This is a genomic window from Enterococcus sp. AZ119 (genome assembly GCF_050546175.1).
In the GTDB taxonomy this organism is placed as follows: Bacteria; Bacillota; Bacilli; order Lactobacillales; family Enterococcaceae; genus Enterococcus; species Enterococcus faecalis.
In genome coordinates this window covers 277,672-739,044 of sequence record NZ_CP172951.1, presented here as the reverse complement: position 1 = coordinate 739,044, position 461,373 = coordinate 277,672, and the positions used below count along the sequence as shown (strand labels likewise).

Genomic DNA, 461,373 nt, shown 5'->3' with positions numbered 1-461,373 from the left:
TTCACCAGACTCACGTTCGTTGAATTCTTCGTATTCTTCTTGAGGCTGTTCAGCATATGTGTCATAGCGAACTTCTTGTTGGACAGCGACTGATTGTGCTGGTTTCGATTTTTCACCAGGGATTGCATATTTGGCAATGTGATAAATATCGTTTAGTTGCGCTGAATATTCCACAATGCTAATGACATTAGCAAAGACTGGGTTACGTAAGCCCATGTGATTTGGTACGTATAGTTTTACGTTGGCTTCAAAAATCTCTTGCGCCAAATCGACAATACCTGGCATACTAGCGGCGCCACCAGTTAACACAACGCCTCCAGGTAATTCAAACGCATCAATTTCATCCAGAACTTCTTTTGATTTTCTCAAAATTTGTTCCACACGCGCTTCAATAATTTCTGAAAGGTAACGTTCGTCCACTCTTACAGGCTCTGACTTACCGATAACATCAACAGGAAACTCTTCGTTTGCTGAAGTTCTTTCTGGATAAGCATCCCCATAATTAATTTTTAAGGCTTCGGCGTTGTTAAAAGAAGTATTCAATACGATTGAGATATCTTTCGTGATGAACTCGCCGCCTTCTTGGTTAACATGAGTAAATTTCAATTGTTTGTCGTGGATAACAGATGTCGTTGTTTGACCGCCACCCATATCAATGACAATTGTTCCAAAGTCTTTTTCGCCATCTGTTAAAATTGTTTCCGTTAAAGCAAGCGGTGTAATCACTAATTCGTTAATTCCTAAGCCAGCTTTTTCAACACATTTACGGATGTTATGGATGATTGTTTTTGGTCCAGTATAGACAACGCCAAACATCTCCATGCGAACGCCAAGCATTCCACGTGGGTCTTTGATGCCTTCAAAGCCGTCGACGGTAAAGTCTTGCGGTAAGATTGCAACAATTTGACGTTCAGGAGGAGTTGAACGAACCAAAGCTGCAGATGCGACGTTGCGCACATCCTCATCTGTAATTTCTTTTGATTCACTGCTAACAGCTATCATTCCTTGACAGCTTTCTACTTCTAATAAATTCGCTGGTAATCCAACATTTACGCTTTTAATTTGAATGCCGGCTTTTTCTTCGGCTTGTCGAACGGCCCGTTGGATTGCTTGAACTGTTTGATCAATATCGACGACAATCCCTCGATTCAAACCGTCTGATTTTGCATTTCCAACGCCGATGATGTTCATTTGACCTTCAATATATTCAGCGACAACTACTTTGACAGAAGTTGTACCAATATCGAGGCCTACATACATTCCTGTTTTTGCCATGAACGGAATTCCTCCTCCTATTAATTCCAATATCTAAGCGGACAAAGGCGTCCGTTTAACTATCTCTTTTTTAGTATTATTCACTTCTTCCAATTTTACCATAAAAATGGGGGTTTTAGAAAGCAGATTATACGAATTTGTTCGTTAATTTTTGAAACATTTTTGTAAAAAACTTATTCTGCTTGTTGCACTTCTTGATTTTCTCCATTTGTCGGCGTACCGTTATTCGCTTCATCCGTTGCTACGCCTGCATTTGGGTCCACAACTTCTTGATTTTCAACCGCTGAATCTTCGGAAACTTCACTGCCCGTTTCTTCACTTTCTTTTTCATACGGATAAGAAAAAATGCCGACTTCCATATCAACGATTCCAGGTTTGTCCATTTGCTCGGCTACTTGTGAATAATAAGCCATTTTTTCACTTAAATCAGAAATATTAACAATCACTCGATTTCCATCATTCATATAGACATTAATCAAGTCTTTATTGGTTTTTGATGGTGCATATTTAATTTCTGAAATTCCTTGTTTAATTTCTTGAGGTAATTTGTTGTAAGAGGCCATTAATTCAGGGATTAATTTATCCTCTTTGAAATTCTCAAAAATTGGTTTGCCACTTTCAGCAGCTTTGGTGGTTTCCGCCAAAGTTTTACCATTCTCTAAAATCGGATGATAGCCGCCTTTAGTCGCAGCAAGAGCGACAATTTGATACTCTTGAATATCAATTTTAAATGAATTAATACCATTTAACTTAATGTTCGCCTTTTTTATAATTGGAAACTTTTTCTGAATATTTGCAGAAAAATAATTTCTATTTGAATACTGCTCCCATAAGCCACTGCCCGTTTCAAGTTTTGACTGCTGAATAATCGCTTGACTCTCCACACTTTTGTTACCTGAAACTGTTACTTCACTCAATCGACTAAGAGGCGAAACAAAATACAATGCCACTAAAATGGCTGTCCCTAAACAAGTTAAAATAAAGGCTAAACGCCTATATAAGCGCTTGTTCCGTGTTTTCTTAACGTTCGGTAAACGATCTGCAAAATGCTCCTCTTCTTCCACTGTTTCTTGTGGAAGATGTTGTTGAGGCTCTTCTTGACTTTGTTCTTGTAAAGTGATGGTGACTTCTGCTTGTTCGTTTTCACCTTTTGAAGCAGCTTCTTCCGCTTGCTTCTTCAAATATTCTTGGTTTTGTTTTTGCCAAGGTGTCAGTTCAGGTTTAGACTCTTCCGATTTTTTTGGAGGTAATGGTTTTCTTTTTTTGAATATATCGTTCTCGTTACTAATCTTCCACACCTCCTATCTCAGACTAACGTTTTCACAACTTGATACAAACGATCACTTGCATCTGGGATGCCTTCCCCTTTGGACGCCGTTGCCATCTGTTGTCTTTTTTCATTGTTTAATAAAATATCATCAATTGCCGTAACTAAACGAGCGCCAGTCAATTCTGCATCTGGAATCATTTCAACAGCACCAACTTTTACTAAGCTTTGCGCGTTTTTCGTTTGATGATCATTCGTGACGTAAGGACTCGGAATTAAAATTGCTGGTAATCCTAATGCGGTGAACTCCGCAATTGAGGTTGCTCCTGCACGTCCCACCATTAAATCGGTATTAGCCATCACTTCAACCATTTTATCAATATACGGTTGCACACTTATGTTTGTCAATTTCTTTTCAGAAAGCTTTAGACTTTCTTGAAGTTCCTGATAATATCTTTCTCCTGAAGCGTATAAAACTTGATACTCTCTCTCTTCAAACAAAGGAAAGGCCTGTTCAAACGCTTGATTAATTTTCAAGGCGCCACGACTTCCGCCAAATAAAACCACCGTTTTCTTTGCTGGATCCAAGCCAAACTCTGATAAAATAGCTGACTTTTCCACCGTTACGACTTCTTGTCCCCGCGGGTTCCCTGTTAAAATTGTTTTTTCTTTCGGGAAAAAACTAGCGACATCCGGAAAACAAATCGCAATTTTATCCACATAACGACTTAAAAATTTATTTGTCATTCCGGGGATACTATTTTGTTCATGAATAATTGTCGGTATTTTTAATTGGTGGGCCGCATAAACCACTGCACCAGAAACATAACCGCCTGTACCAATGACCACATCTGGTTTAAATTCACGAATAATTTTTTTTGCTTTATTAATGCTTGTTAAAAATAAATAAATTGTTTTAAAATTTTGAGGACTTAGCGAACGCTTGAATCCTTGAATTTTAATCGTTTTAAATGGAATTTTCGCCTTTGGCACAATTTGACTTTCTAGACCATTTTCTGTTCCCACATACAAGAATTCTGTTGCAGGTGCTTCTTTTTTGACGTGTTCGACGAAGGATAACGCAGGATAGATATGCCCACCTGTGCCACCACCAGTTACTAGTATCTTCATTTTCTCACATTTCACTTTCTTTTAATTGTTGAACAGCTTGCATAAAGGCTTCCCCGCGTACTTCAAAATTCGGGTATTGGTCCCAACTTGCGCAAGCAGGTGATAGTAAAATAGTATCATCTTTTCCCGAATAATCAAAGGCAATGGTAACCGCCGTTTGAACATTTTCAGCAAATAAAATTGTTTCAATGTTCGCTTTTTTAGCAGCTTCCGCCAATTTTTCTTTGGTTTCACCAAATAAAACAATTGCTTTGAGTCCCAGCAGAGCAGGAACCAATTCATCAAATGAGTTACCGCGATCCAAGCCACCCGCAAGTAAAAGTAGCTTTTGGTTGTCAAACCCACTTAACGCCATCTCTGTAGCTAAAATATTGGTTGCTTTTGAATCGTTATAAAAACGTCTTTGCTGAACTTCGCCAACAAATTGCGTTCGATGGGGAACGCCTGAAAAGTTTGTCAAAGTTTGTCTAATCTGAGCATTCGATACATTTTTTAATTTAGCTACACAAATCGCTGCGAGTGCATTTTCAATATTGTGACTGCCAGGAATACCTAACTCATCGGCGGGCATAATATATTCTTCATTAAAATATAATTTCCCATCTAAAAGATAAGCCCCTTCTACTGCTTCTTTCGTTGAAAAAGGCAATACGTTGGCAGCTGTGGTTTTGGCTAACGTTTGAAGCTCTACTTGATTCCAATTTAAAATCAAGGTGTCCTCTGCGGTCATGTTTTTTTGAATGGCCCATTTTGCAGCAACATATTCTTTCCGCGAACCATGATAATCCAAGTGTGCCTCAAAAATATTTGTAATTACTGCAATTTGTGGGTGAAACGTCTCAATTCCCATTAACTGAAAACTAGAAAGTTCCATCACAAGATCATCCTTGGCCGTTGCTTCTTGAGCCACCGTACTCGCTGGAAAACCAATATTTCCCGCCAAACGCGCCTCACCAGCCGTTCTGTCAGCGTTTAGCAGTAAACCAATCATCGTGGTCGTGGTTGTTTTACCATTGGTGCCCGTAATGCCGACAATTGGACATTCGGCAATTTGACCTGCTAATTCCACCTCAGTTATGATAGGAATTTTCCGAGTTAGTGCTTCTGCCACAAGTGGATTTGTATAAGGAATACCAGGATTTTTAACGATTAGTTCAAATTCTTCATCCAACAATTCAATTGGATGCCCCCCTGTAACAACACGAATACCCAAGGTTAATAAATCTTGGGCGTCAGGGTTTTGATCAAATTGTTTTGCGTCATTAACGGTAACGAGCGCACCTAACTCATGTAAGAGTTTCGCTGCGCTGACACCACTTTTAGCTAGTCCTAAAACCAACACTTTTTTGTTTTGATAGGTTGTTATTTTTTTCATTGTCAATTTCCCCTTTGATAGATTAGAAAAGAATCCATAATGTGATTCCTGAACAGATTAAACCGACAGACCAAAAGACAAAATCAATTTTCCATTCAGACCAACCACACATTTCAAAATGGTGATGAATTGGTGACATTTTAAAAATCCGTCGACCAAATAATTTAAATGAAGCAACTTGTAAAATAACACTTGCTGTTTCACAAACGTAGACAAGTCCAATTAAAAGTAGCGTCCATTCTTGATGCAAAATAATTGAAATTGCTGCTAACAATCCACCTAATGCTAATGAACCAACATCACCCATGAAGATTTTTGCTGGTTTTCTATTATAAGGGAAAAAGCCAATCAGCCCACCAATCACACTTAGGCAGATAATCACAACATCAAATTGTTGTTGTTTCCAGGCAATAATTGCATAAGTACCAAATGAAATTGTTCCTAAACCAGCAACTAAGCCATCAATCCCATCTGTCAAATTCACGGCATTAGAAAAACCGACTAACCAAAAAATAATAAACACGCCATAAAAAATACCTAACGGAACTTCTGCTACTCCAAACAAATCTAAGGTGTCTGAAAAGCCTTCACTTCGATAAACAAAGTAGAAAACCAACCCACCAAAAATTTGACCAATTAATTTTTGACGAGAATTCAAGCCCATGTTCCGTTTTTTAAAGACTTTAATGAAATCATCTAAATAACCTAGCAAACCGTATAATACTAAAATAAATAGAGTAATTAGTAGAGACGGCGTAAATTGGTGGAAAAACAACCCCATTGCTAATGAAGTAATCAAGCTGGCTACAAGGAAAACGACTCCCCCCATTGTAGGGGTACCTGTTTTCACGCTATGCCAAGTTGGGCCATCTTCACGAGTAACCTGCCCTTGTTTTTTCATTTGAAAATAGCCAATGAATAGTGGCATTACGCTCACTGTAATGGCAAAACTCACCACTATGGGAATAAAAATCTGTGTCCACTCCATGTTATCTCTCCTAATTATTCTACGTTATTATTCTGTGCCTTCTAAAGTCACGGTTAATTTTTTCTCCGTAATTTCAGTTTCAGCAGCGATACTTTGTTTCGTCACATAGCCTTCACCTTTAAACTCGACAGTCAAACCTAATAGATCGCCAAACTTGGTAACATCGCTCTTCGACCAGCCGGTTAAATCAGGCATATAGTTCGTTCCATTTGTGATCAAAATCAATTTCTGATTAGGCATTAATGTTTGACCAGACGGTGTTGATTGTTTCTTGATTTTTTCACCATCACCGATAATCACAGGATCCACCCCGTTCACTTTGGCATTGGCCAACGCTTCCGCTGGTGTCATGTTTTTATAATCAGCAACTGTGACTTTATCAGAAGCTACTTTCGTTGTTTCCGGATCTGTCTCTTTAATGTCTAACGCTAATTTCATTAATGGGTTTGCAATTGCCGCCATTGCTTCTGAAGGCGAACCTGATTTTGCTTGTCTCAGTGTAATATACAAAACATATTCAGGATTATCCGCTGGGACCATTTCCACTACAGAAGACAAGACTTGACTTGCTCCATCAACGTACCCTTTACCATCTGAAATCTGGGCAGTTCCTGTTTTGGCAGCAACATGATAGCCTGGCACTTTATAAATATCATACGCAATCCCGTAAGTCGGGTCTTCAACAGTATCAATCATGTACGTACGAATCTGTTGAGCTGTTTGCGCTTTGATTGGGGTTCCTACGATTTGTGGTTCCGTAATCGTTTCTTTTCCTGTATTTTTGTCAACAATTTTGCTGATGTAATGAGGTTGCAACATTGAACCGTCATTTGCAATAGCTGAGAAACCTTTCATCATTTGGAAATTAGTAACCGTAATTGCTTGACCAAATGCCGACATTGCTCTATCTACAAAGTTTGTTCCTGGCAATTTACCAGCAGATTCACCACTTAAACCTGAATGCGTGCTCGTACCAAAACCAAATTTTTTCAAATATTCCATCCATTTTTCATCACCCATTTTTTGTTCTAGTTTTACCATACCAATATTACTAGACCAAGAAATGGCTTGACGATAATTCAAATATTCTTTGCCGTTCAACCGAGTGTAGTCATGGTCATTCACAGTTACATCCCCAACCTGAATTCCACCAACACGATTGAATAATTCATTAGGATTAAACTGTCCTTGTTCCATAGAAGCAGCTGTTGTAAATAATTTGATTGTTGAGCCTGGTTCATAAGGACTTTCAACTAATAGGTTCTGCCACGTGCCATTATCGTCTAACCCTTGTTTCGTTTCAGGATTAAATGTTGGCCGTTGAGACATGGCAACAATTTCGCCTGTTTTTGCTTCCATTAACATGGCAGTCATAGAAACTGGTTCATATTTTTCATTAACTTGCGTCATTAAATCTTCTAAGGTATTTTGCAAGCGACTATCTAGCGTCGTGTAAATATCTTGACCATCCACTGCTTTTTTCTCTTCCGCCACAGTTCCTGGTAAGGCATTGCCATAAATATCTTTTTCAAAATACACACGGCCATCGGTTCCACTTAAAATATCATTATAGGTCTGTTCTAGTCCCATTGCGCCTACTAAGCCTTCTTTATCATCATCTGGATTGGCTGCTTTTGTATAGCCAATAAAGTGAGAAGCAAACTGACCATTGGGATATAATCTGGCTGGATGTTCATTGAAATAAACACCTGAGATTTTTTTCTTTTTCAAATCTGCTTCAATTTTTTGGCGTGTTTCCAAGGTGATGTTTTGACCACCCGTACCAAATTCCACTTGATATTGTGTTGACCCATCTTCATGGATCCCATTATTCAAGTATTTCAATGCTGTTTTTTTGTCTAGTTTGGTATATTTCGCTAAAATTTCAGCAATATCATCGAAGTCTTTTTTCTCCGCATATAGCTTTTCATTATTTTGTCCCGTATATTTTTTTGATAATACGACATATAACGAATAGGAAGTAGCATCTTCTGCAATTGGATTACCATATCGATCTAAAATTGATCCTCGCTTAGCTTTTACCACTTGGCTTCCTTCATATAGAGAAGCTGTTTTTTCCTTTAGTGATACACCGGCTACTTTGCCTGTTGCCACAATGTATGTCGTTCTAAAGGCAAATAAAAAGAACAATCCAATACTCGTAGCGAATAAAATGATGCCTACTTTTTTACGATTGTTCATCGGATTTAAGTTTTTCTTTTTCATGAATTGTTTAAATTTATGTCTTTTACTCATTATTTAACAGTCCTAACATTGTCGCCGTTATTTTCTAGTCCTTGTTTTTTAGCGACATCTTTGATTCGATCTGATTTAGAAAGTTCGCTTCTTTCTTGTTCCAATTTCAAAGCGTTATCTTCCTTTTCTTTAATGACTGCTTGTGTTTCTGTAATATCGTTCATGGTTTGGACAATTGTCGTTCTTACTTGAATTGTCGCAATTGCAATACCAATCGTTGCACAAACTAATACAACACCGATTAATTTTTCTAGTAAAGAGACATTTTTTAGTTTCTTTTTGGGTAATAGAGTGGGGACAGGTAGTGTTTCCTCTTGCATTTTTCTGTCTTGCTCTGTTGCCACAATTGGCTGATCCATTTCTGGTGCTTCATAATGGAAATCATTTACTTTCTTCAATTCAGCCATGTGTCTACCCCTCTCTCTATCTAGATTTTATTTTTTCGGCAATGCGTAACTTCGCACTTCGTGAACGATTATTCTCAGATAACTCACTGTCACTTGGTAAAATTGGTTTTCTGGTAATTACTTTTAATTCTGGTTGAAATTCTTCTGGTACCACTGGAATGCCTGGTGGCAAATCTTGTACCGTACTGTATTCTTTAAACATTGTTTTAACAATACGATCTTCTAACGAATGGAACGTAATCACACTGATTCTGCCATTTTTCGCTAGCAAATCAATTGCTTGTTCTAGCGACTCTTCAACTGCCCCTAATTCATCATTAACGGCAATGCGAATTGCTTGGAAAATTCGTTTTGCAGGATGTCCACCTTTGCGTCTTGCTGGAGCTGGAATCGCCGTCTTAATAATCTCAACGAGTTCACCTGTTGTTTCAATTGGTTGCTTTTCACGAACACGTTCAATTTCTCGAGCAATCTGTTTCGAAAATTTCTCTTCCCCATAACGAAAGAAAATTTTTACTAACTCACTATAGCTATACGTATTCACCACTTCGCGAGCCGTCAAGGGTGCGTCTTGATCCATGCGCATATCTAAGGGCGCGTCTTGATGATAGCTAAAACCACGTTCCGCTTCATCTAATTGTGGTGAAGAAACACCTAAATCGTATAGAATCCCATCAACATGGAACACCCCGTGTTCTGCCAATTCTTCTTTAATATTTCTAAAATTTGATTTGATGAAGGTCACTTGACCTTTGTCTACATATTTCTGCAAACGAGTCTTAGCATGTGCCAACGCTTTTTGGTCTTGATCAAAGGCATATAAATGACCGTGCTCATTCAATTGTGTCAGTAAGTATTCACTATGTCCGGCACCACCGAGTGTGCAATCTACGTATACGCCATCCGGCTTCACTTGTAATCCATCCACTGTTTCTTTTAAAAGAACGGTGTAATGGCGAAATTCTTCAGTCATCATTTGCCTCATTCCTAAAATCCAAAATCAATCATTGTTTCTGCTAATTCATCAAAGTTTTCTTCAGCTTCATCAGAGAATGCATGCCAACGTTCGTCACTCCAAATTTCAATTCGGTTAGAGACGCCGATAACAACACAGCCTTTTTCTAAACTGGCATGTGTTCGTAAATTCGCTGGAATATTGATACGACCTTGCTTATCAATCTCACATTCTGTTGCAGCGGAATAAAAGAATCGTACAAAGGTACGTGCATCTTTCTTAGCTAAGGGCATTTCTTGAAGTTTTGCTTCAAGTTGTGACCATTCATTTAAAGGATAACCAAATAAACAGCCATCCATCCCTCTCGTTACCACAAATTTTTCACCAAGTTCCTCACGAAACTTTGATGGAACGATTAGGCGGCCTTTGGCATCGATATTATGTTGGTATTCACCCATAAGCATAGCCAATACACCCGCTTTTCCACTTGATAGAACAAGTCTACCACATCCCACCACTTTCTACCACTATAAATCTAAAAACTTCTATTTTTTAACTGTTATTTAAAATTTCTGTAATATTTACAGGGTTTTATGTAACAAGCATCACCCAACAAAAAATGTTATTATAACAAGGTTTTTACTATGTTTTTTTATAAAATAACCCCACAAATAACAAAAAAACCCCACGGAGTGGGGAGTTGTGGGGGACATTTTCCCACAGCGTATTTCCCCTATTGTCTCCACGCTTTATTACAGTAGATAATGACTGATATTTAGCAAGATAAGCAACACATACAACACAAACGTTAGTAAAAACGTCAACCGCCAAAACATCTTGAAATATCGTCTATATAAAATCTCTCCATAATAATAAGCTTGAAACAGGGCAACAGCGACTCCTAATAACAAAATAGAAATCACAAAATACGGCATAATCGATTCATCATAACTATCTTTGGATAACTCATGGATCCCTATGAATAAAAACGGAATGGCCAAATCCGGTGCTTTTATTTTCCAACGTTCCGTTAGGGAAAAAGTGGACACGAGAAAATTGCACGCAAAGAGCACAATTACCGGAAAAATATACCAAAATAACATTATTGCCGAAAACGACACCATTCTCTCAACAAATCCTTTCATTCCACCTGCTATAACTATACTTCATCAACGTTACACAGATGTTTCATTTCGTTTAAATATATGTGCTAAAAGCCCTTTTTGCTTGCTTTTTCATATAAAAAACGGATTACTTATCAAACCATTTTCAAAACGAGGCCTCACCTATCGCGGCCACTTATTTTTGAATGTTTTTTATAAGCTTTTCTTCTCGTATTGTGTCATACTTCTATTATAATGGATTTAGAACAAAAAATGTTGATTCGGGGTGAATCTTTTGATTAATTATTTATTATTGAAAAATGACTATTTTGAACCTTGTTCACCAGACGATGAAGCCCTAAGTTGGATTTCGGTAGAATCTCCTACAGAAGAAGAAATCGAGCGTCTCGTCAATCAATACCACTTACCAACAGATTATCTTACCGGCGTTTTAGATGATGAAGAAAATGCTCGAGTGGAAGGTTTCCGCCACGAAAAATTACAAACGCCTACGTTACTTTTATTTCGTTATCCCAAAGCTAGTATCAGTCCTAGTGGCTATCTGCAAGTAGAAACGGTGCCAATTGCTTTAATCGCAACCGTCGATAACAAACTAATTACTGTTAGCAATGGGCCTAACGACATCGTTCATGGAATTCAAAAAGAGGCGTTCACCCATCAAGATCTTTCTATTGAGAAGGCCTTAATTTTAGCCCTTTCATGGAAGATGGCCCTTTCCTTCAATAAAAACTTACAAGCACTTATCCAACAAACCAACAAACTTGAAGGAGAGCTCCAAGTAGCCACAGAAAATAGTCAATTGTATCAGATTATGGACATTCAAAAAAGTCTAGTTTATTTTGAAGCAGCTTTAACGGATAATTTAAAAGTATTAAAACGTTTATATAGCGCTGAAATTTTTAATCATCCAGAAAAACATTTGCCATTTTTAAGGGATATTCTGATTGAACTAGAACAAGGACTGAATACGACTAAAATACAACTAAAATTAGTTGATAACATTAGTAATACTTTTTCAGCAATCGTTTCAAATAACTTAAATAATGTCATGAAAATTTTAACATCCTTAACAATTGTCCTGACCATTCCAACCATCATCGGAGGAATTTACGGCATGAATGTGAAACTCCCTTTTGCAGAGCATGAATATTCCTTTTGGATTATTTTTGCCATCACTACCTTAATCTGCATAATTAGTATTCGAATTTTAAAGAAAAAGAATCTCTTATAACTTTAGGTTGCTGTTTTCAGGAAAAGGTTGTACACTATTAGCAGAAATTAAAAAGGACGTGTCATTTATGAACGACAAAGAACAAAGTCGCTTTTCAAAAATCACGAAAGTCGTGGTTTGGCTAATGCTGATCGCAATTGTAGGTTCAACTGTTTTAACAGCAATTCTTAGTCTTTAAACTGGAGAACTTTTTCACACATTAAAAGTAAAAAAACAGTCCCTTCTATCAATTGAAGGGACTGTTTTTTTACTTGCTCAAATAGAGCGGCTATTTTTTCGCCATCGCCAACAGCTCTTGTGCATGTTCAATGGTTAATTTCGTAATTTCACTTCCTGCGAGCATACGTGCAATTTCGTTTACTCGCTCTTTTTCAGATAAAATTCGGACGCTTGTTTCTGTCCGACCCGCCACAATTTCTTTTTCAATAAAATAATGTTCATCAGCAACGGCTGCCACTTGTGGCAAGTGCGTGATACACAACACCTGCGAATTTTCTGAAATTTGATAAATTTTATCGGCAATCGCCTGTGCTACCCGGCCACTGACTCCTGTATCCACTTCATCAAAAACAATACTAGTGATCCCTTGCGTTTGAGAAAAGATTGTTTTCATAGCCAACATCACTCGCGAAAGTTCTCCGCCAGAAGCCACCCGAACTAACGGTTTTAATGGTTCCCCTGGGTTAGTAGTAATATAAAATTCTACTCCGTCTAAGCCATTTTCTTGTAAATGCTCAAGTTCTGTAAAGCGGACTTCAAATTCCGTTCGCTCCAAATATAGTTCTTTTAATTCGGTTAAAATTTGTTGTTCGAGCTCTTTGGCTAGGCGCTTTCGTTCTTTTCGCAAAGCTAACGCTTGTTGATGAGCCGCTTGTTGTTTCTCTGCAAGCAACGCTTCTAAGTCACCTGTACCGCCTTCCAAAAAATCAGCCTCTGCTAACTCTTTGGTAATTTCTTCATAGTAAGATAAAATCGTTTCGATCGAATCACCATATTTACGTTTCATTTGACGGATTAATTCCAAACGATTTTCTACTTCATTCAAGCGGCCTTCATCTAGTTCTAAGCCATCAATCAACCTAGAAAGATCTCCACTAGCTTCTTGTAGTAAGTAGTAGGCATTTTGAACAGTATCTGACAATGATTTATATTCTGGATCAAGGGATTCAATCGAAGCGAGTTCATTCATACTTGTTCCGATTTTATCCAAACTACTATCGTCTTCACCATTTAGCGCGGCATAACTAATCGTCAGTGCATCAGCAATCTTTTGAAAATTGTTCAGTTTATTGCGTTCTTCTAGCAATTGTTCTTCTTCGCCAGCGACTAACTGTGCACTAGCAATTTCATCACTTTGAAAATGAAGCATGTCCATTCTTTGGGCAAATTCTTTTTCATTTTTTTGTCGCTTTCTGACTTTGGCTTCGAGTGCGCGATACTCTTGATACGCCTGTGTATATTTTTCTTTGACTGCTAAAAGTTTTTTCCCACCAAATTCATCTAACATATCAATATGGCGTTCACTTTGCATCAATTCTTGATGTTCGTTTTGGCCATGAATATCTACTAAATATTCTCCAATTCTTTTTAAATTAGTAATGTTGACAATCCGTCCGTTGACACGGCAAACATTTTTACCAGAAGCGGAAATATCTCGTTGAATCACTAAAGAATCTTCTTCTGTTTCAATACCTAATTCTTCTAATAATTGCTTTAATTCTTGACTTTTCGGCATTAAAAAAAGTCCTTCTAAGGTGCATTTATTTGCTCCTTGACGAATATAGTCACTGGAGCCACGTCCGCCTGTGAGTAATCCCATTGCATCAATAATGATGGATTTCCCCGCACCCGTTTCTCCCGTTAAAACGGTCATACCCATTTGAAACTCTAATTGTAACGAAGAGATAATCGCAAAATTTTTCACGGAAAGTTCTTGTAACATCTTGTTCACCTCATTCTTTATAGATAGCTTAACAGCTCTTTATGAAGTTTTTCTGCTGCTTCCTCAGTTCGTGCAATCATGAGAACACTATCATCATCGTTGATGACGGCAAAAAGTTTCTCTTGGTAATTCTTTTCGATTAAACTACCACACGCCGCCGCATTGCCAGGAATGGTTCGTAATACGACATATTTTTCCATTTGTTCTGCAGCTACAAAGGCATCTTTTAAAAGCTTTGCAAGTTTAGCACTCGTATTAGCTTGTGTTTCTAATGGAAGGCTATATCGATAACCCCCTTCTGCAGAAGGAACTTTGATCAGTTTCATATCTTTAATGTCGCGAGAAATCGTTGCTTGTGTAACAGCTACGCCCTTTTCTTGTAAATAGTGGACAAAATCTTCTTGCTTTTGAATATTTTTTTCAGTCAATAAACGTGTAATTAAACGGTGTCTATCTTGCTTTCTCATGGCGCCGCTCTCCTTTTCAGTTTACTCTTGCCCTCATCATAGCTTATTTTTATGCATTTTAAAAGATGAATTACTAGATTTATACAAAAAAGAAGCTTTCACCTATAGGCGTCCACTTCTTTCTTCTAACTTTTCTCATCATTCCGCTAATTTTTGATGCGCATGCGCGACAACTTCTTCAATGGATTCTGTCGCTTGATAGGATCCTTCTCCCTCAACAGAAACTAAATGTGCCAAAAATTCAATGTTTCCTTCGCCACCAGTGATTGGTGAAAAATCCAAGTTTTTCACATCATAACCGTTATTCATGGCAAAGCGTGTAATTTCCTCCACAACCATTTGATGGGTTTCTGGATCACGCACGATTCCTTTTTTCCCAACAAACTCTTTGCCAGCTTCGAATTGTGGCTTAATTAACGCCACCACACTACCACCTTTTTTCAAAATATCATGAAGAGGTGGCAAAATTAAGCGTAATGAAATAAAGGAAACATCAATCGTTGCAATATCCGGCACCCCTTCGGTGAAATCTTCAGGTTTACTATAGCGAAAATTGGTACGTTCCATTACCACCACGCGTTCATCTTGCCGAATTTTCCATGCTAGTTGGTTATAGCCAACATCTAAAGCGTAACTCAAACGAGCCCCATTTTGTAAAGCAACATCGGTAAAACCACCTGTGGAGGAACCAATATCTAGCATTGTTTTGCCTTGAACGTTGATTGCAAAAACATTTAGTGCCTTCTCTAGTTTTAAGCCCCCACGAGAAACATAAGGCATTACTTGGCCCTTAGTATGTAAGGGTGTCTCCACAGAAATTTTTTCCCCTGGTTTATCTAAACGTTCATTTTTATCATTGTAAACCAAACCAGCCATCACGCTGCGTTTGGCTTTTTCTCGTGTTTCAAATAGTCCTTGATTAAACGCCAAGACATCGACGCGTTCTTTTTTCATAAGTGCCTTCTTTCTATCTCAATTGTAACTGAGTTAACAAGTTTGCTAAATGTTCTTCTGAAAAGTTGGGAACATTTGCTTTGATTTTTTCTAAAACAGCGCTGCCTTCTGCTAATTGATGTGTTAGCGCATCTTTCGCGCCAGCAATCCCTAGAAGAGCTGGATACGTACTTTTATTCAACGCTTCATCTCGGCCTACTTTTTTACCTAAATCTGCTTCTGTACTTGTGGCATCTAATAAGTCATCACGAATTTGAAAAGCCAAGCCATAGTGATGCGCAAACTGTGTCAGTAAACCAATGACTTCTTCTGTTTGATTGGCTAATACGCCCCCAGCAATTAAGGCGAATTCAATTAGCGCTCCAGTTTTCTTTTCATGAACAGCCGCTAACTCTTCTAAAGTCAAGCTGACTTTTTCTCCTTCAATATCACCCATTTGGCCGGCAACCATGCCTTGATTCCCCGCTGCCTTTGCCAGTTGTTGCATCAGTAAAACTTTTTCACTTAAGCCTAATTGGCTCAAAGAAAGTAACTGAAATGCACCTGTTAATAAGCCGTCCCCTGCTAAAATGGCAGTCGCTTCACCAAACACTTTATGATTGGTTGGTTTGCCACGACGTAAATCATCATCGTCCATTGCTGGTAAATCATCATGAATTAATGAATACGTATGAATCATCTCTAAAGAGGCAGCCACTTGATAGTCTTGTGTTTCCATCTCTTTTTGAAAAGCGGCCACTGTTGTTAACACTAATAGCGGGCGTAATCGTTTGCCACCTGCGTGTATTGAGTAGAGCATTGCTTCTTTCAAACGCTCATTTTCAGTATATTCTGCGATAAAATCGACCATGACTTTTTCAACCAACGGTAAATGCTGTTGACTAAAATTCGTCATTACGCTTCCTCGCTCTCTTCAAAAACAATTTCTTCATTGTTTTCTGTCATCATTTTCGTTAAAGTTTTTTCCGCTTTTTCCAATGTATCTTGACATTGTTTACTTAATGCCATGCCCTCTTGAAAGGCAGCTAAGGCTTCTTCCAAAGGAACATCTCCTCGTTCTAAGCGCTGAACGATTTCTTCTAAGGCATTTAATGATTCTTCAAACGTTTTTTCTTTTGCTGGCATGTTAAAACTCCTCTTTTTTCGCTGTTATTGTTTCGACGTTTGCTTGAACTGTACCGTCAGCATAATGAATCGTTAATTGATCTGCTGGCTGTAACTCGGTAACAGTTTTAACGACACGGTCCTCTTTTGTAGTATAACTATATCCTCGACCCATAATTTTGAGTGGGCTGAGTAAGTCTAATTGTTGAACAGCAGACGTGAATTGCTTTTGTTTGTTTAGGAACAATTGTGTCATTTGTGTTTGCAAGTTTCGTTGTAAAAATGCCAATTGTTGCTGACTTTCTCTTAATTGTCCCTTTGGTGTCTGTTGTTGCAATTGAGCGATAATTCCTTGGGCTTGACGTTGTTTTTGGTGATGAATCGTTGTCATTGCTTGGAAAAGACGTTGCGTCATTCGATCTAATTTAATCGTTTGACCTTCATAAAGCCGCTCAGGTTGCTTAAACACATAAGAATTTTGTAGTCGTTGGAAACGTTCTGTTCGTTGTTGTAAGAGATATAAAAAGCTTTGTTCTAAACGACTACGCCGTTCACTAATTCTTAATAGTTCTTCATTTAAAACTGGTACCGCTAGTTCCGCTGCTGCCGTTGGCGTTGCTGCACGAACATCTGCTACCATATCGGCAATTGTCACATCTGTTTCGTGACCAACCGATGAAATAATCGGTGTGGTGGCAGCATGAATGGCCCGAGCCACTTTTTCTTCATTAAATGGCCATAAATCCTCGATTGAACCACCGCCACGGCCGATGATCATCGTATCAAAATCGCCTTGCGCATCGGCTCGCTGAATGTTCCGCACAATGTCATCCGCCGCCTGCTCGCCTTGAACCAAGGTTGGAAAAAGGACCAGTTGTGCAATCGGATACCGTCTTTTGACTGTCGTAATGATATCCCGAATAACAGCACCACTAGGACTTGTAACCACAGCGATTCGTTTGGGATAACGAGGCAACTGTTGTTTAGGCCCTTCAAAAAGTCCTTCTTTTCCTAGTTTTTCTCTTAATTCTGCCAATGCTTGATAAAGTGCACCTACACCATCTGGTTCCATATGTTCAATATAAATTTGATAGGAGCCGCTGTTTTCATAAAGCGAAATCCGCCCCACCACCATGACTTTCATGCCTTCTTTTGGTTGAAACTTCAATTTTTGAAAGGCTGATTTAAACATAATTGCAGAAATCTTCGCATGGTCATCTTTTAAACTGAAGTACTGATGCGCGTTCGCTCGGAAGCGAAAGTTCGAAATTTCACCTGTTAAATAGACACGTCCTAAGTAAGGGTCTGCATCAAATTTACGTTTTAAATACTTCGTTAAGGCTGTTACTGTTAAATACTGTTGCGTCATTTTTTCACCTTACTTTTGTTTTTTTGCTGCCTCGACTGTTTGATACATTAACATGGTAATCGTCATTGGGCCAACACCTTTGGGAACTGGTGTGATATAGCTTGCAATTTCAGAAACTTCATCGAATGCTACATCACCAATCAGTTTTCCTTCTTGATTGCGATTCATACCCACATCAATCACTACCGCACCTGGTTTCACGAACTCTTTGGTGACAAAATGCCCGCGTCCAATTGCTACAACTAAAATATCCGCTTCTTTTGCAACTTCTGCTAAATGTTCAGTTTTAGAATGGGCAATCGTCACGGTCGCATTTTTCATTAACAATAATTGTGCCATTGGCTTGCCAACAATATTACTTCGACCAATAACCACCGCACGTTTACCTGTTAAATCAATATCATAAGCTTCAAACATCTTCATAATTCCATACGGCGTGCAAGGAATCATTTCAGGTTTGCCTACAAACAAACGGCCTAAATTCATTGGATGGAACCCATCTACATCTTTTTTGGGATCAATCGCTAATAAAATCTTTTCTTCATCAATATGTTTTGGCAAAGGTAGTTGTACAAGAATGCCATGAAAGCGTGAATCTTGATTATATTTGTCAATCTCAGCCAATAATTCTTCTTCTGAAATAGTTTCTGGCAGTTTTTCGACCTTTGACAGAATGCCAATTTTGGCTGCTGCACGTTCTTTATTTCTCACATACGTTTGGCTGGCAGGATTTTCCCCAACTAATAAAACAACTAATCCTGGTTGGATGCCTTGTTGTGTCATCTTTTCTACATCTTTTTGAATCTCTGCTTGCATTTGATCTGCTAATTCACGACCGTTAATTACTGTACTCATTCCTTCGCTCCCTCTATTGTTTCTTTACTTCTTTAATAGTATTTATTTTAGCATATAACCCAGTATCTTAACACCAGTTAGATAGTAAAAAAAGATTCAGAGCTTACGCCTCTGAATCAATTTCTTTCATTACATTTGATAACACACCATTAACAAATTTACGTGAACGGTCGTCGCTGTATTTTTTACTTAACTCAACGGCTTCATTTAATGCCACAATGTTTGGCACATCTGAAACGTATAGCATTTCAAAAATAGCTAAACGTAAAATAACAATATCTATTTTTGCTAAGCGTTGCATAGACCAGTTATTACCTAAATGGTTCGTAATCACTTCGTCTAGTTCTGCTTTGCGGCTACACACACCGCCGACAAGTAAATCTAAATACGTAGGGACTAGGTCTTCGCCATCTTCACTGACGATTTCCCGATTATCATAAGCCAATGCATAATCAATGGCATCTTGTTTGGTTAAATCAGCATTAAAATCTAAAGGAAAAAGGGCTTGGAGCGCTTTTTCACGAATCTCGTGACGGGTTAATTCTGTTTTACTCATTCTCTTCTCCATCTTCATCTTCTGGGAATAATTCATTTAAGTCTGGTTGAGGGATTTTTTCAGGTACTACCGCTACAACATGAATATTCACTTCAACTAAATCAATATCTGTCATAAATAAGACTTGTTGTTTCACACGGTCTTGCATTTCTAATGCAACTTTTGGCACAGAAACACCGTAGTTCAAGTAACAATAGATATCGACTTTTAAGCCTTCTTCTTCTGTTCGTAAATATACACCTTTGCCGTGTGCTGCACGGCCTAATAATTCATTCACATTATTGGCAAACGTGCCACGCATCCCATAAACGCCCTCTACTTTTGAAGCAGCGATTCCGATAATTACTTCAATGACTTCAGGAGCGATCACGATTTCTCCTAAAGAATCGTTTGCATTGATTACAAGATTTTTTTCTTCTGACATTTGGTTGTCCTCCTTATCTATTACGCACAAAATCGTTAAATAACCGATTTATTTGATGAATCACTAAGTCTCTTAAGGATTCTCTTTTAAGCAACGGATGATTCTTAAAAATTAAAACAACACTGGTTTCTTCAGTTAGTTGTGAAAGAACGTCCAAATTTTGCTTATCAATACTCGTTCTTAGTTTATCATTAATTAGCCTATTTCGCTACCAGAAAAGCTAAGTTCTAACTAAAAGAACAGATAATTTCTTGTCATAAATTTCTAATTCAAGCCTTTAGACGTAAAAATAAGAAAGACCAAGTAATTTTGGCTTTCTTATTTTTACATCTTTATTCTTCAGGATAACGTTCCATTAGTTTCGTCCGATGCTTTTGCATAATCATTTCTAAAGAGATGTCATATTTATCGGCTAAAATAAATAAATTATCCAACACATCGCCTAACTCTTCCGTTAAATTTTCCAGATTCTCTTCATCCGCCAAAACTGTTTCATCCGGTCGATCACGGCCAATTTCAATTGTCCGAATGGCCCGACAAACTTCGCCGACTTCTTCTGTTAAAAAGTTGGAACGAATAAACGGATCATATTGATACCAGTTACGTTTTTTATAAAACGCACTAATAAACCGCTGATACTCTTGGATATCCATGTTCTCCCAACCTTTATAAAATGATTAATTCTTTTGGCGCATGTGTTAATACACGATTACCTTCAGCAGTAATCAATAAATCGTCCTCAATACGCACGCCACCAATTCCTGGCAAATAAATTCCAGGTTCGTCCGTAATCACATTCCCTGGTACAAACTGTTTATCTGCTCGGAATGAAACATTTGGTCCTTCATGAATTTCTAATCCAATGCCATGACCAGTACTGTGGCCAAACGCATCGCCATAGCCATAGGAAGCAATATGATCCCGTGCAATCGCATCTAATTGAATGCCCGTCAACCCAGGTTTAGCTTCTGCTAACACTTTTAATTGTGCTTCTAAAACAATATCATAAATTTCTTTTAGTTTTGGCTGAATACTACCAATAGCGAATGTCCGTGTCATATCAGAAACATAGCCTTCATAATAACAACCGAAATCTAAAGTGATTAACTCACCTTTTTCGATGACTTTATGGCTAGCAACGCCATGTGGCATCGCTGAACGTAGACCGCTGGCCACAATTGTCTCAAAAGAAACACCACTGGCTCCTTTTGAACGCATGAAGAAATCTAATTGATTAGCCACTTCAATCTCTGTCATTCCAGGTTTAATCATCTCTAAGACAAAGGCAAATCCTTGATCCGCGATGGCACACGCTTTTTCAATAATCGCTACTTCTTCTTCATCTTTCACTTCTCTTAATTCTTCAATCAAACCCATTACAGGAACTAATTCACATGGTAAAATTTCTTCCAATAAGCTATAATCAGCGAAACTAACTTGCGTTTCTTCAAAAGCTAAATTATCTAATTGCAAACGTTCAGCTAAATCTGCTACTTCGTCAAAAATATGTCCTGTGTTTTTAACGATAGTAAAACCAGTTGCTTGTTCCGCAGCTTGTTCCGTATAACGAAAATCCGTTACAAAAAAAGCTTTATCTAATGTAATCATTGCCAATCCTGTTGTCCCAGTAAAATTGGTTAAATAACGTAAATTATACGGACTTGTCACTAAAAATCCTTGTAAATTATTTTCTTTCATTAATTCCCGTAGCTTTTCGACTCTTGCCATCATTGGTTCGACCTTCTTTCTTTTTTCTCATTTTTCATTATAGCAAATTTACTTCAGAAAAGCATGAATCACCAAAAAACTTCATCGAGAAAGTTTACTGAAAATTTTACCTTTCCTTATTTTTTGCTTAACACTTTTGTAGTAAACTACTTTAGCGACTTCAAGGAGGAAATTATGAACGTTTATTTATTTCTGGCACTATTTTTCATTATTATCGGCATTTTAAGCTATAGTTTTTTTATTGAACCTAACTGCTTAGTCATACACAAAAATCAAATTAAAGTAACAGAATCAGGGAAAACCTTACGGATTGTTCAACTCTCTGATATTCATTTAAAAAAGAATTATTCTGTGAAGGCCTTAAAACAGATTGTTGAAAAAACAAATACATTACAACCAGACATAGTCGTTTTTACAGGAGACTTATTTGATGATTATGCCCGTTTCGGTATCGAAATTCAGGATGAAGTGAGTCAACTTTTCCGTAAAATTAACGCCCCTTATGGCAAATTCGCTATTTATGGCAACCACGAGTATAGCGGCTTAGATACCAATTTTTACGAAACAATCTTAGAAGCTGCCGACTTTACCGTACTAAAAAACACGGGCAAATTACTGCCTGTCTCACACCGTATCTCCTTGTACGTCGCTGGTTTAGAAGATTCGTTATATGGACAAACCGACTTAGCTGCAGCTTTAGTCAACCGCCCTACTGGAACGCCCACTCTGCTACTAACCCATGAGCCAGATGTCGCAGACTCAGCAGTCAACAAAAACATTGACCTCATTTTAGCAGGACATAGTCACGGCGGACAGATTCGCTTGCCTTTTTTCACTTACAAAAATCAGCTTGCTAAAAAATATACACATGGGCTTTATCATTTAGAAGATGAAACGCCGCTAATTGTTCACCCAGGAATCGGAACCACTAAAATCAGCGCACGCTTTGGTGTCTTACCAACAATTGAACTGATTGAGTTAACTATTTAACTATGCATTAAAAAGACCGCCCCACGTTAGAGAAAAATTCTCACGTTGGACGGTCTTTGATTATGTTCGATTAATGATGAAAATCTTGCTCGTGATCTTCTTCTACTTTCGCTTTTCCTAGCGTATAAAATTTGCTGCCATTTAACCCGAGAATAAATAGCACAACCACTAGTAAAAGAATTGATAAAGATAACAATAAAGTCTGCAAGCCATCGCCATGTGCAACCATTAATTGACGTAAAATTGCGGTTAAACAAATTAAAATCAAATAACGAATCGGAATATGGTGTCCTTCTTGAATATAGCGAAGAATCATCATAATAAACTCAAATAACATAAAGAATGAAATAATTTCTTGCATGATAACTGAAAAATTATCCGGCGTCATTGGCTTCATGAGATATGTAGCGAGGTCAACTAAATAACTAGCCATAAATACTAATAAGAAAACTCCTAAAATCCCTAATACAATATCCAAAATCAAATTCACGTACTTCTTTACTACACTAAAATTCTTCTGCATAATACCCTTCTTTCTTTTGACTCAATTATTTTATAACATGCTTGTTATTACATTAAATATATCATCAATTAACCTTGTCAGACAAGAAATATATTCTGTCACACTATCTCCTAACTATTCTGTACTAAATTAGATGCTTTAACATTATAAGTGTTTCCTGTTAGTCGTGAAACGAATATTTCATCTCCCAATATTTTTATAAATGACTTTGCTTTTCTAATTGAATTTATTTCAATTTCATTGTATTCATTAACTAAGTCGTATCCTGAAAACCCATCCTTCAAATAATTTACAACATGTATTTCATTCACTGTTTTAGAAGCACTTCGTAACCTATCCTTAGCCTTCAAAAACTGTTTAACTAGCTTAACATTATTAAATAAATATGTTTCTAACTGAGTACATGTTTTTTCAGACAAAAAATTATTTTCTTTAATGAATTTTAAAGTAGAACGCGCTTCTCTTATACGAAACGCTTCCAGTTCTTCCATATAAAGTTTTTCAAATCTATCAATATCTATTATATACAATTTATTTTCATAAATGAAAAATTCAAAATTTTGCGGAATACGAAATAAATTATTTTTATTTTTTTTATATCCTTTATTCCAACTTATTGAATTTTTCTTATAAATAGTTTGCACTGGATAAATAATCTTGAATGTTAACAAAGAATTTGTCTTTTCTAGTGTATCAAATCTAGTTACCATAAGTTTAAGATCATCGAATTCCTTATTGGCATAGTTATCCAATAACTTTTCTACATTTCTTATAATTTCAACTAAATTACTAAACTCATTTACATAATCATCCAGAACATAAATAGCTTTTTTTCGCTCATCAGCAGAAATTAAATCCACTAGCTCAAAGTCACTATCATTATCTATTTGTTTAAAATAACTTATTTGCCCTCTACAAAATTCCTCCCATACACCATCTTTATCATGTGAAAAATCCATGTGCTTCATCTGATTACTAGGCTTCGTCACAAAATAAAAACATTTATTTGTAGCTTGATCTATTACCTGATTTAATTTTTCAAATAGTTCTTTCCTCTTCCCCAACATTACAAACCACTCCTTTTTCAATTACAACGTAAGATATAAAATTTGTTTTTTTAGCATCATTAAAGTATCTACACAAGATTGTTTCCTTCTCTAATTGTCGCAAACTTTTTTTTGATAATAACACTACTGTCGAAAAATATTGATCACCTTCTTCAAATTCACAACTATAAATATTGTATTTAAGTACATAAAACATTAAAGATGAATAATATTCATCACTTCTAATGAATAAATATAAAGTTAATAAAAATACCAGTAGAAAAATACCAGTCCCTCGTAATCCATCAAACCCTAATGAAAATAAGGGTAAAAAATATGACGCCATGGAAGATATATAGGATGAATTTAAAGACTCTATACTTTTTATTTTCTTTTGTTCATTATTTTTTTCCTTTAGTTTATGATTAAAAACTACTAAAACTGCCATAGAATATATAATCAAAAATGCAAAAATCATAGAAAGTATATTCTCTATTGAATAGATACTTTTTTTTATATCAAATTTAGATATAATAAGCATTATAAATATAGGTATATTTGAGAACAGAAACAAATGCACTTTCCATAAATTGTTCATCCACTAGACTCCTTATTTAGATTCTTCATTATCACTTATATTATACACAATAATTACAATTTCTCCAATTTCATTTGAACATATTCCGTTAATATTTATTCATTATCACTTTAACATTATTGGGTAAACAAGTTATATTATCTAGCAAAATAAAAAAAGCTGAATCCGGAGATTCAGCTTTTTAATCGTATTAGTTAGCTACTGGATAAACTGATACTTGTTTTTTGTCGCGGCCTTTACGTTCGAAACGTACCACACCGTCAACTTTTGCAAATAACGTATCGTCGCCACCGATTCCAACGTTCACACCTGGATAAATTTTAGTTCCGCGTTGACGGTATAAAATTGAACCACCTGTAACTGTTTGGCCATCAGCACTTTTAGCGCCTAATCGTTTAGATTCAGAGTCACGGCCGTTTGATGTAGAACCGCCACCTTTTTTATGGGCAAATAATTGTAAATTCATAGTCAATAACATAGTCTGCACCTCCTATTTCTCAGTGATTGTTTTTATTTGAATAAATTCAGTATTTTCGTTCTCTATTGATTGTAAACCTAATAAAAGATTTTCTAATAGAATTTGGGCAATATTTTTTTGTTCCTGATTGACAGTTGTTAACATCTCGACATAAAGGTAGCCACCTTCTACATCGTCAACTTCGACAATCGGTTCAAAACCTGCTAAGGCATCAATCCCATTGACTGTGCTAATTGCTAAGGCAGAAACTGCCGCGCAAACCACATCGCTGCCATAAGGACCTGCTTCAGCATGCCCGGTTAATTCGAATGAAACGATTCGGCCGGAGCCTGTTCGTTTAAAAGAACCTTTAATCATTGATAGGCCTTCTTTCCTGTCAACAAGAGAGATTAAGCGTTGATTGCTTCGATCATAACTTTTGTATACGGTTGACGGTGACCTTGTTTACGGTGAGAGTGTTTTTTAGGTTTGTATTGGAAAGTCACGACTTTCTTTTGTTTGCCGTGTTTTTCAACAGTTCCTTCAACAGTTGCGCCTGCAACAGTTGGCGCACCAACTTTTGTAGATTCGCCACCTACTAAGATAACTTCGTCAAAAACAACTTTCTCGCCAGCCTCAACGTTTAATTTTTCAACGTAGATTGCTTGACCTACTTCAACTTTCACTTGTTTACCACCAGTTTTGATAATTGCGTACATGCTATACAGCACCTCCTTCTTCTAGACTTAGACTCGCCATCCCAAGTGATGATTACTCATGCTTAAAAACTTGTTCTGTGCGGTTGTAGCTGTGGAGACCACAATTACAACACTAACTATAATAACAGAACCAGAAAACCTCGTCAATATAAACTCTCTATTTTCTTCACTTTCTCTCTCCAAAAAAACTTCTTCTGTTATTTAAATTTCCGATTGACTTTCTAACACTACTTCCATTATAATTAGCTTTGTTGTGTTACAACTATTGTCATAGTAGCTCAGCAGGATAGAGCATCCGCCTTCTAAGCGGACGGTCGGGGGTTCGAATCCCTCCTGTGACGTAACGATAACAAAAGCGCCTCTTAGAAACCTTGGTTTCTAAGAGGCGCTTTTGTTATCCCAAGTTCATCCTAACCTAGTTTAACTTTCTACCAACTTGAAGTACCTCCACCTCCGCCAAAACTCCCACCTCCGAAACTGTCACCGGAGCCATCATCAGAAGAACCCTCGTTGCTTGTAACCCACCAATCATGACGATTCGCATACATACTGGTCTTTTTTAGTTGCCTGTCAGAACGTGAACTTGCTAGAAATTTAGCAATAGACACATTTCCATAAGCAAAACGCATATCATAGTATTCAGGAGACGTTCAAATTTCTATCTTTTTAACTAATTTCTGTTAACACGCATAAAAAAGAACGTAACGCTTAGTTGACAAACGTTACGTTCTTTTCAGATAACTAGTTAAACAAACACAAGAATATTGATTTTTACAGCTCGTTTTCTAAAATCTCAATCCGCTCATCAAAACTCAACTCTTGATAGATTTGGTGGAGCATCCACATGTACCCATACGGATCAATAAACAATGAATTTTTGAGCGCTCCTTCCATCATTTCAGTAATAGGCTGTACTTCTTGACAACCGTTTTCCATTGCCAGTTGATGTGTCTCTTCAATATTTTCTACTGTTATATTAAACCAGATAGTATTGGGATGTTCTTGGGTTGGTGATTTTAAACCATATTCTTCATTGGCATCTAACATGTGAAACCTCGTGCCATAAAGTTGAAAAACCGCTTCATTCATTCCGATAGGGTATTCGGTTGCTTCTACTACCTCTATTTCAAACACCTTTTTATATAAGGCAAGCGCCTTAAGGCTATCACTAACAATAAAATCGATTTCTGTCCCTTTAATCATTTGTTTTTCCTCCTTCAAAGCTACTAACTGTTGATTAATTTTTTTAATCTTTTGCTCCTCCATTTGAATTAAATGTCGCGATTGATCTCGTTTTCTTAACAAAATAGTTTCCAAAAAAGAAGCATCCTTAAGTTTTCTCAAAGTTTCCGCCATCTCTTCAACTTTAAACCCTGAATCTCTTAACAGTAAAATTTGTTTCAATAAAGGAATTTGATGTGCGCTATAATAGCGATATCCTGTTTTTTTATCAATTTCATTTGGAACAAAAATTCCTGCTTTTTCATAATGACGCAGCATCCGCGGGGAAATATCCATTAACTTGGCAAATTGCCCAATTTGATACATAGAGTCTCCTTTTCATTCAATTGATATTCTTATCATAAACCTTGACACCATGTGAAAGTCAATGAAAAAGTTTCTATTCATACACTTCTATTTTATTTGAATATTCCCGTGATCTTTTTCTTGTTATTTTCTAAAAATCTCCTTTACATTTACTAAAACAGTTGATACGATTAGTATACCTTTTTAAAATTAGAATTTTATAATCTTTAATTTACTAAAAGGCAATCTAAATGAAATCATCTAACCATTAACTTTATTCAGGTCATCAATCTCTTATTTTAAAAAAATAAAATACTCGACAGTTCATTCATTTTTTTCATATGCGTTTATATGGAATCTAGTTCCTGTGTTAAACTCTGATGGTTATAAAGTTTTAATCACGTTATTCAGTGTAGATGAATTAGAAAATAAAAGAAAAAATCACTTGATTGTAAAGCTAATACAAGCAATTAGTTTGTTATTGGTCATTGAAACAGTCATTAGTTGGTTTGTGTGAGGTGACTAAGTTGTTAGAACTAAATGATTACACATTGAAAATAAATAATAAATTACTTTTAGAACATACAAAAGTTTCATTTAGAAAAGGGGTGATTAATCATATCTTAGGGAAAAACGGTGTAGGGAAATCACAATTTGCTAAGGATTTATTGTTAAACCGGAGTGGTTTAATCCCTTCTGAAATAAGTAAAAATGTTACGATTATTTCAAGCTTTTCTAATGTCCCTAATGATTTAAAAGTCTGCGAATTATTTATTCTTCTAGAGAAAAGATTTGGTTTAGATTCAGTCGCACACTTGGCTCATTCTTTGCACGCTACAAATATTTCTAAAACTTCCTTAATTGGACAATTAAGTGATGGACAAAAACAAAAACTAAAATTACTTTCTTTTTTTCTGGAAGATAAATCAATTATTGTATTAGATGAAATTACCAACGCCTTAGATAAACAGACAATTAATGAAATCTATCTATTTCTACTTGCATATATAAAAAATCATCCTAAAAAAATTATTCTAAACATCACACACAATTTATCAGATTTAAAAAATTTAAAAGGCAACTATTACTTAATTGAAGATTTCAAAATGATTCGTTTTACTAATCAAACTGAAGTTATTCAGAAGTATATTGAGGGGTGAAATTTTGGAATTAAAAAAAACGATTTCCAACAAAATAATGATTATTTTAATTGCAATTATCGTTGCAATCTTTGCAATGGGATGGATTCTACCTATTGGCATCGATAAAGTAACTAGGTTAAGTTACCGAGAATACTTATTTAGTACATATACTGTATTTACACAATTTGGCTTTCTAATGTTTTCGTTTCTAGTATCTTTCTTTATTAATAAAGAGTACTCAGGAAAAACAATTTTATTTTATCGTATGATGAATACCAATAGCCTTACTTTTTATATAAAAAAAGTTTTGACACTTACGGTAGAGACCCTAGGCAGTATTCTAGTTCTGTTATTTATCGTTTCCTTTATTTTTATGGATTTTTCTGTAATTCTGCAAATGTTTTTTTTATTATCGATGATTTCAATTCAGTATATTTTAATTGTTGCGTTGATCAGTTTTTTATCTGCTAACGTTCTTTTATCTATCGGTTTTAGCATACTCTATTGGATTACAACAGTACTTTTTGTTGCAATTGGTGGATTTTTACGTTTTTTTGCAATATTTGATGCTTCAAACGAATTATATCTAAACGTCCAGAATTTTTTAGAAGGCTCAGAAAACTCAATTAGTTTTGACCACAATTTATTAATTATCTTGTATATTATAGTTCTAACAGTCATCGCGCTGGCTATTGCAAGGGTAAATAATAAACGTTGGCTAAGACTAGGAGTATAAACGACACCCACTTCGCAGATAGGATTCATCTACTTATTCGAGACAATAGATTAAATCAAATAAAATACAACTAGTTGAAACTAAAAAAGCATCAATTTTGATACGCCCCAAACTGATATTTTTCTAAACTTTGGGGCGTGTAATCAAAATACAAGCTTCTTAGTGTGGCACTGGATATTTCAACGCATTTTTCTTCAACTTTTCTTCGATAATTTCGTCCAAATCAAACCCTAAATTATCAGCCATCATGTAGGAGTAAATGAGAACATCAGCCAATTCTTCTTTGATTCGTTCTTCTTGTTTGATGCCTTCTTCTGCTGTTTTCCATTGAAAAAGTTCTAACAATTCTGCTGCTTCTAAACAAATTGAGAGCGCCAAATCTTTTTCATTATGGTGGGGGCGCCAATTTCTTTCATCACGAAATTGATTAATTTTTGCCATTGTATCCATCTGTTCCCCTGCTTTCTTATTCATTTGATGGCAACTGAAACCCATCGAACGTTTCACCATCATAGTATTTTAATAACTGTTCTGTAGACAATAATGAGGAGGTTATTTCTTCCTCTTCAACAACTGCTTGATTCTCTTCTCTATACAACAAATAAGCCTGTAAAAGCTGTTGGTAGAGTTTTTTTCGTGAAGAGGCTTCCGCTGAAAGAAACGTTAATTCTTTTAAGTGTCCGCGATAGACAGGCAAATCATCAACGAATTCGATTGGTAATTCTACTACAGTTAACTGAAATTCTTCAAAGACTTCTTCGTACATCTGCCATTCCCTCTTTCTGTCGATATTGTTTTGGGGTCATGCCCATTTCTTCTTTAAAACGTTTATAAAAAAAAGCTTTGTCTTGATAGCCGATTCGTTCAACAATTGTTTGAATCGATAAATCTGTTTGCTTCAAGTAGTTTTTCGCCAATTGGATTCGGTAGGCTAAGACAATTTCCGTAAACGTTTTGTTTGTTTTTTCTTTTAAAAAATTCGATAAGTAATTCGGATGAAAATGAAATTTAGCGGCGACTTCTGCTAAAGTGACATGCGCAATCTGTTGCTCAATATACGCTAAAATCACCTCAACACGTTGATGATTCGACAAATAATTATCTTGCATCTTTAAAGCTTCTCTAGGCAGTTGACCTAGTTCCACCACTAGCAAAACAAAGGCCGCTTTGGTCACTTTATTATTAAAATAGGCCATTTTCACAATTTGTTTCAGCAATAATAGCGAATAGACATGAACATCCGAATTTGGCTGGCTGGCAAAAACGAAATATCGAGGAATGTTTTCAAATTCACTGCTAGCAATTTCTGTAAAAAAACGATACATGACTGGTTCTTCCGCCAGCTGATTTAAGAGCGTATCAAGAAAATAGTGCTTTTTAAAATAAAATATAATCATAGACATTCCTTGCCCCTGATAGCTAACCGAGGTGGCCTCATTGACAATCATGACTTGGCCAGCCGAAAACGAACACCTTTGTTGATCCAAATAAGCATAGCCGTCTTGCTCTAAACAATAGAGCATCCGAATAAATCCTTTCGGAACGTCAATGGTTTCCGAAGATGCCAGCATAAAGCCCGCAATTTCTCGATGTGGATTTTCCTTAAATTGCGCTACTTCATTCTCAAGAGCATTGGTAGTGGTTAAATAACAATCTAAGGTCTCTAAAAACTGATAAAATGCTGCATATTGTTCTTCTTTGCTTGCCAATTAATCACCTCATAATCCAACACTTTTTACTTTACTCCCTCTATTTTTTTCTTTGGCGTTTCCTTCTATACTAGATACATGGTAACACGAAAAAAGAGATTCAACAGTTTTTAGGAGGAATTTTTTATGAAAATTAGTTTTATCGGTGCTGGAAATATGGCATCCGCCATTGCCAAAGGTGCGCTAAAAAAGCAATTTATTGCCGCAGAAAACCTTTATTTTTATGATATTCAAGTCGAAAAAACCGCCGCTTTTGCACAAGAAATTGGTGCACACGCGGTTGCTTCACCACAAGAAGCCATTGCAGTAGCTGACTTAGTTATTTTAGCGGTGAAACCGCAATTCGTTCAAGCAGCTTTACTTGAAGCAAAAGAAGCAATTTTAGACAAGCAACCGTTAATTGTTTCTATTGCAGCAGGTACGACTATTGCAGAATTATATCAACTGTTTGAGACTACCCAACCGCTTCGTCTTGTTCGTGTGATGCCCAATATGAATGCATTAATTGGCGCAGGTGCAGCAGCTGTCTGTGGTAACGCTTTTGCATCCCCTGAAGACATCCAGACTGTTTTATCGTTGTTTCGAGCAGTTGGCCAAGCCTGGGAATTAGAGGAACAGTATTTTTCGATTTTTACTGCTATTGCAGGTAGCACTCCTGCGTATGCTTTCTTATTTATTGATTCGATTGCCCGAGCAGCCGTTAAAAATGGTATGAACAAAGAGTTGGCCTTAGAAATTGCCACACAAGCTGTACTAGGCAGCGCTCAAACTTTGGCAAATAGCACAGAGAATCCTTGGACTTTAATCGACCAAGTCAGTTCTCCTGGTGGAACCACGGTTGCTGGGATTGTCGAATTAGAAAACAATGCGTTTATTTCAACAGTCATCAAAGGGATTGAGGCCACCATCCTTCGGGATCAAGAATTAGCCAAACAAGACTGAGAAGAATAGTTACATGAGGGAGTAAATAAGAAAAAGCGCTGAAAATTCAGCGCTTTTTCTTATTTTAGTTGAATGAGTAAGCCAAAATGATCACTGACTATCGGTGTTTTCCTACCATCAAAAATTACTTCATATTTTCGTACGTGCCACTGTTTTGGAACAAATGCGTAGTCAATCCGCAAGGCTGCTTCATTTTCTTCCCAGCCATCTATTTTTTTCTCTACTGTCGCTTCACCGCTTGTCTCTTCCGCTACAACAAATGCATCTTGAATCGGCAAGTAACTATTTTCCACTAATTGATAGCCAGTTGTACCAGCTGGGTTGTTTAAATCGCCTAAAATGACTAACGGTTGTTTCCCCATCGCTAAGTATTTCTCTAATTGTAGCCATTCATAGGCAAAACCTGTACAGGGTGTTTCCCACCAAGAAAAGTGACCAGAGACAACAGTAAGCGTACCTTTTGAACTCTCTGTCTCCGCTACTAAGATTTTTCTTGTTCGATAATTCGTTGGTTCTTGGCTTTCTGAAATAAGGAGAGCTTCACTAGTCAACGGACATTTCGAAAGTAGTGCGTTCCCTTCTTCATAAATAGCGTAACCAATGTGGCTCATTTCCCAACTCCAATAATAGTGTTGGCCTTTTCCAGCTAGATATTGAACGATTAGATATGCAAAATTATCTTCATGGATCGGCGTTTGGGTCGCTATGGGACAAAAAGTAGTTAACTGTTCTAACGGCACTTTCTTGGAAGCGACTTTCTGATTCACTTCTTGTAAGGCAATTATTTCACTTTCAGAAGATAAAATCACCTTGGCAATCTCCTCTAATTTTTTTAATGGTTCTTCTTCTAACCAGCTATGAGTATTGATTGTTAAAAGATTCATCTTTTCCCCTTCTCTTACATGTTATTAGGTCGGGCACAATTATTGATTGTGCCCGACCTAATCATTTAAATTTCAATCTGTCCGATCACAGTTCCCGCAGTGGTGGTTCCTAGTTGATTAATAACTACTTGTTCCACTTTGTCGCTGTTTGTAAAGGCGACAATAATCGTTGTTTCTTTGCCAGCTTGTTCAATCACATCCAAATTCATTTTAGCTAGTTTCGTCCCAGCTTTCAATGATTGTCCTTCTTTAACAAACGATTCAAAAGCAGGTGTTGCCATTTCGACTGTATCAATCCCCATATGGACAAGTACTTCGATGCCTTCTTCTGTTTGTAGCCCAATCGCATGTTTGCTTGGGAAAACACTTAGGACTTTCCCCGAAATTGGTGCCACCACCTCTCCTTCTAGAGGCTTAACTGCAAATCCATCCCCCATCATTTTTTGTGAAAAGACAGGATCATTGACTTGCGCCATTGGAATAACTTCCCCTGTCGCCACAGCCACGAAATCTTTTTTCTTGCCTAAGAAATTCGTTGTTGGCACTCCTGTTGTACTTTCTGCTATAACTGGTTCTGGAATGTCAACGCCGGAAGCTAGTAAATCTTCAATATCGGATTTTAAAACATCGGCTTTTGGTCCATAAACGGCTTGAACACCATTATCTTTCACAATCAAGCCCATTGCGCCTGCCCGTTTCCACGCCTCTTCCGAACCGACTTTTTCTCGATCCTTTACACTGACACGTAAGCGTGTCATACACGCATCAACTTCTTTGATATTTTGTTTACCACCAAGTAAGTAGACAATTTGCGCGATTTGCTGATCGACGACACCTGAACCAGCCGCGCCAGATGCGATTTCTTCGCCGTTATCATTGTCGTAGTTTCCATTTCTTCCAGGTGTTGCATAATTAAATTTTTTAATTAAGAAATTCGCTAAGAAATAAGTGACAACACCAAAAATGATGACCATTAAAACAAAATTGATTAAATCGCCACCTAAACCAGCTTTTATTGCTAGCGGTGTTCTTGTTAACAATTCAATATTTCCAAACGAATGCACACGCAATGATAAAATATCAGCCATTGCAAAAGCAGCACCTTGGATCACGGCATAAATCACATAAAGCGGCACTGCAGCAAACATAAACATGAATTCTAACGGCTCTGTCACACCAGTTAAGAAAACAGCTAAAGCAGCAGAAAAATACATTGATTTATATTTAGCTTTTTTATCTGCATCGACATTACGATACATCGCCAAAGCCATCCCCATTAAAATCCCTGAAGAACCAATCATTTGGCCTACTTTGAATCGAGCTGGCGTCCAATTTTCTAAGACAAACTGATACTTGCTCATATCACCAGCGCCTTTAAGATTCACTAAGTCTGTTGCCCAAGCCAACCATAAAGGATCTTGACCAAAGACTTGGGTTCCAGCTTGTGCGCCAGATAAAATTTCATACGTTCCACCTAATTGTGTATAGTTGATTGGAATCGTCAACATATGATGTAACCCAAAAGGTAATAACAAACGTTCCAACGTTCCATATAAGAATGGCGCTAAAATAGGTGCACTATCTTGAGATTGCGCAATCCATAACCCAAAATTATTAATTCCCGCTTGAATATTTGGCCAAATAAGTGCTAATGCAATTGAGACAATTGTTGACCATAAAATAACGACAAATGGGACAAACCGTTTACCATTAAAAAATGATAGCGCATCTGGTAATTTCCGATAATTGTAATACTTGTTGTAAGCCATCGCACCGACAAAACCAGCAATAATCCCTACAAAGACACCCATATTTAATGCCGGAGCTTCTAAGACACTTGTAAAGAATCCCTTCACCATAATCTTGGTGCCAAATAAGGTATGCGTGAAAGCTTGTTCATCTGCCAACATTTCATTTGTTACACCAAAAATGGCTCCAGTAATACGGTTGATTAAAACAAAAGAAATCCCCGCTGCAAATGCGCCACCTGCACGATCTTTGGCCCAACTGCCACCTATTGCTAACGCAAATAGTAAATGTAAGTTGCCAATAATTGCCCAACCGATACTCTCCAGAACTCCGCCTGTTGTTACTAACAAGCCTAAATTAGGATCGATTAAGGGAAGCGATTTCCCAATACTAATCATTAAACCCGCTGCGGGCATTACTGCCACAACGACCATTAAAGCTTTCCCGAATTTTTGCCAAAACTCAAAACTAAACATTTTTTTCATTCCTGCCACTCCTTACGCAATCGGTTTCGTTATGTTGCCATTATATACTCCTGTTTCCTTTTTGTAAATGCTTTAATTTCAAAAATATTGTGGAAAACAACTCCCTACTACTTAATCCTTTTTTATTTTGTCTTTTAATAAAGCAAATAAAGCTCCTTCTAACCTACCTTTGTTTCAGCTTTTATTCATAAGATTACACTTTTTAAGCATTGACTATTGACTAATGCAATCGGTTGCGTTTATGATAGACCTATCAATAAAATCACTGAGGGGGATTCTCATGAAACAAATCAAACGTTTATTCCAAATTGATCCTTGGAAAATCCGTACTACACACTTAGATAAAGAAAATTTACGTTTACAAGAATCATTAACGAGCATTGGCAATGGCTATATGGGGATGCGGGGAAATTTTGAAGAACACTATTCTGGCGACCACCATCAAGGAACCTATTTAGCCGGTGTTTGGTATCCAGACAAAACACGTGTTGGTTGGTGGAAAAATGGTTATCCTGAATATTTTGGCAAAGTGATTAACGCAATTAATTTCATCGCAATGGACTTACAAATTGATGGACAAACAATTGATTTAGCCACTACACCTTACGAAGATTTTTCTTTAGAATTAGACATGCAAAATGGGGTCCTTTCTCGGCAATTCACCATCCAAACACCGAAGAACAAAGTGCGCTTCTCTTTTGAACGTTTTTTAAGCTTAGAAAAAAAAGAAGCAGCTTACATCCACTTAACAATTGAAATGTTGGAAGGTACAGGCACAATCACTCTTCACTCAAAATTGGATGGCGATGTTCAAAATGAAGACAGCAATTATGAAGAACATTTTTGGGAAGAAATAGCTATTGAAACACAAGAAACACTTGGCTTTGTTACGACTAAGACCATTCCTAACAACTTTGAAATAGAGCGTTTTACAGTGACTGCAGGCATGCGCCATTTCATCGATGGAGCCTCTGTTGTGCCTACATATACACAACAGCCCTTGGCTTTAACCGCAGAATTGACAGTGTCTTTAAACGAAGGCGAAACGACCGCCATCACAAAAGAAGTGCTTGTCGTTACCAGTCGTGATGTGCCAGAAACGCAACAAATCACACGAGTAAACGAATTATTTTCAGAAATGACTACCTTGTACCCTGAAGCAAAAGCTGGGCAAGCTGCCGCTTGGGCAAAACGTTGGCAATTAGCTGATGTTGTTATTGAAGGAGATGATGAAGCCCAACAAGGCATTCGTTTTAATCTTTTCCAACTTTTCTCAACCTACTATGGCGAAGACGATCGTTTAAATATCGGACCAAAAGGCTTTACTGGCGAAAAATATGGTGGTGCCACATATTGGGATACTGAAGCATATGCTGTCCCACTTTACTTGGCGTTGGCTAAGCCCGAAGTTACTAAAAATCTACTGAAATATCGCCACAATCAATTGCCTCAAGCCATTCATAATGCCCAACAACAAGGGTTAAAGGGTGCGCTTTACCCAATGGTTACTTTTACTGGTGTGGAATGTCATAATGAGTGGGAAATCACTTTTGAAGAGATTCACAGAAATGGTGCGATTGCTTATGCGATTTATAATTATGTCAACTATACAGGAGACGAAGATTATCTAAAAGATGCTGGTCTAGAAGTACTTGTAGCAATCGCTCGTTTTTGGGCAGATCGGGTCCACTTCTCCCAACGTCATAAACAATATATGATTCATGGCGTAACGGGGCCAAATGAATATGAAAATAATATCAATAATAACTGGTATACCAATACCATCGCTGCGTGGGTTCTACGTTACACCCGTGAGTCTTATTTAAAATTCCAAGAAGAAACAACGCTCAAAATTGCAGACGACGAATTAGCTAAATGGGCAGACATTGTAGAAAATATGTACTTCCCAGTGGATAATGAATTAGGCATTTTTGTACAACATGACACTTTCTTAGATAAAGATTTAATGCCTGTTTCTGATTTACCACTTAGTGAGCTGCCTTTAAATCAACATTGGTCATGGGATAAAATTTTGCGGTCTTGTTTCATTAAACAAGCCGATGTTCTTCAAGGAATTTATTTCTTCAATGACGCCTTTTCTTTAGAAGAAAAACGCCGGAACTTTAACTTTTACGAACCAATGACTGTCCATGAATCTTCTCTTTCACCAAGCATTCATGCTGTGTTAGCTGCTGAATTAGGCATGGAAGAAAAAGCAGTGGAAATGTATCAACGAACAGCGCGCCTTGACTTAGATAATTACAATAATGATACAGAAGATGGCTTACACATTACCTCAATGACTGGTAGTTGGCTAGCGATTGTTCAAGGTTTTGCCCAAATGAAAACGGACCATCAACAACTAAAATTTGCACCCTTTTTACCAGCGACATGGACAGCCTACTCATTCCACATTAATTATCGGAATCGTTTACTATTTGTTGAAGTTGCAGCAGACCAAGTGGCCTTCACTTTACTCGACGGCCCTGCAATTCCATTAACTGTTTACGATCAAAAATACACATTAAAAGATCGATTAGTTTTACCGATCAGAAAGGAAGAAGTTCATGTTTAAAGGCGTTTTGTTTGATTTAGATGGCGTTATTACTGATACAGCAGAATTTCATTACCACGCTTGGAAAAAATTAGGGAACGAAATTGGAATTTCCATTGACCGTGTTTTCAACGAACAATTGAAAGGTGTAAGCCGTGAAGATTCTCTGCAGTTACTGTTAAAATACGGAAAAAAAGAAGGCACGTTTTCTTCTGAAGAATTTGCCCAGTTAGCGCAACGGAAAAACGATTATTACTTGGAAATGATCCAAGCGATTACGCCTGAAGATGTCTACCCAGGAATTCTTTCTTTATTAACGGAATTACGTGAAGCCAATATTAAAATCGCCTTGGCTTCTGCAAGTAAAAATGGGCCTTTCCTTTTAGAAAAAATGCAATTGACGCCCCTTTTTGATGCCATTGCTAATCCAGCAGACGTCCAGGCAGGCAAACCCGCTCCAGATATTTTCATTTTAGCTGCGAAAGAAATTGATTTGACACCAGCAGAATGTCTTGGCATTGAAGATGCCAAAGCTGGGATTCAAGCGATTCTTGCTAGTGGAGCGCAACCTGTTGGCGTTGGCCGCAAAGAAGAGTTAGGCGAAGGGTTGCCCATCGTGCCAGAGACGAGCGCTTTAACGTTTGATTACTTAAAAAAAGTGTGGCTTGATCATGAAGGATAATCGTATCACCGTAACCGATATTCCAAACACAAACTTAAAGAAAATTACTTTGAAGAACGACTTTTTAGAAGTCGTTCTTCTCAATTATGGCGCGCGCCTCCATCAACTTTTGATGCCAAATAAAAATAATCATTGGGAAAATATCCTTTTATCGTATGATTCGTATCAAGATGTATTAAAGGATCAAAGCTTTTTTGGCGCCACTGTTGGACCAGTTGCTGGACGCATTCGTAATGGCCATTGGCAAAATGGAATATTAGAACAAAATAGCGACGGTCATCATATCCATGGTGGCTCAAAGGGGTGGTCTTTTCAATATTGGACAGTCGAGCCCTTTGAAAAAAAGGATATCATTGGCGTTGCTTTTCATTTAACCGACACCATTTCTGGCTATCCTGGACCAATTGAGGCCACCATCACCTACCAGCTAGAGGATAATCATTTACGAATGATCAGTACTGGACGGAGTAAACAGGAAACACTTTTTAATCCTACGAACCACGCCTACTTTAATTTATCTGGCGATGGAAAGTTAGACATTCTGTCGCATTTGCTATCTTTGAACTGTCAAGGTATGTTAGAATTAGACGATAATAAGCTGCCTACTGGACGGATTTTACCAGCTTCTGAACTATCCATACGTTTTAATGAACTGACACCTATCGAAACAATCCTCCAACGCTATCCAACTGGGTTAGATGATGTTTTCCCCTTAGTTGGCTCTGACTTAAGACAGCCACAATTATGCTTACAAGAACCTACTTCTGGAAGAAAAATGACGATAGCAACAACGAACCAAAGTATGGTATTATTTTCTACGACTGGTTTTGAGGCTCCATTTTCTATTAATGGACAAGCGATGCATTCAAACTATGGCTTAGCAATTGAACCACAAGAATATCCAGACATTGTTCATCATCCTCAGTGGGGCTCTATTTTATTACCAGCTAATAAAAAGCAAACCTACCAAACGGTTTATCAATTTAACCTTCTATAATCACTAAGAAAGGCGTGGCAAAAATGGCAATTACAGTAAAAGATGTCGCTAAGAAAGCGGGGGTTGCAACCTCAACCGTTTCGCGTGTCATTAACGATCATCCAAGTATTTCTGAATCGACAAAAAAGAAAGTTCGAAAAGTCATGGATGACTTAGGCTATGTGCCAAATATGACAGCACGGAATTTGGGTAAACGAATTTCAAGTGCCATTGGCGTAATTTTACCTCCTTTAGATTCGAAAGAACGGTTAGGGAATCCATTTTATTTAGAAATTATGGAAGCCATCAACGAGGAAGCCCGTCTTTATGATATGACTACTGCTATTGCAACTGCCAAAAGCTTTGATGTACTATTGGAAAACGTTAAAAGAATGCATCTTCAAAAACAAGTGGACGGTTTTATTCTTGTGTATTCAGATAGTAAGGACCCCGTCATTGATTACTTATATGAAAACAACATTCCCTTTACTTTAATTGGTCAACCTTACCAACATGAAACGGAAATAGTTTACGTGGATAATGATAATCAATTATTAGGGAAACAAGCGACGGAATTTTTAATTGAAAACGGCCATAAAAATATTTTATTTGTGACCAATACAACGCATGAAAGTTTGTACTTTGAACGTTACTTTGGTTATCAAAAAGCAATGATGATGCAAGGATTAACTGTTTTACCAAGCGTTGCGTTAGAAAAACCTGAAGATTACATGGCTTTTGATGACATTCTTCATCAAAATAATGCCACGGCGTTGGTGGTGATTGATGATATCTTTGCTTTGCGGACGATGCAACTTGCGCAAATCTATGGTTATCAAGTTCCTGAAACGTTATCCATTATTAGTTTTAACAACTCAATCTTTTCAACATTGACACATCCTTATCTAACAAGCATTGACATCGACACGTCAGAATTAGGTCGAATGGCGATGAAAAAATTATATGAATTAATCCACGAAGAATTGACGAATGGTGTCCGTCTCGTTATTCCTCACAAATTAATTAAGCGTGAAACAGTTATTCCTATTCATTAAAAAAGAAGCGTAAGCAGTTTAACACTGCTTACGCTTCTTTCTATGTGTACGCTCTTATTCGTATGTATTACTTTTATAAAATAACTTTTTGCGAAATTTTTTTCCAAAACGTTTCTTCTTTTGCATCAAATTGAGCTGGTTCCCCGTCAGACAATTTTTCATTTAATAATGATAATTTTTCTTGATGTTTTGCATACTCATCTTTTTTTATTAGCTCTAAACGATACGCACGATCCAAGATCGACTCTCGATAGTTAACATTCATTTTCGTTGCCTTCGCCATTTCTTACATTCCTTCCCAAAATAAATTTTCATTTTTTCGTTAAATTCTTCTATAATTATAACAAAAATATCAGAAAAATAAATATGAAACAAACGATAATTGCGAAAATTTTGTTTTTTCATGCAATTATCGTTCGATTATTTAAGAAATTAAAATTATTAACCAATAATTAATCAATCAGCAAACGCATTAAATGAACATCTAAAAATTCACCTTGGTCTGTTTTGGCGCCCCGAGGCATAATTGCCTCTGTTTCAAAACCTAATTTTTTATAGACATGAATCGCTCGTTGATTACGATCCTGTACCGTTAATTCCAAGCGACGAATAACATGACTTTCATGCGCCCAGCGAATAAGTTCTTCCATCAGGATACTGCCCAGTCCATAGCCCCAGTACTGTTTTAAAATACTAATGCCAATTTCACCAATATGCTCCATCCGCTTTTTAGAAGAAGCAGACACAGATGCGGTCCCAATGATCGCTTCTCCCGCTAATGCCACCAATAAAACATTATTTGGCGATTCATAGAGTGTTGCTAGATTTTCAGCCAATTCTGTTGTCGACATGGCCATTCCTCGCTCATCCATTACCAAATAGGGCGTTTCACTCCCAATTTTTGACATCACAGATAGTAATTGATCCGCATCAGTAGGCACTGCTTCTCGAATAGAAAATGTTTGTTCAGACATATTCGCGAGCCTCCCACGTTTTCAGAATCTCTGCTATTCTTTCTTCTGCCAATGGACCAGTTCCGCGGAATTCAAGAACTCTCTTGTCAGCTTCTTGAGAATCTTTATTTAAAATAATTTCTAAATAATCTTCTGGCAATTCTTCTTCAATCAAGCTGCCCCATTCTACAACGGATAGCCCATCTCCTTCAAAATACTCATCTAACCCTAATTCATCCGCACCCTCTTCAACACGGTAAACATCCATATGGTATAACGGAAGTCGTCCTTGTGGATATTCGCGGATAATCGTATAGGTGGGACTTTTAATCATTTGGGAAATGCCTAATCCTAAAGCAATCCCTTTCGTCATTGTCGTCTTACCGGCCCCTAAATCACCAGTCAGGACAATTACATCACCAGCTTGTGCCTTTTGTCCAATGATTTTAGCAATTGCTTCTGTTTCCAATGGATTGTTCAGGACAATATTCATTTTTTTGCCTCCCATCTGCAAGAATCTATGTATGAAAGTATACCGAAAATTCAATAAGTTGACTAGTGGCAGCTTCAAAAAAATAAAGTTGAGGCCCAAGTGTCCTGGGAACCTCAACTTCTACTTTGCTTATTTATCATGCTTCGACATAGTTAATTAGTCGTTCATTAATGTTTGAGCAGCTGTAATGATTGATAATTTATAAACATCTTCTTCGTTTGCACCACGTGATAAATCAGAAACTGGTTTGTTCAATCCTTGTAAGATTGGGCCAATTGCTTCAAAGTTACCTAAACGTTGAGCAATTTTGTAGCCAATATTTCCTGATTGTAAATCTGGGAATACAAAGACTGTTGCTTCTCCAGCAACTTTTGAGTTGGGCGCTTTTAATTGTGCAACAGAAGATACATAAGAAGCATCAAATTGTAATTCACCATCAATCGCATATTCAGGTGCTAATTCTTGCGCAATTTTTGTAGCTTCAGCAACTTTTGTTACTTCTGGTGCTTTTGCAGAACCTTTTGTTGAAAAACTTAACAATGAAACTTTTGGTTCAATGTCAAATAATTCAGCTGTTTTGGCACTATCAACAGCAATTTCAGCTAATTCTTGTGCAGTTGGGTTCACGTTAATCGCGCAGTCTGAGAATAAATATCTTTCTTGGTCACGACCACGAATCATTAAGAAGGCACCACTTGTACGGCTTACGCCTGGTTTTGTTTTAATGATTTGTAACGCAGGACGAACTGTATCACCTGTTGAGTGGATAGCACCACTAACCATACCATCAGCAATACCCATGTAAGTTAACATAGTACCGAAATAGTTGACATCTTTTAAGATTTTTTCAGCATCTTCTTTAGTAGCTTTTCCATTACGGCGTTCAACAAATGCTTCGACCATTTCATCCCATTTTTCATAATCATTTGGGTTGATAATAATAAAGTTTGATGTGTTGATTCCACGAGCCATAGCAGCATTTGCAATATCTGTTGGATCACCAATTAAGATTGGTTCTACTAATTCATCAGATTTTAAGCGGGCAGCAGCACCTAAGATTCTAGGATCTGTTGCTTCAGGGAAAACAATTTTGATATTACGGCGTACGACTTTAAATTTTAAGCTATCGAATAATTCCACGATAAACCCTCCAGTTTTATATTTACAAAATCCATCATACACTATTCTCAAAGAAAATAACAGTTTTTTCTAGCTGTATTAGTCAAAAAAACCAATAATCCGATAAACTTTTCACAAACTAACTCTTCTACACTATAACAGCATACACTGTTACATTACACTGTTTCAGGAAGTTGCCAATCAATCGGCGTTTCCCCTAAACGTTCTAGAGCGGCATTCGCTTGAGAAAACGGACGTGAGCCAAAAAAACCACGATGTGCTGACAATGGACTTGGATGTGGCGATTTGATAATCACATGCCGAGTCGTATCAATCATTTTAATTTTTTCTTGAGCTGGACGTCCCCATAAAATGAAAACAACGGGTTTTTCACGCTCATTCAACTTTTCGATAATGACATCTGTCAGTTGCTCCCACCCTTTACCTCGATGGGAATAGGCTTGACCTGCCCGAACGGTCAACACAGTATTTAATAACAACACGCCTTGTTTGGCCCAGCTTTCTAAAAAGCCATGGTTGACGGGTTGGTATCCTAAATCAGCTTGTAATTCTTTGTAAATATTCGCAAGAGATGGCGGCACTTTCACACCTGGCTGGACAGAGAAACTTAGTCCGTGTGCTTGATTGGGTCCATGATATGGATCTTGTCCCAAAATTACTACTTTTACTTCTTCAAAAGGGGTTAGTTCTAACGCTGAAAATAAATGATACATATCTGGATAAATCGTTTGTGTCTGATATTCTTTTTTCAAAAATTCCCGCAATTCTTGATAATACGGTTTTTCAAATTCAGCAGATAAAACGGTTTGCCAACTATTGTGAATAATTTCTTTCATAATGCTCACTCCTTCGCTCTCTAAGCATAACGAATTTCTCCAAACCTGACAAGAAATTTCTGGGTACTTTCTCTTGGAAAAACGTGGTAAACTATAGGTAAGCTTTAAATAGATAATGAGGTGTAGAGAATCGATGATTAAATTAATTGCTTCAGATATGGATGGAACACTTTTAGATGCAAAAATGAGCATCACAAATGATAACGCTTCAGCAATTCGCGAAGCGGAACGTTTAGGAATCGAATTTATGGTTGCTACTGGCCGCGCATATACCGAAGCGAAACCCGCGTTAGAAGAAGCTGGAATTGACTGCGCCATGATTACTTTAAACGGCGCCCAAGTGTTCGACAAAGATGGACACTCACTTTTCACGGCTGGGATCGAAAAAGAAACAGTAACCGAAGTACTAACTATTTTGAGTCAACACAATGTTTACTATGAAATCTCTACAAATAAAGGTATTTTTTCTGAACATCAAGAAAAAAGAATTGAAAACTTTGCCGCTCATATTGCAGAATCCATGCCCCATTTAACTTATAAAGTGGCGATCGCCATGGCTTCAGCACACCTATCTTTATTGCATATTACCTATGTTGATCGTTTAGACGACATTTTAAAAGATGATTCGATTGAAGTCCTTAAAATTATTGGCTTCAGTATGGATGGGCCGAAAGTATTAGGTCCTGCTGGGATGGAAGTAGAAGAACTAGATGATTTGGTTGTTACCTCTTCTGCGCTTAATAATATTGAAATTAACCACCGCCTAGCACAAAAAGGGATTGCAGTTGCGCGCGTCGCTAAAGAACGTGGGATTCCCGCTGAACAAGTCATGACTATTGGTGATAATTTAAATGACGTCAGCATGATTCAATGGGCTGGGGTAAGTTTTGCAATGGGCAATGCCGAACTGGAATTAAAAGAATACGCTAAATATGAAACAGCCACTAATTTAGAAAATGGTGTTGGCGAAGCCATCCTGCGTGCAATAAGAGAAGATTTGTAATAAGCACTACCAGTTACAGCACTCATTTATATATAGAAAGGAGATCGTGTCGTGTCTGAATTTTTTATTCAAGAACAACAGTTAGGAAAAGTTACGCGAACCATCGTGAAAGACCAAGCAGGCCGTTCACTTTTTCTATTGGTGGGGCGCTGGGGCACACGAGGAGATGCGCTTTCTTTATATGCAATGAACGGAGAAATTTTAGCCAGTATTAAACAAGTTTCTTGGACTTTTGGTACACGATTTGAGTTATATCAGCGTTTTGAAAAAGTGGGTACTCTACGAAAACTGTTCAATTTGAATGCTGATTTCTATTATGTTCAAGGCCTTCACTGGGCAGTTGTTGGTGATATCAAAGCGCATCAATATTCAATTTATCAAGTCCATAAAAAAATTATGTCAATGGATAAAACCATGCTTTGTACAGGCGACTATTTTGTTTTAACTGTTGCCAATGATGAGGACGCACCGTTGTGCATCTGTATAGCAGCTGTCCTTGACTACTGGTTATATAATAAGAAAAAACAAAAAACTTCCGATGATTTTGGATTAGATTTTGATCCTTTAACGGATTAATGAAAAATAACGAAGCTAAAGTGATTGACTTTAGCTTCGTTATTTTTACACTTCTTTTTGCATATGATTGTATAAGTGACCACTAATAGTCATTGTTGTGACATCTTTAAAGCCTTTGCTTGCGTATAACTTTCTCGCCCCTGGATTGTCAAAATCAACATTTAGACCCAAGGCTTGCTTCCCGCTAGCTTTGGCTACTTCAGGTAAAGCATCTAATAACTTAGAACCAATTCCCATTCCACGGAAACGTTCATCCACAGAGATCGTGTCTAAATACCATTCATTAGGCAAGGTTTCTTCTTCAATAAATAGCCGAACATCTTCTGCTAAGCCATGTTTTTTAAAGACTTCTCTTAAAGGTTCATCAATAATCTTTTCATCTTCTGCAGGATAGCCGACAGCAATCCCTGCAACTTCACCTGCATGTTCATAAACTAAAATTCGTTGATAGCCATAGCGATAGGTTGGATACGCCGTTGCCTCTGCTAACAGGTCAATCATTTGTTCTTCTGAGACTTCTTCTAAAATTGGTAACTCCATATCTTTTAAAATAACTAAGACCAGCCGAGCAATCGCTTGACCGTCTTCTTTTGTTGCTGAGCGAATCATTGTAATTCTCCTTTACATTTAACTAAAAAAGAACTGGCTACTATCATTACTGACTTAGCCAATTCCCTTTATCTTATCTTTAGTATAACAAATTTATTATTGAATTTCTACTGTAACCTGACGTCGTCCCCAAAGACGGCATTGGTCTACTGAATCAAAATGAACATCAATAATATTGCCTTGAATAGCGCCACCTGTATCCCCAGCAATAGCAAAGCCATAACCAGAGACTTTCACTAATGAACCTAGAGGAATTACACTTGGATCGACTGCAACTACATTGCTTTCTTTACTTAAGTCAATACCAGTAGCACTTAGATTACTTGCACCAGCTTCGCGCCAAGAATAAGCAGTTGATTCCATCTGAAGCACACGACCAGAGCCAGTTCCTGGTGTTGATGATTCGCCTGTCGATGATTCTGGCGTTGATGACGATTCGGATGAACTAGCTGAACTTGAAGATTCAGTGCTACTGCTTTCCGTACTTGTAGAAGAGCTTGATGCTTGACTGCTTGACTCTTCAGCAGCTTCGGCTTCTAGTTTAGCCGCCGCATCTGCTTGCGCTTGTTTGTCGGCAGCTGCTTGTTTCTTCGCTGCTTCTGCTTTGGCAGTTTCTGCCGCACGTTTTTTCTGTGCCTCAGCTGCTGCTTTTTCGCTGACTAAGCGTTGTTGCTCTTTCTGTTTGTCTGTCGAAATTTGAGCCAATAATTCTTCATTATTCGCCATTTTTTCTTTTAACTCAGAGACTTTATTATTCATTGAAGAAGCTTCAACTTGTAATTTCTCTTCATTTTGTTTTAAAGTTGTTTGCGTATTTTCAACTTTTTCTTGTAATGCAGCTAACTTTTCTTTTTCGCTAGTTAAGCTTTCAATCTTTTCCCGTTCAAAGTTTTGTAAAACGGTCATGGCGTAGGCCCGATTAAAGAAATCTGATAAATTTTCTGCATCTAATAAGGCTTGCCAAGTACGTTGGTCGCCATTTAATTGAATATCCTTCATACGATCGCCAACAGCTTCTTTACGACGAGAAATATTTTTTTCTGTTTTTTCTATTTCCTCTTTCGAAGTTTTCAACGTATCTTCCGCTTTCGAAATTTGCGTTTTTAAACGTTCGATTTCCGCATATTTAGCATTTACATCGTCTAAGGCTGAATTGATTTCTTTACTAATTAACTCCCCAGATTGTTTCGCTTGCGCTTCTTTTTCTTGCAACGAATCAAGTGATTCTGCTGCCGCAGCGACTGGAAGTCCAAAATTGATAAGCATCATTGTTGTTAAAAATGGTATCAACTTTTTAACCTTCACTAAATCCAACACCTTTCCTAACTTATCTAAAACACCTACTCATTATACTAGTCAGGAGGGCTTGTTTTATTTCAATCATGTTACAATTTATTACAATTTAAATGCAACTCTTTTTTTATCCTGCGTTTATTCATTAGTCCATTTCTATCTCAATTCTTTAAGAATTTCTTAAGACGGCTTAAAAACTAGCTTTTGACGATTTTTCTTTTTTTCATCCCATTAGACCATTGATTGAAATATTTTGTAATATTTTTTGTTAATTATTGGCCCTTTTTCTTCAAATCTTCTAAGAGATGCCGAACTTCTTTGGAATTTTTAATGTTTTTTAAAGTTAGTTTTGGGTAATTGTTAATAAAACGACGTTGTTGGAAATTTAACCGATTTTGGAAATGCTCTTTTTTGGTTCGTTCTTTTAACTTCTGCCAATCAGCTGTAGCGATTTCCATTTTTGTGTTCAACCGTTGCTTAAATTCTTGTTGGTTCGTTTCCAACGTTTGGCCCATCTCGGTAATAAGTTTTTTGAAACCTTGCATGTTCAGCAACGTATAAATTAAGTCAAGCCCCATTACAATCACTATGCAAAGTGCTAAGTAGTTGCCAAAGGTTGCTTGTAAAAAGCTGACAACTTTGGCGATTTCTGGTTGAATAACTTTGACAATCAAGACACACCCCAATCCCCAAAAAAGAGAAACCGGTAAAGCCACGCGACCGTTTAAATTAAAAGGTACATCATGATAATCCCACCAAGAGGCATGGAACAATTTTTCCAAGCCATAACTAGTGACATATTCTAAAATCGTCACTAAAACAGCCGATCCGACATACAATACCAAGAGATTGTTCTCAAAGGGTTCCACAAAATAGAGAACGCTTAAGACCCCAAATCCATAAATAGGACAATAAGGCCCTACCAAAAATCCTCGATAAACAAATTTTTTGGCTTTTAATGAACAATACACCGTTTCCCATAACCAGCCGATAAAGGAATAAATAAAAAATAACAAAATAACCTGACTCATTTTTTCCACGTTTCTGTCACACTCCACTTCTTTGCTCTTTTCTTCTATTTTAACAGAAGTTGAGAAAATGTAGCGAACAACTTTCTTTCATTGAAAGATTAGGCTACAATGAGAGCAGCAAAGGGAGGAATCTTATGTTTGGTTTATTGAAATACGCAAAAAATTATCGAAAACAAATTATCCTCGGTCCAGTCTTCAAATTTTTAGAAGCTTGTTTCGAGTTAGTCTTGCCCTTATTCATGGCTCACTTAGTCGATGTCGGTATTCGTCAAAACGACCGACAGACTGTCATAGAAATGGCCCTCTGGATGCTTGTTATGTCGTTAGTTGGTTTATTTTTTGTCATGATTTGTCAATACTATGCTTCAGTCGCTTCGCAAGGTTTTGGGACGGAGCTAAGAAATCAATTAATGAAGAAAATTAATCAGCTTTCACACAAAGAATTGAATAGTTTTGGTACAGATACCCTCATCACCCGGATCACAAACGATATCAACCAGCTTCAATTAGCTTTAGCGATGTTTATTCGGTTGGTCATTCGGACACCTTTTTTAAGTATCGGTTCTGTGGTGATGGCTTTTTACATTGACGTGCAGATGGGCTTTCTTTTCCTATTACTTTTACCAATTTTTAGCCTTATTCTCTTTATTATCATTAAAGTGACTGTGCCTTTATATCAAAAAGTCCAAGAATATTTGGATCGGTTAAACCGTCAAATTAGTCAAAATTTAAGCGGTGTCCGTGTGATCCGTGCGTTTGCTAGAAAGGAAACAGAGCAACGACATGTTGATAAAGCTTCAGATGATTTAGGCGATATTTACATTCGTGTATCGAATGTCTCTGCTTTATTAACGCCTTTAACCACTTTGATTATGAATGTTGGAATTTTATTTTTACTTTATTTTAGTGGCTTAAAAGTTTCTTTCGGTTCCCTGCAACAAGGGGAAGTTTTAGCATTGATCAATTATATGAATCAAATGATGCTCGCTTTAATTGTTGCTTCTAATCTCGTGGTAATTTTTACGCGAGCTGCCGCTTCCGCAAACCGTGTCAATGAGGTTTTAACTGTAGAAAGTCAGTTAACAGATACACCAGAATCAGCAAAAACATCTCCACAATTTGGTGATATTACCTTTGACCATGTAGATTTTCGCTATGAACCAGAGGCCGGTTTGGCTTTGGAAAATATCAATTTTACGATTCCTAAAGGCTCAATTCTCGGCATCACAGGACCTACCGGCAGCGGGAAAAGTACCTTAACCCAACTCATTCCCAGATTTTATGATGTGAGTGCAGGAAACCTTTTTATTAATGGTGTAAATGTGCGCGATTGGCCGCTCTTTACTTTACGCCAACAAGTTGCAAGTGTTCCACAAACTGCCGTCTTATTTACAGGGACTATTCGAGAAAACTTACAATGGGGCAAACCAAATGCAACTGATGAAGACTGTTGGGAAGCATTAGCTATCGCCCAATGTAAAGAATTTGTTGAACAATTAGACCAAGGGTTAGACACACCTGTTAACGAAGGCGGAAAAAACTTTTCTGGTGGACAAAGACAACGGTTGACTATTGCCCGTGCCTTGATTAGGAAACCACATTTACTTATTTTAGATGATTCCTTGAGTGCCCTCGACTATCAAACAGATTTGAATCTGCGCCGTGCTTTACAAAAAGAACGAGCAGAGACAACCGTTATTTTAATTTCACAACGCGTGAGTTCGATTGCTACGGCGAATCAAATTTTAGTCCTAGATAGTGGAAAAGTCGCTGGCCTTGGCACCCACGAAGAATTACTTACTTCTTCTAAAGAGTATCAAGAAATCGTTGCATCACAGGAGGAGGATACCCATGCAAACTAAAAAAATTCATTTTGGTGCCTTCTCACGTTTTAAGCCGTATTTACTACGCTATCCAAAAGAAATTATCGGCGCCTTAATCCTAGGAATTCTCAGTGGTTTTTCGACTGTCCTCATGACTTATTATATAGGTAAATCCGTTGATACAATGGTTGGTAAAGGACAAGTCAATGCTGCGCAACTCATCAAAATTTTAGGTTTATTAGCAGGGATTTTACTCGTAACCGTTCTAAGTCAATGGCTGATTCAACGTCTCGGTAATCGCGTGTCTTATTTATCGACCACACAGCTGAGAAAAGATGCCTTTGCCCATTTAAATCAATTACCGTTAAGTTATTATGACCAAACATCACACGGAAATATCGTCAGTCGCTTTACCAACGATATTGACAATATTTCAATGGCTTGCTCGGCTGTCTTCAACCAATTATTTTCCGGCATGGCCACCGTCGTTGTTGCTTTGCTCTTTATGATTCGGCTAAGTCCCCTGCTCACATTAGTGGTTCTTATCAGTACGCCGATTATTTTTATTGTAAACTGGCTTGTTGCAAAAGCTTCACAAAAAAACTTTGCTGCACAACAAACGATTGTTGGTGAAATTTCCGGTTTCGTTTCAGAAATGGTTGGCAACCAAAAAATTGTTAAAGCCTTTCAACAAGAACAAGCTACGCAAGAAACATTTGAAGCATTGAATCAAACGTTGTATGAAAAAGGACAGAAGGCTCAGTTTTCTTCCTCCTTAACCAACCCACTTTCTCGATTTATCGACCATTTATCTTATTTATCGATTGGATTAGTCGGTGGCTTGTTAGTTTTAAGTGGCAATCCTTTAGTCACAGTTGGTGTTATTTCCAGTTTCACCATTTACTCTAGTCAATTTTCTAAACCTTTTATTGAACTCTCAGGAATCACCAACCAAATCCAAGCAGCCTTAGCTGGATTGGAACGTACTTTTGATATGATGGATCAACCAGTTGAACGTCCTGATGCCCCGAACGCAATTGTTTTGAAAGAAGCGCGAGGCCGTGTTGAATTTAAAGACGTTGATTTTTCTTACACGCCGACGCGACCTTTAATCGAAAACTTTAATTTAATTGCTGAACCAGGAGAAACAATTGCCATTGTTGGGCGAACCGGTGCGGGTAAATCAACATTAGTGAATTTGTTAATGCGCTTTTACGAGGTCGACCATGGTCAAATTACGGTTGATACTCACGACATTACTCAAATTACTCGGGATAGCTTACGAAAAAGTTTTGGTATGGTTCTCCAAGATACTTGGCTATTCGATAGCTCCATTCGGGAAAATTTAACGTACGGAAATCCCGAAGCCTCTGACGAAGAAATTATAGAAGCCATGAAAAAAGCCCATATTTTTGATTTCGTCATGCGTTTACCTCAAGGACTAGATACCGAGATTGGTTCCCAAGGCGTTAAAATTTCTGAAGGACAACGACAATTAATGACTATTGCACGCACGATGATTAGTAATCCGCCGATGCTTATTTTAGATGAAGCGACCAGTTCAGTTGATACATTGACCGAGCAAAAAATTCAGGATGCTTTTTTACAAATGATGACTGGCCGGACCAGTTTTGTTATTGCCCATCGCTTAGCAACAATCAAAAGTGCTGAAAAAATTCTAGTTATGGACAATGGTCAAGTAGTTGAAATTGGCACCCATGACGAATTATTGCAAAAAGAACAGGGTTATTATCGTGACCTTTACGAAGCGCAGTTTAATCAAAAAGCACAATAAAAAAGAGTCACTTTTCTGGGATGATGAAAAGTGACTCTTTTAATTTTAAATTTATTGATCTAATTCAGATAATGGTTTTCCAAATAAACGTTTAAAGGGAATTTTATTGCCTAAATAATAAGTGGCAATTACTTGAATAGGAAAGAAAATAACTGTTTTAATTAAGCGTGGCACCCACCAAGCAAAATTTGCTAGATTGACGCCATACATTAAACTTAACCACAAAGGAGTTAAAATGATATTAATTAAAACGGTGACCAACAATGTCGCCAAAATCACTCGTTGCCATGTCATTTCTTTCTTATAATAGAAATAACCATAAATAGCACCAGCCAAAAAGGCATTTAAAGTAAACCCAGGAAAATAGCCTGCTTTTGGAAAAAGCAGCATTCCTACCACATCAGCCACCGCCGTGCCGATTCCAGCCCAAAAAGGTCCGAAAATCATCCCAATCAATGATTCTGGAATAAACGTGAAACTGATTTTTAAAAACGTTGTTTCATACGCAAAAAAGCGTGAAAAGACAACGACCACCGCAATGAGTACGCCCATTAACGCAATGGATTTTGTGCCAAATTTTTTCTTTGTCATTTTTAGCATCTCCTCTAAGAGCTGCTACATGACGAACCATGCAGCGAATGCGAAAACAAAACCGCGAACATTAAAAAGCTGAACGTGTTGTTCTGATGATAAGCAAAGTAAGAACCTTTGCTTTCTAGCAACACACTGTTTATGTTCTTCGTCCAAAAGGCAACATCCCATCCTTTTAGCACTTAACGCTTTGTCTCCTACTCTGTTATTTTATTTGGACAAAAGTCCTCATAAAATATACCACAAAATAGTCAAAATAACCATTAAGGTTCTCTAAAAAGCTAACGGTCGACGATCCCCTTCATGGATAACCTCACGGAAGTCCGCAAACCCCGCCTCGACACCTCTCAAAAGAATTTCAGCACTGCCGATATTGGTCGCTAAAGGAATTTCATAGACATCACTTAGACGAATCAAAGCCGTCACGTCTGGTTCATGCGGTTGCGCGGAAAGAGGATCTCTTAAAAAAATAACTAAATCAATGTTGTCTTCTGATATCATTGCGCCAATCTGTTGATCCCCACCTAATGGCCCCGATTTAAAGCAATGCACGGGTAAGCCAGTTGCTTCCATCACTTTCATGCCTGTCGTTCCTGTTGCATACAATTCATGTTTTTCTAAAATATGTTTATAAGCGGTTGCTAGTTTGATCATTAATGTTTTTTTACGATCATGAGCGATTAAAGCGATTTTCATGTTATCCAACTCCTGTCTTTGTTATATTATAACAAAAGTTTATCGATAAATCCGCTGAGAGTGTTTGCCCTTTGTCACCTTGACGAAAAAGTCTTCTTTTTCTTGTGCAACTCTCCCTTGCCGAAAGATAGCGTTTTCATTTAAACTATGAGTAACAAATCAAAAAGAAAAGAGTGACGTATCAAATGGTGGAAATGGCGCTTAGAAATGTGTATAAAAAATATGACAATGCAGAACATTATTCTGTTACAGATTTTAACTTAGAAATTACAGACCGTGAATTTATCGTCTTTGTCGGACCTTCTGGTTGCGGTAAATCAACAACATTGCGCATGATTGCTGGCTTAGAAGATATTACTGAAGGTGAATTATCAATTGGGGACAAAGTCATGAATGACGTTGCACCGAAAGATCGTGATATTGCCATGGTTTTCCAAAACTATGCGCTTTATCCGCATATGACTGTTTTTGATAACATGGCTTTTGGTTTAAAACTAAGAAAATATGATAAAGCTGAAATTAAAAAACGGGTGGAAAATGCTGCGGATATTCTGGGCTTAACAGAGTACTTACAACGTAAACCTGCGGCGCTTTCTGGTGGACAACGCCAACGTGTTGCACTTGGCCGGGCAATTGTCCGTGATGCCAAAGTCTTTTTAATGGATGAACCTTTATCAAACTTGGATGCAAAATTACGTGTAGCCATGCGTGCTGAAATCGCTAAACTACACCAACGTTTAGAAACTACGACAATTTATGTGACACATGACCAAACCGAAGCGATGACCATGGCTGATCGAATCGTAATTATGAAAGATGGCTTTATTCAACAAATTGGTTCACCAAAAGAAGTTTACAATACACCAAAAAATATGTTCGTAGCTGGGTTCATCGGCTCACCTGCCATGAATTTCTTCAAAGTTACCTTAAACAATGGGGTTATTTCTAACCAACATGGCTTAAAGCTAGCAATTCCTGAAGGAAGAAACAAAGAGCTTGTTGAACATGGTTATGAAGGCAAAGAATTAATTTTCGGTATTCGTCCAGAAGATATTCATAGCGAACAAGTGGCTTTAACGGCAATGAAAGATGCAGTGATTAAATCTGAAGTCGTTGTTTCTGAATTATTAGGGGCTGAATCCATGCTTTATACAAAAATTGGTGATACAGAGTTTATCTCAAAAGTAGATGCTCGTGACTTCCACCATCCTGGTGAAATGATTGACTTAGCTTTTGATATTAACAAAGGACATTTCTTCGACCCTCAAACAGAAGAAGTCATTAAATAAAAAAATCTCGAGGCATCCGTAATTGTGACGGATGCCTCGATTGTTTCTCTTTATGCTAATTTAACCTTCTTCTTTATCACTTTGGGTTGTTTCGCTTCTGTAAAAGTTGGAATATCTACATGTTTACTTAAGGTACTTGCTAAAAAGTAGGCAATACTGAAATCCACCAAACTATGAATTAATCCACCAACGCCCATCAAAAGAAAAATAGAATACATGAAGCCAGCTGTATAATAGGTTCCTGGCAAGTTGCCCATTGTGTAAAATACAGAAACAACCACTAGCTCGGCAGCGGAATGAATCACTCCAATTCCCACGTTAAACAACTGTAATTTCCCATTTAATAAAGTGAATTTCCCCTCTTTATTGATTAAAATTTCTGGATGCTTTTGTAAAATCACTGCGCCAATGACTGCAAAAATCAAATGAGATAAGGCCCGCAAAGCAATAATCGGTGTTGCGGATAAGAAAAAACCAAAACCTGTTCCTAGACTAACCGCAATTGCCACCACTGGAGAAATAAACATGGCAATAAAAACTGGGACGTGACTTGCTAACGTAAAACTGGCTGGACCAATGGTAATTCTTGGCATAACCATTGGAATGATAATCCCCATTGCAATTAAAAGTGCTGAAATTGTTAAACGTTTTACTGAGTTTGTTTTCATTAAAACTGCCTCCTAAAGGTGTCATGACACCTTTTTGTTTTTCTCAAGTGTAGCTGAACAGCCGCAATGTGTCAAGACACATAAAAGAACTTTCTGTTATTTCTCATAAAATAACAGAAAGTTCTTTTTTATACTGGTTTATTTTTTTCTAAAGCATTACTTAAACGAGCAAATTCTTCTAAAGACAATGTTTCACCACGTCTAGAAGGATCAATTTCTGCTTCAGCTAGGCTCTCTTTTAGCCAAGCCACCGTTTGTTCATCTTTCCCATAAAAATGCGTTAAGTTATTCCACAATGTTTTACGTCTTAATTGGAAACTTGCTTTGGTTAATTTGAAAAATTCTTTTTCATTGGTCACTGTCACTGCTGGTGTAGCACGGCGCGTCAATTTAATAATCGCCGAGTCAACATTGGGCTGCGGCACAAAAACCGTTTTTGGCACAATAAAGGCGACACTTGCTTCCATAAAATATTGGACAGCAATTGATAATGAGCCATAAGCTTTCGTTCCTGGTTTAGCAGCAATTCGATCAGCGACCTCTTTTTGCATCATCACAACCATTTCAGCTACATCTAAAGAAGATTCTAAAAAATGCATCATAATTGGCGTAGTAATATAGTAAGGTAGGTTAGCCACCACTTTAATCGGATACTTCTCTTGAAAAACTTGGTTGGTTGTCTCAACCAAATCAGCTTTTAAAACATCTTGATGAACCACTGTCACATTATCATAGCGACTTAAGGTATCTGCTAAGACAGGAATCAAGCGATCATCAATCTCAAAAGCCACAACTTGTGCCGCGTTCATCGCTAATTGCTCTGTTAATGCACCAATTCCAGGCCCGACTTCGACAACATTTGTCTGCTGATTAATTCCCGCTGTTTCTACAATTTTTCTTAAAATATTAGGCTCTGTCAAAAAATTTTGACCTAAACTCTTTTTAAATGAAAATCCATGCTTTTTTAGTATTTCTTTGGTTCTGGATGGTGTGGCAATTTCTTTATAGTCTGTCACGCTTGTTCCTCCATGTAGTTATTCTTCGTTTGCAAGTTCTTTTAAAATACGTGTCATGCTTTCTTTCAATTCTGCTTCTGTAATCCGAAACATGCTTAACCGTTTGACTAACTGTTTGCTATTTGTATAGCCAATTCTTAGGTCATCTCCTAATAATTCACGGTATTTTTTTGCATTTGCTCCCGCTATTAAACCATATTCAACCAGTGTTTGTCTAGGAATTTCTTGATAGTCTTCATCAGCTTGAACAGGTGTTACGACTTTTTTTAAGGCTTCAATAATTGCTTCATCACTAGCATGTTCAACCCCTAGGCTACCGCCATTTTTTTTAGGCACTGCAACTTTTCTTGATAAAAAAGCATGCTTTGCATCAGGAACGACTTCCATTATTGTTTTACGAATTTTTTCGCCCGAATAGTCTGGATCTGTAAAAATAATCACGCCTCTCGTTTCTTGTGCGTGTTCAATTTGTGTCAAAATTTCATCATTGATAGCAGACCCAATCGTTTCAATCGTATCCGCTGCAACTACCTCTTGAATGCGGCGTGTGTCGTCTTTTCCTTCAACGACAATGATTTCTGCAACTTTCATTTTTTCTTTCATTTATCTATCCGAAACAAGCGATGAGCGTTGACTCTCGTTTGTTCTGCCACTTCTTCAAAGGTTAGTTGTCGTAATTCAGCAATTTTTTCCACTACGTATCGTGTATAGCCTGGTTCATTCCGTTTACCACGATAAGGAACAGGGGCTAAATAGGGTGCATCTGTTTCCACCAACATTCTTTCTAGTGGTACCGCCATCGCCGCTTCTTGAACATCCAATGCCTTTTTAAACGTTACGACTCCACTAAAAGAAATATACAAACCTAAATCTAAAAATTTCTTCATCCACTCGGCATCACCACTGAAACTATGCATGATTCCACCAATATCTGAAATTTTTTCATCTTTTAAAATTCGATAGGTATCTTCTAATGCCTCTCTCGTATGCACACTAAACGGTAAATTCATTTCCCGAGCAATCGCAATTTGACGGCGAAAGACTTTTTCTTGCACCTCTTTAGGATCCTCCATCCAGTAATAATCAAGACCGATTTCACCTAATGCTACAATTTTTGGCAACGTTAATTGTTCTTGTAATCGTCGTTCAACCTCTGGCGTATAGCTACCCGCTTCTGTTGGATGCCAACCAATGATACTATAAATATTGGCATATTCCTGACTAAGTAAAAGAGATTTTTCAATCGTTGGTTCATCAAAACCGACCACGGCCATCTCTGTAACACCCAATTCTTGGGCATGTGCAATCGTTTCTGGAATATCATCATTAAATTGTTCTGCATTCAAATGTGTATGTGTATCAAAAATCATTATGATTGCCTCCTTTATCTCCTCTCTACTTTATCATATTTCTTGAAAAATCTGAATGACTAGGCGACAAGATTCGCCATTTCCTCATAAACAGCGCTTGCATTTATGCTAAAAGTAACGTATACTATTCAGTCATGTTATTAAAAGGAGGAATCTCCATGACCGATGAAAAAATTTATGAACAACAGCATTTAACAACGGTTTATCATGAGCTGCAAGCGGCTAAAAAAGTTTACGAAGAGCAATTGGCGAACACAATGAAAGATGGCAAACATATGCTAGAGGAATTTGGTCGCGATTCTAAGCTGAATTTTGATAGTTATGCCGATAATCTAGAAACGTTTGCCATGTTGGAAATGAAGAACCGTGAAATTGATCAGTGGAACTTAAAAAATGAAGCAACGGCTAAAAATTTAGACAAAGTGAAACGCCTATTACAAGTTCCTTATTTTGGCAAAATTGGCGTGACTTTTGAAGACAGCCCTGAAGAGCCAGAAAACTTTTATATTGGCGTAAACGATTTTACTTCTTTAGAAGAAGAAACGCGCATTCACGATTGGCGCTCACCGATTGCTTCGTTATTTTATGACAATGTTTTAGGGAAAACAGCCTACACGGCACATCAACAAACCATTCCTGTACAACTTGATTTGAAAAGACAGTTAATTATTGAAAAAGATCAATTAATCAACTATTTTGACACAACCATTGCGATTCAAGATGATGTGTTATTGCATTCTTTAGAAGAAGATGCTTCTCCATATATGAAGGACATTACGACAACCATTCAACAAGAACAAAATCAAATAATTCGTGACGAAACGCAGCCACTCCTACTAGTCAACGGGATTGCTGGTAGTGGGAAAACGTCTGCGATTATGCAACGGATTGCTTATTTACTTTATCAACATCGAGCAGAAATTACAGCGGATAATATTTTATTACTTTCACCAAATTCAACATTTATTGATTATATTTCTCAAGTTTTACCGAATTTAGGCGAACGAAATCCCTTGAATTTGACTCTTTTACAATTTTTACGCTTCACTACCAAAGAAGCATGGCCAATGGAAGAAGAAACGGACTATTTCGAACGCATTACTCGCTCTGAGGCAACGGAGCAAGAGCACGTTATTCGTTCAAAAGAATTTGCAACGTTTCTTTTAAGCAATCCTGAAAAAGCGGTTGTGCAGCCACATTTTTTCCGTCCTTTAACTTTTAAAAAGCAGACCTTATTTACTTCAGAAACAATTTTTAAACTTTATCAAGAAACATCAGCTGACTTGAGTATTCGCCAACGAATTTCAGCCACAAAAGAAAAATTAACCAGTCTTTGGACACGGTACTTATTAAAACAAGCCCATTCTAAAAAAATGTTGGATCAATTCCAAGATTTAACAGAAGCTGAACAAGTTCGTTATTTTGGCACAGTGATTACCGAAGATAATGAAAAACATCTGGCTGATTTTGCTTTAAAACGTTTGAAGAAAAAATATCGCTCTATCACTGCCGCTATTAAAAATGATGCTTGGCTAGATCAATGGGCCTTTTTTGAAACGTTTTATTCTTTATTCACTGAAAAATCGTATCAAAAAGAGACAGCTGTTTTCACAGCCGATGAAATTGTGGCCCTTATTTTGGTGAAACATGCATTTATTGAAAACCTCGCCAACCAGCAAATGGCTTTTATCCTAGTCGATGAAGTCCAAGATTATACAGAAGCCCAATTATTATTACTGCTGACACTTTTCCCTAAAGCTAGTTTTACTTTAGCTGGTGATGAAAATCAAGCCATTTTTAATACAGCCATTGAATTTTCTGAAGCCCATGATTTATTGGTTAACGAAACCAGCCGTTCTGTTGGAACCTATCAATTATTAAACAGCTATCGTTCAAGTAAAGAAATTACACGACTCTTCCAAACATTAGGCACTCAACCAGAGCAATTAACCATTGTGCCCATCCGGCATGATGGAGAAAAGCCGACATTTATTCCTTGTGACTCTGCGTCTGACTATCTTAAAGCAATCGTCACTTCCATTACAACCTTTGATTCGAAAGAAAGCACCGCCATTATTACTAAAACTTTTGCAGAAAAAGAACAATTAACAAAAGAACTCTGTGCTTCTCTTTCATTGGAAGAGCATCCGTCACTGCAAGTTTTATCAATTGATATGGCAAAAGGTCTAGAATTTGATAATGTAATTCTTCATAACCCAAATGTTAATCGTTATTCCGACAATAAACGAGATAAAAAAATCCTGTATACTGCTATTTCTCGTGGAATGAAACGGGTCGTTTTACCTTATACCGGCACACTTTCTGAATGGTTTACACCTTACTTGGCAGCCCGGTAACTGAGACTTAAGGCGGATTTTATTTTTAGAAAAACCACTTATAATAGACGAGTAGGTACTGCTTTTTAATTAGCAGACCTACTCGTTTGTTGTCTCTTAAGTTGAGAGGAGCGTGAGAAGGTGAAACAATCACCTGATTTAGAAAATTTTTTAAAAACCTTTATCCAAAAAAATGTAACTATTGAGCGAAAACAACAAAACCAAACCATTTGGCACTGGCTACTGCTTATTTTATTTGGCTTGCTAACCTTTGGCTCACTGACACAGCAGTTACTCCTAATTGGCTTGTTTACACTTATTGCCGCTATTGTTAAAGGTCCCTTAATGCTCGTCTGGGGAACCATCTATTCGGCGTTAGCGGCTTTGTTTCCACCTTTTGCTTTAGTCCTATCTTTACTTTTTTTTATAATTAATTTAGGCACTGTTATGAAAAGTTGGCGTATTACTTTAACAAGTGCTTACTTTTATCTAATTCCTTTAGGTTTTAATCTCTTGAAAACGACCGACTGGGTATCAACGCCTTATTTCCTGACAGGCTTGGCTTTGTTAAGTATTTTAGGGCTGCATTTTATATTAGAGTGGCTCTATAAAAATAATAGCTTAGGCCGTTTACTCACGTGGCAAATTATTAGTGTCCCTTTTTCACTCTTACTGATCATTTTACCAAGTCGCCTAACGAAAGGCCGTTTTGGTAAAAAACGAATACCTAAAAAAGTGAAACTCTAAAATAGAAAAGCCTAGGAAAAATCGCAAATGATTTTTTCTAGGCTTTTCTTCGATTCTTTTAATTTAAAAATTCGTTGATTTTCGATTTTAGGACGTCGATAAAACTGGAGAAAGAGAGTTCATTTGTTTGTGAATAAGTCCAATGAGCCAATAACAGAAAAACTAAAATAACCAGTATCGCAACCACTAAAAAGGTTCTAATTCTTGCCCTTCTTTTTCTACGTTGAACTGTTAGCCGTGCTTGTTCCCTTACTCTCATAGCTTCTAAATAATACGGACGCCATTTAGGATCATTTTTTCGTTGCTCATAAAATTTAAATTTATGATAAGCCATCAAACTTCCCCCACATCAAATCACTTTTCTTCTAGTATACAAAAAAAGTAGTAAAGATAAAAGGTTACAATTCACCTTTTATCTTTACTACTTATGCTTTTATGCGATTCCTGCACCATTTGGCATTTCTTTTGGTGCTTCAACAATTTGAAGTTTCCCTTCTGGTGATTCAGCTGAAAGAATCATTCCTTGGCTAATTTGACCACGCATTTTTCTTGGTTTTAAGTTAGCCACAATGACTACTTTTTTGCCAATTAGCGCAGCTGGATCTGGATAAAATTCAGCAATACCTGAAAGAATTTGACGATGGTTTTCATCTCCAGCATCTAAACGGAATTGCAATAATTTATCTGCTCCTTTGACTTTTTTACAGTCAATAACTTCGGCAACTTTTAATTCCACTTTATCGAAATCATCGTACTTAATTTGTTTTTCTTTCGTTGAAACCAACGTTGTTTCTTCTGGATTCCATTTAATATCCTCTTCTGTAGCACTTTCGCTTTGGGACATTTTCTTTTGAATATACGTTACTTCTGTTTCAATTTCTAAACGTGGGAAAATAGGTGTTCCTTTACTTGTTACTGTTACGTCTGTTGGGAACTCACCAAAATGAATATTTTCCATGTTCATTGTTTCTGGATCTAAGCCTAATTGTTCGAAAATTTTCCCTGGTGTTTCTGTCATGACTGGTTGCAATAAGATTGCCACAATTCGTAAGCTTTCCGCTAAATGGATCATGACACTTTCTAATTCGTTGCGTTTCTCTTCTTCTTTAGCCAATACCCAAGGCGCTGTTTCATCAATATATTTATTTGCACGAGAAACTAGCGTCCAGATTTCTGCAATGGCCGTATTAAATTCCATTTTTTCCATTGCTTCATGATATTTTCCAATAACATTCGCCGCAGTTGTCGATAGTTCACTATCAAATGGGGTAACTTTTGAAGCATAGGCTGGTACTTTGCCATCACAATATTTATTAATCATCGCAATTGTTCGATTCAACAAGTTTCCTAAGTCATTAGCTAAATCATAATTTAAGCGAGAAACGAAATCTTCTGGTGTAAAGACGCCATCACTACCAAATGGAATTGCTCGTAATAAATAATAACGTAACGCATCTAGACCGTAGCGTTCTACTAACATTTCAGGGTAAACAACATTTCCTTTAGATTTAGACATTTTTCCGTCTTTCATCAATAACCAACCATGTCCAAAGACTTTTTTCGGTAATGGTAAATCTAAGGCCATTAACATAATTGGCCAATAAATCGTATGGAAACGCACGATTTCTTTCCCAACCATTTGCACGTTCGCAGGCCAATATTTTTGGAATAATGAATCATCTTCTGAGCCATAACCTAGTGCTGTAATATAGTTTGATAACGCATCAATCCATACGTAAACCACATGTTTTGGATCATTTTTTAATGGAATTCCCCAAGAGAAAGTCGTTCTTGAAACGGCTAAATCTTCTAATCCTGGTTTGATGAAGTTATTTAGCATCTCATTTTTACGAGATTCTGGTTGAATAAATTCTGGATGTTCTTCGTAATATTGTACCAAGCGATCCGCATATTTACTCATGCGGAAGAAATAGGATTCTTCTTTAACTAATTCGACTTCGTGACCACTTGGTGCTTTCCCACCAATGACATTGCCTTCATCGTCACGATATACTTCAGCTAATTGTGTTTCAGTGAAAAATTCTTCGTCAGAAACTGAATACCAACCTTCATATTCTCCAAGGTAGATATCTCCTTGTTCTACTAAACGATCAAAAATTTGTTGCACGGCTGCCATGTGATAATCATCCGTTGTCCGAATAAATTTATCATAGCTGATATCTAATGTTTTCCATAATTTTTGAACATCTGCTGCCATTTTATCAACGTACTCTTTTGGTGTCACATTCAACTCAGCAGCTTTTTTTTCAATTTTTTGGCCATGTTCATCCACACCTGTTAAATAAAATACATCAAAACCCATTAAACGCTTGTAACGGGCCATTGCATCGCAGGCGATTGTTGTATATGAATTCCCAATATGTAACTTCCCACTTGGGTAATAAATTGGGGTGGTAATATAAAATGTTTCTTTCTGTGACATACAGAAAAAACCTCCTTTAGTCATTTTCCTAAACCCTCAGGATTTACTCCTAAACAGTATACCATAATTAGACATTATTAAACTATATTTCTTGTCGGTTTTCTCTTGAAAATGAAGAAAATGCCAGAAAGAAAAGAGAGAAACACCTGTCTATTTGACAAGTATTCCTCTCTTTTTTCGTTCATTTTTATTCTTTTGTCTCGAAACGAACGATACTATGGTGTCGTCCATAAAAGAAATAAATAGCCAAACCAATCACTACGGCTATGCCAAATACTTGCCAAGTAGCTAAAGACAATTGGAACATCAAAGCCGCGCAAACCACGATTGAAATTAATGGTAGAACCGGCACAAGCGGCACTTTAAATTCACCTGCTTGCGGTTCTCCTTTCATTGTCCGTAATTTGATAATTCCTAAAGCGAGAAACATCAGATAAAAGAGTGTCACGATATTTGTAAGTTCAGCCAACATCTCCATTGGAACAATCCCAGCAAAAACCATTGCTAAAAATCCAGCTACATAGGTTGCATTCTTAGGTGTGTGCCGCTTCTCATCGATTTTGCTCATAAACTGCGGCAATAATCCATCTTTACTAATCGCATAAATCACACGGGCTAAACTGTACATCATCGCAATCGTCACTGTTAATAAGGTTAAAATAGCACCAACTGAAATGATTGTCGCGATTGCGCCATGATTAATGAAGCGCATCGCAAAAGCCACCGGATCCTTGACCCCTAAATCCGTAAATGGAACAATCCCAGTTAAAACTAACGTAACAACAATATATAACAATGTTGAAATAATAATGGAACCAATAATCCCTTTTGGAATATCTTTTTTCGGATTCTTCACTTCCTCCGCGGCCATGCTGACCGCATCAAACCCTAGAAAGGCAAAGAAAACTAAAGCAGCACCACTGAAAACGCCTGAAAAACCATAAGGAATAAATGGTTGCCAGTTCGTTGGTTTCACATAAAAGATTCCCACGAGAACAAATAATAAAATAATCCCAAACTTCACGAAAACCATTAAGTTATTTAAACGTAACGCTGTTTTCGCTTCTAAAGATACCCAAAAAGTTACGGCTACAACGACCAACATGGCAATCAAATCAATATATGTACCATTTGTTGGATTATAAGCGCCACTTAACGCTTGCGGCAAAGAAAAACCTAAGCTATCCAAAAAGCCATGGACATAGCCTGACCAACCTGAAGCAACGGATGAAACCGCCAAGAAAAACTCACAAATAATCATCCAACCAGTCATCCAAGCCACAATTTCTCCAAAGACCACATACATGTAGGCATACGGCCCACCAATGACCGGAATACGTGATGCAAATTCTGCATAGCATAAACCAGATAAAATAATCGCGGCTGCTGCTACCAGAAATGATAAGACGAGCCCTGGACCTGCATAGCGTTCCGCTGCGACACCTGTCACAACAAAAATCCCTGTTCCTACTACAGCCCCAATTCCTAGAAAAATTAAGTCCATCGTCTTAAGATTTTTTTTCATCCCACCACTGTCATTGACAGGCACAGTGATTTCTTTTTTTCTGAAAATAGACATGTGTTTACCCCCGTAAAAAAAATAAGCGTAAATAAACTATTTACGCTTTCATATACCCTAAAAGAATACCACCTAGAATAACAAAAATGCAACCAAAAATAACATAAAACATTTCTTTTTTTGATTTTCTTTCGCCTAAAAGGAAGATGCCCCCAAGAGTCGAAATAATAATCCCCATTTGTGATAAAGAGAAGCTAATAGCTAAGCCAATTTCACGCATGGTTAATAACATACAAATATTTCCTAAGCCCCAAAGCAGACCCGTCGTCATATTCATCCAAACAAAACGATCAACTGTGACTTTTTTGAAGGCAAAGAAACTAGCCCCCACTAACATACCAATACTTTGTGGCAAAATAATTCCCCACGGATCTAAACCAGTGGCATTAATAATGATGGTATAGACGCCATACCCAACTGTTGAGAAAATCAACGCCCGAATCCCTTTATTAAAATCTAACATACTGTTTGAGGTTTTCGGTTGACTATCATCATCTTGTCGAGCTGTTAAATACACCCCAAAAACTAAAAAGGCTAAAGCGATAAAGCCCACAACAAAGTCTTTTGTTTTTGTCCATTCATGGAAAAAAACAGCCCCTGCAACGGTATTAACAACTAACTGCATCCCAGTTGAAATTGGTAAGCCAACTGAAACGCCCATATATTTCATGCTATGAAATTGTTGATTCTGTCCCAAACTCCAGAATAAACCAGATATAAATCCAACAATTAATGTGGCTGTCGTCAACGTAGGCTGGATGACAAAAAAGACAACAATTGAAAATAGTAATGCGCCGATTGTCATACCTAACGTTTGTTGATTGGCGCTTCCACCAATTTTACCGCTGACTAAACCAATACTGCCCCACGCAATCATGGGCACTAAAGCGATAAGTAAACTCATAATATTCTCCTAACAAATTTATTTCATTTCATTCTAACAATAAAAACGTTTTCTAAACAACTAAGAAGAGTAAGAGAAGTTAGCAAGAAAGTTTTAATAAATAAAAAAAGGCCTATCACCTCTTTAGTTTGCTGATAGACCTACTTTTTATTTCACTTCATTATAATAACTGAGGGAAGGGAAAAACAATGTCATCGTCGTACCTTGCCCTTCTGTCGATTCGACTGTTAAATCATGACCTAACTTTTTCGCTAAGCTATGGGCCAAATACAGGCCTAGACCAGTCGAATGCTGTTCACTTTTTCGCCCGTTTTCACCAGTAAATCCTTTATCAAAAATGCGTCGTTGATCTTGCGTCGGAATGCCAATTCCAGAATCTTTTAAAGATAAATAAACACCTTGTTTATTTTTGGAAATTAGGACCGTAATCGTGCCGCCTTCTGGCGTATACTTGACTGCATTACTTAATAATTGGCGGAAAATAAAAATGACCCATTTTCGGTCGGTTAAAACCGCTTCATCTTCCCCTTCAATTGAGAATTGCAATCTTTTTTGGATAAAATAATTTGCTTGCGTACGAACAACAGATTGCACAATTTCTTTTAAAGAATATTCTTGGAGTAAATAATCTCGAGAAAAGCTGTCCAGTCTAGCATAATATAGGACTTGCTCGACATATTCATCAATTTTACCTAACTCATTTTCCAATAGATAATATTTTTTCTCTGGAATATCATCTTCGACAGATTGTACCAGTAACGTGATAGCCGCTAGGGGGACTTTGATTTCATGAACCCAAGAGTCAATGTAATCTTTTTGGTCCTGTTGGTTGTTAATTGCTTGCTGCATGGTTTGTTGGTGCTCTTGCAATAAACCGTTAATATACGTTTGGACAAGTAGTTCTTCTTCTTTTTCTGCTGTATTCAAATATTCTTGTAAAGAAGGCGGCTCTTTTTCCGTTGCCAACGAAAGCCACCACTTACGTTTTAAATAATAATCAATTGTTAAAAATAGCGATAAAAAAACACTTTGCAGTAAAAAGATATAGCCAACCACTGTCCAATCTAAGCGGACATTAGGAGCCAACCATAAAATAAAACAAGTTAAGAACAGAAAAAATAACCAACCAATTAGTAATAACCAGCGATCTTTTAAATACTTTAGAATGGTCATTGTCTACTCCTATCTAGGGCACCATATAACCGACGCCCACTTTGGTTTCAATATAGCCAGCAATGCCTGCTTGCTCAATTTTTTTTCGTAAACGATTGATATTTACCGTCAACGTATTGTCATCCACAAAACGTTCATCGTCCCATAAAGCGCGCAATAGTTTTTCACGTGTTAAAATTTTTCCGTGTTTTTTCATTAAAAGATACAGTAATCGGTATTCATTTTTACTTAAATCGATCATTTCACCTCTGATTTCCATTCGTCCATTGTCCACATTTAAAGTAATGCCATTATGTGAAAGCACTTCACTATCCGTATCGGAATAGTTATAAGAGCGGCGCAACAAAGCATTGATTTTAGCAATTAAAACATCTATCTGGAACGGTTTTGTAACAAAATCATCCGCGCCCATGTTCATCGCCATAATCATATCCATATTGGTACTACGACTCGAAATAAAAATAATTGGTACTTTAGAAACTTCACGAATTTTTTGACACCAATAGTACCCATCGTAAACAGGTAAATTAATATCCATCAAGACTAATTGGGGATTCTCCTCTTGAAAATCATCCAATACATCATTAAAATCGGTTGTTCCAATCGTTTCAAATTGCCATTTTTGTAATTCCTCGCTAATTAATTCTCGAATGGTTGTTTCATCTTCGACAATCATGATTTTAGCCATGCAATCCCACCTCTTTTATTTCTAAATTTTCATCTTTCTTATCCTAACAAACTTCATTCTTTTTGGATATAGGACTTTATGATGATTTTTACACTATTTCAAAAATAGGCGCTAATAATTCCCATTCTGATAACATGATGAATTTACCAACAAAAGCAAAAATACCATCTAATAATAACACAGACATATTAATTCCTAATACAATAGAAGCTTTTTCGACAATTGGCATGGACTTTTTATTTTTCAAAATAAGATATAAAACAAAGTTTGTTCCATAAGTAAAAACTGTTAACAACACAATTAACTCAATCATTTTACCACTTCCTATTTTGGACTTTTCATTTTTCCTTCAATAATTGCTACTCTTAATTATAGCATAATCTTATAAAAAAATCGGCAGAGTCCTAACCCTTAAGATAAACAACAGAATAGAAGTGGCTTCTTTGAAACTCGCAAGAATCGAGCCTTTTTTAAGAGTTGAAGGTCTTGATCCTTAAAAGACAAGTCCTTCAACTCTAGTATGTTCCATGTATTGGAATTGATACCAACGTAACGAAGTGTAGTGGATCAGACAACCTCAGTTTTTCTAATGATTATATTTGTCATACACTTCTTTTAACTGGTTTAAATCTATTTTTTTCATTTGGTACAATTTTTTGGTCACTTCATTTGCTCTAGCTGGATTTGAGTCAGATAAATAACGTTTCAGTTCAGGATTGCCTGTTTGCCAACTGACCCCAAATTGATCTTCCATCCAGCCACACGGCCATTCTTTCCCTTTAGCAGTCACTTGTTGCCATAGCCGATCTATTTCCTCCTGATTTTCACAATCAATATAAATGGAGAAGGCCATGGTAAAATCAAAGTCATGTTTATCTCGTGCATCCATTACTCGAAACGGTTGCTCCTGTAATGTGAAAAGTGCTTGCGCAATGTTCCCATCTTCATATTCAACTTTTTCAATTATTTCGCCTGGACCGAAAATCGCCAACCATTCTGATAGAGCTTTGGCTGCTTCGCCATATTTTTCATTAGCAAACATAAAGGTTGGTACAATTGTTTGTTCTTTTCCTGAAAAAGACACTTGCCAAGAGACACCAAATTTGTCCACTAACCAACCATATAAAGGACTAAAAGGATATTCCCCAAAAGGCATCAATATCTGTCCATCTGTTGTTAAATTTTTCCACAACGTTTCTGTTTGTGATAATGTTTTACATTCAACAAAAAATGAACTAGCTGGCGTAAAGGAAAATTCTGGTCCGCCATTTAAACCAATGATTGTTTGGTTCGCCAAGGTAAATTCAATGGTCATTAATGATGTTCCTTGAGGTTGATGCTCCTCATTAACGTAGTTCGTTTTACTTAGAATCGCACCTTTTTCAAAGATTGTTGTATAGAAGTTAGCAGCTTCTTCCGCTTGTGTGTCAAACCATAAACATGGTGAAAATTTAGGCATTGTGGTTCCCTCCTTCGTTTTCTTTAGTGTAGTCAAAGATTGATAAATAAACAAAGAGAACGTTTTAGTATTTATTCATTTCCGTCTGATAGAATCGATAAATTGCTTGTTTTACTTCTTGAAGCAAGGAGGATTTTAAATGTCCCCGTGTCAAAAAATAAAAGGAACGCCAGTACTTTTCACCTAACGTTTGGAAAGGAATTTTTTCAGTAATCGCCTTTCTTGAAAGCAACGATTGCCCCATGCCCAATTCCAACATTTTAACAATCATTTCATTATTTTTAACCGTCATGAGTGTTGGGCTTTGATTACTTTCTTCTAAATACTGTTGGGTATAATGAAAGACCCCAGAATCCTTTTCACGTACCAACCAATTCTGATTGGCAGGGTCCCCAGCTAAAACCAATTGATCCTGAATAATTTCTTCACGAGAGGCTCCTTTTGTAATTAATGGTTTTTCGATAAAGCCAAAATCAACTTGATGTTTTTCAACTTTTTCCACTACTTCTTCTGAATTGTTCATTTCTAAAACAAAATTGATTGTTGCATACTGTGTCTGTAAATGCTGCATCAGTTGCGGCAAATAATAAACTGCAAAAGTATTAGACGCAGCAATTCGGCAAGTTTCTTTAGGTAATCTCGCCTGATGAAGAGCTGTTAATGTTTCTTGCCAATCATCAGCTAAATTTAGCAAACGATTATACAAGACTTCTGCTTGCCTAGTAGGGACTACATCTTGTCGACCATTTCTTAAAAACAATGAACAGCCTAATTCTTCTTCTAATTGTTTGATTTGATTAGAAACGGCTGGTTGTGATATATATAGGCAGGTAGCTGCTTTGGAAAAGTTCATTTGCTCATACACAATTTGAAAAGTCTTTAATAATTTAAACATAGGTATCCTTTCGATAACTTTCTATTATAAATATTATTTTAACTATTTATTTCTCAAATGTAAAAAATTTCGTTATACTGGAAGTAATGAACAAGAAAGAGAGATTTTTTCAATGAAAAATTCAGAAAATGATTATATCCAATCTTTATTCCAAATTCTTCCCGGCTTGCTAACAGCTTTCCTTGTCGCCTGCCTTAGCAAGTTTCTTGCCATCTGGTTACCTAGCTTAGGCGCCGCTACGATAGCTATTTTACTAGGAATCTTTTTGGGAAATACCTTTGTTCGCGGTGCCAATTTAAATCGCGGAACCAAAGTAGCCGAAAGTAAATTACTAGAATTTTCTGTTGTTTTATTGGGAACCACCGTGACCTTTCAAACGATTGCCCAAATTGGCTTACAAGGTGTCGCATTTATTCTCATTCAAATGTCGCTGACCATTATTTTTGCCTATTTGATCGGTAAAAAACTGGCTTTTTCTGATAATATGTCTTTATTGATGGCTGGTGGTAATGCCGTTTGTGGGTCTTCTGCTATTGCTTCGATTGCTCCAGCAATTCAAGCAGATGAGGAAGAAAAAGGCCAAATCATTACTTTAGTAAACTTATTAGGAACCGTTTTAATGTTGACCTTACCCATTTTAAGTGGGATTCTCTATGGTACCAATTTGTTGGCTCGTAGCGCACTAATCGGAGGGACTTTACAATCAGTTGGTCAGGTTGTCGCCAGTGCCAATATGGTCAATGAGAACGCAGTTCAACTTGCGATGCTCTTTAAAATTATGCGGATTGTCCTACTCGTAGCAGTTGTCTATTTATTTGGACGTTTCAAGCAAAGTAAGACGGCAGAATCAGAGGCTGAGTTGGTAGAAGTCACCAAAAAAAGCAGCGCCCTACCTTGGTATGTAGTTGGCTTTTTCATTGCCTGTGTCTTTAATAGTTTGATTCATTTCCCCGTCGTGATCAGTGAGACTGCTCATTTCTTTAGTTCTTGGTTTGAAATTACTGCCTTGGCAGCAATCGGGTTACGACTCGATTTTAAAAAGTTTTTCCAAGAAGGCAAACGTTTCTTAATCTATGGTTTATCAGTAGGAACTGTTCAAGTCGTCCTAGCCATTTTGTTGTTGGCACTGCTACAGTTCTAATGAGGTCGGGACAGAAGCGTTTAACTCCGAGAAATAAGAAGGAATTTCCGAAAATTGTTCTGTAATTTTTGGAGAATTCCGGCTTATTTCCGAAGGAGTTGCTTTTGTTCCCGCCGTTTATCAGTTTTTGAGCGTGGAGCAAAAATCCAAAGTGATTTTTGTCCCACGCTCATTTCAGCTTATTCATGCTATTATGAATAAGGTTTTATTAACTTAAAGGAGTTTTTCGATGTTATTTAGTATTAAAAAAAGCGAATGGTTAGGCAATGAACGAAATGATCTCTTTGCCGGTCTCGTTTCTTCTGTCGCCATTTTACCAGAAGTAATCGGGTTTGCGATTATTGCTGGTGTTCACCCGCTTTCTGCAGTGTTTGCTTCAGCTGTTACTTTACTTGTGATTACTTTTACGGGCGGCCGTCCGGCAATGGTTTCGGCGTCTGCTGGCTCAATGGCCTTAGTCCTTGCAGGCTTAATTCAAGCACATGGTTTGTCATACATGCTTGCTGCGACTATTTTAACAGGCTTTCTACAATTTATTTTAGGTTATTTAGGTATCCACAAATTGATGCGCTTTATTCCCAAGACAGTGATGTACGGATTCGTCAATGCGTTAGCCATTTTAATTTTCATGGCGCAAGTACAACAATTGCCCCATCAAACACTGTGGTCCTACGGTATGATTATCTGTAGTATCTTACTTATTTATCTATTACCTAAGTTTATTACAATTGTGCCTCCTGCTTTAATTGTTATTTTATTCATGACTATCCTGTCCTATTTTTTAAAAGGTCATTTGCAAACGGTAGGTGATCTTGGTGAAATGAGTCAGTTTCATCCAGCGATCCGTTGGCCTAATGTACCCGTCAACTTAGAAACGTTGTGGATTATTTTACCTAGCTCTGTTGCCTTAGCAATGGTCGGGTTAATTGAATCTTTATTGACGATCCCCATTGTGGACAAAATGACAGCGAGCCAAAGTGATAGCCAACGAGAAGTTAAAGCACAAGGATTCGCTAATATAATTACCGGCTTTTTTGGTGGCCAAGCTGGCTGTGCGATGATTGGCCAAGCGGTCATTAATGTTAAATCTGGAGGACGAAAACGGCTTTCTACTTTGATTTCAGGTATTACCCTCCTTCTATTCATTTTTGTTTTTAAATCCGTGATGGTAGCCATTCCTACAGCTGCATTGATTGGGATCATGATGACAGTGGCAGTCGACACCTTTGATTGGGAAAGTTTGCAGCTTTTCCGAACTTTTGAAATTACTGAAATTGTTATTTTACTCGTGACAGTGGGTGTGATCGTCTATACGCATAATTTAGCGATTGGAATTATTCTAGGTGTTCTTTTAAGTGGTCTTCTTTATCATTTTTTCAAAAAAGAACCAAAAAAAAGTTGCTAGCTTTAGCAACTTTTTTTATTTTTCCCAATATTTCTTCAACGCTTCTTTTTCTATTTTCTTAATGAACGCATCTTTGCCATCCATATATTTATCAATGCTATCGGGGTGTGCTTGGGCCAATTGCTTTTTTAATGTACCATAGGTTGTAGCAATTGCCGGATTTTCTCGTAAATAATTTCGAAAAGCAAGATGGCGCAAAATTTCTTGCGTATTGTCAAACTGATAAATATGCACATGATGTGTTCTTTTTATCGGGCCTTTTCGTAAATAACGACGTCCTGATAGCCCAAATTCCCCCATATATTCATAACCGATTCTTTCAAATTCCCATTGTAACAGGTCTACTTTTTCAATTTCTTCAACAATGACCAAAAAATCAATAATTGGTTTGGCTGCTAAATTAGGCACAGATGTGCTACCGATATGTTCAACTTTAAGACAATTTTCCTTTAGAATCTGTTTCAACGCTTGGGCTTCTTCTTCAAACTGTTCCACCCAGGCTGGTTGGTATTCTGTAACGATTACTCGCATGGCTTCTCCCTTCTTTTCTATATCCGTTTCATATGTAAAATAGGAAACGGATTTCCTTGAGGATCTTCCTTTGATTCACCAATTACTTGAAACCCTTGAGATTGATAGAACTTCACTGCCCCTTCATTTTGTTTATTAGCATCAACAAAGATAATTGATTCTTGCTCTATTAACTTTTGGATAATTTCTCCACCATAGCCTTTACGAAAATAGACTGGGTCAATAAATAACATTTCCAACGTTTGTTGATTTGTTCCACTAAAGCCCACACATTTCTGTTCTTCATTTAACCACATACTTAATTGAACTTGTTGAAAATAATCAGGTAAAACCACTTCGATTTTATCAATATCTGCCTGACTCAAAAACAAATGGGTAGCTTCTACTGAAGAACGCCATAGAGAAATTAATTGAGTATAATCGGTTTTTTTTACTTCTTTTTGGTTCAGCATTTTTAATTCCTCCCTATCTAATAAACAAAGTATACCACATTTTGTCTCTCTCAATTCTATAAAAAATAGTCAAATCAACCGTGTTTTTTCTGTCGATTTGACTGCCTCTCTCTATTAACTCTGATGGCTAAACAAGTAAACTAATCAAAGCCACGATAGCTAAACCGCCTTGTGTTAAAATGATTTTTTTATCACTAGTTAAGCTACCGTACGCCGCCACTAAAATAATATAAATCAATAAAAATTTTGTCATCTCCATCGTTGCTTGCGCAAAATAGACACTATAAATAAGTCCTGCACCGATTAGTCCATTATAGATTCCTTGATTTTTAAACAATGTAGTGACTGATTTTCTTTGTAACTCTTGCCTATCCATTTTAAAAACACGGCTTGTTGTCTCAGATGTTGGTACAATCGTTTCTAAATACATAATGTAGAAAAATTCTACAGCCACCAAGGTTACTAAAATTGTTGAAATTAATGTCATCTGCTCCCTCCTCCCATTCCTTTGAACGAAGTAATTTTATGTAATTTTTGCTATGATGTAAATAGATATGCCTAGCCTTAACGAAAGGAAGAAACCTATGACTTTTCAAGAAACTATTAGCGCCTATATCCAAGAACGTTATCAGATAACGCCCGATTTTCCTTTTAAAAAACACCCAGACTATCTCGTCTTTCGTCATCCTAGAAATGCAAAATGGTTTGCTTTAATTATGCCACTGGATGCACAACTGCTCGGCGCTACCGAGAATAAGCAGCTCACTATTTTAACCGTTAAACTTGCGCCTGAATTGATTGCCTTATTAAAGAACCAACCTGGCTATTTTCCTGCCTATCATATGAATAAAGAGCATTGGTTAAGTCTTTCTGAAGAAATTCCGCTCTCACAAGTTTTTTCATTTATAGATGAAAGTTACCAACGGAGTTATTAAAAAAACACCCTACTCCTTGAGTAGGGTGTGAAAGATTGTTTAAGCTTATTTGCTTAAAGCGTCTTTTGCTTGTTCAGCTAACGCTGTAAATGCTGCTGCATCGTTAACGGCTAAGTCAGCTAACATTTTGCGGTTGATATCAATCTCTGCCAATTTCAAACCGTGCATTAATTTAGAATAGCTTAAGCCATTCATGCGAGCTGCCGCGTTGATACGTGCAATCCATAATTTACGGAAGTCACGTTTCTTTTGACGACGGTCTCTGAATGCATAGTAATAAGAGTTCATTACTTGTTCTTTTGCTGATTTAAATAAAGTATGTTTTGATCCGTAGTAGCCTTTCGCTAACTTAAGGACTTTTTTACGACGTTTACGGGTTACTGTTCCACCTTTAACACGTGCCATGTTGAATTCCTCCTAATATCTTGTTTCTCTTGACGGTAATCTAAAAGTCACCGAGTTGTTTTATTTCATTCTTGCTAATTGTTGGCGGATACGTTTGTAATCGCCTTTTGCAACCATGCTTGCTTTACGCAATTGACGGCGTTGTTTTTTAGTTTTACCGTGGAAACGGTGAGATGTAAAGGCACGGCCACGTTTTAAGCCGCCTCCACCAGTACGTTTTACACGTTTTGCTAATCCGCGGTGTGTTTTTTGTTTTGGCATGACTAATTTTCCTCCTCAAAATCTTTGCTTCAAGTGAAAGACTCTAACAGTCACAACTGTCGAATATCCTTCTTGTAGAAATTACCAAAAGTCCGAATGCTCGGTCTCTTCGTTTACTTGTCGTTTTTCGGTGCCAGCGTTAGAAACATGCTGCGTCCGTCCATTTTCGCTTTTTGTTCCACTGTGGCGATGTCCGCAGTTTCTTCAGCTAAGCGATCAAGAACTTTCTGACCAATCTCTTTATGGGTAATGGCACGGCCTTTGAAACGGATAGAAGCTTTCACTTTGTCTCCTTTTTCTAAGAACTTACGCGCATTACGAAGTTTTGTATTGAAGTCATTTACGTCAATTGTTGGACTTAAACGAACTTCTTTGACGTTGATCACTTTTTGTTTCTTGCGAGCTTCACGCTCTTTCTTTTGTTGTTCGAAACGGAATTTTCCATAATCCATAATTCGCGCAACTGGTGGTTTCGCTCCTGGCGCTACAAGTACTAAATCCAAGTTTGCAGATTCAGCGATTTGTAATGCTTCTGCTTTGGTTTTTACACCTAATTGTTCACCATCTTGTCCGATCAAACGTAACTCGCGTGCACGAATGCCGTCGTTAACCATCATATCCTTTGCTATGGTCATTCACCTCCAAAATTTTTAAGAGAAAATCCTAACGGAAGTCTGCTTTGTTTGCTAAATGCAATAAAAAAACAGGTTCCTATCCAGAACCCGCCAACAGTCTGCCTTACTTAAAAAAATAAGGAATACTTTATCTAGCCCAGCGATATACTCAACTAAGGCGAGAAGCGGGTGCTTCTGCTTTCATTTCTCAACTTCACTAGTTTACCTTAGTTTATCCTAGTTGTCAATATATTTCCTCAAAAAAAAACGAATCTAGCACTAGATTCGTTTGAACTCGTATTTTGATCATTAATAATTAGTGGACTGTCCCAATGTGACTTCCTAGAAACAAATGGTTCAACACATGGTGTACATTTTCTATCCCCTAGGCGATCCCTGTAGTCCCTACAGTTCTTCTATTTATAAGGTTTCTCGTTTAGACAAGCCACGTTCTAAGATTTTTTGGCTTCTAAGATACTCTGAATTTTCTGTACTTTCAGAAAAAGACAACTCTGTTTCTATCTCCTCTGACTCAATACAAATGAGTTCTTTGCCATACCATTGTGCTTTATACAACAGTTTAGCTAAAAATAAAGACCAAGCCAGTTCAGAACGATCATGTTTTGGCGGCCGCTCATTACTGTGATGGGCTTTTTCAATACAAATAACATCGTAACTTGAAACCAATTCCGTTGTAATTTTGTTTAAAATATCCGTTCGTTGGTTGGCTATTTTTTCGCGAATTTTTGCGACTTTTATTTTTTGTTTTTGATAATTTTTTGCTTGTGAAAGATCGACGCCTTTTTCCAAAGCAATCATTTTACGCTTGTTTAATTTTCGTTCTTCTTGACGTAGTTTTTGCTTTAAATGCTTTGAACAATAGCTTTTTTCGAAGCTTTCACCATTCGAAAGCAGCGCAAATTTTTCCCTACTGCTACAAATTCCCACCATTTTTTGTTGCTTTGTTTTCGTTTCAATCGGCGCTTCACACAAAATGGAAACATAATAATTGTGACTCGCACTCATAGAAATAGTTACAGATTTTATCTCCCCCAGCGGTTGGCGGTGTACCTTCATTTTAATTAAAGATTTCAATTTAGGTACTTTCAAATAACGATTATCCAAAATTTTGACCGTGCCATGTTGATTGTTCGTAGTGTAGGAATGCACCGTTTCTTTCTTTTTCTTTTTTGGAAAGCCCATCCCTTTTTCCCGATAAAAATTTTTAAAGGCTCGATCCAAATAAACTTGTGCATTTGCCAAAGCTAAACTATCAACTTCTCTGAGGACAGGGTATTGTTTCTTATATTTAGCTGGCGTTGGCATTTTAAACGTTTGTTGAGGATTTTTTCGCATCTCTTTGTAGATATCAATCCGGTCTTGTAACATTAAATTATACACCAAGCGAACACAAGAAAATGTTTTTTGAATAAACTCTTCTTGTTTTGAGGTTGGATAAAGTCTGTATTTATAAGCTTTCAGAGCCTTCATCTCATAACCACCCTACCAAGATAGTTAGAAAAGAAGCTGGTTATAAACCAGCTTTTCTTTTCTTCTCTTCAATTTTTTCACGGTACATTGCAACTTCGTCTTCAGCACAATAAACATAGTGTCCATTGAGAATTTCACGGAGCTCACGATCTTTTCCATCTGCCGCTGCAGGCTGGTAAACGATCCGTTTACGTGTGCGTTCATAGTCTGGATCTGGTAATGGAATCGCAGAAAGTAAACTTTCTGTATAAGGATGAACGCCGAAATTATAGACATCATCACTTGTGCCCATTTCCAATAATTTCCCACTGTGCATTACGCCAATTCGGTCACTGATATGTTTTACCATCGATAAGTCATGTGCGATAAACAAGTAAGTTAAGCCTTGTTCTTTTTGTAAATCTTGTAATAAGTTTACTACTTGGGCTTGAATCGACACATCCAAAGCTGAAATTGGCTCATCACAGATAATGAAACGTGGATTAACCGCTAAAGCACGAGCAATCCCGATCCGTTGACGTTGCCCACCAGAAAACTCATGAGGATAACGCGTACTGTGACTTGGATTTAATCCCACCGTTTTTAAAAGTTCATTGACTTTTTCTTCCCGCTCTTTTGGTGTTTTAGCTAATCCATTGACATCGATTCCTTCAGCAATAATATCATTGACTTTCATTCTTGGATTCAATGAAGCATATGGATCTTGGAAGATCATTTGAACATCGCGGCGGAATGCTTGCATGTCCGCTTTTGATTTAATTTTGCTAATGTCTTTTCCATCGAAAAGAATTTCACCAGCAGTTGGATCATATAAACGAATGACACTGCGACCAGTTGTTGATTTTCCACTTCCTGATTCGCCAACTAATCCAAAGGTTTCGCCTTCAAAAATATGAAAACTAATGTCATCAATGGCTTTTACTTCGTCTTTACGACCAACATTGAAATACTGTTTCAAACCAGTGACTTCTAATAGGACTTTTTTCTCTTCTGCCATTAATTACTACCTCCTGGATTTTTTTGACGCTCTGCATAAATTGCCCAACGACGAACAATCTCTGCTGGAGGCGTAACTTTTGGTGCTTGTGGTGCTAATAACCACGTTGCTGCTTTGTGTGTCGGTGATACTTCAAAATAAGGTGGTTCTTTTTCTGTATCAATTTTTAAAGCAAACTCATTCCGTGGATAGAAGGCATCTCCAGTTGGTGGATCTAATAAATCTGGAGGTGAACCTGGAATCGCATAAAGTTTGTCTTCTGTTCCTTCCATCGTTGGCATTGACCCTAAAAGTCCCCAAGTATATGGATGTTGTGGATTATAGAAAATTTCTTCTGCTGTTCCCACTTCAACCAGACGTCCACCGTACATGACAGCGACACGGTCAGCCACGTTTGCTACTACCCCTAAATCATGGGTAATGAAAATAATCGAAGTGCTAATTTTTTCTTGTAAATCTTTTAATAACTCTAAAATTTGTGCTTGGATGGTTACATCCAACGCTGTAGTTGGTTCATCTGCAATTAGAACTTCGGGATAACAAATTAAAGCAATTGCAATGACAATCCGTTGACGTTGCCCACCAGAAAATTGGTGCGGATAGTTTTTCAAACGTTTTTCAGCATTAGGAATGCCCACTAATTTTAGTAATTCTAATGCTTGCGCTAAGCCTTCTTTTTTTGAGACTTTATTATGTTTGATTAATGATTCCGCCACTTGTTTGCCAATTGGCATCGTTGGGTCTAATGAAGTCATCGGATCTTGGAAAATCATTGCGATTTCTTTACCACGAATGGCTTGCATTTGTTTTTCTGTTTTATGAACAATATCTTGCCCTTTAAACAAAATTTCCCCGTTATCAATATTGGCATTACTGCTCAACAAACGCATAATACTGCGAGTTGTAACAGATTTACCACTCCCTGATTCACCTACGATGGCTAACGTTTCACCTTTATAAAGATCAAAACTCACACCACGAATGGCGTTGACTTTACCTGCAAACGTATCAAAGGAGATTCTTAAGTCTTTAACTTCTAATACTTTTTCCATAGTCATTCACCACTCTTACTCTTTCATCTTAGGATCAAATGCGTCACGTAAACCATCAGCTAACAAGTTGAAACAAATCATGATAACTGAAAGTGTTGCCGCTGGAATCCACATTAAATATGGAAGGAAACGGAAAGTTTTGTATCCTTCGTTTAACAAGGTTCCTAAAGATGCGGTTGGTGGACGTAAGCCTAACCCAATAAAACTTAGGAACGCTTCAAAGAAAATTGCCGATGGGATACTGAACATCATTTGGACAATAATAACACTTGAGATATTCGGTAAAATATGTTTAATAGCAATTTTCCAACGAGATTCGCCCAATGTTTCTGCTGCCATGACAAACTCTTGGTCTTTTAGTTTCATGGTCTGGGCTCGCACAATCCTGGCCATTGATATCCAGTTTGTAATAACCATGGCCAAAACAATCGAAACAATCCCTGGATCAAAGACTGTTAGCATCAAGATCATAACAACTAAGTTAGGAATACCAGAAAGAACTTCTAAAATACGTTGCATTACTGTATCGACACGACCGCCGACTAATCCGGAAATCAGTCCATACGTTACCCCAATCGTAATATCTAGAATCGCCGCGATAAACGCAATTAATAAGGAAATACGTGTTCCCATAAATAAACGACTTAGGACATCACGACCTAAACCATCTGTTCCTAGATAAAAGTTTACGTTATCTGGAACGTTTGCTTGTGCATATTTATCAACTAATTGACCAGCAACTGTTGTTTTACCATTTAAACCATTCACGCTTTCCAAGCCAGGAATTCGTGGTGGTAAGTTAATGTAAGAAACATTTTGTTTCGTTGGGTTATGTGGTGAAACCCAAATGGTAATAATAGAGATAAAGATAATAACTGCTAAGAAACTCATTGAGATAACTGCAGCTTTATTCTTTTTCAAACGACGCCATGAGTCTTGTAAGAAACTTAAAGACGGTGTGGCAATACGCTCTCTTTCTTTTAGAGTTGAAGTGTTTAGAGGCTGAAACTCATCTGCCGGAATATCTTTAATCGCTTGTGGTAGATTATTTTTATTGACTGTTTCCATTAGCCTTTTGCACCTCCTGATACGCGAATTCTTGGATCAATTAAACCATAAAGTAAGTCAACAATCAGAATTACAACAACTAACATTGTTGAATACAAAATAGTTACTGCCATAATTGTTGGATAGTCGTTTGTCATAATTGATTTTACAAACTGTTCCCCAATTCCAGGGATGGCAAAAATATTTTCTACTACTAAAGAACCTGTCATTAAACCAACGGCTAAAGGTCCTAATAAGGTAATCAATGGAATTAAACTGTTTCTTAACCCGTGGCGGAATGCAACTTGCCAGCGACTCAAGCCTTTTGCTTTGGCTAATTCGACATAATCACTATGCAAGACCTCTACCATCTCGGTTCGAATAAACCTAGCCGAATCGGCCATTGGACTCATTGCCAAGGCAATAGTTGGCAAGATTGTGTAGGCAAAACCATTCCACATAGCAATTGGTAAGATTCTTAATTTCATTGCAAAAATGTATTGTAATAATACCGCGAAAACAAAGTTTGGAATAGAACGACCTAAAATGGCTAACAATGTTGCCAACGTATCTACCCAAGTATTTTGACGCATCGCTGCGATAATCCCCAATAAAATACCGACTAACGTACCAAAGATAATCGCTTGTCCACCCAGTTGAAGGGATGGTCCAATTCGACCAGCTAATAACTTAGCAACAGGTTGGTTTTTAAATTGGAATGAAATACCAAAGTCTCCCGTTACCAGGTTCTTTAAGTAAATTCCGTATTGAACAATCACTGGTTTATCTAAGCCAGATTGTTTATTCAACATAGCGATTGTTTCTGGACTAAGTTTTTCTTGGTTGGTATAAGGCGTACCTGGTAATAATTGCATTAAGAAAAACGTAATCGTTGCGATTAACCACAAAGTGATAATCATGAAAAAGATCCGTTTAAGAAAATATTTTCCAAAACTATTCAATAATGACACCTCCGAGATTTTTTTGACTTCCTCAGTTATTTTCGTTAAAGTAATGACTAGATAGACCACAATAATAGATAGGGTGAACACATGAAAACTTTTAAATGGCCAATTATTACAGCCGTTATTTCCAGTATCGGCATTTTTCTTTACTTATTAATAAGTAAAGAACCTATCACTACCTCCTCATTATCAGATACCTTCTTTATCGTTTCGCTTTTCTTTTTAATTATCGGCATTGCTTTATGGATTATGTCCTCTGGCTTTTTCGATAACTTTCAGCGCTCAATGAAAAACGCGTTTCGTTTTAAAAAGAAAAATGAACCGAAAGAGTTTATCCCGCTTTCAGTCATTGGCGATGCACATCGCTCTTTCTGGCTAAAAACTGGGGGCATCTTACTGATTCTGTCTTTAGGCTTTCTACTATTTTACTTGGTCTAAGACAAGATAGCAAGAGGACCGTTGCCTTTTATTCCATGGCAAAGGTCCTTTTTTGTTTGCTATCGATCTTTTGTCAGGTTATTCTGAAATGTATGCCCATTTGTAGTCATACGTTGCGCCAGCAGGATGAACTGCGACATCTTTGACTTTTTCAGCACGTAAATGCGCTTCTGATTTTTGGAATAATGGTACCACACCCATGTCTCCCATAATCGTTTTCTCTGCATTTAACATATCATCCCAACGTTTTTCAGGATCTGTCGCATCTGCACTACTTGCAGCTTTCACGAACTTGTCAAACTCTGGATTGTTATAACGTCCACGGTTATATGAGTTATCTGAAGCAAATAAGTCTAAGAAACTACTTGGATCAGCATAGTCAGCACTCCAACCACCGATTACTGCATCAAAGTCGCCTTTGTTTGAACGATCTAAACGAACGGAGAATGGAACCGGACTAACCGTTACCTTCACACCATCTAAAGCATCTTGAATTGACCCTTGAACAAATTCAACTGTTTTCTTAGAAGAATCTGCATCTGAAGAAAGAATATCCATTGTTAAGGTTGAAATCCCCAATTCTTTTTTCGCTTTTTCCCAGTATTCTTTAGCTTTTTTCGTATCATATTCAATTTGACTACCTGCTTCTTTAGCAAAGTCTTTGCCGCCACTTGGGTCTTTTGCCATATCTGCTGGTACTAAACCGTTTGGCTCGATAGAACCATCCCCTAAGATTGATTCAACTAACGCTTTACGGTCGATTGAGTAAGAAATTGCTTTACGTAAGTTTGCATTTCTAAATGGTGATTTTTCATCACGTTGATTTAGTTCCATATATTGTGTTGATGCTTCTTTTTGACTAACAAAAGCTGGGTCATTGGCCATTTGTTGGGCTAATTCACCAGAAAGAACGACATCGTCTGTTTGTCCATCTTGGAACAAGTTCAACGCGGTTGGTGATTCTTTCACGACATTCACATCTACTGAGTCCAGTTTCACTGTGTCTTTATCCCAATATTGATCGTTTTTCTTGAATGACCATTTTGTATCTGTACCAGGACCATCAAAGCCGTCTAAGACGAATGGACCATTGTAGACAGCACTTTCGCTGTTTGATGCATAATTTTTACCATATTTTTCCACAATATCTTGACGTTGTGGGAAGAACGATGGGAAAGCTAATAAGTAATCAAAGTATGGTGTTGCTTTTTCTAAAGTGATTTCTAATTCTGTATCACTGACTGCTTTAATTCCTAATTCTGATTTATCTTTTTCCCCTTTAGCAATGGCATCACCATTTTTTACAGAGGCATACAGATAAGCATATTCAGAAGCTGTCGCTGGATCAACTGTTCGTTGCCATCCGTAAACATAGTCATTAGCAGTCACTGGTTTACCGTCTGACCATTTTGCATCTTTATTTAATTTAATTTTGTATGTTAGTCCATCTTCAGAAACTTCTGCTTTTTCCGCTGCACCTGCAGGTTGGACTTTGTTATCTTTGTCTAAACGATAAATTCCTTCATATACATTATTTAATGCAATAAAACTAATTCTGTCTGTTGCTAGTGATAAATCAGCTGTTGGCATTTCTTGTTGTTCTGTGACACGTAAAACTTGTTCACCACTTGCCTTACCGCCACCAGACGCGCTTGAGCTATCTGACGTTCCGCCGCCTCCACAAGCCGCTAAAGTTGTTACGCTAAATAATGTAATCACACCGAATGTTAATGACTTTTTCAATTTCATAGTGTTGCCTCCTAAAATAATACAATCTGTATTTTCTGAAAAATCAGAATTTAATAATTATTTATTGCTATGGAATATATCTTACATTTTTCATATTAAAATTGCAAGTCAAAATGTTAACTTTTTTTAATTTTTCTTCTCTTCCTATCAGAAACCCCTCTTTTTCTTCCTGTCTTTTATTGCAATTCTTTTGTCAGTTTTCTAAACATTATGGTAAATTAGGAAGTAAAGGAGTGACAAAATATGAAAAATTCTACGTTTTTAAAGGATTTGTTTGCTATTGATAAAGCAAATGACGAATTATTTCGGTTAGTTGGTGTCGCAATTTGTATGGCAATTCCATTATTAATTGGTTATTTTTCCAATAATTTACTCATTGGGACCTTTGGCTCGATGGGCATTTATACGTTTATTTATTATCAGCCGCTTCCTTTGCCCCAATTATTGCGCAGACTGAATATTGTTGGCTTTTTTATTGTTCTGGGCAACAGCTTAGGAATGCTAAGTCACCATGTACCTTGGTTGATTCCCATTACAATTGCCATCGTCGCTTTTCTTGCACGCTTACTTTTTAGATTGTATGGCATTGAGAAGCCTGGTGCTCTGTTAGTTATCATGTCAACCGCAATGGGAACAAGCAACAATTTTCCTTTACATAAGATTCCTATCATGGCCAGTTTTGTTCTTTTAGGAGTAGTGACCGGCATTATCATGGGCATTGTGCTTCATTTCATCGACAAGCGCCCCTACGTTTTTCAAAAACGGATGTCTCTTCAAGAACGACTTTATATCGATCCCGCTTCTTTATTAGATGCTTTGCATTATGCGGCCATTTTATTTTTAGCGGCTTATTTAAGCCAATCGCTTCATTTAGTCAACGCCTATTGGATGACGTTTACTTGCGCAGCCATTTTACAAGGGGAAAATTTACATTCTGTGATGCAGCGAAATGTTCAACGGATTCTAGGCACGAGTCTTGGTTTGTTGCTTTCTGCAATTTTATTAATGATTCCCTTTACACCTTTACAAACAATCGGTATCATTAGTATTCTATATGCAGCTTTTGAAGGATTCATTAACAGAAACTATGCGATTGCCAGCTTTTTTATTACCCCGATGTCCTTATTATTATCAAATCTTGCACGACAGCAAGTCATTAGTAATCTTTTAAACTATCGATTAGTCGGGATTGTGTTAGGTAGTTTACTTGGTTTTGCCGGCGCTTATGTTTTCACAACTGCGCTACGTTTCTATAATCGGGCCTACTCAATTGATGAAACCTTTGAAAATCAACAAGAAGAAAGAGGCGTTTTATGAAAATAACTTATCCCTTGCCACCAAATTTGCCAGAACAACTTCCTCTATTAACGAACTGTCAATTAGAAGATGAGGCAATCTTAGAAAATCATTTGTATCAGCAGATTGATTTACCGAATCAAGAAGTTCGTAACTTAGTCTTTCGGGATGCTGTTTTCGATCATCTTTCATTAGCAAATGGCCAGTTTGCTTCTTTTGATTGTAGTAATGTGCGTTTTGAAGCTTGCGATTTTTCTAACGTCGAATGGCTGTCTGGCAGTTTTCATCGAGTGACTTTCCTTCGTTGCAATTTGACAGGAACGAATTTTGCAGATAGCTATTTAAAAGATTGTCTATTTGAAGATTGCAAAGCCGATTATGCTTCTTTTCGTTTTGCAAATTTTAATCTTGTTCACTTTAATCAGACACGTTTAGTCGAAAGTGAATTTTTCGAGGTCACCTGGAAGAAACTCCTTCTAGAAGCTTGCGATTTAACCGAAAGTAATTGGTTAAATACTTCTTTAAAAGGATTGGATTTTTCCCAAAACACCTTTGAACGCTTGACTTTCTCACCAAACTATTTATCAGGTCTTAAAGTCACCCCTGAACAAGCCATTTATTTGGCAAGTGCCCTTGGTTTGGTGATTACCTAAGAAAATTTTAAAAAAATAGCCGAATAACTGGTTCTGTCGGTTCTTTCTTATTAAATTGTTATTAATTTTTTGGAAAAACCAACGGAACCATTTTACTTGTGCCTTATTTTTAGGTAAACTATCTTAGGTTAAGCAATCTCTTTTTTTGGAACAAGAGAAACTTTTGGAATCATTTCCTATAAATCATGAAGAGATTATGACAAACGTTCTTCTAATCCAAGAACGTCTTTTGTCCTATACTCGATTCTACTCAAAAGGAATGTCAGTGAATGAATATAAAAAAACAAGGCCTCGGTCAAGCGACGGGAAAAATCATTTTAATGGGGGAACACGCCGTTGTTTACGGCGAACCAGCAATCGCCTTTCCTTTTCAAGCGACAGAAATCACAGCCGTCTTTACCCCAGCAAAAACTATGCAGATTGATTGTGCATATTTTACAGGATTGCTTGAAGACGTGCCCCAAGAGCTAGCAAATATCAAGGAAGTTGTTCAGCAAACCTTACATTTTTTAAAGGAAGATACATTTAAAGGCACTTTGACCTTAACAAGTACGATTCCCGCTGAACGAGGAATGGGCTCAAGCGCAGCAACCGCTGTGGCCATCGTTCGAAGCCTTTTTGATTATTTTGATTACGCTTATACATATCAAGAATTGTTTGAGCTTGTTTCCTTAAGTGAGAAAATTGCTCATGGCAATCCTAGTGGTATCGATGCCGCAGCAACAAGCGGCGCTGATCCCTTATTTTTTACTAGAGGATTTCCGCCCACACATTTCTCGATGAATTTATCTAATGCCTACTTAATAGTAGCTGATACGGGAATTAAAGGTCAAACACGTGAAGCAGTGAAAGACATTGCGCAGCTAGCTCAAAATAATCCCACAGCAATCGCTGAAACAATGAAACAATTAGGTTCTTTTACTAAAGAAGCGAAGCAGGCAATTTTACAAGATGATAAACAAAAATTAGGTCAGCTAATGACGTTAGCGCAAGAGCAACTCCAGCAATTAACCGTCAGCAACGATATGCTGGATCGACTAGTGGCTCTCTCTCTAGAACATGGCGCTCTAGGAGCAAAATTAACCGGCGGCGGTCGCGGTGGCTGTATGATTGCCTTAACAGATAATAAAAAGACCGCACAAACCATTGCACAGACTTTAGAAGAAAATGGAGCTGTTGCTACATGGATTCAATCATTAGAGGTGAAAAAGTAATGCTTTCAGGAAAAGCACGAGCGCATACAAATATTGCTCTGATTAAATATTGGGGAAAAGCCAATGAAGAATACATTTTACCAATGAATAGTAGTTTATCATTAACATTAGATGCCTTTTACACAGAAACAACTGTGACATTTGATGCCCATTATTCAGAAGATGTATTTATTTTAGATGGTATCTTGCAAAACGAAAAACAAACAAAAAAAGTCAAAGAATTTTTGAACCTTGTTCGTCAACAAGCCGATTGTACTTGGTTTGCAAAAGTAGAAAGTCAAAATTTTGTGCCTACTGCAGCTGGTTTGGCTTCTTCAGCGAGTGGTCTAGCTGCTTTAGCAGGGGCCTGTAACGTAGCCTTAGGATTAAATCTTTCAGCAAAAGACTTATCACGTTTAGCGCGACGTGGTTCAGGTTCTGCTTGTCGTAGTATTTTTGGTGGTTTTGCTCAATGGAACAAAGGCCACTCTGATGAAACGTCGTTTGCTGAAAATATTCCAGCCAATAATTGGGAAAACGAATTGGCCATGCTCTTTATCTTAATTAATGATGGCGAAAAAGATGTTTCCAGCCGTGATGGAATGAAACGAACAGTAGAAACTTCTAGCTTTTATCAAGGTTGGTTGGACAATGTGGAAAAAGATTTATCCCAAGTTCATGAAGCAATTAAAACAAAAGACTTCCCTCGTTTAGGAGAAATCATTGAAGCCAATGGGTTAAGGATGCATGGAACAACCTTAGGTGCTGTCCCTCCATTTACTTACTGGTCCCCAGGCAGTTTACAAGCGATGGCTTTAGTTCGCCAAGCACGGGCCAAAGGAATTCCTTGTTACTTTACAATGGATGCAGGTCCGAATGTCAAGGTCTTAGTCGAAAAGAAAAACTTAGAAGCATTAAAAACATTTTTAAGTGAACATTTTTCAAAAGAGCAGTTAGTCCCAGCTTTTGCTGGTCCCGGAATTGAATTGTTTGAAACGAAAGGAATGGATAAATAAGCATGATTGAAGTTACTACGCCAGGAAAGTTATTTATTGCAGGAGAATATGCCGTTGTTGAACCTGGCCACCCTGCCATTATCGTTGCTGTGGATCAATTCGTAACTGTAACTGTCGAAGAAACAACAGATGAAGGCAGTATTCAATCTGCACAATACAGCTCTTTACCTATTCGTTGGACACGCCGAAATGGTGAGCTCGTATTAGATATTCGCGAAAATCCTTTTCATTATGTTCTAGCGGCGATTCATCTAACTGAAAAATATGCGCAAGAGCAAAACAAAGAATTGTCATTTTATCATTTAAAAGTGACGAGTGAATTAGATAGTTCAAATGGACGAAAATATGGTCTTGGTTCAAGCGGTGCAGTAACCGTTGGAACTGTCAAAGCCTTGAATATTTTTTATGACTTAGGTTTGGAAAATGAGGAAATTTTCAAATTATCAGCATTAGCTCACTTAGCCGTTCAAGGAAATGGTTCTTGCGGAGATATCGCCGCCAGCTGTTACGGGGGCTGGATTGCCTTTTCAACCTTCGATCATGATTGGGTCAATCAAAAAGTAGCCACTGAAACATTAACTGATTTGTTAGCAATGGACTGGCCTGAATTAATGATTTTTCCGTTAAAAGTACCGAAACAACTACGTTTACTAATTGGTTGGACAGGTAGTCCTGCGTCCACTTCAGACTTAGTTGATCGAGTTCATCAATCAAAAGAAGAAAAACAAGCGGCTTATGAGCAGTTCTTAATGAAAAGTCGGCTTTGTGTCGAAACAATGATTAATGGCTTTAACACAGGAAAAATTTCTGTTATCCAAAAACAAATTACTAAAAATCGCCAATTGCTCGCCGAATTATCTTCACTGACTGGTGTGGTAATCGAAACAGAAGCCTTGAAAAATCTTTGTGATTTGGCTGAATCTTATACAGGAGCTGCGAAATCTTCTGGCGCTGGCGGGGGCGATTGTGGGATTGTAATTTTCCGCCAAAAATCTGGGATTTTACCATTAATGACTGCTTGGGAAAAAGACGGAATTACCCCACTGCCACTTCACGTCTATACCTATGGTCAAAAGGAGTGTAAGGAGAAGCATGAATCGAAAAGATGAACATCTATCATTAGCTAAAGCGTTCCACAAAGAAAAAAGTAATGACTTTGATCGTGTGCGTTTTGTTCACCAATCGTTTGCTGAATCCGCTGTTAACGAAGTGGATATTTCCACTTCGTTTCTTTCTTTTCAGCTTCCCCAACCTTTTTATGTCAATGCAATGACAGGTGGTAGCCAGCGTGCAAAAGAAATTAATCAGCAATTAGGCATTATTGCCAAAGAAACTGGCCTTTTAGTTGCGACAGGATCTGTCTCGGCAGCGTTAAAAGATGCTAGTTTAGCGGATACGTATCAAATTATGCGAAAAGAAAACCCAGATGGACTCATTTTTGCCAATATTGGTGCAGGCTTGGGTGTGGAAGAAGCAAAGCGAGCGCTTGATTTATTTCAAGCGAATGCCTTACAAATCCATGTAAATGTGCCCCAAGAATTGGTCATGCCTGAAGGAGATCGTGATTTCACTAATTGGCTAACCAAAATTGAAGCTATCGTACGGGCCGTAGAAGTGCCTGTTATTGTCAAAGAGGTTGGCTTTGGTATGAGCCAAGAAACCTTAGAAAAACTTACCTCTATCGGCGTTCAAGCAGCGGATGTGAGCGGCCAAGGCGGAACGAGTTTTACGCAAATTGAAAATGCCCGGCGGAAGAAACGCGAACTTTCTTTCTTAGATGATTGGGGGCAATCAACGGTCATCTCTCTTCTGGAATCACAAAATTGGCAAAAGAAGCTAACTATTCTTGGCTCTGGCGGTGTGCGTAACTCTCTTGATATTGTCAAAGGACTCGCTTTAGGTGCCAAAAGCATGGGAGTTGCTGGGACTATCTTAGCTTCCCTTATGAGTAAAAATGGTTTAGAAAATACCTTAGCCCTTGTACAGCAATGGCAAGAAGAAGTGAAAATGCTTTATACTCTTTTAGGAAAAAAGACGACAGAAGAATTGACGAGTACTGCACTTGTCCTCGATCCAGTTTTAGTTAATTGGTGTCATAACCGTGGCATCGACAGCACTGTTTTCGCAAAACGTTAAAGAGACCAGAACATTAATGTTCTGGTCTCTTTATTTGAGTTCTTTTATCCTACATAAGCATCTAAGATAATTTGTTTTAGTTCACTAATTAATGGTTCTTTCGGATTTGCAGTTGTACATTGGTCTTCATATGCAAGTTCTGCCATACGATCAACCGTTGTGTCTAATGTTTCTTGTGAGACACCTTGGGCTTTCAAGTTCATGTCAATTCCGACTGATTTACCTAAGTCTGCTACTGCTGTTGCTAAAGCTTCTACTAATTCTGCGGTAGTATTTCCTTTTAAGCCTAAGAATTTTGCAATGTCTGCATAATCAGTATCGGCGCGGAAGTAATCATATTTAGGGAACATTGCGTGTTTTGATGGATCTTTCGCATTGTAACGAATAATATGTGGTAATAAAATCGCATTTGTACGACCATGTGGAATGCCATATTCCCCACCAATTTTATGAGCGATAGAGTGACAAATACCTAAGAATGCATTAGCAAATGCCATCCCTGCCATGGTTGATGCATTATGCATTTTTTCACGAGATTCCATATCTGGACGTTTCACTGAATTTTCTAAATGATCGAAAACTAACTTGATTGCTTGTAAACTTAAACCACGTGTGTAATCTGAAGCCATCACGGAAACATAAGATTCAATAGCATGTGTTAAAACATCCATACCTGTATCTGCAGTGACTGAAGCTGGCACAGACATTACGAACTGTGGATCAACAATCGCTACATCTGGTGTTAACGCATAGTCTGCTAACGGATATTTCACGTGTGTTTCACTATCAGTGATAACGGCAAATGGTGTAACTTCTGAACCAGTTCCTGAAGTAGTTGGGATACAAACAAATTGTGTTTTTTCTGGTTTGGCAATTTTATATGTCCGTTTGCGGATATCTAAGAATTTTTGTTTTGCACCAAAGAACTCTGTATCTGGGTGTTCATAGAACATCCACATGCCTTTCGCCGCATCCATTGCAGAACCGCCACCCAAGGCAATCACTGTATCTGGTTGGAAATCAACCATCATTTTGGTACCTGCATAAACAGTATTTGTTGATGGGTTTGGTTCAACATCAGAAAATACTTCGATTTTCACATCATTTTTACGTTTTTGTAGCTCTTTACGTACGATATCTGCATAGCCAAATTGAACCATACCTGGGTCACAAACTAACATGACACGTTCAACATTTTCCATTTTTTGTAGATATTGTAAAGAATTTTTTTCAAAGAAAATTTTTGGAGGTAATTTAAACCATTGCATATTATTTCTCCGTTTCGCTACCGTTTTAATATTAATTAAGTTAATGGCTGATACGTTTTTAGAAACAGAGTTTTTCCCGTATGAACCACAACCAAGTGTTAAAGATGGAATCATTTCGTTATAAATGTTACCGATACCGCCTTCTGCTGATGGAGTATTCACTAAAATACGACAAGCTTTCATACGTAAACCAAAAGCAACTTGTAACTCTTCATCTTCTGTATGAATTACTGCTGTATGTCCTAAACCACCTAAGTTTAACATCGCTTCACATAGTTCAAAAGCATGCTCTGCATTGTTTGATTTCATCATTGCTAAAACTGGCGATAATTTTTCTCTTGATAATGGATATTCTGGACCTGCACCTTCTAATTCAGCGACTAAAATTTTTGTGCCTTTTGGTACGCTAATTCCTGCTAATTCAGCAATTTTTTCTGCAGAGTTACCGACAATCGCTGGATTTACTGCGTATTTGCCTTCATTCATCACTGCATCTTCTAGTTTTTGTAATTCATTCGGTTTCACGAAGTAAACATTGTGTGCTTCAAACTCAGCTTTGACAGAAGCATAAATTTCTTTATCCACAATGACCGCTTGCTCAGAAGCACAAATCATTCCATTATCAAATGATTTTGAAACAATTAAATCATTAACCGCACGTTTTACTTTAGCCGTTTTTTCAATATAAGCTGGTACGTTCCCAGGACCAACGCCTAGTGCTGGTTTACCTGTTGAGTACGCAGATTTTACCATGCCTGCGCCACCAGTTGCTAAAACAATGGCAATCCCTGGATGATTCATCAAAGCAGATGTTGCATCAATCGATGGTTGTTCAATCCATTGAATACAATTTTCTGGTGCACCTGCTGCAATCGCCGCATCTCGTACAATACGTGCCGCTTCTGCCGAACATTTTTGTGCGCTAGGATGGAAAGCAAAAACAATTGGATTTCTTGTTTTTAAGGCGATTAGTGATTTAAAAATAGTTGTTGACGTTGGGTTTGTTGTTGGTGTGACCCCACATACCACGCCAACTGGCTCAGCAATTTCCATTAAACCGGTTTGTTCGTCTTTGTTAATTACACCCACTGTTTTATCATGTTTAATATTATTCCAAATGTATTCAGATGCATACATATTTTTGATTGCTTTATCTTCATAGATTCCACGGCCAGTTTCTTCGACAGCCATTTTTGCTAAAGGCATATGTTGGTCTAACGCCGCCATCGCCATTTGATGGACAATGTGATCTACTTGTTCTTGTGTAAAATCTTCCATTGCTTTTAAAGCGACATTCGCTTTTGTTGCTAATTCATCAATCATTGATGAAACATCAACTGTTTCTGTCTTTTCTTTTTTTACTGTTTTAACCATGTTCATCCTCCTAAGAGTTTCATTTTAAAAAAACTTTGTTAACTATTTCACATTCACATCATACAACATAAAACGAATCTTGTAAATAGTTTTTGTGATTTTTTTCACAACTATTTATAATTTTTTTTTATCTCAAAAAAAAGACCTATTCTTTTTTCTAGAATAAGTCTTCAATATCATGCCAGTCCCTTAAAGGATTTTTTGATGTCTGTGCCAATAATTGTTGATAGTCAAAAAATTCATTCGGCTTAACCTTCTGAATGTCTTTGCGACAGTCTTTGACAGATAAATGGGTTTGTTTTTTCCAACGATAGGTGAGTAAATAAGTCAATAAATCTTCTTCGTTGATGGAAGAATAACCTAGTTCACGAAAATTTTGGCACTTCTTTTTAATACTTTTATTGAGCATTTTTTGTTGTAACCAACTTAATTTTTCCTTTGTCATGGGCTCTTCTCCTTCCAACCAAGCGAAAGATTGCTCACTTTTTAACTATCTTCCGACACTATAAAAAGGAACCTTTTTTGTAAACTTAATAGTTAAAAAGGACTTAGGACGTAAGTCCAAATGACCTACCTTCCTAGTCCTACATTTTAAGATAAACGACACGAGCGGAATAGGAATTATCTCTTCTTATTGGCTTTCTCGTGTGACTACTGGTCACAGTTTCGCCTTTGAAAAGCCTGTTCCGCTCTCTTTAACCATTAAATGAATCAGTTGATTCGTTTAGTCTTTCTTTTCTTTTGAAGGATCTGATGTTTCAGGAACTTCAGTTACTTCTTCTGTGACTGTCTCTTCAACTTCTGTGACTGGTACACTAGTTACTGCTGAATCATTTGTAACAGCAGTTCCAGGTGTTACAGTTCGAATTGCTGCACGGTCAAATTCTAAGACAATACCTTCGCAATCGATTAAAACTGTTTTTTCGTTGATTTCACTTAAAACACCATGTAAACCACCAATTGTGACAACACTATCGCCAGTTTTCATTGCGTTTAGTTGTTTTTGACGTTCTTGCTGTTGTTTCTTTTGAGAACGTGTCATGAAAAACATCATTCCTCCTAAAAGGACTAATGTAAAAATCATTGTAAATCCGCCACCCATTTGTTTCACCTCACTCTGCATTATTCACACTACTAACTGTATCAAAAAAATGCTTGAAGAACTAGTTTTTTCCTCTAATTTTTAGAAACTTTTTGCATTCGCTTTATTAAAGCCATATTCTTCAAAAAACGCTTGTCGGAATTCTAATAAATTGTCGTCCATAATTGCTTGACGGACATTTTTCATTAAGTCTAACAAGAAGTATAAATTATGATACGATGTTAAACGGATTCCGAATGTTTCATCACATTTAATCAAATGACGAATATAGGCCCGCGTATAATTACGACAAACATAACAATCACATTTTTCATCAAGCGGACGAAAATCTCTTGCATATTGGGCATTTTTAACAACCAAGCGACCTTGTGAAGTCATACAAGTACCATTGCGCGCAATACGTGTTGGTAACACACAATCAAACATGTCAATCCCACGAATCACTCCATCAATTAATGAATCAGGGGCACCCACACCCATTAAGTAACGTGGTTTATTTTCAGGAATTAACGGTGTCGTAAAGTCTAAGACTCGGTTCATTTCTTCCTTAGACTCACCAACAGATAAGCCACCAATCGAATAGCCAGGAAAATCCATACTCACTAAATCTTTAGCACTTTGACGACGTAAATCTTCAAATCCCGCACCTTGAACAATACCGAATAATCCCTGTCTATCAGGATTCGCATGGGCTTTTAAGCCACGCTCAGCCCAACGAGAAGTCCGTTCAATCGAGCGTTTGACATACTCATAGCTTTCATCAAATGGTGGACATTCATCAAAGCTCATCATAATATCTGATCCTAATTTATTTTGAATATTGATCGCTTTTTCTGGAGAAAGGAACATTTTTGAACCATTTAAATGATTTCTAAAATGCACACCTTCTTCTTCGATTTTCCGCATATCACTTAATGAGAAGACTTGGAAGCCACCTGAATCAGTTAAAATAGGTTGATCCCAGTTCATAAATTTGTGTAAACCGCCTGCTTCTTCGACTAAATCTTCACCTGGGCGTAACCATAAATGGTAAGTATTACTTAAAATAACACCGGCACCCATTTCTTTTAATTCTTCTGGTGACATTGTTTTAACTGTCGCAAGTGTACCTACCGGCATAAACATTGGTGTTGGAAATGTGCCGTGAGGAGTAATTAATTCACCTAAACGCGCACCTGTGTGTTTATCTTTTTTGATTAAACGATAACGAATGGCTGGTTCCGTCATTCATTTCCCTACTTTCTACTATAATTTGTCCTCCCATCATCATACTTTTTTTTTATTGAATTTGCAAGGATTTCTCAAGGTTTCTTTTTTCAAAAAAGGATCCTTAAAAAACAGCAACTAGTTCAAATAATTCAAATGAGCTAGTTGCTGTTTGGCACTTATTTTGTCGCTGTATATTTTTCTAAATCTTGCATCGCTGTTTTCACAATTTCAGGGGTAATTTTTTGTTTCATATAATGAATCGTTTCGCCTTCTATACAAGCACGTTCTGCTACTTCTTGATACTCGGCTTCAGTTAAGTCCATCTCCATTTCTTTTAAAGAAATAGGCAAACCTAGTTGGTGATAGAAAGGAATCAATTCATCGATTTCTTGCCATTTCTCTTCAATAGCTAATTGAACAAACACACCATACGCCACTTTGTTTCCATGTAATTGTCGATGGCTAGCTGGCAGCAAAGTTAGTGCATCATGAATGGAATGGGCACCTGCTGTCCGACCATAATCATCGCCAAAGCCACCCACCATTCCACCAATAATTAAATTCGTTTCGATGACATCAATAAACGATTGATTTAATTGCTGCTCTTCCATCGCTTTTAAAGCATTGATACTTTCATTTAACAAAATATCACGGCATTTTTCTGCGGCAAAATGAGAAACTTGAATAGGTAACACTTGGACGTCTAACTGCGAAATAATCGCATCTGCTTCGTACCATTTAGCTAATGTATCCCCAATACCTGCCACCATTAAGGACCGAGGCGAATGCAATAACACTCTTGGTTCTACCAACACCAAAGCGTTTGCTTGCGGAAAAACGTCATATCGTTCCATTGCTCCATCTTCTCGATACATTACACTCAATGGCGTGCACGGTGCACAAGTAGCTGCTAAAGTGGGCAAAATAATTACCGGTAACGCCATTTTGTGTGCTAAGGCTTTGCCCAAGTCGGCCACTTTTCCTCCACCAACAGCGACGATGGCCTCTAAATGATTGTCCAGCACTTGTGCTTCTAACTCTTGCACACGTTGATCTGTACAAACACCTCCATAGTTTTCAAAAACAACTGTTACTTTTTGAAACGTCGGAAAATACGGTTTTGCCGCTTGCCATGATTCAGTCCCATGTAAAATGAATACACGATGAATATTTCTGCATAATAGTTGTCCTTCTAATAATTCCCACGAACCAATTTCGCAAAGATACTCTTGTGGTGTCCCTCTCACAATTAATGATTGTTCCATCTTGAAAATCCCCTTCATTTTTGACTTTTGAAAATTTTTTTGAAAAAGTTGTATTTTTTCAACTCTACTACTTTTCCTTTTACATATTCTATGATATGATAAACCACATCATAACACAATAAATTTTTATACATTTATTCGCTTTTTTTGAATATTTATAAAAATAATACAAAAAGGAGTTTACGCAAATGACCAAATGTAAAAAATGGCTACAGACGATTTTACCAATTTTATTCTTGTTGCTCTCATTATTACCTATTAAAGAAACTTTTGCAGCCGAAAACGATCCAGTCTATGACAAAATCATCCAAAAGGGAGAACTAGTTGTCGGCTTATCCGCAGACTATGCCCCTTATGAATTTCATGCAAAAGTAGATGGTGAAGATAAAATTGTCGGTTTTGATATTTCTATTGCTCAAAAAATTGCCGACGATTTAGGCGTTAAATTAAAAATCGAAGAACTAGGCTTTGATGCTCTGTTAGGGGCCTTAAAAACTGGCAAGATTGACATGGTCATCTCTGGCATGTCGCCAACGCCTGAACGATTAAAAGAAGTAGCTTTTTCTCAACCATATATGAACGTTCAACAAAGAGTCATTGTTCGGAAAGAAGACAAAGATAAATTTCATTCCACTAAAGATTTCGAAGGCGTTCGTGCAGGTGCCCAAAAGCAAACGACACAAGAAGAATTAATTAAAACCGAATTAACCGGTGCTGTCCCTACTTCTCTTCAAAAAATTCCAGATTTAATTATGAATCTAAAAAATAATAAATTAGATGCAGTCGTTATGGAAGAACCGGTTGGCGAAGCCTATGTTTCTCAAAATGAGGATTTAGCTTTTGCTGATGTTACCTTTGAAAAAGGCTCAAAAGATACTGCCGTTGCTTTTCCTAAAGATGCGCCTGTTTTGACGGAGAAAGTAAATGCCTCTATTAAACAAATTAATGATCAAAAATTAATGGACGGTTATAAAAAAGAAGCCAATCAATTAATGTTCCAAAAAGATCAAAGCTTTTTACAAAAGTATGGAAAGTTCTACCTTAACGGTGCGGGCTATACCATTTTCCTAGCTTTCATTGGTGTTTTGTTTGGTGCCATTTTAGGGGCATTACTTGCCTTAATGAAGTTAGCCAATTCCAAAATTTTACGTGGCATTGCCATTGCTTATATTGAATATGTTCGTGGCACTCCTTTGCTTGTTCAAATTTTTATTGTCTATTTCGGGACAGGCGTTCTTGGTTTAGACTTATCAAAAGTAGCAGCTGGTTGTATTGCCCTTTCTTTAAACAGTGGTGCATATGTAGCAGAAATTATTCGTGCTGGTATTCAGGCAGTTAATAAAGGACAATTGGAAGCTGCTCGTTCTTTGGGAATGAATCAAAACCAAGCAATGCGATACATCATTTTCCCACAAGCTATTAAAAATATTTTACCAGCGTTAGGCAATGAATTTGTTACAGTAATTAAAGAATCTTCCGTTGTTTCAGTCATTGGTGTTTCAGAACTAATTTTCCAAGCTGGCAACGTTCAAGGAGCAAGTTTTAAACCCTTCCTACCTTACTTAATTGTATCGTTGATTTATTTCGTCCTAACCTTTACTATCTCGCGTCTATTAGGTGTTGCTGAAAGGAGAATGAGTACTAGTGATTAACATTAAAAACTTACAGAAAACATTTGGAAAAAATGAAGTACTTAAAGGAATTGACTTAGAAATTGAAGCTGGTGAAGTTGTCGTAATTATTGGCCCTTCTGGTAGTGGTAAAAGTACTTTTTTACGTTGCTTGAACTTATTAGAAACACCAACTGGTGGCAGCGTTGAATTTGAAGGAAAAAATTTATTAGATAAAAATACCAACATTGATCAACTTCGTCAAAAAATGGGAATGGTATTCCAAAATTTCAATCTTTTCCCGCATAAAAATGTCTTGGAAAACTTAACGATTAGTCCTGTTAAAGTAAAAAAAGAAGCCGCTTCTGAAGCCACAGAACATGCTCTTTCTTTACTGGAACAAGTTGGTTTATCAGATAAAAAAGAAAATTATCCCTCTCAACTTTCTGGTGGGCAACAACAACGGGTAGCGATTGCTCGTGCTTTAGCCATGCGCCCTGACGTGATGCTGTTCGATGAACCAACTTCTGCCTTAGACCCTGAAATGGTGGGCGAAGTGCTATCCGTTATGAAAAATTTAGCTATTGAAGGGATGACAATGGTGGTGGTTACCCACGAAATGGGCTTCGCAAAAGAAGTTGCGGACCGTGTCATTTTTATGGATGCAGGAATCATTCAAGAAGAAGGCACACCTGAAGAAATTTTTGATGCGCCACAAAACCCAAGAACACAAGATTTTCTAAGAAAAGTTTTATAAAAAGGAGCACCTGGTATGGATCGCAAGAATATCGCAACACGTTACCAACAACCTACTGAAAATTTACTCATGGATATTGCAACATTAGCGAAAAAGACCCCAAATTTAATCGATTTATCGATTGGTGACCCTGACTTAATTACCGATGAGCGGATTATCGAACAAGCAGCTAACGATGCCAAAAATGGGCATACAAAATATACCGCTTCTGATGGTAGCGAGGCATTCATTGAGGCGGTCATTCAGTTTTATCAGTCACATTATCAATTATCTTTTCAACCGAATCAAGTCCGGGCCACAGTTGGCGCTCTGCACGGAATGTACCTTGCCTTACAAGTTATTCTAAATCCTGGAGATGAAGTGATTATTCATGAACCTTATTTCTCTCCTTATAAAGACCAAGTCCTTTTAGCAGATGGCGTTCCGGTCTTTTTACCAACCTATGAAGAAGATGGTTTCCAAATTGATGTAGCTCTTTTGAAAGAAAAAATCACGCCTAAAACCAAAGCGATTATTCTTAATTCACCGAATAACCCAACAGGCGCTGTTTTCTCTGAAGAAACTTTCAGAGAAATCGCACAGGTAGCGATTGAACACAACTTATACATTCTTTCAGATGAAGTTTATGAAGCCTTTTGTTTCCAAGAAACGTTTACTCCCATGGCTACGTTTGCTCCAGAAAATACTATCACTTTTTGTAGCTTTTCAAAAGCCTTTGCAATGACTGGTTGGCGTATTGGTTATATGATTGCCCCAGACTATATTAACGAAGTAGCCAAATTAATTAATGAAGGCGTTACGTATTCTGCGCCTACGTTGTCACAGCAAGCAGGAATCTATGCGTTACAACATTTTGACGAATTTGTAGACCCAATCGTTGAAGTGTTCCAAACACGTTTAGAGTATGTGGCCCAACGAGTAGCAAAGATCCCTTTCCTTTCGCTTCATCCAGTCAAAGGAAGTATTTACGCCTTCATTAATATTCAAAAAACTGGACTAACTTCCGTTCCTTTTGTGGAAAAGCTTTTAAAAGAGACACAGGTATTAGTGATTCCTGGAAAAGCATTTGGTGAAACAACGGGCGATGAGTACATTCGTTTAGCCGCAACACAAAATTTAGATTTATTAAAGGAAGCGTTCGATCGAATTGAAAGAATGACCTTTGAATAAAAAAGCTTCTGCATTAGCTAATAATCATAGCTAATGCAGAAGCTTTTTAGATTTCTTCTATCAATTCAATCGCTTGCCCACCAACATGCGGTGGAATCGACATAGTCATCGGTGGCAAGCCCACGACTGTGAAACGGACTTTGGTCCCTTTTTTCAAGTGAGACAGTGGGATACTTTCCTCTAACTGTTCAACAAGTATGTTTAAAATTACCCCTTGAGAAAATAAGGGCACAATGGATTCTGGATCACTTTCTGCTTGGATATTTTCTAAATGTAATCGCATTGACAATGGCTGCGTCTCATTTAACACACCAGCCTCTACTAATTTCCCTGTAAAAACAGCAATTTTTTCAGTCATTTGTTTGCCTCCTTTTTAAACATCATATTGAAGAGAATTAATTCCATCCCCTAAAAATTCTGAAGCGTTGTTAAATTCGGCAGGATCATATTTGGTATAGGAAACTTGTAATGTCAAAGTAATATTCCTTAAGGTTTCAGAATGGGCAAATTTCTCTTGAGCTTGTTGTTTGAATTCTTTTCTAGTAGTGTATCCGTCATCCCCATCGCGGAAAATTAATAACGCCCAAGTCGGCGGTGTGCCGTCGATAAAGTATGGTAAGAAGCGATCATCCGTTGTCTCTTTAATCGCCGCTGTCACGATTTGTAGCAATTCATTCTTTTGTTCAGGACTTAATAAGTTACGAATACTTTCCCAATAGGCCACTCGGATCACGACTAAATATAACGGCGCTTCATAACGTGTAGAAATGTCAGAAAATAAATCGAATCCTTCTTCGTACATTTTTGCTGTTCTTAAATTAGTTACTGCATCTAACGCATTTAACCGTGAAGTTTCTTTACGTAAGCGAATATTTTCTTCTTCAATCGTACGAATTTGGTAAGTCACTGCATAGATTGTTAAACAGTAGAGCGGCGGCATGATTAGCCAAAATAATGAGCCATAGCTAAACAAATCATGATAGACATACTGATAGACAACATAAGTCAATTGTAGAAAAATAAATATAAGCGAAAATGTTAACCCCGCTGTAATTCCTACAAAATAGGTAACGATAATTAAGATAACTGAAATTAATAGACAACTTAAGTCCACAAAGAAATCATTCGTTCCTAAGGCCATAAAGATGGTTGTGCCGACAACCAAAACAATTCCTACTAACAAAGTTAAATCCAAAAGTAAGGTCACTCGTTTTTGATTCACTCTATTCCCCACCTTTCAAATTCTTCTTCACGATGAAGAACGCACTTAATCCAATAATAGTCATACCAATTAAGAAGACAAATAGATAAATCATTAATTTATGATTATTGACAATTCGTTTACCTAATGATTCGTTGCTAACGTTGCTTACACGTTTTTTGAAACGATAATCATAGCGACGATAGTTCGGATCGACCACAATGGCATCTCCTTTGTACATAGAAGTATTCTTCTCTGTATTCACTTGTGTAGAGGCTAAAAAGACACCTTGTGATTTAGCTCCTGTTAAGATTAACGCCGCGGCTTTCGCATTATATGGAGAAAACATTAACTGCGCCGTACCGATTTGTTTACCATAATCTTTTTCAATGCTCAGTTTCTCGTTTGAAACAAAACGTGTGAAGTCCTTATCATAATGGAAATATAACTGATCGTTTAACTTACGAATCATCGGATTATCCTTAGGCGTACCAAAAATAATCAAGTTATGATTTTCTAATGCCGCATTTTTAGGCGCTTTTTTATAATACGTAATCTCACCGACATTACTTTCGGCATAATTACCAATTAAGTTAAATAGATTGGTCAACACTTTAAAATAGTTGTCGTCCATTTTTTCTGGTAATAAAATCGCTAAATCAGCAAAAGAACGGCTTCTGATAAAAATGTTCGGATAGTTATTAAATAATATGTCATTCAGTTCTTCTGTTTGAATAAACGCATTCGAATTATTTTCAATAAAGGCCCATGGAGTCTGACCATTTCGTAAAACTTCTGGTGATTTAACATTCAAATCAAAAGCAACTTTTAAAACAAAACTATCAGCAATTTCTAAGTTCTTTGGAAATTCGAGATTTAATTCATCACCGTTCGCACGAGCAGCGGTTAATTTCTTGCTGCCAATTGGTTTATCATTGGCATAGACCGTCACTAAAGAAGAATCAAAATCTAAGTTTTCAGCGTATTTAAAATGTAAATGCACGCGACTTCCATTGGCATTGTTTCGATCCACTGGTAAATTGACAAAGTACGTTTGTTCTTGGTGATAGGCCCCTTCTAGTTTGTCCCCCGTTGATGTTAATGGATAATTTCCATCAAATTCTAAAGTTGAACTAAACGTATCGGTATTCTCATCAACTGTTGTCTCTTCTTTATCTGTTTGGGTCATTAATTCATAGTTTGCTAAATAACGTCCCGCACGAACAAGTAAGTCCTCATCTTTAGAAGTAGCTACTAAAACATGCTTATCTGGTTGATTGAAAAATTTTAAGACAGCCTGGTCCTCCACGCGTTTGCTATCAATTTGACTTTTATACTGATCTGGTAATTTATCATAGCTGGCAATAATCAACTGATAGGGTGCAGACTGTTCTTTGTTCAAAGAAGCCATTGGCAACAATTCTTCTGAGGTAGTAATCAAACGAGCAGCGCCAGCTAACGCATGGGTCGCTGCAGCTAATTCTTTTTCCGATGCATTTTCTGGTGTCAAAATAACACTGTGTTTATTCGCAATCGTGTCTGCTCCCACAAAATGATTATAAAAAGAATGAATCGTATTCTTTGGTAATTGTAAATCGTATTGGAAGTTTACGTTAGATCCTTCATACATCGTTAACCAATTTGCTGGAGTTTCAATTAAATTATACATGTCGTTTCCTGCCTGATTAATAATTTGGCCTTCAACAGTCAATGTATTTGTCTCTTTAATCAGTTCCAAAGGGATTTCAATCGTCTTTTGTTGAATACCAGTCGTATTTTCAGGACGCCAAGAATAAAACTTCACACCATTAACCGCCACAGTTAAATCTGAGGTCTGATTATTTTTTAATTGTGTGATTTGGTAGGTCATATTGAATGATGCTTTTTTAACGTTCCAATAATCAATTTTTGTAAAATACATGGTGCTACGGACAGAAGTACCTGTTAAAGAGATTGTTTTATTTTGAAAAGGTTGTGTAAAGGTATGGTTGTCTTGTTCTTTGTTTTCGGCGTATACGGTCGGACTTGCGACACCAATCAGAATTGCCAGAAAGAACAACCCTATTAAAGTGACTGTTTTTTGTTTCATTGCACGTTTCCTCCTTATTTAAATCGTTCAGTTTTGTACCATTTTGTTTGTGTTTGTTTATGAAAAACATTTTCTTTAATATACATCACCATGCCATAAGCGGCGACTACTAGCCACATCTGACTGTATGTAATATACATCAAGGCAATAATTAAGATATTCTCTAAAGTCATTTCGCCTTTTTCGGTCGTAATACTGACAAAAGTACTGAAAATAAATAACAAAATCGCTAACAACCACAAGGAATTGCTAAATCCTTGCAGGGTCGTTGTTAAGTAACCAGACATTGATAAAACTAACATGATGTCTGACAAAACGAGCGATGTCATTAAGAGAAAATAAATGGACAAGAAATATAAAATATCAAAACGGATCCGACTCGCTTTAGGATTAAACAATAATTTAGCATTTTTAACAATGACATAAATATTGCCTTTGACCCATCGCGTCCGTTGTCGGAACCAAACTGACAAAGTTTGTGGCTCTTGCTCCCACGTCACTGCTTTTGGTTGAAACTTAATTTTATAGCCCATCATATAGATGCGGAAACTGATTTCTGTATCTTCGGCTAACGCTTTGTCATCCCAGCCGCCAATGGCTTCAATAATACTACGACGAACAATGAAATTTGTGCCAGGAATCGTGCATAACTTAAATAATTGAAAACGACCGGCTTGTGCCATCCATTGAAAGGCCAGTGTTTCGATATTAATAAAGCGTGTCAACAAGCTTGCATTGCGATTTCTCGTTCTAAATTTACCAATAACCGCGCCGTATTCCTCACTAGCGATTAACTCTCCAACTAAATAACGGAGTGCATTCGGTTCAGGTGTATTGTCCGCATCATAAATGGCAATCACGTCCCCCTTGGCTTGCTTGAAACCAATGTTTAAGGCATTAGACTTACCTTTCCCACCTGTTATATTGTCTGTATTAATAATCTGCAAATTTCGATTAACCGCCTTTTTTTGGACATTCGCTAAAAGCTCAGCACTATTATCACTTGAGTTGTCATTAATCACAATAATTTCATAGCGATCTTGCGGATAATTAAAATTCAATAACGCTTCAACTGTCCGCACAATGACAATTCCTTCATTATGGGCCGGCACCATAATTGAAACAAACGGCGCGTCTTCGTCCTCTACAGGTGGTGGTGCGACAGGATCTGTTTTTAAATAATAAACATAGCCAAAAATAACTAAGAGAATATTTACAATTAGTAGACTCCAAATAATGATAGTTGCTGTTAACATTACAATGTCAGCAATGGTCATTTGTCTTCCTCCTTATTAATATATTTCGACCGATAATTCTTTCGTCCAATCATAAACAAAATAATCAGGATGATTAAAGTCAGCGTGACAACGCCAATCAAAATATTGTTTGTAATACTGAAAAAGAATGAAAATAAGCCTGTAAATCGTTGTTTTTCAACTGTTGAGGCCCCTGTATCAGCCAAACCATTGACAATTTGATTGTTTAAGAAGAACCGATTATTCCGAAATTCGATTTTCTGCGTTTGTGTTTGAACAGTGAAATGTTGATCCGCTTCTGAAACACTAAACACTATTGGTGCTTCCTTGACTTCTTGAATTAGATGATCCACTTCTTTTTTAGAATTTGGAAATGAAAAACTAATGGTGGTCGGCATTGGAAATCGATAGTCATTCGGATTATCTTTATCCGTCCATTCAATCCCCGATAAATAATCATACGGTAAATCAAACAAAGCATTCTTATAAGTGATTGATTCTCCCGTTTGGTTCCGATAAAAAACGCGTTCAATCGGCGGATTTTCTCTTAGAATCACTGTATCACTAATTGCTAGACCATCCTCTTGGTATTGAAGGTCTTGATTCCAGTATCCTGGAGCAGAAATGCCTACTGGATAGACATGTCTGTCGACCAATAAACTAATCTGCTGCTCCATCAATTGTTTCAAGGCACGTTGGTCATTTAAATCAACATTGTTAACGACCGGTGTTTCTAAGAAAATAACCCCCGTCGAAGCAAACGCACGTAACGCATTCGTAAATAGTTTATAAGGTAAAATCGTATTGTTTTGTGAAACGCTCGTACTGGATAAAATATAAGGATACGTGGTTTTAACTAATTCTTCTTGCAAATAGGTTGCCACAGACATATCTCTTAACGGGTTAAAATCAGAAATCGTCAAAAACGGCCGTGACATTTTTTCACTTTCCAGCCATTGACTAATCACGTCCAAGCTTTCTAAAAAAACAGCGCCTTTGCGTTCAAACATTGGTAGAAAAGCATGCCCATTCTCAATTACACCAAATGGATATTCTTCTGGTGCTAATTCTTGTGTTTTTAATCGGCCAACTGTCTGACCTTGCGTATTTTCCAGCACAACTGATTGATCTTGAAAAGGCAATACTTGAGAAAAGCGGTTTTTTTCATCTTCTAACCGATATTGACGATGACTTAATTCTTTCCATGTACCGCTAAAATATTGTTTTTCATCGTCACGCATGTTTCGACCAATGTGTAATTGTTTGCCTTTAAAATGAACTCGATCTGCTAGAAAATTAGAGGCAATAACGCCGGCTTGTTCAGGCCAATTCACCATAGAAATCAAACTGTCATAGCCATCATTTAGCAATTCTCCAGGCACATAGTCTGACACCGCCACGCTCTGAACTTCTACTCCAAAACTCGTCAACACTCGTTGTAAAGCATCCACATCATTTTCTTTTTTCCCAGCAATATTCAAGCTGTCATAGACAAGTAAGACATGTTTACTTGGTGCAGCCAGCGCCGGTTTGGCAAAGCCAAAAAAAACGAAAAAGAGTAAGAAACACACCCAGCCAATAAGATATTGTTTATTTTTCAATTCCCTCTACCTCCCCAATGACTTGTGGTGTTGTATCTTGCCACATTCGTTTACCAATAACATCAGAAACAATTTGTAACAAGAGAAAATCTAAAAATACTGAGACTAAAAACAAATGACGTACTAAGTCACTATCCCCATCAATAATAATTGTTGAAATGAAAACAACTAATAAATTAAGATATATCCCTGTCATTAAAAAGAAGCGAAAAACTAATCTGGGTTCGTTTCTCTTGAGTCCTCTGTATAAACCAACGCCATATAAACCAAACAGAATCACGCCTAATAATAGATAGAAAGCAAAGTTTTTAGGGAAAAAACTGGCTTTAATACGGTTATACACCATAAAAAATTTAGATTGTTCCAGCGGTGCACGCCCCGTCGTTTTCTCAAAATTCCCCACATTATTAGGCTTTACTAAGTAAACATTTGGGACCGCTGAATTCAGTCCTTGCCATAATTCAGATGGATAATTTAAATAATTCAATAACACCCATCCAAAACTCGTTTTATCAAAAAAATCTTTTTTCATTTGTTCAGAAGTTGGTGATACAGGACTGTATTCTTCAAAGTAGGAACGTCCCTTTTGCAACCCATATTGCGGGTTGATTCCGCCCTCTGACATCCGTTTATCTGGAACCTTACTATCCTTCATTACACCGCGCGTCATACTGTGGTAGACATCACGTTCATAGATATCGTTAGGAACGATAAAAGCTGCTAACGTTGTAAAACCAATCAACGCAATTAAAAAGGCCGTCATTGACAATCGTTGGTAACGTTGTGACAAGTAGACAAAAAATCCTAATCCAGCAATAATTACGCCAATAATCAGCAAATATTCTTGGCGTGTTGTTCCTATTAAAAGTACTACTGCTTGTGCCAAGATAACTAAAACTATTCTTCTGAGCCAAGTTCGTGGTTTCGTCACCCGATAAAAATAGACTGAAAATGCTAAGACACTCACAGAAAGTAAAAAACTCGTCGCTTCTGTATAAAAGGAATTAAAATAAATCGTATAGGAGGTATCCCCCAAGATGAAAATAACCAACAAGGAGATAAGATAACTTTTTTTCAAAGATACGCCTTCGGTTAAGCCTCGTACCAGAATATAAATTGACACTAAAAAACAACTAAGATAAACGAAACCTAAGAAACGAATATCGAAAAGTGTTTGACTATAAAAAAGTTTATTAAGCCAAATGGCAATGGTGATGAAAAATTGTTGAGTGGAAACAAAGTGCGTCGTTGTTTCATTAAAATAACGCATAATCGAAAAGTCCTTAACAAAATAGGCCACATTGTCGTAGCTATCACCATTGACACGATAAAGACTATTTGAATTTAACACACGAAAATACTCGCCATTATCTCCCAAGCCATTAATCGGATAAACGAATAACAAAATGCTTGTCACTAACCCAATCCCTAAAACGGCCAAAAGACTTGGAGAAATATAACGACTCAACCATTCAAAAGCCGAGTTCATGTATTTTTTGATCTTTTCCATGCTTTCACCTCATCTAGAAATCATAGGCCAAAAGAGCCATTAAGTTATTATAGGAATAGACTTGTTTCGTAACTTTATCACCAAATCCTCCATAAATCGGACTGCTTGAATCCATAATTTGAAAATTATTAAGTACTGTAATTGCCGCACGATACAACTCTTTGTCATTTTCGGCAACACCAATTAAAGCCGCTATCGCATAACTGGCTGCAGATTGATTTTTATCCACGGGCGATCCATTTAAATCATACGAGTTAAATAGCGTTCCTTGCTGAACTTGTTTTCGTACAAAATCAATACTAGTCTGTTTCGCCATACCCACTTCACTTAAATGAACAATCGTTAATAAAGATTCAATAATATTAAGTGTTCCGTTGTTTTCGTATTTATTTGTTTGATGATTAAACTTCGTTTGATAAAGAGGTAAATCATCAGAAATATAGCCATCGTCTATTAATTGGTAATGATATTGCAAATAGTCTGCTGAAATCCCAAATTCTTTGTATAAATAACCCAGCGTAATTAAGTCAATATAAAACAAAGAAGTTTCTGAAGACTGTTGTTTTGATTTACTATCGTAAAAATCAATTAGAATATTATCTTTCATAGAGGTTTTCATAAAACTCTTGCCTAATTTTTTAATTTCTTGATCGTACTGATCTGTTTTAAAATGACCCCCTGCTTCAATTAATGAACGAATGATCCGTAAATCATCAATCGAGGCATTGACATTGTATTTATTGCCTTGTTCGTCAATTCGGTAACTAAATTGGACGCCGTCGTAAAAGGTGTCTTTCGTCTGCTTGTAAAAATTATCAAAACGTCCCTGCGTATCAAAAGCTAAATTACGCAAATATAGACCTGAAGACTCACTTAGCAGCTCATGTCCTGTGGCGACATCTTTGCGTTCAGCATCTGGTAAATAGTTGGTTAAAAAACCGCCGTCTGTTTTGAGCCGGGTTTCAATAAAAAACTTCAACAAATCTTTGCGTTCAGCGGTTTCTTTTGTGTGAAATTCATGTTTTGTTAAAAAATGTTGTTTGTCTGTCGACATTAAGCGTTGAATTTTTGGATTCACTTTTTCCACCTCTACTTTATAGGATTTTTCTCTAAACAAAAGAAAATATCCTCCCAGAAGCACCACGAATACCCCAATAAAAATCCAAAGTTTTCTCTTCATTGTTACGCCTCTTTTCCTCACTTCTTTATTGTCAGTGTACACAAAAGTACTTGTTTTTGCGAAACTTACGCTACCTCTTCAAGCACAAGAAAAAAAGCAATCCATAAAAATAAAAGGATTGCTTTAACCGTTTCGTCGATCATTTCCTGTCATCGTAATCTCTTTTGACAGATAACGCACACGTTCCATAATTCGTCTGGCTTTTAGCGGCTCTTGTTCTCCTCGTTGCGTCACGGTTAAATGCTCTTCTAAAGCTTTTAAATCTAGATTGGAAGAGAAAAAAGTAACTAATTGTTCTTGCATTCGGTATTGCAAGATTACGCTTAAAACGTCGTCACGAATCCAACTAGTCATGGATTCCGCACCAATGTCATCAATCATTAATATAGGGGATTTTTTTACTGCATCGAGCTTTTCACCAACTTGATCGCGACCAATGGCTTGCTTCATTTCTACTGTAAATGTTGGAAAATGAACAATTGTCGTAGTAAATCCACGTTCTGCTAAAGCATTAGCCATCGCACCTAATAAGAAAGATTTTCCTACACCGAAGGGACCTTGTAAATAGAGCCCTTTATGAAATTCTTTTGGTGTCGCAGGATATTCTCTTAAAAATTGCATTGCTTCTGCTAACGCTTTGGCTCGACCTTGAGAAGATGGATCGAAATCTCGTAAATTTGCTTCTCGGACATCTTTTGGCATGTCCATTGCCCTTACTCGATTACGAATTTCTTCTTCCTTCTGACGGGCGATTAAATCAGCCGTTGGGACATACGTTACATCAATGTAATGAAAATTCAACATTAATCTTGGCTCATAGCCTGGAGCAATCATTGCTGGATCGTTTAATTGAAATTTCTTTTTTTCTTGAACAAATTCATACAGCTTAGCATAACTTTTACGAATATCTTCATCGCTTAAACGCTCTCGGTTTGCTTGTATAAAGGCTTGAACATCTTGATCTTTCAATACTTCGTTAACCAGCTCTTCATATCGTTCATTGATGTCACGCTTCTGGATAATTTTTGACATTTCTTTTCCTACGTCTTCCATCATTGGTCACCTCCTTGGTTTAAAAATTCTTGAATTTGTCGATCTAACTCGGCTTGTTCTTCTGGGGAAAGTTTTGTTTCATCGTTTGGCTGATCTGCCCATTCTGGCAATCGCTCTTGTCGAACAGTTTGGCGTTTCCCTGAATAATTTTGTTGTCGCTGTTTTTGTTTGATTTGGCTTTGTTTTGCCAATTCTCTGACATGTTCAATTGCTTTTTCTGGTGAATGAATGCCACTTTGTCCCCATTCATTCGCAATTCGATTCACATACTCCGCTTTTAAAGTCGGTTGTTGTTGAATGTTGTAAACATAGTTAATCAAAATATTAATCACACTAGTCGGTAAGCCTGATTTAGCAATCAAATATTTCACTAATGAACGTTCTTGTGGTGTCGTATAGCCGCCTCGACTATTTTTTAAAGCTTCTAAATATTGAATAGGCGGATTCTTTTCACTATCCATAATCATTTGAATATCCAGTTCAGAAAAACCATTCATTTTTAATGCGTTATATCGATACGTTTGTTGCTCTTCCACCGTCAATTGTGCTTGCTTGTTTGTCACTACGTTTGTTGGTTGTGGTTTTTTATCAGGATCAAACGCTTGATGAATCGTTCGCACTAATTCCTTAGGCAAAATTCGACTTGTATAATAGTCAAATGATTTCGAAGCAAAGTCTACCATATCTAACTCATTGATGCCATATAATTGATGAAAAACATAGACTTCTTCTTGAAAACTAGCCTCATCTTCAGGCAGTTGTAAACCTAAACGGTGCAAACCTTCCACAAAATAGTGCCAATCAAAAGAATCCGTTGATACAGAAATTTTCTTCGATTTTTCTTGTTGAGAAAAAGTTTCTTGAATCGTTGTCAATCGGTTCGCTTCGGAAACAATTTGTTCTTCTTTAAAGGCATAAACCTCTTGAAAGCTAGCGGAAACATTTTGATAGCCCTCTGTTTTAGTAGGATGCGGTTGGAACTTTTGCACTAATTGATCAAATTTCCGTTGTCCAACCCGATTAAATAACACTAAAGCTAACACTTCATCTTTAAAAAAACGAGCGGCTGTTTCAGGTGCTTTTAAATAATATAAATAACAATCTCCTAATTCCCGATCTGTTTTTTTATACGTTTCTAGCAACCCAATGCCTTCTAATTTGTAGCAAGCTTCTTCTAATTGTTGGCAACTCAAGTCCAGCAAACTAATTAAATCTGCATGAAACAGCGAGCCATTCTCCTCTGAGTCTGTTGTTTCAGATAACAAAAGCCAATATAAACTAAACGCATTGGCTCCGACAATTGGTTGATATAAAAAGGTTAAAACCTCTTTCTCTTGATCAGAAAGCGGTGAATCAATAACCGCTTGAAAAATATTTTTTGGTTGGATTCTTTGCCGATTTCCTTTCAAAGAAAGACCTCCTTTTTAATTTTCTGAGTCAGGAGAAGAAGATTTTGCTTTGTCGACAATGTCCTGTAACTCTTTCAAAAACACGCTCATATCTTTGAATTGTCGATAAACACTCGCAAAGCGGATGTAGGCAATTTCATCTAGATTGACTAAATCTTCCATCACATATTCACCGATAAGCGTTGTAGAGACTTCATTTTCCCCTAAACTACGCACTCGATTTTCAACATTATCGACAATTTGAACCATTTGTTCCATAGCAACGGGTCTTTTTTCCGCAGAGCGAATGAGCCCACGCAAAATTTTATCACGATTAAATTCTTCACGATCCCCATTTTTCTTGATTACAAGTAATGGCGCCGCTTCAATTCTTTCAAATGTAGTGAACCGATAACTGCAATTTTCACATTCACGACGACGGCGAATTGCACGTCCATCATCTGCTTGACGGCTATCAATAACACGGGAATTATTATGATGACATCTTGGACAACGCATAACGTTCACCTCTTCTATTCTGTATAATTTTTGTTGCCTATATTATAACATGAAATTGCGCTATTACTAGGTCTTTAGAACTGGTTCTTCGTTGAATCTTTGCCATTTTTTAATAAAAACAAAGACTTTCACTGTTTTTTCTGAAATTTTCAAAACATTTTACGTCATTAAAAAAATATTCACTTCTCTTCAGTTTGTTCCTCTAGCCACTTCTTCACTTGTTGTTCCGTTTCTTCTCTAGTTCCTTGATTATCAAACACGATATCTGCTCGTTCTTTTTTCATTTCAATCGGCCATTGGCTAGCAATTCGTTGTTGCGCTTCTTCTTCTGTTAATTGGTTTCGGGCCATCAGACGCTCTTTTTGAATCTTTTCTGGTACATATACCACAGCAACTTGATCCATAATCGCCTCATAATGAGCTTCATAAAGCAGAGGAATATCAACAATAACAAGGGCGGCTTTCTTTTTAGCTTCTTCAATTTGACGTAAAATTTCTTTTCTTAAAAAAGGTTTCAGCGTTTCATTTAACAGCTCTCTTTTTTGAGGACTAGCGAAAATTAATTGTCCTAATTTTTTCCGATCCAATTCACCAGTTGTTAATACTATTTCTGGTCCGAAAGTTTCAACGATTGCGGCTAAGGCTGGTTGCCCTTTTGCAACAATTTCGCGGGCGATAATGTCGCCGTCAACAATTGGATAACCTGCTTTTTTAAAAAGAGTAACAACCGTACTTTTACCTGTCGCAATCCCTCCTGTAATGCCTAAAACTTTTGTCATTTCAATCGACGACCTTTCAATTGTTGGCATTGTGGACAATAATGCGTACCACGTTGTGCCACTTTTGTTTTAACAATTGGCGTACCACAACGATTGCAAGGTAAGCCTGTTTGCCCATAGACATTCAACGCTACTTGAAAAGTCCCTGCTTCTCCTAACGCGTTTAGATAGGTGCGGATGGTGGTTCCACCTGCTTCAACAGCGCGTGCCAAGACGTCAATGATTGCTTGATACAACGTAGCAACTTCCGCAGGTTTTAAGGAATCTGCTGGTTGCTCTGGATGGATTTGCGCTTGCCAAAGTGCTTCATCTACATAAATATTCCCCAAGCCCGTCACTAGCTTTTGATCTAACAGCAATGGCTTAATTGCTTTATGATGCTTTTTCAAGCCTTGTTGAAAAGTAGCTAATTGGAAAACGTCTGGTGTTGGCTCTGGCCCCAAAGCTAAAATCCCTTTATATTGATGACCTTGATTCTTAGGAACCAATGTCATACGCCCAAATTTCCGTACATCTAAATAACGTAATTGCGTGCCATCTGTAAAAGTAAACATTACATGGGTATGTTTGGCAATTTCATCATCAGCCTGATGAAACTCATATTTTCCTTCCATCCGTAAGTGAGAAATCATATCATTATCAGACAATTTAAAAATCAGAAATTTTCCTCTTCGCTCAATCCCTTCAATCGTTTGACCAGCTAATTGACCTTGAAATACATCAACTTCTGGTGATTCAATAATTCTTGGCCAAAAAACAATGACTTCTTGAATGGTTTTTCCTACAACAAGTTTTTCAAGTCCTTTTCGCACTGTTTCTACTTCTGGTAATTCTGGCATTATTTTTGCTCCTTTATATAAAGAGGTCTGAACGCTTAGATATCAACGTCCAGATCCTACTTATCCTTATTTTATTCATCGTTCTTAATGGGTAAGCTATTATTTTGCTTCATACCACGTTTTTCCCCAACTGCTATCGGTGATAAGTGGCACATGTAAGGAAACTGCGTGCTCCATCACTTCTTTGACGAGTTGATTTAATTGTTCTAATTCTGATTCTGGTACTTCAAAAACTAATTCATCGTGCACTTGTAATAACATTGTTGCTTGTAATTTTTCTTCTTTTAAACGACGCGCCATTTCAATCATCGCAATTTTTAAAATATCTGCGGCACTTCCCTGAATCGGTGTATTAATCGCTGTACGTTCAGCGAACGAACGTAGATTAAAGTTTCTTGAATTAATATCACTTAAATAACGACGGCGATGATACAATGTTTCCACATAGCCTTTGTCTTTGGCATCGCGGACAATCTCTTCCATGTACTGTTTCACGCCTGGATATTTTTCAAAATAGGTGTCAATATATTGTTGCGCTTGCTTTCTAGTAATGCCTAAGTTTTGGGACAAGCCATAATCACTGATACCATAGACAATTCCAAAATTCACCGCTTTAGCTTGACGACGCATGTTAGGTGTGACATCTTCTGCTTTTTCAACACCGAAAACTCGCATTGCAGTGCTGGCATGGATATCTTGTCCTTCCACAAACGCTTCTTTTAAATGCTCATCATTAGAAATATGTGCGAGCACACGTAACTCAATTTGAGAGTAATCAGAAGAGAAAATCAACCAATTATCCTCTCTTGGTACGAACGCTTCTCTAATTTTTCGGCCTTCTTCTAAACGGATAGGAATGTTTTGTAAATTGGGATCTACTGAGCTTAATCGTCCTGTTTGGGTCAGTGTTTGTACATACCGAGTATGAATTTTATTATCTGGCTGAATTACTTTTAAGAGTCCTTCAACATAGGTCGATTGAATTTTGGCAATTTGACGATAAGTTAAAATATCTGCCACAATTGGTGCTTGTTCTTTTAGTTGTTCTAAAACATCTACCGCTGTTGAATAGCCAGTTTTCGTCTTTTTGATCACAGGTAAGCCCATTTTTTCAAATAAAATAACGCCTAATTGTTTAGGTGAATTCAAATTAAATTCTTCGCCAGCTTCTGCATAGATTTTTTCTTCGATTTCTTTCAAGCGTTCTGAAAATTCTACTTGCATTTCTTTTAAGCGTGTGGCATCAACACGGATACCAGTTATTTCCATATCGCCTAAAATACGAGAAAGTGGTAATTCCATTTTATAGAATAAATCAGCTTGATTTTTTTCTGTTAATTCGCTATCTAATTTGCTTGTTAAAAATTGAATTGCTTTAATCTTACGTGCTAAATGACCAAAGAAAACTTCTTCGTCCTCTGGCAAGCCTTTTTTGGCCCCTTTTCCATAAATGGCTTCATCAGATTGAATCGCATCATATCCGTAATGTTGTGCTACACCTTCAATATCAGCGTTATTGTCATTGGTATCAAGTAAATAAGCAGCCAATAAAACATCAAAGGCAATCCCTGTCATTTTTCCTACATAGCGATTTAGTGCAACGTACGTCCGTTTTGCATCATAGACATTTTTTTTACGTGTCTCATCCATCAACCAATCGATAAATGGCTGACTTTCAAAAACAGCTAAATTATTCGTGGTATAAATCTTCTTGTCGTTGCCCCAAGCAAGGCCGACAATCGGTGACGTATGATAGTTATCTTCCATCATCTCAACATAAAGAGCCATATCGTCTGTAAACATTTCATTGGTTAACTGATCTTCGACTACTTCAAATAAAATATCTTCCATTTCAACAGGTTCTTCTGTAATGTCCAACTTAGCTAAAAATTGTTTAAAGTCCATTTCTTTATAAAAAGGAACCAATTTTTCTAAGTTCTTCCCTTCATATGCCAAGTCTTCCACATTGACTTTGACTGGTGCATTGACTTCAATTGTCGCTAAACGTTTAGAAAGAAAGGCTTGCTCTTTATCATTAATCAAGTTTTCTTTCATTTTGCTTTTTTTCATTTCATCGATATTCTCATAAATCCCTTCAACTGAGCCATATTGTTTTAACAGCTTAATCGCGGTTTTCTCACCGATTTTCGTTACACCTGGAATGTTATCCGACGTGTCGCCAGCCAACCCTTTCATATCAATAATTTGCTTAGGCGTTAACCCATCATATTTTTCAGCAATATGCTCAGGCGTATATGATTCAATATCGCTAACTCCTTTAACAGTGATATCTACTTTGACAGTGTCCGTCGCTAATTGTGTCAAATCTCGGTCCCCTGATAACACGACAACATCAAATTCATCTTTATCAACTTTGTTGGCTAATGTACCAATAATATCATCTGCTTCATAGTTAGGTAGTTCATAATATTTTACGCCTAAACCTTCTAAAAGTTCACGAATATACGGCATTTGTTCTTTAAATTCCCCCGGTGTTTTTGAACGTCCGGCTTTATATTCTGAATAAAATTCTGTTCTGAATGTGGTTTTCCCTGCATCAAAAGCGACTAAAACATGAGTAGGCATTTCTTTTTGCATTACATTTTCAAACATATTGTTAAACGCATAAATAGCATTTGTATGCAAGCCGTTCTTATTTTTGAATCGTTCTAATGAGTTATGTAGCGCAAAAAATGCACGAAAGGCTACACTGTTTCCATCAACGAGTAATAATTTTTTTTTGGTCATTTTTTTCCCCTCATCTTTAGCAAACTAGTTTCCTTTCTATTTTAACAAAAAACTACAGAATTTGCAGTAGACGGCGATTGCAGAATGAAAGAAAAAGGTATTTGACATAGTTCCTTAGTGACAACTATATCAAATACCAAAATCAATCAGCAATACACGCTGAATCTTCACAAGTATGAGAATCTTTTTACGGCAAAACATTTCCCGCTGCACGATAAATATCGTACCAATCTTCGCGACTAATCACAATGTCTGCTGCTTTAGCAATTTCTTCAATTCTACCAAGATTCATACTTCCTGCGATGACTTGCATATTAGCAGGGTGGCGCAGAATCCAGCTGCTGGCTAAACCAGTTGGCGTTGTTTGATATTTTTCAGCCAATTCGCTTAATTTTTGATTTAACTCAGGGAATTTTTCATTTCCAATAAAGACACCTTCAAAATAACCATATTGGTACGGTGACCATGCTTGAATAGTCATTTGTTTCAACCGTGAATAATCTAAAATACCATGATCATAATCAATGCTTCCTGATATTTCCATATTTGTTTGTAAGCCTTGATCTACCATGCCAGTATGCTTGATGCCAAATTGTAATTGATTGGCTAATAATGGTTGTTTAACAGCTGTTTTTAAAAGTTCAATTTGTCCTGGCGTTTGGTTACTTACACCAAAATAGCGAACTTTCCCTTGTTTTTCTAATAAATGAAAAGCTTCAGCTACTTCTTCTGGTTCCACTAAAGTATCTGGACGATGCAACAATAATGCATCGACTGAATCTACACCTAAACGCTGTAAACTCCCTTCGACCGCTTCTAAAATATGTGCTTTTGAAAAGTCAAAAAAGCCCTGACGAATCCCACATTTCGTTTGTATAAAAATATCTTCACGACGAATGGTACTTTCTTTTAAGGCCTTACCAAAAATGGTTTCGCAGTCGCCGCCACCATAAATGTCGGCGTGATCAAAAAATGTAATGCCATGATCATAAGCAGTTTCAATTACCTGTTGAGGATTTTCAGCACCATTTAAGCGCATACATCCTAAGATAACCGAAGAAACTGTTTCGTCACTTGTACCAAATTGCAGTTGTTTCATTTTAATATCCTCCTCATCCATTCCTCTTACTTCTTCATTTTAACACTATTTAGACAAAATTGGACTTCTTACGATAGATTCGCTTCGACTTTTTCAAAAAAAGCAGGAGATAATTCCTCTGGCAAATAAACAACTGTCTCAGAAGAAAGCGCTACGTTCATCTGAAACAAATGATTGACAATTAAGAGATGTGCTTGGTGAAGTTGATACGTTGGTTTTCCATGAATAATTGTAATATTCTTTTTTTCACTGAAATAGCTTTTTATAGATTGTCCCAACGCTTGTTCCTTTTCTGGAGGAAAGTCCGTCAATAGGCAAATAATATATTTTTTTTCATATAAAATCGGGTTAAATAAATCTAGGATGTGATAAAAATAGCAACTCGTCAATTCCCGTTCTTTTACTGAAGTAAAGACTGGATATAGGCGCTTTAAAAGCCTAATTAGTTTCTGTAATCTGTGCCAGGTTTGTTGATAACGAGCAGCGAGTGTTTGTTCCTGTTTATGAGCTGGCAACCATGCTTGTCCGTCTAATAAACTATTCATATGCGTACTTAAAAATCGACATAAATGAATTTCTTGATAATTAAAATGATGTTGTGTAAAATTTCTCCTAATTTCTTTCATAATAAAAATAGCTGTTTTTAAGCATAAACTTTCTATTTTCATTTGCTCATGAATAAAATACTTTCGCGCTCTCTTGCCAAAACAACCACCAAAATGTGCTTCAAGAATCACAAATAACGCTTTTTGTTCTTTAAGAGACATAAAAGAAGTGCTCAACACTTCCACACGAAATAAATAAAAAAAAGCACTTGTTTGTTGAAATAAATTAGCATTTGGCACTGAAATTTCATGCCCGCCTCTATATCGTTTCTCCCAAATATAAATTAGCCAACTAAGATGATTCTGTTGTGCTACATTTAAATCCAACTCAAAAAAGGTAATGATTTTCCGAGTCATTTCTCTGTTTTCTTCCAGACAGCTTTCTTGGAAAAACAAATAAAAACAAAGGATTAACTGTCGAATTTGCCATTCATTACCAGTTAAATCGTAATGTTTTTGACGTACAATAATATCAAAATTAACTAGCCAACGTCGAATATTAGAAAGTTTCTTCCGAAGAGTTGATTCCTGTAATCCCAATACCTGGGTCAATTGCGCATAATTGATTCGCTCTTCAATTAGACAACGTAAAATATAAAATTCGGGAATAAAATAACAAAATTTTTGTCTAAATCGAGCCAAGCCACAAACGCATAATTCACGATATTTTACAATTCCTTTGGTCGTTGTATAAATCTTACAAAGCCCTTCTATCTTAAACGTTTCCTGCTTTTTTTCAAAACGTTGAATGTAACAATGGATGGTTTTGTCGCTCACCTTTAGTTTTTCTGCAGCCATCAAAACAGAAAATGTCTGCTCTTGTTGCAGTAAATCCAACAATTCCAACATATTTTTATGTTCAAAAGACAATAATTCCTTGAAATCCATATATCGTCCCCTTTCACTCCCTTGTTATAAGAATACGTCAAATAAGGCAAAAATTTTTTTAAGAAGAAAAAAATAGAGAACAAAAAGTATTGATTACTTTCCGCTCTCTACAATTATATCGAATTATTTTTTTGAAATATGCAGTGTCATAGCATTTGCTGCTACAATAATTGTACTTAATGACATCAAGACAGCACCTACAGCTGGATTTAAAACAATCCCAAGTGGTGCAAGGACCCCAGCCGCTAAAGGAATGGCGACAATATTGTACCCAGCTCCCCACCAAAGATTTTGGATCATTTTACGTCGTGTTTGTTTGGCTAAATCTAAGAACCTTAAAATATCTTTAGGATCACTATCCGTCAGTACAACATCTGCCGAATCAATCGCTACATCTGTACCAGCGCCTATCGCAATGCCGATTGAAGCACGGGCTAAACTTGGTGCATCGTTAATACCGTCTCCTACCATCATGACCTGATGTCCCTCAGTAAGATATTGTTGCACAATTTTTTCTTTATCTTCTGGTAAGAGCTCTGCGTAGTATTCCTTCATTCCTAAATAATTAGCAACTGCACTGGCGGCTGTTTGATTATCCCCTGTTAACATGACTGGCGTAATTCCTTGCGCTTGTAACTCTGCAATAAATGTTTTAGCTTCTGGTTTGACTTTATCTCCTAAAGCAAGCAGTGCGACTAATTGACCAGCGATGATTAAATAGCTCAAGGTATTTCCTTGCTCTTGATAGTTTGTTTTAATTGTTTCATCGAAGGTTAACTGTAACCGTGCAACTTCTTTTTCATTGACTATTTTGACTTCTTGGTTTTGAACAGTAGCAACCAGTCCTACGCCTGATAAAGCTTGCAGATTATGGGCTTCATAAGGTTGAACGGCTTGTTTATTTAAATAGTTCATGATCCCAATTGCCAACGGATGATTTGCATTTTTTTCCAATGCCCCAATATATTTAAGTGCTTCTTCTCTAGTAAACTGCTTACTCATTAATTCTAAGCCAGTAACTGTAAATTGTCCTTCTGTTAAAGTTCCAGTTTTATCCAGCAACACATATTCAACCTTATTGGCTTGTTCTAATGCATTCCGATTTTTTAAAAGTAAGCCATTTTTAGCAGCAATGGAGGTACTTCTAGCAATCACTAAAGGAATTGCTAAGCCTAACGCATGGGGACAGGCAATAATAAAAACTGTAACCATTCGTTCAAATGCTAGAGACAAATCTTTCGTTACGAGTAACCAACCGATAAATGCTAACACACCTACGAATAAGGCAATATAGAATAACCACTTGGCTACACGGTCTGAAATGGATTCTAGTTTTGATTTTTCCGATTGCGCTTGTTTAACCATCTCCATAACTTTTGACAGGTAACTATTTTCACCCGTGCCAGTTACCGAAATTTCAATCATTCCGTTGCCATTGACAGCTCCACCAATCACGGAGTCACCAATGTTTTTTTCTACTGTTTTTGATTCCCCTGTAACCATCGATTCGTCGACTGTTGTGCTTCCTTTCAAAATTTTACCGTCTGTCGGAATTTTATCTCCCGAACGAACAATCAAGCGATCGCCTTCTTGGACATCTTGCAAAGGAATTTCTTCTTCCCCATGTTCAGTCATTCGCTTGACTGTGTCAGGCAACAGTTCAGCCATTTTTTTCAAGGCATCACCAGCATTAGAAATAGCATTCATTTCAATCCAATGGCCTAAAAGCATAATAACAATCAGAGTGGCTAATTCCCAGAAAAAGTCCATCACGTGGGCCTGATTCGTAAAATGATTCATGTAAAACGCATATAAGCTGTAAAAATATGATACCGAAATCCCCATCGCAATTAACGTCATCATTGCTGGACTCTTTTGCTGTAATTCCATTCTAGCGCCACTTAAAAATGGTTGTCCACCATAAAAAAATAGCACAGTTGCTAAAATTAAGACCAACCAATCAGAACCTGGAAAAGTAAATTGAAAAGGTAATTGAAAACCCATCATTGGTGAAAGAACAATAATCGGAATAGCTAAAATCAATGACAGCCAGAATTTTTGTTTAAAATTCCCCATATGCATTGAATGATCCATTCCCTTCATTCCTTCATGTTGGTGTGACATAGCCATTTGTTCATGCGCCATGTCATGATTCATGTGATTCATTTTATCGTGGGACATTGTTGGCTGTTTTTCCTGGTGTTGTTCATGATTATGTTTTGCTGACATATGATCCCTTCTCTTCTTAAGTATTTTCATCTTAAGCATAGCACAAGATGAAAATTGTTAGAAATAATTACTTTTTTTAGTTTAGAAAAAAAAAAGAGCCGAATTTTGCGTATGTATATTTTAAGAACACCTTATCCTCATATTTATTACAAAAGGAGTGTTTCAATGAAAATTACTACAAAGCAAGTCGGGGCGCGCATGCGTGAAGCTCGAAAAAAGAAGAAGTACACTTTACGTTATTTAGCCAATAAAATTGGTTTATCTAGTGGAAGTACAATTAGTAACTGGGAATTAGGTTTGAATTTACCCAATAAACGATACTTAAAAAAAATCGCTAAAGCCTGCGATACAACAGTAGATTGGCTACTTTATGGTGATTTCGATCGATTTGTGCGCCAGCTATTAAAAGAAAATTTTCAAAATAAACAACTGCTAAAACCACCTTTTTTTACTCAGTTGATGGGACGTTTATCTGAAGAACAGCTATCCTATCACGATTCCTTAAAAATCATGATTCAAGCGCAAAAGTTACAGCAGTCCTTTTATGCTTTTCCTTTAACAGTAGAAGCCCCCTCTCATTCCCAAGAGAGTATTTCTATTTATGAACCAACAACTGCAGAAGAACAGTCTGACCAATCTTATTATCATCCGTTTATTTTGTCAGAACTCCATGAATTATTTACACATTCTCAAAATCCAGAATTGGATTATTCTCTGATTATCGCTTTTCTTCCTTTGTTAAAAGTAGATCAATTAACTGAACCACAAAAAGAAGTCTTACTGGCCATCTTTAAGCGAATGAATTCCTTTAAAGACCAAACACTTTTAAATGAATTCTTTGTGGAATTACAGTATTTACTCTGATTCTACAAAAAAGATTGAGCCATGTATCTCAAGGACCTAGGCTCAATCTTTTAGTTAAATTTCTTCTATTTATGAACGATTCTTTCGTTCGACTAAGTGCGTTTTCCGTTGTGGGCCAATGATTAAAGGAACAGATTCATATTTGACTTCACTGTATTCCAAGCCAAACCAACTTTCAGGAGAGGTAGTTAAGTTTTTAATAGCTAATTTTGCCTGCATAATTTGTCGATCCCATTTTTTCAGTTCAGAAACGTTAGATAATTCTTCTTGAATTAATACAAATTGGAAATCGCCAACTTCTCTCCCTGGCGTTAATGAATAACGTTGTGGCTGTTTTGGCAAGCGGCCTGTTTTCATCAAGTCATGAACAATTTGTCTTAAATATACATTCACTTCTTGAGAAATATGGAAGCCTAAATATAGCTGAACTTGCACAATAAAATCAGTTCCTAGCATGTCAACAGAATACTCTTGAGTAAAGGGTTCATCTGTTACCTGAACATTAACAAACCAATAAACGTTCGCTCGTTTTGGTTGTTTGTCCAAAATCGAATAAATAATATTACGATTAATTTCGCCGTCCACTCGATCGGAGGTTAAAAAGACCACGTTGGTTTGATACATAGGTACAGATGTATCTTCTTTCAAAGCTTTAAGTTGTGGTACATATTTTTCCAGCGACACTTGTTCCGCCGTTGCTTCCTTAATCTCGTTGCCGCGTTCCCAAATAATCATGATGCATAACAAGAAGACTGCCATTCCCACAGCAACATATCCACCATGGAAAAACTTCGCAGCACTTGAAAAGAAAAAGACAACTTCAATGGCAGCAAAGAACAAGGAAATTAGATACGCAGACCAAGCTGGAATTTTATCCAAAAGATAAAACAACAATAAAATGGTTGTCATTAACATCGTAATCGTAATCGATAGACCATACGCAGCTTCCATGTGTGTCGATGTTCTAAAAGCCAGCACGATTGCTGAACAAGCTAACCACAAAATTAAATTTACCGCTGGAATATACATTTGACCGATATTGCTCCCAGGATAAATAATTTTAAGTCTTGGTAATAACTTCAATTTAATCGCTTCAGAAACTAAAGTATACGAACCTGATATTAACGCTTGCGAAGCAATCACTGCGGCGATTGTTGCAAAAACAACGCCAAATACGAGAATACCTCGTGGAATCATTTGGAAAAATGGGTTAATTTCAGCTAATGCCTGCATTTCAGGGTTTTCTTTGACCGTTAACAACCACGCAGCTTGCCCTAAATAATTAAGAATCAAACAAATCTTAATATACGGCCAGCTAATGCGGATATTCATTTTTCCTACATGCCCTAAATCAGAATATAAAGCTTCAGCACCAGTTGTAGCCAAGAAAATATTCCCTAAAATAAATAGACCTAATTTATTTTCTGGACTGACTAGTAATTGCAAAGCATAATATGGATTTAATGCACGAATAACTGTCCAATCTTGGCTAAAATTCATTAAACCAATGATGCCTAAAAAAGTGAACCACAAGAACATAATCGGCCCAAAAGCTTTCCCGACCAATTCTGTTCCAAATCGTTGAACAGAAAAAAGAATTAAAATAATCGTCAACGTAATAACCACTATAATCGTTTGGTCATTGCCAAAACGTTCAAAAAATGCCGGAATCCCCCGTAATCCTTCAATCGCTGTCGTCACTGTCACAGCTGGGGTCAAAACGCCATCAGCCAGTAAAGCGGCGCCGCCAATCATTGCGGGAATAATCAAATACTTACTTTTTTTACGAACCAATGTATAAAGAGAGAAAATCCCACCTTCTCCATGGTTATCAGCATTTAAAGCAATAACAACATATTTAATCGTGGTTAAGATAGTCAATGTCCAAAAAATTAATGAGACCGAACCTAAAATAAACGATTCAGAAACCCGTGCCAAGCCACCATTATCTCCTACAATGGCTTTCATTACATATAAAGGGCTCGTTCCAATATCTCCATAGACAACGCCCATGGCAACTAAGATCCCTGCCATCGTAAATTTCCGACGATCAAACCCCTCTGCTTTGTGTAACACAATACTTTCCTCCTACAAAAGAAATGACTTCGTTTAGTTTAACCAACAGCTCCATAAAAACTTTTAAAACTCTTTATTATATAACGTTTTATATATCTTTTTCATTAGTCAAAAAGCGCTTTTTGACTAACGATGCTACTCACTATAATACGTTTTAAATCGTTTAGCAAGTCTTTTTATTAGAGAATGTTCATCTTAGATAAGAAACCCACCTATTTTGAAAAAAGGAAAATCAAAAATAAGTGGGGCAGCAGTCGAAACGACTGCTGCCCCACTTACTAACTATTAAGATAATTCCCTGAACAAAAGTAGCTCCTTTTATTCCTGTTAAATTTAAATCACTTCTTCTTCCTCTTCAACTTCAGAGAAATGGAACTTAATCATTTCATTGACGAAAATTGGCACAAAGGATAGGAAAATTGCTAACATCCAATGATTTAAACTAATATGCACTAATCCAAATAGTTCTTGTGTGAATGGTAATAAAGCAATGGTTGTGGTAATTAGTAATGCTAAAACGACCATTTCAAAGAGCGACTTGTTGCTTGATAATTTTACACGGAAAACAGAGTTCGCACTACGAACATTAAAGACATGTAAGATAGAGGAATAAGCTAAGATTAAAAATGCCACTGTTTGTCCAACTTCATAGCTGTTTGAAACATAGGCTGAAACACCTGGTACAAAGGCACCTAGGTAAAAACCAAACAAAGTAATGACTGTGAACACTGCTGCATTAATCCCAATCTTTTGCCACAAGCCTCGTGCAAAAATCCCTTCATTTTTAGGGATTGGTGCCTCATCCATAATTCCTTTTTCTGCTGGTTCTTTTCCTAATGCAAAACCAGGTAACCCATCTGCGACCACGTTAACAAACAACAATTGAACTGCAGTAAATGGCGCACCCCAACCAAGTAACATGGCAATTAAAACAATAAAAATCTCAGAAATATTACAGCTTAACAAGAAGTTAATGGCTTTACGAATATTTCGGTACACGGCACGTCCTTGCGCAACCGCATCAACAATAGTTGCAAAGTTATCGTCCGTCAAAATCATATCTGAAGCGCCTTGGGCCACATCTGTTCCAGTAATCCCCATTGCGCAACCGACATCACTAGCTTTCAAGGCTGGCGCATCATTCACGCCATCTCCGGTCATTGCTACAACAGCGCCAGAACGTTGCCATGATTGAACAATTCGAATTTTATCTTCAGGGGTTACACGTGCATAAACGGATAAATCTTTAACCCGTTTATCTAATTCTTCATCACTCATTTTTTTCAGTTCTGAACCAGATAAGGCTTCACTTTTATCTTTTAAAATTCCTAATTCTTTAGCAATTGCACTGGCTGTTACCACGTGATCACCAGTAATCATGACTGTTTTAATTCCAGCTTTTTTCGCACGAGCAATGGCGCCCTTACTTTCTGGACGTGGTGGATCAATCATGCCAATTAAGCCTAACAAGCGAAGATTTTTTTCTAAAGCCTCTGATGTAATTTCCTTGGGTGGTTCATCATATACGGCATAACCGACAGCAATAACTCGTAACGCTCGTTTTCCGAAACGATCATTAACAATAGCCGCTTGATCGACATCTCCGAAACCAAAACGTGGTAGTAACACATCAAAGGCTCCTTTAGTAATTGAGATGTACTTTTTCCCCCATTGATGGACCGTAGTCATCATTTTTCGTTCTGAATCAAAGGGAATTTCACCAATACGAGGATATTTTTCTTCAAGTTCTTCTTTCGTATGATAATTTTCTTCGACAGCACGAACAATTGCCGCTTCTGTCGGATTCCCTGTAACAGTTAGTTCATCGCCTTCTTTTTCCACAATGACATCTGTACATAAGGCAGCCATTTTCAGTACTTCCATGGCTTCATCGGTCATGGCATCTTCCGTATCCGTTACTTCATCACCACGATGCCATACTCGGCGGACACGCATTTTATTTTGTGTCAGTGTTCCTGTCTTATCAGAACAGATAACATTCGCAGTTCCTAGCGTTTCTACTGCTGGCAATCGGCGAATAATTGCATGTTTCTTAGCCATTTTTTGAACACCATATGCTAAGGTTAACGTTACAATCACGGTTAGTGTTTCTGGTACAGCTGCCACCGCTAAGGAAACGGCTGTCATAAACATTTCAAGAAGCGGTTCTCCTTGCAGTTCACCAATAATGAAAACAATTGCTGCAGCCCCTAAGGCTAACAAACTAATACGTTTGCCTAATTGATTCAAGCGTTTTTGTAATGGTGTTTTTTGCTGATCGCTGTTATTCAGTAACCCAGCAATTTTACCCATTTCCGTATTCATTCCTGTTGCAGTTACTACTGCTCGTCCGCGGCCATTCACAACGGTACAACCTTTGAAAATCATATTTATTTGATCTCCTAAGCCATCATCGTCATGCCCCACGTATGTAGGATCTTTTTCAACAGGTTCACTTTCACCTGTTAGTGCTGACTCTTCTACGCGCATTTGAGAAGCTTGAATAAGTCGTGCATCGGCTGTAATCATTGAACCAGCTTCAAGAACTAGAACATCTCCTACTACTAGTTCTTCAGCATCGACTTCGATTACCTTGCCATCTCGTAAGACTGCACTACTTTGCTTGTTCATGTCTTGTAAAGCCGCCAGAGATTTTTCAGCATTTCCTTCTTGAACAATGGCCAAAACAGCATTGATAATCACAATTGCAATAATTAAGATTCCTTCAAAATATTCGCCATGTTCTGTTACGATTGCTGTATAAAACGAAATTGCCGCAGCAACTAATAAAATAATCGTTGTAAAATCAGATAAACTGTGAATAAATTTCTTTAACACAGAATCCTTCTTAGCCTCTTCAAATTGATTGCGGCCATTTTCTTTCAGCCGTTGTTGGGCCTCTTGTTGTGTTAAACCAGTTTCAGTATTGACTGAAACTTCTTTTGTGACAGTATCGACAGTTTGCTTGTAAGCTTCCATCCTATTCCCCCTCTAATTTTTTCTTCCTATATAATAGTGTCTCTATTAAATATAACATGATTTTTTTTGAACACGCAACTTTTTTCATCTTTGGCTTAGCGTTCTCTCATATGTCCAGAAAAAACTGGTATTTTCGTTGTTGCTACAGCAATGTTTCTATTTGATTATGGGAATTTTATGAAAAAAGAAACGAATTCAGCCAAAAAGCAATGGACATTTTTTTCATTTTGTCTGATAAAAAAATAGTTTATTTCTATATATTCAAAACAAAACAACAAAAAAATACAATGTTATTTGGTTCGCACGATTATTTATTTTACATGTTATAAAATAACCAGAAAAATATTATATTTAATCTTATTAATAAGTGTTATAACTTGCAAACGCTTTCAAAAAGTGCTATTCTTTAAGTGTAAGGAGGACATGCTAATCAATTGGTTGAAGATTTTCTCAGTAGATAAAAATCGGTAAACTCAAAGTTGTTAGAATTGCAAGATTCACCTGTAAACAATACGTGTAGAGTAATTGTTAGTGATAACTCGTATCGGAAAATAGGGAAAGGTTATAGAAGGATGGAGTTTCTATAAAGCATTTACCCTATCTGTTATCACCTAACGCAAGTTATCCACCATCCAAGCGTCGAAACTGTATGAAAACAAGGTTTTAGTTTCACCACATCACGTTCACCTTTTGCTTTACATGTATCGCGAAATGTAAACACTTATTCAACCAATTGATGTCTTCCCGTTAACAAGGCCGAGCTTAAATTTAAGCTCGGTTTTTTCTTTTAGGCAATAAAATATATTTGTATCAAATAATCATATGTGTTATATTCAAGGTGCACATTCTATTTTATCTTCTTTTAAAGGAGGGAATGCTATGCGAAAAAAGAAAAAATCTTCGTTTGAAAGTTCAATTCATGTTTATCGTGCTATGGCTCGTATGACCCAGCAAGATTTGGCCAATCGAGTCGGTGTCTCTCGACAAACAATTATTCAACTGGAACGAAACAAGTACAATCCTTCATTACTTCTTGCGCATGACATCGCGAACGTCTTTGGCGTAACCATTGATGATGTGTTCACCTTCAAAGAAACACTGAATGACGATGTAGAACAAGAAGCCTAAACAGTATAAGCTGTACTTAACAAGACAATTTTTCTGATTGTACTTGGAGTTGCCGAGGTACAACTTAGTACCGGCAATACGAAGAAAGCACTTCTTCGTATTGTTGTTTCAATAATTAATCTTTTCTTACATAAAAAAAAGAACGGCGCAACCGTGGTTGCGCTGTTCTTTTTATTCTAAGATTGTCTACTAAGCATTTTCGTCCTAGTAGCGTTTTGGTTTCTAACTTTATTATTTACAGGGGAAGAAAAAATAAAGCACACCTTTACTGTGATTCCAAAAATCACGTGTTTATCATAATATATTTTTGTTTCAATCCCAAGTATTCTGCTCACAAAGTGTCGCTTATTTAATAAACATTGCATCGCCAAAACTAAAGAAACGATATTTTTCCTCAATTGCATGTTGGTAAGCAGCCAATGTTAAGTCTTTTCCTGCAAAGGCACTCACAAGCATCACTAACGTAGATTTTGGTAAATGGAAGTTCGTTGAAAAAGCCTCTACGACTTTAAATTGATACCCTGGTGTGATAAAAATATCGGTCCAGCCACTGTCAGCCTGGATTTCACCATTAAATTTTGTGCCAATTGTTTCCAACGTACGAATAGAAGTTGTTCCAACCGCAACAATCCGACCGCCTGCTTGGCGTACTTCATTTAATTGCTTAGCCGCTTCTTCAGTTAAACGATAGAATTCGCTATGCATATGATGTTCTTCTATATTATCAACGCTCACGGGACGGAATGTTCCTAAACCGACATGTAAAGTTAAATAAACGAGATGAACACCTTTTGCTTTGATCTCTTCTAATAGTTCTTTTGTAAAATGCAAACCCGCTGTTGGTGCTGCAGCTGAACCATTTTCTTCAGCATAAACCGTTTGATAACGATCTGGGTCATCTAGACGTTCTTTGATATATGGCGGCAATGGCATTTCTCCTAACGATTCTAAAATTTCTAAGAAAATACCATCATATTTAAATTCAATGATTCGACCACCATGTTCCAACTCTTCTTTAACCACCGCTTTTAGGCGACCATCGCCAAATTGAATTTCCGTGCCGACTTTTGCACGTTTCGCGGGTTTAATCAAGGTTTCCCATGTATCGCCTTCTGTATTTGTTAAAAGTAAAACTTCCAAATGACCGCCTGTTTCAGGTTTTTCTCCATATAAACGGGCCGGCAGTACCCGTGTATTATTCATGACTAATGCATCCCCAGGCTGTAATTCATCAAGAATATCATGGAAATGTTTATCCTCCATGTCCCCTGTTTCTTTATTTACAACTAATAATCGTGAACTAGCGCGATCTTTTAGTGGGGTTTGAGCAATTAATTCTTCTGGTAAATCAAAATCAAAATCTTCTGTACTTAGCATTTCCGTCACTCTTTCTACTAGTTTTTATCTTGGTTATTCTAACACTTTTTCTTGTTTCTGGCTATGTCAGCCTTCTGAATCAAACTAAATAGTTGTCAAAAAATGTCAGAAGCACTATACTTACTTTAAGTAAGTATACATAGTTATTTAGAGGAGGAACTCAAAATGCATGCTCAATTTCATCATGTTTCACTATTAGCGCGTCATGGTCAAGAAAACCAATCATTCTATACAAAATTGTTAGGCTTACGCTTTGTCAAAAATACCGTAAATCAAGACAACAATCGCATGCCTCATTATTTTTATGGCGATTATCAAGGCACACCGGGAAGCTTAGTAACTTTTTTTATCGTGCCCTTATTAGGCAACCGCTATGAAGAAAAAAATTATTTAGCCACGATTGGCTTAAAAATTCCCCAAAACAGCCTTTCCTTTTGGGAACAACGTTTAACAGAAAACAAAATTCCATTTAACAAAAAAGAAAAGAGCCTACATTTCAGTGATCCAGATGATACGCATATTATCCTGACAGAAGTTCCTGAAAATCCATTAAAAGAAACACTCGTTGTTTCTAACGACATTCCAGCAGCGGTTCAAATTATCGGTTTAGCCTCTACTGAATTTCATGTGCCAGATTCTGAAAAAACCTTGGCCTTTTTTGAAACATTTCTTGGTTGGCAAGCAGTTGGTAATACGATTATTTTAAGTGAGACGGAAAGCTTTTCTGTTCATCAAACAACGTCGGATAAAACAAGCCGAATGGGGCGTGGCAGTATGGATCATATTGCTTTTTCTGTGGCTGATGATGAAGCATTACAAGAACTACACACGCGCGCTTTAGCGCAAGGCTGGGAGATTGAAATGTATGTAAGTCGTGGATATTTTAAAAGTTTATACATTCGTGAACCAGGCGGGAATCGGGTTGAATTTGCTACTTTGGCTCCTGGCTTTACATTGGATGAGCCTCTGGAACATTTAGGGGAAACGTTGGCTTTACCGCCTTTTTTAGAACCAAAACGGACTGCAATTGAAGCCAACCTCTACAAAGACATGTAACCAACGCTTTAGAAAACAACGGAAGACGGACGTAATAATCGGTGACAAAATTACGTCCGTCTCTCTTCCCCTATGTTTGAATGTTTGAACAAGAGAATAAAAAATGACCTTCAGATTTTTCTGAACGTCATTGCACATTCCATAAAAAGCATCCTTCGTTCTTCCACTTCTTACTTCTTAAAAAAACTGGTAATTTTTTCAAAAATTCAGTAAAATAAAAGTGATCAATGGTTTCCATTGATTGAACGGGCAACTTGATGGTCCACTTGCACAGGTGACTATTCAAGGCTTCGTGATTTAGTTGCCGCTAAATCATGAAGCGCCTTTTTTTATTTTATTCCCTTGTTCTCTTTCCATTCTAATGAAAAACTCAGCTCCCGTCAACTTGCTACAAAGGACACTTTTCTTTGTTATAGCGGCTTTTCTTCCTTCTCAGAATACTCTTTTTAACATCTTGTTTCGTTCAGATAACTTTTACTAAACAATAGTTATCTTTTCTTTTTTTTAGAACGAATTAAAAAAATTTTACCGCCTTCTTTTTCCCATTAAAAATAGATTACATTTGTCGAAATCGCATTTTTATAGCATACTAGTAATAAGATACATTTTCAAAATATTTAGTTGAGGTGAGTAAGTTGATAGAATTTCAGCATGTATCAAAATTTTATAAAGGCGGAAAAGTCGCCGTTGATGACATTAATTTGTCTTTCGATAAAGGTGAATTTATCTGCTTCATCGGAACAAGTGGTAGTGGAAAAACAACATCAATGCGGATGCTTAACCGCATGACCGACCCTTCAAAAGGAAAAATTTTAATTGATGGCCAAGATATTCAAAAAATCAATCCTGTAGAGCTACGTCGCCAAATTGGCTATGTCATTCAAAATATCGGCTTGATGCCTCACATGACCATTCGTGAAAATATCGTTTTAGTGCCTAAATTATTAAAAGTACCTGTGGAAGAACGCAATAAGATAGCCGAAAAAATGATTGATTTGGTTGAGTTACCACGAGAAATGTTGGACCGCTATCCCAATGAACTTTCTGGGGGACAACAACAAAGAATCGGCGTTGTGCGGGCTTTAGCTGCCAATCAAGATATTATTCTAATGGATGAACCTTTTGGTGCTTTAGATCCTATCACCCGTGATTCATTACAAGATTTAGTGAAAGATTTGCAAGAACGTTTAGGAAAAACTATTGTCTTTGTTACCCATGATATGGATGAAGCGTTGAAATTAGCAAATAAAATTGCCATTATGAGCGAAGGCAAAGTAATTCAATTTGACACACCAGATAATATTTTACGTCATCCAGCCAATGAATTTGTAGAAGAACTCATCGGAGAAGATCGCTTATTACAAGCCAAACCTGATTTCACCACTGTTGATGAAGTCATGTTAAATTCAGCTATTACTATCACGCCGGAAAAATCTTTACAAGAAGCGATTAAATTGATGCGTGAAAAACGGGTTGATACCTTATTAGTTGTTGATAATTCCCATGTGCTTAAAGGCTTTATCGATGTTGAAACATTAGATCAGCAACGTGGCAAAGCTTCTAGTGTTGGTGATATCTTGAATAAAGATGTCTTCTTTGTTCAAAAAACCGCTCTTTTACGTGATGCTTTACAAAGAATCTTAAAACGCGGCTTAAAATATGTGCCAGTCGTTGATGAACAAAAACGAGTGGTGGGCATCTTAACACGTGCTTCCCTTGTTGACATTGTTTATGATGTTATCTGGGGCGATGAAACAACGATTAGTGAAGCTGTAGAAGCAAAACAAAGCGAGTCCGAAACTGATAAAGAGGAGGCGTAAGCAATGAGTAGCTTCTTTCAAGAATATGGATCAGAAATGATTTCAAAAAGTATTGAACATATTTATATTTCATTCTTTGCACTTTTATTAGGGGTCGCTATCGCTGTGCCCGTTGGCGTTTGGTTAACACGTTTGCCCAAAGTAGCCAATATTGTCATTGGTTTAACAAGTGCCTTACAAACGGTTCCTTCGTTGGCTTTATTAGCTTTGATGATTCCAATTTTTGGTGTCGGCAAAACACCCGCTATTATCGCGCTATTCATCTATTCCCTTCTACCTATTTTAAGAAACACGTATATCGGAATGAAAAATGTCGATGAAAATTACCGAGATGTTGCTAAAGGCATGGGCATGACCAATTTACAGTCTATTTTTAGTGTTGAATTACCCATTGCCATGCCAACAATTATGGCCGGCATTCGTTTAGCTGCTGTCTATGTCATTGCTTGGGCTACACTGGCTTCTTATATTGGTGCAGGTGGTCTTGGTGATATGATTTTCAGTGGATTAAATAACTATCAGCCAGAATTAATCTTTGGCGGGACTATTCCGGTAACTATTTTAGCGCTTTTAGCAGATGTTCTTCTTGGATTATTAGAAAATCGTTTAACGCCAAAAGCTTTAAGGGAGGGCGAATAATGATGAAAAAGAAACTCAAGTTAAGCTTACTCTTCTTAAGCAGTTTACTTTTATTGGCAGGTTGTTCTTTACCTGGTCTCGCTTCAACTTCTGATGATAACACTGTTGCCATTACAGGTGGGATTACTTCAGAAGCGCAGATTTTAGGGAGCATTGTAGCGGATATGGTTGAGCATTACACAGATAAAAAAACAAATGTGATTAACAACTTAGCCACTACTACCATCAATCACCAAGCAATGTTAAACGGAGATGCCTCAATTTCTGCAGCTCGTTATACTGGTACTGACGTGACTACTACGCTGGGCTTACCAGCGGAAAAAGATCCTAAAAAAGCGTTCAATCTAGTTCAATCAGAATTTGAAAAACGTTATCAACAAACTTGGTTCCCTTCATATGGATTTGAAAATACTTATGTATTCTTAGTTACAAAAGAAACGGCTGAGAAATACAATTTAAAAACAGTCAGTGATTTAGGGAAAGTCGCAGACAAATTAGTTGCTGGTGTCGATACTGCGTGGATCACACGTGAAGGCGACGGTTATGAAGGCTTTAAAAAGGAATACAACTTCCAATTTAAATCTATTTTACCAATGCAAATTGGCTTGGTGTACGATGCAGTCAACGCTGGAAAAATGGACGTCATCTTAGGTTACTCAACAGATGGCCGGATTGGTAGTTACGATTTAGTCATGTTAAAAGATGACAAGCGCTTCTTCCCGCCTTATGATGCCGCTCCTGTGGTTAGTGACAAATTATTAAAAGAAACGCCGGAAATTAAAGATGTCTTAAATCGCTTAGATGGTAAAATTTCTACCAAAAAAATGCAAGAATTGAACTATCAAGCAGATAATGATTTAATTGAACCTGCTGTCGTAGCCGAACGTTTCTTAAAAGAAAATAACTATTTTGAGGGGGAGTAACAGATGAATAATATGAATTTATTCCAACAATTTATCTACTATTTCCAACAAAATGGCGGCTACGTCTTTCAACAATTTTTACGTCACTTTTTAATTTCGATTTATGGCGTAATCTTTGCTGCAATTGTCGGGATTCCTATTGGGATTATGATTTCACGTAAACGTAGCTTAGCCAACTGGATTATCCGTTTAGCGAACATTATCCAAACAGTACCAGCTTTGGCAATGCTTTCGATTTTAATGTTGGGAATGGGCTTAGGCGTCAACACGGTGGTTGTAACGGTCTTCCTTTATTCTCTCCTACCAATCATCAAGAATACGTACACTGGCATGATTCAAGTGGATCGCAATATTTTAGATGTTGGTAAAGGAATGGGTATGACAAAAGTACAACTTCTTTATATGGTCGAGTTACCTTTATCTGTTTCAGTAATCATGGCAGGTATTCGAAATGCGTTAGTCGTCGCAATCGGGATTACTGCGATTGGTGCTTTCGTTGGTGCTGGTGGTTTAGGGGATATTATTATTCGTGGAACCAATGCCACAGATGGTGCTTCTATCATTTTAGTCGGTGCCTTACCAACGGCCTTTATGGCGATTATCACAGATTGGGTTCTAGGGATTATTGAACGGCGTTTAGACCCAGCTAGCAAACATTCCAATTAATAAAAAATACAGAGCAGATCCAACATTGTTTCTTTTCAATGGGATCTGTTTTTTTATCTAGGAGATCAATAATGTCTAACTATACTATTATCGATTTAAACCAACAACCACACTTAATTCCGTCAGCTGCTCAATGGTTTAGCCAAAAGTGGCAAATCCCCGCTGAAGCGTATCAAGCAAGTATGCAGGAAATGCTAACTAGCGAAAACCACGTACCATATTGGTGGGTCTGCTTGAATAAACAGCAGGACATCGTTGCAGGCGTGGGCGTAATTGATAATGACTTCCACAATCGTGCAGACCTTACACCAAACCTTTGTGCATTGTATGTCGAACCAACATTTCGTCACCAAGGCTTAGCAGGAATTCTTTTAACAACAGTTGGTGATTTTCTAGCTAATTCTGGATTTAAAAAGCTTTATTTGCTCACAGACCATATTACTTTTTATGAAAGATATGACTGGGAATTTTTGACAATGGTAACCACCGAAGAGCAGTCTTGCGCTAGAATTTATCAAAAACAATTACGTCAATAAAAAAATCTGCCATCAAAAGATAGCAGACTTTTATTTATTTTTTCAAGTGATAACTATAGGTAGCCACAATAATATTTTCCCGCCACGCTAAACGAATCCGCAAGCGTAAACTTGTTTGGTTATGCAAAATATTTTGCCAACGTTTATTCGGTACAAATTGTGGTACTAAAACCGTTGTACTGTAGTTATGCTTCGTGGCATTTTTACTAACCAAATCAACATAACGTAAGATAGGATTTTGCAGTGAACGATACGAAGAATGGACAATTGATAGACGAACGTCCGGGAAGTGTTTTTTAAACTCTTCCTGAATTTCTTTTTCCTTCTCAACATTTTCATCCATTGAGACATGCATGGCAACGACATAATCGCCAATGGAACGCGCATAATTCAAGGCGCCGACATTTGCCTTGGTTACGTTCCCTACTAGAACAATAACTGTATTCCCATCAAACTCATGCAACTGTGCCCCGTCTTCTAAACGTAGCTGTTCCGCCACATTTTTATAGTGAGTGTTGACCCGATAAAATGCATAAATCAACACCGGCATAATAATAAAGAACGGCCAGATGTCCCCTAATCGATAAATAAACAAAATGGCGATAATCGCGAAAGAGATAAAGGCGCCGACAATGTTAGCAATTGATTTTGGCAACCAATTTTTAGTTTCTTTTCGCCATTTTACAACCATCCCCGATTGAGACAAAGCAAACGGAATAAACACACCAATTGAATACAATGGGATTAAACGTTCTGTGGAACCTTGGAAAATCAATAATAAAACAATGGAACCAGCAGCTAAAGTTAAAATACCGTTTGAATAGCCTAAACGGTCGCCACGATCCATATACATATGCGGCATAAACTTATCTTTGGCTAAGTTATAAGCCAAAACTGGAAAGGCTGAGAATCCTGTGTTAGCAGCAACCGCTAAAATTAAGGCTGTCGCAAACTGTAATAAATAATATAAAATATTTTGACCAAAGACCGCTTTCCCAATTTGTGAAAGAACTGTCACTTCTTCTTTGGGCACAATCCCATACCAATAGTTAATAAATGTAATCCCCACGAAGAAGAACCCTAAAATCGTTGCCATTAACGCTAACGTCCCAGCAGCATTTTTTGCTCGTGGTTTCTTAAAGAATGGCACTGCATTACTGATTGCTTCAACCCCTGTTAAGGAAGAAGAACCAGATGAAAAAGCCCGTAAAACCAAGGCAATAGAAATTCCTGGAACCACGGCTCCTGGTAAAGCTGTCGCATTCAATGGCTGTGCGCCAGTCACAATTTTAAATAGCCCAACAACAATCAGTAATGTAATAATTGCGATAAAACTATACACTGGCAACATTAAGAACGAAGCAGATTCTCGCAGGCCTCTCAAGTTCATTAAGGTAATCAATATCACAATCCCAATAGAAATTGCTACTTGATGACCATATAACGCCGGAATCGCCGATATAATCGCCTCTGCGCCCGCTGAAACTGAAACGGCTACTGTTAGCATATAATCGACTAACAACGAACCACCAGCCAATAAACCGGCATTTCTGCCGAGGTTTTCACTACTAACAACGTATGCGCCGCCGCCATGCGGATACGCATGAATAATTTGTCGGTACGACAATGTTAAAGAAATAAGTAAAATAATAACAAATGCAGCAATTGGTAATGAATACCAAATCGCAGCCGCCGACAAAGTAACCAGAACCACCACTATTTGTTCTGTACCATACGCAATGGATGAAAGTGCATCAGAAGATAACAACGCAAGCGCTGCAAATCTGCTTAATTTATGTTCATCATTTTCGGCTGATTTCAATGGTTTCCCAATGAACAGTCGTTTTAAATCCGCCATTTTTTTCTACTCCTTTTCTCTAGAGTGACCCGCTCACTTTTTTCATTATTTTTTATCAAACAAATCCATATGCTACGCTTCTCACAATGAAAAGTCAATTGATTTTTGTTACTGAAAAAGATAAAAAAATCACCATCTTTTTTTAATCAGACACTCATTTAAAGTCCCCCGCTTCCTTTATCTTATCAAGAGAATCCAGATAACAAAAGGATTTGCATTCTCTAAACAAAAAAGCGAGAGCTAAAAGTCTATTTGACCTTTTGGCTCTCGCTTAAAAACTTAGTTAATTATTCCCTTTTATTGTAACAAGTACGTATGATCGAAGGTAATTTCCACTTTATAACGACCAATTTTTTCATAAACTTGCCGTTGAATTTCCACACCCAGTTCAAATTCAGATAATTTTGATTCTGTAGGTAAAACCAAGTCGAACAAAATCTTCGGTTCTTCGCCATGGGTAACTAAGCGGATATCATGGACTTTTAAAGACGCATCAAAAGAACGAATAATCTTTTTGATTGTTTGATGAACAAATTGTTGTGTTGGGTCATACAAATTCACTGGATCAATATGACAAACAAGGTTAACATCTAATTCTTCTTTAAACTTCGCTTCAATCGCATCGATTGTCTGATGGGCTTTATTTAAATCCCAGCGATCATCAATTTCAATGTGAACAGACGCAAACGTTTGGCTGGGACCATAATTATGAATCAGTAAATCGTGATACCCTACAATTGTTTCCATTTTTGATAAGACATTTTTCATTTCATCAATTTCTGTTTGGCTCGGACGCATGCCCATCAACTCATTAATAAATTCGCGAATTAACTGCAAGCCACTATAAATAATATATGCAGCAATTAAAAAACCAATATATCCATCAATTCGCAAACCAGTGACGCCTTCAATAAATGCAGAAATCAAAACAGCTAATGTAGTATAAACATCATTAAAGCTATCCTTAGCAGAAGCAACTAATGCTTGAGAATCAATTTTTGCTGATACTTTTTTGTAAAACAGCCCTTGCCAAATTTTAATCCCAATTGACAAAGCTAAAACAGCAAATAAAATGGGGGTCACCTTGATTGATTCTGGATGCAGGATACGATCAACGGAGGTCGTTAGAAACTCAAACCCAATAAACGTAATCACTAATGATACAAGCATTCCACTAATATATTCAAAACGTTCATGGCCATAGGGATGTTCTTTATCCGCTGGCTTACCAGCAATATAAAAACCGACTAATGTTAAAACTGAAGAAATAGTATCGGACAAGCTATTAATGGCATCTGCCATGATTGAAACACTACCTGAAAGCAAGCCAATCATAAATTTACTAACGAATAAAAATAAATTAGAAACAAGCCCAATCCGCCCGGCAAAAGCACCGAATGCTGTTCGTTTTTCCAATTTACGACGTTCAATTTTTTTCTCATATCGTTGAAGCAATGCTTGAATCATTTTACAACCCCTACCCACTTTTTATTTCTTAAAAAAATACTATAAAACCTTTTTATACATTTGTACACAAAAAACCTCACTTTCTGAGGGAGATTTTATTATTTAGCATTGCCAAAAAGTCAAAAGCAAGAGCCCCCAAAACTTCTTTGTTAGGGTTGCCTTGAAAATAAAGAAAAACAAAAAGCCGAAAACGCTAGAGATGTTTTCAGCTTTTTGTTTTTTAATGGAATAAATGGCTCTTTTGTGCTAAAGCCGCAAATTTTTTCGATCTGTGTTCCAGATGTGGATAAAGAATTGCGCCGCCAATACTAAAGACGACTGAAATCCCCACCATAATCCAAATGGCAAACCAAGCATTTGGCCAGTAAATGCCTCCTGCTGATTCCCTTAGCAAGTTCACGGCATGCGTAAACGGCAAGAACGGATTAATCATTTGGAAGAATTTACCTGAGACTTGAATTGGGTAGTTCCCACCCCCACCAGAGATGGATAGTACCAAGATTATTATCGCAATTCCTTTCCCTACATTGCCAAAGAGAGCAACAAGCACATAAACCATTATCATAAACGTAATGGCAATCAATACCGCAAACCAGACGCTATACGCTGGATTACGAACATCTACGCCTAACGCAAAATAATTACCTAAGGTTACAATCAGTGCTTGACCAATCCCCATGACAATGAAGGTAAACATCCGTGCTGAAAATTGTTCCCGTTTAGAGAAGCGTTTTTTATCTTTTCCTTCAAGATAAACATCCGTTGTCGCAACACTTGAGAATAATACAGCACCAACCCATAAACACAAAGCTGTATAGAATGGCGTACTTGCCGAACCATTATTAGCAATCGGATAAACAGCATGTTCTTTGACTTCAACTGGTTGTGTAAAGAAGTCACTTTCTTTATTGGCATCTAATTTTAGTAATTTAAGAATTTCACCTAAATCAACTTCTTTTTCACCTTTACGGATTGCATTCGCTGCTTTGTGTAATCCTGTTTTGATATTTGGCCAATCATTAATAATCAGTTCGTTGGCTTTGTCTAAGGCCGCTTCAACATCTGGCATTTTCTCATTGACTGTTTTCAAGGTATTCGTTAAATCTTTTCGGATACCTGGATAGTCATTTTGCATAAAGGCTGCCGCTTTGCTGACTTTGTCTTGAATGACTGGTAAATCGTTTTTATACAAATCAGCACCACGATTAATGCCATTGACAATGGTTTCCATATTGCCATTCAACATCGTATTCGCATCATGAATTTCTTGTTTAATTGCCGGCATTTCGGCTTGATATTTTTCTAATAAAGAAATCGCATTAGTGACCGTTTGACTTGTTGAACTCAATAACCCTTCAAAGTCAATTTGTTGTGCTTTGTTTAGTTGACCTTGAGCGTTTTGGATGGTACTAGTTAGTTTGTTTAAAATGGTTGAAACGGTATTACTAATTTCATCTGGATGAATCTTTGCTGCAGTATCCTGTACTTGTTTCGCTTGATCTTGAATTATTGTTAAGTCATCATTTGTTACTGCGTTGACGTCAATACCATCAACTACCGTTTTCAAGTCTGAAATAATTTGATTTAGCTCATTCAATTTATCAATTGAATCTTGCAATGCAGTACTTCCAGTTGCTTCTTGTAGTTGCGTAAACAATTGAATTAATTGCAGAATATTCTCATGCTGTCTCGCTAAATTTTCAGATATTTGTTGTTTAATTTGCTCTCTTTCTTCCACTGGCAAACGTTTATCCTTCAGTTGCTCTAATCCGATATTTATACCAGAACTAATTGTTTCAATTGCCTTGACAATCGTCGCAACACTCCGCGTAATCTCAGGTAAAGCCTTTTCCAATTTATTAGCGCCATCTAATGTGACATTCCCTAAATCATTAGCTTGATCACCTAGTTTACGAATATCTGGTAACGCCGTTTGGACTTGTTGAATGATTTCTAATCCTTGTTTTGCTTCTTGGATTCCTTCGCTCATTGTTTGTTCCACAGAGGCAAAGTCTTCATCAATCATAGCAATTTGTCGGCCAGCGTTTTGAATTTCTGGAATTTTTTCTTGTAACGTCAAAATAACACTAGCTTGTTCTTTGATGCTTGGCATTTTGCCATTTAGCTCAACAATCTTCTCTCCTAAAGCATCAACTTCAGGTAAATATTTCATCGCATCGTTGGCTTTCGCTAATTTTTCTTTTAGCTCAGGCATCTTACCATGTAAGTCTGTGACTTGTTTCGCGTACGTGTCAATGGTTCCAATGTTGGCATCTGTATCTAAAATCATGCTCTTAACTTTTTGAATGCTAACCATGTTTTTATCAATATCATAGCCAATATCATTGAATGTTTTGATTAACGTACTACTTGCCGTTTTAATGAATTCTTCCGAAATTTGTGACTGAATGGAAGAGGCGCCTTTTGACGTAATTTTCGGCGCAATTGCATTAATTTTTTCATTGATTGAGTATTCAATTTTAGGTTTATTGATGTCACCAGAAGTAAAACTTAGCAAATCTTTGGAAAAATCTTTAGGTAAATAAATCCCGGCAAAATATTTTCCTGATTGGACCCCTTTGTCTAATTCCTTTTTCGAATCAACAAAACGCCAACCTAATTGCTTGTTTTTCTTCAAGTTTTTCAAGACTTCATCACCAATATTGACCGATTTATCTTGAAAAGTTGCTGTTTGGTCATCACTATAGACCGCTATTGGTAACTCTCCTGTATTTGAATACGGATCCCATAGTGCTTTAATGTTAAACCATGCATATAATGATGGAATAATCATTAAGGCAACAATCAAAAATGTTGCTACTGGATTTTTAAAAATTCTTTTCCAATCTAAAATAAATAGTTCCCATGTATTTTTTATATGTTTCATAAAATCACCTGCTTTTTTTTGTGCCTGAATAACTTTAGCATAAAATACAAGAGAATAACAAACAAAAGCTTGAATGTTACGACACATTTTTAAAATGTCGTAAGTTCAAGCTAAGATTGTTTATTTCATATTTTTAGAAAATTCCGAAACGACTTGTTTAACTTCATCAATGGCTTCTGGTTTTAAATACGCCAAAAGTTTTGGTGCTTTTGTCATCAAGTACATTTTATCTAATTTGCCTGTTTGTTGGCGTTCAAACATTTCTGCAAGTAGCGCTTGCATTTTTTCTTTTTTATCTTCTTTTGTTCGATCTAGTATGAACGTTAAGAATTGTTCTTGTCCTTCTTTCATTCCCTATCCCTCCTTACAAACGGATTCTTTTCTATTATAAAACTTCTTTTTTAGAAAGGATAGTCCTTTTTTTAGGATCTATGATTTTGTGTACAGACTTAGCATGTTTTTTTTAGCAGATAAAGGTAAGCCGAGTCCCTCTTTTAAATAGCCCTCTACCGAACCAAATTCTTTTTCAATCGCCTGTAAAGCGGTCGCTAAGTACTCTTTTTTCACATAAAGCAGCGTTTCTAATTGTTGAATTTCTGCTGGAGGCGTTCCATTTGCTTGATATTGCGCAATAATTTGCTCGTTAGCGGTTTTTCTTTGCTCGTTCGTCTTTAAATAATCTTCTAAAATATAAGAATGTTCCACACCTAAAGCACTTAATATCAAGGCTGCGCCGATTCCTGTTCGATCTTTTCCTGCGAAACAATGAAATAAAATAGCTTCCTGTGGATAACTTAAAAAGTTTTCAAAAAATGTTTGGTAACCTTTGCGCCCCGAATTGGAAAGAACCATTTCTTTATAAGCCATGTCCATTGCTTCATCGGGTGAACCAACCGTTTTAAGCATTCCTTCTAATGAAGCAGTCTGCGCCTGAATATCGGCCAAAATATCTATATGTAGATAGTTGGTTCCTTGAATTGAATCATCTGGTCGTTCTTGCGTTTCCGCTGCACTTCTAAAATCATAGATTCGTTTAATTTGATAGTCCTCTACCAGTTTCTGTTGATCCGCTTGTGCAACATTGACGAGTTCACCACTCCGAAAAAAATGCCCTGTCTTGACAACTGTGCCTTGTTGCGTTGGAAATCCTCCAATATCTCTAAAGTTCACCACGCTGTTCATGTTCTATCGCTCCTTCATTTTAATTATTTTGTTGTCATTTAAATACTTTGTTTTTTCTTTTTATTTCTTTTTCTCAACGATAATAAAAAACACCTCAAAAAACAATCTTTTTATCAGTTGTTTATTGCCATTTTATCATAGATACAGTATTCTTAAAAGAGAGGTGAGTAACGATGCTAAAACGAGATTTTTTAGAAAAGCCTTATGATTATATGAATGATATTTTATTGTTCCTATATAATAATAAAGGTCAAGCGACACGAAATGAATTAGTAGATTTTTTCAATATTAGTTTACCAACATTGAATGAGTATCTTTCTTTTTTAGAGCAATTTTTGAAAGAAGAGCAACTTCAAGAAAACCTCACCTTAACAGTATTAGGTGACACTCTATATCTAAATAAAGCGCCTACCTTTTCCATGAAAGCAATGATCATGTTGTTCTTAGATAAATCTATTAAGTTTCACATGGTCCAGCAACTCTTCCATAAAAATGAAATAAATGGCGGGTATTTCCAACAGAATTATGCCATTAGCTCTGCTACCTATTATCGAAAAATTGTTGAATTAAATGACTTACTCAATGAGTTTAATTTACGTATCAAACGAGGAAAACTTGTCGGCGAAGAAAAACAAATTCGCTTTTTCTTTTTTAATTTTTTCTGGTTTATCTTTGAAGAAAAAACAGATTTAGAAAAAGAACTGGCCAATCAATACCTAGGATTAATCGAGATACTACAAGAAATCCCCAGAATTACCTTTGACCATACAGAAATTCTCCAAATTAAACTTTGGATGAAAATTTCTTTTCGTCGCATGGTTTTAGAACCCCTGCCAACGATTAGTCCACATGATGTCCAACTCGATCGACCTTTATTTGAAGAAATTAATTTATCTATACATACATATATGAAAAGAATCGACCGTCCATATACAATCAATGAAGCCTATATGTTTTATGACTTTTTTTGTTCCATGCATAACTATTCTGCGAATGCTGCTTTCGCCTTTCGTTTAGCAAAACAACAACGCATTGAAAAAACGTATCTTAACGAAATGAACCGGGTCATTTTAACGTACCTTAAAGCACGTGGTTATTTATCCCATTACGTGCTGCCTATTCGGCTACTTTATATTGAAAATTTACTTTTCCAATTACATGCGCAACTCTATTATTTTTCAGGATTTATTTTACCCTTTGATTATTGGACAATTCAGTCACTTTTGAAAGTCTTACGTCATCCTTTTAGCGAAAGTGAAGTTTACGAATTAGTGGAGATCGCTACAACGAACTTTGCCACAAAAGCCACTGCTTCTAAGTACCAAAATCAATTTACTGAAATTAATTATACACTTATTTTGAATCACATTGCTGAATTAAATGAAAAAAAAATAACGATTGGTGTTTATCACTCACTGAGCAGTGCTTATAGCGAGTTGGTAGCACAAAAAATACAACAGAGTATCGCTGGAAAATATCCGCTGAAAATTGAGCCTTACAACGCAGAAAACCATTATGATTTGCTTTTAATGAATACCAATAATGAACAGCTCGTTGCCCAGTATGACCATTACTATATTTTTTCGGATATTAGTAATCGTTACGACCTACAATCAATTGAAAAAATCATTCAATTGTTATTGGGCAAATAATCTCTAAAAAGAAAAGCTTAAGTGCCCTACTCTTAGATGGCTGACTTAAGCTTTTTATTTTACTTTCCCTATTTCCTTAAACGGCGCCATTTTAAACACCACGATTCCTTCAATCGCTTGTATCTCGACAAAGCCGAACGTACGACTATCACTTGAATGCGTACGATTGTCCCCTAAGACAAAGTAATGACCGGCTGGAATCTTCTGGAACAGGCGAAGTTGGGCTGCCACTTCTTCCGATAAGTCAAAACGACTGGCATTCTCAGGCAGTGCCTCATTATCGCTTGCTATAGGTTCTTCTGAAAGATAAAGTTTTCCCTCGTTTACCCAAATTCGATCACCAGGAACCCCGATGATTCGCTTGACGTACGTACCTTTGCTAGCTAGCGGTGCTTTAAATGCAATCACATCGTACCTTGCTACTTGCTTCGTCCGTTGTACTAAGACTCGTTCCCCTGCGTTAAGTGTCGGCTTCATGGATTGCCCAGCAATTGGGTAGCTAGATGTCTTTAACACAAAAAAGAACACAAAAATGGCGAAAAGAATAGCTGGCATAAAAAATTTAACGACTTGGACGCGTTGTTTCTTTTGGTAGGCTTGCCGCTTTTTTTTAATCTCTTCAGCGGTCATTTTTCTTTTCGGTCCTCTTATTGATTGATGGTTATCTGTTTGCTCAAGCAAATATTCCATTGCTGTGTTAGCCTTTTGCTTTTTTAGCTGATATGTCGCAGGCAACTTTTGCTTCAAGAAGGCGCGCTTAATGTGGCGAATTGTTCGCATAACGGGCTTTATCCATTCTTCCATCGTTTTCTTAAAAGGAAAAGCTTCTTAAATAAACTTTTCCTTTCTTGCTCCTTTTTTCTATTTAACTAATTGCGTTCCTTTTTTTATATAACTACTACGTAACTGGTTTTCCTTCATAAACTGATTCAATGGTTTCTGCGCATCTTGTGCCAGCTCCCAAATACTTTGATTTGCTTCTACAAGATATTCGCTCTTCTCTGTTACTATGTTTTTCCTGATAAGCGGTTGCCTTAGCGACTGCTCTTCCTTTGAGACAGCAGCAGCCTGTAATCTTTCTGCGGAGCTACTTAATGTAACAGCTAAAAAAAGGACCCCAAGACAATGTAGTTTCCTTGCTCCCATTAACTTTTTACTGACCATTTTATTAATAGTTATCTTGTTCAAGACGTGTCAGTTTAGTTAAACGTTCCTCTAATTCGCGATAAATCTCAAGTACTTCTACTTTTGATGCTTCGACTTCATTCGAAATACTTTTCGCTCGGTTACCAATATTTAACATTTCTAATTCTGCGGAATTGATTAGGTGTTTTGCTTCTACTTTTGCTTCATTAACAATCCGATTGGCTTCTTTTTTGGCAGAAACCATCACTTCGCCAATTTCTTGTTGCGATTTTAAAGCCTCTTCTTGTAATTGCTGATTTTTCATTAATAAATCGTTAATTTGCTGTTTTGCGCGTAGCAGTTCTGTTAACTGCTCACTACTCGGTTCAATATTTTTTGAAACGGCTTGTAGTGTCTTCAATTCTTTTTGAACTTGTTCTAAAGTGTCTTCTTTGGCCTCTACTTCTTTTCTTAGAGCAGCTAATTCCCCTTCGTAAACTTGCTTTTCAGCAAGATGTTTGTCATTGACACCTTGTAGTCGACCTAGTTTTACTTCTGCTTCATTTTTTTGCTGTAAACTATTTTGAAGCTCATTCTTTAACTCCTCCATGCGTTGTTTCACAATCACTTCTTGTTGGACAGCCTCTTGTAAGGCTTGTTTTTCGGCTTCTACTTTTTGTAATTGTACAGTTAGTTTTTCAATTTGTTCCTGCAATGCTTGTTGAGTCGTTGTGCTTTCTTCTAATTCTGTCGTTAACGTTTCTACTTGCTTTTCCATTCCTGTAATATCTCCTTTTTTCTCCAACTTTCCTTTTTCTTCTGCTAACTGGTTGTGTAATGTCTGGATATGTTGTTGCTGTTCAGCCGATTCTTTTTCTAATTCTGCCACTTGCTGTGTTAATTCACTTTCTAAACGTTCCATTTGATTATGTACAGTGGTTAATTGTTTTTCTGCATTTTGCAGATTTGTTTGAAGAGTGGTAGCCTCTGTCGTGGTTTCACTGTTCGTTTCCAGTTGCTCTTCCAATTCAAAAATTTCATGTTCTTTTTGATTTAGTATTTCAAGTAATGACTGATTTTTTTCTTCTAATGCTTGTTTTTCCGTTTCTTGTTGGTTCTTTAATTGCTCATTTTCTTCTTGAAGTTTTTTAAAGGCTGTTTCTTTTTTCTGATAGTAGGCGAGCCTTTCTCTTAACGTCGCCATTTCTTTTTCCTGTTGTTCTGGTTTGATTTCGCTAATTATTTTTTCTGGTTCGAATCCTGGCTGAAAAAAGACTTCTTTTTCAAGCGTATCATCCGAAATATCTTTAATTTTTTTAATTAAACGTCTTTTTGTCATATATATGTCCTTTCTCTCATCCTTTTAACTAATCACGACAGGCTCCAAATTTGTTTCAAGCGTCTCACGAGCATACGTATCAATGGATTTGACAAGGGTTTGCTCTTGATCTCGATAAGTAAAATTAAAATCAATCATGGTAATTTCTTTAACTGAATTCAACGCTGCAATAAGTGCTACAATATTGTCTTGGCCTGTTTGAAATTCATGGTAACTTAAGCCAACTGAAAAAACAGACAGTGTCAAGGTTTGTGTTTTTTCACTTCTAATCATTGTGATACTCGTCTCTCCGAGGTAAGGACGCCATTCACGCGCTAATTGTAATTCATAATTAGTCAAGACAGCGGCCGATTCTGCCGAAACAGCTTGCTTCCAGGGAAACTGATTTAAGGCTGTTTTTTTAATCGCTTGTTTTTTTATTTTGTCACCTTGAGTAGCTTGGCCTTGTGCCAAACGCTCGATCCGTTGTTCAATGCGGATATTTCGTTGATTTAATTGATAATATGTATAAACAATTCCTAACAATAATACGCTAAGTAGACAAACACTAAACAATAAATAAATCATTAAACGACTATTTTTCTGATACTTATAGAAATTTATTTTCCTCTTTAATGTCCGGTCCTCTGAATCCAGTTTTTCGACAAGTAATCGCAAATACAATTGATAGCTTACAAATAAAAATAAGCAACTACTCATTAAAAGTACAACAATCATCATACAAATATAATCTCCTTTATGTCATCGCTCGACAATCAAAACTTGTAAAATCATCTGTTACGCTCTTTAAAAACTCTATATAGTATTGATTGTAACATTCCGTTTGAGCCTTGCCAACAACTTTATTTAAAACACAATGATAAAATTTTATATTTTATATTTATATTTTAATTTTTAAAATATAAAACAAAAAAAGAGAGATGCCACTTGGCCATCTCTCTCGCTTTTACTCAAACTATGTTTAGCGAACCGAACTAGATCAGTCGCTTTTAAAAAAATCCAATTAGTCTTTGTTGATTTCATAGTAGCTATCGTTCTTTATGTAGCTGAATTTGCTTTTGCTGGGGCTGAATCGCTACTAAGTCCAACACTGATGCCTAAGGCACGATCAACTTCTTCCATAATATCAAGTCTCAAATGACAAACTTTTTCTTTCAAGCGACCCTTATCGATTGTTCGAATCTGCTCTAAAAGAATCACTGAATCTTTTTCAATGCCTGTTTCATCAGAATTAATCCCGATATGTGTTGGCAATTTTGGCTTTGCCATTTTGGCTGTGATCGCCGCAACGATAATCGTTGGGCTAAAATGATTACCTAAGTTATTTTGGACAACAAGGACAGGTCTGACGCCACCTTGTTCCGAGCCCACTACTGGGGAAAGGTCTGCAAAATAAATATCTCCGCGTTTGACCATAGTGGAACCTCCTATCTAGTTATATTCTCTGGGGATTCTTTGTGAGAAAGTACATGCAACTTCATAATGAATGGTTTCTAATTTTTCGGCTACCATTTGTAACGTATTTTCTTCATTGCCATCTTTTCCAACTAATGTAACGACTGAGCCGACAGGAACTTCTTCTGCTAAACGAATCATACATTGATCCATACACACTCGTCCAACGATTTCGCAACGCTTACCATTCACGAGCACTGTAAATCCTTGGAGATGACGCAACCAGCCATCTGCATAGCCGATTGGCACTGTCCCAATCCATTCTTCAGCTTCAGTTACGTAGGTTTCGCCATAGCCAATCCCTTCACCAGCCGCTAAGCGTTTTACATGGATGAGTTCACTGGTCAACCGTAAGGCCGGCTTTAACGCATAGCTTGGGGCCAGCTTATTACCTGAAGGGTTCAATCCATACATGGCTACCCCATAGCGAATCATGTTTCCTGGCACATCAGGATGCCATAACGCTGTCGCACTATTGCTAACATGGACATACCGAGGTAACTCTTCTAAAACTGCTAGAACAGCCTTAAAACGCCCTGATTGTTTTTCAAAATAGCTTGTATCGATTTCATCAGCTGTTGAAAAATGAGTAAAAATCCCTTCCCATAAAAATTCTTTGTGGGATTGAACAAACCGCACTGCTTGCTTAGTCTCTTCCGGGGTTAAAAAGCCAATCCGTCCCATGCCAGTATCGACTTTTAAGTGAACACGTAATGGCGTGTTACTCTCAGGCGTTAGTTGTTGAAGAGCAGCTTCTAACCATTCTTGTGTAGCTACCGTTACAGACAAATCATATTGAATCAATAAAGGCACATAAGCTAAGTCTACCACACTCAAAATTAAAATGGGGTCCTGAACACCTGCTTCTCTCAATTCAATTGCTTCATCCAATAAGGCGACACAAAAACCTGTCGCGCCACCTTTTTTCGCCGCTTTGGCGGATTCTACGGCTCCATGCCCATAGCCGTTCGCTTTTACAACCGCAAATAAAGCGGTTCCTTCTGGCAAACGTTGACATTCCTTTTGGACATTTTCAGTAATTGCTTGCGTATCGATATGTAACCGTGTAGGACGATGCCATCCAACGACCATTGTACATCCTTCTTTCTTCGTTGCTTCTATTATTCGCTTTCTAAAACAATTTGTGCAATCGCCATAGTATCTGTGTGCGTAATCGAGACAAACACTTTACCATTATGGGGCGAGTTTGCTACGTATGGTGCACCTGTTTTTTCAGTCAGCACCTCAATATCTTGTAAACCAACTTTACCAATCCCTGTGCCCCATGCTTTAGAGAACGCTTCTTTACAAGCAAAACGACCAGCTAAAAATTCTATTTGACGTTTTGTAGATAACTTTTCAAAAAGGGTCAATTCGTTAGGTGTTAAAACCCGTTGAATAAACGATCCTTGTTTTTCAACAATCGGTTTTATCCGACTTAATTCTACTGCGTCAATACCAATTCCCTTTATCATTTTCCGCCTTACTTCCTATTTAATATAGTTACTCCGAATTACCTTTCATTTTAACAAAATTTCAAAATTTTTCCACTGATTCGCTAAAAAAATAAAGAATGTTTTACAAGATCCTCACACAAATTGAAGTACCATACGTTTTCTTCCTATTTACATTTTTATAAAATTTTTCTGAATTTTTATAAAAGTAAGACAACAACTAAGAAGTATCGGAAAAAAATCAGGAAACTAAGCGGATGTTTTAATATTTTATAGCAAATTTTGGCTACTTATGGGAGAATAAAAAGAAAAAGGAGAAAAACGTATGACTTTAACTTCTCGGCAAAAAAAGTTACTTCGTTGCGCCCTATTTATTTTTACTTTGTTGCTCTACATATTTCCAATCTTCTTTAAAAATCCCAGCCTATTTTTTCTCTTGCAACTGGTTTGGATCGGAACCATTCATTTGCTACAACAAAAAATGAAACTCTTCAATCTAACTTCCCCGTTGAAAACTTGGATAATTTTGGCGTTTTTCTTTTTTTATATCATTTTGATGCCTTTTTTACTTTTTTTGAGTTTTTCTATTTAACGATTATCTACCAAAAAAGAGCGAGTGTTCCGTTCATAGACGGAACACTCGCTCTTTTGATTATTTGGCGTTTTCGCGAATGACGAAACCACGTTTTTTATCGTTATGACGTTTGCCGCCACGTTGATCTTTATTTTTGCGGTCGCTATTTTTGTAATTACGGTCGCCATCTTTATGGTTTTTGTTGCCACGATAGCTGCCACCTTTACCATTGCCACCACGGTTGCGATTACGGTTGTTACCACCGCCACCACCACGGCCATTTTTGTTAAAGCCTTTTTTATTTGAAGGCAATGGTCGTTCTGGGGTAATTTTTACAGGAACCGCATCTGCTGGATCTTTCGCTACTGTTTTTAATAATAACGCAGCTAAGTCTGTCGCTGAATATTTTTCTAATAACGCTTCAGCAGATTCTAGATATTTGTCTAAACCATTTTCTTCTAGATCACTTTCGATGGTTTCAACAGCTGCACTTAATTGTCCTTTAAATGCTTCCTTTTCGGTTGGTGGACGTAATGGTGTCATCCGCTTTTTCGTTAGGTTTTCGATGACATGTAAGTAACCCATTTCGTTTGGTGTTACAAACGTCACAGACATACCACCTTTACCAGCACGACCTGTCCGACCAATACGGTGAACATAACTTTCTGGATCTTGTGGAATATCGTAGTTATAGACATGGGTGACACCTGAAATATCTAACCCACGTGCTGCTACATCTGTTGCCACTAAGATATCTAAGTTACCATTTTTGAATGAACGTAAAACGCTCATCCGTTTTTGTTGTGATAGGTCGCCATGGATGCCTTCTGCTTTGTAACCACGCGCTTCTAACCCGCGGGCAAGTTCATCAACACGGCGTTTTGTCCGACCAAAGACAATGGTCAATTCTGGGGTTTGCACGTCTAGTAAACGTGTCATAATGTCAAATTTTTCAAAGTCTTTTGAACGTACATAATATTGATCAATTAAATCAGCCGTCATTTCTTTGGCTTTAATCTTCACATGTTCTGGTTGTTTCATGAATTTCACGCCAATATTCTTGATTGCTGGCGGCATAGTTGCTGAAAATAGAAGTGTTTGACGTTGTTCTGGCACTTGTGAGATGATTTTTTCAATGTCTTCCAAGAAGCCCATGTTTAACATTTCATCTGCTTCGTCTAAAACTAATGTTTCAACAGTTTCTAATTTCAAGGTACGACGATTAATATGATCTAGTAAACGTCCTGGTGTACCTACAACGATATGTGGACGATCTTTTAGTCCACGGATTTGGCGACCGATATCAGCCCCACCGTAAACGGCTTGGACGCGAATCTTTTTATCGCGGCCTAAACGGAATAACTCTTCTTGTGTTTGGATAGCCAACTCACGGGTTGGTGCAATGACTAATCCTTGAATAACGCGATTGTCTGCGTCAATTTTGTTAAGCATTGGTAAGCCAAAAGCAGCGGTTTTCCCTGTTCCTGTTTGTGCTTGTCCGATTACGTCTTTTCCTGCTAACGCTAACGGAATTGTTTCTGATTGAATAGGGGTTGCTTCCTCGAAGCCTGCGCGTTCTACCGCTGATAATAATTCTGGCGCTAAACCAAGTTCTTTAAATTTCAAATGATATCCTCCTAGATTTTGTTTCGGAAAGAACGATTTCTTCCTAGTTTCAGGTGTCTTCACTTTCAGTTGTTAAAAAGAAATCCATTATAGTGTGCCAACTATTTCTTCTTTCCTGATTTCACCGAAAAATTCACCTTATGGCATTAGAAAAGCCAAACGTGGTCGTTCAGCTTCACATTTATTATTAAACATAGAAATAGATCTATTTTATTTACTACGATTCAATTTTTCTCGTCATCTTCCGGCAATAGGTCATTCTATCATAGAATCCCATTTTCAGCAAGTTTTATGAAACTTATTTACTTTTCCAAAAGTGCATCGATGACTTCACGAAGTCCCATCCCGTTACTTCCCTTTAAAACCACCATGTCTTCTGGCTGTAAGACTTTTTTGACAGCTTCAATCAACTCATTTTTTTCTTCTTTTTTAAAAGAATGAATGTTAGCTGGTGCATAGGTTTCTTGCAATTTATCAGCTAAATAAGCCATTTCAGAACCATATAAAAAGACTTCTTCAATCGCATCTGGGGCTAAATGCTGCGCCATTGCTTGATGCATGGCAGCAGAATCAGGACCTAATTCCAGCATGTCTCCTAAAACAGCAATTCGTTTTCCTACTTTGGACATTTTGCTAAAACTGTCCAGAACAAGACCCATAGCTGTCGGATTGGCATTGTACACATCACTTAAAATTTCGGCACCATTCGCTGCTTTCAGCCATTCTGTCCGATTCTTTGTTAGTTCCGCTGTAGCCAATCCTTTTTGAATCTCACTATCCGTTAATTGGAAATACCGACCAATACCAATTGCGATTAATGCATTGGTGACATTATAGGTTCCTGGCACTGGAATCGTAAACGTCATTTGTGTATCACTGATTTTGAATGAGGTTTGCTCTTTGGCTTCATTTGTGACGATTCCTTGAAGTTGACTTTCCTGGCTAAAACCAAAAGTAATCACTTGTTGCGTGACTTTTTCCACCAATGGTTCTAGCAAAGGTTCATCGCTTGGCACAAATAAACTACCGTCTTTGGCTAAACCATCTACGATTTCCATTTTTGCTTGTGCAATGCCTGCTCGTGAGCCTAAATTTTCCACATGGGCTTCGCCAATCATTGTGATGGCAGCAACTTCTGGCTGAGCCAGATTGGAAAGGAAAGAAATTTCCTGAGCATGATCCATGCCCATTTCTAAAATCAGTTTTTCTGTTTCATCAGGCATGTGTAAAATAGTATAGGGTAAGCCAATTTGATTATTGTAATTGCCTTGCGTTTTGTAAGTCACAAACTTTTCAGATAACACAGCAGCAATCAAATCTTTAGTGGTAGTTTTTCCATTACTGCCAGTCACAGCGATGACATTCGGTTGCATTTTATTTAAATAATAGGTAGCTAATTTTTGCATAGCAACCAGTGGATCAGTAACATGCAAAACAGGCAATTGTTGCGGCGCATCGACTAAATCCTGTCCCCAAAAAGCGGCCTGACAGCCATTAGCCATGGCACTCTCAATAAAACGATGACCATCATTTTCACCTTGTAAAGGAACAAAGAGATTTCCTTTCACAATTTTACGACTATCAAATTCAATGCCTGTTAAAGGAAAATCAGGCCATTGTTGCCAATCATTACTGGCTTCAACCGCTTGCGCTACTTCCCAGAAGGTTAATTTCATTATGTTTTGCTCCTCTGACACAGGGACTGGGACATGCCAAAGTCTTGTCATGTCCCAGTCTTGTGTGATTTTTTCTTCTTAGTTATTATAAAATTCTTGGCGTTGTTTAAAACGATTCAAAGCTAACTGAATCAGTTCCTCAATTAAATCACTGTATTTCAAGCCCATATTTTCCCACAGTAAAGGATACATACTAAAGTCAGTAAAACCAGGCATGGTGTTCAATTCATTCAGGAATAATTCGTTTTTGCTTGTTAAGAAGAAATCACAGCGACTTAAGCCACTTCCATCTAACATAATATACGCTTTTTTAGCGTATTCTTGCGCTTGATGAGCTACTTCTTCTGGAACATGCGCTGGGATTTGCATTTCAATCGTGTTATTGATGTATTTTGCATCATAATCATAGAAAGCGACATCTTTCACCACTTCACCAGGTAAAGTCGTACGGACATCTTCATTTCCTAAAATGGCTACTTCAATTTCACGTGCTTCAATCCCTTGTTCAACAATTGCTCGGGCATCATAACGGAAAGCTTCTTCCAATGCTTCTTGCAATTCTTCACGATTTTCCGCTTTGCTAATTCCGACACTAGAACCCATATTGGCAGGTTTAACAAAGACCGGATAAATTAAAGAACCTTCACATTTTTCAAAGACTTCTTTTGGATTTCCTTTCCAGTCACTTCTTAAAACTGGCACGAATGGTACTTGTGGAATGCCAACAGTTTGTAAAAGATATTTCGTCATGATTTTGTCCATTGCGTTAGCACTAGCTAAGACACCTGCGCCTACATAAGGCATATTAATGGTTTCCATGAATCCTTGAATTGTTCCATCTTCACCATTTGGCCCATGTAAAACAGGGAAAACAATCGCTTCTTCTTCATAAATTTCCGAAGGACTGATTCGTTTTCCTGAAAATTCGCCTGTTTCTTCAGGTGTTTGTGCCCAAGTTAAATGTAAAACTTCTTTATTTTGTGGTCGTTCAGATAAAAGAGGGCCTTTTACCCATTGACCGTCTTTACTAATAAAGACTAACTGTACTTGATAATATTTATAATAGATTGCATTTAAAACGGAATATGCAGACAAAACAGACACATCGTGCTCTTCACTTCTGCCGCCATACAACAAAATAATCTTCAAATGCTTGTCCTCCTAGTTTCTTTCCTGTCTTTTAGAAAAAATTATTTTTCAAATTATCCTTACTTATTTTAGCATAAAACCCAGTTTCATAATAGAAGCAAATTTAGTGAAGGAAAAATTCTTTGCTTGCCTTTTCCTTACTAAAGACTCCGTTCCACCAGCTCAATAAGGGCTTGTTTAAACATTGTTCTATCTTGGTCTGTAAAAGGTTTAGGTCCTTTCGTTCGGCCACCTTTTCGCCGAATTTGGCCACTAAAATAGCGTTGTTCTAACAAGCCATCAATATTTTCTTTCGTATATTGATAACCCAGTTGATGTAAAACCGACACTCCTTTTGGCAAAACCAAGGAAGCTAAGCCATAATCTTGTGTAATTAAAAGATCCCCTTTTTTTATTAACTGCACAATTTTAAAATCAGCAGCATCCGCTCCTTTATCAACATACACAAAAGAGACATTTTCTGGATAATCTTTTAAGGAATAATGATCTACACTAGTAACAATCACCACATCCAAAGCTTTCTCTACAGCGACTTCAATAACCGTCTCTTTCACAGGTGAACCATCGCCATCGACAAAAATTTTCATTCATTTCCCTCGCTTCTTCCTTGCTCTAACCATTTGGGATGACGTTGAAAGTAGTGTTGTAATTCGTCAAAAACGACTTCTTTAACCACTTCATATAACTCTGTATTTCTTAAAATGGTTTTCGTTGCATCAGTGTAGCGGGGCTTTGGTATCGTAATGGCTAAAACAAAATCAAATTCTGCTAAAAAACTATCTGCTGTCACAGATAATGAGTAATGTTGCTCCTCTAAAAATTGATTAAAGGCGGCCACTACGCCATCAAGAAAGCCCTCATAGTGGGTTCCACCAAGACTGGGATAATGCCCATTAACAAATGTTTTTTGCACTTGCGGCGCATGATTTTTACTCAAAATAAATTGAACAAGGGCCAATTCTGTTTGCTTGGCTTGAATAATCGGTGCAGCTTTTCTAGTTAATGGGTTATCTTTTTCAAATAAATAATTACTTAAACCTTTAGGGTAATAACAAAGATTTTTTTGTTCCTCTTCTTGTGTTAAGAGAATCTTTAAGCCTGGATTCAACATGGCAATCTGTTGACATTGCTGTAAAACACGCATATAAGAAAGTGATTCTGTACCAAAAATTTGCGTATCTGGCCAAAATAAGACTTCAATTCGTTCCTGGGTTTCTTCAATAGGTAACAATAATCGTTTTTTCAATTGCCCTTGATGGTAAATAAAAATAGTTCGCTGTTTTTCTTGATCGATACTGATCCCTACTTGTTTTGAGAAGGCTTGTAAAACAGATAAATACAGAAAAGGTGGTTCTAAATCGACTTGCTTTTGTTCAAAAACAAGCGGTCGTGTGGAAGATACCTGAAAAGAGATTTGTTGACGCGATAACTGTATAGCAATTTTCCCTTGATTCTTTTCAATGAAAAACTCTAATAAACCGTTAATTGTCTGAACAAGTAAATTCTCTAAGCCGACTAAGCCAGTCGTTCCAATGAACGCTTCTGGTCGTTTTTGAATCCGTTCAATAAATTCATCGTTTTCTAAAACTGTTAAAAGATGTGCAACACTCATCCTGCTGCCTCCTTTGCAATCTGTTTCTTTTAATTATAATGAAAAAAAGACCAGAAGAAAAGCCACACACGACTTTTCTTCTGGTTTTCTTCTTTAACGAATTAAATCAAGATTCGGATGCTCAAGAACGTGATTCACTTGTTTGACCGTTGTCAAAGGAATATCTCCTTGAATCGTATGTGCAAGGACCCCATTGACTGTGGCAAAGGTAACTGCCTTTTCTAACGACCAATTTTGGCTATAGCCATATAAAATCCCCGCCGCATAAGCATCACCAGCACCAATTCGATCAAGATTAAGAAGCGGTCTTTTTTCACTCTGTTGGTACTCATTTTGGGTATATAAATACCCACTTAAGTAGTTTTGATTTTGGGAATGACTTCTCGTTGTCCCAGCAAACCATTCCAAATTGTATTGAGACATGAAGCGCTGAATCAGTTCAGTTTCTTGTGCCTCACCTTCTAAATCTTCTCGCGGAATGAAACCTAATAGCTCGACCAAATCACGACGACTGCCAAAAACAATATCACAATAAGGTAAAATGCGTTCGTACTGTTGACGCATAAAGAGTGCGCTATTTGCTGTATTCAAACTAGGTCGATAATTAAAGTCAAAACAAACTTTCTTTTGATAGGCATGCGCCTTTTGAGCAAGTATCAAAGCAGCATCACGAGTTTTTTCAGTTAAACTTAACGAAATACCACAAATATGCACCATATCTACTTCCGCTAAAAAGGCCTCAAAATCGTAGTCCTTCGCCTCGCTGATGCCAAAAGCACTCTGATGGCGATTTTGATAAGTTACTTGTGTGGGTCGGATTCCATAACCCATTTCTGCAAAAAAACTACCAATATGATCGCCCTTTTCTCCTACCCATTGATCTGAAATTCCTAACTTCCTTAGCGCTGCTTTGCCAGCTTCACCAAGACGATTGGCAGGTAATTTCGTAATCAATGCTGTTTCTAGTTGAAAATGAGCCAAATTTGCTAAGAGATTTACGCCAGTCCCTACAAAGTTCATTCTTAACTGCTCTGTTTGTTCTAACATTAGATACTCTGGCGGAGTGAAACGAAGCATGACTTCACCAAACGCAGCAATTTTCATCTTTGCCACCTACTTATTCAATGTGTTTTTCATCATGGTTAGTAACGTTTTCACGTCTTCTGTTCTAGTGTCCCCTGTTTCTTGATCGATAATTGAGCTGTAGACATGAGGAATGATTTTTTTAACGCCGGCATCCACCGCAATCTGAACAATTTCTTCAAAGTTTTCTAAATCAATGCCCCCTGTTGGCTCTAAATAAAAGTCATACTTGGCACAAGCTGCTGCTACTGCTTGGTATTCTTCTTTGTGAGCCAAGCCTTTCATCGGGAAATATTTAATGGAACTGCCCCCCATGTCTTTCAACAATTTGATAGCGGTTTCGATAGGCACTTCCGCCGCTGGCGCACCAGAGCTTAACGGACCTGTCGCAATGTTGACATAGCCAACTTTGCCTGTGGGTGAAACCAAGCCATTAATCACTGTTTCGTCTTGACGAAGTAAGGCCCGCGAAGCGCCGACACCTGTGAAGACTTGGTTCACGTGTTGCGGTTGTAGAACTTCTGATAAGCGAGCCACCATTTGACTTTGATTAGGATCGCCAGCCCCTAAGCCGACAGATAAAGCGTTGTTGGTTGCTGCTTGGTATTTTTTCATATCGTCAATGGCTGCTTCATCGGTTTCATAGTTTTTTGAAAGGACGCCTAACACAACATGCCCTTCTGCTTCTTCATAACAGGCTTGGGCATTTTCTACTGAATTGGCTAAGACGTTTAAACAAATGCGTTCTTCTAAATAATTAGGTTTTAATGACATGACTTATTTCTCCTTTGTGTCCATAATTTCTTGTAATCGTTGCACGATTTTGTTCATTTCTTCTTGATTGACAGAACGAATGTCAAACTCAATGATGCCATTGTTTGCTTGATATTCTCGCGTATAAATGGCTGGACTTTCTGCTTTTAACGCTTGGATGACTTCCTTGGCGGTTTTTCTGCCGTCCACTTTGACACTGGCGCGATAAATGTCTCGTCCGGCGCCATCTTGGACGATTTTAGCGGTTAAATCTGACAGGTTGTTGATGGCTTCAACAAACGGTTTTAAGCGTTCTTGCATCGAAGCCCCTGATTCACTGCCATGCGCCAAGTATTCTTCCACTGCTTGCGTAAAGCCTAGGATATTGTCTTTGCCAATTTTCATTGCTCGACCAATGCCTTTGCCTTGTAGGCGCACCCAGTCAATGTATTCTTTTTTCCCGACCACTAAACCGGCACTTGGCCCTTCGATGGCTTTGGCGCCGCTGTAAATCACCAAATCAGCGCCTGCTTCGGTGTATTTGAAAAGATCTTCTTCTGCTGCCGCGTCAACAATTAGCGGCACCTTGTGGCGTTGCGCCACTTTAGCCGCTTCGGCCACCGTCAGCATACTTTTTTGCACGGTATGATGGCTTTTGATGTATAGAATGGCCGCTGTTTTTTCAGAAATCATCATTTCCACGTGTTCTGGACTACACATGTTGGCGTAGCCAGCTTCCACCACTTGGCCGCCGCCTTGCGCTACCATAACTTCTACAGGCGTGCCGTAGTCCACGTTGTGCCCTTTAGGTAAAACAATCTCTCGCTGTTCAATTTTTTCTGAATAGGGATGATACGCGTGGTACAAGCTGCCTTTTCCAATCAAGGCAGCCACCGATTGGGCAATCCCCGCCGAAGCCGAGGAAACGATTTGGGCATCTTCTACCTTCAACAAGTTAGCTAAAAAGGCCCCTGTTTGCACACTAAGTTCACTCATTTCAAAGAAATGTTCGCCGCCGAATCGTTGAGCTGCTAGGACTGCCTCCGAAACTTTGGAGACACCTAGAATGGTCATTTTGCCAGAAGCATTAATGACTTCTTTTAAGTGGAATTTTTCGTAACTAATTGTCATAGATTTGTCCTCCAATAATTGTTTTGATTGGGCGAATTTGCTCTTTGGCTACTCGTGTCAATCCATTAGAATCAGTCAATGTTTTTTCTTCTGCTTGAATCGTGAAAATCGTTAAATCAGCATCTTTACCTATTTCCAACGTGCCTTTTTGAGCTAAATGGAAATTCTCAGCAGGAGCCTTGGTTACCTTTTCAATAATTTCTGGCCAATCATAGCCGACCACACGGAGTTTTTCCATCGTTGTGGCTAAATCATAAACAGGACCATTTTCTCGGTTACGGATGTAGATATCTGTGCTAATTGATGCAGCTTTCATTCCCTCGCGCAACGCTGTTTCAGCTACGTGAAAATTGAAACTATCCGTACCATGCCCGATATCAAATACGACTCCTTTGTTGTACGCTTGCCAAGCGAAATCTTTTATTTTATCCGTTGCTTGGTCTAAGATGCCATTTTCTTTCCCATTAAAACAATGGGTTAGGACATCCCCTTTTTCCATCAAGGCTAAAATTTCATCTAAATGAGGCGGTGCTGATCCAATGTGAACCATTAAGGGAATTTCTTGGTTCTCTTGCTGAATCTGTTTGGCCAATTCTAAAGGCGTAATGCCGTTATCGCCAATAACGGTCCTACTCATACGGGCTTTAATCCCTACAACAAAATCTGGTAATTCTTGAATCGCTTTTTTGACTAAACTCGCTTGTACTTTACTTAAATCTGCGAGTTCGTCCTGAGCAACGATGCCCCATTTAGAAATATTGACTAATCCAAAAACATTTGTTTTTGCTTGTTGCGCTAAGTCATAAAATTCATGAATGTTTTCAGCACCTGTTGTCCCAGCATCAATCACTGTCGTAACACCCTTTTTGACCCCAATTTCATCTGGATAATCATAATAAAGAGCCATTTTTTCAAAACAATGAACGTGATCATCTATCCAGCCTGCGGATACATAAGTACCTGGTTCTAAGTGGATAGTTTCTTTTGCAGAACCTGAAATAGTTGCTGCAACAGCAGCTATTTTTTTCTCTTTAATTGCAATTTCAACAGGCATACCATCTACTGTCTGTCCATTTTTTATAAGTAAATCGTAGTCCATATTCTTCCCTACTTTTCTATAAATCTAAATTTTGTCCAAGGCTTAATGAATTCTAATAATACAAGTTCTTCTTCTATAATACGCCCTACTCGATTTTTGCGTGAGTCTTGATGTGGTTCTAAAACGACTTGTAATTCATTTTTGTATTTTCCAAATGCATCATTTCCCACAACAACATCTCCAGGTTGTAGCATTACTTGATTATCATGTGGGGGATTAGCTTCATTTTTATATTTTTTACGCACTTCTGTGGAACGAATCATCTGCTGAGTGATATCTCCACGGCGAAAATGTTGATTTTTTGTTACGATTTCTTTTTCAATTTCAGAAGTCGCTTCTTCAAAAACAATGGTCAATTCTGTTTGATAACGATTCAACTGACCCAATGCTTCTAATTCTTCGTTGGAAGCATAAGCATTTCCAATAACAACATCATCAATTAAATTTGTTGCAAATAAATGTTTAGCTTGAACAGTGACTGGCAACTGTCTATGCATTTCTAAAGTAGGTAGCCCATCATTCACATCCCAAGGACCAATTTCACCTACCTGTGATGAAATAAAAGCAGCTGTCCGAATACCTTCCTTTTTAAAACGGATGCTACATTTTTCAAAGAAATCATACGGCAATGCAGTTCCCGCTTGTGGATAAAAGTTATGACAACCATATAAGAAAGGTCGATTCGCTTCATACGTCAAAATGTTATCAAGATAAGCGACATCATTACTCATATTCAACTCAATAGCCACGCCGAATGGATTAAACGTCAACATGGCTTCTTTATTTCCATCAAACCCTGTATCCAACCGAATCCCATCAGCTCCTAATTCGCTGAAAAAAGTCAAATCATCATATGAAATTTCCAATTCATCAAAGATACTTGGAACGACATCTAAAATTGTTTCAAATCCTAAATTTTTCGCATAACTAATTAATTCTTTAAATTTTTTCTGAACCGCTTCTTTGCCATCGGTCACTTCTAACATACTCATAAAAATTCGAGTAAACCCACATTCGCTGGCTTTTTTTAAATACGCTTTATCTTGATTGATATCACTATGATCTGGATAAACTGATACACCTAATGCTCTTTTCATCTTCGTTCTCACACTCCGCTATTTTCAAATTTATTTCGAAATTTCCAAGCAATCACCGAGCTACACAGGATTGTTGTAGAGCCAACGAGCAATACTGGTTGATTTAGAAATCCGCCAATTATCATGGAAAGAGTAATACAAACTGCCGTAAAAACCAACGTCTTTACCAAACCAAATTGATAAACAACAGTAGGCAACTGCCCTTTTTCTATAATAATTTGACTAACGATAAAAAAGAAAATGAACCAAATAATCATCTTATACGCTCCTGACTTTCTTCTCTGACTTAGAAGGGGCAGGATATTCATATCAGAACACCCGCCCTAACATTTTTTAATTTTTCGCTGCTTGTTCAGCTGCTAATTCTTCTGCTTCTTTATCCAATTGTTGTTTTTCATAAACTTTGAAAAATGGATAGTAGATAGCCATTGTAATTAAGAAGTTAACAATCACTAATACTGCGGCCGAGAAACTCCAATTGGTACTCATCCAAGCAGCAATTGGTGCTGGAATTGCAAACGCTAAGCGTGCAGCCATCATCGGAATTATATTAGCGACTGTTAAGAAATAAGATAACGTTGTTGTAATTAACGGTGCCACGATAAACGGAATACCTAAAATAGGATTCATTACGATCGGCGTTCCGAAAATAACTGGTTCATTAATATTAAACAAGCCTGGTAAGAACGATAAACGGCCAAGACTTTTCAGATACGTTGATTTAGAAAACATCATTAAAACAACTAAAGAAAGCGTAGTTCCAGCGCCACCAATCCAGATAAACCATTGTAAAAACTGTTCTGTAAAAATATTAGGTAACTGATGAACGTTTGCACCATTGGTAAAAGCTTCAAGGTTTTCTGCAATCGACATATCCCAGAAAGGACGAATAACTGGGCCCATAATCGCTGGACCATGAATCCCTAAAACCCAGAAGAAACAGATTAAGAAGACTGTTAGTAAGCCGCCAAATAAACTGTTACCAGCAAGGATACCTTTAAGTGGCATTAATAACGTACTCAAGAAACCATTCAAATCAAAACCAATTACGTGGCGAATAACCCAGAATAATAAAAGAATAACTGCTCCTGGAATTAACGCAATAAATGAATTTGACACTTCAGGCGGTACGCCATCTGGCATCTTAATCATAATATCTTTTTCAATAAAGAAGCGATAAATTTCAACAGATAACAGCGCTGTTACAATCGCACCAAATAAAGAAGCTGAACCTAAATTTGCTAAATTAATATAGCGCCCTGCTGTAATGACGTTGTCAACATCTTCAAAGACACGTGTTGGTGGTGCCGCTGTTACTAAAAAGGCCATTAATGCTAAAATTCCACACGTCAAAGAGTCAAGCTTATAACTTTTGGCCAATGATGAAGCAATCCCAAATGTTGCATAAAGTGCAAGTAACCCCATCGTATAGCGGGAAGGAATATCTAAAATTGCTTGATAAGGTTCAATCAATTTTGTGTATGCCTCAATTGGAATATTTTGAAAAATTGTAAAGAATGAGCCCACAATTGTTAAAGGCATCGTTGCAATTAATCCTTTTCTAATCGCTGTCATATGGCGTTGCGAACCAAATTTATTCGCAATCGGCATTAACTTAACTTCCATCCACTGTACAAAACCATTCATTTGTTAATTCCTCCGTTCAACTAATAAAAATAATAATTATTTCGCATTTATAATAACATAGTAACATTATAATGTAAACGCTTATTCTTATTCATGACAGAGAAAGTGCAAAACAAAAGGCTTTTTCTTATTATAAAGAAACCGGGAATATTGCACCAAAAATCATTGCGCCTAAAATTGCGCCCCCAGCAATTGGTTTTTTCCAAATGTAAAAACCTAAAGCTCCTAATGTGGCACCAATCCCAATAGGAATCGAAGCACCCGCCGCACTCAAAATAATTAACGGGCCTAAGAAACGTCCTGAGGCATTACCAGCACCCATCATCACATCCGCACCAAAAGTGGAATTTCCTTGATTGATAGTAAATTTCCGAATCAACACAATTACGCCGCCAACTGCTAACCCTAGTATCGCACCCGTTAAAAGGGCTAAGCCAAAGTTTTCTACAGGCGCTTTAATTCCCATGCTGAGGAAAATTGCAGGTACGCCAATTCCAATCCCCGTTAAAATTGAGCCACCTAAATCTAAAATCCCGACTAAAGAACCTTCTAAAATTCGTGCAAACAGGAAACTTGCACCAAATGCTGCGGCAGCGCCATAAGAACCACCATCTAAACCAGCTTTTAGCATCGCAACAATTGAAACTTCATTAAAGGCGCCCACACCATAAACTACATACATATGTGTTCCTGCAAAAATTGCCGCTGACATAATCCCGACTAAAATCGGAAAGCCCCAATCAGCATACCAAAAACTTTTGCCTTTTAAACCTTCTTGAATTTCTTGTTCTTGTTGTGCCCATTCATTTTTTTCTTGCTGTTCCATCTATGAGACCTCCTTTTTTCTATTTAACGGTGAAGACATTGTGTAAATTATTTAACCATTGAGGAATAGACAAGCGGAAACTTTCGATCATTTCTAAGTCGAACCCTCGGAAGAAGCCACTTAAAATAAATAATAAGATAATGGCACCAAGCATGCCACGTGTCATTCGGGTCCACCCTAAATCATCGACACCTTTACCGATTAAGATCCCTAATACAACTCCTGGGACAGCATTGCCCATGACTAATTGAGATAATCCGCCAAATAACGTTCCCCAGAAACCCGTCCGTTTTCCTGCATCTAAAGCCGCTAGCCAGAATAAAACGGGCATCACAGTATTGATTAAAATCGTTGCTGCAGGTACCAACACCGCAACTGCTGTTACTTGTAGCGATTCTGGAATTGCTGCAGCTGTACTATTTAAGAAAGCCACAGTCGCCATTCCTACAAAGGCCCCGACAATCCCCATTTTTTTGGGATTATGCATCGTTTTAGTGACATCTTTATCCTTTACCAATAAAATTGCTGCAGCCCAGTTAGGCACAATCCGGTGGGTCACATCTTGTGTAAAGGCCCCTGCTCCGACGGCCGAAGCCCAAGCATTAAAGAAAAAACCTAAACCAAAAGAAAAGTGTGATGCTGGATCCCCTTGTGCCGCGTTCATTTCCCCTAATGTTCTAAATGCCCCTAACCCTTGCGTTTGTGGTGCATGAAACATCCGAGCAGCGCCTGCGCCAGCTGCAAAACCTAGTAAACCACCAATAAGCAATGACTTCAGCAAAATGATTACAAATTCCATTCCTTCTTCCTCCCTTTATACGCCTCTTTTTGAAAGAAACGGAACTACTACTGCGTTCGGTTCTTTAATTGTTTCCGTTAAAAAATCAACTTCTTCGACTGCAATGGCTTGGATTTCCACTTCTACAGCTAGTTCGACATGATAAATCACTCTCTTTCTAGGAAAGAAGAAGAACAGAAATTTTTCTGTATAAACTTGTTCTTTTGCCTGACGAATAGTTACTTCTTTCGGTTCAATCCGGATGAGGACCTCTGTTGTTTCTTTTAATACTTTTTTTGAAACATCATTCAATGCACTTGCAAAAGCTTCATTCTTCTTATTACCTTTTCCAGAAACAATCACGGTTTGTGTTGACCGTTTTGTGGCATCCATAATTACCGCTCCTTTCTAAGTTACTACTTTCTATGCTCCGTGTTTCTTAATAAATGCTTCAGTTACTCGTTTACCAAGTTCTTCCTGATCCATAAAACCAAATCCAAGAACAGTTTTCCCATCGTTAATTGCTGTTACCCCTTCTTCGATTGATCGCATGCCATGTCTTTCGGGATACCCGTATTTAGTAGCAGCCGTTAACGCTCCTGCACCACCACTGCCACAGAAAGAAATGCCTAAATCTGCCTTTTCTTGTTGCATCACATCTCCTAAACGCATATCAGCGCCCATTCCTGGAACAACAACCGCGCGACCACCGGCTTGCTCCACTCCTTTTGCAACATTTTGTCCTTTTCCTAAACGATCTGCGATAACTACTGTAATCATAACTTTTCCTCCTATTAATTGTTTTGTTTAGCAACTTCAAAATGAACAGCTAAAACATACCACTCATCTTCTGATAACTGACCAATTGCTTCTGTTGTTTCTTGTGCAATTTTCAACGTTTCTGGTGTTAGTTCCGTAAATAACGTCCGATCAACACCAGATAATGTCGTTCCTTCTCTTGAACGATTCAGCATCTCATTGAGATGGTTAATCAAAATCGTCCACTGTAATTCCGTTGGTTCAATTTGTGCTTCTGCTAATCGCGCACTGGTTTGTTTGATAATCGATTGTAGCTTTTCTGGTTCAGCACTTTGTCGAATGATCTCCTGTGCTTCCATTGCTAGTTCCATCCTCTTCCTCCTTTGGTTGTTCTAAATAATTAAGTAATGCTGAAATTTCAGCATGATTGACAGGTAACTCATTTTTAGCAAATAAACATTCAATTTGCCGAATTTCTTCTTGCCTTTCATGAGATACTTCTCTATTACAAGGAATCTCTTCGTATTGTTTATTAAACGTAATCCGATGTGTCATTAATAAAACGTGAAGTAAAAAGGCTTCTTGATATTCGCTCAGTAACTTTGTTTGAAACATTCGTTTTAACTCTTCATAAATAATATACGCTTTTACTAATAAATCTTGGCTTTGTATCCGTTCATTTTTTTCAATTACATCAGATTTCGTGGAGCGAGCGGTACCTTTCCCTTGACGTTTCCCTAATAAAATTTTATCGACCTCTTCCCGAATCAAACTTAAGTCTGTGTCCGTCAACAATGGACTAACTTTAATAAATGGGTATGTCATTTCTTCAATTGGGAAAATACTCAATACCAAATCGGGCTTTTCTGCTTGAATCACTTCAGTTGCATTTAAAACAGAAGCAAATCCTGCGAGTTCAACGTTTGGTACTTCCTCTAAAATTTTTTGTTCAATTAAACTGGTCACACCTAAGCCCGTCGAGCAAACATACACAATCCTAACAACTTTAGCTTCCTGCTGTTGTCGTTCCTGAGCTGCCAAAAAATGCAACGCAATATATGCGCAGAAAGAATCGTTGACTAACAAAACAGAACGTTGAATTAATTGTTTACAGGCACTTTGAATAGCTAAAAATAACGCTGGGTGTTTTCCTTTGATTTCTTCAGAAAACGGATTGTATTCATTAATAAATAAATGTTTCTTTGTAAAACGTAAGGACAGGTGTGCAAACAAGTTCGTAAATAATTGGCGATCATTTACAAAAGGATAATTCAGCTCTTTTGAAACGCTTTCAATCACTTGCTTTGTTAATTGAACCATATCTTGCCGTTGATGGGTTCCGAATAAATCACTATAAATATAAAAATATTCATCCGCTAATAAAGGCAAGTCATACCGTTCAAACACCTCTTGTAAAAGTAAAAGTGGTACTTCGTTCCGTTGTTCAAAGCGTGTTTTTTGTGATAACACTCGGTAAGTCCCAATTGTATGTGCCATCTGCATACGTGCTGCGGCAATTGCCACTCTCAACGTAATAGATAATATTTCGGCATAATCAAATTGATTTTGATCGAGTGGATTAATTAAATTTCGCATTTTTTTCAATGCACTACGATAACAACCTTGAAACAATGTCCCTGACCCAAATTTAATTTTAGGGATTTTTTCAGCCCCTTTTGTCTTTGTCACATAGTTCATAATTTGGTAAATATCGTATTCTGTAAGTTCTTTTTGAGTGATAAATTCCATCAGTAAGCGTACATTGCTTTCTTCACCACTGATTGTAAACCCTTGCCGTGCTTGGCGAATTAAGGTTAAATCATATGCTTGCAGCAACCGTTCGACCTGTTCCAAATCACTGACAATTGTGTTTCGACTCACTAATAATTCATCTGCTAGCTGCTGTGCCGTTAAGTACCCTTTGACTGACAATAACTGAAAAATCAATACATTGACTCGTCTTTTTTGATCAGGATAGGTTTCAAATCGATCGACATCGATAATTTCATTTTTTAACAGTAAGCGTTTAGAGTCAGGTAAATCTAGCCAGATTCCCTTATTTCGTTTTGAATAAAGTGTCTCATCGTGCTGTTCAAACCAAGCACGAATATCTTCTAAATCATACTTAATTGTTCGAACGCTGACAGTAAAGTTCTCAGCTAATTCTTGCGTGGTAATACTCCCTTCCAAATCCAAAAGCATCAATAAAATATTTATCGCTCTTTTGGACAACAACACGGTCATGACTTGTCACCTCTTTTCTTTTCCCTTTACACTTAAAACTATAGCGTTATTTTATCTGTTCCACAACACAAAAAAGTTGCACTTATAAAAGTGCAACACTTCTCTTTTCATACAAAAAAATCCCTTAACAGTTACTACTGTTAAGGGATACCACACTATTTATTTGCATAAATAGACAGAAACCTTCTCCACAAAAGTATTCTGTCCGACACGTTACAAATCCGGTAACTGATAGCCGTACTATCTGGTGTCGTTGTGTTTGACAATCACTAGCCGTCAAAACGGAATAGCCGAAGCTATCTGATTGAGTCAACTCGTCGCATAAAACACACTTTAACACAGAATAGTTTGGATAGCAAGTGATGATAATTATTCGTTATCGAACCATTCTTGATAAAAACTTTCAACAATTTTAACGGTTGCTATCGTTAATTCTTTCGTCATTACGGGGCTAGTTAACTTTTTGTCTTGTAAACATTGATTCACATGATTGATTTCATACGTAAATTCACTAGTGAATTGTTCAGACCATTTGACAGTGTTGCCTTGAGCATCTGTATAATAAGCACAATCTGTTTTCCAGAAATTAGGAATAACGATTTGCCCTTTTGTACCACAAATGGTCATTTCACTAGGTATCTTTAAACCAACATTAATAAAAATATTGCCCAGCGTCCCTTCAGCAAATTTCAAAGCTAAATTACATTGACTATCCGTCGCCCCTTGCTGATATGTTGCGGTTCCCGTAACCACTTGAATCTCTTTCCCTAATACGTATTGTAAGTATTGTAATGGATAACTTCCTGAGCCATGAAGCGCTCCACCACCCGCTTCTCTCGAGTAAAACCAGGGAATATGATCCACATTGGGATAGGCAGTAACTGACTGAACCCATAAAATCTCTCCCAATCCCCCTTCTTGAATCGTTGCCTTTACTTTTTGGGTAATTGGTAAAAAGACAGACTTCTGAGCTTCCATTAGAAAAACCCCTTGCTCCTGTGCGATTGCGAAGAGTTCTTCTGCTTCAGCAGCATTTAATGTAAATGGTTTTTCCAGTAGGACGGGTTTTCCTTGTGATAACGCAAGCTTAGCTGCTGAGTAATGTCCTTGATTGTAGGTGGGAATATAAATAATATCAATTGTTTCATCCTTACATAACTCTTCATAACTGCCATAAGCCACCGGAATCGCTAATTCTTTAGCCATTTTTTGAGCATTCTCTAAACGCCTTGATGCAATCCCGCGCACTTCAGCTTGCGCGCTTTCTCGAAGCCCTGCTACAAATCTTGGGACAATTTGGGCAGTACTCATAATTCCATAACGAATTTTATCCATGTGATCGCCTCCTCTTTCACTATACGAGAAAAACGAATATTTGGAAACCATTTCAACAAAAAAAGAAACCGTTTCCCCAAAACGATTTCTTTATATGTAAATTAACGGATACCAACGCTAACTTTTAAAGCTTGATTGACCTGTTCCATCTCTTCACGAGAAAGTTGACAAACCTTGTGTAGCATTCGTTCTTTATCCAATGTTCGAATTTGTTCTAACAAAATAAGTGATGGCGTCCTGCACTCGTTATGGGGAATTTCGATGAGGACTTGCGTTGGTTGCAGCCGCTTGCTTACGTTACGGGTAATCGGTGCAACAATCAACGTTGGACTAAATAAGTTACCTTTGTTATTTTGAATAATCAGGACAGGTCGAATCCCACCTTGTTCAGAACCAACAACTGGTGAGAGATTCGCATAAAAAACCTCACCTCTTTTTATCATTCAGATTCCCTTCCCTCCTTTTCCTTTAAAAAATTATAGCATATTGTTTCTTGCAATATTTTCAACTTTTTAGCTATCCCTTAAAATATTTGATAAAACCACCCTTTAAAAGTCAAAAAAAGCTTAAACAGTCGACTCTGATATAGAGACGGCTATTTAAGCTGACTATTACATTTTTGTTAAAATACTATCCACTTTTGTATTAATTAAATCAATAGCGACGTGGTTTTCGCCACCTTCTGGCACAATGATATCTGCATAACGTTTCGTAGGTTCAATAAATTGGTGATACATGGGCTTGACGACTGTCAAATATTGTTCAATCACAGAATCCAACGTGCGGCCACGTTCTTCCATATCACGCTTGATTCGACGAATAATACGGATGTCATCATCTGTATCCACATACACTTTAATATCCATTAAATCTCTTAAGCGTCGATCTTCTAAAATTAAAATCCCTTCAAGAATAATTACTTCTTTCGGTTCTTGGATCACCGTTTCTGTACTTCTTGTATGCGCAACGTAGTCATAAACTGGTTTTTCAATGGCTTGATAATTTAACAGTTGTTCAACATGTTGAATCAATAAATCTGTATCAAACGCAAAAGGATGATCATAATTGGTATTTAAACGTTCTTCAAAACTCAAATGGCTCTGATCTTTATAATAAGAATCCTGTTCTAACATCATAATTGAATGATCGGGAAAATTATTAAAAATCGCACGGCTAACACTGGTTTTTCCGCTTCCTGATCCGCCAGTAACACCAATGATAATTGGCTGACTATCTTTCATGTATAAACCTCTTTCTTTTCAAAAACTTCATTGTCTTTTACTATTATAATGAAAACTCTGAAGAATGCCAGACCTTTTCCAAGACTTTTCATGTGATTTTTATCTTCTTATGAAAAATCTGCCCACACTTCTTTCAATTACAGTATACTTATCAATAAAAGGAGAATCCTACCTATGATTAAAAAAGTCAAAAAAGAAGCACTTACAACTGCGCATTACGCTCTTCTTTATGAGGCAGATCCCTCAAAAAAAATGGTGGAAGATTACATTACCCGCGGCATTTGCTTTGACTATCAGACTGAAGAACTTCAAGGAATTTTAGTCCTGTTGCCGACTCACCCACGGACATTGGAAATCGTAAACATCGCTGTCTCAGAAGAAAGCCGAGGGCGGGGCATCGGACAAGAGTTATTACATTTTGCCATTGATTTTGCCAAAAAAGAAAAGTATGATTACTTGGAGATTGGGACTGGGAGCACAGGCTTTCAACAGCTATATCTCTACCAAAAAGTCGGTTTTCGAATGACACATATTGAACCAGATTTTTTTATCCATCATTATGATGAGCCCATTATGGAAAACGGCTTGCCTTTAAAAGATATGGTTCGCTTACGGTTACATTTAAGTTAAAAAACAACATTTCCTGTACAGGAAATGTTGTTTTTTAATGCCCAAGAATTGGTAACAACTCATCTAGCTGTTGAATCGTATAATTGGGTTGAATTGTTGGTGTTGCTGGAGCGGAGGTCGGATTGAGCCAAACAGTTTGAATTTTCGCTTGTTGGCCTCCTTGAATATCTGAATGCAAAGAATCGCCAATAATCATTGTTTTTTCTCGACTAAAATTAGGAATCCGTTCAAAAACAAAATCAAAATACTCTTTCATCGGTTTTTGATAACCCACTTCTTCTGAAACAAAAATATCTTTAAAATAAGGCATTAATTTCGACTCTTCCAACCGACGATACTGTGTTTTTGCCACTCCGTTTGTCACAATATATAAATCATAATGGGGTGCTAATTTTTCCAAGATACGTTGACTATTGCCAAGCAAGTCATGTCCTTGACTTAAATATTCTCGGTAGTTTTCTCCCATTTTAACGCTATCAACTTCTCGATTAAACGCGTCAAACAATAAACCAAACCGTGTATCAAGGAGAACATCTTTTGTTATTTTTCCTTCTTCAAATGAACGCCATAATCCTTGATTAATTCGGTGGTACGTTGACTCGACTTCAGATGTAAATGGTACATTTTCTTCTTCAAATAAGGCATGGAGCGCCTTCTTTTCAGCCAATTTAAAATCTAACAATGTATCATCAACATCAAAAAGCAATGTTTTCATTTCCGTTCCTCTTCTCTTTTCAAATTACTCGGTAACGCTTTGCTTGTTTGTTGTTTTTCAATAAAAAAATAAGGCAATAGCAATTGTAACTCTTCTCTTGTTAATGAACGATAAGCACCTAAAGGTAATTGCGGATCTAGCCGCAACGGCCCCATAGTTTGGCGTTTTAAAGCAGTCACTTTTTTCCCCACGGATAAAAACATTTTTTTCACTTGGTGAAATTTTCCTTCTTGAATAGTCAGGAAAACATGACTCTCCGTTTCAGTCGCTGCAAGAACAGTTATTTTTGCTGGCTTACATTGAATGCCTCCTTGCAAAACAATCCCATCTTTAAATTTAGCACAATCTTCTGCAGAGACCAAACCATTGACTTTCACTTCATAACATTTCGCTACTTCTTTATTTGGCCGAATTAATTGATACCCTAATTGTCCATTATCTGTTAATAGAAGTAACCCTTCCGTATCGCCATCGAGTCTGCCCACTGGATAAAGACCAGGGCGTCTGTCTTGTGGCGCAATCAAATCAATAACTGTTTTTTTAGATGCATCTGAGACAGCGCTAACCACACCTTTTGGCTTATTCAACATATAGTACACATGTGTCTTATGCGAAATTAATTGTCCTTTTACTTTAATCATTTGTAATTGCGCATCAACGTTTTGGCTTTCATTTAAAGTCACGATGCCATCCACAGTGACCTGCTTGCCTTTGATTAATCGTTTCACCGTTTTGCGTGATCCAAACTGAAGTTCTTCTAGTAATTTATCTAATCGCATTGTTCCGCTCCATTCTGGTATTAGTATAGTGGAATCCGTTAAAGATGAAAAGTAGAAAAAGGTAATTCCTTGACGTATAAAAATATAAGTGTTACGGTTAATAAGTAAAGTAAATAAAGGTTTCTCAAAAACAGCGTAATGACCTGGGAGAGAACAACGATAACAATGAACCATTCCCATGAGTGTTGCCTGGCAATATTTGTGGGGATTTTTTGATTATTGTTAGCATTTTTCTAGACAAGAACAACTGAAAAAAGAGTTTCTTTTTTCCATTATGTTTTGTTTCTGAGTTTAACCAAATCACTCATTATTTCAAGGAGGAATTAGGTTATGTCAGTACAATTAGAAGTTAAAGAAAGAGCTATCCGTCCACGTTCACTAAGAAATCAGCTACGTCACGAAGGGAAAGTACCTGCCATTGTTTACGGTTACCAAATTGAAAGTACACCAATCTATTTTGAAGAAAAAGACTTATCAAAAATTTTACGCGAACATGGTGCTAACACCGTTATTAAAATGACAGTTGATGGCAAAAACATCAACACATTAATGTCGAAAGCACAGTTAGATACCTTTACTGGTCAAATGCTTCATGTTGAATTCTTATCTGTAAATATGAAAGAAACAACAGAAGTCGAAGCAGAAGTTCAATTAATTGGTGAATCTGCAGGTGTGAAAGCTGGGGGTACCTTAGCTCAAAACTTGTACACTGTTTTAGTGGCAGCCACACCAGACAAATTGCCAGAATCAATTGAAGTAGATATTACAAACTTAGAAATTGGTGATGCTCTTACAATCGCTGATTTACCTGAACACAAAGACTATGAAATTTTAACTGATCCAGAAGAACAACTAGTTGCTATTGTTGAAGCACAAACTGCTCCTGAAGAAGAAGAAGGAACAGCTGCTGAAACGACTGAACCAGAATTAGCCGAATAAAGAGTACACTTTTGTTCAGCTGATTCTCTTAAGTTTTAGAAATGGGATGTACGTTGAAACAACGTACGTCCCATTTTCTTTTTACTGCATATCTTGATTTCTTCACATAAATGATGACACCTGCAAAGCTAGGAAGCTACAGAGGAATATTAAATTTTTGCTAATCTACGCAATATTTTCCAACGAAACAATTTCTTTTTTTTAAATTTGCAGTATACTAAAAGTAAGTAAACAAAAAGGAGGTCATCCATATGTTTGAACGTTTTGATAGTGACCGTAGCCGCTATGCTTCATTAGGTGTTGTTTCTAGCTTACCTAGTGGCTTAATTGATAGTATTTGGTTGATTATTGACTTAAATCTAAAAGGGGTTATCCCTTTAAACGACTTACTTCACTTTGATTTGTTGAACAATAATGGCAAAGTGACTGTCCATTTTTCTCAAGAAAATAGTTCAGTAGAAATGGCCATCGACTTACCATTTAGTTATTCTACGGCATATCCGTCGCGAATTTTTGCTTTTGATGATGGCCATCGTGAAACGATTTTATTACCTGCAGAAATGTTAGAATCTTAAATAATTTCAACAAATAAAAATACCACCGAATGAAACACTCGGTGGTATTTTTTAATTTTAAAATTTTACGCCTTGCGGTTTACAATAAAAGAGTAAATAGCGATACAGATAATCGCTCCTAGCAACGCTGAGATAATTGGAAACCCGCCGATGACTGGTCCTAAAGAAGGCAACAAAAGTGATGCTACCCAACTTCCTAAAAAGCCCACGATAATATTTCCAATAATGCCACCTGGCACGTCTTTTCCTAAAATTGCGCCAGCAATTGCGCCAATAATTCCTCCGACAATTAATGCCCATAGAAAGCTAAACATTTGAAAAACCTACCTTTCATAGTTGATTTTTTTAGTTAATTTTCCTACTTTAAGGATAAAACAGAAAGCAGACTTTTTCAAAAGATAGGACTTTTCAGAAGTCAATTTATTCTTCTACATAAGCTAAACGATAGGATACTGTGCGACCAAAAGAAAATACTTGCAAACCTTGTAAGCGATCTGATTTCAAGTAACCAATGGCTCCTTGGAATAGTGGTAAAACACCGGCATCTTTTTCAATTAATGTTTTTTCTAAACTTAGTAATTCATTCCAGCGTTTTTCAGGTTCATTGGCGTAATCTTTTCTAACTTTTTGGAGACCCGCATCATACGCCGAATCGTTATAACCAGAAGTATTTAAGCCACTTTTCGAGTCATAAAATTCTAAAAAATTAATGGGATCAGCATAGTCAGGTGTCCATGTTCCAAAGGCTAAATCGTAATTACCTGCTGTTTGTAAATCCAAACGATTTTGCAAAGGCAATGATTTTAATTTGATTGTTAAACCTGGTAAATTTTGTTGCAATTGCCCTTGAACAAATTCAATGGTTTTCTTGGCAATCGCTGAGTCCGCTGAGATTAGTTCCAATTCAATTTTATCTTTGCCCAACTCTTCTTTCGCTTTGGTCCAGTTAGCTTGGGCTTCTTTAATATTATATGGCAATAAATCACCATTTTCTTTACGGAAATCTTCACCTGTATCTGGATTTTTTGCAAAATTAGCTGGTACAAAACCATTTAAAGCTGTCGAGCCATCTCCTAAAATTTCTTTTGCAAAAGTTTCTTTATCAATCGCTTGTAAAAAAGCTTTTCGAACATGTTCGTTGCCGGTGATTTCACGGCGATGATTAGGGCTTAAATAACCTACCATAGCTTTAGGTACAAAATGCGCTTGTTTTGACTCTTTATACTGAAGTGCATAAGTATCTGCTAAAACAGTGTAATCTAAGTCGCCATTATCAAAAAGATTGGCTCCTGTGCCAATTTCTTTCACTACTTGAACATCAATTTCATTCAATTTTACGTGTTCTTTATCCCAATAATGATCATTCTTCTTCAATTTCCAAGTTTCGGAATTGCCATCCCAACCTGAAATTACAAATGGTCCATTGCCAACAAAATTATCTGCAGAAGTCCCATAGGCAGTACCTTTTTCTTTGGCAAAGGCTTCATTTTTAGGCATAAAAGGTGTTCCAACTAAGACTTGGGCTAAATAAGGAATTGGATTTTCTAATGTTAGTTCTAGTGTCTGGTCATCGATTGCTTTGACACCAAATTCTTCCATCGTGGCTTGTCCTTCCCGCACCGCACGCCCATTTTTAAAAATATCCATTTGATTACTACTACTTGAACCATACGCTGGATCGACCACGTTTCTAAACGCAACTACAAAATCCCCTGCTTTAACAGGATCCCCGTTTGTCCATTTTGCCTCTCGTAACTTGAATGTATAGACTAACCCGTCTTCACTAACTTGTGGCTCTGCTTTCGCCATAGCTAGCTCAGGATCTCCGTTTTTATCTTGTCGATACAAGCCTTCAACTACTTGACCAATCATATCGGAACTATAGACATCTGTATAATGAGCGCTGTCTAATGTCGAGAGTTCACCACCAGATGCGACGTTAATTTTCTGTGTAGCTGCTTCATTCGAGGTCGTTTTCGAACCGCCACTTCCACATGCTGCTAAAACCAAGCCCAGTGCAACAAGTCCGATTAACCACTTTTTCTGTTTCATACCAAAACTCCTCCTTCTGTTCAAACAACTTACCTACATTTTACATGATTTTCCATACATTTGTCCTTTTTCAGCACTTACTTTTTGAAAGAAAAATATTTTTTTAAGAATAAGAGTTGACAGATATTTTTTCTGGTGGTACAGTATTGAAAAACAGAGAACAGAAGAGTAACTGTTTCCTTTAGTGAAGAGAGTCTTTGGTTGGTGGAAAAAGACGTAAAGAAACAGCGAACCACATCTGGGAGTTGACTTTTTGAACCCTTAGTAGGAAAGTCCGGGACCACTCGTTAACAGGCGAAGTTATGAACTTCATAAGGTTCGTGTTGCGAAACACGAATAAACTAAGGTGGAACCACGATAATTGATTATTCGTCCTTTGGCTATTCAGCCAAAGGACTTTTTTGTTTTTTTAGATGCGCTTTTCAACCTGAGAGAGTGCCTCAACTGCTCAAGTCTGTTGTCCTCTTTTCTATATGCTTAATGGGATAAGCTAGAAAAGCAACAGGTTTTCTGTTCCGTTCGAACAATTTCATACTTACAATCAAGGCTTAGGACATAGTAATTTAGCTCTTCCTTTACAGAGACTTTTTCATTGGCTGAAAGAAAAAGATGGATTCTTCTTTACTCACACCTAAAAGATGTTTTTCTGAATCCTTTAGTAAGAAAAACCGGTGACTCTATCGTTAACAGAGAGTAGTTGTCAACGCAACTACATAAGGCTTATCTTGTGAAAGATAAGTAAATTGAGGTGGCACCACGAATGCGATTCGTCCTCTTGGCTCACAGCCAAGAGGCTTTTTTGTTTTTTTAATAAAAATTGTTGGAGGAAAAAATGATGGATTATATTTTAGAAATTTTACCTGCTTTAGTTAGCGGAGCTGGCATGACACTGAAAGTCTTTTTCTTTACACTCCTTGGCTCGATTCCACTGGGGATCATCATTGCCTTTATTTTACAAAGTTCGTTTAAACCTTTACGTTACTTAATTAACCTCTACATTTGGTTAATGCGCGGCACTCCGCTATTGTTACAATTAATTTTTGTTTTTTACGGCTTACCATTAATTGGTATTGTCTTTGAACGTTACGATGCAGCCTTATTCGCATTTATTTTAAATTATGCTGCGTACTTTGCTGAAATTTTTCGCGGGGGGATTCAAGCAATTCCCCAAGGTCAATATGAAGCTGCTAAGGTTTTACGTTTAACACGTTTTCAAACAGTCACGCGGATTATTTTGCCACAAGTTGTTAAAATCGTGCTGCCTTCCGTAGGAAATGAAATTATCAATTTGGTCAAGGATACTTCTCTTATTTATGTACTTGGCTTAGGCGATCTTTTACGTGCTGGTAAAATTGCGATGAGCCGCGATGTTACATTAGTACCATTAGCTTTAGTGGGAGTGATTTATTTACTCTTTACGGCAATTTTGACTGTTGCTTCTAAGAAAATTGAAAAATTCTATCAATATTATAAATAGGAGGACTCTACCATGTTAACTATTAAAAATTTAACCAAACATTTTGATAACCGGACCATTATTGATCACTTAAATTTAGAAATTCCAGATGGTAAAATTTTAACGATTGTTGGTCCTTCAGGCGGCGGAAAAACCACTTTACTTCGTTGTTTGGCTGGTTTAGAAACCATTGATTCTGGCGAGCTTTTGTTGGATGGTGTTCCTTTCAATCCTGCTGAAATGGACAATGCCGATCAAGTGGTTGGGGTCGTTTTCCAGGACTTCCAACTTTTCCCTCACTTATCAGTTTTAGAAAATATTACCTTAGCACCTACATTAGTACTAAAAGAAGAAAAAGCAAAAAGTCAGCAAGAAGCTTTAGAATTACTGGAAAAATTGGGCTTGGCTGGTAAAGAAAAACTCTATCCGTACCAACTTTCCGGTGGACAAAAACAACGAGTTGCACTTGCTCGTGCCTTAGCAATGAAGCCAAAAGTTCTTGGGTACGATGAACCAACGAGCGCGCTAGATCCAGCTTTACGCCAACAAGTGGAAGAAGTTATTTTAGATTTACGGAAACAAGGCATGACACAGATTGTCGTGACCCACGATATGGCTTTCGCTGAAAAAATTGCAGACAATCTTTTGACGGTTGCCCCCGTCCAATAGAAAGGAGTTTATGATGAAAAAGAAATATTCTTTAGCCTTGCTGGTTATCTGTTGTAGTTTACTCCTATTTGCAGGTTGTGGTAAAAGAAAAAGCAACGAAGATCAATGGACACGGATTAACGAAGAAAAACGGATTATTATTGGCTTAGATGACTCCTTTGTGCCCATGGGTTTTCAAGATAAATCAGGCAAAATTGTCGGCTTTGATGTCGACTTAGCCAAAGCGGTTTTTAAACTTTATGGCATTTCCGTTGACTTCCAACCGATTGATTGGTCTATGAAAGAAACAGAATTACAAAATCAAACCATTGATCTTATTTGGAACGGCTACACTAAAACGAGCGAGCGGGCCGAAAAAGTTCAATTCACACAACCTTACATGACGAACGATCAAGTACTTGTTTCTTTAAAAGAAAAAAACATTGCAACAGCGAGCGACATGCAAGGCAAAATTTTAGGGGTTCAAAACGGCTCTTCTGGCTATGATGGCTTCGAAAGTCAGCCTGACGTTTTGAAAAAATTTGTTAAAGACCAAACACCTATTTTATATGACGGCTTTAATGAAGCTTTCTTAGATTTAAAATCTGGTCGAATTGACGGACTCCTAATCGATCGCGTTTACGCCAACTACTATCTTTCCCACGAAGATAATTTAAAAAACTATACTATTTCTCATGTCGGCTATGACAATGAAGATTTTGCTGTGGGCGTCCGCAAATCAGACAATCAATTAGTCCAAAAAATCAATACTGCCTTTGAAACGTTACGAAAAGATGGCACCCTTAGTAAAATTTCTCAAAAATGGTTTGGAGAGGACGTTACAAATAACACAAAAATAAACTAAATAACGAATAAAAAGGTGTACTGCTGACTTAGTACACCTTTTTATTTGAATCAAATTCTTAGCAAATTCTAACTTATGAAGAACTTTTATTTTTGCTACACTAGTAAAAGTCGAGAGAATTTGTCCTTTTCTGCCTAGAACAATCATTACTCTCAATAAATGAAAGGAGAAAAAAATGCCTACTAATAAAAAAGAAGGAATGCTTTTTACTACGTTAATGTGCTTTCTGATGGTTTTCGGAATGAGCACCTATAATTTATTATTGCATGGAGAATTTTCATTGTACGCCTTATCAAAAGGTTTGCTTCCTGGATTTATCGTTGCTTTTATTTTAGACGTTTTCATCGTTGGTGTCTTAGCTAAGAAAATCGCTTTTTCTTTACCCTTTAATAAAGAAAAACGGCTATTACTTATTCTGACCATTTCGAGTCTCATGATTATCGGCATGGTGACTTGTATGTCTTTATTTGGCTTATTAATGGAAGGCCAGACGTTGTCACTAAGTGCGTATTTCCAAGCTTGGGGCCTGAACTTTATTGTTGCCCTTCCTTATCAATTGCTGATTGTCGGTCCCTTTTCACGTATGATCTTAACCAATTACCAACAACGACAAACTTAGAAAATAGATTTCTTATCTAAGTTTTAACAGTTGCCTAAAAAAAAGTTAACCTTTTTGATTTATCTTAGTGATAGTTCATTAAAGGAGGAACTGAAGTTGAAAAAATATCGTATTAGCTTATTTCTTGGCTTGATTAGTCTTTTATTATTTATGATCTCTATTTTAGTTGGATCAACATTATCTAGCGATGGACTTTTAAAAGAACCCGCCTTTTTCTGTACGCCGCTCGGTTACTTTTTTCTCTTCATCGCCTTGCTTTCGGTTATAACAATCACATGTAAAGAACATATGAATCAAAAAGGTAAAACAAAACAACCTTAAAAAGAGCCTGACGTTTTGATACGTCCGGCTCTTTTTTTAATAAAAACATATAACTTAATTTGCAACAATATTTACTAATTTATCTGGAACAGCAATCACTTTGCGCACTGTTTTTCCTTCAATAAATTCTTTAACAGCTTCATGGTTCATTGCAATTTGTTCTAATTCTTCTTTGCTTAACCCACGAGCGACATTTTGTTTGCCACGTAATTTTCCGTTCACTTGGAAAACTACTTCCACTTCATCTTCTACTAAGGCTGCTTCATCATAGGTTGGCCAAGGGACATAAGTTAAACTTTCCTCGTTACCTAAAATTTGCCATAGTTCTTCACCAATATGTGGCGCGATTGGCGCAAGTAATTGGACAAATCCTTCCACATATTCATAAGGTAAGGCATCCACTTTATTGGCTTCATTCACAAAAACCATTAATTGAGAAATCGCTGTATTAAAGTGCAAGTTTGCCATATCTTCTGTCACTTTTTTAACCGTTTGGTGATAAACTTTCGTTAAACGGCCATCATTAATTGTGGTAATTCGGTCACGCATTTTGCCTTCTTCATCAACAATCAGACGCCAAACGCGATCTAAGAATTTACGACTTCCTTCTAAGCCATTTTCATTCCAAGCAATGGAAGCATCTAATGGGCCCATGAACATTTCATAAAGACGTAACGTATCCGCACCATATTTAGCCACCACATCATCGGGATTTACAACATTGCCACGTGATTTAGACATTTTTTCGTTGTTTTCTCCTAAAATCATACCTTGGTTGTATAATTTTTGGAAAGGTTCTTTGGTAGGAACCACACCAATATCATATAAGAATTTATGCCAAAAACGAGCATAAAGTAAATGTAGCACCGCATGTTCGGCACCACCAATATAGATATCAACTGGTAACCAACGTTTTAATTTTTCAAAATCAGCAATTTCATTTTTATTATGAGGATCAATGAATCGTAAGTAATACCAAGAGCTTCCAGCCCATTGTGGCATAGTATTCGTTTCACGTTTTCCCTTCATGCCAGTTTCAGGGTCGACGACATTGACCCATTCATCAATGTTTGCTAATGGCGATTCCCCAGTTCCACTTGGGCGAATATCCGATGTTACTGGTAAACGTAGAGGTAACTCAGATTCAGGAACCGTTGTGGTTGTTCCATCTTCCCAATGGATCACAGGAATTGGTTCACCCCAGTAGCGTTGACGAGAGAATAACCAGTCACGTAAACGATAAGATACTTCTTTTTTCCCTACGTGATTTTCTTCTAGCCACTCATTCATTTTAGCGATGGCTTCTGCTTTGTTTAATCCATTTAAGAAATCAGAATTGATATGCGGTCCATCCCCTGTATAGGCTTCTGTTGTAATGTCGCCACCTGCGATTACTGGTAGGATATCAATGCCAAATGTTTTCGCAAATTCGTAATCCCGTTCATCATGCGCTGGGACCGCCATGATTGCGCCTGTGCCATAGCTTGCTAAAACATAATCGCCAATCCAAATTGGAATTTCTTGGCCATTGACTGGATTTATCGCATACGCACCTGTGAAAACACCTGTTTTTTCTTTTGCTAAATCCGTTCTATTTAAATCAGATTTTTTTGAGGTTTCTTCAATATATGCTTCTACAGCTGCTGTTTGTTCAGGTGTCGTAATTTTTTTCACTAGTTCTAGTTCAGGAGCTAGAACAGTATAGGTTGCACCAAACAAGGTATCAGGACGGGTTGTAAACACCGTGAAACTTTCTTCTGTGCCAGCGACTTTAAAGGTCACATTGGCTCCTTCAGAACGTCCAATCCAATTTCGTTGCATATCTTTAATACTTTCTGGCCAATCAACAAGCTCTAAATCTTCTAATAAGCGATCTGCATAAGCAGTAATTTTCAGCATCCATTGACGCATTGGTCGGCGAACCACATCATAACCGCCACGTTCACTTTTTCCATCAATGACTTCTTCATTTGAAATAACAGTTCCTAGTTCAGGTACCCAGTTAACCGCAACTTCTGCTTCATAAGCTAACCCTTTTTCATATAATTTTGTAAATATCCATTGTGTCCATTTGTAATATTCAGGATCAGTGGTATTAATTTCACGATTCCAATCATAGCTGAATCCTAGTGAATTAATTTGGCGACGGAATGTTTCGATATTTTTCTTAGTAAATTCAGCTGGGTCATTTCCTGTATCTAACGCATATTGCTCTGCTGGCAAACCAAACGCATCCCAGCCCATTGGATGCAACACATTATAGCCTTGCGCACGTTTCATACGTGAAAGAATATCGGTTGCTGTATAGCCTTCCGGGTGACCTACGTGTAAGCCTTGTCCAGATGGATAGGGAAACATATCTAGTGCATAAAATTTTTCTTTATTTGGGTCGTCCAATGTATTGAAACAATTGTTCTTAGCCCAATATTTTTGCCATTTTTTCTCAATCTCTTTGTGATTGTAGCTCATGTTATTCCTCCTAGTAATATAAAATTTTTCATTCTTAAAATTTGCCACCTGCAGCCATTGTCACTATTCTGACTTAAACTAGCCACTTAGTGATAAAAAAAAAGTCCTATAGGAAAAATTCCTATAGGACGTGAACATACAAATGCAACGTGGTACCACCTAAATTCGTCAAAGAAACGGTCAGTCACCGTCACCTTAACCTCAAACGTCTTAACGATCGTCACCGACTTTTCCTACTTGGTTTGTTCAAAAAAGTAACTTAAAGGCGAGTTCAAAAGCTTCTGTACGTATTTCCACCAGCCATACGCTCTCTATCACATGGTTCTTTCTACTATTCCTTCTCATTGTTTTTTTCTATTATAAGACTCATGTTACCAAAGATAGCTATTTTTTTCAATCTTAAATTAACCAACTTTTAAAGTTTGACCAATATAAATTGTATCCCCGCTTAAGCCATTTAATTGTTTGATTTTTTGGATGCTGATTCCGTATTGCATTGATAAGCCCCAAAGTGAATCACCGCTTTTAACTGTATGGCGTTTGCCTGATGCACTATTTGTTGAAGAAGCATTGCCACCTGCAGAAGCGCCTTTTTTCACGATGATTGTTTGACCAGCAAAAATTAAATCGCCTTTGATCCCGTTCCATGAACGTAGATTAGCAACACTCACGCCAAACTGTGCAGAAATTTTATTCAGCGTATCACCTGATTTAATCGTGTAGGATGTTGTCGCACCGCCACCATTATTCGTAGGCTTGTTCGTATTCGTTGAACCTGAGTTGGCACCTTTTTTCACGATAATCTTTTGACCAGCAAAAATCAAACTACCGCTGATGTTATTCCAGGCTTGTAAGTTAGCCACACTAACACCGAATTGTGCAGAAATTTTGTTCAAGGTATCGCCTGATTTAATCGTGTAGTACGTATTCGTTCCTGATTGATTATTGTTAGAACCACCATTGCTTGAGCCGCCGGTGTTACCTGAATTACCTTTTTTCACAATAATTTTTTGACCAGCGAAGATTAAATCGCCAGAGATGCCGTTCCATGAGCGTAAATTAGCAACGCTCACGCCATATTGCGCGGCAATTTTGTTCAAGGTATCGCCTGATTTAATTGTGTAGTACGTATTCGTTCCTGATTGATTATTGTTAGAACCACCGTTGTTTGAGCCACCAGTGTTACCTGAAGCACCTTTTTTCACGATAAGTTTTTGACCAACGAAAATTAAATCGCCAGAGATGCCATTCCATGAGCGTAAATTAGCAACGCTCACGCCATATTGCGCGGCAATCTTATTCAAGGTATCCCCTGATTTTACAGTATAGTACGTGTTCGTTCCTGATTGATTATTGTTTGAGCCACCGTTGTTTGAGCCACCAGTGTTACCTGAAGCACCTTTTTTCACGATAAGTTTTTGACCAACGAAAATTAAATCGCCAGAGATGCCGTTCCATGAGCGTAAATTAGCAACGCTCACACCATATTGCGCGGCAATTTTATTCAAGGTATCCCCTGATTTTACAGTATAGTACGTGTTCGTTCCTGATTGATTGTTAGAACCGCCTGTTCCTGGATTAACTGTTCCGCCCCCAGTATTTCCACCAGAAGATGGTGTATCATATTGAGTTAAGTTATATGCGGCAATGACATTATTTAATTTAGCATTGTAGCTAGGATCTGTCGCATAACGACCTGTTAACCAAGCAGTTGCATCGCGGTACGAGCTTGTATTGCTTTTCCAAGCCCCAGCATAATAGTAAACGCCCGCTTGGAAAGAAGTTGTTTTTAGCACGTGCGCATTATCTTGGAATGATTCCATATAAGAAGGATATTTACGGAAAGGTTCTTTTTTCACTAACCATTTGCCGTTTAAATATTCCCATGTATCCATATAGACAGATTGTCCATTGTAGCTGCCTTTAATCCCAAATAAGTTATAGTTTGGTGCCTTAGATAGCGTACTTGCTCCCCAACCACTTTCAACGATTGCTTGAGCCATCATCACTGATGCATATAAATCATTGGCTTGCGCAATAGGTTGTGCACAACGAGCTAACTCGGCAATAAATTCTGAAGGACTTTGCGTCGGTGATAACGCTGAAAAAGTTTGCGCAGAAGCTACTCTAGCTTCTGGTACTTTTACTTCATCATCGGGTGTAACTGCAGGCGCTGCTTCAGACTCGGTTGTTGAAGGAGCTACTGGCGCGATTTCTGCTACTGAAGAATCAGTCGTTCCTGATTCCACAGGTGTAGTTGAATCAACTGTTGGTTGCTCGGTACTTGGTGTTGTTGGTGTTTCTTTTGATGATTCAGTTGTCGATTCAGTCGTTGTTGACGAATCCGTTGTCGGTTGTTCCGTAGTTCCTGGCGTAGTTTCTGTGGTTGGTGTCTCTACTAAGCCAGTTTCCGTAGTAGGTGCTTGGGCAACTTCCGCATTTGTTGGCTGCTCTTCTGTTGCCTCAGCAGTCACTGGTAGTAACGCAACGGGTGTTCCTACAGATGAAACAATTAACGCCGAGCTGAATAAAGTAGTGCTCTTCTTCCATTGTACTGGCGTTTTCTTTCTTTGTTGTGCTTTCCTTCTTTCGATACGTGACATTGATTCTTTCTTCATTGATACGTCCCCAACTTTCCTTTTTTAACTTATATGTAAATGTAATTTTTTAGTTTTGTTATTATAACAAGTATACCTTTTTTTCTAGCGAATTAAAAACACTTCAACAAAATTTCATATTACTGTAACTAGATTGTAAAGAAGTAATGTTTTTTAACATGGATTTCCTCTCTTGTTACTACTCGGAAAAAAACTGCGACTTTAGTTGTAGATGCTTCTTTACCTTAGTCTGATTTTTTTAATTCCTCTTGTTATTCGCTCAAAAAGAAATTATAGTTTAAGATGAGAAATGAATCGTGTAGAAAGAGGGAGCGGAATGAATAAAGAACATTTTATTATTGAGCTGAAAATTTATTTAAAAGCATTAAATCCAAAAGATCAAGCTATTATTCTTGCGAAATACAAGGCGTTATTTGATGCTCGTGTTGCGGAAGGCGAAACAGAAGAACAAGTGGCAAAATCATTGGGGAAACCACGGGTTATCGCAGAAGAAATTTTAAAAGAACAAGGCATCGAATTGACGGAACGAAAAATTGAAAATAATGGCTGGCAAGAAATTCCAGCGGCTACACCTGCTTATGATCATCCCTATGAAGAAGAATCTGAATTTTACTATGATAATGATTCTCCATACTATCAACGACCACAGCATCGGTCGCTAACCCGATTTTTCCAAGTGCTTGGTATTTTCTGTTTAAATTTTTTCTTCATGTTTTGGGTTATTTTAGGGATTGCCTTAATGTACGTCGGTTGTGGCATTGCCGGAGCTGCAACTTTATTTTCACCAATTTATGGTATTTATAGTGTTATTACCCAAGCAAATGCCGCTTCCTTTTTCCAATTATCTATGAGTCTCTTTTTATTTGGTGCATCAATCATTGGTTGGTTACTTTTTCTACCAATTTTAAAATTTTCAGCACATGTCTTTAAGCGTTATTTCCAATGGAACATTGCTGTTTTACGAGGTGATATCTAATGAAAAAAACAACAGGGATTCTCTTATCCATTGCTGTCTTAGCGATGCTAATTGGTGGATCTGGCGCCGTCTATTATTACAAGCAAGCGGAAAAATCAGTCACACCGCTAAAAGAAAGTTATACACTAAAAAATAAACAAGCAGGCGAAGAACTTCACTTATCCTTAAAAGGCAAAGGCCCTTATACCATTTATAAAACTGATAGTAACAAAATGGGGTTACGATCACCGAATAATGCCTTTTATTCAAAAGCTGAAGGCACCTTAAATGTCAAAGAAGAAAAAAATAAAATAACAGCAACCATCAATACCACTCGCACACAAAACCAACCCGAATTGTCATTCTTTAATATTGGTATTTTTAGTGACTTCACACCGAACGTGAGTGTCCAGATTCCTAATAATGTGAAAAAGTTAGTAATTGATGGCTCAACCCATTCACCAGTTTCATTGAATGCTTTTAACGTAGACGAATTAACAACTAATCTACCAAATTCTTATGTTAGTCTATCGGGTGTTAAAGCCAAAAAAATGACGCTTAACTCTTCAGATGGTATCTACCTTTCAGCGGATACTTCCGCTAAAAAAGCAACAGTTGAAACCACTGACGGCGATATAACGTTGGATTCAGCCTATTTCGATGAAATCAAAAATACGACTATTTCTGGTGATATTCGAGTGCAAAATGCTCGCGGAAACATCCAAGCAACAACGACAGATGGCGATATTAGCGTCTATGATTTCAAAGGAGAAGCTAACTTTTCAAGTGAAAATGGTGATTTTTCTTTAGACATGCCTGCTGTGCCTAAAAAATTAACTGTCGCTCTTGTCCATGGAGATATTTATGTAAATTCTGGAGAAATTTTGCGTGACATTTCAATCAAAGGGGAATCAAAATTAGGCGATGTTCAACTTTTAAACAAAGAGCGAACATCTTATAAGAATGGTCGTGCGGATACAGAGTTTAACCTTTCTAGCGAATTCGGCGATATTACCGTTGATACTCCTGATGATGATAATCAATAAACATGCGCCATTTAAAAAAGTTCTGGCACCACAATGAGAGATTGTGCTGCCAGAACTTTTTTAATATCTGTATCCCCTCTAATCAGGCAATGAAATTATCTTTTAATTTTTTACCCTTTTGATGGTATAATACGGATTGTTGCGATTAAATTTTGAAAGGATTTTTTATGAAAAACAAACTTTATTATCAATTTGCAGGTAGTTGTTTTCTTTTAGTATTTATGTTTTTAGGCTACGTTGTTCGTTTTTATCCAACCTGGCTCAAAGGCTTTGATCAAACGATTACTTCTTTTGTTCGTCGTCCTTTTCCACAGCTAAATAACTTTTTTATTTGGTACACCAAATTTGCCAATTCATTGACGATTATCATCTTAGCAATCGTTGTCATTGCTCTGTTTATTGTTTGGAAATATTATGCTGAAGCATTATGGCTCTTTATTAATACTGCCTTAATTGCTGGCGTAGGTAATTCTTTATTAAAATTATTCTTTATGCGCCAACGTCCTACTTTGGAGCATTTAGTAACTGAACATACGTATAGTTTTCCTAGCGGACATGCTGTAGGAAGTACCTTGTTCTACGGCACTATTTTATTGATTCTGCCAATTTTTATTAAAAATAAAACGGTCCGCCTTTGTGTGCAAATTTTACTAGGTATTGGGATTTTCATGATTGGGGTTAGTCGAATCTATTTAGGTGTCCATTTCCCTAGCGATATCTTAGGTGGTTTTTGTCTTGGTTTAGCTTGGTTGTTATTAAGTTACCCTATTTATTTAGAAAAACGCTTTGTTTGGCGATTTCAAAGCAAACAACGCTAGAAAGAAGTCTTGATTATGCAAATTTTTCCTTATTCAGATGATCCAAATAAACGCTATCACACTTGGAACTATGCACTTCGTCAACAGTTTGGTGAAAAGATTTTTAAAGTGCCAATTGATGGTGGCTTTGATTGCCCCAATCGTGATGGGACGGTTGCCAAAGGTGGTTGTACGTTCTGTAGTGTTTCTGGCTCAGGCGACATGATTGTTGCACCTAGCGATCCCCTGCCGCTTCAATTTCAAAAAGAAATCCAATTGATGCATCAAAAATGGCCAACTGTCGATCAATACATTGTTTACTTCCAAAATTTCACCAATACACATGCGCCCGTTGACGTTATTCGTCATCGGTTTGAACAAGTAGTCAATGAAAAAGGCGTCGTTGGTTTATCCATTGGTACCCGTCCTGATTGTTTGCCTGATGAGGTAGTGAACTATTTAGCCGAATTAAATGAACGCTTTTATTTATGGGTAGAGTTGGGTTTGCAAACCACATTTGAGGAAACTAGCGCTGCCATTAATCGCGCTCATGATTATCAAACATATCTAGATGGCGTGGCTAAATTACGGAAACACGGGATTCGGGTCTGTACACATTTAATTAACGGGCTACCTGGTGAAACACCTGCCATGATGCGCGAAAATGTGCGGCGAACTATTCAGGATTCAGATATCCAAGGGATTAAACTGCATTTACTTCATTTAATGACAAATACCAAAATGATGCGAGATTATAATGAAGGACGCTTACAATTGATGAGCAAAGAAGCCTATGTTTCAGTGATTTGTGATCAGTTAGAAATGATTCCACCCGAAATTGTTATTCATCGCTTAACAGGCGATGCCCCCTTTGAAACAATTATCGGACCGATGTGGAGCTTGAAAAAATGGGAAGTTCTCAATGCGATTGATGCGGAAATGAAACGCCGCAACAGTTATCAAGGAAAATATACTGTCATTTCAGGAAAGGAAGTTTTCAATTAATGCTACAAACAGCCCTACATTTTAGTCACCAACTTTTAAAAGAAGTAGTGGAACCTGGCGACTTCGTCATTGATGCAACAATGGGAAATGGTCATGATACAGCATTCTTAGCAGAGCTGGTTGGCCCTTCTGGTGAAGTTTTCGCCTTTGATATCCAAAAAGAAGCGTTGATCAATACAGAACAAAAGTTAACAGAACTTAATTTACTCTCACAAACTACGTTATTTCCATTAGGACATGAACATCTTCATGCTGTCCTAGATGAAGAAACAGAAATCACTGCCGCTATTTTTAACTTAGGCTATTTACCTAAAAGTAATAAGGAAATTATTACAAAACCCGCTACGACTAAACAGGCGTTAGATGGGTTACTGCCTCATTTGGTAAAAGGAAGTCGCATTATTTTAGTCGTTTATTATGGCCACGAAGGTGGTTCAGAGGAACTTGATTTGGTCACGAATTACACGCAAGCCTTACCACAAGATGTTTACAGTGTCTTACGTTATGAGTTTATCAATCAAAAAAATCAGCCACCTGTTCTTTTCTGTATTGAAAAGAAATAAGAGAACATGGTCGGATTGTCTCCAGCAATCCGATCATGTTCTCTTTTATTTGTTTTGTTACTCTGTCAATTCACCATCACGAATACGAACCACTCGATCACAGTATTTCAACAAACGCTCATCATGTGTCACCATGATAATTCCTTTATCTTTCTCTTTAGCCTCTTTCGCTAGTAATTGGACAACATCAAACGCCTTTTCTGTATCTAAACTAGCCGTAGGTTCATCTGCCAAAATTACGTCTGGCTCATGATACAATGCACACGCAATGGCTACCCGTTGTCTTTCCCCACCAGAGAGATCACGAGGATAACTATTTCGTAATTCTTTTAAACCCAACGTCTCTAACAATTGCTCTTTTAATTCACTATTTTTACGTGACTTATCAACTTTTTCAATTAAGTGAAATTGATCTTCCACTGTTAAAAATGGCACCAAATTAGAGCTTTGTAAAATAAAGCCGATTTTTTGAAAACGTTGCGCCAAACGTTGCTTTTTCGTTAACTTATTTAGTGATTGCCCGCCAACAATGACTTCACCACTTGTCGGTGCCTGTAAACCAGCTGCAATCGTTAAAAAGGTACTTTTACCAGAACCAGAAGGACCAATTACTGCGACAAATTCACCTGGCTGAACCGCAAAAGATAATTCTTTTAACGCGATCACTTCTGTATGTTTTTCACCATATTTTTTATAAATATTTTTCATTTCTAAAACATTTGCCATGTCTCTAACCTCCAATCGCGATTAACGGATCAATTTTAGCAATCGTTCGAATTGAAAATGCCCCGCCAATTAATGCAGATAAAATCAATAGTACACTAAACAAAATCATGCGTGGTCCATTAGTTGCATAAGGCATCGCTTCTGGTAAAAAGAGCACGGTAATTCCCGTTAAAGCAAGACCAATCGCCACTCCTAGAACAGCCAATAAAGCGGTTTGTAGCATGACTGCCTTTGCTAAGAAACTAGTCGGCACCCCTTGAACTTTTAAGACACCGAACATTGCTGTTTTCTGTAAAGTCATCACAAAGATAAAAATACCGATAATGAACGCTGCAATCACAATCAAGAAATAAATCATGCCATCCAAGGTCAAGTTTTGAGCGCTGTATCCTGGCAGTTTTTCAATAAAATCTGAAATTGAAAGAACTTGGCTGTCTTTATTAGTCGTTTTAACTTCCGCGTTGTCCTTGCTGCGAACAATGAAACCATTAACCATTTTGGCCATTGCTGGATTGTCACCATATTTAATTGACCGCCAAGTATCCAGAGAAGTGTAAATAACCGGCACAATGTTATAGCTACTTTTAGAAATAAAGCCGACAATTTCTAATTGCTCATCATATTTCCCTGCAGTTAATTTGTCGCCAATTTTAAATCCTTGATTTTTCAATGTTTCTGAAGCAATCACTTGATTTTTATCAGTAAATGCGTTTCCTTCAATCACTTTTGGCATTAAAAAACTTTCTTTTTCAATCCCAAATAAGCTAACATTCGTTAATTCAGCCTTTTTGTCATCTGCTGGGCGGATGGCTAACGACTGTTGACCAATCGGTGCAATTTTGCCTCCTGAAATCGTTTCTTTCACGTTTTCATCTAACACTGATACATTTAAATTACTATTGGCCTCTTTTGATAAAACCACTTGATTCGCTTGCCATTGATCTACGGCTAAACGATTTCCTTGAGCTAAACCGTTCGCTAAACCTGACAAAATAAAAATTAACCAAGCAATCAAGACCATTACTAAAACTACAAGGACGTACCGTCCTTTTGAATACTTCATTTCATTAAATCCTAAAAACATGAATGGTTCACCTCTTTCTTCTTTTCGAAATAAACTATATCACTTATCAATCGATAAATCAATAATTATTTATCAATTGATAAGTGAATTTTACAAAAAAATAGAGAAGTCTGTTTTCCAACAGGGCTTCTCTATTTTTTATTTGTGACTTTTCAGAACGCCATGTAGCATAAATTGAATGAATTTTTTGACATCGTCATCCACTGTTTTTCGCTGGTACGTTTTTTCAATACTTAATAATGCACTAACGTTATATAAAATAAACCGAGTTGCATCATCTACACTGATGCCCTCTTGTAAGCAATTGGTTTCAGGTTCACTTTCAAAAATAGCCGCAATATTATTGATATAGGTTTTTTTGAAAATTTGATACAGCGTACGATTGTAATCAGGGCCCATTTCTTGAAACATGTCGTTCAACATTAAGAAAAGATTGGTCGGATGTTCATCTAACAAAACTTTGATTAATTGATAAAGTTTTTCTTCTACTGATGCATTTCCAGAAACAATTGGGACTAATTCTTCCTGAACACGGGACGTTAATTCTTCAATCACAGCTAAATACAGTTCTTTTTTATTTTTAAAATGGTGATAGAGATTCGGTTGGGTAATGTTCGCTTTTAAAGCAATTTCACGAGTGGAGGTATTTTTGAACCCCTTTGTCATGAATAATTCAGAAGCGACAGACAAAATAATTTGCCGTGTACGTTCTAAATCAGCTTTGCGTTTATTTGGCTTTTCCATGGTTTTCTCGCCCCCTGCTGCTTTTTATTTTAGCATATTCTCCGGCAAGAAACGAGAGACCTTTATACAAAAAACGAAAAATATACAATCAATGTGCCTGCTATTTGGAGAAGAATCGCGCAATAATACCACCGCTGCAAATGTGTCAACCAGCCTTTTTCGCCCCCAAGATAAATCAACCACTGCATTCCAGATAAAAAACTATTAGCCAACAACCAAAAAAGTAGTGCCGATTTTGTCCATCGATTCTCTCTGAATACACTCAGTACAAATAAAGTATTTAGCACCAAAAACGTGCGCCGTAATTGCCGTACATTCCTCATTTTTTCCATTGACATTTCTCCTTTTTCTATTTAGCATAGCAAAAAAAGAAGCAAATGAGAATGACTCATTTTGCTTCTTTTTCAACTTATTCAAAAACAAATTGATTTTTATAAAGTTCCGCATAGAATCCATCTTGTTCAACTAGTTCATGGTGGTTGCCTTCTTCAATGACTTCACCGTCTCGTAAAACAATAATCCGATCCGCATTTAGAATCGTTTTCAAACGATGGGCAATCACAAAACTGGTGCGCCCTTTAATTGCTTCGTCCATCGCTTTTTGGATTTTAGCTTCTGTTACTGTATCAACATTACTTGTTGCTTCATCCAAAATTAATAATTCTGGATTGGTAATAATCGTTCGTGCAATACTTACTAATTGCTTTTGCCCCGTACTGAAAAGGTTATTCTCTTCCGTAATCTCAGTATCGTAGCCTTGCTCAAGATTTACAATAAATTCATGGATATTCGCTTGTTTCGCTGCTTGAACAATTTCTTCATCCGTGGCCTCTGGCTTACCAAAAGCAATATTCTCACGAATTGTTCCTGAAAATAGAACGGACTCTTGCAAAACAATGCCTACATGTGAACGCAAGCTATCTAAATCCATTTCACGAATGTCCACACCATCAAACGTCACGGCGCCTTCATTCACATCATAAAAGCGATTCATTAAATTCATAATCGTTGTTTTTCCTGAGCCTGTCGGTCCGACTAAAGCGACCATTTCACCTTTATCCACATGAATAGAAACATCTTTCAACACAGGCGTTTCTGGATTATAGCCAAAAACAACATGATTTAAAGCCACAGCTTTGTTAATCTCTTCTAATTTTTCGCCATTTTCGGGACGAATTTCATCTGGTTCATCAAACATCTCATTTAAACGACGAGCGCCTGTAACAGCTAATTGAATCATGCTATAACCTGAAGAAATTTGCATTAATGGTTGATAATATTGTTGGGAATATTGGACAAACATAACGACTAAACCTAGCGCAGCGGCACGATCAACAGAGCCATTGATTGCTAACCAACCACCAAAGAAAATAACAATCGCCGTATTGACTAATGACATTCCTTGCATCATTGGGAAAAGTAATCCTGAATACACTTGACCTTTATACGTAGCTGCACGAACTTTTTCATTTTGCTCTAAAAAACCGTCAATGGTTTCTTCTTGTAAGCCATTAGTGATAATCACACGTTGCCCACTAATTTTTTCATCCATATAGCCATTTAATTTACCCACTTCATCTTGCTGTAAATCGACATATTTGCGCGCCTTGCTAATCACAAAGACCGCAATTAAAATCGCAATCGGCGTAGAAGCAATTGTAGCCCATGCCAGTTCCACATTTTGACGGAACATCATGATTAAGACACCAACCAATAAGGCAATATTGGTTAATACTTGTAGCAACGCTTGGTTTAAACTGTTTTGGATGTTGTCTAAATCACTAGTAAAACGACTTAAAATTTCACCATCTTGATGAGAATCAAAGAAACGAATCGTCAATTTTTCTAATTTGTTAAACAAACCAATCCGCATGCGGTTTGTCGATTTCCCCACAACTTGTGTAAAGAGAATACTGTAAATGAAACTAGCGGCACTAGTTAAGACATAAAAAATGAGTAGTTTCCAAATGACAGAAACGAACGCACTTTTATCGTCTTTTCCTTGCATCACATTAACCGCATATTTCGCTAATTCCTGAATAGCTTCCCCAACGAATTGCGGCGCTTTGACTTGTAAATAAGTCGCTGCGAAAATTGCTAAGAAAATAAAGAGGAAAGAAACTTTGTAACGTTTTAAATAATGATAGAAAAATTTACTAGCTTTTATTAAATCAGTCATTAAGCTTCCTCCTTTCCTTTTTGAGTTTCGTAAATTTCTTGATACACGGGGTTCGTAGCTGCTAATTCTTCATGCGTGCCTTCCCCGACTAAACGTCCATTATCCAATACTAAAATACGATCTGCATGGACAACAGAAGAAATTTTTTGGGCAATAACGATCGTGGTAGTCTCTTTTAACTCTTTATCCAACGCTTCTCGGACTAACCGCTCCGAACGAGCATCCAACGCGCTGGTGCTATCATCTAAAATCAAAATTTTAGGCTCACCAATCACACCTCTAGTAATTGATAACCGTTGTTTTTGTCCACCAGAAAAGTTATTACTCCGTTCTTCGACGGGTGCATCATAACCTTCTGCTAATTTTTCAATAAATTCCTTGGCTTGGGCGATGCCTGAAGCCCGTTCCATGTCCGCTTCAGAAGCGTCACGTTTACCATGGCGTAGATTTTGCGCAATCGTTCCAGAGAACAGGATTGCTTTTTGCAACACAAAGGAAACTGTTTTTCGTAAACTGTGTTCGTTCACTTCTCGTAAATCGACACCACCAACTTCAATCTTTCCTTCTGTCGGATCAAACAAACGTGGAATTAATTGTGCCAATGTAGATTTACCAGCCCCAGTTGCGCCCACAATCCCAATCATTTCACCTGGCTGAATAGAGAAAGAGATGTCTTTCAAGGTATCTTCTTCATCCCCAGGATAACGGAAAGATACGTGATCAAACTCAACACTACCAATTAACTCTTGTTCTGGGACTTTTTTGTAGGTAACATCTGGTTCTGTTTCCATCACTTCTTTAATCCGCTTAATGGAAACAGCGGCACGAGAAGTCATCATCATCATCATTCCGCCGATAATAATCGCCATCATGATTTGCATTAAATAGTTCATAAAGGAAGCGACACCACCGATTAAAGTTGGATCGTCCTTGACTAAGTTACTCACAAAGAAAATTGAGCCTACAACAGCTAAGTTCGCCACCAACATAAACGCTGGAATCATCACAGCAAATAAGCTACCTACGATTAAGTTATGGGTGGTTAATTCTTCACTCACTTTTGTAAAACGTGACAATTGATTTTTTTCTTGAACAAATGATTTGACGACACGAATGCCTAACAAATTTTCTTTTGCAATACCATTAATCTTATCAATCAAGTTTTGAATAATCATGAAATGCTTGCCCATTTGCGAAAAGGACAGCATAGAAATCAAAATAACTGCGATGACAAGTGCAACAATCACCCACCATAGTTGTGGCAAGGTTAGCATCGCTAAAATAAAACTCCCGATAAATAAAAAAGGAATTCTAAAAAGTGTCTGCAACGCAATCATAATGACATTTTGAATTTGAGTAACGTCATTTGTTAAACGAACAACTAAGTTACCTGCTGAAAATTTTTCGATATTGCCAAATGAAAAGGTTTGGATTTTGCGGAAAGTTGCTTCACGAATGTCAGCACTGACACCTTGGGCAACTTTGGCAGAAAAAATTGTATTAATAACCCCTGCAACGAGTCCTAATCCTGCAATGGCAATTAATTGAATCCCTAAGTTTTTCATTTTGTCGCTATCGTCATTCATAATTGCTTCCAACACTTGTTGTAACAATTTTGGTTGCCAAAGTGCTGAGACAACCATTACGATCACCGCCAACAAGGCAATAACTACCGAGCCTTTGTATTTTTTGGCGTGTTGAATAATAAGGTCCATCTTATCCCTACTTTCTTAAAATAGTTCCCTGCTTCTTCAGTGTTGGTCTGCGAATTCTTCCCCATTACAAAAAAATCAATTTGCTCATTGACTTCACTAATTTAACACTGTAAAATAAGGCCGATTCATAATTTACCATTTTTAGTGGTAAAATACAAGCGAACAAGTTAATTTTTCACAAGTTTTTCCTATCATAAAGTGTACCTTCTTTTTGATAAACTTACGAAGATAACGTTTAATAGGAGCTAAAATCATGGAACCAAAATTATCAAAAGACACGATTATTGCAGCCGCATTTTCTTTGTTAGAAAAAAGTCCCACTTTAGAACAACTTTCTATGCGTAAAGTCGCCAAACAGCTTGGTGTACAGGCGCCCGCAATTTATTGGTATTTTAAAAATAAGCAAGCCTTACTTCAAAGTATGGCTGAAGCGATTGAAGAGCACTTTCAAGAACCTGCATTATGTGGTGAATGGTATTCTGACTTACTGGCCTTCATGGAAAACTATTATGATCTCTATCAACAATTTCCCTGTGCCGTAGCTATCGAAATCCAAACCGTCCCTGCCTATCCCCAACGATTACGCCATTTAAATCAAATGATGGGCATTTTAAGAGAAGCAGGTTTTTCACCAGAAATGACTCATTTAGCAGTAACGTCTTTACAACATCTTTTATTTGGGATGATTATGGACGCAACGGAGGAAAAACAGCTCGTTTCGCAAGTATTGAACGGAGATGACTATTTAAAAGAACAAGTGCTGCACATGAAACAATATGTCTCCGACAATGAGTTAACGTACATGGAGGAAAGCATTCAATTTCGACACTCCATCCACCAAAAATCCGCCTTTATTCAAGCCGTTAAAACCTACTTAGATGGGTTGCAAGCAGACAACACCTCTTCATCTAAATAAAAAAAGCCCTTGGTCCGTCAGTCGAAATGACTGACGGACCAAGGGTTAACTTTTAAAATAAATAGCGAAAACTACTTTCTCTATTTTGGTATCGGTAGCCAAGCCAAGGCTTTTTGAATCCATTCATCCCAGAACACCCAGTCATGTTCTCCTGGTCCAGTTTCAAAAGTGTAACTTGCCTGTGCCTGTTCCAACGCTTGAGCCATCTGTTGATTAGCAGAAAGTAACATATCTTGCTCCCCACAACAAAGGTAAAATTGGGGCATTTCTGTTTGGCTTTCTACTAATTGTTGTAATAAATACAGCGGATCGTGAATGGAACCTTCAATTTGATCTAACGGGCCAAAAATACCTTCCCAATAGCTTCGCTTACGGACTTTTAATAATTCCCCAAAACTAGTGGATGATAAACTGACTGCCCCAGACAAAGAAGCAACGGCTGCAAAAGATTCTGGTTTCGCTAATCCTAATTTCAAGGCGCCATAACCACCCATTGACAAACCAGCGGCAAAGGTTTTTTCTCGTTTTGTACTTAACTGTGGAAAGAGTTGATGACAAATTTTCGGTAATTCTTCTGAGATAAACGTCCAATAGTTCATATCGTATTGCGTGTCCGTATACCAAGCTAAATCCGTGGACGGCATAATGACAGCAATCCCCAAATCAGCGACATACCGCTCAATAGAGGTTCTGCGAGCCCAGACGCTGTGATTTCCTCCCATCCCATGTAATAAATACAACACGGGAATATCTGTTAATGCTGCTTGGGTACTTGTGCCCACTTTTTTTACCGTTTCTTGTGGTAAAATTACGTTCACATTCACTTCCATTTCCAATACATTTGAATAAATATTTGCTTGTAAAAAGGCCATCTACTTTTCCCTCCAATACTCTTTCTATTAGTGTACCACTAAACCTTCGCTCGTTGCGCTTTTGCGAAAATATTTAACAAAAGAGCGACAACAACTAAGCCCGCACCGACTAAGTAAACATTATGCAGACCTGCATAGAGGATACCGCGTAATGGTTTTAACAACGCAGCTGGAATTAAATTTGCAGTATGTGGATTCACTAATTGATTCATGACATCTGCATCGACGTTTAACGCGCTCGCTTCCAATTTCGCAAACATTCCTGCATTTAAAATCACACCAAAAATTGACACCATCACAGTCTGCCCAATTGTACGCACCAACGTATTAAACGATGTTGCAACCCCCATTTTTTCAGGCTCCACTGTACTTTGTGCGGTCACCGTAGTCGTTGTGATAGTAATCCCAAAACCAACTCCTAAGACAGAAGACACTACAAAGAAAAGCCAAAACGGAACGGCCATTGGCATTACCACTAAAAAGATGGCCCCGACTAATAGAATCGATAACCCAATCGTTAAGACTTTTTTCATAGCATATTTCTCCATAAAGCTACTTGCTATAAATGATCCAGCCATCCAAAGTAACGACATAGGCGCTAAAACTAAGCCACCAATTCCTGCACTTTTTCCTAAGACACCTTGCATCCACATCGGAATGTAGACATCAATCCCCATTAAGAAACCGCTAATAAGCGCTGCAATAAGATTTACTAAAACAAACGTTGGTTGATTAAATAAATGCAAATCAATCACTGGGTCTTGCGCGCGTTTTTCTATCATCACAAATGCTACAAAAAAGAGCACACTCAAACTCAAACAACCAAATGTTACTAATGTAAAACCATTATCGCTAATCATTTGAAAACCTAGCAATAACGTTAGCAGCACTGCCATCAAAGTGACGCTGCCCAAAATATCCATTGGCATCTTGGTCCGTTCCCGCTTTGGTTCAACTAAGAAAATACTAATCAAGCCCAATAAAACAAGTCCAATAGGAACATTAATGAAGAAAATCCAATGCCAACCGACTGTATCTACAATAAAACCACCTGCTAACGGACCAAAAATACTAGCAATTCCCCAGGCGGCACTGTTTAAACCTAAAATTTTCGCTCGCTTGTCCAATGAATACATATCGGCAATAATCGTTAATGCAACTGGTAAAATTGCGCCTGCCCCTACACCTTGAATTGCTCGGGCAATAATTAAAGTCAACATATCTTGAGCAAAGCCACACAACGAGGAGCCCAAAATAAAAATGATAATGCCAATCATGAAGACAGGTTTACGACCAATTTTATCCGCAAGTTTCCCATAAATCGGTGTTAACATCGCATTCGTTAATAAATAAATTGAAAATACCCAGTTCATAATTTCCATGCCATGTAACGAGCCGACAATCGTTGGCATCGCAGTAGACACAATGGTCCCTTCAATGGCTGTCATAAATGTTGCCACAAAAACACTCACCGTGACTAACTTAACATTTGTTTCTTTTGCCATTTGTTCACATCCTTTTCTATTCAATTGTCAATTTTCTAAATTGCTCCATAGCTATTCTATACAAAAAAGAACAAAATGTCTTAAAAAAATGCTTTTTCATAAAAAAATTATTGCAAAAAAAAACAAGAAGTCAGCCAAGTATTGGCTGACTTCTTGTTTTTTTTATTTAATTATTCAGCTAAACTAGCTTTTAACGCTTCAACTTTATCTGTTTGTTCCCAAGGTAAATCAATATCTGTTCGACCAAAATGACCATAAGCCGCAGTTTGTTTATAAATTGGGCGACGTAAATCTAGCATTTCAATAATACCTGCTGGACGTAAATCAAAGTTTTTACGAACTGCTTCGATTAATTTACTTTCTGGAAGATCACTCGTACCAAACGTATTAATAGAAATAGACACTGGTTGCGCCACACCAATTGCATAAGCTAATTGGACTTCTACTTTTTTCGCCAAACCAGCAGCAACAATGTTTTTCGCGATATAACGCGCAGCATAACTAGCAGAGCGGTCAACTTTGGTTGCATCTTTTCCAGAAAAAGCACCGCCGCCATGACGAGCATAACCGCCATAAGTATCAACGATAATTTTACGACCAGTTAAGCCGGCATCTCCTTGAGGGCCACCGATTACAAAGCGACCAGTTGGGTTGATAAAGTATTTTGTTTCATCATCTAAAAGTTCATGAGGAATCACCTCATTGATTACTTGTTCTTTAATATCTTTTTCGATTTGTTCTAAGGTTGTTTCATCATCATGTTGTGTACTGATGACGATCGTATCCACACGTTGTGGTTGACCTTGATCATCATATTCCACTGTTACTTGAGATTTTGCATCAGGACGTAAGTAAGGTAAGACTTTTTCCTTCCGCAATTCTGCTAAACGGCGAACCAAACGATGACTTAACGCGATCGGTAATGGCATTAATTCCGGTGTTTCGTCAACGGCAAAACCAAACATTAAGCCTTGGTCACCAGCGCCAATATCGTCTTTTTCATCTTGATCACGCACTTCTAAGGCTGCGTCAACCCCTTGAGCGATATCAGGTGATTGCTCATCGATTGCTACAAGAACTGCGACAGTCTCTCCATCAAATCCATATTTTGCTCGTGTATAACCAATATCTTTCACAGTTTGACGAACAATTTTTTGGATATCTACATAAGCTGTTGTAGAAATTTCTCCAAATACTAGGACTAAACCAGTTGTTACGGATGTTTCACATGCCACGCGGGCCATCGGATCTTTCTCCAAAATCGCATCTAAAATTGCATCACTGACTTGGTCAGCTACCTTATCTGGATGTCCTTCTGAAACGGATTCTGATGTAAATAAATGTCTTTCTGTCATAATGTTATTCCCCCTAAATAGTTTCGGTTACAAGGCATCTTTAGTAAGTAACGACAATTACTTGCTAAATCCTTTCGGGAACTTGTAACAAAAACAGTATACCAGATATCTAAAAAAAAAGCTTAGGTTTTCAAGAAAATCATTAAATTACCTATATTTACTTTTCCTATAACAAAAAACTTCCAGCCCCTTTCATCTGAGCTGGAAGTTTCTTGCTACTGTAAAATTTTCTCCGCGATAAAGTGTGTATATTGCTCGCCACCTGCCACATTTGGATGAACTCGGTCATCATAAAACCAATCATCATGGGCGTTACTATAATTAAACCAGTCAATGACCGTTAAGTTATCGTATTTTTTGTCCATTTGACTAAGTAAACTATTCACTTGATTTTGCCATCTTCTAGTTGGGACGCGAACATTAATCCAATAAACTTTTCGATTACCTAACGCTTTCATAAATTCATCAAATTGTGCCTCTGTAAAAGGACCATTCGTACCTAAACTCACTAAAACAGTATCTTTGAGCATTTTCTTTTTGTCTAGTTCACCAATTAGTGAAATGCTACTATACAATTGACGGCCCACTTCCCCATCGATAATCATTTTAGGGAAAATATCTTGTAACCCGCTAGCACCATCTAGAACAACAGAATCACCAATAGTTGTGATTTCTAAATTCTGCGCTTTTTTTACTTGCTCTGGTGTAAGTTGTGTGGGTAGAACGTCTTGGCTTTCACTCGGTTTTGTACTACTTTCTGTGGACGTGCTACTATTTTTCGTGCCACTTTCTTGAACTTCTTTTTTACGTTCTTCAATTTTTTGCTGATTTTTCGCAATATTTTTTTCTAGTTGCTCTTGTTGCGCACTTTTAGCGTTTGCTGGAGCCACAATTAAACCGAATACTGCAATCACGCTAATCACTGTCATAAAGGCCATTGTCCCTTTTTCACGAAGGTCCCACGGTTTCCGTAAGAACTCAGTGAATTGAGTCCAGACATCCTTATAAGACAATCGTGTCAGTGGATGTTCGATAAAACGATAAGACAATTCGCTCACGACTAAAATTAATGCTATTTCAACCAATGAATGTAGAAAAACATGGTCCGATAAGGTCTTAATTTTGGCCTCATAAAAAATCATGATTGGGAATTGATACAAGTAAATGCCATAACTCCGTTTACCTATCCACGTAAAGACTGGATTCGTTAACCAACGATTCATATCTGCCCCTGGATGTGCAGTGACGGCCACTAAAACGGTGGCTGCCAAACTAATTAAAAACATGCCGCCGTAATAAACAAAATTTGTATGATCTGATAATGTTAAAAAGGCTAATACTAAAAGAATTAAGGCACTTAAACCAGCGCCATTTAAGATTTTTTTAGAGGCTTCTGGAATGTCTTCTTTCAAACGTGTGCTTGGCCAAACATACGCCAATGCACTACCTAGTAAAATAGAAAAAACACGTGTGTCTGTTCCATAATAGACACGTGTAGGATCTGCGCCAGGAACATATAAAACGGCCATCAGCGTCACCGAAATTAAGGCGCCGATCAAAACTAAACTGAAAATTCGACCACGCTTACGAACAAAGCGTTCCAGAAGAATAAAAAGTAATGGCCAAATTAAATAATTTTGCGCTTCAACTGCCAATGACCAAATATGTACAAATGGCGATTGTGTCGCAAATCCATCAAAATAAGAAAACCCTTTAAAAATTTGCCACCAGTTGTTGTAATAAAAAATACTACTAGCGACAACGCTGCGAATATTGTTTAATAAATCCTGCTGAAAGAGTGTAATATAACTAACTGCACTTAAAAGCATCACAATTAATGCTGGATACAGCCGTTTCATCCTTCGCACATAAAATCCTTTTAAATCAATGGTCTGATTTTCTGCCCATTCTTGCCGCAACAAGTCGTTAATAAGATAACCTGAAACAACAAAGAAAATCGGAACACCTAAGTAGCCACCTCGCATGACTTGGGGAAAAAGGTGATACAAAATCACGCCAATTACAGCGATCGTCCGAATGCCATCAAAACCTGTAATATAGCGTTTTTTCTTGCTATTTGCTGTCTGATTCATTTGTGCTTTCCAACTTTTCTATAAAATTATTCTTTTCCTTTATTTAAAGAAGCAAGTAACTTTAATATACGTTTTTTCCTAGGAAATGGCAAGCAAACTTTGTCTCCTTTAGGCTTTTTTTACAATTCAAAAAACCAACATTTTTTAAATTGTAAAAAAACAACCAAAGCTTATGAAAATCACTCATAAGCTTTGGTTGTTTACTCATATCGTTTTCGTTTAGATGAAGATGGAATCCCTAGGGCTTCACGATACTTTGCCACCGTTCGCCGGGATATTTCCATGCCTGAATCTTTTAATCGCTCGACTAATTTTTGATCAGATAACGGTTTACTTTTTACTTCTTGATCAATTAATTTTTGTAGTTGCTTTTTAACCATCGTTGTTGAGACATCCTCGCCATCTTCTTCTGATGAAAGAATACTTGTGGAGAAGAATGAGCGCAATTCAAAGACGCCAAACGTGGTTTCTAGATATTTTCCATTAACCGCGCGACTAACTGTCGATTCATGAATAGACAAAGCATCCGCAATTTCTTTTAAAGTCATTGGTTTTAATGACCGATCTGCTTCTAAAAAGAAGGCTTCTTGACGACGCACAATTTCTTGCCCTACACGTAAAATTGTATCCCCCCGCTGATTCACTGCGCGCTCTAACCATTCAAATTCGTTTTTCTTATCCTTAATATATTCTTGGACTTCTTTGTCGTCAGTCTCTTGCATTCGTTTGAAATAATTTTCTTGAAAATTTAATGTCGGTCGACCGGCTTTGTTGGAAATCACCACTATTCGATCTTCCTTGATTCGGACAGTTAAATCTGGTCGAATATACAATTCCTCGGTCGCATCAAAAATATTCCCTGGCGCTGGCGATAACGTTTGTATATAATCAAAGATCAATTGAATTTCTGCTAATTCAATTCCGAATTTTTTAGCTAACGGGCCCCATTTACGACTCACTAAGGCATCAAACTCTTCCTCCAATAAAATATACGCTAAATTAGGCGCGGTATCGTCTCGTTCTGTTTGTAGCATCAAACATTCTTGTAAATTGCGTGCCCCCACACCTGCTGGATCTAGCTGTTGTAACAAAGTTAATGCATCTAGCATTTGAATGGCGCTTGCTTCGGTTTTCTCTGCCGCTTCTTCTAACGAAATCGTTAAATAACCATTCACGTCTATATATTCTACTAAAAACAATACCAATGTTCGCAAGTATGTATCGCGGTAATTCAAATGAATTTGATCAATTAAAGACTCAAATAATGATAAATGATAGTCTGGAATTTGATTCATATAATTATTTTCTTCGTCTTGGTTGGTGTAAGAACGACTAGTTATCGGAAAATCTGTGGTGTACTGCGTGTCTACTTGTAAATCAATTAATGGATTCTCTAGTGCTTTCGCTTCAACAAAGGCAGCCAGTTCTTCCGTATTAAATTGTAAAATTTGAATGGATTGTTGAAGCTGTTGAGTCATGGCCAACTTCTGGACTTGTTTTTGTTGTTGGGACATTCGTTGCTCAAATTTCATTATTTTCGTCCTCCCTCTTGTAATTTTTGTCAATATCAGCTAAACTAGTATTCGTGCCGCGCCCTTAGTGTAGTGGATATCACGTAAGATTCCGGTTCTTGAGACGGGGGTTCGATTCCCTCAGGGCGCGTTATTTAAATATGTTGATTTATCAACGTTTCTGGACACTCTTTATTCATCTAAAGAGTGTTTTTTTCTTGTTTAGGAATGATTTTTCTATCCGTATTTTTTTCAAATGTTGCTTGTGGCAAGCTCAATCGCACTTAACGCGACAACATTTGTTCTGCTTCAGCTACAAATCCAATAAGGTTAAAACTCCTCCGTTCCTATTGTAACGCATAACGTTTCCTTTTTCTATCTGCTAAACAAAGTATTACGACAAGCAAACACCTGCTTCTCTCTTAAAGATCCCTTTCTGATTATATAGTAAATTGCTTTTAATTTGTTAATTATTTTACCTAAAACTTGATACCCTAATTAAATAAAGAACCTGGGGCAAAAATCACTTTGGATTTTTGTCCCAGGCTTAAAACCTGATAATTGGCGAGAACAGAACCGTTCAGCTCCGACCTCTAAAATACTTAATTAGAAATATGCTACCCGCAATCACACCAATTATGATTACTAGCCAAAATAATCCACTTACAAGTAACAGCTCAGTTAAGGTCATCTTCAGATTCTCCTCCTTTAAATGGCCTCTGCTTTATTTTGCTATGTAATTAATGGCGAGATCAGACAACAGCTATCAAAAAAACGGACCAACACGTGGTCCGTTTTCATTCATTATTAAGCTTTTACGATGTTCGTTGCTTGTAAGCCGCGTGGACCTTCTTCAGTATCAAAAGTTACTGCTTGGCCTTCGTCTAAAGTTTTAAATCCATCTGATTGAATAGCTGAAAAATGTGCAAATACATCATTGCCATCTTCACCTGTAATAAATCCAAAACCTTTGTCTGCGTTAAACCATTTTACTGTACCGTTGTTCATATATATTTCCTCCTAGTGCATAAAAATATGCAAGTTATTGCAAAAAATGTTGAGTGGCAAAAGGAGAAGTATAGTTTTTAAATATATAACTCAAATTACTTATCAAAATTGATTACTTAATTACTATAACACATTTATTAGGAATAAACAATGCCCACGACTTTTCCTTGGGCTTTCTAAACTAATCAAAGATGCGCTTGACAAAGCCCTAGCAAAAGACACTCCTATTCTCTCTATTTCCAGTTAGTTTTGTTTAACTTTAAATAATCGCTACGCGCCAAATAATCAAATAGCGGAGCTAATCCTGGTGAAAAATTTACTTCCTCAAATCGCTTAATAAATTGTACGCCTTTAATTTTATTTGGTTCGTTCAGGGTAACTTTTCCTTGGGCTTGTTTGGCAAAATAAAAATGTCCTTGCCAAACGATTGAATCAAAAACAAGTGGTCCAGTAAAAATTTCTTCAAGTTCAGTAATTTCCACTGCTAACTCTTCTTTCATTTCACGAATCGCACATTCCAGCGCTGATTCACCAAGTTCTTGTTTTCCGCCAGGGAAATTCCATGTGTCTGGCCGATCTTTTAAGATAAGAATTTCATCAGATTGATTTTTAAGAAGTACTCGCGAAAATTCTTTTTTCATTTCGTTTAACCCTTTTCTTCATTTTTTATTGAGAAGCCACACTTGGTAGCATAAAAATATAATGCAAAATACGATCCGCATACGATGGATTTTTTTCAAAGTCATTGACTTCTTCATTGACTAACTCCAAATCATCGGTAATCACTCCAGCAACGTCCATAAAGAGCATTTTACTTAATACCTCTGAGTCATTAACTGTCCAAGCATAAACTGCTTTTTTCTGTTGGTCAGCTTTTAAAATGAAGGTATCGTTCAACGTGGTAGCTTCCATTGTATACAAATCAGCTTGTGTTTCTGGAAAAGTGAAATTATAGGGCAAAATAAAACTTACTTTTACTTTTGATTTGGCTTTTTTAAACGCTTTGATCACATTGTAGTCGAGAGATTGAACCTGATGGTTATTCTTTATCAAAGGACGTTCATATTTTTCAATAAAGTTAGATAGCGCACCTTGACTATCTTGTTTAGACGTTTTAATTTCTACTAGTAATTTTTGTTTGGCTTGGTTTGCTTTCGCTAAATAATCATCAAAACTGGCAATTGGTGCTTCTTGGCCATTTTCTTTAACGGTCATTTTTGTTAATTCAGCCAACGTAAATTCTTGCGGCGTGCCATCAACGCCGGCGAGTTCTTGAAGGTTTGCATCATGCATCACAACAAATTGATGGTCTTTGGTTTCTTGAACATCAATTTCAATATAATCTGGTTTAAATTTAATGGTTCTTTCCATAGCAGGAATAGTATTTTGTACGCCATTACTATTGGTGACCCCTCGATGCGAAATAATCAAAGGTTTTGATTCTAATAGCCCTGTTAAGTAAACAGCGTTGAAAATTATATAGCCGCCAAAAATGGTGAATAGTCCTAGGCCCATTCCGATAGTCACTAATTTATTACGTTTCGTTTCTTTGTCAAAGGCAACTTTTGTCGTCGTTTCTGCTTGAACATTTAATTGTGTATATAAGAAATTAATCAGTAATACTGAAAGCCAAGCATTAGAGACAAACTGTAAAAATTGGACAACCGTTAAATTTAAAATACCACCTAGCAAGCTAATGGTATCGCTCAAGGTATCTAACTTCAACTGTAGAAGATAAAGTAACACATAAATAACATACGTTGAAACAAATACCGCGATCGTCACAAATGCAATATTACGAATAATGAACCATAATCGTTTGTTTGTCATTGACCAACTAGCCTTAACTGCCTCGCCCGCTTTTTTTCTCTCCAGAATCATTAATGGAAGCGTGTAAATGAAACGAATAGCTAAATACCAGACTAATAACCCAAAGGCCAGTAACCCAACCAAGTAAGGAATTCGTTGGGACAAAAATTCAACAATAAAATCTGGAATCACAAATTTCGTCAATAGATTACTTTGGAAAATCAGGTTACCAAAAGGGACAATGACAACAAAATAACCTAAAAAGAATAACCACGAACGGGCACCTTGCTTTTTAAGAACCTTAAAAGATGCCTTGGTAACTCCTTTAAAATGAAAGCGATGGTCTTGCCGTATTTGAAAAATCCCTAATAATAAAAAGGTAAACTGATAAAAAACTGCACCTAAAAAAAGTAACAACAAGAGAATTAATAACACCAGAGCAAGCGGCTTTTCTAACAATAAATTCAGGTTATTAAACGAAAGATAAGGAATACCTTGAGTTTTTAGTGCGTTGGAAGTAGCCCAACTAAAAGCCCCACCCACCAATAATAATAAGACATTTAAAGTAAAAAATAACCATAAGTACTGCAAGATGTCTTTAAAAAATTGCCTTGTTCCATTTTTAAATGTTTGCCAAGCAGACATACAAACTCCTCCATTCTAAAAGTATCTGATTAAAGTTCTTCCATACGAATCCTAAATAAAACAACGGCAATCCAAATTGAAATAAATGATGGCACAATAACAATAATGATTGCGACTGGCTCATCAATAGTCCCTTGTAACGTATTTTTTACTTCTGAAGAAACAATAAACTGATCAAAAATCACTTGATAAATAGTAACATAAATCAATACCCATTGAATATAATATTCAATTATTTTCATTAAAGCGATGGGTAAAACAATTTTTTTCGTCGTTAAATTCAATAAAAAATATAACAAAAGACTCGTACTGATGATAACGACTATCCCTAAAAGAAATAACGACTCTAACCGCTGCCCTATTACGTTTGCAACGCCCATTGTTAATAATAAATACATAGCTACCGAAATTAAGATGCTCACACTTAGCATAACAGAAAACAAAAGTAATGCCTTAAGAAAAAGCCACTTATCAACTCTTTTATTTCCAATCAATAAACCTAAAAGAATCACCGACAAAAGTAAAATCAATTCAATCATTCGTTCCTCCTCCCAAAACAAATGAAAACAAATTCATATGTTCGCGTTTATTTTATCAAACCAAAATGGATTTGTAAAACATTTCACATGTTATTTAATAAACGACTATTACTAGAAAAAAGACAAGGCAAGTTTCCTTTATTTAGGAAACTTGCCTTGTCTTTTTATTCTTTTTACTTCGTTATTTTTTGATAGTTTGCGAATAATTGATTCGCATCTCCTTCTCCATCAATTTTCTTGAGATGGCCGTTATCTATTTTAAACATAGATGGCACATGTAAAACTTTATTTTCTCGGATAAATGTTGACCATTCCTTCATGGTCTCTTTGTTGGTTAATTCTACATAGTAAACCTGTTTAGGTGCTTGCAATAGTTTCTCGAAATCCTGACAATCTGAACAGTTTTTCTTTTTTAAAACAACATAAAATGTTTCGCCAGAGTGTTTTTTTTCTTGATACTCATTGAAACTTAATTCCTTTTTATGCGGAATAAATGTAAAACCTACCAACAAACTAAGTAACAAAATTAACAGACTGAACGAAATTTTTTTATTCATGTTTTTTCTTCCTTTTTAGTTTGTCTAATTTTTTCTTTTTTTATTTTTTGTTATGCCAAAGCTAATAGCCACTATAAGGACAATTAAACCTGCGATCATGTAAAGTGGATTTACTGTTATATTAGTCATTGGTAAATGAATTCCTTTACTTGCTGATTTTCCAAAATTGACTGGGTTCGTTGGCGCTTGATGATTTGTAGGCGTCAACGGTTTTTTCGGTTTTAGCGGTTGTTTAGGTTCAGGTTTTTTTGGGTCTTCTGGCGTTGGTGCAGGCGGTGTTACGGTTGGCTTGTTGGAATGCAACACGTCACCTTCGTTGCCAAAGTTTAAGTCGGCTTGGTTGGGAATGCCACCTTGTTCAATATAAGGTGCTAATTCTTCGTCCGTTGCGCTAGCTTTGATTGTTGTGGTAATAGTCATTGTGTATGTATGACCACTCAAATAGGCATAACTATCGTCTTTTTTGTTCATTTCAAAAGTTACTCTGTTATTTTCTTGTGTTACTGTGCCATTGGCTGTAACATCTTTGCCAGTTTCGTCAGTGACTTTCACGTCTGTAATGTCTAACACTTTATTAATGTCATCTACCATGCTAGCTTGGGTCCACGTGCTTGTTTCGTTGCCAAAGGCTGTTTTGACATTCCATTTAAATTCTTGGTCACGGTTGGTTAAATCTAAGTGATCTTGACCTTCGATATCTTTTGTAATCGTTGGATCTTCTGGCGTTGGTGCAGGCGGTGTTACGGTTGGCTTGTTGGAATGCAACACGTCCCCTTCGTTGCCAAAGTTTAAGTCGGCTTGGTTGGGAATGCCACCTTGTTCAATATAAGGTGCTAATTCTTCGTCCGTTGCGCCGTCTTTAATTTTAGTGGTAATAGTCATTGTGTACGTATGTCCAGCTAAGTATGAGTAGCTGTCTGCTTGTTTGTTCATTTCAAAAGTTACTTTGTTATTTTCTTGTGTTACTGTGCCGTTAGCTGTAACATCTTTACCATTTTCATCTGTGATTTTTACATCAGTGATATCTAGCACTTTATTAATGTCGTCCACCATGCTAGCTTGGGTCCACGTGCTTGTTTCGTTACCAAAGGCTGTTTTGACGTTCCATTTAAATTCTTGGTCACGGTTAGTTAAGTCTAAATGTTCTTGGCCTTCGATATCTTTTGTAATCGTTGGATCTTCTGGCGTTGGTGCAGGCGGTGTTACGGTTGGCTTGTTGGAATGTAACACGTCACCTTCGTTGCCAAAGTTTAAGTCGGCTTGGTTGGGAATGCCACCTTGTTCAATATAAGGTGCTAATTCTTCGTCCGTTGCGTCAGTTTTAATTTTAGTGGTGATAGTCATTGTATACGTATGACCATTTAAATAGTCATAGCTGTCTGCTTGTTTGTTCATTTCAAAAGTTACTTTGTTATTTTCTTGTGTTACTGTGCCGTTAGCTGTAACATCTTTACCATTTTCGTCGGTGACTTTCACATCAATGATATCTAGCACTTTATTAATGTCATCTACTAAACTGGCTTGGGTCCAAGTGCTTGTTTCGTTACCAAAGGCTGTTTTGACATGCCAATCGAAACTATCTTCACGATTGGTTAAATCTAAGTGCTCTTGATTTTCGATATCTTTTGTAATCGTTGGATCTTCTGGCGTCACGTCACACGCATGCGCATTGTCATTTTTAGGAATCGTCGCTTCTGGAAATTCCTTAGCAATTGTTCCTTGATTCATTGTCCCACTACTTACAAGGGTTGCTGCATCGATCGCTGTATTTTCTTTGACTTCGTAGTGAATCGTGATGTTTCCTACGTAACCTTCTGTACTAGTTGCTGAAATGGTTTGTCCGTTAATTTGAACAGGCACATCATTTCCAGCATCGTCCGTAGCGGTCGCCGATTGAATATCAAATTGATTGGCAATCGTTAATGAAGCTGTTGCTGGTGTCGATTGCGCCAGACGATCTTTGACAATTTGTTTTAATTGGGTTGTAAAATCATCAATAGATTGGCTTGTAATAAAATCTTCTGGTGTGCTAGACCCTTGTTGCAACTCTTGTTTTACAAAAGGACCCACTTCTGTTTTATATTTATCAAAGTATGAATTCACTGAACTTAAAGATTCAACACTTTCCCAATACGCATTAATCATTTCATAGCCTTGGTTAGTAATTTCTTGGTTTAACGCTAAAACTTCTGCTGCTGCACCTTGATAGTCATTACTATACTCAACCGAAACTTGAAAAGGATGTCTTGGATCTGGATATTCATTGATTGAATCATTGGTGTTGGTTTTATGCAAGTAACCATCTAAACGTGTATTAGCGACCCCATCTGTCACTAATAAGAAATATGTTTTTCGATTCGTTAAATCTCCGTGTGTTTGATTGTACGTATCTAAAGCAAGTTTCAAGCCTGAGGCAGTTGGTGTACCACCATACGTCCGAACATCTCCAAATCCAGAGACAAATTGGCTTTTATCATGGGTTAATTGAGTATCAACACGCACATTCATATCATAATCAGCTGAATTAATTTTTACTTTTCCATCAGGAAATATAAATTGTTTTCCGCCACGATACGAAGCCAGCATCACGCGGTCTTGATCAGATAATCCTTGAACCACTTCATCAATCGCTTGTCTTACATGTGGAAAATTATCTGAAAAACTACCACTGGCATCTTCAACAACCACTAAATCAACCGGTTCCGTTTCACCCGCTTGAACTGGGAAAGCAGCTTGTCCCTCCAATATCCGTTTACAATCAGCTAGACTGTCGTCTTTCACTTTCACCGTATTGGTCATTCCTTCTCTATCTCCTGCTTTAACCACTCCTTCGGCTAAAGCCAATGTGGGACTGAAATTTCCCACAACTGTTCCAGCGACAATCACCATTGTCGATAATAATTTCGTTGCTTTCTTAAACATTTTAATCCTCCCTATTTTCTTTCGCTAGTGTTTGGGACACTTGCTTCTCTTTACTTCAACTACAGCTCCTTAAATCTTTCATCAAGTCGATGTGTCTCCTTGCTTTTGTGACACATCTCTTACTCAATTTCTGATTCTATCACCTTTAAAGGCTAAAACTTGGCAGTATTCGGCTCTTGAAAACGTAAAATTTGTCTTTTAAAAATTAATGAAAAGACTATCCACTAACAAAGTTGGTTTTCACTTACTTTTTGCTACTTGATTCCTTTTAAGACTCTTTTTTTACACAAAAAAAGTAAAAGAACCTTTACAGTCCTTTTACTTAATTGTTAGATGCTATTCATAATTTTCTTAGTTTTGTTCTATAAGCTGAATAGTTTAGCCTGTTTATTTCAACAATATTTGACGTTAGTCAGCCGTTTCGTTATAGTTAAAGAAAAGGCTTTTTGGTAGGAGTGAATACGATGAATGAGTGGCCCCATCAGTTAATGACGCTTTTAACCCCACTTTTTGAGCTATGTATTTTAGGACTGAATGTTTTTTCGATTATTGTTTTAGTTTGGGGTGTTTGTTTAGCAGGAAAAGATTTCATTAAAAGTGAACGACAAAATCAAAGCCGCTTTACCTTAACCAAAATGAATACGTTCATCAAAAACTTCCTTGGTAGCTACATTCTGTTAAGTTTAGAAATTTTAATTGCTGCTGATATTATTGAATCCATTGTCAAACCAACTTTTCAAGATATTTTGAAATTGGCAACCTTGGTGATCATCCGTACAGTTATTTCTTATTTCTTACATAAAGAAATTGAAGACACTATGACCGATATGGAACAACAAGAAAAAGAACCAGATACCCAAAAAAATTAGCGGGTACGCTGGTTCTTTTTTATTTAATCGCTTTAAAATAATGAAGTGGTTCGTTAGACAAACGCTGCATTTTACGTTTTTTATCTTCAATAATTGCTAAAATCTCGTCTGAAAAATTTTCCAAAATAACACGGCCGCCTTTATAGGTGTGACCACCCATTTCAGCAACTTCGCTGGCCGTCAAAATGACTTTACGATGCGCAATTTTTTTGAAAAATTCTTCAATTAAGTACGTCGGTAAGTAAAAATTATTTTGAGCAGAAAATGATTCCAAATAAATAAAATCATCGATGCTGATGAAACAATCATCCATCGATAAGTATTCAATTGATCTGTCTATATATAATTCACGCTTTTGTAAAATTTCTTTGACTTTTTTATTTAATAAATTCAATGATTCAATTTCTTTAACCAAATGTTCTAGTTCACGATAACGTACTTCTTTTCGCTCTTTGTAAGATGAATGTAAGGCGGCACTTGCTGTGACTATTAGCGCACCGACGATTACACCGACCATTCCGGCGATAAAAACAAACATATTTTTCCCCTCGCTCTTTTCTAATTTTCCATTTTAGTATAACATAATCCAAAAGTTTCGGATAAAAAATGACACAAAATTTTTCAAGCGACTTCGTTGACCTTTATTGACCAAAGAGGTATACTTTTCATAGGCATTCAAAGTGCTTTGTGATAGAATGACTTTAAAAGTTTCTTTATATAGGAGGATTTACTTATGAATTTAATTCCAACAGTTATTGAACAATCATCTCGCGGTGAACGTGCTTATGACATTTACTCTCGTTTATTAAAAGACCGCATCATTATGCTAAGCGGCCCTATCGATGATAACGTGGCAAACTCAGTGATTGCACAGTTATTATTCTTAGATGCCCAAGATTCAGAAAAAGACATTTACTTGTACATTAACTCTCCTGGTGGTAGCGTTTCTGCAGGCTTAGCGATTTTCGATACCATGAATTTCGTTAAAGCGGATGTCCAAACGATCGTATTAGGAATGGCAGCTTCAATGGGTAGCTTCTTATTAACAGCTGGTCAAAAAGGCAAACGTTTCGCTTTACCAAATGCGGAAATCATGATTCACCAACCACTTGGTGGCGCTCAAGGGCAAGCAACAGAAATTGAAATTGCTGCTCGTCACATTTTAGACACTCGTCAACGTTTAAATTCAATTTTAGCTGAACGAACTGGCCAACCAATTGAAGTGATTGAACGTGATACCGATCGTGATAACTATATGACTGCCGAACAAGCAAAAGAATATGGTTTAATCGATGAAGTAATGGAAAATAGTAGCGCCTTAAATTAAAAATAAAAAAAATGGAAACAGCGACAGTCGCTGTTTCCATTTTTTTTATTTTTCAATGTATCCACGTAATTCTTCTTCAGTGACACTTTCGTCAAAGATATGCTCACCAATGATGATCGTTGGTACAAATTGAATGTGCGCCGCATTGGCTTCAGCAATCACTGCGGAAACAAGCGTTGCATCTTTTTGTTCTTTTAAGCCCAGATTTTTTTCAGCATACGTCGCTACTTCTTCTAAGGTTAAGTTTCCCCATTCATCTTGCGTAGCAAACATTTTATGCAATGCTGACAGCGCTTGTTCAGGCGCTGAATAGTCAATGTAGTGATGCATCACATTGCCGCGTTGTAAACTTTCTTTTTCTTTATCAAACAACTTAATGATACGTTCAACTTTACCACTTTTGACAGATTGTGCTAACAGTTCCTCAGACTCTTCAAACCATTTTCTGCAATAAGGACAGCGAACATTGATAAATTCTATCATTTTGACAGGGGCATTGCTCTCACCAATGTGAAGCCCTGTTTCTGTGTTAACTTTTGTTGCATCAATTACTGAAATATCCATAAAAACCTCATCCTTTCAAACCTTTATTTCTCTTTTAGTATACCGTTTTTCAATAAAAAAATCATAAGACACGAATTCAAATTTTCTGAATTCGTGCCTCTGTTCACTTTTTTAACGATTAATCGAACGAGCCATTCTAGCAACAGTATGTCTTTTCCCACGTATCGCATCAGAAAGCTCTTTAATATTTTCAATACCAACTAAGCCCATATTGGCATCGCCAATATGTTGAATATCTACGCCTAAAATTTTATTTCTAATGCCGATTGCTTGGATAACTTCAGGTTGAGCACTTTCTTGTGAAGTTCCAATGGCACTCATAACTAATTTTCCTTTTGAATGTGCAAAATCCACAACTTCTTTGACTTGTTGATCATCGATGCCCCAAACCGTGCCGACTGCTGGGACTAAGACAATATCAGCACCCGCTTCAATAAATTGTTCAGCTGATTTTAAACTGACCACTGGTTCATCTACGCCTGAACTGTGCATTTTTCCGGCAATAATGATGCCGTCAAAATGTTTTTTGGCTAAGGCCACGTTCTTAGCAATCAAGTCGTTGGTCACGCCAGTTCCTGGATTACCTGTCAATAAGATAAAATCCAAACCCAGTTCATTGGCTTTTTTGAAAGTAGCTGCTGATGCTTTTCTACCTGGTTCAATCGAAACTCTCGTTGAAGCTAAGTCTAAATTTTCATCAACAGGTTCGACATTCATGCCAATCGGTAAACCGACTAGTTCTTTCAAACGATGAACAACCTCATCATTAGGGACACATGTTTCCGCAGTATATTGCCCTTCATAAGCGGCTACTACAATCGGTTGATTAACATCGAAAACATTCAATAAAATCATGTCTGCGCCATATGCTTTTGACATTTCCGCACAAGTGATATCACCTGCTACGGATGGATGAACTACCACATTTTCCGATAAAATTACGCGCCCTTCGCTCGCTTTAATACTCTGAAACAGCTCTTCTTTTGACATCCGTTTGATTTCTGATGCATTTGCACTAATTAATCGTTGAACCATTTTGACCCCTCCAATAGTTTTTAATGTTTTAGTTAAAAACAGCAATAAGTAATCGCTTGCATTTTATTACATGCAACATTCGTGCCAACGTCGTTTCTTTAAACCACAGGTCAACACTACATTTCAGTGCTACACACTTTTTACACACTTTAATTTTTTTTACACGCTTAAAGAAAAAGTGAAGGATAGCACTTCAAACGGAAATGTTATTCTTCACTTCTGGAGCAGAAAAGTTACGCACTTTTTTCTCGTAATTTTTCTGCAAATTCATTAATTTTTCGAATACGATGATTAATACCTGACTTAGAAATAGCTCCTGAAGGAATCATTTCCCCTAGTTCTTTGAGACTAACTTCCGGATACTCTAACCGTAATTCTGCGATTTCCTGAAGTTTCTCCGGTAATGACGTCAGCCCTACTGTACTTTCAATAAATTGAATATTTTCAATTTGTTTTGAAGCCGCATCAATGGTTTTATTTAAATTCGCTGTTTCGCAATTCACTAAACGATTTACTGAATTCCGCATATCACGGACAATCCGGACATCTTCAAATTTCAACATAGAGTTCGTGGCACCAATTAATGTTAAAAAGTCGGCAATTTTTTCAGCACCTTTTAAATAACAAATATACCCATTTCGGCGTCCCAATGTTCGAGCGTTTAAGTCATAGTAATTCAACATCTTACAAATATCATTATTGTGTTCTTCATAAATTGAAAAAATTTCTAAATGATAGCGACTTGTTTCCGGATTATTAACTGAGCCAGAAGCCATGAAGGCTCCACGTAAATAGGAACGCATTTTTTGCGCGTTACCCATGATTTCATTTGACACATTGCCATTAAAAACGACCCCATCCATAATATCCAAATCAGCTAGAATTTTTTGTGTATCTTGTTTTAGACGCACAATGTAAACATTATTTTTCTTTAGTTTCATTTTTTTACGAACTAATAATTCTGCTTGTGCATGGTAATGATCTTTCAGCAATGAATACATTCGACGAGCAATTGCAGCATTTTCCGTTTGTACATTCAAGACAAACTGTTGATTAACTAAGCTAAGTGAGCCGTTCATCCGAATTAATGCTGCTAATTCTGCTTTCGCGTGTTCTCGATGGACTTCTAAACCAGTTAACTCTTTTTTGACATCCGAGGCAAAAGACATCTAAGCTCCTCCTCTCTTGATTCTTTTGATTAATTAATATTTCGTTCCAAATACGATACGGAAAAGTTCTTCAACAACTTTTTCCCCATCATGAAAAACTCCGCCATCTCTTAATTCTAAAAAGTCTGTCGAAATGACTCGGCATCCTTCTTCACGTAATCCTTGAAAATCATGCTTTACTTGAACTAAATATTCATCATAAATTTCAGGATCCATGTAATTTTCTGGTACTTTTTCTGTGTTAACCAGCACTGTATCAACAAACTGCGCTTGTAGATGCTCGTTTAAGACACGAACATGATCGGCATCCGTAAAATGTTCCGTTTCCCCTTTTTGGGTCATGATGTTACAAATATAGACTACTTCCGCTGCCGTTTGTTTGATGGCTTCACCAATTTCTGTAATAACTAAATTAGGTAAAATACTTGTAAAAAGACTCCCCGGTCCTAACACGACCATGTCTGCTTCTTCAATTGCTTTGACGACTTTGCGCGCAGCTCTTGGCTGTTCTTCTCCGTGTGTATTTGTCACAAACACATGGTCAATCGTCTTGCGATCCAGTGCAATTTTTGATTCTCCCACCGCCACTGAGCCATCTTTAAATACGGCATGTAACGTTAATGGCCGTTCTGATGATGGATAAATCCGTCCATCAACATGCATCATTTTTGAAAGCAATTGAATCGCTTCATACGTACTTCCTCTCATTTCTGAGACAGCAGCAATGATTAAATTACCGATTGCATGATTGGCAAAATGACTATCTGATTTATCAAAACGATATTGAAAAATATCTTCATATAATTGTGGCATATCTGACAGTGCCACTAAAACATTTCTTAAATCTCCCGGAGGTGTCATGTTATTAATAGAGGAACGAAGCTCGCCACTACTGCCGCCATCATCAGCGACCGTTACGACGGCAGTAATATCAACACTTTGATTTCTTAAACTTTTTAAAATTACTGGCAAGCCTGTTCCACCACCAACAACCACAATCTTCGGTTTACGAATTCGATAGGTTTTCATTAAGAGCGATTAACCGTTTCTTTTCTTTTTAAGCGGTCGCGGTGGGTAATATTTACATGGTAATCTTCCTCTTTTAATTCAGCGCCAACACGTTCTGTCAATGCAACAGAGCGATGTTGTCCGCCAGTACAGCCAATTGCAATGGTGACGCTACTTTTACCTTCTTTTTTATATCCAGGTAAGACTGTTCGCAGTAAATCGATAAATTTTGTATAAAATTCATCTGTTTCTGGGAAGCCCATCACATAATCATAAACAGGTTGATCCATTCCAGTTAACGGTCGTAGTTCATCAATATAATGGGGGTTAGGTAAAAAGCGAACATCCATAACGATATCTGCATCAATCGGCAACCCATATTTAAAGCCGAAGGACACCATTTCCACTCGAAATTCGTGTGTCTCTCTCGTTGCTAGTTCTTTATTCAAACGTTCCCGCAATTGACGAGGGGACAAGTCCGTAGTGTCAATAACCAATTGAGCATCCGCTTTAATTTCTTCCAGCATTGCACGTTCTTTACGAATACCTTCTGTCACTAAACCATCCATCGCCATTGGATGCGCACGCCGTGTCTCTTTATAACGAGAAACTAACTCTTCATCGGTGGCATCTAAAAATAAAATCGTTGTATCAATAAAATTAGTATTTTCAAGTTCGACTAACATATCCTGAATTTCTCTAAAGAAGGTCCGTGAACGTAAATCAATCACTAACGCAATCTTGGTAACTTTTCCAGATTCTTTAATTAATTCCCAAAATTTTGGGATTAAGCTTGGTGGTAAATTGTCGATACAGAAATAGCCCATGTCTTCAAAGCTTTGAACAGCGACTGTTTTTCCAGCGCCACTCATTCCTGTAATAATAACCAGTTGTAAATTTTCTGGCATATTCAACACTCCCTTCACTTGCATCACTATATTATAACACCCCGGGCGTATCAAAGAAAGCTTTTCAATCATTCTTATAAAGATTTCTATTCTTTCATAGAAAAACAGCATTGACATTTTTGTCAACGCTGTTTTAATTGCTGAATTATACTATATAACTCTGTGTTATTTTAATACAAACTCAATTTCTGTTTTATCAGTAAAATTAGCTTCAAACTCAAATTGTTTTACTTGTTCATTCACGGCTAACTTTTTCGTAATGTGTTCTTTAATTTGTTCATTTGTAGCTGTTTTGATTGACAATCCATCTAAAAGAGTCATGATTTTGTCTTGTGCTGCCTTACCTTCTAATTCTAAATCAGCAGATTCATCTTCATACGTTGCTTCAATTGTTCCGTTCGATTTTATTTCATAGGTGAACTCAATTTCATTTTCGTCGTATTCGATTTCTACATCAATCTCTTGAAGACTGGCAACAGTTGGTGTCGGTGTGGTTAGTTCATTGTCTGCTGTTTCATGGTCTCCACCAACTTCAGGAGTTACGGTTTCCCACTTAAAGGTGCCAATTTTAGCTGTTGCTAGATAGGGATTATTAATGGTAATGACTTTCAATTGAAGGTCTGAATGGTTGGCGATATCTGTTAAAATCCCCAGAGCCTGATATGTATTTTGTGTAAAACGTGTCGCAATATTTTGCGCATCAATTGTGGAATAGCCTAATGTTTCCCAGGTGATTTGTTGCTTTAATTCCTGATGAATGGCTTGTACTGTCGCCGGCTCCAATTGAATGCCCGTTGCTTCTTTTAAGTCTTTCTTGGTAAAACTCATTACTTTTTCATGGTCTGATTGTGAAATTAAAGTAGCTGCTTCCATTGTGTTACTATGTACAAAAGGTGTGATTCCGATAGCTAAGACCATTCCTGCTGTTAATAAACTTGTTGTTATTTTTTTGTTTTTCATTTAAGACTTCCCTTCGTGTTCATTGTTATTTTGTTAACAAACATAGTATATCTTTTAATTACACATTAAGTCAACATTTATTTTTAATTTTTATTAAAAAATATTTGTTATTTTATAATAAAAGAACCTTGTTTCCCATAAAAACAAGGTTCTTTATCTAATCATTAATGTTTATTTCAGAACACGTTTTAAATAATATCCTGTGTAACTGTCTTTGACTTTAGCAACTTCTTCTGGTGTTCCTGTCGCCACGATCGTCCCACCACCGTCGCCACCTTCTGGCCCTAGATCAATCACATGATCCGCAGATTTGATGACATCCAAGTTATGTTCAATCACTAAAACGGTATTGCCCGCTTCCACTAAACGCTCTAATACTAGAAGCAATCGCGCAATATCATCGGTATGCAAGCCGGTTGTTGGTTCATCCAGAATATAAAAGTTTTTCCCATTAGAATTTTTATGAAGTTCACTCGCTAGCTTCATCCGCTGTGCTTCTCCACCAGATAAAGTAGTTGCTGGCTGCCCCAATGTCACATAGCCTAAGCCTACATCCACAATTGTTTGCAATTTACGATGAATTTTAGGGATATGTTTGAAAAATTCTACGGCATCTTCCACCGTCATATCTAAAATATCAGAAATGTTTTTGCCTTTATAATGAACTTCTAACGTCTCAGAATTATAACGTTTGCCATGACAAACTTCGCAAGGCACATAGACGTCAGGTAAAAAGTGCATTTCAATTTTGATGATACCATCCCCGCGACAAGCTTCACAACGGCCACCTTTGACGTTAAAACTAAAGCGGCCTTTTTTATAGCCACGAACCTTGGCTTCATTTGTTTGGGCAAACAAATCGCGAATGTCATCAAAAACACTAGTATAAGTCGCTGGATTACTTCTTGGTGTTCGACCAATTGGACTTTGATCAATGTCAACAATCTTTTCAATGGCTTCATAACCAGTGATACTTTTGTGTTTCCCAGGTTTATTGGAATTACGATTTAATTTTTGGGCCAGTGCTTTTTTCAAAATTTGATTGACTAAAGTACTTTTCCCTGAACCTGAAACGCCTGTGACAGCAACAAATTCACCCAGCGGAAATTCAACACTGACATTTTTTAAATTATTTTCACTGGCACCAGTGACTTTGATCGCTTTGCCATTACCTTTGCGACGTTCTTTTGGTACAGGAATCACTTTTTTCCCAGAAAGATATTGTCCAGTCAATGAATGCGGATTTTTAGCAACCTCTTCCGGCGTACCAGCGGCTACAATTTCACCGCCCAGATGTCCAGCACCAGGTCCCACATCAATCAAGTAATCCGAAGCCATCATTGTATCTTCATCGTGTTCCACCACAATTAATGTATTGCCTAAGTCCCGCATTTTTTTCAATGAGTCAATCAAGCGGTCGTTATCTCGTTGATGCAAACCAATTGACGGTTCATCTAAAATGTAAAGGACGCCTGATAAGTTTGATCCAATTTGTGTTGCTAAGCGAATTCTTTGTGCTTCTCCGCCAGAAAGTGTACCAGCAGCTCGACTTAAGGTTAAGTAATCTAACCCGACATTTTTTAAGAAGGTTAACCGATCTTCGACTTCTTTTAAAATTGGCCGAGCAATCGTTGTTTCTTGTTCAGATAAAGACACACCTTCAAAAAATTGGACCGCATTTTTTATTGCTAATTCACTGACTTCACCAATGTGCGTGCCATTGATTTTTACAGCTAAAGCTTGCGGATTCAAACGATACCCTTGACAGCTTCGACAAGTCAATTCTGTCATGTATAACCGCATTTGATCTCGTGTAAAATCGCTATTTGTTTCATGATAACGTCGTTTAATATTTTTTAAAATCCCTTCAAATGGCACTTCCACATCACGAACACCACCAAAGTCATTTTCATAATGAAAATGAAAGTTTTTCTCGCCAGAACCATTTAAAATAATTTCTTGTTGGTCTGCAGGTAATTCTTCAAACGGCGTATCCATATCAATCCCAAAACTGGTGGCTGCTTGTTCCAACATTTGTGGATAATATTGGGAACTAATAGGGTTCCACGGAACAATGGCTCCTTCTCTCAAGGTTTTAGTGGGATCTGGAATCACTAAGTCTTTGTCCACTTCTAATTTAACACCTAAACCATCACAATCGGGACAAGCGCCAAATGGTGCATTAAATGAAAACAAGCGCGGTTCCAATTCACCGACTGTGAACCCACAATAAGGACAAGCATAATGTTCACTAAACAACATCTCTTCTTGACCAATCACATCAACAATTGCGTAACCTTCAGCTAAACGCAAAGCCGCTTCAAACGAATCAAACAAGCGAGAGCGAATGCCTTCTTTCACAACGATACGGTCAATCACAATCGCAATATCATGTTTTTTATTTTTTTCAAGTTCTGGTGCCTCACTAACATCATAGGTTTCACCATCCACCCGCATTCTGACATACCCTTCACGTTGGATCATTTCAAACACTTTTTTATGTTGGCCTTTTTTCTTGACCACAACAGGCGCCAAAATTTGAATTTTTGTTCGCTCTGGTAGCTCTAAGACTTTATCAACCATCTGTTCAACAGACTGACTGGTAATTTCAATATGATCGTTAGGACAAATTGGATGACCTACCCGAGCAAATAACAATCGTAAATAATCATTGATTTCTGTGACCGTCCCCACCGTTGAGCGTGGGTTTTTACTTGTCGTCTTTTGATCAATTGAAATAGCTGGACTTAAACCATCGATGCTGTCAACATCTGGTTTATCCATCTGTCCCAAAAATTGTCGCGCATAAGCAGAGAGACTCTCTACATAACGTCGTTGCCCTTCTGCGTAAAGCGTATCAAACGCTAATGAACTTTTGCCAGAACCAGATAGTCCAGTTACAACAACCATTTTGTCACGAGGAATCGTGACATCAATATTTTTTAAGTTATGGGCGCGTGCACCATGAATCACAATTTTATCATTTGCCATATATGTTCTCCTTTTACTAAATCTCTTACGTCAAATCATTTCAAGTCATTCTATAGAGAAAAGATTAGTAAAAGATACGATGGTTCATCGTATCTTTTACTTAATCCGTTGGTTGACTTATTTGGCAGCTTTCAATTCAAGAATGGTATCTCGTAATGTGGCTGCAGTTTCGAAGTCTAACGCTTTGGCCGCATCTTTCATTTCTCTTTCAAGTTTCATTAATAAATCAGCTTTTTCTTGTCTTGATAAATCTTCATATGATTTATCCAATTGAACCACTGTTTCATCTTTATCAGCTGTTTTGGAAATAGAAATCAAATCACGAATTTCTTTAATAATTGTTTTTGGTTCAATGCCATGTTCTTCATTATATGCTTCTTGGATTGCCCGACGTCGTGCCGTTTCATCCATAGCTCGTTGCATCGAATCGGTGATTTTATCTGCATACATAATGACTTTTCCTTCGGCGTTCCGGGCAGCCCGTCCCATCGTTTGCACTAATGAGCGTTCACTACGTAAGAAGCCTTCTTTATCCGCATCTAGAATCGCAATTAAGGAAACTTCTGGCACATCGATTCCTTCACGTAATAAGTTAATACCTATTAGAATATCAAATTCGCCTAATCGTAAATCGCGAATAATCTCCGTTCTTTCCAGTGTTTTTACATCACTATGCAAATATTTAACTTTTAAGCCTAATTCTTTGAAATAGTCGGTTAAATCTTCGGCCATTTTCTTCGTTAAGGTTGTGACAAACACCCGCTGATCTTTTTCGATCCGTTCATGAATTTCGCCCACCAAGTCATCAATTTGACCCATAATTGGGCGGATTTCTACTTCTGGATCTAGTAAACCTGTTGGCCGAATGATTTGTTGAACAACCGTCTCTGTTTGTTCCATTTCATAAGGGCCTGGTGTTGCCGATACATAAACAATTTGGTTTACATGTTGTTCAAATTCTTCTAAACGAAGCGGTCGGTTATCAAGTGCACTTGGTAAACGGAAACCATAGTCCACTAACATTTGTTTCCGTGCTCGGTCGCCATTATACATCCCTCTAATTTGCGGCATTGTTACATGAGACTCATCGATTACAAGTAAGAAGTCATCTGGGAAAAAGTCCAACAGCGTATACGGCGGCTCTCCCTCTTGGCGACCGTCCATATGTCGAGAGTAATTCTCAATCCCTGACGTATAGCCCATCTCTCTCATCATCTCAATATCATAGTTAGTTCGCTGTTCCAAACGTTGGGCTTCCAATAATTTGTTTTCACTGCGAAGCACTTTCAAACGTGCCTCTAATTCTTCTTGGATCTGCGAAATGGCGTGTTCCATATGTTCTTCGTTCGTCACGAAGTGTGTTGCCGGAAAAATAGCGACATGCTCTGTTTCGCCGACAATTTCACCAGTTAACGCATCTACTTCACGAATTCGATCAATTTCGTCTCCGAAAAATTCAACACGTAGCGCATGCTCATCCCGTGAAGCTGGGAATATCTCAACCACATCACCGCGGACACGAAAACGCCCCCGTTGAAAATCAATATCATTTCGTTCGAATTGAATATCGACTAAGCTTTTTAGTAACTCATTACGATCCATTTCCATTCCCACACGTAATGAAACAACTTGTTGACTGTATTCCCGCGGATCCCCTAAACCAAAAATACAAGAAACTGATGCTACCACGATGACATCGTTTCGTTCCAATAAAGAACTTGTCGCTGAATGGCGTAGTTTATCAATTTCATCATTAATACTGGAATCTTTTTCAATATATGTATCACTTGAGGGTACATATGCTTCTGGTTGATAATAATCATAGTAACTGACAAAATACTCGACCGCATTATCTGGGAAAAATTCTTTAAATTCCCCGTATAATTGTCCAGCTAGTGTTTTATTATGTGCAATCACTAATGTTGGTTTGTTCACTTCTTGAATCACATTAGAGATTGTAAATGTTTTACCTGTTCCGGTCGCTCCAAGTAAAATTTGAGCTTTTTCTCCACCTTTGACACCGTCAACTAGTTCAGCAATAGCGGCTGGCTGATCTCCGGCAGGCTCATATTTAGAAGCCAAATGAAAGGTATTGGAAGTTTCTCTTTCGATCATTTATAACTCCCCCTCAAAGTGTCTAATTTCTCTTAAATTATCGGCCCATTCTGGCAGAATGTCCACTTATTAGTTTAACATACCGAACATATTTTCGCCACTTTTGCTGTTTCGGACTTCAACTGATCTTAATCTTTTGTTCTTAATTTCTATGTCACATTTTATAACATGCAATGTAAGGAAATTAGAGTTTTTTTCTCTTTTTAGCGTTCAAATACTTGTCAGCTTCCTATTTCTTACTATATAATTGTTCAATATGCAAAACTAGGAGGTATTTTATGAAAAGGAAACACTTTTTACTTTCTTTCTTTGTGATGATGGTAACTCTGCTAACATTCATTAGTGGCACTTCAGCACATGCAGAAGGAAAGAAATATACAATTGGAACGGATTTAACATTCGCCCCTTTTGAATTCCAAGACTCAAAAGGAAAATACATTGGTATTGACGTTGATTTATTAGATGCGATTGCCAAAGATCAAGGTTTTGAAGTGGATTTAAAACCATTAGGCTTCGATAGTGCAGTCCAAGCGATTCAATCTAAACAAATTGATGGCATGATTGCTGGAATGAGTATTACGGATGAGCGAAAAAAATCCTTTGATTTTTCAGATCCATACTTCGATAGCGGTTTACAATTAGCGGTTAAAAAAGGAAACGACAAAATTAAATCATATGATGATTTAAAAGGCAAAACGGTTGCGGCTAAAGTTGGAACTGAAAGTGCCAATTTCCTTGAAAAAAATAAAGAGAAATATGACTACACCATCAAAAATTTTGACGATGCAACGGGTCTTTATAAAGCCTTAGAAAACGGTGAAGCGGATGCAATCGTTGATGATTATCCTGTATTGGGCTACGCAGTTAAAAATGGGCAAAAATTACAATTAGTTGGCGATAAAGAAACAGGCAGTTCTTATGGTTTCGCAGTGAAAAAAGGGCAAAACCCTGAATTAATCAAAAAGTTCAACGCTGGTTTGAAAAATCTTAAAGACAATGGTACTTATGATAAAATTTTAAACAACTACTTAGCGACAGGTGATGAAACAAACACACAAGACGCTGGCGAACAGATGAAAAAAATCACTCCTAAAAAAGAGAAATATGTGATTGCTAGTGATTCTACGTTTGCTCCGTTTGAGTTTCAAAATGCCCAAGGTGATTATGTCGGAATTGATGTAGATTTAGTCAAACGTGCAGCTGAATTGCAAGGTTTTACTGTTGAATTTAAATTTATTGGCTTTAGTTCTGCTGTCCAAGCTGTTGAATCTGGTCAAGCAGATGGGATGGTTGCAGGCATGACGATTACGGATGATCGTAAAAAAGCCTTCGATTTCTCTGTTCCTTACTTTGATAGCGGTATTCAAATTGCGGTCAAAAAAGGCAATGACAAAATTAAATCGTATGATGATTTAAAAGGCAAAAAAGTCGGCGTAAAAATTGGTACTGAAAGTGCTGATTTCTTAGAAAAAAATAAAAAGAAATATGATTACTCAATTAAGTATTTAGACACAACTGATGCATTATACAGTGCGTTAGAAATTGGCGAAGTTGATGCCATGATGGATGATTATCCTGTCATTGGCTATGGGGTTGCGCAAAATCAACCACTAGCGACACCAATTCCTCGTGAAAAAGGTGGTTCTTACGGTTTTGCTGTCAAAAAAGGGCAAAATCCTGAACTACTTGAAATGTTTAACGAAGGCTTAAAAGAAATGAAACGTACAGGTGAATACGATAAAATTATCGGCACTTACGTGAAAGATGGCAACGAAGCCAAAGAAGAAACAGCTGACGAATCTACGTTTGTTGGCTTCATGCAAAACAACTGGAAACAATTGTTACACGGTTTATGGATGACGATTCTATTAACGTTGATTTCCTTCGTACTTGCTTTAATTGTCGGCGTTATTTTTGGGCTATTCAGCGTTTCACCAATCAAAGCATTACGTGTACTTTCAACCATTTATGTTGATTTAATTCGTGGAATTCCTTTAATGGTCTTAGCGTTCTTCATCTATTTCGGATTACCTGGTGTGCTTGGCTTTAATATCCCGGTCTTCATTGCTGGGATTATCACATTAACTTTAAATGCCAGTGCCTATATTTCTGAAATTGTGCGCGGCGGAATCAAAGCTGTTCCAGTTGGCCAAATGGAAGCTTCAAGAAGTTTAGGTCTTTCCTATAATCGGACAATGCAAAAAATTATTTTACCACAAGCGATTCGCATTATGATTCCTTCATTCATTAACCAATTTGTTATTTCATTGAAAGATACAACTATCCTTTCAGCAATTGGCTTAATCGAACTACTACAAACAGGAAAAATTATTGTTGCTCGGACATTACAAAGTACAATGGTTTACTTCGTTATTGCGTTAATCTACTTAATTTTAATTACTAGCTTAACTAAATTAGCGAAAAACCTTGAAAAGAAGGTGAACTAATATGACTGAAAAAATCTTAGTTGAACATTTAGTAAAAAAATATGGTGACAACACGGTCTTAAACGACATTAATGTTTCTATTAACGAAGGCGACGTAGTCTGCGTCATCGGTCCTTCTGGTTCTGGTAAAAGTACTTTTTTACGTTGCTTGAATCAATTAGAAGAAGCTTCTAGCGGAGACATTATTATTGATGGTGCGAACTTGACAGATAAAAATACGGACATCAACCAAGTCCGTCAACATATCGGCATGGTTTTCCAACATTTCAATTTGTTCCCACATTTATCTATTTTAGAAAATATTGTTTTAGCACCAACCGATTTAGGCCGCTTATCAAAAGACGAAGCGGAGAAAAAAGCGTTAGAACTTTTAGAACGTGTTGGGTTGGCAGATAAAAAAGATGCCTATCCAGATTCTTTATCTGGTGGTCAAAAACAACGTGTCGCAATTGCACGTGCGTTAGCGATGAATCCTGATATTATGCTTTTCGATGAGCCAACATCAGCCCTTGATCCAGAAATGGTTGGCGATGTTCTTGGTGTAATGAAAGATTTAGCAAAACAAGGAATGACAATGGTCATCGTTACTCACGAAATGGGCTTTGCAAAAGAAGTGGCTAATCGAGTAATGTTCATTGATGGCGGTAACTTCCTAGAAGATGGTTCGCCAGAGCAAGTCTTTGAAAATCCTCAAAACCCTCGAACAAAAGATTTCTTAGATAAAGTATTAAATATTTAAACAAAAGCACTTGGCGCGCGCTAGCGCCCAAGTGCTTTATTTTATGGTTAAATTGTTTCCGTGACAGAGACAGATTGAACGTGCCCTTTTTCTTTTAAGAGATGGTGCAAGTTGGAATGCCAGAAATCTTCTTTGCCTACATAAGAAATCTTTGCTGTTACTGCCTCTTGTTCGGATTCCAAAGTCAATTCTACTAAGCGCTCCCCTTTTTCTAAAGAAGCTTGAAGTTGTTCATGCAGTCGGCTTTCTTTAATCATGGGTTCCTTAATTTTTACAATAAGCTGCAATCGTTTTAAAGGAGTCTTTCGTTTAAAATGGGCCAGAGCTAATACTAGCAAAGTTGCCACGAGATTGATAAATGCAATGGTTAAAAAGCCCATCCCAATGACTAAACCAATAATAGTAACATTCCACATCATTACTGCTGTCGTTAACCCAGAGACTTTCCTTTCTCTAAAAACGATAATCCCCGCACCGAGAAAGCCTACACCACTAATCACTTGGGCGCCATATCGTGTAATATCCATAGAAATAATGGACGCCAAGGCGCTATTTTGTTTCACCACATCGACTAAAATATCCACCGATTGAATCTGTAAAATGGAAATCGTACAAGAGGCCAAACATAAAATGGCATTACTACTGATACCGAAGCCTTTTCTTTTAATACTTCTTTCTAACCCAATCAAAGCTCCAAAAACCACGGCTAGAGCCATCCGAATGACAACGTCGGTGAGAGAAAGTTCAATCATTTTTAAAGAATTCATCGCTTTCTCTCCTTTCTTGCAAGTGACTATTTGACTTATTTTGTATTAACTAATAAACGCAAGCCATTAAAAATGACCACTAAGGTACTTCCTTCATGAATAAGTACGCTAAATGCGATATTCGCAATACCTAAAAAGTTCAAGATAATCAACGTTGCTACCACTAACATTGAAAAAATAATATTTTGCTGCACAATTTTATTCAAGCGTTTTGAGACACGATGAGCATAGCCTAATTTAGAAAGATCATTTTTCATCACTACCACGTCTGCAACATCGATAGCAATGTCTGTACCATCCCCCATCGCCACTCCGATGTCAGCATTCACTAAAGCGGGCGCATCGTTAATGCCATCACCAACCATCCCTGTCATTCCTACTTCGCGTTTTAATTGATCAACAATCGCTGATTTTTCCTCAGGTAAAACATTAGCAAAAACTTGGTCCACGCCTACTAAGCGACCAACTGCTTCACCCGTAAGTTTTGCATCTCCTGTAATCATTGTTGTTTCAATATTTTGTGACTTGAAATAGTGAATGGCGTTCATTGCTTCTTCATTAGGAACATCCATCAATGCCACTAAACCAATCACTTGTTCATTTTCGGCAAAGTACACCACCGTTTTGCCTTCACTTGCTAATTTCGTTGTTTGTTTCTCAATGATTGTTGGCACTTGTTCGAAACTAGATGGTTTACCAATTCTAAAAGTTGTGTCTGCAATGGTCGTTACTAAACCCACCCCGACAATATTTTCTACTTCTAAATTTAAAGCCGTTGTTTCTGCTTCAAAGCGATTAACAATCGCCGTCGCCAATGGATGATTGGATTTTTTCTCCATATTTGTTAAAACAGCTACTAATTCGTCTTGGCGATCTTCTAAGCCATCAACAAAAAGATAATCTGTGACCTCAGGTTTGCCTTTTGTTAGCGTGCCTGTTTTATCAAAAGCGAGTGCTTTCACTTCAGCTAAATTTGATAAGAATGAGCCACCTTTAAACAAAACGCCTTGTTTTGCTAAATTGGAAATTCCTGATAAAGTTGCCGGAACGGCACTCGCTGCTAATGCACAAGGGGAGGCAGCAATTAAGAAAACCAAGCCTCTGTAAAAACTTTCAGCCCAAGTCAATTGGAAAAGTAATGCGCCACCTAAAACAATTAGTGGAAAAACTGCTAAAACTAGTGTGACATATTTTGGTTCAAATCGTTTAATTTTGCTTGCAATTTCTGATTGATTTTCTTGTGATTGGTTCACGAGCTGTACGATTTTTGCAAAAACTGTTTCTGAACTATCTTTCGTTACTTCAACAACAATTGTGCCTGAACCGTTCATAGTACTACCAAAAACTGGGTCCCCACTATTTTTTTCTTTGGGAATACTTTCCCCATTAATAGATGATTCATCCACAGCGGTACTTCCTTCAATCACGACGCCATCTGTCGGAATTTGCGCACCATTGAGGACTTGCACGCGGTCGCCAATCTTCAATTGTTCAACTGACACAGTTTGAATTGAGCCGTCATCTGTTATCAGGCGAGCTTCTGTTGGATTTAAATTTAATAGTTTTGTAATTTCACGTTGGCTTTTGCCTTGAGCATAATCTTCAAGGAAATGCGCCGCCGCAAAAATCAAAATCAACAATGCTGATTCTTCAAAACTTCCCATTAATGCTGAACCAACTGCAGCTAAGGTCATTAACAAATGAATATTAGGCGAAAATTTTCGATTGTTTTTCGTATCCCGATACGTATCTCCAAAGCCTTCCCCAATAATATGATAACCAGCTAAAATAGCAGCTAACGAGAAAAGAATATTTTTCACTAAGAGCATGTTCCCTAAAAATAAACCGATAAAGAAAAGAGCCAATCCTGTAAAAAAGAGAATAACTGGAACATTTTTACCTTTTTCTTCATGTGTGTGTGCACCTGTTTGTTTTGACATTGTTATGCGCCTCCTCATTAATGTTTTTCTATTCATATGAATGTATATTCATATTATAAAACACTTGGGTGGTTTTGTAAAGACTTAAACACAAAGACAAGCGATGATTCTATTCGATAGGATCACCGCTTGTCTTTGTCGATTCTTTTTGTTGTTGATATTTTTCTTCTTGAATAGTCAGTAATGATTGCGTTAAATTGACCCAATCAATCGAACGAGGTGGATCCAGCCAAACCATAACTTTACTCTGTTCTTCTTGATACAAGTTATTTAAATTGGTAATCACCACATCTGGTAAGGTATCTGATAACGGGTCAATAATTTCTACATTTAAATTCACATAGACGGATAAATTTTTTTTGATGAATTGGTTATACTCTTTTCCATAAGAAAAATCAATTAGGACCTTGGCTGGCTCTGCAATTAAATGAACCGGAACATGATTAATTAGCAACAATAGATAGTTAAAAAACAAACAGTGATTGGCTTTCGCAATTTTTTTATGTTTTGCTGTTAACCAACGAATATATTCAATTAAATAAAAATAAAATTCCGGATATGTTTGCTTAAAAAACTGTAAATCCATTTCAAAATCGTCAAACATATTAATCGGAAAGTAAATAACATTGAAATGAATAATTGCTAACCCTTCTTCTAGAGTATTCCTTGTTGACTCCTCTAAACAATTAAATGCTTTTTCAAAACTTCCAATGAAAACACGAGTTAGGCTTTCAATCGTAGGATCTTCGTGAATAACATATTTTTTCTCTAGTTTGCCATGCAAATACAAGAAAAAAACAATCGTATACGTTAATGATTTTGAGGCCAATGCCCATGCCACTTGCGATTTTTTTATTAGTTCCTCTGAAAATGTATTCAGTGCACGCGTATCGATCCCTTCCACCGCACGTCCTTCGTTGTTAATCATAATAGCTAAATAATGGAAAAAATTGCGTCGCTCATAGGTGGTGAAAGTATAGTTTAACTCAACAGACTGTAATACACGTTTCGCTTCATTATAGACTTTTACCGAATATAATTCGGAAATTGGTTGATTGGAAAGCGTGAACAATTTATACAAAAAAAATGAAATTGCTTTTTGATTGCCGACAATTTCCCGCTTACTAAAATAGATCTGATACTCCTTTAAGGCTTTTTTTAGCCGCTGTAAGGTACTATACGCCACAGAGGTGCTGACATGATTACATTCAGCAAACTTTGTCAAACTATAATTTCCTCTAAAGTAAGACAACACTAATTTAAAAGAGAGCGATTCTGTTAAGTATTTCGTGAGCAAAAGTTTACTTGAATAGTTTCCATCAATTTCAAGTGTAACATCTACATCAGAAACGACTAAAGTTAAGCTGTCGCTTAACTTTAGATTGTCAATATCTGCTTTTAATTTTTCTAATGTTTTTTTGACTAAAAAATTCGACATTGATAATTCTTCGCGAAGTGCAATAAAAGTACCTGATAGCGTGGGACTTTCTTCTAAATGCCTTAGCAAGGAATAACTTCGTTGATCTTCTTTATTTAAAAAAATTTCATAATTCATCATTTATCAGTTCTTTCTCCCATAAATAGCCGTTCCTACTAATTCCCGTATGAAATTCAAGTAAAAAGTGTTTTGCCCCTCCGTTCCAGCACCGCCTGTGCTATTTGGTACAATGGTGATATGGCTAGCATCAAATAATTCATCCGTGAAAAATACTTGATGCTGACTTTTCTTGGAAGAAGGCCTTTCTTCATTTGTTTTTGGATTATTGGTTGTCACTTCTTTTTTACTAACGTCTTCGCTACTTTCTTCCGCTTGCGTTTCGCTAGTAATAGTACTTTCATTTGTTTCTTCCATTTTTTCTGGTGTGCCAGTATTCTCAATCGGATAAATTTCTTCTGTTGGATTGGTCGGATTATAAATTGGATTCCGTTCTTCTGCTGCTTGCACATTGGTTACTTGAAAAAACGAGAGTAACAATGTACTCCATAATAGTAAATGTTTGTATTTATCCATTTTTCTCACATATATTGCCAAATACTTTAGCTACATAACAAAACAAAAAATATAACTAGTAAAGTGGTATCAGACGATATTTAACAATACTCCTTCTTATTATTTCTTTTTTTGAGTTAGGTTTGTTGAATAAACTGCATGTTTGATAAGTAAAAACAAACAAAAACGTTGCCGATAATCAAATCAAAAATTAACTACTCTTTATATTTCTCTTTCGTTTTTTTCCTGTTTCTTTTTTCGCCAAATCAACCAAGCAATGATTAAAATCACTATCAATAATAGTAGTAAGCCAATCATCAAATATAAATTCGAATGATTTTCTTTTAAGGTGACATCTTTTTCATTTAATTCTTTGGCAACTTCACCATTAATTGTAAAGTCTTTTTCAAATTGCCATTGATTTCTAAAAGATATCGATTCATTGTTTATTGATTTTTTAAATGAGCCTGCAGCATCTTTATTCCCAACAACGGTCATAGACAAATGGTAATCTCCTGGCTTAAGTGGTTGCCCTTTTAGCGCAATAGGAACAGAAAAATTGGTATTTGGCGCAATTTGCATGTTTGCTTTTTCCTCTTTATATAAAACTTCTTCATGTCCCTTTTTGGTAATCTCTGCCGAAAAGGCAACTTGGTTAATATATGTTTTTTGATCATTTTGTAGATTGACTAAAATCACATTTCTAGCATTAATCTGTCCTGGTGAGACTTTTTTCAAAAGTAAATTCGGCTCAACCTTTTTTTTGTTTTGTTGCATCAATAATGCAACGACATACGAATATTCATTTTTAATGGATAACCCCTGACTCTTATCGTCTTGGCGTTTGCCTTCATCCGACGTTTCTTCTTTAAAAGTGATACCACTAGCTAACACTCCATCAAAGGGTGTATTAGGCATTTTGACGTTAATAGAAACCGTTTGTTCACTTTTCGGTTTTAAACGAACTGAGCTAGGGTATTGAACGTAGTCTTTTATATCAAACGCTAAACTTTGATCTTTTTTCCCCTTATTTTCACCATACTCCACGATTACATTTGAATTGGTAATGGCACTATTGATGGAAATACCTACCTTCACTTCTTTATCTGTATCATTGCGCAAGTTCACTTTCAACTCAGTTTCTTCATTTGGTGCTAGTAATAAATCAAAGTAAGTTTTTTCTTTATCTACTTGTTTTTCTGATGGAATAGGCGTAACCGCAAAATTAAATTCACTGGCATAACCATTGCTAGGTACTAACGCTAAAAGAATTAGTAGTATCGGAAAAAAAAGAAATCGTTGTTTTTTTCTGTTCAAATTATTTACTCCTTTTCTATATGTAGTGAATAGCAGGTAACCATGTTTCCTGCTATTCTTCTTTTTAAAACTCGTTTAATTTCCTGGAGCGTCTGTCAACGTCCATGTTAATTTTGTGGCGTATTTTTCAGCGTATTTGGTTGTAGAACCTGGAACAGTTAACTCAATACTTTTAGCAGCTGTAGTTGCATCTGTTCCCCAATCAAATAAATAAGTTCCTGCACCGTTTCCTTTCGCTGCACTCATTACATCTGATTGACTACCATCTGAATTTAGCGTGATTGTGGCTGGGCCTGTTGGTTTGCCTGAATCTGAAGCAGTCACTACATTTCCGTTTTTAAACGTGATAGCTGCCCCAGTCAATTCTTTACCAGAAGTTGATTTAAATTGTCCTTCTTGTTTCACTTTTAATGACCAGCCAGCTTCGGTTCCACGGTTATCTGTTACTTGGACATAGTTAGGCCCTTCTTTGACTTCATCGGTTGCGCCTACTGTCTTGTATTTTTGGGTAGCAGCAAAATAAGTCTGATCCTTCGACGTGATTTTTTGAACACCGAAGTCTAGACTTGACGCATAATCAATTGACAACGGACCGTTTGTTCCTGGATTAGGACCTTCAGGATCTGTTGGGTCAATAGGATCAACTGGATTAGTTGGATCCGTTGGGTCAACCGGATTAGTTGGATCTTCACTTGGTGTAAATTCTACGATACCATTAGATGTATAACTACCGCCATCTTCTGCAAAGGCTTGAGAAGTCATGCCTAAGCTCCCTAAAATAAATGTGGATAAACATACTGTTGTTACTTTTTTCATTTTCTTTTCTCCATTCTTTTCTTTAATTTCCTGGTACGTCTTCTAACGCCCAAGATAAACGAGCTTTAAATGTTCCAACTCTTTGATAAGCTACAGGAACATTGATTTGAATTCCTTGTTGTTTTGATTCATCAAGTAATGCTGTTAAATCTGTTTCACCTTTCTGATTACTTTCTAAAAGCGTAATTGCCTCATTTGTAATCTGAGAGCTTCCAGCAGTTGAAACGAAAGAAAAAACATCTGGCATTACAATTGAATCATTCGTTAACGGTTTCGTTTGCTTTAGTTGCAAGCGCCAATTATTTGCGTTACGTTCATCCACAACTTTGAGTCCTTCGGTGGGATGCCCAAGTTTAATTAGTGGTTGATTACGTATCTTTTCCGTACCAAAAGTAATCTGTTTTGGTGCCTCTTTAAAATATAGTTCCCCTAAACGATAGTAAAAATAAATATCTTTTGTTTCCTCTGTCATTGTTCCTTCCGCATTGCCCGAGTCTTTTGTAAAAACATAGCCAGAAATATCTAGGGGTTTTTCTTGATAGGGTGTACCAATTTTCTCTGTTACACTTTTAGGTGGAGCAATATCTTTACCTTCCGCGTCTTTATAAAAAACGGTTACTGTTTTTTCTGTTGGTTTAGGAATAGTAATCGTTACATTATTTGACTTTTGCAGTAAGGTTCCTTCTTCATAATAGTCAAAGTTCATAGTTAAAACTTTTTCGGGCGTATTATCTTGAAGGGTTGTTTTTAATTCAATCATCATGTCCTTCTTTAAAACTAGGTAGTCATTTAAAGCAATTGTTAAGTGATTCCCTGTTTGTGTCAGATCTTTGGCTGCTACCTTTTTACCGTCAATCGTTAATGAATTTTCTTCATATGCTAATTCATCAGGTAAGTCAATGCTTACTTGCGGTTGACGATCTTCGATAAAGTCATTGTCAATATTCAATGTATTCCGTAGTCTCACCTGATCATTTTTCACTGCTTCAACAGCTGAGCTAAACTCCTGACCATTCACGCTAAGGGCTGCTTGTGACGTAACGTTGGTAAGAATTTGTGTCATTGCTAAAGCATTCTCTTGGTATTTGCCACCTGTAGAGGATGTAAAGCCCCAATAAACCGTTGTTGCGCCAAATTGTGCATTTAAATCTGAAACTACATACGTATTCGTGCCCACACCTTCTAAATCATATGTTAATGCTTTGGTTGCGGCATTCCAATGAACAGTCAACATGCGCCAGGTTCCATTAGATAGATAGGTTGGCGCAACGGTGACGCCTGAATGCTCCCCTGTATAGCTGTTGTTATTAGCTTTCGGAGTGACAAAAGCTAAATGTCCATTTCCCTTATCTTGTGAAATTTCTCGGTCCATTCGGTTGGAACTACCAGTATTTTTATAGGTATCAAACTCAATCGATAAGGCATTTCTAACGTAGGGTTGACCCGCTTTCGTGGAGTATGCGCCGATTCCCATCCCAGGTGAACCAATGACTTCTTGAGGCGTTGTGGACATTCTAGGATCATTCGTTAAGGTAAAGGTCATACCATCACCAGCATTTGCATACTCGTTTCCTAAATACAAATAACTTTTAAAGGTAAAATCCGACAATAAACTGATTGGTTTTTTTGACCAAATAGCTCCTTTTTGTGATTTAACAGCTGGGTTTAGTTGTAATAACTTCCCACCTTCTAAAATACTTGTTGCATTTCCAATTGGCTCTTGAAATACCTTGTCGATTGGAATGATATTAGGATCATCAGGCAATGAAGTAGCGTATGGCGCAGCCAACATGCGCGGCTGTGGTTCAACTATCGCCGATTCCGTTGCACTGTTATCGTCATCCTTTTGTTGTTCGCTAGGTTCTAAAGTAGCCGTTGATTGGTCTGTTTCTGCTGGATGATTATCGGTTGTTGTTGTCGTTTCTAGGGAAGGTTCTTGCTCTAATGTTTCCGAGTGAGAAGGAGCGCTAGTTGCCTGATCATTGGCCGATTCCTCCACTATTTCCCGATTGACTTCGTTGATATTTGTCGAAGGATTACTAATCGCTTCGCTAGTAATAGGCGCAAGGAGTAGTAAGAATAAACTACTTGCCAAAAAGACTAGGCTTTGTTTGTTTCGCATCTCTCTTCACCTCTACTTTTTAAATTCCTGGTACATCCGTCAACGTCCACAATAATTTTGTTTGATATTTCACGGCATCTTTAGGGGTTGACCCTGGTACTGATAGCGCGACATCTTTTGTAACATTAACATTGTGTACCGTATTGGTTTCATCGCGTTCTGCAACCACTTCTACTTTGCCCCAATAAGTAGCCCAAGTTCCTGCACCGGTTCCTTGCTTCGCAGCTGCCACTAGCGATGCGGTTCCTGGAACAAGGGCAATCTTATTTGTTGCCTCTGGTTTCACAACATTTTGCGCATTACTATTAACGGTCGGGTTAGCTAAAGAAATTTGCGCACCTGTCAACTGACTATTTAAAGTAGCCTTTGTTGCTTTAAATTGCTCCTTTTGCGTAACCGTTAAAGACCAACCGCTATTGGTTCCTCTATTATCAGAAATTTGCACAAAATTTGGTGTTTCTTTTTGATTTTCTTGATATTGCTGTGCTCTTGCAAAATATACTTGGTCTTTATTCGAAATACGATTTTTCCCAAAGTCAAAACTTGAAGCATAATCAATAGACAACGGTCCTTGGGTACCTGGATTAGGACCTTCTGGGTCTGTCGGATCAATTGGTTTGACTGGCTTTTCTGGATCGGGATTTTCTGGATCAACCGGGTCTGTCGGATCTACGTTCGGAATAAATTCTACCAAACCATTCGAACGATACTCTTTTGGCTCTTCTGCCTTCGCTTGTAAGGACCAACCAGCAACTGCAAATGTACTGCATAGAACGATTCCTGTGAATTGTTTTTTCATTGCTTTTCTCCTTTATTTAATTATTAGCGGGCGTATCTTCTAATGCCCAAACTAACTTCGTTGAATATTGTTGTGCAAGCTTTACAGATTTTCCGGGAACGAATAGTTGGACAGCTTCTTTATTTGTTGCTTCATTTGAACCAAAGCGATAAACCCAAGTCCCAACACCTGTTTCTTTTTTAGCGTTCATCGCTAGATTATTATTTACACCAGGTGTTAGGGAAATAGTACTACTGACTTCAGTAGGTTTATATTTTTCATCCACCATTGAGGCAGCTTCTGCCTTTGTAAACGTTAATTGAGCGCCGACTAGTTCCTCTCCAGTAGCTGTTTTAAATTGTTCAGGTTGGGAAAGCGTTAGTTTCCATCCTGCTAACGTTCCTCTTTTATCAGTTACTTGTACATAGGTTGGTTTTTTTGAACCATCTTTCATTTCATCTGGCGCAGCATAATACGTTTGATCTGCCGTAGAAATCTTTTGTGTGCCAAATTTAAATTTTGACCCATAATCAATTGATAAGGCACCACCCGTTCCTGGCCCTGGAGGATCAATTGGGTCTACTGGATCAGTAGGATCGGGATTTTCTGGATCAACTGGCGGTGTGATTTCGTTATCGCCTGCTTCAAAAGTAATTGTGCCTTCCGTATTGTATTCTTTCGGAAAAGTTTCTGCTGCTGATGCGTTTATTGCTTGAAACCCTACGCCTAAAAGTATGGTTGCCGATGTAAGTAAAACAGTTTTTTTCATTAAATAAGCTCCTTCTCTCGTTTCATTTTATTAATTAAATAAATGACTACCCCCAACAAACTAACTCCTATCAAGGAATACAGCGGATTTTCAGACTCGCCTGTTTTAGGTAAAACTGCTTGTCCAGAAGCAGCTAAATTATTTCTTCCCTGTTCTTCTGATTGTTGGGTATACGCTACGTCATTTGACTCTTTTTCATTCTCATAAACGTAGGTACCATAGAAGCTCGCTTGGCCATTTGATTCATAATTATTTTCTTCAGCCATAACGCTTTTTGTTTGCAACCCAATGATCAATAGCCCTAAACATACCAAACTAAACCTTTTTATGATTTTCATCTGAATTCCTCCTTCCCCATTTTCAACATTGACTGGCCCAGCCAATAAACATTATATAAAAGAAATATTTATTAGATTTTTTTATTTTTTTCAGACGCTTTTAAAAAATAAAATGGTTTCAGCTAAGAAAGCTTTAAAATCAACACTTTTAAAGACAAAAAAATAAACAAAAAAACTTCGAAAATTATTTTTCGAAGTTTTTTTGTTTATTTTTTTATTATTTTTATACTTCAACCGCTTCTAACAAAGCTAAACGTTCAGCAACTTCTGCTTCTGTTAAATTATATTTTTTTACATAACGGTTGGCAGGATGCTGGCTACATTCTAATGAGCAGCCGCCTAAATGTTTATGTTCATTTTCTTCTGAAGTTAAGATTTGACGATTACATTCTGGGTTTGCACAGTTAATATAGCGTTCGCAAGGTGTTCCATCAAACCAATCTTTCCCAATAACTTTTTTATCAACATGATTAATTTCGACACTGATTCGGTCATCAAAGACATACATTTTGCCATCCCAAAGTTCGCCACGTGTTTCTGGATTTTTTCCATAGTTGGCGATACCACCATGCAATTGAGCAACATCTTCAAATCCTTCTTTTAATAACCAGCCAGAAAATTTTTCACAGCGAATCCCGCCAGTACAATAGGTAACAATTTTTTTATCCATAAATTGTTCTTTGTTCTCGCGAATCCATTGTGGTAACTCACGGAAGCTACGGATATCTGGGCGCACGGCACCACGGAAATGACCTAAATCATATTCATAATCGTTACGAGCATCGATTACAACAGTGTCTTCGTCTAATAAGGCTTCTTTAAATTCTGCAGGTTCCAAATATTTCCCCGTCGTTTCTAATGGATCAACGTCTTCTTCTAAGTTCAACGCCACTAATTCAGAACGTGGGCGAACAAACATTTTGCGGAACGCCATTTCTTCTGCTGGATCAATTTTAAAGAATGTATCCTTAAAGCGCTCATCTGCTTGCATTGCTTCCATGTACTTTTCTGTTTCTTCGACAGTACCAGATAACGTTCCGTTAATCCCTTCTGTCGCTACTAAAATACGGCCTTTTAAATTTAATGATTTGCAAAAAGCTAGATGCTCTTTCGCAAAAGCTTCTGGATCTTCAATTGTTGTATATTTGTAATAAAGTAATACTTGGTATTTCATCTTGTTTTCCCCTTTTGTATAAAGTCATTCTATCCCATTATACGGTGAATAAAAAAGGGAAAGCGATTATTTTGCTTGTGTATTTACACACAATAAAAAAAGCCTGATAAACGGCGGGAACAGAACCAACACTACGCGTTGCTCCGATCTCAACAACTTCTAAGGTGTTTTCTCGACATGCGTCTCGTCACAGTACACCCTTCAAAAGAGCTACAGCTCTAAGAGTTGCGATGTTTCACTGTGAAGCATGAACAGATGAAATCATCGTACCTACTTGGTGAAGGTCCTTCGGAACTTACAAGGATAAAACTGTGACGAGCCTTTGGCGAGAAAACAATAAGCCGAAATTGTTGAGAATCACGAAGAACGTAGTGATTCGATGATGAACAATACCTACTTGGTTCTCGAAGCTAAACGGTTCTGTCCCGACCTCTTCTATATACTACTCCTTTTCAGAAGTCGCGGCGAGTTGTTCTTGCAATTCACCTAAAAGTTCAATTTGAATATTTTGGATTTTCACCAAATTTTCTAGTTGATTATTGATAATATAATCCATTTTCTCATGTAATAAATTAATTTCTACTTCTGCTTTTAAGTTAATTTTATAATCATTATTCGCTTGTTCTCTATCACGGGCTTCTTGTCTGTTTTGACTCATCATAATAATCGGTGCTTGGATAGCTGCTAAACAAGATAAGGCGAGATTTAGCAAAATATAAGGATATTTGTCAAATGGTTGTCCCAATAAAGTGGTAGAGTTAATCACGATCCAAGCAATCAACACGAAACAAAAGAAGCCAATAAACACCCAGCTACCGCCAAATTTAGCGATGGTATCCGCTGCTCGTTGGCCAAAGGTTAATTTCTTTTCCATCTTTTCATTCATATTATTGGAAATCAGCTTATCTTCTTTGATATGTTGAACCACTAATTCATTCAGTTGTTGGATTTTTTCAGAATCATTTGCGACCAATTGTTTCATGTAATCCAAACGATAATTAAGTAACTCCGCCAATGTAATCATCGATTCAGCTGTCAATTGTGGATTGTTTTGGAGAATAAAAGCTTGCGTTTCCTGTTCTATATCTTGAAGATAAATGTTTTTTTTCGTTGATTCACCAATAACAACTTGTTTATTTTTTGATTGCTTCATCTTCGTCACTCCCTTTGATCGTTCTTCCCTTTATTTTAATATAAAGTCTCTCAGAAGAAACCTAAAAAGGCTTTGGAGTGATCGTTGTTGCTTCTGCTTTAAAATTTAACAGTTAAATTGGTTACATCATGGAACAACGAACCAATTAATTCTTTGTATTTCGCTGGATTCACACAATTAGTTAGCAATATGACCCCGGTTTTCATATCTTTTGAAAATAAAACCAGGGCTTGTTGACCCGCTTCAACGCCGTGTAAGCGTAAATAATTATCATGAACATAGATGCCGCCATGATAAGAACTTTGCTGAGAAGACGTCCATAATTTTTGCAAAAGTGCGGTGGAAACTAAGTGTCCACTCGTTAATTGATGTAAGTACCAATACAAATCACCTGTCGTCATATCCACATTCCCAGTCCCAAATTCATGGGCAAAACTAGCTGCGGGAATTGAGAGCACTTGATTATACGAATTGTCTTCTGTCCATTTATAACTTGTTGAATTATTAGGTTGTTCCAATAAGGTTTCATAGAAGCCAAAATTCTTTAAACCAGCCGTTTTGTGATAAAGATTATTAAATAATTCTTGATAGGTACGTTGATACATTTTCTCTAACATTCCTGCTAAAAGGACAAAATTTACTGGGGAATAATTGTATTTTCCTTTATTGACTTGAATGGTATTTTGTTTAACAAATTGAATAATTTCTTCATCGGTAACGATATTATTAGGCATTGCTGATAACTTTAAACCGCTTGTCATATTCAACATATCGCTAATCGTAATATCCTCAGCACCTTGAATTTGCGGATAAAACGTAGCGAGTTTTGTATCTAATGTAAGTTTACCTTCTTCAATTGCTTTTAAGATCAAGGTTGTGGTAAAAGATTTTTGAATTGAGCCAATCTGAAACCTTGTGTTTGGCGTGTTGGCTTGTTGCTTTTCAAAATTGGCAAAGCCATATCCTTTATTTACTAAAACCTGATCATCTTTAATGATCAAAGCCGAACCAATATAATTTGTTTCTTGAATTTTTTGATCAAGTTCGCCACTATCTGGTGCAACTATTTCTTTCGTTAAATTCGCATAATTATCACTTCGGCGATCTTCTTCCAAGACCACTTTCGATTCTTGACTAACTTGTGAATCTCTAGTGAAAAAGAACGTTTTTATTAAATAACCACTACCACCAATCACCACCAACAAACATACTATAAAAAGCCAATTCACTCCTCCATGTCTTTTCTTTGCATGTCGTTTACGCATACCGCTTACCTCCGCCTATTCTATTAACAGCATTATCATACGCTATATTTTCATGAAAATTACAGATTTTAGTAAAATTTATAAAACTTTCAACTTTTATAAAAAACAGCTTGGCACCAGAATCTAGATTGATTCTGGTGCCAAGCTGTTTTTTATTTACTTTCTTGCCCCATCACAGCAAAGTAATTATCATCGTTATCTGCAAAATTAAAAACTAAGCCTGTTGGCAATTGAACCATTTCACCAACAGTAACGCCAGCCTCTTGCATTTTTTTATAGAGACCAATGATATCATCGCTAGCAAACATTAAAGAAGGGGTATTCCCCGCCACTTCTGGTGAATGTTTTTGAATAAAGGCCAAATCATATAAAACAATAATCGCTTCTGCTGATTCACTTGGTGCAATTTCTACCACCAATGTGCCGTCAACTTCCTCTCTTTCCTTTTCAACAAAGCCAAACGTTTGCCAAAATTGACTAGATTCCTCAACATTATTCACATATAACATAATCTTTACTTGGTTTGAAAACATTCCTTCACGTCCTTTTGAATTTAGTTAACAACTTATTATATACGTTCTTTTAAATAATTACTGCACTTTCGCTTAAAATCCAAAAAAAGTGTTTGAGCAAGACATTACTCAAACACTTTTCGTTTTATTGATTTAGATATTTGCATCTAAGACAACGTCGCGATCATTTAAGACATCACGATCTAATTCATGAATACGAGCACTTGTTAACACGCCTGCAACCATACTATCGTTAACGTTAACAGCTGTCCGCGCCATGTCAATAAGTGGTTCAACTGAAATTACTAAACCAACAATTGCAACCGGTAAGTTCATTGCGCCTAAAACGATTAGAGAAGCAAAGGTTGCTCCGCCGCCGACACCGGCTACGCCAAATGAACTGATTGTGACAACTGCTACTAACATTAAAATAAATTGTAAACTAAAGACATCAATTCCAACAGTTGGTGCAACGATGGTTGCTAACATAGCTGGATAAACACCGGCACAACCATTTTGTCCAATAGATAAACCGAAACTACCAGCAAAGTTTGCTGTGGCATCATCAACACCTAATGCTTTGGTTTGTGTTTCAATATTTAATGGTAAAGCTCCTGCACTTGAACGAGAAGTAAAAGCAAAGCTCAAGACTGGAAAAACTTTTTTTAGATACGTAACTGGATTGACTTTTAAAGTAATTAAAATCAACATGTGAATGGCAAAAACAATAATTAAAGCCACATACGATGCCAACACAAATTTACCTAAGTTAATAATCGCAACAAAATCACTTGTTGCTACAACATTAATCATTAACGCTAACACGCCATAAGGGGTCAAGCGTAAAACTAAGGTAACAATTCGCATGGTAATTTTATATAAACTATCAATTAAATTTGCAAAAAATTCAGCTTCTTTTGGCGCTTTACGACGAACGCCTAAATAAGCGACACCAACAAACGCAGCAAAGATTACCACCCCAATGGTACTCATTGGTCGTGTTCCCGCAAAGTCAGCAAAGACATTTTTAGGAATGAATGAAACGATTTGTTGGGGAATCGTCAAATCTTGAATCGCATCTTGACGCGTCGCTAACTCGGCAATTCTTGACGTTTCTGCAGCACCTTGCGTGAATTTTGCCCCTTGAAGACCAAACGCTAAGGTTGTTCCAATCCCCACCAAGGCAGCTACTGCTGTTGTTCCTAGTAAGGTGGCTAACACATTAAAGCTAATTTTTCCTAATTTATTGGATTCTTTCATTTTTGTAAATGCACCTACAATAGATACAAATACTAACGGAATTACGAGCATTTGTAGAAACGCTACATAACCATTACCTACAATCCCGATCCATTCCATTGATTGCGTAGTAATTTTACTGTCTGTACCAAAAGCAAATTGAATAATTGCACCTAAAACAATCCCCACGCCCAATGCTGAAAAGACACGTGTTGAGAATTTTAAATGTTTCTTTTGCATTTGGTAGAAACCGAATAACACAGCAATAAATGCAAGGATCACTAATACAGTGATGAATGTTGTCATTTTAGTTCCTCCCTATGTTTTTAATGACAAGTACATCAAAGGAAGTAAAGGTTCCCGGTACTCACTCTCCAGTAAATACCCTGAAAACAGCAAACTGTTTCCAGTGATAGTTCTATTGTACCTTATTTTATAGCAAATAGTGGGATAATTTGCTTACTTTTTGATAGAAAATAACCGTTGCGATAGTTTAAAACTATCACCAACCATTGTTTTACTAGTCACTGTAAAAATAATTTGTTTTTTGTCCTCTTTCTTTTAAGCTGACGTGGTATACTTAGTTCTAGGAGGTGTAAGCGTATGCAAAAAATTTGTTGGATCCTTTCTGTCAACCGTGATGGAGCGACGTTATTCGTGGGAAGCCCTGCAAATGCGGGTCCTTGGCTCTTTTCAAATAAAGAGCAGCAAAACATCAAAGCCTTTTTTCAACCAACCTATGAAATTGACTTTATCAGTTATGATGTTCTTTCAGAGGAAGTACCAGAAGCTGCGTTCATTTTGTACAATGAAATGCTCGCTCCCTATCTTCCCGAAAAAATCACCAAAGTTGGTCAGCCGATTGCTTATGTGGATATCGCTACAAAAAATTATGAACAGTTTAAAAAAGCTTTGGTTGCTAAATCTTCACAAGAATAAAAACAGCGTTTGTAACGGAATCCGTTATAAACGCTGTTTTTAAAGTTTAAGCTTCTTCTGATTGTTGAAAATTCAATTGAACACCTGGACGATCCAGAGCAATTTCAGTTACTTCATAAGATAAACGTTCGACGATGCTAAATAAAGGACGCACAAGTTCATCGACTTCTTCTTGCGAAATATCTTCTTGTTTTTCAATTTTACGATCAATAATGTGATTAATTTGGCTAATCGCCCCTGATAAAACAAATTCGTCAAAGACAATTCGAAATTCTAAGCGAGCAACAAGTGCTGAGCTGTTTTCTGGATAATTTTCTTCTTCTACTTCAATTGGTGAAAAACTGACACGTAAATCTGTCTCTACTTCTGAATCAGGTACTCGCATATCATAGTGATACGCTTCAACAATTTCTTGTTGGCGTTTAATTTCCATTGTTTTTTCTCTCCTTTTTTAACAAGATATTCCCCTTTTAGAATATCCAATGGTTTCTTTTCTCAAGTATACCACAAGTCCGAAAGCTGCCTAGACCAAAAAACACAGAAGGTCAGACTTTTTTGATAAATTGATTTTGGCAGTTTGAACAAGTGACTTTGATTGTTCCTCGTCCTTTCGGCGCACGTAATGACTGCTGACATTTTGGACATTTAAAATAACGATACTCTTTCTGAGTCATGTGTCGCTTGCGAAAAGCATGAACCTTTTGCATTAGGCGTTGTTTTCGAAGAATAAACCGTTGATTTTCATTCAATCGCGGATGAATATGTTTTGAAAAAAAGCGATAATACACGTAGGCGACTGTGATTAAAATCAATAATCGAACCCAAAGATAGCCAGTAAAAATATTGATGAGCGCCAGCACGACACTTGTTAGCAACAGCGTTCGATTCAATTCATCGAACCGGGCATAACGTCCTTGTAAAAATCGTTGCGCTTTTTTGCGCCAACGTAGAATGCGTTCAAACCAAATTTGGCCCATTTATCTTCCTTCTTTCGAGCATTATTTTTTGAATAAATGATTGATTTACAGAAACTTTCAATCAAAATTTACACTTACTAAGTCCAAATTTTGAACAACTGTTGGTTATTTTCGATGGTATACTTCTAGAGAAGTCAGGTCAACCGATGAATGACTTCGTTGATAATAGCTACCGCTATTTTATACAAACTTAAACTGTCGATGGATAGATTATCCGATTTTAACTTAGGGGAAGGTTAAAATCCGATTCTATAATTTAGCACTACACTCCTTTATTTAGTAGCAACTTTAGCCTATCTATCCACATTTTAAGTCAAAAAGAAGCAAGTCCGGACTTGCTTCTTTTTATTTATCTTTCTAATTCTTCAATTTTCTTCTCAATTAACGCCAAGACATATTGACACGCTTCAGGATCTTCGACAAAATCATATTTATCGCCATCAATTTGAATTTTAGGACTTTCATCATAGTCTTCATACCATTGATCATAACGCTCGTTCAACATTTGATAGTAATCATACAACGTTGGATCTGTCTCAATTTGTTCATAAGGACGGCCACGTTTTTTGATGCGTTCCAACATTTTGGGAAATGAAATACGAATGTGAACTAACAAATCAGGTCTTTTTTTATGCGCAGCATAAGGCAATTCTTGGAGCATGTTTTGTAATAAGTCATCGTACACTTTGACCTCTGTTTCGTTGGCACGACCTAAATCTGCATTTAAATGAAAAAGTAATGAATCTTCATAAATCGAGCGATCCAATACATTATTTTCATGCGTTAATGCTTGTTTAATACTATCAAAACGTTTATTTAAAAAATAAATTTGTAATAAAAACGCGTACTTTTCCGGTTCCGCATAAAATAAAGGTAATACCTCATTATCATCAACTGATTCGTAAAAGGCTTCTGAACCTAAACGGTTTGCAATTAAAGCTGTTAAACTAGATTTACCAGCGCCAATCGTACCTGCTAAAACAATCACTGCCATCGAACTCCCTACCTATTTTTTTCCATTTTATTTTTTATCTTCAACCAATTAAACATACCAAAAATTGAGTTAAAAGTATACATACAATACATAACAAATATCGCATAATCACCACCAGCGTGCGTCCCTGCTCGGAACCATAACAAAATTGAAAAAATATTTCCTAGTAGCCAAAACACGAATTGCGATTGATAACGTTTAATCATCAATAACATCCCTGTCGCTGAAACACTGAACGTGATTGCATCTAATGTTTGTTGCGCATCATTTACAAAGCCTAACAAAATATATGCAGCTACGCCAATGAGCAGCCACGTGAAAAAGGCATACAACCACTGAATACCTTTTAAAACTTTTACTTCGGTTACTTGACCCGAGCCATCCTCGCTAGCCCGAAGCCAAGCATAAAGCCCTGTAATGTCCATAATAATATAGAAGCTTTGTAAAAGAACTTCCGCATATACCCGTGTCACTAACCCAAAATAGCCAATAATCACTGCACTGATTAACCCAAAAATGTAATTGCTGACTTTTCCTTGGGCAATTAAATTCACACAAATGATGCCGGCTAAACCACCTACTAACGTAATCCAATTCGATGGATTGATAGCAAATGCAATCAACTGTACCCCCACCATCAAAGCTAAAAACAAGTAACTTCTCGTTTCCCAACCTTTAAAATCATTCACCAAAAAATTCTTATTCACAACAAATTTCCGACCTTCCTAAAACCAAACTTTTCTCTGTTGACGTCTCAATAAGAGTACTCCGTTTTAAAAAACAAGTCAATCAGATTTCGGAATAAAAAGAAGATTTTAATACTATATATTGATTGGTAAAATAATAAAATACTACATATAGTTATTTCGCAAGCTTTCTGATATCCTTTATTGCCACAATATTTTCTTCATCTTGCTTTAATCTTCTATGTATTCATGGATTTGTTTCCATCTAATGATTCCTGTGGCAGAACCCTTTACGACGGTAGCGCTCCAAATTAATGTTGCGAAAGCGGAAGCAACCACACATATTCATGCTTCAAACACAGCCATCGTTCACTCTTTTTATTGAAATGCTTAAAAATTGATGGACTTATTTCTCGAATCTGGCCACTTATTAACTTATTACATGAAAACATTCGCCTAAAAAAGCAAAAAAAAAACGACTAACCTAAATAATCGACCTACAAACAATTCCTTTCATTTGTAGGTCGATTATCTTTATTAGGTTTGATACGGATGTTTCGCCATTCCTAGTTTCCCTTTACTGATCATCTCTATTTATTTTTTTACTGTTTGCCAACAGCTCGTTGTCTGAAAGTACTATCCGTCCTTTTGTACTTTGTTCAAAGCTGTAAGCTTGCTCAAATAACGTTTGCTCTTTATTGGCAGTTTGTGTAAAAGTCAGCCCATAAGGTTGTCCTTCACTGTTTTTCGCCAAAGGAACAGTCAATTCAGGATATCCTGCCACAGCACTTAAACCCGTACCTTCAGAATCAATAAAGGCATATCCGTCTAATTGTTGTTTTTTTAGCAACGCATCAAACGTTTGCTGTGCTTTTTTAATGGTTGTTTGAATGATTTCTTTATCTGGTTGTTTCTTTTTAACATCTGCTTCTAATAAATCTTGCCCATACTTGGCACGAACCTTTTTATCTTGTTGATTATACGCAATTAGTTCCTCCAGTGTTTTAAATGGTAAGTCATAACGTTTCGCAAATTCTTCCAATGCAAACTTAAATTCATTGGAAATAACTTTCCCGCCATCAATCCCTTCCATGTCTGGTGTTAACGGAATCACTTCTGCTCCAGCTTTTTGGAGGGCCTTTTTAGCAGCCGTAAATTCTTCTTCAGCACTTGGCATTTCTAGCAACCCAATGCGTTGACCTTGTAAGTTATTTTTAGTAAATTTCGTTGAATCAATGCTCGGAACCGTGTCTTTCTTAAACGCATTATAGCCTTGCGCAGCATCAACGACACTTCGGGCAATCGGGCCAACTGTATCTAATGACGGTGCCAATGGCAAAACACCTTCGCCACTTACTGAACTGTGGGTCGGTTTAAAACCAACCACTGATTGATGAGAAGCGGGGGAAACAATCGATCCCATCGTCTCAGTGCCTAAAGAGAAGGCGCCGATATTCATCGTCACACTAGCCGCACTCCCAGAACTTGAACCTGAAGGTGTTATTTTGAGTGGCCCATAAGGATTAAGTGTTTGTCCATGTTTGGAACTATAGCCACTTGGTGCTTTCATTGACATATAATTCGCTAGTTCAGATAAGTTTACTTTTCCTAAAATCAAAGCTTGCGCCTCTGTTAACTTCTTAACTACTTCCGCATCTTCCTTAGGCTTGAACGTGCGTAAGGCATAAGCTCCTGCACTCGAAATCATGTTGGTCGTATTTATATTTTCTTTCAAAGTCACAGGAATACCATACAAAGGCTTTTTCGGTGTTTGAGAGGCTTGCTGGTCAAATGCCTTGGCTTCCTTAATTGCTTGCGGATTGATTTCAGAGATGCTGTTCATGCCATTATCTATTTGATCGAACTGTAAAATACGGTCCAAATAAAACGCCGTAAGTTCTTCATAGGTCAATGCTCCGTCGGCAATCGCTTGCTGTAATTCAGTGATATTTTTTTCAATAATAAACGGTGCTTTGGTCCGAGCTTTTTGTACATCCGTTTCTTTTAATTGGTCTTCAATCGTTTTAACGATTCTCTCTTGATTGTACATTGCTGGGGTTTCTGCCTCAGGAGTGAACTTTTTGAGTATAAACCAATACGCTGCAGCGCCTATTATGACTAACAAAACAGCAATTATTCCGATTACTTTTAAAAATTTAGACATTTTTATCCTCCTATACCATTTAAAGATTATCTTACTATGTTTATTTTTGCATGACAACTAACAGTTTTGTTCGTTAAAAAGACAAAATAGAGAGTAGGACATCCGTCAAAACGACCGATGTCCTACTCTCTAACGATTAAGATAGTCCGCTAAATGCGTTTGTTTTAGTCTTTTGTAAAAGTTAAATACTGAGAATTTATTGTGTAATTCGTGTACCACTTTCTCCTTTGATTGCTTCCGAAGCTAATTCTAAAAGCCCGATAATCGCCTGGCGGTTTGGTTTACTTTCTGCAAAACTGATGGCCGCTTCTACCTTAGGTAACATACTACCTGGCGCAAATTGATTTTCTTCTATATATTGTTGCATTGCCGTAACCGTAACATCGGTCAAAGCTTGTTGATTTGCTTGACCAAAGTTAACAAAAACATGTTCCACTGCAGTTAATACCACAAAAACATCTGCTTCAATGAGTTCAGCCATTTTTGCTGCCGCAAAGTCTTTATCAATGACTGCATCTACACCATGATAGACTGGACCATCATAGGCAATAGGAACCCCGCCACCACCACAAGCAATTACGATCTGTCCTGCATCAACAAGTGTTCGCAAGCTAACTTTTTCGTAAATATCAACTGGTTTTGGTGAAGGAACTACCCGTCGCCAGCCTCGACCCGTATCTTCTTGATAGACGTTCCCAGTTTCCGCCATCAACTGTTTGGCTGTTTCTTCGTCATAATAACCACCAATTGGTTTTGTTGGTTTTGTAAACGCTGGGTCTTTTGGATCCACCACGACTTGTGTAATTAACGTAACAACTGGTTGTTCCCCTAAATTTCTGGCTACTAGTTCTTCATCAATTGCTTGTTGTAAATGATAGCCAATATAGCCTTGGCTCATTGCTGTGCATTCAGGAAACGGCACGACATCTTCTGGAGATTGACTCGTTTCCTCAAAAGCTAAGCGAATTTTGCCAACTTGTGGCCCGTTGCCATGAGCAATCACCACTTGATGGCCTTGTTCAATTAAATCAACAATGGATTTTGCCGCGGTTTGTGCTTTTGCCAATTGTTCTTTCGAAGAATTTCCTAACGCATTTCCACCTAATGCAATCACTATTTTTGACATCTGTTTCCCTCCTAGCGCTTTGGTTCTTGTTGTGTGATACAGTGTATATTGCCGCCCCCATAAACAACTTCTACCGTATTAACGCCGACAATTTTTTTATCTGGGAACATCGTTTGAACTTGCTCTAAAGCCAAACAATCATTTTCATCACCATACTGTGGCACAATCACGCCATCATTTGTAATTAAAAAGTTCATATAGGATGCGATACAAATATCGCCGTCTTCTCGTGGCATGGTTCCTTCCACGAAATCAATTTTGAAGGAGCCTTGAATGGTTACATTTTTGACAGGACAGCATAATTTGTGGACTTTTAATTGGCGTCCTTTAGCATCAGTCATTTTAAGCAAACGTTGATACGCATCTTGTGCCGCTTCATAAAATGGGCTATTTTGATCTTCGGTGTAAATACAAGCCACTTCACCAGGTGCAATAAAACAAGCTACATCATCCACGTGACCATTGGTTTCTTCTGGGTCAATTCCATCACCTAGCCAAAGAACTTTTTCAACATTTAAATAGTCGCATAATTTTTGTTCGATTGCTTCTTTTGAAAGTTGTGGATTTCGACCTTCACTTAATAAGCACATTTCTGTAGTCAAGACTGTTCCTTGTCCATCTACGTGGAATGAACCGCCTTCTAAAACAAAATCATCTGTACGATAAGAATCTACATGCTCAATTTCACAAATTTTTTGTGCAACCAAATCGTCTTGGTCCCAAGGGAAATATAAACCATCTACTAATCCCCCCCAAGCATTGAATGTCCAATCCACACCACGGATTTCTCCATGGTCGTTAATGACAAATGATGGTCCACAATCACGAACCCAGGCATCATTGTTTGACATTTCGTAAACCGTAATTTCTGGCGGCAATTGGCGACGGCAATTTTGAAATTGTTGTTGAGAAACCACCACATTCATCGGTGTAAATTGACTAATTGCTTTGGCCACATTAGTAAAAGCTTCTTGGACAGGTTTACCACCATCACGCCAATTATCCGGTCTTTCTGGCCAAATCATCCAAACTTTCTCTTGTGGTTCAAATTCTCCTGGCATTCTAAAGCCATCTTGTTTAGGGGTACTTCCTACAATTCGTTTAGCCATTTTCTTTCGTTCCCTTCTTAATTTTTTTCACGTAAATAATTACTTCACCAAACAGAATAAAAATGATTGCCCCAATTGTGATTGGTAATTTTTCATTTAATGCTGCGGGACTAAAATCTAAAGGCACTGCTGTGAAAATCAGTGAAATAATAATCATAATCATTGGCAAAACCACTAAAACTTTTAAAAATCCTGGTTTTCCGTTAACTTTAAACGGACGTGGTGTATCGGGATCAATTTTTCTAAGCTTATAAAAAGCTGGGAAAACTGGGATATACGATAACAAGAATAGGACGACATTCAAGGAGAAAAAGGCCCAGAATAAATCTTGATTAGGTAAAATTGGTGCTAATACAATGACCACCGATGCCACAATGCCATTCATCAAAGCAGCCCCAATTGGCATGTCATTTTTCTTACTACGTTTTTCAAAAAATTCAGGCATGTCACCATTTTCAGCAGCATAACAAGCTGTATTATTGACTCCTAATGACCAAGAAATCATGTTTCCGAACAACGTAAGAAGGAATAGGAAAGCCATCAACATAATGAACCAACCTTCTGTCGAGCCTGTCAATAGTTTAAAGCTATCCATCATACCACTGCCGGTACTAATTTGATCGGTGGGAATCGCTACCCCAATTCCAAAGGCTGAAAAAATATAAATGGCCGCAATGACTAACCCCGCTGCTACAATAGCTTGTGGAATTTGCTTCTTAGGATTTTCCATATCATCTGCAAACGTACAGATGACTTCAAACCCTAACAAATTAAAAATGATTACAGAAATAAAAGATAAACTCCTTAAGTCAAACGTTGGCAGCATTGATTTCAAGGTAAATTCATTGGCAACACCTTTCGTCAAGGCTACATACAATCCTAGCCCACCAATTAAGACAGCTAAAACCATCTTGATTACGGCAGCTCCATTTAGAATCCAGATACTGTCGCTGACTGGATAAAAACTAATCCAAACCACAATCCAAGTAAAAATTAATTCAACAATAATCATCATCGGTGTTGAAAACTTAATACCTGTAATTGTCGTTAATAGTTCTGGCGTCATAACGGCTAATGAAGCTAGCCACAATGGATAATTAATCCAATAATACCAAGAAACTCTGGCACCCCAACGATGACCATATGCTTTGGTCACCCAATCATAGATGCCCCCTTCACCAATATAAGTTGTTCCTAATTCTGATGAAATTAACCCATATGGCAATAGGAATGCAATTAATAAGAAAATCCACCAAAAAAACTGAGAATTACCAATTGCAGCAACAGGCGCCGCTGCTTCAGCAACGAAAACCACACAGATGACTGATAAAATGGCACTCGTTAAACTAAATTTCTTTTTCCCCTCCATGAAGACTCTTCCTCTCTTTATAAACTGTCCACTGATTCATTTTTTCAATCAGTGGACAGTTGGCCGTTAAATGCTTTGAGTGTCTAAGAAAACTTCTAGTTCTTTTTTCGCTTCTGCTTGCTTGATTAAATCATAAGGATTTTTTGCTTCATAATCATTCATAAGATATACTAATAAGCCACGAATAGATGTTAAACGGTTTTCTGCTTCATCGAAACAAATAGAATTTTTACCGTCAATTACTTCATCAGTTACTTCTTCCCCACGTGTTGCTGGTAAACAGTGCATGAATTTACAATTGGCACCTGCCCGATCCATCATTTCTTGATTCACTTGATATTTTGGATAGAAAACCTTCATACGTTCTTCTTCAGATAATTCCGCTTCGTACAAGCCATACCAAACATCCGTGTACAAGAAATCAGCGCCTTCAACAGAACTTGCATCATCTGTGACCAAAAAGCTACCGCCTGAAACTTCACAATTTTTTGCTAATTTCGCTTGATGCTCTTCATTTAATTGGAAGCCTTCTGGACCGAAGTGAACAAAATTCATGCCCATTTTTGTTGTGATTAATCCTAAAGAAAAACAAACTTGTGTTGCATCTCCGACAAAGACAACTTTACAATCTTCTAATTTTTTGCCTTCTGGTAAATGCTCAACCATGGTACACAAATCACCTAATTCTTGGGTTGGATGATTGTAATCAGACATACCGTTAATGACTGGGATGGTAGCACAATTAGCTAAATCAACAATACTATGGTGACGTTCCACACGAGCCATCAAAATATCTACTAAACGTGACAATACACGGCTGGTATCTTCAATCGTTTCATGTCCCCCTAATTGAATTTGACCAGGTGCTAAATATTCGCCATGTCCACCTAATTGTTCCATTGCAGTTTCAAAAGATACTCGTGTTCGAGTTGAAGATTGTTGGAAAATCATTCCTAAAGATTTGTTTTTTAACAGTTGCGGATAATACCCATTTTTAATCGCTTCTTTAATTTTTAATGATAAATCGACTAAGTAGTGCATTTCCTCTTTCGTATATGTTTCTGTTGTAACGTAATCTCTTTTCATGATGTGTTCCTCCTAAAAGTTGTTTTTGTTTACACATTGACTTTACCAAGTTTAGCGAAGAGTTTACTATCCACCAAAAGTTAGAAAACGCTTTCTTTTTTGGCGTAATTTTTCATTAAAAAAAGTTTATTTATGGTTATAAACCGTTGGTACACCAGGGGTTTATAAAAGTTTAGGCGGATTTCTCTCTAATTTCTGACCAATCATAGATTTGAAAATGGTATAATTATTTTGAAAAATCATTCACTTAAAATAAAAGATGAAAGGGGTTTCCAATCGTGACATTTGTTTTTATTTATAACATCTTGTTGATTATTTTATATTCGTTTACTTCAACCTTTACCTTAAATCTTTACTTGAAAAATAAACAACCGATTTTTTTATTGCTTCTCTTTTTAATGGTTATTTTTATTTGTGACAATGTGATTGTTTATATGACTGAGTTCATTAATTCGTTTGCAACCGAATATAATCAGACCTTTATGACCGCACCTTTTTTAAAGACCATCATTTTTATTTGTTGTAATTTTGCCTATCTGGCTATTATCAATACTATTAGTGGTCGTCCTTTTAAAAATTATCAATTTGTCTGGTTATTTTTAATTGGTTTATGGATGCTAGCTATTCCATTTTCACAAAATTCCGCCTTAAAAGTTTGGTTGTACTATTTACCCAATCAGCTATTTTTAATTTACCTTGGATGCTATGCGCTCTATCAACTACGAATAGATCCTTTATCAGCCCTTGCGAAAAAATATCTTCGTTTTATTGGTTGGCTAAGCATTGGTTTCGGTGTGGCGATTCTTTTGGAAGATACCTTCGTTATTTTTAACATTGACCAATATTCTGATATTGTCTTTAAAATTAACAACCGAAACGTTTCTGAAGATATTTATACAATCATTCTCTCGATCGCCATTATCTACTTCTGTAATCGTGATTTTCCTCTGTCGGTTCTTGAAAAAGACGCTGCTAAATTGGAAGAAAATCAATCAGATGAACCCGTACTTTTGGCGCCTTTTTGTGATGCCTATCAATTAACGCAGCGAGAACGAGAAGTGCTTTCGTTACTTTTAGAGTGCAAAACAAATCAAGATATAGCCAACGAACTATTCCTATCAATCGGGACAGTAAAAACACATATCCACAATATTTTCGTTAAATTAGAAGTAAACAAAAGAGCAGAAGTTTTTGTCAGTTATCAACTTTTTTCTCAACAACAAACTGAACATTTAGCGAGATAATTAAAAAGGAAGCCTCTCCGTGATCGGTGGCTTCCTTTTTGATTAACTATTTTCTTGTACTTGTCGAACTCGCTTTTCAATTTCTTGAAAGTTAATAATTTTAGCTTGGCGATGAATTTCTTTTCCTTCATAGTATAAGATAATGGTCGGTGCAGAAAAAGCATTTAATTGTCCAATTATTTCTGGACTTTTATCAGCTTCTGCAATGTATGTAGGAAATTCATATTTTGTTGCAATTTTTTCGACAATCGGTTTATCAACTGTACAAACACTACAATTTTTTGCTGTCAAAAAGACGGCTTGTAGACGATTGTCCGTAATTTTTTCTTCTAATTCTTCTAATGTTGTTACATATTCCACTGAATAGCCCTCCTTGTCTTTTGTCTAAAATAACAGATTTACTAGCAAAATAACAACTTATTTGTTTGGCTAGGAATGCTTTAACAAAAAAGTTGAGCGTGGGACAAAAATCACTTTGGATTTTTGCTCCACGCTCAAAAACTGATAAACGGCGGGAACAAAAGCAACTCCTTCGGAAATAAGCCGGAATTCTCCAAAAATTACAGAACAATTTTCGGAAATTCCTTCTTATTTCTCGGAGTTAAACGCTTCTGTCCCGACCTCAACTTTTTACTGATAACCGCTTATTTATTAAAAATTTTAGGCCCTTTGCGCATGTTTTTACGATCATTTTTGGGAGTTTCCATTTTTTTAGAACGGCCACCACCTTGTTTCTTTTTAATTAATTCTAACATTTTTTCTTTTTCATTCATTTAATCCACCGCCTTTGTTAATAACGTGACAGATTCAATGTGGGTCGTTTGTGGGAAATTATCCACTGGTTGGATTTCTTTTGCTTCATAGCCACCTTCTGTTAATAATGCAATGTCGCGAGCGAGTGTGGCTGGATTACAGCTGACATAAACAATTCGTTCAGGTTGCGTTTCAATTAATGTGTTTACTAATTGACCGTCTAACCCTTTCCGTGGTGGATCCACCACCACAACATCTGGTTGCAAGCCATTTTCAACTAATTTTGGCAATAATTCTTCCGCTAAACCAGCCGTGAAAGTGGCATTCTCAATGTTGTTTAATTTAGCATTATTTTCTGCATCTTTGACCGCTTCTTCAATTACTTCAATACCGTAAACTTGCTTTGCGTCTTGGGCTAAAGTTAAGCCAATCGTTCCAATCCCACAATAGGCATCCACCACAATTTCATTGCCTGTTAAAGCCGCATACTCTTTAACTTTTTGATACATCACTTCTGTTTGTTGTGGATTTACTTGATAAAATGAACGCGCGGAAATTTCAAATTTCAAATCAAAAATAGTATCTGTAATTTTTTCAGACCCATGTAATAAGATGATTTCGTCGCCAAAAATGACATTGGTTCGTTTTGGATTTACATTTTGTACAATGCTGACTACTTCCGGAATAGCTTCCAAAATATCTGGCACAATTTTACTAATTGGGAATAATTTCGGTGTTCTCGTAATTAGAACAACCATCATCTCCCCAGTATGGTAGCCACGACGAACGACAATATGGCGTAAGTTCCCTGTATTATCAGATTCGTTATAAGGTTTTACGCTATATTTACGCATAATGTCACGGATTTTAACAATTGCTGCATCAATTTCTGGGTCTTGAATATAAAAATGTTCCATTGGAATTAAATCATGGCTATTTTTCCGGAAAAAACCTGTTTGTAGTTGGTTGTCAATTTTACGCACGGGAATTTGTGCTTTGTTCCGGTAATGCCACGGATCGTTCATCCCAATTGTTGGTAAAACAGGGACTTCTGGCAATTTAGCGACACGTTGCATAACATTTTCGACTTGTTGCGTTTTAAATGATAGTTGGGCGCCGTACGCTAAATGTTGCAACGGACTAATCCCGACTTTTGTAAAGTTTTCATCTTTCACGGGCACACGCTGTTCACTGCTTTTTAGGACAGTCAACACTTTCCCATAACCAAAACTTTTGCCTGTTTTTAAGACTTTGATTTCAAGTTTTTCACCTGGTAAGGCATTTTCAATAAACAATGGATAATGGTCCACTTTTGCCACGCCTAAACCTTCATGCGTCAAGTCAATGATTTCTACTTCAATGACGTCATTTTTCTTTACTGGATAATTTTTCATAAGTCGCTCCTTCTTTTTATACACTTCACTCATTCTAATGAAAATACCTAAGAAAAGCAACAACGAATTTTCATGGCGATTTAGCAATTCCGTTTGAGCTTTTTGGGTAAATAAAAGAATGAGACCCTTTCCCTTAGTCAAAAAATAGCCAATGAAAGATCTTATCAACTAAATCTTTCATTAGCTATTCACGGACTACCTAGTGCTTTTCTTTTTCGGCAATCTTTCCATCGCCATCAATATCTTCGTCTGTTAGTCGTTCAACTTCTTTGACAAATTCTTTGCTAGCTTCGTTATATGCTTCTTCCTCTTCGTCTTCTGATTCTACGACAATCTCATCGCTACCAGTTAAGACAGAACCCATAATTGCATTGGACGGCAGTGCATCACCATTTGCAAAAATTTCAATGTGTTGATGCATATTTTTAAAGGTCATTGGAGCATCGCCTCCATATTCACCATCTAAATTAATCATCATTTTATTGTTCTTTTCTAACGTTTCTGCATGTAAATAGCTGGTCTTTGTATAGATTAGTCGATGATCTTCAACATGCTTTCCACCATTTAACATTAACGCAACTAAATGAAGAATCTCAAAAATATTGGCTGTTTTTACAATGATTAATGAAAACTTACCATCATCTAATTTAGCGTCTGGTACGATTTGCTCGAAGCCACCCACCGAGTTAGTCAGCCCTAGGAAAAACATTGATGCGTTGCCTTCGTACACACCTTCATCATACGTCATGCGCATTTTAATCGGCTTCACTCGCGGCAACATTTCGGCTCCTTTGGCTAAGTACGCTAAGTAACCAAAAATACTTTTCAACTCTGATGGAACTTCATAAGTCAGTTCCGTTAAATGACCACCCGCCGCAATATTGATAAAGTAATTTTTGCCGGCTTGGCCAATATCCATTTTGACAGTTTGATTTTTTTTAATCACTTCTGCTGCCTTAACGATATTATCACGAGGAATCTTCAATGCCCGTGCATAGTCATTCGTCGTTCCAGCAGGAATAATGGCCATTTTAGGGCGCCGCTTCAACGGAGCAATCCCATTCACGACTTCATTAATGGTCCCATCTCCACCTGCTGCTACTAGTAAATCAAATCCTGCACGCGCAGCACGATGTGCTTCATTGCGTGCTGAATTTTCTTCTGGTGTGGTCGCAAATGCACTGGCTTCATAACCACATTCTTCTAAAATAGATAAAATATCGGCTAAGTTCTTTTTGATTAACTCTTTTCCTGACGTTGGATTATAAATCACTCTAGCTTTTTTCATGGTTTGCCTGCTACTTTCTTATCGTTTTGAAAGCTCTTCTTGCAATAACTTGTTAACCACACCTGGGTTTGCTTGTCCACGAGTTGCTTTCATAATTTGTCCAACAAGGAAACCAACTGCACGGTCTTTTCCGTTTTTAAAGTCATCAATTGATTGTTGGTTGTTGTCTAAAACTTCGTTAATCATTGGTAATAATTGCGCTGGATCAGATAACTGAACAAGGCCTTTTGCTTCGACAACTTCTTTAGCGTCTCCACCGTTTTCAATTAACTCTTTGAACACTTTCTTCGCAATTTTCGAGCTGATTGTGCCATCGTTAATCAAAGTAATCATACCCGCTAGATTTTCTGGTGTTAGTTTAGTATCGGCTAATTCAACTTTTTCACTGTTTAAGTAAGCAGAAACTTCGCCCATTAACCAGTTTGATGCTTGTTTCGCATCTGCACCGTTTGCTAAGGTTGCTTCAAAGAAATCTGACATTTCTTTCGTTAAAGTCAAGACCATTGCGTCGTATTCAGGTAAACCTAATTCACTGATATAACGGGCACGACGTGAGGCTGGCATTTCTGGCAAACTAGCGCGAACTTTTTCAATCCATTCATCATCAATTGAAAAACGAGGAACATCTGGCTCTGGGAAGTAACGGTAGTCACTTGAGCCTTCTTTAACACGCATAAGCAACGTTGTACTAGTTGCTTCATCAAAGCGGCGTGTTTCTTGTTGAATTTCGCCACCAGATAATAGGACTTTGGCCTGGCGTTTTTCTTCATAAGCTAAACCTTTTTTTACAAAGTTCATAGAGTTCAAGTTCTTTAATTCCGCTTTAGTACCAAATTCTTCTTGACCATACGGACGTAAAGAAATATTGGCATCACAACGCATAGAACCTTCTTCCATTTTCACATCAGAAACTTCTGTAAATTGGATAATTGAACGCAACGCTTCTAAATAAGCATACGCTTCTTCTGGTGAACGCATGTCTGCTTCAGAAACGATTTCAATTAAAGGCGTGCCTTGACGATTCAAGTCTACATAAGAATAGCCCTCTGTGCCGTGAATATTTTTCCCAGCATCTTCTTCTAAATGCACCCGTTCAATGCGAATTTTTTTCTTTTTGCCTTCGACTTCAATTTCAATCCAACCATCATGTCCGATTGGTTGATCAAATTGAGAAATTTGGTATGCTTTCGGGTTATCTGGGTAAAAATAGTTTTTACGGTCAAAATGAGTTTCTTTTGAAATTTCACAGTTCAACGCAAGAGCTGCTTTCATCCCAAATTCTAAAGCACCTTTATTCATAACCGGTAAAACACCTGGGTAACTCCAGTCAACCACATTTGTGTTGCTGTTTGGTTCTGCTCCGAAATGCGCTGGCGCAGAGGAGAAAATTTTAGAGTTGGTTTTCAATTCTACGTGGACTTCTAATCCAATGACAGTTTCAAAGTTCATTAATCGTTCCCCCCTAAAATGACTGGTTTTTTCGTATGGAAATCTGTCGCTTGTTCAAAAGCATAGGCTGCTTTATACATTGTATGTTCGTCAAAATGTTTTCCAATAATTTGTAAACCAACTGGCAAGCCTTCTGAGAAGCCTGCTGGAATTGACATGCCTGGTAACCCAGCTAAGTTAACAGGAACAGTTAAAATATCATACATATACATCGTGATTGGGTCATTGATATTTTCACCCAAACCAAAAGCAACAGTTGGTGTTGATGGGCCAATGATTAAGTCATAATCCGCAAAGACATTCTCAAAATCTTGTTTGATTAGTGTACGGACTTGACCAGCCTTTTTAAAGTGCGCATCATAATAACCAGCACTTAAAGAGAATGTTCCTAACATAATCCGACGTTTGACTTCAGTACCAAAGCCTTCGGAACGCGAATTAACATAGACGTCTTCTAGATTTTGGACATTTTCGGAACGGTAACCATAACGAATGCCATCAAAGCGTTGTAAGTTTGAACTTGCTTCTGAAGAGGCAATAATATAGTAAGCGGCAATCCCATATTTAGAATGTGGTAAGCTAACTTCTTCCACTGTTGCGCCTAAAGCTTTGAACGTTTCTGCTGCTTTTAATACCGCTTCACGAACATCAGGTTGTACCCCTTCACCTAAGTATTCTTTTGGTAAAGCAATTTTCATGCCTTTGATGTCGCCAGTTAAATCTGCCGTAAAATCAGGAACAGAAACGCCTGCAGAAGTGCCGTCTTTTTCGTCATAACCACTAATTGCATTTAAAGCTAAGGCATTGTCTTTAACATTTCGTGTCAATGGACCAATTTGGTCTAAACTTGAAGCAAAAGCAATCAAACCAAAACGAGATACACGTCCATAAGTTGGTTTTAGGCCCACAATACCGTTGAATGCGGCTGGTTGGCGGATACTACCACCTGTATCGCTCCCTAAAGAAACTGGGACTTGTCCGGCTGCGACAGCAGAAGCTGAACCACCAGAAGAACCACCAGGGACTTTCGTTTGATCCCAAGCATTTTTTGTTTTCTTGAAGTAAGACGTTTCCGTACTTCCGCCCATGGCAAATTCATCCATGTTCAATTTTCCGACTGGAATCATATCCGCTTGATAGACTTTATCCATCACGGTCGCATCATAAATTGGGTCAAAATTGTGTAACATTTTTGAGCCAGCTGTTGTTAAAATATCTTTTGTGACAATGTTGTCTTTAATCCCAATTGGAATCCCAGCTAATGGATTACTTTCAGTGATGCCTTTTAAGTCAATCGCTTTGGCTAATGCCATTGCTTTTTCTTCACTAACTGTGATAAAAGAACCTAGTTGTTCTTCTGTATCTTGAATACGATTTAATGTTTCTTCGGTTAAATCAACTGCTGTGATTTCTTTTGAAACCAATAAATCATGTAACTCTGTTAACGATTTGTCGTATAATTTTTCCATTAGGCTCCTGCCTCCCCGTTATCCATAATTGCAGGCACTTTAATGTAACCATTCTCTGATTCCGGAACATTCCGCATTAATTCTTTACGGTCCATTCCTGGTGTCGCTACGTCTTCACGCATGACATTGATTGATTCATTCACATTTGAAGTAAAAGGAACCCCTGTTGTATCTACTTCTTCTAGTAATTCCACCATATCAATAATTTTATCTAGTTGATTGGTAAAGTCCGCTAATTCTTCTTCGGAGAAAGATAATTTTGATAATTTAGCGACATGTTTGACTTGTTCTTCTGTAATTGCCATAGATACCCTTCTTTCTATCATTTACTGAAATTTTCATTTTCAGATTAATCAATTGGATTGTATTTCTTTAAACAGCTTAGCACAGCTGTTCACTCTGTTCCCATTCTACCATAAAATGGTCGGATATTTTAGATGAAACCTTGAATTTCATTGATAATTTGTCGCTCGCAAAAATGACGGAAACATGTTATTATGAAAATGAAAAGAGAGATATGCAGGAACATACCTCTCTAATAGCCACTACCAGTTATAAGAACTAGCGGCTTACTGAGTTATTGGTTTTATTTCAAACGCTTAACCGTTCAGCTCCTCAAAGCTTATGAACGGTTATTTTTGTTGTCTGAGACAAGCGCGAGGATACTGATGATTGGTTTTACAACAAGTGTTGCAAAACCAATCATCAGTCCCAACGCCGCTTCAACGGACAAAAACATTGCTCCTTTCGTTAAAGTAAGAAGAATTGCGCATAAGCATCAACCTCCTTTCTCAACTCAGAAATTCCTCGTTCATATAACTTTTATGACTAAAATAAGTATACCATCAAATTACTACATAAAATCTGACAACGTTAATTTTTCTTCTTAAAAATGACTTGCATCTAACGCATCGACCATTTCTTGTTCATTCCAAACGGTCACGCCTAAGCTTTCAGCTTTGGTTAATTTACTGCCAGCATCTTCGCCAGCAACCACAATGTCAGTTTTTTTCGAAACACTCCCTGTAACTTTTCCACCAAGATTTTCAATTTTTTCTTTGGCTTCTTCGCGAGTGTACTGCGTTAATTTTCCTGTTAAAACAACTGTTTTGTCTTTGAAAGGTGACTCCACTTCTGCTAATTGTTCTGTCCGGAGACCTTTATATGTCAAGTTCACTTGGGCTTTTTCCAGTTCAGCCATTAATTCATGAACTTCCTCATTTTCAAAATACGTCACAACGCTGTCTGCGATTGTTTCGCCAATTGAATCCAAAGCCACAATTTCTTCCGCAGTTGCACGACTTAAGGTTGGTAAATCACCAAAATGCTCCGCTAAAATTTTCGCCGCTTTCGCACCCACATGGCGAATCCCTAAGCCAAAAATCAAACGTTCGACAGAGTTTTCTTTACTCCCTTGAATGGCAGTATAAATGTTGTTTGCTGATTTTTCTTTGATTTTATCCAAAGTCATTAATTGTTCTTCTGTTAAGAAATACAGATCCGCTACGTCTTTCACTAATCCTTTGTCATACATTTGTGCTAACACTCTTGGCCCCAAGCCATCAATGTTCATTGCATTTCGTGAGACAAAGTGATTCAGCCCTTCTTTAATTTGCGCAGGGCATTTTGGATTAATACAACGTAACGCCACTTCCTCATCTAAATGCACCAACTCACTATGACAAATTGGACAATGTGTCGGCATTTCATAAGGCTGACTATCGGCTGCACGTTTTTCAACTAGGACTTGCGCTACTTCTGGGATAATATCGCCGGCTTTGTAAATAATAACATGATCATTTAAACGGATATCTTTCATTTGAATAAAATCTGCATTATGCAAACTTGCCCGACTAACCGTGGTTCCCGCGACTCGTACAGGAGCCATGACCGCAGTAGGAGTGACCACCCCCGTGCGCCCAATTGTCCATTCAATATCTTCCACTACTGTTTCTGCTTCTTCTGGTGGAAATTTGTAGGCAATCGCCCAGCGAGGTGCTTTGACAGTGAAACCTAATTCATCTTGCAACGCAAATTCGTTCACTTTAATCACAATTCCATCGATTTCGTATGGCAAAGTGCTCCGCTTTTCATGGTATTCTTCAATGTAGGCCCAAACTTCATCGATTGACTGACATAATTGCCGTTCGGGATTGGTTCTAAAACCAATTGCAGAAAGCTCTTCTAATGCCTCAAACTGCGTCTTCGCTTTCATTGGTCCAAAGTCAGCAACTGTGTATAAAAACGTATTTAAGTTCCGTTTTGCCACAATTTTTGTGTCTAATTGGCGCAAGCTTCCCGCCGCTGCATTCCGAGGATTGGCAAAAATATCTTGGCCATTTTCTTCACGTTCTTCATTCAATGCGACAAAGGATTGTTTAGGCATGTAGCACTCGCCACGAACTTCCACTGAAATGGGCTCCGTTAAACGCATTGGCACAGAGCGAACCGTTCGTAAGTTCTCTGTAATGTTTTCACCAACCGTTCCATCGCCTCGTGTTGCTCCGCGTACAAACACCCCGTTTTCATAACGTAATGAAATTGCTAACCCATCAATTTTTAACTCACAACAGTAAGCAACGGGTTTACCAATCGCCTTACGAACACGTTCATCAAAAGCAAAAATGTCTTCCTTACTAAACCCATCATTTAAACTATACATCGGAATGTCATGCGGAGCTTTTTCAAAACCAGATAAAACTTTGCCACCTACACGTTGTGTCGGCGAATCTGGCGTGATTAAATCAGGAAACTCCGTTTCAATATCGACTAACTCTTTATACAAACGATCGTAAACATAATCTTCTACGGATGGTTGATCTTTGACATAATATTCATGGGAATATTGATTGAGTTGTTTTCTTAATTCTTGCGCACGAGTTGTCGCCGCCGTTAATGTTAATGGTTGTTGTTCCATCGTAGAACTCCTCCTCATAAGTGTAATGCTCTTATCGTCTTTTTAACACATTTACACTAAGATAGAAAATAAAAAGAATTTATCTAATGATGATTTCTCATTAAATCGCTGACCTATTTTGCATGTTAAATTTTTTCAATTGGTGCAAATGCCGCTAACAACCGTTTTATGCCTTTTTCAGGGAAAGCAATGTCCAACTCTAGGTCTTTGGCCGAACCGCCTACACGAACGACTGTACCAACGCCCCATGCTTTATGTTGGACCTTATCACCTGCTTGCCAAGAAACTTTTTCGCCACCACTTGCCACTTTGTTGCTAACTGATTTTGTAGCTGGCTGTGTATAAGCTGGTTTACTTGCGTTGGGCTTGAATACTTTAGGATCAAAGGTGCGCGCTGGAGCTTTCTGTAAATTGGCCGCCGCCCCTTGTTTCATTAAACGCTCCGCCTCAATTTCTTCTAAAAAGCGACTTGGTCGATTATATTGCGTGCGACCATATAATGTTCTCGAATAAGCATTCGTTAAGAACAGGGCTTCTTCCGCTCGTGTGATACCAACATAAGCCAAGCGCCGTTCTTCTTCCAGTTCACTTTCTTCTAGCATGGCACGTGATAATGGGAAAACCCCTTCTTCTAAGCCCATTAAAAAGACCACTGGAAATTCCAGCCCTTTGGCCGCATGCAACGTCATTAAGGTTACTTGTGAAGAGCTCTCTTCTAAATTATCTAGATCAGAAACCAAGGCTAAATCTGTTAAAAAATCCGCCAATTTTGTTTCTTCGCCATTTGGATCGTCGTTATTTTGCGCTTCAAAACGTTTATCAAATTCTTGTGTCACAGATAAAAATTCGTCCAAGTTTTCTAAGCGAGCTTGAGACTCTAAATTATTTTGCGCCATCAAAGCTTCCCGATAACCACTACGTTGTAAAGTTTCTTTCACCAATTCTGTAATCGTTAAATAGGGCACTGTTTTCGTTAAGTCTTGAATCATCATGCCAAAATTACCAAGCTCTTTACCCGCTTTTCCTGAAATATTTGCCAAATCAACATTTTGGGCAGCTTCCAGCAAAGCCCAACCATGCGTATCCGCAAATAGCCGTAATTTTTCAATTGAACTTTTACCGATTCCTCGTTTTGGTTCATTGACAATTCGTTCAAAACTAATCGAATCATCTGGATTGGCAATCAAACTTAAATAAGCCAAAATATCTTTAATTTCTTTACGGTCGTAGAATTTATGTCCGCCCACCATGGTATACGGAATATTAGATTTCAAGAGCATTTCTTCCACTACACGGGATTGAGCATTGGTCCGATATAATACCGCAAAATCACCATAAATTCGGTCATTTTCCCGCATTTCTTTTTGGATTTGGCTCACAATAAATTGTGTTTCATCCCGTTCTGTGTCCCCACGATAATAGACAATTTTTTCACCGTCTATATTTTCTGTCCACAGTTCTTTCTCGCGGCGGTTACGGTTATTTTTGATGACATCATTCGCAGCCGCCAAAATGTTTTTGGTGGATCGATAATTTTGTTCTAGCAAAATTACACTGGCATCTGGATAATCTTTTTCAAAATCCAAGATATTTTGCATATCCGCCCCGCGCCAACCATAGATACTTTGGTCGGCATCACCTACGACACACAGATTTTTGAAACGTGCAGCCAATAAATTGACTAAGGTATATTGTGCATGATTGGTATCTTGGTATTCATCCACATGAATATAGTGAAATTTATTTTGGTAGAAAGCCAACGTATCTGGTTGTTCATTGAATAAACGAATCGTATTCATAATCAAATCATCAAAATCCATACATTGGTTTTTGCGTAATTCTTTTTGATAGGCTTCATAGCATTTTGCGACAATTTCTTCATATAAGGAACCTTGCATTTCAGCAACTTTTTCAGGCGTTTGTAATTCATTTTTGGCATTGCTAATCGTACCTAAAATTGAGCGAGGATCATATTTTTTTGAATCAATATTTAAGTCATTTAAGATGCGTTTCATTAATGTTTTTTGTTCCGATGGGTCAATAATTGTAAAATTACGGTTGTAACCAATCTGATCCACATCACGACGTAAAATTCTTACACACATGGAGTGAAAAGTGGAGACCCATACATCTTCGCCACCCGTTTCCAGTAATTTATTTACACGCTCTTTCATTTCTTTAGCAGCTTTATTGGTAAACGTAATCGCCAAAATATTCCATGGATTTACTTCTTTTTCCTCAATTAGATAGGCAATTCGGTGTGTTAAAACCCGCGTTTTTCCACTACCAGCACCAGCCATGACTAACAGTGGTCCTTCTGTATGCAAAACGGCTTCTTCTTGTCGAGGATTCATTCCCTGAACCAAGGCATGTTTTTGTGTCATATTAAACGTCCTCTCTCTTTTTTCAATCTTATACAGTATACCAAAAATCCCTTTGAAGTTCTTTAGAAAAGAACAAAAAATCTTTTTCTTTTTATATGAAATTTTCTTGTAAATCAAGTCAAATCGCAGTACATTAGTAAGTAGTGATGGAGGCTAAAAATGAAATGAATAATGATGTACATGAAATTAAACAATTAGATGGTACCCGAATCGGCTTTATCCTTAAAGGCATCGTCGTCGGAATCCTGGTCGGCTTTGTTGTCAGCTTATTTCGCTTAGGCATTGAAAAAATTGGCGAACAAGTCGTTCATCTGTATCAAACGTTTCACGAAAAACCCTTTTGGATGATTCCTTGGTTCTTATTTTCTCTCGTGCTTGCTTATTTATTAGGACGACTGATTAAGAGCGAACCAGCAATTAAAGGCAGTGGCATTCCCCAAGTGGAAGGACAACTTCAAGGTCAATTAGAAATTCATTGGTTTCCAGTGCTTTGGAAAAAATTTATCGGTGGGATCTTAGCGATTAGTCCTGGGCTATTTTTGGGACGTGAAGGTCCTTCAATTCAACTAGGTGCAGTGGTTGGACAAGGCTATAGTCAATGGCGGCAAAGCACCAAGTCTGAAGAAAAAATTTTAATCAGTAGTGGTGCCAGTGCTGGTTTAGCCGCCGCTTTTAATGCACCAATCGCAGGACTTTTATTTGTTCTAGAAGAGGTTCACCATTCCTTTTCACCTTTAGTTTGGTTAACCTCTTTTTCTGCGGCCATTTCCGCTAACTTTGTTTCTTTGCATTTCTTCGGATTGCAACCAGTTCTTTATATTGGTCCGGTTAAATCTTTGCCTTTAGAGTACTATTGGACATTAGTCCTGCTGGGCGTTTTGCTAGGATTATTAGGTTGGATATATCAAAAAACATTGTTGTCCTTACCAAAAGTATATGGAAAAATCAAAGGCCTTTCTTCTAATTATTATGGTTTTATTCCTTTTATTTTGATTTTACCGATTGGTTATTTCTTTCCACATTTACTTGGCGGTGGGAATCAAATTGTTTTAGCTTTAGGCAATCAACCGGCCACGATTTGGGCTTTAGTCGGCTTATTGGTTTTACGTTTTGTTTTTTCAATGGTTTCTTACGGTTCGAATCTCCCTGGTGGTATTTTCTTGCCTATTCTAACTTTAGGTGCCATTATCGGAACATTGTATGGCAGTCTACTTGTCCAATACGTAGGGATGGATCCAATTTTTGTGAAAAACTTTTTAATTTTTGCCATGGCTGGTTATTTTACTGCGATTGGTAAAGCACCGTTAACAGCAATTATTTTAGTAACAGAAATGGTCGGCAATTTTTCTCATTTAATGTCTTTAGGGGTTGTCGCTTTAGTTAGTTATATTACCATCGATAGTCTTGGCGGCAAGCCAATTTATGAAAGCTTATTAGAACGTTTGGTTCCTTCTAAAGTAAGTAATATTCGTGGCCACAAAACGATTATTGAATTCCCTATCACTGCAGAAAGTTCCTTAGATGATACGATGGTACGTGATTTTGTCTGGCCTAAACAAATGTTGCTCACTTCCATTCGCCGTGGCGAATCGGAAATTTTAACACATGGTGATACTGTTATGCATGTTGGCGATGTGCTCATTATTTTGACCGATGAAAAACTCGCTTACCAAGTCAAAAAAGAGATTTATCAAAAAACTTTACCGAATGATTTAGTGAATTAAAGAAAGCCGCTGAACCTGAGTTCAGCAGCTTTCTTTTTTTCTTATGACTGTTTTTTAATTTTTTTGAATGTTTTTGACCGTTTTAGATTGATTAGCGTTTTCATTTGTGCTATTATATCCATGAAATGAGGGATGAAAATGCTTACGGAAGAACGACATCAAAAAATTTTACAATTGTTAGATCAAAAATCAGTCGTCAAATCGCAAGAACTTGCTAGCTTGTTCAATGCTTCAGAATCCACAATCCGCCGCGATTTACAAGAATTAGAAGACGCCAATTTGTTAGAACGCATTCACGGCGGCGCTAAGCGTATTCTTAATTTAGGCTTTGAACAAAACATGACGGAAAAATCAATCAAAAACACGCACGAAAAGCAAAAGATTGCTTCTTTAGCCGCTAGTTGTGTACAAGATGGCGATATGATCTATTTAGATGCTGGTTCAACCACGTTAGAAATGATCCCTTTTTTAGTTGGGAAACAAATCCATGTAGTGACGAATTCCGTGCATCACGCTGCAAAACTTAGCGATATGGAAATTCCCACTATTATGCTTGGTGGTACTTTGAAGCTCTCCACTAAAGCAATCATTGGTGCCACTAGTATGGAACAGCTACAACATTTTCGTTTTAACAAAGCTTTTTTAGGAACTAACGGCGCACATTTAGAGTTTGGTTTAACGACGCCTGATCCCGAAGAAGCAGCGCTAAAAGCCTTGGCTATTCATCAAGCAGAAACAGCCTATGTTTTACTGGATCATACAAAATTTAATGAAGTAACGTTTACCAAAGTGGAAGAATTAGAGTCAGTTACTTTACTAACTGACTACTGCCCTGCTGAATCGCTTCAAGGATTCCAGCAAAAAACTATTTTAATGGAGGCAAACAAATGATTTACACAGTGACTTTAAACCCTTCTATCGACTTTATCGTTCATGTCGATCATCTACAAATTGGTGATTTAAATCGGATGACGAATGATTTTAAATTACCTGGCGGCAAAGGAATCAACGTTTCACGTATTTTAAAACGTATGGAGACAGAATCCACTGCCTTAGGTTTTTTAGGTGGTTTTACAGGCTCATTCATTGCCGATTGGTTGAAAAAAGAAGAAATCCAAACGAATTTCACTCCCGTGTCTGCTGATACACGAATCAACATTAAATTGAAATCAGATACTGAAACAGAAATTAACGGCTTAGGACCTGCTCTAACAAACGAAGAAATTCAAGAACTAAAACAAGCAGTTAGTCGTGTTCAGGCTGGTGATATTGTTGTTCTTTCAGGAAGTACACCTGCTTCTCTACGCAAAGGATTTTACGAAGAATTAATCCAAATTGTGAAGGAAAAAGGCGCAGAATTTGTTATTGATACGACAGGTGAAGATTTAATGAACGCTTTGTCACAAAAGCCTTTATTGGTCAAGCCAAATAATCATGAGTTGGCAGAATTATATCATACAACCTTTACAAGTGTTGAAGATATTTTACCTTATGGACATCGGTTACTAGAAGAAGGAGCGCAACACGTAATTATCTCAATGGCTGGTGATGGTGCATTACTTTTCACAACAGAAGGTGTTTATCGTTCCAACGTTTTAGAACGTCCACTGAAAAATTCTGTCGGCGCTGGCGACTCAATGATTGCTGGTTTTATTGGCAACTTTTCAAAAACACAAGATCCTTTAGAGGCTTTCAAATGGGGTGTCGCTTGCGGTAGCGCGACCGCATTTTCTGATGATTTAGCCTCAGAAGATTTTATCCAAGAACTTATTCACGAAGTAACAATTGAAAAAATTTCAGAATAAATCCACTAAGGGAGGAAAATAGAGTGAACATTAATGATTTATTAATAAAAGATGTCATGATTATGGATTTACAAGCTACTGATAAAAAAGGCGCGATTGATGAAATGGTCCAAAAATTATACGATGGTGGCCGCATCTCTGACATTGACACTTACAAAGAAGGAATTTTAAAACGCGAAGCACAAACATCGACTGGTTTAGGCGACGGCATCGCTATGCCTCACGCAAAAAATAGTGCCGTAAAAGAACCGACAGTTCTTTTTGCTAAAAGTAAAAAAGGTGTTGATTATGAAGCACTAGATGGACAACCTACTTATCTATTCTTCATGATTGCTGCTCCAGAAGGCGCCAATGATACACATCTCCAAGCGCTTGCGGCCCTTTCTCGATTACTTATCGATCCAGAATTTGTTGGCAAATTGAAAGAAGCGGAAACTCCAGAAGCAGTACAAGCTCTTTTCCAAGCAGCAGAAGATCAAAAAGAAGCGGAAGAAAAAGCAGAACAAGAACAAACAACGCCAGCACCAGAAAGCAATCGTAAATATATTATTGCTGTGACTGCTTGTCCTACAGGAATTGCTCATACTTACATGGCCGAAGATGCGCTGAAGAAAAAAGCAAAAGAAATGGGCGTAGACATTAAAGTAGAAACAAACGGTTCAGAAGGAATTAAAAATCGTTTAACTGCTGAAGATATTGCTCGTGCTGATGGCGTGATTGTCGCAGCCGATAAAAAAGTAGAAATGAATCGTTTTGACGGTAAAAAATTAGTCAACCGTCCCGTTAGTGATGGAATTCGTAAAACCGAAGAACTAATTAACTTAGCCATTAGTGGCGAAGCTCCTACTTTCCATGGCAGTGACTCGGCTGCAAGCGATCAAGAGGATTCAGCGGAAGGTTCAATCGGTTCTCGTATCTATAAAGATTTAATGAATGGTGTTTCTCATATGTTACCTTTCGTTATTGGTGGCGGAATTGCCATTGCTCTTTCCTTTATGATTGATCAATTTATCGGGGTTCCTCAAGATCAATTAGCCAATTTAGGTAATTACAATGACGTAGCTAGCTGGTTTAACCAAATTGGTGGCGCAGCATTTGGCTTTATGTTACCTGTCTTAGCTGGTTTTATTGCTTCTAGTATTGGGGATCGTCCAGGCTTAGTCGCTGGTTTCGCCGCTGGTGCGTTAGCAAACGCCGGAGGAGCTGGATTCCTTGGGGCCCTAATCGGTGGTTTCTTAGCTGGTTATGTAGTGGTTCTTTTACGTAAAGTCTTCAAAGGCTTGCCAAAATCATTAGATGGAATTAAAACCATTTTATTCTATCCAGTTTTTGGTTTGATTATTACAGGCTTATTAATGTTAGTCATTAACATCCCAATGAAAGCAATTAACGATGCGTTAAATCATTTCCTACTTGGCTTAGATGGCACAAATGCTGCTTTACTTGGTGCCTTATTAGCTGGTATGATGGCCATCGACTTAGGTGGACCAGTTAACAAAGCTGCTTATGTTTTCGGTACAGCTACGCTAGCAAGTACTGTTGCAGAAGGTGGCAGCGTGGTCATGGCTTCTGTAATGGCTGGCGGAATGGTTCCTCCATTAGCAATTTTCGTAGCAACTCGTTTATTTAAAAATAAATTTACAAAAGATCAACAAGATGCCGGCTTAACCAATATTGTAATGGGACTTTCTTTTGTCACTGAAGGGGCAATTCCTTTTGCAGCAGCTGACCCATTACGTGTGATTCCAAGTTTCGTGGTAGGTTCTGCCTTTACTGGTGCGTTGGTTGGTGCGTTTGGTATCAAATTATTGGCACCACATGGAGGAATCTTCGTCGTCTTCCTATTAAGTAATCCATTACTATATCTATTGTTCATCTTAATTGGGGCGATTATTTCAGGAATTGTCTACGGACTTTTGAAAAAACCTGTCGAAGTACCTGCTTAAAAAAACAGCAAAAAAGCGATTCAACCATGGTTGAATCGCTTTTTTATTATTTTCTCTTTATCGCATAATTTTCTAAATACTCAGGATTTCCTTTGCTTCTGATATACGTGTACACGCCCATCACAAAGGCCCCAAGGGTATTGGTAAATAAATCCCCCATCGTATCCATTAAAGCAGCACGCCCAATAAATGGTTGGCCGTTGGACATATTATAGCGTTGTAAGTTCATGTTCCCTAATGAATCGCAGATAAATTCCCAGAATTCCCAGAAGACGCCACAAAGCCCTGCAAATGCAAACCCAAATAATAAAAATAACCACGGGGAAACATCGGCGTACTTCGTTTTCTTCAATAGGAAAGCAGCAATACCATAACCCACAGCAGTTAACAGCATCGGACTAACAAAGTGTAAAATTTTATCCCAGAACGAAATGATTGAGATCATATGCAACGAGGTTCCTAGGAATACTGAAATAAATAAGAAAAACCAGTAAAAATAAACGATAGTCGGTGGCATAATAATTTTTAAAAATTTATTGACAAGATCCGGTAAAAAGATTAGACCAATTCCAAGTAAACATTCGATAACGAACGTCACACCTTGTTTTGTTGAATACTTAGCCGTAAAAAATTCCCAGAGATTGTACGTCAAGCATAAGATGCCAAACACCACTAATCCATATTTAATTTTCGAATAATTTTTATCCATTTTGACACACCCTTTCAAAAGTTATTTTATATGAAAAAAACTGTAGATGAAAGACACCTTCCATCTACAGTTTTAGAAAACTCTATCAAATGAAGAGCTTATTAAAAATGTTTATTTTTCAACAGCTGTTTCAGTAATTGTTTCAACAGCACGTTTCATACGAATATCGTGTTCTAACATGTCGTTGTTTAATACTTTACGTACTTGCGCTTCAGGCATGTTGTATTGTTCTGCTAAATCTTTCACTTCAGCATCGATGTCTTCTTGTGTTACTTCGATGTTTTCAGCTTTGGCAACTGCTTCAATCACTAAGTTTGTTTTTGTGCGTGTTTCTGCTTCGCCTTCAAATTGTTTGTGTAAATCTTCTTCTGTAGAACCAGTTAATTGGTAGTACATTTCAGGAGAAATTCCTTGGCGTTGCATGTTGTTTAAGAATTCATCCATTGAACGGTGAACTTCGTCGTGAACCATTACGTGTGGTAATTCAACGATTTCAGCATTTTCAACAGCTAAACGAATTGCTTCTTCGTCTTTTGCTTCTTCAGCTGCTGCTTCTTTTGCTTCTGTCAATTCTTTACGGAATTTTTCTTTTAATTCGTCTAATGATTCTACTGAATCGTCAACGTCTTTTGCAAATTCATCATCCAATTCTGGTAATTCTTTTGCTTTTACTTCATGAACAGTTACTTTGAAAACTGCTTCTTTACCAGCTAAATCTTCTGCTTGGTAATCTTCAGGGAAAGTAACGTTTACTTCTACTTCTTCGCCAGCTTTTTTGCCAACTAATTGGTCTTCAAAGCCTGGAATAAATGAATTAGAACCTAATTCTAATGAGTAATTTTCGCCTTTGCCGCCTTCAAATGCTTCGTCGCCTAAGAAGCCTTCAAAGTCGATAACTACAGTGTCGCCATTTTCAGCAGCGGCATCTTCTTTGATTACTAATTCAGCTTGAGATTCTTGTTCGCGTTTCAAACGTGCTTCCACGTCTTCATCTGTTACTTCACGGTCTTGTTTAGACACTGTTAAGTTTTTGTATTCGCCTAATTTTACTTCAGGTTTTACAGTTACTTCAGCAGTGATAACCCAGTCTTCCCCTTTATTCATGCTTTCAACATCAATTTTTGGTTGTGCTACTGGTTCAATTCCTGCTTCTAAAACAGCCGCTTCATATGCTTCTGGTAAAACAGCGTTTAACGCATCTTCGTATAACGCTTCTTCTCCATACATACGGTTAAAAACAGTACGTGATACTTTTCCTTTACGGAAACCAGGTACGTTTAAGTTTTTTTTCACTTTATTGAACGCTTGCGTTAATCCTTTTTCGATTACTGCTTGTTCGATTGAAAAAGTTAATACACCATCATTAGTGCCTTTTTTTTCCCATTTCGCAGACATTTGTTTCCCTCCGAATAACATTTAATTTTATACATCAAACTTTATTTATGCATACCTTTAAATAGTACACTATCCCTAGGAAAATGTAAATATTTTAAGTGCTAAGAAGTGAAAGAAAGACTCGATTTTTAGCAAACTATCAGTTTTTTAATTTTTTTGGATTAAAAAAGCATAGAATTTCGAGAAATTTCCTTCTTAAAACACTAAAAGATTGTGAACAAAATATCTTGTTCACAATCGGATGTAATCGCTTTACTTTATGAATGGCCCATTATAGAATGTATGTACTCAATATTTACTCATTATATATTTTCGTCATTATACATATAATATAAAAAAGGAGAGGATGGTTTTGAATAAGTTCGTCTGGGGAATCTTTTCTTGCATCATATCATGGCTTTTTTTATCGCTGACTCAACCTTTGATAGCTCATTCTGAAACACTGAACCCTACAACTCACGCCTCTACTTTTAGTGAAACATTTACTTCAGTTTCAACAGAACAACAAACAACTCAAGCAACCGATATCGTGGAACAAGAAACCGAGCAAACCCATGCTTCCTCTGAAAACGATGAACCTATGGCACCTACGCCAGCTAGTGTTTCTGTTGGTAATAGCACCTTAAAAAGTACCTTAAGCACGGGAACGTATAACCAAGATATTATCACACTTTCGTATGAATACAGTGTGACACTTATCGGCTTAGCAATTAATGATCGACCGATTATTGCTATTCAACTTCCTACAGAAATTTCAAGCCAGTTAGATAACGACACTCTAAAGCAACAAGATTTTCTGACTCTTTTAACAGGGACTGTCAGTTATCCAGGAACAGCCACTCAAGATATTCACAGTTCAACTAACGGCGTCAGCCTCTCTTATAGTAGCACTTATCATTCTGTTTATCTGACTTTTCCAAGTAGCACCTTGGTGTTACTTCCCGGAACCAAATGGTCTGCCGCCATTTCGTTTGATGTCGGCGCACTTTATAAACGAGGAATTTCAATCCCTCCTGCTCTTAACGGCAAAGACTATCCGATTCGAGGAACCTTTACAGATGTCGGCACTGGATTAGGTGCAATTAATATTATTATTGGGAACAATACAAAAACAGGCGTAATTAGCAAAGCTCAACTTAGTTTAGGTAATTATCCCGTTCCTCAAGTCACACCAGCCAAACTAACTCAACCAAATCATCTGGACACTACTGTAACAGGGACCATTCAACAAGTACAAGACCCAAACTATAACTACTCTGTTCAATTAACCTTGAACCGCCATGATGGCACCACTACCCCCATTGTGGTGAAAGGGATTTCTGTCGATGCAGCCGGAAATTTCTCGATCTCTTTAGCTTCACCATTAGAATATGGCGACACGCTCTCTACAATTGTTTTTGCTCGTTCAAAAACGTCAACCGACTATATTCAAAGCAGCCCCTCAGCTGACCAAAGTGTCAATTGGTCAATCCAACCAGTCACAAACGTAGTCGCTAATGCCGGCTCAACTCAACTTTCAGGTAAAGCTTCTCAAGCATCTAACGGAACCTATCAAGTTAAAGTACAAATAAATGGTGGTTCTATTTTCACAACGTCCTTAGATTCCAATGGCCATTTTCAATTTGCTAATTTACCCACTTTCCAAGGGGGAGAAACGGTCAGCTTGTGGGTCCAAGGGCTCAGCAATCGCACTGGCCTGCCTTTGCTAACCAGTTCTACTGTTTCTCAAACAGTTGCTTATCCTGTGCCTCAACTAACGGTCACGCAAATCATTGAGCGGAAAAATGCACAAGGGCTCTGGGAAGATGCAAACTCTGTCGTAAGTGGTCAAATCATTCGTTTTACGTTAACCACACGTTTAACCAATCAACCAGCAACGTGGATGAATCAGCAATTACGAGCAACGGTGCCTAAAGGACTGGCTCAACTTTCAGCTGCTACATTAACAAAACAATCAGCAGCAGGTTTAAGTACGCCAATAGCTGGGCTTCAACTTTTAACTGATAGTTCCACTGGTTTGCTGTATTGGAGTTATCACAATTCGCTGCCAGCAGATAATTTTACGGAAGCCAATACACAATTCACCTTACAATATACAGCAACGGTTACAGAAGAATGGATAAACCAATTTCTTTTATTTTCTAGCACGGTTACTGGCAATGATGGTGGCGGAACGCCAATTACGCCAATCACTAAGGAACAGTCTTTACCTATCAAAAACGGTACCCTCCGTTTTGTGCAGATGCCAACTACAGTTTCCTTTAAAAATTTACCTTTTCCCAGCAAACGAACCATATACTCACCATCGACCATCAGCGCTCCTTTCCTCATTGCCGATGGTCGAGTTGCAAAAACACCATGGCATTTGTTGGTAAGAGAGAGTCAGCCCATGCATTCAACTTCTACAAATAAAACGATCCAGCAAGCTTTCATTTATCGAAAAAATGGTAGTGATTTTCCTATCTCCTCTTTAGCAACCGAAGTTTATCAATACACCGCAACGGACGATAACAATGTAGAAATTCCTTGGAACCAACAAAATGGACTTTTTTTAAGCGTTGCTCCTGACCTTAACTTAACGGTCAAAGAATCTTACACTGCCGAATTACAATGGATTCTTTCTGATACACCCCTCTAATTAGGATTTAGCTTTTTTAAAAGTTAAAAATAAACAAGAAAGAAGGAATAAAAAATGAAAAAGATCGTGCGCATTTCAAGCATTTTGTTCGTTGCTACGCCTCTTATGCTTTTAAATAGTCCAAAAGTTGAAGCAGCTCAAGTCGCTTCTATTCAATCCAACGCTGATATTACGTTTACTCTTGATAATACTGTCACGCCACCTGTCAACCCGACGAACCCTTCTCAGCCTGTGACACCTAATCCTGCTGATCCTCATCAACCTGGTACAGCCGGCCCCCTTAGTATTGACTATGTTTCAAATATCCATTTTGGATCAAAACAAATTCAAGCCGGAACAGCGATCTATTCGGCACAACTGGATCAAGTGCAAAATAGTACTGGCGATTTAATTAGCGTGCCAAACTATGTCCAAGTAACTGACAAACGTGGTCTAAATCTTGGCTGGAAATTATCAGTTAAACAGAGTGCGCAATTTGCTACAAGTGATTCAACACCCGCTGTTTTGGATAATGCGTCCTTGACCTTTTTAGCAGCAACACCCAATTCAACACAGTTACTTTCTTTGGCGCCATTAACGGTCCCAGTAACCTTGGATCCAACTGGTGCCGCCACTTCTCCTGTGGCGACTGCCGCTCTTTCAACAGGAATGGGCACTTGGACATTAGCTTTTGGTAGCGGAGCGACCGCTGCTCAAGGCATTCAATTAACTGTTCCTGCGACAACGAAAAAAGTTGCAGCTAAACAATATAAAACAACGCTTACTTGGATTTTGGATGATACACCACTTTAAAAGAAAACAAACAAGGTATTGCATGAAGTTGTTTCATGCAATACCTTGTTATAAAAAATTGTCAAAAAGGAGTGCACACTATGAATCAGCAGCTTTTTAAATGGCTCCATGCTATTAGCGTCATCATTTTTTTATTTTTTATTGGCTCTTATTCTGTAGAAGCAAGCGAAATGACTTTTTCTGTAAAAGCCATTTTACCCGACAATCAACGAACCAAAGAAACAAGTTATTTTGATTTACGTGTCGCTCCAAACCAAACACAAAAGCTACAAATCGAACTAACGAATCAAACAGCCAACGACATTACCGTGCTAGCTTCAGCCAATGCAGCGATTACTAATGATAATGGCTTGGCAGATTATTCTCATGCTGAAACAAAAAAAGATCCATCTGCACCTTTTACTTTTAATGAGATTGCGCAATTACCAAAAGAAATCCAACTACCTAAACACTCAACCAAGACTGTTGAATGTCAGCTTATTTTACCGGAAAAACCATTTAATGGGTATGTTTTAGGAGGACTTTACTTTGAACAAAAGTCAGATGAACAACCTGCTCACTCAGAAAACGGTGTGGCCATCAATAATCGTTTTTCTTATGTAGTCGGCGTCTTACTTAGTGAAACAGATGAACCTGTTCAGCCAGAATTATCTTTAAATGAAGTAAAAACCGATCAAGCTAACGGTCGTAACCGCGTATTAATGAATCTCCAAAACAAACAAGCGGCTATGATTAAAAAATTACAAGTCGATGCCTCTTTATATTATGAAAAAGAAGCTAAACCTCGCTACGAAAATCACCAAGAGTCGTTAACAATGGCCCCTAATACAAATTTTAATTATCGGATTGACTTAAAGGAACAACCTTTTGTTCCTGGAAATTATACTGTAAAAATCAAAGCAAACGATGGCTATCAAGACTATTCGTGGGAAAAACACTTAGTCATCCAAGAAAAAGAAGCTAAAAAATACAATGCTACCGCCGTCAACCTCCCACCTGAAAAGCACACCAATTTCCCTTGGAAACTGGTGTTTAGCATCACGCTAGTTTTTCTATTCATTTTGGGAAGCACGATTTATTATTTCAAGAAAAAAATACGTGAATCGCAACAGTAAAAAAGCACATCGACAATTGTCGATGTGCTTTCATAATCGCTTAATTATTTTGTATATTCTTCAACTAATGCAACGACTTCTTCCATCGTGTCGCATTCTTTTAATGCGCGGTCAGCAAGTTCAGCCATTTTAGTTGTGTCTAGACGTTTCATCAAGCTACGTGTTTTAAGGATAGATGTAGCACTCATTGAGAACTCATCTAAGCCCATACCTAATAGTAATGGAACAGCTGTTTGATCGCCCGCCATTTCACCACACATACCAGCCCATTTACCTTCAGCGTGTGCTGCATCAATTACATTTTTAATTAAACGTAAGATTGATGGGTTGTATGGTTGGTATAAGTAAGAAACGCGTTCGTTCATACGGTCTGCCGCCATTGTGTATTGGATTAAGTCGTTGGTTCCAACACTAAAGAAGTCTACTTCTTTGGCAAATTTATCAGCTAATACGGCAGCTGCTGGAATTTCAATCATAATACCTACTTGGATATCGTTTGAAACTTCAACACCTTCGTTGACTAATTTTTGTTTTTCGTCTTCAAAGATTGCTTTCGCTGCTCTAAATTCTTTCAAAGTAGCAACCATTGGGAACATGATACGTAAGTTACCATGAACAGACGCACGTAATAATGCACGCATTTGTGTACGGAACATGCCGTCACCTAGTTCTGATAAGCTAATACGTAATGCACGGTAACCTAAGAATGGATTCATTTCGTGTGGTAATGTTAGGTAAGGAAGCTCTTTGTCCCCACCAATATCCATTGTACGAACCACAACTGGTTTTCCTTCCATTCCTTCAAGAACTGCTTTATACGCTTGGTATTGGTCCTCTTCAGTTGGAAAGTCAGATGAATCCATGTATAAGAATTCTGTACGATATAAACCAACAGCTTCGCCGCCGTTTTTGTGTACGCCTTCTAAATCTTTTGGTGTACCAATGTTTGCAGCTAACTCAACATGTTTGCCGTCAGCTGTCACTGTTTCTGCATTTTTTAGTTTATCCCATTCTGCTTTTTGATCTGCATAAGCTTTTGCTTCTGCTTCAAATTCAGATTTTTCAGCATCTGTTGGGTCAATAATAACATCCCCAATGATTCCGTTCACTGCTAAAATATCGCCTGCTTTTACTTTGTCAGTAATTTCTTTTGTACCAACGATTGCAGGGATTTCTAACGAACGAGCCATGATTGCTGAGTGAGAAGTACGTCCGCCGATGTCTGTAACAAAGGCTTTAACATACGTACGGTCTAATTGTGCAGTATCACTAGGTGTTAAGTCATGGGCAACCACGATGACTTCTTCGTTAATCATTGAAGGATTTGGAAGAGTCACACCTAATAAATGTGCTAAGATACGTTTGGCAACGTCACGAATATCTGCTGCACGCTCTTGCATGTAAGCATTGTCGTCCATTGCTTCAAACATACCAATATACATATCCGTAACTTCTTTCAAGGCAGCTTCTGCATTGACTTTGTTGTCTTGGATATTTTGTTTGATTTGACCAACCATTTCTGGGTCAGATAAAACCATTAAATGAGCATCGAAAACTTGCGCTTCTGCTTCACCAAGGCTTTGAGCTGCTTTGTCGCGAATTGCTTGCAACTCTTCAGTAGATTTTGCTAAAGCATCGTCTAAGCGAGTTGCTTCTGCATCAGTATCTTCTACGGAAGTTTTGTTGAAAGACAAGTCAGGTTGAACTAGCAGGTAAGCTTTAGCAACAGCAACGCCATCACTTGCGGCAATCCCTTTTAGCATCTCAGACATTATTCAGCCAATCCTTCTTTTTGTAATGTTTCAACGATTGCTGCCATTCCTTCAGCTTCGTCAGCACCATCAACAGTGATTGTTACGTCAGAACCTTGACCAACGCCTAAAGACATAACGCCCATGATTGATTTTAAGTTAACAGATTTACCTTTGTATTCTAAGTTAATATCTGAGTTAAATTTGCTTGCAGTTTGTACTAATAAAGTAGCTGGACGTGCGTGAATTCCTGTTTCTGCTACAATGTGAAATTCTTTCTTTTCCATATAAATCGGTCTCCTTCGTAAATAAAAAATTTTTATGTTAGGGTTTTCCTTTCTTGATACGCTAAAATCAAACGTCTACTCGAAAAAAGACCCTTTCAGTTTCTAAGATTACCATTTTTTTCTATCTTACACAACACTTTTTGCTTAAATTTCGTGATGTTTTGCACTGACTATTCTTCCTCTTTTTGGTAACGATAAATGATTCGTCCATTTAACCCCGCTTCTCCAACAATTTCCGCGCGGTCAGGCAAAGAAATCCAAGCATCACGAAATTGGAAAAATTCATTTTGCTCCACGATTAATTCAGAGATTTCTCCAGCTTTTAATGAAGCAATTTTTTCTACAAAAGGATTTTCAGCCATTGATTTCACCACTCTTTCTCTTAAATATCAACTCTTATAGTTTACTTGAAAATGGCGCAATTGTCTGTAAAAAAATCGAATCTTTGCCTTTTTTTAAACAAGGTCTTTTACTTGATTCTCTTACAAAAAATGCTATAATAACTTCAAAGGTCAAAAATGGTCAAGTGGTTTTATAGACAGAATTTATTCTTGCTATCTAGTACTTGGCTGGTTTGAGGAAAAATGGTCTGTTTACTAGAATAATAGAGCAAACAACTATTTTTCTGGCCTCAGTTATTTTGAAAGGATGTGTTTCATTCAATGATTTGTCAAAATTGTCAACAAAATGAAGCAACAATTCATTTATATGCAAATGTGAATGGTCAAAGAAAACAACTGGACTATTGCCAAAGCTGCTATCAAAAATTAAAAAATCAAGCAAATAATTCCCCTCAAAATATGGGACAAGACCCTTTTGGCTTTGGGAGTTTAGACGATTTATATCGTTCTCTTTCTCGCCAAATGCAACAAGGTAATCCTTATGAACAACAAACACCACCCACTCAATTTGGTGATGGTGGTAATGGAGTTCAACCCCCTCGCGGAGGCGCTGGCGCTGGTCAAGGTTTACTAGGCGAGTATGGGATTAACATCACCGAAGCGGCACGCCAAGGAGATATCGATCCTGTGGTAGGACGTGATCAAGAAATTAAGCGTGTCATTGAAATCTTAAATCGCCGTACAAAAAACAACCCCGTTTTAATCGGTGAACCAGGTGTTGGTAAAACAGCCGTTGTTGAAGGTTTAGCCCAAAAAATTGTCGATGGCGATGTGCCCCAAAAATTATTGGACAAAGAAGTCATTCGTTTAGATGTGGTTTCACTTGTTCAAGGAACTGGTATTCGCGGACAATTTGAAGAACGGATGCAAAAATTGATTGAAGAAATCACTGAAGCTGAAAATGTCATTTTATTTATTGATGAAGTCCATGAAATTGTGGGTGCTGGTGCTGCTGGTGATGGCAATATGGATGCTGGCAATATTTTAAAACCAGCCTTAGCACGTGGTGAATTACAATTAGTCGGTGCCACAACTTTAAATGAGTACCGTATTATTGAAAAAGATGCTGCCTTAGAACGTCGGATGCAACCAGTCCAAGTAGATGAGCCAACCGTTGCCGAAACCATAACGATTTTACATGGTTTGCAAAAACGTTATGAAGATTATCATCATGTTAAATATACAGATGAAGCGATTAACGCAGCAGCAAACTTATCCAATCGTTACATTCAAGATCGCTTTTTACCAGATAAAGCGATTGACTTGTTAGATGAATCTGGTTCAAAAATGAATCTAACTATTCAACTCGTCGATCCAAAAACAATTGATAAAAAATTAGCAGAAGCGGAACAACAAAAACAACAAGCTTCCGCAGAAGAAGATTTTGAAAAAGCGGCTTATTATCGTGATCAAATCAATAAATTACAAGCAATGAAAGAAAAACAAATCAGCGATGAAGAAACACCCGTCATCACTGAAAAAGATATTGAAGCCATTGTGGAACAAAAAACTGGCATTCCTGTCGGTGACTTAAAAGAAAAAGAACAAACCCAATTGAAAAATTTAGCTGTTGACTTAAAAGCTCATGTTGTCGGACAAGATGATGCCGTCGATAAAGTAGCTAAAGCGATTCGTCGCAATCGTGTAGGCCTAGGCAAACAAAACCGCCCAATTGGTTCCTTCTTATTTGTAGGGCCAACAGGCGTTGGTAAAACAGAATTAGCAAAACAATTAGCTTTTGAGCTATTCGGTTCAGAAGATTCGATGGTTCGTTTTGATATGAGTGAGTATATGGAAAAACACAGTGTTTCTAAACTGATTGGTTCTCCTCCAGGCTATGTTGGGTATGACGAAGCTGGACAACTCACAGAAAAAGTCCGTCGTAATCCTTATAGTTTAATTTTATTGGATGAAATTGAAAAAGCGCATCCTGATGTTTTACACATGTTTTTACAAATTCTCGACGATGGTCGTTTAACAGATGCACAAGGTCGTACGGTCAGCTTTAAAGACACCATCATTATCATGACAAGTAATGCTGGAACAGGAGCTGTGGAAGCCAACGTTGGCTTCGGTGCTGCCCGTGAAGGTGTGACTAAATCCGTTTTAGGTCAATTGAACAACTTCTTCACCCCCGAATTCCTTAACCGTTTCGATGGTATTATCGAATTCAAAGCATTAAGCAAAGAAAACCTGATGAACATTGTCAGCTTGATGTTAGAAGAAGTAAATAGCTTATTAGCTAAACAAAAATTACACATTGAGGTTCCAACAGAAGTCAAAGAGAAACTCGTTGATTTAGGTTATGATCCTGCAATGGGCGCTCGTCCTTTACGTCGAACAATTCAAGAACAAATTGAAGACGGCATTGCTGAATACTATCTAGATCATCCTGAAAATCATCAATTAGTCGCAGCGTTAGATAACGAAGGTAAAATTATCGTAACTGGCGCACAAGAAGTGACTAAAACAGAAACTTCAACATCTGACCAAGCAGAATAATCAAAAATCCACACGCATTAATAACAATGCGTGCGGATTTTTTTATGCTTTTCACTTTTTATTTTCATCAAAAAAAACTATAATAGAAGAAAGATATTCGTATACTTGTTCCTCATAGAAAAAATTCAATCTGGAACTCCTGTACATAATTGGAAACGCTCTTTTGCAGCACACAACTATAATGAGGTGATAAAATGAAATTAGTGAATGTGACCAATAGCTACAAACAATTAGTAAATAAACAATTGGAAAACACGGATGCTTACTTTGTAAAAGTCTACTCAGCAGGAAACACGACCGCTGTCTATTCAGAAGCAGCTCACCATGTGGAAGTTCTGATTATGAATAAAAATCGTCGCATTCGTCCGACAGAAGTAAAAGAAATTTTAGCAAAACTGTTAAAACGATTACCTAAAGAGGCTTATGACCCAGATGAAATTTCTATCATTGAGTTAAACCATGTGACCGAAGTGTCTGTTCCATTAAAAGTTTCCCTCATGGAAAACTAAAAAAAACTGCCGAAGTTTCCCCACTTTGGCAGTTTTTTTAATTTATTGTGACGTTATTTTTTTTACAAGCCTTTGATAATTTTCCGACCAGGCTTCCTCATTTGTCGGACTGACTAATTTATTTTCCTCGATTGCTTTTTTTCTTAAGTCATCCACTTCTTTTTTGAAATTTTCCCCCGATTTTTGAGCATAATCTTTAGAAAAATATTTTGATTGGCGAGAATAAGCCTTCAGTTTTGCGTCTTTAATCTCTTCTTCTGTATCTGCAAAATATTCATCATAACGAAGATCGGTTATTTTCCCTGAATCTTTTAACGTAATAACAGTTAAACGTCCAGAAAGCCCCTCCCCAAAATCTTCTGTTAGACTTGTATAATGTTCTTTTGAAGGTTCTTTGATTTCCTTGGCTAAAACCCTAGCAGCAGGAAGATAGCCATTATTAGCGCTATTGGATTGCCCTTTGGCTGTCTGGAAGGCGCCATCTAGACGATTTTCGGTAACCATTTGATTTTCTAAAAAAGTCATCGTATTAACAACGGTCACTAACGATTGATCGGTTCGGGCGTTGTTCGCTTGAAAATTTGCATAGCCGGATAAACGTTTTGTCACTCCTGCCCATTCTTCAGAATAATAGTTTTTAGGTCCACGTTCATCAAATTCCACTAACTGAATTTGTTGATCCTTAACAACGACATCAATTAAAGCCGTATAGCCGCCATCAAACACGACTTCATGATGATAATAATCCCCTTGAACTTCCCCGATTTCTGGACGACCTGACCAATACATCTTCTGGGCTTTTTCTTCTGGACTAATTCCTGATTGTCCATTATTAGCTTCTACTGTAGCGCCAGAAACAGCATCAACTTCAAAGGTATGTCCATTACGCTCATAACTCACTTTGGCAGCACTCTCCTTCGGTTGATCATTCGTGTTTGTCTGCTCCTCCTGCTTTACAGAAGTGGCATTAGTGGCTGCCGAGGCACCACTCGTTACTTGGACTGCTTCTGCTTCAGTACTTTCTTTCATTTTTTCAGTTCGTTGATCTGGTTGGCACCCCATTAAAATAATCATTGAACAAAATAACCCGACAACTATCTTTTTAGTTTTCATTTTTCCTCCTTTTAAAACTCATTGAATTACCATTTAATTTTAATATAAGTAGAATGAAAAGTATAGCTAAGAAATCGTTTTTTCTTCATACGGCGATAAACTTAACTGTCCAGATAAATACTCACCTAAATAGATTTCCTGTAATCTTTGGAATCCTTGTTCTTGGATTTGCGTTAATAGCCAGTGCTCATCTTTTTTGATTAACTCTAGGACATCCATGTTGGCTTGACCGTCCACAATAATCGGATAACGAATACTTTCATCGCCATATTCGACGATTGTTAATTGACCATTTTGTTCTAAAACAGCCCGTTTAACAAGCTGGACTTCATAAATACCATTTGCTCGTAATTTAAACATTAGATCATTTGCAGAAATACCATTTTTCAAACATTCCTTCACCACAACCTGTCCATCCTTGATTAAAGTAATGGGTTTACCATCCACAATTTGCTTCACATAGCGATTGTGTTCTTTTGCAAATTTTAAAATTAAGACTAATAATGTCCACAAAATTAACACTAATACAAATTGGAGCACCGTAATTGAATCATTATAAATAACACCACCAATAATGCCCCCCAATACATAGTTTTGCACTTGGTCCATAGCCGATGTGGGCGCCAAATTGCCTTTTCCCATCAAATTAATTTGGACAATTAAACAAATAATACCTAAAGCAAATTTAATAATAATTGGACTATAAAACTGCATTAATTTTCCCTCACTTTACTTTATGATTTCAATCGTTGGTGTTAATAAATACGTTTCTTGTAACGTATAAGACTGCTGATCCGTACTTAAACTCATTTTATAAAACACTTCGTCAATTTTAACTATGGTTCCGTCAGCCAATTGTGTACCATTGACATAAACTTTTTCTGGAGAAACCTTTTTTTCCTGTGCCACTTGTTCGACAAAATGTACCATTTGTGAAGATTGCGAATGCTGATTTTGGTTCAGTTGATAATTGGAATATTGAACCCCTAAAACAAATAATAATGATAAAAAAATAATAATACTTAATTCACGATATTTCGTTTGAATTTGATGTCGCACATAAAAACTAAACACAATGACTAGCCCGATTAACAAAGCAAAAATAAAAAAATACTTTAAGTAATCATTTAAATTAGATTGGCTTTTTAAATACTCGATGCCATAAAAATTCATGTTCTTGTCCACTCCTTGATAGGTTCGTTATAGTAAGTATTCTATCTCAAAAAAACAATCACGCCTGCTTTAATACCTTATAACAAGAAAAGCTCAGCGCAATCATCTTGAGAATGACTGCGCCGAGCTTCAATCTTCTAAAGATTCAGCTACTGATTGATTACAAATTAATTTTACATCAAACTTTTCAGTTCAACATCTGGATATTTATCCGCAAACCAGCGTTCCGCAAATTGGTTTTCAAATAAGAACAAAGGTTGATCGAAACGGTCCCGTGCCAAAATGTTTCGGCTAGAGCTCATGCGTTCATCTAAATCTTCTGGATTAATCCAGCGGGCAATTTTAGAACCCATTGGCGTCATTACCACTTCAGCATTGTATTCATTGGACATTCGGTATTGGAAAACTTCAAACTGCAATTGACCTACTGCGCCAATGATATATTCTTCTGTTAAATATGTTTTGTATAATTGAATGGCTCCTTCTTGAACCAGTTGGTAAATTCCTTTATGGAAAGATTTTTGTTTCATCACGTTTTTGGCAGTCACTTTCATGAATAATTCAGGTGTAAATGACGGCAACTCTTCGTATTGAACATTCATTTTCCCTTCATACAAAGTATCGCCAATTTGGTAATTTCCTGTGTCATACACGCCGATAATATCGCCTGCAACAGCTTCTGTGACGTTTTCGCGGGCATCCGCCATAAATTGCGTCACGTTACTTAATTTGACTTTTTTGCCTGTTCTACCTAAAGTCACGTCCATGCCTCTTTCAAAAACACCTGAACAAATTCGAACAAAAGCAATTCGATCACGATGGGCGGGGTTCATATTCGCTTGAATTTTAAAGACAAAGCCTGAAAATTCTTTTTCATAAGGACTTACTTCGCCACCCTCTTCTGTTTTATGCGCATGTGGCGCAGGCGCAAATTGTAAGAAGGTTTCTAAAAATGTTTGAACCCCAAAGTTTGTCAAAGCAGAACCGAAGAAGACTGGCGTTTGATCACCACGAGCGATTTTTTCCTCGCTAAATTCATCGCCTGCTTCTACCAACAACTCAACATCTTCCAACACTTGTTGATAAACGCTGTTATTGTGCAATGGTAAATCGCTTGGGATATCGCCATCTTTTAAAGGAATAAAACGCTCCCCACCATTATTTTCTGGACGATATAATTCCACACGTTCATTATAAATATCGTATAGACCTTCTAGGCCTTTTCCCATACCAATTGGCCAGTTCATTGGATAAGATTCAATATCCAATAGTTCTTCCAATTCTTCTAAAAGTTCCAATGGTTCCCGTCCGTCACGGTCCAATTTGTTAATAAAAGTAAAAATTGGAATACCACGTTTTTTAACAACTTGGAAAAGTTTTTTCGTTTGTGCTTCAATCCCTTTGGCACTATCAATAACCATCACAGCACTATCCACGGCCATTAAGGTCCGATACGTATCCTCTGAGAAATCCTCATGCCCTGGGGTGTCCAAGATATTAATCCGTTTGTCTTGATAGTCAAATTGCATCACAGAACTCGTTACCGAAATTCCCCGTTGTTTTTCAATTTCCATCCAGTCAGATTTGGCAAAGTTCCCTGTTTTTTTCCCTTTGACTGTTCCAGCTTGGCGGATGGCGCCCCCAAATAATAATAATTGTTCAGTAATCGTTGTTTTCCCAGCATCCGGATGGGAAATAATCGCAAACGTACGGCGACTATCGACTGCTTCTTTTTGATTGATCGTCATAAAAATCTCCTTATCACTTGTGATGTTTATTTATTTATTTTCTTCAGCATAATTTTTGATTAACCTTTGCTAGTATATCATGTCAAGCCTTGAGAATAAAGAGCTGCTGTTGGCTGTTTTTTAAAAGGAAAACCTGTGACATTAGTCAAAACGACTGATGTCACAGGTTATTTTTAACGTCTTGGTTCGTCATCTTCCATTTCTTTACGGAAAAAACGACGATTTTCTTCTGGTTCTTCATCGACAGTTTCTTCATCGTAGAAATGAACGCGTAAGACTAGCAAACGTGTGCCTTCCATTTCTTCAGCAGTTAACTTAATATTGCCCACTTCAAAAGAAGGTTTTTCCCCTTCATCAGGAATGGTTCCTAATGCTGTAATTAAGTAACCCGCCATTGTATCAACATCGCTCATGTGTAAATCTGTTTCAAATACTTCATTAAATTCGTCAATTAACATGCGTCCTTGAACCAAATATTCATTGTCAGCCACTTGTGTATATAAATTTTCTACTTCATCTGTTTCATCGTCAATTTCACCAACGATTTCTTCTAGTAAATCTTCTAGTGTTGCTAAACCGACAACACCGCCATATTCATCTAGTAAAATCGCCATTTGGTTTTGTGTTCGTTTTAACTCATAAAGTAAATCATCAATAAAAATGGTTTCTGGGACAAATAATGGTTCTTGGATAATCGCGCCTAATTCAATGTTTTCAAAGCCTAAATTACGTGCAGCTTTTAGTAACGTTTTGGTATGTAAAATACCAACAATTTTATCTTTGTCTTCACTATAAACAGGAATCCGAGAATAATTTTCTCCTAAAATTAAATTGATGTTTTCTTGGACATCATCTTGGATGTCAACCATGAATGCGTCTGTCCGAGGAACCATTACTTCTCGTGCCACTTTTGTATCTAATGAAAAGACACCTTGTAGCATTTCTAGTTCTTCGTTTTCCAAAACACCTTCTGTTTCAAGCATGTAGCGCATTTCATCTCGTGTCATCTTCGAATCGGCATCATCGAAAGTCATTGGTGTGATTTTGGATAATAAATCGGTCGAAGCCGATAGCAACCAAACGAAGGGACGCGCGATAACTCCTAAAAAGCGGACTGCACCAGAAGTCAATTGAGCGACTTCTTCTGATTTATTCATAGCAATTCGTTTAGGGTATAATTCACCAAATACAATAGAAACGTACGTTAACAATGCTAAGATAATGATACTGGCAAGACTCTTAGCTGCGGCGCCGCCACCTAATACAGGGGCCAAACGACTAGATAAAGTCTCTGCTAATGAAGCACCAGATAGGATATTAACCAAAGTAATCCCTACTTGGATTGTGGATAAAAAGTTATTGGGGTCTTGCAATACCTTAAGCAATTTTTGAGCTTTTGCGTCGCCGTCTTCCGCTTTTTGTTCCACACGATTCTTGTTAACAGATACGACTGCAATTTCCGCCGCTGCCAAAAAGGCATTGATAAACGTCAACACGACTAATAATAGAAGTTGCGCAATTAGCGACTGACTCTCAGGGTCAGCATTATTCATAATGTTCTCTCTCTCCTTAATTGTTGATAATTCCGAGGCTGTACTTTCGTACTCTTTTAACGTTCTTCCTCTTTTTATGGTTAGGCTTAGAAACAGACACAATCAGTATTATGACAGGTTATTTTCTATCCTAATCCATAAAATCATAGCACGAAAGATTAGCGGATTCAATCATTAACCGTTATTTTCTTTCGTATTTGTTTCATTCCCTAAAAGAACAGCATTGGTAACTTTTTCACTACGACCCGCTTTGACCATATCAATAACATAGTAGATAATGGTCCGGCAGATTGCGTAAAATGGGACACCGAGGAAAATACCTAGCAAACCTGCTAAATTTCCTGCTACCAATAAAATTAAAATAATCGTTAATGGATGGATTTTTAGAGATTTTCCGATAACGTTTGGATAAATAATATTTCCGTCCAATTGTTGAACCACTAGCACCACTAAACAACATAAGGCTGCTTTGACGGGTTCATTAAAGATGGTCACTAAGACAGCAGGCGCTAATCCTAGATAAGGTCCTAGATAGGGAATCAAATTCGTAAAGCCGGCAATGACACCAAATAAAAAGGCATAACGAACGCCAAGCAATGAATACCCAATAATCGTAAATGTACCGACAAATAAACATTCAATCGCTTGTCCACTAATATAACTGGATAAGGTTTGGTTCAATTGTCCTAAAAGATCCACAATATCATCTTTTCTTTTCTCAGGTAAAAAGCGTTGAATCGCTGGTACTAGCTTATCTCCATCTTTTAACATATAAAATAAAATAAATGGCGCAGTGACCAAAACAATGGTGGTTGACGCCACCGTTGATACGATTGAACCTAAGCTACTTGATAAACTACTTAAAAATTGTTGGATAATATTTGCATAAGAAATATCCATTTTTTCAATATAGCTTGTTAAATCAATTTGTTTAAAAATAGGTAACTCCGCAATCTCATAAATCCAGGTCTCCACTTGTTTAAAGAAATCCGGCATACTTGATGCTAAACTAGCTAGCTGATCTGCCAACTTAGGGATAATTGTTAATAAGATCAGAACTAATGCGATGATTAGTAATAAAAATACCAGTAAGACGGCATAAATTCGTTTCATTTTCGTCTTCATTAGTAGATTGACCACAGGATTTAGTAAATAATACAAAAAGCCTGCTACTAAGACTGGGGCAAACAACGTTGAAAAGAATGTCCCAATCGGTGCAAATAAGAAATTAATTTTCGAAGCAATAAATAATAGCATGGCCACGACAAGTAATTCAACTGACCAGAAAAATAATTTCGATTCTTTAAATCGATTAATCACAGCGGCTCCTCCTTTATTTTTATTCAATTGTTGCTGTTTTATTTTATCACACCTTCCCCCCTCAGTCATTGAGAATACTTCATTGCTAGAACTTTTTCGTGGTATAATAAAATAGAAACAGATTCTGAACTTGGGGGTTTTTCTATGCATGTAGCTCAAACAAAAGATACCATGAGTGATCTTTATTTAGATGCTGTCCGGCTTCGTCAACGCGTATTCGTAGCGGAACAAGGGGTACCAGAAGAGATGGAAATCGATGAATATGAAGCACGTTGTATTCACTTTGTTTTGTACACGAACTATGTAGCTGTCGCAACTTGTCGCTTGCTTCCACTAGAAAATGGCGTTATGAAATTACAACGAATGGCCGTTGAAAAAGCTTACCGTGGCGCCGACTATGGACGAATGATTATGGAAGCGGCGGAAAATTTTGCCAAAGAACAAGTCTACCACAAGATTACTCTAGGCGCACAAGTCACCGCTGTAGGCTTCTATGAACGTTTAGGTTATCAAAAAACAGGAGCACCTTTTATGGATGCTGGCATTGAACACTACGAAATGAATAAAGAACTATAACACCAATTAAATCGGAAAATTTAGAGCTTGGAGCATTAGCCATTTTGGCTAATGCTCCAAGCTCCTTTTGTGGGCTGTTTACATCGGCTATTTTTTTGATAGCTGTTGATAACGTTGATACCAGATATCTACATATTCGGGCGAGAAGGGGCCTTTTTCGTTATTAATCCAATCCACTAAAGTCTTGACATTTTCTTTTAAAATGAAGTCAATATCTTCTGGATAATCCATTAGTTTGCTATGAAATTCATATTCATCAACGTCTAGTAAACGTTTTTCACCATCTGGAAAAACCTTGATATCTAAATCATAATCAATATACTTCAACGCTTCGTCATCTAAAACATATGGCGAAGCCAGATTGCAGTAATACGAAACCCCCTTTTCTCTAATCATTGCTATTATATTGAACCAATATTTCTTGTGAAAATAAACAATGGCTGGTTCACGAGTCACCCACCGACGTCCGTCGGATTCCGTTACTAACGTGTGATCGTTCACACCAATTAAAGAATACTCGCTCGTTTTTAGTACCATCGTATCACGCCACGTTCGATGTAAATGTCCGTCATGTTTATAACTCTGAATGGTTACAAACTCGCCTTCTTTAGGAATTCCCATAATACCCCAACTTTCCCCAAATAAAGTAAAGCAATGTTACTTTTTGGGTGTTCATACATCGATATCGAAATAATTATATCATATCTTTTGAGTTTGCGTACATTGAGTTCACTTAAAGAAGACGATTTCTGAAAAAATTTAATTCAGATGACCAATTAGTTTAAATTCAGTATATATTTTCAGCTTAATTACTGGATTTTTTCAAAGACTGATACTGCGCTCTCTCTTAAAACCTGATTTAATTCGTCAACATTTGTTTTACCAGTTGTTTCAAGCCACGCAACGGCTGCTTCAGCACCTTGTTGAACAAATGGAAGCACGCCGTCTGCCCAAGTTGCGCGACCACATAAGACTCCATTAAACGAGGAACCTGCTTTTTTTGCAAATTTCAATGTTTCCTGAAACATCGCAGCACTAACCCCTGCACTCAAGAAAATAAATGGAAGTTGTGTTGCTTCACTTTGCATGTTGAAAAAGGCCTGCGCTTCATCTTGGCTATAAAGACTTTCAGTGCCAAAACCTTCTACAAAATTCATATTCACAGGGACTTCTACTTTTAAAACATCAACATTATAGCGATCCTTTGAAAATTCCTTCATCGCTTCAATTACTTTGTGCGGTTTTACTTTAGCGTATTCTTTTGAAGCACTATCCGAATTGTTTGCATCATAAGAGACAATTTCTAAAAAGAATGGAATTTCTTCGGCTAAACACTCTGAACCAATCCGTTCTATATAAGCTTTCTTTCGCTCATTGATTGCTTCACTTTCGTCAACATCGTAGTAAAGCAAAAATTTACACGCGTCTGCGCCCGCTTCTTTTAAACGCTTAACCGACCAAACATCAAGACTATCGGGTAACCGTCCTGGTGTCGAAGCATCGTAGCCCGTTTTTTCATACGCAAGTAACAAACCTGAAGTCTGTGCTCGATTTTCAGCAGCAGCTAGGCCATATTCTGGATCCAACAAAATTGCTGAAGTCTCTGGTGTTAAGCAACGAGATACTAATACTTTAAAGTCACTGATTTCTTGCGCAGTCACCTCTTTGTATTTTCCCATCATGCGTTTTAAGGCCCCACGTTGATCAATGGCTAGTGCTCCAATAATCCCTTGATCATCTACCAGATTTTCTAAATGTTTACGTTTTTGTTCACTAATTTTTTTCATTCTGTTCCCTCTCCTAATTGATTATTTAGTAACGTAGCAATTTCAGCTGGCGAACTTGCTTGTTTCAGTCCAGAAGTAACTTCTTCTCTTAATAGGAGGCGCGCAACGGAAGAGAGTAATTTCAAATGTGTCGTGCCAGCTTCGGCATCTGGAATAAACAGCGCAATCACAAACTCCGTTAATTGGTTGTCAAGGCTCTGCCACTCAACACCTTGGTCCAAGGTAACGATGATAATGGCCGCTTGTTGAATCGTTGCTGCTTTTGCATGAGGTATCGCAAATCCATTCATCATCCCCGTTGTTCCTTCTTGTTCTCGCTCGTTCAGTTTATCGAAAACTTCCTGTGCGTCCTGAGCAACTTCCAATTCTGTTGATTTTTTTGCTAAAAAGTGAAAAACATCCTCTTGCGTTTGTAACTGTTGATTTAAAAAAATATGATTTTCTTTAATAAAAGCCATTACATCCACTCCTAATTCCTGTTATTTCATTTTTTTTGATAACGATTGCTCTTGTTTGGCGATTCTACTTTTTTGTACAAAACCTAGCAATAAGCCACCTACCAATGAACCAGCTAAAATTGCCAGAACCCATTGAACAGCGTGAGTAACAACTGGTAAAACAAGAAAGCCTCCATGAGGTGCTGGCACTTGTACCCCAAACATATACGTTAAGACTGCCGCAATTGAAGATCCGAGCATCATAATTGGTAAAACCTTCAATGGGTCTTTTGCCGCAAACGGAATAGCGCCTTCTGTAATATGTGTGGAGCCTAAAATAAAGTTCACTAGCCCCGCATTGCGTTCATTTGTGTCAAAGTATTTTCCAAAGAATAATGTAGCAAAGCCTGTAATTAAAGGTGGCGCTATGCAGGCAGCAGAAACTCCTGCCATAAAAGAAGTATTTCCTTGAGCTAAGAGTGCCGTCCCAGTAACATAGGCCGCTTTATTAACTGGACCTCCCATATCAAAGGCACACATACAACCCACAATAATTCCTAAAACCAACGGACTGGAGTTTTGGAAACTAGCTAAAAAGCTCATCATTCCTTCGTTAACAGCTTTCATCGGATCTGCTAATAAAGACATAGTGATACCAATAACTGCAACGCCAATGACTGGATAAAGGAAAATTGCTTTTAAACCATCTAATGATTTAGGCAAACCTTTAAATACTCTTTGTAATAAAAGAATGAAATACCCAGCAAGGAAACCAGATAATATCCCTCCTAAAAAGCCAGTACCACCAGTGTTAGCAATCAAACCACCGACAAAGCCCACAACCAAACCAGGTCGTTTGGCAATCCCCTCTGCGATATACGCAGATAAGATTGGCACCATCATGCCCATTGAGGCATCACCAATACTTTTTAACATAGCAGCGGTAGCATTATACTGACTACTTTCTGGATCAAATGAATAAATACCCCAAATAGCAAAAGAAAGAGCAATTAAAACGCCGCCTGCTACTACAAACGGCAACATGTGAGAGACGCCATTCATTAAGTTTTTATAAATACTATGTCCAACATTTCCTGAAGAAATTTGTGTTTCCTGTTCAAGTTCATCCACTGCTTGGTTTTCGGCCGCAATCGATCCTTTTCCTGCGAGCGCTTCTTCAATTAAGCGATCTGCTTCTTTAATCCCCACACTGACAGGGACATCAATAATTCGTTTCCCAGCAAAACGTTCTGCTTGAACGTCTTTGTCGGCGGCAATAATGACTGCCTCCGCTCCTTGGATTTCTGCAGGTGTTAACTCGTTTTCTATACCAATCTGACCATGTGTTTCAACCTTAATCGTAATACCTTTACGTTTCGCAGCTTGTTCCAATGCCTCCTGTGCCATATACGTGTGCGCTATTCCCGTCGGACAACCTGTAGCAGCTATTAATTGATACGTAGCCATCTGTTTATTCCTCCTCTTGAATCTTTATTTGTTGCTCTAACTCCTGAACATCTGAAAAATCTGTCAATCCTTTGCGAAATGCTGTTGAACTACCTGCTGCAATACTTCTTTTTAAATTTTTTTCCAATGAAAGTCCTTGATGCCAGCCAGCTAAAAAGGTACCTAACATTGCATCCCCTGAACAAGCTGTATTCACAACCATTCCAGTTGGTGAATTACCTGAAAGAACCTTTTCATTATTCATAAATAAAGCCCCTTCACTACCTAAAGAAAGTAAAATATTTTTGGCTCCCCGCTTCAGTAATTCTTGTCCGTAAAAAATGTAATCATCCTTAGTCTGCACTTCTGTATGAAACCACTCTTGAAGTTCTTCTTCATTTGGTTTCAATAAAAATGGTTGATAAGGCAAACAATCTAAAATTTCTTCATAACTACTGTCTAAGATTAAGAACACCTGTTTTTCAAAACAAATTCGGCTAATTTCAATCAAAATACTTGGCGAAACCCCTTGTGGTAAACTTCCTGATACGCACAAATAATCCCCTTTACGTAACTCTGAAATTTTTTTCAAAAAACGTTGTACATGTTCTTCAGATAATTTTGGTCCTTTATTGACTAATTTGTATTCCTTTTGATCTTGGGTAACTTTTGTAAACACATTGATTCTCGTTGTGCCAGCGACTTCGATAAAATCAGTGGTTATCTCTTTTTCTTTTAAATAATCCTCGACATAGTTCCCAGTGAAACCAGCTTTGACTCCCAAAGCGGTATTATCAATCCCTAACATCTTTAAAATTAGGGAAACATTGACTCCTTTCCCGTTTGCTTGAATATCATCTTCCTTCGTGCGATTCACGACAAAAGGAACTAGCTCTTCTGTTTCGATAAATAAATCAATGGCTAAATTTAATGTACATGTATAAATAGTCACTGTAGTTCCTCCTTTCTCCTCTTTATTATGTCTCAAAATACCATGTAAAGGTTTTCATTCTTTCGCAAAAATATAGAAAACATTTACAATTTCATAATTTCTCTAGCTTTTTTATTTTTTTTCATTAAAAATAGGCTTATAAATGTTTTTTTAGTGAAAGAAAGAAGGGCTGGCCATTATGGAACAAAAATTGAGTGAGTCAGAGCAATATCTCTGGCATTTTATCGAAACACATATTTTAGAAATCCCTGATTATTCCATTGTAAAATTAAGCGAACGAGCCAACGTATCAACTGCGACGATTGTAAGAACCATGAAAAAGAAAGGCTATGAAGGTTTCACATCCTTCAAGCATCACTTGAAAGATAAAGAAAACCAAAATATAAATTTTTCAGCATTAGAAAAAGTAGACCGAGGAATTCGGACGGCCATTTTAAAGAATGAAGAAGAAGTAACTCGCACGATTAACATGATTGAAATTGGTAATATCGAAGATGCGATCCAAAAAATCAAGGCTTCTCGACGGATTATTATCTTTGCTAGAGGTTTTTCAGAATTAATTGCTCAGGAAATGATGGTTAAGTTTCAATTGGCTGGCAAATACTGTGAACTGCATACGGACCCAGAAATTATTAAAAATATTAGTAAAAAGTTATCAAAAAAGGATGTGGCTCTTTTTGTTTCCTTAAATGGAGAAACCCAAGAATTAGTTGTCGCTGGTAAAAACTGTTACGACTCAGAAATTGGGACTATCCTTTTAACTGCAAGCAAACACTCTAGTTTAATGAAATACATTGAAATTCCGTTCGTAGGCTTCAAATCAGAAGGCTCCTTTTTCCCCGATTATGAAGTGCGTTCACGGTTACCATTATCCATTCTGGCAAGAATTTTATTGGACGCCTATGCTTTAAGAACGACAACTTAGGCTTTCTTAAATAATAAAAAACAAGCATTCCTTCACTTAAAATAAAGGAATGCTTGTTTTTATTTTGCAACAAAACGTGCTTCTACTCGATAAATTCGTTGACCACGACTAGAAAATTTTTCTTCGTATTCTGTCATAATGTTGCCTTCAAACTCGCTATTATGCAAATCTAGCCATACACGTTCAATAATCATGCCATATTTAGAAAAGCTACTTAATGAGTATTCGAAGAGCCCTTGATTATCCGTTTTAAAATGAATTTCTCCATTTGGTTTTAAAATAATTTCATCTGTTGCTAAAAAGTTTTTATACGTTAAACGACGTTTTTCATGTTTTTTCTTTGGCCAAGGATCTGAAAAATTTAAATAGATTAAATCTACTTCATTTTCAGCAAAATATTCTGTTAATGCTTCGCCGTCTACTCGCAATAATTGTAGATTAGGTAACGGCTCGGCCACTAGCTTATCTAATGCAATCGATAAAATACTTAATTGCATATCGATACCAATATAATTAATTTCAGGATGTGCTTTAGCCATTTCATAAATAAAACGACCTTTACCTGAACCAATTTCAATGTGGATGGGATGATTATTGCCAAAACGTTCTTGCCATTTCCCTTGCCATTTTTCAGGACCTTCTACCACATATTGTGGATATTTTGCCATATATTCTGCTGCTCCGGGTCTATTTCTTACACGCATATTTAAAATTCCTTTCTTTTAAAAACAGACTGGTGAAATTCGCCAGCCTGTGTGGATGTTAAATGAATTAGTTTAACTACTAAACATTCGTTTTAATTGTAAAATTTCTGCAGTCATTGCTCTTCTTTCGCCCTCTTGGTGATGACGAACAATCTCTTGTAAAAAGCTAAATAAACCATACCAATAAATTCGTTGAACCGTACTTTCATTCGGGATTAAACCATAAGATAGTAACCATTGATTCCAACCGGAACGAGGGACATAATGACTCAAAATCATTCCTAAATCTACCGCTGGGTCCGCGACCATCACAGAATCCCAATCTACTAAATAGAGATAATTATTCGAGACTAACCAATTCCGATGATTCACATCGCCGTGGACAGCTACATAACTAGTTTCTGGATATTCTGGTAAATGATTATATAAATAAGTGATTACTTCTTTTAAATAACTGTTTCGTTTTAATTCTTTAGGTAGTTGACGCTTATACTCTTTCAACATTGTTAGCGGGGTACAAACTTCGCCACCAATTTTTTTCAACATGTCTTTCAGCAAATTGGAATGATGCAATTGGTATAACACGTCAATCACGTCATTGCGTTTGCCAATTTCGTCCGCATGTAATAAACGTCCTTCCAGCCATTCTTGGGCTGTTAGTACGTCGCCATTCGCTGTCCGCTTTGTCCAAATCATCTTCGGGGCTAACCCTTCTTTAGACAATGCTGCAAGAAGTGGAGAAGTGTTTCGTTTAATGAACACTTTCTCGGTTTCTTTTATTCCCATGTATGTTTGACCAGTTGCGCCCTTTATCGGCTGCAGACGCCAGTCTTTATCCAACTGAAATTCCATGGAAATTATCTCCTATCTCAACACAATTTTATTGCAATTTTTACAGCAATTACCATTTTAGTCGCCAAACCTTGCTTCGTCAAGCTTCTATGTGGTTCTTTTGTAAATTTTGCTGGGTTTTCTCATCTTTATAACTTATTCAAGCGCATTGGAACATACATTTTAGTGAAAATCACAACTTCTACAATTAAGGCACCCAGAATGATCAAGCTATTTTGCAAACTGCCTAAACGAAGGCAGACAATCCCACCAAAAATAATGGCCGCAACAGATAATGCGCCGCTAATTAACCGGCGAATCGCTGCTTGTTTTTTTTCTATTGAAATTGGATATAGCTGTGTCATCACCATATAATCAAATTGCGTGTACATGGGAATCAACTGGAACCCGATTAAATAGACAAACAATAGAGCAACTACCAACGCAATCCAGAATTCTTGTAAAAAGAAGAGTAGCACGCCACCAACCAAAATCAAACGAAACAATAAGCCGCTATATTCGCTACCTCGTAAAAAGCTCCGAATGAATAAGTAAGCATACGTGTTCTCAGATGTTTTTTTGACTACTCCGAGGAGAGGATCTAAGTATTTACGGCGTTTCACTGTACTACTCACTTCAGGAATATCTGTAAACAGCTGAATGAATTTATAAATTCTATGCATTCTGTTTTGTTCTTTTTGGATCATTTTTTCCCAATCCAAGAAACTCTTTTTCATCTTATTTTGCCAAATACTCGATAAACAAACGGCCAGAATGATGCCACCAATCACACCAACCCAAGGCGTCCAGTAAATAGCTCCCGTCATAATCAAGAGACTACTGATCAACCAAACAAACCACCAACTACGGTAAGTGGTTGACGAAAGATGATAGAGCCCATAGCTTTGTAAACTAAGATGTGTATAAATCATACAAACTAGCATGACCAAAAATAAAAAGAAGGTTTGAAACGACCAACCTGTTGTGACTACAATCAACGGCATCAATAGGCCACTTCCTAGAAAGCTGACCACAATCGGTAAAAGTAAAGAGTAGCGCAGCGCTCGTTTCAGATAAGCAGCGAATTGTTTTTCTTTTGGTAATAAAAAAACCTTGTCTGGCTCTTCTGTCAGAGTAGCCAACTTACCAACTTGAATGAGTAGCAGCCAGCCCAATAGAATTAACGGTCTGCCCCAAACAAAATCACGAGGTAATTCTTTTAACAACTGGGAATAGTACAGACCTAATCCGCCTAATAAAAACATACAGACTAAAACAAAATGATCATTTAAAATATAGCGCAAGTACTTGGACATTTTTTTGAAATGCCGTGACAAACGTTGACTAAAAAATTCGCCCATGTTACCCCACCTTTTCTTCCTTCGTCAAGGCAAGATAAATATCATCTAAAGAAGACTCTGGTAAATTAAATTCTGCACGTAATTCAGCCATTGTACCGTTTGCCCGTAATTTCCCTTCGTGTAGCACCACAAAACGATCACAATATTTTTCAGCTGTTGCTAAAATATGCGTGGACATTAAAATCGCTGCCCCTTGCTTACGCATCGTATCCATTAATTCTAATAAAGCATGAATTGCTAAAGGATCTAAGCCTAGAAAAGGTTCATCAATAATATATAAACTCGGTTCAATTAAGAATGCACAAAGTACCATAACTTTTTGTTTCATGCCTTTTGAAAAATTAGCAGGAAACCATTCCAATTTATTGTCTAAACGGAACGTTTTTAGTAATGGTTCTGCTCGTTTGAACGCTTCTTCTAATGGAATATCATAAGCCAAGGCCGTTACTTCGATATGCTCTTTCAATGTTAATTCTTCATATAAAGAAGGTGTTTCCGGAATATACCCGATTTTTTTACGATATTCTTCAGGGGCTTGTTGCAATGTTTCCCCGTCAATCATAATTTTGCCTTTTTGCGGCGTAAGTAACCCAATAATATTTTTGATGGTGGTACTTTTCCCCGCACCATTCAAGCCGATTAAACCAACCATTTCACCAGACTTGACGTCAAAATTAATATCTTTTAAGACAGGAATATGGCCGTAACCTCCTGTTAAATGTTCAATTGTTAAGCTCATTTCTTTTGCCTCCAACCTTTTCTCTCTACCATTATTAAACCCTAAGCGAACCAAGAATTCAAAAATTACTCCCTTAATTAAATGGATTTTTTTCTTTCTCTTATTATACACGAAATGAAACGAACTTTTTAGCGAACTCACGTACTTTTTCATCCACAGAGAAATCAACTTGTGGTAAAGTAAAGGAAAGAACCTAGAGAAAAGAGGAATTTTTCATGAATGATTGTATTTTTTGTAAAATTATCAACGGCGAAATCCCAAGTTATAAAGTCTATGAAGACGAGAAAGTCTATGCGTTTTTAGACATTACACAAGTGACCAAAGGGCATACCTTAATGATTCCAAAACAACACGTTGCTGATATTTTTGAATATAATGACGTTTTAGCAAGCGACGTCTTTGCTCGTATTCCTAAAGTAGCACGAGCATTAGAAAAAGCTTTTCCAGAAATGGAAGGATTAAACATTTTAAATAACAATAAGGAAGTGGCTTATCAATCCGTTTTCCATTCCCACGTTCATTTGATTCCCCGTTATTCAAAAGAAGATGATTTCTCTATTCATTTTGGCAACCATCAAGAGGACTATTCCGCCGAAGCGATGCAAGAAATTGCTGAGACCATTGCAAAGCAGGTGAACTAAATGAAAAAATTTATTAAAGGTCTCTTTTTTGGTGCAGCTGCTGGTACCATTGGCGGCTTGTTGGCTGCTCCAAGAAGCGGGAAAGAAACACGCCAACATTTAATCAATGAGCTAGAGGACTATCGTTCACTAAAAAATCAAGTCACGAATGACTGGGATCAGGTGCAACGAAATTTGGCAGTTGTCGAAGAAAACGTTCCTCTGGCAACTGAATTTTCAAAAGACCTGCAACAAGAAATCACTGATTTCAAATTCCAAGCGGAACCTCGGATTGCTCAAATTAAAGAACAAATTGCCAAAATCACGGCTGAATTACCTGACACACAAACCAACAAGCAAAAGTAAAGTCTTTTATGTTAATTATTTCTTTTGTTATTAAAAAAATAAAAAGTGTGACGTAAATACGAATTTTGTTTGAAACTATGCCTGAGACTCTTTCTTTTTCAAAATAAGGTATGGTATAGTTATAACAGAAATAAAACTAAAAAAAACAGGAGTGCATAAGAGAATGAAGAAAAAACTAATCTTAGCTGCAGCGGGCGCAATGGCCGTTTTTAGTTTAGCAGCGTGTTCAAGCGGTTCAAAAGATATCGCAACAATGAAAGGTTCAACAATTACTGTTGATGATTTTTATAACCAAATTAAAGAACAAAGCACTAGCCAACAAGCGTTTAGCCAAATGGTTATTTTTAAAGTCTTTGAAGAAAAATATGGCGACAAAGTAACTGACAAAGATATTCAAAAAAGCTTTGACGAAGCCAAAGAACAAGTAGAAGCACAAGGTGGAAAGTTCTCTGATGCATTAAAACAAGCTGGTTTAACTGAAAAAGCATTCAAGAAACAATTAAAACAAAGAGCAGCCTATGATGCAGGTCTAAAAGCCCACTTAAAAATTACAGATGAAGACTTAAAAACAGCTTGGGCAAGTTTCCATCCAGAAGTAGAAGCACAAATTATCCAAGTTGCTTCAGAAGATGATGCCAAAGCTGTCAAGAAAGAAATCACTGACGGCGGCGATTTCACAAAAATTGCTAAAGAAAAATCAACAGATGCTGCTACGAAAAAAGATGGCGGTAAAATTAAATTTGATTCACAAGCAACAACTGTTCCTGCCGAAGTTAAAGAAGCTGCCTTCAAATTAAAAGATGGCGAAGTGTCAGAACCAATTGCTGCAACAAATATGCAAACCTACCAAACAACCTACTATGTAGTGAAAATGACGAAAAACAAAGCAAAAGGCAATGACATGAAACCTTATGAAAAAGAGATCAAGAAAATTGCTGAAGAAACAAAATTAGCCGATCAAACATTTGTTTCGAAAGTCATTAGTGACGAATTAAAAGCGGCCAATGTGAAAATTAAAGATGATGCCTTCAAGAACGCTTTAGCAGGCTACATGCAAACTGAATCTTCAAGCGCTTCTTCAGAGAAAAAAGAATCAAAATCAAGTGATTCTAAAACAAGCGATACCAAAACAAGCGACTCTGAAAAAGCAACAGATTCTTCAAGCAAAACAACAGAATCTTCTTCTAAATAAGCATAAAAAAGAGAGTGGTCGATTGACCACTCCCTTTTTTTATTTATCTTTTGGAACATAGAAACTGCGGTTATCTAAACCAAAGATTCGTTCCGTATACTCCCCAGGCTGTGTTTGACGAATTGCCCCTAGCATCATTTGAATGGACGCATCCATGGTATCAATTTGATGTAAGATTTCCGCTTCCATAATTCTTGGTCGCACAGGTGAGCCATATTCCAACAGTCCATGGTGGGCTAAGACCATGTGCCGAAGAACGACAACGTCTTCTTCTCGATCATCAATTTTCAAAGCCAAACACGCCTTGGTAATTTCCTCATCCACCAAAACTAAATGACCAATTAAGTTCCCTGCCACCGTATATTCTGTCGTAATAGCACCAGATAATTCTAAAACTTTTCCTAAGTCATGTAAAATAATCCCCGCGTATAATAGTGACGTGTTAATTTCAGGATATTCCTTAGCAATTGCTTTGCCTAGGCGCAACATTGAGACAGTGTGGTAAGCTAAGCCATTCGCAAAAGCATGATGGTTCCGTTTGGCTGCAGGAAATTCATAAAATTCTTGTTGGTATTTCGTCATGAGATAGCGCACAATACGATTCCAATGAGCATTGGTAATTTCAAAAATTACTTGATTGATTTCCTCGACCATCTCTTCTTTTTTCAAAGGCGCTCGTTCCATATATAAACTTGGCTGGCTTGGTTCCTCTGCTGTCGCTAAACGCATGTGTAAAATTTTTACTTGGGGTTTATTTTGATAAACTTCTCGTTTCCCATTCAGTAAAACAACGTTCCCCGCAGTAAATCGTGTAATTTCATCCTCAGAGGCGTCCCAATATTTTCCGTCAATCGTGCCAGATGTGTCTTGAAAGGTAAAGGCAATAAACTTTTTCCCATTTTTAGCTACACGTACATCGGCATTTTTAATTAGAACAAATGATTCAAAAAGTTCTTCTACTGTTAATTCACGTAATTTTTTCACTTGACGCTTCCTCCTTCTAACGCAATTACTCTTTGTTGTAAGTCCTGATAATAGCTTACCATTTCTTGGTCAGAAGAAAAACAAATGACTTGCTGTTTTTGACCAAATTTAGTAAATAATTCAGCTAATTGGGCTTTTCTTTGATGATCATAGTGTAACCAGCCATCATCAATGATAATTGGACAAATCAGTTGCTCGCCTTGGACTGCTAAAAAGGCAAAACGAACAGCCATCATCAATTGATCTTTAGTGCCAGTTGATAATTCATGTAAATAAAACATTTCTTGTTCTTTCGTCACCGCAACTAGTTGACCTTCGGCTACTTGGATTGATTGATAACGCTGATTTGTTAAAAGTGCAAAGTAGCTTGATGCATACTGTAATAAGCTGGGCAATTGTTGTTCCGAAAGCTCTGTTAATAGGTCCATTAGCAGTTGTCCCGCTAGTTGATACCCAGACCAACGTTGAGCTAGTTCTTTGATTTCCGCTTTTAAAATTGCTTGTCGTTGATACAACTCATCTAAGGTACCATCCGTCATTAATTGTTGTTTTTCATAAATCAGCGCTTGATACTGTTCTTGTATTTTATCTAACTGGCTTTCTTCCAATGCTTGTTGCTGCGCCAGTTGTAAAGAACGGTCTTTTAACGTTGCTTCTGTTACCGCTTCTGGAAACAGATTGCCTAATTGTGTCGCTAATTCTTGCCCACGACCAACTTGGGCTTGCTGAGTGGTCAGCTGTTGAATCCTCATTGGAACATCAGCGATTGATAGAATCCGATAACGAATTAGTAAAGGCTGAATTCGTGTTAATGCTTCTTGCTGTTTAGTTTTCAACTCTCGTAACTGCTGTTTGAGATAGCCATCTGCTTGATACTCTTGAGCAAAGCGAACCTTCTCCATTTCTTCAGCAAATCCTTCTAAAAAGTGTAACTTTTCGGAAAGGCTCTTTCCTTGCAAGGGTAAATGCGTCATCAATGGGAAGATTTGTTCTTCAAATACTTGGCGTTTTTGTTGATTTTCCTTCAATTGACTCATGAGTTCTTCATTTGTTTGAACAAGCAATAAATAGCGCGTAATCAATTCCCGCTGATTCATTAAAGTATCAATTTGTTGCATTTTTCCTAATTGATGGACTTGGGCTTGCTCCGCTACTGCTTGTTCAAGTTGTTCCACTTGCAGTTGTGCCTCACGTTCTTGATTCAGCGCCTGTTGGAACTGTTCATTTAAATAATCTAGTTGCGAAAGTTTCGTCTGCCATTCTTCTTTCACTTCATCAGAGGAAGCTTCTTTTCTAGTGGCGTAGCTAAGCACTTCTTTCGCGATAAAACTAACTCCCACGAGAACTAGGCCCCATTTTAAAGGGCTTGGCAAAAAGAAACCGAGTAATGCAAGGATACTTCCTAGCAATAACCAAAGTGGTTGACTTGTTTTCTGCGCTTTTTGGGCACGCGTCGCTTCACCAAAAAATGCGGCATGCGCTTTTTCAAAATCCGTTAACTGGTCTTCCAGATTTTCAATTTGAGAAGCCAAGAATGCTTTCTGTTCTTGTCCTTTTTGAAGAGCTTGCGTATACGCAACTTGTTGTTGGCGCCACTTTTGAACGGTTTCGTTGTCATAGAAAAGCTGTGGTGGTCGTTCAGGCGACCATGACCATTCGTTCTCTAAAAGGACCATTTCTTGACGATTTTGATCAAAGGTTTGGGTCATCCATTCCGATTCCGTCATCAATTGTTGCATATCATAGCGTTGATTCAACAATTGTTGAATCAATGCTTCTTGTTCTAGGTAAAAAGCATAGCCTTCTGGAACATCGAGCGCTTCTGACTGAAGAGATAACTCTTTGGTCAAACGTTGTCGTTCTTTGTCTAGGTACATATATTCTTGAAAGGTTTCTTCTAATTGAACTTGGTCTTCTTTTCCTAAAACAACGTTCTCTGTTTCTTCAGGTAGCGACTGCCATTCTTCGTACAAGGGAAAGTGACGTTGCTGTTCCGCAACCTGTAACAAGTCCTGTTGCGTTTCTTTTAATTGCTGTTGCAGTGTCACTCGCTGTTGTTCTGTTTCGCGAATCGTTTCTTCTAATTGTTGAAAAGTTTGTTGCTGCGCTTCTTTCTCTTGAATTTGCTCTTTTAGTTCTTGATAAACCGCCAACTTCTGATTGAGTAATGGCTGCTGTCCTTTACCTTTAAAGATTTTTTGTGCTTCTTTAAAGTACGCATTTCGGTAAGTCAAAAGTTGTTGACTACCAGAAACACCAATGGCTAACAAGGATGTTTGCAGTTCCTCTTCTGTCAACTTGTCACTCGTAATTAATTGTTCTTGTTGGAAAGTAAAAACCTCTTGAAATAACTTTTTCGTTAGCGGATGTAACATTTGCTGTAAGGTTTTTTCATCCCCCATTTGTTGTTGATAATAAATGATTGCTTGCCCTTTATTTTTTTCTTTAAAACGCTCGACTTGAACTTCCCCAAACACAGGATGTGCCAACCACAAACGACCACCATACGAGCCACCATTTTTAGGTGCGTAATCGCGTTTTCTTTTACCCTTTGTGGGAAACCCAAACAGCATTGCTTGAATGAATTGATACAATGTGGACTTGCCAACTTCATTTGCGCCGTACAGCAATTGATTACCAGATTCAAATGTAATTTTCTGTTGTTGCCATTTTCCAAAGCCCACAATCTCTACTGCGAGTAATTTCATAGTGGGTCCTCCTGAATAGTAAAGTCTTCATTAATTTGCTCATGTGCTAGGCGCAAGCTCTCTAATCGCCACTGCTCATCCATTGAAAAAATTCCAGCAAATTCTGGATAACGTAACAATTCCTTGGTGGTATCTTCAAAAATAACTGGATCTAAGTATGTTTTTTCTAATGCCGTTAATAAGTTGGGACTAGCGGCTAAATAGATCGGTTCTTTCGTTGGTTCCTCTGCTTGCAATATTAGGCGATAAACAAAAAAATCACCTTGCGTTTTTTGTAAAAGCTGCTGCTGTAAGTAGCTTAATAGTTCACCATTGACAATGGCTTGCACCACGGTCACATCCAAATGTTGCGTTTCTTTCAGTGTCAACGCCATCAATTGCTGTTGCTGATGCGCATGCCACTTCGTCAGCAAACTGGTTTCAAGATAAGACAAAACGCTTTGGGTGTCACGGCATTGCGCCAGAGATACTTCTTCATTCGTCCAATCTATTTCTGCGACTTTTTCAAATTGAACAGTCGCTTGATTTTGGGAAAGTGTGACCACTGCAACCCCTTGTAAAGACTGTTCTTTTTTCGTATGACCTTGAGGTGTTCCAGGATAAACAATTAGCGGTTGTTCACTAACAATTTGCGGCTGATGAATATGGCCCAATGCCCAATAATTATAGCCAGTGGCTTTTAAATCCTTCCATGTAAACGGAGCATAATTTTGTTGCGCTTTCCGACTGGTGTCTCCATGATAAATCCCAATATGAATGTCAGATTCTGCTTGTTTGATAGGAAATTCTAGTGCTTTATTTTCATCAATCCAGGGATGCTCATAACTAAACCCTGAAACAGCCACTTGTTCGCCCGCTTTCGTTTCAAAATACAGTGTCTCAACCATTTCTTTTTCAAATAAAAAAACATTGTCTGGAAAAGAAAACCAATAGCGGTCTTTTTTATAGTAATCATGATTCCCAAATGTTAGAATCACAGGGATTTCTGCTTGTTTCAACTGTTCTAATGCAGCCATCAATTGGGCTTGCATTGAAATAGAGGTCTGACTTTGATGAAACGTATCTCCTGCAAAAATAACCAAGTCCACCGCTTCTCGAATGGCAACTGTTACGATATTCATTAACAATTGTTGATTAGCTTCTCTTAAGCGCTTCGCTAAAGCTGTCGGGATCCCAGTTAACCCTTCAAAAGACCGATCCATGTGTAAATCAGCTGTATGCAATAGTTTCATCTTTTCCCCTCCTTTTCTCCTCCCTTTATCATATCATTTTCTGCCAGCTTGGTCAGTAAAAACATACGAAAATTTGTTCGTTTTTTTATTTTCAGTAAAAGAAAAACTCTGACAAATTGTCTTATAGACAACTTGTCAGAGTTCAATTACGTAAATTAATCGTTATACATATCACGCACAGGAGTCATGATAATTCGGTTTAAATCATTGACAACTAAGCTAAACGCTTGTTCTTTTTGCATTAATTCGTTGATAACTGCTGTTTCTTGCACTTTCGTTGCAATGCTTTGTGCTTTTTCAGCATCTTCATCTGTGAATTCTTCGCCGCGCATTTGTTTTTCTTGTAGTCCTTGTTGGAATCCTTGGAATTCTTTAAACAATGTGTAAGCTGCTTCGTCTGCTTTTACTTCTTCATACGCTGCTTGTAATGCTTTAAATTCGTCTAACTCACGTAGTTCACGTTCAATCTGATTGGCTGTATCATAAATGTTACTCAATGGAATCCCTCTTTTCTCAATAGTTTCATCTTTATTGTACCATTTCTCTTAGGTTTTCCCAACTAATTTCCTAATAAGCCTCCGAAAATTCCTTCAATCTTGTCTTTGACTTTTTTTGCGCCGTCTTTAATTTGGCCTCCAACTTCATTCAATGTATCTCCGAAATTGCTAGCGCCATCTTGAACAGAGTTTCCAAAGTCTTTTAAGTTATCCCGCCAATTAGAATTGGCACCACCGGTTAAACTATCGTTGCTATCAACAACTTTCCCACCTGTGGCATAAGCATCCGCGACAGGAAATTGTGCTTGTTTGACTTGTGGCAAGATGCCACTGGCTTGACTGTTGAACACCTGAGAGGCATATGTGGCGCTACTACCTTCCAGATAATGGGTTTTACTGGTTTCTTGGAAGCCTAACCAAGTAGCAATGACAACTTCTGGTGTATAACCAATCACCCACTGATCGTTCGTTTTACTACTATCGAAGTTGGTTTCTGTCGTACCTGTTTTACCAGCCATTACGTAGCCTGCTGGTTGTGCGTTGACCCCGCTCCCAGAACTAAAGACCCCTAGTAACATACTTGTAATCCCGTCTGCAACATCTTTGGTAATAACTTGTTCTTTCTTGACTTTAGTATTATCAACTACAATTGCGCCAGTTGAGTCGACGATTTTTGTAATTAAATGCGTTTCAGTTTTATAACCTTCATTGGCAAAGGCACTATAAGCTCCCGCCATGGTTAGTGGCGAAACACCCGTTTGTAATCCCCCAAGTGCTAAACCATAATATCGATCTTTTTCTGATAATGGAATGCCAAATTTCTCTGTTTTTTCATAGCCTTTATCTAAACCAATTTGATGTAATAACCACACCGCTGGTAAATTTAAGCTTTCTCCTAAGGCTTGGTACATAGGAACTTCTCCACTGTACGTTCGGCTATAGTTTTGCGCTGGATAATAATCTTGTGGTTTATCTTCTAAAACAGAGTCTGGTTTATAGCCAGCCTCTAAAGCTGGTGTATAGACAGAAATTGGTTTTAAGGACGAGCCTGGTGAACGTTTTGTTTGCGTTGCAAAGTTAAAGCCTCGATAAACGTGTTCTCCTCGACCGCCCACCAGTGCTTGCACGCCGCCGGTTTTCGGATCAATGGCTACAGAGCCACTTTGAACCATGGCACCATCTTCTGCATTGGGTGGAAATAGTGCATCATTTTTATAAGTTGCATCCATCGCATCTTGATACCCCTGATTTAAAGAAGTGTAAATCTTGTAGCCTTTATTTAAAATATCTTCTTCTTTAAATTTATAACGATTGACCGCTTCATCAATTACCGCATCAAAATAATATGGATATTTGTAACTATTTTCGTCGCCAACATAGGTGTCATTTAATAGACTCGCTAAGTTAACACTCGCTTCTTGATTGGCTTCTTCTTGAGACAGTTTTTTATTGTCGACCATAAGTTGTAAAACGGTATTCCGTCGCGCTGTGGCATTGTCAATGTAATCAATTGGGTTATAGATTCCTGGCCCTTTTAACATACCTGCTAGCGTTGCGGCTTCCCCCACTGTCACTTGGGACGCATCCACGCCAAAGTATTTACGAGCTGCATCTTGCACGCCCCAGACACCATTACCAAAATAAGAATTATTTAAATACATTGCCAAGATATCTTTTTTCGAATATTTCTTTTCGATTTCAATCGCTAAGAATAATTCTCTGGCTTTCCTATCTAACGTTTGCTCTTGCGTTAAGTAAGCATTTTTGGCTAATTGCTGCGTAATTGTACTTCCGCCACCACCGCCACCGATTTTCCCGAAGGTCAATTTTCCAACAACCGCACGGGCAATCCCTTTGATGGAATACCCTTTATGTTGATAAAACCCGCGATCTTCAGTTGAAATAACCGCATCTTGAATATAAGGAGAAATATTATCCAGTTCCACAAAAGTCCCTTTTTGCCCGAATAACTTTCCGACTTCTTTTCCTGATTCATCATAAACGCGTGTTGATTCACTTAGCCCTGATTTTAGGGTCTCAACGTTTGCGGACTTGGCTAAGTAAAATAAATAAATACTGGCACCTAAAGCGACTACCAAACCAATTAACAAGAAAATTTTATTGATTTGATACTTTTTCCAAATCCGCTTTCTGGCTTGATGGAATTGTATTAAATAAGGCTTTATCCACGTCCAAAAATGACGTAATCCGACACCGACTTTACTAAAAAATTGTTTAAGATTGTCCATAGTACTCCCTCTGTTTACGTTTCTTGGCTAAGTCTACCATATTCTTGTGGGTACGACCTAGGTCTAAAGCATGAAAAATTCTTGAAAAACAATTTCAATGGTCTTTTAGCTGTAGCAAAGGAAATGTGGCCTTCACTAGAGGTAAATAATTGCTTACGCTTAGAAACGAGTCTTTATTTAGCCTCTATTCTATCATGCTTTTCTTCGTTTTTTATGTAAATTTGTTTAAGAATCTCTCAAGGAACTGCCTTTCTAACAAATTTCAGCTTTTTTTCCGTTCTGACTTGACCTTTTGAGCAGCTTTGTTACACTAAATAGCGAATCAGTGAAAGGTGGGATTTGGTGGAATATTCAATGAGATTACCTGAAAATTTTTCAACAATGACTGTAAAAGAACTATTAGAAAATGAGTGGCTAGTCCCTCGAAAAGTGCGCCATTTTTTACGCACGCGAAAAAATGTCAAAATCAACGGAGAAACAGCTGCTTTTCATTTTCCAGTCCAAGCTGGCGATTGTGTCACCTTAACGTTTGAAGAAACCGATTATGTGCGTCCCACTGTTCATTTGGGGGAAGCAACGCGTGTGAAGGTTTTATATGAAGACGAACATTTAATGATTGTAAATAAACCTTATGGCATTAAAACCCATCCAAATCAGCCACAGGAAACGGACACCTTGTTAAATCATGTTGCTGCCTATTTAGCTGAGAAAAATCAGGTCCCTTATGTCGTTCATCGATTAGATAAAGAAACCAGTGGTGCGATTGTCTTTGCTAAAAATCCTTTTGTCTTACCTATTTTAGGGCGTTTATTAGAAACAAAACAAATTTACCGCCAATATCAAGCGATTGTGGCTGGTCACTTTAACCAAAAAGAACAGACAATCAATCAGCCGATTGGTCGTGATCGGCATGATCGCCGGAAACGACGGATTGATCCTCAAAAAGGGGATTCAGCGATTACACATGTCCAAGTGGTCCAAACTCTTTCTAACAATCAAACCGCAGTTACCTGTGTTTTAGAAACAGGTCGGACGCACCAAATTCGGGTCCATTTAGCTAGCGAAGGGCATCCAATTATTGGTGATCCGTTATACAACCCAAAATCGCAGGCAGCTCGTTTAATGCTCCATGCTTCACAACTTCATTTACTCCATCCGTTTACAAAAAAACAAATCGTTGTGACTGCAGCGCCTGGCCTATGGTAAAAAAACAGAAGAAATCGGACGGTAACCGCCGATTTCTTCTGCTTTTTTATTTTACCGCACATTCACTGCTGAGAACGGCATATCTGCGTTTGCTCAGTGTCTTGGTGTTAAACAGTTCCTGAGCTAACTCTCAGCCTTAATCATTTGTAGCCACTCTTTTTGTAAAATTCCGTAATTGTAGATATCCAGCCATTGGCCATCTTGAAATAACGCTTCTCTATCAATTCCTTCTTTTTTGAAGCCTACTTTTTCATAAACATGAATCGCTTTTTGATTGTTACTATTGACAGCTAATCTGATTTTGTGCAAACCCAATTCATAAAAAGCAAATTTACAAATTAAAGACACCGCCTCAAAGCCATATCCTTGACCACGTTGCTCTTTTTGTAAAATAGCAATCCCTAAATTGGCCCCTCTATTTTTCAACTGTACATCAGACAACGAGACCCAACCAATAAATTTCTCTGTCGTATTTTCTAAAATAGCAAATAGAAATCGATCATCTTCTCCTTTATTAATCGTGAAATCTTTCCATTCTTCAAGCCCCCACGGATGTAAAGCATCCCAGCTCAAATGCCGAAGCAATTCATTATCCCATTGCTGTTTTGCAATATGTTCGATATATTCTTCTCTAAAATGAGAAAAGCCAATGTGTTTTCCTTTTAAGACATTTTCCATAAGAACACCTTTAATTTCCTAAATTATTTTCTATTTGCTGACTATCTATTTCCTCGTATTTTTGTAAAAAAGTGGCAATTTTTTCGATGACACACGCATTTTTATCGCTTTGGTCATTCTCTACCTGAAGAACAAGCAACGGTTCATGCAGACTTAAGCGTAGCAAAAACCACCCACTGCCATATTGACCAGACACGTTTCCCCGAACACCTTCTTGGTTTTCACGGTCCACAGCAAAGTCTGCTTGATTTTCTACAAACAATTCAAAGTCTCGCAAGACTTGTTGCCCATAACAAGTAACATCCTCCGCAGTAATTTTGAAGCGAAATTCGTTGGTTTCTGCCGGTTGCTTCAATGTAGCAATCAGATCACCTAACGTTTGATTGTTTTGTTTCAATTCTGGTAACAACATTAAAATTTTTGCCACGACATATGCACCATCATCCAGATTGTAGTTTTCTTGAAACGCTGCATGACCACTGGTTTCAATGGCTAACGGTGTCTGAAAGCCCCCATGATTCAATTCAATCATTTTATTAATGACATTTCGGTAACCAGAAATATAACGAATCTGTTGGCCGCCTTTTTCTTCAATAAATGTTTTTAAATGACTTGAGGTTGGCGAATTTGTCACAATATAACTACCAGGCGCTTCTTTTAAAACGATTGCCGCTAAAACAGCAATTAAATTATTTCGGTTTAGTACCTCACCTGATTGGTCCACCACAGCCGAACGATCTACATCTGTATCAAAAATAATGCCCAAATCTGCCTGATTAGCTAAAACAGCTGTTTGAATACTTTTCATTGCTTCAGAATTATCTGGATTAGGTACATGATTAGGAAAATGCCCATCTGGTTCTAAAAACTGTGATCCCGTCGTATCAGCGCCCAAAACTTGAAGAACCTGCTCCGCAAAGAAGCCCCCAGCCCCATTACCCGCATCAACGATAATTCGAAAGCCCTGTAAAGGTTTCTCTTCTGGCGAATGAATTCCTTGGCGGATTTTTGCCACCAAATGCTCCGCATAAATTGGCAGTAACTCTTGCTTCATCAGTGTGCCATTTTCATTGGCTGTCAGCGGATCAGTATGAGATAAAATATACCGAATATCTTCTTTCTCTGCTCCACCTTCTGCTGTGAAGAACTTCAAGCCATTAAAGTAGTAAGGCAAATGGCTAGCTGTAATCATAATCGCTGCATCACATTGAAACGTTGGAAATTGAGTAGCCATAAACATAGCAGGCGTCGTAGCTAAACCAACGTCAATCACCTGAATACCTAATGAAAGAAACGTATCTACTAATGCTTGCTTAATCGGCTCCGCCGTTAGACGACTATCATGTCCGATTGCAATTGTCAGGCGCTGTTGTGCCTTTCGTGGCAGTTGTTTTTTATCCTGTAACCAACGAACCACGCCCACCGCAATCTCGGCTACTGCTGTTGCGGTTAATGTTGCAGTTTGCTCTTCCGTATCCAAAGCAATTCCCCGAATATCCGAACCATTTTGTAGCGCTTTCAATTCTACCAAGAAAAAAACTCCCTTCTATTGATGCTTTCAATTTTAAAAAATCATATTTTCGATGCGTTCGATAAAGTGTTCCGCATCCTCTTCTGAACGTGTAATCACAATAATTGTATCCGCACCAGCCACTGTACCAGCCACTTCTGGATAAGCTACTTCATCTAAAAAGTTACTCACCACATCGGCATTTCCCATCTCTGTATGCAAGATGACAATAAATTGTACTCGCTCCATTCGAACAACTGAATCTTTTACTGATTCTCGTAATTTCTCTTCACTGCTTGTGCCTTGTGCTTGAGAAAAAATTGCATATTTGACACGACCATCTGCACCATGTGTTTTAACAATACTCATTTCACGGATATCTCTTGAAACAGTCGCTTGAGTGGCTCGGACGCCAAGTTCTTCCAAACGAGTGATTAATTCATCTTGTGTTTCAATTTCTTGTTGCATAATTAATTGTTTAATCAAACGTTGACGTTCTGCTTTTTTCATATAGACCACTCCTCTCCATTCATTTCTTTTATTATATCCAAAAATGAGTAAAAATACAGGTACTTTTCACATTAAACTCTTTATTTATCTGAAAAAGACTGGATAAATGTTTATATACCAGTCTTTTTCAGTAAAAAATACTTATTTAAGAAGATTCTTTTCTTTTAAATAGTCTTTCGCCACTATGCTAGGATCTTGCCCCTCCACATTGACTTGATAATTCATTTCACTCATTTCTTCTTCGCTAATTTTTCCTGCCAATTTATTCAATATTTCTGCTAATTCTGGATATTTTTCCAACGTTGCTGTTTTAATAAGTGGTGCTCCTTGATAAGGCGGAAATAGCGCTTGATCATCTTCTAACGTTACTAAATCGTATTGTCTCAATTCACTATCCGTTGAATAGGCATCAATCACATTTACCTCACCATTATTAATCGCTTGATAGCGTAACGCCGGTTCCATCGATTGGACATTCAGATTTAAATGATATTTTTCTTGTAATCCCTTATAACCATCTTGCCGATCAATAAATTCTAACGTAAAACCTGCTTTCAACTGATTGTTGATTTTCTGTAAATCACTAATCGTTTTTAATTGATGCGCTTTTGCAAATGAGCGCTTAACTGCGACGGCATACGTATTTTCATAGCGCATCGGTTTCAACAAAGTAAGGTTTTCTTGTTTTTTCAAGCCAGCGCGTGCCGCTTCATAGACTACTTGAGGTTGATTGTCTAGCTGAGGAGGATTTTTTAAAAAGGTTTCGATCACTGTTCCTGTAAATTCCGGATAAAGATCGATTTCATCTGATTTCAAGGCATTATATAAAAAAGTAGTCTTGCCAAAGTTTGGCTTTAACGTCACCTGAATGTCGCTATTTTCTTCAATTAAGGCTTTATACATATTAATAATAATATCTGGTTCCGCTCCTAATTTGCCAGCAATTGTCAGCTGTTTTTCCTTTGAAGAAGTTTGTTGATTCCAGAAAAATGAACCACCTAACAAAAGGCCTAAAATAGTACCGCCAATGATTAGTCGCCGTCCATTCGCTTTTTCCAACCAATGAATTCCATAATTAAATAAGACTGCTAGTGCAGCTGATGAAAGAGCTCCAATAAAAATCAACGATAAATTATTTCGATCAATTCCTAATAAAATGAAGGTCCCTAAACCACCTGCTCCAATTAACGCCGCCAACGTGGCCGTACCAATAATTAAAACGGTAGCCGTTCGAATCCCAGAAATAATAAATGGTAATGCCATTTGTAACTCAAACTTAAACAGTTTTTCTTTTTTACTCATCCCAAATGCTTCTGCAGCTTCTTCTAACGAAGGATCAATTTCCGTCAAACCAGTATAGGTGTTTTGTAAAATTGGGAATAAGGCATAAATCACTAGCGCAACAATTGCCGGTGGTCGACCAATACCAATTAACGGAATCAATAAGCCTAGCAAAGCTAAAGAAGGGATTGTTTGGAAAATCCCAGTCACTTGTAACAGACTTTCCGCTAACTTGCGATGACTCGTTAAATAAATGGCTAAAGGAATTGCAATCAATGCAGCGAATAATAACGAGATAAAGGATAATTGCATATGCTCGATTAACGCTTGCAGATATTCTTCTTTTCGAGCAAAAAAAGTTTCAATCAGTGCTTGCATCTACTGTCCCTCGCTTTCCAACAGTTGTTCCATAAAACGAGTAATCGTTTTTGAGGTGATACACCCTAAAACTTGTTGTTTTTCTACTAAATTTGCTTTCTCTTGCGCATTAATGAGTTGGACAATCTCTTTTAAATTGGTTTCCATGAAAACAGTTGGCACTGGCTCAATCGTCTCATCCGTAGCTTCTAAAAATGCAGTCAAGTCAGCGCCACAATAGTTCGCTAGTTCTGGCGAAGATTGTTTAAAAAATTGACCGACAAAATTATTTTTCGGATGTTTTTGAATGGCTTCTGGCGTATCGACTTGAATAATTTTACCAGCGTCCATAATACAGATGCGTTCTCCTAACAGTAAAGCTTCAGTCATATCATGGGTCACAAAAACAATGGTACTCGCTAATTCCTGATGAAGTTCTTTCACCAAACGTTGAAGATGATGTCTTGAAATCGGATCTAGCGCGCTAAAAGGTTCATCCATTAAAATCACTTCTGGTTCGGCTGCAATGGCGCGTAAAATCCCGATACGTTGTTGTTCGCCTCCTGAAAGCGCTGCTGGCTTACGATGCAGATATTCCTCAGGATCCAGCTGAACTTTTTTCAATAGTTCAATGGTTCGCTCTCTGCGTTGCTCTTTGGGCCATTTTTTCATTTCAGGAATCAACTCAATATTTTCCGCCACGGTTAAGTTAGGAAATAAGGCAATTTGCTGAAGAACATAGCCAATTTTTAGTCGTAATTCACGTAAAGGATAATTGGTTACCACTTGTTCATTGAGAGCCACTTCACCTGTCGTTGGCTCAATGAGCCGATTAATCATTTTCAAAGTCGTCGTTTTTCCACTACCACTCGGCCCTACTAATACAAAAAATTCGCCTTGTTGGATTGTTAAATTCACATCGGACAAAACGGCATTTTCTTGATATACTTTTGAAACATTTTGAAATTTTATCATTTATTTTCACCGCATCTTTCACTTCTTAATAAACAAAATCTTTGGAGGATCGTCACTCTTTCAGTATAATTTAAGACTAACATCCTGCCTAATTTTTTGTTTTAAGCGCAAGTATGTGGGGGCTCATTTAACGGCTGCCGGTTCGTATCTACAATTATCTACTCAATGAATGGAAAAATTGTCCTCTTCTGCCTTAAACAAAAGTGAACTGTTTTCTACTAAAAGGAGTGATCGTTATGGAAAACGACAAGCGAATTTATAAATGGGACAACGTGAAACTTTTTTTAATTTTCTTAGTGATTTTTGGGCATATTTTAGATCGTGAAGCTTCTCCTTCACGACTCATGGAAACGATCAACTTTTGGATCTATTCATTCCATATGCCAGCCTTTATTTTTGTCTCTGGACTCTTTAGTAAACATGCAATTAAACAACGAAAATATCTACGCTTACTTTCCTTTGTTTGGCTTTATCTCTTAGCGAAGTTGTTGATTACGCTTGCTAATTTCGCCTTTGCAAATAAAATGAATTTTGATTTACTGAACGAAACGGGCGTTCCTTGGTACTTACTTTCCTTAGCAAGTTTCTACTTAATTACCATCTTTCTTCAGCGCGTTCAGCCGAAAATCATGTTGCCCATCATCATTGTTATCGGCTGCGCCTCAGGCTATTTACCTGTGGAAGGTTTCTTGTCTTTAGGACGGACTCTGGGCTTCTTCCCTTTCTTTTATTGTGGCTACTTAATGGATATTCAAAAGCTACAAACCTTTTTAGATCATCGCAAACTCAAATGGGCAGCGATAGGCGTAATTTTAAGCTCCTTTTTATTTGTAAATAGTCATTGGTCATTGGCAACGAAATTTTGGGGCTTCTTAACTGGTTGGGCTTCCTACGCTGAAATTAGTCCGGCCTTTGAATACAGTAGTTTCATTCAGCTGTTCTTTTACGTTGCTGCAGCATTGGTGTCTCTTTCTTGGTTTGCATTATTGCCGAAACGAAAGTTACCTTTAAGCGCCCTCGGAAAAGATACCCTCTACCCTTATCTCTTGCATATGCCCTTAATTATTCTGTTGGAAAGTGGTTTGCAATTAGACACACTCTTTAAAGAATGGTTTGCTTTCCGAATCCTGGCACTTTTCTTCTTAGCCCTCTTCATTTTAGCTATTACGAATATGCCTGTGGTGAAACGGGGAGCGGATTATCTTTTTAATCCAATTGCGTATGTGTTGCCAAAACAATGGTTAAAAGTTAAATAAAAAAAGAAGAGCGTGGGACAAAAATCACTTTGGATTTTTGCTCCACGCTCAAAAACTGTTAAACGGCGAGAGTTGCAATGTTTCACTGTGAAGCATGAACAGATGAAATCATCATACCTACTTGGTTCTTGGAGCTAAACACTTTTGTCTCAGCCTCTACTTTTATCTCAGATTTTTTTCAACTATTGAAACAATCCTTTAATTTTATCAAACAAACCATCGGTCGTTGTATCAGCTAACATCGCTGTAATTTTATGATAGTGTTCGCCTAATTCATCTTTATGTTCTTCAATGAATTGTTGCGCATGTTCCACGTTGCCTTCTCCAATTAAATCTTTTGCTTTTTGAACTAATTCTTCTACGTTCATCTTCACACGTCCTTTGATTAAATAGTTAACAATAAGTGTTTCACTCATTGCGTTTTCTCCTATTTATCGTATCGTGGGATCTGTTGATTTGCAAGAAATTTTCAGTAAATTGACGGTTCTGATTTTGGGTTTTTAAAAGGCAAAAATTGCAAAAAAAAGCTGTTTTCGAAAATCGAAAACAGCTTTTTTACTTTACTTCGCTAAACGATAAATCGCATCTGCATAAATAGCAGCTGCTCGGAATAAGTCATCTAATTCCATAAATTCGTTGGCTTGGTGCATTGTGTCTGTGTAGCCAGGGAACATTGCGCCATAGGCAACACCACGTTTTAATAAGCGGCCATAAGTACCGCCACCAATGATTTGTTCTTGGCCTTTTTCGCCTGTATGGTCTTCGTAAACTTGTAGTAACGTTGCCACCAATGGATCATCAACTGGTACATAATGCGGTTCTTGGTTGCGATCTCCTTGTGTTGCAGTGACCGTTTCACCGACTGTTGCTTGAACTTTTGCTTGTAATTCTTCTGCTGAAGTTCCTTTTGGATAGCGGAAGTTTAATGTTACTAAGCTATTTTCAGGATTTTCTGGATCAAAGTTAACAATCCCAGCGTTCATTGTCAATTTACCCATTTTTTCGTCTTCAAAAGCCACACCTAATTTTTCACCATAAAAATCTTCATGGATAAATTCAGCAATGGTATTAATAAAGCTGTATGCGCCTTCTGCAAAGCTGTAATCATTTAAGAAAGTTGCCAAGAAAGTCGCTGCGTTAATTCCAGATTGTGGGCTAGCACCGTGAGCACCTTTACCAACTACATGGAAAGTCACTGTTTTATCTGAAAGTTCTGCGTTACCTGAAATTTTTGCTTCTTGTTTGATGAATGTTTCAAAGCTAGCAGCTAGTGAAGCTGCTTCATCTGCTGAAGCAGCCGTTACAACAGCATCTGCTGTTCCCGGAACCATGTTTTCACGTAAGCCAGATTTGAAGCTTTCTAATTTATACTCAGCACCGTTACCGCCTCGGAAAGTTAAACGAATAGTCACATTTCCTTTTTCCCCATTAATAATTGGGAACTCAGCATCTGGTGAGAAACCAAAGTCTGGCGCTTCTTCATGTTGGAAATAGTAATCCATATCGCCCCAGCCGCTTTCTTCGTCACTTCCTACTACGAAACGGATTTTTTTAGACACGGGTAAGCCTAATTCTTTGATAATTTTCATTGCGTAATAAGCAGCCATACTTGGGCCTTTATCATCGCTCGCGCCACGTGCATAAATTTTGCCATCTTTAATGACTGGTTCATAAGGATCTGTTTCCCAACCATCACCAGCAGGAACAACGTCCATATGACCAAAAATCCCTAACGTTTCGTCGCCTTCACCATATTCAATGTGTCCAGCGTAATTGTCGACATTTTTCACCGTAAAGCCATCACGTTCACCATACGCTAACATGTGTTTTAAGCCAGCAACTGGCCCAGGTCCAAAGGGCGCTTCAGGTGTTGCTTGTGCATCATCACGTTCACTGTTGATCCGTAATAAGTTTTGTAAATCTTCTAATAAGTCGTCTTTACGTGCTTCGACTTCTTTTGTCCAATCAATTGTCATTTGTTGTCACTCCTATTCATAAAGTTCTACATAGTCAATCATACCATTTTATGCAGAAAAAGAAAGAAACCCGACACTATTTTTCGAGAAAATTTTTATCTTTTCCGCAGAAAGTGCTGGGTTTTTGTTTATTTTAATTGAGGTATGATTGTTTAGGTTGTAGTTGTTGCAATTCGGCTTCTGTTAAGGGCCGATATTCCCCTAGTTCTAACGTTTCATCCAACCATAGTTCGCCCATTCGTAATCGTTTTAAATACGTCACAGGTTTGCCTACAGTGGCTAACATCCGTTTGACTTGATGAAATTTTCCCTCTTGAATCACTAAACGGACTACGGAAGTCCCTTCTTCCTCATTGATCGTCTCAATGACTAAACGACTTGGTTTAACCATTTCTCCATCTTTCAAGGCAAATCCTTGCGCAAACAGTTGACAATCTTCCGCTGTCACAAGTCCCTCAACTTCAGCTAAATATTCTTTATCCACATGCTTTTTGGGTGATAATAATTGATGCGCTAACTGGCCATCATTTGTTAATAGAAGCAAGCCTTCAGTATCTTTATCCAAGCGACCAACTGGGAACAAGTCGGCACGGTAATCCTGATCAGTTAACAAGTCAATTACCGTTTCATCTCGCTGATCTTCCGTCGCAGAAATGACACCTTGTGGTTTATGCAACATGTAATAAAAGAATTTCTGATACGTAAGAATTTCTCCCATCAAGGCAATTTGATCTGTTTCTTCATTTACTTGTGTTTTGGCTTCTTTTACGACGTCACCATTCACCGTAACGACTTTTTTCTTTAACAATTGTTTGATTTCTTTACGACTACCGATACCAACATCGGCTAAAAATTTATCTAAACGCATCGTCATTCCTCTTTCCTTTAAAAAAATAGCTTGGGACATAAATCGAATCGATCGATGTCTCAAGCCTTGTCTCTTAAGAGAATCTGCTGAAAGGAGTTCAATCAGCTATTATTTAATATTGAATTTTGCACGTAATTTTGCGGCATTTTTCCCTAATAAACGATCAGCTAAGCGAATCTTCAAGACCGAATAGCCATAAAAAGCGCCTCCTGCAGCAGCCACAATTACAACGATAATGAAGGCTTGGAAACGTCTAGTTGGATCTAAAAATAGATACAAGAACTGACGGAAAATCAAAGCGATAATCATCATGATGACTGTAATACAGAACATTAACAATGTTCGCCGTAAGGTTAATTTGTAATTAAAACGTGTCACTTGACGAATTCTTCTTAGAATCAATACGCAAGAAACCGTAAAGCCAATCATCGTTGCTAATAACGGACCGTAAACTTCAAATAAACGGATTGCGGGGAATTGCACGATTAATTTCACTGCTAAACCAATTCCTAAATAACGCATTGCGTCACGATTTTCATACATCCCCATTAACATATTTGACACTAACATATACAAGCCCAAGAATAAACTAGCATAACAAGCTTGCACTAATAAAGAAGTGCCTAAAGCATCTGGCATGTAAAAAACAGTGTATAGTGGTTGCGCTAAAACAATCATACCGAACGTTGCTGGCAACATTACAAACACAAAAAGTTGTAAATTATTACTAATCAAACGCGCTAACTCACGATGATTTTTTAAGGTGACCGCTTCTGTAATTAACGGTAATCCAGTAGCCGAAATCGAAGTCGCTAAAGCCACGACAATCATGGTTAATTTGTCCGGATTGGCATTAAAAATACCGAAAAGCTCTCGTAACTGGGTATCTGAATAATCCGTAAACAAACGCATAAAGTTTGAGAAAGTAAACTGATCGACAAGTTTAAAGACCGTCACCCCTGAGCCAACTACGATAAAAGGAATCGCCTCTTTAAAAGTTTCAATCAATAACTCTTTTGGAGCAATTTCATGTTCATTGGCGCTGTGTTCTTCTAAATAATCAAATAATGGTTTTTGTTTGTACATGTAATAACCTAAAACCGCAAAACTTGCGAGCATCCCAATAAATGCCGCAAAAGTGGCTTGGGTCACCGCTGTAACGTAATTACCTTCAAAGACTTTCATGATAATAAAAGCAGTTAATAACATGTAAAAAACTCGTGCTACTTGTTCAACAATTTGTGATAAAGCAAAGGGCATCATTTCTTGATTTCCTTGGAAATAACCGCGAATGACACTCATGCTTGGGAAAACTAAAACGGCTAAACTTAATGAACGCATCGTTGGAACTAATTCAGGTCCTCCGCCAGACAAAGCTGCTAATGCCGGAGATGCCAAATACATCACAATAGCAAAAACCACACCTAAGCCACCCATTAGTTGTAAGGCACGATAAAAAAGCTGTCGACTAATTTTATATTCGTTCAATGAATTATAATGCGAGGTCTGCTTGGCAATCGCACCTGGAATTCCGGCGGTAGAGATCATTAGGAATAAGGCATAAATCGTATACCCCATTGAAAACAAACTGTTCGCTTCGTTTCCGTGCTCGCCCATCCAAGCGTACCAGGGGATGATGTAAATCGCCCCTAACATGCGGGAGATAATATTACTAGCTGTCATCCAAGCTGAGCCTTTGACCATTTTTTCTTGGTTCGTCAGGATTGGTTGATCAACTGAATTTGGTTGATTGATCATTTTGTCCTCCAATATTCTTTGAGTATGCTTTCTTTATTTTAATTGTTCATCTTGGGATATGCAACGACTTTCTCGAAGAATTATCCTATTTTAACATTTCTCATGGATTTTCTCACGCTAACGAGATGGTTTTTTTAAAAGAAAAATAATGCTATAATGACATCAGTTTTGAAATTTCGTTGAAACGTTTGGAGGCAAAAAAAGTGACGATTTCATTATTCGCAATTCGCGATTGCTTAGAAAAAGAAGATTTATTAAAAGAATTTATTTCACCAGAAGGCTGGCACTTGACCCTTTCCGACACGTTAGGTCAACGAGAAGTAACGGCTCTTTCTTACGATTCGAGAGACGTAACAGCAGAAACACTCTTTTTTTGTAAAGGATTAAACTTTAAAGAAATCTATTTAGAAAATGCTGTAAAAGACGGCCTAGAAATCTATGTTTCTGAGGTGCCTTATGAGGTTCCAGCACAACTAGGAATTATCGTGACTGACATTAAAAAAGCAATGGCTGTGTTAAGCATGGCTTTTTATGATTATCCACAAAATAAATTAAAACTGATTGGCTTTACTGGAACCAAAGGTAAAACAACAGCGGCTTATTTCACCAAATATATTTTAGATGTTGCTACACAACAAAAAACAGCCTTGCTTTCTACCATGAATTCGACATTAGATGGCAAAACATTCTTTAAATCTGCCTTGACTACACCCGAATCTTTGGACTTGTATCGAATGATGGCAACCGCTGTTGCTAACGGGATGACTCATTTTATTATGGAAGTTTCTTCCCAAGCCTACAAAACTAATCGTGTCTACAAGTTATTTTTTGATGTCGGCATTTTTTTAAACATTACCCCCGACCATATCAGTCCAATTGAACATCCAACCTTTGACGATTACTTTTATTGCAAACGTCAATTGATTACACATTCTAAAGTCATTGTGTTGAATCACGAAGCTGATTATTTTCCATTACTTAAAGAAACTGCACAACAGCAAAAAGTCCCTGCCATTGTCTATGGCAGTCAGCCAGCTTCAGAAGTTGACTATTCATTCGCTGTTTCTTCAGAGGATTCCTTACGTTTTATCGTTGAAAGTCCTGCAGATGCGTTAGGATTGGCTGGCTCTTATCACCTTCGTTTAGGTGGTGATTTTAACAAAGGTAATGCGTTAAGTGCGGCGATTGCTAGTGTCCTTGTGGGAGCTTCAAAAGAAGAGTGTCAACAAGGGATCGCAGCAACCACCGTCCCTGGCCGGATGGAATCTTTAACGAATACCAACGGTGCAACCGTCTATGTTGATTACGCTCATAACTATGATAGTTTGAAGAATCTTTTAACCTTTGTCCGTGAAGAACATCCTGACGGCCGCTTAATTGTTCTTGTCGGTAGCACGGGAGACAAAGCGATTTCTCGCCGCAAAGACTTTGGTAGGGTTCTTTCTGAATTGGCTGATGTTGCAGTCCTAACAACCGATGACCCAGCCAGTGAAGATCCAGCAAAAATTTGCCAAGAAATTCAAGCCCATATTACCAAAGAAATGCCTGTTTACACCGTTTTAGATCGTGGCGAAGCAATTGCTCACGCATTATCTTTAAGCACAACGGCTGATGATGCGATTGTCTTAGCTGGTAAAGGCGCCGACCTTTATCAAAAAGTAAACGGCGTAGATGAACCTTACGCAGGAGACTTTGCCCTTGCGGAAGCTTTCATTAATAAAAAGAACTAAATCATTTAAACACACATGAAAAAAACAAGCTGCAACCACTTATCAGCAAAGGTTGCAGCTTGTTTTTTAAAGAACTTCTTTTATTTTCGTTACTTCTTCTTCTGATAAGCCATGACCGCCATCAACGAGCAAAAAGTCGACTGGGAAATGTTTCTTTAATTGATTAGCTAAAGAAAGAACTTGTCCCGGAATACTCAACTCATCCTGAGCCCCTGTTGTGACAATCACTTTTGTCGCAAACTCACCAGATACATATTGATAGCCTAAATTGCTTGGATGCAGTAAAATAACAGTGTTAGCAATAGTCGGGTTCTTTTCTAATAGGCCTAAAATAAAATTGGCACCGTTAGAGTACCCTATAAAAATAACTTCATCGTATAACTTTTGCGGTTGCCAAACTTCTTCTAGAAACGCCGTCACTCGCTCATCAAAGTTAGCACGAGGTAATGCTCCATTGACTAATGGCGCAAAAAAGCGTCGCTGTTCGCCTACACCTTCTGTTCCTAAGTAACTTAGAACACTCGCTTCTGGATAAAGGGTTGCGATGGTCGTTAATAATTGATATTCATTGCCACCAGTACCATGGAAAGCGACAACTAATTGATTAGGTTTCGACCCTTTTTGAAAAAATTGTTTCATTTAATAAACCTCCAAGAAAGGAATTTTACTATGTATGCACAAATTCATCACATCTCTATTTTAAATCGATTGATAAAGCCTACATTTGACTTCTATCATAATACACTGGGATTAAAATTACTAATGAAAACGATCAACCAAGATGACCACACCATGTATCACTTGTTTTTCTCAGATAATGAGCAACGAACAGGTACCGAATTAACTTTTTTTGAATTGAATGATGGCCAAGATCAATCCTTTGGGACAAATACAATTGAACGAACTATTTTAAAAGTACCAACGCGCGCCTCTTTGGATTTTTGGGCAGAACGTCTTGAGCAAGCGGGTATCTGCCACTATGGTGTGGAAACATTTAACCAACACCCAATTTTGCGTTTTGAAGCGCCCGATAATACGCAAATGGCGCTTGTTCCGTTACGTGAATTTGAAAATGCGGAAGATTATTTTCCAGCTGAGCATTCTGAAATTCCAGTAGAACATGCAATTTTAGGCATTGATGCAATTCAATTACGCGTCCAATATGCCGCAGCTACCAAACAACCTTTAGTGGATTATTTACATTGGCATGAAAAAGAAACAGTACCTTTTTTTGAAACTGCGCATGAAGTAACTGTTCTGGAAAATCATCATCCACAGTTTTATCAAGAGGTGCACATCATTGATGACCGTACCAATCCGCTTGCCATTGAAGGAATTGGTGGCGTTCATCACGTCGCCTTTGGGGTGGAAGATACGCAAGAATTAACGCAAGTTGATAGCCTGTTAGAGGAAAAGAATTTTACAAACTCAGGAATTAAAGACCGCGAATTTTTCAAATCATTGTATTTTAGAGAACCGAACCACTTGTTATTTGAAGTAGCCACACAAAAAGGCCTGCTAGATGCCGAAGCCTATGAAAATCAAAGCTCAAACTTTGATGAAATCCCCCTTTATTTGCCTCACTTTTTGGCAGATCAAAGAGAACGAATCGAAGCGATTTTAGCATAACAACGCCATGAGTAAACAAAAATAGCGGTTCTAACCGCTATTTTTGTTTTTTAATATCCTATTATTGCCCTTTTTTGAAAAAAAGGAGTACACTAATAGTAGATGAACTGCGCAAGGAGGTGAGTACATGTTATCTAAGGAAGAAGTTCTACACTTATTGAACGAAGCAAAAAAAGAAGTCGATCGTTTAGAAACAAACCGCCAAGAAGATTTAGGTAATTCAATCAACTATATTGAAAATGAATTACAGCTCCAACGTGTCTTATCTCAAGTGGAAGCTTATGAAAAAGTACTTGGTTAATTGATTACGCATTAAATGAGAGAGGAGCAACCAGATTCAGGTGAATGAATCTGGTTGCTCCTCTCTCATTTTTTACTAGACTAATTCGTAAGCAAGTTCTCGTGCAATAATTTTTGCGGTTGTTTCAGCGATTTCTCCAGTAAAGCCAATGCATTGTTCCATATGTTCAGGTGAACCCATCGTCATTTTACTTGTCAAAATACTGCAGCAAACCACTCGATGCTTTTGTCGAAAACTTTGATGCAATTCGTTGGCTAAAGCCATCGTTTTATTTACTTGTTCTCCTTTGGCTTCTATCCGACCAAAAAAGTAGCCCAGACACATAACCCCGCCTGAAAGAGCACCACAAATACACTTCGCTCCTCCAACACCTACAGGAAACCCAGAAGCCATGGCCACAGCTTCAATGGGAATCTCCGCATCGAAGTGCTGCCGAATGGTCGCCACAATCGCTTCCGAGCAATAAAAATCACCGTTACGATAATAGGCTTCCGCTTCTTCCCTGATTGCTTGTAAACAAATTCTCTTTTTCAAAATGCCCTCCATTCTGTATCCGCTTTCATTTTATGAATAAAAGGACGCCAAGCATCCCTTTATTTTATAGATTTTCTGCAGAGGTAAATACTTCTGACACATCATCATCGTCTTCTAACTTGTCAACCAAGCGCTCTAATTGCGCTTTTTGTTCATCGTTCAAGGTTAGTAAGGTTTGCGGAACCATTGTTAATTCAGCTTGTGCTAATGAATAACCTGCTTGTTCTAAAGCATCGCGAACCGCTGTAAAATCTTCTGGTGCTGTGTAAATTTCAAATACTTCTGGTGATGTTTCTAAATCATCGCCGCCTGCTTCCAAAACGACTTCTAGCATGTCGTCTTCCTCAATTGCATGATCTTCTCTCTTAATGACAATATAGCCTTTACGATCAAACATATAATTCACCGAACCCGTTTCACCTAAAGAGCCACCATTTCGAGTAAACGCGACGCGAACATTGGTGGCCGTTCGGTTGCGGTTATCTGTTAGTGCATGAACTAAAACTGCCACGCCACCTGGCCCGTATCCTTCATAAGTTACCTCGTCATAATGTTCCCCTTCACCAGCACTACTGGCTTTTTTTATGGCGCGAGCAATATTATCATTGGGCATATTGGCTGACTTAGCTTTATCGACTGCTAAACGTAAAGCAGGATTCATTGCGGGGTCAGGGCCACCTGCTTTTGCCGCCATATAGATTTCCCTTGAAACTTTTTGGAAAATTTTCCCACGTTTGGCATCTTGCGCATTTTTACGCCCTTGAATGTTGCTCCATTTGCTGTGTCCTGACATCCTTGATTCCTCCTGACTTTTCGTTACTATTCTCCTTTATTCTACTCTTCTTTTCAGTTAGGAACAAGCGCTACCAAAAAAAGACCCTCGCTTATCCACCTTTCTGACGAATAAACGAAGCTCTTCTAAATTAGCGTCTTCTTTTTTTATTTTTCTTCAAACCATGAACCACCAAACAAATAACGATGGCTGTCAAAGCACCCATGGAATCCAACATAACATCTTGAAAAAGAGGGGTCCTTCCTCCCGTGATCATTTGATGAAATTCATCTAAACCTGCATAGCCAGTAGCAGCTAGCCAGGAAACAACAGCTGTTAAAAACAGACCTTTGATTCTTGGCACTAATCCAATAAACCAACTACCACCTAATAGAAAATACGTACCAAAATGGGCTCCCTTACGAATAAAAAATTCAACAAATTTACTATAACCACTAGCTTGAATGCTCACTTCACTGCCAGCATATTGAAAAGAAATGTTTTTTAATTGTTCTTCAAAAGGATGACTGCTCAGAAGTTTATCTAAAAGACCAACTTGTGATTGCTGTTCATACGTCTGTGATGAACTGAAAAATAAAATGGCCATAATAACAAACGCAATGACTAAATATAAATTACTATCTTTCAAATAATTTTTCATATAATCCTCTTTTCTTGGTTTCAAGTTGCCCCGTGCCTGCCACGGAAAATTCTTTTTTATTATAGTCGGTTTCGAGGGAAAAAGAAACAACTTCTCTTAGGTCTTATGATATACTGAAAAGAAAAAAATGAAAGAAGGATTGGATATGACCTATTCTATTACATGGGATTTAGACAGTATTTTCCCCAATGGGAGCGAGTCCAAAGAACTTAGCCAACGAATGACTCAATTAACCGAACAGACAAAAGAGTACCATCAGTTAATCACAAAATGGACACCAGAAAGTGCCCAAGGCAAAGAACAATTTGCTGAAATTTTAACGTTACAAGGGAAAATCTCAAATGGCTTTTCACAATGTAATAGTTTTTTAACTGCTTTAATTTCTGCTAATACTAATGATACCAAGGCCAAAATTTTATCAGGCGATTTATACAATCTGTTGCCAGCGATTCAATTAGCTGAAACCATTTTTACTAAAAAAATCACCGAGATTTCAGCAGAACATTGGCAAGCCCTGTTAGCCGAAGAACCGTTCAAAACAATGGCTTTTCGCTTAAATGAATTACGCCGTGATGGAAAAAAACTGCTTTCCGAACAAGAAGAAAATATCATCAATACGCTTTCTCTAGATGGTTTAAATGCTTGGAGTACACATTACGATACGATTGTTGCTTCCATTGTGATTCCTTTTGAAGAAAAAGATGGCTCTGTGACAGAACTATCTGCAGGCCAAGCCTTTAACCGCATGATGGGAGATCCTGATAAAAAGGTTCGTCAACGTTTGTTTACAGCCTGGGAGAAAGCTTGGAGTGGCAAAGCTTCAATTTTAGCAGACACCCTAAATCACTTGGATGGGTTCCGTTTATCTGATTACAAATTGCATGGCACTACAGATTATTTAGAAAATCCCTTAAACTATAATCGAATGAGTCAAGAAACATTAACGGTTATGTGGGAAACTATCCAAAAAAATAAACAACCATTCGTCGACTTTCTAACGCGCAAAGCGCAATTATTCGGCAAAGAAAAAATGGATTGGCAAGACCAAGATGCACCAATTATTTTAGGTGATTTAGAAGAAAAAACGTATTCCTTTAATCAAGCCGCTGCCTTTATTTTAGAAAATTTCCGTAAATTCAGTCCGAAAATGGCTAATTTTGCCCAAATGGCTTTTGAAAAAAGTTGGATTGAAGCTGAAGATCGTCCAGGCAAACGTCCTGGGGGTTATTGTACAGAATTACCTGAAACACAAGAGTCGCGGATTTTCATGACCTTTGGGAATTCAATCAACGAAGTAGCTACTTTAGCCCATGAATTAGGTCACGCTTTCCATAGTAGCGTGATGTGGGATTTACCTTCATTGAATCGAGAGTATGCCATGAACGTAGCAGAAACAGCTAGTACCTTTGCAGAATTGATTGTTGCTGACGCCACCTTAAAAGAGGCCAAATCAGATGTTGAAAAGATTAACCTTTTAGACACAAAAATGCAAAATGCCATTGCTATGTTTATGAACATTCATGCGCGTTTTATCTTTGAAAATAATTTTTATCAAGCGCGCCAAAAAGGTTTAGTAGCGGAAGAAGATATTACTGAATTAATGTTAGCGGCGCAAAAAGAAAGCTACAAAGATAGTCTTGGCAGTTATCATCCTCATTTCTGGGCGAGCAAATTGCACTTCTTTATTGATGATGTGCCTTTCTATAATTTCCCATATACTTTTGGCTATCTATTCAGCATGGGTATCTATGCGTATGCCAATCAACAAGGCAGCTCTTTTGAAGACCAATACATTGCGTTATTAAGAGACACTGCTTCGATGACAAGCGAAGAATTAGCGAAAAAACATTTAAATGTTGACTTAACAAAACCTGATTTCTGGCAAGCCGGCATTGATCAAGTCCTAAAAGATGTGAAACAATTCATGACTTTAACTGAAAACTATGTAAACTAAGCAAAAAAGAAGCAGTAACCAACATCAGGTTACTGCTTCTCTTTTTTTCAAATAGTTTCGATACGCAAGGTAGCCCACAAGCATTAGTCCAAACGTAACAAATTCAACTACGGGCATGGCTAACCAAACACCGGTTAATCCTAGTAATTTCACCAAAATAAATAAAACTGGCACAATTAAAAAGAACCCACGCAAAGAGGAAATCATTAGCGCCATTTTCGGTTTACGAACTGCCGAAAAGTAATAAATCCCCATAAAATTCAATCCTGTAAACAAGAAGGAAATCGCATATAAGCGGATGGCTGTCCTAGCAATTTGCGCCAACTGGTCGTTCCCTTCGCTATTAAAGACCTCAATAATTTGTCCCGTAAACACTTGACTGATTAAAAAGAACAGGAAGCCGGCGACCAAGTACGTAATAAAGCTAAGTTTAACAAATTTACGCAACACCTTCGTTTCCCCTAAACCATAGTATCGGCTGAGTAATGGTTGCGCCCCTTGCCCAATCCCTGTAAAAATGGCAATCACAATAATATTGAGATTGGCAACAATCGCATAAGCTGAAATCGCCACATGACCAACTAAGTTTAACAAAACAATATTAAATAAAAACATGACAAAGGCCGAAGAAAATTCATTTAAAAAGGAAGAAAAACCAATCGACATAATTTCTCGAACATCCTGAAATTTCACTTTAAACTTTTCAAAACGTAAAACTCGTTGCGGCGACCACTTATGCAACGTAATCAGGATTAAGCTTGTTAACGGTGACATCACCGTTGCAATGGCCGCACCTGCCATGCCCCACCCAAATTGATAAATAAAGACATAATCCAAAATAATGTTGACAATTCCCCCACTGACAAAAGCAATCGTTGCCAAACGAGGATTATGGTCATTTCTTAAAAAAGTAATCAGGCAATTGTTTAAAATAAATAATAATGAACAGCTAAGGTAAATCATATAATATTCCTTTGCCAAACCAAACAAGACACCGGTCCCCTGAAGTCCCCGAATAATTTGATCGGAAAAAATCAAGCTCGCTAAAGTAAAGAGACTCCCTATAACGAAAACTAACCCAATCGTTAAACTAAAATACTGATTGGCTTTTTTGATTTCTTTTTGCGCAACCGTGGTCGAAAACAACGTAGCGCCGCCAACGCCAAACATCCAACCTAATCCATTAATAATATTAACGAGTGGTAAGACAATGTTAAGCCCCGCCAATGCCTCGGTGCCGATCCCATTTGCAATGAAAAATGTGTCCGCCAAAATAAAAATTGATTGCGCCGCCATACTTAAAATTCCTAACAGAACATTTTTATAAAACAACGCAGTAAAATGGTTTTGCTGTGTTTGCTCCATACCCAAATCTCCTTCTAACAAAAAAAGGACTCATTCTTTTTGCTTCAAGGCTTACGCAAAAATCAGAATCCTTCAATTATTCAACCCAGCGATTAAATAATCTGTCTATTTATTGATACTTCTAGGGTAGCATTCTCTCTTCGAAAAAACAACCATCCTTTTATTTTTCTCATTTTAAACTTTCTTAAGCAGTTGCAGTTGTTTTTGAACCACTTGCCAATCTTCTTTCACGACTTCTTTTAAACGATAATTATAAAAGACAGCCGCTGGATGGAAGAGTGGAATGATTTGATAGGTTTTCTGCGTCCAATGATAGTTTTGTGATTGCTCATCAAATGTTTGAATGGGCGACTGAATGACCGTTCCGTGCACTGCAGTGATTGTTGGCTTTGGTCCTAAAAGTCGTTGCAACCCAATATTCCCCAGTGTCAAAATTAGTTCAGGTTGGCAAACAGCGATTTCCCAATCAAGCAAAGGCGCAAAAATTTTGATTTCTTCTTTGGTTGGCGTTCGATTAGGAAATTTGGTTACTCTTTCTCCCGTTTTTGCAATCTGCTTCGTTTTTACAGAAAAAGGCCGACTCCTAACCGCACTGGTGATATACACCGTTTCACGACTTAAGCCAACTTGTTGTAATTGTTCCATCAACAATTGACCTGAACGACCAATAAATGGCACATTTTCTTTAATTTCTTCTTTTCCAGGGGCTTCCCCAATCAGCATCACTTTTGGCTGTTGCGGGCCTTGCCCTTCCACAAACCCTTCTAATGGTAAGTCTTTCGCTTTAGCTAAAACTGCTTTTTTCAGATGTTCAGGATAGTGCATTTACCATCACGCCTCTCTTCTGGTGTTCTTCCTTTGCTATATTGATTATAAATAAGGCCCAAAAGAAACTCAAAAAAGGAGCCTACTCATTTAGGAGCTGGTTTTTCTACACACAAAGCTTTGTCTTTAGCTAAATAAAAAGGCCGTAAGTAACCAACTAAATTAGACATTGGTAAAACCTCCGATGGTAAATCGATCTTTAATGTCTCCTTTAAATAGGCTTTGCGTGTCGCAATCCGTTGCCACATGTCTGGATAAGTTTGCTGAATCTCTTTTTGCAATGTTTCATTAGCCAAAGCCACACATTCTTCTGCACTCACCCCTGTATAACCAGGTACAGAAGGAATAATATCCACTTGAAAGAGCATGCCACTTTCCAAGCGAATGGCTGAATCTGGATAAATAGGCGACGACATCCATTCATCATCCGAAACTAAATGCCCAGGATTCAAATGCCAGTGATAGATTTCTTTTGGTAACTGTTCTTTAATCGCTTGGTACATTTCTCGCCCTAACAATCCGATTCGAATGGTTTCAAGCCAGTGAACGACAGCTTGAAAATAGGGTTTTGCTACGCGCTCTAAATAATCACGTTGCGCTTCTGGCAATTGCTGCTCGTTTTCAATAACAAAACCTGTTCGGCTAGACAAGCCGCCTTTGTAGCCTGTAGTTAATGATAAGGCATCACCTAACTGAATTTCTTTGGCAGTCGGATACATGTTTGCATATTCAAAACGTTGACCAGTTGCCGCAATGGTTACTACCGTCGGCATTTGACCTTCATCATTTAACAAAGCCCCAATGTCCGTTTCACGCTGTCCTACTTCAATTGCATTTAAGGCCTTTAACATACTGCGAGAAGCCAAATTCGCCCCATATTCATAGTGCGCCAATTCGTTAGCATTATTTGTTGCGCGAGCCCCCTTTGCTCCAATCAATAAGTGGGTCCCATTTAGTAAACGAGCTTCTTTCGGCAGCGCTTTTTTCAGTGCTTCGACAATAAAATGTGGCACATCAAACATAGTAGCAGGTTCTTGCTGTTGTGTCGTAAACATTTTCCACCCAACGATACCTATTTTTTGAGCAGTTTCATCGAGAAGCGTTTCAAAAATCTGCGACAACTTTTGTTCCCCAGCCATTGGTTGATTAGGTAGTGAAAAAGCTGGATAATGAATTAAATCGGCTGAGATGCGGGCATGTTGGCACAGTTTTAAATTTTCATTACCTAAAATAAGTGTCGCCGCACCATCCTTATTTAACACAAGAAGTCCTTCTTCAAACCTCGGAATAAAGCCAGTTAAGTATTCAAAATTACTGCCATGCTCTTTGTCTGCATAGAAGACCAATTGATCGAATTTTTCTGTTTCCATTCGTTGTAATACTTTCTGCTTGCGCGCCATCATCGTTTCATTCGTCAAATACGTTGGAAAAACATTCTCAAAAACAGTAGGTTCAGCAATATGTGTATAATTAATTTTTCGCTTCATTATTATCCTCCATTATTCATCTGCGACAATCAACGTTACGCCTGCTTGCGCTAACTGCTCACAGAATTTTTCATCAGGTCGTGTATCTGTCACTAAACAATCAATTTCTGTTAATTCGCAAATTTTAAATAAACCCGTTTTGTTTAATTTCGTTTGGTCTGCTAAGGCAATGACTTGTTTGCCTTGTTGAATCATTCGCCGCTTGACTTGACCTTCTTCTTCTGTGTGAATAAATAATCCTTGTTCAGATAACGCAAACACACCTAATAATGTATAGTCGGGGGCAAATTCCCCAACCTTAGCGACTGTTTCTGCCCCAAACAAAAAGAGTTGTTGTTTATGCAGTTGCCCAGGTAATACTGTAATTTTTGTCTGATCCATTTGCGCTAGAAGTAGCGCATGACTGAGAGAGTTCGTGATCGCGTGAATCGGACTATTTTCCATCGCTCGAATAGCTGCTTCCACCGTGGTTGATGAATCAAAAAAAATGGACGCTTGTTTGGGAATGGTTGCCCAAACTTTTTGGGCAATCGCTTGTTTTTTCTCTGGATGCTTCATTATTCGTTGAGCATAATCGTAAATAGTTGCTTCAGACTGCACTGAGATAGCGCCACCATGCGTTCTCTTTAAATGTCCTTCCTTTTCTAAACGAATTAAATCTCGCCGAATAGTATCTTTTGAAACGGAGACTTGCTCCGCTAACGCTTCCATGGAAATACTTTTTTGTTTATTCACTATTTTTTGAATCTTGGCTAAACGTTCTTCAATCAACATGTTTCCTCACCTCTTCTAAGTAAAGATAGCATCTTTTGCATTTTTTTGCAAACGAATGCAAAATAATGCAAACAAGACAAAAAAACTAGTCCTTCATTTTCTAACGAAGGGCTAGTTTGAGAGTGGTTTTAATAGGTGAATTGAATAATCATGCCGCTAGGATCTTCTAACGCAAGTAAATGATCTTTGGCAATAAAATGTAACTTTGCTTCTTCCGCATTGGCTTGGACGATCTCTAAATCTGCCGCAGTTGGTAAACGGAAGGTGTAATTTTCTAAGCCAAATTGATTTTCTTGAATCGTTGGCAGCTGTTTGCCGCTCCATGTATTTGTCCCAATATGATGATGGTACTGACCCGCTGCAAAAAACTTCGCTTGTTGACCAAAGTTAGACTTTAAGCCAAACCCTAAATTTTTATAGAACGTTTCAGTGGTATCTAAATCGGCCACTTTCAAATGAATGTGCCCAATTTTAGAACCTTCGGAAATTCCTAGCCAGTGACCGTCAGCTTCTGCAGCTAAACTATCACCGTCTAATTCTTCTGTCACACCGATAATTTCACCATTTGGACGAATATCCCAGACTTCTTCTGGTTTATCCCAATAAATTTCAATGCCATTATTTTCTGGATCACTTAAGTAAAGGGCTTCACTATAGCCATGATCTGCTGCGCCAATTTGCACATTTTCCTGCAAAAGCCACAGCAACATATTGCCTAAATCTTTGCGGGTTGGTAGCAGGAAAGCAATATGGTACAAGCCAGTGGTACCCTGATTTTCTTCCCCAGCCGTTAGTTCTTTTAAGACAAGAATTGCATCGTTGGTGCCTTGTGGCGCTAGCCAAGCACGTCCCTCTCCTTGTTTTAAAAGTTTTAAGCCAATTGTTTTCGTATAAAAGTTTACCATTTTATCTAAATCAGCCACTTTCAAAGTGACTTGTTGAATCCCAATATTACTTGGTAATGCTTGAACCATTTGCTTTCACTCCTTTCCTCTTCGTTTTACTAAAGCAATGATTTAGTTGAATTCTTTAAAACGAGCACTATCTTCCATGTATTCTTTTTCGCCAGCTGGCGCTTCAATGGAACCAATAACCATTTGTGCACGTAAATTCCAGTTTGCAGGAATTGACCATTCTGCAGCAACCGCTTCGTCAATGACTGGGTTGTAGTGTTGTAAGTTTGCGCCGATATTTTCTTGCGCTAAGGCAGTCCAAACGTTCGCTTGTGTTAAACCAGTTGCTTGTTCAGACCAAACAGGGAAGTTATCCGCATATAATGGAAAGCTATCTTGTAAGTTTTTCACGATATCTGTATCTTCAAAGAATAAAATTGTGCCCGCACCAGCTGCAAAACCTTGTAATTTAGCTTGTGTGTTTGGAAATGCTTCTGCTGGAGTTAATGGTTTTAAGGCATCTTCAGTCATTGCCCATAATTTTTTGTGAGCATCGCCGAATAAGAACACAACACGTTGTGTTTGAGAGTTAAAAGCTGTTGGACTTTCTCTAACAACTTCTTTTACTAAAGCAGTTACTTCTTCTTTTGAAATTGGTAAGTTTTCTCCTAAAGCATAGATTGAACGACGGTTTTTCATCATTTCAGTAAATTTTGACATAATATGTTCATCCTTTCGAATTTCCTCAGTAAATTCATTTAATTTTGTTTACATGCTTACTATACTACCTTACTAAAAGTAAGTAAAGCTTTTTGTCTTACTTTTTGTAAGTTTTTTTATTTTTTAGTGAAAAACCTTATTCTACCAAAGAAAAAACAACCAGCTTTTTTCTAAGAAAAAGAAAAATCTGGTTGTCGATTAATAAATGTAGAAGTCAATTGAATCGTTTTCGGCCGTTTTTCTTGAAATAAATGTGTGGCTTTTTCCCCTAACTCCATTAATGGATGACAGATTGTTGAAAAATTTAAAATTTCACTTAATAAAGTTTGTTCCTGTCCCACTAAAAAGAGTGGTCTTTCAATAACGGCTTGAATCCCTGCGGCAATTTCATCACCGTTGGTCACAACCGCTTGGAGCGTTGGATCTTGCCCACAGTGACGTCCTACTTCACACCCATCTTCATAGGTTAAACAGTCCTTAAATAACCGATTTTCAGGAATCGCTCCATAAATTTCCTGATATGCGTCAACTAAATAGCGTGCGCTTGTACTTTTTTCTGGTGCACGGTTAATCGTAATTGCCACTTCACTACATCCTTGTTGTTTCAACGCTTGGAAAACCCGCCGATAAACGGTTAAACGATCGATATAGATACTAGCATAACTAGGGTCTTCTATTTTTTCACAAAAAACAACTTGCTCTTTATATGGAGCAAACACACTTAAAGGATTTGCCTTTGACAAAACAATCATGCCATCAAACGCACCCGTGGCCATTTTTTCCAAGTAACTTTTTTCAACTTCTTTATCATAATCCGTTGGTAATAAACTGACCATCATCCCTTGCTGAAATGCTTGGTGGATAATCCCACTTAAAATAGCATCAAAATAAGGTTGATTCGTATAAGGAACCATGACACCTAATGTATTACTTTTCCCAAAGCTAAGATTTCTCGCTAATATATTGGGCTTATAGCCCAACTCATCGATAATTGCTTGGATTTTCAGTCGTTTTTCTTCAGAAACATACGGATGATGATTAATCACACGCGAAACAGTCGTGACTGAAGATCCTGAAAGGCGCGCAATTTCTCGAATTGTTGTCATACTTTCACCCCATTACTTTACAAAATTGAGTTAAATAAGGCACAATCCCTGTCCCGTAATCAACAAAACGATAAAAGGTCTCCTGCCAAGCAAAAGAAATTTCCTGAATATCCTCCTGCTGTGTCAAGTGCCACTCCGTTATCTGATGGTACGGAATTTCTTGATGCCAAATCTTATAGTATTTTTTGGGACTATTTAACTGCAGACTTTTGGCCGTCGTAGTCACCGAGACAAAATAGTAATCCATACCAAGTCTATCGCTTATCTCCACTATAACATTCATTTTCATGCCCTCCAATATTTTGATACACATAGCTTACCTTATGAAACGCGTACCAGAGCAAGAGGAAAAATAAAAAAAGTGAGACCATGTTATACTAGATGTATCATATAAAAGCAAAGGATGAGTGCAATGGAAACTGTTACAGTAGCAACAAAAAGCGACTTACTAACAAATTTGAACAAGCAAACAGATGAAATCATTATCTCGGGGGCACTTGCACAAGAAATTTACCACTTAAAAAAACAACAATTAACCGAAACGGAAGAAATGGGCTTTTTAGTGGGCAGCCAAGGCGCTGGCTCATTTTTAACCTATTTAATCGAGAAGTTATCCTATATAAATTCGGCGCTATCGCCAGAAGAACAAAAAATTGAACATGCGATTTTGCGTTTGTATGTTATTAAAAAATTAACTCCAGAAACTACTTTATTACGTCTAAAACAGTTAGATTATTAAAATTTTATTTAATCAAGATAGACCAATTTCCCGCGTACAACGAGTCCCTTTCATTAATCACTTGATATAATTACCTTTATTCAAGTTCCCACCATTGTCATTATCGATTAACCAATGGTATATTAGAAGTAACAGATAAGTCATTTTATTTGAAAAAGTGTTTGGGAAATGTTGGGGGAGGAATGTTTATGTGTCAACCGCAGGAAAAAAAGAAAGAAATTTCTGTTGCTAAGTTACGTTATCGTTTTGAATTACCAATGATTATCATTGGTTTTGTTTTATTGTTTTTAGCATTGGGGTTAGTTGCTTTATTGATATTGAGTGATTTGCCGATTCCTGACTGGTTATTAATTGTCTTAATTGCACCAATTGCGCCAGTCATTGCTTTTTTTACCATTCGTTATATGTACATGGATACTGCTTCTAACGGAGTGGAAATTACAGAAAATCAGTTACCAGAAATTTATTCTTTATATATTGATTTGGCAAAAGAAATGGGCTTTGGCACTAAAAAATTAAGGATGCCACGTCTTTATTTAATCAACGGGAATGGTGTCTTAAACGCTTTTGCGGCAAAATGCTCTTTACACAGACGCTATGTTGTCATTCACAGTGATTTGTTGGACATCGCGTACAATACAGGCGATTTTTCGCTGATTCGCTTTATTTTGGCACACGAGCTAGGACACCATAAATGTGGACACACTAATTTATGGCGGCTAATGTTATCCATTATTTTGAAACCAGTTGCGTTAGATAAAAGTTTTACAAGAACGCAAGAATATACCGCTGATCGCGCAGGTTTATACTACGCCGAAGAAGGTGCTTTAAGTATGATTTATTTATTTTCAGGAAAATACATGGGCAGTCGTGTGGATTTAGAAGAATACTTTCACAGTATTGATTTACATGATGATACCATCTGGCTTAAATTGAGTAACTTCTTATCCGATCATCCTGTTGGCTTCCGTCGAATGCAAACATTGAAAAAAGCCAAAGATACTGGCAATTGGGACGTTCATGGAAAATTTTTCTAGCAAGAGCCAACCATCATTAAATAAACGTGCTGGGACAAAAGATTCTTTAACTTTTGTCCCAGCACGTTTATTAATCCACCAATAAATGAACAAATTCTTCTTTGGTGATATTTACAAAGTAGTCTTCAAAGTTAAATGCTGCTAATGCTTGCCAAATTGATGAATACTGATAGTCCACACCTAATAAAGCCGCAACGATTTCCGCTGTTTCTTTTTTGGCAAAGTAATCACCATAAATCGTTAACTCAATTATTTTACCTTTTTCAACAGTCAAACGTGCATCCACAATGCCGCCTTTAAACTTTTCTTCTTTTTTGATCGTAAATTTAGGCGCTTCACCAAAAACCCAAGCTTCATTGCCATACACTTCAGCGACCAATTTCCTAATTTCCTGCTGATCTGCTTTGGTTAGGACATATTCTTTCTCCGCAATTTCAGTTAGAGATTCAACATCAAAGAGCTCCATCAGTAAACGATTGCGAAATTCCTCGATGGTTAATTGTTGATATTTTTCGTCTAAGTACGGCCGTAAATTGGTTACGCGTCCCCGAACAGATTTTGTCCCTTTTGATTCAATTTTTTTCTTAGAAACAGTTAAGACACGTTGAACTTCTGCCAAATCAACATCATACATCAAGGTACCATGAGTATACATCTTCCCCTTTTTTGTATACATGGCATTGCCAGAAAATTTTTTCCCATCAATTAATAAATCATTGCGACCGCTAATCTCGGCCCCCGTTGCGCCCATTTTATGTAATGCTTCAATAATTGGTTTAGTGAACGCTTTAAAATCCCCAAAAGCTTGATGTCCTTCCTGAACAACAAAACTAAAGCTGACATTCCCGAGATCATCATAAACAGCACCACCGCCCGATAAACGGCGAGTAATAACGATTCCCTTCTCTCTAGCATAAGCTAAGTCAATTTCTTCATAAGCATTTTGATTTCGGCCTAAAATAACACAGGGTTCCTGAATATAAAACAACACTAAGGGCTCTTCAAAAGAGAGAGTGTTTAATAGATAATCTTCCGTTGCTAAATTTTCACGAATATCTCGTGACTGCATTATGACATAACGCATAAGGTCGCCCCACTTCTTTTTCTTCTAGTGTATCACTTTCTTTCAAAATTGGTTCACTAAACGTCTTCTCTGGCCATTCTCAAAAGCGGATGATCAACAAAAAAACGAACGTGGGACAACAATCACTTTGGATGTTTGTTCCACGCTCAAAATCTAATAAACAGCAATTGCAGAACTGTTTAGCTTTTTAATCTAACCAAGTTACTACTTCTGAAACATCTCGTCGGACTGTTTCAAAGCCGGGTGTTTGAGCTTTGCCAATCGGAATAATCAGTCCGTTCACTAAATGATCCTCAATATTAAATAACTTGCGAACAGCTTCTGTTTCAAAACCAGACATCGCCACAGTATCATAGCCTCGATCTTTTGCAGAAAGCATCAGCTGCATCGCAACTAAGCCTTGGTCTAACATTAGCCACTCTCTTTTTTGTTCTTCGCTAACATCATAGTACCAAGAAACATTTTCATTAATTCCTTGACGAATTTCTTCCGTCATCGTTCCTTGTGCGACAGCTTTAGCACTGATTTCATCTGCATTGGCCACTGTATAAGCAGTCAAATTACCTAATAAAATAATCACCGCCGCTGCCCCTTTAACTGCTGGTTGTTGCATCGAAACTTCGTAAAGGGCTTCTTTTTGTTCTTTTTCTGTGACAATTAAAAAACGCCATGAATTTAAATTGGTACTATTTGGCGCGAACATCGCTTCCTCAATTATGGCCATTAATTCCTCTTTAGGAATCTCAACATCTGGCATAAAATCCCGAACTGAACGTCGGCTGCGAACAACATCTTGATACATCATATTTCTTCTTCCTTCCTCTTACCTTACTTGACATAGTTATTATTACTCACTATGATGGAGAAAAAAAGTACGCACTTTTTATTCACCTAGGAAGAAAAAAGTAACCATTACGTGTCACAAGGAGAAACTATGACAACTGATAAACAAACCAGTATCAACTTAGCCCTTTCCACCATTAACGGCAAATGGAAATTATCATTAATGGATGAATTATTCCAAGGAACCAAGCGCAACGGTGAATTGATGCGTGCGCTCGACGGAATCACTCAGCGCGTCCTGACAGATCGCTTGAGAGAAATGGAAAAAGATGGCCTAGTCCATCGAGAATCCTTTAACGAACTACCCCCGCGTGTGGAATATACGCTCACTCCGGAAGGATATGCTCTTTACGATGCCCTCTCTTCACTTTGCCATTGGGGCGAAACATTTGCACAAAAAAAGGCGAGACTTAACAAATAAGTCTCGTCTTTTTTTATCTATTTTGGGTATTATGGGTAAACTTAAGATATTTTTGAAGTCCTTCTTGAATTGAATAAACGGGCGAAAAACCTAAACCTTTCAAAGCAGAACTATCTGAAAGAGAATATTTTATATCGCCATCTCGTTCCTTTTGATAAGAAACTGGCAAAGAAAGTCCCACTAATTGGTTCATTTCTTCAATTAATTGATTAAGGGAAATGGCAACTTCGGTACCCACATTATAAACATGTCCCAACGCTTCACTTTTGGTTGCTACTAAATTTAATGCAGTTAGGACATCCTCAATGTAGATAAAGTCACGTGTTTGCTGACCATCTCCAAATATTTGAAATTGGCTCGCTTGCCCTTGCTCTAATTGGATATAACGATCCATCAAAATGGACAGGACACCAGAATAGGGTGAAGCAGGATTTTGATTGGGACCATAGACATTAAAGAAGCGAACTGCGCTTGTAGGTACCCCATGTAAATGGTATTCATTGAGAACATAACGTTCAGCAGCAAACTTATCAATAGCATAGGGACTCAAAGGGCAAATCATCGAAGTTTCTCTTTTAGGCAACGTTGGCTCTACACCGTAAACGGCTGCCGACGAAGCAAAAACAAAACGTTTGAGCTCTTTTTGATATTTTTTTATTGATTCCAATATTTTCAATACACTTAAAAAATTGACCTCGTGGGTCTCTAGAGGCTGTGCCACAGAACTTGCCACGCTTGCCACGGCCGCAAGATGAAAGATATACTCAAACGAATGCTTTGAAAGTACTTCGTCCAATAATTGCTGATTCGTCACACTTCCTTTAATAAAAACCAACTGCTCAGTTTGTTGCAAATTTGACACTCGCCCCATGGACAAATCATCAATCACAAAAACTTGATACTGTTGACTATAAAAATTAGCCAAATTAGAACCAATAAAGCCAGCTCCTCCAGTAATTAATAGTTTCTTCACCTCTTTGCTTCCTCTCTTTTTTTTAATTTAATTCCACTTTTTTCGTGTTATTTTCTCTTTGGAATAAAAAAATGCAATATCGAATGAACACATAACTTACAATAGCCACAGCTAATAAAAGTTCAAAAGTAGACAAAATATTTAACAGACTCGTTAGGCCTACCTTTTCTGCAAATAAAGGTTTAACTTTGACTAATGCTGTCGCAGAAATTACTAATGGGAATGTAAAGGCAGCATAACTTGGATAGAATGTCACTTGCATAATTTTATATAGATTCACTACTACAATCCCATAAATACATTGAGATAAAATTAGCAAGAAAACAACTAATGGCATATACAAATGACCACCCATTGAAATATAGCCAGCTAAACATAACGAACCTGGCGCTGTCATAATCGTCAATAAAGGAATGGTCGATTCAGGCATTTCTTTCGACTTCGTAATTCTCTTGATTAAAATTGGTAACAAGAGTAAATAAAAGAACAACGCTACCCAAAAAACAATTTTTCCCAACTCATTGATAAACAATTGAGAAGTATTAGGAATAACGCCAATGCCGACAAACGTAATAAACCAGCTTGGATAAATATGTTCCAGTTCGATTTTTGTTGGAAAAATATGCACCGCTACAAAATAAATCATTAAAATAAAATGTAAAATCACTGCGCCAATCCACAACACGTTAATCCAAGCAGCATTGGTAAATATCCGATCTAAGAAAACACAGATAACCATTAAAGCCATTGTAAATGTTGGTGATACCGAAGCAATAATTGGATCATCTAAGGTGCTTAATGCATGTTTCATTGTAAAAATAATTTTTAAAATAACTAAAATCATTAAGAGACTGCCAAGTACACAATAAATGGTCCCAATTGTTGCATATCCCAAGGAATAAAGTAAATTCCCCAAAGAAACCATCCCTAAAATTAGTCCGCAAATGGGAATCGGGACTTTCCGCAAGAATTTTTTCGCACTTTCTACCATTATGTAGTCACACTCCGTCTTTATTTATTATTATTGATATTAATCAAAAGTATGTTATTATACTAAATGAAATATTTATATTTGTAAAATAAATATTTGCAATAACAACTATTAAGATAGTAAATAGAAAGAGGCGATTTTATGTTCGAATGGATCAAAACATTTATTGCTGTGTATGAAACCAAAAATTTTAGTGCGGCGGCTAAACAATTGTATATTTCTCAGCCAACTGTTTCTTTGCAAATCAAGAAATTAGAGCAACACTTTTCGATCAAGCTGTTCTATCGTAATGGAAAACAATCGGTTATTCCTACCAAAGAAGCTGATTTTTTATATCCAAAAATGCTCTCGATTATTGAAAGCTTAACCACTTCTTTTGCGCAAGCTGCAGAAAAAGAGAACTTTAAAGAAGACTGCATTATAGCCTCTTCAAATACAGTTGCTATTTATTTACTGCCAGATATTATGGAGAGTTTGGTTACCGCTTTTCCACTCATCAACTTTTCGATTCAACTGATGAATTCAAACGAAGTCGTGGATATGGTTCAAAATAATCATGCCCACATTGGACTAATTGAAAAACCCATTGAAACCAAAAATCTACACAAAGAAATTGTTTATGAAGACCAACTAGTTCTAGCAGGAGATGCCGCTTCAAAATTTTGGCTCTTAAGAGAAAAGAACTCTGGCTTACGTTTTTTCAATGAGCTTTATCTCAATGAACACAGCATCAACTTACCAATTATCGAATTAAACAACAACGAAGTCCTGTTACAATTGCTAAAAAATAACATTGGGCAATCAATTGTTTCTCGATTATCTATTTCCGATGAGATCCCTTGGCAACCAATTGATCAGTCCTTTGCTTCTCGAAAAATTTTCATTGTCCAGACCGATCACCATGCCAATACTTCCTTCTCTGAAGTTTATAACCGAATCGTTGAAAAAATTCGTGAACGACAAGCCTAAAAAACAGGAGAACGACTTAGCTTTCGCTAAATCGTTTTCCTGTTTTTTTATTCATCAGTTTCCTCTACCAATTCAAATTCAAAAGGTTCTAACTCAAATAGTTGGTGTAAAATTTGCTGGGTTTCTTGGAACACTTGTTGTGGTTCTTTAGACAAAAGAGTGCTTTGAATGGTCTGTTTTTTTGATTGAAAAAGAATTCTCGTTTCCTCTTCCTTAAATACAACTTGATGAGTTTCCCTTTCAAACATCGTATATTCTTCGAACATTTCCATAACTAATTTTTGACGAAACCCTTCTTTGAGTGCTAATAAAGTTACTAAATCTGCAACGGTTAGCGTTTCTAACGCAATTGTTTCATCTTCTACATGAACAAGATAATTCGTACACTTCACATTCGGACAGGCATTGCAGCCGCCATTAATCAAGTCTGAGGTAGTTGTTATTTTCACCTGTTTCATCTTAATCCTTCTTTCCTACTTTTCGAGAAAAACACAAGGGGTCTCCTCAAAAATATTCAATAAAATATGATTGACTTCTTGAAAGACTTCTTCGTGATTTCGGCATTGTTTTTCCATTACTAAACGCAGATCATTCACAACAAAAGTCAACGTCGTCGCTTGTTGGGAAACATGTATACAACGGTTGCCTTTAACAAAACATTCTGTTTGTTCTTCAATGCATGGTTCTTTTTGATAGCCATATGCTGAAGCGACACATTCCAGGATTTCGTAGATTTCTATTTTTGGAAGTTCATAGCTACAGCTACCGATAACTAGTTGAAAACGGTTCGGCTGTTTTTCATTATTGCTTGCATAATACACTGTTGTCGTTGTCATTTTGCCTCCTTATCTTCTCTATTTTCCTACTCTTATCATAACAAAAAAAGCACGCTTCCCTTATTTAAATTGTTAATAAAGACTATTACAGATTGGTATAACCACACCTAAAAAGTTCGTGATATAATTCACTAAGAAAGAAATATTACAGAAAGAAGAGATGAACGATGAAAGTATTTAACAAAAAAGTCGCAATTATTGGTACTGGTTTTGTTGGCACAAGTATTGCCTATTCCATGATCAACCAAGGGATTGCGAATGAATTAATCTTAGTTGATATTGACAAAGCCAAATCTGAAGGCGAAGCAATTGACTTATTAGATGGTGTGTCTTGGGGTCAAGAAAATGTAAACGTCTGGGCTGGCGACTATCAAGACTGCCAAGATGCCGATATCGTCGTGATTACAGCTGGTGCTAATCAAAAACCTGGGCAAAGTCGTCTAGATTTGGTTTCAATCAATGCAGAAATTATGAAAACAATTGTTAACAATATCATGAAATCTGGTTTTGATGGAATTTTAGTGATTGCCTCAAATCCTGTCGATGTACTGACTTATGTGGCTTGGCAAGCTTCTGGTTTACCTGTTTCAAGAGTAATTGGAACTGGTACAACTTTGGACACAACTCGTTTCCGCAAAGAACTGTCTCAACGTTTAGCGATTGATCCACGCAATGTTCACGGCTATATTATTGGCGAACACGGGGATTCTGAAGTGGCTGTCTGGTCTCATACCATGATTGGTACCAAACCTATTTTAGAAATGGTGGATACGACAGAGCGCTTAACTAGTGACGATTTACCAATCATTTCTGATAAAGTGAAAAATACAGCTTATGAAATTATCGATCGCAAACAAGCGACCTATTATGGGATTGGTATGAGTACTGCACGCATTGTTAAAGCCATTTTAAATAATGAACAAGCTATTTTACCTGTCTCAGCTTACTTAGATGGGCAATATGGGCAACAAGATGTATTTACAGGGATTCCTGCAGTCGTTGGCAATCAAGGTGTGACTGACATTATTGAATTGAATCTGAATGCCGCTGAAAAAGAACTCTTCCAAAAATCAGTGACACAATTAAAACAAGTGATGGCATCGTTACAACCGAACGCTTAGTAATTTTTAACTAAAAATAACACTTCAACTAAATTATTCTCTACCAAAATAGATTCTAATTCCCCTTTATCGTTCTTTTTGGTACCATGAAAGAAGAACTTCAACTAAAGCAGAAATTAGGAGGACAAAAAATGGTAATCCAAGGAGATACGTTAGAAAATAGCGCACGTCGTTTATTGCAAGAACGTGGCGTAACAATGAATGATTTAGCTGAACTTGTGTTATTTTTACAAAAAGATTATATTGATAATTTAACATTAGATACTTGTTTAGAAAGTGTTGATGCCGTGTTAACAAAGCGTGAAGTACACAACGCGATTATTACAGGTGTCCAACTGGATATTCTGGCAGAAGAAAACAAGCTACTCTCACCGTTACAAGAAATTTTAACGGAAGATGAAGGGCTTTATGGCATTGATGAAATTATGGCGCTCTCCATTGTAAATGTTTATGGATCTATCGGTTTTACGAACTATGGGTATATCGACAAGGTAAAACCAGGCATTTTAAAAGAGTTAAATGCGCATGATGGCGAACATGTCCACACATTCTTGGATGATATCGTGGGCGCAATTGCGGCTGCGGCTGCCAGTCGGTTGGCCCACTCACAACCAGATTTAAGTGATATTACTAAATAAAAAACTTGCCTCTTCATTTTTATGAGAAGAGGCAAGTTTTTTATTTGCTGGACTTCTCACAAGCTTTCTACTTAACAGTAATTATTTGCCGTGTTATGTTACAGTCAAGAATAAACAGCTAAAGGAGGTTATCTAGAAATGAAAAAGTTTTTACGCGTATTTTTAATTTTTATTGGGGTATTCTTTCTTGCAAGTTGCGGTTCAAAAATAGAGACAAAAACCTTTGTAGGTTCGCCACAAGATGGGATTGATTCCACCTTAACCTATACGTACCAAGGAGATAAAGTCTTAACGCAAACGGCTAAAAACATTGTTTCTTATGACAAATTGGGGATTACAAAAGAAGAGGCAAAAACAGCGTTGGAACCCGTTTCTAAACAATATGAGGACATCAAAGGGCTTGATTACAAACTGACCTATGAGGACAAACAAGCCATCGAAAAATTGACGATTAATTATGAAAAACTTGATTATGATAAAGCAAAAAAAGTGGATGGTATCCAGATTGATGGAGATTCTTCTAAGGGAATTAGCATGAAGAAAAGCCAAGAATTGGTGGAGTCACAAGGTTATACAGAACAAAAATAATAAAAGAAAGCGTGCGACAATGGGCATTGTTGCACGCTTTCTTTTGATTATTTAAATCGATGTTGCCATCTTCACTGCCTGAATTGGGTCAAAATGATGGACAGAGTAAACGACTGTACCGGCTTGCCAAACTACTGAGTTGCGATTATAGTCAGTGGTTCCTGCCACGTTCAGTGTGATTTGACCAACGGTATTCGGTGCTGGTAATGTTTCTTGTTCCAAAATGTTGACAACATTTTTCGCTAAATCATCAGGCGATTCACCATTGATATTTGAGGCCCGTACGACTAAACTCCAATTGCCTTCTTGCCAAGATAAGTAACTAGAACCTGCCGCCCCTTGTTTATACCCAGTAATATTGTAACCTAAATCTACTGGTTGACCGCCATTGTCAATGATTTGGTTCACTGCATTTTTTGCTTCGGCATCAGAGCCATATGTTTTTTTCTCAAAAGAACTAATTGGCGTTAACTGATTGACACGTGCATCATTCACTGGAATCGCTTCTTTTTCTGCATAATATAAAACACGGAAATTGTTTTGATCCGCTTGTGAAGTTGTCGCTGCAGTTAAAAAGTTATTCGTTTGACTCGTTAAAATTGCCTGCGGTAAGCCTTGACCAGGAAACATGTTTGCTAGCTGGTTAAGCACTTGGTTGGCTTGGTCATCTGGATTCGCATTTTTCGCTGGTGATTGCTTCTCTGCTGAGCCATTATTTGCCGCTTCCTTCGTAGAAGAAGCTGTTGCTTTCGAATCAGCTGTTGTTGTTCCTGACGGTTTCGCATCACTAGATTTTGTTGCTGCTTTGCTACTTGATTCTTTTGTAGCAGATGCTTTTGTACTCTCGACTGTGGTACTTTCCGCAGCACTGGAACGACTATCCGTATTTTCTGTACTTTTTCCGCCGCCGCATGCTGCTAAAGCAAGGGTTAAAAGAAAAGCACTAGAAATAAGCCCTATCTTTTTCATAAGAATTCCTCCTTGTTTTCCCTACCCTTATTGTACCTTAATCATGTGTATCCGTCACTTGTTTGTGTTTCGTTCTAAGTTGGTTTAAATAACAGAAAGTGGACGGTAGGATTCGAACCTACACCTCAACATTGAGCAAGAATAAACTACTGTTAGTCTCTATGAGTTTAACACCACGTTCATCCACCTATTTGATTGATCCTTTGTATCATAACTTAGAATAATTAAATTGCCTTTAAGGAGCTTCAAAGATTATATGAAGAATTGTAAAAAATCTGTGACGAAAAAACGATTGAACCAATCAGTAGATACACTGAGGTTCAATCGTAACCAATTGTTTAATTATCTGAAAAAACTCACAATTCAACGTTAGTCCCTGGTGCTTTTTTGTTTTCCCCTTGTTGTTTTTTTAAGAATATCCCCAAAATAACGGTGATAATGGGACAAAGCAATGGGAAAAAGGCATATGGTAAGTATTCTAGTGCACCAACTTTTAACGTTCCCATAATGAAGGTACCACTAACTCCCCAAGGAATTAACGAGTTGACTGCCGCCCCAGCATCTGCCAAAGTACGAGTTAAATATTTTTTATCAATACCTAAACGAGTAAATGAGGATTTAAATGTTTCCCCTGGTAAAATAATTGACAAATATTGTTCGCCAACTAGTAAGTTAATTCCCACAGAACTTAAAGCAGTTAAAGCGATTAATTTGGCTGGATTATTCACATAGCCTTTAATTTTATCAATTAAAGTAGCCACGATGTTAAACTTAATCAACAAGCCGCCCAAACCTAATGCCAAAATAATCAACGCAGCAGAACCTAACATGCTTTCAATCCCACCACGAGATAAAAGTGTATCAATACTTTGATCCCCTGTATCTGCCACATAACCACTCATTAAGATGGTAGAAACTTTCGCTAAACTTAGGTGATGATCATTTATAAAAGCTAAGATGACCGCCACTGTAGAGCCGACTAATAACGTTGGAATAGCTGGTACCTTTTTCCAAGCGAATAAGAATAAAACCGCTACTGGCAACAATGTAATCGGTGAAATCCAGAATCCTTGATGTAACGTTTGGATCATTGCATCAACCGATTGTAAATCCGCTGAACCAGATTGATGCCCCAAGAAGATATAGCCGACAATCGAAATAATAAACGCCGGAATAACAGTGTACATCATGTTTAGTATATGTTCAAAAAGGTTCACGCCACCAATTCCAGCAGCTAAGTTTGTTGTATCAGATAACGGTGAAATGTTGTTCCCTAAAAAGGCACCTGAAACAACTGCACCAGCTGTCATCGCATTGTCGAATCCAAGAATATGTCCAATACCTAGAAAGGCAATCCCCATAGTTGAAACAGTCGTAAAGGAGCTCCCTACCGTCACACCAACTAGTGCACAGACCACAAAAACGGTTGGTAAGAAGAACTTCACTGAGATAATTTTAAAACCATAGACCATAATTGTTGGAATCGTCCCAGACAATATCCAAGTAGCAACTAAGACACCTATCAACAAGAAAATAATAATCGGAATGATCCCTGGTTTAATCCCTTCCACAATGCCTTCGTGGATCTCATCCCAAGAAAATCCTTTCCATTTGCCATAAAGCAACAACAACATGAATACAAAAAGAATCGGTATGTGAGGGGTTAATTTTTGACCAATAATTAAGTACCCGAGAATCGCTAACAAGGCAATCAAAATGCCTAAACTTTCAGCGAACGAAACAGTGGGTTTCGTTGATTTCATATGAAAACCTCCTTTTATGGAAAGCGAAAACTGAAGCAATAATCGAACTTGCTTCAGTTTCCAAACGACAATTTACTATAGTCATCAGGTGAAGAGGCACTCAGCAAAATAATTGCTAGCCTTTTTATTCACCTAAATCTTCTTTTACTTCCGTTGCCCAACTTGCTTTTTTAAAGCGATTAATGATTAACGGAATCACAAACATAACAATAGTGATTAATGCAACTAAGACTGCATCAGTCACGGTTGTTGTACCTAATGTGGCGAAAATAACAATGATAACACTAAAAATTAACATTGCTGCCACTAAATAAGCTAAGCCATTACCTTTTTTACCAATTCGGTAAGGACGTAGTGTATCTGGTTGAGATTTACGTAATTTAATTAGGGAAATCGCAATCAATACATACACAATACTATAAATAATTGTTGTTGCATTTGTTAAAGTTAAGAATACAGCGTTGACATCATCCATTACCCCATAAAGTAAAGCGAATAATGAGATAACCACAGATTGTGTTAACACAACGTTACGAGAAACGCCATATTTATTTTCGCGATGGAAACCAAATTTTGGTGGCAATAAGCCATCACGAGCAACTTGAATAATTGTTTTTGATGGTCCAGTAACCCAAGCAGATAATTGTAATAACACGCCTAAGAAGACCATGAAACTAAAGATATTACCAATAATTGTTGGTAAACCTAAAACGTCACAATAAAGCAAAATTGGTTGTGTAATGTTAGACAATTCCATTTTGCCATTTGGAACAATATTAGCAACAAACATTGCATTAATAACGTTTAATAAAACTAAACCAATTAATGAAATGAAAACGCCTTTTGTATAATTTTTTGTTGCATCTTTCAAACGAGGAATATAAACAGAAGACATTTCAATCCCAACAAAGATAAACGCAATCCCTGCTAGATATTTAAATGTGTCCATATTTTCTAAGTTTGGTAAAACTTTTGACCAAGAGAAGGCACCTAAATAGCCGCCAGGTGTTAAGCCTACTTTAATCATTGAAAGAAGACCTAAAACAAACATAACTAATACTGGGATGTAAACACCTAGCCAAACACCAATATTTCCGCCAACTTTCGCCATGTCAAATTTCAAGTTCAAGATTGTAATAATCCAGTAAATCACTAAGATACAACCTAATACGAACCAATGATTTTCACCTAAGTGAACATTACCAAATGTATTACCTAGCAAAGGGCCTAATGTAGAAGCAACCATTACCATTCCTGGGAACATTTGCACCCATAGTAACCAAGCGACAACAAAACCCCATTTGCTACCTAAGGCAGTTTTAACCCAAAGTTGAGGGCCACCTTCTTGAGGAAGCATCGTAGATAATTCACCAGATATCAATGCGATTGGACCAGCAAAGAATAAGACCGCGAAAATTGTGTAAGAAATTAATGTCCAACCAACAGCAGCAAGTGTTGGGATACTACGTACAGTTGCACACAATGCCATTGTTAAACCGATAAAAGTACCTAATTCAATTTTTTTAACTTGTTGTTTATCCAATTTTGTACACTCCTTATAAGATTTTGGATAAGGAGCATGAATGACTGTTATACGCTGAGTAAAACAGTCATTCGACTGCCTCTTACCCAGACAAAGAATTGGTTAAGAGGTTAGCCATCTGATTGATTTATCTCTTAAATAAATCAATCAGACGAACGTTCCCTCATTCGGTTACCATTTCTTTTTTCCGTTTAAGATTCAATTATTTTACGTCGTAAATTTGTTCTAATTTTTCTTGTAAAGCAGCTTGAATCTTAGGAGCGTAAACATCAAATTCTTCTTTATCGTTCATGTATGGAGTCATTACAGCAGCACGTAACACAGTTACTTTACCTGCACGGTTCCATTCTTCGTCACTAAATCCTAAGCTGTTTACAAATTTTAATGGGCTGTTGCCATAATCTGGAATAGCAAAGTCAGTATGTGAAGTAATGAATTCGTTGTTGTAAATATTTCCTTTAACGTATGATGCATAGTCATATACATCATGGTTTAATTTGTTCATTGCTACTAAATCATCGTTGCCTTTTTCTTTAAACACATAGTCAACCATGTTGAAGTCTGGATGAGTTAATGTGTGGACTTCGATTTCTTTGTCGCCAACTTTGAATGTTAAATCATTCAAGAAGTTATAGAAATGATGTGAGCCTTCAATTGAAGCACCAATTAATTTACCATAACCTGCAACGTTTAAAGGTAAAACGTGATGTGCAGCCCATACAGAAGCAGCTGTTGCACCAGCTTTTGAACCTTCAAGGATATAAGCACCTAGTAACGCAGGAATATCGGCACCTTTTTCAAATACGTAAGTTGCGAAGTAAGAAATAACGTCGCGCATACGGATATCTTGGATAACGATACCACCAGCTGAATAAGGGATATAACCCATTTTATGAGGGTCAATTGTTACTGATTCTGCTAATTCGATTGCTTTATATGCATCATACACTTCTCTTGAAATGTGTTCTTTTTTCTCTTTGAAGACACCGTATTCTTCATGAACATCTTGTAAATCTTCGTAAGGGATGAAGTTGTTGTCTTCGTCTAAGAAGATGGCACGTCCATAACCACCATAAGCAGCATCCACGTGTACATAATAGTAAATACCGTCTTTCATTAATTCATCACGTAAAGCAATAATTTTATCGATTGAGTCAACGGCACCTTCTTCAGTAGAACCAACTACACCGACAACACCTAGCACTGGAATTTGTTCTTCTGCTAAGCCACGAACGATTTTTTCTAATTCGTTGATATCCATACGGTAGTTATGGTCAACTGGTACTGGGATAACTTGATCTAAACCGATACCGATAATATCAGCAGCTTTTAACCAAGAATAGTGTTTAGTTTGTGGAACTAACCATTTACCGATTGCTTGTAAATGTTTACCTGAACGAGCTGAATGAGCTTTGATTTCATCAATTTCATCTTCAGCTGATTCTAATAAGTCCATAATTTCTTTTGTTGGCATGTTCAATAGTTCCCAATCTGATTTGCCAGCAACTAATTCTGGTTTTACTTCTTTCATAGCAAATGGTAATGATTTAATGTTACGGGCATACCATAAGCCTTCTAAGTTAGCTAAAGAACCATCAGCAACGATGTGTCCCCAACCATTTTTGTAGCTCATTAAGTGAGCAAATTCATGTCCTACTTCTTCTTCCATTTGAGAAGTTGCTGGAGAAGATTCATAGGCAACGTTGTTCCCGTTCCATAGCATTGCAAAGTTGTAAGCTAATAGAGAAGGCATTAATGTTTCTGAGTTCATATGTCCCCAATATCTACCTGCTGTATGCCATGGAACTGAATGTGTACGCATGCGAGAAGAGATTTCATTCAATACATCTTTCATATGGTTGACAGTTTTTTCGTAGCTTTCAGATGTGCGTTCTTGAGAAGAGATAACTGGCATGTCTTGTGGCATGTAGTTTTGACGCCATCCTAAATGTTCATCTACTAAGTCGATCAACAAGTCTTTATATAATTGTCCGTTTTCGGCTTTGTCCCCAATGAATAGTGCATTAAGGTTCATTTCGCCTTTTGCTAATTTTTCGTTTTTCATACGAAAATTCCTCCTTACAAATTTTAATGAATTAGATTTTGCATTCACAACTTACACCCAAACGGCTAAAGTGTAAAGAAGAAAAATAACAATGGTTATCATAGCTCTTTAATTTTATAATTTTTTCACAAGGTGTCTTGTCAGAACCATTATATAAAAAAATAAGAGTGGGATTGTGTGTACAATCCCACTCTTATTAGGTGTATTAACGGTTTCACCACTACCTGTAAGGAGAAATAGAATTTTAACTTTGATCAAATAATCACACGTCTTCTCTTCGTGAAATTATTATCAATTTCTAATCCATTACTTTTGCTAAAAAGTAATTTTTCTTCCCTTTCCGTACAACAACGAATTTTCCATCGAAATGTTGTGTTGGATCGACTGCAAAATCTAAATCGGTAACTCGGTCACCGTTAATACTTATAGCTCCTCCGCTCACATCTTCGCGAGCTTGACGTTTTGATGGTTCGATTTCTGTGTCAACTAACCAATCTACGATGTTTTTAGCATCTTTGGTAATTTCAACAGTTGGCACATGTTCTAACCCTTGCTCGATTTCCTCAATCGTTAAGTCTTTAATATTGCCTGAGAAAAGAGCTTCTGAAATTTTTTGCGCTTCTTCTAATGCTGCATCATCGTGAACAAATCGTGTCACTTCTTCAGCTAAGCGTCTTTGTGCTTCACGTTTACCTGGTTCTTTTTCAACTTTTTCAGCTAACGCATCGATTTCTTCTTTATCTAAGAAAGTAAAGAATTTCAAGTATTTGATGACATCACGATCATCTTGGTTTAACCAGAATTGGTAGAATTCAAATGGTGAGGTTTTCTTAGGATCTAACCAGATAGCGCCACCCGCTGTTTTCCCAAATTTTGTACCATCTGCTTTTAGCATTAAAGGAATGGTTAACCCGAATACTTTGGCTTCTGGTCCTTCTTTTTTACGAATCAAATCTAATCCTGCAGTGATATTGCCCCATTGATCAGCGCCACCAATTTGCAATTGAATATTATGTTTTTTATGCAATGTGTAAAAGTCAATTGATTGAAGAATTTGGTATGTGAATTCTGTAAAGGAAATGCCACTTTCTAAACGACTAGCGACAATGTCTTTTGCCAACATCGTGTTGACATTAAAGTTTTTCCCGTAATCTCTTAAAAAATCTAATAAAGATAGTTCTGATAACCAATCGTAGTTGTTCACCATTGTTACCTCAGCATCTTTACCAAATAATTTTTTCATTTGGTTTGAAAGACTGTCCACATTATGTTGCACAGCTTCCATCGTTTGTAAGACACGTTCGGTTGTTCGTCCACTTGGATCACCAATTGTTCCAGTTCCGCCACCAATTAAAATGTATGGGTGATGACCTGCTAATTGGAATCGTTTCATCATCATAAAAGGAATTAAATGTCCAATATGCATGCTATCTCCAGTTGGATCGACACCGCAATATAGCGAAATGCTCGTATTTTCTGTAAGTTCTCTTAGTCCTTCTTCGTTTGTTTGTTGATTGATTGCATCACGCCATGCTAGCTCGTCAATGATATTCATGTTATCACCCTCCATATTTATAATTATCTCTTTATAGGAAATCGTTCATTTAACGAAATAAACGATTAACACACTTGTTTTTACACGATATCCCGTGTTTATTTCTATGTATACACGGGTTCACGAAATTTTCTTTGGTCTGCCACGTATTCAAAAAAAGAATACAAAAAATCCCTAAGCCGTCAAAACGACTCAGGGACGAATTTCTCGTGGTACCACCCAAATTTATACATAGTTTAATTTATTTAAAATACTATATACCTCTTAACAAATAACGCTGTTACCCGTGCCCTGTAGGCAGAAGCTCAAGAATGTAATTCGATAAATAACGTGTACTAGTTTCCAGCGCCACTAGCTTTCTGTAACAGTGGTTATTTCTCTACTGCTTTTCTGTCATTGCTTTGTATTTAACTTGTACATGTAGCATATTCCTTTTCGTTTTTTTTGTCAACACTCTTTGCTTAATTTTTTTTACTTTTATAAAAGATGTCCCTTTTTCACAAAAATAAAATAACGAATTCAAAATAATATTTATTTGTTTTAACAGCAACTACAGATAAAAAAATAACGAAAAAATTTAAAAAATATTCTTTAAAATTTTTTTGACTTTTTTTGTGATTTTCTATACTTTTATAAAATTCCCGAAGAAAAATGACGAACTTCGGATCAGAAGTTCGTCATTTTGTGAAAAACAGTTTTAAAGAATTGGTGAAAATAATCGTGAAATTTGTTGTTTAAAAATCAACCATTTTGACATGTCACGTACAACTTCTGGAGTCATTGTTGTACATTTTTTTCGATCTTCTAAGAAAATTGCTTCTAATTGATCAATGATTTTTTTATCATATAACACAGCATTTGCTTCAAAGTTTAATTTGTAACTTCGGATATCTTGATTGGCTGAACCAACTGTGCAGACTTCATCATCCATAATCATTGTTTTCGCATGTAAGAAACCACCGTTATAAATTAAAATTTCAATATTTTCTTTCATCAATAAGCGGCCGTAATACTGTGTTGCTCGATAAATAAACGGATGGTCGGGCTTATCTGGAATCATAATTTTAACATCTACTCCTGAAGCCGCAGCAACCTTTAAAGCAGCCAAGACACTGTCATCAGGAACTAAATACGGCGTTTGAATCCAGACTCTTTTCTTGGCAGAAGTAATCAATTTAATAAAGGCCAATTTAATTTGTTCACGGTCACTGTTAGGACCACTGGCAATCATCTGAATGGATGTATTTGCCTCTGGCACCAATGCTTCAAGTTTAAAGAAATAATCCAATTGATACGCCACACGATTTTTCTCGGGGGAAGAGACGTTCCAATCCATTAAAAAACGCATTTGCAGTAATGAGGCTGCTGGCCCTTGAATCCGTAAATGTGTATCCCGCCAATAGCCAAACTTTTTAGTCGTTCCAGCATATTGATCGGCAACATTAAAGCCGCCAATGTAGCCTACTTTTCCGTCAATAACAACAATTTTCCGGTGATCATGATAATTCAAACGAAACTTCAAAAGTGCTTTTTGAGAAGTAATAAACGTTTGGACAAAACCACCGTTTTTTTTCAATTCATTCAAATGATGAACCTTGGTGCCCTTTGAGCCAAAGGCATCGTAAAGCAACCGCACTTCAACCCCTTCAGCCGCCTTTTCTTCTAATAAGTTCAAAATTTTGGTACCGATATGATCCGTTACAAAGGCATAATATTCAATATGAATAGAGTGCTGAGCTTTTTTTATATCCGCCATCAACGCATTGAATTTTTCCGTACCATCCGTAAAAATTTCAACATCATTTTTCTTAGTCAGAGGCATCCTATTTAACGAGGAAAAAAAGTCTGTAAACTGTTGTTGCTCCTCCGTCGGCATCTTTTGACTATAAAGTTCAAAACTTTCTTCTTGGAAATTCTGAAAATTCTCTAATTCCCGCAAATCACTTTGTTGCAAATAAAATTTCTTTTTGTCGGTTAAACCGCGACCAAAGAATAAATATAAGAAAAAACCAAAAACGGGTAGAGCAATCAGTACGAGTAGCCATGCCCAAATTGCTGCTACATCTCGAGGTTTTAACAAAATGGTAATTCCCGCAATAATTGCATTAATAAAATAAATAACTGTTAAGACGCTAAGAATCAATTGTCTTCCTCCTTTATTTGTTACGTTTTAGTATACCATCAATTACGGATTTGGAATATCTTTTCTTTAGCTGCTTCTGTCTCAAAAAATAAAAAGAGCCCCCATTCTAGTTAGTGATACTAGAATGAGGGGGTCTTTTTGATGTTTGTTTGAAAGTCTTTTAACTTAATTTCGTGTAAATGGACCTTTAGGAGCAATCAATTCTAAATTTGTACCATCTGGATCGGTAAAGTAAGCAACCCCTGTACCAAAACCGCTCTTCAAGCCATCTTCTTCTTGGAATGTAATCGGCTCTCCATCAGGTTCTACGCCAATCGCTCTTAAACGTGCAACAGCTGCATCAATATCTTCCACTTCGAAACACATATGCATTGCACTAATTTGTTCGTTGGAATAAGAAGCTTTTTCTGATTTTGGTTTAACATATTCTAATAAATCAATATTGATGTTTTCTAGATGCACATTGGCATACTTGATTAATGTATCATCTAACCCTTGTGTTTGGGCCATCCGTTTTCCACCAATTTCATCACGATTTGCGATTTTTGTTCCTGTTAATGCTTCATAAAACTTCACTGATTCATCCAAATTACTGACTGTAATCCCCACGTGGTTGACTACTGAAAAACCTTTAACTGCTTCACTCATTGTATCTCCTCCTAGTTAATTTTTAGAAATCAAACGTGTCTGGATCTGGTCCCACACGTAACGATTCATTCAATTGGTTGATTTGTGCCATTTCTTCTGCACTTAGTTCAAAATCAAAGACCGCTGCATTGCTAATCATCCGTTCTTTGTGGACAGATTTCACGGCTAATAAGATATCTTGTTGAATATCCCAACGTAAAATCACTTGGGCTGCTGATTTATTATGGTTCTCAGCAATCGCCAAAATGGTTTCGTTCGATAATAATTGACCTTGCATCAATGGTGACCAAGCTTGGACTTTGATATCATGTTTTTCACAGAAATTACGCACTTCTTTTTGATCCAATTTTGGATGTAGTTCCACTTGGTTAATTACCGGAACAACTTTTGCATAAGAAAGTAAATCTTCTAAATGATGAACTTGGAAGTTGCTGACACCAATTGCTTTCACTTTTCCTTCGGCGTATAAAGTTTCTAAAGCTTGCCATGATTCTTTGTAAGAATTATTTCCTGGCCAATGAATTAAATACAAATCTAAATAATCTAAACCTAAACGTTCCAAACTATCATTGAAAGCTTGAATTGTTTCATCATAGGAAATATGTGCGTTCCAAACTTTCGAAGTAACAAATAAGTCCTCACGGTTCAAACCAGTTGCCGCTAAGCCTGCTTTAATTCCCGCTCCTGTGCCAGATTCATTGCCATAGATTTGCGCTGTATCGATTAAACGATAACCATTGATAATCCCTTCTTCGACCACTTTTGCTGTCTCTTCATCTGGTATTTGGAATACCCCGAGACCCATTCCTGGAATTTTAGTGCCGTTGTTTAATGTTACTGTATCTGCTAGTGATGTAATCATTTGATTCGCTCCTTTAACGTTTTCTGATATCATCATATACCGTGCCGTACATGCTGTATAGTACGTACTTTTTCGTTTCATAGGAACCAAAAAGTGCGCTTTTTGGTAAATTCGCTTTTTTAGCCTGAAAAATTTTTAACTTTTTTTATTACCTGAACTGCCAGAAACAAAATATACTAGTTTTTTATTAGTTTTTCAGGTATCAGCAATAAAGTTACTAACTGATTTTGGTAGCTTCAATGAAGTTCCATTGATTAATTTTTCATATAGCTAAAATCTAGCCTTACTCCGAGGAACTTGCCATAGGCTTCTTTTAATGTCCAAAAAAAGAAGTTACTACATTAGTACAATTTAAAGTTGTAATTCTCTGAATATCTACTTCTAACAGATAATCTGAAATTACAATAATAAATTTGTTATAAGAATACAACACACTAAATTCTGTTTATTCCAACAAAATTTATTATTGAAGGCGTACATTTATAATACCCAGTTCAATTGCTTTAACAACTGAAGCAATTGCAGAGTTTGTTTCTAACTTTTCATTGATGGAATAAACATAGTTACGAAGAGTTCGGTCAGTAATATTCATTTTGGAAGCTATTGCTGATTGTTTTACTCCTTGCGATAAAATTCTTAATACTTCTTTTTCTCGAGGAGTAATTAGGTTGTGCTTTAAATCATGTCTACTTGTTTGAGGAAATATTTTTTTGTCTTCATAGCTTATTTTTTTCAAATTCTCAATCAAAGAGTCAACCGCTATATGTTTGTCTAAAAAGCCATTAGCTCCGATACCAATTGCTTTATCTCTATACTCTGCTAAATCAAATCCAGATAAAAAAACTAATTTTGTTTTTGTTTTTCTCAACACTTCTTCTCCCAATTCCAAGCCATTGAACATACCCATGTGAATATCCATCAAAATTATCGATGGTCGATATGTTTCAATCATTTCAAAAACCGTGATTGGATCTGAAATATATCTAAACTCTTTAACATCTGCATAGTTTTTTAAAGTCATCTCGAGACTTTTCCCAATCAATTTATGGTCATCAACTAGTAATATTTTCATATTGCTCTCCCTTCATACAAGGAATAGTGACCCAAACTTTCGTACCGCTGTTTGGACCTGGTAAAGACAACATCTTAAATGAACCATTCAGCCAATTAATGTCATTTTTTATCGAAAGTAGGCCGATGTGATCATTCGTCTGAATTAACGATTTTTCAAACTCTGAAATATTGCCAACCCCTACTCCATCGTCTTCTACTATCAACTGAATCTCAGCGTTGTCTATTTCAACTGTTACTTTTCCTATTTCAGCATCTGCGTGTTTTCCAATATTTTCATTTAACTCTTTCACGATCCGATATAGTGGAGCAATAACATGCTGTGGTATTATTTCCTCAATACTATAATCCAATATAAACTCTGTCTTCGGATATTTTTTATTAAAATCATCAATTAATATTTGTAAGTTTTCTTTAAAAGTAAGATGGTAAAGCGTTGATGGATACGTGTTAAAGATTTCAGAACGTATGGAACTAACTAATTTTGAAAACTCCTCATTAATTAAATCCGTAACCATGACATCTCCTGACAAATTTGATATTAAAGTATGGAGTCCAATAACAGACTGGAGTATGTTATCGTGAAGATAATTAGCGTAATTTTTCTTCTCAATCTCCATACTATTAAATAGCTTGATTCTTAACAATTGACAGACCTCTATTGGATCTTTCACATAACTTTTGCTATTTAAGTGAAGTAATCTTACGGTAATTATCAAGGTTCCATGTTGTTCTACAGTTTTATGTATAGATTTCAAATCAATATCATTGTCATTGTTTTCAAAGAAAATCCAAACTGTATATCCAGAGATTATTATGGGTATACAGGTATATTCTTTTTTTCGAAACTTAATTTTTTGTTTTTGTTTTTTTAGTGAATGAATCTCTTTTTTTAGTGAATTAAAAACTGTTTCACCTTTTTGACATAGTAAATAACACCCTTCTTTTGATTCAACAAATACAGCTAGTCTTTGGCTCGCAGTTAATTCTTCTAATTTATCGAGCAATAATTCAGATACATTATTGAGAAATTGCGAGTATGTAACTTGATCTAGTACTTCTAACTTTTCGTTATTTAAATTCCTAAAATTATTTTTTAATTGTTTTACTTTATTTGAACGTATTGCATTTATTGATAGATGAGTCAAATAACATACTAGGGCGAAAAGAATAGTCAAAATGAAACTTTTCCAGAGAACAATACCAATTACTTCTAGAATTAAGAAGAAAAATGCACTATATACTAAGATACAAAACGCTAACAGAAATTTTTCAGATAATATAATCTCTCTTTCCTTAACGAGAATATAAACTACACCAGTTGGTAAAATAGTAACTAGTATGGTAGTTTTATCCCAATCATAAAAAGATAACTCTGGGAAAAGCAGGCATATAAAATAAAATAAGATAAGTAGTACAAAAGAGAGTAGTAATGAAGTAATCAAAACTTTATATTTTAGTGCACTAAAAAAAAATTTCTTTTCTTTAATAATTGTTAAATAATTGACAGTAATTGACGAAATCATTAACAAGATCAAAGTAGGTCCTACATAAAAATCAAGTAACAGAGCCAAATAGCTGTATAGTGAAACACAACATAGAAGAATACGATTTTTATTAAGTTTTTTCTTATCATCTACATGTATAAAGGAATACAAAAACAGATAAAGGGTTAATGGATGGCAACATAAAAGAAATAGTCCTACTAGCTTTAGAACCCATATATCCGAGTAAACCAATAACACTGTCCAACCCAAATAGAAAGTTAATGAAAAAAAAGATAATGAATATAGTTTTTGGGGGAGCTTTATATAGACAAAACTTCCTAAAAAAATGATATATATACTGCATAGTAAACTTAGGAAGCTCATTTCTTTTTCCATAAATGCTGAGTAAATAACAATATATGATATGGTAACCAACCATTTCAAACCAATTCCAACTTTCTTTCGCTTATCCACCAAGTACTTTCTCCTCGTAATATATATTTTGAGAGAATGCTTATCCCTTCATTCTATCCTATGGGCTATCCCCCAATTTTTTTAATAAAAATAACGGTTTTTACTTAGATACTGTGTAACATTCCTGAATAACAAGTCTTAGAAAAAACTTACGAGAAGATGTTAGCTCTCCTTGTAGCTAGTCTGCGATAAAAAGTTTGCCTAGATCATTGGTATAGCCTCCAACAAATTAGCCGAGTCCACCTCTAGTAGAGATTAGGCGGCTATCCTAATGAGAGAAACTCAATGAATTCGAGCAAAGCTGTCGTTAAGCAACGCAATTTCGAGGTATCTTACAGTACCTATGCAAATTCCGAGTAAATAATGATAAGATCCTTTCACAGCAAACTTTTTGTCGGTTTAGATGTTAGTTCCGAGAAATTAGATGTTCGCTTTATGACAGACAATCCAACATTACCTGTGCCAAAAGAAGTATCATTTGAAAATAATTAAATTGGCGAAATCCCGAAGAAATTGCGAAAGATATTTTGACCCATTCATAGTTCTTATCGTTTAGGATAGGTTTATCAGGACTCGTAGACCTTGGCTTAAGTGTTTTTTAGCAAAAAAATACAAAGTCTAGATAAACTAATTAGGTATTTGTACAAAACCATTGATGATTTAGTCGTTATATTCCCTGAATATCAATATTTAACCAGCATTCCATGAAGCAATCCTTTTTATATCGCTGATTTACTCCCTGAAATTGATTCTTTAACCGTTTTTCCGATAAAACCAAGTTAGCGAAACATGCTGGTTTTCATTAATGATTAAATCAATTAAGTAACTCTGAATACGGAAACACACCTATAGTCAAACAAGGCAAGCGTTATCTCCACTATTATTTAGTTAAGTCTAACTAAGTCCATGGAGAGATATGAGCCTAAACGCAATATGTATTATAAGAAAAACTACTAGAAAATAATCGGATATAACATATTTTTTAAGTACTTAATATACTGACAAATCTTCCCACGTTAAAAAAACGCTTACATTAAATTATATAACGCTTTCTATTCGACTAAGATAATTATTCTTACTTGAAGTATAAATCAGACCGAACTTATAAAAAAATCATCACTCTAATATCTGAGTGATAAAAAGTAATGAAGATTAAAAAATGACCGGGATTTCACTAACATTCTGCGAACTAAATCATAAAACAGGAATACATAGTACATTAAGTTCTACTATATTCTATTTCTAATTCATCTGAGCAATTCAATCTAAGTCTTATTTATACTATACATATTAACACACACTGACGCTCATTACTAATTAATTTAATACTAATTAGTTGACAAATAATCTTTTTTAGTTTCATGCCTAAAGAATAGATAAAACTTTGACAAGACTATTCGTCTATTATTTTTCTATAACTTCATTTTTTTTATTTAAAAAGACAATATTAAAAGGGCCAAGAAGAACACTCCTAAGCCCTCGCAAAAATTCAAATCTCTAGCAACAAGTTACTGAACCTTTATTTGGTGTAATAACTTCTTCAATACTGTCCAAATCTTCGAAATCAAAATCATGTAAAAACATTTTTTATTCCTACTTCCTTCTTTTTTTTGATATCCCATAAAAAATTAAAATATCCTAAGTTATGATTTGTCCTTCTTCTAATTTAAAAACTTGATCACAGAATCGCTCTACAGATTCATCATGTGTTACAATAATAAAAACCTTGTTTTCCATAAATGGAAGCGTTCGAATCAATTTCAAGAATGCATCTGTATTTTTTTTATCTAAATTACCTGTAGGTTCATCAGCCAAAATAATTTTAGGTTCCATTAGTAAACAACGGGCAATTGCCGTACGTTGTTGCTCACCACCAGAAATTTCATTTATATATTTTTCTTCAATCTTCTTAATTCCTAACCAATTGACTAGCTGTTCATAATTATCTGAATGATTTTCAATCTTTTCACCTTTTAAACGAAGCGAGAAAAGAATGTTTTCTTTTACATTTAGAAAGGGAATCAAATTAAAATCTTGGAAAATGAATCCAATATCATTAGTACGTAATTCAGCTAATTGATTACTATTAAATTCTGTGATGTTCTTATCCCCTATTTTCACTTCCCCTTTAGTGGGATGAATTAACCCACCAATAATGTTCAGCAAAGTAGATTTACCTGAGCCAGACGGTCCCACTAAAGCATAAATATTACCTTTCTCCAAAGTAATTGTTATACCATTTAGAACTTGCTGAGAGTGTCCATTTATTCCGTATTCCTTTTCGACAGACTTTAGTTCAATCATATTTTCACCTTCCTATTCAGATTCTTACTTCCTATTTTTTTCTTTTAAAATAACTCTAGAAATTAAAATAATCCCCAAGACAAGTATCAAATAGATAACAACTAATATTGAACATACTTGCAAGTAAGGAATATTAATGACAGGTTTGAATACAATAACTTCTTCCATCATCTTAATCCCACCTTCAGCAAATGTAAGCCCGAAAAGCCAACCTAAAACAACACCTAAAATATAGATAATAGACATTTCTATTAACATACTGATTAGCAAAACTTTTCTTTTCATCCCCATAATTAACAATCCTTTGTATATTCTTTGTCTAGAACTAATTGAAAGAATAAACATATTTAATATGATTGCTCCACTGAAAAAGATCAGCGCATAAATAAATGCTTCAATCATTTCAGTTTGTTTAATTGCTTGATTTTTGTATTTATCTTTTAGATCACCAATATTCATTAAGTTATAATTTTTAATAGATAAATACTTTGTGAATTCTTTTATTTCTTCATCACTCAGCCGATTCAAATAGATTGTGTTGTAAATTCCTTTAACATCCTTTCCAAATAAATACTCTGTTAAAGCAGATTTGGATGTAAACACTTGTTGTAGATCCAACGGCTGATAAAAATCTTTCGGACTAATTTTTATAGATTTGTCTTTATCAAAGGAATAATCTATGACTTGATTACGTTTGATCTTTGATTTTTCAGCTAACTGTGACGGAAATAATACATTCAAACTATCATTATTTAAATCAAAATCTTTAATATTAAACTCTTTTTCCATTTCTAACACTTGAATATTTTTGAAGTTAGAAGAAACGCCTGTCAAAATCAAAGTGTTTTCATTATTTTCTTTTTCAATCTCCATACTTAAAGCAATCTCAAAAGTTGCATGTGGATATAAGTTCTGCAAATAAGCCTTAACTTTTTCTTCTTTGACCTCAGATAATTCATTCATCACAAGTATATGTTCAAATCTATAGGTCTCATCTACCTTTTGTACAACAGCTTCCTTGACAGAATGAAAAAAGGTTAACATTCCTACTAGAAGCATAACTGAAAAGGCCAATGTAGATATTAATGAGCTGATTCTTTTAATATTCCAGCAATTTTCTTCCACAGCAACGAACAAAGAAAGTCGGTTAAAACGGAGCGACAAAAAACGAAGAGACGCCAAGGTCCCTGCTATTAACGGATCAAAAATCAAGATTAAACCTGTAAATAGTAAAATTATTTTCATAGTTGTGTATCCACTAACAATTGAAACAATCAAAAGGATAATACCTAAAGCTAACTTGATTCTAAATAAAAATTTTTCTTTAATAGTAGGTTGAGACTTAAACGTGCTGCCTTCTTTCTGTTTACTTTCTACTTCGATATTCATACTTTTTAGATTTTTTGAACCGCACCATATAAAAAATAAAATTGCAGAAACAATAACTAGTAGATAAATATAAATTGGAATATGTTCGACCTTCATGTCTTGATAATTAGACAAAAATACTCTTGAAAACACTATGCCTGTGAAAAGTCCAATAACGGCTGTAACAGAACTTAGCAGAAAGCTTTCAATACTTAAAATCTGCTGAATTTTTTTGTATTTCATACCTAACTTATATAGCAGTTGGAATTCTTTCTTTCTCCCTTGAATAACAATCGAGTATGTATTATAAATAATAAATAAAGAAAAACCTACAAGAACTCCCGTCCCTAATTGTAAAAATAATTTCATATTTTTAAAGTCTTTTTTTAATAAATAGTCTGCTAACTCATTTTCAATTCTGTAGTTTATTGTATAAATAACTCCTAAAGAAAATGTCAATAGCAGCATTGTTACAAAAAATATCAATATGATGAAAAGAAACTTACTACTATTTTTTTTAAAATTTTCTCGAATATATATCCACATATTTCTCACATCCTTCATAATGTCTTCAAAAAGATTTTAATGCTTTCTTAAAAGAAAGAAGTACTTGTATTAGACTTATAAATGCCATTACATAGACGAAAATGCTTAGTACTGTTGAACTAAATCCAAATACGTTTAGATAATTCAATGTTATACGTATAATAGAAAAAATCCCTGCAATACCAATAACATATGAAAGAATAAAATAAAGAAACAATCCAATCATTTTTTTGTTTTGAAATTTTTTTAAAATTGAGGTCTCTTTTTTTATTACTCCTGCAAGAAGCAACAATAACTGCCATCTTGTCCCTTCACTACCATATATGATTGTAAAAATATGGTATCCATCACTCGTTGATAGCGGTAATAAACTACTAAAAAGATACCCTATATTAAGAAGAGCTATATAACCAAACCACCAATTATTTGTAATGATAAATAAGCATAATGAGAAAAATATCAGTATACAGTAGTCACATTTAAAATTGAAAAATTTATCTGGCTTATGTAAGAATCCATTAGTTGAGCTGGAAATTTAATAATAATTGGAAATCCAATTAACATTACAGCTATCAACAATAAATTTAAATAATATATGCCTTTAGTCACTCTCTCAATTCTTTTTTGAATAGCAAATAAAGGAATTTCAAATAGTTTCCGACTATTCAACTCAAACACGATATTACTTTGACTATTTGTATTTGGGTATGTACACAAATTATGCTTACTTAATATGGTTCTCATTTTTTCGTAGCTAATCGTACTATTTTCATGTAAAAATTCTTTTACTTCTTCAATTTTTTCTTTCTTAAGCAAAGCAATATGTACAACCGAAATTACATATTCTAGCAGACATAAATGTCAACACAATAGTCCCTCTACCTGGAACTTTATCTACAGCTACATCCGAACTATTTTCCTTTTTAAATTGCTCTTGATCACTGTTTATTAAATACACCTGATTCTGCATGATTTTCCTCCTTATATATTAGTACTCGCTTCATAAAATCATTTTAAATTTACAAATAATGAAATACCATGTATATAGTTTAAAGGAACAGGAATGTAAATTAAATAAGTAAAAGCGGAAAATTGTTATGACTCCATAGACAAATTTTTAGTAATGTTTACACTTTAAATGTTATAAAATAAAATAACAGGTAATATGAAATGCCTACAACTTTTTTAAATTATTTTGTCTAGAGATACACCTGTTCATAAAATAGCAAGGAGAAAACAAAGCGTTGCTTAACTCACACATTCTTTCACTAAAGTTGGAGTCCAACCCAGTTTCCAAAAAGCTTATTATTCCCTATCGCTTTTCTTAGCGAGCGTAAACAACATATTTGTAATAGTTATCGTAATCTCAACAGAAAAACGACCTATCAAATAGGTAGATATGCAGCAAAAACTGTTGTTTCTCTCAGCCTATTATTTAATATCAACCATTCAGCATGCAGGAAGTCTCGCTGCTTCATACAAAAAATACAACAATCGTACCTAAACCACCTGCATAGCCGGTGGTTTTCAATACATACAAAAAAATCCAGAGGATTTTCTCCTCTGGTCTCGACAGGATTCTACAATTTCTCTTTACCAACATTATTTGACAAAGCGCAAAAAAAGAGAACGCGTACTCCGTCTTCGAAACGTCCTAAGACGCCGACAGAATACCGTTCTCGTGGGTTTGGCACCCAATGGGGGCATAGGGATTCGAACCCTAGACCCTCTGATTAAGAGTCAGATGCTCTAACCAACTGAGCTATGCCCCCGTTGTATAAAATAGCTTTTCAGCTACCTCAATATTGTAGCACTCCGCTATTATTTATACAAGAGGGAATTTTTTTCAGTTGTTATTCTTGTGAAGATTGTTCTTTTTTTACAGGACAAGCTGTTTGACAATCTTCACAACTTTCCCCTTTTTTGATTCGTCGATAGGTGATGATTCCTGCTGTTCCAAAAATTAAAATGGATAAAATAATTGTTGCCATCCGTTATTACCCTCTTTCTAAAGAAGTGATTGCTTGGACACTTTCTTTGCCTGGCTTTGGTTTTCTTATAAGGAAATAAAATCCAGCTAAAACAACACCCATCGCTAAAAAAGTCCCCAGAGTTAGTGTGCCTTTTTCGACTAACACATGGCCCAATTGATAAATCACAAAACTAACCATATAAGCCAAACCGCATTGATAACCAATGGCTCCTAATGTCCATTTGAGGTCTCCCATTTCACGACGAATTGCGCCAATTGCAGCAAAACAAGGTGCACATAATAAGTTAAAAGTTAAGAACGAATAGGCCGCGACTGGCGTAAAGGTGTGTTGCAGTGCGCCCCAGACTTCTACCCCGTTTTCAGAAACATCTTTCACATTGCCAAATAAAATGCCTAAGGTACCAATAATATTTTCTTTCGCTATCAATCCTGTAATTGTGGCAACTGCCCCTTGCCAATTACCCCAGCCTAATGGGATAAATAGCACCGCCAACCCTTTACCTAGAAATGCTAGAATACTTTGACTTTCTGGAACGGGTTGAAACGTCACAGAATAATGTGACATGAACCAAATGAGAATACTGGAAACAAAAATAATCGTACCTGCTTTTTTTACAAATGAGCGACATCGTTCATAGGCATGCCGAACCACACTTCTAAGCTGTGGCAAATGATAGGCGGGAAGTTCCATAATGAATGGTGCTGGATCTCCCGAAAAATGCTTGGTCTTTTTTAAAGCAATTCCTGATAACACAATGGAAGCAACCCCTAAGAAATAAGCAGAGGGCGAGACCCAACTTTGGTTAGGAAAAAATGCACCTGCAATCAGAGCGATAATTGGCAACTTCGCCGAACATGGCATAAAAGTCGTGACCATAATAGTCATTCGCCGATCGCGTTCGTTTTCAATCGTTCGACTAGCCATCACGCCTGGGACCCCACAACCTGTCGCAATTAACATCGGAATAAACGACTTACCAGATAGGCCGAATTTCCGAAACAAGCGATCCATGACAAAGGCAATCCGGGCCATATAGCCACAATCTTCTAAAAAACCTAAACATAAAAACAGGACGGCCAGTTGTGGTAAAAATCCTAACACAGCCCCAACACCTGCAATGATCCCATCTAAAATTAAACTTTGCATCCATGGCGCTACTTGCCATTGCGCCAACCAATTTCCCACAAATTGAGGAACCCATTCCCCGAAAAAGACATCGTTTAACCAGTCTGTCCCCATTGTACCAACCGTTTGAATAGATAAGTAATAGACCAACCACATCACAAACGCAAAGATTGGCAACGCCAACCACCGATTGGTTACCACTCGGTCAATCTTATCACTGTGAGTAAATGTCATTTCTGTTTTTTTCGTCGCACACAAAGCAATTAATCGAGCAATAAAGGCATAGCGTTCATTAATGATAATGGCTTCACTTTCATCTTGAAAGATTTTTTCGGTAATTTGTATGACTTCTTCAATTTCTTTTTCTTGAAAAGAACTCAATAATAATTGCTCTTTGGTTCGAACATCTCGTTCAAAAAGTTTTAAACTATACCAACGCTGTTGCGTTTCAGGAACAGTATTCCCTAAAATATCAACAATTTCAGCAAGTGCTGCTTCTAAGCGATTATCATAAGAAGGATAAATAACCTCTGTCTCTATGGCATTCGCTCGCTGCTTACTTTGTTTTAAAGCATGATCCAACCCACGATTCTTCAAAGCACTAATCTCAACGACAGGCACGCCTAAGCCATAACTTAACTTTTCACTATTCAATGTTTGGCCGTTTTTTTCCAACAAATCCATCATATTTAACGCACAAACAACCGGTAATCCGGTTTCAATTAATTGTGTTGTTAAATAAAGATTCCGTTCCAAATTGGTCACATCGAGAATATTCAAAATCACTGAAGGTTGGTCCTCCAAAAGATAATCTCGTGCCACAATTTCTTCAGGCGTATAAGGAGAAAGAGAGTAAATCCCTGGCAAATCTTGAATAATGAGTGTCTTATCTTTCTTTGCCACCCCCTCTTTGCGTTCCACAGTCACCCCTGGCCAGTTTCCAACATATTGGTTGGCTCCTGTTAACATATTGAACGTTGTCGTTTTACCGCTATTAGGGTTGCCGGCTAGTGCAATTTGCTGAGTCATTCGCTTTCCTCCTTTTCAACCAAGATTAGTTCCGCTTCACTTTTTCGTAACGTTAGTTCGTAGCCACGTACATTGATTTCAATTGGATCAGCTAAAGGAGCTACTTTGCGAATAAAAATTACTGTTCCTTTTGTTAAGCCCATGTCCATCAAGCGACGTTTCACCGCTCCTTGTCCGTGGATCCCTACTATTGTAGCGCCTTCTCCAACTTTCAAGGTATCTAAGGAGACCCAAACTTTCTCATTCGCCGAGCGCTCCTCCACATGAATCACTTGTAAAATCGTATCTGTCAGCGCAATTCGACTATTATGTAATAAAACAATACCATTTTGATTCTGATAATTGACAAGGACAACTGCTTGGCCTGCAACGACACCTAAATTGTTCAGATGTTTCTTTGTCTGAATATCTGCTTGGACGCTTTCGACTGTATAGACTTTCCCAACTTCTGCCTGCGCTAACGTAATCATTTACTTTCCTCCATGTGAAAAAGTTTCAAACGAAAATGAGAATCGTTCTCAATTAAAAGAATACGCTTGCTTACACGGAAAGTCAATGAATTTCTGGATGTATCTCCTGTTTTCTTCTATTTTCCTTCTATATAGAGACACTTTTTTCAGGTTACTATTTTTGAAAAAAGTCAGCTCTTGTTTTTTATGTTACTAGCTACTATAAAATTCCACTCATTCAATAACAAATCCACTTATTTTTTCTTCTTGTGCCTAACTCAAATGTCAACACAATATTTAGTGTTTTTTCACTAAATGTTCTCTTTCAAAATTTTAATTTTTTTGTTTGTCAAACACTGACCAATGTGTTTTTTCTCCCAAAAACGAGGATTCACGTGTTTTCATTTTTCTTTCAAAAACACAAAAACTAGTATTATGAGAAAAACGCACCACAATATATAGTGTTAAAGTGTTGACTTTTTTCTACATAGATTTATACTAGTCTATGTAGAAAAAAAGAGGAGGAACTTTCAATGAACGTAAAAATCTTTTCAAAAAATAACTGTATCCAATGTAAAATGGCGAAACGTTTCCTAAGTGAAAATAACATCGCTTTTGAAGAAATCAATATCGACGCACAACCAGATGCTATCGACTGGTTAAAAGAACAAGGGTTCCAAAGCGTACCGGTAATCACATCTGAAGCAACAACCGTTGTTGGCTTCCGTCCAGACCAATTAAAACAATTGGCTAGCTAAGATGAAACTTGTTTATTTTTCAGTCACCGGTCAAACAAGGCGCTTTATTAAAAAATTGGATTTGCCTGCTTATGAACTTGAGCCAGCGAATCCTTTTTTTGAAATAAATGAGCCTTTTATTCTTGTCATTCCTACCTATGATGCAGAAATTACAGAGGTAGTGAATGACTTTCTTGATTATAAAAGTAACCAAGAACTGTTAGTTGGTGTAGCTGGTGGGGGCAACCGTAATTTTGCTGAATTATTTGTCTATACCGCCAAAGATATTGCCCGCGATTACCACGTTCCGCTTCTGTACTCCTTTGAGTTTAGCGGAACAGACGAAGACGTGGAGACCTTTAAGAAAGTAGTGGAAGAAATTGAGTCTAAAAGAAATTAAAGATGTCAGCTATTTCAAACTGAATAACGAGATTAACCGTCCTGTTGATGGTCAAATCCCTTTAAATAAAGATAAAGAAGCACTCGCAGCCTTCTTTAAAGAAAATGTAGAACCGAATACACGTAAATTCAGCTCTGCTGAAGAAAAAATCAACTTTTTAATGAAAGAAGATTTTATTGAAACTGAATTCATCGAAAAATATTCAATGGACTTTATTGAAAAATTATATGCTTTCTTAGATGAACAACATTTCCAATTCAAGTCTTTCATGGCGGCTTATAAATTTTATTCTCAATACGCTTTAAAGAACAACGCCGGAACAGAGTATTTAGAAACATATGAAGATCGTGTTGCCTTTAATGCCTTGTATTTTGCGGATGGCGATGAAGAGTTGGCTTTAACATTGGCGGATGAAATGATCCATCAACGGTATCAACCAGCCACACCTTCTTTCTTAAACGCTGGGCGTAAACGTCGAGGTGAATTGGTTTCTTGTTTCTTAGTTCAAGTAACAGATGATATGAACAGCATTGGGCGTTCAATTAATTCTGCCCTTCAATTATCACGAATCGGCGGTGGCGTAGGGATTACTCTTTCCAACTTACGTGAAGCGGGCGCACCAATCAAAGGTTATGATGGCGCAGCAAGTGGTGTTGTCCCTGTTATGAAATTATTTGAAGATAGCTTTAGCTACTCTAACCAACTAGGTCAACGTCAAGGTGCTGGTGTGGTTTATCTAAACGTCTTCCATCCAGATATTGAAATGTTCTTATCTGCTAAAAAAGAAAACGCTGATGAAAAAATCCGTGTAAAAACGTTGTCTCTTGGTGTTATTGTTCCAGATAAATTTTACGAATTAACACGTAACAACGAAGATATGTATTTATTTAGTCCTTATAGTGTGGAACGTGAATATGGTGTGCCTTATTCCTATGTAGATATCACCAAAGAATATGATAACCTAGTGGCCAATCCAAACATACGTAAACGTAAAATTAAAGCCCGTGACTTAGAAAATGAAATTTCTAAATTACAACAAGAATCTGGCTATCCTTATATCATCAATATTGATACAGCTAACAAAAACAATCCGATTGATGGCAAGATTATCATGAGTAACTTATGTTCTGAAATTCTTCAAGTTCAAACGCCTTCTGTTATTAATGGGAAACAAGAATATGAAGTTTTAGGAACAGATATTAGTTGTAACTTAGGTTCAACTAACATTGTTAATTTAATGGAAAGTCCTGACTTTGGAAAATCTGTCCGCGCTATGACGCGTGCGTTAACTTTTGTAACAGATGCTTCTGAAATTGATGTCGTGCCAACTATCCAAAATGGAAATCGTTTAAGCCATACAATCGGACTAGGCGCAATGGGCTTACACACCTTCTTCGCTAAAAATCATATGGAATACGGCTCTGAAGAATCATTAGACTTTACAGACATTTATTTCATGTTATTAAATTACTGGACTTTAATGGAAAGTAACCAAATTGCGAAAGAACGTAACCAAGTCTTCCATAATTTTGAAAAATCAGATTATGCTTCTGGTGCTTACTTCGATAAATATATTGAAGGCAACTTTACACCAAAATTTGATAAAGTGAAAGAAATTTTTAAAGACATTCAGATTCCAACGGCTGAAGATTGGGCTGCGTTACGCGATGCTGTGAAAAAAAATGGTCTTTATCATCAAAATCGTTTAGCCGTAGCGCCAAATGGTTCAATTTCATATATTAATGATACTAGTGCCAGCATTCATCCAATTACTCGCATGATTGAAGAACGTCAAGAGAAGAAAATTGGTAAGATTTACTATCCAGCGCCTTATTTAGCTAATGATACAATCCCTTACTATACTTCTGCTTACGACATGGATATGCGCAAAGTGATTGATGTCTACGCAACAGCGCAACAACACGTTGATCAAGGAATGAGTTTAACCTTGTTTATGCGTTCAGAAATCCCTGAAGGCTTGTATGAATGGAAAGAAACACCAAAACAAACAACCCGTGACTTGAACATTTTACGTCATTATGCGTTCAACAAAGGGATTAAATCAATTTACTATATTCGTACATTTACAGATGATGCTGAAGAAATTGGCAGCAATCAATGTGAGTCTTGCGTGATTTAATGAAAAGCACTTAAATAAGGCGTTCTGCTTGAGCGTCTTATTTTTTAGGAATGTTCTCTTTTTAAACAGGACATTTTCAGATATACTGGACAAAGAAGAACGGCTGCACGCTCCTATTTGGACTCTGTAGAACGTTTTAAGCGAAGAAACGAGACAACTAGTCAAACAGACTGCTGTCCCAGCATACAGGAGGAATAACCATGGCAACGTATTATGAAGCAATTAACTGGAACGCCATTGAAGACGTCATTGATAAATCCACTTGGGAAAAATTAACCGAACAATTTTGGTTAGATACACGGATTCCGTTATCCAATGACTTAGATGATTGGCGGACTCTTTCCGATTTAGAAAAAACTACTGTCGGCTACGTTTTCGGCGGTTTAACTTTATTAGATACTGTTCAATCAGAAAGCGGCATGGATCAACTGAGAAATGATGTGCGGACGCCCCATGAAGAAGCCGTCTTAAATAACATCCAATTCATGGAATCTGTCCATGCCAAAAGTTATTCTTCTATCTTCAGTACATTAAATACAAAAAAAGAGATTGATGATATTTTTGAGTGGACAAATACCAACAAACATCTGCAATATAAAGCAGAACGGATTAACGAAATTTATAAAAACGGTACTCCGTTAGAGAAAAAAATTGCTAGTGTATTTTTAGAAACGTTTTTATTCTATTCTGGGTTTTACACTCCTCTTTACTATTTAGGAAACAATAAACTAGCGAACGTCGCTGAAATTATTAAATTGATTATCCGTGATGAATCAGTGCACGGCACGTATATTGGCTATAAATTCCAATTAGGATTTAATGAATTACCAGAAGATGAGCAAGATAAACTAAAAGACTGGATGTATAATTTACTTTACGAATTGTACGAAAACGAAGAACGTTATACAGAAGAATTATATGATGACTTAGGTTGGACCGAAGAAGTAAAAACCTTTTTACGTTACAACGCCAACAAAGCTTTAATGAACTTAGGTATGGATCCCTTATTTGCGGATACAGCCAATGATGTGAACCCGATTGTAATGAATGGTATTTCGACAGGAACTAGCAACCATGACTTCTTCTCCCAAGTAGGAAATGGCTATTTACTAGGAACAGTTGAAGCCATGAAAGATGATGACTATCTTTACGGTTTAGATAAATAGCAAAAAGCTAGAAACGATCAACGTTTCTAGCTTTTTATTTTACCAACTTCCTGAGGCACCGCCACCGCCGAATGAGCCGCCACCGAATGAACCACCACTGCCGCTACCAGAACTACTATGATTAGACGGATTGTATTGTGAGTTTAAATAAGCATACGTCAAAACACTACCATCATAACTATATAAAGTATCTCCTACTAATAAACGCCCAAAAGATTGTTTTTTTGCATTTGGATATATACTTAGTAAAGAACCACGCTTTGTGGCACGTCTTATTTTCCCTTTTGTGGCAAATAACGTTGCTCCATTAAGATATAAACAATAAAAAGAAGTCTTTTTCATCTTATTTAATACTTTCTTTGTCTGTTCTGAGTTATTTAGGACAGCCTTTGTTGGTAAACAATTCAAATAATCTTGATACATTTTTTTAACAAGTTTTCTTGTTCTTAAAATTTGTAAAATATAAACAGCACAAATGAGCATCCCAGCAATACTTGCCATTAAAAGAACATTTCTTTTCGTTGTGTTAGTGTTTAACTCTGCTTGTATATTTGTTAATTCATTATCCACTTGTGCGGTTTTTGAATTGATTGCAGCCGATACTTGATCAATAATTTTATTGAGACCTGTATTATAATCCTCGTCTCTAAAAGCCTCTTTTACTTCTTCATTATTAATAATATCATCCGCATAGCTATCCGTTAAAATACTCTCTAAGCCATATCCAACTTCCAAGCGAGACTCGCGATCCTCAATTGCCATTAGAAAAACCACACCATTATTTTTTTCACGATCCCCTACACCTAATTGATTAGCAATCTTATTGCTGTAAGATTCAACAGATTCCCCACTAGGTAACGCAGGAACGGTAATAAGCATAAATTGTGCGCCATTCGCATTTTCCAACAATTGTTGATTCAATTGAAACATTTTCTGTTTAAGTTGATTTGAGACAATACCTGCATTATCTGAAACATAGATATTAGCATCATTAATGTTCAACTGCCCATTCGTTCCAGTAATTGTCACTAATTCATTTTCACCAGTTATTTCTTGTTTAGAAAAGTTATTTATTGTTGTCTGGGTTGACGCTTCAGTCATTTTCCCTGCTAAGATATCGTCTCTCTTTTTTTGTAAGGCATGTTGCTTCTCTCTCAGTGCAGTTTGTTTTGCTTCATAGGAGATTCCCTTTCCTTCATACCAAGCAGCCATTCCTAATATTAAAATCATACTTAAACTAATTACCACAACAATCGTTGTATTCCGCTGATGCTTTTTATAAAACAAACGAACTTTTTCTTGAATTTTTTCGACTTTTTTATCCAACCTTCCTCACTTCTTTCTTTTTAACCCAAATTTTCTACAAATTTTTTATTTAAATTCCACTTGTGGTACTTCTTTTCCCTGCTCTGTCGCAACATAGTTAGTTTTCTTCTCAAATCCTAAAAGTTTTGCAATTATTTTATCAGGGAATTTTGAAATCTGTTGGTTATATGTTTCAACAGCTTGTATATAGTTACGGCGTTCAACAGAAATTCGATTTTCAGATCCTTCTAATTGAGTCATTAAGGTTTTGACATTTTCAGAAGAAGCTAACTTTGGGTAATCTTCATTCAATACTGTAACAAAATTACCTAATCCTTTTTCAATTTGCTCATTTGCTTGCCCTTTTTCAGAAGAAGATTTTGCTCCTGCGTATGCTTTACGTGCTTCCGTTATTTCTTTTAAAACTTCTTTTTCTTGAGTCATACTGCCTTGAACACTACTGACAAGATTCGGAATTAAATCAGCCCGTCTTTGCATTACATTCTCTACTTGTGACCATTCTGCTTCGACTTTATTATCTAAAGTAATCAATTGATTATAAGCTTTCATCACAAATGCACCAATAATCACAACGACAACAACAATAATACTAAGAAATTTATTTTTTTTATTCATCTTACATATCACCTTTCTTTCTAACTCGTAATACAATCATAACTCTTTTGTAATCTTTTTGAAATATTAAACTTAAAAAATCAGTCCTAGGCCCTAGAAGAAAACCGCCATAAGCATTTTAACTTATAGCGGTTGTCATTAATTATAAATAGATGTTTCTACACATTAATCAATCGTAATTTTGTTACATTATTTGAAACAGATAGATCTTCGATAACATCGGCATACGTTAGGCCTTTAGGCAAATCAATAGTATAGATATTCGTATAGATTTTTGTATCATCCACCCAAGAAACATTGAAGTTCACATCATAAATTTCAATATGTTTTTCTTCAAAATACTGATTAATAAATTCTTTGGTTTCTTGTTTATGTTGATAGCGAATTTCTAATTTTTTGATTGTTGGTACGTGAATAATTCGTTTGACAATGGTTAAGGCAAATAATACACCGATAAAACTTGTTAAGGCAATCGTATAGTAGCCCATGCCCACCGCGATCCCTAAACCAGCAACGGTCCATAGTGACGCTGCTGTCGTCAATCCGGTGACACTTTGTTTCGTTACAATGATGGTTCCAGCACCTAAAAAGCCGATTCCACTTACAACTTGTGCGATCAACCTTGCTTGATCTGAACGAATGACCCCCGTCAAAGCCGGATTAGCTAACGCATCTTTCAATGCATTGATTGCAATTTGCGACTGAATTAACGCAATAATAGCCGCGCCCATACAAACTAAAATGTGAGTGCGCATCCCTGCTGGGCGATTCTTATATTGTCTTTCAAAACCAATTGCGCCACCCATCACCATCGCTAGGACTAACCGTAAAATAATTTCTGGAATTGTTAGCTGTAACATCCTTTTCACCTCTTCTTCTATTACTTCCAGTATAACAAAAAAAGAACTTGAAACATAAGGAAATCCTTATGTTTCAAGTTCTTTTTCATCAACGATTATAATTTACTTGCAGCTGCATCATCAATGATTACAACAACATCTTGATGGTTTTGTAATGCACTTGCTGGCATGTCTGTTGTTACTGGTCCGTCAATCATTCCTTTAATGGCCTCTGCTTTTGCTTCGCCATAAGCCATTAAAATCATTTTTTTACCTTTCATGATTGAGCCAATCCCCATAGAAACAGCACGTGTTGGGACATCTTCTACTTTGTCAAAATAACGTTTGTTTGCGTTGATTGTTGATTCAGTCAACTCAACGACATGTGTTAAGCTATCTAGAGGTGTGCCTGGTTCGTTGAAACCAATGTGTCCATTTTGACCAATACCTAAGATTTGGATATCTACTGGATGTGCATCGATAATTTTTTCATATTCTGCGGAAGCAGCATCTAAATCTTCTGCTTTACCATTTGGTACAAATGTTTCTTTAAATGGTTTTTTGTCAAATAAGTGTTTGTTCATGAAATAACGGTAACTTTGCTCATCTTCGCCACCTAAACCAACATATTCATCTAAGTTTACAGAAGTCATTTCTGTAAAGTCGACATCACTTGCTGTCATTTCTTTATATAATGTTTCTGGTGTACTACCTGTTGCTAAGCCTAAAACTTTCGCACCATTGTTCATACCTTCTTTAATTAATTCAAACGCTTTTTTGCCGCCTTCTTCTGCATTTGCTACACGGATAATTTGCATTTTGACACGCTCCTTACGGTTTATTTTGGTATAGTCCAATTATAACACCTTCTGAAAAAAATTTCTAGAATAAAAGAAAAAAACTTCTATTTCCATCAGAAATAGAAGTTTTCGAGCTTGTTTAACAGATTAATATTGTGGTGCGTTGGGATCCACATACGTATTTGGATCAGCATAAGCGTTTGGATCTGTGTACGCATTTGGGTCAACGTACGTATTCGGATCGTAGGCTCCTTCTGCTGCTTGTTGCGTATTGCCGTTGTATTCTGTTTGTCCGGCTGTGGTGTCCGCTGTGCTACTCGAACTAGTAGAGCTATTGGCACTTGAATCACCAGATTCACCAATCAGTGCAGTATCTGTAACAGCATAGCTAAACTGATTATAAAAGGCTAAATCTTTTTCACGTTCAGAAGCATGTTCTTTTAAACCAAGTTGTTTTCTAAGCGTTGTTTGTGTTTTGTATAAGCTATTTGGATCTAGGACTTGATAATAAATATCATCAATGGTTGCACTGTATCCTTGTAATTGTTCTGAGTCAATTGTTTTAAAGGCAGATAAATATTTTGATTGGATGTCCATCATGTCATCCCAAGTTAAGTCTGTTTTTACGTTGGCTTCAACAGCATCAAGAATTTTTCGATATTTTGAAACACCGTCAAAACTCATGACTTTGCGCACAATTTTCTCAACAACTTCTCGTTGGCGGCGTTGACGACCCACATCTCCTTCAGGATCTTCGTGACGCATCCGCGCATAAGCCAAACCTGTCGTGCCATCTAACTTGATTTTACCTGCTGGAACAGTAATACCGTCCAACGTAAATTCACCAATCGTATTATCTACTTCAATACCGCCTACCGCATCAATCAGGTCTTTTAACCCTTTCATATTGATGGATACATAGTGATGGATGGGAATATCCAGTAATTCTTGGACTGTATTAATCGCCATTTCGGCGCCACCAAATGCATAGGCATGGTTCAATTTGTCTTGTGTGTCATTTCCAACAATATCTGTTAGAATATCTCTATCCAAACTGATCATTGTGGACTTGTTTTCTTTCGGGTTGATGGTTACAACCATTGTAGTATCTGAACGACCTTGTTCTGTTCGACCTAAATCGCCTGTGTCAATCCCCATTAAAAGAACAGAGAATGGTTCTTGCGCATCAATATTGGCCGTGGCTCCTTTATTGGACTTACGGTTAACTGATTGATAGATCCCATTAATTGTTGAATTGGCATCTGAATACATCTTAATCCCGTAAGCACATACCCCAGCTACTACCACTAGCAAGACGCTCAAGAAGCCCAGTACTACTTTTTTCCATAGTTTCATAAGACACTTCCTCGTTTATCTAAGAATAATTCTTAATTCATGCCCTTTATTTTCTCATAGTTTGCTTATTCAAGCAATATTTTTTATTTTTTGGAACAAGAACTTAACACAATTGTAAAATAAAAGAGCGCTTTATCAAGGAACAATTGTTATTTTTGAGAAAGTGTTTGCAGAAATTCTTGATAATGTTTCTGTTCATTCGTTTCAGTGATAGTTATTTTCTCAAATGCACCGTTTAGTAAATCAGTCAGTGATCCTTCAATCAAATGCGTAATCGTGGCATTCCCAATTAATTCCATCCAATAACTGCCATCAGACGTTTCGTGGACGACTGTTTTCACCATACCTCCAGCATTTTTGACGGTTATTTCTTCATAAAAAACACCATCTTTCAATAACGTATAAAGTAAACTACTTGCGCACATAGCTGTCCCACAAGCACTTGTAAAACCTACACCACGTTCATACGTTCGAACAAATAGTTGATTTTTGCCAAGAATTTCAACAAAACTCACATTTATCCCTTCTGGAAAATATGGATTTTCATTATTTACATAGGTAGCGATTCGTTCAAATTCTGGACCATTTAAGGTTTCGTGATCCACAAATGCTACAAGGTGCGGATTAGGCACTGCTACCGCTGTAAAGCGAATGGTGTTAGATAAGGCTGGTACGATTTCATCAATTAATGTTTGGACCCCTAAATGCATTGGGATAGTAACTGCTTCAAAACTTACTGGCGAAATTTCCACTTGGTAAGTCGCTACTTCTTCAGCTAAATTGGGGGCTTGACGTACTTTCAAATCTGCAAACATTGTTTCAACTGTAAATGATTTTTCTTGGTTTTTTTCAGCTAAATAACGGGCAACCGTACGCAAGCCGTTCCCGCACATGCTTGCTTCACTACCATCGCTGTTAATCACTCGCATTCTAGCATTGGACGTGCCGTGAGTCCCTTCTCCTACCAAAAGTAACCCATCTGCTCCCGCCAATAATCCTGTTTCCCGCGAACATAACTGGATGCGCAATTGCTCAATTTCCTCAGCGGTTAAAGAACGCTCAAACTGTGTTTCATCCAATAAAAAGAAATCATTTTCTGACCCGTGTACTTTTTGCATCATAACATTCATTTTTTTAGCTCCTTCTTTATGTATCCGTTATCTTTCCCTACTTACTTTAGTATGCCATAAACGAACAACTATTTCGACCCTGGATTTGTAAAAGGAAAGAGTCAAATGACAGCCGTCATTTGACTCTTTCCTTCACAATTGGCAAACTTATTTTGCTGCTGCAAAAAGTTCGTTTACTTTATCCCAGTTAACAACGTTCCAGAATGCTTCAATGTAATCTGGACGAACGTTTTTATATTTTAAGTAATACGCATGTTCCCAAACGTCAAGACCTAAAACAGGTGTTTGGCCATCCATTAATGGTGAATCTTGGTTTGGTGTTGAAGTGATTTCTAATTTACCGTTATTCACAACTAACCAAGCCCAACCTGAACCAAAGCGGCCAGTTGCAGCTGTTTTGAAAGCAGCTTTCATTTCATCAAAGCTACCAAATGTTTCATCGATTGCTTCTTTAATAGCGCCAGTTGGTTGTCCACCAGCATTTGGTGCCATAATTTCCCAGAAGAATGTATGGTTTGCGTGACCGCCACCATTGTTACGAACGGCTGTACGGATATCTTCAGGAATAGCATTCATATCTGAAATTAGGTCTTCTACAGATTTTTCGCCTAATTCTGGATGTTTTTCAATCGCTGCGTTTAAGTTAGTCACATAAGTGTTGTGGTGTTTATCATGGTGTAAGTGCATTGTTTCCACGTCAATGTAAGGTTCTAATGCATCATAAGCATATGGTAATTCTGGTAATGTGTAAGTCATTTTTTTAAATCCCCCTATTTTTTAGTATGTAACATACGTCTTTCATACAACTATTATGATAACAGAGTGAACCGCTTTCTACAAAATAGTTTGCTTGCCAAAAGAAAAGTTTTACAAAAGAGGGAGATTACCTTGTGTTTCCCTCATAAATTCGCTAGAATGACCTGTAGAAGAATGATGTGAGGAGTAAATAAATGAATACATTGCAATTATTTAAGCAGGCCTTTTTTTCAGTTTCAGAATTACGGCATGCGAAAAAAATGGCGTTTTGGAAAGTAATTCTCTATGCTGTTTTTTTAAGCGCTATTTTAGCACTACCTATTACCAAACAAGTCTTTTCTGTGCTACAAGAGGTGCAACAAGATGGCCAAAAAATTGCAGAAAAGTTGCCTGACTTTTCTATTGAAAATGGCACGTTGCAAACAAAGGCCAAAGAATCTGGCTTTATTTATCAAACCGACTCGATTATTTTTACGTTTGATCCAGATGGAAAACGTACAGCCGCTGATGTCCAAAAGGATTTAATTGGTAATGCGTTTGGTTTGGCTTTTTTACAAGATGAATTTGTAGTCGCCTTACCGAATTCAGGAGCAACTGAATCAATTCTAGGCACCGACCAATTTATCTTCCCCTATAGTAAAGGAACCTTAGATGGCGTTAACGCTCAGAGTATCAAGACTGCGCTAAGTGAAGCAGCAATCCCTTGGTGGACAAAACTCATTGTCTTTTTAGTGGCTATCTACCCTGTTCTAATCGGTTTAGTTTTAGACTTACTGATTGCCGCTATCGGTGCATCTCTCTATTCAAAATTACGTTTTTATTCTTTACGTTTGATTGATTGTTTAAAAATTATTACGTATTGTGCTACCGTGCCAGTTATCTTAAGTGCTATTTTAAACTTCGTAAATCCGATGTTTAACGATGGCATCCTAGTTATTTTACTGAGTCTATTCTTTTTCTTTGTCACAACCAAAAACGAACCACGGAATATCCCTGGTTCTTAAAAAAAGAGCCTGGGACAAAAATCACTTTGGATTTTTGTTCCAGGCTCAAAACCTGATAAACGGCGGGAACAGAACCAACTCCTTCGGAAATAAGCCGAAATTCTCCAAAAATTAAAAAGCAATTTTCGGAAATTCCTTCTTATTTCTCGGAGCTAAACGGTTCCGTCCCGACCTCTTTCTATTCTTCAAATTCTTCTTCATCTGTTAATTCAGGTAAGTCAATCGTGGTCACCGCAGATTGGCCAATTTGCGTTAAATATGTAGCTAATTCATCCACATTTTCCACAGGTGAGACGGCTGCTTCAATTGCCATTGCTAAATTAAGTCCAGCGACTACTCGCAATTGCGGATAAGTGCCCATGGCCATCATAGCCACATTACAAGGTGTTCCTCCTTTTAAATCAGCTAATACAAGCGTCGGGACATTGCCAGCTTCTTTTAAGATTGCTGCCAGTTTTGCTTGCGTGCCGCTCAAGCCATCTTCTGCGGTCATTGACACAATCGCAGCATCTGCTAATTCCCCGACAATCATTTGAGTAGAAGCTAAGGTTTCTTCTGCCATCCGTCCATGGCTCATTAAAATTAATTTTGGTTTCATCATATCCTCCTAAAAATACTGCTGATAAATTTTTGTTCGTGCTTTCAGAAAGCCACGTTCTTCACGAGTGGGATGAATCCGATTCGTTAACAAAATTAGGGCTTCTTTGGTCTCTTTTTTCATACCAATCGCCGTTCCAGTAAAGCCAGTATGATACAAATAGTCTGCCCCTGCTTGCGTCTTTTTCACTTCCCAACCAAATGTACGTCCCCCTTGATTCATAGACCAGAGAGCAGTGAACATTTTTTCAGAAAATAATGGTTTGCCAGACGGGTAGCGATTGTTCATAAAACACTGAACAAAAGTGAGTAAATCTGGTAAAGTTGCAAATAAACCTGCACTGCCAATTGGCGCTTTTAGTTGATAGGCTTTCGAATCGTGGACCACTCCCTGAATAACGCCGCGTTGTTTTGTAATCTCTGTGGGCACTGCCTGGGCAAAATCGCTGACCGTAAAACTTGTATGCTGTAGGTTCATTGGTTGAAATACGTATGTCTGAAAACTCTCTTCTAATGAGCAGCGATCCAATACTTGAATAATTTCTCCCAATAAGTAATACCCTAAATCAGAATAAGTGGTTTTCCCTCGTTCAGATAACGAATGCGTTAAAATGATTTCTTGCAAGCTTTTTTTTGTGACATTTTTCTTATCGACAACATCAGCTGGCAGTCCGCTCTGATGCAGTAGAAGCTCCCCAATCGAACAAGATAGTCCTTGATAATCAGGTAGGATTTCCCCCACAGTGGTTGAAAAAGTAAGCTGATTTGTATCGATTAATTGTAACATTCGATTTGTTGTCCCAATAACTTTCGTTAAGGACGCTAAATCATACAGGCTAGCTGATGAAACCTTTTGTCTTGCAAATGGACCAGTATTACCTAAAAAGCCCGTATACTGTTCTGATAAGCTATCTTCTGTGATCGTCCCCCAAGCGACACCCGAAACGACTTGCTGATTAATCAGTCTCTGAATTGTTTCTTGAATTGCGATTTGATTCATTGTTCACCACTTCTATGCTAAAACTTCTGAAATCCGTCCGTCATGTTCTGCTAATAGTTGTTTGGCTTTTTGAAAATCAACGTGGGCTTTCGCCATTACAATGGCTGGTGCCACTTCTAGCTGTGCTGCCTCCAAGTATTCTTTGGCTTGCGATTCCTCGATTTCTGCTGCTTCTTTAATGATATTCGTGGCACGTTGCATTAATTTTTCGTTCGTTGGTTGTACGTTGACCATCAAATTTTGATAGATATTCCCTACTTTAACCATAATTCCTGTTGAAAACATATTTAACACCATTTTCTGTGCTGAACCCGCTTTCATTCTAGTTGATCCTGTAATGACTTCCGGTCCTACAATTGGCGCAATCCCAATTTCCGCCAATTGATTCATCGGACTTTGATTATTACAGGTAACTGAAATGGTCAGAGCGCCCACTTTTTTTCCGTATTCAATTGCGGAAACAGCATATGGTGTCCGACCACTAGCAGCAATCGCAATTACGACATCTCGGGCGGTCAATTGATGTTGCGTTAAATCTTCGATAGCTAATTCTTTCGAGTCTTCAGCGCCTTCAATTGCTTGATACATTGCTTTTTCACCACCAGCTAAAATACCAAATGCGCGTTCTGGCGACACACTATATGTGGGCGTTAATTCAATCGCATCCAAAGCACCTAAACGTCCAGACGTTCCTGCACCACAATAGATTAAACGGCCCCCTTTTTTAAATCGTTCTGCCGCTGCATCAATTGCTGCAGCAATCTGCGGAAGCACCTTTTCAATTGCTTGTGCTACCTTTTGGTCTTCTTGATTTATTAAAGTTACCATTTCTAATGTTGACACTTGGTCAATCTTTTTAGTCGCTTCATTTCTGGCTTCTGTCGTTAATCCTTCTAAGTTCATTTGCTTGCACACCCCTACTTCTCTTTTAGACGGCTGACAAGTTGACTCGTTTCAATCATATTGCGTTCAATTTCTGTGTCTAAATCATCTTGAATTGAACCTAAATACAGAACATCGCCAATTGCCATTGACGAAGCAATCGATGAAATAGCCCCAACTCGAATGAGGTGCTCATTATTGGGGACTAAAAGAACTTCATCGCTCAATGATCGCACGTTTTCTCCATCGTTACTGGTAATAAAAATAACCGTTGCACCTCTATTTTTGGCAATTTCACAGGCGATTAAGGCTTCTTTTGTCAAACCACTATAGGAGACCGTGATCAAAATGTCTTGTGCCGTTGCATAATTTAAAAACTCCAACATCATGTGACTATCATAATTAAAAATTGCTTGGCGACCAGCGCGGTTAAACTTGTGATAAAGATTATAAGTCGTTAAAGAAGAGGCACCAATTCCAACCAAATGAATTTTTTCCGCTTTTTTAACATGCGCGATTGCTCGTTCCAAGGCTTGTTTATCCACTGTATAAAATAAATCCTCAATCGTAGCATTTAATAAAGATTCCACTTTCATACAAATAGTATCCACCGAATCATCCGCCGCTACAATTGGATCAATATCTTTTTTACCGTTACTGGCAGCTTGTACCGCTGCAATGGATAGTTTTAACTCTTCCCAGCTGTCAAACCCTAATTGTTTAGAAAAACGGGTAACTGACGCCGGAGAAGTTTCGCTATTGCTAGCAATTTCGTTTGCTGTTAATGAGAGAAGACGGGTCGGATCCTTCAGTATATAGTCTGCGATTCTCTTATTTACTTTGGAAAAGTCCTTATATTTTTGTCTGATTGAACGGATTGGCTCCATCTTCTCATCTCCATTTCTATTTTATGAAAGTTAAAATTGCTTCGTTTGGTTCAGAAGGGATCATCTGTGCGGTAATAGTCACCCCATTATCTGTTAAACGACGAACGGTTTGAATATCTTCATCGGTTAATGCAACAGATTTTTTAATTGCTCGACTGCCTTCTTTTTGAGAAATATTGCCGACATTGAAGCTCTGTAACGGAACACCGCCATCAATTAAAGCCGCCATGTCTGCAATGTCTTTCGTAATTAAAAAGACTTTTTCTTCATCATAATTGCCTGCTAAAATTTTTTCAATCGCTTTACGTTTTGATAAAATGGATAATTTAACTCCTGCAGGCTTAGCCATTTTTAAGGCACCAATTTGTAATTGATCTTTGACAGCGGCATCATTTACTACCATGATTCTTTGTGCGCCAACCGTATTCGTCCAAACGGTTGCAACTTGTCCGTGAATTAAACGCTCATCTACTCTTGCATGTACAATTGTCATAATAAATCTCTCCTATTATATACTATTTTTTTAAAATAAACCGCCAACCCAAGCCAACATTGGTTGTAAATTGCCTAAAACCATGCCAATTAAAATTAAAACAAAGATTAGCCGTGTTGAATTCATTTTCTTTTTCCCTAGTAACCAATAGGATAAAAGAACAATCCCTAAAGGAATTAATGCGGGTAAAATTTTATCCAACATTTCTTGAACAGATAATGTTACATCTCCCATTTTATAAGTTAAATCTAATTTGTAAGTAATTACCGAAGGAATCAAACCGCCGACCACTGTTAACCCTAAAATGGCTGCACCTTGCGTAAACAATTTCATTTTATCCGCAAATTCTGTCGCAATTTTTTTCCCTTGATGGTAACCAATCCAAGTGAATTTATAGCGAACCCATAGGACCACTGCTCCGGCAATTAACGGAATCAGTAACCCAACAACCTGGGCCCCTTGCGCCATGTAAGCTGCAATCGAAAAAACAATCGCACGATAAATCGCGATAAAAATGGTATCACCAACACCAGCAAACGGACCCATTAGACCTGTTTTCAAGCCAGTAATGGCCGTTTCATCTTCAATGCCGACTTCTTCTTCCAAAGCCATATCAGCTCCGACAATTAAATGCGACATGGCTGGCGTTGTATTCATAAAGCCAAGATGTGTCTTCAAGGCTTTCTTCATAGCTACTGGATCTTCACTGTATAGTCGCTTTAATGCAGGCATCATCACCCAAGCGTAACCAAGTCCTTGCATTTTTTCATAGTTCCAGCCCCACTGATAGCCAAAAAGATTACGGACGTAAACTTTATTAATATCCTTTTTTGTTAATTTGTTAGTCATCAATCTCAACCTCCTCATCATCTTCGTAAATAACCGTGCCACTTGTTGTAGCTGCGCCGCCTTTGTTATGATTCATCACATAAATCGCTGCTAAAGCCAAGCCAACCAGTGCGACACCTAAAACTGAGAAGAATTGGGCCCCATAAGCAAGTAACACGAACCCAATAATAAAATAAGGCCAGTATGTTTTAATTGGCAAGTACCGCATTAAAATAGCAATCCCCATCGCTGGTAAAATAGCACCTGCTGCTTTTAACCCATTCATCACCCAAATAGGAATCCAATTATTGATAGCGTTTACAACTTGTTCACCAAAAGCTAGGCCAATAAAAACTGGGATGACACGAGAAATCGTCCAAGGAAAAATTCCTAAAACATTGCAACGCTCGACCCCTTTATAATTGCCTTCTTCCGCATAGCGATCTGCTTTGTGTTGGAAAAACGTATTAGCCATTCTGCCTAAAATATCTAGTTGTGTTAATAATAACCCAATCGGAACCGCAACTCCGATACCATACTCTGCCCCTTTCCCTGAAATGATTGCATAAGCCGTTCCCATAATGGCCCCCGAAAGAAAGTCTGGGACTGTTGCTCCTCCATAAGTCGCTACACCTAATGTCATCAATTGAAGCGTTGCCCCAATCATCAAACCTGTTTGAACATCCCCTAAGACTAGGCCAGTAAACGTTGCAGCAAACAATGGTGTATATGGACCAATCTGAATAGAAATTTGGTCAAGTACACCAACAACTGTGTAAAGACATAAAATCAAAATAATACCAATCGATACTGTCATGCTTTCTCATCCTCCTTGAATGCGTTTTCTTTTTTGTATTTGTAGAATACCATTAAAGAAATATCATTTCAAGTTCTTTTTAAAAATATTTTTAAATGAAATTACATTTCTTATATAATTTTTGTGCTATACTAAAAGAAAACGGTTTAGGAGTGATTATGTGCGGGTTTTGCTGATTTATTTCATAACTATTTTTCTATCCAATACAGTTGGGGCGCTCTCTGGGATGGGTGGAGGCGTCATTATTAAGCCTGTTTTGGATTTTCTTGGGTTCCATTCGTTAAATAGTATTGCGTTCTATTCAAGTGTCGCTGTTTTTGTCATGTCCATTTCTTCGACTTATAAACAGTATCAAAATGGTGTCCAAATTGAATGGAAAAAAGCCGCGAGTATTTCGTTTGGTTCCTTAGTCGGCGGCATGTTAGGTGATTTACTTCTTAATCAGGCGATTGCACTAGCGCCAAATGAAGAAAAAGTACAACTAATCCAATATATCATCATGTTGCTGACCTTGGTTTTGGTTCTTCTCTACAATCAATTTTCCAACTGGCACTTACACCTCAACGGATTGAGCATTTTTCTGATTGTCGGATTAGGCTTAGGGATTCTATCAACCTTTTTAGGCATCGGTGGCGGTCCCATTAATGTAGCTTGCCTTATTCTCTTTTTTGGAATGGATATCAAATCAGCAACTGTCTATTCCATCATTACTATTTTTTTCTCCCAACTCGCCAAACTTGGCAATATCGGCTTGACCACAGGGTTTGCGGTTTTTGATTTGACAATGCTTTGGGCTATTATTCCTGCCGCTTTATTCGGTGGTTATGTCGGCGGTCTTTTCAGTAAAAAATTATCCCAACAACGGGTCGCCCAAATTTATAGTTTAGTTGTTTTTTTAGTTATTTTGTTAAATATGTATAATTTGTGGACTGTTATCTAAAAAAGAAGCGCTTTGTCGTATAGACAAAGCGCTTCTTTTTTAATTAAATCACTGTTAATTTAACATCTATATTATTTCTTGTTGCTTTAGAATATGGGCAAATTTCGTGGGCTTTTTTAACAAGTTCTTCTGCTTTAGCTTGATCTACCCCATCAATATGAACTTCTAATTCAGCACCAACGCTAAACCCATCTTCTCCTTGGAATAAGGATACACGTGCAGTTACTGTACTTTTACCTTCGACTTTTTCTTGATCCATCACTAATTCTAATGCACCGTTAAAGCAAGCACTGTAAGCCGCTGCGAATAATTGTTCTGGATTTGTTGTATTTTCTTTCTTGACACCTGGCGAAGCAACCGCATAAGAAAATGATTTATCCGGTGAGTGAACTTCTCCTGCACGTCCACCCGTATTAATGATAGTTGTTTCATAGATTTTTTTCATGTAAATTCCTCTCCTTTGTAAAGTTTTACACTTCTGAGAACTTGTTACTTACATAATTATTGTAGGAAACTTTGTCAGATACAGCAAACGTTGTGCTTGTGAATAATAAAAAATAACATTTAACGTTGTATTTTTGACGTAGAAAAAGAACCCATTCTATGATAGGATAAAGTGAACTTGTACATTTGTACACAAACTATTTTACAAAGGAGACTTTCCCTTGACACACTTACTTGATTATCAACCATTAAACCTCTACACAAACTATCAAGAAGCCGCAGAAAAAACACCAACTGTTCCAATTATTTTTGATGAATCTTTGCCTGCTTTTCCTGCACTTGGCTTAGAAACAACTTATGGTGAAAGCCATCAAGAAATTTTGAAACGGGCATATCAATTAGCCGCTTTAGGTGTAAAAAAAGGCGACAAAATTATTATTTATAAAAGTCCTAAATTCGACACGTATTTACTAGCTGTTGCAGCCTCATATCTAGCAGCCGTTCCTGTAATGGTTTCATACCATTTACCTTTTGAAACAATTGAAGTATTCGTTGATCGTTTAGAAGATCCTTATATTTTATTTGATGATGTGACTGCTGAAAAAGTTCAAGCTGTTCGTAACAGCTCTGCCAATAAAAAACTTTCGGTTGCTTCTCTTTTAGAAGCTGATGCCACGGAAGTTCCTCAAGACGAACTGACTAAAGACGAAATTGCCTACATGACCCACACCTCTGGAACAACAGGTATTCCTAAACTTATCTGTCATTCCAATCACTCTATGGGTTGGCGTACAAAATGGCAAAAAACCATTTTTACAAAAATTGCTGAAAAGAAATTAGTTGGCTTTCATATTTCGCCAGTTCATTCTCGTTTTAACATTGGCGTGTCTTCTTTAATGGCCATGGGCTTCCCTATGATGCCTTTAGCAAATGCTTCGAGCGAAAAAGTCGCTGAAATGTTCAGCACCTATCAACCAATCGCTGTAGAAACACACCCCAATAACTTCGTTCAATGGGTTCGTTTGACCAAAGAAAAACCTGAAGCTTTCGCTAGTGTCCATTATTATCATTCTACCTTTGATGCAATTAACAACGCTACAATGGTGGCTTTCTTAAAAGCATCTGCTGCCAATGAACCAATTTTCCTACAAGTTTATGGACAAAGTGAATGCGGGCCAATGATCTTACGAGCGCATACTTTAGAATCCCTAAAAGATTCAGATGCTCGTGACATGGGCGTTGGTTTAGAGGATTTAACACAAGCTCGAATTACCGATGAAAAAGGACAAGTTTTACCTGCGATGACGGACGGCCATATCCAATTCTTATCAAAAGGACGGGCCTTAACATATTACAAAGAAGATGCCCGCTTTGCAGAAAATGTCTACGGCGAATGGTGGGACAGCGGCGATTACGGAATGTTAGATGAACGCGGCCACTTATTCTTGAAAGATCGCCAAGTAGATCTAATTGAAAACATCGACAGTAATTTAGCTATTGAAGATCATTTATTGGATGCATTAGATTTCTTAGAAGAAGTGATTATTGTCCGTGGCAAAGAAAATGAACCTCAGCCAATTTTAGCGGTTGTCCCTGGGGAAGAAATGGATTGGGACGCTTGGTGGACACAAGTAGCCGATTTACCACATTTAAACGAACCTATCATTATGGCTTTTGACGAAATCCCTCACACAGCTACTATGAAAGTGCAACGTTTACAACTAGAAAAATGGTTAAAAGAACAATAAAATAAAATTCTTTGTTAAACAGTGTTGGTCAAAAGAACGTTTAGACCAGCGTTGGAGCAAGTGGAGCAGAAAGCTAAAAAGTTAACTCGTTGTAGGTTATCTTAAGCTTTAAAAAGAGGGGCAGTCGTCGTTTTGACGGCTGCTCCTCTTTCTTTTGCATACCGTTAATTAAATCCTTTTTGTGAAGAGCTTGACATGGGATGGTTCCCACAAATTATACTTAGCTTATTCAAAGAATGGAGTGAGCAAGTATGAAAATTTTAATTAAACAAGATTTCGACGCGATGAGCGAATGGGCAAAAATGTTACTTCTAAGCACGATGAGCCAAGATAAACGAGTGAATTTATCAATTACCGCTGGCAAAACGCCAGCACTTGTTTACCAAAAATTAGCCTCGATTGTGAAAAACTCATCTGACTTTGATAATGTTCATTATTATAACTTTGATGAAATCCCCGTTCCTCATCAAAAGGAAGGCATTACTCTGACAGATTTGCGGACGCTGTATTTGACACCTGCGGAAATATCCGAGCAAAACATCCATCCATTAACTGTCGAAAACTTTCAACAACAAGAACAACGGATTGCTGACGCAGGCGGCTTAGATTTGATGTTAATTGGCTTAGGAGCAGATGGTCATTTTTGTGGGAACATGCCCACTACCACTCATTTTAAAAATGAAACCTACCAAGTGACCGTCACTGGTTCAGAGCCTTGGTTTGTTCCTGAAATGATGCAGCCAGGCATGACCTTTGTTACGATGGGGCCAGCCAGCATCATGAAAGTTAAGCATCTTGTCCTAATTGTAAATGGTGAACAAAAAGCTCAGATGGTCAAACAAGTACTCCAAGGACCTGTCACAGAAACGTATCCTGCCTCTATTCTTCAACTCCATCCAAATTTAACGGTTCTCTTGGATGAAGCCGCAGCAAGTCAATTAGAAAAATAAAAAATTGCGCCTAGATTATGCTTCTCTGCATAGTCATAGGCGCAATTTTGTTATCATTACATGATTTTTTGATACTGACTGTATTTTAGCAAATTCATCTGGGAAAGTGTAACACCAATACCAAGCCCCTGAGGCACGGTCATTGTCCCTTGCTCTAAAATAAAAGGTTCCGTGATGATATCTTCATAAAAATAGCGTTCCGTGGCTGAAATATCACCTGGAAAGGAAAAGGTAGGCTGTGACGCAAATTGCAAATTCAATGCGCGACCAACACCAGACTCAAACATACCACCTAACCAAACCAATAAATCATTTTCTTGGCAAAATGTGGCAATCTTCAACGCCTCGTGAATCCCACCTACACGAGGAATCTTCAAATTGATACTACGGCAACTGCCCAATGCTAACGCCACTTGGCAGTCTTTGAGACTACGAATATTTTCATCCAAACAAATTCTTGTCTTCAGTTCTCTTTGTAATTGTGCGTGGTCTAAAAAATCATCTGCAGCAAAAGGCTGTTCAATCATCGCTAATTGATAGTGATCTAAACGTTGCAATTGAGGCAAATCTGCCAATGTATACGCTGAATTTGCATCGACCATTAAAGGCAAGTTAGGAAAATGCTGACGAATCAAAGCAACAGGTTCCACATCATAACCGGGACGAATTTTCAGCTTCACTCGTTGATACCCTTTTTCTACAGCTAACTGAACTTGTTTAAGCAATTGAGGTAAGTCTTTTTGAATCCCTAAACTAATCCCTACAGGAATTTTCCTCCGCGTTGGTCCAAAAAATTCAGTTAAACTCTTCTGTTGCCGTTTGGCATATAAATCCCAGATGGCAGTTTCTAACGCAGCTTTTCCCATCCAATGTCCTTTAACTTCTTCAAAAATTGTTGAAACCTCTTGCGGCTGTTCAAGCGCTCCTGTTAAAAGTAACGGAATTAAATGCTGTTGGATGATGAAGCGTTCGGTTACCAACGTTTCTTGCACATAATCAGGTTGCTCAAAAGCCACTAATTCGCCAAACCCTTGATTTCCTTGCTCATCCGTTATTACAAATAGATCAAACGCTTTTTCTTCCAGGCGACCATAGCTCGTGACAAACGGCGTTTTTAAAGGCAAACGAACCTGATAGGTTTCAATTGATTGAATGTTCATTCAGATGGCTCCTTCCAATAACGCTGTCACCTTTTCATAGAAAATCGTTGGTTGTTCCAAATGGATACAATGTCCTGCTTCAGGAAAAATTGTCAGCCTCAACAACGGTTGACGTGCCTGCATTTTTTTCGCAATCCCAATAAATTTTTGATCTTCGCCGCCTACCAATAAATCGGTAGGAATCGGCTGCAATTCTGCTAGACGTTCCCAGTAACTCTCTTGCGCTCCTGTACCCATATACCACAAACTACTAGCCAACCCAAAGGCCGATTGGCTCAAACGTTCCTGACGAATGGCCATTTGCTGTGCCACAGACAAGGCTTTTTGCGTTTGAAATAACGGTAATTCTTGCCAAAAATCAATAAAATCCACCAGCGGTTCCTCTAAGAGACGTTCCGCCAAACGATGATCTTGACAGATACGAGTCTGACGTTCTGCGGCGGTGGCCAAACCTGGTGATCCACTTTCCAATAAAAGATGCTGTACCTTTTGTGGATAATGTAATGCAAAACCTAAAGCTGTTCGAGCGCCCATTGAATAGCCTAATAAACAAAAGCAAGGCAAATTTAGCGATTCGGTTAGTTCAGCAAGATCATGGCAAACCTGTTTCATGGTATAACGCTCTGGTGCTACCAAACTAGCAGTCGCGCCATGCCCAGGTAAATCAATGCCTAAAACATTATAAGGTGTTTGACTGGGAAAAACGGCTGCAAACGTGGCTAACGTTCCTGTGAAACCGTGTAAACAGACTACTGTCGTTCGCTTTGCATCAAAAGGTGTTAACCATTGATAATGGTACTGCATCCCCCGAATTAACCGTTCCATGAAATCCCCTGTCTTTCTACTCGTCTACCAATTTCAGCTAAAATTGATTCGTACAAATGAACATTCTCTTGGCGATTTCCTTTGACTTCGATCACTTGAAATTGTGGTTCTTCAGCCGCTGTCTGTAAAATTTGCTTGAGCTCCGCGATTGTTTTGACTTCTTGATACGAAGCACCGTAAAGTTCAGCAACTAACGAAAAATCTAAATCAAGCGGTGTTCCAAATAAAGGCTCGAAATCGTCCTCACGTAAAGTTCGTTGAGATAGAAAAGAGAAAATCCCGCCACCATTGTTATTTAATAAAACAATTGTTAACGGCAACTGATAACGTTTAGCCAAAAATAAACCATTCATATCATGATATAGCGCTAAATCACCAATCAGTAGAACGTTTTGCTGTGTCGGTGCTATGGCACTCATTCCTAAAGCAGTTGAAACAATCCCATCAATCCCGTTGATGCCGCGATTTCCAAACATCCGATAAGGGCGACTATCCATAAATCGATCTAAGTAGCGGATAGCCATACTATTAGATACAAATAACTGACCGTTCTCTTTCATTGTTTGGTGAACAGCTAAGCTGGCTGTTGTTTCATTTAATTCTGTCGCGTTCAGCGTTTCTAGAAGAACTTCAGAGACCGTTTTTTCCAGCAAGAGCCATTGTGCTAACCAAGTCGCTTCTTTTGGTTTGACAACCGTTAGCAGTTGTTCTACAAACGTGGTTTCCTTTGCCTGAATAACTGTTTGTGATTTTTTCAATTGCTCTTGCCATTGCCCATTTTCGTCCACAAAATAAAAAGCAGTCTCTGTCGTTGCTAAGCGTTTCAACCATAACATGATGTTTTTAGAAATTGGCAGCGAACCAAAACGCACTACCACTTCTGGTTCTTGTGGCAAGGTCGCCACATTTAGAAACAGATCACTGTGTGCAATAACAACTTCACTATTTTGCCCATGTGTCACAATGTTTGCTAAAGGATCCGCTAGTAACGGCCATTGCAAAGCTTCGGCTAATTGAATAAATAGCGCCGCTTCTTCCTCTGTATGACTGCCACCGACAACCAAAACACCGTTTTTCTGGTACCATTGATCCGCTAGCTGTTGCACTTGTTCTGTAGAAAGGATTGATTGACCAGCGAATAAAGCCGTTTGTTGAGAACTCTTTGTTTTTCTCTCTAAGTCAGGTAATAATGGTTCCCGCAAAGGAAAATTCAAATGAACAGGTGCTGCAGGCGTTTGTTGCGCGAATGCTGCTCCTTTAGCGCCTTGCCAATAGGCGTAATTCAATATCTCTTCTGTTGCTTCTGGCAAAGCCATTTCAACAAATAATTTCACATGATTTTGATACATTTGTAATTGGTCCATGGCTTGAGGAGCGCCAACTTGACGTAACTCATGCGGCCGATCCGTTGTTAAAACGACTAAGGGTACATGGCTAATATTGGCTTCACAAATTGCTGGATAATAGTTTGCAGCTGCTGTTCCAGAGGTACAAAGTAAGACCACTGGTTTTTGACTCGCTTTACTTAATCCTAAAGCAAAAAAAGCAGCGGAACGTTCATCGACATCGACAAAAGTTTGGATTGCGGTTTCCCGATGAAGTAATAAAGCCAGTGGTGTGGAACGGGACCCTGGACTAATGACTGCTTGTTCAACCCCACTATTTTTTAAGCCTTCAATAAAGGCCGTTAAATAATCGGTCATTGTTTCTTGATGATTCATTAAACCTGCCCTCCAATTCCTCGTAACATCGGTTGAAATTTTATTTTCGTTTCTTCTCTTTCTAGCTCTGCTTGAGAATCAGCAACAATACCACAACCTGCATAAAGAACGCCTTGCTGACCAGCAAAGACACCTGAACGCAAGGCCACAGCGAACTCGCCACTATCATCATTCCCTGAAATCCAACCGATTGGCGCACCATATAACCCACGACTCCCTGGCTCATATTGTCGAATCCATTCGACTGCCAACTCTTTGGGCTCACCACCTAAAGCTGGCGTTGGGTGTAACTGCATCACACTTTCCAAGAACGAAATTCCCGGTTTACGTTGACCCGAGATTGGCACATAAAGATGTTGTACATCTCGATTTTCCAAAATAATGGGTGCTTGAATACTGTTTTCAGAAGTCGTCATCTTCGCCAACTCTTTCGCTAAACGTTCCACCACAATTTGGTGTTCTCCGGTATTTTTGCGGTCTTGTAAAAGTTGTGCTCCTAAAGTTTTCGTTTCTTCTGGTGTTTGACCCGTTTTAATGGTTCCTGCAATACAAGCGGTCGCAAACGTTTCTTTAGTACCCAACAGAAGTCGTTCTGGTGTTGCACCAATGAAACTTGTGTCTTTGGCTTCTAAAGCAAACAAATACGTATTTTGTTGTTGTGCCATTAAATTAACGAGCACTTGGTTACTTCGAATTTTTTCAGGACTGCTCACAGCAAGTTGTCGAGCCAAAACCACTTTTTTTAAAGGGCCATCTTCTCTTAAGACTGCTACGGTTTCGTTGACAGCTTGTAGCCATTCAGTCACGGCAACTTCTTCCTTGTCAATCTTTGTTTCCGCTACAGCTGGCAACTCCTCACAGGTAGCTAACAAGCGATCAAACTGAGCCACCAAAGTCGACCAACGTTCCTCGACTTCTTGTTCACTAGAACCTGAAAAGTTCAGCGTTCCATAAATACGTGAACCTGAAAAAGTAAATAGAATACTTGGTAGATAAAACCAACCTTCCCCTAACTCTCCCCAGGCCTCAGTAGGCGTTTGTTCTGTATCAAAAGGCAAACCGCCAAACAGAAGAGCCCCTGTACCAGAAATAGACATATTTTGAAAACGAGTTGCCGCCTCTTTTTTTAAAAAGTTGTTCAATTGATGCGTTTCTGTTTCTGCGCCTTTTAAGATAGTTTCATATCCGAAGCCAACCAAAGCAAAATCTTTTTTCGGCGTTTGCCAAAAAAAACGTTCTCCTTGGTATGCCTTTTCACCAGCGGCAAAAATTGCCAAGGCTGTTTGTTCTGTTTCTAATGGAAAAACCCAACTGAACTGACGGGCATTCTTCTGATAGGCTTGTCGTAATTCATCAGGCAATTTCATCTGATTAAAAACGCCTCTCTTTCTTCTGTCATGAAACGATGTTTGGCAATCTTTCCACTTGCTGTTTGCGGGAAAGAATGACAAAAATAAATGCGTTTCGGTCGTTTATATTTTGCCAGTTTTCGTGAACACTGGTCTTGAATTTGCGCTAAGGTGATTTCTTGGTCACTAATCACATATGCAACTGGGACGGCTCCCCATTGCGCATCTGGTTCTCCTACAACTGCCGCTGCTTTAATTCCTGTTATCGCCTGTAACACCTGTTCAACCTCAGTGGGGTAAATATTTTCACCACCAGAGATAATGAGTTCACTTAAACGACTAACCAAATACAGGTAACCTTGTGCATCTAAATAGCCCATGTCGCCTGTTTTAAACCAACCATCTGCTGTCCATTTTTCAGGTTGACGCTGGTTAAGGTAACCTGAAACAACGTTTGGTCCCTTAAGTAAAATTTCCCCGACTTGCTTTTCTGGCTGTTCTTGTCCTAGTTCATCAACAATCTTGATCTGCATATCTTTTAACGGTTGCCCAGCAGAGCCGATTTTCAGCGCCGCATCTTCAAATTTCAAGGCAACAACTTGCGAACACGTTTCCGTCATCCCGTAAGATTGAATGACTGGAATCCCTTTTTCCTCACACTGCGCTAATTTATCCGGAGCAATCGGTCCGCCGCCTAATAGCATTCCTTTAAAGCTGGCGCTGTAGCCAGCTTCAGGATAGACAGACAATAATTGTTGCAACATTGTCGCAACCACTGAAATGACGGTTCCACGGCCTTCTTGTAAATCTTGTGTCACTTGCTGTTCATCAAATTTATCGTAAAGGCGAATACTACAACCTAAGACGAGTTGTCGAACAACAATCGACAATCCGCTAATGTGAAATAATGGGACTGCACACAACCAACAATCTTCAGCAGTAATCCCCATATTTTCTTGAGTGCCTCTAGCACTGGCCAAATGATTTTTAAACCGTTGCAAGACCCCTTTAGGCTGTCCTGTAGTTCCAGATGTATACATAATAGAAGCCACCGACTCTAAGTCACTTGGCTGTTGAAACTCCTGATGTGAAAGACTATGCTGTTTTTTAATCATTGGCTGAACGTCGACAAAAGAAATTTCTTCTAACAAAGCCTGCGTTTCAGGCGCACCAATAATCGTTTTAACTTGCGCATCTTTTAACTGAAAAGTCAGTTCAGCAAGTGTCAAATGCGTATTTAAAAATAATAACTCTTTCCCCAATTCCCATAAGGCTAGAATTGAAAAATACAACTCTTTGCTGTTCTTACTGAATAAAGCCACACGTTTTTCTTCTGGTGCAAGCACCTGTTGATATGTGGCTACCCAATGGCTGACTTCTTGTTGCACTTCTAAAAACGTCCAAGATTCATCCTGAAAATAAAAAGCAGGATGATCGGGACGTTTTTGTACTTGTTTATTTAACCAAGTCATTGGTTTATGGGAATTTAGGGAATTGATCGAAATCTGGTGTCCGTTTTTCTTTAAATGCATCTCGGCCTTCTTGTGCTTCAGCCATTGTATAGTAAAGAAGTGTCGCATCACCAGCTAATTGTTGCACACCAGCCAAGCCATCTGTATCGGCATTTAAAGAGGCTTTAATCATCCGTAAAGCAATCGGGCTTTTGGTTAACATTTCTTCTGCCCACTCCATTGTCACATCTTCTACTTGTTCCAATGGAACAACTGTATTAATCCAGCCCATATCTAAAGCTTCTTGAGCAGAATACTGTTTACACATAAACCAAACTTCTTTTGCTTTTTTATGGCCGATAACACGCGCTAAGTAACCTGAGCCGTATCCACCATCAAAGCTACCGACATTTGGTCCTGTTTGCCCAAACTTAGCATTTTCCGCCGCAATTGTTAAATCACAAACTAATTGTAAAACATTGCCGCCACCAATGGACCAGCCTTTCACCATTGCGATGACTGGTTTGGGAATGACACGGATTAACCGTTGTAAATCTAACACATTTAAACGTGGAATGTTGTCTTCGCCAACGTAACCACCATTACCTCGAACTTTTTGATCGCCACCAGAACAGAATGCTTGGTCACCTGCGCCTGTTAAAATAATAACCCCGACATCTTCTTTATCACGACTAATGTTGAATGCATCAATCATTTCCATGACTGTTTTCGGTGTGAATGCGTTGTGAACATGCGGGCGGTTGATAGTAATTTTTGCTACTTTGCCTGCTTGCTCAAATAAAATTTCATCATATTCTTTAATTGTTGTCCAGTTTCTCATTAGGAAACCTCCTTCATTAATCTCATCTTTTCTATTATACACAAGAATCGGCACTTTAGAGAAAAAGTCGCTTGAATTTTAAGAAAAAACATGGCTATTTCAAATTTTCTTCATTCCTGTATAATAAATAAAAAACCTTTTATTCTCTCTTTTATTAGAAAGGACTGATTACTATTCATCTTTTAGAGTATTTAGGCATCACGATTCAACAGGTTTCTGCTGAGAAATGTCAGCTTACTTTAGCGGTAAAAGACGTGCATAAACAACCCTATGGCCTTGTCCACGGAGGCTTAAACGGCATCTTAATTGAAACTGCCTGTAGTTTAGGTGCGAACGAAAACGTTCCTGAAAACACTTTTGCTGTCGGCATAGACTTACAAGTAAATCATCTTCGTAGTGTCCATGATGGTAGCCTTACCGTGATTGCGACGCCCGATCACTCGGGAAAGACCCTTCAAGTTTGGGAAGCAAAAATATATAACGCAGACCACCAATTGACGAGCGTGGGGCGTTGTACCTTAACAAATCGACAAAAAAAACAGTAATCTTTACAGGTTACTGTTTTTTTGTTTATGGTTTTTAATAAGTAATTAGATTACTTCGTTTATTTAATTTTAGTACCAACCATTTGCTAACCAGAATGATTTAGCTGCATCCCATGAACCATAGCGACCTGCTACGTACTGATCTGCCACGCGTTCTTGGTTGGCAGGTGAATAGTCACCATTTAAATAAGAGGCAGATAATTGGTAACGACCGATATACTGACCGTTTGTTGCATCGTAAGAACCACTAGATTCACGTTGTGCGATCCACTCTTTTGCATCACTGCTTGCGGCAGGTGCTGCTGGTTGCGCTACTTCTTGAGCAACAGGTTGTTGTACTTCTTGTTGTACTGGTTGTGCAACAGGTTGTTCAACTACTTGTTGAACTGGTGCAACTTCTACAGCTGGTGCTGGAGTATTAGCAACTTCTTTTTCTGAACGAATAACTAATTGTTCTCCTTCAAAAATTAAATCAAGGTTTGGCAATTTGTTATCAGAAGCAATTTTTTGAATTAAGCTATTGTCTCCTGCAAATTGATGAGAAATTGTTGATAAAGTATCTCCTGCTTTAACTGTATATAAGCTTTCTGCGTTTGCGTCTGTTCCTAAGAATAATCCTAAACCTGCGGCCAAAGTTGTTCCAAGTAAAATCGTTTTGATTGATTTCATGTATGTTTCTCCTTTGTAATTAAAAATATTTGATTGTTGCTCTTAGCACTCGGCAACAACCACGTCTGCTTCGCTTTATCGAAACGACTTCACATACTTTATCATCGAATGGCCGGCCGTAGGTGAATATCTCGTGACAATTTATTACTAGAATGTCGGTTTTGTTACATTTTGTAATAAAAAGCTGCTGGAAGCTTGATATTATCCTGTTTATATTTTGCGAAAAAAAGTTAAAAAAACAGGATTTTATTTTCGAGAAACCGTTTTCTAACCCTTGATTAGCCCTTAAATGTCGGTTTTTTTACATTCGTTTCAGTCAAAAAGTAACAAAATGTTAAAGATACTAGACATGAGAATGTTTTTTTCAAAAACTCAGGCCTAAAAAGAACGGGTGTTTTCTTTGAATTTTTTTATCATTCACTATTTTTATTTTTCCTTCTATTATATAGATAAATTTTTTGTCGTATTCATTTTTCAATTCTGAAAAAACACTAAGCACTTCCTATTGAAACAAAAAGAGTTAAACAAAAAAATCTTATATTTTGCTTGTTATTTATTCATTTTAATCTTATTCAAAAAAGGAACAGCTAAAGCAACTATGAAAACAAAGTATTGAAAATAAAGCAGAATAAATATTCATTTTTATCATAATTCACGAATAAAAAACAAACAATCGCTCGAACGCTTGTTATTTAAAAACATAATCAGTTTTTTCTCTTTCTATTTTCCAATCTATGAGTAATAAAATATATGAATCTACATTTAAGTCATTTTATTATCAAATATTCTGAATATTATAAGAATTGGAGTTTTATCTATGAGTGACAAAGAACAACTTGAGAAATTAGACAAATCCTTTCTGGGACAACCGAAAGGACTAGCAACACTGTTCTTCACAGAAATGTGGGAACGTTTCAGTTACTACGGCATGCGTGCTATTCTAATGTATTACATTTACGATACCGTAGCCAATGGCGGTTTAGGTCTCCCCAAAGCAACTGCCTTAGCCATCATGTCCATTTATGGATCAATGGTTTTCATGTCCAGTATCATTGGCGGTTGGGTCTCTGACCGTGTCTTAGGTTCAAGGAAAACTGTTTTTATTGGTGGTTTGCTAATCATTGCTGGACATATTGTTCTCGCTACCCCATTTGGTGTCCCCGCCTTATTCGTTTCTATTATGTTGATTGTATTTGGGACTGGGATGTTAAAACCAAACGTTTCAGGGATGGTTGGCCATCTTTATTCAAAAACTGACTTACGTAGAGATGCAGGCTTCTCCATTTTTTACATGGGGATTAATATCGGAGCCTTAATCGCTCCCCTTGTTGTCGGAACTTTAGGACAAGAATATAATTATCATTTAGGCTTTTCCGTTGCCGCAGTAGGGATGTTCTTCGGGCTACTACAATATTATTTCCAAGGACGTAAATCTCTTGCTGGGATTGGTCAAGCCCCAACTAATCCAATGTCTAAAGAAGAGCAAAAGAAATTTGCTAAAGCATTTATGTTGGCAATTGTCGTTGCTTTACTTATTTTTGGTGGCGCCTATGTCACAGGACATTTAACAATTGATTTCTTTATTAATACCATCAGCGTGTTAGGAATCCTGTTACCAGTTTATTATTTCAGCAAAATGTTAACGTCTAAAGATGTCACTGCTGAAGAAAAACCAAAAGTTCTGGCTTATTTGCCATTATTCTTAGCAGCAATTGTTTTCTGGTCATTGGAAGAACAAGGTTCGTCTATTCTTGCTCTATTTGCAAATGAACGGACGCAAACGAGTTTGTTTGGCTTCCCGATTGCCGCTAGCTGGTTCCAATCATTAAATCCTGTATTCGTAGTTATTTTGACCCCTATTTTTGTTACATTATGGACAAAACTAGGTAAACGTCAACCATCAACAGTTGTGAAGTTTTCACTAGGGCTAGTCTTTGCTGGTCTTTCCTTCGTCTTATTAATGTTGCCAGGTCTACTTTATGGTACCGAAGGACGGGTGAGTCCACTTTGGTTATTCTTTAGTTTCTTCATTATGATTGTCGGAGAAATGTGTTTATCTCCCGTTGGCTTATCGATTACTACAAAATTAGCACCGAAAGCTTTCGAAGCTCAAACCGTTGCTATTTGGTTATTAGCAGATGCCGCTTCACAAGCCATTAACGCTCAAATTGCTCGTTTCTATACACCTGGAACAGAGTCAGCATATTTTGGGATTGTCGGACTTGTAGCTGTCGTTGCTGGGATTCTCTTATTCATTGTGAAAAAACCAATCCAAAACTTAATGGGTGACGTCCGTTAAACCGTCAAAAAAGTTGCCTTTCTCTTTTTTGAAAGGCAACTTTTTTATACAGCGTTTTGATAACGTTTTCATCAAGTGGTATACTAAATAGAAGGAGGACGAGGACATGCGTTACTTAATTGGCGGTATTTTTTTATTGATTAGTATCTGGCAATTCATTGTTACTGGACGAACATTTTCCTACTTAAAGAAAGAGGGCGGCAAAAGAACCTCACCATTTATTCTGTTAGGACTATGGAGTAGCTTAGTGTTTGCTATTATTTCATTTGCTGTGGCGATTGCTTCTTTCTTTTATGTGAGTTTTTAAGGCAAGTATATTTTATATTTTTTCTTATTAAGCAACGAAAAACATCTCAAAAAATCGAGATGTTTTTTGTTGCACATTTTTATCTAAATGGAATGATATTGCGAAACTTTTTGATAGGCACTTGCTATTTTTTCAAATGGTGTTTCCTCAAAAATAGTGAACAGTCCGGGCTTATGTTTATTCAAAAATTGAATGGTTTCTTTAAGAGGTACCTGCCCTTCGCCAATGGCTACCGGAAATATCTTCTGATTTCTTATAATGAAATCTTTCAAATGAAAAGCAACGATTTTTTCACCAAAACACTCAAACGCTTCTTCTACTATTTCCAAATACGTTTTATCTATATCCACTCGAATTAAGTTGGTAGGATCCAAAATAATGCCTAAATTAGTTGAAGCAACCTCGTCAATCAATCGTTGCATTTTTTCAATTGTATGAATTGGATGATTGATTCCTGGTTCAATCCCAACAATTATCCCATACTTTTCAGCTTCTCGACATAATCTTCTAACAGAAAATAAAACTTCTTCGTAGGCTTCTTCTGTATAATTATCTTCAGTGTAATAAATCGTTTCATATATACTGCCTGTTTCAGTTGCAACGATTTTTGCCCCAAACATTGAAGCGTAACGAATGTATGTTTCAAATTGATGCAGTCGTTTTTCTCGCTCTTCTAAATCTGGATGAATCAGATTAATATAACAACTTAGGACACTAATCGTAATCTTTTCATCTTCGAAAATATTCTTCAATTGACTTCCTAGTCCTGGAGATAGAACAGCAGCACTTGCATATTCTGGATAAGAAATACCTAAGGCAAATTGAATTGAAGTTATGTTCGTTTCAGCAATTTTTTTAGCCAATTCCACAGGAGATATTTTGGTGCCAACATCATGGGCACGTACTGCAAGTGTCAACATTTTATTCAAGCCTCACTTTCTTTATAGATTCTTCGTAATGATCAAAATGAATGATCTGATTATTCTTATGTTGCACCAAAAATTCTTTTGGTGTCATATTAAACTCTTTTTTAAAGGACTTCAAAAAGTGTGGATATGATTTAAATCCACATTTCAGGTAAACATCACTAGCACTGCGATATTCTTTTAATAACTGTTTAGCGTAAAGTAGTTTCTTTTTCAGCACAAATTGATGGAAAGTAAATCCTGTATGTTTCTTAAATTCCCGCGTTACATAATACTTAGTCACAAAAAAATTTTTTTCCATCTGTTCTAAGGTTAATGGTTGATCCAAATTTTGAGAAATGTAGGTAATCATTGCTTCAATTCGTTCATTTTCAATCATTTGTTTTGGTTGGCTCTCATTCTCTTCTTTCAGAACTAATTGATTTAAGTAAATTAAAAAGTCTAACAGTTGTTGTTCATAACGAACATCCGCACCATATTCTTCTGGCAAAGGAGAATGATCTAACGGGGTCAAGTAGTTTGCTAATTTTGCTACATCCACTTTGATAACTTTACTACGACGCTGACCAAAATGTTGAAAACAAGCAGACAAGTTTGTCCGTTTACTAGACCGTTGTTGTAAAAAATCAGGTGTTAAAAAAATATACATTCGTTCGAAATCATCAGTACTCTGCTTAATAATTCGATGTAAATCATGATAATGAATGAGTAAAACGGTCCCTGCTTCAACATCAAATTGATGTCCATCTAAAAAGAACGTTGCTACCCCTTTTAACGTACAATGGACTTCATAAAAATCGTGGTAATGATAGATGGTTTTTTCTGGACTAACCATATCTTTTACATGAAAGATCTCATATTGATCTGAAATCATACTATTTACTTGTGATTTCCGGATTTCTTTTACACTCTTCAACAAGATTCACCTCTTTTTTTAGAAGTTAACTATTTTTTGAATAAACAGTTACAGCTAATGTTGGTACAATTTATTACTTTCTGGAACAGCTGTTACCACAAAGGCTTTCTTTGTAAGTTCCAGAACAATTTCTTAAAATCAACTCCACTCAAGTAAGTTGTTTTGTGCACAACCATACGATTCACTATAACAAACTGTTCTATTTTAAATTATAGTTCAAAAACTTTTTTTAATTCAGCCGTCACCGGCGAGCAATCAGGATTTGTTTCCATAATATCTTCCATATAGTTCCACCATTTTTGATTGATTGGTGTCAGTGCTATTTGCTCCCAGCGAGCTTCATCTTCTATTTCTAAATAACCAAAAAGTGTACTGGTTTCAGTATTTAAAAAAATTTGATACTTAATTGCCCCATGTTCTTTCAGCATTTGACGCATTTCTGGCCATAACTTCTCATGACGTCGTTGATATTCGGCATGTTGATCAGGATATACTTGCATACAAAAGGCTTTTTTTATCATAGCTTTCTCCGTTTTGATACTTTCTCTTCCAAATAGCCAACTTTCGGTGTCACACCAAACGCTTCTGCTAAGCGCCATAAATCTGCATCTGAAATTGTTTGGCGAACGCCTCCTTGCGCACAAACATAAGTGTACACTTCAGCGGCTTTTTCGGCAGTTTCAATTAAACCAAATACTTCATCCATATCACGGCCAGTACCATAAATACCATGTTGCGGCCATAAAACTAAACGAGATTCTTTCATTTTTTCAGCCGTTGCTACACCAATTTCATTCGTTCCAGGAACCAACCACGGAATAATACCAACACCGTCTGGAAATACTACTAAACATTCGGTACACATTTGCCATAATGTTCTAGTAAAGACTTTTTCATCTAATTCGTGAGTAAAACTCATTGCTAATAAATGACTCGCATGATTATGCATGACAATGCGATTTTCTGGATCAACAGCTAAACGAGCAATATGGCTCATAAAATGACTAGGTAATTCACTCGTTGGCACAGCTTCATCTTCTAAGCCCCACAATAGTTCTAATTCTTGACCATTTTCACTAACTCGTAAAATCCCTAAGTTTTCGCTTGGTGCATCACAGACATTTTTAAAATATTTTCCTGAGCCTGTCACGATAAAATATTTTCCTGCTAATTTCGTTGCATCAAATTTCATTGGAATCTTTCGGAGCACTTGTGTTGGATTTAGAAAAGGTAAAATCTCCTCCTCTTTTAATAAATACGAAATATTTCCGCCATTTCGTTCATCCCAACCTAAACGATATAAATTTTTGGTCGTTTTGACCATTTCTTCCACAAATGGTGCTTGTAACACGTTCATTTTTTTCATTTTAGAAGTTCCTCTCGTTTGTTAATTTTATGAAAAACGACAACTATCTTTACCTGTTGGCAATTGACGAGTTGGTAAAATCACTTTTTCGTATTCTTGAACATCCGTTAACCAATCTAAGCCGATAGGTACGTGATTTTCTTGACAGTAGTAGTTCCAGATATCGGCAAATGGAAAGTCTTTTAACTCTTCCGTTAAGGCTAAACGTGTGGTAAAATCTCCCATCAATTCAGTTTCTTTTAAGACGTTTGTTGGCTCAAGCATCGCTTTCATTAACGCTTTTTGTGTATTGCGGGTGCCAATCACCCAAGCGGCAACACGATTGATTGTGGCATCAAAGAAATCTAAGCCCACGTGTGTTTTTCCTAATAAATCATTGCGAACTAACTCCTTGGCAATTTCTTGCAATTCATCATCCATAATGACAACGTGGTCACTATCCCAGCGAACTGGACGACTGACATGTAATAGCATTCCTTCGCCAAATAAGGATAATGAAGATAACTTATTAGAAATCACTTCTGTTGGATGAAAATGACCAGCATCTAAACAAATTAATTTATTCCGCGTTAAACCGTAGCCCATATAAAATTCATGAGACCCAACTGTATAGGCTTCTGACCCAATCCCAAAGAGCTTGCTTTCCACTGCATCGACTGTATAAGCTGGATCAATTTCCTCTGAAAAAATTTCATCTAGCGAAGCCATTAGCCGCTTTCTCGGCGTTAAACGATCAACTGGGTTATCTTTAAAGCCATCTGGCACCCAAAAGTTATTGACAGCTACTTGTCCTAATTCTCTTCCAAAATATTCAGCAATTCTTCGTGAACGTTTCCCATGCTCAATCCAAAAGTCTCGAACTTGCGGATTCGGATGAGCTAAAGTAAAGCCATCGCGGTACATTGGATGCGAGAAAAAGGTTGGATTAAAGTCCAATCCTAAGCCATTTTCTTTTGCCCAAGTCACCCATGGTTCAAAATGCTTTGGTTCCAGTTCGTTTAAATCCACCCTTTCCTCTGTGTCTAAATAAATAGCATGCAAATTCAATTTGTGTTTTCCTGGAATTAAAGAAAACGCTTTTTCTAAATCTTGACGTAGTTGCTGGGGACTTCGAGCAACGCCTGGATAATTCCCTGTAACTGAAATACCGCCAGAAAGTTCATCCTCACTTAAGAATCCTCTCACATCATCTCCTTGCCACACATGCATTGAAATTTTGACATCAGCCATTTTTTCCAATACAGCTTCGGTATCTACGTCAATACTGGCATATTTTTCTTTCGCTTCTTCATATTTTTGTGTAATGGTTGTCATAATGAGCTCCTTTTCATAAATGCTTGATAGCGATTTTTTATTGTTGAATCAATTGGATTTGCTTGATAGATTTCCGTGGGAAAAGATGTTTGGATACAAGTACGAGCTGCTGGAATATCTTTAAGTTCACCTGTTGCAATCATCTGCATCAAAAGATTACCTAAAGCAGTTGCTTCCCCAGGTCCCGCTTTCACTGTAACATTAGCAACATCAGCAGTTAGCTGGTTCAATAAACGATTATTGGAACCACCACCGACAACATGTAAAGTTGTAATTTTCCGTTCGATTCCTGTTAATTGAGCTAATTTTTCTAGTTCTACGCTGTAACACAATGCTAAATTATCATAAATACAACGAGCGAGTTCACCAGGGCTTTCAGGAACTGTTTGTTGTGTTTCACGGCAATAGGCTTGTAATTCAGTAATCATATTTCCCGGATTTAAAAAACGAGGATCATTTACATCAATAAATTGTTGAAATGCTGGTTCTTTTTCAGCTAAGGCGGCCAATTCAGCATAGCTATATTGGTAGTTTTGGTACCGTGCCACTTCTTGAATTAGCCACATACCCATAATATTTTTTAAGAAACGAATTGTGTTCTGGGCGCCCCATTCATTCGTGTAATTTTCTTGGAAAGCTTCAGCAGAAATTGTTGTAACAGTCGTTTCAATGCCTAATAAAGACCAAGTACCACTGCTAATGTACGCCCAGTCATCGCCAATGCCTGGCGTACCTAAAATTGCTGAAGCTGTATCATGACTAGCTATCGTAATCAACGTTGCATTTGGTAAATCATAGTCTGGAAAAGCCGCTGTTTGCAGGTCGCCTAAAATCGTGCCCGGCTCTACTAATGTTGGAAATAGTGTTTCATCAATTCCTAGGAAATCCAGTAATTCACTTTCCCATTGTTTCGTTCCAGCATTCAACAGTTGCGTGGTGGAAGCGTTGGTTGCTTCGATGACTGCTTTTCCAGTAAAGACATAACCTAAGTAATCAGGGATTAACAACAATTGACTGGCTGCAGCCAAACGTTCCTTTTCCTCTACAAATAACTGAAAAATGGTATTAAAAGGTTGAACTTGAATCCCCGTTTGTTGGTACAATTTTTCTAATGAATAGCCTTTTGAAAAATTTGTTACAGCTGCTTCTGTCCGTCCATCTCGATAAGCAATCGGTTCGTCCAAAAGTTGTCCAGATTGATCCAGCAGACAATAGTCAACACCCCAAGTATCAATTCCAATAAAACATTCCTTGATACCTAATTGTTTAACTTTTTGCAGACCAAGCAGTAACTCATGAACTAAACTAGCCATATCCCAACGCTGATACCCATCTTTTTGATGAAAACCATTTTTAAAACGATGAATTTCTTCTATTGTTATCTGACCATTCGCTAAGCGTTGACTTTTCATTATGCGACCGCTAGAAGCGCCAATATCAACCGCTAAATAGGTTCGTTTCTCAACTTGTTCTTTTTTCACTTTGTTGATAGTTGTCAATCCTTTCACTATTTTTATTTTTTGTACGTTAGACTAACTTTATGTATTCATCATAAACAAAAAATAGCGCTTTCACCTCTCACAATTTTGAGATATAATTGTACTATCTTGGTAATTAGGAGGTTCTTATGGATTATTGGGAAAAAGCCGACTACTCTTGGTCAGACGATTCTAAGCGACATATTTTGACACCTAGCAGCAAAAGTCGCACACTTTTTTATTACATACAGGAAATTGGACAGTTTAAAGCCTCGCGCCCTTATTATACGGAGCGGGCACATTTACCATCATACTTAATTAAATTCACGCTAAATGGTACTGGGGAATTACGCTATCGTTATCATACATACAGCTTACAGAGAGGTGATTTATTCTTTATTGACTGTCGGGATTATCAATACTATCAAGCAACCAGCGAAGAGCCTTGGGAAATGGACTGGATTCATTTTGAAGGAGGAAATTCTGGTGCTTTTTTCCAAGAATTTATGAAAAATGGTTCACCAGTTTTCTCCACTAATCAGCTTCCAGAAGATAATCCTATTCATTTAATCATTCAGCAGCTATTACAATTACAAGATTTACAACATGCGCAAACTGATTACCAATCTTCCGTTTTAATTCATCAATTACTGAACGAATTATTGTTGCAAAAGTATCGTCAAGACTTTACCTACGAAACGATTCCATCATTGGTTTTGGAAATGAAAGCTTACATTGATCAACATTTCAAAGAAACAATTTCTTTAGAAGACTTGGCTCAACTCTTTCATTTAAATAAATATCAATTGAACAAAGAGTTCTCCAAATACATTGGATTACCGCCAATTAAATATCAAATTAGTAAAAAAATTTCTTATTCAAAAGATTTACTACGCTATTCTAATCAAACAGTGAAAGAAATTGCTGTAGATGTTGGTTTAGAAAACTATGCCTACTTTAGTCGATTATTTAAAAAGCGAACTGGATTAACTCCTAGTCAATACCGTAAAAGTGGCTTCTAAAAAATCTCTCTATGACACATAATGTCATAGAGAGATTTTTTATTTCTATGCCTCCTAAACTCAATATTTTATAGTAAATTACCAAATCTAGTTGATTGAACAACTTATATTTCGCTCAATTGGGGTTGTTAGACAATTTGTATTGAATTAAGAAATTAGATTTGGTAACCACATGACAAGTTCAGGTACATATGTGATTAAAAGTAAGATTGCTAAGATTACCAGATAAAATGGAACTAGTGGTTTCAGCATTTGCTCAGCTTTAACACCCCCAACACTAGCACCAACATATAATCCCGTTCCAACAGGTGGTGTAATTGAACCAACACACAAGTTCATAATCGCAAATAAACCAAAATGAACTGGATCCACCCCAACATTCATAACAATTGGTAAAAAGATTGGCGTAAAAATCAAAATAGCTGGACCAACATCCATAAACATTCCCACAAACAATAGGACAACGTTTACTAATAGTAGAATTAAGTATTTATTGTCTGTGATTCCTAAAATAGCTGTACTGATTGCTTCTGGTATCCCTGTAAAAGCCATCGCAAAAGACATCATTGAAGAAGTTGCCAACAAGAACATAATGGTTCCACTCATCAAGACAGCCTCTTTTAACATTTTAGGTAAATCGTTTATTTTCACTGTTTTGTAGTAAAACATTGAAATCAATAATGAGTATGCAACAGCAATTGCTGATGCTTCAATCGCTGTAAATAACCCCGTCAAAATACCACCAATAATAATGACAATTAACAATACACTGGGAACCGCTTCTCGCAGAACCTTGCTGACTTCTCCTTTTTTTGCTTTTGCCACAGTAGGATAATTATGACGTTTTGCAATAACATAAGCTACCACCATAATTCCTAACGCCCACAAAGAACCTACCAAATAACCTCCTAAAAATAAAGAAGAAATAGAGGCCCCACCAGCCACCAATGAATACATAATAAACGCTGTACTTGGTGGAATAACCATTCCTGTAGGAGCAGAGGCAATATTTACAGCCGTTGCAAATTTCCGATCATAGCCCTCATTTACTTGTTGCGGAATTAGTACGCCACCAATAGCAGTCGATGCTGCAATTGCAGAGCTAGAAATCGAACCAAATAATGCATTCCCTAACACATTAGTATGTGCTAGCGCGCCGGGAACACGACCAACAAATAACATAGAAAAATTTACCAACTTTTGGGCAATTCCCCCATTATTCATAATCACACCAGAAAAAATAAAAAACGGAATTGCTACGAGAGAGAAACTATTTAAACTAGAGACCATTTTTTGAGCTGAGGTAAATGCAGCTGCTTCAAAAGGAATTACTAATAACAATGTTGCAATTGAAGATGCCGCAATGCTCATACCAATTGGCATACCAACTACCAATAAGACTGCAAAAACTACAAATAAGATAATGCCTGCTTCTAAAGCCATATTTTTACTCCTATTCTTTTTCTTCTATAAACGCATTAAGAATCTTTTGATTGCGTGAATAACTCTAGCAAATTCATCAAACTATAAATAAACATCAAAACACCTGCTACTGGAACGGCTAAATAGACATAACCCATAGGAATTGCCAAAGATGGTGAAATTTGTCCTAACGTAATTACTACACCATTCCAACCGCCAAATATCATAATCACTCCTGCAAAAAGTAGGAACAACAATTGAACAATAAATTCTAAAAAACGTTTTTGTTTCCCTTGTAATTTTTCACTTAACAAAGTTACTGCTAAATGTCCCTTTTTTCCAACCACATAAGCAGAAGCTAACATCGCCAGCCAGACCAATGCAAAGCGAACAAATTCTTCTGTTAAGGTACTAGGATTTTTTAACACTGTCCGGGCAAACACTTGGTACAAAACGACCAAAACCATTGCAGCAAGAATGATTGATCCAAGTATTTCTAAAAGTCGATTTAAAAATTTTCTAAAACCTTTCATAATTACCTCCTTAATTAGTCCGCCAACTGGCGAATAGCCTGATACAGTTCGCCATGTTCTGAGCTATTTTTGAATGATTCATGCAACGGTTGAACAAGTTTTTGGAATGGTTCACTGTCTACTTGATTGAACACAACACCATATTCTGCTTGTGCTTTTTTCTTTTCTTCTTCAACCGCTTCTTTAAAGACCGTTTTTTCAAAAGCGGTCGATTCTTTTGCTGCTTCTTCAATCGCTTGTTCTTGTTTCGCTGTCAAACGTTCTTTTGTCCCCTCGTTCATAATCACAATATCTGGCACTCGAGTATGCTCATCATAAGAATAATACTTAGCCACACCGCCATGGCCAGCTGTATATAAAACGAACTCATTATTCTCTGCACCGTTGATTAGATTAGATTGTAGAGAAGTATATACTTCCGAACTACCCATAGGTACTGGCGAACCCCCTAAAAGTTCTACCATTTTGATGGCGGTTTCACTTTGCATGACCCGAATTTTTTTACCTTTCAAATCATCTGGAGATGTAACAGGCCCTTTGCTCATATAAAAACTTCGTTGACCAGAGTCATAATAAGTTAAACCAACAAATCCTAATTTTTTTGTAGAATCATACACTGGTTGCATTAGCGCTTGATTATCCATTACTTTAAAAAAATGTTTTTCATTATCAAAAATATACGGAATGGCAAATACAGAATAATCTTTAGAAAAACTTTCTAATGCTGATCCACTGACCTTTGCAAAATCAATTGCACCTGTTTGTGTTAATTCAATTAGTTCTGTTTCTCCCCCTAATTGACCATCTGGAAAGTATTCAATTTGAACTTTACCATCTGTTTTTTCCTCTACCAATTCACCGAATTTCTTCATAGAATCGATAACTGGTTGGCTATTACTAGCATACGCATAGCGCAAGACTACTGTATCACTTGCCGAAGCTTCTGTTTTGCCGCAACCACTTAGCAACTGTAATCCTGCCAATACCATAACTGCTGTAAATAAAACCTTTCTTTTTTTCATGAACTTTTCTCCTTACTTTTCTAGCAATAAGAAACAAGCAATTCAGTCAAACATAGGATTGTTAATGATTGACCATAAGGCATCGCTGTCATTCCAATTGTGCGATAAAAATCTAAATTATCACCCATTCCTGTACCAACTGACACATGTTGTACTTCTCCCGTTTCATCAATCTCATTTAGTAAGCCAGCAATTGCTTTGTTTGCCACTTCTTCATATTCAGAAGAAATATATTTTTTATGAACCGCTTTTAAAATCCCATAAGCGAATCCCGCTGTAGCAGAAGATTCTAAATACGAATTTGAATCATTAATTAATGTATGCCATAAACCAGATTCATCTTGGTATTTCGCTAAAGCTGCCACTTGCGCATTGAGGGTACTTAATAAAAATTCCCGTAAACTATCTCCTTTTGGCAACTCTAAGATTTCAATAATTTCTGGAATAGCAATCGTAATCCAGCAGTTCCCTCTTGCCCACAGTGCTTCCGCATAGTTATGATTTCCCTCAAAAGTCCAACCGTGATACCATAGACCACTTTTTTTATCTTGTAAATATTTAATATGGATTAAAAATTGATGCTTTGCTTCTTCCAAATAATCGAGTCGATTCAACAACTTACCAATTTTTGCCAAAGGTAAGACAGTCATCATTAACGTATCATCCCATAATTGATTTTTATTTTCTGGTCCATATGTCGCATGTTGCAAGCCCCCTTCATTCGTTCGGGGCATTTCTTCCATCACCCATTCCGCCCATTGCTCTAAGTAAGGTATATATTTAGAGTCTTTAGTGTCTTCATATAGATAAGCCATTGTTAAAAGCGGAGCCATCGTATTCACATTCTTAGGCGGCGCGCCTTCTTGCATCCGACCTTCAAACCAGTCGTTAACTACTTGTAAAGCTTTTTCACTTTTAGTATTTCGATAATTCTTATATATACCATACAACCCAACGCCTTGCGGCCAGTTCCAAATCGTCCAACTTTTGTCATCAACTTTTAAACCATCAAAATCTAACAGAAATTCACCTGTGTTATCTTTAATCGTTGTTAAATTTCTAATTAATAAGTCAATCGTTGTTTCTACTGTATCTTTTGGTATGAATTGTTCCTGTTTAATAATCATCGGCAATCAAAACTCCTTTTCCATCCCACCAGCGCAAATGAAACGCTTTCATTTTTTTGTAATTTTAGTTTAGCAAGGAATGTTAGCAAATTATATAGTTAATCTTGACGAATTACTGTCAAAAATTGACTTTTTTTAAAAATTAGATACGGTTTTTACCAATTCAATCAATGAGTAAATAACAAAAAACGGACATCCTTTTTAGGTATGTCCGCTTTTTGTTACTTATTTATGGTTGTTTTCCAATATAAGCTAAAATTCCACCATCGACATATAAGATATGTCCGTTAACAAAGTCAGAAGCGTTAGATGCTAAGAAAACTGCTGGGCCAGCTAAGTCTGCTGGTGTGCCCCAACGATTAGCAGGTGTTCGTCCCAAGATGAATTCGTTAAATGGATGCCCTGGTTCTCTTAATGGCGCCGTCTGTGGCGTTTCAATGTAGCCAGGTCCAATCCCATTACATTGAATATTATATTGTCCATATTCAGAAGCAATATTTTTCGTTAACATTTTTAGTCCGCCTTTTGCTGCCGCGTACGCACTAACTGTTTCACGACCTAGTTCACTCATCATTGAACAGATATTGATAATTTTGCCATGACCCTTTTCAATCATATCTGGAATAACCGCTTTTGCCATAATAAATGGCGCATTCAAGTCAACATCAATCACTTGACGGAACTCTTCTGCTGACATATCCACCATTGGAATTCGTTTAATAATTCCCGCATTATTGACTAAAATATCAATAGATCCGACTTCTTCTTTAATCTGAGCAACCATCGCTTGAACTTGCTCTTCATCAGTGACATCACACACATAACCACGTGCTTCAATCCCTGCGGCCCGATAATTTTCCAAGCCTTGTTCAACTGATTCAGGAGATAAGTTATTAAAAACAATTGTTGCTCCTGCTTCAGCTAGGGATTTCGCAATCTCAAAGCCAATCCCATAAACAGCACCTGTAATTAACGCTACTTTTCCATCTAATTGAAAATCATTCATTTTAAATTCCATGTTTTCTCCTCTTTCTTTGGTTTATTTTAATTGATCCATTGCAACCATATCCATGTCTGTGTACGTAATATTTTCTCCGCACATGGCCCAAATAAAGGAATAATTACTTGTACCAACCCCAGAATGAATTGACCAGCTTGGTGAAATAGCTGCTTGTTCATTACTCATTACTAAATGTTTCGTTTCGTCTGGTTTACCCATCATGTGGAAAATCCGCGTATCTTCTTCCATATCAAAATAAACATACGCTTCCATACGACGTTCATGTGTATGACAAGGCATTGTATTCCAAGCGCTACCTGGTTCTAAAATGGTGTAGCCCATTTGTAACTGGCAACTTTCACAAACGTTCGGATGAATGTATTGGTAAATTTTACGTTGGTTCAATGTTAATGGATCACCCGTTTCCATTGGGGTAATTTCATCAATACTAATTTTTACGTTGGGATATTTATGATGTGCTGGGACACAACTAATGTAAAATTTCGCTGGATTATCAGGGTTTTCTGAAGAAAAACGAACATGTTTTGTTTCTTTCCCAATATAATAGCCATCTTGTTTTTTCATTGTTTCTTTGGCGCCATCAATTTCAATAAAGCCTGGTCCCCCAATATTAATAACCCCTAGTTCACGGCGTTCTAAGAAATAGTCAACCCCTAATTCTTTGTCCAAAATAATTTCTAATTCTTCTGTGGTCGGTGTCACACCACCAAAAATCATCCGATCATTATGTGTGTAGGTTAAGCTGATTGCACCTGGAATAAAAACTTTCTCTACTAAAAATTCATCTCTCAATTGTTCTGTTGAATAGTGACGGATATCCGCCGGACTATGTGTATAACGTGTTTCCATATTTTGCATAACTAAAATCTCCTATCTATTTATTTTTCCTGAGCCCGTTGCCAAAAAAGCAAGGACTTCTTTTTGACTAAATTGATTACAATCACCATGGACAGTATGTTTTAACGCACTAGCCGCTGTCGCAAAATCAATGCAGGTTTGTGGATCATAGGCAGCTAATATGCCATGTAAAACCCCACCAGCAAACGCATCACCGGCACCGACACGGTCAACAATCGGTTGTAATCGATGACATTTGGACGTATAATACGCACCTTTGTACCATAGCGTTCCGATTAATTCATTATCTGTCGCTGAATGAACTTGACGTTTGGTTGAATAAAATACTTGAATGTTGGGATAACGTTCTTGCATTTTTCGGTAGTACCACGTTAATGCGTCTTCAAGTTCTTCCTCTGGTTCTGGAATCTCCAGTAAATAACGAGCATCTAATACCCCAGCTGAACAAATATCAACAAATGGAAGAATGGCCTTCAATGCCACGCTCGCTTCTTTCTGGGACCAAAGTTTCCCTCGATAATTAATGTCAAAACTTACTTGGCACCCTGCTTGCTTCGCTGCTTTAACTAACGCAACCGTCATACTTTGCCAATTTTTTGATAACGCCGCTGTAATCCCTGAAATATGAAAGATCTCTACTCCTGAAAACAGCTCATGTAAGTCCCATTCCATTTCTTCGATTTGAGCAAAGCTTGAATAGGCGCGATCATAGACAACACTGGCTGCTCGTTCTCCTGTACCAGTTTCCAAGTAATACGTTCCTAGACGTGTTCCGCCAGTTCGTACAAATTCCGTTGAAACCCCATAACGACTTAAATGCTTTTTGGCGGCTTCTCCTAATGAATTATCGGGCACTTTACTAGCAAAAGTCACTTGGTGGCCATAGTTCGCTAACGAAATCGCTACATTCGCTTCACCACCGCCGTAATGTACAGCGAAATTTTCTGTTTGTGCTACGCGTATTCCGACAGGCGTTGACAAACGCAACATGATTTCTCCCAATGTTACGACTTTCCCCATGTGCCTACACCCCTTTGATTGCTTGGAATTTTTCCATATAGGCTTGGGCAACCTCACGAACTTTTTCAAAATCCCCAGTTGCTGCTGGCGCTAACAGATTGCCACCAACACCGACGGCCGTCACACCTGCGTCAAACCACTCGGCCATATTTTCCAAACTGACACCACCCGTTGGCATAATATTTAACTGAGGCAATGGCGCTTTAAATGCTGAAATAACACTCGGTCCATAAACACTTCCTGGAAATAGTTTAATAATATCTGCTCCGCTTTTCAGTGCTTCTTTCATTTCTGTGATGGTCATACAGCCTGGCAAGTAAGGAACTTGATATAAATTGCAAATTTTAGCGGTTTCTTCATCGAAGCTTGGACTCACAATATATTCAGCCCCTGCTACAATAGCTAAACGAGCAGTCGTAGCATCCAAAACTGTCCCCGCACCAATGACTACGTCAGGATTCTCTTGGTATAACGCAACTAATTCCTGAATCACTTCTGTTGCTTGAGGAACAGTAAAGGTTAACTCAATCCCCCGCATACCGCCTGCTACAATGGCTTGACTAGCTTTTAGCGCTTCCTCTTTTGTCTTTCCGCGAACCACAGCAATCACGCCAGCATTTTCTAATTTTTGTAAAATTGATACTCGCTTCAACAGACTCCCTCATTTCTTATTTAGAAATATATATTTATTATAAAGAAATTCACAACTTCATTATACAGATAAAAAAAGAAAATGCAAACGTTTTTACAAAAATAAAAAAAGAAAGACAAACAAAAATCCCAATCGACTTTTGTTTGTCTTTCTTTTTCTACTATAATTTCGCTTCAATCGCTGCTTTTGTTGCCAAAAGGGCTTGATTAATCGTCGTTTTATTTTCCTCTGTCAAACGATATTTCGGCATGCTTACACTAAAAGCACCCGCAATTTCGCCATCTTTCATTAAAGATACTCCGCTACAGAAAATATCTTGTTCAATTTCTTCATCATCGTAAGCAACCCCCGTTTGTTGCACTTGTTTTAATTCTTTTTTCAAACGCAAGGGATTGGTAATCGTATTTTCGGTATAGGGAATTAATGTCTGCGTGTCTAAATATTGTTGCACTTGTTCTTCCGAAAATTCTGCTAAAACGGCTTTACCCATGGCCGAATTATACAAAGGTCGAGTAATTCCCACTTTCGAGGACATGCGAATCGTTTGATTTTTCGGTTCTAATTTATTGATATACAGAATTTCATTATTATTTAAAATCCCTAAATGAATGGTTTCATCGACCGTATTTTGAAGGTTTTCTAAATAAGGTACCGCAATTTCAGCTAAATCGATTTGCTCCACACTTTGATTCGCATAGCGAATCAATTTTGTTCCTAAGCGGTACGTCTTGTTCGTGTCTTTTTGAACATAGCCAATTAATGTTAAGGTTTCTAAAATTTTGATTGCCGTTGATGCCGTCATTTCGGTATTCTTTGCAATTTCCTGTAAGGTTTGATCGGGTTGTAAACTTAGACAGTCCATGATTTTAGCCGCTTTTAACAAGACTGTTCCGTAAGGTTTTGTTTCTTTCATCGAAACCCTCCTTTTCCATATAAGAAATTATATAGAAAAATAAAGAAATTGCAAGAAAAAAAGAACTCGAAGATTCATTCAGTAACGTTTTACTTTCACTTCAGGTCTTTCTCCCAGTCCTATTTCATTCTTATTTTCTTTTCTTTAACTCATCAGAAACATCTGCATCCTTAGGAATTAAAAGATACTCACTGACTTCTGTGGTTTCATTAAATACGACATATAATTTTTGTTCTTCATCGAAATCGCCCAAATCAATCACTACGTAATTGGGACAAACTTCTGAGATACCATGAAACATTTGACTAAAGATTTTTTTCGTCATCCCCACATTACGATGCTGCTCTTCTGCTTTTTCCACCGCACTTTGTAACGTATATCCTTCATCTAAAAAACGCTTGATCCAATGCACTTTGACGACTGTATGTAACCGATATTTCCGTGGACCGTTTGCGTCTTTCGCAATGGAAGAAATATACCCTTTTTCTTCCCAATAACGAAGTTGACGTGGCGAAACTTCAGCAATTTCACTTAGTTCACTAATTCCTATCAACAAATTTTCTTCATTTAACAAACGCTGAATCATTTTTGACCACATTAGTTTAACTTCCTTTCCCTTATCCTTTCCTTAATTGTAGTTTTTTTTACACCTTTGTCAAGTAAGTTGACAAAGATTCTAATTAGTTGTAAAGTAGTTAATGCAATTTAATTTGAAACTTACAGAAAAAGGAGCGATATATGTGACTTCACAACAACCTGTGGATATTCACGGAAAACCTTATAACCGGTCGTTACTAGTCGGTGTTTTACTAATCGGAACATTTTGTACGATTTTAAACCAAACGCTTTTAACGACGGCCTTACCTACATTAATGAAAGAATTTGATATCTCAGCTTCAAGTGTACAGTGGCTAACCACTGGATTCCTACTTGTGAACGGCATTATGATTCCCATCAGTGCTTGGTTGATTAACAAATTCAGTTCAAAAAAATTATACATAACAGCGATGTCAACGTTCTTAATCGGAACCATCATCTGTTTTGTAGCGCAAGACTTCGGCATGTTATTGACTGGACGTCTTGTTCAAGCCGCAGGGGTCGGTGTATCTATGCCTCTTTTACAAACAATTATGCTTTCAATTTTCCCGCCTGAAAAACGTGGCGCTGCCATGGGCACAACGGGAATTGTTATCGGATTAGCACCCGCTTTAGGTCCAACATTATCTGGTTGGATTATTGATTCTTATACATGGCGTGACCTTTTTGGGATGGTCATTCCAATTGTCGTTTTAGTCCTAATTTTAGCTTCATTTTTAATGAAAAATGTCATTCAATTATCTAATCCAAGTATCGATGTCTTATCGGTCATTCTTTCTACTCTCGGCTTTGGTAGCTTACTTTACGGTTTCTCAAGCGTTGGTGATAAAGGTTGGGGTAGCCCGCAAGTCTATGGATTCTTAATTGTTGGTGCGATTGTTTTATGTCTTTTTACATATCGACAATTGCATTTAGAACAACCTTTCTTAGAACTACGCGTTTTTAAATCAAAAGTCTTTACTGTTGCGGCCATTTTATCTGGCGTAACCAACATGGCAATGATTGGCGCCGAAATGGTTTTACCTTTGTATATCCAAAATATTCGTGGCGAATCTGCCTTCCATTCAGGGTTAATGCTTTTACCAGGAGCGTTAGTCATGGGACTTATGATGCCAGTAACTGGTCGCATTTTTGATAAAATTGGTGCCCGTCGTCTTGCGATTACTGGGATGTTTATTTTAACAGCTGCAACGTTACCGTTTGCTTTCTTAACAAAAGCAACACCTATTATTTATATCATTGTCCTATATGCGATTCGGATGTTTGGTATTTCGATGGTCATGATGCCTGTGACAACTTCTGGCATGAATGCTTTACCAATGAATTTATTAAGTCACGGAACTGCTGTAAACAACACCTTCCGACAAGTAGCCAGCTCAATTGGAACAGCTGTTTTGATTAGTGTTTTAACAAATGTTACCAAAGACGGCTTACCTGCATCGGACTTATTAAAAACAGCCCCACTCGCTTATCGCGATCAAGCAACAAACGCAACACTAAACGGTTATCACGCAGCCTTCTTCGTGGCAACAATCTTTGGCGTTCTCGGCTTGGCGATTACTTTCTTCTTAAATAAAAAAGAAGCGATGCCTGTTAAGGAAGTAGGTGCAATGAAATAATGATTATTTTCCTTTTAATCCTTTGCGTGTTAGGCTTTGCCTATACGAATGTATTTGGCCGAAAAGTCTGGCATAAATTCTGTATGGTTATTTTTGGTTTAGGGTTCTTAGCTTCGTTAAGTCTTATCGTTTTAAACGATAAAGATCATTTTGGTATGACCGAAGTTACTCAGGACAAAACGTTTGAACTAAAAAGCAGTAGTTCAAGCAAAGATGGCCCCAACATGTTATTGTACCAGCCGTTGGGCGATGGTTCCGAAAAAGTTTATTTATATAACACACCAGATAAAAAGAAACTACAAAAAACAGGAGCGGAAAACGTCACAAACACGGTTCAAAAAGATGCTCAAAAAGCCACATTAGTCCAAAAAACGACGAAATGGTCCTATCAAGAGTCTTGGGCCAAAACACTATTTGGCCTTGCTGACAACGATAACCAATTTGCAAAACAAGAAAACACCTTCAACGTTGCTAGTGACTGGCTAGTTTTAAGTGCTGATCAAGCCAAAAAATTAGGCGAATATATGGAACAACATGCCGCTGATATCAAAAAAGAAGGGACTGAAACAGTTGGCAAAAAAATGATGGCTGCTATGATGGCGAATCCATCAATGTCCCAAGAAGAACAAGCGAAACTCACCGAACAATATACCAAAGAGTTTCAACAAGAATTGATTCAGAAAATTCTTAGTGACATGAAATAAAAAAGCGAGCTTGATAGGATCATCAAAAAAGATGTGACTACCAAGCTCTTCTTTTTAATTATAAATCGCTTTAATCGGATCCATCCTCGAAGCACCAATTGCTGGAATAATTCCGAAAAAGATACCTGTGAAGACCGAAACCAATGTTGAAATAGCAAAGATGGACGGCGTAATAATTGGCGTAATCGAAATATACCCACCGACCACAGTTGCCAATAAGTAGCCGCAGCCGACACCAATCAAACCACCAATCAATGTGATAAACGCTGCTTCCATTAAAAATTGGAATAAAATGACTCGTGGTTTAGCACCAATGGCCCGGCGAATCCCGATTTCTCGTTTCCGTTCCGTAACAGACACATACATGATGTTCATGACGCCAATTCCCCCGACTAATAGGGAGATTGCAGTAATTGCCATCAGAAACATCGTCATACCCGTGACCATTTCTTCCATTTGTTGTTGGAGTTGTTGGTCTTGGTCATTTTCTTTAAACGTTCCTTTCACTTCAGGATGATTTTCACTTAAAATAGTGATTGCCTGTCCTAAAATTGCTTCACGGTCTGCTCCCTCACGAACCTTAATATTGATGCCACTAATTGCTTTTGTTTTCGCTAATTTATTGTATGATTCTCGAGAAACAAAACTGCTCATAGCAGTTGCCCAATCATCGTTCATACCCAAACTATCTAAATCTTTTGGTGCTAAAATACCAATCACCTTGTACATATAACCACCAATTGAAACAGCTTTTCCAATGAGTTGGCTAGGATCATCAAGCCGAATTTGCGCTTCAAAGATATCATGATTTAAGACAATCGCATCTGTATTTGCATCGCTCGGTTGAAAATCACGACCATATAAAATATCATTCTGCCCTTTAGTCGACGTAATGGATAAATTCGCTTGCGCCCCAAAATAATCCATTGGTACAAACAAATTGTCTCCGCCCCCCATCATTGATTCACCATATTGAGGATAAATACTTTCAATTCCTTGAATGTCTTGTAATTTTTTCAAGTCCACTCGGCTAAACGTATAATCTGGCTCTTCATAGGACATAAAATTGTCACTGCTACCATCCGACATTGTATAATGAATCTTCAAAACATCCGCGTTCACTGCACTGGATGCCTTCACAACTTGACGCTTCATCCCTTCACCTAGCGCAGAAATCGTTACGACTGATGTAATCCCAATAATAATCCCGACCATCGTTAAAAATACCCGCAACTTATGTGCCTTTAAGCTTAAAAAAGTACTAACAAATAAATTAGCAATCATCTAATCACCTCTTCTTCCAAAAAGCGACCATCTTTCATATGAATCACTCGTGAGGCATATTTTTTCATATCTTCATCATGTGTCACCATGACAATTGTTTTGCCTTGTTCATTCAATTCTTTCAATAATTCCATAATTTCTGTACCCGTTTCACTATCCAATGCCCCAGTCGGTTCATCAGCCATAATCAATAATGGATCATTCACCAAGGAACGAGCAATGGCTACTCTTTGTTGCTGTCCTCCAGAAAGTTCAGTAACTTTTGATTTGGCTTTTGTTTCCAAACCGACAATTTTTAGGTATTTTTCAGCAATCGCTTTTTTCTCAGCGCGGCTTTTTTTCCCTTCATAAACACAGGGCAATTGAACATTTTGACTAACATTTAAAGAATTAATCAAGAAAAATTGTTGAAAAATAAATCCTAGATATTCATTGCGAAAGGCTGATTTTTTATTTTCAGACAATTTTGAAACATCTGTTCCTGAGAAATGATAGCTTCCGTATGTTAAGCGATCCAAGAACCCAATAATGTTCATCAGCGTTGTCTTACCGCTGCCGGACTTCCCCATGATTAAAATGAACTCTCCTTGATGGATGGTCAAGTTCAATTCTTTTAAAACATGTAGTTTTTCCTTACCTACTGGATAGAACTTGTTAATGTCCCGCAATTCAATGAGGGGTTGATTTGTATTGTTTGCTTCCACCATCAAGCCCTCCTATTTCGACGCATCTGTCATTGATTCGTTGGTTGCTGATTCATCAGAAGCAATCGCTGCATCTGATTCCACAATATCACCGACTTTTACTGGTTTTTTTGAAGAAATAACCACTCGGTCGGCTGATTCTAAGCCAGATTCAATCGCCATTTTGTCGCCATTTTCTTGCCCGACTTGGACATCACGACGAATGATGGTTCCAAAATCATTCACTAAAACGTAGGCCTGTTCACCCTCTTTTTGAATCGCTTTTTTCGGTAACTCAATCGCCCCTAAATCGCCTAAATCAATGGTTGCTTGCATATGGTAGCCATTTTTGACTTTGTCTAAATTGGCCAACGCAATTTTGACGCTATAACTAGACATCGTCGTGCCTCCCTCTGGATTGCCACTCGCGGCATCGCTGTTGCCTTCAGGAGGATTATCATCGATATAAGAAATTGAGCCATCCACAACCACATTGTTGGAAACAGAAGTTAGTTTAGCTTTTTGCCCAACACTAATTTTAGTCAAGTCCTTTTCATTCACTTTTCCAGCTAAATAAAGATCTTCTGAAGTTAACCGTAAAATCGGTGAATTGGCATCTTTTACTTCTGGAATTGATACGCGGCCTTTGAAATTAGCCTTTGTGGAAATATATTGCTTCGCTCCTAAATCCGCTAAGGTTTCATTGGTGAAGGTAATCTCTTCATCTACCGCATCGACTTCTGTTTGATATTGTTCATTTAAATCATCACCAGACATCGTGCGGTCTTCTTCTTTAGTTTTATTAAATTTATCAATGGCCCGATTCCACTTATTATAGATATTCGCCCGCTTCGTTTCTAATTTGGCTAAGCTATTTTGTTGGGCCTCAATTTCTTTTGTGACCGCCTCATCTTCATAAGTAAATAATTCTGTGCCTGCATCTACGACATCGCCGTTTTTCACCTTAATCTCTGGATCCTTTGTTATTTTTTGATCGCGCGCAAAGGCTTCCATTTGTTCCGGTTGGATGACACCGTTAATATAAATTTGTTGCAAGTCAGGAACATCAAAATAGTCAATTCCCCAGTCATCTTTAGGCGCTTGCTTGACAGCTACTTGTTGTGCATTTTTATTTAACGCATTCACAGTTACGATGCCCCCAACCGCAATTACCGCAACTGCCCCCAATATAATTATCGTTTTCTTCTTCATTTTCTTCGTTTCATCTCCTCATTCTGTCTATTTTCCCCAACAAACTAAATTGCTCGGTCGTTCACTTATAACTATTTAACCATGCTTGAATTCAAGAAACAAGGGCATTTCTCTAGGCCTTTAGTCTGATTTATTTCATTTTTGTTCATTTTTTTATTTATTTCACGACAATAAATAACCATTGTTGGGTCTTTGTGTTTCAACAATCTAAAAAGGTTATTTTTATGTTATTTATAACTAAACTATACGCAATCGAGATTTTTTGCTTCTTTTTTTATTTAAGGTACACTAGAAGAAACAATTGAAAGTGAGGGCTTGCCATGAAAGTCATTATTTTTGGCGGTAGCGGTTTTTTAGGTCAACAAATCGCGAAAATTTTAGTCCAACGCCAACATCAAGTCATCAGTGTTTCACGTCATGGAAAGCCTGCCACGCTCTCCGCATCTTGGAGCCACCAAGTGCAGTGGGTATGCTCCGATGTTACTCGTGACACGAATTGGCAAGAACAAGTCCAGCGTGCTGACTGGGTCATTGATACAGTAGGTATTTTATTTGAAAATCCACGAAAAAAGAAAACCTATCAACGGCTAATTCTGACGCCAGTGAAAAAAATCAGCTCTTTTTTAGCACAACAAAAAAAGCCAGCTAAGTTTTTATTTATTTCAGCCAATACTGTTCCTTTCCCTTTGAGAAAATATATGGATGCCAAATTGGCAGCGGAGGAACTAATCCACCAAGAAGTCGCCGAAGCAGTGATTTTTTATCCTAGTTTACTTGTAGGTCAAGAACGTACCGGCACCATACTTTTTAGTAAATGTATTTATTTTTTTAAGAAAATCCCCTTTTTAAAGAACTTATTTATTGGCTATGATCCTGTGCCTGTGGCAGAAATGGCACAAGAAATTGTTCACGTTTTAGAAGGCGGCAATTCTATTTACACACACAGAAGGACCCGTTAACAAGTTATCTCCCAATCGTCTCTGTCTAGAGGCGGTTTTTTTGTGTTACAATACAACTGTTCGAAGGAGAGAAGAAGCATGAAAAAAATTGCCATTATTGGCGGCGGCATTATCGGAATGACGTTAGCTAATTATTTAGATCCACAAAAATTTGACATTACCGTTTATGATGAAGGGCTCGGCCAAGCGACTAAAGCGAGCGCTGGGATTATTTCCCCTTGGCTATCCAAACGTCGGAATAAGAAATGGTACCAATTAGCGCGAGAGGGCGCTGCCCTATTTCCAAAGCTAGTCAAAGATTTTCAGCTGACGGAGGATATTTATCGTCAATCAGGGACAGTCATTTTGCGCCCGGCAGCCGCTTTGGCAGACTTAGCCCATTTGGCAGAAGAGCGTAAGCAAACTGCACCTGAAATTGGAGAAATCACGATGTTGTCAGCGGTTCAAACAGCGAAGTTCTTACCGCTACTTAAGGAAACTCCCTCACTTTTTATTTCTGGCGGCGGTCGCCTAGATGGACCAGCTTATCTAAACCATCTTCAGAAACGCGCCGAAGCCAAAGGGGTCACTTTTTGTTCACAACGGGCGCACTTTCGACAACTGAATCAAGGGTGGGAAATTGTCACAAATTCAGAAAAAAAGAGCGTTGATTTTCTCGCTTTAACACCTGGTCCTCATTTAAAGGAATTACTAGCTACTTTAAATTTATCTGTGGACATTCGTCCCCAAAAAGGACAATTATTAGTTTTCGAGACCCCTTTTACAAACAGTCAGCAATGGCCTGTTGCTATGTTAGATGGCGAAGCCGATTTAATTCCTTTTAATCAAGGAAAAATTTTATTAGGTGCCACCCACGAAAATGAACAAGCCTGGGATTTAGAAGAGACTGTTAGCGCTTTTCACCAACTAACTTCTGGGACTGCGCCATTTCTAAAAGAAGCAGAGCAGCTTTTTAAGCAACCCATGCATTACCGTGTTGGTACACGTGCTTATACATCTGATTTCGCTCCGTTTTTTGGTCCTTTGCCAGAGCTGCCCCACCTTGTGGTTGCTAGCGGACTTGGTTCATCAGGACTCACTACTGGCCCATTCATTGGTTACCAATTAGCTGAATACTTCAATACAGGTGCCTTCAAAGGAGAGCTTTATCAAAAACCACTTAGTCAATATGTAAAAAACAACCGCTCACTTTAATCAGTGAGCGGTTGTTTTTTTCTTTAATTAAGAAATGTGAAGTATCTTGGTAGAAGGATTTTGTTATTATGCTACTTGTGGTCGCGCATAGCGTTCTACGTTTTGTTTAATATTTTTAACCGTTTCTGGATCTTCAATGCCCGTTACTTCAGCGATCACTGTATCAACGCTTTCTTGGTCAAGCATTTTCTGTAATTGACGGCTTTGTTCATCTTCTGGATCATGATAATTAAAGACAATACCAATCATTGCTAATAAATGCGGCGACACTAGATTGCGTTCCTGTAATTCACGGATTGGTCGAATAAACCGTTCTTGCGCACCTAATTTTCTGATTGGTGTCCGTGCTACACGTGTAATAGCATCTGAAATATATTTATTTTGGAAACGTTGAATAATTTTTTCAATATAGGCTGCATGTTCTTGTTCATCAAAATTCCATTTAGCCACTAAAAGTTTACCGGTTTCCTGCAAAACTGATTTGAGTTGTGCTACCACTAAGGCGTCCTGCATCGCTTCGTCAATGGTTTGATAGCCTAACAACGCCCCTGTATAGGCAACTGTAGCATGGCCAGTGTTTACACTAAATAATTTTCGTTCAATATACGGCTCTAAATCAGCAACGTAATGAACCCCTTCTAACTGAATCTCTTTGGCTTTTCGGTTGGTATCATCAATGACCCATTCACAAAAAGGCTCAACTTGAACAAAAAGTGGATCTTCATGTTTTTGTAATGGAACAATCCGATCAACCGCCGCATCAGGAAAACCAATCCATTGTTCAGCATAAGCTGGGTTTTTCAAATATTTGGCCACTTCTTCTGCTAAAAAGGTTGAACCACCAATCATATTTTCACAAGCGATAATATCCAGCGGCTTTTGACAATTTGCTTCGGCACGTGCATCAATTCCTTGAGCAATTAATTCAGCAATTCTTGGTAAAATATTAGGACCAATTGCCGTCGTGACTAAATCGGCTTCCGCAATTGCTTCTACTACTTTTTCTGGTTCTGTCATGTTATTTAACCCGGTCACATTTTCAACGTTAATTTGTTGATGTGAGGCATCGGCCAATTCAATTGTATAACTTTTACGTTCTTTTAACGCTTGAATGATGGTTTCATTAACATCCACAAACGTAATATGAAACCCGTTTTTAGCTAAAATTTCGCCAATAAAGCCGCGTCCAATATTTCCTGCTCCAAAATGTACTGCGTTCATTCTTATTCTCTCCTTTAAGCAATGGCTAAATTTTCTGTTATTTCTTCTTTACTTAATGCATCGGCAAGTTGCACCACGTTATCCATATCACTACAATAAAGTGCAATTTGTTGGACTAATTGCAAATGTTCTTCACCGACTCCGGCAATCCCAAATAATACGGTAGCAATTTTTTCATCTTCTTCGGTGCCAAAATTAACACCCTCTGGGACTTGCACTACACAGATTCCTGATTTTTTCACTAATTTTTTGGCTTCTTCTGTTCCATGAGGAATGGCAATAAAATTCCCCATATAAACAGATAGCAATTGGTCTCTTTCAATCATTGCTTCAATATAAGCGGGCTCAACACAGCCTGCCTCGACTAGTTTTTCGCCGCAAAAGCGAATAGCTTCTTCTTTTGTATTAAACTGTTGATTTAATTCAATTGAAATATTCGTAAGATTTTCCATTGTTTTCTTCCTCTCTAGGCACTTTCTTTTAAGAGCGAAACCACTGTTTCATATTTTTGGGGATTAACCATACTTTTTACTGATAAGTGTGTCGCTTTCGGTGCTTTTTTACGGGCTTGTTCCGTTAGTTCAGCTTTTGTGACAATTAAAGCCTGTGTTTGTTGAGTTAATTCATTAATATTAATTTTTCGAATCGGCATTGAAATTTTCTCTTTATCTAAAATTTCTTCTAAGACTTTCATTCCCATCGTTGCTGACCCGACACGATCATCGTGAACCAAAAGAATCTCATTGACATTTGCTAAATCTCCCTCAATTTCAGAAGCAGGTGTTGCTTTGGAGACTGTTGGTTGTGCGTCGTTTTTTTCTTTGGTACCTGATAGTTCAGCCACAATTTCATCATAACGTGGTGAGTTCAAGAAATTTTCAACTGCTACAAAGGTTGCATTAGGTGCTTTCTGTTTGGCCCGTTCTTGCAATTCCGCTTGTGTGACAATCAATGTATTTCCCTCATCGGTCAAATTATTAATGGCCCGATTCGTCACAGTTTGTACTAAACCAGCCTCTTGGACCTTTTTCCGTAAGATAGACGCACCCATTGCACTAGAGCCCATCCCAGCATCACAAGCAAAAATAATTTGTTGAATTCCTGACAATGAAGCACTACCATTTGTGACAGTTAATCCTTTTGATGCTGCTTTAGCAGCTTGGGTTTCTTTCACTTTTTGGGCAAATTCATCACTTTCTTCTTTCGCATCTGCTTTTAAAATGACTGCGGATACTGCAAAGGAAACTGCAGTTGCTGCCAAAACACCTAAAATAACTGGTAAGTAAGAACCCATTGGTGTCATCGCTAAAATAGCTATAATGGAGCCTGGAGAAGCGGGCGCACGTAAACCAGCATCTAACGTTTGGAAAACCAAACTACCTGTCGCGCCACCTGCAATAACCGATAAGAATAATAACGGTTTCATCATTACATATGGGAAGTAAATTTCGTGGATACCACCAAGGAAATGAATAATTATTGCTCCCGGCGCAGAAGATTTTGCCGCACCTTTTCCAAAAAACATAAATGCTAATAAGACACCTAACCCAGGACCAGGGTTTGCTTCTAATAGGAAAAGAATTGATTTGCCAGCCGATAAGACTTGTTCTGTCCCTAAGGGTGTTAAAATGCCATGATTAATCGCATTGTTTAAAAAGAGCACTTTTGCCGGTTCAATAAAAATACTCGTTAATGGAATCAAATGAGCATTTAAAATGATTTCCACACCACGTGCCATTGCAGCAGTCAGCGCATCGACAATTGGGCCAATCGCTGAAAAACCAAGTAAAGCTAACGCAAAACCAATTAATCCAGCTGAAAAATTGTTTACTAACATTTCAAAACCAGCTTTAATCCGATGTTGGAAATACTGATCAAATTTCTTAATTGTAAAGCCACCAAGTGGACCCATAATCATGGCACCTAGCATCATCGGAATATCGGTTCCCACAATCACGCCCATTGTTGCAATTGCGCCAACTACGGCACCGCGATCACCTGCAATTACTTTCCCACCAGTGTAGCCAATTAATAATGGAATTAAATAGGTCAACATTGGGCCAACCATCGTGGCAAAGGCTTTATTTGGCAGATATCCATCTGGGATAAATAGCGCTGTCAAAACGCCCCACGCAATCAACGCCCCGATATTGGGCATCACCATGCTAGATAAGGTACTGCCAAGTCTTTGGACTTTTGCTTTAATTGATACTTTATTTTTTTCTGGTACTTGTTCCATTTTTATTCCCCTTCTCTCAAGTAACTTTTCTTGTTGACTAAATTGTATCCGCTTTCCGAATCTGGAAAAAGTCGTACTTTGGCACAAACCATTTTGCCAAAAGTTGAAAGAAAAAAGCACGTGTTCTCTAGTTACGAAAACCAGAAAACACGTGCTTGTTCCATTTCTAATAATTCCAATAATAAATGAACAACTTTTTATGCTATACTCAAATTGGCGACTTGCCTCGAAAGGAGGTGCATCACATGTACGAGATTGTCACAAAAATTCTTGTGCCGATTTTTGTCGGGATTGTCCTGAAACTTGTAACCATTTGGTTGGAAAAACAGAACGAGGAATAAACAAGTTGCTTCCAGCCGCTGCTGTCTAAACAGCAAAAAAAGACACCCTACTACTGATAGGGTGTCTTTTTAGTGCATCCATGCACGACTTTGTCACAAGTTACCTTAAATTTATCATAGGGCCTATTTTTTGTCAAGGAATCTTCTTATCTTTTTTGTTTGATCTCTTAAATTAAAATATTTTATTTTTTAATATAAAATTATTTCAATAATTATTGAACATTTCAAATTGAATTGATTTTTTCAGACGTAACTTTAGGCTTGAGCCAGAATTTTTTGCGCTTCATCTATTGTTCGACAATCACTGAGCCGCTGAATGTTTTCGAGATCTGAACAGAAAAAAGCTAATTCTTGAAGCATGCTTAGTTGCCGTTGACTTTTTAGAGCAACGACAAATAACAAAGTAGCTATTTTTCGATCTGCTTCCGTACCAAAGTTGACCCCATCAGGCACTTGAATAAAGCAAATCCCTTCTTTTAAAACTTGTTCATCTTGTCCTTCCGCATGAGGCAATGCCACGAAGTTACCGATATACACGCTGACTTTTTGTTGACGTTGATACATTGCTTTGACATAGTCAGGCGTGACCAACTGATTTTTTAGCAGTAATTCACCAGAAGCTGCAAGTGCTTCCTCCCAACTAGCATACGATTGATTCAACATTATTTGCTCCGCTGTAATTTCAAACATCTCTCAACACCTAGCCTTTCATTTCTTCAATTAATAATGACGAAAGCAACTGATAAACAATGGCTTCATTTCCTGAATGAAAAATTTCTGTATTTAAATCATTCATAATAATCGCACCACTGATTTTTCCTAAAATTTTCCCGATTGTTTCATCAATCGGCATTGGCGCTAGCATGAGTAACATACGTTGTAACTGCATCGGCTTTTTATCCATACCTTCAATCATAAGTGGCTGGGCCAGATTAAAAATACAAAAAACAGGCTGTGTCACTGCTGTACTTGAGGTATGGAATAAGGCCATTTCCGTCTGAGGAATCCCAATAGGCGCTTGCTCGTAACGTTTCATCAATTGCTGACAGACGATTGCACTATCGGTGATTAAATCTGCGGAAAGTTGCGCGAGAGCTTGTTGAACGGTTTCTGCTAAATCCGCTTGATTATTTAAATCTGCTATGAAAAATGTTTCTAATAGTTTACTAATTTCTTCCATGAAAGCGACCACTGTTTCGTAGCTTTCTTCGCCACCTATTTTTTTCACAGGCGCTTTCCTAAGCGAGCGTTTTTCGTGACTAATCCGCTTAAACTCTTCTTTCAATTGGCGGATTTCATCGTCTAAAAGTAACGGTGAGATCAATTTATATTTACCGTTGTATCCTGGTAATAACGAAGTGGAAATCACTAAGTCATAGTTTTCCTCAACATTCACCTTACCTAAATCCGCAATCCGAAAAAAATGAATCTGGTTGATAAAAGGAAAGTAGCGCCGTAATCGCATTTCCAGCATACTTGTCGAAGCCAAACCGCTAGGAGAAAAACCAGCAATATCAACTTCCATAATTTTGGGACTCCGTTCTAAAGAATTGGCAAAATGAAGTACCATGTAGGCAATTTCCTCTTCCGATAAATTTTTTTGCGGAAAAATTTGCGGCAACGCTTGGCGTAAAGCCGCAGCTATTTCTTGATATTGATTCATAATCCGTTCTAAAATGGGATTCGTTAAATCTTCTTCTTGTAAAACCGCCCGCGAAAAAACACCTGATAAATGCGTCAACAACATTTTATACAAATTGGTATCTTCGAAAAAATTAACTTCCGTTTCTTGACTTACTGCTTCAATCAGTTGTTTCACTTCATAAGCCAGCTGAGTGTCAAAATGTTCATCAAAAAAATCTTCATCAAAAGAATTAGAAAAATCACTTAATAAGCTAGCAAAAAAAACAATCTCACTGACAGCGTATAGTTGTTTTGTTTCAGCAGCGACTTTTGAAAAAAGTCGTTTAGAACAATTTAGAAAGGCCTTATTCATCTGCCCAGTATAGGTCTCATCAGCTAAATAAAAACCTGCAGTGACCCGATCCATCGCAATTGTTAACATTAAAATCAAATGTTGTAATTTGCGATCACTTAATGCTGGAAATAAAGTTTCTACTTCTGGCTGAACAATTTTTTGTGCAAATGCTAAATGTTCTGCATGAATAAACTGAAAGAAAAAATGGTCGTTTGTCGTTAATTCGGTAAAATGAAAAAATTGGTACTCATTAATTTCCATACTTAGAATATTCGCCATTAGAAGACGGCGATATTTTTCAGAACCAGTCACTTCATAACCTTGATTCCGAGAAATCGTCAACGGAATCCGAGCAATCCGTGTTTCTAATTGTTTAATATCGGCATAAAAAGTCGTATTACTAATACAATACGTTTCCAGAAAATAATGCATAGAGACTGGCTCTTTTGTTTGCAGTAATGTCAATAAAATCGCATGTTGCCGCGCCAAAGTAGAAAGTTCCTGTGTCTCTTCTCCTAAAATAGCAGCCTGAATTTCCGTCATCGCTGCTTCATCTGCTTGAATCGAAAAGCGCCCACGAGCTACTTTTTCCAATGTCGCGCCCATCGATGCTAGCGAGGTTTCTAAATTTTCTAATTCACGATATACCGTCCGGCGGCTAACCTTTAACAAATTCATCATGCGGTTTACTGAAACGGGGGTAGGACTATTCACTAATTCCGTTAATAGAACAGTTTCTCTTGTCGTTAAAAACATCTATCAGCTCCTCCTTCCAGCCATTCTTGATACTCTTTCTTATTCAAAAAACTAGTAACTACGTATAAATTTTGTTGCGTTAGATCTAAATGATAGGCTTGCGCCAGTTCACGAGTCACTACGTAGGTTGTCTCCTTGGTAAAAAAGACTGTTTCCAGTGGTTCTTTAGATACTTCAATCGCGACTCCTTGTTTCGCTGCTTGTTGCCGCAATAATTCCATTCCCATTGTTTGCGATCCTCGAACATTCTCGGCATATAAAAAAACAAGCTTCTGTCTTTGTTTTGTCGAGTTCGTTTCAGTAGACTCTGAACCAAGTGAAGATTGCTCTTGAGAAGAAGCAGTCAGTTTGGCTAAAACTTGCGGGTAATAGGATTTAATTTCTAAAAAATTTTGAACACTCACCATATCCTTTTCTGGGACGTACTTTTGTGCTAACTGTTTCAATTCTGCTTGAATCACCACTAATGTCTTAGGCTGCCACTTCATCTGATGAACGGACTGGTAAGTCACAGGTATCTCCAAGTCCACAGCTTTTAATTGTCGGCTTAGCAAACTTGCCCCCATGGCACTTGAGCCCATTCCTGCATCACAAACAAATAAAATTTGCTGATAGTTAGGTGTGACTGTTTCCACTTGGTCTTCCTCCTTCATCTTTATCATTGAAACTGGTTCAATTCCTCGTTGACGTTTTAATAACAAGCTTGCTATTGCAAAAGAGCACAGAAAGCTAACAAAAATTCCGCTAAAAACCGCCAGCCTTGCATCAGTCGGGGCATTGGCTAAAATCGCAACCAATGAACCTGGCGAAGCTGGAGCACTTAGCCCCACATTAAATATTTGAAAAACAAGCGTACCACTCATTCCTCCAGCAATTACTGCTAAAAATAAGCGCGGGTCCATCAAAACAAACGGAAAATAAATTTCATGAATGCCCCCAATCAGTTGAATCATGGTGGCACCTCCTGCTGTTTTTCGTTGTCCTACAGGCCCAAACAGCAGAAAAGCAACCAAAACGCCCACGCCTGGTCCAGGATTTGTTTCCAATAGAAATAAAATGGACTGACCTGTTTGACTAGCGCCTTCTAAACCTAGAGGCGTTAATAAGCCATGGTTAATCGCATTATTAAAAAATAACACTTTTAAAGGTTCTAAGAAAACGTGAACCAATGGTAAAAGATTGGCTTCAATTAACCAAGAAGAAAATTGATACAGCCAAAAACTAGCGTTTTCAACAGCAGGAGCTACAACCAGAATACCAAAACAGCAAAGCAGTCCTCCCACAATTCCTGCTAAAAAGTTTTTAGTCAGCATCTCATAGCCTTCTTTAACTTTCGGTAAGAGAATTTGTTCAATTTTGGCGAAAGTATATCCTGCTAAAGGACCAATAAACATAGCACCAAACAACTGTGGAACATCTGTGGAAACAATCACGCCCACTGTCGCAATAGCAGCAACAACGCCGCCACGTTGTTCCTCGAACATTTTTCCGCCTGTAAAACCAATTAGAATCGGTAAAACAACTCGAATCATTATCGTTTCGACTTCAGAAAGAGCTAGCCGTAGATTCCCTGTCGTATAGCCAGCCACCAAAGACAATAAGCTCCACGCAATAAAAATACTCAAATTTGGCATAATCATCCCACTCAAACGATGACCAAAACGACGTAAATAGGGAGTTACTTTCACAAACTTATGTTTAAAAAAGAGCGAATGCATTTCTTTTTCCTTCATATTCCTTGTCCCTCGCTCTCTATGTAGATAATTAGAATACTTCTATTATATGAAATTTCACAAAAAAATAGTATAGATTTTTGTAAAATAATTCTTTTATACACCTCACAAGAGAATCCGTTTACATTAATAGAAAAAACTTTTATACTAAAAGAAAGAAACTCTTCGGATTGGAGGCCAATTATGGCAATCAAAGCAATTGTAATGGATATTGATGGTACCTTGTTAACTTCAGAAAAAAAGATTTCACCAAAAACGCGACAAGCATTAGTAGCTGCACAAAAACAAGGCCTCTCACTGATTTTGGCTTCTGGCCGCCCGACTAACGGTATGCGGCCCTTAGCAGATGAATTGGAGATGGCTCATTATAATGGACACTTACTTTCCTATAACGGCGCTTGTGTCACCCATCACGGCAGTCAGCAACAACTATTTAATCAGACAATTTCAAAGTCATTGAGTCAACAAATTTTAGAGCATTTGAAACAATTTGACGTAATTCCAATGATTAATGATGAAACATTTATGTATGTCAATGATGTTTTTCATAACACCTTACATTTAGAGACTGGTGATTTTAATATTATTGAATATGAATCACGGGGTGGCAACTTTCAATTATGTGAGTGGCGTGATTTAGCCGCCAGACTAAACTTTCCCTTGAACAAAATTTTAATTGCTGGTGAACCCGCCTATTTACAAAAATATCATGAGGCCATCTACGCGCCTTTCAAAGAAACCGTCACCGCTGCTTTTTCCGCTCCTTTCTATTTTGAATTTACCGCAAAAAATATTGATAAAGCGCGTTCTTTAGAAAAACTAACCCTACAGTTAGGCATAACTGCTGAAGAAGTAATTGCTTTTGGTGATGGTCACAACGACTATACTATGTTGGAATGGGCCGGCACGGGAATTGCTATGGAAAACGCCGTTGACGAGCTTAAAAGCATCGCAACGGAAGTCACTTTATCCAACGACAATGACGGCATCGCTGTTGCATTAGCCAACTTTCTTTAAGATCGTTGGTTGATGCAAGCGTACGCCGTCATTTTTTATTGCCTATTCAAATGTCGTGATTTTTTCTGGTGCTAAACGAACAGATTCATAACCAGTTTCCATGCCCTTACCCACAGATAAAATCATTACTGGGACATAGCGCTCTTGATCTAAACCAAATGTTTCGGCTAATTTTTCCGCTTCAAAACCACCGATTGGATTTGTTTCATATCCGTGAGCTCGTGCCACTAACATAAATTGCATAGCTGCTAAACTCGCATCAATTTTTACGATGTCATTCATTTGTTCTCTACTTAAACTTTCATAATGGGGAATAATGGCTGCTAATTGTTGGTCCCGTACTTCTTTAGGCATTTTACCACTAGCATAGGCTTGATTGTAAATCTCCTCTCCTCGTTCATGGCAGTTTAGATCACCAAAAATTAAGAGCATTGCAGAAGATGTTTCATTTTGACGCGTATTAAAGCGAATTAAGGGTTTTAATTTTTCTTTGCCTGCTTCACTTTCCACTACGACAAAACGCCATGGCTGCATGTTAACAGAAGAAGGGGCAGTGGTCGCTTCTTGAATCATTGTTAACATTTCTTCATGAGAAATTTTATGGGTTTCATCGTACACCCGAACCGATTTGCGGCCAAAAACAATCTCTGAAAAATCATTCGTTGTATATGTTGTCATTCTATCATACCTCTTTCGTTGTAATGCTTTGATCTAGTTTTGTCAAAAGTTCTTTTAACTGGCGACAGTCGTCCTTTGTAAATGTACTGGGAATAATTTCTGTTACCGTTTGTTGCTTGGCTGTACATTGCTGTAGTTCTTGTTGTGCTTTTTCTGTTAAATGCACTAGCACTTCCCGATTATTTTCTGGATTTCGCTGTCGTGTCACATACTGTTTCTCTTCTAAAATTTTCAAATGGCGAGTGACCGCACCACTATCGATTTTTAAGTGTTCTTGAATCTCCGTTTGAAGACACGGCTGACGTTCTTTTAAAATCATCAGCAACTCATAACGAGTCAAACTCAAGCCAACTTGCTCTTCAAAAACTTTGGTAATTTTTTGATCTAATACCTTTAACTGACATAATAATTGGCTGACTTCCCGTAATGATAACGACATAGTTTCCTCCTTAAAAAGATGACTCGTCAACAATTGACTAGTCAACTATAACTGTTTCTTTCTAAAAATGCAACCTTTTTTACAAGAAAAATAGAACAATTGACAGGGAGAAACTACAGTATTCCCCATCAACTGTTCTATTTTAATCAACCTATTTTTCGGTAACAGGTTCTACTGATAACCGCTTAATCCCTAAACCAGTAAATGCACTGACCATTGAGAAGACAGGCGATAATAAGCTAAAGAAAACAAATGGTAAGTAAGTCAACGTTGGTACGCCAAAAGTCCCCGCTACGAAGCTACCTGCAATCCCCCAAGGAATGAGGTAGTTAATAACCGTCCCACCATCCTCCAAGGTTCTGCCTAAAACAGTCGGATCCAAGCCTTCTTTTTTGTAAACTTCTTTAAAGGCATTCCCTGGTAAAATAACCGATAGGAATTGTTCACCAATAAAAATATTTACGCCAATTCCTGTTAATAACGTTGATAAAATCAATTTCGGTGTACTGCTCATTTTCTGCGAAACAACTTCCATGACCGCAGAAATCAATCCTAATTCCATTAATAAGCCACCTAGAGACAACGTTAGAATAATAAGTGCCACAGTCGGCATCATACTCATAATCCCGCCACGACTTAATAATTGATCAATTTGTGCGTTCCCCGTTTGAGAAACAAACCCATTTTCCAACGTGTTTCCTAATGCCTGCAACGATACTTTCGGATTTTGAATAATAATCATAATTACTGCCACAATAATGTTCAACAAAATCGTGATAATCGCTGGAATTTTGCGCCAGGCACAGATTAACATTAAGGCTAATGGTAACAATGACCAAATGGAAATGGTAAAGTGGTCTTCCAATACTTGAATAACTTGAACTACTTCTGTCAGACTAGTATTCGCGTACGTTTGTCCTAAAATCATAAACAAGATTAAAGAGACGATAAATGCTGGTACAGTCGACCACATCAAGTTTTTTATATGTTTAAACAAATCCGCTTCAACAATCGCTGCGGCTAAGTTTGTTGATTCTGATAAAGGTGACATTTTATCACCAAAAACTGAACCAGAAACAATCGCCCCCACAACTAAAGCAGGATTTAACCCTAAGGTACTGCCAATACCGAAAAAGGCAATTCCAATTGTTGACATCACTGTAAAAGCACTACCTACTGCACTGCCGACAATCGCACAGACAATAAAAACTGACGGCACAAACCATTTAACACTAATCATTTTAAAACCAAAAACCATAATCGTTGGAATAATTCCTGCTTGAATCCAAACGGCAATCAATGCCCCCACTAAAATGAAAATAAAAATTGGAATAATTCCTGGCTTCAAGCCATCAACAATCCCTTTATGCATTTGATCAAATGGTACTTTACGAAACATTGCGTAGCCTAAAATCAATGCAATCACAAACAAAATAGTAATATTTGGCGATATCTTTAAGCCAATTACTCCTGTTGCAATAGCTGCCACAATAATTAATAACACGATACTTGCTTCTCGAACACTCACGGTCTTCTTTTTCTGTTTTTCTTTCATTTCGTTACTCTCCTCTAATCTTTTTTCTGAATACTCTGACATTAAAGGATCTTATGATAACGAATAACCCCTCCACAACTCATTGAAAACGCCTCCTAAAGCTACATAAAAAGAGAGATTCATCCTTAAAGAATAAGGACGAATCTCTCCGCGGTACCACCTTAATTAGAAGCTTACTTGCTTCTCGCTTATGTATTATGTAATTGTTACTACTTATTAGTGTAATTCACAAATAGACTTGATCGATTCGCAGCAACCATCGACTTTCTGAACAAAACATCTATTTCCTACTGGGCTAATAATTTATGAATCTCAATATACCAAGAAGAAACCGACTTGTCAACGAAAATAGCATAAAAAATTTTTTCACACACCAACAAAAATTACTTTTTCTTTTTGTAAAAATAGAAAGAGGTCGGGACAGCAGCGTTTAACTCCGAGAAATAAGAAGGAATTTCCGAAAATTGTTCTTTAATTTTTGGAGAATTTCGGCTTATTTCCGAAGGAGTTGCTTCTGTTCCCGCCGTTTATCAGTTTTTGAGCGTGGAACAAAAATCCAAAGTGATTTTTGTTCCACGCTCCTGTTAATTAATGGGTTGTGCCACCTTGTAGTTGAATATCTTCTTGCGTTTTTACTGCTGCTTCAATCATATAGAACAAAGAATCTGTGATTGCTTCTAATGACATAGAAGCAAACGTTGGTTTATCAATTGTTTGTTCTGGTAGGAACGGAACATGAATAAATCCGCCACGAATAGTTGGATATTTAGTGTTAATTAAGTGTAGTAAGTGATACATAATATCATTACATACAAAGGTTCCTGCTGTATAAGAAATCGCTGCAGGTAATTGATGGTCATGACAATTTTTTACCATCGCTTTAATCGGTAAATTTGTAAAATAGGCTGTTGCTCCATCTTCAACCAACGGCACATCGCTTGGTTGTTGTCCTGCATTATCCGGGATACGCGCTTCCGCTAAATTAATCGCCACTTTTTCAACAGTGACTGTTTGGCGGCCGCCTGCTTGTCCAACACAAATCACCATATCTGGTTGATGGGTTTCAATTGCTTCAGCCACTTTTTCACCACTAGTGCCAAAAACAGTTGGCACCTCAACTTTAATAATTTCAGCTCCTGCAATTTCAGCAGGTAATTTTTTGACTGCTTCAAAGGCAGGATTGATTGCTTCTCCTCCAAATGGATCAAAGCCAGTAACGACAACTTTCATTTCGATCATCCTTTCTTATTTGAATAGAATCATATAAACAATTTGGAAAATTAACATGAAAAGTGCAATCGGCAATTGATTTTTAATGACGCCGTACTTATCTTTCATTTCCAACATGGCTACAGGTACGATATTAAAGTTCGCAGCCATCGGTGTTAACAGTGTACCACAAAAACCACATGTTAAGGCAACCATCCCAACTAATGCGGGATCTGCACCTAAAGAAAAGACAAACGGCACACCAATTCCGACTGTCATCACGGTTATTGCTGCAAAGGCATTGCCCATGATAGCCGTAAAAATAACCATTCCCACAGCATAAATAATAATCCCTACATTGACATTTCCTGCTGGTACTACGGCACTAACCCCTTTTGAAATAATCTCACCAACACCAGCGCTAGTAAAAACAGCACCTAAACAAGCTAATAGCATTGGCAACGTACTAAGAGGACCGACTGTTTCTAACATTTCCGCCGCATCATCAAAAAATACTTTCGGCGTATTATTTTTAGAAAAGAACATCATGATGAAAATCGCTACAAAGACACCAACACCGACACCGACTAAAGCTCCTAAAGTAGTCAATGTGGCAAAAAGAATTGCAAAAACCCCGATACTTAGTGCGGGAATAAAAATCTTCATTCCTAATTTTTGAGACATTTTTTCCATGTATTCTTTCGAAGGTAAGCGACTTTCTCCTTTTGTCACTTTTTGAAGAATTGCCGGAATTGTCATCACAAAAATAAGTACGCCACAGGCAACTGGTGGGATAAACCGACCAAAACCGATTAAGATCCCTAAGATTCCCCAGAATAAACTAGTCCCATACGCATGTTGATTGGTTTTATCACGAAAACTACGAAAACTTGTATATAACAAGATAATCCCCATAAAAATATAAAGGACTTCCAATAACTTTGCACTCAAATCAATACTTGGATCTGTGAAAAAACTCATTTCAGTCCCTCCTGTCCATAATATTTTTTACGTAATCTTTTTTCTTTTAAAGTAAAGTAAATACTTGCCGAAATTAAGGCAACTAAGGCGACTGGTACTTCCACTAAAGCCAATTTACCTAATGTCACTTCATAGCCTAAATCTTTTAATGTTGATTGAACAAGTAATGCCCCAGCCCCACCAACAAACAGAACTTGACCAAAGAACCAACAGATATTTTCCATGGCTGAAGCCATCCCTTTTAGTTCTTCTTCATACTCTGGCACCATTGGTAAATTTTTTGATTCAATTGTTCCTAACGCCATTGGCAAAATAATCGGACGCACAAAACCTGCTACCCCACCGAAACTTACGTTAAAAGCGGCGAAGATAATCCGAAAGACACCATAAATGTCAATAATCACACCAGCAGATACCTTTTTGAATCGTTTAATCAACGTAGCCGCTGACTCTTTCAAGCCATTTCTTTCTAAAGTTCCTGTTGCTAACATAATAATAATAAAGATAGCCATTCCTCGATTATTCACAAAGGTTGTTCCTAGTGTTTCTAGCATCGATGTCAAACCAAGTCCGCCAGTAAAAGCCGTCACTATTAAAGCAACCATCACAATCAAGATAGCATCAAATTTCAATGCGAAGCCGACAATGACGATCAATACGCCTAATAAAGGTAATAAATCCATCAAATCTCTCCTTCTTAAAATAAAATTTCACTTTCCATTATATGCCAATTTTCGCTCATTTGTAAGACTTTTTTAATTTTTAATGTTATTTTTTCTAAAGACACAGTTTCCAACACTTTTTAGAGCTACCACTCGCACTTTTTTCTTTTTTCCGCTAGAATAAAAGAAACAATAACATTGAGGAGGATTTTTATGTTCCAAACTTTTAGAGAAAATTTTCGGCGCCATACCCTATTGCGCGACGCCGTCTTTATCGTTATCGGAAGTGCCATTGTCTTTAATCCCGGTGCTTTCTTCCAGTTCGTCGGTTATTTAATTGCTGGTTATTTGATGCTTTTAGGGTTAATTAATATTTATGATGACTACAAAATAAAAAAACAAACGGGTAGCTGGGGACTTGGTTTCGTAACAGGTTTAATCTTTGTCGTCTTAGCAGTAGCCTTTTTATTTTTTGCACCGGTGATTGTTTCGATTCTGCCGTTTTTATTAGGGATTAGCATTGTTATAAACGGCCTCGTTCAATTGACTTTTGCTTTAAATACTCGTCAAACAGGCGCGCTTATCTACAGTATTCTGGTTTTAATCGCTGGAGCCGTTTTAGTTTTTAATCCCTTCAAAAGTCTCTTAGTTTTGATGCAAGTCTTTGGATTTATCCTGATTTTCATGGGTGTCATTGAAATTATTGGTCATTTTAGAAATAAAGCTTAACGAAAGGAGCAACTTATGGATAAAGAAAGTACCAAGTGGATCCGCTTTTTAGGTGGGAAAAATTTACTTTACACATTAACTATCCTTTGTCTAATTGCTGTAACTATCTTTTTATTCAACACTGTTTCATTTATCTTTAAACCAATTTTTGTTATTTTTAGTGCCGTCTTAGGCCCGGTACTTTTTGGTATTATTCTATTTTATTTGCTTAATCCAATGGTGAAACGCCTTGAGAAAAAAATTCCCCGTGTTTGGGCGATTGCGATTCTCTATGTCTTAATTATTGCATTACTAGTGTTAGCTGGACTGCAACTTTTCCCAATTATCCAAGACCAAACGGAAGAATTAATCAAACAATTCCCAAGTTTTTGGAAAAGCACGCTCCAAACAGTACAAGAATTTATGGCTAAAACACCTTTTGCAAAAGATTTAGAATCTGCTAATGAGTCGATTAATCAGCTCTGGGGCAAACTTGCAAACTCCTTTAAAGACTTTGCAGGGGATTACCTACAAACAGGCGCACAAGGTCTGGGAAGCGTCTTTTCTGCAGTCTCTTCTACTTTCCTAACCTTGTTTACAGGACCTATCATCGCCTTTTTCCTTTTAAAAGACAAAGAAAAGTTTTATCGCTTTGTAAAAGGCATCATTCCCCCAGCTTTTCGTCCTGATTTTGATGAATATAGCCAAATTGCCAACATTCAAATTGGCGATTATCTAAAAGGTCAAGTCATTGCTTCGTTGGTTTTAGGGATTATGTATTGGCCAGCTTTTCTATTAATTGGTTTACAATTTGGTAGCATTTTAGCTTTAGCTGCGGGTATTTTATGTATTATTCCTTATATCGGGCCATTTATTGCCTTTATTCCTGGATTGATTATTGCCTTTCAGGATTCCACATTTATGGTAGTTAAATTTGTTATCGTCTGGTTTGCCATCCAATTGATTCATGGTGATTTTGTTATTCCTCGTGTGATGGGCGATAAATTAAAAGTCCATCCGATTACTATTTTACTTGTCTTGTTAGTTATGGGTGAACTGTTTGGTTTAATGGGCGTTATTTTTGGGATTCCAATGTATTGCCTAGTTAAAGTGACAGTCATTTATTTATTCCGCAAATTCAAACAACGCTATAACCGCTTTTATGGTGACAACGGCGAGTATGAACACACGAATTTTACTAAAGATCAATATTTAAAATAATACAATGAAAAAACTGGGACATAAGCCGTTTAGACTTATGTCCCAGTTTTTTTACCATACTTCTCTAGCAATTTCTTGAAGTAATTGAACTTTGCGCCATTGTTCTTTCTCCGTCAAACGATTTCCTTCTTCCGTCGAAGCAAAACCGCATTGCGGACTAATACTTAAGTTTTCTAAAGGAACAAACTGTTGGGCTTCTTCAATTCGTGCTTTCACTTGTTCAGTCTCTTCTAATTCAGGAAACTTAGAAGTAACTAAACCTAAAACGACTTTGCTGCCATTATTTTGCCAATGTCTTAATGGTGAAAAGTCCCCTGCACGATCTGAGTCATATTCCAAGAAGAAACCATCATAATTCGTAGCAAATAATTCTTTTGCTATCGGTTCATAACCACCTGAAAATAACCAAGACGAAGCATGGTTCCCACGGCAAATGTGTGTGGTTACAGTTAAATCTTCTGGCTTGCCAGCTAAGGCTTCATTAATAATCGTGGTGCACACTTGTGCAATTTCCTCTGGCTGTATTCCTTTTGCTCGTAATTCTTCTTGTTTTGTCTGATCCGCTAGAAACGCCCAATTTGTATCATCAAATTGCAAATAACGGCAACCTCTCTCGTAAAAGTTCGCAATTGCATCTTTATATGTTTGTGCTAAATCCTTATAAAAAGCACCAATCTCTGGATAAATTGTTTGAATGCGCGAGGTGCCATCGTTAGATAAAATTTCTTGACGTAAAATCATGGTCGGACTAGGGATCGTTGCTTTGGCTATCGTGCCATCACCAACTTCCACCACCTCTTTTAAAAATGAAAAGTCCTCTAAAAATGGATGTTGCGTAGGAAAAGATATTTTATCCACTACGCGGATATTATAGGCCGGAGCTGCTTTTCCATGAAAGGTTTGGTTATACCCCGTTTCTGGGATATAGCCTGTCACACCATTTAATCCTTCTAAGAAATCAATATGCCAAAAACCGCGACGAAATTCACCATCTGTGATTCCCCGTAAACCGCCAGCTTTTTGTTTTGCTACTAATGCTTTGATTTCCTCATCTTCAATAAGACGTAGCTCTGCTTGAGATAAAGCACCTGCTTGGACCTTTTTCCGTGCTTTCTTAATTGTTTCCGGACGTAAAAAACTTCCCACATGATCAACTGTAAAAGGAATCTGACTACTCATTTGCCTCACTCTTTCCTATTTTTATTTATAAAAAAACGCCCTTTTACTAGCCGTAACTAGTAAAAGGGCGATTATTATCGCGGTACCACCTTTTTTCGGAAAGATGACTCTTTCCCTTCAACTGACAATCATAATCAGCGGTCTTGTTAACGAAAGACATTACGTTTTTGCCTACGTTTCGACAAAAATTCCTCCTAGGCCATTTTTCGATACAGACATCTAACTTTTTTCACCAACCAAAGTCTCTCTACCAGCTGTCTTGTATTTACTTTCCTATTCAACGGAAATTATTAGATTATAATTAGAATACCACGTTTAGCAAATTTGTCAACGGAGATGGATGAAATAGTAATGAAAAAAGCAGCTTCTTTTCAGAAGCTGCTTACGTCTATTTTTATCATTGCTGATTAGGCTGAGTGTCCTACGATTGTGCTACCTGAGTAACCAAAACCGACACGTGTAATACCTGGGTTAATTTCCCAATCACGGTGACCGCTTCCTGAAGCTGTTACCATGTTTGTTTCATTGTACCACGCCATGATTACTGAGTTACCTGGCGCCCACATAATTGCGATAACTTCATCTCCACGAGACCAGTGATCATTTGGAATACCGCCTGCTTCAACTTGTGCTGCACGAGCAGTTGCAGAAGCTGCTAAGCCTGCATCCCACACTACTGGACGTAAACCTAATGATTGACGTAGAACATTCAATGCATTGATTGTTGGATCAGCAGAAGGCGCTGGTGTTGGTTGCTCTGGTTCTGGTGTTGGTGGTGTAACTGTTCCACCACCAGTTTGGCCACCATTATTTCCATTATCACTTGGTGTTGTAGGTTGTACTGGTTGTTCTGATGAAGAAGAGCCAGTATTTTCTGTTGCACTATTATCTGTACTTGGTGTAGTTGTTTCAGTTGTTTGTTGCGTGCTTGATTCAGTTGCTGAGCTTGAGCTTGCTGGTGCTTGCGCTTCTGTTGTTGAAGAAGAGGCAACTGGTGCTTCTGCTTTTACTTCAGCTTTAGCTTGAACTGGTTTTGCAGCAGCTTGTTTAGCTTTTTCAGCGGCAGCTTTTTGTTCAGCAGCTAAGCGTGCTTGCTCTGCTTCAGCAGCTGCTTTTTGTTTTTCTAAGCCAGCTTTAGAACTTTCAGCTGATGATTGTTCTAATGCTAATGAAGCTTTCATTACGTTTAATTCAGATTGTTTAGAAAGTAAATCTTGACGTTTTGTTTCTAATTCAGCTTCTGTTGCTTCAAGTTGTTTCATTTTTTTCTCGTTTTCAGCTTTTTTATCAACAACGGCTTGTTTATCTTCTTTTTGTTGTTGCATTAAGTCGTTGTTGGCACTTACGATTGTTGAAACAGCTTGAACACGGCTGATTGCATCTGCAACTGAGTCCGCATCTAAAACTGCATCTAGCATTGTTGTGCTTTGTCCATTAACTTGAACATCACGTGCTTGATTTTTGATTGCTTCGTTACGTTTTTCAATACGTTGATTCAAGTTTGTAATTTCTTGTTGTAATTGTTCTGATTTTGCTTTTAGTGTTTGCTTTTGTTCACGTAAAGCCATGCTTTCATCAAATACTGAAGATACTTCTGCTTCTAAAGAAGATACTTGTGAAGCTAAATCCCCTTGTTTTGCTTTTAATGATGAAATTTCTTGATTTTTTTCTTCAATTTTTTTATCAACATTGTCCGCCAAAGCGATGCTTGGGGTAGCAATTGCTGATAGCGTTAATGAACATAGTAATACTGATGCAAATAGACGTTTCTTCACTTGTCATTCCTCCGAATTAATTTCTAAAGTTTATTTAAAATATCTTAATCTTTTCTTACGACAAAAACATTCTACCACACCCATATTTCAATTAAGCAATAGAAATGTTACAAAAACATTTCAGATCACTCGTTCTTTCTCCATAATAGGTAAACTTACCTTTTGTAAGGCTTTTACGCCTTGTCATGACTGGTTTTCACGTGTTTTCAATTGTTAAACAATTCTTCGATTTTTTTTCATATTTTTTCTTTTTTTATTCAAATTTTGCTTCTTTTTTGTCGATATATGCTTTTTTTCGTAAAATTAATCATTTTTCCTTCTTTTTAGCAAACGTTTTTGTTACAAAATTCGTTATACTTTGGTAATGAACCAAGAAAAAGGCCGCTTCGTTGAGCCGCCTTTTATTATTTCTATGCAATGTTTTTGATCAAACTATTCAACTTATTTTTTATGGACTTATGGGCCTGTCACTAAATTCCAAGTCACCATTGCTTGATAAGTTTGATCTTTTCTACCTTGATTTGCTGGAATTTCTAATTTGATTTGATCAAAAGAAAAATCAAATTGATAAACATCACTTTCGTCAAACTGACCATTGGCAACAATATGGCTAGCTACACCGTTGGCAACTAATTGAATAGCGGTTGTTTTGCCAAGAGCAACTTTAGTTTCCGTTGGTTGATTGTACTGAATAAAACCTGAAACATTGGTTGTTCCTAACAATAACTTTGTCATTGATGATAGTTGATCCACTCTTCCTTCAAAGGGGGATAGTTCTGCAGTTAGTGCCCAATTGGGTTGTGATTTTTTCAAACGTAAATATGGATTTTCCTGACCATTTTCATAATAATCTGCTGCCTGCTTTAAACCATGTTGCTGCGTGTTGCTAGAAATGGCGACTTTACCAAAATCAAAAGTTGGTGTGCTGATAAAACCTTCCTCATCTGGTGCCACAATTTCTTGATTTTTAGGTTGGATTCTGACAGTATCAGCTGCGTGAACAGCAGAAAAATTCCCATTCATTTCAACAGCCGCTTGTAACACTTGATCTGGTTCACCTGTAGCAATTGTTGTCATCATAATAGTTGCTGTCTGACCAATAGGCACTTCCGTATTTAAAGCAATGCCAACTCGCCAATTTTCATCAGTAATAGGAACAATTTTGTTTGGTTCAGATCCAACACGAATCGTGACTTGGATTGGCCGTGCTAGACCTGGTGACCAACCACTTGCTGGCTTTAAGTTTATTTTTTTTAACGGTACTTCTCCCACATTTGTAAGCATAATCTGCCAAATTTGTATATAACCACTTGGCATGACTTTGACTAGTCCTTCTATTTGCATTTCAGCTTTTGCAGTTATTTCCTTATATACTGCTGTAATAGCGTTCATTTCATTAAAAACAGGGGAGTTTATGGGGCGCTTCGTTTTTTCTAAGCTCTCTTGTTTTGTTTTATCTTGATACCAACCTTGATATAAATAAGTTTTACCGTTAACGCTGTATTGTTGTGGCAGTTTTTTCCAGCTAAATAGCGAAAGCCATCCGTAGTTATTGGTTGTTGGTGATCCTGAATAAAATCAGATGGTGGTGCAATTTCAACACCATTGACATCCTCAAATGTATAATTTTTTTGAGGTATCTCCTTATAGACAACAGTTAAATCATCATTGTCATCATAGGTAATATCATAACTGGGCGTTACGCTTTTTTCTAAATTTTCAGGTTTCGTTTTCCCTTTATACCATCCTTGAAATTGATATGTTTTTGAGTCGATTTCATAGCTACTTGGCAAAAGGCCGTTCTGTTTAAATGCGTAAGGGTCACGCTCAATAAGTGTTTGCTTTCCTTGTCTAAACCCCGGTGGTGGAGGGATTGGTTTCCCTTGAGTATCCACAAAATGTTCTGTCACTTTGCGATTGGTAACATGATAATAGACCGGCCCTGAAAATTTAAAGTAATTCAATAGCCCAGATTGATTCGATGAATCAACCTTCACTTGGTTGTACAAAGGAACGATTAGTTTTTGACTCTCGCTAATGTTAAACGTTACTCCTGTTTTCTGACTATATTGTTGTGCAGACATTTTTTCCAATTCAAATTGCGAAATTGTTGTTGGATATTGGTTTCCTGATGCGTCGGAAATAGTTGGCAGCGGAAAATTGGGATCAATTTCCCCTTTCTTATTGTATAAGCTTAAAGAAGTATAATATCTTGGTAAAAAAATTGTTTGATTACTCGCTGCAAGCACCGTTGACATGTCGGAATAGACGGCTACTTTCTCACTTGGAATTACCACTTCTTTTAAATTAGCCACTGTAGATGCTGTCACTGGTTGACTTTCACCTTCCCACACATTTATGCCATTTGGGGAATTGCCTTGCCAACTATGATACTGTAGAAGGATCTCATTGGCGTTTACTGGCTGCCCCTCTTCATTAATAAATCCATAACGATAAGTTAGGTTAGGCGTCTCAATTCTTTCTCTAATCGTTTGACTTGTAACATTAGCCTCATTATCGATTAACTCACTTTTTGGCAATGCTAGTGGTTCTTCATCATGTAGTTTATCCTTTGTCTGTGGTTGTTCACTTTCGGCTTTTTCTGCTGTTAATGAATGATTGGTTCCTTCTCTTACTTGTTTTGTACTTGGTAATGTTTCTGCAAAAACAGTTGTCTGTATTAGTATGGGGAATACTAATATATGGCAGATGCCCGTTACTATCAATTCTTTCCATTTACTTCGCTTCATATTGTCCCTTCTTTCTAAAGAACAATCCAACAATTCTTAGTTAACTAAACATTAAGACACTAAACTTAGCAGAATGATCACTTACCATTTTCAGCAACAGTCTTGTCTTGTGGTATCGGTTTCATTTTTCTTTATACTTTGGATCATTCACTTGTTTCAGCGCTATTCGTCCAATACTTCTTTTTACTAACCAGTTATAACTAGTTTAGCAAAAAAGAATAATTTCTGAAATTCCGAATTTTAAACAGATAGGAGCATTTCCTGAAGATTCTATATATATCAAGGAAAATCGACCAAAAATAAACTGAAAATAAACTTTTCAATAGAGAATCATAGCTAAAACAGGATAAATTAATCATATTTTCACCTTCCTAGCTTTACCTTTATCAAAAAAAGCTCAAAATGTTAGTTTTGACAACTAACATTTTGAGCTTTTTGTTTTTTTTCTTAATGAATGATTTCGACTTTTTTGTCTGTCTTGACTGTAACACGGCCGTTTTTAATAACATATAACCGTTCTGGAATATCAATAATCGCATGTTCAACCACTTTTGTGTCTAATAAGACTAAATCTGCTTTATTCCCAACTGCGACACCGTATCCTTCTAGTCCCATCGCACGAGCAGGACTTGTTGTTACCATTGGTAGCACTGTTTTTAAGTCATCCGCTCCACCTAGGTGCCCAACAGGAATGGCTAACATCGCTGTTTGAACAATATCCCCTGTGCCATATGGTGTAAAAGCATTGCGAATATTATTCGTAGCAATACAGACATTCACGCCACCATCGCGTAATTTACGAATTGGCGTAACCGCACGTCGAACATTGTACTGATCACCACGAGCCCCTAAATGTAAATCCGTTGCTGGTAAAGCCATCACGCTAATATTTGCTTCCGCCATTTTTGCAATAATAGGCGCCAATTCTGCTTCAGGTAAGGCATGCAATGCCGTTAAGTGGCCCACTGAAACACGGCCTTGGTAGCCTTCAGCGATGGTTTTTTCACATAAATATTCAATACTCATATCATCAGCTTCATCGGCAAAATCTTGGTGTAAATCTACATCTTTATCATATTTTTTAGCAATTTCAAACACTAAATCAATATGTTCTTTCGCTGGTGCATCATTATAAGGAATACCGCCGACAACGTCTGCGCCCATATCCATTGCTTCATACATCATTTGTTCTGTTCCAGGGGCTTTAAAAATTCCTTCTTGCGGAAACGCAACTACTTGCATGTCAATTAACTCTTTGTATTCTTCTTTCAAACGCATAATTGTTTTGAAGCCAGTAAAACCTTGCGCTGGGTCAAATTCTGCATGCGTTCTTAACGCCGTGGTCCCATGAACAATTAACATTTCTAAAGCACGTTTGGCACGGTCGTAAATGTCTTCTTCGGTAAATGTTGGTTTTAATTCTGCGGTTACTTCAATTGCTTCTTTCAACGTACCTGATTTATTTGGTTTACGATCAGCGATTAATGCCTTGTCCAAATGTAAATGGCTTTCTACAAAACCTGGGATTAAAACACGACCATCTGCTTCGATGACTTCTTTGGCATCGCCAGTAATAACTGGGGCGATTTCAATGATTTTACCTTCTTTAATAGCTACATCTTGTAATGCTTCACCGTCTTGAAGACGAACTTGTTTAATTAATAAATCCATGTTTTCCACTCCCTAAATTGTTTTTTATCCAAAGATTAAACCGATAACTAATAATAGTACAGAGGCAATACTTAACCATTTCACGTTTCCTTTAACAACATCCAAAATTGGAATTTGGAAGCCTGAAGATAAAGCTTGCATAGTAATATTAACGAAACTCATTTGACTACCTAAACCAACACCCATTGCTACAAAACCTAATGCTAACGGCGGGAAGTTCAACGATACAGCAACTGGTAGCACTAAAGTTAAAACAGAACCTACGTAGGCCCCAGCTGGAATCCCAATTAAAATCCCTGTTAAAATGGCAACTGGCACGACAATAAAGGCTGGTGCATTTTCAGCAACACCTGCGATTACAGCAAACGTTCCTGTTTGTGCAATAACATTAATAAAGGCTAAGAAAATCCCTACTTGGAATAAACGAGTCAAAATATATGTAGACCCATCTACCATCGCTTCGACAGATTTGTTCATTGAGAAATCTGTACATAAGAAAATTAAAACTAATGTTAAAATCATGTATACAAGTGGCGTAAAGAAGGCAAAACCAATTAAATCATTCACAATTGGTCCAAAAATTACAGCAAACAATAAGAAAATGGCTGGCAAGGTAATTTTAAATAATTCACCATTGCTCTTTTTATCAAATTCATCATCTGCCGACTCTTTAAAGCCAACATTTCTATGTTTCGTTCCCCAAAAGGCTAAAACAATCGCTAATGCTACGAAGAATAACCAGTAAGGTCGCATGGTTGAAACATATGAACCGACACTGATATCGCCTAATTTTGAAACAATACTTGATTCTAATGAAGCGGGTGATGTTGTAAATGATACCGCAGCAGCTAAAGACATTGCTGCAATTAATTCAGGAACAACCCCAACTGCAGCAAAGGCCAATGGTGCAATAACCATCGCACTTCCGCCACCAATTCCTGACATATATGTGGCTGCGGCTAATAAGATAACAATAAAAGCTGAAACATACTCGACTTTTCCTTTTGTGCCTCGTTTGGCTAAAGTTAATGCAGCTGAATAACTACCTGCTTTAAAGACTGCCATCGCAACAGCTGAATTAATGATGGGAACGGTAATTCCTAACATCATTGGGATAGCTTCCAACATCTGTTTATTCGCTTCTTCTAGTCCAATGCCACCAATCAGCATCGCTAAGACGCCACCAATTAAACCAGCGATAATCATATCGACTTTCATAAACAATAGAACCAAAACAACAATCAATGGAATAATCACAACTAATGCCATGATTCCTGTCGGGGCAACTACATCCCCAATCTCATCAGCAAAGGCCGCAACTGGCACAAAAATACTAACTAAGAATGCAAAAATAAGTGCTACTTTTGACGATTTTTTCATTTTACTTTCCTCCAATAGAAAGAAGGCGAGAGCAACGCAGTAGCGAATACTCTCTGCGCTCCTCATTATTTGGCAAAGGCACCTTGCCCGCCATATTTATCGTAATGTACAATCTCACTAACTAAATAATCATAAATACTTTGTGGAATTTCAATGCCTTCTGACATGGCTTTTTGATAGTTTAGCTGACCAATTTCTCCTGGATAGTAAACTTGTTGAAACCCTTCTGCTGTAGGCACACTATGAAGTTCTTCCACCATTTGATTAATATTTTCTTTAAATCGTTCAGAATCTGTAAAGCGGCTTGGATCAATGACTAAAAACATCTGACCCAGATTCCGTTTCTCCGTTAAATCCGCATACATGGAGCTGACATGTTTGCCAAAAGGTAAGCCTAACAACGAACCAGCTAAGACATCGACCATCATCATTAGTCCATATCCTTTTGGTCCTGAAATCGGCAATAAACCTCGTACTTCATAAGGATCAGTCGTTGGCTGGCCTTTTTCGTCTACTGCCCATGTGTCGGGAATTTCAACATCTCTTGAACGTGCATCTAAAATTTTCCCCCACGCCTGTACTGTCGTAGCCATATCAAACACGACTGGTTCATGACCTGCTCTAGGTGCTGCAAAAGCGATTGGATTTGTTCCAAAATAATTGCTTGTACCACCAAACGGTACCACCATTGGATCAGATTGACACATCGAAAGAGCAACCATGCCTTGTTCCGCTGCTTTTTTAACATAATACGATAACGTCCCGCTATGACTCGTTTGAGAAACGCCAACATACGCTAACCCTGATTCTTTGGCTAGATCAACTGCAGCAGCTAATGCTTCGTTACAAACAAATTGACCCACGCCATTATCGCCATGAAAAATGGCAGTGGACGGTCCAGTTTTTTCAAATGATAATTCGGGGTCAATCGTGATCCCGCCTTTTGCAATCCGTTCCGCATAATAATCCATACGAACCGCACCATGTGAATGAATACCGCTAGCATCTGCAAAAGTTAAATGTCGAGCAACTTCTTCGGCATGTTCAGAATGTAAACCAGCAGCTTCTAATTTTTGTTTCATCAGCTTTTCTAATTTTTCCGGTGTAACGACAACCATTTCTTCCATTGCGCTTGCTCCTTTATCATTAATCTTAAAAAAGGGAAAGAAAACAAGTGATTTTCTTCTTCGTCCTTGCATTTCCTCCCCTTTTTTCACTACTTATTGCTACTGTTAAAGACAGTATAGTCAATTTCATCCACTGATTTTGCAACTAGAATAGCAGAGTAAACATCTGAATTGACATTTAAAATTGTTCGTAACATGCCAACAAACCATTCGACGCCTGCAAAAATTGCAATACTCTCAATGGGTAAACCCATTTGCGGAACAATCACTGCCAGTGAGACTAAGCCCGCACCAGGAACAACTGCGTTTGCTAGTGAGACAAACGTTGCTGTAATTGCTAAGTAAATCATTTTCGTAATATCAAAATCTAGCTGATACATCTGAGCGATAGTCATTACAGTAAAAGCCATATGCATCGCTGAACCGTTACTGTTTAATGACATACCTAACGGCAACACTAAGTTAGTAATTCGCTTACTTAAACCTAATTTTGTTTCTGTTTCTTCCAAAGCTACTGGTAAAGTAATTGCTGAAGAAGTTGTCGCCAAGGCCATCACAGACATATTTTTCATGTTTGTAATTAAACGTAGTGGACTTACTTTACAGTACAATGTGATAACCAAAATCCAGATGCCCAAAAATAAAATAGTTCCTAATCCATAGACCAATAGATACTTCACTAACGGTAAAATAATTTGAAGGCCTAAGTGACTAATTGTTGAAGCAATTAAAGCAAAAATCCCCAGAGGTGCTAGATACATGACGTATCGAATGACTGTAATGATAACTTCATTAAAGTCCACAATTATTTGGAAGAGTTGTGTCTCTGGATGGCTTTGTAAGTATTTATTCAGTGCTAAACCAAAAAATAATGCAAAGACAATAATTTGAATAATCGATCCTTGAGTCAGTGAATCAAAAATATTTTTCGGAACGAAATTTAAAATCGTATCAGTGATTGAGATTTCTTGCGCTTTAATAGAAGCATCTTGGAAGCCAGTCATTTTAACACCGTATCCTGGATTAAAAATGACTGCCATTAGGACGCCCCATAAAGCGGCAGCTAAGGAGGAAATCCCGAAAACAGCGATTGTTCTACCCCCAAGGCTCGTTAATTCTTTTGGATTAATACTGCCAACTGCTTGGACAATTTGCCCTAAGATCAAGATAGGAATAGCCATTTGCATCAGTCGCAAAAAGACATCTCCAACTATTTTCAAGTAATTGCCGCTAGCAGGAATCAAGAGTCCTACGAGGATTCCTACGACAACAGCAATTGCAATTTGGGTGATCATGGACGGTTTTTTCATGGTAAACTACCCCTTTTGACTGATCACAGTTCCTGCTTCTTTATCGATGTTTTCTAAGTTTTCGATAGAAGTAATGATTGCTTTCCGTTTGTCATCACCTTTTACGAAGTCTAAGGCAGCTTCGATTTTTGGTAGCATACTACCAGCAGCAAAGTGACCTTCTTTAATGTATTCTTCTGCTTCGGCTACACTGATTTGTTCTAATGCTTTTTGATCTGGTTGATTGTAATTAATGTAGATGTTATCAACGCCTGTCAAAATAATCAAACGGTCTGCATCAACGTTTTCAGCTAAAACACGTGCAGAGAAATCTTTGTCGTTAACCGCTTCCACACCTACGTATTGTCCGTCTTCTGCTACGACCGGAATGCCCCCGCCACCAGAACAGATAGTTAAAACGTCCGCCTCTACTAAAGCACGAACCGCCTCTTTTTCAACAATTTCTTTAGGCATTGGTGATGGAACAACTTTTCGGTAGCCACGGCCAGCATCTTCCACATACGTAGAGCCATCTTTGGCTGCTTCCGCGTCAGCTTCTTCTTTTGTATAGAATGGACCAATTGGTTTGGATGGTTTTTTAAACGAAGGATCTTCTTTGTCCACACGTACTTGCGTAACTACAGAGATAACTGGTTTAGCAATGTTACGTTTTTCAAACTCATTAGTTAAAGCATTTTGTAACCAGTAACCGATGCTTCCTTGTGTCATCGCAACACAAGTATCCAATTTCAACGCTGGATTTTTTTCACTTTCGCCTGCTTTTTGTTGTAAAAGCAAATTCCCTACTTGTGGTCCGTTTCCGTGACAGACAATGACTTGTTCCCCTTTAGCAACAAATTCTGCAATATATTTGGCCGCGTGATTAACGACGGCTTTTTGGCCTTCATCTGTTGGATCCGTATCTAAAATAGCATTCCCACCTAGGGCAATTACGTTTAAACTCATTGATTGATTCGCTCCTTTTTAGTAAAGCAAAGATAAAATCTTTTCAGTATCGACGGATAAGAAATAATTTGTTTACGAAATGAAAGATTTTGTCTTGCTCATTTTGATTGTTTCAGTCATTATCGAAGGGATAATTAACCTAATTTCGGTTTACTCTCATCTTTAGCTAAGAAAGCAAAAGCTAGTAAACCAATAACTAATAGTACACAAGAAAGATAGAAGCCAACTTGCATTGAGCCTGCTGTATCTGCTAAATATCCTGTGACATACGGTGCTAGGATTGACCCTGACATCCCGATAAAATTATAGGCACTTAACGTTGTTCCTAAGGCCGCTTTTGGTGCATGTTTGGTAACAAAAGTCACCATAATTGGATCTAACGCTAATTTCCCTGTTAACCCATAAAGAATTAAAACAGAAATTAACAATGTCCGATTTGTTACAAAAGCAATCGCAAAGACAGATAGGATTGCTAAAGGTACTAATGTAAAGACTAATTTTTTCGTCGCACCTGTTTTATCATTCAAACGAGCGAAGATTAAGGCTCCTGGAATAGAGGCCCATGGTACAAGTGATGAAATGAAACCAACGCTCGCTCCTGTAAAGCCACGTTCAGCAATTAAAAATTGTGGCAACCAAGTAATAATGACAAAGTTTGCATAAATACTTGTGAAACATAAAATAAATGCGGCTAATAAATTACGATTTGAGAAAATTTCTTTTAATGAGATCTTTTCTTGCGGTCCTTCTTCAGCAGCTGCTCGTGCGGCTTCTTCACCAGGACGAATCACTTTTTCTTTCAAAATTGTATAGAAAAGAATTCCTACGATAAACGTTGGAATCGCCATGATAAAGAATGGTTTGCTCCAATGTTCACCATTTTCTAAAACCAACTTACTTGAAAGTAGGTACCCACCTGATGTACCGAAGGCCATCCCACTATTGATGATGGCATTACCGATGGTCCGTTTACTTGCTGGAATCGCTTCTGTCGATAGCGCATATTGCGGGCCATAGTAAGCTCCTTGACCAATACCAGCAATTGCACGAATGACTAAAAACATAACAAAGGTTGTCGCTAATCCACTAAAATAAGTAGAAATAGCAAGAACGATAAACCCAACAGCAATGACTAATTTCCGCCCAATTTTATCGCCAATCATCCCAAAAGGAATCTGTGCAACAGCATAGGTTAGAAAGAAGATACTATTGGCTAAACCAAGTTGTGTGTTACTTAGACCAAATTGTTCTCCAATGACCCCCATCACTGGATTAAAAATAGTTCGTGTTGCGTACATTAAAATCCAGCCTACGAAGAAAATGGCTACGACTTTAATCCAGTAACTATTGCTCACTTGCACTGCTTGATTTTTTTTACTATTCTCCATGTCTTCTCCTCACTTCTCATCTAACTCTACAGATTGTAAAGCTAGTAACATTCCAAATGACATATCTTTACCAGAGGAATGTCCGATTTGTATAATTCTGTCAATATTTTCGTCAACTCTATTATCCCGATGGTTCTCCAAATCCAAGAGTAACTGATACAACAATGAATTTACATATCCTTTAGCCGAGCTTGCAATATAGCCTTTACTAACATCTGTTGTGGATAAATTTGCTGCCGAAAGAGTAGCGGCTAGCGCCGCAGCTCTTTCATCAGCAAGTATGAACAGAATTGTTTGATACGCCACTAAAATGTCATCACCACTCGGGGTTAACCCTTTGCCCCGACCAATCAGATAATTCGTTACTTCTTGCCATTCCGATAGTGTCCAAACTTTTTGTTTTTGGCTCATTTTTTTGAAAATATGCTTCGCTCGTTCGTCTAAAGGCAGGCCAATTCTACGTTCTAAGTTTCTCGCTAATAAGCGGTCTCGCAACAAGCGTAATTGGTCTTTTTCTAACTTGAAATGAGTAATGTTTAAAGAAACGACCTCGGCAGGTGTGAGTTGGATCGTTTTCACGCCGACTGTACTGTAAAAGGTCAACTGATTTTCTGTGATTTTGACTTTATTACCTTGTTGTACATACGGAAAGATTTCTTGAAACAATTGATCTGGCAAAAACATACCAAAGCTTGATAAATAATTATGGAAGTTTGCAACATTGATTAATTGATCCTGGACTTTCAGATTAAATGAACGTTCAAAAATACTGTGAATGGTTCCCATCTTGCCATATTGGTGGATAGGAAAAATGTAGTCACTAATGACTAGTTGGTTATTCAACCGTAATGCCTAGTTTCTCAGCATACGCTTCTAGGGCTTTTTCAAAACAGCCTAGAGGTGCTCTAACTGTCCCTGCACCAATTTGACCAACACCGGCATTTTTGTGTGCAATCCCTGTATTGATGATTGGTGTAATTCCTAATTCCACCACTTTACGGATATCAATTCCTAAACAAGTTCCTTGGAAATCCCAAGTTGGAATTGAGAATGTTGGGTTGTGTCCTTCACAGATTTTTGCCATTTCATTTGAGGTTGCTAACGCATCTTCAAAGCCACCTGCACCAACAAACCGTGTTACGCCAGGTGCAGCTACCATAGCCATTGCTCCAACGCCTACTGTTTCAGTAATTGCACTATCCCCGACATCAGGATTTCCGTCTTCTTCGCTGAAACCAGTGAAGTAAAGACCTTTTGGTGTATTTACTGGTGCGGTATGCCATTGATCGCCTGTTTCTGCAATCCGGACCCCAAAGTTCACGCCGTTACGAGTCATCGTTGTGACAATCGTTCCGTTGGTATCTTTACGGGCACCATCAACAATTGCTTTTCCAGTTGCCATCATGACATTTAAGAAGAATTGATCTGTGTCAGCTAAGAATTTGATTACTTCGTATTTTTGATCTTCTGGAATATCTGTTTTGATAATTAATGGAGACAATTCTTTTAAGAAGTTCAAAGATGCGGCAATATTTCTTTGGTGGAACTCGTCACCCATTGTAATAGAGCGCGCAATCAATACGTTTAAGTTCAAGCCTTCTTCAGAAAGTTTCAAGGCTTTCGCAATAGTTGGTCCTAAAACATCTTTAATCCAATCTAAACGATCAACCACTTCTTGTGAATAAGCACCAAAACGTAATACTTTACCGATACCTTCATTCAAGATACAGTATGCTTCGTTACCTTCTAAGCGATTTTCTACAACAAAGACTGGCATATTACCAGAAGTAATACCGCCCATTGGTCCTACTGCTTTTACATGGTGACAAGGAATGAAACGTACTTCGCCAGCTTCAAAAATCTTCAAAGCATCTTCTTCATTGTCTGCCCAACGTTCGAATAATGCAGCTCCGATACAAGCACCTTTCATTGGTCCAGTCATTTCAGACCATTGGATTGGTGGTCCAGCATGAAGTAATGTTTTTTGTGCGTCATCATTTAATTCTGGAATCACTGATTTTGCAGGTACCACATCTACTAAGAATGGTTGTGCATTTTTAATTTTGTCTGTTACTTTGTGATTTTCAGCTTCGATTTGTTCACTGTAATCTTCCAAGGCATCCAAAATTTTAATCATTTTTTTATTGCCGTTAGCACGTGGACGCCAGTTAAATTGAACAGTTTCGCCACCGTAATCAACGATTGATTCTGTAAAGCTTTGCAACCCAACGTTAATGATTCTTGGTTTGGTTGTTAATAGTTCTATTACTTTTTCGCCTGGTTTTGGTACATCGACAGTTGGTCCGTTGTAAGCAACCACTTCTTTATCGTCTTCTGAAATTTCGATTCCTTTTAGCAATAGAGCTAATTGAACAGCTTTAGCATTGCTTTCTGCTACTAAAACGCCGCCTTCTTTCAAACGATCAACCGACGATTGGTAATTTTGCGGATCTTTCGTCGTCCCACAGACAGTTGCAACAAAGTAAAGATCACGTCCTGCTTCTTTGGCTGTGGCACGCGCTTCTTCAATTGCTGGTAACAATGCACCAACCATGTCTTCATGAGCACCATAGCCTAACACCACATCGAATAAGATAATCCCCGTTTTTTCATCTTGTGCGTATTCACGAATTTTTTCGATACGAACATCTGGGTCAATCATTGGGTGCGGACGACCTTGTGTATACATATCATCGCCTAAGTCAATGACTTCATAACCGTGAGATTTCAAGACATAACCTTCTGCTTTCACTAAACCGCCAAGATCTAAAGCTTCAGAAATTAACATACCCGCTTCAGAAGCTAATGTACCACCTGAATATAAGCCTTTTACAACTTTATCTTCTGGTAATGTTGGTACAGCTGGTTTTGCTAATGCTTCAAAGTAATTTTTCTTCACGGCCACATCATTTGCTAAATCAACAGCAATTTTAGCTGTTTCTTCTAATGTATGAGCTAGATAAACTTTGCCTTCGTGACTTGTTGGTTTTTCTCCTAAGAAAATCGCAACGACTGGTTTTGAAATGCTTTGTAATAATTCAACCACTTCATCACGAACTTCTTTTGCAGGTGGTTTAGAAATAACTGTAATCACATCGGTTGGTTCGTGATTTTCTAAAGCCACAATAGCATCTTTCACAGTGATAGCGCCTACTTTGTCGCTTAGGTCACGACCACCAGTACCAATGGCGTGAACAACTCCGCCACCTAAACGGTCAATAATCGTTGTAACTTCTTGAATCCCTGTTCCTGAAGCACCAACAACGCCAATGTTTCCTGGAGAAACAAC

432 protein-coding genes, 3 tRNA genes, 2 pseudogenes, 2 riboswitches and 8 other annotated features (2 of these 447 cut by a window edge) are annotated in these 461,373 nt (G+C 37.5%); of the genes and pseudogenes, 112 read left to right on the top strand and 325 right to left on the bottom strand.

The window, feature by feature from the left end:
- The 10 genes from ftsA to IGL37_RS03560 form a co-directional block, all read right to left on the bottom strand.
- A protein-coding gene (gene ftsA / locus IGL37_RS03605) for a cell division protein FtsA (protein ID WP_002355898.1) crosses the window boundary here: on the bottom strand, window positions 1-1,275 show its 5' portion. The gene continues 48 nt to the left of window position 1, outside the view; the window shows 1,275 of its 1,323 coding nt (coding positions 1-1,275); its start codon is at window positions 1,273-1,275; the stop codon falls past the left edge of the window.
- A gap of 173 nt (window positions 1,276-1,448) precedes the next feature.
- A complete protein-coding gene (locus IGL37_RS03600) occupies window positions 1,449-2,573 on the bottom strand; it encodes a cell division protein FtsQ/DivIB (protein WP_002361409.1) in 1,125 nt (374 codons plus the stop codon).
- An 8-nt stretch (window positions 2,574-2,581) separates the two neighbouring features.
- Window positions 2,582-3,673 carry an undecaprenyldiphospho-muramoylpentapeptide beta-N-acetylglucosaminyltransferase gene (murG, locus tag IGL37_RS03595; RefSeq protein WP_002361408.1) on the bottom strand — a complete coding sequence of 364 codons (1,092 nt, stop codon included), beginning with the start codon at window positions 3,671-3,673 and terminating at the stop codon, window positions 2,582-2,584.
- Between the two features lie 4 nt (window positions 3,674-3,677).
- Window positions 3,678-5,048 carry a UDP-N-acetylmuramoyl-L-alanine--D-glutamate ligase gene (gene murD / locus IGL37_RS03590; RefSeq protein WP_016627308.1) on the bottom strand — a complete coding sequence of 457 codons (1,371 nt, stop codon included), beginning with the start codon at window positions 5,046-5,048 and terminating at the stop codon, window positions 3,678-3,680.
- 22 nt (window positions 5,049-5,070) lie between these two features.
- On the bottom strand, window positions 5,071-6,036 hold the full coding sequence (gene mraY / locus IGL37_RS03585; RefSeq protein WP_002414266.1) for a phospho-N-acetylmuramoyl-pentapeptide-transferase: 966 nt from the start codon (window positions 6,034-6,036) through the stop codon (window positions 5,071-5,073).
- 27 nt (window positions 6,037-6,063) lie between these two features.
- Window positions 6,064-8,292 (bottom strand): penicillin-binding protein, encoded by a 2,229-nt coding sequence (locus tag IGL37_RS03580; RefSeq protein ID WP_002381310.1) that lies wholly within the window; start codon window positions 8,290-8,292, stop codon window positions 6,064-6,066.
- The gene (gene ftsL / locus IGL37_RS03575; protein ID WP_002355892.1) at window positions 8,292-8,699 is read right to left on the bottom strand and encodes a cell division protein FtsL; all 408 of its coding nucleotides are present in this window, start codon (window positions 8,697-8,699) and stop codon (window positions 8,292-8,294) included. Before ftsL ends, IGL37_RS03580 begins: the two co-directional genes overlap by 1 nt.
- Before the next feature lie 16 nt (window positions 8,700-8,715).
- On the bottom strand, window positions 8,716-9,672 hold the full coding sequence (gene rsmH / locus IGL37_RS03570; RefSeq protein WP_002355891.1) for a 16S rRNA (cytosine(1402)-N(4))-methyltransferase RsmH: 957 nt from the start codon (window positions 9,670-9,672) through the stop codon (window positions 8,716-8,718).
- A gap of 14 nt (window positions 9,673-9,686) precedes the next feature.
- Window positions 9,687-10,172: a division/cell wall cluster transcriptional repressor MraZ gene (gene mraZ / locus IGL37_RS03565; RefSeq protein WP_002383402.1), complete on the bottom strand. Its 486-nt coding sequence runs from the start codon at window positions 10,170-10,172 to the stop codon at window positions 9,687-9,689.
- 234 nt (window positions 10,173-10,406) lie between these two features.
- Window positions 10,407-10,799, bottom strand: coding sequence for a DUF3397 domain-containing protein (locus IGL37_RS03560; RefSeq protein ID WP_002383401.1), 393 nt, complete (start codon window positions 10,797-10,799; stop codon window positions 10,407-10,409).
- Window positions 10,800-11,043: 244 nt separating this feature from the next.
- On the opposite strand from IGL37_RS03560, the gene IGL37_RS03555 reads away from it, so the two are divergent.
- Window positions 11,044-12,009, top strand: coding sequence for a magnesium transporter CorA family protein (locus IGL37_RS03555; protein WP_002386196.1), 966 nt, complete (start codon window positions 11,044-11,046; stop codon window positions 12,007-12,009).
- 67 nt (window positions 12,010-12,076) lie between these two features.
- Window positions 12,077-12,187, top strand: coding sequence for a DUF4044 domain-containing protein (locus tag IGL37_RS03550; RefSeq protein ID WP_002383399.1), 111 nt, complete (start codon window positions 12,077-12,079; stop codon window positions 12,185-12,187).
- Window positions 12,188-12,277: 90 nt separating this feature from the next.
- Here the strand turns inward: IGL37_RS03550 and recN are convergent, their stop codons facing one another.
- From recN to IGL37_RS03495, 11 genes are all read right to left on the bottom strand, one after another.
- Window positions 12,278-13,951 carry a DNA repair protein RecN gene (recN, locus tag IGL37_RS03545; RefSeq protein ID WP_002413592.1) on the bottom strand — a complete coding sequence of 558 codons (1,674 nt, stop codon included), beginning with the start codon at window positions 13,949-13,951 and terminating at the stop codon, window positions 12,278-12,280.
- A 17-nt stretch (window positions 13,952-13,968) separates the two neighbouring features.
- A complete protein-coding gene (locus tag IGL37_RS03540) occupies window positions 13,969-14,418 on the bottom strand; it encodes an arginine repressor (RefSeq protein ID WP_002355883.1) in 450 nt (149 codons plus the stop codon).
- Window positions 14,419-14,556: 138 nt separating this feature from the next.
- Window positions 14,557-15,372, bottom strand: coding sequence for a TlyA family RNA methyltransferase (locus tag IGL37_RS03535; RefSeq protein WP_002355880.1), 816 nt, complete (start codon window positions 15,370-15,372; stop codon window positions 14,557-14,559).
- A gap of 13 nt (window positions 15,373-15,385) precedes the next feature.
- Window positions 15,386-16,267 carry a polyprenyl synthetase family protein gene (locus IGL37_RS03530; protein WP_002355879.1) on the bottom strand — a complete coding sequence of 294 codons (882 nt, stop codon included), beginning with the start codon at window positions 16,265-16,267 and terminating at the stop codon, window positions 15,386-15,388.
- Entirely contained in the window at window positions 16,267-16,497 is a 231-nt protein-coding gene (locus IGL37_RS03525; RefSeq protein ID WP_002355878.1) for an exodeoxyribonuclease VII small subunit, read from the bottom strand. Before IGL37_RS03525 ends, IGL37_RS03530 begins: the two co-directional genes overlap by 1 nt.
- Window position 16,498: 1 nt before the next feature.
- Window positions 16,499-17,845: an exodeoxyribonuclease VII large subunit gene (xseA, locus tag IGL37_RS03520; protein WP_002355877.1), complete on the bottom strand. Its 1,347-nt coding sequence runs from the start codon at window positions 17,843-17,845 to the stop codon at window positions 16,499-16,501.
- Between the two features lie 9 nt (window positions 17,846-17,854).
- A complete protein-coding gene (locus IGL37_RS03515; RefSeq protein ID WP_002355876.1) occupies window positions 17,855-18,700 on the bottom strand; it encodes a bifunctional methylenetetrahydrofolate dehydrogenase/methenyltetrahydrofolate cyclohydrolase in 846 nt (281 codons plus the stop codon).
- Window positions 18,701-18,803: 103 nt separating this feature from the next.
- On the bottom strand, window positions 18,804-19,256 hold the full coding sequence (nusB, locus tag IGL37_RS03510) for a transcription antitermination factor NusB (RefSeq protein WP_002355875.1): 453 nt from the start codon (window positions 19,254-19,256) through the stop codon (window positions 18,804-18,806).
- Window positions 19,249-19,680, bottom strand: coding sequence for an Asp23/Gls24 family envelope stress response protein (locus IGL37_RS03505; protein ID WP_002355874.1), 432 nt, complete (start codon window positions 19,678-19,680; stop codon window positions 19,249-19,251). The genes nusB and IGL37_RS03505 overlap by 8 nt, the downstream gene beginning before the upstream one ends.
- 332 nt (window positions 19,681-20,012) lie before the next feature.
- Window positions 20,013-20,333 (bottom strand): MazG nucleotide pyrophosphohydrolase domain-containing protein, encoded by a 321-nt coding sequence (locus IGL37_RS03500; protein WP_002355872.1) that lies wholly within the window; start codon window positions 20,331-20,333, stop codon window positions 20,013-20,015.
- Window positions 20,334-20,346: 13 nt separating this feature from the next.
- Complete coding sequence (locus IGL37_RS03495; RefSeq protein ID WP_002391500.1) at window positions 20,347-21,411, bottom strand: M24 family metallopeptidase; 1,065 nt, start codon at window positions 21,409-21,411, stop codon at window positions 20,347-20,349.
- 171 nt (window positions 21,412-21,582) lie between these two features.
- On the opposite strand from IGL37_RS03495, the gene IGL37_RS03490 reads away from it, so the two are divergent.
- A complete protein-coding gene (locus tag IGL37_RS03490) occupies window positions 21,583-22,398 on the top strand; it encodes a metallophosphoesterase (protein WP_002355870.1) in 816 nt (271 codons plus the stop codon).
- A gap of 70 nt (window positions 22,399-22,468) precedes the next feature.
- On the opposite strand, the gene psiE is transcribed toward IGL37_RS03490, so the two are convergent.
- From psiE to rplU, 6 genes are all read right to left on the bottom strand, one after another.
- Window positions 22,469-22,921, bottom strand: coding sequence for a phosphate-starvation-inducible protein PsiE (gene psiE, locus IGL37_RS03485; protein ID WP_002355869.1), 453 nt, complete (start codon window positions 22,919-22,921; stop codon window positions 22,469-22,471).
- Between the two features lie 110 nt (window positions 22,922-23,031).
- Window positions 23,032-23,988 carry a Kiwa anti-phage protein KwaB-like domain-containing protein gene (locus IGL37_RS03480; RefSeq protein WP_010707753.1) on the bottom strand — a complete coding sequence of 319 codons (957 nt, stop codon included), beginning with the start codon at window positions 23,986-23,988 and terminating at the stop codon, window positions 23,032-23,034.
- Entirely contained in the window at window positions 23,960-24,565 is a 606-nt protein-coding gene (locus tag IGL37_RS03475; protein WP_010707754.1) for a hypothetical protein, read from the bottom strand. The genes IGL37_RS03480 and IGL37_RS03475 overlap by 29 nt, the downstream gene beginning before the upstream one ends.
- Window positions 24,566-24,755: 190 nt before the next feature.
- Entirely contained in the window at window positions 24,756-25,043 is a 288-nt protein-coding gene (rpmA, locus tag IGL37_RS03470; RefSeq protein WP_002355868.1) for a 50S ribosomal protein L27, read from the bottom strand.
- A 12-nt stretch (window positions 25,044-25,055) separates the two neighbouring features.
- The gene (locus IGL37_RS03465) at window positions 25,056-25,400 is read right to left on the bottom strand and encodes a ribosomal-processing cysteine protease Prp (protein WP_002355867.1); all 345 of its coding nucleotides are present in this window, start codon (window positions 25,398-25,400) and stop codon (window positions 25,056-25,058) included.
- 32 nt (window positions 25,401-25,432) lie between these two features.
- Window positions 25,433-25,741, bottom strand: a complete 309-nt coding sequence (rplU, locus tag IGL37_RS03460; protein WP_002355866.1) for a 50S ribosomal protein L21 — start codon at window positions 25,739-25,741, stop codon at window positions 25,433-25,435.
- A gap of 19 nt (window positions 25,742-25,760) precedes the next feature.
- Window positions 25,761-25,836 (bottom strand) — a sequence feature (ribosomal protein L21 leader region).
- 172 nt (window positions 25,837-26,008) lie between these two features.
- Between rplU and IGL37_RS03455 the strand changes: the two genes are divergently transcribed.
- A tRNA-Arg gene (locus IGL37_RS03455) sits at window positions 26,009-26,082 on the top strand.
- 430 nt (window positions 26,083-26,512) lie between these two features.
- Here IGL37_RS03455 and IGL37_RS03450 read toward each other — a convergent pair.
- Window positions 26,513-26,944, bottom strand: coding sequence for a VOC family protein (locus IGL37_RS03450; RefSeq protein ID WP_002370677.1), 432 nt, complete (start codon window positions 26,942-26,944; stop codon window positions 26,513-26,515).
- 144 nt (window positions 26,945-27,088) lie between these two features.
- Window positions 27,089-27,289 (bottom strand): annotated as a pseudogene (locus IGL37_RS03445) (MerR family transcriptional regulator); the annotation flags it as partial.
- A gap of 497 nt (window positions 27,290-27,786) precedes the next feature.
- On the opposite strand from IGL37_RS03445, the gene IGL37_RS03440 reads away from it, so the two are divergent.
- On the top strand, window positions 27,787-28,428 hold the full coding sequence (locus tag IGL37_RS03440) for an ATP-binding cassette domain-containing protein (protein ID WP_002385078.1): 642 nt from the start codon (window positions 27,787-27,789) through the stop codon (window positions 28,426-28,428).
- 37 nt (window positions 28,429-28,465) lie between these two features.
- On the top strand, window positions 28,466-29,146 hold the full coding sequence (locus IGL37_RS03435) for a peptide ABC transporter permease (protein WP_002401553.1): 681 nt from the start codon (window positions 28,466-28,468) through the stop codon (window positions 29,144-29,146).
- 159 nt (window positions 29,147-29,305) lie between these two features.
- On the opposite strand, the gene IGL37_RS03430 is transcribed toward IGL37_RS03435, so the two are convergent.
- Genes IGL37_RS03430 through IGL37_RS03420 form a run of 3 tightly spaced genes read right to left on the bottom strand, consistent with a single transcriptional unit; the run spans window position 29,306 to window position 30,855 of the window.
- The gene (locus IGL37_RS03430; RefSeq protein ID WP_002370682.1) at window positions 29,306-29,620 is read right to left on the bottom strand and encodes a nucleotide pyrophosphohydrolase; all 315 of its coding nucleotides are present in this window, start codon (window positions 29,618-29,620) and stop codon (window positions 29,306-29,308) included.
- Complete coding sequence (locus tag IGL37_RS03425; protein ID WP_002358867.1) at window positions 29,613-29,912, bottom strand: hypothetical protein; 300 nt, start codon at window positions 29,910-29,912, stop codon at window positions 29,613-29,615. Before IGL37_RS03425 ends, IGL37_RS03430 begins: the two co-directional genes overlap by 8 nt.
- Window positions 29,893-30,855, bottom strand: a complete 963-nt coding sequence (locus IGL37_RS03420; RefSeq protein ID WP_002376144.1) for a helix-turn-helix domain-containing protein — start codon at window positions 30,853-30,855, stop codon at window positions 29,893-29,895. Before IGL37_RS03420 ends, IGL37_RS03425 begins: the two co-directional genes overlap by 20 nt.
- 126 nt (window positions 30,856-30,981) lie before the next feature.
- Here IGL37_RS03420 and proC point away from each other — a divergent pair, with 126 nt between their 5' ends.
- Complete coding sequence (proC, locus tag IGL37_RS03415) at window positions 30,982-31,797, top strand: pyrroline-5-carboxylate reductase (RefSeq protein ID WP_002355848.1); 816 nt, start codon at window positions 30,982-30,984, stop codon at window positions 31,795-31,797.
- Between the two features lie 59 nt (window positions 31,798-31,856).
- On the opposite strand, the gene mapP is transcribed toward proC, so the two are convergent.
- Together mapP and IGL37_RS03405 are read right to left on the bottom strand one after the other, a co-directional pair.
- Window positions 31,857-32,681, bottom strand: a complete 825-nt coding sequence (gene mapP, locus IGL37_RS03410; protein ID WP_033918003.1) for a maltose 6'-phosphate phosphatase — start codon at window positions 32,679-32,681, stop codon at window positions 31,857-31,859.
- Between the two features lie 65 nt (window positions 32,682-32,746).
- Entirely contained in the window at window positions 32,747-34,915 is a 2,169-nt protein-coding gene (locus IGL37_RS03405; RefSeq protein WP_033918002.1) for a PTS transporter subunit IIBC, read from the bottom strand.
- Between the two features lie 280 nt (window positions 34,916-35,195).
- Here IGL37_RS03405 and IGL37_RS03400 point away from each other — a divergent pair, with 280 nt between their 5' ends.
- From IGL37_RS03400 to bopD, 4 genes are read left to right on the top strand one after another with little or no spacing between them, the layout of a single operon-like run.
- Complete coding sequence (locus IGL37_RS03400; RefSeq protein WP_010825085.1) at window positions 35,196-37,490, top strand: glycoside hydrolase family 65 protein; 2,295 nt, start codon at window positions 35,196-35,198, stop codon at window positions 37,488-37,490.
- On the top strand, window positions 37,483-38,151 hold the full coding sequence (gene pgmB / locus IGL37_RS03395; protein WP_002355844.1) for a beta-phosphoglucomutase: 669 nt from the start codon (window positions 37,483-37,485) through the stop codon (window positions 38,149-38,151). The genes IGL37_RS03400 and pgmB overlap by 8 nt, the downstream gene beginning before the upstream one ends.
- Complete coding sequence (locus IGL37_RS03390) at window positions 38,141-39,148, top strand: aldose epimerase family protein (protein ID WP_002378115.1); 1,008 nt, start codon at window positions 38,141-38,143, stop codon at window positions 39,146-39,148. The genes pgmB and IGL37_RS03390 overlap by 11 nt, the downstream gene beginning before the upstream one ends.
- A 23-nt stretch (window positions 39,149-39,171) precedes the next feature.
- Window positions 39,172-40,182 (top strand): LacI family transcriptional regulator BopD, encoded by a 1,011-nt coding sequence (gene bopD / locus IGL37_RS03385; RefSeq protein ID WP_002358859.1) that lies wholly within the window; start codon window positions 39,172-39,174, stop codon window positions 40,180-40,182.
- A 73-nt stretch (window positions 40,183-40,255) separates the two neighbouring features.
- Here the strand turns inward: bopD and IGL37_RS03380 are convergent, their stop codons facing one another.
- The 5 genes from IGL37_RS03380 to IGL37_RS03360 form a co-directional block, all read right to left on the bottom strand.
- Window positions 40,256-40,465, bottom strand: coding sequence for a hypothetical protein (locus tag IGL37_RS03380; RefSeq protein WP_002355840.1), 210 nt, complete (start codon window positions 40,463-40,465; stop codon window positions 40,256-40,258).
- Between the two features lie 169 nt (window positions 40,466-40,634).
- Window positions 40,635-41,156 carry a GNAT family N-acetyltransferase gene (locus IGL37_RS03375; protein WP_002388894.1) on the bottom strand — a complete coding sequence of 174 codons (522 nt, stop codon included), beginning with the start codon at window positions 41,154-41,156 and terminating at the stop codon, window positions 40,635-40,637.
- Window positions 41,149-41,643, bottom strand: a complete 495-nt coding sequence (gene tsaE, locus IGL37_RS03370; protein ID WP_002409305.1) for a tRNA (adenosine(37)-N6)-threonylcarbamoyltransferase complex ATPase subunit type 1 TsaE — start codon at window positions 41,641-41,643, stop codon at window positions 41,149-41,151. The genes IGL37_RS03375 and tsaE overlap by 8 nt, the downstream gene beginning before the upstream one ends.
- 141 nt (window positions 41,644-41,784) lie before the next feature.
- A complete protein-coding gene (pta, locus tag IGL37_RS03365; protein WP_002355836.1) occupies window positions 41,785-42,768 on the bottom strand; it encodes a phosphate acetyltransferase in 984 nt (327 codons plus the stop codon).
- A 155-nt stretch (window positions 42,769-42,923) separates the two neighbouring features.
- Window positions 42,924-43,604, bottom strand: coding sequence for a uracil-DNA glycosylase (locus tag IGL37_RS03360; RefSeq protein WP_002363309.1), 681 nt, complete (start codon window positions 43,602-43,604; stop codon window positions 42,924-42,926).
- 133 nt (window positions 43,605-43,737) lie between these two features.
- On the opposite strand from IGL37_RS03360, the gene IGL37_RS03355 reads away from it, so the two are divergent.
- Window positions 43,738-44,607 carry a Cof-type HAD-IIB family hydrolase gene (locus IGL37_RS03355; protein ID WP_002383369.1) on the top strand — a complete coding sequence of 290 codons (870 nt, stop codon included), beginning with the start codon at window positions 43,738-43,740 and terminating at the stop codon, window positions 44,605-44,607.
- Window positions 44,608-44,658: 51 nt separating this feature from the next.
- Entirely contained in the window at window positions 44,659-45,183 is a 525-nt protein-coding gene (locus IGL37_RS03350; protein WP_002355833.1) for an LURP-one-related/scramblase family protein, read from the top strand.
- 45 nt (window positions 45,184-45,228) lie between these two features.
- On the opposite strand, the gene IGL37_RS03345 is transcribed toward IGL37_RS03350, so the two are convergent.
- From IGL37_RS03345 to IGL37_RS03335, 3 genes are all read right to left on the bottom strand, one after another.
- On the bottom strand, window positions 45,229-45,792 hold the full coding sequence (locus tag IGL37_RS03345) for a GNAT family N-acetyltransferase (protein WP_002355832.1): 564 nt from the start codon (window positions 45,790-45,792) through the stop codon (window positions 45,229-45,231).
- A gap of 96 nt (window positions 45,793-45,888) precedes the next feature.
- A complete protein-coding gene (locus IGL37_RS03340; RefSeq protein ID WP_002385067.1) occupies window positions 45,889-47,109 on the bottom strand; it encodes a 3D domain-containing protein in 1,221 nt (406 codons plus the stop codon).
- A gap of 248 nt (window positions 47,110-47,357) precedes the next feature.
- Window positions 47,358-48,125 (bottom strand): putative ABC transporter permease, encoded by a 768-nt coding sequence (locus tag IGL37_RS03335; protein ID WP_002387023.1) that lies wholly within the window; start codon window positions 48,123-48,125, stop codon window positions 47,358-47,360.
- A gap of 125 nt (window positions 48,126-48,250) precedes the next feature.
- Between IGL37_RS03335 and IGL37_RS03330 the strand changes: the two genes are divergently transcribed.
- Window positions 48,251-49,978, top strand: a complete 1,728-nt coding sequence (locus IGL37_RS03330; protein WP_002364705.1) for an ABC transporter ATP-binding protein — start codon at window positions 48,251-48,253, stop codon at window positions 49,976-49,978.
- The gene (locus IGL37_RS03325) at window positions 49,968-51,734 is read left to right on the top strand and encodes an ABC transporter ATP-binding protein (protein WP_002361379.1); all 1,767 of its coding nucleotides are present in this window, start codon (window positions 49,968-49,970) and stop codon (window positions 51,732-51,734) included. Before IGL37_RS03330 ends, IGL37_RS03325 begins: the two co-directional genes overlap by 11 nt.
- Before the next feature lie 51 nt (window positions 51,735-51,785).
- Here the strand turns inward: IGL37_RS03325 and IGL37_RS03320 are convergent, their stop codons facing one another.
- Together IGL37_RS03320 and mgsA are read right to left on the bottom strand one after the other, a co-directional pair.
- Complete coding sequence (locus IGL37_RS03320; RefSeq protein WP_002385065.1) at window positions 51,786-52,334, bottom strand: folate family ECF transporter S component; 549 nt, start codon at window positions 52,332-52,334, stop codon at window positions 51,786-51,788.
- Window positions 52,335-52,364: 30 nt separating this feature from the next.
- A riboswitch (THF riboswitch) is annotated at window positions 52,365-52,532 on the bottom strand.
- A 66-nt stretch (window positions 52,533-52,598) separates the two neighbouring features.
- A complete protein-coding gene (gene mgsA / locus IGL37_RS03315; RefSeq protein WP_002355823.1) occupies window positions 52,599-53,021 on the bottom strand; it encodes a methylglyoxal synthase in 423 nt (140 codons plus the stop codon).
- 185 nt (window positions 53,022-53,206) lie between these two features.
- On the opposite strand from mgsA, the gene IGL37_RS03310 reads away from it, so the two are divergent.
- Window positions 53,207-54,310, top strand: coding sequence for an ABC transporter ATP-binding protein (locus tag IGL37_RS03310; RefSeq protein ID WP_002355822.1), 1,104 nt, complete (start codon window positions 53,207-53,209; stop codon window positions 54,308-54,310).
- A gap of 50 nt (window positions 54,311-54,360) precedes the next feature.
- Here IGL37_RS03310 and IGL37_RS03305 read toward each other — a convergent pair whose 3' ends face one another.
- From IGL37_RS03305 to IGL37_RS03290, 4 genes are all read right to left on the bottom strand, one after another.
- On the bottom strand, window positions 54,361-54,978 hold the full coding sequence (locus IGL37_RS03305; protein WP_002355821.1) for a hypothetical protein: 618 nt from the start codon (window positions 54,976-54,978) through the stop codon (window positions 54,361-54,363).
- A 128-nt stretch (window positions 54,979-55,106) separates the two neighbouring features.
- A complete protein-coding gene (gene rsmA / locus IGL37_RS03300) occupies window positions 55,107-55,994 on the bottom strand; it encodes a 16S rRNA (adenine(1518)-N(6)/adenine(1519)-N(6))-dimethyltransferase RsmA (RefSeq protein WP_002358849.1) in 888 nt (295 codons plus the stop codon).
- A gap of 18 nt (window positions 55,995-56,012) precedes the next feature.
- Window positions 56,013-56,597 carry a ribonuclease M5 gene (gene rnmV / locus IGL37_RS03295; RefSeq protein WP_002358848.1) on the bottom strand — a complete coding sequence of 195 codons (585 nt, stop codon included), beginning with the start codon at window positions 56,595-56,597 and terminating at the stop codon, window positions 56,013-56,015.
- Window positions 56,594-57,364, bottom strand: a complete 771-nt coding sequence (locus IGL37_RS03290) for a TatD family hydrolase (protein ID WP_002376119.1) — start codon at window positions 57,362-57,364, stop codon at window positions 56,594-56,596. The genes rnmV and IGL37_RS03290 overlap by 4 nt, the downstream gene beginning before the upstream one ends.
- A gap of 134 nt (window positions 57,365-57,498) precedes the next feature.
- Here IGL37_RS03290 and IGL37_RS03285 point away from each other — a divergent pair, with 134 nt between their 5' ends.
- Together IGL37_RS03285 and IGL37_RS03280 are read left to right on the top strand one after the other, a co-directional pair.
- Entirely contained in the window at window positions 57,499-59,721 is a 2,223-nt protein-coding gene (locus tag IGL37_RS03285; RefSeq protein WP_033918001.1) for a HelD family protein, read from the top strand.
- Window positions 59,722-59,841: 120 nt separating this feature from the next.
- On the top strand, window positions 59,842-60,447 hold the full coding sequence (locus tag IGL37_RS03280; RefSeq protein WP_033918000.1) for a hypothetical protein: 606 nt from the start codon (window positions 59,842-59,844) through the stop codon (window positions 60,445-60,447).
- A gap of 58 nt (window positions 60,448-60,505) precedes the next feature.
- Here IGL37_RS03280 and IGL37_RS03275 read toward each other — a convergent pair whose 3' ends face one another.
- The 9 genes from IGL37_RS03275 to IGL37_RS03235 all read right to left on the bottom strand — a co-directional run bounded on the left by IGL37_RS03275 (window position 60,506) and on the right by IGL37_RS03235 (window position 69,588).
- Window positions 60,506-60,781, bottom strand: a complete 276-nt coding sequence (locus IGL37_RS03275) for a hypothetical protein (protein ID WP_002361374.1) — start codon at window positions 60,779-60,781, stop codon at window positions 60,506-60,508.
- A 99-nt stretch (window positions 60,782-60,880) separates the two neighbouring features.
- Entirely contained in the window at window positions 60,881-62,890 is a 2,010-nt protein-coding gene (metG, locus tag IGL37_RS03270; RefSeq protein ID WP_002355813.1) for a methionine--tRNA ligase, read from the bottom strand.
- Window positions 62,891-63,077: 187 nt separating this feature from the next.
- Window positions 63,078-64,469 (bottom strand): amino acid permease, encoded by a 1,392-nt coding sequence (locus IGL37_RS03265; RefSeq protein ID WP_002355812.1) that lies wholly within the window; start codon window positions 64,467-64,469, stop codon window positions 63,078-63,080.
- A gap of 40 nt (window positions 64,470-64,509) precedes the next feature.
- On the bottom strand, window positions 64,510-65,373 hold the full coding sequence (locus IGL37_RS03260; protein ID WP_002361372.1) for a GRP family sugar transporter: 864 nt from the start codon (window positions 65,371-65,373) through the stop codon (window positions 64,510-64,512).
- Between the two features lie 147 nt (window positions 65,374-65,520).
- Window positions 65,521-66,546: a two-component system sensor histidine kinase SapS gene (gene sapS / locus IGL37_RS03255; protein WP_002355810.1), complete on the bottom strand. Its 1,026-nt coding sequence runs from the start codon at window positions 66,544-66,546 to the stop codon at window positions 65,521-65,523.
- Between the two features lie 13 nt (window positions 66,547-66,559).
- Window positions 66,560-67,234, bottom strand: a complete 675-nt coding sequence (sapR, locus tag IGL37_RS03250) for a two-component system response regulator SapR (RefSeq protein ID WP_002358841.1) — start codon at window positions 67,232-67,234, stop codon at window positions 66,560-66,562.
- Between the two features lie 88 nt (window positions 67,235-67,322).
- A complete protein-coding gene (locus tag IGL37_RS03245; protein WP_002355808.1) occupies window positions 67,323-67,547 on the bottom strand; it encodes a hypothetical protein in 225 nt (74 codons plus the stop codon).
- A gap of 273 nt (window positions 67,548-67,820) precedes the next feature.
- Window positions 67,821-68,693 (bottom strand): VOC family protein, encoded by an 873-nt coding sequence (locus IGL37_RS03240; protein ID WP_033917999.1) that lies wholly within the window; start codon window positions 68,691-68,693, stop codon window positions 67,821-67,823.
- Between the two features lie 64 nt (window positions 68,694-68,757).
- Complete coding sequence (locus IGL37_RS03235; RefSeq protein WP_002358839.1) at window positions 68,758-69,588, bottom strand: LysR family transcriptional regulator; 831 nt, start codon at window positions 69,586-69,588, stop codon at window positions 68,758-68,760.
- Window positions 69,589-69,700: 112 nt separating this feature from the next.
- Here IGL37_RS03235 and IGL37_RS03230 point away from each other — a divergent pair, with 112 nt between their 5' ends.
- Both IGL37_RS03230 and IGL37_RS03225 read left to right on the top strand, forming a co-directional pair.
- The gene (locus tag IGL37_RS03230) at window positions 69,701-70,729 is read left to right on the top strand and encodes a YeiH family protein (RefSeq protein WP_002355805.1); all 1,029 of its coding nucleotides are present in this window, start codon (window positions 69,701-69,703) and stop codon (window positions 70,727-70,729) included.
- A 229-nt stretch (window positions 70,730-70,958) separates the two neighbouring features.
- A complete protein-coding gene (locus IGL37_RS03225) occupies window positions 70,959-72,134 on the top strand; it encodes a SulP family inorganic anion transporter (protein ID WP_002380126.1) in 1,176 nt (391 codons plus the stop codon).
- A gap of 15 nt (window positions 72,135-72,149) precedes the next feature.
- On the opposite strand, the gene IGL37_RS03220 is transcribed toward IGL37_RS03225, so the two are convergent.
- The 3 genes from IGL37_RS03220 to IGL37_RS03210 form a co-directional block, all read right to left on the bottom strand.
- A complete protein-coding gene (locus tag IGL37_RS03220) occupies window positions 72,150-72,665 on the bottom strand; it encodes a GrpB family protein (RefSeq protein ID WP_002379186.1) in 516 nt (171 codons plus the stop codon).
- A gap of 17 nt (window positions 72,666-72,682) precedes the next feature.
- Window positions 72,683-73,177 carry a GNAT family N-acetyltransferase gene (locus IGL37_RS03215; RefSeq protein ID WP_025187394.1) on the bottom strand — a complete coding sequence of 165 codons (495 nt, stop codon included), beginning with the start codon at window positions 73,175-73,177 and terminating at the stop codon, window positions 72,683-72,685.
- A gap of 67 nt (window positions 73,178-73,244) precedes the next feature.
- A complete protein-coding gene (locus tag IGL37_RS03210) occupies window positions 73,245-73,604 on the bottom strand; it encodes a DUF1304 domain-containing protein (RefSeq protein ID WP_002361363.1) in 360 nt (119 codons plus the stop codon).
- A gap of 67 nt (window positions 73,605-73,671) precedes the next feature.
- On the opposite strand from IGL37_RS03210, the gene IGL37_RS03205 reads away from it, so the two are divergent.
- Window positions 73,672-74,052, top strand: coding sequence for an MmcQ/YjbR family DNA-binding protein (locus tag IGL37_RS03205; RefSeq protein WP_002385048.1), 381 nt, complete (start codon window positions 73,672-73,674; stop codon window positions 74,050-74,052).
- A gap of 45 nt (window positions 74,053-74,097) precedes the next feature.
- Here IGL37_RS03205 and rplT read toward each other — a convergent pair whose 3' ends face one another.
- The 8 genes from rplT to opp1B all read right to left on the bottom strand — a co-directional run bounded on the left by rplT (window position 74,098) and on the right by opp1B (window position 80,881).
- On the bottom strand, window positions 74,098-74,457 hold the full coding sequence (gene rplT / locus IGL37_RS03200) for a 50S ribosomal protein L20 (protein WP_002355799.1): 360 nt from the start codon (window positions 74,455-74,457) through the stop codon (window positions 74,098-74,100).
- A gap of 60 nt (window positions 74,458-74,517) precedes the next feature.
- Complete coding sequence (gene rpmI / locus IGL37_RS03195; RefSeq protein WP_002355798.1) at window positions 74,518-74,718, bottom strand: 50S ribosomal protein L35; 201 nt, start codon at window positions 74,716-74,718, stop codon at window positions 74,518-74,520.
- Window positions 74,719-74,831: 113 nt separating this feature from the next.
- On the bottom strand, window positions 74,832-75,353 hold the full coding sequence (gene infC, locus IGL37_RS03190; RefSeq protein ID WP_002355797.1) for a translation initiation factor IF-3: 522 nt from the start codon (window positions 75,351-75,353) through the stop codon (window positions 74,832-74,834).
- Window positions 75,354-75,407: 54 nt separating this feature from the next.
- Window positions 75,408-75,539, bottom strand: a sequence feature (ribosomal protein L20 leader region).
- Between the two features lie 213 nt (window positions 75,540-75,752).
- Complete coding sequence (locus tag IGL37_RS03185; protein WP_002355796.1) at window positions 75,753-76,823, bottom strand: RNA-guided endonuclease TnpB family protein; 1,071 nt, start codon at window positions 76,821-76,823, stop codon at window positions 75,753-75,755.
- 40 nt (window positions 76,824-76,863) lie between these two features.
- On the bottom strand, window positions 76,864-77,820 hold the full coding sequence (gene opp1F, locus IGL37_RS03180) for an oligopeptide ABC transporter ATP-binding protein Opp1F (RefSeq protein WP_002361357.1): 957 nt from the start codon (window positions 77,818-77,820) through the stop codon (window positions 76,864-76,866).
- Entirely contained in the window at window positions 77,820-78,878 is a 1,059-nt protein-coding gene (opp1D, locus tag IGL37_RS03175) for an oligopeptide ABC transporter ATP-binding protein Opp1D (protein ID WP_002355794.1), read from the bottom strand. Before opp1D ends, opp1F begins: the two co-directional genes overlap by 1 nt.
- A gap of 9 nt (window positions 78,879-78,887) precedes the next feature.
- A complete protein-coding gene (gene opp1C, locus IGL37_RS03170; RefSeq protein ID WP_002355787.1) occupies window positions 78,888-79,940 on the bottom strand; it encodes an oligopeptide ABC transporter permease Opp1C in 1,053 nt (350 codons plus the stop codon).
- Window positions 79,940-80,881, bottom strand: coding sequence for an oligopeptide ABC transporter permease Opp1B (gene opp1B / locus IGL37_RS03165; protein WP_002381304.1), 942 nt, complete (start codon window positions 80,879-80,881; stop codon window positions 79,940-79,942). The genes opp1C and opp1B overlap by 1 nt, the downstream gene beginning before the upstream one ends.
- Window positions 80,882-80,971: 90 nt before the next feature.
- Between opp1B and IGL37_RS03160 the strand changes: the two genes are divergently transcribed.
- Entirely contained in the window at window positions 80,972-81,322 is a 351-nt protein-coding gene (locus IGL37_RS03160) for a DUF3899 domain-containing protein (protein WP_002355784.1), read from the top strand.
- 78 nt (window positions 81,323-81,400) lie between these two features.
- Here the strand turns inward: IGL37_RS03160 and opp1A are convergent, their stop codons facing one another.
- Window positions 81,401-83,071 (bottom strand): oligopeptide ABC transporter substrate-binding protein Opp1A, encoded by a 1,671-nt coding sequence (gene opp1A / locus IGL37_RS03155; protein ID WP_002381303.1) that lies wholly within the window; start codon window positions 83,069-83,071, stop codon window positions 81,401-81,403.
- Between the two features lie 243 nt (window positions 83,072-83,314).
- Between opp1A and IGL37_RS03150 the strand changes: the two genes are divergently transcribed.
- The 6 genes from IGL37_RS03150 to fni all read left to right on the top strand — a co-directional run bounded on the left by IGL37_RS03150 (window position 83,315) and on the right by fni (window position 89,365).
- Window positions 83,315-84,388 (top strand): FUSC family protein, encoded by a 1,074-nt coding sequence (locus tag IGL37_RS03150; RefSeq protein WP_002355782.1) that lies wholly within the window; start codon window positions 83,315-83,317, stop codon window positions 84,386-84,388.
- Window positions 84,385-85,020, top strand: coding sequence for a pentapeptide repeat-containing protein (locus IGL37_RS03145; RefSeq protein ID WP_002355781.1), 636 nt, complete (start codon window positions 84,385-84,387; stop codon window positions 85,018-85,020). The genes IGL37_RS03150 and IGL37_RS03145 overlap by 4 nt, the downstream gene beginning before the upstream one ends.
- Before the next feature lie 269 nt (window positions 85,021-85,289).
- The gene (gene mvk, locus IGL37_RS03140; protein WP_033917998.1) at window positions 85,290-86,234 is read left to right on the top strand and encodes a mevalonate kinase; all 945 of its coding nucleotides are present in this window, start codon (window positions 85,290-85,292) and stop codon (window positions 86,232-86,234) included.
- A complete protein-coding gene (gene mvaD, locus IGL37_RS03135) occupies window positions 86,234-87,229 on the top strand; it encodes a diphosphomevalonate decarboxylase (protein ID WP_002355778.1) in 996 nt (331 codons plus the stop codon). Before mvk ends, mvaD begins: the two co-directional genes overlap by 1 nt.
- 2 nt (window positions 87,230-87,231) lie before the next feature.
- Window positions 87,232-88,338 carry a phosphomevalonate kinase gene (locus IGL37_RS03130; RefSeq protein ID WP_002355777.1) on the top strand — a complete coding sequence of 369 codons (1,107 nt, stop codon included), beginning with the start codon at window positions 87,232-87,234 and terminating at the stop codon, window positions 88,336-88,338.
- The gene (fni, locus tag IGL37_RS03125) at window positions 88,322-89,365 is read left to right on the top strand and encodes a type 2 isopentenyl-diphosphate Delta-isomerase (protein ID WP_033917997.1); all 1,044 of its coding nucleotides are present in this window, start codon (window positions 88,322-88,324) and stop codon (window positions 89,363-89,365) included. The genes IGL37_RS03130 and fni overlap by 17 nt, the downstream gene beginning before the upstream one ends.
- 44 nt (window positions 89,366-89,409) lie before the next feature.
- Here fni and adhE read toward each other — a convergent pair whose 3' ends face one another.
- The 5 genes from adhE to IGL37_RS03100 all read right to left on the bottom strand — a co-directional run bounded on the left by adhE (window position 89,410) and on the right by IGL37_RS03100 (window position 95,601).
- Entirely contained in the window at window positions 89,410-92,007 is a 2,598-nt protein-coding gene (gene adhE / locus IGL37_RS03120; RefSeq protein ID WP_002388933.1) for a bifunctional acetaldehyde-CoA/alcohol dehydrogenase, read from the bottom strand.
- Between the two features lie 157 nt (window positions 92,008-92,164).
- A complete protein-coding gene (locus tag IGL37_RS03115) occupies window positions 92,165-92,470 on the bottom strand; it encodes a post-transcriptional regulator (protein WP_002355774.1) in 306 nt (101 codons plus the stop codon).
- Between the two features lie 261 nt (window positions 92,471-92,731).
- Window positions 92,732-93,130, bottom strand: a complete 399-nt coding sequence (yajC, locus tag IGL37_RS03110; RefSeq protein ID WP_002383336.1) for a preprotein translocase subunit YajC — start codon at window positions 93,128-93,130, stop codon at window positions 92,732-92,734.
- Between the two features lie 60 nt (window positions 93,131-93,190).
- Window positions 93,191-94,336 (bottom strand): tRNA guanosine(34) transglycosylase Tgt, encoded by a 1,146-nt coding sequence (gene tgt / locus IGL37_RS03105; protein ID WP_002355772.1) that lies wholly within the window; start codon window positions 94,334-94,336, stop codon window positions 93,191-93,193.
- 158 nt (window positions 94,337-94,494) lie between these two features.
- Window positions 94,495-95,601, bottom strand: a complete 1,107-nt coding sequence (locus IGL37_RS03100) for an iron-containing alcohol dehydrogenase family protein (protein ID WP_033917996.1) — start codon at window positions 95,599-95,601, stop codon at window positions 94,495-94,497.
- Window positions 95,602-95,771: 170 nt separating this feature from the next.
- Here IGL37_RS03100 and IGL37_RS03095 point away from each other — a divergent pair, with 170 nt between their 5' ends.
- The 3 genes from IGL37_RS03095 to IGL37_RS03085 are packed head-to-tail and all read left to right on the top strand — an operon-like array spanning window position 95,772 to window position 99,120.
- On the top strand, window positions 95,772-97,235 hold the full coding sequence (locus IGL37_RS03095; protein WP_002355770.1) for an ABC transporter permease subunit: 1,464 nt from the start codon (window positions 95,772-95,774) through the stop codon (window positions 97,233-97,235).
- Entirely contained in the window at window positions 97,228-97,950 is a 723-nt protein-coding gene (locus IGL37_RS03090) for an amino acid ABC transporter ATP-binding protein (protein WP_002361352.1), read from the top strand. The genes IGL37_RS03095 and IGL37_RS03090 overlap by 8 nt, the downstream gene beginning before the upstream one ends.
- A gap of 15 nt (window positions 97,951-97,965) precedes the next feature.
- A complete protein-coding gene (locus IGL37_RS03085; protein ID WP_430598811.1) occupies window positions 97,966-99,120 on the top strand; it encodes a pyridoxal phosphate-dependent aminotransferase in 1,155 nt (384 codons plus the stop codon).
- Between the two features lie 46 nt (window positions 99,121-99,166).
- Here the strand turns inward: IGL37_RS03085 and IGL37_RS03080 are convergent, their stop codons facing one another.
- From IGL37_RS03080 to IGL37_RS03005, 16 genes are all read right to left on the bottom strand, one after another.
- Window positions 99,167-99,478 (bottom strand): hypothetical protein, encoded by a 312-nt coding sequence (locus IGL37_RS03080; RefSeq protein ID WP_033917995.1) that lies wholly within the window; start codon window positions 99,476-99,478, stop codon window positions 99,167-99,169.
- Window positions 99,479-99,493: 15 nt separating this feature from the next.
- Entirely contained in the window at window positions 99,494-100,354 is an 861-nt protein-coding gene (locus IGL37_RS03075) for a hypothetical protein (protein WP_002385041.1), read from the bottom strand.
- The gene (locus IGL37_RS03070; RefSeq protein ID WP_002361348.1) at window positions 100,344-102,410 is read right to left on the bottom strand and encodes a cellulose biosynthesis cyclic di-GMP-binding regulatory protein BcsB; all 2,067 of its coding nucleotides are present in this window, start codon (window positions 102,408-102,410) and stop codon (window positions 100,344-100,346) included. Before IGL37_RS03070 ends, IGL37_RS03075 begins: the two co-directional genes overlap by 11 nt.
- 14 nt (window positions 102,411-102,424) lie before the next feature.
- Window positions 102,425-103,687 (bottom strand): glycosyltransferase, encoded by a 1,263-nt coding sequence (locus tag IGL37_RS03065; protein ID WP_002355764.1) that lies wholly within the window; start codon window positions 103,685-103,687, stop codon window positions 102,425-102,427.
- A complete protein-coding gene (locus IGL37_RS03060) occupies window positions 103,684-105,267 on the bottom strand; it encodes a hypothetical protein (RefSeq protein WP_281517340.1) in 1,584 nt (527 codons plus the stop codon). Before IGL37_RS03060 ends, IGL37_RS03065 begins: the two co-directional genes overlap by 4 nt.
- On the bottom strand, window positions 105,257-106,777 hold the full coding sequence (locus IGL37_RS03055) for a membrane protein (protein ID WP_002385037.1): 1,521 nt from the start codon (window positions 106,775-106,777) through the stop codon (window positions 105,257-105,259). Before IGL37_RS03055 ends, IGL37_RS03060 begins: the two co-directional genes overlap by 11 nt.
- A 13-nt stretch (window positions 106,778-106,790) precedes the next feature.
- Window positions 106,791-107,999: a hypothetical protein gene (locus IGL37_RS03050; RefSeq protein WP_002385036.1), complete on the bottom strand. Its 1,209-nt coding sequence runs from the start codon at window positions 107,997-107,999 to the stop codon at window positions 106,791-106,793.
- Between the two features lie 81 nt (window positions 108,000-108,080).
- Window positions 108,081-109,010 (bottom strand): primosomal protein DnaI, encoded by a 930-nt coding sequence (gene dnaI, locus IGL37_RS03045; RefSeq protein WP_002364725.1) that lies wholly within the window; start codon window positions 109,008-109,010, stop codon window positions 108,081-108,083.
- Window positions 109,010-110,419: a replication initiation and membrane attachment family protein gene (locus IGL37_RS03040; protein ID WP_033917994.1), complete on the bottom strand. Its 1,410-nt coding sequence runs from the start codon at window positions 110,417-110,419 to the stop codon at window positions 109,010-109,012. Before IGL37_RS03040 ends, dnaI begins: the two co-directional genes overlap by 1 nt.
- A 15-nt stretch (window positions 110,420-110,434) precedes the next feature.
- Window positions 110,435-110,917, bottom strand: coding sequence for a transcriptional regulator NrdR (gene nrdR / locus IGL37_RS03035; RefSeq protein WP_002381296.1), 483 nt, complete (start codon window positions 110,915-110,917; stop codon window positions 110,435-110,437).
- A gap of 179 nt (window positions 110,918-111,096) precedes the next feature.
- Complete coding sequence (gene coaE, locus IGL37_RS03030) at window positions 111,097-111,696, bottom strand: dephospho-CoA kinase (protein WP_033917993.1); 600 nt, start codon at window positions 111,694-111,696, stop codon at window positions 111,097-111,099.
- The gene (gene mutM / locus IGL37_RS03025; protein WP_002355756.1) at window positions 111,693-112,535 is read right to left on the bottom strand and encodes a DNA-formamidopyrimidine glycosylase; all 843 of its coding nucleotides are present in this window, start codon (window positions 112,533-112,535) and stop codon (window positions 111,693-111,695) included. Before mutM ends, coaE begins: the two co-directional genes overlap by 4 nt.
- 99 nt (window positions 112,536-112,634) lie before the next feature.
- Complete coding sequence (polA, locus tag IGL37_RS03020) at window positions 112,635-115,283, bottom strand: DNA polymerase I (protein WP_033917992.1); 2,649 nt, start codon at window positions 115,281-115,283, stop codon at window positions 112,635-112,637.
- 187 nt (window positions 115,284-115,470) lie between these two features.
- Window positions 115,471-116,382, bottom strand: coding sequence for an aldo/keto reductase (locus IGL37_RS03015; RefSeq protein WP_002355754.1), 912 nt, complete (start codon window positions 116,380-116,382; stop codon window positions 115,471-115,473).
- 68 nt (window positions 116,383-116,450) lie between these two features.
- On the bottom strand, window positions 116,451-117,875 hold the full coding sequence (locus tag IGL37_RS03010) for a helix-turn-helix domain-containing protein (RefSeq protein ID WP_010823440.1): 1,425 nt from the start codon (window positions 117,873-117,875) through the stop codon (window positions 116,451-116,453).
- A gap of 123 nt (window positions 117,876-117,998) precedes the next feature.
- A complete protein-coding gene (locus IGL37_RS03005; RefSeq protein ID WP_002364734.1) occupies window positions 117,999-120,143 on the bottom strand; it encodes a heavy metal translocating P-type ATPase in 2,145 nt (714 codons plus the stop codon).
- A gap of 126 nt (window positions 120,144-120,269) precedes the next feature.
- On the opposite strand from IGL37_RS03005, the gene IGL37_RS03000 reads away from it, so the two are divergent.
- A complete protein-coding gene (locus tag IGL37_RS03000; protein WP_002381295.1) occupies window positions 120,270-120,968 on the top strand; it encodes a helix-turn-helix domain-containing protein in 699 nt (232 codons plus the stop codon).
- A 69-nt stretch (window positions 120,969-121,037) separates the two neighbouring features.
- On the opposite strand, the gene IGL37_RS02995 is transcribed toward IGL37_RS03000, so the two are convergent.
- Window positions 121,038-123,044 (bottom strand): KUP/HAK/KT family potassium transporter, encoded by a 2,007-nt coding sequence (locus tag IGL37_RS02995; protein ID WP_002381294.1) that lies wholly within the window; start codon window positions 123,042-123,044, stop codon window positions 121,038-121,040.
- A 333-nt stretch (window positions 123,045-123,377) separates the two neighbouring features.
- Window positions 123,378-126,023, bottom strand: coding sequence for a calcium-translocating P-type ATPase, PMCA-type (locus IGL37_RS02990; RefSeq protein WP_002358801.1), 2,646 nt, complete (start codon window positions 126,021-126,023; stop codon window positions 123,378-123,380).
- Between the two features lie 822 nt (window positions 126,024-126,845).
- Between IGL37_RS02990 and IGL37_RS02985 the strand changes: the two genes are divergently transcribed.
- Window positions 126,846-127,151, top strand: coding sequence for a helix-turn-helix transcriptional regulator (locus IGL37_RS02985; RefSeq protein ID WP_002355748.1), 306 nt, complete (start codon window positions 126,846-126,848; stop codon window positions 127,149-127,151).
- Window positions 127,152-127,496: 345 nt separating this feature from the next.
- On the opposite strand, the gene queA is transcribed toward IGL37_RS02985, so the two are convergent.
- Window positions 127,497-128,528 (bottom strand): tRNA preQ1(34) S-adenosylmethionine ribosyltransferase-isomerase QueA, encoded by a 1,032-nt coding sequence (gene queA / locus IGL37_RS02980; protein WP_002355747.1) that lies wholly within the window; start codon window positions 128,526-128,528, stop codon window positions 127,497-127,499.
- Window positions 128,529-128,693: 165 nt separating this feature from the next.
- Between queA and IGL37_RS02975 the strand changes: the two genes are divergently transcribed.
- The 6 genes from IGL37_RS02975 to IGL37_RS02950 all read left to right on the top strand — a co-directional run bounded on the left by IGL37_RS02975 (window position 128,694) and on the right by IGL37_RS02950 (window position 134,168).
- The gene (locus tag IGL37_RS02975; RefSeq protein WP_002361334.1) at window positions 128,694-129,584 is read left to right on the top strand and encodes a ring-cleaving dioxygenase; all 891 of its coding nucleotides are present in this window, start codon (window positions 128,694-128,696) and stop codon (window positions 129,582-129,584) included.
- 626 nt (window positions 129,585-130,210) lie between these two features.
- Window positions 130,211-131,404 (top strand): betaine/proline/choline family ABC transporter ATP-binding protein, encoded by a 1,194-nt coding sequence (locus tag IGL37_RS02970; protein WP_002355745.1) that lies wholly within the window; start codon window positions 130,211-130,213, stop codon window positions 131,402-131,404.
- Between the two features lie 3 nt (window positions 131,405-131,407).
- Complete coding sequence (locus tag IGL37_RS02965; protein ID WP_002355744.1) at window positions 131,408-132,043, top strand: ABC transporter permease; 636 nt, start codon at window positions 131,408-131,410, stop codon at window positions 132,041-132,043.
- A gap of 2 nt (window positions 132,044-132,045) precedes the next feature.
- Window positions 132,046-132,966 (top strand): osmoprotectant ABC transporter substrate-binding protein, encoded by a 921-nt coding sequence (locus IGL37_RS02960; protein ID WP_002355743.1) that lies wholly within the window; start codon window positions 132,046-132,048, stop codon window positions 132,964-132,966.
- Between the two features lie 3 nt (window positions 132,967-132,969).
- Window positions 132,970-133,632, top strand: coding sequence for an ABC transporter permease (locus IGL37_RS02955; RefSeq protein WP_002363261.1), 663 nt, complete (start codon window positions 132,970-132,972; stop codon window positions 133,630-133,632).
- A gap of 71 nt (window positions 133,633-133,703) precedes the next feature.
- The gene (locus IGL37_RS02950) at window positions 133,704-134,168 is read left to right on the top strand and encodes a GNAT family N-acetyltransferase (protein ID WP_033917991.1); all 465 of its coding nucleotides are present in this window, start codon (window positions 133,704-133,706) and stop codon (window positions 134,166-134,168) included.
- Between the two features lie 34 nt (window positions 134,169-134,202).
- On the opposite strand, the gene IGL37_RS02945 is transcribed toward IGL37_RS02950, so the two are convergent.
- The 5 genes from IGL37_RS02945 to IGL37_RS02925 all read right to left on the bottom strand — a co-directional run bounded on the left by IGL37_RS02945 (window position 134,203) and on the right by IGL37_RS02925 (window position 141,562).
- The gene (locus IGL37_RS02945) at window positions 134,203-136,026 is read right to left on the bottom strand and encodes an APC family permease (RefSeq protein ID WP_002379167.1); all 1,824 of its coding nucleotides are present in this window, start codon (window positions 136,024-136,026) and stop codon (window positions 134,203-134,205) included.
- 297 nt (window positions 136,027-136,323) lie between these two features.
- The gene (locus IGL37_RS02940; RefSeq protein ID WP_002386999.1) at window positions 136,324-137,493 is read right to left on the bottom strand and encodes a cation diffusion facilitator family transporter; all 1,170 of its coding nucleotides are present in this window, start codon (window positions 137,491-137,493) and stop codon (window positions 136,324-136,326) included.
- 220 nt (window positions 137,494-137,713) lie between these two features.
- Entirely contained in the window at window positions 137,714-140,380 is a 2,667-nt protein-coding gene (locus tag IGL37_RS02935; protein WP_002370738.1) for a YhgE/Pip domain-containing protein, read from the bottom strand.
- 120 nt (window positions 140,381-140,500) lie between these two features.
- Window positions 140,501-140,731 carry a hypothetical protein gene (locus IGL37_RS02930; protein ID WP_002355737.1) on the bottom strand — a complete coding sequence of 77 codons (231 nt, stop codon included), beginning with the start codon at window positions 140,729-140,731 and terminating at the stop codon, window positions 140,501-140,503.
- Between the two features lie 78 nt (window positions 140,732-140,809).
- Window positions 140,810-141,562: a tyrosine-protein phosphatase gene (locus IGL37_RS02925; RefSeq protein WP_010707785.1), complete on the bottom strand. Its 753-nt coding sequence runs from the start codon at window positions 141,560-141,562 to the stop codon at window positions 140,810-140,812.
- Window positions 141,563-141,735: 173 nt separating this feature from the next.
- Here IGL37_RS02925 and IGL37_RS02920 point away from each other — a divergent pair, with 173 nt between their 5' ends.
- A complete protein-coding gene (locus IGL37_RS02920) occupies window positions 141,736-143,214 on the top strand; it encodes a helix-turn-helix domain-containing protein (RefSeq protein WP_002386996.1) in 1,479 nt (492 codons plus the stop codon).
- A 54-nt stretch (window positions 143,215-143,268) separates the two neighbouring features.
- On the opposite strand, the gene lepB is transcribed toward IGL37_RS02920, so the two are convergent.
- The 7 genes from lepB to acpS form a co-directional block, all read right to left on the bottom strand.
- Window positions 143,269-144,018 (bottom strand): signal peptidase I, encoded by a 750-nt coding sequence (gene lepB, locus IGL37_RS02915; protein ID WP_016622799.1) that lies wholly within the window; start codon window positions 144,016-144,018, stop codon window positions 143,269-143,271.
- A 57-nt stretch (window positions 144,019-144,075) separates the two neighbouring features.
- A complete protein-coding gene (locus IGL37_RS02910) occupies window positions 144,076-144,402 on the bottom strand; it encodes a hypothetical protein (RefSeq protein WP_002396532.1) in 327 nt (108 codons plus the stop codon).
- On the bottom strand, window positions 144,383-145,678 hold the full coding sequence (locus IGL37_RS02905; RefSeq protein ID WP_033917990.1) for a hypothetical protein: 1,296 nt from the start codon (window positions 145,676-145,678) through the stop codon (window positions 144,383-144,385). The genes IGL37_RS02910 and IGL37_RS02905 overlap by 20 nt, the downstream gene beginning before the upstream one ends.
- 24 nt (window positions 145,679-145,702) lie before the next feature.
- Window positions 145,703-146,398, bottom strand: a complete 696-nt coding sequence (locus IGL37_RS02900) for a hypothetical protein (protein ID WP_002355730.1) — start codon at window positions 146,396-146,398, stop codon at window positions 145,703-145,705.
- A 318-nt stretch (window positions 146,399-146,716) separates the two neighbouring features.
- A complete protein-coding gene (locus IGL37_RS02895; protein ID WP_002355729.1) occupies window positions 146,717-147,094 on the bottom strand; it encodes a type II toxin-antitoxin system PemK/MazF family toxin in 378 nt (125 codons plus the stop codon).
- A gap of 15 nt (window positions 147,095-147,109) precedes the next feature.
- A complete protein-coding gene (gene alr / locus IGL37_RS02890; protein ID WP_010707789.1) occupies window positions 147,110-148,225 on the bottom strand; it encodes an alanine racemase in 1,116 nt (371 codons plus the stop codon).
- A 29-nt stretch (window positions 148,226-148,254) separates the two neighbouring features.
- Window positions 148,255-148,608: a holo-ACP synthase gene (acpS, locus tag IGL37_RS02885; protein ID WP_002355727.1), complete on the bottom strand. Its 354-nt coding sequence runs from the start codon at window positions 148,606-148,608 to the stop codon at window positions 148,255-148,257.
- Between the two features lie 304 nt (window positions 148,609-148,912).
- Between acpS and IGL37_RS02880 the strand changes: the two genes are divergently transcribed.
- Complete coding sequence (locus IGL37_RS02880) at window positions 148,913-149,179, top strand: hypothetical protein (protein WP_025188880.1); 267 nt, start codon at window positions 148,913-148,915, stop codon at window positions 149,177-149,179.
- Between the two features lie 60 nt (window positions 149,180-149,239).
- Here the strand turns inward: IGL37_RS02880 and cshA are convergent, their stop codons facing one another.
- The 21 genes from cshA to udk all read right to left on the bottom strand — a co-directional run bounded on the left by cshA (window position 149,240) and on the right by udk (window position 169,217).
- Window positions 149,240-150,787 (bottom strand): degradosome RNA helicase CshA, encoded by a 1,548-nt coding sequence (gene cshA / locus IGL37_RS02875; protein WP_002355724.1) that lies wholly within the window; start codon window positions 150,785-150,787, stop codon window positions 149,240-149,242.
- Between the two features lie 302 nt (window positions 150,788-151,089).
- A complete protein-coding gene (locus tag IGL37_RS02870; protein WP_002355722.1) occupies window positions 151,090-152,463 on the bottom strand; it encodes a UDP-N-acetylmuramoyl-tripeptide--D-alanyl-D-alanine ligase in 1,374 nt (457 codons plus the stop codon).
- Between the two features lie 78 nt (window positions 152,464-152,541).
- The gene (locus IGL37_RS02865) at window positions 152,542-153,612 is read right to left on the bottom strand and encodes a D-alanine--D-alanine ligase (protein WP_002355721.1); all 1,071 of its coding nucleotides are present in this window, start codon (window positions 153,610-153,612) and stop codon (window positions 152,542-152,544) included.
- A gap of 140 nt (window positions 153,613-153,752) precedes the next feature.
- Window positions 153,753-154,199 (bottom strand): YaiI/YqxD family protein, encoded by a 447-nt coding sequence (locus IGL37_RS02860; protein ID WP_002378067.1) that lies wholly within the window; start codon window positions 154,197-154,199, stop codon window positions 153,753-153,755.
- The gene (locus IGL37_RS02855; RefSeq protein ID WP_002355719.1) at window positions 154,196-155,224 is read right to left on the bottom strand and encodes a hypothetical protein; all 1,029 of its coding nucleotides are present in this window, start codon (window positions 155,222-155,224) and stop codon (window positions 154,196-154,198) included. Before IGL37_RS02855 ends, IGL37_RS02860 begins: the two co-directional genes overlap by 4 nt.
- A gap of 93 nt (window positions 155,225-155,317) precedes the next feature.
- Window positions 155,318-156,328, bottom strand: coding sequence for a sugar kinase (locus IGL37_RS02850; protein ID WP_002355718.1), 1,011 nt, complete (start codon window positions 156,326-156,328; stop codon window positions 155,318-155,320).
- Window positions 156,329-156,337: 9 nt separating this feature from the next.
- Window positions 156,338-157,081: a 2-dehydro-3-deoxy-phosphogluconate aldolase gene (gene dagF / locus IGL37_RS02845; RefSeq protein ID WP_202583857.1), complete on the bottom strand. Its 744-nt coding sequence runs from the start codon at window positions 157,079-157,081 to the stop codon at window positions 156,338-156,340.
- A gap of 3 nt (window positions 157,082-157,084) precedes the next feature.
- Window positions 157,085-158,191 (bottom strand): DgaE family pyridoxal phosphate-dependent ammonia lyase, encoded by a 1,107-nt coding sequence (locus tag IGL37_RS02840; protein ID WP_010773934.1) that lies wholly within the window; start codon window positions 158,189-158,191, stop codon window positions 157,085-157,087.
- Window positions 158,181-159,290, bottom strand: coding sequence for an amidohydrolase/deacetylase family metallohydrolase (locus IGL37_RS02835; RefSeq protein ID WP_002373486.1), 1,110 nt, complete (start codon window positions 159,288-159,290; stop codon window positions 158,181-158,183). The genes IGL37_RS02840 and IGL37_RS02835 overlap by 11 nt, the downstream gene beginning before the upstream one ends.
- Window positions 159,291-159,298: 8 nt before the next feature.
- Window positions 159,299-160,387 carry a DUF871 domain-containing protein gene (locus IGL37_RS02830; RefSeq protein WP_033917983.1) on the bottom strand — a complete coding sequence of 363 codons (1,089 nt, stop codon included), beginning with the start codon at window positions 160,385-160,387 and terminating at the stop codon, window positions 159,299-159,301.
- An 8-nt stretch (window positions 160,388-160,395) separates the two neighbouring features.
- Entirely contained in the window at window positions 160,396-160,695 is a 300-nt protein-coding gene (locus tag IGL37_RS02825; protein WP_002363233.1) for a hypothetical protein, read from the bottom strand.
- A gap of 25 nt (window positions 160,696-160,720) precedes the next feature.
- Window positions 160,721-162,034: a PTS sugar transporter subunit IIC gene (locus tag IGL37_RS02820; RefSeq protein ID WP_002358780.1), complete on the bottom strand. Its 1,314-nt coding sequence runs from the start codon at window positions 162,032-162,034 to the stop codon at window positions 160,721-160,723.
- Window positions 162,035-162,164: 130 nt separating this feature from the next.
- Window positions 162,165-162,860, bottom strand: a complete 696-nt coding sequence (locus IGL37_RS02815; protein ID WP_002355710.1) for a DUF4310 family protein — start codon at window positions 162,858-162,860, stop codon at window positions 162,165-162,167.
- A 19-nt stretch (window positions 162,861-162,879) separates the two neighbouring features.
- The gene (locus IGL37_RS02810; protein WP_002355709.1) at window positions 162,880-163,659 is read right to left on the bottom strand and encodes a DUF4311 domain-containing protein; all 780 of its coding nucleotides are present in this window, start codon (window positions 163,657-163,659) and stop codon (window positions 162,880-162,882) included.
- Between the two features lie 15 nt (window positions 163,660-163,674).
- Complete coding sequence (locus IGL37_RS02805) at window positions 163,675-164,031, bottom strand: DUF4312 family protein (protein WP_002355708.1); 357 nt, start codon at window positions 164,029-164,031, stop codon at window positions 163,675-163,677.
- A 30-nt stretch (window positions 164,032-164,061) separates the two neighbouring features.
- On the bottom strand, window positions 164,062-164,418 hold the full coding sequence (locus IGL37_RS02800; protein ID WP_002355707.1) for a glycine-rich SFCGS family protein: 357 nt from the start codon (window positions 164,416-164,418) through the stop codon (window positions 164,062-164,064).
- 14 nt (window positions 164,419-164,432) lie between these two features.
- On the bottom strand, window positions 164,433-164,756 hold the full coding sequence (locus IGL37_RS02795) for a PRD domain-containing protein (RefSeq protein ID WP_002393661.1): 324 nt from the start codon (window positions 164,754-164,756) through the stop codon (window positions 164,433-164,435).
- Window positions 164,722-166,641, bottom strand: a complete 1,920-nt coding sequence (locus IGL37_RS02790; RefSeq protein WP_002388793.1) for a BglG family transcription antiterminator — start codon at window positions 166,639-166,641, stop codon at window positions 164,722-164,724. Before IGL37_RS02790 ends, IGL37_RS02795 begins: the two co-directional genes overlap by 35 nt.
- Before the next feature lie 369 nt (window positions 166,642-167,010).
- Window positions 167,011-167,976 (bottom strand): Gfo/Idh/MocA family protein, encoded by a 966-nt coding sequence (locus IGL37_RS02785; protein WP_002361311.1) that lies wholly within the window; start codon window positions 167,974-167,976, stop codon window positions 167,011-167,013.
- A 101-nt stretch (window positions 167,977-168,077) separates the two neighbouring features.
- Window positions 168,078-168,419, bottom strand: a complete 342-nt coding sequence (locus tag IGL37_RS02780; protein WP_002355703.1) for a type II toxin-antitoxin system PemK/MazF family toxin — start codon at window positions 168,417-168,419, stop codon at window positions 168,078-168,080.
- Between the two features lie 168 nt (window positions 168,420-168,587).
- Window positions 168,588-169,217, bottom strand: a complete 630-nt coding sequence (udk, locus tag IGL37_RS02775; RefSeq protein ID WP_002355702.1) for a uridine kinase — start codon at window positions 169,215-169,217, stop codon at window positions 168,588-168,590.
- 174 nt (window positions 169,218-169,391) lie between these two features.
- Between udk and IGL37_RS02770 the strand changes: the two genes are divergently transcribed.
- The gene (locus IGL37_RS02770) at window positions 169,392-169,847 is read left to right on the top strand and encodes a GNAT family N-acetyltransferase (protein ID WP_002355701.1); all 456 of its coding nucleotides are present in this window, start codon (window positions 169,392-169,394) and stop codon (window positions 169,845-169,847) included.
- A gap of 34 nt (window positions 169,848-169,881) precedes the next feature.
- Here the strand turns inward: IGL37_RS02770 and IGL37_RS02765 are convergent, their stop codons facing one another.
- Complete coding sequence (locus IGL37_RS02765; protein WP_002366238.1) at window positions 169,882-170,562, bottom strand: YjjG family noncanonical pyrimidine nucleotidase; 681 nt, start codon at window positions 170,560-170,562, stop codon at window positions 169,882-169,884.
- Window positions 170,559-171,341: a pseudouridine synthase gene (locus IGL37_RS02760; RefSeq protein WP_002361308.1), complete on the bottom strand. Its 783-nt coding sequence runs from the start codon at window positions 171,339-171,341 to the stop codon at window positions 170,559-170,561. The genes IGL37_RS02765 and IGL37_RS02760 overlap by 4 nt, the downstream gene beginning before the upstream one ends.
- A 330-nt stretch (window positions 171,342-171,671) precedes the next feature.
- On the opposite strand from IGL37_RS02760, the gene IGL37_RS02755 reads away from it, so the two are divergent.
- Together IGL37_RS02755 and IGL37_RS02750 are read left to right on the top strand one after the other, a co-directional pair.
- Window positions 171,672-172,280, top strand: coding sequence for a 50S ribosomal protein L25/general stress protein Ctc (locus IGL37_RS02755; protein ID WP_002358773.1), 609 nt, complete (start codon window positions 171,672-171,674; stop codon window positions 172,278-172,280).
- Window positions 172,281-172,531: 251 nt separating this feature from the next.
- Window positions 172,532-172,855 carry a DUF960 domain-containing protein gene (locus IGL37_RS02750; protein ID WP_002355697.1) on the top strand — a complete coding sequence of 108 codons (324 nt, stop codon included), beginning with the start codon at window positions 172,532-172,534 and terminating at the stop codon, window positions 172,853-172,855.
- 65 nt (window positions 172,856-172,920) lie between these two features.
- Here IGL37_RS02750 and IGL37_RS02745 read toward each other — a convergent pair whose 3' ends face one another.
- Window positions 172,921-173,169: a GlsB/YeaQ/YmgE family stress response membrane protein gene (locus tag IGL37_RS02745; protein WP_002355684.1), complete on the bottom strand. Its 249-nt coding sequence runs from the start codon at window positions 173,167-173,169 to the stop codon at window positions 172,921-172,923.
- 106 nt (window positions 173,170-173,275) lie between these two features.
- On the bottom strand, window positions 173,276-174,907 hold the full coding sequence (locus IGL37_RS02740; protein WP_002404754.1) for a peptide ABC transporter substrate-binding protein: 1,632 nt from the start codon (window positions 174,905-174,907) through the stop codon (window positions 173,276-173,278).
- A 147-nt stretch (window positions 174,908-175,054) separates the two neighbouring features.
- Window positions 175,055-175,287 (top strand) — a binding site (T-box leader).
- Window positions 175,288-175,442: 155 nt separating this feature from the next.
- Window positions 175,443-175,685, top strand: a binding site (T-box leader).
- Window positions 175,686-175,739: 54 nt separating this feature from the next.
- On the opposite strand from IGL37_RS02740, the gene IGL37_RS02735 reads away from it, so the two are divergent.
- From IGL37_RS02735 to IGL37_RS02715, 5 genes are all read left to right on the top strand, one after another.
- Window positions 175,740-176,384, top strand: a complete 645-nt coding sequence (locus tag IGL37_RS02735; protein WP_002383057.1) for an amino acid ABC transporter permease — start codon at window positions 175,740-175,742, stop codon at window positions 176,382-176,384.
- A 12-nt stretch (window positions 176,385-176,396) separates the two neighbouring features.
- Window positions 176,397-177,032, top strand: coding sequence for an amino acid ABC transporter ATP-binding protein (locus IGL37_RS02730; RefSeq protein ID WP_002358764.1), 636 nt, complete (start codon window positions 176,397-176,399; stop codon window positions 177,030-177,032).
- Between the two features lie 10 nt (window positions 177,033-177,042).
- On the top strand, window positions 177,043-177,876 hold the full coding sequence (locus tag IGL37_RS02725; RefSeq protein ID WP_002355679.1) for an amino acid ABC transporter substrate-binding protein: 834 nt from the start codon (window positions 177,043-177,045) through the stop codon (window positions 177,874-177,876).
- 175 nt (window positions 177,877-178,051) lie between these two features.
- Complete coding sequence (locus IGL37_RS02720; RefSeq protein ID WP_002355676.1) at window positions 178,052-178,495, top strand: hypothetical protein; 444 nt, start codon at window positions 178,052-178,054, stop codon at window positions 178,493-178,495.
- Between the two features lie 96 nt (window positions 178,496-178,591).
- Entirely contained in the window at window positions 178,592-178,816 is a 225-nt protein-coding gene (locus IGL37_RS02715; RefSeq protein WP_002383054.1) for a DUF3955 domain-containing protein, read from the top strand.
- Window positions 178,817-178,870: 54 nt separating this feature from the next.
- On the opposite strand, the gene leuS is transcribed toward IGL37_RS02715, so the two are convergent.
- Together leuS and IGL37_RS02705 are read right to left on the bottom strand one after the other, a co-directional pair.
- On the bottom strand, window positions 178,871-181,285 hold the full coding sequence (gene leuS / locus IGL37_RS02710; RefSeq protein WP_002364766.1) for a leucine--tRNA ligase: 2,415 nt from the start codon (window positions 181,283-181,285) through the stop codon (window positions 178,871-178,873).
- Window positions 181,286-181,406: 121 nt separating this feature from the next.
- Window positions 181,407-181,639, bottom strand: a binding site (T-box leader).
- Between the two features lie 50 nt (window positions 181,640-181,689).
- Window positions 181,690-183,903 carry an autolysin gene (locus IGL37_RS02705; RefSeq protein WP_002386158.1) on the bottom strand — a complete coding sequence of 738 codons (2,214 nt, stop codon included), beginning with the start codon at window positions 183,901-183,903 and terminating at the stop codon, window positions 181,690-181,692.
- Between the two features lie 316 nt (window positions 183,904-184,219).
- Between IGL37_RS02705 and IGL37_RS02700 the strand changes: the two genes are divergently transcribed.
- The 5 genes from IGL37_RS02700 to IGL37_RS02680 all read left to right on the top strand — a co-directional run bounded on the left by IGL37_RS02700 (window position 184,220) and on the right by IGL37_RS02680 (window position 188,269).
- Complete coding sequence (locus IGL37_RS02700; RefSeq protein WP_010775019.1) at window positions 184,220-184,879, top strand: DUF1700 domain-containing protein; 660 nt, start codon at window positions 184,220-184,222, stop codon at window positions 184,877-184,879.
- A complete protein-coding gene (locus IGL37_RS02695; RefSeq protein WP_002378052.1) occupies window positions 184,879-185,904 on the top strand; it encodes a DUF4097 family beta strand repeat-containing protein in 1,026 nt (341 codons plus the stop codon). The genes IGL37_RS02700 and IGL37_RS02695 overlap by 1 nt, the downstream gene beginning before the upstream one ends.
- 167 nt (window positions 185,905-186,071) lie before the next feature.
- Window positions 186,072-186,722, top strand: coding sequence for a phosphatase PAP2 family protein (locus IGL37_RS02690; RefSeq protein ID WP_002355669.1), 651 nt, complete (start codon window positions 186,072-186,074; stop codon window positions 186,720-186,722).
- A gap of 15 nt (window positions 186,723-186,737) precedes the next feature.
- A complete protein-coding gene (locus IGL37_RS02685) occupies window positions 186,738-187,706 on the top strand; it encodes a TIGR01212 family radical SAM protein (protein ID WP_002355668.1) in 969 nt (322 codons plus the stop codon).
- The gene (locus IGL37_RS02680; RefSeq protein ID WP_002379137.1) at window positions 187,706-188,269 is read left to right on the top strand and encodes a class I SAM-dependent methyltransferase; all 564 of its coding nucleotides are present in this window, start codon (window positions 187,706-187,708) and stop codon (window positions 188,267-188,269) included. The genes IGL37_RS02685 and IGL37_RS02680 overlap by 1 nt, the downstream gene beginning before the upstream one ends.
- A gap of 57 nt (window positions 188,270-188,326) precedes the next feature.
- Here the strand turns inward: IGL37_RS02680 and IGL37_RS02675 are convergent, their stop codons facing one another.
- From IGL37_RS02675 to erfC, 6 genes are all read right to left on the bottom strand, one after another.
- Window positions 188,327-188,995 (bottom strand): ABC transporter ATP-binding protein, encoded by a 669-nt coding sequence (locus IGL37_RS02675; protein ID WP_002363221.1) that lies wholly within the window; start codon window positions 188,993-188,995, stop codon window positions 188,327-188,329.
- A 4-nt stretch (window positions 188,996-188,999) separates the two neighbouring features.
- Window positions 189,000-190,079, bottom strand: a complete 1,080-nt coding sequence (locus tag IGL37_RS02670) for an ABC transporter permease (protein ID WP_002355665.1) — start codon at window positions 190,077-190,079, stop codon at window positions 189,000-189,002.
- Between the two features lie 138 nt (window positions 190,080-190,217).
- On the bottom strand, window positions 190,218-190,823 hold the full coding sequence (locus IGL37_RS02665) for a TetR/AcrR family transcriptional regulator (protein WP_002355664.1): 606 nt from the start codon (window positions 190,821-190,823) through the stop codon (window positions 190,218-190,220).
- Window positions 190,824-190,885: 62 nt separating this feature from the next.
- Complete coding sequence (locus IGL37_RS02660) at window positions 190,886-191,155, bottom strand: hypothetical protein (protein WP_002401466.1); 270 nt, start codon at window positions 191,153-191,155, stop codon at window positions 190,886-190,888.
- Window positions 191,156-191,232: 77 nt separating this feature from the next.
- The gene (gene erfD / locus IGL37_RS02655; protein WP_002358756.1) at window positions 191,233-193,002 is read right to left on the bottom strand and encodes a multidrug ABC transporter ATP-binding protein/permease ErfD; all 1,770 of its coding nucleotides are present in this window, start codon (window positions 193,000-193,002) and stop codon (window positions 191,233-191,235) included.
- Window positions 193,002-194,717, bottom strand: coding sequence for a multidrug ABC transporter ATP-binding protein/permease ErfC (gene erfC / locus IGL37_RS02650; RefSeq protein WP_002355662.1), 1,716 nt, complete (start codon window positions 194,715-194,717; stop codon window positions 193,002-193,004). The genes erfD and erfC overlap by 1 nt, the downstream gene beginning before the upstream one ends.
- Window positions 194,718-194,970: 253 nt before the next feature.
- On the opposite strand from erfC, the gene IGL37_RS02645 reads away from it, so the two are divergent.
- On the top strand, window positions 194,971-195,633 hold the full coding sequence (locus tag IGL37_RS02645; protein WP_002358755.1) for a TetR/AcrR family transcriptional regulator: 663 nt from the start codon (window positions 194,971-194,973) through the stop codon (window positions 195,631-195,633).
- An 80-nt stretch (window positions 195,634-195,713) separates the two neighbouring features.
- On the opposite strand, the gene IGL37_RS02640 is transcribed toward IGL37_RS02645, so the two are convergent.
- The 5 genes from IGL37_RS02640 to rpoN form a co-directional block, all read right to left on the bottom strand.
- Window positions 195,714-196,505: an alpha/beta hydrolase gene (locus tag IGL37_RS02640; protein ID WP_002355660.1), complete on the bottom strand. Its 792-nt coding sequence runs from the start codon at window positions 196,503-196,505 to the stop codon at window positions 195,714-195,716.
- 38 nt (window positions 196,506-196,543) lie between these two features.
- Entirely contained in the window at window positions 196,544-198,010 is a 1,467-nt protein-coding gene (locus tag IGL37_RS02635; protein WP_002364774.1) for an MDR family MFS transporter, read from the bottom strand.
- A gap of 170 nt (window positions 198,011-198,180) precedes the next feature.
- Window positions 198,181-199,365, bottom strand: a complete 1,185-nt coding sequence (metK, locus tag IGL37_RS02630) for a methionine adenosyltransferase (RefSeq protein ID WP_002355656.1) — start codon at window positions 199,363-199,365, stop codon at window positions 198,181-198,183.
- Window positions 199,363-199,458: riboswitch (SMK box riboswitch) on the bottom strand. (Overlaps the previous gene by 3 nt.)
- Window positions 199,459-199,580: 122 nt before the next feature.
- Window positions 199,581-201,458, bottom strand: coding sequence for an acyltransferase family protein (locus tag IGL37_RS02625; protein WP_033917982.1), 1,878 nt, complete (start codon window positions 201,456-201,458; stop codon window positions 199,581-199,583).
- 200 nt (window positions 201,459-201,658) lie between these two features.
- On the bottom strand, window positions 201,659-202,990 hold the full coding sequence (gene rpoN / locus IGL37_RS02620; RefSeq protein WP_270281132.1) for an RNA polymerase factor sigma-54: 1,332 nt from the start codon (window positions 202,988-202,990) through the stop codon (window positions 201,659-201,661).
- A 58-nt stretch (window positions 202,991-203,048) separates the two neighbouring features.
- On the opposite strand from rpoN, the gene IGL37_RS02615 reads away from it, so the two are divergent.
- Window positions 203,049-203,120: transfer RNA gene (locus IGL37_RS02615), tRNA-Arg, on the top strand.
- 656 nt (window positions 203,121-203,776) lie between these two features.
- On the opposite strand, the gene IGL37_RS02610 is transcribed toward IGL37_RS02615, so the two are convergent.
- From IGL37_RS02610 to IGL37_RS02585, 6 genes are all read right to left on the bottom strand, one after another.
- Complete coding sequence (locus tag IGL37_RS02610; RefSeq protein WP_002355647.1) at window positions 203,777-203,977, bottom strand: cold-shock protein; 201 nt, start codon at window positions 203,975-203,977, stop codon at window positions 203,777-203,779.
- Between the two features lie 233 nt (window positions 203,978-204,210).
- On the bottom strand, window positions 204,211-204,618 hold the full coding sequence (locus tag IGL37_RS02605; protein ID WP_002361287.1) for an NUDIX hydrolase: 408 nt from the start codon (window positions 204,616-204,618) through the stop codon (window positions 204,211-204,213).
- Window positions 204,619-204,643: 25 nt separating this feature from the next.
- Window positions 204,644-206,431 (bottom strand): glycerophosphoryl diester phosphodiesterase membrane domain-containing protein, encoded by a 1,788-nt coding sequence (locus tag IGL37_RS02600; RefSeq protein WP_033917981.1) that lies wholly within the window; start codon window positions 206,429-206,431, stop codon window positions 204,644-204,646.
- Window positions 206,432-206,460: 29 nt separating this feature from the next.
- Window positions 206,461-206,970, bottom strand: a complete 510-nt coding sequence (locus tag IGL37_RS02595) for an SA1002 family membrane protein (RefSeq protein WP_033917980.1) — start codon at window positions 206,968-206,970, stop codon at window positions 206,461-206,463.
- A gap of 173 nt (window positions 206,971-207,143) precedes the next feature.
- Window positions 207,144-207,527, bottom strand: a complete 384-nt coding sequence (locus IGL37_RS02590) for a bacteriocin (RefSeq protein ID WP_002358745.1) — start codon at window positions 207,525-207,527, stop codon at window positions 207,144-207,146.
- 24 nt (window positions 207,528-207,551) lie between these two features.
- Window positions 207,552-210,449 carry an isopeptide-forming domain-containing fimbrial protein gene (locus tag IGL37_RS02585; RefSeq protein WP_430598808.1) on the bottom strand — a complete coding sequence of 966 codons (2,898 nt, stop codon included), beginning with the start codon at window positions 210,447-210,449 and terminating at the stop codon, window positions 207,552-207,554.
- Between the two features lie 464 nt (window positions 210,450-210,913).
- On the opposite strand from IGL37_RS02585, the gene IGL37_RS02580 reads away from it, so the two are divergent.
- The gene (locus IGL37_RS02580; RefSeq protein WP_002386155.1) at window positions 210,914-211,318 is read left to right on the top strand and encodes a DUF1622 domain-containing protein; all 405 of its coding nucleotides are present in this window, start codon (window positions 210,914-210,916) and stop codon (window positions 211,316-211,318) included.
- 19 nt (window positions 211,319-211,337) lie between these two features.
- On the opposite strand, the gene IGL37_RS02575 is transcribed toward IGL37_RS02580, so the two are convergent.
- A complete protein-coding gene (locus IGL37_RS02575; protein ID WP_002355635.1) occupies window positions 211,338-211,856 on the bottom strand; it encodes a hypothetical protein in 519 nt (172 codons plus the stop codon).
- A 195-nt stretch (window positions 211,857-212,051) separates the two neighbouring features.
- On the opposite strand from IGL37_RS02575, the gene clpP reads away from it, so the two are divergent.
- The gene (gene clpP / locus IGL37_RS02570; protein ID WP_002355633.1) at window positions 212,052-212,645 is read left to right on the top strand and encodes an ATP-dependent Clp endopeptidase proteolytic subunit ClpP; all 594 of its coding nucleotides are present in this window, start codon (window positions 212,052-212,054) and stop codon (window positions 212,643-212,645) included.
- A gap of 45 nt (window positions 212,646-212,690) precedes the next feature.
- On the opposite strand, the gene IGL37_RS02565 is transcribed toward clpP, so the two are convergent.
- The 8 genes from IGL37_RS02565 to uvrB form a co-directional block, all read right to left on the bottom strand.
- Entirely contained in the window at window positions 212,691-213,209 is a 519-nt protein-coding gene (locus IGL37_RS02565) for a DsbA family protein (RefSeq protein ID WP_002361283.1), read from the bottom strand.
- A 111-nt stretch (window positions 213,210-213,320) separates the two neighbouring features.
- A complete protein-coding gene (locus tag IGL37_RS02560) occupies window positions 213,321-214,244 on the bottom strand; it encodes a PEP phosphonomutase (protein ID WP_002358737.1) in 924 nt (307 codons plus the stop codon).
- A 233-nt stretch (window positions 214,245-214,477) separates the two neighbouring features.
- Window positions 214,478-215,413, bottom strand: coding sequence for a DNA-binding protein WhiA (gene whiA, locus IGL37_RS02555; protein WP_002358736.1), 936 nt, complete (start codon window positions 215,411-215,413; stop codon window positions 214,478-214,480).
- Between the two features lie 33 nt (window positions 215,414-215,446).
- Window positions 215,447-216,442 carry a gluconeogenesis factor YvcK family protein gene (locus IGL37_RS02550; protein WP_002355627.1) on the bottom strand — a complete coding sequence of 332 codons (996 nt, stop codon included), beginning with the start codon at window positions 216,440-216,442 and terminating at the stop codon, window positions 215,447-215,449.
- Window positions 216,442-217,329: an RNase adapter RapZ gene (gene rapZ, locus IGL37_RS02545; RefSeq protein ID WP_002355625.1), complete on the bottom strand. Its 888-nt coding sequence runs from the start codon at window positions 217,327-217,329 to the stop codon at window positions 216,442-216,444. Before rapZ ends, IGL37_RS02550 begins: the two co-directional genes overlap by 1 nt.
- A gap of 165 nt (window positions 217,330-217,494) precedes the next feature.
- The gene (locus tag IGL37_RS02540) at window positions 217,495-218,289 is read right to left on the bottom strand and encodes a YusW family protein (RefSeq protein ID WP_002370766.1); all 795 of its coding nucleotides are present in this window, start codon (window positions 218,287-218,289) and stop codon (window positions 217,495-217,497) included.
- A gap of 171 nt (window positions 218,290-218,460) precedes the next feature.
- A complete protein-coding gene (gene uvrA, locus IGL37_RS02535; protein ID WP_002361280.1) occupies window positions 218,461-221,280 on the bottom strand; it encodes an excinuclease ABC subunit UvrA in 2,820 nt (939 codons plus the stop codon).
- Window positions 221,281-221,397: 117 nt separating this feature from the next.
- Window positions 221,398-223,395, bottom strand: coding sequence for an excinuclease ABC subunit UvrB (uvrB, locus tag IGL37_RS02530; RefSeq protein WP_002364783.1), 1,998 nt, complete (start codon window positions 223,393-223,395; stop codon window positions 221,398-221,400).
- Between the two features lie 278 nt (window positions 223,396-223,673).
- Between uvrB and IGL37_RS02525 the strand changes: the two genes are divergently transcribed.
- Both IGL37_RS02525 and IGL37_RS02520 read left to right on the top strand, forming a co-directional pair.
- Entirely contained in the window at window positions 223,674-225,842 is a 2,169-nt protein-coding gene (locus IGL37_RS02525; protein WP_002355617.1) for an amino acid ABC transporter substrate-binding protein/permease, read from the top strand.
- Between the two features lies 1 nt (window position 225,843).
- The gene (locus IGL37_RS02520) at window positions 225,844-226,581 is read left to right on the top strand and encodes an amino acid ABC transporter ATP-binding protein (RefSeq protein WP_002355616.1); all 738 of its coding nucleotides are present in this window, start codon (window positions 225,844-225,846) and stop codon (window positions 226,579-226,581) included.
- 47 nt (window positions 226,582-226,628) lie between these two features.
- Here the strand turns inward: IGL37_RS02520 and IGL37_RS02515 are convergent, their stop codons facing one another.
- The 15 genes from IGL37_RS02515 to IGL37_RS02445 all read right to left on the bottom strand — a co-directional run bounded on the left by IGL37_RS02515 (window position 226,629) and on the right by IGL37_RS02445 (window position 243,067).
- Window positions 226,629-227,348, bottom strand: coding sequence for an MgtC/SapB family protein (locus IGL37_RS02515; protein ID WP_010712025.1), 720 nt, complete (start codon window positions 227,346-227,348; stop codon window positions 226,629-226,631).
- Between the two features lie 35 nt (window positions 227,349-227,383).
- Window positions 227,384-229,288: a heavy metal translocating P-type ATPase gene (locus tag IGL37_RS02510; RefSeq protein ID WP_002386153.1), complete on the bottom strand. Its 1,905-nt coding sequence runs from the start codon at window positions 229,286-229,288 to the stop codon at window positions 227,384-227,386.
- 109 nt (window positions 229,289-229,397) lie between these two features.
- A complete protein-coding gene (locus tag IGL37_RS02505) occupies window positions 229,398-230,846 on the bottom strand; it encodes a helix-turn-helix domain-containing protein (RefSeq protein WP_002358731.1) in 1,449 nt (482 codons plus the stop codon).
- Window positions 230,847-230,849: 3 nt separating this feature from the next.
- Window positions 230,850-231,299, bottom strand: coding sequence for a hypothetical protein (locus tag IGL37_RS02500; RefSeq protein WP_002381257.1), 450 nt, complete (start codon window positions 231,297-231,299; stop codon window positions 230,850-230,852).
- A gap of 201 nt (window positions 231,300-231,500) precedes the next feature.
- The gene (locus IGL37_RS02495) at window positions 231,501-232,595 is read right to left on the bottom strand and encodes a DUF916 and DUF3324 domain-containing protein (RefSeq protein WP_016622032.1); all 1,095 of its coding nucleotides are present in this window, start codon (window positions 232,593-232,595) and stop codon (window positions 231,501-231,503) included.
- A 75-nt stretch (window positions 232,596-232,670) separates the two neighbouring features.
- The gene (locus tag IGL37_RS02490; RefSeq protein ID WP_002375974.1) at window positions 232,671-233,411 is read right to left on the bottom strand and encodes a WxL domain-containing protein; all 741 of its coding nucleotides are present in this window, start codon (window positions 233,409-233,411) and stop codon (window positions 232,671-232,673) included.
- Window positions 233,412-233,433: 22 nt separating this feature from the next.
- Complete coding sequence (locus IGL37_RS02485; RefSeq protein WP_033917976.1) at window positions 233,434-235,533, bottom strand: lectin-like domain-containing protein; 2,100 nt, start codon at window positions 235,531-235,533, stop codon at window positions 233,434-233,436.
- Window positions 235,534-235,552: 19 nt separating this feature from the next.
- Window positions 235,553-236,332, bottom strand: a complete 780-nt coding sequence (locus tag IGL37_RS02480; RefSeq protein ID WP_010712020.1) for a WxL domain-containing protein — start codon at window positions 236,330-236,332, stop codon at window positions 235,553-235,555.
- Between the two features lie 16 nt (window positions 236,333-236,348).
- The gene (locus IGL37_RS02475) at window positions 236,349-237,080 is read right to left on the bottom strand and encodes a WxL domain-containing protein (RefSeq protein WP_002361269.1); all 732 of its coding nucleotides are present in this window, start codon (window positions 237,078-237,080) and stop codon (window positions 236,349-236,351) included.
- A complete protein-coding gene (locus IGL37_RS02470; RefSeq protein WP_002355604.1) occupies window positions 237,080-237,463 on the bottom strand; it encodes an LPXTG cell wall anchor domain-containing protein in 384 nt (127 codons plus the stop codon). Before IGL37_RS02470 ends, IGL37_RS02475 begins: the two co-directional genes overlap by 1 nt.
- Before the next feature lie 178 nt (window positions 237,464-237,641).
- The gene (locus IGL37_RS02465; RefSeq protein ID WP_002358723.1) at window positions 237,642-238,592 is read right to left on the bottom strand and encodes a rhodanese-related sulfurtransferase; all 951 of its coding nucleotides are present in this window, start codon (window positions 238,590-238,592) and stop codon (window positions 237,642-237,644) included.
- 442 nt (window positions 238,593-239,034) lie between these two features.
- Window positions 239,035-239,745, bottom strand: a complete 711-nt coding sequence (locus IGL37_RS02460; RefSeq protein WP_002355601.1) for a DUF1003 domain-containing protein — start codon at window positions 239,743-239,745, stop codon at window positions 239,035-239,037.
- 98 nt (window positions 239,746-239,843) lie between these two features.
- Window positions 239,844-241,010 carry a serine hydrolase domain-containing protein gene (locus tag IGL37_RS02455; protein ID WP_002386952.1) on the bottom strand — a complete coding sequence of 389 codons (1,167 nt, stop codon included), beginning with the start codon at window positions 241,008-241,010 and terminating at the stop codon, window positions 239,844-239,846.
- Window positions 241,011-241,162: 152 nt separating this feature from the next.
- Window positions 241,163-241,543: a VOC family protein gene (locus IGL37_RS02450; RefSeq protein ID WP_002358720.1), complete on the bottom strand. Its 381-nt coding sequence runs from the start codon at window positions 241,541-241,543 to the stop codon at window positions 241,163-241,165.
- A gap of 132 nt (window positions 241,544-241,675) precedes the next feature.
- Window positions 241,676-243,067, bottom strand: coding sequence for an L-cystine transporter (locus IGL37_RS02445; RefSeq protein ID WP_002355598.1), 1,392 nt, complete (start codon window positions 243,065-243,067; stop codon window positions 241,676-241,678).
- A 297-nt stretch (window positions 243,068-243,364) separates the two neighbouring features.
- Here IGL37_RS02445 and IGL37_RS02440 point away from each other — a divergent pair, with 297 nt between their 5' ends.
- A complete protein-coding gene (locus IGL37_RS02440; protein WP_002366186.1) occupies window positions 243,365-243,700 on the top strand; it encodes a hypothetical protein in 336 nt (111 codons plus the stop codon).
- Between the two features lie 46 nt (window positions 243,701-243,746).
- On the opposite strand, the gene IGL37_RS02435 is transcribed toward IGL37_RS02440, so the two are convergent.
- The 9 genes from IGL37_RS02435 to ptcA all read right to left on the bottom strand — a co-directional run bounded on the left by IGL37_RS02435 (window position 243,747) and on the right by ptcA (window position 253,211).
- Window positions 243,747-244,133 (bottom strand): DUF1149 family protein, encoded by a 387-nt coding sequence (locus tag IGL37_RS02435; RefSeq protein WP_002358717.1) that lies wholly within the window; start codon window positions 244,131-244,133, stop codon window positions 243,747-243,749.
- 112 nt (window positions 244,134-244,245) lie between these two features.
- Window positions 244,246-244,677 (bottom strand): hypothetical protein, encoded by a 432-nt coding sequence (locus tag IGL37_RS02430; protein WP_002355595.1) that lies wholly within the window; start codon window positions 244,675-244,677, stop codon window positions 244,246-244,248.
- Window positions 244,678-245,026: 349 nt separating this feature from the next.
- On the bottom strand, window positions 245,027-245,671 hold the full coding sequence (locus IGL37_RS02425; protein ID WP_002355594.1) for a deoxynucleoside kinase: 645 nt from the start codon (window positions 245,669-245,671) through the stop codon (window positions 245,027-245,029).
- An 8-nt stretch (window positions 245,672-245,679) separates the two neighbouring features.
- Window positions 245,680-246,378 (bottom strand): nicotinamide riboside transporter PnuC, encoded by a 699-nt coding sequence (gene pnuC, locus IGL37_RS02420; RefSeq protein ID WP_002355593.1) that lies wholly within the window; start codon window positions 246,376-246,378, stop codon window positions 245,680-245,682.
- A gap of 556 nt (window positions 246,379-246,934) precedes the next feature.
- A complete protein-coding gene (locus IGL37_RS02415) occupies window positions 246,935-248,521 on the bottom strand; it encodes an amidase family protein (protein ID WP_033918176.1) in 1,587 nt (528 codons plus the stop codon).
- 196 nt (window positions 248,522-248,717) lie between these two features.
- Complete coding sequence (gene arcC / locus IGL37_RS02410; protein WP_002412540.1) at window positions 248,718-249,647, bottom strand: carbamate kinase; 930 nt, start codon at window positions 249,645-249,647, stop codon at window positions 248,718-248,720.
- A gap of 11 nt (window positions 249,648-249,658) precedes the next feature.
- Entirely contained in the window at window positions 249,659-250,756 is a 1,098-nt protein-coding gene (gene aguA, locus IGL37_RS02405; protein ID WP_002361262.1) for an agmatine deiminase, read from the bottom strand.
- Entirely contained in the window at window positions 250,749-252,125 is a 1,377-nt protein-coding gene (locus IGL37_RS02400) for an APC family permease (protein ID WP_033918177.1), read from the bottom strand. Before IGL37_RS02400 ends, aguA begins: the two co-directional genes overlap by 8 nt.
- A 66-nt stretch (window positions 252,126-252,191) precedes the next feature.
- Window positions 252,192-253,211: a putrescine carbamoyltransferase gene (gene ptcA / locus IGL37_RS02395; RefSeq protein ID WP_002355587.1), complete on the bottom strand. Its 1,020-nt coding sequence runs from the start codon at window positions 253,209-253,211 to the stop codon at window positions 252,192-252,194.
- A 398-nt stretch (window positions 253,212-253,609) separates the two neighbouring features.
- On the opposite strand from ptcA, the gene IGL37_RS02390 reads away from it, so the two are divergent.
- A complete protein-coding gene (locus IGL37_RS02390) occupies window positions 253,610-254,455 on the top strand; it encodes a helix-turn-helix domain-containing protein (protein ID WP_002392183.1) in 846 nt (281 codons plus the stop codon).
- 42 nt (window positions 254,456-254,497) lie between these two features.
- Here IGL37_RS02390 and IGL37_RS02385 read toward each other — a convergent pair whose 3' ends face one another.
- The 8 genes from IGL37_RS02385 to IGL37_RS02350 form a co-directional block, all read right to left on the bottom strand.
- Entirely contained in the window at window positions 254,498-254,815 is a 318-nt protein-coding gene (locus IGL37_RS02385) for a thioredoxin family protein (protein WP_002355583.1), read from the bottom strand.
- Window positions 254,816-255,099: 284 nt separating this feature from the next.
- Window positions 255,100-255,228 (bottom strand): hypothetical protein, encoded by a 129-nt coding sequence (locus IGL37_RS02380; protein WP_002355577.1) that lies wholly within the window; start codon window positions 255,226-255,228, stop codon window positions 255,100-255,102.
- Window positions 255,229-256,602: a 23S rRNA (uracil(1939)-C(5))-methyltransferase RlmD gene (gene rlmD, locus IGL37_RS02375; RefSeq protein WP_033785856.1), complete on the bottom strand. Its 1,374-nt coding sequence runs from the start codon at window positions 256,600-256,602 to the stop codon at window positions 255,229-255,231.
- A gap of 199 nt (window positions 256,603-256,801) precedes the next feature.
- Window positions 256,802-257,890, bottom strand: a complete 1,089-nt coding sequence (locus tag IGL37_RS02370; RefSeq protein ID WP_002355572.1) for a diacylglycerol kinase — start codon at window positions 257,888-257,890, stop codon at window positions 256,802-256,804.
- Between the two features lie 18 nt (window positions 257,891-257,908).
- A complete protein-coding gene (gatB, locus tag IGL37_RS02365) occupies window positions 257,909-259,339 on the bottom strand; it encodes an Asp-tRNA(Asn)/Glu-tRNA(Gln) amidotransferase subunit GatB (RefSeq protein WP_033918178.1) in 1,431 nt (476 codons plus the stop codon).
- Window positions 259,339-260,808 (bottom strand): Asp-tRNA(Asn)/Glu-tRNA(Gln) amidotransferase subunit GatA, encoded by a 1,470-nt coding sequence (gene gatA / locus IGL37_RS02360; protein ID WP_002361259.1) that lies wholly within the window; start codon window positions 260,806-260,808, stop codon window positions 259,339-259,341. Before gatA ends, gatB begins: the two co-directional genes overlap by 1 nt.
- A complete protein-coding gene (gene gatC, locus IGL37_RS02355; RefSeq protein WP_002355569.1) occupies window positions 260,808-261,113 on the bottom strand; it encodes an Asp-tRNA(Asn)/Glu-tRNA(Gln) amidotransferase subunit GatC in 306 nt (101 codons plus the stop codon). The genes gatA and gatC overlap by 1 nt, the downstream gene beginning before the upstream one ends.
- A gap of 317 nt (window positions 261,114-261,430) precedes the next feature.
- Complete coding sequence (locus IGL37_RS02350; RefSeq protein ID WP_425531680.1) at window positions 261,431-261,517, bottom strand: putative holin-like toxin; 87 nt, start codon at window positions 261,515-261,517, stop codon at window positions 261,431-261,433.
- Between IGL37_RS02350 and IGL37_RS02345 the strand changes: the two genes are divergently transcribed.
- Window positions 261,477-261,698 carry a hypothetical protein gene (locus tag IGL37_RS02345; protein WP_025189817.1) on the top strand — a complete coding sequence of 74 codons (222 nt, stop codon included), beginning with the start codon at window positions 261,477-261,479 and terminating at the stop codon, window positions 261,696-261,698. The genes IGL37_RS02350 and IGL37_RS02345 overlap by 41 nt on opposite strands.
- Here IGL37_RS02345 and ligA read toward each other — a convergent pair.
- Complete coding sequence (gene ligA / locus IGL37_RS02340; RefSeq protein WP_002358699.1) at window positions 261,695-263,725, bottom strand: NAD-dependent DNA ligase LigA; 2,031 nt, start codon at window positions 263,723-263,725, stop codon at window positions 261,695-261,697. The two genes, IGL37_RS02345 and ligA, sit on opposite strands and share 4 nt — an antisense overlap.
- Window positions 263,726-263,850: 125 nt before the next feature.
- On the bottom strand, window positions 263,851-266,109 hold the full coding sequence (gene pcrA / locus IGL37_RS02335; RefSeq protein ID WP_002373397.1) for a DNA helicase PcrA: 2,259 nt from the start codon (window positions 266,107-266,109) through the stop codon (window positions 263,851-263,853).
- A 164-nt stretch (window positions 266,110-266,273) separates the two neighbouring features.
- Here pcrA and IGL37_RS02330 point away from each other — a divergent pair, with 164 nt between their 5' ends.
- The 4 genes from IGL37_RS02330 (at window position 266,274) to IGL37_RS02315 (ending at window position 271,584) form a co-directional block, all read left to right on the top strand.
- The gene (locus IGL37_RS02330; RefSeq protein WP_002366177.1) at window positions 266,274-267,833 is read left to right on the top strand and encodes a ClC family H(+)/Cl(-) exchange transporter; all 1,560 of its coding nucleotides are present in this window, start codon (window positions 266,274-266,276) and stop codon (window positions 267,831-267,833) included.
- Between the two features lie 138 nt (window positions 267,834-267,971).
- Window positions 267,972-268,724, top strand: a complete 753-nt coding sequence (locus IGL37_RS02325) for a DeoR/GlpR family DNA-binding transcription regulator (RefSeq protein WP_002381250.1) — start codon at window positions 267,972-267,974, stop codon at window positions 268,722-268,724.
- Window positions 268,721-269,638, top strand: a complete 918-nt coding sequence (gene pfkB / locus IGL37_RS02320; RefSeq protein WP_002355559.1) for a 1-phosphofructokinase — start codon at window positions 268,721-268,723, stop codon at window positions 269,636-269,638. The genes IGL37_RS02325 and pfkB (IGL37_RS02320) overlap by 4 nt, the downstream gene beginning before the upstream one ends.
- 23 nt (window positions 269,639-269,661) lie before the next feature.
- A complete protein-coding gene (locus IGL37_RS02315; protein ID WP_002366176.1) occupies window positions 269,662-271,584 on the top strand; it encodes a PTS fructose transporter subunit IIABC in 1,923 nt (640 codons plus the stop codon).
- A 46-nt stretch (window positions 271,585-271,630) separates the two neighbouring features.
- Here the strand turns inward: IGL37_RS02315 and IGL37_RS02310 are convergent, their stop codons facing one another.
- Together IGL37_RS02310 and tig are read right to left on the bottom strand one after the other, a co-directional pair.
- Complete coding sequence (locus IGL37_RS02310; protein WP_002355557.1) at window positions 271,631-272,293, bottom strand: hypothetical protein; 663 nt, start codon at window positions 272,291-272,293, stop codon at window positions 271,631-271,633.
- Window positions 272,294-272,404: 111 nt separating this feature from the next.
- Window positions 272,405-273,688 carry a trigger factor gene (gene tig, locus IGL37_RS02305; RefSeq protein WP_002355556.1) on the bottom strand — a complete coding sequence of 428 codons (1,284 nt, stop codon included), beginning with the start codon at window positions 273,686-273,688 and terminating at the stop codon, window positions 272,405-272,407.
- A 346-nt stretch (window positions 273,689-274,034) separates the two neighbouring features.
- On the opposite strand from tig, the gene IGL37_RS02300 reads away from it, so the two are divergent.
- From IGL37_RS02300 to IGL37_RS02290, 3 genes are read left to right on the top strand one after another with little or no spacing between them, the layout of a single operon-like run.
- On the top strand, window positions 274,035-276,326 hold the full coding sequence (locus IGL37_RS02300; RefSeq protein ID WP_033918180.1) for a hypothetical protein: 2,292 nt from the start codon (window positions 274,035-274,037) through the stop codon (window positions 276,324-276,326).
- A gap of 54 nt (window positions 276,327-276,380) precedes the next feature.
- Window positions 276,381-277,118, top strand: a complete 738-nt coding sequence (locus tag IGL37_RS02295; RefSeq protein WP_010777416.1) for a WxL domain-containing protein — start codon at window positions 276,381-276,383, stop codon at window positions 277,116-277,118.
- 35 nt (window positions 277,119-277,153) lie between these two features.
- The gene (locus IGL37_RS02290) at window positions 277,154-278,233 is read left to right on the top strand and encodes a DUF916 and DUF3324 domain-containing protein (RefSeq protein ID WP_016618664.1); all 1,080 of its coding nucleotides are present in this window, start codon (window positions 277,154-277,156) and stop codon (window positions 278,231-278,233) included.
- Between the two features lie 44 nt (window positions 278,234-278,277).
- Here IGL37_RS02290 and ptsP read toward each other — a convergent pair whose 3' ends face one another.
- The 3 genes from ptsP to IGL37_RS02275 form a co-directional block, all read right to left on the bottom strand.
- Window positions 278,278-280,005 (bottom strand): phosphoenolpyruvate--protein phosphotransferase, encoded by a 1,728-nt coding sequence (ptsP, locus tag IGL37_RS02285; RefSeq protein ID WP_002361251.1) that lies wholly within the window; start codon window positions 280,003-280,005, stop codon window positions 278,278-278,280.
- Window positions 280,005-280,271, bottom strand: a complete 267-nt coding sequence (locus tag IGL37_RS02280) for a phosphocarrier protein HPr (protein WP_002355551.1) — start codon at window positions 280,269-280,271, stop codon at window positions 280,005-280,007. Before IGL37_RS02280 ends, ptsP begins: the two co-directional genes overlap by 1 nt.
- A gap of 170 nt (window positions 280,272-280,441) precedes the next feature.
- Window positions 280,442-280,633, bottom strand: a complete 192-nt coding sequence (locus IGL37_RS02275; protein WP_002366170.1) for a hypothetical protein — start codon at window positions 280,631-280,633, stop codon at window positions 280,442-280,444.
- Window positions 280,634-280,933: 300 nt separating this feature from the next.
- Here IGL37_RS02275 and IGL37_RS02270 point away from each other — a divergent pair, with 300 nt between their 5' ends.
- Both IGL37_RS02270 and IGL37_RS02265 read left to right on the top strand, forming a co-directional pair.
- On the top strand, window positions 280,934-283,174 hold the full coding sequence (locus IGL37_RS02270; protein WP_033918181.1) for an ATP-dependent Clp protease ATP-binding subunit: 2,241 nt from the start codon (window positions 280,934-280,936) through the stop codon (window positions 283,172-283,174).
- Window positions 283,175-283,368: 194 nt separating this feature from the next.
- Entirely contained in the window at window positions 283,369-283,683 is a 315-nt protein-coding gene (locus tag IGL37_RS02265) for a DUF1827 family protein (RefSeq protein ID WP_002355547.1), read from the top strand.
- Window positions 283,684-283,725: 42 nt separating this feature from the next.
- On the opposite strand, the gene IGL37_RS02260 is transcribed toward IGL37_RS02265, so the two are convergent.
- The 6 genes from IGL37_RS02260 to IGL37_RS02235 all read right to left on the bottom strand — a co-directional run bounded on the left by IGL37_RS02260 (window position 283,726) and on the right by IGL37_RS02235 (window position 290,659).
- Window positions 283,726-284,796, bottom strand: coding sequence for a hypothetical protein (locus IGL37_RS02260; protein ID WP_033918182.1), 1,071 nt, complete (start codon window positions 284,794-284,796; stop codon window positions 283,726-283,728).
- 66 nt (window positions 284,797-284,862) lie between these two features.
- Window positions 284,863-285,510: a DUF421 domain-containing protein gene (locus tag IGL37_RS02255; protein WP_002355545.1), complete on the bottom strand. Its 648-nt coding sequence runs from the start codon at window positions 285,508-285,510 to the stop codon at window positions 284,863-284,865.
- A gap of 15 nt (window positions 285,511-285,525) precedes the next feature.
- Window positions 285,526-285,969, bottom strand: coding sequence for a DUF3290 domain-containing protein (locus IGL37_RS02250; RefSeq protein WP_002355544.1), 444 nt, complete (start codon window positions 285,967-285,969; stop codon window positions 285,526-285,528).
- A gap of 173 nt (window positions 285,970-286,142) precedes the next feature.
- A complete protein-coding gene (locus IGL37_RS02245) occupies window positions 286,143-287,717 on the bottom strand; it encodes a peptide chain release factor 3 (protein WP_002355543.1) in 1,575 nt (524 codons plus the stop codon).
- Window positions 287,718-287,890: 173 nt separating this feature from the next.
- The gene (locus IGL37_RS02240; RefSeq protein WP_002363168.1) at window positions 287,891-289,270 is read right to left on the bottom strand and encodes a hemolysin family protein; all 1,380 of its coding nucleotides are present in this window, start codon (window positions 289,268-289,270) and stop codon (window positions 287,891-287,893) included.
- 174 nt (window positions 289,271-289,444) lie between these two features.
- On the bottom strand, window positions 289,445-290,659 hold the full coding sequence (locus IGL37_RS02235; protein WP_002384914.1) for an AI-2E family transporter: 1,215 nt from the start codon (window positions 290,657-290,659) through the stop codon (window positions 289,445-289,447).
- Window positions 290,660-290,734: 75 nt separating this feature from the next.
- Between IGL37_RS02235 and IGL37_RS02230 the strand changes: the two genes are divergently transcribed.
- The gene (locus tag IGL37_RS02230; protein WP_033918183.1) at window positions 290,735-291,166 is read left to right on the top strand and encodes a GNAT family N-acetyltransferase; all 432 of its coding nucleotides are present in this window, start codon (window positions 290,735-290,737) and stop codon (window positions 291,164-291,166) included.
- Between the two features lie 87 nt (window positions 291,167-291,253).
- Here IGL37_RS02230 and bph read toward each other — a convergent pair whose 3' ends face one another.
- The 5 genes from bph to pfkB (IGL37_RS02205) form a co-directional block, all read right to left on the bottom strand.
- Window positions 291,254-291,787, bottom strand: coding sequence for a biofilm phosphatase Bph (gene bph, locus IGL37_RS02225; RefSeq protein ID WP_002355538.1), 534 nt, complete (start codon window positions 291,785-291,787; stop codon window positions 291,254-291,256).
- Window positions 291,788-291,975: 188 nt separating this feature from the next.
- Window positions 291,976-292,953 (bottom strand): tagatose-bisphosphate aldolase, encoded by a 978-nt coding sequence (gene lacD / locus IGL37_RS02220; protein WP_010824416.1) that lies wholly within the window; start codon window positions 292,951-292,953, stop codon window positions 291,976-291,978.
- Window positions 292,950-293,411: a fructose PTS transporter subunit IIA gene (locus IGL37_RS02215; RefSeq protein WP_002358680.1), complete on the bottom strand. Its 462-nt coding sequence runs from the start codon at window positions 293,409-293,411 to the stop codon at window positions 292,950-292,952. The genes lacD and IGL37_RS02215 overlap by 4 nt, the downstream gene beginning before the upstream one ends.
- Before the next feature lie 21 nt (window positions 293,412-293,432).
- A complete protein-coding gene (locus tag IGL37_RS02210; protein WP_033785813.1) occupies window positions 293,433-294,857 on the bottom strand; it encodes a PTS fructose transporter subunit IIC in 1,425 nt (474 codons plus the stop codon).
- 4 nt (window positions 294,858-294,861) lie between these two features.
- The gene (gene pfkB, locus IGL37_RS02205; protein ID WP_002355534.1) at window positions 294,862-295,788 is read right to left on the bottom strand and encodes a 1-phosphofructokinase; all 927 of its coding nucleotides are present in this window, start codon (window positions 295,786-295,788) and stop codon (window positions 294,862-294,864) included.
- 178 nt (window positions 295,789-295,966) lie between these two features.
- Between pfkB (IGL37_RS02205) and IGL37_RS02200 the strand changes: the two genes are divergently transcribed.
- Window positions 295,967-296,713, top strand: coding sequence for a MurR/RpiR family transcriptional regulator (locus IGL37_RS02200; RefSeq protein WP_002363162.1), 747 nt, complete (start codon window positions 295,967-295,969; stop codon window positions 296,711-296,713).
- Window positions 296,714-296,772: 59 nt separating this feature from the next.
- Here the strand turns inward: IGL37_RS02200 and trmB are convergent, their stop codons facing one another.
- The 4 genes from trmB to IGL37_RS02180 all read right to left on the bottom strand — a co-directional run bounded on the left by trmB (window position 296,773) and on the right by IGL37_RS02180 (window position 300,348).
- Complete coding sequence (gene trmB, locus IGL37_RS02195; RefSeq protein WP_002355532.1) at window positions 296,773-297,417, bottom strand: tRNA (guanosine(46)-N7)-methyltransferase TrmB; 645 nt, start codon at window positions 297,415-297,417, stop codon at window positions 296,773-296,775.
- Between the two features lie 72 nt (window positions 297,418-297,489).
- The gene (locus IGL37_RS02190; protein WP_002355531.1) at window positions 297,490-298,269 is read right to left on the bottom strand and encodes a phosphotransferase family protein; all 780 of its coding nucleotides are present in this window, start codon (window positions 298,267-298,269) and stop codon (window positions 297,490-297,492) included.
- 128 nt (window positions 298,270-298,397) lie between these two features.
- Complete coding sequence (locus IGL37_RS02185) at window positions 298,398-299,609, bottom strand: ABC transporter permease (RefSeq protein ID WP_002370786.1); 1,212 nt, start codon at window positions 299,607-299,609, stop codon at window positions 298,398-298,400.
- Window position 299,610: 1 nt separating this feature from the next.
- The gene (locus tag IGL37_RS02180; protein ID WP_002363160.1) at window positions 299,611-300,348 is read right to left on the bottom strand and encodes an ABC transporter ATP-binding protein; all 738 of its coding nucleotides are present in this window, start codon (window positions 300,346-300,348) and stop codon (window positions 299,611-299,613) included.
- Between the two features lie 215 nt (window positions 300,349-300,563).
- On the opposite strand from IGL37_RS02180, the gene IGL37_RS02175 reads away from it, so the two are divergent.
- The 3 genes from IGL37_RS02175 to IGL37_RS02165 all read left to right on the top strand — a co-directional run bounded on the left by IGL37_RS02175 (window position 300,564) and on the right by IGL37_RS02165 (window position 302,526).
- Entirely contained in the window at window positions 300,564-300,989 is a 426-nt protein-coding gene (locus tag IGL37_RS02175; protein ID WP_002355527.1) for an HIT family protein, read from the top strand.
- Entirely contained in the window at window positions 300,990-301,334 is a 345-nt protein-coding gene (locus tag IGL37_RS02170; protein WP_002355526.1) for a YtxH domain-containing protein, read from the top strand.
- Between the two features lie 163 nt (window positions 301,335-301,497).
- Entirely contained in the window at window positions 301,498-302,526 is a 1,029-nt protein-coding gene (locus tag IGL37_RS02165; RefSeq protein WP_002407336.1) for a peptidylprolyl isomerase, read from the top strand.
- A 39-nt stretch (window positions 302,527-302,565) separates the two neighbouring features.
- Here IGL37_RS02165 and IGL37_RS02160 read toward each other — a convergent pair whose 3' ends face one another.
- From IGL37_RS02160 to IGL37_RS02140, 5 genes are all read right to left on the bottom strand, one after another.
- Entirely contained in the window at window positions 302,566-303,510 is a 945-nt protein-coding gene (locus IGL37_RS02160) for a 3'-5' exoribonuclease YhaM family protein (protein WP_002355522.1), read from the bottom strand.
- Window positions 303,507-306,218: an ATP-binding protein gene (locus IGL37_RS02155; RefSeq protein ID WP_033918184.1), complete on the bottom strand. Its 2,712-nt coding sequence runs from the start codon at window positions 306,216-306,218 to the stop codon at window positions 303,507-303,509. Before IGL37_RS02155 ends, IGL37_RS02160 begins: the two co-directional genes overlap by 4 nt.
- A complete protein-coding gene (locus IGL37_RS02150; protein WP_002355519.1) occupies window positions 306,215-307,450 on the bottom strand; it encodes a DNA repair exonuclease in 1,236 nt (411 codons plus the stop codon). The genes IGL37_RS02155 and IGL37_RS02150 overlap by 4 nt, the downstream gene beginning before the upstream one ends.
- A 155-nt stretch (window positions 307,451-307,605) precedes the next feature.
- The gene (locus tag IGL37_RS02145) at window positions 307,606-307,947 is read right to left on the bottom strand and encodes a YlbF family regulator (protein ID WP_002355518.1); all 342 of its coding nucleotides are present in this window, start codon (window positions 307,945-307,947) and stop codon (window positions 307,606-307,608) included.
- Between the two features lie 62 nt (window positions 307,948-308,009).
- Window positions 308,010-310,196, bottom strand: coding sequence for a PBP1A family penicillin-binding protein (locus IGL37_RS02140; RefSeq protein ID WP_002366159.1), 2,187 nt, complete (start codon window positions 310,194-310,196; stop codon window positions 308,010-308,012).
- Window positions 310,197-310,538: 342 nt separating this feature from the next.
- Here IGL37_RS02140 and IGL37_RS02135 point away from each other — a divergent pair, with 342 nt between their 5' ends.
- On the top strand, window positions 310,539-311,402 hold the full coding sequence (locus IGL37_RS02135) for an RluA family pseudouridine synthase (RefSeq protein ID WP_002361241.1): 864 nt from the start codon (window positions 310,539-310,541) through the stop codon (window positions 311,400-311,402).
- Between the two features lie 123 nt (window positions 311,403-311,525).
- Here the strand turns inward: IGL37_RS02135 and IGL37_RS02130 are convergent, their stop codons facing one another.
- The 5 genes from IGL37_RS02130 to IGL37_RS02110 all read right to left on the bottom strand — a co-directional run bounded on the left by IGL37_RS02130 (window position 311,526) and on the right by IGL37_RS02110 (window position 316,713).
- On the bottom strand, window positions 311,526-312,080 hold the full coding sequence (locus tag IGL37_RS02130; RefSeq protein WP_002361240.1) for a GNAT family N-acetyltransferase: 555 nt from the start codon (window positions 312,078-312,080) through the stop codon (window positions 311,526-311,528).
- 10 nt (window positions 312,081-312,090) lie between these two features.
- Window positions 312,091-313,611 (bottom strand): phosphoglucomutase/phosphomannomutase, encoded by a 1,521-nt coding sequence (locus IGL37_RS02125; protein ID WP_010820658.1) that lies wholly within the window; start codon window positions 313,609-313,611, stop codon window positions 312,091-312,093.
- Between the two features lie 33 nt (window positions 313,612-313,644).
- A complete protein-coding gene (gene argR, locus IGL37_RS02120; RefSeq protein WP_002355509.1) occupies window positions 313,645-314,100 on the bottom strand; it encodes an arginine repressor in 456 nt (151 codons plus the stop codon).
- A 141-nt stretch (window positions 314,101-314,241) separates the two neighbouring features.
- Window positions 314,242-315,759, bottom strand: coding sequence for an ABC transporter permease/substrate-binding protein (locus IGL37_RS02115; RefSeq protein ID WP_033598656.1), 1,518 nt, complete (start codon window positions 315,757-315,759; stop codon window positions 314,242-314,244).
- Entirely contained in the window at window positions 315,760-316,713 is a 954-nt protein-coding gene (locus IGL37_RS02110; RefSeq protein WP_033918185.1) for an ABC transporter ATP-binding protein, read from the bottom strand.
- A gap of 236 nt (window positions 316,714-316,949) precedes the next feature.
- Between IGL37_RS02110 and IGL37_RS02105 the strand changes: the two genes are divergently transcribed.
- Window positions 316,950-317,969, top strand: coding sequence for an acyltransferase family protein (locus IGL37_RS02105; RefSeq protein ID WP_033918186.1), 1,020 nt, complete (start codon window positions 316,950-316,952; stop codon window positions 317,967-317,969).
- Between the two features lie 182 nt (window positions 317,970-318,151).
- On the opposite strand, the gene IGL37_RS02100 is transcribed toward IGL37_RS02105, so the two are convergent.
- The 4 genes from IGL37_RS02100 to IGL37_RS02085 all read right to left on the bottom strand — a co-directional run bounded on the left by IGL37_RS02100 (window position 318,152) and on the right by IGL37_RS02085 (window position 322,571).
- Complete coding sequence (locus tag IGL37_RS02100; protein ID WP_002355504.1) at window positions 318,152-318,385, bottom strand: hypothetical protein; 234 nt, start codon at window positions 318,383-318,385, stop codon at window positions 318,152-318,154.
- A gap of 144 nt (window positions 318,386-318,529) precedes the next feature.
- Window positions 318,530-319,945, bottom strand: coding sequence for a dipeptidase PepV (pepV, locus tag IGL37_RS02095; protein ID WP_010819748.1), 1,416 nt, complete (start codon window positions 319,943-319,945; stop codon window positions 318,530-318,532).
- Between the two features lie 133 nt (window positions 319,946-320,078).
- The gene (locus IGL37_RS02090; RefSeq protein ID WP_002355501.1) at window positions 320,079-320,813 is read right to left on the bottom strand and encodes a pseudouridine synthase; all 735 of its coding nucleotides are present in this window, start codon (window positions 320,811-320,813) and stop codon (window positions 320,079-320,081) included.
- 108 nt (window positions 320,814-320,921) lie between these two features.
- Window positions 320,922-322,571 (bottom strand): putative polysaccharide biosynthesis protein, encoded by a 1,650-nt coding sequence (locus IGL37_RS02085; RefSeq protein ID WP_002364837.1) that lies wholly within the window; start codon window positions 322,569-322,571, stop codon window positions 320,922-320,924.
- Window positions 322,572-322,774: 203 nt separating this feature from the next.
- Here IGL37_RS02085 and IGL37_RS02080 point away from each other — a divergent pair, with 203 nt between their 5' ends.
- A complete protein-coding gene (locus IGL37_RS02080; protein ID WP_002373306.1) occupies window positions 322,775-324,301 on the top strand; it encodes a UDP-N-acetylmuramoyl-L-alanyl-D-glutamate--L-lysine ligase in 1,527 nt (508 codons plus the stop codon).
- Between the two features lie 66 nt (window positions 324,302-324,367).
- On the opposite strand, the gene IGL37_RS02075 is transcribed toward IGL37_RS02080, so the two are convergent.
- Window positions 324,368-324,940, bottom strand: a complete 573-nt coding sequence (locus IGL37_RS02075) for an alpha/beta hydrolase (protein ID WP_002358653.1) — start codon at window positions 324,938-324,940, stop codon at window positions 324,368-324,370.
- 30 nt (window positions 324,941-324,970) lie between these two features.
- Here IGL37_RS02075 and IGL37_RS02070 point away from each other — a divergent pair, with 30 nt between their 5' ends.
- On the top strand, window positions 324,971-325,930 hold the full coding sequence (locus IGL37_RS02070; RefSeq protein ID WP_033918187.1) for a ring-cleaving dioxygenase: 960 nt from the start codon (window positions 324,971-324,973) through the stop codon (window positions 325,928-325,930).
- 127 nt (window positions 325,931-326,057) lie between these two features.
- Window positions 326,058-326,231, top strand: a complete 174-nt coding sequence (locus IGL37_RS02065; RefSeq protein WP_002355495.1) for a hypothetical protein — start codon at window positions 326,058-326,060, stop codon at window positions 326,229-326,231.
- 75 nt (window positions 326,232-326,306) lie between these two features.
- Here the strand turns inward: IGL37_RS02065 and IGL37_RS02060 are convergent, their stop codons facing one another.
- The 3 genes from IGL37_RS02060 to IGL37_RS02050 all read right to left on the bottom strand — a co-directional run bounded on the left by IGL37_RS02060 (window position 326,307) and on the right by IGL37_RS02050 (window position 328,198).
- Entirely contained in the window at window positions 326,307-326,777 is a 471-nt protein-coding gene (locus tag IGL37_RS02060) for a C-GCAxxG-C-C family protein (RefSeq protein WP_025189811.1), read from the bottom strand.
- Window positions 326,778-326,829: 52 nt separating this feature from the next.
- Complete coding sequence (locus IGL37_RS02055; RefSeq protein ID WP_010819190.1) at window positions 326,830-327,558, bottom strand: YebC/PmpR family DNA-binding transcriptional regulator; 729 nt, start codon at window positions 327,556-327,558, stop codon at window positions 326,830-326,832.
- Between the two features lie 130 nt (window positions 327,559-327,688).
- Window positions 327,689-328,198, bottom strand: coding sequence for a VanZ family protein (locus tag IGL37_RS02050; protein WP_002363134.1), 510 nt, complete (start codon window positions 328,196-328,198; stop codon window positions 327,689-327,691).
- Between the two features lie 127 nt (window positions 328,199-328,325).
- Here IGL37_RS02050 and IGL37_RS02045 point away from each other — a divergent pair, with 127 nt between their 5' ends.
- Window positions 328,326-330,152: a M3 family oligoendopeptidase gene (locus IGL37_RS02045; protein ID WP_195757646.1), complete on the top strand. Its 1,827-nt coding sequence runs from the start codon at window positions 328,326-328,328 to the stop codon at window positions 330,150-330,152.
- A gap of 24 nt (window positions 330,153-330,176) precedes the next feature.
- On the opposite strand, the gene IGL37_RS02040 is transcribed toward IGL37_RS02045, so the two are convergent.
- The 8 genes from IGL37_RS02040 to IGL37_RS02005 all read right to left on the bottom strand — a co-directional run bounded on the left by IGL37_RS02040 (window position 330,177) and on the right by IGL37_RS02005 (window position 337,611).
- Complete coding sequence (locus IGL37_RS02040; protein ID WP_002367982.1) at window positions 330,177-331,517, bottom strand: MATE family efflux transporter; 1,341 nt, start codon at window positions 331,515-331,517, stop codon at window positions 330,177-330,179.
- A gap of 174 nt (window positions 331,518-331,691) precedes the next feature.
- Complete coding sequence (locus IGL37_RS02035) at window positions 331,692-332,342, bottom strand: uracil-DNA glycosylase (protein ID WP_002355481.1); 651 nt, start codon at window positions 332,340-332,342, stop codon at window positions 331,692-331,694.
- An 86-nt stretch (window positions 332,343-332,428) separates the two neighbouring features.
- Window positions 332,429-333,829, bottom strand: a complete 1,401-nt coding sequence (locus IGL37_RS02030) for a M24 family metallopeptidase (RefSeq protein ID WP_202583850.1) — start codon at window positions 333,827-333,829, stop codon at window positions 332,429-332,431.
- Window positions 333,830-333,841: 12 nt separating this feature from the next.
- Window positions 333,842-334,603 carry a DeoR/GlpR family DNA-binding transcription regulator gene (locus tag IGL37_RS02025; protein ID WP_010820653.1) on the bottom strand — a complete coding sequence of 254 codons (762 nt, stop codon included), beginning with the start codon at window positions 334,601-334,603 and terminating at the stop codon, window positions 333,842-333,844.
- Window positions 334,604-334,731: 128 nt separating this feature from the next.
- Complete coding sequence (locus tag IGL37_RS02020) at window positions 334,732-335,577, bottom strand: VOC family protein (protein ID WP_002355476.1); 846 nt, start codon at window positions 335,575-335,577, stop codon at window positions 334,732-334,734.
- A 42-nt stretch (window positions 335,578-335,619) separates the two neighbouring features.
- On the bottom strand, window positions 335,620-336,216 hold the full coding sequence (locus IGL37_RS02015) for a nitroreductase family protein (protein WP_002355475.1): 597 nt from the start codon (window positions 336,214-336,216) through the stop codon (window positions 335,620-335,622).
- 170 nt (window positions 336,217-336,386) lie between these two features.
- Complete coding sequence (locus IGL37_RS02010) at window positions 336,387-337,322, bottom strand: LacI family DNA-binding transcriptional regulator (RefSeq protein ID WP_002361227.1); 936 nt, start codon at window positions 337,320-337,322, stop codon at window positions 336,387-336,389.
- 4 nt (window positions 337,323-337,326) lie between these two features.
- Complete coding sequence (locus IGL37_RS02005; protein WP_002364844.1) at window positions 337,327-337,611, bottom strand: hypothetical protein; 285 nt, start codon at window positions 337,609-337,611, stop codon at window positions 337,327-337,329.
- A gap of 114 nt (window positions 337,612-337,725) precedes the next feature.
- On the opposite strand from IGL37_RS02005, the gene IGL37_RS02000 reads away from it, so the two are divergent.
- Both IGL37_RS02000 and IGL37_RS01995 read left to right on the top strand, forming a co-directional pair.
- The gene (locus IGL37_RS02000) at window positions 337,726-338,061 is read left to right on the top strand and encodes a hypothetical protein (RefSeq protein WP_002358645.1); all 336 of its coding nucleotides are present in this window, start codon (window positions 337,726-337,728) and stop codon (window positions 338,059-338,061) included.
- A 182-nt stretch (window positions 338,062-338,243) separates the two neighbouring features.
- On the top strand, window positions 338,244-339,098 hold the full coding sequence (locus tag IGL37_RS01995) for a M48 family metallopeptidase (protein ID WP_002384882.1): 855 nt from the start codon (window positions 338,244-338,246) through the stop codon (window positions 339,096-339,098).
- A gap of 70 nt (window positions 339,099-339,168) precedes the next feature.
- Here the strand turns inward: IGL37_RS01995 and IGL37_RS01990 are convergent, their stop codons facing one another.
- Both IGL37_RS01990 and IGL37_RS01985 read right to left on the bottom strand, forming a co-directional pair.
- Entirely contained in the window at window positions 339,169-340,182 is a 1,014-nt protein-coding gene (locus IGL37_RS01990) for a lipoate--protein ligase (RefSeq protein ID WP_033659515.1), read from the bottom strand.
- A gap of 187 nt (window positions 340,183-340,369) precedes the next feature.
- A complete protein-coding gene (locus IGL37_RS01985; protein ID WP_033918190.1) occupies window positions 340,370-340,987 on the bottom strand; it encodes a nitroreductase family protein in 618 nt (205 codons plus the stop codon).
- 111 nt (window positions 340,988-341,098) lie between these two features.
- On the opposite strand from IGL37_RS01985, the gene IGL37_RS01980 reads away from it, so the two are divergent.
- A complete protein-coding gene (locus IGL37_RS01980) occupies window positions 341,099-341,446 on the top strand; it encodes a winged helix-turn-helix transcriptional regulator (protein ID WP_002355464.1) in 348 nt (115 codons plus the stop codon).
- A gap of 13 nt (window positions 341,447-341,459) precedes the next feature.
- Here IGL37_RS01980 and IGL37_RS01975 read toward each other — a convergent pair whose 3' ends face one another.
- Window positions 341,460-342,419: a GDP-mannose 4,6-dehydratase gene (locus IGL37_RS01975; RefSeq protein ID WP_033918191.1), complete on the bottom strand. Its 960-nt coding sequence runs from the start codon at window positions 342,417-342,419 to the stop codon at window positions 341,460-341,462.
- A 22-nt stretch (window positions 342,420-342,441) separates the two neighbouring features.
- Window positions 342,442-343,410, bottom strand: a complete 969-nt coding sequence (locus IGL37_RS01970) for a TDT family transporter (RefSeq protein WP_002355462.1) — start codon at window positions 343,408-343,410, stop codon at window positions 342,442-342,444.
- A 141-nt stretch (window positions 343,411-343,551) separates the two neighbouring features.
- Here IGL37_RS01970 and IGL37_RS01965 point away from each other — a divergent pair, with 141 nt between their 5' ends.
- Window positions 343,552-344,379, top strand: coding sequence for a LysR family transcriptional regulator (locus tag IGL37_RS01965; protein ID WP_002355461.1), 828 nt, complete (start codon window positions 343,552-343,554; stop codon window positions 344,377-344,379).
- Between the two features lie 47 nt (window positions 344,380-344,426).
- Here the strand turns inward: IGL37_RS01965 and IGL37_RS01960 are convergent, their stop codons facing one another.
- Both IGL37_RS01960 and IGL37_RS01955 read right to left on the bottom strand, forming a co-directional pair.
- Window positions 344,427-344,837: a DUF4809 family protein gene (locus IGL37_RS01960; RefSeq protein WP_002370887.1), complete on the bottom strand. Its 411-nt coding sequence runs from the start codon at window positions 344,835-344,837 to the stop codon at window positions 344,427-344,429.
- 15 nt (window positions 344,838-344,852) lie between these two features.
- Window positions 344,853-345,215: a DUF4809 family protein gene (locus IGL37_RS01955; protein WP_010822523.1), complete on the bottom strand. Its 363-nt coding sequence runs from the start codon at window positions 345,213-345,215 to the stop codon at window positions 344,853-344,855.
- A gap of 167 nt (window positions 345,216-345,382) precedes the next feature.
- Between IGL37_RS01955 and IGL37_RS01950 the strand changes: the two genes are divergently transcribed.
- The 3 genes from IGL37_RS01950 to IGL37_RS01940 all read left to right on the top strand — a co-directional run bounded on the left by IGL37_RS01950 (window position 345,383) and on the right by IGL37_RS01940 (window position 347,562).
- Complete coding sequence (locus IGL37_RS01950; RefSeq protein ID WP_002379088.1) at window positions 345,383-346,336, top strand: L-lactate dehydrogenase; 954 nt, start codon at window positions 345,383-345,385, stop codon at window positions 346,334-346,336.
- Between the two features lie 131 nt (window positions 346,337-346,467).
- Entirely contained in the window at window positions 346,468-346,974 is a 507-nt protein-coding gene (locus IGL37_RS01945; protein WP_002355457.1) for a phosphatidylglycerophosphatase A family protein, read from the top strand.
- Window positions 346,975-347,112: 138 nt separating this feature from the next.
- Window positions 347,113-347,562, top strand: coding sequence for a YehR family lipoprotein (locus IGL37_RS01940; RefSeq protein WP_002355456.1), 450 nt, complete (start codon window positions 347,113-347,115; stop codon window positions 347,560-347,562).
- Between the two features lie 51 nt (window positions 347,563-347,613).
- Here IGL37_RS01940 and IGL37_RS01935 read toward each other — a convergent pair whose 3' ends face one another.
- The 10 genes from IGL37_RS01935 to IGL37_RS01890 form a co-directional block, all read right to left on the bottom strand.
- The gene (locus IGL37_RS01935) at window positions 347,614-348,531 is read right to left on the bottom strand and encodes a hypothetical protein (RefSeq protein WP_002380063.1); all 918 of its coding nucleotides are present in this window, start codon (window positions 348,529-348,531) and stop codon (window positions 347,614-347,616) included.
- A 356-nt stretch (window positions 348,532-348,887) separates the two neighbouring features.
- A complete protein-coding gene (gene nhaC, locus IGL37_RS01930) occupies window positions 348,888-350,294 on the bottom strand; it encodes a Na+/H+ antiporter NhaC (protein WP_033918192.1) in 1,407 nt (468 codons plus the stop codon).
- Between the two features lie 124 nt (window positions 350,295-350,418).
- On the bottom strand, window positions 350,419-351,837 hold the full coding sequence (tyrP, locus tag IGL37_RS01925; protein ID WP_002355453.1) for a tyrosine-tyramine antiporter: 1,419 nt from the start codon (window positions 351,835-351,837) through the stop codon (window positions 350,419-350,421).
- A gap of 202 nt (window positions 351,838-352,039) precedes the next feature.
- A complete protein-coding gene (gene tdc, locus IGL37_RS01920) occupies window positions 352,040-353,902 on the bottom strand; it encodes a tyrosine decarboxylase (protein ID WP_002355450.1) in 1,863 nt (620 codons plus the stop codon).
- Window positions 353,903-354,200: 298 nt separating this feature from the next.
- Window positions 354,201-355,457: a tyrosine--tRNA ligase gene (gene tyrS / locus IGL37_RS01915; RefSeq protein WP_002355444.1), complete on the bottom strand. Its 1,257-nt coding sequence runs from the start codon at window positions 355,455-355,457 to the stop codon at window positions 354,201-354,203.
- 191 nt (window positions 355,458-355,648) lie between these two features.
- Window positions 355,649-355,863, bottom strand: a binding site (T-box leader).
- 291 nt (window positions 355,864-356,154) lie between these two features.
- Entirely contained in the window at window positions 356,155-357,600 is a 1,446-nt protein-coding gene (gene cls, locus IGL37_RS01910; RefSeq protein WP_002361214.1) for a cardiolipin synthase, read from the bottom strand.
- Window positions 357,601-357,765: 165 nt separating this feature from the next.
- On the bottom strand, window positions 357,766-358,248 hold the full coding sequence (locus tag IGL37_RS01905; protein ID WP_002355441.1) for a VOC family protein: 483 nt from the start codon (window positions 358,246-358,248) through the stop codon (window positions 357,766-357,768).
- Window positions 358,249-358,270: 22 nt separating this feature from the next.
- Window positions 358,271-359,146 (bottom strand): aldo/keto reductase, encoded by an 876-nt coding sequence (locus tag IGL37_RS01900; protein WP_002392650.1) that lies wholly within the window; start codon window positions 359,144-359,146, stop codon window positions 358,271-358,273.
- Between the two features lie 427 nt (window positions 359,147-359,573).
- Window positions 359,574-360,182, bottom strand: coding sequence for a response regulator transcription factor (locus IGL37_RS01895; RefSeq protein WP_002361211.1), 609 nt, complete (start codon window positions 360,180-360,182; stop codon window positions 359,574-359,576).
- The gene (locus tag IGL37_RS01890; protein ID WP_080296937.1) at window positions 360,163-362,142 is read right to left on the bottom strand and encodes a sensor histidine kinase; all 1,980 of its coding nucleotides are present in this window, start codon (window positions 362,140-362,142) and stop codon (window positions 360,163-360,165) included. The genes IGL37_RS01895 and IGL37_RS01890 overlap by 20 nt, the downstream gene beginning before the upstream one ends.
- A 363-nt stretch (window positions 362,143-362,505) precedes the next feature.
- On the opposite strand from IGL37_RS01890, the gene IGL37_RS01885 reads away from it, so the two are divergent.
- Complete coding sequence (locus tag IGL37_RS01885; protein WP_002361208.1) at window positions 362,506-362,634, top strand: hypothetical protein; 129 nt, start codon at window positions 362,506-362,508, stop codon at window positions 362,632-362,634.
- A gap of 1,146 nt (window positions 362,635-363,780) precedes the next feature.
- Here the strand turns inward: IGL37_RS01885 and IGL37_RS01880 are convergent.
- The 7 genes from IGL37_RS01880 to IGL37_RS01850 all read right to left on the bottom strand — a co-directional run bounded on the left by IGL37_RS01880 (window position 363,781) and on the right by IGL37_RS01850 (window position 370,978).
- On the bottom strand, window positions 363,781-364,446 hold the full coding sequence (locus IGL37_RS01880; protein ID WP_002361207.1) for an ABC transporter ATP-binding protein: 666 nt from the start codon (window positions 364,444-364,446) through the stop codon (window positions 363,781-363,783).
- Between the two features lie 24 nt (window positions 364,447-364,470).
- Window positions 364,471-366,378 carry an FtsX-like permease family protein gene (locus IGL37_RS01875; protein ID WP_033918193.1) on the bottom strand — a complete coding sequence of 636 codons (1,908 nt, stop codon included), beginning with the start codon at window positions 366,376-366,378 and terminating at the stop codon, window positions 364,471-364,473.
- 790 nt (window positions 366,379-367,168) lie between these two features.
- Window positions 367,169-367,330, bottom strand: coding sequence for a hypothetical protein (locus IGL37_RS01870; RefSeq protein WP_010717464.1), 162 nt, complete (start codon window positions 367,328-367,330; stop codon window positions 367,169-367,171).
- Between the two features lie 728 nt (window positions 367,331-368,058).
- Window positions 368,059-368,132: transfer RNA gene (locus IGL37_RS01865), tRNA-Lys, on the bottom strand.
- An 81-nt stretch (window positions 368,133-368,213) separates the two neighbouring features.
- Window positions 368,214-368,351, bottom strand: coding sequence for a hypothetical protein (locus IGL37_RS01860; protein ID WP_002355364.1), 138 nt, complete (start codon window positions 368,349-368,351; stop codon window positions 368,214-368,216).
- Between the two features lie 6 nt (window positions 368,352-368,357).
- Entirely contained in the window at window positions 368,358-370,508 is a 2,151-nt protein-coding gene (gene feoB / locus IGL37_RS01855) for a ferrous iron transport protein B (RefSeq protein ID WP_002355363.1), read from the bottom strand.
- Window positions 370,505-370,978: a ferrous iron transport protein A gene (locus tag IGL37_RS01850; protein WP_002370232.1), complete on the bottom strand. Its 474-nt coding sequence runs from the start codon at window positions 370,976-370,978 to the stop codon at window positions 370,505-370,507. Before IGL37_RS01850 ends, feoB begins: the two co-directional genes overlap by 4 nt.
- A gap of 512 nt (window positions 370,979-371,490) precedes the next feature.
- On the opposite strand from IGL37_RS01850, the gene IGL37_RS01845 reads away from it, so the two are divergent.
- The 4 genes from IGL37_RS01845 (at window position 371,491) to nrdF (ending at window position 375,400) form a co-directional block, all read left to right on the top strand.
- Window positions 371,491-371,715: a redoxin NrdH gene (locus IGL37_RS01845; RefSeq protein WP_002355360.1), complete on the top strand. Its 225-nt coding sequence runs from the start codon at window positions 371,491-371,493 to the stop codon at window positions 371,713-371,715.
- Between the two features lies 1 nt (window position 371,716).
- Window positions 371,717-372,094, top strand: a complete 378-nt coding sequence (gene nrdI / locus IGL37_RS01840; RefSeq protein WP_002355359.1) for a class Ib ribonucleoside-diphosphate reductase assembly flavoprotein NrdI — start codon at window positions 371,717-371,719, stop codon at window positions 372,092-372,094.
- Complete coding sequence (gene nrdE / locus IGL37_RS01835; RefSeq protein ID WP_002370231.1) at window positions 372,075-374,234, top strand: class 1b ribonucleoside-diphosphate reductase subunit alpha; 2,160 nt, start codon at window positions 372,075-372,077, stop codon at window positions 374,232-374,234. Before nrdI ends, nrdE begins: the two co-directional genes overlap by 20 nt.
- Before the next feature lie 200 nt (window positions 374,235-374,434).
- Complete coding sequence (gene nrdF, locus IGL37_RS01830) at window positions 374,435-375,400, top strand: class 1b ribonucleoside-diphosphate reductase subunit beta (RefSeq protein ID WP_002355357.1); 966 nt, start codon at window positions 374,435-374,437, stop codon at window positions 375,398-375,400.
- Window positions 375,401-375,439: 39 nt separating this feature from the next.
- Here nrdF and IGL37_RS01825 read toward each other — a convergent pair whose 3' ends face one another.
- The 7 genes from IGL37_RS01825 to IGL37_RS01795 form a co-directional block, all read right to left on the bottom strand.
- Complete coding sequence (locus IGL37_RS01825; protein WP_002385313.1) at window positions 375,440-376,726, bottom strand: TPM domain-containing protein; 1,287 nt, start codon at window positions 376,724-376,726, stop codon at window positions 375,440-375,442.
- Window positions 376,727-376,771: 45 nt separating this feature from the next.
- On the bottom strand, window positions 376,772-377,341 hold the full coding sequence (locus tag IGL37_RS01820) for a LemA family protein (protein WP_002386098.1): 570 nt from the start codon (window positions 377,339-377,341) through the stop codon (window positions 376,772-376,774).
- Window positions 377,342-377,499: 158 nt separating this feature from the next.
- On the bottom strand, window positions 377,500-378,201 hold the full coding sequence (locus IGL37_RS01815) for an MgtC/SapB family protein (protein WP_002355354.1): 702 nt from the start codon (window positions 378,199-378,201) through the stop codon (window positions 377,500-377,502).
- 95 nt (window positions 378,202-378,296) lie between these two features.
- Window positions 378,297-378,998 carry a glucosamine-6-phosphate deaminase gene (nagB, locus tag IGL37_RS01810; RefSeq protein ID WP_002355352.1) on the bottom strand — a complete coding sequence of 234 codons (702 nt, stop codon included), beginning with the start codon at window positions 378,996-378,998 and terminating at the stop codon, window positions 378,297-378,299.
- 129 nt (window positions 378,999-379,127) lie between these two features.
- Entirely contained in the window at window positions 379,128-380,336 is a 1,209-nt protein-coding gene (locus tag IGL37_RS01805; protein ID WP_002390468.1) for an LCP family protein, read from the bottom strand.
- Window positions 380,337-380,485: 149 nt separating this feature from the next.
- Window positions 380,486-381,466, bottom strand: coding sequence for a diaminopimelate epimerase (gene dapF / locus IGL37_RS01800; protein ID WP_002361202.1), 981 nt, complete (start codon window positions 381,464-381,466; stop codon window positions 380,486-380,488).
- 147 nt (window positions 381,467-381,613) lie between these two features.
- Window positions 381,614-382,222 (bottom strand): superoxide dismutase, encoded by a 609-nt coding sequence (locus IGL37_RS01795; RefSeq protein WP_002361201.1) that lies wholly within the window; start codon window positions 382,220-382,222, stop codon window positions 381,614-381,616.
- Window positions 382,223-382,416: 194 nt separating this feature from the next.
- On the opposite strand from IGL37_RS01795, the gene IGL37_RS01790 reads away from it, so the two are divergent.
- A complete protein-coding gene (locus tag IGL37_RS01790; protein WP_002355344.1) occupies window positions 382,417-383,226 on the top strand; it encodes a DUF1189 domain-containing protein in 810 nt (269 codons plus the stop codon).
- Window positions 383,227-383,404: 178 nt separating this feature from the next.
- Here the strand turns inward: IGL37_RS01790 and IGL37_RS01785 are convergent, their stop codons facing one another.
- Genes IGL37_RS01785 through IGL37_RS01755 form a run of 7 tightly spaced genes read right to left on the bottom strand, consistent with a single transcriptional unit; the run spans window position 383,405 to window position 388,730 of the window.
- Entirely contained in the window at window positions 383,405-383,824 is a 420-nt protein-coding gene (locus IGL37_RS01785; protein ID WP_025194431.1) for a PTS sugar transporter subunit IIA, read from the bottom strand.
- Window positions 383,825-383,833: 9 nt separating this feature from the next.
- Complete coding sequence (locus IGL37_RS01780; RefSeq protein ID WP_016627718.1) at window positions 383,834-384,823, bottom strand: serine hydrolase domain-containing protein; 990 nt, start codon at window positions 384,821-384,823, stop codon at window positions 383,834-383,836.
- A gap of 12 nt (window positions 384,824-384,835) precedes the next feature.
- Window positions 384,836-385,726, bottom strand: coding sequence for an N-acetylmuramic acid 6-phosphate etherase (gene murQ, locus IGL37_RS01775; protein WP_002361198.1), 891 nt, complete (start codon window positions 385,724-385,726; stop codon window positions 384,836-384,838).
- A gap of 14 nt (window positions 385,727-385,740) precedes the next feature.
- Window positions 385,741-386,592, bottom strand: a complete 852-nt coding sequence (locus tag IGL37_RS01770; RefSeq protein WP_002355339.1) for a MurR/RpiR family transcriptional regulator — start codon at window positions 386,590-386,592, stop codon at window positions 385,741-385,743.
- 16 nt (window positions 386,593-386,608) lie between these two features.
- Window positions 386,609-387,085: a PTS system mannose/fructose/N-acetylgalactosamine-transporter subunit IIB gene (locus IGL37_RS01765; protein ID WP_002355337.1), complete on the bottom strand. Its 477-nt coding sequence runs from the start codon at window positions 387,083-387,085 to the stop codon at window positions 386,609-386,611.
- A 30-nt stretch (window positions 387,086-387,115) separates the two neighbouring features.
- Window positions 387,116-387,934 (bottom strand): PTS system mannose/fructose/sorbose family transporter subunit IID, encoded by an 819-nt coding sequence (locus tag IGL37_RS01760; RefSeq protein ID WP_016627719.1) that lies wholly within the window; start codon window positions 387,932-387,934, stop codon window positions 387,116-387,118.
- Window positions 387,927-388,730 (bottom strand): PTS mannose/fructose/sorbose/N-acetylgalactosamine transporter subunit IIC, encoded by an 804-nt coding sequence (locus IGL37_RS01755; RefSeq protein ID WP_002358431.1) that lies wholly within the window; start codon window positions 388,728-388,730, stop codon window positions 387,927-387,929. Before IGL37_RS01755 ends, IGL37_RS01760 begins: the two co-directional genes overlap by 8 nt.
- A 169-nt stretch (window positions 388,731-388,899) precedes the next feature.
- Between IGL37_RS01755 and IGL37_RS01750 the strand changes: the two genes are divergently transcribed.
- Window positions 388,900-389,670 carry a sulfite exporter TauE/SafE family protein gene (locus tag IGL37_RS01750; protein WP_225581367.1) on the top strand — a complete coding sequence of 257 codons (771 nt, stop codon included), beginning with the start codon at window positions 388,900-388,902 and terminating at the stop codon, window positions 389,668-389,670.
- A gap of 43 nt (window positions 389,671-389,713) precedes the next feature.
- Here the strand turns inward: IGL37_RS01750 and IGL37_RS01745 are convergent, their stop codons facing one another.
- Window positions 389,714-390,115 carry an organic hydroperoxide resistance protein gene (locus IGL37_RS01745; protein WP_002355332.1) on the bottom strand — a complete coding sequence of 134 codons (402 nt, stop codon included), beginning with the start codon at window positions 390,113-390,115 and terminating at the stop codon, window positions 389,714-389,716.
- A 220-nt stretch (window positions 390,116-390,335) separates the two neighbouring features.
- Here IGL37_RS01745 and IGL37_RS01740 point away from each other — a divergent pair, with 220 nt between their 5' ends.
- Both IGL37_RS01740 and IGL37_RS01735 read left to right on the top strand, forming a co-directional pair.
- Complete coding sequence (locus tag IGL37_RS01740) at window positions 390,336-391,862, top strand: AMP-binding protein (RefSeq protein ID WP_033918194.1); 1,527 nt, start codon at window positions 390,336-390,338, stop codon at window positions 391,860-391,862.
- A 251-nt stretch (window positions 391,863-392,113) separates the two neighbouring features.
- Window positions 392,114-392,812, top strand: coding sequence for a glucosamine-6-phosphate deaminase (locus tag IGL37_RS01735; RefSeq protein ID WP_016615937.1), 699 nt, complete (start codon window positions 392,114-392,116; stop codon window positions 392,810-392,812).
- Window positions 392,813-392,868: 56 nt separating this feature from the next.
- Here IGL37_RS01735 and menC read toward each other — a convergent pair whose 3' ends face one another.
- From menC to menB, 6 genes are read right to left on the bottom strand one after another with little or no spacing between them, the layout of a single operon-like run.
- Window positions 392,869-393,972 (bottom strand): o-succinylbenzoate synthase, encoded by a 1,104-nt coding sequence (gene menC / locus IGL37_RS01730; protein ID WP_033918195.1) that lies wholly within the window; start codon window positions 393,970-393,972, stop codon window positions 392,869-392,871.
- Window positions 393,973-394,797, bottom strand: coding sequence for a 2-succinyl-6-hydroxy-2,4-cyclohexadiene-1-carboxylate synthase (gene menH, locus IGL37_RS01725; protein WP_010819179.1), 825 nt, complete (start codon window positions 394,795-394,797; stop codon window positions 393,973-393,975).
- Window positions 394,785-396,518: a 2-succinyl-5-enolpyruvyl-6-hydroxy-3-cyclohexene-1-carboxylic-acid synthase gene (gene menD / locus IGL37_RS01720; RefSeq protein ID WP_002392502.1), complete on the bottom strand. Its 1,734-nt coding sequence runs from the start codon at window positions 396,516-396,518 to the stop codon at window positions 394,785-394,787. The genes menH and menD overlap by 13 nt, the downstream gene beginning before the upstream one ends.
- Window positions 396,518-397,885 carry an isochorismate synthase gene (locus IGL37_RS01715; protein ID WP_002364946.1) on the bottom strand — a complete coding sequence of 456 codons (1,368 nt, stop codon included), beginning with the start codon at window positions 397,883-397,885 and terminating at the stop codon, window positions 396,518-396,520. The genes menD and IGL37_RS01715 overlap by 1 nt, the downstream gene beginning before the upstream one ends.
- Entirely contained in the window at window positions 397,882-399,339 is a 1,458-nt protein-coding gene (locus IGL37_RS01710) for an o-succinylbenzoate--CoA ligase (RefSeq protein ID WP_002410466.1), read from the bottom strand. Before IGL37_RS01710 ends, IGL37_RS01715 begins: the two co-directional genes overlap by 4 nt.
- 4 nt (window positions 399,340-399,343) lie before the next feature.
- Window positions 399,344-400,213 carry a 1,4-dihydroxy-2-naphthoyl-CoA synthase gene (gene menB / locus IGL37_RS01705; RefSeq protein ID WP_002385329.1) on the bottom strand — a complete coding sequence of 290 codons (870 nt, stop codon included), beginning with the start codon at window positions 400,211-400,213 and terminating at the stop codon, window positions 399,344-399,346.
- A gap of 110 nt (window positions 400,214-400,323) precedes the next feature.
- Here menB and IGL37_RS01700 point away from each other — a divergent pair, with 110 nt between their 5' ends.
- The gene (locus tag IGL37_RS01700) at window positions 400,324-400,704 is read left to right on the top strand and encodes a PaaI family thioesterase (RefSeq protein ID WP_172437429.1); all 381 of its coding nucleotides are present in this window, start codon (window positions 400,324-400,326) and stop codon (window positions 400,702-400,704) included.
- 69 nt (window positions 400,705-400,773) lie between these two features.
- On the opposite strand, the gene IGL37_RS01695 is transcribed toward IGL37_RS01700, so the two are convergent.
- Window positions 400,774-401,373, bottom strand: coding sequence for a LysM peptidoglycan-binding domain-containing protein (locus IGL37_RS01695; RefSeq protein ID WP_002355317.1), 600 nt, complete (start codon window positions 401,371-401,373; stop codon window positions 400,774-400,776).
- A gap of 817 nt (window positions 401,374-402,190) precedes the next feature.
- On the opposite strand from IGL37_RS01695, the gene IGL37_RS01690 reads away from it, so the two are divergent.
- Window positions 402,191-403,672: a peptide MFS transporter gene (locus tag IGL37_RS01690; protein WP_002355315.1), complete on the top strand. Its 1,482-nt coding sequence runs from the start codon at window positions 402,191-402,193 to the stop codon at window positions 403,670-403,672.
- Between the two features lie 106 nt (window positions 403,673-403,778).
- A complete protein-coding gene (locus tag IGL37_RS01685) occupies window positions 403,779-403,979 on the top strand; it encodes a hypothetical protein (RefSeq protein WP_002355314.1) in 201 nt (66 codons plus the stop codon).
- Window positions 403,980-404,062: 83 nt separating this feature from the next.
- Here IGL37_RS01685 and IGL37_RS01680 read toward each other — a convergent pair whose 3' ends face one another.
- The 6 genes from IGL37_RS01680 to rhaB form a co-directional block, all read right to left on the bottom strand.
- Window positions 404,063-404,899 carry a sugar phosphate isomerase/epimerase family protein gene (locus IGL37_RS01680; protein ID WP_002413484.1) on the bottom strand — a complete coding sequence of 279 codons (837 nt, stop codon included), beginning with the start codon at window positions 404,897-404,899 and terminating at the stop codon, window positions 404,063-404,065.
- A 1-nt stretch (window position 404,900) separates the two neighbouring features.
- Window positions 404,901-405,779: an AraC family transcriptional regulator gene (locus IGL37_RS01675; protein ID WP_002358417.1), complete on the bottom strand. Its 879-nt coding sequence runs from the start codon at window positions 405,777-405,779 to the stop codon at window positions 404,901-404,903.
- A gap of 251 nt (window positions 405,780-406,030) precedes the next feature.
- Window positions 406,031-406,342: an L-rhamnose mutarotase gene (gene rhaM, locus IGL37_RS01670; protein ID WP_002407294.1), complete on the bottom strand. Its 312-nt coding sequence runs from the start codon at window positions 406,340-406,342 to the stop codon at window positions 406,031-406,033.
- Window positions 406,339-407,187 carry a rhamnulose-1-phosphate aldolase gene (gene rhaD / locus IGL37_RS01665; RefSeq protein WP_002363003.1) on the bottom strand — a complete coding sequence of 283 codons (849 nt, stop codon included), beginning with the start codon at window positions 407,185-407,187 and terminating at the stop codon, window positions 406,339-406,341. The genes rhaM and rhaD overlap by 4 nt, the downstream gene beginning before the upstream one ends.
- A gap of 27 nt (window positions 407,188-407,214) precedes the next feature.
- The gene (rhaA, locus tag IGL37_RS01660) at window positions 407,215-408,501 is read right to left on the bottom strand and encodes an L-rhamnose isomerase (RefSeq protein ID WP_002358413.1); all 1,287 of its coding nucleotides are present in this window, start codon (window positions 408,499-408,501) and stop codon (window positions 407,215-407,217) included.
- Window positions 408,498-410,009 (bottom strand): rhamnulokinase, encoded by a 1,512-nt coding sequence (gene rhaB, locus IGL37_RS01655; protein ID WP_002381192.1) that lies wholly within the window; start codon window positions 410,007-410,009, stop codon window positions 408,498-408,500. Before rhaB ends, rhaA begins: the two co-directional genes overlap by 4 nt.
- Window positions 410,010-410,128: 119 nt before the next feature.
- On the opposite strand from rhaB, the gene IGL37_RS01650 reads away from it, so the two are divergent.
- A complete protein-coding gene (locus tag IGL37_RS01650) occupies window positions 410,129-411,001 on the top strand; it encodes a helix-turn-helix domain-containing protein (protein WP_002386087.1) in 873 nt (290 codons plus the stop codon).
- A 147-nt stretch (window positions 411,002-411,148) separates the two neighbouring features.
- Here IGL37_RS01650 and IGL37_RS01645 read toward each other — a convergent pair whose 3' ends face one another.
- From IGL37_RS01645 to IGL37_RS01600, 10 genes are all read right to left on the bottom strand, one after another.
- Window positions 411,149-412,444 (bottom strand): TRAP transporter large permease, encoded by a 1,296-nt coding sequence (locus tag IGL37_RS01645; protein ID WP_002355306.1) that lies wholly within the window; start codon window positions 412,442-412,444, stop codon window positions 411,149-411,151.
- Window positions 412,445-412,479: 35 nt separating this feature from the next.
- Window positions 412,480-412,956, bottom strand: coding sequence for a TRAP transporter small permease (locus tag IGL37_RS01640; RefSeq protein WP_002355305.1), 477 nt, complete (start codon window positions 412,954-412,956; stop codon window positions 412,480-412,482).
- Between the two features lie 14 nt (window positions 412,957-412,970).
- The gene (locus IGL37_RS01635; RefSeq protein WP_002355304.1) at window positions 412,971-413,978 is read right to left on the bottom strand and encodes a TRAP transporter substrate-binding protein; all 1,008 of its coding nucleotides are present in this window, start codon (window positions 413,976-413,978) and stop codon (window positions 412,971-412,973) included.
- A gap of 20 nt (window positions 413,979-413,998) precedes the next feature.
- Window positions 413,999-415,105 carry a glycoside hydrolase family 88/105 protein gene (locus IGL37_RS01630; RefSeq protein ID WP_002385348.1) on the bottom strand — a complete coding sequence of 369 codons (1,107 nt, stop codon included), beginning with the start codon at window positions 415,103-415,105 and terminating at the stop codon, window positions 413,999-414,001.
- A gap of 229 nt (window positions 415,106-415,334) precedes the next feature.
- On the bottom strand, window positions 415,335-416,123 hold the full coding sequence (locus tag IGL37_RS01625; protein WP_002362994.1) for a gluconate 5-dehydrogenase: 789 nt from the start codon (window positions 416,121-416,123) through the stop codon (window positions 415,335-415,337).
- Window positions 416,124-416,144: 21 nt separating this feature from the next.
- Window positions 416,145-416,984: a 5-dehydro-4-deoxy-D-glucuronate isomerase gene (gene kduI, locus IGL37_RS01620; protein WP_002355301.1), complete on the bottom strand. Its 840-nt coding sequence runs from the start codon at window positions 416,982-416,984 to the stop codon at window positions 416,145-416,147.
- 12 nt (window positions 416,985-416,996) lie between these two features.
- On the bottom strand, window positions 416,997-418,004 hold the full coding sequence (locus IGL37_RS01615) for a sugar kinase (RefSeq protein WP_002385349.1): 1,008 nt from the start codon (window positions 418,002-418,004) through the stop codon (window positions 416,997-416,999).
- Between the two features lie 4 nt (window positions 418,005-418,008).
- A complete protein-coding gene (locus IGL37_RS01610) occupies window positions 418,009-418,656 on the bottom strand; it encodes a bifunctional 4-hydroxy-2-oxoglutarate aldolase/2-dehydro-3-deoxy-phosphogluconate aldolase (protein WP_002364953.1) in 648 nt (215 codons plus the stop codon).
- A gap of 160 nt (window positions 418,657-418,816) precedes the next feature.
- Complete coding sequence (locus tag IGL37_RS01605) at window positions 418,817-419,569, bottom strand: IclR family transcriptional regulator (protein WP_002355294.1); 753 nt, start codon at window positions 419,567-419,569, stop codon at window positions 418,817-418,819.
- A 130-nt stretch (window positions 419,570-419,699) separates the two neighbouring features.
- Window positions 419,700-420,167 carry a MerR family transcriptional regulator gene (locus IGL37_RS01600; protein ID WP_010709203.1) on the bottom strand — a complete coding sequence of 156 codons (468 nt, stop codon included), beginning with the start codon at window positions 420,165-420,167 and terminating at the stop codon, window positions 419,700-419,702.
- Window positions 420,168-420,267: 100 nt separating this feature from the next.
- Between IGL37_RS01600 and IGL37_RS01595 the strand changes: the two genes are divergently transcribed.
- Complete coding sequence (locus IGL37_RS01595; protein WP_002389910.1) at window positions 420,268-421,785, top strand: MDR family MFS transporter; 1,518 nt, start codon at window positions 420,268-420,270, stop codon at window positions 421,783-421,785.
- Entirely contained in the window at window positions 421,785-422,489 is a 705-nt protein-coding gene (locus IGL37_RS01590) for a DUF4811 domain-containing protein (protein ID WP_002413488.1), read from the top strand. The genes IGL37_RS01595 and IGL37_RS01590 overlap by 1 nt, the downstream gene beginning before the upstream one ends.
- Before the next feature lie 54 nt (window positions 422,490-422,543).
- Here the strand turns inward: IGL37_RS01590 and IGL37_RS01585 are convergent, their stop codons facing one another.
- From IGL37_RS01585 to IGL37_RS01575, 3 genes are read right to left on the bottom strand one after another with little or no spacing between them, the layout of a single operon-like run.
- On the bottom strand, window positions 422,544-423,773 hold the full coding sequence (locus IGL37_RS01585) for an ABC transporter permease (RefSeq protein ID WP_002355288.1): 1,230 nt from the start codon (window positions 423,771-423,773) through the stop codon (window positions 422,544-422,546).
- Window positions 423,770-424,480, bottom strand: coding sequence for an ABC transporter ATP-binding protein (locus IGL37_RS01580; protein WP_002392497.1), 711 nt, complete (start codon window positions 424,478-424,480; stop codon window positions 423,770-423,772). Before IGL37_RS01580 ends, IGL37_RS01585 begins: the two co-directional genes overlap by 4 nt.
- A 9-nt stretch (window positions 424,481-424,489) precedes the next feature.
- A complete protein-coding gene (locus IGL37_RS01575) occupies window positions 424,490-425,668 on the bottom strand; it encodes an efflux RND transporter periplasmic adaptor subunit (protein WP_002355284.1) in 1,179 nt (392 codons plus the stop codon).
- Window positions 425,669-425,988: 320 nt separating this feature from the next.
- Here IGL37_RS01575 and IGL37_RS01570 point away from each other — a divergent pair, with 320 nt between their 5' ends.
- Both IGL37_RS01570 and IGL37_RS01565 read left to right on the top strand, forming a co-directional pair.
- A complete protein-coding gene (locus IGL37_RS01570; protein WP_002358396.1) occupies window positions 425,989-426,627 on the top strand; it encodes an NAD(P)H-binding protein in 639 nt (212 codons plus the stop codon).
- A gap of 78 nt (window positions 426,628-426,705) precedes the next feature.
- Window positions 426,706-427,821 (top strand): NAD(P)/FAD-dependent oxidoreductase, encoded by a 1,116-nt coding sequence (locus IGL37_RS01565; protein ID WP_033785759.1) that lies wholly within the window; start codon window positions 426,706-426,708, stop codon window positions 427,819-427,821.
- 66 nt (window positions 427,822-427,887) lie between these two features.
- Here the strand turns inward: IGL37_RS01565 and IGL37_RS01560 are convergent, their stop codons facing one another.
- The 3 genes from IGL37_RS01560 to IGL37_RS01550 are packed head-to-tail and all read right to left on the bottom strand — an operon-like array spanning window position 427,888 to window position 431,281.
- On the bottom strand, window positions 427,888-429,042 hold the full coding sequence (locus IGL37_RS01560) for a mannitol-1-phosphate 5-dehydrogenase (RefSeq protein WP_002395429.1): 1,155 nt from the start codon (window positions 429,040-429,042) through the stop codon (window positions 427,888-427,890).
- A gap of 14 nt (window positions 429,043-429,056) precedes the next feature.
- On the bottom strand, window positions 429,057-429,494 hold the full coding sequence (locus tag IGL37_RS01555; RefSeq protein WP_002355279.1) for a PTS sugar transporter subunit IIA: 438 nt from the start codon (window positions 429,492-429,494) through the stop codon (window positions 429,057-429,059).
- 14 nt (window positions 429,495-429,508) lie between these two features.
- Window positions 429,509-431,281 (bottom strand): PTS mannitol-specific transporter subunit IIBC, encoded by a 1,773-nt coding sequence (locus IGL37_RS01550; RefSeq protein ID WP_002387897.1) that lies wholly within the window; start codon window positions 431,279-431,281, stop codon window positions 429,509-429,511.
- Window positions 431,282-431,526: 245 nt separating this feature from the next.
- Between IGL37_RS01550 and IGL37_RS01545 the strand changes: the two genes are divergently transcribed.
- The gene (locus IGL37_RS01545) at window positions 431,527-431,622 is read left to right on the top strand and encodes a type I toxin-antitoxin system Fst family toxin (RefSeq protein ID WP_015543884.1); all 96 of its coding nucleotides are present in this window, start codon (window positions 431,527-431,529) and stop codon (window positions 431,620-431,622) included.
- Between the two features lie 255 nt (window positions 431,623-431,877).
- Here the strand turns inward: IGL37_RS01545 and IGL37_RS01540 are convergent, their stop codons facing one another.
- The 3 genes from IGL37_RS01540 to IGL37_RS01530 are packed head-to-tail and all read right to left on the bottom strand — an operon-like array spanning window position 431,878 to window position 436,089.
- Entirely contained in the window at window positions 431,878-432,312 is a 435-nt protein-coding gene (locus tag IGL37_RS01540; RefSeq protein WP_002358391.1) for a PTS sugar transporter subunit IIA, read from the bottom strand.
- Window positions 432,313-432,322: 10 nt separating this feature from the next.
- Window positions 432,323-434,356 carry a BglG family transcription antiterminator gene (locus IGL37_RS01535; RefSeq protein ID WP_002361171.1) on the bottom strand — a complete coding sequence of 678 codons (2,034 nt, stop codon included), beginning with the start codon at window positions 434,354-434,356 and terminating at the stop codon, window positions 432,323-432,325.
- A complete protein-coding gene (locus tag IGL37_RS01530; protein WP_033918197.1) occupies window positions 434,347-436,089 on the bottom strand; it encodes a PTS transporter subunit EIIC in 1,743 nt (580 codons plus the stop codon). Before IGL37_RS01530 ends, IGL37_RS01535 begins: the two co-directional genes overlap by 10 nt.
- A 183-nt stretch (window positions 436,090-436,272) precedes the next feature.
- Here IGL37_RS01530 and IGL37_RS01525 point away from each other — a divergent pair, with 183 nt between their 5' ends.
- The gene (locus IGL37_RS01525) at window positions 436,273-437,106 is read left to right on the top strand and encodes a Cof-type HAD-IIB family hydrolase (protein WP_002358387.1); all 834 of its coding nucleotides are present in this window, start codon (window positions 436,273-436,275) and stop codon (window positions 437,104-437,106) included.
- A gap of 42 nt (window positions 437,107-437,148) precedes the next feature.
- Here the strand turns inward: IGL37_RS01525 and IGL37_RS01520 are convergent, their stop codons facing one another.
- From IGL37_RS01520 to IGL37_RS01495, 6 genes are all read right to left on the bottom strand, one after another.
- Window positions 437,149-437,784, bottom strand: coding sequence for a nitroreductase family protein (locus IGL37_RS01520; protein ID WP_002358386.1), 636 nt, complete (start codon window positions 437,782-437,784; stop codon window positions 437,149-437,151).
- Window positions 437,785-437,788: 4 nt separating this feature from the next.
- Window positions 437,789-438,223 carry a MarR family winged helix-turn-helix transcriptional regulator gene (locus IGL37_RS01515; protein ID WP_002362972.1) on the bottom strand — a complete coding sequence of 145 codons (435 nt, stop codon included), beginning with the start codon at window positions 438,221-438,223 and terminating at the stop codon, window positions 437,789-437,791.
- Window positions 438,224-438,374: 151 nt separating this feature from the next.
- The gene (gene nhaC, locus IGL37_RS01510; protein ID WP_002385359.1) at window positions 438,375-439,820 is read right to left on the bottom strand and encodes a Na+/H+ antiporter NhaC; all 1,446 of its coding nucleotides are present in this window, start codon (window positions 439,818-439,820) and stop codon (window positions 438,375-438,377) included.
- An 89-nt stretch (window positions 439,821-439,909) separates the two neighbouring features.
- Window positions 439,910-440,085, bottom strand: a binding site (T-box leader).
- A gap of 281 nt (window positions 440,086-440,366) precedes the next feature.
- Complete coding sequence (pcp, locus tag IGL37_RS01505) at window positions 440,367-441,008, bottom strand: pyroglutamyl-peptidase I (protein ID WP_002355269.1); 642 nt, start codon at window positions 441,006-441,008, stop codon at window positions 440,367-440,369.
- A 15-nt stretch (window positions 441,009-441,023) separates the two neighbouring features.
- Entirely contained in the window at window positions 441,024-441,968 is a 945-nt protein-coding gene (locus tag IGL37_RS01500) for a DUF979 domain-containing protein (RefSeq protein WP_002355267.1), read from the bottom strand.
- A complete protein-coding gene (locus tag IGL37_RS01495; RefSeq protein ID WP_002355265.1) occupies window positions 441,965-442,651 on the bottom strand; it encodes a DUF969 domain-containing protein in 687 nt (228 codons plus the stop codon). Before IGL37_RS01495 ends, IGL37_RS01500 begins: the two co-directional genes overlap by 4 nt.
- Before the next feature lie 192 nt (window positions 442,652-442,843).
- On the opposite strand from IGL37_RS01495, the gene IGL37_RS01490 reads away from it, so the two are divergent.
- Together IGL37_RS01490 and IGL37_RS01485 are read left to right on the top strand one after the other, a co-directional pair.
- Entirely contained in the window at window positions 442,844-443,359 is a 516-nt protein-coding gene (locus tag IGL37_RS01490; RefSeq protein ID WP_002381189.1) for an HdeD family acid-resistance protein, read from the top strand.
- Window positions 443,360-443,374: 15 nt separating this feature from the next.
- A complete protein-coding gene (locus IGL37_RS01485) occupies window positions 443,375-444,559 on the top strand; it encodes an AI-2E family transporter (RefSeq protein ID WP_002355262.1) in 1,185 nt (394 codons plus the stop codon).
- Window positions 444,560-444,610: 51 nt separating this feature from the next.
- Here the strand turns inward: IGL37_RS01485 and IGL37_RS01480 are convergent, their stop codons facing one another.
- Both IGL37_RS01480 and IGL37_RS01475 read right to left on the bottom strand, forming a co-directional pair.
- Window positions 444,611-445,738, bottom strand: coding sequence for a 5-methyltetrahydropteroyltriglutamate--homocysteine S-methyltransferase (locus IGL37_RS01480; RefSeq protein WP_033785757.1), 1,128 nt, complete (start codon window positions 445,736-445,738; stop codon window positions 444,611-444,613).
- 60 nt (window positions 445,739-445,798) lie between these two features.
- Window positions 445,799-446,028, bottom strand: a binding site (T-box leader).
- Between the two features lie 117 nt (window positions 446,029-446,145).
- Window positions 446,146-447,513, bottom strand: a complete 1,368-nt coding sequence (locus IGL37_RS01475) for a PcsB-like coiled-coil domain-containing protein (protein ID WP_002355258.1) — start codon at window positions 447,511-447,513, stop codon at window positions 446,146-446,148.
- Between the two features lie 185 nt (window positions 447,514-447,698).
- Between IGL37_RS01475 and IGL37_RS01470 the strand changes: the two genes are divergently transcribed.
- A complete protein-coding gene (locus tag IGL37_RS01470; protein WP_033785756.1) occupies window positions 447,699-447,878 on the top strand; it encodes a hypothetical protein in 180 nt (59 codons plus the stop codon).
- 91 nt (window positions 447,879-447,969) lie between these two features.
- Here the strand turns inward: IGL37_RS01470 and IGL37_RS01465 are convergent.
- From IGL37_RS01465 to fdrA, 9 genes and pseudogenes are all read right to left on the bottom strand, one after another.
- Window positions 447,970-450,263: pseudogene (locus IGL37_RS01465) on the bottom strand (WxL domain-containing protein).
- A 447-nt stretch (window positions 450,264-450,710) separates the two neighbouring features.
- The gene (locus tag IGL37_RS01460) at window positions 450,711-451,934 is read right to left on the bottom strand and encodes an amidohydrolase family protein (protein WP_010819167.1); all 1,224 of its coding nucleotides are present in this window, start codon (window positions 451,932-451,934) and stop codon (window positions 450,711-450,713) included.
- A 24-nt stretch (window positions 451,935-451,958) separates the two neighbouring features.
- Window positions 451,959-453,380 carry a hypothetical protein gene (locus IGL37_RS01455; RefSeq protein ID WP_002385370.1) on the bottom strand — a complete coding sequence of 474 codons (1,422 nt, stop codon included), beginning with the start codon at window positions 453,378-453,380 and terminating at the stop codon, window positions 451,959-451,961.
- A complete protein-coding gene (allD, locus tag IGL37_RS01450; RefSeq protein WP_002413499.1) occupies window positions 453,380-454,441 on the bottom strand; it encodes an ureidoglycolate dehydrogenase in 1,062 nt (353 codons plus the stop codon). The genes IGL37_RS01455 and allD overlap by 1 nt, the downstream gene beginning before the upstream one ends.
- 89 nt (window positions 454,442-454,530) lie before the next feature.
- Window positions 454,531-455,751 (bottom strand): dicarboxylate/amino acid:cation symporter, encoded by a 1,221-nt coding sequence (locus tag IGL37_RS01445; protein WP_002355253.1) that lies wholly within the window; start codon window positions 455,749-455,751, stop codon window positions 454,531-454,533.
- A gap of 6 nt (window positions 455,752-455,757) precedes the next feature.
- The gene (gene arcC / locus IGL37_RS01440) at window positions 455,758-456,696 is read right to left on the bottom strand and encodes a carbamate kinase (RefSeq protein ID WP_002355252.1); all 939 of its coding nucleotides are present in this window, start codon (window positions 456,694-456,696) and stop codon (window positions 455,758-455,760) included.
- 134 nt (window positions 456,697-456,830) lie between these two features.
- Entirely contained in the window at window positions 456,831-458,084 is a 1,254-nt protein-coding gene (locus tag IGL37_RS01435) for an MFS transporter (protein ID WP_002355251.1), read from the bottom strand.
- Window positions 458,085-458,093: 9 nt separating this feature from the next.
- Window positions 458,094-458,927 (bottom strand): DUF2877 domain-containing protein, encoded by an 834-nt coding sequence (locus IGL37_RS01430; protein WP_033918198.1) that lies wholly within the window; start codon window positions 458,925-458,927, stop codon window positions 458,094-458,096.
- A protein-coding gene (fdrA, locus tag IGL37_RS01425; RefSeq protein WP_080296938.1) for a DUF1116 domain-containing protein crosses the window boundary here: on the bottom strand, window positions 458,920-461,373 show its 3' portion. The gene runs 558 nt beyond the window's last position; only the last 2,454 of its 3,012 coding nucleotides appear in the window; its start codon lies off the right edge, out of view — the gene reads right to left on this strand; the stop codon is at window positions 458,920-458,922. The genes IGL37_RS01430 and fdrA overlap by 8 nt, the downstream gene beginning before the upstream one ends.

Excerpts from the sequence above, each read along its gene's own strand:
- IGL37_RS02695 (WP_002378052.1), top strand. The coding sequence starts at position 184,879 with ATGAAAAAAACAACAGGGATTCTCTTATCCATTGCTGTCTTAGCGATG.
- udk (WP_002355702.1), bottom strand. The coding sequence starts at position 169,217 with ATGAAAGATAGTCAGCCAATTATCATTGGTGTTACTGGCGGATCAGGA.
- mraY (WP_002414266.1), bottom strand. The coding sequence starts at position 6,036 with ATGGAGTGGACACAGATTTTTATTCCCATAGTGGTGAGTTTTGCCATT.
- ligA (WP_002358699.1), bottom strand. The coding sequence starts at position 263,725 with ATGGAACAACAACCATTAACATTAACGGCGGCGACAACTCGTGCGCAA.
- metK (WP_002355656.1), bottom strand. The coding sequence starts at position 199,365 with ATGACAGAAAGACATTTATTTACATCAGAATCCGTTTCAGAAGGACAT.
- IGL37_RS02175 (WP_002355527.1), top strand. The coding sequence starts at position 300,564 with ATGAATGATTGTATTTTTTGTAAAATTATCAACGGCGAAATCCCAAGT.
- IGL37_RS01455 (WP_002385370.1), bottom strand. The coding sequence starts at position 453,380 with ATGAGGAGCGCAGAGAGTATTCGCTACTGCGTTGCTCTCGCCTTCTTT.
- IGL37_RS02060 (WP_025189811.1), bottom strand. The coding sequence starts at position 326,777 with ATGGAGGGCATTTTGAAAAAGAGAATTTGTTTACAAGCAATCAGGGAA.
- IGL37_RS02480 (WP_010712020.1), bottom strand. The coding sequence starts at position 236,332 with ATGAAAAAACAATTCACAGGAATCGTTCTATGCAGTACATTTGCAGTT.
- IGL37_RS01585 (WP_002355288.1), bottom strand. The coding sequence starts at position 423,773 with ATGATTGCTAATTTATTTGTTAGTACTTTTTTAAGCTTAAAGGCACAT.
- IGL37_RS01500 (WP_002355267.1), bottom strand. The coding sequence starts at position 441,968 with ATGAGTTTTTTCACAGATCCAAGTATTGATTTGAGTGCAAAGTTATTG.
- nrdF (WP_002355357.1), top strand. The coding sequence starts at position 374,435 with ATGGCAACGTATTATGAAGCAATTAACTGGAACGCCATTGAAGACGTC.
- IGL37_RS02990 (WP_002358801.1), bottom strand. The coding sequence starts at position 126,023 with ATGGAAGCTTACAAGCAAACTGTCGATACTGTCACAAAAGAAGTTTCA.
- IGL37_RS03380 (WP_002355840.1), bottom strand. The coding sequence starts at position 40,465 with ATGGCGAAGGCAACGAAAATGAATGTTAACTATCGAGAGTCGATCTTG.
- IGL37_RS02825 (WP_002363233.1), bottom strand. The coding sequence starts at position 160,695 with ATGAATATCCTGCCCCTTCTAAGTCAGAGAAGAAAGTCAGGAGCGTAT.
- IGL37_RS02265 (WP_002355547.1), top strand. The coding sequence starts at position 283,369 with ATGAAATTAGTGAATGTGACCAATAGCTACAAACAATTAGTAAATAAA.
- IGL37_RS01615 (WP_002385349.1), bottom strand. The coding sequence starts at position 418,004 with ATGGGGAAAGTCGTAACATTGGGAGAAATCATGTTGCGTTTGTCAACG.
- IGL37_RS03375 (WP_002388894.1), bottom strand. The coding sequence starts at position 41,156 with ATGTCTGAACAAACATTTTCTATTCGAGAAGCAGTGCCTACTGATGCG.
- IGL37_RS02600 (WP_033917981.1), bottom strand. The coding sequence starts at position 206,431 with ATGTCTGCTTGGCAAACATTTAAAAATGGAACAAGGCAATTTTTTAAA.
- IGL37_RS03095 (WP_002355770.1), top strand. The coding sequence starts at position 95,772 with ATGACCAAATGTAAAAAATGGCTACAGACGATTTTACCAATTTTATTC.
- tgt (WP_002355772.1), bottom strand. The coding sequence starts at position 94,336 with ATGACGGAACCAGCCATTCGTTATCGTTTAATCAAAAAAGATAAACAC.
- mvaD (WP_002355778.1), top strand. The coding sequence starts at position 86,234 with ATGCTTTCAGGAAAAGCACGAGCGCATACAAATATTGCTCTGATTAAA.
- IGL37_RS02740 (WP_002404754.1), bottom strand. The coding sequence starts at position 174,907 with ATGAAACAGAAAAAGTGGTTAATCGGACTTGTTGCACTGGGCTTGGTT.
- rnmV (WP_002358848.1), bottom strand. The coding sequence starts at position 56,597 with ATGAAAGAAAAAATGAAAGTTGCAGAAATCATTGTCGTTGAAGGAAAA.
- IGL37_RS03010 (WP_010823440.1), bottom strand. The coding sequence starts at position 117,875 with ATGGATTTCAAGGAATTATTGTCTTTTGAACATAAAAATATGTTGGAA.
- IGL37_RS01905 (WP_002355441.1), bottom strand. The coding sequence starts at position 358,248 with ATGAGTGAAGCAGTTAAAGGTTTTTCAGTAGTCAACCACGTGGGGATT.
- metG (WP_002355813.1), bottom strand. The coding sequence starts at position 62,890 with ATGTCACAGAAAGAAACATTTTATATTACCACCCCAATTTATTACCCA.
- IGL37_RS01650 (WP_002386087.1), top strand. The coding sequence starts at position 410,129 with ATGGATTATTGGGAAAAAGCCGACTACTCTTGGTCAGACGATTCTAAG.
- IGL37_RS02245 (WP_002355543.1), bottom strand. The coding sequence starts at position 287,717 with ATGACGATCAATCAAAAAGAAGCAGTCGATAGTCGCCGTACGTTTGCG.
- IGL37_RS02550 (WP_002355627.1), bottom strand. The coding sequence starts at position 216,442 with ATGAAAACCTATCGAATTCGTAAACCGAAGATTGTGGTTGTTGGTGGT.
- IGL37_RS01760 (WP_016627719.1), bottom strand. The coding sequence starts at position 387,934 with ATGACTAACAAATTAACAAAAAAGGATATTAATAAAGTTTACGTCCGT.
- IGL37_RS01815 (WP_002355354.1), bottom strand. The coding sequence starts at position 378,201 with ATGTTACAGCTAACAATTCCAGAAATTATTTTACGGTTAGTCCTAGCG.
- IGL37_RS03160 (WP_002355784.1), top strand. The coding sequence starts at position 80,972 with ATGAAAACTTTTAAATGGCCAATTATTACAGCCGTTATTTCCAGTATC.
- IGL37_RS03465 (WP_002355867.1), bottom strand. The coding sequence starts at position 25,400 with ATGATTAAAGGTTCTTTTAAACGAACAGGCTCCGGCCGAATCGTTTCA.
- IGL37_RS02830 (WP_033917983.1), bottom strand. The coding sequence starts at position 160,387 with ATGAAAAGAGCATTAGGTGTATCAGTTTATCCAGATCATAGTGATATC.
- IGL37_RS02210 (WP_033785813.1), bottom strand. The coding sequence starts at position 294,857 with ATGGCTACGTATCAATTAATAGCTGCTACAGGTTGTCCGACGGGAATA.
- IGL37_RS03490 (WP_002355870.1), top strand. The coding sequence starts at position 21,583 with ATGAACGTTTATTTATTTCTGGCACTATTTTTCATTATTATCGGCATT.
- dagF (WP_202583857.1), bottom strand. The coding sequence starts at position 157,081 with ATGTCATTAAAACCTAATTATTTAGAAGAACGCATTTGTTTAAACGTC.
- IGL37_RS01580 (WP_002392497.1), bottom strand. The coding sequence starts at position 424,480 with ATGGTGGAAGCAAACAATACAAATCAACCCCTCATTGAATTGCGGGAC.
- IGL37_RS02055 (WP_010819190.1), bottom strand. The coding sequence starts at position 327,558 with ATGTCAGGACACAGCAAATGGAGCAACATTCAAGGGCGTAAAAATGCG.
- IGL37_RS02760 (WP_002361308.1), bottom strand. The coding sequence starts at position 171,341 with ATGCGATTAGATAAATTACTAGAAGAACTTCAGTTTGGATCACGCAAA.
- IGL37_RS01470 (WP_033785756.1), top strand. The coding sequence starts at position 447,699 with ATGACTGGTTTTCACGTGTTTTCAATTGTTAAACAATTCTTCGATTTT.
- IGL37_RS02180 (WP_002363160.1), bottom strand. The coding sequence starts at position 300,348 with ATGAGCTTAACAATTGAACATTTAACAGGAGGTTACGGCCATATTCCT.
- IGL37_RS01795 (WP_002361201.1), bottom strand. The coding sequence starts at position 382,222 with ATGACTTACACATTACCAGAATTACCATATGCTTATGATGCATTAGAA.
- uvrA (WP_002361280.1), bottom strand. The coding sequence starts at position 221,280 with ATGGCAAATGATAAAATTGTGATTCATGGTGCACGCGCCCATAACTTA.
- IGL37_RS02005 (WP_002364844.1), bottom strand. The coding sequence starts at position 337,611 with ATGAAAATGAATGTTATAGTGGAGATAAGCGATAGACTTGGTATGGAT.
- IGL37_RS01460 (WP_010819167.1), bottom strand. The coding sequence starts at position 451,934 with ATGGATTTATTAATTAAACAAGTTCGTCTTCAAGACGGTGAAGCATTA.
- IGL37_RS01995 (WP_002384882.1), top strand. The coding sequence starts at position 338,244 with ATGTTTATGTGTCAACCGCAGGAAAAAAAGAAAGAAATTTCTGTTGCT.
- adhE (WP_002388933.1), bottom strand. The coding sequence starts at position 92,007 with ATGGTTAAAACAGTAAAAAAAGAAAAGACAGAAACAGTTGATGTTTCA.
- trmB (WP_002355532.1), bottom strand. The coding sequence starts at position 297,417 with ATGCGTGTAAGAAATAGACCCGGAGCAGCAGAATATATGGCAAAATAT.
- IGL37_RS02515 (WP_010712025.1), bottom strand. The coding sequence starts at position 227,348 with ATGAATTCTTTAAAAATGATTGAACTTTCTCTCACCGACGTTGTCATT.
- IGL37_RS02810 (WP_002355709.1), bottom strand. The coding sequence starts at position 163,659 with ATGGAATTTGTAATCATTTTGCTGAAGTCATTGCTTATTGGTGGTTTA.
- IGL37_RS01965 (WP_002355461.1), top strand. The coding sequence starts at position 343,552 with ATGTTCGAATGGATCAAAACATTTATTGCTGTGTATGAAACCAAAAAT.
- argR (WP_002355509.1), bottom strand. The coding sequence starts at position 314,100 with ATGAAAAAAGCAGAACGTCAACGTTTGATTAAACAATTAATTATGCAA.
- IGL37_RS01445 (WP_002355253.1), bottom strand. The coding sequence starts at position 455,751 with ATGAAAAAACCGTCCATGATCACCCAAATTGCAATTGCTGTTGTCGTA.
- IGL37_RS02075 (WP_002358653.1), bottom strand. The coding sequence starts at position 324,940 with ATGAAACAATTTTTTCAAAAAGGGTCGAAACCTAATCAATTAGTTGTC.
- IGL37_RS03500 (WP_002355872.1), bottom strand. The coding sequence starts at position 20,333 with ATGGATATCCAAGAGTATCAGCGGTTTATTAGTGCGTTTTATAAAAAA.
- IGL37_RS02565 (WP_002361283.1), bottom strand. The coding sequence starts at position 213,209 with ATGGATATTTCAGTAATTGATGCAACAAAAGTTAACACAGAAACAGGG.
- IGL37_RS02155 (WP_033918184.1), bottom strand. The coding sequence starts at position 306,218 with ATGAAATTACTCGCAGTAGAGATTGTGGGCTTTGGAAAATGGCAACAA.
- IGL37_RS02115 (WP_033598656.1), bottom strand. The coding sequence starts at position 315,759 with ATGCAAGCACTGATTGAAACTTTTTTTGCTCGAAAAGAAGAATATCTG.
- IGL37_RS02645 (WP_002358755.1), top strand. The coding sequence starts at position 194,971 with ATGGAACCAAAATTATCAAAAGACACGATTATTGCAGCCGCATTTTCT.
- IGL37_RS01860 (WP_002355364.1), bottom strand. The coding sequence starts at position 368,351 with ATGGCAACAATTATTTTATCCATTTTAATTTTTGGAACAGCAGGAATC.
- IGL37_RS02090 (WP_002355501.1), bottom strand. The coding sequence starts at position 320,813 with ATGCGTTTAGATAAATTTTTAGCCGATGTTGGTATCGGTAGTCGTAAA.
- IGL37_RS01555 (WP_002355279.1), bottom strand. The coding sequence starts at position 429,494 with ATGGAAAATCTTACGAATATTTCAATTGAATTAAATCAACAGTTTAAT.
- IGL37_RS03260 (WP_002361372.1), bottom strand. The coding sequence starts at position 65,373 with ATGAGTTTACTTATCGCTTTAGTGCCCATGATTGCGTGGGGCAGTATT.
- IGL37_RS02255 (WP_002355545.1), bottom strand. The coding sequence starts at position 285,510 with ATGCAGTTTTATAGTCCAATTATTATTAAATTTGCTTTAGGTATTATT.
- IGL37_RS02955 (WP_002363261.1), top strand. The coding sequence starts at position 132,970 with ATGAATAATATGAATTTATTCCAACAATTTATCTACTATTTCCAACAA.
- IGL37_RS01565 (WP_033785759.1), top strand. The coding sequence starts at position 426,706 with ATGAAAAAAATTGCCATTATTGGCGGCGGCATTATCGGAATGACGTTA.
- recN (WP_002413592.1), bottom strand. The coding sequence starts at position 13,951 with ATGTTACAAGAACTTTCCGTGAAAAATTTTGCGATTATCTCTTCGTTA.
- tyrS (WP_002355444.1), bottom strand. The coding sequence starts at position 355,457 with ATGAATATCATTGACGAGCTAGCATGGCGTGATGCAATCAATCAACAA.
- IGL37_RS01560 (WP_002395429.1), bottom strand. The coding sequence starts at position 429,042 with ATGAACGCAGTACATTTTGGAGCAGGAAATATTGGACGCGGCTTTATT.
- rapZ (WP_002355625.1), bottom strand. The coding sequence starts at position 217,329 with ATGCCAGAAAATTTACAACTGGTTATTATTACAGGAATGAGTGGCGCT.
- IGL37_RS02925 (WP_010707785.1), bottom strand. The coding sequence starts at position 141,562 with ATGAACAGCGTGGTGAACTTTAGAGATATTGGAGGATTTCCAACGCAA.
- murD (WP_016627308.1), bottom strand. The coding sequence starts at position 5,048 with ATGAAAAAAATAACAACCTATCAAAACAAAAAAGTGTTGGTTTTAGGA.
- IGL37_RS01710 (WP_002410466.1), bottom strand. The coding sequence starts at position 399,339 with ATGACTTGGTTAAATAAACAAGTACAAAAACGTCCCGATCATCCTGCT.
- IGL37_RS03320 (WP_002385065.1), bottom strand. The coding sequence starts at position 52,334 with ATGCTAAAAATGACAAAGAAAAAATTTGGCACAAAATCCATTGCGTTA.
- rpmA (WP_002355868.1), bottom strand. The coding sequence starts at position 25,043 with ATGTTATTGACTATGAATTTACAATTATTTGCCCATAAAAAAGGTGGC.
- mgsA (WP_002355823.1), bottom strand. The coding sequence starts at position 53,021 with ATGAAAATCGCTTTAATCGCTCATGATCGTAAAAAAACATTAATGATC.
- arcC (WP_002412540.1), bottom strand. The coding sequence starts at position 249,647 with ATGTCAAAAATAGTGATTGCATTAGGTGGAAATGCGTTAGGAAATTCT.
- mapP (WP_033918003.1), bottom strand. The coding sequence starts at position 32,681 with ATGAATCTTTTAACAATCAATACTCATAGCTGGTTAGAAGAAGAACCA.
- IGL37_RS03505 (WP_002355874.1), bottom strand. The coding sequence starts at position 19,680 with ATGTCAGAAGAAAAAAATCTTGTAATCAATGCAAACGATTCTTTAGGA.
- IGL37_RS01630 (WP_002385348.1), bottom strand. The coding sequence starts at position 415,105 with ATGATTATTAAACAGGAACAATTCATACCAAAAGATACAGTAGAAACA.
- sapR (WP_002358841.1), bottom strand. The coding sequence starts at position 67,234 with ATGGCTAAAATCATGATTGTCGAAGATGAAACAACCATTCGAGAATTA.
- nrdR (WP_002381296.1), bottom strand. The coding sequence starts at position 110,917 with ATGCGTTGTCCAAGATGTCATCATAATAATTCCCGTGTTATTGATAGC.
- IGL37_RS02585 (WP_430598808.1), bottom strand. The coding sequence starts at position 210,449 with ATGTTTAAGAAAGCAACGAAATTATTATCGACAATGGTGATTGTCGCT.
- IGL37_RS02920 (WP_002386996.1), top strand. The coding sequence starts at position 141,736 with ATGCTAAAACGAGATTTTTTAGAAAAGCCTTATGATTATATGAATGAT.
- mvk (WP_033917998.1), top strand. The coding sequence starts at position 85,290 with ATGAATATAAAAAAACAAGGCCTCGGTCAAGCGACGGGAAAAATCATT.
- lacD (WP_010824416.1), bottom strand. The coding sequence starts at position 292,953 with ATGAAAAAAATTAGTGAACAAAAACGTAAACATTTAGAAAATCTGGTA.
- nhaC (WP_002385359.1), bottom strand. The coding sequence starts at position 439,820 with ATGTCAGAGTATTCAGAAAAAAGATTAGAGGAGAGTAACGAAATGAAA.
- IGL37_RS02950 (WP_033917991.1), top strand. The coding sequence starts at position 133,704 with ATGTCTAACTATACTATTATCGATTTAAACCAACAACCACACTTAATT.
- IGL37_RS01940 (WP_002355456.1), top strand. The coding sequence starts at position 347,113 with ATGAAAAAGTTTTTACGCGTATTTTTAATTTTTATTGGGGTATTCTTT.
- kduI (WP_002355301.1), bottom strand. The coding sequence starts at position 416,984 with ATGCAAAATATGGAAACACGTTATACACATAGTCCGGCGGATATCCGT.
- IGL37_RS03495 (WP_002391500.1), bottom strand. The coding sequence starts at position 21,411 with ATGATGGCAAGAGTCGAAAAGCTACGGGAATTAATGAAAGAAAATAAT.
- IGL37_RS02330 (WP_002366177.1), top strand. The coding sequence starts at position 266,274 with ATGAATAATGATGTACATGAAATTAAACAATTAGATGGTACCCGAATC.
- IGL37_RS02380 (WP_002355577.1), bottom strand. The coding sequence starts at position 255,228 with ATGAATGAAAAAGAAAAAATGTTAGAATTAATTAAAAAGAAACAAGGT.
- IGL37_RS01950 (WP_002379088.1), top strand. The coding sequence starts at position 345,383 with ATGAAAGTATTTAACAAAAAAGTCGCAATTATTGGTACTGGTTTTGTT.
- IGL37_RS02110 (WP_033918185.1), bottom strand. The coding sequence starts at position 316,713 with ATGATAAAATTTCAAAATGTTTCAAAAGTATATCAAGAAAATGCCGTT.
- pcp (WP_002355269.1), bottom strand. The coding sequence starts at position 441,008 with ATGAAAGTTGTCGTTACTGGCTTTGATCCATTTGGAGGAGAAGCAATC.
- IGL37_RS02795 (WP_002393661.1), bottom strand. The coding sequence starts at position 164,756 with ATGGAAGCACAGGAGATCATTCGACAAAGTGCTGAACCAGAAAAGCTA.
- IGL37_RS01515 (WP_002362972.1), bottom strand. The coding sequence starts at position 438,223 with ATGTCGTTATCATTACGGGAAGTCAGCCAATTATTATGTCAGTTAAAG.
- IGL37_RS02430 (WP_002355595.1), bottom strand. The coding sequence starts at position 244,677 with ATGGGCCAAATTTGGTTTGAACGCATTCTACGTTGGCGCAAAAAAGCG.
- IGL37_RS03085 (WP_430598811.1), top strand. The coding sequence starts at position 97,966 with ATGGATCGCAAGAATATCGCAACACGTTACCAACAACCTACTGAAAAT.
- IGL37_RS02400 (WP_033918177.1), bottom strand. The coding sequence starts at position 252,125 with ATGGAGGGGAAAAAGAAATTTAGTTTAACGAGTGCCATTTTATCAGTC.
- IGL37_RS02835 (WP_002373486.1), bottom strand. The coding sequence starts at position 159,290 with ATGGACTACGATTTACTTATAAAAAATGGACAGACAGTAGATGGTATG.
- polA (WP_033917992.1), bottom strand. The coding sequence starts at position 115,283 with ATGACCAAAAAAAAATTATTACTCGTTGATGGAAACAGTGTAGCCTTT.
- IGL37_RS02580 (WP_002386155.1), top strand. The coding sequence starts at position 210,914 with ATGAATGAGTGGCCCCATCAGTTAATGACGCTTTTAACCCCACTTTTT.
- aguA (WP_002361262.1), bottom strand. The coding sequence starts at position 250,756 with ATGGCTAAACGAATTGTAGGAAGTACCCCTAAACAAGATGGCTTTAGA.
- IGL37_RS01530 (WP_033918197.1), bottom strand. The coding sequence starts at position 436,089 with ATGAAGGAAAAAGAAATGCATTCGCTCTTTTTTAAACATAAGTTTGTG.
- IGL37_RS01870 (WP_010717464.1), bottom strand. The coding sequence starts at position 367,330 with ATGCAGAATCAGGTGTATTTAATAAACAGTGATCAAGAGCAATTTAAA.
- IGL37_RS01605 (WP_002355294.1), bottom strand. The coding sequence starts at position 419,569 with ATGAAAGAAACAAAACCTTACGGAACAGTCTTGTTAAAAGCGGCTAAA.
- IGL37_RS02010 (WP_002361227.1), bottom strand. The coding sequence starts at position 337,322 with ATGACAACAATTCGAGAAATTGCGCGCCTTTCAGGATCTTCAGTCACG.
- nrdI (WP_002355359.1), top strand. The coding sequence starts at position 371,717 with ATGAAACTTGTTTATTTTTCAGTCACCGGTCAAACAAGGCGCTTTATT.
- IGL37_RS02985 (WP_002355748.1), top strand. The coding sequence starts at position 126,846 with ATGTGTTATATTCAAGGTGCACATTCTATTTTATCTTCTTTTAAAGGA.
- IGL37_RS02855 (WP_002355719.1), bottom strand. The coding sequence starts at position 155,224 with ATGAGTGTTGCACATCTTTTAACAGTTTTAGAAAACGATGAATTTATT.
- IGL37_RS02750 (WP_002355697.1), top strand. The coding sequence starts at position 172,532 with ATGTTTGAACGTTTTGATAGTGACCGTAGCCGCTATGCTTCATTAGGT.
- IGL37_RS02705 (WP_002386158.1), bottom strand. The coding sequence starts at position 183,903 with ATGAAGAAAGAATCAATGTCACGTATCGAAAGAAGGAAAGCACAACAA.
- IGL37_RS03015 (WP_002355754.1), bottom strand. The coding sequence starts at position 116,382 with ATGAAACAACTGCAATTTGGTACAAGTGACGAAACAGTTTCTTCGGTT.
- IGL37_RS02030 (WP_202583850.1), bottom strand. The coding sequence starts at position 333,829 with ATGAAGCGAAAAATTAATTATACACATATTGCTGAACCTACTGTTTTT.
- IGL37_RS02850 (WP_002355718.1), bottom strand. The coding sequence starts at position 156,328 with ATGAAAATTGCTGCGTTTGGTGAAGTCATGCTTCGTTTCACTCCGCCA.
- IGL37_RS02800 (WP_002355707.1), bottom strand. The coding sequence starts at position 164,418 with ATGATTACAGTAGTTATCGCAGATCGTTTAGGAAAAGGACAAAATGTT.
- IGL37_RS01485 (WP_002355262.1), top strand. The coding sequence starts at position 443,375 with ATGGATAAAGAAAGTACCAAGTGGATCCGCTTTTTAGGTGGGAAAAAT.
- opp1C (WP_002355787.1), bottom strand. The coding sequence starts at position 79,940 with ATGGAAACAGTCAATAAAAATAATCTACCACAAGCGATTAAAGATATT.
- IGL37_RS02905 (WP_033917990.1), bottom strand. The coding sequence starts at position 145,678 with ATGACAAAAAGACGTTTAATTAAAAAAATTAAAGATATTTCGGATGAT.
- gatA (WP_002361259.1), bottom strand. The coding sequence starts at position 260,808 with ATGGAAAAATTATACGACAAATCGTTAACAGAGTTACATGATTTATTG.
- dapF (WP_002361202.1), bottom strand. The coding sequence starts at position 381,466 with ATGAATGTTATGATGCAAAAAGTACACGGGTCAGAAAATGATTTCTTT.
- IGL37_RS03275 (WP_002361374.1), bottom strand. The coding sequence starts at position 60,781 with ATGGCTTATCATAAATTTAAATTTTATGAGCAACGAAAAAATGATCCT.
- IGL37_RS02130 (WP_002361240.1), bottom strand. The coding sequence starts at position 312,080 with ATGGAAAATGTCTTAAAAGGAAAACACATTGGCTTTTCTCATTTTAGA.
- IGL37_RS02485 (WP_033917976.1), bottom strand. The coding sequence starts at position 235,533 with ATGCGAAACAAACAAAGCCTAGTCTTTTTGGCAAGTAGTTTATTCTTA.
- IGL37_RS02785 (WP_002361311.1), bottom strand. The coding sequence starts at position 167,976 with ATGGATAAAATTCGTTATGGAATTATGAGTACTGCCCAAATTGTCCCA.
- IGL37_RS03535 (WP_002355880.1), bottom strand. The coding sequence starts at position 15,372 with ATGAAAAAAGAACGCGTCGATGTCTTGGCGTTTAATCAAGGACTATTT.
- IGL37_RS01685 (WP_002355314.1), top strand. The coding sequence starts at position 403,779 with ATGCGTTACTTAATTGGCGGTATTTTTTTATTGATTAGTATCTGGCAA.
- leuS (WP_002364766.1), bottom strand. The coding sequence starts at position 181,285 with ATGAGCTACAATCACAAAGAGATTGAGAAAAAATGGCAAAAATATTGG.
- IGL37_RS03145 (WP_002355781.1), top strand. The coding sequence starts at position 84,385 with ATGAAAATAACTTATCCCTTGCCACCAAATTTGCCAGAACAACTTCCT.
- IGL37_RS01935 (WP_002380063.1), bottom strand. The coding sequence starts at position 348,531 with ATGAAAAAGATAGGGCTTATTTCTAGTGCTTTTCTTTTAACCCTTGCT.
- IGL37_RS01780 (WP_016627718.1), bottom strand. The coding sequence starts at position 384,823 with ATGAATCAAATCGCAATTCAAGAAACAATTCAGAGACTGATTAATCAG.
- IGL37_RS02610 (WP_002355647.1), bottom strand. The coding sequence starts at position 203,977 with ATGAACAACGGTACAGTAAAATGGTTTAACGCAGACAAAGGTTTTGGA.
- IGL37_RS02685 (WP_002355668.1), top strand. The coding sequence starts at position 186,738 with ATGCAAATTTTTCCTTATTCAGATGATCCAAATAAACGCTATCACACT.
- alr (WP_010707789.1), bottom strand. The coding sequence starts at position 148,225 with ATGGTCGTTGGATGGCATCGTCCTACACGGTTACATATCGATACGCAA.
- nhaC (WP_033918192.1), bottom strand. The coding sequence starts at position 350,294 with ATGAAATCAACGAAACCCACTGTTTCGTTCGCTGAAAGTTTAGGCATT.
- IGL37_RS01550 (WP_002387897.1), bottom strand. The coding sequence starts at position 431,281 with ATGGAACAAGTACCAGAAAAAAATAAAGTATCAATTAAAGCAAAAGTC.
- IGL37_RS03240 (WP_033917999.1), bottom strand. The coding sequence starts at position 68,693 with ATGCCTAAATTTTCACCATGTTTATGGTTTGACACACAAGCGGAAGAA.
- IGL37_RS02240 (WP_002363168.1), bottom strand. The coding sequence starts at position 289,270 with ATGAATAATGCTGACCCTGAGAGTCAGTCGCTAATTGCGCAACTTCTA.
- whiA (WP_002358736.1), bottom strand. The coding sequence starts at position 215,413 with ATGTCTTTTGCCTCGGATGTCAAAAAAGAGTTAACTGGTTTAGAAGTC.
- IGL37_RS02935 (WP_002370738.1), bottom strand. The coding sequence starts at position 140,380 with ATGAAACATATAAAAAATACATGGGAACTATTTATTTTAGATTGGAAA.
- murQ (WP_002361198.1), bottom strand. The coding sequence starts at position 385,726 with ATGAACTTAGAAGGATTAACGACAGAAGCCAGAAATGAAGCGACTAAA.
- rsmH (WP_002355891.1), bottom strand. The coding sequence starts at position 9,672 with ATGACTGAAGAATTTCGCCATTACACCGTTCTTTTAAAAGAAACAGTG.
- IGL37_RS03245 (WP_002355808.1), bottom strand. The coding sequence starts at position 67,547 with ATGATTGAGTTAATTGTGTTGTTAACAGTTTTTACTTATGGAACAAAC.
- bopD (WP_002358859.1), top strand. The coding sequence starts at position 39,172 with ATGGCAATTACAGTAAAAGATGTCGCTAAGAAAGCGGGGGTTGCAACC.
- IGL37_RS01985 (WP_033918190.1), bottom strand. The coding sequence starts at position 340,987 with ATGATGTATCAAGATGTTGTTCGCAGCCGACGTTCAGTTCGGGATTTT.
- IGL37_RS03305 (WP_002355821.1), bottom strand. The coding sequence starts at position 54,978 with ATGAAAACAAACTCAGTAAAACGTTTAACAATTTCAGCACTTTTAATT.
- IGL37_RS02680 (WP_002379137.1), top strand. The coding sequence starts at position 187,706 with ATGCTACAAACAGCCCTACATTTTAGTCACCAACTTTTAAAAGAAGTA.
- IGL37_RS01525 (WP_002358387.1), top strand. The coding sequence starts at position 436,273 with ATGGCAATCAAAGCAATTGTAATGGATATTGATGGTACCTTGTTAACT.
- IGL37_RS02390 (WP_002392183.1), top strand. The coding sequence starts at position 253,610 with ATGGTTATTTTTATTTGTGACAATGTGATTGTTTATATGACTGAGTTC.
- IGL37_RS02280 (WP_002355551.1), bottom strand. The coding sequence starts at position 280,271 with ATGGAAAAGAAAGAATTTCACATTGTAGCAGAAACAGGAATTCACGCA.
- IGL37_RS01535 (WP_002361171.1), bottom strand. The coding sequence starts at position 434,356 with ATGTTTTTAACGACAAGAGAAACTGTTCTATTAACGGAATTAGTGAAT.
- IGL37_RS01820 (WP_002386098.1), bottom strand. The coding sequence starts at position 377,341 with ATGAATAAAAAAAATAAATTTCTTAGTATTATTGTTGTTGTCGTTGTG.
- tsaE (WP_002409305.1), bottom strand. The coding sequence starts at position 41,643 with ATGGGAGGCAAAAAAATGAATATTGTCCTGAACAATCCATTGGAAACA.
- IGL37_RS02000 (WP_002358645.1), top strand. The coding sequence starts at position 337,726 with ATGAGTGCAATGGAAACTGTTACAGTAGCAACAAAAAGCGACTTACTA.
- IGL37_RS01690 (WP_002355315.1), top strand. The coding sequence starts at position 402,191 with ATGAGTGACAAAGAACAACTTGAGAAATTAGACAAATCCTTTCTGGGA.
- IGL37_RS03550 (WP_002383399.1), top strand. The coding sequence starts at position 12,077 with ATGAACGACAAAGAACAAAGTCGCTTTTCAAAAATCACGAAAGTCGTG.
- IGL37_RS02025 (WP_010820653.1), bottom strand. The coding sequence starts at position 334,603 with ATGTTGATTGAAGAACGTTTAGCCAAGATTCAAAAAATAGTGAATAAA.
- xseA (WP_002355877.1), bottom strand. The coding sequence starts at position 17,845 with ATGACGCAACAGTATTTAACAGTAACAGCCTTAACGAAGTATTTAAAA.
- opp1D (WP_002355794.1), bottom strand. The coding sequence starts at position 78,878 with ATGACTATGGAAAAAGTATTAGAAGTTAAAGACTTAAGAATCTCCTTT.
- IGL37_RS03235 (WP_002358839.1), bottom strand. The coding sequence starts at position 69,588 with ATGTTTAAATTATTAAAGACTTTTCAAATTGTGTATGAGCAAATGAAC.
- IGL37_RS02045 (WP_195757646.1), top strand. The coding sequence starts at position 328,326 with ATGAAAGAAGGATTGGATATGACCTATTCTATTACATGGGATTTAGAC.
- IGL37_RS02840 (WP_010773934.1), bottom strand. The coding sequence starts at position 158,191 with ATGACAATTAGTTACGAAAAATTCCACTTAAAAGAAGTCATTAATGCT.
- IGL37_RS02455 (WP_002386952.1), bottom strand. The coding sequence starts at position 241,010 with ATGCGTAAACGACATGCAAAGAAAAGACATGGAGGAGTGAATTGGCTT.
- IGL37_RS02040 (WP_002367982.1), bottom strand. The coding sequence starts at position 331,517 with ATGGAGCAAACACAGCAAAACCATTTTACTGCGTTGTTTTATAAAAAT.
- IGL37_RS03580 (WP_002381310.1), bottom strand. The coding sequence starts at position 8,292 with ATGAGTAAAAGACATAAATTTAAACAATTCATGAAAAAGAAAAACTTA.
- infC (WP_002355797.1), bottom strand. The coding sequence starts at position 75,353 with ATGACCATAGCAAAGGATATGATGGTTAACGACGGCATTCGTGCACGC.
- pfkB (WP_002355559.1), top strand. The coding sequence starts at position 268,721 with ATGATTTACACAGTGACTTTAAACCCTTCTATCGACTTTATCGTTCAT.
- IGL37_RS02440 (WP_002366186.1), top strand. The coding sequence starts at position 243,365 with ATGCAAAAAATTTGTTGGATCCTTTCTGTCAACCGTGATGGAGCGACG.
- IGL37_RS02605 (WP_002361287.1), bottom strand. The coding sequence starts at position 204,618 with ATGAAAAAAGAATTTTCGCGAGTACTTCTTAAAAATCAATCTGATGAA.
- IGL37_RS02270 (WP_033918181.1), top strand. The coding sequence starts at position 280,934 with ATGATTTGTCAAAATTGTCAACAAAATGAAGCAACAATTCATTTATAT.
- mutM (WP_002355756.1), bottom strand. The coding sequence starts at position 112,535 with ATGCCAGAATTACCAGAAGTAGAAACAGTGCGAAAAGGACTTGAAAAA.
- ftsL (WP_002355892.1), bottom strand. The coding sequence starts at position 8,699 with ATGGCTGAATTGAAGAAAGTAAATGATTTCCATTATGAAGCACCAGAA.
- IGL37_RS01880 (WP_002361207.1), bottom strand. The coding sequence starts at position 364,446 with ATGATTGAACTAAAGTCTGTCGAAAAGGAATACGGAATAAATGGACAC.
- pepV (WP_010819748.1), bottom strand. The coding sequence starts at position 319,945 with ATGACAATTGATTGGACAAAAGAAGTCGAAGCACGTAAAGACGACTTA.
- IGL37_RS02945 (WP_002379167.1), bottom strand. The coding sequence starts at position 136,026 with ATGGCGGATTTAAAACGACTGTTCATTGGGAAACCATTGAAATCAGCC.
- IGL37_RS01765 (WP_002355337.1), bottom strand. The coding sequence starts at position 387,085 with ATGACAATTGTACATGCAAGAGTAGATGAGCGTTTAATTCACGGACAA.
- uvrB (WP_002364783.1), bottom strand. The coding sequence starts at position 223,395 with ATGATCGAAAGAGAAACTTCCAATACCTTTCATTTGGCTTCTAAATAT.
- IGL37_RS01625 (WP_002362994.1), bottom strand. The coding sequence starts at position 416,123 with ATGGAATTTAAAATGAATGATTTTCAATTAGATGGAAAAGTAGCGTTA.
- IGL37_RS02445 (WP_002355598.1), bottom strand. The coding sequence starts at position 243,067 with ATGACAACATTCATCACTGTATTAGTGATCCTTGCATTTATTGCTGTG.
- IGL37_RS02235 (WP_002384914.1), bottom strand. The coding sequence starts at position 290,659 with ATGACTGAGGGGGGAAGGTGTGATAAAATAAAACAGCAACAATTGAAT.
- IGL37_RS01675 (WP_002358417.1), bottom strand. The coding sequence starts at position 405,779 with ATGATTTCAGATCAATATGAGATCTTTCATGTAAAAGATATGGTTAGT.
- sapS (WP_002355810.1), bottom strand. The coding sequence starts at position 66,546 with ATGACCATTCTAAAGTATTTAAAAGATCGCTGGTTATTACTAATTGGT.
- lepB (WP_016622799.1), bottom strand. The coding sequence starts at position 144,018 with ATGGAAGAATGGATAAAGCCCGTTATGCGAACAATTCGCCACATTAAG.
- IGL37_RS03290 (WP_002376119.1), bottom strand. The coding sequence starts at position 57,364 with ATGATTTTTGATACACATACACATTTGAATGCAGAACAATTTAATGAT.
- IGL37_RS03355 (WP_002383369.1), top strand. The coding sequence starts at position 43,738 with ATGATTAAATTAATTGCTTCAGATATGGATGGAACACTTTTAGATGCA.
- IGL37_RS02190 (WP_002355531.1), bottom strand. The coding sequence starts at position 298,269 with ATGGAATTTCAGTTGGATAAAGACTGGCGTCTGCAGCCGATAAAGGGC.
- IGL37_RS03540 (WP_002355883.1), bottom strand. The coding sequence starts at position 14,418 with ATGAGAAAGCAAGATAGACACCGTTTAATTACACGTTTATTGACTGAA.
- IGL37_RS03360 (WP_002363309.1), bottom strand. The coding sequence starts at position 43,604 with ATGAAAGAAATTATTCACAATAGTTGGCAAACCGTTTTATCTGCTGAA.
- IGL37_RS01770 (WP_002355339.1), bottom strand. The coding sequence starts at position 386,592 with ATGGAGCCAATCCGTTCAATCAGACAAAAATATAAGGACTTTTCCAAA.
- IGL37_RS03430 (WP_002370682.1), bottom strand. The coding sequence starts at position 29,620 with ATGAATAAGAAAGCAGGGGAACAGATGGATACAATGGCAAAAATTAAT.
- IGL37_RS02140 (WP_002366159.1), bottom strand. The coding sequence starts at position 310,196 with ATGGACAATCTTAAACAATTTTTTAGTAAAGTCGGTGTCGGATTACGT.
- IGL37_RS02780 (WP_002355703.1), bottom strand. The coding sequence starts at position 168,419 with ATGATAAAAAGAGGTGAGGTTTTTTATGCGAATCTCTCACCAGTTGTT.
- opp1F (WP_002361357.1), bottom strand. The coding sequence starts at position 77,820 with ATGGCAGAAGAGAAAAAAGTCCTATTAGAAGTCACTGGTTTGAAACAG.
- proC (WP_002355848.1), top strand. The coding sequence starts at position 30,982 with ATGAAAATTAGTTTTATCGGTGCTGGAAATATGGCATCCGCCATTGCC.
- IGL37_RS03325 (WP_002361379.1), top strand. The coding sequence starts at position 49,968 with ATGCAAACTAAAAAAATTCATTTTGGTGCCTTCTCACGTTTTAAGCCG.
- gatB (WP_033918178.1), bottom strand. The coding sequence starts at position 259,339 with ATGAACTTTGAAACTGTCATTGGATTAGAAGTCCACGTAGAATTGAAA.
- IGL37_RS03185 (WP_002355796.1), bottom strand. The coding sequence starts at position 76,823 with ATGAAGGCTCTGAAAGCTTATAAATACAGACTTTATCCAACCTCAAAA.
- IGL37_RS03345 (WP_002355832.1), bottom strand. The coding sequence starts at position 45,792 with ATGATTCGCTCAGCAACAAAAGAAGACGGTCAAGCGATTGCTCGGCTG.
- IGL37_RS03425 (WP_002358867.1), bottom strand. The coding sequence starts at position 29,912 with ATGTACGAAGAAGTCTTTGAAGAATTTCAGTTAACTGTAGTAGAATTA.
- IGL37_RS01545 (WP_015543884.1), top strand. The coding sequence starts at position 431,527 with ATGTACGAGATTGTCACAAAAATTCTTGTGCCGATTTTTGTCGGGATT.
- IGL37_RS02520 (WP_002355616.1), top strand. The coding sequence starts at position 225,844 with ATGACTGAAAAAATCTTAGTTGAACATTTAGTAAAAAAATATGGTGAC.
- dnaI (WP_002364725.1), bottom strand. The coding sequence starts at position 109,010 with ATGGAAGACGTAGGAAAAGAAATGTCAAAAATTATCCAGAAGCGTGAC.
- IGL37_RS01900 (WP_002392650.1), bottom strand. The coding sequence starts at position 359,146 with ATGATGATATCAGAAAACGTTAAAGGAGCGAATCAAATGATTACATCA.
- IGL37_RS02720 (WP_002355676.1), top strand. The coding sequence starts at position 178,052 with ATGCCTACTAATAAAAAAGAAGGAATGCTTTTTACTACGTTAATGTGC.
- IGL37_RS01435 (WP_002355251.1), bottom strand. The coding sequence starts at position 458,084 with ATGGAGAATAGTAAAAAAAATCAAGCAGTGCAAGTGAGCAATAGTTAC.
- feoB (WP_002355363.1), bottom strand. The coding sequence starts at position 370,508 with ATGACTCAGCAAATTGCACTAGCCGGCAACCCTAATAGCGGTAAAACG.
- bph (WP_002355538.1), bottom strand. The coding sequence starts at position 291,787 with ATGGGAATTCCTAAAGAAGGCGAGTTTGTAACCATTCAGAGTTATAAA.
- IGL37_RS03400 (WP_010825085.1), top strand. The coding sequence starts at position 35,196 with ATGAAACAAATCAAACGTTTATTCCAAATTGATCCTTGGAAAATCCGT.
- IGL37_RS03205 (WP_002385048.1), top strand. The coding sequence starts at position 73,672 with ATGCCTAGCCTTAACGAAAGGAAGAAACCTATGACTTTTCAAGAAACT.
- IGL37_RS02035 (WP_002355481.1), bottom strand. The coding sequence starts at position 332,342 with ATGCACTATCCTGAACATCTGAAAAAAGCAGTTTTAGCTAAAGCGAAA.
- IGL37_RS02150 (WP_002355519.1), bottom strand. The coding sequence starts at position 307,450 with ATGAAACTATTGCATACAGCTGATTTACACATGGATCGGTCTTTTGAA.
- IGL37_RS02500 (WP_002381257.1), bottom strand. The coding sequence starts at position 231,299 with ATGGATAAATACAAACATTTACTATTATGGAGTACATTGTTACTCTCG.
- IGL37_RS02165 (WP_002407336.1), top strand. The coding sequence starts at position 301,498 with ATGAAGAAAAAACTAATCTTAGCTGCAGCGGGCGCAATGGCCGTTTTT.
- IGL37_RS02450 (WP_002358720.1), bottom strand. The coding sequence starts at position 241,543 with ATGTTTTCAAACCAAGTAAAGATTATGTTATATGTGAATAATGTTGAG.
- IGL37_RS02575 (WP_002355635.1), bottom strand. The coding sequence starts at position 211,856 with ATGTTTGTTTTTATCGCCGGAATGGTCGGTGTAATCGTCGGTGCGCTA.
- IGL37_RS03210 (WP_002361363.1), bottom strand. The coding sequence starts at position 73,604 with ATGACATTAATTTCAACAATTTTAGTAACCTTGGTGGCTGTAGAATTT.
- IGL37_RS02295 (WP_010777416.1), top strand. The coding sequence starts at position 276,381 with ATGAAAAAGATCGTGCGCATTTCAAGCATTTTGTTCGTTGCTACGCCT.
- IGL37_RS02200 (WP_002363162.1), top strand. The coding sequence starts at position 295,967 with ATGGAACAAAAATTGAGTGAGTCAGAGCAATATCTCTGGCATTTTATC.
- yajC (WP_002383336.1), bottom strand. The coding sequence starts at position 93,130 with ATGCAGAGTGAGGTGAAACAAATGGGTGGCGGATTTACAATGATTTTT.
- IGL37_RS01595 (WP_002389910.1), top strand. The coding sequence starts at position 420,268 with ATGCAATTTAATTTGAAACTTACAGAAAAAGGAGCGATATATGTGACT.
- IGL37_RS01790 (WP_002355344.1), top strand. The coding sequence starts at position 382,417 with ATGAATACATTGCAATTATTTAAGCAGGCCTTTTTTTCAGTTTCAGAA.
- IGL37_RS01480 (WP_033785757.1), bottom strand. The coding sequence starts at position 445,738 with ATGAGTAGTCAGATTCCTTTTACAGTTGATCATGTGGGAAGTTTTTTA.
- IGL37_RS03150 (WP_002355782.1), top strand. The coding sequence starts at position 83,315 with ATGAAAAATTCTACGTTTTTAAAGGATTTGTTTGCTATTGATAAAGCA.
- IGL37_RS01895 (WP_002361211.1), bottom strand. The coding sequence starts at position 360,182 with ATGAAAATATTACTAGTTGATGACCATAAATTGATTGGGAAAAGTCTC.
- allD (WP_002413499.1), bottom strand. The coding sequence starts at position 454,441 with ATGGAAGAAATGGTTGTCGTTACACCGGAAAAATTAGAAAAGCTGATG.
- IGL37_RS02700 (WP_010775019.1), top strand. The coding sequence starts at position 184,220 with ATGAATAAAGAACATTTTATTATTGAGCTGAAAATTTATTTAAAAGCA.
- IGL37_RS01945 (WP_002355457.1), top strand. The coding sequence starts at position 346,468 with ATGGTAATCCAAGGAGATACGTTAGAAAATAGCGCACGTCGTTTATTG.
- IGL37_RS02665 (WP_002355664.1), bottom strand. The coding sequence starts at position 190,823 with ATGGAAAAGCCAAATAAACGCAAAGCTGATTTAGAACGTACACGGCAA.
- clpP (WP_002355633.1), top strand. The coding sequence starts at position 212,052 with ATGAATTTAATTCCAACAGTTATTGAACAATCATCTCGCGGTGAACGT.
- IGL37_RS02815 (WP_002355710.1), bottom strand. The coding sequence starts at position 162,860 with ATGGAACAGCAAGAAAAAAATGAATGGGCACAACAAGAACAAGAAATT.
- pgmB (WP_002355844.1), top strand. The coding sequence starts at position 37,483 with ATGTTTAAAGGCGTTTTGTTTGATTTAGATGGCGTTATTACTGATACA.
- pcrA (WP_002373397.1), bottom strand. The coding sequence starts at position 266,109 with ATGACACAAAAACATGCCTTGGTTCAGGGAATGAATCCTCGACAAGAA.
- ptcA (WP_002355587.1), bottom strand. The coding sequence starts at position 253,211 with ATGAAAAGAGATTACGTTACAACAGAAACATATACGAAAGAGGAAATG.
- IGL37_RS03390 (WP_002378115.1), top strand. The coding sequence starts at position 38,141 with ATGAAGGATAATCGTATCACCGTAACCGATATTCCAAACACAAACTTA.
- rplU (WP_002355866.1), bottom strand. The coding sequence starts at position 25,741 with ATGTACGCAATTATCAAAACTGGTGGTAAACAAGTGAAAGTTGAAGTA.
- murG (WP_002361408.1), bottom strand. The coding sequence starts at position 3,673 with ATGAAGATACTAGTAACTGGTGGTGGCACAGGTGGGCATATCTATCCT.
- rpmI (WP_002355798.1), bottom strand. The coding sequence starts at position 74,718 with ATGCCAAAACAAAAAACACACCGCGGATTAGCAAAACGTGTAAAACGT.
- IGL37_RS01885 (WP_002361208.1), top strand. The coding sequence starts at position 362,506 with ATGATAAGATCCTTTCACAGCAAACTTTTTGTCGGTTTAGATGTTAGT.
- IGL37_RS02725 (WP_002355679.1), top strand. The coding sequence starts at position 177,043 with ATGATGAAAAAGAAATATTCTTTAGCCTTGCTGGTTATCTGTTGTAGT.
- IGL37_RS02595 (WP_033917980.1), bottom strand. The coding sequence starts at position 206,970 with ATGATTGAATTGATTTTACTTTTGTCGGTGATTCTTTTAGGTTTATTG.
- rpoN (WP_270281132.1), bottom strand. The coding sequence starts at position 202,990 with ATGAAATTTGAGCAACGAATGTCCCAACAACAAAAACAAGTCCAGAAG.
- IGL37_RS01875 (WP_033918193.1), bottom strand. The coding sequence starts at position 366,378 with ATGAAGGATGTGAGAAATATGTGGATATATATTCGAGAAAATTTTAAA.
- IGL37_RS03080 (WP_033917995.1), bottom strand. The coding sequence starts at position 99,478 with ATGACTGAAAAAATTGCTGTTTTTACAGGGAAATTAGTAGAGGCTGGT.
- IGL37_RS02275 (WP_002366170.1), bottom strand. The coding sequence starts at position 280,633 with ATGGCTGAAAATCCTTTTGTAGAAAAAATTGCTTCATTAAAAGCTGGA.
- IGL37_RS01570 (WP_002358396.1), top strand. The coding sequence starts at position 425,989 with ATGAAAGTCATTATTTTTGGCGGTAGCGGTTTTTTAGGTCAACAAATC.
- IGL37_RS03525 (WP_002355878.1), bottom strand. The coding sequence starts at position 16,497 with ATGCCAGCAAAAGAAAAAACGTTTGAAGAATCATTAAATGCCTTAGAA.
- IGL37_RS02070 (WP_033918187.1), top strand. The coding sequence starts at position 324,971 with ATGTATGCACAAATTCATCACATCTCTATTTTAAATCGATTGATAAAG.
- IGL37_RS02765 (WP_002366238.1), bottom strand. The coding sequence starts at position 170,562 with ATGAAAACATTGCTTTTTGATGTTGATGATACATTGTTAGATTTTAAA.
- IGL37_RS02735 (WP_002383057.1), top strand. The coding sequence starts at position 175,740 with ATGATGGATTATATTTTAGAAATTTTACCTGCTTTAGTTAGCGGAGCT.
- IGL37_RS02940 (WP_002386999.1), bottom strand. The coding sequence starts at position 137,493 with ATGATTCAAGCATTGCTTCAACGATATGAGAAAAAAATTGAACGTCGT.
- IGL37_RS02675 (WP_002363221.1), bottom strand. The coding sequence starts at position 188,995 with ATGGCAAATGTTTTAGAAATGAAAAATATTTATAAAAAATATGGTGAA.
- IGL37_RS02230 (WP_033918183.1), top strand. The coding sequence starts at position 290,735 with ATGCATGTAGCTCAAACAAAAGATACCATGAGTGATCTTTATTTAGAT.
- IGL37_RS02325 (WP_002381250.1), top strand. The coding sequence starts at position 267,972 with ATGCTTACGGAAGAACGACATCAAAAAATTTTACAATTGTTAGATCAA.
- IGL37_RS01850 (WP_002370232.1), bottom strand. The coding sequence starts at position 370,978 with ATGATTACGTTAGCGCAGGCAGAAGTTGGGAAAGTCTATACAGTCGAA.
- IGL37_RS02755 (WP_002358773.1), top strand. The coding sequence starts at position 171,672 with ATGTCAGTACAATTAGAAGTTAAAGAAAGAGCTATCCGTCCACGTTCA.
- IGL37_RS03480 (WP_010707753.1), bottom strand. The coding sequence starts at position 23,988 with ATGTTGGGGAAGAGGAAAGAACTATTTGAAAAATTAAATCAGGTAATA.
- IGL37_RS02015 (WP_002355475.1), bottom strand. The coding sequence starts at position 336,216 with ATGTCAAAATTTACTGAAATGATGAAAAACCGTCGTTCAATCTATGCT.
- IGL37_RS01680 (WP_002413484.1), bottom strand. The coding sequence starts at position 404,899 with ATGTTGACACTTGCAGTACGTGCCCATGATGTTGGCACCAAAATATCT.
- IGL37_RS02895 (WP_002355729.1), bottom strand. The coding sequence starts at position 147,094 with ATGGTCAAACGCGGAGATATTTATTTTGCAGACCTTTCCCCAGTAGTG.
- IGL37_RS02215 (WP_002358680.1), bottom strand. The coding sequence starts at position 293,411 with ATGGCTTTTATTAAAGAAAATCATATTTTTTTAAATCAACAGTTACAA.
- IGL37_RS03265 (WP_002355812.1), bottom strand. The coding sequence starts at position 64,469 with ATGTCTATTTTCAGAAAAAAAGAAATCACTGTGCCTGTCAATGACAGT.
- IGL37_RS03100 (WP_033917996.1), bottom strand. The coding sequence starts at position 95,601 with ATGAAGGGGATTTTCAAGATGGAACAATCATTAATTGTGAGAGGGACA.
- IGL37_RS01785 (WP_025194431.1), bottom strand. The coding sequence starts at position 383,824 with ATGAAACCAAAATTAATTTTAATGAGCCATGGACGGATGGCAGAAGAA.
- IGL37_RS02860 (WP_002378067.1), bottom strand. The coding sequence starts at position 154,199 with ATGAAAATTTTTGTCGATGGCGATGGTTCACCTGTGAAAGAGACGGTT.
- IGL37_RS01590 (WP_002413488.1), top strand. The coding sequence starts at position 421,785 with ATGATTATTTTCCTTTTAATCCTTTGCGTGTTAGGCTTTGCCTATACG.
- IGL37_RS02105 (WP_033918186.1), top strand. The coding sequence starts at position 316,950 with ATGGAAAACGACAAGCGAATTTATAAATGGGACAACGTGAAACTTTTT.
- IGL37_RS01575 (WP_002355284.1), bottom strand. The coding sequence starts at position 425,668 with ATGAAGAAGAAAACGATAATTATATTGGGGGCAGTTGCGGTAATTGCG.
- IGL37_RS02635 (WP_002364774.1), bottom strand. The coding sequence starts at position 198,010 with ATGGCAAAAGAAACAAATGTTAAGTTAGTCACGGTGAGTGTTTTTGTG.
- IGL37_RS02435 (WP_002358717.1), bottom strand. The coding sequence starts at position 244,133 with ATGGAAATTAAACGCCAACAAGAAATTGTTGAAGCGTATCACTATGAT.
- menC (WP_033918195.1), bottom strand. The coding sequence starts at position 393,972 with ATGAACATTCAATCAATTGAAACCTATCAGGTTCGTTTGCCTTTAAAA.
- gatC (WP_002355569.1), bottom strand. The coding sequence starts at position 261,113 with ATGGCAATTACAGAAGAACAAGTCAAACATGTCGCTAAATTATCAAAA.
- IGL37_RS02820 (WP_002358780.1), bottom strand. The coding sequence starts at position 162,034 with ATGAATGGTTTTGTACAGTGGATGGAAGTTAAGTTAATGCCGATTGCG.
- IGL37_RS02345 (WP_025189817.1), top strand. The coding sequence starts at position 261,477 with ATGATTGGTTTTACAACAAGTGTTGCAAAACCAATCATCAGTCCCAAC.
- IGL37_RS03230 (WP_002355805.1), top strand. The coding sequence starts at position 69,701 with ATGAAAAATTCAGAAAATGATTATATCCAATCTTTATTCCAAATTCTT.
- IGL37_RS02590 (WP_002358745.1), bottom strand. The coding sequence starts at position 207,527 with ATGAATAAAAAAATTTCGTTCAGTCTGTTAATTTTGTTACTTAGTTTG.
- IGL37_RS02560 (WP_002358737.1), bottom strand. The coding sequence starts at position 214,244 with ATGGTTCAACGATTAATTAGTGCAAATGCATCAGAAATCAAACGGATG.
- IGL37_RS02415 (WP_033918176.1), bottom strand. The coding sequence starts at position 248,521 with ATGTCTAAATTTTTAAAAGTAATCGGAATAATTGCTGTTTTGTTAGTC.
- IGL37_RS01970 (WP_002355462.1), bottom strand. The coding sequence starts at position 343,410 with ATGGTAGAAAGTGCGAAAAAATTCTTGCGGAAAGTCCCGATTCCCATT.
- IGL37_RS01495 (WP_002355265.1), bottom strand. The coding sequence starts at position 442,651 with ATGGATTTATTACCTTTATTAGGCGTATTGATCGTCATTGTCGGCTTC.
- IGL37_RS02670 (WP_002355665.1), bottom strand. The coding sequence starts at position 190,079 with ATGTTTTTAGGATTTAATGAAATGAAGTATTCAAAAGGACGGTACGTC.
- IGL37_RS02185 (WP_002370786.1), bottom strand. The coding sequence starts at position 299,609 with ATGGGCGAATTTTTTAGTCAACGTTTGTCACGGCATTTCAAAAAAATG.
- rlmD (WP_033785856.1), bottom strand. The coding sequence starts at position 256,602 with ATGAAAAATTATCCAGTAAAGAAAAATGACGTCATTGAAGTAGAAATC.
- menD (WP_002392502.1), bottom strand. The coding sequence starts at position 396,518 with ATGAATCATCAAGAAACAATGACCGATTATTTAACGGCCTTTATTGAA.
- IGL37_RS01735 (WP_016615937.1), top strand. The coding sequence starts at position 392,114 with ATGAAAATTTTAATTAAACAAGATTTCGACGCGATGAGCGAATGGGCA.
- rplT (WP_002355799.1), bottom strand. The coding sequence starts at position 74,457 with ATGGCACGTGTTAAAGGTGGAACAGTAACCCGTAAACGTCGTAAAAAA.
- IGL37_RS02690 (WP_002355669.1), top strand. The coding sequence starts at position 186,072 with ATGAAAAACAAACTTTATTATCAATTTGCAGGTAGTTGTTTTCTTTTA.
- IGL37_RS01845 (WP_002355360.1), top strand. The coding sequence starts at position 371,491 with ATGAACGTAAAAATCTTTTCAAAAAATAACTGTATCCAATGTAAAATG.
- IGL37_RS02505 (WP_002358731.1), bottom strand. The coding sequence starts at position 230,846 with ATGATGAATTATGAAATTTTTTTAAATAAAGAAGATCAACGAAGTTAT.
- IGL37_RS01640 (WP_002355305.1), bottom strand. The coding sequence starts at position 412,956 with ATGAAAGGTTTTAGAAAATTTTTAAATCGACTTTTAGAAATACTTGGA.
- IGL37_RS02525 (WP_002355617.1), top strand. The coding sequence starts at position 223,674 with ATGAAAAGGAAACACTTTTTACTTTCTTTCTTTGTGATGATGGTAACT.
- IGL37_RS01755 (WP_002358431.1), bottom strand. The coding sequence starts at position 388,730 with ATGACAGTATCGATTGGTATTATTTTGATTTTATGTCTTTACACAGTT.
- IGL37_RS02870 (WP_002355722.1), bottom strand. The coding sequence starts at position 152,463 with ATGAAATTAACCTTCTGGGAAGTAGCGCAAGCGGTTGAAGCCAGTAAT.
- IGL37_RS01695 (WP_002355317.1), bottom strand. The coding sequence starts at position 401,373 with ATGAAATCAATCAAAACGATTTTACTTGGAACAACTTTGGCCGCAGGT.
- IGL37_RS02770 (WP_002355701.1), top strand. The coding sequence starts at position 169,392 with ATGATTAAAAAAGTCAAAAAAGAAGCACTTACAACTGCGCATTACGCT.
- IGL37_RS03130 (WP_002355777.1), top strand. The coding sequence starts at position 87,232 with ATGATTGAAGTTACTACGCCAGGAAAGTTATTTATTGCAGGAGAATAT.
- IGL37_RS03450 (WP_002370677.1), bottom strand. The coding sequence starts at position 26,944 with ATGATTAAAGGGACAGAAATCGATTTTATTGTTAGTGATAGCCTTAAG.
- IGL37_RS02790 (WP_002388793.1), bottom strand. The coding sequence starts at position 166,641 with ATGACCGTGTTGTTGTCCAAAAGAGCGATAAATATTTTATTGATGCTT.
- coaE (WP_033917993.1), bottom strand. The coding sequence starts at position 111,696 with ATGACAAAAGTTTTAGGCATTACAGGAGGGATTGCGACAGGTAAAAGT.
- IGL37_RS02085 (WP_002364837.1), bottom strand. The coding sequence starts at position 322,571 with ATGATCAATCAACCAAATTCAGTTGATCAACCAATCCTGACGAACCAA.
- IGL37_RS01645 (WP_002355306.1), bottom strand. The coding sequence starts at position 412,444 with ATGGCTTTAGAAGCAGGCATTATCTTATTTGTAGTTTTTGCAGTCTTA.
- IGL37_RS02050 (WP_002363134.1), bottom strand. The coding sequence starts at position 328,198 with ATGAAAAATTATTTGAAAGATAGTAATTTATATTTAGTCATTGCGTTT.
- arcC (WP_002355252.1), bottom strand. The coding sequence starts at position 456,696 with ATGAGTTTAAACGTAATTGCCCTAGGTGGGAATGCTATTTTAGATACG.
- IGL37_RS01600 (WP_010709203.1), bottom strand. The coding sequence starts at position 420,167 with ATGTGGTCAAAAATGATTCAGCGTTTGTTAAATGAAGAAAATTTGTTG.
- IGL37_RS02805 (WP_002355708.1), bottom strand. The coding sequence starts at position 164,031 with ATGGATGCCACAAAACGGTCAACACAAACCGTGATTGTTTCTGGAAAA.
- IGL37_RS02065 (WP_002355495.1), top strand. The coding sequence starts at position 326,058 with ATGTTATCTAAGGAAGAAGTTCTACACTTATTGAACGAAGCAAAAAAA.
- IGL37_RS03000 (WP_002381295.1), top strand. The coding sequence starts at position 120,270 with ATGAAAATTACTACAAAGCAAGTCGGGGCGCGCATGCGTGAAGCTCGA.
- IGL37_RS03220 (WP_002379186.1), bottom strand. The coding sequence starts at position 72,665 with ATGCGAGTAATCGTTACAGAATACCAACCAGCCTGGGTGGAACAGTTT.
- nusB (WP_002355875.1), bottom strand. The coding sequence starts at position 19,256 with ATGAGTAAAACAGAATTAACCCGTCACGAGATTCGTGAAAAAGCGCTC.
- opp1A (WP_002381303.1), bottom strand. The coding sequence starts at position 83,071 with ATGAAATTGAAAAAGTCATTAACATTCGGTGTGATTACATTATTTAGC.
- IGL37_RS02425 (WP_002355594.1), bottom strand. The coding sequence starts at position 245,671 with ATGGCAGTGATTGTTTTAGCAGGTACGATTGGCGCTGGTAAATCTAGT.
- IGL37_RS02900 (WP_002355730.1), bottom strand. The coding sequence starts at position 146,398 with ATGATGATTGTTGTACTTTTAATGAGTAGTTGCTTATTTTTATTTGTA.
- rhaA (WP_002358413.1), bottom strand. The coding sequence starts at position 408,501 with ATGACAACCATTACACAAAAATATGAAGAAGCGAAAGAAAAATATGCC.
- IGL37_RS02880 (WP_025188880.1), top strand. The coding sequence starts at position 148,913 with ATGACTTTAACTTCTCGGCAAAAAAAGTTACTTCGTTGCGCCCTATTT.
- IGL37_RS02975 (WP_002361334.1), top strand. The coding sequence starts at position 128,694 with ATGCATGCTCAATTTCATCATGTTTCACTATTAGCGCGTCATGGTCAA.
- menH (WP_010819179.1), bottom strand. The coding sequence starts at position 394,797 with ATGGAACGGTTAATTCGGGGGATGCAGTACCATTATCAATGGTTAACA.
- ptsP (WP_002361251.1), bottom strand. The coding sequence starts at position 280,005 with ATGTCTGAGATGCTAAAAGGGATTGCCGCAAGTGATGGCGTTGCTGTT.
- IGL37_RS01715 (WP_002364946.1), bottom strand. The coding sequence starts at position 397,885 with ATGAAATTGCCTGATGAATTACGACAAGCCTATCAGAAGAATGCCCGT.
- IGL37_RS03070 (WP_002361348.1), bottom strand. The coding sequence starts at position 102,410 with ATGAAACAAAAAACAGTCACTTTAATAGGGTTGTTCTTTCTGGCAATT.
- acpS (WP_002355727.1), bottom strand. The coding sequence starts at position 148,608 with ATGATAAAGGGAATTGGTATTGACGCAGTAGAATTAAGTCGGATAAAA.
- IGL37_RS03560 (WP_002383401.1), bottom strand. The coding sequence starts at position 10,799 with ATGAAAGGATTTGTTGAGAGAATGGTGTCGTTTTCGGCAATAATGTTA.
- IGL37_RS01805 (WP_002390468.1), bottom strand. The coding sequence starts at position 380,336 with ATGAAACTATGGAAAAAAGTAGTACTGGGCTTCTTGAGCGTCTTGCTA.
- IGL37_RS01540 (WP_002358391.1), bottom strand. The coding sequence starts at position 432,312 with ATGTTTGAAATTACAGCGGAGCAAATAATGTTGAATCAATCGTATGCT.
- queA (WP_002355747.1), bottom strand. The coding sequence starts at position 128,528 with ATGCTAAGTACAGAAGATTTTGATTTTGATTTACCAGAAGAATTAATT.
- tdc (WP_002355450.1), bottom strand. The coding sequence starts at position 353,902 with ATGAAAAACGAAAAATTAGCAAAAGGCGAAATGAACCTTAATGCACTA.
- IGL37_RS02170 (WP_002355526.1), top strand. The coding sequence starts at position 300,990 with ATGAAAAAATTTATTAAAGGTCTCTTTTTTGGTGCAGCTGCTGGTACC.
- IGL37_RS02290 (WP_016618664.1), top strand. The coding sequence starts at position 277,154 with ATGCAATACCTTGTTATAAAAAATTGTCAAAAAGGAGTGCACACTATG.
- IGL37_RS03055 (WP_002385037.1), bottom strand. The coding sequence starts at position 106,777 with ATGGAAAAGATCAAAAAATACATGAACTCGGCTTTTGAATGGTTGAGT.
- IGL37_RS01745 (WP_002355332.1), bottom strand. The coding sequence starts at position 390,115 with ATGAAAAAAATCTATGAAACAACTATCATTAATACGGGTGGACGTGCA.
- IGL37_RS01955 (WP_010822523.1), bottom strand. The coding sequence starts at position 345,215 with ATGACAACGACAACAGTGTATTATGCAAGCAATAATGAAAAACAGCCG.
- erfD (WP_002358756.1), bottom strand. The coding sequence starts at position 193,002 with ATGACTGATTTAATAAAAGCTAGTAAATTTTTCTATCATTATTTAAAA.
- psiE (WP_002355869.1), bottom strand. The coding sequence starts at position 22,921 with ATGCAGAAGAATTTTAGTGTAGTAAAGAAGTACGTGAATTTGATTTTG.
- IGL37_RS02730 (WP_002358764.1), top strand. The coding sequence starts at position 176,397 with ATGTTAACTATTAAAAATTTAACCAAACATTTTGATAACCGGACCATT.
- IGL37_RS03310 (WP_002355822.1), top strand. The coding sequence starts at position 53,207 with ATGGTGGAAATGGCGCTTAGAAATGTGTATAAAAAATATGACAATGCA.
- IGL37_RS02475 (WP_002361269.1), bottom strand. The coding sequence starts at position 237,080 with ATGAAAAAAACTGTTTTACTTACATCGGCAACCATACTTTTAGGCGTA.
- IGL37_RS03225 (WP_002380126.1), top strand. The coding sequence starts at position 70,959 with ATGTTATTTAGTATTAAAAAAAGCGAATGGTTAGGCAATGAACGAAAT.
- IGL37_RS03475 (WP_010707754.1), bottom strand. The coding sequence starts at position 24,565 with ATGAACAATTTATGGAAAGTGCATTTGTTTCTGTTCTCAAATATACCT.
- IGL37_RS01490 (WP_002381189.1), top strand. The coding sequence starts at position 442,844 with ATGTTCCAAACTTTTAGAGAAAATTTTCGGCGCCATACCCTATTGCGC.
- nagB (WP_002355352.1), bottom strand. The coding sequence starts at position 378,998 with ATGCAAATTATCCGTGTAGCAAATGCAGAAGAAGGCGGCAAAAAAGCG.
- IGL37_RS02490 (WP_002375974.1), bottom strand. The coding sequence starts at position 233,411 with ATGAAAAAAGTAACAACAGTATGTTTATCCACATTTATTTTAGGGAGC.
- IGL37_RS03530 (WP_002355879.1), bottom strand. The coding sequence starts at position 16,267 with ATGACGAATTTTAGTCAACAGCATTTACCGTTGGTTGAAAAAGTCATG.
- IGL37_RS03515 (WP_002355876.1), bottom strand. The coding sequence starts at position 18,700 with ATGAGTACAGTAATTAACGGTCGTGAATTAGCAGATCAAATGCAAGCA.
- IGL37_RS02020 (WP_002355476.1), bottom strand. The coding sequence starts at position 335,577 with ATGGTTCAAGCATTACCAAGTAATATTGGGATTCAACAAGTCACTTTG.
- IGL37_RS02965 (WP_002355744.1), top strand. The coding sequence starts at position 131,408 with ATGAGTAGCTTCTTTCAAGAATATGGATCAGAAATGATTTCAAAAAGT.
- erfC (WP_002355662.1), bottom strand. The coding sequence starts at position 194,717 with ATGGACCTTATTATTCAACACGCCAAAAAATACAAAGGCTCGGTAGTT.
- IGL37_RS03285 (WP_033918001.1), top strand. The coding sequence starts at position 57,499 with ATGTTATTAAAAGGAGGAATCTCCATGACCGATGAAAAAATTTATGAA.
- IGL37_RS02930 (WP_002355737.1), bottom strand. The coding sequence starts at position 140,731 with ATGAAAGAAGGACAAGAACAATTCTTAACGTTCATACTAGATCGAACA.
- IGL37_RS02310 (WP_002355557.1), bottom strand. The coding sequence starts at position 272,293 with ATGGATAAAAATTATTCGAAAATTAAATATGGATTAGTGGTGTTTGGC.
- IGL37_RS03435 (WP_002401553.1), top strand. The coding sequence starts at position 28,466 with ATGATTATTTTAATTGCAATTATCGTTGCAATCTTTGCAATGGGATGG.
- IGL37_RS02510 (WP_002386153.1), bottom strand. The coding sequence starts at position 229,288 with ATGTCAAAACAAACAGGTGCACACACACATGAAGAAAAAGGTAAAAAT.
- IGL37_RS02460 (WP_002355601.1), bottom strand. The coding sequence starts at position 239,745 with ATGAAGCAATCAAAAAATAAACAAGTTGTTATTGGTGAATCAACGAAA.
- IGL37_RS02370 (WP_002355572.1), bottom strand. The coding sequence starts at position 257,890 with ATGAAAAAAGCTAGAGTGATTTATAATCCAACGTCAGGAAAAGAGTTA.
- IGL37_RS02300 (WP_033918180.1), top strand. The coding sequence starts at position 274,035 with ATGGTTTTGAATAAGTTCGTCTGGGGAATCTTTTCTTGCATCATATCA.
- IGL37_RS01635 (WP_002355304.1), bottom strand. The coding sequence starts at position 413,978 with ATGAAAAAAAGAAAGGTTTTATTTACAGCAGTTATGGTATTGGCAGGA.
- IGL37_RS02465 (WP_002358723.1), bottom strand. The coding sequence starts at position 238,592 with ATGAAATACCAAGTATTACTTTATTACAAATATACAACAATTGAAGAT.
- IGL37_RS02640 (WP_002355660.1), bottom strand. The coding sequence starts at position 196,505 with ATGGCCTTTTTACAAGCAAATATTTATTCAAATGTATTGGAAATGGAA.
- rhaD (WP_002363003.1), bottom strand. The coding sequence starts at position 407,187 with ATGAAAAAAATGAACGTGTTACAAGCACCATTTGTGGAAGAAATGGTC.
- tig (WP_002355556.1), bottom strand. The coding sequence starts at position 273,688 with ATGTCTGCGAAATGGGAAAAAAAAGGCACTAATGATGGTGTATTAACT.
- IGL37_RS02745 (WP_002355684.1), bottom strand. The coding sequence starts at position 173,169 with ATGTTTAGCTTTCTATGGGCATTAATTGTCGGAGGAATTATTGGCGCA.
- IGL37_RS02100 (WP_002355504.1), bottom strand. The coding sequence starts at position 318,385 with ATGAGTGAAACACTTATTGTTAACTATTTAATCAAAGGACGTGTGAAG.
- IGL37_RS03405 (WP_033918002.1), bottom strand. The coding sequence starts at position 34,915 with ATGAAAAAAATGTTTAGTTTTGAGTTTTGGCAAAAATTCGGGAAAGCT.
- IGL37_RS01520 (WP_002358386.1), bottom strand. The coding sequence starts at position 437,784 with ATGACAACATATACAACGAATGATTTTTCAGAGATTGTTTTTGGCCGC.
- IGL37_RS02960 (WP_002355743.1), top strand. The coding sequence starts at position 132,046 with ATGAAAAAGAAACTCAAGTTAAGCTTACTCTTCTTAAGCAGTTTACTT.
- IGL37_RS03065 (WP_002355764.1), bottom strand. The coding sequence starts at position 103,687 with ATGACCATTGCTGACATTGTAATGTTAACAGCAACTATCATTATTTGG.
- IGL37_RS01960 (WP_002370887.1), bottom strand. The coding sequence starts at position 344,837 with ATGAAACAGGTGAAAATAACAACTACCTCAGACTTGATTAATGGCGGC.
- IGL37_RS02660 (WP_002401466.1), bottom strand. The coding sequence starts at position 191,155 with ATGGAAAAAATGAGGAATGTACGGCAATTACGGCGCACGTTTTTGGTG.
- IGL37_RS02250 (WP_002355544.1), bottom strand. The coding sequence starts at position 285,969 with ATGAATTTTTATGGCATCGAGTATTTAAAAAGCCAATCTAATTTAAAT.
- IGL37_RS02260 (WP_033918182.1), bottom strand. The coding sequence starts at position 284,796 with ATGAAAACTAAAAAGATAGTTGTCGGGTTATTTTGTTCAATGATTATT.
- IGL37_RS03330 (WP_002364705.1), top strand. The coding sequence starts at position 48,251 with ATGTTTGGTTTATTGAAATACGCAAAAAATTATCGAAAACAAATTATC.
- IGL37_RS01990 (WP_033659515.1), bottom strand. The coding sequence starts at position 340,182 with ATGCGTTATGTCATAATGCAGTCACGAGATATTCGTGAAAATTTAGCA.
- IGL37_RS02540 (WP_002370766.1), bottom strand. The coding sequence starts at position 218,289 with ATGAAAAACAAAAAAATAACAACAAGTTTATTAACAGCAGGAATGGTC.
- IGL37_RS02625 (WP_033917982.1), bottom strand. The coding sequence starts at position 201,458 with ATGAATCAGACAGCAAATAGCAAGAAAAAACGCTATATTACAGGTTTT.
- IGL37_RS03005 (WP_002364734.1), bottom strand. The coding sequence starts at position 120,143 with ATGCTTAAGATGAAAATACTTAAGAAGAGAAGGGATCATATGTCAGCA.
- fni (WP_033917997.1), top strand. The coding sequence starts at position 88,322 with ATGAATCGAAAAGATGAACATCTATCATTAGCTAAAGCGTTCCACAAA.
- rhaM (WP_002407294.1), bottom strand. The coding sequence starts at position 406,342 with ATGATAAAAAAAGCCTTTTGTATGCAAGTATATCCTGATCAACATGCC.